Raw genomic sequence first — 452647 nt, 5'->3', positions numbered from 1 at the left:
TGATCGAGCGCATCGGCGCCATGCGCGGGCGCAAGGAATTCTTTGTCAAAGGCGTATCGGTCTGAATTCGCAGCCCGGCCACGCTCTCTTCAGTGAAACGACCATGACGTATCTGCAGGAAACGAATCGCGCGACGATCACCGTCCCCAAGCTCCAGACCATGCGCGAAAACGGCGAGCGCATCGCGATGCTCACGTGTTACGACGCGAGCTTCAGCGCGCTGCTCGAACGCGCGGGCGTCGATGTCATGCTGATCGGCGACTCGCTCGGCAATGTGCTGCAAGGCCACAACACGACACTGCCAGTGACGCTCGCGGACATCGCGTATCACACGGCGTCGGTCGCGCGCGGCAATCGCAGCGCGCTGATCGTCGCGGACATGCCGTTCGGCACCATCGGCTCGAAGGAAGACGCCTATGCGAACGCCGTGCAACTGATGCGCGCGGGCGCGCAGATGGTGAAGATCGAAGGCGGCGAATGGCTCGCGGATACCGTGCGCTTTCTCGTCGAGCGCTCGATTCCGGTGTGCGGGCACGTCGGTCTCACGCCGCAATCGGTGCACGCATTCGGCGGCTTCAAGGTGCAGGGCAAGTCCGAAGCGGCGGCCGAGCAGATGAAGCGCGACGCCATCGCGCTGCAGGAAGCCGGCGCGCAACTGCTCGTGATCGAAGCCGTGCCGACGTTGCTCGCGCGCGAAGTGACCGCAGCGCTCGCGATTCCGACGATCGGCATCGGCGCGGGCGTCGACTGTTCCGGACAAGTGCTCGTACTGCACGACATGCTCGGCATCTTTCACGGCAAGCGGCCGCGCTTCGTCAAGGATTTCATGCAGGGTCAGCCGAACATTTTCGCCGCCGTCGAAGCCTATGTGCGCGCGGTGAAGGACGGCAGTTTTCCCGGGCCGGAGCACACGTTCTGAGCGAATGCGGCCCCGCGCGGGCCGCGCTTCACGATCTGCGTTTTCTCGTACATACTGGCGAGCTTCTTGCGCATACGCTGCCGATAGTCACCAAAAAAGCGAGAACAATCATGTGGCAGGTCCTTCCCGATGAATACGTCCGTGCCCAGCTCGCGGTCGGCTCGCTCGTCGCGCTGGGCGTGGCGCGCGTGGTGGCCGCGGGAATCGGGGCGCAGCGCGGCTGGCGCATCGCGGCCGTGACGCGCTGGTTCATCGGTGCGGCGGTCGTGTTCTGCCTGCCGCAACTGGTCGAAGTGATCTTCGTCGGCGGTTCGCATACGGCGTTCGTCGAGTTGCAGGGCAAGATCATCGGCTGCGCGGTGGCGCTGTTTTGCGCGCCGATCGTCAGTCACAGGCTCGGCTACGAGTAACGCCGCGCGTCGCCGTTTTCATCCCGCGAGCGACGAACCCGGCACGCTGTGCGACAGCACCGCCGCCGCCACGAAGACACCCGCCATCATCAGCGCTTCGACGCGCATCACGTTGATGACCGTATGCGCGTCCATCGTCGATGCCGAGCGCGACAGGCGCGGCAACGCCGACCAGCGGTTGAGCGCGCCGAACGCGAGCGCCGCCGCAACCAGCAGCATCTTCACGATCAACGCATGACCCCACGCGCTCGCGGTCAGCACCGCGGCCGATCCGCCGATGCCGCGCCACGCGTTGAACACGCCCGTCAGCACGACGAACGCGACCGCGACCGACGCCGCTCGCGACATGCGCGCGACCGTGCGGATCAGATATGCGCGCGCAAGCGACGTATCGAGCGCCGGCAACACGAACGCACCCGCGATCACAATGCCGCCCCACGCCGCCGTCGCGAGCAGATGCAGCGTCTGAACCGCTTCGGCGAGCGAGAACGCGCCGGCATCGGCGGCATGGCCGATCGCCGATTTGCCCGCCGCGACGATCAGCGCGGCAACGAGCGCCATGCCGATCCGCGTACCGGAAAGCGCGCCGCCGCCCGCCGACGCGAGCAGCAACAGCACGCTGCCCGCCAGTGCCACCGACCAGCCGATGCCCGCGTGCGTGCCCGTCGCGACGAGCCACAACGCGCCGCCCGCCTGCACGATCGGCGCGCCGCTCATCGCCGCCGCCTGCAGCCACAACGAAGCGAAGTTGCACAGAACGAGCGCGATGGCTGCGATCGGACCGCCGCGCGCCGCCCACAACCAGCCGCGCCGCGCGGGCGATACGGTCGCGAACGCCTGTTCGCGCGACAGCCACACGTTCAGCAGCAGCGCGCCGAGTACGCAGGCGAAGGCCAGATCGGCGAGCGCGGCGAAGGCCGTCTGCGCGAGCGAGAGAGGATCGTCGTTCATCATGCGGAACCCGGCGCGGCGTGAACGCGCATTGCTAAAGGGAAGGTCATCGAAGGAATTTTGCGGAGTCTGAATGAAGGTCCACGGTGCAGCACAGCATCGAACACGAGCGAAACGCCTTGAATTTTTGCCGGACGCTTCCGAAACTGCATGAAGCACGTCGATCGGGCGTCTCGCATCGAGTCGAATATTTGTCGAGAGGCAATGAACCACACGCGCCTAGGAAGTTCGTCGCGGGTGGTCAATAGCCGCGCGGCATATTGTCGCGAATGCGCTGCAGCGGGACTTAGAGCGAGATTGTGTCAAATAGTCATCATCATGCATCGATGATAGAATGCCGCGTCGCATCAGAGGCTCGTCGAGCCGCTGTGGCCGTGGTCCGCCACCCACCGCCCCCTGCGTGGCCGTGGTTCGCCACCTTCGCACCGAGCCGCACGAAGCTCGGCAGGTCCCCGAATTTCATGGAGTGTCGCGTGTTTTCAAGACGCATTTTTCGTCCGCTGCTCGCTATGGCTTTTGCCTCGGCTCTGGTAGGCAGCGCTGGCGTTTTCAGCTCCGCCGCGCAGGCGCAGAACCAGCCGATCGCACCGGACACGATGGCCGCGCGCGTGCAAGGCTGTACCGCGTGCCACGGCGTTCACGGTGAAGGCACGGACAACGATTACTTCCCGCGTCTTGCCGGCAAGCCTGCCGACTATCTGTACAACCAGCTCCAGAATTTCCGCGAAGGGCGGCGCAAGTACCCGCCGATGAACTACCTCGTCACGTATCTCTCGGACGATTACCTTCATCAGATCGCGACGTACTTCTCGAACCAGCGCCCGCCGTATCCGACGCCCGTGAAGTCGAACGTGTCGGCCACGACGCTCGCGCGCGGCCAGCAGCTCGTGCTGAACGGCGATGCATCGAAGAACATTCCCGCGTGCGCGGCCTGCCACGGCAAGGGTCTGACCGGCATGCAGCCGGCCATCCCGGGTCTCGTCGGCCTGCATTCGGACTACATCAGCGCGCAAGTCGGCGCATGGAAGTCGGGCACGCGTCACGCGAAGGCGCCCGATTGCATGCAGCAGATCGCCTCGCGCCTGACGGACGACGACGTGACCGCCGTCGCCGCATGGCTCTCTACGCAAACCGCACCCGCCAACCCGGTGCCCGCGCCCGCTGGCTCGTTGAAGATGCCGCTCAAGTGCGGCAGCGAACCGCAATAAGGCGTCTGGAGCGACAACACAATGAAACGCAAGTCCCTGTTCGCACTTTCCTCGGCTGTCGTGGTGGCAGCCGTCGCAGCCGGCGCCGTCCTCTGGTCGGGCGGCGACAACCTGCATTCGGGCGGCGCCATCGCGGCGACGCCTGCCGACAAAGCCGCGCTCATCAAACAAGGTGAGTACCTCGCCCGCGCCGGCGACTGTATCGCGTGCCACACGGTTCGCGGCGGCAAGGAATTCGGCGGCGGCCTGCCGATGGCCACGCCGTTCGGCACGATGTTCACGCCGAACATCACGCCGGACGATCAATACGGCATCGGCAAGTGGACCTCCGACGACTTCTATCGCGCGATGCACACGGGCCGCTCGAAAGACGGTTCGCTGCTCTATCCGGGCTTCCCGTTCACGAGCTACACGAAGGTCACGCGCGCGGACTCGGACGCGATCTACGCGTATCTGCGCTCGGTGCCGCCGGTTTCCGAACCGAGCCGTCCGCATGAACTGCGCTTCCCGTTCAACAACCGCAACCTGCTGATCGGCTGGCGCACGCTGTTCTTCTCGGAAGGCGAGTACAAGCCGGATCCGACCAAGTCGGTCGAATGGAACCGCGGCGCGTATCTCGTCGAAGGCCTCGGTCACTGCGGCATGTGCCACACGTCGATCAACGCGATGGGCGGCCCGGTCAGCTCGGCGGCCTTCGCGGGCGGCCTCATCCCGCTGCAGAACTGGTACGCGCCGTCGCTGACGTCGAACAAGGAAGCCGGTCTGGGCGACTGGGACCTGAAGGACATCAACGATCTGCTGAAGACCGGCGTGTCGCAGCGCGGCGCGGTGTTCGGCCCGATGGCGGAAGTGGTTCACAACAGCCTGCAGTACATGACCGACGCGGACATCAACGCGATCTCGACGTATCTCAAGTCGATTCCGCAAAAGAAGGAAGCGCCGGAAGTCATGCAGCTGGAGACGTCCGAGAAGTTCGGCGGCGAACTGCTCACGCTCGGCAAGAAGGTCTACACCGAAAACTGCGCGAAGTGCCACGCGGAGAACGGTCTCGGCAAGCCGCCTGCATACCCGCCGCTCGCGAACAACCAGTCGATCCAGATGCAATCGGCCGTCAATCCGATCCGTATGACGCTGAACGGCGGTTATCCGCCGAGTACGGAAGGCAACCCGATGCCGCACGGTATGCCGCCGTTCGCACAGTCGCTGTCGGATACGGAAGTCGCCGCAGTCGTGACGTACATCCGTATGTCGTGGGGCAACCACGGCACGCCGGTGTCGCCGCAGCAGGTGAGCAACCTGCGTTCGGCGCCGCTCGACTGATGGCTTCATAGGTCCTTCGCCGGGACAGCGTACAATACGCATATGGGGCGCAGCCTTCGTGGCCGCGCCCCTTGTCTTTTGGTGAATTCGATATGCATGTCGGCGAGCGTTTCAACAGCATCAGCCATTTGATCGGCGCGCTGCTGTCGGTTGCGGGTCTGGCTGCGCTCGTCACGATGGGCGCGCTCGACGGTGACGCGTACAAGGTCGTGAGCTTCGCGGTGTACGGCGCGATGCTCTGCGCGCTCTACGTGATCTCCACGCTGTATCACTGCGCGCGCTCGCCGCGCATGAAAGCGATACTGCAGAAGTGCGATCACTCGGCCATCTACTTGTTGATAGCCGGCAGCTACACGCCGTATACACTAGTGACCTTGCGCGGTCCCTGGGGCTGGTCGCTCTTCGGCGTGAGCTGGGGGCTCGCCGCGCTCGGGATCGTGCAGGAACTCACGCTCGGGCGGCGAACCCGCAGCGTTTCGATGGTGCTGTACGTGTTGATGGGATGGCTCGCGCTCGTAGCCATTCATCCGCTCGTGACGGCGCTGCCGCCCGCGGGAACCGCGTGGCTGGTGGCGGGCGGCGTCGTGTACACCGCGGGCATCTGGTTTTTCATCAACGACGAGCGCATCCGGCACGGACATGGCATCTGGCATCTGTTCGTGCTCGCAGGCAGCCTGTGCCAGTTCGTGAGCGTCGCGCGCTATGTCGCGTGAGCGCCGGCTGGAACGGGTGCCGCAGCGTCGAAGTGTCCATCGATGCAACTAAGCGCCAGATGACGTGTCTTGATAGCACGTCGAACCTCGCGGCAACGCCCGGCGATCGCTGATCGCCAACTGGCCCGCCGCCCGATTTTCCTTCGAGCGATGCACATGCGCTCTGCCGGCCGAAACTTTTCGCCGTGGCCCATTCGCATGCGCGCCGTTCGACACAACGAATAAGCATCCAATTTATGTCCTTTGATTCACTCGGCCTGTCCGAACCTCTGCTTCGCGCCGTCAACGAACTCGGCTATTCCAGTCCCACTCCGATCCAGCTTCAGGCGATTCCTGCCGTTCTGAAAGGCGGCGATCTGCTCGCGGGTGCGCAGACGGGCACCGGCAAGACCGCCGGCTTCACGCTGCCTATCCTGCAGCGCCTGTCGCAACTCGCGCCCGTCACGGGTGGCGCCAAGCGTCCGGTGCGCGCGCTCATCCTCACGCCCACGCGCGAACTCGCCGCGCAGGTCGAAGAAAGCGTGCGCGCGTACGGCAAATATCTGAAGCTCAAGTCGACGGTGATGTTCGGCGGCGTCGGCATCAATCCGCAGATCGACGCGTTGAAGCGCGGCGTCGATATCGTCGTGGCGACGCCGGGACGTCTGCTCGATCACATGCAGCAAAAGACGATCGACGTTTCGCAGCTCGAAATTCTCGTGCTCGATGAAGCCGACCGCATGCTCGACATGGGCTTCATCCACGACATCAAGCGCGTGCTCGCGCGCCTGCCGGCGAAGCGCCAGAACCTGCTGTTCTCGGCGACTTTCTCCGACGAGATCAAGGCGCTCGCCGACAGCCTGCTCGATTCGCCCGCGCTGATCGAAGTCGCGCGCCGCAATACGACGGCTGAGACCGTCGACCAGAAGATCCATCCGGTCGATCGCGATCGCAAGCGCGAGTTGCTCACGCATCTGATCCGCGGCAACAACTGGTTCCAGGTGCTCGTGTTCACGCGCACGAAGCACGGCGCGAACCGGCTCGCCGAGCAGCTCACGAAAGACGGCATCAGCGCGCTCGCGATTCACGGCAACAAGAGCCAGTCGGCCCGCACGCGCGCGCTCAGCGAATTCAAGGCCGAGACGCTGCAGGTGCTCGTCGCCACCGATATCGCGGCGCGCGGCATCGACATCGATCAGTTGCCTCACGTCGTCAACTTTGATCTGCCGAACGTGCCGGAAGACTATGTGCATCGCATCGGCCGCACGGGTCGCGCGGGCGCGGAAGGCGAAGCGGTGTCGCTGGTGTGCGTGGACGAGCATCAACTGCTGAAGGACATCGAGCGCCTCATCAAGCGGCCGATTCCGCGCGAAGTGATTCCCGGCTTCGAGCCGGATCCGAACGCGAAGCCGGAGCCGATCCAGCGCCGCAGTCAAGGACGCGGCCAGGGACAAGGTCAAGGTCAGGGACGCCAGAATCCGCGTAACGGCGAGGGACGTTCGAGTGGCGAAGCACGCCGCGAAGGCGGCCGTCCGAACGGCGATGCACGCGGCGCGCGTCCGGCGAAGCCGAACAACGGCGGCGCGCAGCCTTCGCGCGATGCGCGCACTCACAGCAAGCCGAACGTGAACGCGGGTTCCGCGCCGCGTCGTCAGGAGCCGGTTCAGGCCGGTCAGGTCGCGAACTCGCGCAAGCCTGGCGGCAATCCCGGCGCATTGCTCGGCGGACGGCGCGACGCATTGCGATCGGGCGATCGCAGCCGTTGATGCATCTGTCGTGATTCAGGCGGCGACGCTCGCCGCCCGCTTCAGCCAGTCGAGTTGCTCGCGCCAGCGCGCGAGCGCCGATTGCGCTTCGGTCAGTTCGAAGGCGATTCCGTTCGTGAGTCGCGCATATCCCACCCGTTGAACCTCACCGCTCTCGATCGTGCCGACGAAGCACGCGAGCGGCACATCGTCGAGCGGCACGCGACGCACGTCCAGATGCACTTGATAAAACGCCTCATCGGATACGAAGGCGAGTGTCGCGCGTCCGCTCGCGGCGACAGCCTGCGCCGTCCGCGACGACGGCCACAACGCGAACGCGAGTCTGCGCGCATCCGGCGCGTACAGCTCACCGGCGCTCAACAAAGCGGTTCGCACGCGATGAGCCTGGTCCGCCGCGCATAGCGAAACGGTGAAGCCGTCGTCGGCGCGAGCGAGCGTGCCGTCGAAGCGCGCGCGCAGCTCGGGCGGCCATTCATCGAAAGCGGATTGCGACGAAAGCGACGGTCGGGGCGTGTTGTGATCGGTCATGAAAAGATGCCGGCTTTGCGCCGGCATCGTCGAACAAGGTTAGCGGAAGAATAACTGCGTCATCTTCGACAGCGGATAGTGCACGCCGGGTTGAATGCGCGCGGGCAGATCGAGCGGCTTGAGCAGCATCTTGATGGCCTGATCCGCCGACAGATTGCGCCGCACGAGCGCATTCACTCGCGCGGAGAGCTCGCGGTTGTACTCGACATCCTGCGCGCGCTCCGGGTAACGAATCGCGAAGACGTGCCGCAGCGCGATCTCCGAATCCTCGCTTTTCAGTTCCACGACGCGCCGCACGAGCGCGCCGAGCACGGCCATGCGGCCATTGCCCTCGATCTTGTTCCACTTCTTGAAGAAATGGAAAAAGTGCTTGTAATGCCGCACTTCGTCCGTGCGGATGTTGTCGGTGATTTCCTTCAGCACCGGTTCATCCGAACAATCGTTGATCGCGCGATAAAGCGTGGCCGTTCCCGTCTCGACGACGCAGCGCGCAACCATCTCGAGCGCGCGCTTCTTCTCGAACTCCTCGTATGAACAAGTGAGCGAGTATTCGTCGAAGAAATTCCTGAACGCAGTGTCCCAGTCGAACTCGGGCCACACATGGTTGATGTAGGTCTTGAGCGCCCTGCCGTGCTGCATCTCTTCGGGCTCCCATTCGTTGTTGAGCCACGCCGAGATTTCGGGATCGTCGTGAAAATACTTGCTGAGATTGCTCGTATAGAGGTCCGTCCCGCTCTCGATGAACGAGCAGGCGCACAACAACAAGAGAAGGTGCTCGTTGGATGCCGCCTTCTGACGATCGATTCGCGTGAGATCGATGTCTTCGATGCGCCAAGGCATCACATGTGTACTGTCCGTATGCATATATCGCGCTCCCTGGCTGGACTGAACGCGCCATCGGCCGATGAGAAACGGCCGAGGTTCAGGCGACGCCGTGATTGGATCGACCCCGGCGCTGTTGACTTCAAGTGTCAGCGGCTTGTTTTCATCTTAGCCGCCCTGCAATGAGTTTGCAGACATGGGGACAGACTCACCCGCGGCCCGCCAGTTCCATGCGTTCCAAATTCTTACGATCCGGCGCGGTCGAGTCGTCGGTGCGCTGCAGCATTATTCATGCCGGTCGGCTCTATATATGGTCGCGTCGTGTTCGAAATGCAGAAAGGCGGCCGAAGCCGCCTCGATTGTTTCGCGCGATGCCGTCGCGCAGTGCGCCGTTACGTTGCGCGTCGTGCCGCGCGCATGCGCCAGGCGACGATCGCCAGCGAGATTCCCGACAAGACGGCAGCCAGCAACACGTAGTAACTCGGCGCGAGCTTGTCCCCCGTGACATGGATGAAGGCTTCTACGATGGTCGGCGCAAAACCGCCAAACAGCGTGACGCCGAGCGCGTAGCCGATGGAAAGACCCGTCGAACGCACGCGAGTCGGGAAGATTTCGGACATAAGCGCGGGCATTGGACCGGAATACGCGGCCTTGAGAATGCCCGCGACCGATTGGAGAACGACCAGCGACGCGACTGTCGGATGCGCTTGCAGCCACGCAAACATCGGATAAATCGTGACGCCCATGATAATCGATGTACCGAGCATGATGCGGATGCGCCCGAGCCGGTCGGAGAGCGCGCCCATCAACGGAGAGAAGATGAACTGAAGTCCGCCATTGAGCACCACGACGGCGAACGATGCGGTCGCCGGCAGGTGCAACTGCTTGACTGCGTACAGCGGCATATAGAGTTGCAGGACGTACACGCCGACCGTCGATTGCGCGACGATGCCCACGGCCAGCAAAAGATTCAGCCATTGATTCGCGAACGACACGCCCGGCGCGCTCGCCTTCTGCGCGGAGCGCGTCGCGAGAAACTCCGGCGTTTCGTCCAGATGCGAGCGGATGTAATAGCCAACCGGCCCGACGAGCAGACCGAAGACAAACGGAATGCGCCAGCCCCAGCTTTCGAGTTGCGGCTGCGGCAGCCAGGCGCTGAGTACCGAGCCGAACGCCGCGGCCATGATCGCGGCAAGCCCTTGGCTCGCGAACTGCCAGCTCGCGTAGTAGCCGCGCCGCGCTTCGCTGTGCTCGACCATGAACGCGGTCGCGCTGCCGAACTCGCCGCCGACCGCGAAGCCCTGCACGAGACGCGCGAGCAAGATCAAAAGCGGCGCGGCGATTCCGATGTGCTGATACGAAGGCATCACGGCCATGGTGAGCGTGCCGACCATCATCAGCAGAATGGCGAGCGTGAGCGCGGCCTTGCGTCCTTTGCGGTCGCCGTAGATGCCGAGCACGATCGCGCCGAGCGGGCGCATCAGGAACGAGATGCCGAACGTGCCGATGGCAAGCATCGTCGAGAGCCATTCGTCATTCGACGGGAAGAACGCCTTCGCGATGACCGTCGCGAAATAGCCATAGACGAGAAAGTCGAACCACTCGAGCGCGTTGCCGATCGACGACGAGAACACGATGCGGCGGATCATCGCCTTGGATGGCGCCGGGTGCGGCGCGGGCGTTTGCGCCTGCGTCGGAGCAGCGCCTTGATACACGCGTTCGTTCATGATTTCTCCTATCCCGCTTCCATGTCGTGATGTCCGACCGAGGCCACGAGGCGCGGGCGCGCGGCCCCCTCGCCTGCACAATTGCGGCGATCGGATGCGTGGTTTTTTTATCGACGGAGACCGGCCGACGGCGCGGCCTCCGATGGCAGCCTCAGAAGCCTGCGGCGAGTCCGTCGCGCCGGCTGTCGCTCGCCGCGACATAGCCGCGCTCCGGATCATTGCGATCCAGCTTCCAGATGTACTGGCCGGAGCCGAAGTCCATGTAGGGATCGTCGATGGACTTGATCGTGTGGCCGAGACCCTCGAGCGCGCGCGCGGTTTCGAGATCGAGCGTGGCTTCGATGTCGATCGTGAAGTCGCGGTTCACCTTCCAGCGCGGCGCGTCGCACGCGGCCTGCGGCTGCTGGCCGTAGTCGAGCATGCGTACGATGGATTGCAGATGGCCTTGCGGCTGCATGTCGCCGCCCATCACGCCGAAGCTCATGACGGCTTCCTGCCTGCCATCGACCTGCTGAGTGAGGAAAGCCGGAATGATGGTATGGAACGGACGCTTGCCGCCTTCCACGACGTTCGCGGACTTCGGATCCATCGAAAAGCCGCAACCGCGGTTCTGCAGCGCGATGCCTGTGTCGGGAACGACCACGCCCGAACCGAAGCCCATGTAATTCGACTGGATGAAGCTGACCATCATGCCGCGCTCATCGGCGACGGACATATAGATGGTGCCGCCCGCCTTGGGCATGCCGAAGTCGAAGTGCGTCGCCTTTTTCGGATCGATGAGCTTCGCGCGTTCGGTCAGATAGGCGTCGTCGAGCATCTGTTCCGGCGTGACTTCCATCGAGCGCGGATCGGCGACGTAGCGATAAACATCCGCGAAGGCGAGCTTCATCGCCTCGATTTGCAGATGCTGCGACTCGATGCGATCGACGTTCAAAGCGCTCACGTCGAACTTGTCGAGAATGCCGAGCGCGATGAGCGCCGCGATGCCCTGTCCGTTCGGCGGAATCTCGTGCACCGTGTAGCCGCGATAATCCTTGCTGATCGGCTCGACCCAGTCCGCGCGATAGTTGCGCAGGTCGTCCATCGTCAACGCCGCGCCGCCCGCGCGCGCGAACGCGGCGATGCGCTCGGCGATCTCGCCTTCGTAGAACGCGCGCGGACCTTGCTGCGCGAGCAGGCGCAGCGTTTTCGCGTGGCCGGGAAAGCGCACGAGTTCGCTCACGTCAGGCGCGCGGCCGTGCGGCATGAATACATCGGCGAAACCCGGCATGTCCTTGAGCTCCGGCACCGCCGCCGCCCACTTGTAGGCGACGATGCTCGCCACCGCATGACCGCGCTCGGCGATTTCGATGGCTGGCTCCATCAGATCCGCGAAGGGCAGCGTGCCGAACTTCGCGTGCAGCGCTTCCCACCCGGCGATGACACCCGGCACCGTCACGGCGTCCCAGCCGCGCTTGGGCTGGCGCGCGAGACCGTTTTCCTCGCCGTACTTGCGCCGGAAATAATCGACGTTCCACGCCGCCGGCGATACGCCCGAAGCATTCAGCCCGTGCAGCTTCCGACCGTCCCAGACGAGCGCGAAAGCGTCGCCGCCCAGCCCGCATGACACGGGTTCCACCACGGTAATGGCCGCCGCGGCCGCGATGGCTGCATCGACCGCATTGCCCCCCTTCCATAGCATGCGCAGACCGGCCTGCGCGGCGAGCGGATGAGATGTCGAAACGATATTGCGGGCGAACACCGGAAGGCGCGGGGTGGGATACGGGTTTTGCCAGTTGAAGCGAGTCATTGAATGAAGTCCGAAATTCCAGCGGGCAGAACGTGCCGGCCGACCTTGTGGCCAATCCGGGCAAAGGGGGAATATTGCATTGTCCGCTTAATCCAAAACAAATTCATTTATCGTATAAATTAATGCGCATTGCGCATTAACCGGGCGATCAGGCGTCGCTGATTGCGTGTGCTCGCATGTCGATCCTTGTGTGCGCCGCCGCACGAACCTCAAGTGGATTCTTCGAATTCGCGTGAGCGATGAACCGCTTCTGCATTGATAAAAAGTCAAAGCCAAAATTTTCGCGGCAAATTTGGCACTTGTCAGACGCTTGCCTACAATCCCAATTCCCGGCATCCGCAGCACAAAATCGACGCGTTTGCCCGGCAATTTTTCAGTTTTCCCGTACAACGTTTCGAAGCAAAAAGACCCGGCTTACAAGGCCGGTTGCTTATGCCGTTCGGTCGTCATGGAGAACACAATGCTGAGTCCGCACGAATTCGCCACGCTGCTATTGGTTCAGGAAGCGCCTAATCAGGTCGACATGGAACGCGAAGAGCTCGACGCCCTGCTCGAACGTCAGCTCGTCCAACTCGAAAATCTCGCATCGGGACGTCAGCAATGGCGCCTCACCGCCACCGGCGACTCCACAGTCAAGGCTTTCAAGCGTTACTCGTAGCACGCGGCAGGACTCGGGACGCGGTGCAAGGCCGCGTCCGCTTCACTTAACCTTCACCTACCGTCAAGTCGCGTCAGCCGGCCCGCAGTGTCGGGTCCACTGCCGCGCGCCAGCTCAACGCCTGCGCGCGCTGCTCCAGGAAGAACTTGGCCCACGCGCTTTGCGCTTCGGGGCCGGGGTTCGCGCGATAAGCACGATAACGTTCTGCAATCGCCGCCTGGAACGCGCAGAAGCGCTCCTTCTGCAGCCCGCCGCGCCGTTCGGCCACATAGGCATCGAAGAAGGCTGAATAGACCGATTGCGCGTCCGCGCCGTAGTCGACGGGCGAGGTCCCGCACATGTCCTGCAGCGCGCTGAACGACGGCGCGCCCAATGAGCCGTCCAGGCTGGGCGTGCCCACGCAGCCCGTCAGAAGCGCCGCGCCCAGCACGCTGGAAATCAACAGCATACGCATCGCACTCACCCTTCAATCGGTTTCGTGCCGCCAGTATCGGACGAACACGAACGCCGCGCCACTCGGCCGAATGGCATAGGCCAAATCGACATTCGAGCGGTCGATGTCGCGCGGCTTATGCCGTTCGGCCAGCTTGTCCGCGTCGCCTCGCTCCGATAGATTGCGCAAACGGACAGCGCCTTTGCTGCCCGAAACGTCGATGTCCGTTCGAACCGGAGGAGACCATGCAGGATCAGTACGTTCTCGCGCTCGATCAGGGCACCACCAGCTCACGAGCCATGCTGTTCGACCGGAACGGCAACATCGTGTCCTTGGCGCAGAAGGAATTCCAGCAGATTTATCCCGAGGCGGGCTGGGTCGAACATGATCCGCGCGAAATCTGGTCGACGCAGGCAGGCGTCGCCGCGGAAGCCGTCACGCGCGCCGGCGCGAGCGCTGCTTCGATCGCGGCAGTCGGCATAGCGAACCAGCGCGAGACTACGATCGTCTGGGATCGCGAGACGGGCGCGCCGATCTATAACGCGATCGTCTGGCAGGACCGCCGCACGGCCGGCTTCTGTGACGAGCTCAAGTCGCGCGGCCTCGAAGCGATGGTGCGCGCGAAAACCGGTTTGCCTATCGACGCATACTTTTCGGCGACGAAAATCCGCTGGATTCTCGATAACGTAGAAGGTGCGCGCGACAAGGCGAAGCAAGGGCGGCTCGCGTTCGGCACCGTCGATAGCTGGCTCGTGTGGAATTTCACGCGTCACGGCTTGCATGTCACCGACGTCACGAACGCCTCGCGCACGATGCTCTTCAACATTCACGAACGCCGCTGGGACGACGAACTGCTCGACGCGCTCGGCATTCCCCGCAGCATGCTTCCCGAAGTGCGGACGTCGTCGGAACGTTATGGCACGGCGCGAGGCACCGTGTTCAACGCCGATGTCCCGCTTGCAGCGCTTGCCGGCGATCAGCACGCCGCGCTCTTCGGCCAGATGTGCACGGATTCCGGCATGGTGAAGAACACCTACGGCACCGGCTGCTTTCTCGTCATGAACACGGGCGACAAGCCCATCGAGTCGCGCAACAACCTCGTCACCACGATTGCCTGGCAGATCGGCGATCACGTCAGCTATGCGCTCGAAGGCAGCATCTTCATCGCGGGCGCGGTCGTTCAATGGCTGCGCGACGGCCTCGGCCTCATCCGGCGCGCGAGCGAAATCGAGACGCTCGCGCGCGGCGTGCCGCACAGCGACGGCGTCTATCTCGTGCCTGCGTTCGCCGGGCTCGGCGCGCCGCACTGGAACGCGCGCGCACGCGGCACGCTCTTCGGCGTCACGCGCGGAACGACATCGAGTCATGTCGCGCGGGCGGCGCTCGATTCGATCGCCTATCAGTCCCTCGACGTCTTGAAAGCCATGGAAGCGGACTCGGGCATCCGCATCGGTGAATTGCGTGTCGATGGCGGCGCCTGCGCGAACGATCTGCTGATGCAATTCCAGGCCGACATTCTCGGCGTCGATGTCGCGCGTCCGCGCATCGCCGAGACGACGGCGCTCGGCGCGGCTTATCTGGCGGGGCTCGCGGTCGGCTACTGGAAGGACGTCGACGAACTCAAGGCGCAATGGCAACTGGAGCGCCGCTTCACGCCGTCGATGCCGAAACCGGAGATCGATTCCTGCCTCGCCGGGTGGCGCCGCGCGGTCAACGCGGCGAAGGCATGGGCGGACAGCTAACGGCTATGCATGGCGTATCGCACCCTTTCGCGTCGTGCGGCGGTGCAAAAACCGCCGGGGTGCGGTATCCTAAAAAAGCTCGCGAGCCTTGCGGCTTGCGGCATCGAGTACGTCTTCAGGGCGGGGTGCAATTCCCCACCGGCGGTATGTGGCGAGGCTTCGCGGCCGGACCACGAGCCCGCGAGCGCCCGCGCAGGATTCACGCGCGGGGTCAGCAGATCTGGTGAGATGCCAGAGCCGACGGTCATAGTCCGGATGAGAGAAGATGTGCAGATGGTCATGTCCGTCCCCTTGGCGATTTCCGCATCGTGCCGAACCGGACGCCGCCGCGCCTTTTGGCGCGTCGCCGTGGGGTGCCGTTCTGTCTGTTTGCAATGCCCTGAAACGTTTTTCGCTTACATTTCCTGCGAGAGCGTTTCACATGTCCCAGTCCCAAGCTGCCAGCCTGTCGTTCGCCACACCGGCCGTCATCGCCGATGACGCTTCTGCCGACCTTCCCCAGCTCGCTTCGTTCGACGTTCCGCCGCGCATCGCCGCCGCGCTCGACGCCATGCGCGAAGGCCGTCCGGTAGTGCTTCAGGACGACGACGATCGCGAGAACGAAGCCGATCTGATCGTCGCCGCCGAAAAACTCACCGACGCCACCATGGCCCTTCTGATCCGCGAATGCAGCGGCATCGTGTGCCTGTGTCTGCCCGACGACAAAGTACGCGCGCTCGAACTCCCGCCGATGGCCGCCGCGAACGGCAGCCGCTACGGCACGGCGTTCACCGTGTCGATCGAAGCGCGGGAAGGCGTGACGACGGGCGTATCGGCGGCGGATCGCGTCACGACGATCCGCGCGGCGATCGCCGAAAACGCGAAGCCGGCGGACATCGTGCGGCCCGGCCACGTCTTTCCGCTGCGCGCGATGCCCGGCGGCGTGCTCGCGCGGCGTGGTCACACCGAAGGCACGGTCGACCTGGCGATCCTCGCCGGCCTCAAGCCTGCCGGCGTACTCTGCGAACTGATGAACGCCGACGGCACCATGACGCGCGGCGCGCAAGTCGAGCGTTTCGCGCAGGAGCGCGGCCTGCCGATGCTGACCATCGCGGAACTGGTGGAATTCCGCGCGGCGCTGGCGGCCGCGCGTGAATCCGTCGAGGAAGCGGCGTAAGGATCAGGAGAGCACGTCGCCGAAATCCCCGCGCACGCCCGCCGCGACGAGCGCGGGCAGCTCGTCCATGTGCTCCATGATTCGCGTGATGCCGGTTTCGCGCAGCACTTGCGCGTAGCCGGACGGAATATGGCTCGCGCCGACGAACGCGATGGTCTTCATGCCCGCCGCGCGCGCCGCCGTCAGTCCGGCGACGCTGTCCTCGACGACGAGGCAGCGCTCGGGCGCGACATCGAGCGTGCGCGCCGCGAGCAGATACACGTCGGGATAAGGCTTCGGCCGCTCGACTTGCTGCGCGCTGAACACGCGCGCGCCGACGATCTCGGAAAGCCCCGCCCGCCGCACCGACGCGCGCACGCGCTCCATCCGGCTGTTCGACACGACCGCCACCGGCAGGCCGCAGCCTTCCAGCGCGGCGCGCACGCCGGCGATCGGTCCGACCGAGCGCGCGAGTTCCACCGAGACGCGCGCCTCGATCGTATCGACGAAATCGGGCGGCATCACGATGCCGAACTTCGTCTCCAGATGAGTCAGGAAGCGCGAGGTCTGCTGTCCGAAAGCCGTCTTGACGACCGGTCTGAAGTCGATGCCGGGAAACGTCTCGGTGAGCACGTCCAGCATCACGCGATCCGCGATGACTTCGCTATCGACGAGCACGCCGTCGCAATCGCAGATGAGATGATCGATCATGTTGGCTCGAATTACGTTGAGCCAACATGATAAGCGCTCAGCAAGCGTCGGCTGCTTTTATGTCCGAGGTAACGCGCGGGACATCCAGGCGCGCGGCGAACCACGTCACCGCGAGCGCGGCCAGCGCGACCGCCGCCGCGGCCCACGGAAGCGCGTCGAGACCGTGACCGTGCGTCAGCACCGCGCCGCCGAGCCACGCGCCGCCCGCATTGCCGACGTTGAACGCGCCGATATTGAGCGTCGAAGCGAGATTCGGCGCGTCCTTCGCTTTCTCGACGACGCGCGTCTGCAACGGCGGCACCGTCGCGAACGCCGCGATGCCCCAGACGAAAATTGTCAGGATCGCGCCGGTCTGGCTGTGGCTCGTCTTCGCGAACACCGCCATCACGATGGCGAGCGCGAACAGAATGCCCATCAGCGACGGCATCAGCGCGCGGTCCGCAAGCTTGCCGCCGATCGTGTTGCCGATCGTCAGCCCGACGCCGAACAGCACCAGGATCAGCGTGACGGCGCGCGGCGAGAAGCCGCCCACCTGTTCGAGAATCGGCGCGATGTACGTGAACACGACGAACACGCCGCCGAAACCGAGCACCGTCATCGTGAGCGCGAGCCAGACCTGGCCGTCGCGCAGCACGCGCACTTCCCGGCCGAGCGTGCTCGGCGCGGCGTCGTGGCGGTTCGGCACGAGCGCGGTCACGCCGAGCGCGGACAATACGCCCAAGCCCGCGACGATCCAGAACGTCGCGCGCCAGCCGAGCTCCTGTCCGACGAACGTCCCGAACGGCACGCCCAGCACGTTCGCGAGCGTGAGCCCGGTGAACATCAGCGCGATGGCGCTCGCGCGCTTTTCCGCCGGGACGAGCGACGCGGCCACGACCGCGCCGATGCCGAAGAACGAGCCGTGCGCGAACGACGTCACGACGCGCGCGACCATCAGCAGGCCATAGCCCGGCGCGAGCGCGCACAGCACGTTGCCGACGATGAACACGAGCATCAACAACTGCAGCGCGAGCTTGCGCGGCAGCTTGCTCGTCAGCACGGCGAGCAGCGGCGCGCCGACCGCGACACCGAGCGCGTAGCCCGTGACGAGCAGCCCCGCCGATGGAATCGTCACGGAGAGATCGTGCGCCACGTTGGGCAAGAGGCCCATGATGACGAACTCCGTCGTGCCGATGGCGAATGCGCTGATCGCAAGCGCGAGAAGTGGAAGAGGCATGATGAGGTGGAAGGGTTTACACGTAGCGCATTGTGCAAGCCGTGCAGCGATTTGAGAATTGGCCTACCCTTTGAATTATTCTCAAACCGGATTTGAAAATGACGATGGATCGGCTCGGCGACATGCGCTTGTTCGTGGAAGCTGCGTCGGCGGGAAGCCTGTCGGCGGCGGGCCGCAAGCTGGGCCTGTCGCCGGCGGCGGCGAGCGCGCGGCTCATCAAGCTGGAAAAAGCGCTGCACACGCGGCTCTTCGAGCGCACGACGCGCCAATTGCGCGTAACCGACGAAGGCCGCGTGTATTTGCAGCATTGCCGGATCGCGCTGCAGGCGATCGACGATGCCGAAGCCGCGCTGCAGGCCGGCCAGAACGTCGTGCGCGGCAAGGTTCGCATTTCGGCGACATCGAATTTCGGTCGCTCGATGCTGAACGGCTGGCTCGACGAATTCAGCGCGCTGCATCCGGACGTGAAATTCGCGCTCACACTATCGGATTCGGTGTCGAATCTTTTGCTGGAAGAGATCGATCTCGCGATCCGCTTCGGCGCCCCGCCCGACAGCGGCCTCGCCGCCCGCGCGCTCGCGCCGAATCGCCGCGTGCTGTGCGCGTCGCCCGCGTATCTCGCGCGCATGGGCGTGCCCGAAACGCCCGCCGATCTGACCGGGCATGACTTCCTCGTCGTCGTTACGGCGAACGGGCCGCTCAACGAGCTCGTCTTCGTGCGCGGCGACGAGCGTTACGCGTACACGATTCCGCTCGCCGACGCCTGGGAAACCAACGACGGCGCGCTGCTGCGCGAATGGGCGCTCGCGGGCCACGGCATCGCGCATAAATCGATCTGGGATATCGCCGCCGACGTGCGCGCCGGCACGCTGCAGATGGTGTTGCCCGACTGGTGTACGCACGAAGCCGCCGTGCACGCGCTTTTTCACGCCAATCGCTACATGGCGCCGCGCGTGCGGGTGCTGCTGGACTTTCTCGTCGAGCGTTTCGAAAAAACGACGAACGACCTGCTCGGCGACCTGGCGTATCCGCCCGACGCGCGCGGGAAGCGTCGGGAATGGCGGCCAGAGCTATAATATTGGGTCAAATACAGTAAAAAGCGGTGCAGATCAGTGTAATTGCGCCGCAAATTCCCTCTTTAATCTCTTTTACAGCGCCCCCAGGTTAACCACTGCGACCGGCGACGATTCATGACCAAGAAAGTTTATGTAAAGACCTTCGGCTGCCAGATGAACGAGTACGACTCCGACAAGATGGTCGACGTGCTCGGCGCGGCGGAAGGACTCATCAAGACGGATACGCCCGAAGACGCGGACGTCATTCTGTTCAATACGTGCTCGGTGCGCGAAAAAGCCCAGGAGAAGGTGTTCTCCGATCTCGGCCGTGTGCGCGAGCTGAAGGAAGCGAACCCGAATCTGCTGATCGGCGTCGGCGGTTGCGTCGCGAGTCAGGAAGGCGCGTCGATCGTCGCGCGTGCGCCGTATGTCGATCTCGTGTTCGGTCCGCAGACGCTGCATCGTCTGCCCGCGATGATCGATCAGCGCCGCGCGACCGGCCGCGCGCAGGTCGACATCACGTTTCCGGAAATCGAGAAGTTCGATCATCTGCCGCCGGCGCGCGTCGATGGCCCGAGCGCGTTCGTGTCGATCATGGAAGGCTGCTCGAAATACTGCAGCTACTGCGTCGTGCCGTACACGCGCGGCGAGGAAGTGTCTCGCCCGCTCGACGACGTGCTCACCGAAGTCGCCGGTCTCGCGGACCAGGGCGTGCGCGAAGTCACGCTGCTCGGCCAGAACGTGAACGCTTATCGCGGCGCGCTGACGCTCGGTTCGAGCGAGATCGCGGATTTCGCGACGCTCATCGAGTACGTCGCGGACATTCCGGGCATCGAACGCATCCGCTATACGACGTCGCATCCGAAGGAATTCACGCAGCGCCTGATCGACACTTACGCGAAAGTGCCGAAGCTCGTCTCGCATCTGCATTTACCGGTGCAGCACGGCTCGGATCGCATTCTGATGGCGATGAAGCGCGGCTACAGCGTGCTCGAATACAAGTCGGTCATCCGCAAGTTGCGCGCGATCCGCCCGGATCTGTCGCTGTCGACGGATTTCATCGTCGGCTTTCCCGGCGAGACCGAAGACGATTTCAACAAGATGATGGCGCTCGTCGACGAGATGAGCTACGACACGAGCTTCTCGTTCATCTACAGCCCGCGCCCCGGCACGCCGGCAGCGAATCTGCACGACGACACGCCACGCGAAGTCAAGCTGAAGCGTCTGCAGCATTTGCAGGCGACGATCGAGGAAAACGTGCAGCGCATCAGCGAATCGATGGTCGGCAAGGTCGAGCGCATTCTGGTCGAACGCCCGGCGCGCAAGGATCCGAACGAACTCGCGGGACGCACGCAGAACAATCGCGTCGTCAATTTCCCGGCGCCGGCAGAATCGCACGCGCGGCTCATCGGCCAGATGATCGACGTGAAAATCGTGCATGCCTATCCGCACTCGCTGCGCGGCGAACTGGTCATGGCGCCCGAGCTTGCGCACTAAAGACAGGAACTCAAGTTCACTTTGAAGAACGCTCCCACGCAGCATCTGGAATTCACCGCTCCGCGCGACGACAACGCGCGGCTCGCCAACCTCTGCGGCCCGCTCGACGAAAACCTGCGGCAGATCGAGCAGGCGCTCGATGTGACGCTTTCGCGACGCGGCCACAAGATCGCGATTCGCGGACGTGGCGCCAAAGTCGCGCTCGCGGCGCTCGAAAACTTCTACAACCGCGCGCGGGATCCGATTTCCGTCGACGACATTCAGCTCGCGCTCGTCGAAGCGCGTCATGCGACGCGTCGCGCGAAGGATGCGCGCGACGCTAACGGCGAAGAAGGCGAAATCGATCCGCGTTTTCGTGGCGATCCCGATCATCCGTTCGATGAACCGAGCGCGACGATCGATCTCGGCGAAGACGAAGACCACGGTCCGAAGCTCTACACACGACGCGCCGATCTGCGCGGACGCACGCCCGCGCAGCGCGAGTATCTGAAGCAGATCATCGCGCACGACGTGACCTTCGGCATCGGGCCGGCGGGCACGGGCAAGACGTATCTCGCGGTCGCGTGCGCGGTCGATGCGCTCGAGCGCGATCAGGTCAAGCGCATCGTGCTGACGCGCCCCGCCGTCGAAGCGGGCGAGCGGCTCGGTTTTCTGCCGGGCGATCTCGCGCAGAAGGTCGATCCGTATCTGCGTCCGCTTTACGACGCGCTTTACGATCTGCTCGGCTTCGACAAGACCGCGAAGATGTTCGAGCGCCAGATGATCGAAATCGCGCCGCTCGCGTACATGCGCGGGCGCACGCTGAATCACGCGTTCATCATCCTCGACGAAGCGCAGAACACCACGCCCGAGCAGATGAAGATGTTCCTGACGCGGATCGGCTTCGGCTCGAAGGCGGTCGTCACCGGCGATACGACGCAGGTCGACTTGCCGCGCGGCCACAAGAGCGGCCTGATCGAGGCGCAGTATGTGCTGTCGGAAGTGCGCGGCATCGCGATCACGCATTTCACGTCGGCGGACGTGGTGCGGCATCCGCTCGTCGCGCGCATCGTCGAGGCTTACGACGCGCAATCGCAGAAAGACGCCGCGCTCGCCGAGGCCGCGCGCGCTGCGCAACAGCAAGCGCAGAAGCCCGAATAATGCCGCGCCTCACGTTGACCCTGCAGTTTCCAGCGGCGAAGGCGTATCCGTCGCACAAGGCGATCCTGCCGCGCGCGACGGTCGCGCGCTGGATCAAGGCGTCGCTGTTCGCGGACGCCGAACTGACCGTGCGCTTCGTCGACGAAGAAGAAGGCCGGATGCTCAACCGCACGTATCGGCAGAAGGATTACGCGACGAACGTGCTGACTTTCGCGTATGCAGAATCGGAGGACGATCCGGTCGCGGGCGATCTGATTCTGTGCTGCCCGGTCGTCGAGCGCGAGGCGGCCGAACAGGGCAAGCCGCTCGCCGCGCATTACGCGCATCTGATCGTCCACGGCACGCTCCATGCGCAGGGCTACGACCATGAAGTCGAGAGCGAAGCGCAAGAGATGGAATCCATCGAGACGGATATCATGCAGTCTCTGGGATTTTCCGATCCTTACGTGCCTTCGACCTGAAGCCGGTCCGATGTCCCCGATGTTCCCAACGCGCCGTGAACGACAAGCTGCCCGAACCCACGCATCCCGAGTCACTTCCTGACATCGCGCCCGAGCCGTGCGCCGGCTATCCGCCCGCGCTCGGCGAATCCGCATTGTGGACGGATGCCGAACTTGCGGCATCGCGCGAGGCGGCGTTCGCGCATTGGGACGGCGAGTCGGACGTGTGGCTCTTCGGCTACGGTTCGCTGATCTGGAACCCCGGGCTGCCGACAGTCGAAGCGGTGCGCGGCAAAGTGCATGGCTATCATCGCGGGCTTTATCTGTGGTCGCGCGTGAATCGCGGCACGCCGGAGCAGCCGGGTCTCGTGCTCGCGCTCGATCGCGGCGGCTCGTGCACCGGCATGGCGTTCCGGCTCGCGGGCGTCGGAGCGATCGAGCATCTCGACGTGCTGTGGCGCCGCGAAATGGCGATGGGTTCGTACCGCCCCGCGTGGCTGCCCTGTACGCTCGCGGACGGACGGCGCGTCGATGCGCTCGCGTTCGTCATGCGGCGCGATGCGGCGTCTTATACCGGCAAGCTCGCCGATCCGGTCGTGCGAACGGTGCTCGGCTGCGCGAGCGGCCGATATGGGACGACGCTGGATTACGTCAGCCGGACGGTGGAGGCGCTGCGCGAGAGCGGCATGCCGGATCGGGCGCTGGAGGCGTTGTTGAAGCGTTGCCAGGCGCAGGGCGGACGCTGACGTTGGCGCTTTTTGCCTCCATATGATTTTCGCGCCTGATATCGTCCATTCGGCCAACGCTTTCCGCTGGACATACTTCTCGCACATTTATCGGCTAGCATGGCTGAAGTCATGCGCGCCGCGCCACGCAGCCCGCTTTTTGCCTTGGTGTATGCTTAACTTTCCGCTAACCTGCGCCCGGGAACTCCCGGGCGCTCCGCTATGAACGATCCCTATCCCAGTCGACGCCACACCGACAAACCGCAAGAAAAGCGCTCGCTCCTCGAACGCCTGACCGATTTCATCTCGCACGAGCCGGAATCGCGCGACGAACTTCTCGAAGTGCTTCAGGACGCGCACGAGCGCAACCTGCTCGACGCCGACTCGCTCTCGATGATCGAAGGCGTCTTTCAGGTGTCCGACCTCTGCGCGCGCGACATCATGGTGCCGCGCGCCCAGATGGACGCCATCAACATCGCGGAAACGCCCGCGGAATTCATCCCCTTCGTGCTCGAAAAAGCACACTCGCGCTATCCGGTGTACGAAGGCAATCGCGACAACGTCATCGGCGTGCTGCTCGCGAAAGACCTGCTGCGCTACTACGCCGAAGAAGAATTCGACGTGCGCGGCATGCTGCGCCCCGCCGTCTTCATCCCCGAATCGAAGCGTCTGAACGTACTGCTGCACGACTTTCGCGTGAACCGCAATCACATCGCGATCGTCGTCGATGAATACGGCGGCGTCGCCGGCCTCATCACGATCGAGGACGTGCTCGAACAGATCGTCGGCGACATCGAGGACGAATACGACTTCGACGAGGAAGCCGGCAATATCATCGCGACGCCCGACGGCAAGTATCGCGTGCGCGCGCTCACCGGCATCGAGCAATTCAACGAGGAATTCGGCACCGATTTCTCCGACGAAGAAGTCGATACCATCGGCGGACTCGTCACGCATCGCTTCGGGCGCGTGCCGCATCGCGGCGAAAAAGTACGCATCGACGATTTCGTGTTCGAGATCCTGCGCGGCGACGCCCGCCAGATTCACGTTCTTCTCGTGCGGCGCGTGCCGAATCTCGCGCAGCAACATCACCACGCGGGCGACGACGAAGACGAACTGCGCGACTAAGCGCTTCGCGGGCGCCGCAGCCGAACGGCGCCCGCTGTCAGTCCTACACTCGCTTTTGCCGTTTCATCTCGACCGTCATCAATGGCCGATTCATCGTTTCGCTTTCTCTCCCGTCAACGCGACGTCTCCGTGACACCCGATACGCGTCGCGCATTGCCGTTCTGGCATTACCTCGTCGCCGCCGTGCTCGGCGCGATCAATACGCTCTCCTTCGCGCCGACGCCGCACGGCGGATGGATCGAGCTCGCCGTGTTCGCGTTGTTCTTCTCGTGGCTCTCGCGCACGAACGGCTGGAAAAGCGCCGCCGCGACCGGCTGGGCATTCGGCTTCGGCAACTTCGTGACGGGCGTGTGGTGGCTCTACATCAGCATGCATGTCTACGGCGGCATGGCCGCGCCGCTCGCCGCCGCCGCCGTCGCACTGTTCTCGCTGTATCTCGCGATCTATCCGGCGTTGTCGAGCGTGGTCTGGTCGTTCGTCGCGGGGCGCGCGCGCTTCGGCGATGAAGACGCCGCCACCGCACGCGACATCGAAGCATCGCCGCGCTATGCGCCGACATGGCACGGCGCGTTCGCGTTCGCGAGCGCCTGGGCGCTCGGCGAATGGCTGCGCGGCCTCGTGTTCACCGGCTTTCCCTGGCTCGCGAGCGGCTATGCGCAAGTCGACGGTCCGCTCAAGGGCTTCGGCGCGATCGTCGGCGTGTACGGCGTCGGCTGGGTGCTCGCGCTCGTCGCCGCGCTGATCGTGCAGGCCGTCTATCACTTGCGCAAGACGCGGCGGCTCGCGTTCGCGCCGGGCGTCGTCGCGGTTGCGCTGATCGTCGCGGGCATGCTGCTGTCGCTCGTCCAATGGACGACGCCCGCCAACGCACCGCTCGACGTGCGTCTCTTGCAAGGCAACGTGAAGCAGGAAATGAAGTTCGAGCAGTCGGGCGTCGATGACTCGCTCGCGCTCTACAAGCGCCTCATCACCGAGAAGCCCGCTGATCTGATCGTCACGCCGGAAACCGCGCTGCCGGTGCTGTCGGTGCAGATTCCGCAGGATTTCGCCGTCGCGATCCGCAATTTCGCCGACGACACGAACTCGTCGATTCTCTTCGGCGCGATCGGCGTCACGATTCTGCCCGATGGCCGCGCAACCGATTTCACCAACAGTCTCTTCGGCGTCACGCCGCATGTGAACGGCGTGTATCGCTACGACAAGCATCATCTCGTGCCCTTCGGCGAATTCGTGCCGCCCGGCTTTCACTGGTTCGTGCGCATGATGGGCATTCCGCTCGGCGATCTCGCGCGCGGGCCGATCGCGCAGAAGGCATTCGTCGTGCACAACCAGCCGGTCGCCGTCGATATCTGCTACGAGGACATCTTCGGCGAAGAGATCGCGCGCACGATCCGCGAGCAGGAAACGCCCGCGGGCATTCTCATCAACTCGACGAATCTCGCGTGGTTCGGCAATACCATCGCGCTCGATCAGCACTTGCAGATCGCACGGATGCGGTCGATGGAAACCGGCCGGCCGATGCTGCGCGCGACCAACACCGGCATGACGGCGGCGATCGCGGCCAACGGCGATGTCATCTCGAAGCTGCCGACGTTCGCCACGGGCGTGCTCGAAGCGCGCGTGCAAGGCACGTCGGGCAGCACGCCGTATGTGACGAGCGGGAACATGACGGTGATCGCGGTATCGCTGATTCTGCTGGCGTTCGCGTTCGCATTCGCGCCGAATCGGAAACGTTCGGGCGAGCGTTGAACATCGGCTGAAACAAAGCCGCGTCGCGCGATGCGACGCGGCCCGCCTTCTCCCAAAAAGCCGCACCCGCCCGTCCGTTCGGCTAAAATTCTCCGTTTAAGTACTTCGGCCGAGCCTCCGAGTCGCGTCGTCACGACGATGGCCGCGCCGCGTTCGCCCGCAAAAGGCAATCATGCTCACTTTCCAGCAAATCATTCTGACGCTGCAGTCCTACTGGAACGAAAAGGGCTGCGCGCTCCTCCAGCCGATCGACATGGAAGTCGGCGCAGGCACCTCGCACGTCCACACGTTCCTGCGCGCGATCGGCCCGGAGCCGTGGCGCGCGGCCTACGTTCAACCGTCGCGCCGCCCGAAGGACGGCCGCTATGGCGAGAATCCCAACCGCCTGCAGCACTACTATCAGTATCAGGTCGTGCTGAAGCCCGCGCCGGAAAACATCCTCGATTTGTACCTCGGCTCGCTCGAAGCGCTCGGCTTCGATCTGAAGCAGAACGACGTGCGCTTCGTCGAGGACGACTGGGAGAACCCGACGCTCGGCGCCTGGGGACTCGGCTGGGAAGTGTGGCTCAACGGCATGGAAGTGACGCAGTTCACGTACTTCCAGCAAGCGGGCGGCATCGACTGCAAGCCCGTGCTCGGCGAAATCACCTACGGTCTCGAACGCCTCGCCATGTACCTGCAGAAGGTCGAGAACGTGTACGACCTCATCTGGACCGAATGGGAAGAAGACGGCCCGAACGGCCGCGAACTGCGCCGCCTCACCTACGGCGACGTGTATCACCAGAACGAGGTCGAGCAGTCCACGTACAACTTCGAGCACGCGAACGTCGATCTGCTGTTCACGTTCTTCAAGAGCTACGAAGAAGAAGCGAAGAAGATGATCGATGCGAAGCTCGCGCTACCCGCGTATGAGCTCGTGCTGAAGGCCGGCCATACGTTCAATCTGCTCGATGCGCGCGGCGCCATTTCCGTGACTGAGCGCGCGGCGTATATCGGCCGCATCCGTGCGTTGTCGCGCCTCGTGGCGCAGGCTTATTACGATTCGCGCGAAGCGCTCGGCTTCCCGATGCTCGGCAATTCGGTCAAGGGCGATCGCGATCTCGTCAGCGACGAGCAGGAAGCGCAGCGTCCGGCATGGGCGCCGCCGCTCAAGGTGGAAAGCACGCCGCCGGGCGAACCCAGCAACAACGAACAGGTTTGACGAGGCTCGCTAGAACAATGACGCAATCCAACCACGCTTCGCTCCTCGTCGAGCTGCTCACCGAAGAACTGCCGCCGAAAGCGCTTGCGCGTCTCGGCACCGCTTTCGCCGATGGCATCGTCGAGCGTCTCGCCGCGCGCGATCTCATCGACGGCGCGCCTTCGTTCGAAAAGTACGCGACGCCGCGCCGCCTCGCCGTGCTCATCCGCAATGTGCGCGATGTCGCGCCGGAAAAGCAGGTGCGCGAGAAAGTCTTGCCGGTAACGGTCGCGCTCGATAAGGAAGGCAACCCCACGCCGCCGCTCGCGAAGAAACTCGCGGCGCTCGGCTTCCCCGACTTTCCCATCGCCGAACTCGAACGCGCGCAGGACGGCAAGGCCGAAGCCTTCTTCCTGCGCTACGCCGCGCCCGGCGCGACGCTCGCCGACGGCCTGCAAGCCGCGCTCGACGAAACCCTCGGCAAGCTGCCCATTCCGAAGGTCATGACGTATCAGCGTCCGGACGGCACCAGCGTGCAGTTCGTGCGTCCGGTGCAGCGCCTGATCGCGATGCACGGCCGCGACGTCGTGCCGGTCAGCGCGCTTGGCGTCGATGCGGGCGATACGACCATCGGGCATCGCTTCATGTCGGAAGGCTTCGTCGCGATCGCTCATGCCGACGACTACGCCGACACCCTGCTCGACAAAGGCCGCGTCGTCGCGAACTTCGACGATCGCCGCGAATCGATCCGCACGCAACTGCAGGCGTTTGCGGGCGAAGATCGCGTCGTGATGCCCGAAGCGCTGCTCGATGAAGTGAACGCGCTCGTCGAATGGCCGGTCGTCTACGAATGCCGCTTCGACGAGGAATTCCTGCAGGTGCCGCAGGAATGTCTGATCCTCACGATGCAGACGAACCAGAAATACTTCGCGCTCACGGACCAGAACGGCAAGCTGCGCTCGCGTTTTCTGATCGTGTCGAATATCGATACGAAGACGCCCGGCGAGATCGTCGAAGGCAACGAGCGCGTCGTGCGCCCGCGCCTCGCCGACGCAAAGTTCTTCTTTACGCAGGACAAGAAGAAGCGCCTCGAAGATCGCGTGCCGCTGCTCGCGAACGTCGTCTATCACAACAAGCTCGGCTCGACGCTGCAGCGCGTCGAGCGTCTCGAAGCGCTCGCGGGCGAAATCGCGCCGATGGTCGGGGTCGATCCCGCGCTGACGCGCCGCGCCGCGCGTCTCGCGAAGGCGGATCTGCTGACCGACATGGTCGGCGAATTCCCCGAGCTGCAAGGCACGATGGGCACGTACTACGCGCGTCACGACGGCGAGCCGGAAGAAGTCGCGCTCGCCTGCTCGGAGCATTATCAGCCGCGCTTCTCGGGCGACGAAACGCCGTCGACGGGCGTCGGTGCCGCGGTCGCGCTCGCGGACAAGCTCGAAACGATCGTCGGCATCTGGGGCATCGGGCTCGCGCCGACGGGCGAGAAAGATCCGTTCGCGCTGCGCCGTCACGCGCTGGGCGTGCTGCGCATCCTGCTCGAAAAGAAGCTGCCGGTCGATCTGCGCGATCTCGTCGGCGCGGCGCAACGTCAGTTCGCGGGCATGCCGCAAGTCGCCGATTCGACCGAAGCGGTCTACGCCTTCTTCCTCGATCGTCTGCGCGGACTGTTGCGCGAGCGCGGCTTCGAAGCGAACGATATCGAAGCGGTCCTGAGCCTGAACCCGACGCGCCTCGACGACATCGTCGCGCGCCTCGACGCCGTGCGCGAATTCGCGGCGCTGCCGGAAGCCGCGGCGCTCGCGGCGGCCAACAAGCGCATCTCGAACATTCTGAAGAAGTCGGAGCAAGGCGCGCCTTCGGTGGTCAACAAGGAACTGCTCGTCGAAGCGGCCGAGAAGGATCTGTACGCGCAGATCGAGCAAGTGACGCCGCGCGTGCAAAGCCAGCTCGCCGCGCGCAACTATACGGAGGCGCTCACCGCGCTCGCCGCGTTGCGCGAATCCGTCGATACGTTCTTCAACGACGTGATGGTGAACGCGGAAGACCCGGCGCTGCGCAACAATCGTCTTGCGCTGCTCAACGCGCTGCATCAGCAGATGAACTGCGTCGCCGACATCTCGAAGCTCGCTGCTTAAGAAACGCCGCCCATGGTCATGAACCGCAAACTGGTCATCCTCGATCGCGACGGCGTCATCAACGTCGATTCGGATGCCTTCATCAAGTCGCCGGACGAATGGGTCGCCATTCCCGGCAGTCTCGAAGCGATCGCGCGGCTGAACCAGTCGGGCTATCGCGTGGCGATCGCGTCGAATCAGTCGGGCATCGGGCGCGGTCTATTCGACATGGCCGCACTCAACGCAATGCATCAGAAGATGAATCGCGCGGTCGCGGCCGTCGGCGGGCGCATCGACGCGTTGTTTTTCTGCCCGCACACGGCCGAAGATCAGTGCGATTGCAGAAAGCCCCGGCCCGGCATGCTGCAACAGATCATCGACCGCTTCGAGATCGATCCGGAAGATACGCCGGTCGTCGGCGATTCTTTGCGCGATCTCCAGGCGGGCGCGGCGCTCGGCTTTCCCACGCATCTCGTGCTGACCGGCAAAGGCGAAAAGACGCTCAAGGAAGGCCAGTTGCCCGAAGGCACCCTCGTTCACAAGGACTTGCGCGCATTCGCGCTCGATTTCCTCGCGCGGCATCAGGATCGCGCCGCGGCTCAGTAACAGATACTCCATGCGCTTCATCCGTTCGTTGCTGTTGATGCTTTACTTCGTCGTGTACACGGTGCCGTACGCGATCGCCTGCTTCATCGCGTTTCCGTTCATGCGCGCCGACAAGCGCTACTGGATGGCCGCCGGCTGGTGCAAGTCGACGATCGTCGTGCTGCGGCATCTGATCGGCATTCGCTACACGATCGAAGGCATGGAGAACCTGCCGAATGGTCCGGCCGTGCTGCTGTCGAAGCATCAGTCCGCATGGGAGACGCTCGCGTTTCCCGCGCTGATGCCGCGGCCGCTCTGCTACGTGTTCAAGCGCGAGCTGCTCTATGTGCCGTTCTTCGGCTGGGCGCTCGGACTCCTGAAGATGGTGCACATCGATCGCAAGCAGGGCCGCGACGCCTTCGTCTCCGTCACCAGGCAAGGCCGCGCGCGCATGGACGAAGGCGCGTGGATCATCATGTTCCCCGAAGGCACGCGCACACGCGTCGGCAGCCAGGGCAAGTACAAGACCGGCGGCGCACGCTTCGCGGTTGCAACCGGCGCGCCGGTCGTGCCCATCGCGCACAACGCCGGTCACGTGTGGCCACGCAATTCGTTCATCAAATATCCGGGTATAGTCACGGTGTCGGTCGGCAAGCCGATCGATACGGCCGGTCTCACGCCCGAGGAAGTGAACGCGCGCGTCGAAAGCTGGATCGAGACGGAAATGCGCCGCATCGATCCGCACGCTTACGCCGTGCCGAACGCGCAGCCGGCCAAAGCCGGCGCTGCGGGCGCGGGCCGCTGACGCGGCGGCGGTCGATTCGAGCCGAGGCGTGCCCTACTCTTTCTTCTCGTCATTCCTGCGCCGTGAGCGCAAAGCGGAGCCGATGCAGAAAGCCCCTTCGCGACAGCGCCCCGCCGTCGCGCTCGATACCCTGCAACTCGATCTGCCGTTCGAGCATGCGCCGGCTTACTCCGGCGCGCCGCCCGCGAACGGACCGGCTCCGCTGCGCGGCGATGTTCCCCCCGCCGATCCCGTTCCCGTCCTCACGCCCGCCGCACCGAACGCGCCCACCGCACCGCTGCCCGATGGCGTGCGCCTGCGTCGCATCGTGCTCAAAGCGGGCGCGCTCGAATACCGGTTGCGTCGTTCGTCGCGGCGCACGATCGGCTTTTGCATCGACGGAACCGGGCTCGCGATCACCGCGCCGCGCTGGGTGACGATCGCCGATATCGAAAGCGCGATTCTCGACAAGCAGAACTGGATCGTCAGGAAGCTCACCGAATGGCAGACGCGCGTGGAGCAGCGCGCGCTGCCGCGCATCGAATGGAAGGACGGCGCGCAGTTTCCGTTTCTCGGCAAGACGATCAGCGTGTCGCTCAACTCTGCGAGCGCGCTTTCGTTCGATGACGAAACCGGCGTGCTCACGCTTCCGCTGCCAGCATCCGCCGACGCGCAGCAGATCAAGGATCGCGTGCAAGGCTGGCTGCAAAGCGAAGCGAAGCGCATCTTCGGTGCGCGGCTCGCGGTCTATGCGGCGAAGCTCGGCGTCGAGTACCGCGCGTATGCGCTGTCGTCGGCGGCGACGCGCTGGGGCAGTTGCTCCAGCGACGGCAAGATTCGCCTCAACTGGCGGCTCATCCATTTTCCGATGTCGATCATCGATTACGTCGTCGCGCACGAGCTCGCGCATCTGCGCGAGATGAATCACAGCCCGCGTTTCTGGCAGACGGTGGAATCGATCTTCCCCGAGTTCCGCGAGGCGCGGCATACGCTCAAGCATCATCCGCCGGACTTGCTGCCGGCACTGTGAGCGCGGTCAGCGCGTAAAAAGCGCCGACGGTACAATTTCATTCCTGTCCCCGCAAACCTACAAACAGGAATCCCACCATGCGACTCCTCCACACGATGCTGCGCGTCGGCGACCTGCAGCGTTCCATCGATTTCTACACGCGCATTCTCGGCATGCATGTGCTGCGTCAAAGCGAAAACACCGAGTACAAGTACACGCTCGCGTTCGTCGGCTACGGCCCGGAAAGCGAGAACAGCGTGCTTGAACTGACCTACAACTGGGGCACCGACAAGTACGATCTCGGCACGGCTTACGGTCATATCGCGCTCGAAGTCGATAACGCCGCCGATGCGTGCGAGCGCATCCGTCAGGCGGGCGGCAAGGTGACGCGCGAAGCCGGTCCGGTGAAGGGCGGCACGACGGTGATCGCGTTCGTCGAAGATCCGGACGGCTACAAGGTCGAACTGATCGAAAAGCATTCCTGAACCGCGCTCAATCCACGCTTTCAAAGCGCGCGCCGCACGCTCGTCGCGGCGCGCAATCTCCACGGGCTCGTCCCGACCTTTCGTTCATCGCAGCGGTTCGCTGGCACAATCGACGCTCCAGATCAGTGCACGCTTAACCGACAGCCGATGAGCTCGCCATCCCTCTCCCTGCGCCGCGCCCCCGACGCCACCGCCGTCATCGTGATGATCGCCCTCTGCGGCGCGTGGGGATTCCAGCAAGTCGCGATCAAGGAAGCCAACGCCTCGATTCCGCCGATGCTGCAGGCCGGCATCCGCTCGCTGATCGCCACATTGCTCGTATGGATCTGGACGCGCACGCGCGGCGTGCCGCTCTTTCAGCGCGACGACACGCTGCCCGCCGGACTGCTCGCGGGCGTGCTGTTCGGCGGCGAATTCGTCTGCATCTTCTTCGGCCTGAGTCTCACGACGGCCACACGCATGGCCGTGTTTCTCTACACCGCGCCCTGCTTCACCGCGCTCGGGCTGCACTGGTTCGTCGCGGGCGAGCGGCTTTCGCGCACGCAGTGGAGCGGCATCGTGCTCGCGTTCTGCGGCATCGCGCTCGCGTTCGCGGACGGCTTTCTGCACGGCAATCCGAATAGCGCATCGACGTTGCAAGGCATCGCTGGCGATGCGCTCGGCATCATGGCCGGCATCTTCTGGGCCGCGACGACGGTCGTCGTGCGCGCGTCCGCGCTCTCCCATGCGAGCGCGAGCAAGACGCTGTTCTATCAGCTGGCGGTATCGGCGGTTCTGCTGCTCGTGCTCGCGGCGGGCATCGGGCAGACGCACGTCGAAGCCGTGTCGCCGATAGCGATCGCGAGTCTCGCGTATCAGGCGATCGTCGTCGCGTTCATCAGCTATCTGACGTGGTTCTGGCTGCTCACGCGCTACATGGCGTCGCGGCTTTCCGTGTTCTCGTTTCTCACGCCGATCTTCGGCGTCACCTTCGGCGTGCTCTTGCTCGGCGAGCATTTCACCGCGCGCTTCATGGTCGCCGCCGCGATGGTCCTCGCGGGCATCGCGCTCGTGAACCGGCCGGCGCGCCGCAGCTAGGGTCGGCTCATTCCGGCGCGGTCGCGCGGATCGTCACCATATCGTGATCGATGTCGTCGTGATCGGCGGGCGCGCGCAAGTGCTCGGGCGGAATCGGCTCGGTCGGATAGCCGTGCTTTTCCCACGCATCGAGCCCGCCCTTCAGCGGCCGCACGTGTCTGAAGCCCTTGGCCCGCAATTGACGCGCGATGGTCTTCGCCGTCGCCTCGTTCGGACACACGCAATACACGACGACCTCGTGCTCCGCATACAACTGATCGACGCGATCCGGCGAATCGAGATCGAGCGCGATCGCGCCCGCGATGCGATACGGCTCGCGACGGCGAATGTCCGCCGGACGCGCGTCGTAGATCACGGGTGGCGTGTCGGAGTGCATCATCGCGTCGAGCTGATCGGGCGTGATGTGATACTTCGCGAGCCACTGACGAAACTGCTCGCGCCGGATCCATCGATACAGCACGAAGCCGAGCGCGATGATCACGAGCACGTCGATCAGCGTCGTGCCGTTCGCGCGCACCAGTTCGATGAGCCGGCCGATCTGCGCCTCGAGCGCCGCGCCGCCGAGCATCCAGAAGCTCGCCCACGCCGTCGCGCCGATCAGATCCCACAACACGAAGACGCGCACTTCGATCTGCGTGGTGCCGAGCAGCGGCGCCGACACGAGCCCGAGCCCCGGCACGAACTTCGACAGCGCGAGCAGCGGCACGCCGAAGCGCTCGAACCATCGGCGCGCGGTGCGCAGCGTGGTATCGATCGACAGTGAGAAGCGCACGAGCGAATTGAGAAAGGTGCGGCCGTAGAGACGGCCCGCGGTGAACCACAAGGAATCGGCGATGAGCACCGCGAGCACTGCGGCCACCAGCATTTGCCAGAACGGCACGTTGCCGGCGGCGACGAGCGTGCCGGCGAGAATGAGCATCGGCGCGGCGGGGACCGGCACGCCGAGCTGCGTCGCGAGGACGCTGACGAACACGGCCCACGCGCCCCAGGACGACGCGAGCGCGGTCGGGACGTGCGGCATTCAAACCTCTCGATGGAGCTTTCGCGAAGACGACGGCCGGCGCATCGATGCCCGGCGCAAAGGGTTACACTGTATCGCGATCCTGACAAACACGCCCAATCCATCCGGGCCGCAAAAGCACAGGATCGCGTGACGCACCGGGGGAATCAACGTGCAAGCGATCATTCAGCCCTTCTTCGACATCAACACCGGCACGATGACGTACGTCGTCTACGAAGCGCCCGGCTCCGCCGCGGCTATCGTCGATCCGGTGCTCGACTACGATCCCAAAGCCGCGCGCACATCGACGAAATCCGCCGATGCGGTCGTCGCGTTCGTGCGGGACCAGCGGCTTTCCGTCGAATGGATTCTGGAGACGCACGCGCACGCCGATCATCTCTCGGCGGCGCCGTATCTGAAACGCACGCTCGGCGGGAAGATCGGAATTGGCGAGTCGATACGCACGGTGCAGGGCGTGTTCAAGAAGATCTTCGATCTCGAACCCGAGTTCCAGCTCGACGGCTCGCAGTTCGATCATCTGTTCGCCGACGGCGAGCGGTTCATGATCGGCGCGCTCGAAGCAACCGCGCTCTTCGTGCCGGGACATACGCCCGCCGACATGGCGTATCGCGTCGGCGATGCGGTGTTCGTCGGCGACACGCTCTTCATGCCGGATCTGGGCACCGCGCGCTGCGATTTCCCGGGCGGCGACGCCCGCGCGATGTATCGATCGATTCAGCGCCTGCTCGCGCTCGATCCCGACACGCGGCTTTTCGTGTGTCACGACTATCCGCCGGAGACGCGCGCTCCGCAATGGCAAGCCACGGTGCGCGAGCAGCGTGAGAAGAACATCCACGTCGGCGGCGGCAAGACCGAGGACGAGTTCGTCGCGATGCGCGAGGCGCGCGACGCGACGCTCGGCATGCCGACGCTCATCTTGCCCGCCATTCAGGTCAATATCCGCGCGGGCCACTTTCCCGACGCGGCGAGCAACGGCACGACCTATCTGAAGATTCCGCTGAACGCGTTCTAGCCTTCAATCCGGCCGCGTGTCACACCAAGCAGACCGGCCATCGCGCGGCGCGCGCCGTTCGAATCGCGCGCGATGATCGCTTCGAAAACCGCCGTATGTTCCGCGAGCGACGCATTGTAGACGTCGGCGCGCTTCGCGTTCAGGCGCAACTGGCCTTCGAGCGTGCGCTCGATCAGCGCGCCGAGCGGAATCAGCAATTCGTTGCTGCACGCGGCGAGCACGCCCAGATGAAAGTCGAGATCGGCGCGCACCCATTCATCGACGTTCTGCGCGTCCGCCATCGCCTGATGCGCGCGCGTGAGTCGTTCGCGCGTGCGTTCTTCGTGGTTGTCGGCGGCGAGCGCGGCGGCGTACGGCTCGATCATCTCGCGCATTTCCTGAAGCTTGAGTGCGAATTGCAGCGGCGGCGCGACGCGCGAGTACCAGTCGAGCATGTCGGCATCGAGCAGATTCCACGCGTCTTGCGCGCGCACGCGCGTACCGACTTTCGGCCGCGACTCGATCAATCCTTTCGATGTCAGCGTGCGCAACGACTCGCGCAACACCGTGCGGCTCACGCCAAAGCGCTCCATCAGTTCCGCTTCGCGCGGCAATGGCGAACCCGGCGCAAAGTCGCCGCGCAGGATCGCCATGCCCAGTTCATGCGTCACACGGCCATGCAGATCGCGGTAAATGATGGTCTCCCTTCATATTTTGAGCACGATTATCGGGCATTCGACTGATGTTTCGTAAGTCCCAATCTTTACGCGAATAATACTATTAATATGCCCAGACATCGCCTTTTTGCTACCATGTAAAACCCTTCAGGAGACGCTCAATGAAAATCACGAAACTCGAGACCTTCATCGTTCCGCCGCGCTGGTGCTTCCTCAAGATCGAAACCGACGAGGGCATCACGGGCTGGGGCGAGCCGGTTGTGGAAGGCCGCGCGCATACGGTCGCCGCAGCCGTCGATGAACTCGCCGACTATCTCGTCGGCAAGGACCCGCGCCATATCGAAGACTTGTGGCAGGTCATGTACCGCGCGGGCTTCTATCGCGGCGGGCCGATCGGCATGAGCGCGATCGCGGGCGTCGATCAGGCATTGTGGGACATTCTCGGCAAGCATCACGGCGTGCCGGTGCACGCGCTGCTCGGCGGCCAGGTGCGCGACAAGATCAAGGTGTATTCGTGGATCGGCGGCGACCGTCCGAGCGACGTCGCGAACAACGCGCGGGCGGTGGTCGAGCGCGGCTTCAAGGCCGTGAAGATGAACGGCTCGGAAGAGCTGCAGATCATCGATACCTTCGACAAGGTTCAGGGCGTGATCGACAACGTGCAAGCGGTGCGCGAAGCGGTCGGGCCGAACGTGGGCATCGGCGTCGACTTTCACGGACGCGTGCACAAGCCGATGGCGAAAGTGCTCGCGAAGGAGCTCGATCCGTTCAAGCTGATGTTCATCGAAGAGCCGGTGCTTTCGGAAAACGTCGAGGCGCTGCGCGATATCGTCAACCAGACAAGCACGCCGATCGCGCTCGGCGAGCGGCTCTACTCGCGCTGGGATTTCAAGCACATTCTGGCGGGCGGTTACGTCGACATCATTCAGCCGGACGCGTCGCACGCGGGCGGTCTCACCGAATGCCGCAAGATCGCGACGATGGCCGAAGCCTACGATGTCGCGCTCGCGCTGCACTGCCCGCTCGGTCCGATCGCGCTCGCAACCTGTCTGCAGATCGATGCGGTCAGCTATAACGCGTTCATCCAGGAACAGAGCCTCGGCATTCACTACAACAAGGGCAATGACCTGCTCGATTACATCAGGAATCCGGAAGTCTTCAAGTACGAAGACGGGATGGTGTCGATTCCGCAAGGGCCGGGCTTGGGAATCGAGGTGAACGAGGAGAAAGTGCGCGAAATGGCGAAGGTCGGCCATCGCTGGCGCAATCCGGTGTGGCGTCACGCGGATGGCAGCGTCGCCGAGTGGTGATTCTGGCTAACGTTTGAAGCGCGCTTCGACCGCGCCGCGCAGGGCGTTGCTGATCAGCAGGCTCTGCGCGTTGTCGAGTTCGTTCGGCGTAAGCGCGCGTTCGCGCGCGCCGAGTTCTTCCATCAACACCGCGCGCATCACGCCCGGCAGCACGCCGGCATCGATGGGCGGCGTGAACCACTCGCCGTCGAGCTTCACGAACACGCTCGAGCGGCCGCCCTCGGTCAACTCGCCGCGCTCGTTGACGAACAACATGTCGAACGCGCCTTCGGCTTCGGCGGCTTTCCACGCACGATCGTAATCCGCGCGACGCGTCGTCTTGTGTCTGAGCAGCGGATCGGCCGAGCTTTGCGGCGCGAATCCGCGCTCCGAAGCGAGCAGCACGTTCACCGTATCCGATGGCAACGGCGCAAGCGGCGCGCTCGTCATCGTGATGCGCCCGCTCTTGGCCAGCGCGATACGCATTCGATACGGTTTCTGGCCTTCGAAGTCCGCGATATGTTGCGCGGTCTGCTCATGCAACGAAGCTTCGTCGAACGTGAAACCGAGATACGCCGCGCTCGCCTTCAACCGCGCGACGTGGCGCGCGTAATGGCGCACGCCTTCATCGCGTGTCGCGTATGTCGTCTCGAAGAGTTCGAAGCCGGGATCCGCGCCCGTCAGAAAACGCGCTTTCAACAGACACTCCTCGTATTCGTCGGCGGCGACGCTATCGAGCACGATGCCCGCGCCGATGCCGAGCACGCCGCGCCGCGCGGCCGCATCGATGACGAGCGTACGAATCGCCACCGACATGCAGAAGTCGCCGCTCGCATCGAGCCAGCCGATCGCGCCGGTGTAAAGCCCGCGCGGCGTGCTCTCGATTTCGTCGATCAGTTGCATCGTCCGATACTTCGGCGCGCCGGTAATCGAGCCGCACGGAAAGAGCGCGCGCACGATGTCCGCGAACGACGTGCCCGGAATGACGCGCGCTTCGATCGTCGACGTCATCTGCCACACCGATGCGTACGGCTCGACCGAGAACAGCGCGGGTACGTTGACCGAACCCGTGACCGCCACGCGCGACATGTCGTTGCGCAACAAGTCGACGATCATCACGTTCTCGGCGCGATTCTTCGGGTCGAGGCGCAGCGATTCGGGATCGGCATCCCGTGGCGCGGTGCCTTTCATCGGCCGCGCGCGCAACAGATCGCCATGTTTCTCGACGAACAATTCCGGCGAGCACGACACGACCGACCTGCCGTCCGGCAACGCGATGAGCGCGCCGAAATGCACGGCTTGCCGCTCGCGCAATCGCCGATACAGCGCGAGCGGCGTGCCGAATACATCGAAATTCAGCCGATACGTGTAGTTGATCTGATACGACTCGCCTTCCTTCAACGCCTCCTGAACCGTGGCGATGGCCTTGTCGAACTCGTCGCGGGTGACGCTCGGCGCAATGCCCGCGACGCCTGCAACCTCGTCATCGGCGAGCCAGGCGCTCACTTCCTTACGCGACAGAAACGCGCACGAGCGAAACATCAGCACGCGAAGCGCCTGATCTTCACCACGCCCGATTTCACCGAACTGGAGATTGCGTCCGAACTCGTAATCCGCGACGACAAGCGCATGCAGGCCGCTCTGCAGATCGCGCTCGATTTCGGCGCAAACGGCATCGAGATCGCGCGCGTTCACGCACACGCGTTCGCGCACGAAGTCTGTGTACAAACGACTCGACCGCCTTTCGGCGGTCGCATCGCAATCGTCGAGCAGCGCGAACACCGCGCTGCGCTCTTCGGTTTTCATCGTCATACCTGCCCGACGTACGACGCACTCGACCGCATCAATCGAAGAAGCTCTTCACGCGGTCGAACCAGCTCTTGCTTTGCGGACTATGCCGCGCGCCACCCTCGACGAGCGACTTCTCGAACTGCTTGAGCAAATCGCGCTGCGCGTCGGTGAGCTTGACCGGCGTTTCCACCTGGACATGCACATACAGATCGCCGGCGATGCTCGAACGCAAGCCCTTGATGCCCTTGCCGCGCAAACGGAACGTCTTGCCCGACTGCGTGCCTTCCGGCACCGTGAAGCTCGCGCGGCCCGCGAGCGTCGGCACTTCGATCTCGCCGCCGAGCGCCGCCGTCGTGAACGGAATCGGCATCTGGCAATGCAGGTCGTCGCCGTCACGCTCGAACACCGAATGCTGCTTGATGTGGATTTCCACATACAAGTCGCCGGCCGGACCACCGTTGATGCCCGGCTCGCCATTGCCCGCCGAGCGGATTCGCATGCCGTCGTCGATGCCCGCCGGAATCTTCACTTCCAGCGTCTTCGTTTCCTTCACCTTGCCCGCGCCGTGGCAGTTCGCGCACGGATCGGGGATGTAGCTGCCGCTGCCGTGACACTTCGGGCACGTCTGCTGGATGCTGAAAAACCCTTGCGACATGCGTACCTGGCCCTGACCATGACAGGTCGGGCAGGTTTCGGGCTTCGTGCCCGGCTTCGCACCGGAGCCGTGGCAGACGTTGCAGTTCACCCAGCTCGGCACGCGAATCTGCGTGTCGTAGCCGTGCGCCGCCTGCTCCAGCGTGATTTCCATGCTGTAGCGCAAGTCCGCGCCGCGATACACCTGCGGACCGCTGCGGCCGCGCGCGCCGGCGCCACCCGCCGTCTGTCCGAAGATATCGCCGAAGATATCCCCGAAGGCATCGGCGAAACCGCCGAAACCTTGCGCGCCCGCGCCCGCCATGTTCGGATCCACGCCCGCGTGGCCGTACTGATCGTAGGCGGCCCGCTTCTGCTGGTCGGAGAGCATTTCGTAGGCTTCCTTCGCCTCCTTGAAATTCTCTTCCGCCTTCTTGTTGTCCGGGTTGCGGTCAGGGTGATACTTCATCGCGAGCTTGCGATACGCCTTCTTGATCTCGTCGTCGCTCGCATTTTTCGCGACGCCCAGAACGTCGTAGTAATCCCGTTTCGCCATGTCGGTTCGATGCCGCCGCGCTTGAGCGCCGCGGTTCCTGTCAGATGCTGCGAGATGCTGCGGATGTCGCTCGCAACCCGCGCGTAAAACTTTTTGCGCCTCGCCAGAAGCAACGCGCCTCTAAAAACAACGTGCCCGGAGAGCCGAAAGGCTCGCCAGGCGCGCTCCACGTCAGACGCCAACGCGTCCCGGTGATACCACCGAAAAGCGCGTGAATGTCGCCACTCACGCGCCCGATTCGGCGTTAGTCCTTCTTCACTTCCTTGAAGTCGGCGTCGACGACGTCATCGTGATGCTGGCTCGCGCCCGCATCCGCCGACGCGCCCGCGCCTGCCGCACCCGCGGCCGCGCTCGCCGCGCCTTGCTGCGCCTGCATGTCGGCGTACATCTTTTCGCCGAGCTTCTGCGAAGCCTGAGCCAGCGCCTCGACCTTTGCTTCGATCGTGGCCTTGTCGCTCGAGCTGCTCTTCAGCGCCTCTTCGAGGTCCTTCAGCGCCGCTTCGATCTTTTCCTTCTCCGAAGCGTCGACCTTGTCACCGTACTCCGCGACCGCCTTCTTCGTGCTGTGAACCAGCGCATCGCCCTGGTTGCGCGCGTCGGCCAGCTCACGCAGCTTGTGATCTTCCTCGGCGTTGGCTTCGGCGTCCTTCACCATCTTGTCGATTTCCGCGTCCGTCAGACCCGAGTTCGCCTTGATGGTGATCTTGTTTTCCTTGCCCGTCGCCTTGTCCTTCGCGCCAACGTGCAGAATACCGTTCGCGTCGATGTCGAAGGTCACTTCGATCTGCGGCACGCCGCGCGGTGCGGGCGGAATGCCTTCGAGGTTGAACTCGCCGAGCAGCTTGTTGCCGACGGCCATTTCGCGCTCGCCCTGGAACACCTTGATCGTCACGGCGCCCTGGTTGTCGTCCGCCGTCGAATACACTTGCGAGTGCTTCGTCGGGATGGTCGTGTTCTTGTTGATCATCTTCGTCATCACACCGCCGAGCGTCTCGATGCCGAGCGACAGAGGCGTCACGTCGAGCAGCAGCACGTCCTTGCGGTCGCCCGACAGAACCTGGCCTTGAATCGCGGCGCCCACGGCGACGGCTTCGTCCGGGTTCACGTCACGGCGCGGATCCTTGCCGAAGAATTCCTTCACCTTCTCCTGCACCTTCGGCATACGCGTCATGCCGCCGACGAGAATCACGTCGTCGATGTCGCCGACCTTCACGCCCGCATCCTTGATCGCGATGCGGCACGGTTCGATCGTGCGCTCGATGAGCTCTTCGACGAGCGCTTCGAGCTTGGCACGCGTGAACTTGAGGTTCAGGTGCTTCGGACCGGACGCGTCCGCCGTGATGTACGGCAGGTTGATGTCGGTCTGAGCCGTCGACGACAGTTCGATCTTCGCCTTTTCAGCGGCTTCCTTCAGGCGTTGCAGCGCGAGCACGTCCTTGGAAAGGTCGACGCCCTGCTCTTTCTTGAACTCGCCGATGATGTAATCGATGATGCGCTGGTCGAAGTCTTCACCGCCGAGGAACGTATCGCCGTTCGTCGACAGCACTTCGAACTGCATTTCGCCGTCCACGTCCGCGATCTCGATGATCGAGATGTCGAACGTGCCGCCGCCCAAGTCGAACACGGCGATCTTGCGGTCGCCCTTTTCGGCCTTGTCGAGACCGAACGCGAGCGCGGCCGCGGTCGGCTCGTTGATGATGCGCTTCACTTCCAGACCGGCGATGCGGCCCGCGTCCTTCGTTGCCTGACGCTGGCTGTCGTTGAAGTACGCCGGAACCGTGATGACGGCTTCCGTCACCGGCTCGCCGAGGTAGTCTTCAGCGGTCTTCTTCATCTTGCGCAGGACTTCAGCCGAAACCTGCGACGGCGCGAGGTTCTTGCCGTGCGCTTCGACCCATGCATCGCCGTTGTCGTGCTTGACGATCTTGTAGGGCATCAGGTTGATGTCCTTTTGCACTTCCTTCTCGTCGAAGCGGCGGCCGATCAGGCGCTTGACCGCGTACAGCGTGTTCTTCGGATTGGTGACCGACTGGCGCTTCGCAGGCGCGCCGACGAGGATCTCGTTGTCATCCATGTACGCGATGATCGACGGCGTGGTGCGCGCGCCTTCCGAGTTCTCGATGACCTTGACCTGATTGCCTTCCATCAGCGCCACGCACGAGTTCGTGGTGCCGAGGTCGATACCGATGATTCTGCCCATTTTTTATCCTCTCCTAGCTTTGATCGCAGTGGCGTTGCGGCCGGCCTTTCGATGCCGGCTTTTGCCGATTTACCGGGCCGAACGCCCAAAATTCATACCTGTACGCAAGATAAGAGCGTCAGTTTCGATTTCAAGACCCTGCAAACGATACGGTCTATAAGTTTTTTTGTGCGGCGACCGACACGGCCGGCACGTACGCCGCGAGACCGATTACTTCGGCGCGGCGACGGTCACGAGCGCCGGACGCAGCACGCGGTCGGCGATGACGTAGCCCTTCTGCAGCACCGTGACGACAGTATTCGGGTCTTGTTCCGCCGGAACCATCGAGATGGCCTGATGGCGATGCGGATCGAATTTTTCGCCGACCGGGTTCACCGCGATCACGCGGCCTTTCTCCAACGCGCCCGTCAGTTGACGCAGCGTCAGTTCGACGCCTTCGCGAACCTTGGCGACATCCGTCGACTGGTCGGCGAGCGCGGCTTCCAGGCTGTCGAGCACCGGAAGCAGGTTCTCCGCAAAATTTTCGATGGCGAATTTATGCGCCTTCGCGACATCTTCCTGACTGCGGCGGCGCACGTTCTCGGTTTCGGCCTTCGCGCGCAGGAAGTCTTCCTTGAGCGCGGCGATGGTGGCCTGCGCTTCGGCGAGCGCAGCTTCGGCCTCATTCGGCGCGGCTTGCGGCGCGGCGGCGGCATCAGCCGGTGCGCCTTGGGACGCGGGAGCCGCCGCGCTGGTCGGGTCGGCGGACTGGCGCGCGTTATCGTCGGCGGGCGTTGCGTTCTGGCTCGCTGGATTCTCTTGCGTGTTTTCCATGTCGCTGAATATGTATTGCAGTGAGTTGAATCGGCTGCGAAAGCGGCCAGACCGAAAATCGGACGCATTTTTCGCACTAACGGCCGAAATGAGGGCGCCGAAAGCTTTTTCAAGCCTTCGAAACGGTTTTTCGGACAAATCTCGACAGCAAGGTGGCGCCGCAATGGCTCGTAATACACACTTCGCCGCGGCGCGCGATTTTCGGATTGAGGGAAAGCCCTGAGTCGCCTACACTTCAAAAAAGCAGCGCAGGACGCACGTTAACCCTAATCCTACGAATTGCTTCAAACCGCTTTCAGCCCTTGCCCGTTTCCTGATCCGGCCGCCTTCTGACCGGGCAACCCGCTTCCCGGGGATACCATGAAACTGACCTTTGCTATCGCGGTGGTCGCCCTGGTACTCGTCGCGGGAACGACCACCATCTGCATGTCCGGCGTCGTGACCGAACGTACCACCGAGTACGGCGGCGTTCACGCGACCATCGAAAGCTACTTCAATCCGAACGAGAAAATTTGTCGATAGTGCGCCGGTCGCGCTTCGTCGGCCTTCCCTGCAGTTCCGCTGCGGGCTCGCGGAAATTCTTGCGGCGCTCGGCCTCGGCCATGCGTTTCGCACGGCCTTCCCCGGTTTCGGCATAGAGCGTCTGGGCGACCGGCGCCGGGCCGCGCACATCGCATATCCCGAGCACTTCGACCTGCCACACCAGCCGTTCGATATCGATCTCGACGATATCGCCGACGCGCACGTCCTTAGACGGCTTCACATTCGCCCCGCCGATCTTCACGCGGCCTTTCTCGACCGCATCGCTCGCGAGCGAACGCGTCTTGAAGAAACGCGCTGCCCAAAGCCACTTATCGATGCGCAAACGCGCGCCAGGTTCCGTCGAAATCTTGTAGTTCATGGGTGAATGCCTGAAAAAGCCGCGCTCAGGCCACTGCGCTGAGCGGCTGCACAGTCTGCACGGGCCATCCCTGAAGATGTTGCGCGGCGATCTCGCCCAGTGCCTTGATCCACGCGGGCGCTGAGTTCAGGCAGGCAATCCGGTGAAAATGCTTGCCGCCCGCCTTCAGAAATTCGTCGCGCACCTCGATGCCGATTTCCTCGATCGTCTCGAGACAATCCGCCGTGAAGCCGGGACAGAACACGTCCACACGAGAAACGCCGCCCGCGCCGAGCTCCGCGACCGTCGGCGCGGTGTACGGCTGAAGCCACTCCGCCCGCCCAAAGCGCGACTGGAACGTCACGCGGCATTCGACCGGCGTAAGCCCGAGCGCGGCCATGAGCAACGAACCGGTCAGCTGGCACTGGTCGTGATACGGATCGCCGAGATCCATCGTGCGCTTCGGCACGCCGTGGAAGCTCAGCACGAGCTTGTCGCCCGCGGCGAAATCCGGCTGGCCGTGATGCCGCCAATAGTCGCGCACCTGCTCCGCGAGCGCCGCGATATACGCCGGATGATCGGCGTAATGGCGGATCGTGCGGATTTCCGGCTGATTGCGCACGCGCTTGAGCGCGGCGAACGCGTCGTCGAACGCGGTGGCCGTCGTGGACGACGAGTATTGCGGATACATCGGCAACAGGAGAATGCGGTCGGCGCCTTCGAGCTTCAGCTGATTGAGCATCGCGCCGATGCCCGGCGTGCCGTAGCGCATCGCATAGTCGACGATGACGTGATAGTCGTTCGCCGCGAAGAGCCGCCGCAAGCCGTCGACCTGCTTTTCCGTATGCACGCGCAGCGGCGAGCCTTCGGGCATCCACACTTGCGCGTACTTCTTCGCCGATGCGCGCCCGCGAAACGGCAGGATCAGGCCGCGCAGAATGAATTGCCACACGAATGACGGAATTTCGACGACGCGCGGATCGGACAGGAATTGCGCCAGATACTTGCGCACCGCCCGCGGCGTGGGCGCGTCCGGCGTGCCGAGATTGATCAGCAGCACCGCGACGCGATGCGAAGCGCTGGGCTGCGAGGGCAACTCGAGGTCGAAACGCATAAGGGAAGCGAGCCTGAAGATGGTCGTCGGAAAAGTTGAGGACCATTATAGCGGCGCGTTTCCGGACGCATCATTGGCCGAACGGCCTAGTGGCGCGCTCTTTCGCGGCGCGCCAAGATGGCGTCACTGATGACTGAGCGACATCGACAGCAAACGCGCGGTGATATCGACGATCGGAATCACGCGGTTGTACGCCATGCGCGTCGGGCCGATCACGCCGAGCGTGCCGACGATCTTCCCGTTGACCTCGTATGGCGCCGTCACGACGCTCATTTCCTCGATCGGCACGAGATTGCTTTCTCCGCCGATGAAAATCTGCACGCCTTGCGCGTGACTCGATACATCCAGCAATTGCAGGAGGCTCGTCTTTTGGTCGAACAAATCGAAAAGCTTGCGCAGCCGCGCCATGTCGGACGAAAGGTCCGCCACTTCGAGCAGGTTGCGCTCGCCGGAAATCAGCACGGTGTCAGTGGGGTCCGTCTCGGCGGTGCTCGCGACCACGGCCGCCTGCATGAGCGCGGTCATGTCGCCGCGCAACTGATCGATTTCCTCGCGCAAACGGCGGCGTACTTCGTCGAAGGACAGGCCCGCGAAATGCGCGTTGATGTAATTGGAGGCTTCTACGAGTTGCGAAGGCGAATAGTCGCGTTGCGTGGCCATCATGCGGTTCTGCACGTCGCCTTCGGGCGTCACGATGATGAGCAGAATGCGCTTGTCCGACAGCCGCATGAACTCGATCTGCTTGAACATGTGGCTCCGGCGCGGCGTGAGCACGACGCCCGCGAACGAAGACAGATTGGACAGCACGCTCGCCGCCGCCGCGACGATCTTCTGCGGCTCCTCGCCTTGCAGGCGAGTCTTGACCGCGGTGGTCATGGCCTCGTCTTGCGGTGCTTCTACAGTCAGCATCGTGTCGACGAAGAGCCGGTAGCCGCGCGGCGTGGGAATGCGTCCCGCCGACGTATGCGGGCTCGCGACCAGCCCGAGGTCTTCGAGATCCGACATGACGTTGCGGATCGTCGCGGGGCTCAGTTCGAGGCCCGAATGACGTGATAACGTGCGCGAACCGACCGGCTGACCTTCGGCGATGTAGCGCTCGATCAACGTTTTGAGGAGGGTTTGTGCACGTGGGTCTAGCATGGGGAAATTTTAGCTCAACGTGTCGGATAGCGGCGAGCCGCGCCGGGTGGTCGGCATTCAACGTCCGCTCCATTCTAGCGACAAACGGCGAGCCTGCCCGCGTCATGCCGCACGGTCTCGTCGCGGCGCGCCCGGCGGCCATCGCCCACGGTTCTTTTCGCTCTCTGACTATGGTGTAATGCCGGCATGGAAATTGGCCAATTCAAGACCGTCGCCCTCGTGGGGCGCACCAACACGCCGGGCATCGAGGCGCCGCTGAGATCGCTCGCCGATCTCCTCAGAAGCCAGGGCTTCGAGGTCGTCTTCGAGGCGGGCACCGCGAAGGACGTCGGCGTGACGGAGTTCCCGGCGCTCTCCATCGCGGAGATGGGCGCGCGCGCGGACGTTGCAATCGTGCTCGGCGGCGACGGCACGATGCTCGGCATCGGACGGCAGCTCGCGCCGTATAAAACACCGCTCATCGGCGTGAATCATGGCCGGCTCGGCTTCATCACCGACATTCCGCTCAAGGCGATGCAGGAAATCGTCCCGCAAATGCTCGCCGGCCAGTTCGAGCGCGAGGAGCGCAGCCTGCTCGAAGCGCGCATCGTGCGCAACGACAAGCCGATCTACCACGCGCTCGCGTTCAACGACGTCGTGGTGAATCGCAGCGGCTTCTCCGGCATGGCGGAGCTGCGCGTGTCGGTGGACGGCCACTTCATGTACAACCAGCGTTCCGACGGACTGATCGTCGCGACGCCGACCGGCTCGACCGCCTACGCGCTGTCGTCGGCGGGGCCGATCCTGCATCCGCAATTGCAGGGCTTCGTGCTCGTGCCGATCGCGCCGCATTCGCTGTCGAACCGGCCGATCGTGCTGCCCGACGATTCGAAAGTGACCATTCAGATCATCGGCGGTCGCGACGTCAACGTGAACTTCGACATGCAGTCGTTCACCGCCGTCGAACTGAACGACGCGATTGAAGTGCGGCGCTCGAAGCATACGGTGCCGGTGCTGCATCCGGTCGGCTACAGCACGTACGCCACGCTGCGCAAGAAGCTGCACTGGAACGAGCATCCGTCGCAGGATTCGTCCGCTCTCTGATCTGCCAGAACTTCCTTCCCCGAAGCGTCCATGCTCCGTCATCTTTCCATTCGAGATTTCGTCATCGTCGCCACGCTGGATATCGATTTCGATCCAGGCTTCACGGTCTTTTCGGGTGAAACCGGCGCGGGCAAGTCGATCCTCATCGACGCCCTCGCGCTCACGCTCGGCGCGCGCGGCGACGCGAGCGTCGTGCGCGCCGGTCAGGCGCGCGCCGACATCACCGCCGAATTTTCGACGCATCCGCTCGTCGTGCGCTGGCTGGACGAACACGCGCTCACGCAGGACGCCGATTCGGTCATGCTGCGGCGGGTGATCGATTCGGGCGGCCGCTCGCGAGCGTTCATCAACGGCACGCCCGCGACGCTCGCGCAGTTGCGCGAAGTCGGCGAAATGCTCGTCGATATCCACGGCCAGCACGCGCATCAATTGTTGATGCGACCGGACGCGCAACGCGAACTCTTCGACACGCACGCGCAGTTGCTCGACACGGCCGGCGCGGTGAATCGTGCCTGGCGCGCGATGCGCGACGCGCAGCAAGCCGTCGAGACCGCCCAGAATCGCGACCGCGAGCTGCAACTGGAACGCGAGCGTCTCGCGTGGCAACTGAGCGAGTTCGACAAGCTCGCGCCGCAGCCCGGCGAATGGGAAGAAGTGAGCGCGGAGCATCATCGGCTGTCGCATTCGGCGAGTCTCATCGACGGCGTGCAGGGTGCGCTCGGCGCGCTCTCCGAATCCGACGAAGCGATGATCTCGCAGCTCGGCGCCATCATCTCGAAGCTGCGCGGCCTGTCCGATATCGATCCCGCGTTGAACGACGTGCTCGCGTCGCTCGAACCGGCGGAAATCCAGTTGCAGGAAGCGTCGTATTCGCTATCGCACTACGCGCAGCGGCTGGAGCTCGATCCTGACCGGCTCGCGCAAGTCGAAAGACGCATGGAGCAACTGCACTCGACCGCGCGCAAGTTCCGCCTTCAACCCGAAACGCTGCCGGAAGAACACGACGCGCGCCGCCGCCAGCTCGCCGAACTCGATGCCGCCGCCGATCTCGATGCGCTCAACGCCGCCGCCGATAAAGCGAAGAGCGAATATCTCGCGCAAGCCAAGGTGCTGTCCAAGGCGCGCGCGAAGGCCGCGAAAAATCTGTCGAAAGCGGTCACGGAAGGCATGCAGGAACTGTCGATGGCAGGCGGCAGCTTCGAGGTCGCGCTCGTGCCGCTCGCCGAAGGCGGCGCGAACGGGCTGGAGCAGATTGAATTCCGCGTCGCGGGACACGCGGGCGTCGCGCTGCGGCCGCTCGCGAAAGTCGCGTCGGGCGGCGAACTGGCGCGCATCAGTCTTGCGCTCGCCGTCATCGCGAGCACGGCGAGTCCGACGCCCACGCTCATCTTCGACGAAGTGGACACGGGCATCGGCGGCGGCGTCGCGGAAGTGGTCGGGCGTCTGTTGCATCAGCTCGGCCGCGACCGTCAGGTGCTGTGCGTCACGCACTTGCCGCAAGTGGCCGCGCGTGGCGATCAGCATTTCCAGGTCGCGAAATCGTCGGACGATGCGGGCGGCACGGTGAGCACGGTAAAGCAACTCGATCGCGCAAAACGCGTGGAAGAAGTCGCGCGCATGCTCGGCGGTCTCGAAATCACCGCGACCACCCGCAAGCACGCGAAGGAAATGCTGGCGGCTTAAGCATCCGCGTCAGCCCGCCGACGCCACTGCGAACACGCGGTCCCACAGCGCCGTCACCGCGTCGCGTTCGGTCTGAACCGTGGCCGGATCGACGCGCGCCTTTTCCATACCGTCGAGCCGCAGCGTGTGCTGCAGCTTGCGGTACTGGCGATACGCCGCGCCGATCGCATCGGCTTCTGCTTCGGCGATCAATCCGCTTTTCGCGGCGATCTTCAACAGCGTGATATTCCCCGCGTTGCGCAGAAACTCGCGATGCTCGCGCGCGTGCAGCAACACCCAGTACTGAACGATGAACTCGATATCGACCATGCCGCCGCGATCGTGCTTCAGATCGAACAGGTCGCTGCGATTCGGATGGCCATCGGCGACGCGCTGGCGCATCGACACGATCTCGCGCGCGAGCGCGGCCGCGTCGCGTTCCATGACGAGCACGTCGGCGCGAATCTGCTCGAACTCCGCGCCGATTTCGGCATCGCCCGCGCTGTAGCGTGCGCGCGAAAGCGCCTGATGCTCCCAGACCCACGCCGTGTTCGCCGCGTCGCCCTCGCGAATCTGATAGCGGCGAAACGATGCGAGGTCGGTCACGAGCAGGCCCGATTCGCCATTCGGCCGCAGACGCAAGTCGACGTCGAAGAGCGTGCCCGCGCCCGTCGCCGACGTGAGCCACGTAATGAGGCGGCGCGTGAACATCGCGTAGATGTCGGAGGCCGCGTCGTCGGGATCGTCGTACAGAAAGATGAGGTCGAGGTCCGACGCGTAGCCCAGTTCCTTGCCGCCGAGCTTTCCGTACGCGATGACCGCAAAGCGCGGCGTCTCGCGATGCCGCTTCGGGAACTGCTTCCACACGGTCTGCACGGTGACGTCGAGCACGGCGTCGGCGAGTTCGGAGAGACGGTCGCTCACGTGCTCGACGCTCAGATGCCCGGCGAGATCGATCAGCAGAATGCGAAATACTTCGGCCTGATGCGCGTGACGCAGCAGATCCATTTGATGTTCTGCGTCCTCGGCGGCATCGAGCCGTGCGATCAGCGAGCGTTTGAACGCGGCCCAGTCGAACGGGCTGGCGATGGCTTCGTCGTCGAGCAATTCATCGAGCAATTGCGGATGGCGGATCAGATAGCCCGCCGCCCAGCGCGACCCCGACAGCACCGAGAGCACGCGCGCGAGCGCCGCCGGATATTCGGTCAGCAGCGCGAGATACGCGCCGCGCTTGGCCGTCGCTTCGAGCAGATCGAAAAGCCGCATGATGGTGTCGGCGCGGCGCGGCGCATCGATCGACTGCACGGCTTCTATCGAGCGTTGCGCGACGATATCGAAGCGTTCGCGGCTCTGCGACGGCAAGCCGGCGTAACGCGCCGAATTCCACACGCCCGTCAGACGTGCGAGCACCGGCGCCGGGTCCGCGAAGCCGAGTTCCATGAGGCGCGCGGCGAGCTCTTCCTGCGCGGAATCGTCGGCGAGCGCGCCGCTCCAGATCCACGACGCCACCGAATCCTCCGCGACGCCGCAGCCGCCCTGCCCGCTCACCTTGTCGGCGAAGATCGCGTCGAACTGCTGCTCGACGAGCTCGCGATGCGCGTCGAGCGTTTCCATCAGCGCGGCGTAGTCCGCGAAGCCGAGCGATTTCGCGAGCAACGCGCGCTCGTCGTCGGCGACGGGCATCGCGTGCGTCTGTGCATCGTTGCGGTATTGCAGCCGATGCTCGACCGTGCGCAAAAAGAGATAAGCGTCGGACAGCGCCTTGCACACCTGCGGCGCGAGCAGGCCATGCGCGGCGGCGCGTTCGAGCACCGCGAGCGTCGGACGAATGCGGAAATCCGCTGCCTGTCCGCCGCGAATCAACTGAAATACTTGCGCGCTGAATTCGATCTCGCGAATGCCGCCGCGCCCGAGCTTGATGTCGTCGGCCTTGTCGGGGCGCATCGACGCGCGCCGCCGCGCTTCCTGCCGAATCTGCTGATGCAGCGAGCGGATCGCGGCGATCACGCCGTAATCGAGATAGCGCCGGTAGATGAAGGGCGTCGCGATGGCTTCGAGCTGCTTCGCGAGACGCTTCGCCGAATCGCTCTTCGTCTCCGAGATGAGCCGGCCCTTGATCCACGCGTAGCGCTCCCATTCGCGGCCCTGCACGTAGAAATACTCTTCGAGCATGCCGAGACTGCACACGAGCGGGCCGGAGTCGCCGTTGGGACGCAGCCGCATGTCGACGCGAAAGACGTAGCCGTCTTGCGTCATTTCCGCGAGCGCGCCGATCAGCCGCCGGCCGAGCCGTGTGAAGAATTCCTGCGTCGGGAGCGCCGAGCGCGTGCCGCCCGAGGTTTCGCCGTCCTCTTCGTAGACGAAGATCAGATCGATATCCGACGATGCGTTCAGCTCGCGCCCGCCCAGCTTGCCCATGCCGACGACGCCGAGCGTGAGCCGCTCGCCGTCCGGTCCGCGCGGCTCGCCGAAGAGCGCTTCGAGATCGGCCGACAGCACCGCCAGCGCGCGCTGCACCGTGACTTCGGCGAGATCGGTCATCGCGCCGGTGACTTCGGCGACATCGGCGGTGCCCGCGAGATCGCGCTCCATCACCGTGCAGAAGACTTCGGTCCGCAAGCGGCGCAACGCGGTCTTGAGCGCGGCTTCATCGAGCACGCCGCTTTCGGTGCAAGGCGTGCAGTGCGCGTCCAGCCGCGCTTCGATCCACCCACGCGTGATGCGCGTCTGCGCCCATTGCGCGACATTCGACGCCAGTTCGGGACGCGCCGAGTACGCGCGCGCCGCATAGTTGGAATAATCGGAACTGAGAAGAGTTGCGTCGGTCATGAAAGGTTAGGTTCGCTCATTGCTTCCGGAAAGGCATCGCGGTATAACACCGCGCCGCAAGTCTTGCCGGGCGCGGCTCAGCGAGCCTCCACGAGTGCGCAGGCAGCGGCCGTCGCCGCAATGCCCGTGTTACATTTCAGCGTCAAACACGCAAAACTACCATATCGCCGAACAGCAGCAGCATGTCCGACAGCAGACGATCCGTCGACCCGACCGAAGTTGGACAAGCCAGGCCCAGCGGCAACGCCGAGCGCGTGCTTGCGCGCGTCTTCAAATTCCTTCTCGTCATTGCGGCCATCGCGTATTTCGCGGTGGCGGGCGTGTATGTCGGCCTGCGCTATATCGTCATGCCGCAGGTCGATTCGTTCCGGCCGCGGATCGAGCAACTCGTCTCATCGCAGATTCACGCCCAGTTGCGCATCGGCAGGATTTCCGCGCGATGGTCCGGGCTCTCGCCGACGATCGATATCGACAACCTGCGCATCGACGCCGCCGATGGCTCGCCGGGCCTCGCCGTGCCGCACGCGAGCGCGAGCATCGCGTGGGGATCGCTGCTGCATCTGCGGCCCAAGCTCGCCGATCTGACCGTCGACGGACCCGATGTCATCATCGCGCGCAACGCCGATGGCGCGGTTACTGTCGCGGGCGTGCCGATTCCCACGCATCGCACCGGTTCGAACGCATTCACGACCTGGCTGCTCGGCCAGGACCGCATTCTTCTGCGCGATGGCACGCTGCGCTGGCGCGACGCGCAGCGCGCCGCGCCCGAGATCGCGTTCAAGCGCCTGCACCTCGCGATCGTCAACGACGGCGCGCGTCATCGGCTTGCGCTCAAGGCGCCCGCCGATGGCGACGTGCTGCACGGCCCGCTCGATTTCCGCGCGGACTTCCGTCATCAACCCTTCTCGGCGATGGGCGCGCCCGCGAACTGGACCGGCCGTCTCTACGTTTCGACCGGTCCCGTCGATCTGCCGACGCTCGCGCGCTACGTGAAGCTGCCGTTCCAGATGTACAGCGGCCGCATCAACAACCAGATCTGGCTGAACTTCGCGGGCGGCCAATTGCAGAACGCGACCGGCGACCTGACCGGCGCGAACGTCGCGCTGCGCACGCGCCCGACGCAGCCGCGCCTCGATCTTCCGATCGCCAGCTTCAACTGGAACATCGACAAGAAGGACAACGCGTACACGCTCGATCTGCGCGACCTGCACGCGGAGTTCGGCCAGTTGCCGCTCGACGACGGCACGCCGGTCGCGCGTCTGCTCGTGTCGCGCGCGCTGACGGCCACGTACCGGCTGCCTTCGGTCGGCAAGGGGCAATTGCTGCGGCTGACGGGCGATAGCGTCGATATCGGCATCCTCGCGGAATTCGCGCGCGCGCTGCCGCTGCCGGCGAAGATTCTCAACGAGCTCGTGCGCTTCAATCCGCGCGGCCAGGTGTCCGATTACACGATCTACACCGAGCGCGCCGCGCCGAAGACCGAGGAAGAAGCGCAGCAGCAGCGCAAGAAAGGCGACGCGCCGCTTCTGCACTACGCGTTCAAGGGCGATCTCAACGGCCTGAGCGTGCAGGCGCAGGAGCCGCCGCCCGGGCTCACGATCAACAACCATCCGCGCGCGGGCATTCCGGGCGTCGAGAATCTGTGGGGCAGCGTCGACGCGAACGAGAAAGGCGGCCACATCACGATCGACACGAAGAACGTCGCCGTCACCGTTCCCGGCGCGTTCGACGATCCGCGCCTCGTCTTCGATTCGCTGCAAGGCCGCGCGCGCTGGACCGTCGCCGATGCGATCGCGCCCGGCGAACTGCGCCGCGCGTTCACGCTGCATCTGGAGACGCTGCGCGTGAAGAACGCGGATGCCGAAGGCGAGGCCACCGCGGACTACTGGAATCAGGGCCACGGGCGCGGCAATCTCGATCTGAAGGCGAAGGTCTCGCATCTGAAAGTGACGAGTCTCGTGCGCTATCTGCCGACGAGCCTCAACGAGCGCGCGCGCGTCTATCTCGGCCATGCGCTGCAGGCGGGCGTCGCGAAGAACGGGACGATCGAAGTGCACGGCGATCTCACGCGCTTTCCGTACGCGAAATTTCCCGATGCGGGCATCTTCCGCATCGAGGCGCCGTTCACCGGCGGCAAGTTCGATCCCACGCCCTTCCCGCCGCGCAAGATGGCCAACGGCCTGCCGAACTTCTGGCCGGCGTTCGAGGGTATCGACGGGACGTTCACGCTCGCGCAGAACAAGCTCGGCTTCGATATCGGCCGCGGGCATTATCGTGGCGTGAAGGTCTCGAAGGTCGTCGGGCGCATCGACGATACGGGCAATCGCGAAACCAAGCTGTGGATCGACGGCAAGGCGCGCGGCCCGCTCGCCGACATGCTGAAGTACGTCGACGACAGCTCGCTCGGCCTGATGGCGAAGCACGCGACCCGCAAGATCGACGCAAAAGGCAACGCGGATCTCGCGCTCACGCTCGGCATTCCGCGCTATCGGCCGCCCGCGCCGCAGCCGCCGATCAAGCCGGAGTACAAAGGCTCGCTCACCTTCGCCGACAACGAAGTCAGGTACGCCAATCTGCCGCCGCTCTCGCATCTGCGCGGCCGTGCCGATTTCGCCGCGAAAACCGTCACGCTCAATGGCCTCTCGGCGCAATTGCTCGGCGGCGATGTGCGCGCCAAGGGCGGCGTGCAGGCGGACGGCAGCTATGCGTTCGACGTGAACGGACGCATCGGCGCGGATGCCGCGGGCCGCCTCAACAAGCCGATGACGCCGCAGGTCGCGGCTTTCATGAAGCGCATCGACGGCGCCGCGCCTTACGAGATGCACGTTCACGGCGTCAAGAACGCGCTGCCGGTCGTGCAGGCGAGTTCGGATCTGACCGGACTCGGCATCGATCTGCCCGCGCCGTTCGGCAAGGCGAAAGGCGCGCCGATGCCGCTCACCTTCAGCTTCCAGCCATCATCGGGCGGCGCGCCGGATCTGCATGACGCGCAGTTGAACGTCGGCCCGGTGGCCGCGCATTACGTGTTTCAGCAGATCGGCAAGGCTCAGGTCAAGATCGATCCGCAGAACGTCGCCGAGCCGATGAACATGCGCGCGCGCGTGAAGGTCGTGCGCGGCGCGATCGGCCTGAACAAGCCAGCGGATTTGCCGGCCGAAGGCGTGAGCGCGACCGCCGATCTGAACGAATTCGATGCCGATGCCTGGCGCAAGACTTTCGCCGAACTCAGCGCCGCGATGCCTGACTCGCCCGCCGACTCGCCCGCCGACGCGAACGCGCCGCGCGCACCGATGAGCGAGAACGTGAAGCAATTCATCCCAACGCGCGCCGCCATCCATTTCACGACGCTCAATCTGCTCGACCGGCGCTGGGAGAACGTCGCGATTGCCGCGAGTGAAAGCGAGACCGATCGCACATGGCAAGCGAACATCGCGTCGAATCAGATTTCGGGCGATGTCTCGTGGACGCCCGGCGCGAAGAAGGAAAGCCCCGGCGCGTTGCAGGCGCGCTTCGCGAAGATCGTGATTCCGGAGAAGAAGGAGCACGATGCCGCCGGCAAGCTCGTGATGAAGCCGCCGCGCAACATGCCGACGATCGATCTCATCGTGAACGAGATCGTGTTCCGCGACCACGACCTCGGCCGGCTCGAAGTCGACGCACATAACGAAGTCATCGCCGATGAGCCGATCTGGACGCTCGACAAACTCGAACTCGCGAACCCCGACGCGACGCTCACCGCGAACGCGACGTGGCGCACGCTGCCGGGCGGCGTCGTGCAGGCCGCCGCGCAACCGGACGCGATGCGCAGTCAGGCCGATGACGTCACTCCGCGCCGCACGTCGCTCAACTTCAAGCTCGACGTGAAGAACGGCGGCCAGTTGATCGACCGTTTCGGCGCGCCGCACGTGGTCGGTTCGGGCAGCGGAACCGTGTCGGGTCACGCGGCGTGGAACGGCGGGCCGACGGCCGTCGACGTGAACACGCTCGATGGCAACGTCGCCGTCGATCTGCGTCACGGGCAGATTCTGCGTGCGCCGGGCTCGGCGAAGTGGCTCGGCGTCTTCAGCCTGCGCAGTCTCGCGAGCCTGTTGACGCTGCATTTCGAGGATGTCGTCGGCAAGGGCCTGCCGTTCGAGAAGATCACCGGCAACGCGACGATCGTCGATGGCATCAGCCGCACGGACGACTTCCTGATGGTCACGTCGCCGGCGCGCGTGCAGATGCAGGGCATCGTCGATATGCCGAAGCAGACGCAAGACCTCCACGTCAAGGTGATTCCGACCGTCGGCGCCGGCGCGGTCGCACTGGGCGCGGCGGTCATCAATCCGCTGCTCGGCCTCGGCGCGCTCGCCGCCGATCTCGCGCTGTCGGCGTCGATTCAGAAAGCGTTCGCGCTCGACTATTCGATCACCGGCTCGTGGAGCAAACCCGTCGTTAAGCGGCTCACTGGCGATCAGGGTAAGATCGAAACACCCCCCACCGCCGTGGCTCCGGCCGCTGCCCGCTGAAACGGGCGTTCGGCGGCGCGGTTTTCGTCCCCTTTTTAGACAGCGCACCCAAGACATGAGCGAAAGATCGAGCGAAAGCGCGGCCCCGTTTCAGGTCGCCGCGCTGCAGATGGTCAGCGCGCCGGATCGCGACCGGAATCTCGCGGACGCCGGACGGCTTATCGCCCAGGCTGCGCGAAGCGGCGCGCAACTGGTGCTCCTGCCCGAATATTTCTGCTACATGGGTTTCAAGGACACCGATAAGCTCGCGATCCGCGAAACGCCGGGCGACGGGCCGATCCAGCGGTTCCTTTCCGACGCGGCGCGCGAACACGGCGTATGGATCATCGGCGGGACGTTGCCGTTGCAGTCGCCGGAACCGGATCGCGTGATGAACACGACGCTCGTCTTCGATCCGCGCGGACAGCAGGTCGCGCGCTACGACAAGATTCATCTGTTCAATTTCGAAAAGGGCGAGGAATCGTTCGACGAAGCGCGCACGATCTGTCCGGGGAACGAAGTGCGCTCATTCGACGCGCCGTTCGGACGCGTGGGATTGTCGGTGTGCTACGACCTGCGCTTTCCGGAGTTGTATCGAAAGCTCGGCGATTGCGCGCTGATGGTCGTGCCATCCGCGTTCACTTACACGACCGGCCGCGCGCACTGGCAGACGCTGCTCACGGCGCGCGCCGTCGAGAATCAGTGTTATGTGCTCGCGGCGGCGCAAGGCGGCAATCACGAGAACGGACGGCGCACGTGGGGTCACAGCATGCTGATCGATCCGTGGGGCGAAATCGTCGATGTGAAGGATGAAGGACCGGGCGTCGTGATCGGCGGCATCGATCTGCAGCGCATCGCCGCCGTGCGACAGAGTTTGCCGGCTTACCGGCATCGCGTGCTCCGTTGAAGCGCGCGCGAACTTGAAGACGCGGGTTTCTCCCCGCACATGATGTGAGCGAATCGGAACGTAGAATAGGCTGCAAATCGTCTGCAAATATCATCGAACTCGTCACAGAACACGCAATAGGCACCGCATGAATATCATCGAACCCGGCATTCGTAACCTGGTCACGGCGAAGGACGTTTTGCTCACGCCCTACGGCCTCGACGAAGGCCTGATCACCCGCACGCTGGCGGAAATCTTCACGCATCGCGTCGATTACGCGGATCTCTATTTCCAGTCCACGCGCAGCGAAGCGTGGAGTCTCGAAGAAGGCATCGTCAAATCGGGCAGTTTCAGCATCGATCAGGGCGTCGGCGTGCGCGCCGTGTCGGGCGAGCGCACCGCGTTCGCGTATTCCGATGACCTCTCGCCCGAATCCATCCGTCAGGCCGCGATCGCCACGCGCGCGATCGCCAAGGCGGGCGGCGGCAAGCACAAGATCAAGCCGGCGAGCACGCTTACGGGCGTGTCGGGCCGCGATCTTTATCTCGCCGCCGATCCGCTGCATTCGCTCGACGCCACTGCCAAGGTGAAATTGCTGGAACGCGTCGAGCAAATGGCGCGGGCGAAAGATCCGCGCATTACGCAAGTGATGGCCGGCATGGCCGGCGAATACGATGTCGTGCTAGTCGCGCGCAGCGACGGCGCGCTCGCGGCGGATGTGCGCCCGCTCGTGCGCGTCTCCGTGACGGTGATCGCCGAGCAGAACGGCCGGCGCGAAATCGGCACCGGCGGCGGCGGCGGGCGTTTCGACTACGGCTATTTCACCGACGCGATCCTCCAGAAGTACGTCGACGATGCCGTGCATGCCGCGCTCGTCAATCTCGAAGCGCGCCCTGCTCCGGCCGGCGCGATGACCGTCGTGCTCGGGCCGGGCTGGCCCGGCGTGTTGCTGCACGAGGCGGTCGGACACGGCCTGGAGGGCGATTTCAACCGCAAGGGCTCGTCGGCGTTCGCGGGACGCATCGGCGAGCAGGTCGCGGCGAAGGGCGTCACCGTCGTCGATGACGGCACGCTGCCGAATCGGCGCGGCTCGCTCAATATCGACGACGAAGGCAATCCGACGCAGTGCACGACGCTGATCGAAGACGGCATTCTCAAGGGCTACATTCAGGATTCGCTGAACGCGCGCCTGATGAAGATGCCGGTGACGGGCAACGCGCGCCGCGAATCGTACGCCGCGCTGCCGATGCCGCGCATGACCAACACGTACATGCTCAACGGCGACAAGGATCCGCAGGAGATTCTGGCGTCGGTGAAGAACGGCCTGTATGCGGTGAACTTCGGCGGCGGTCAGGTCGATATCACCAACGGCAAGTTCGTGTTCTCGGCGTCCGAGGCGTACATGATCGAGAACGGCAAGATCACGTATCCGGTGAAGGGCGCAACGCTGATCGGCAGCGGGCCTGAGTCGCTCAAGTACGTGACGATGATCGGCAACGACATGTCGCTGGATAGCGGCGTCGGCGTCTGCGGCAAGGAAGGACAGAGCGTGCCGGTGGGCGTCGGTCAGCCGACGTTGCGCATCGAGAAGATGACGGTCGGCGGCACGGTCTGATCGCCCACCGCGTGCATGCGGGATTTCCGCATCGATCGGGCGTGGACGTAGCGTCTTCGTTTCGTTCGATGCGGATTGTCCGCGTTTTTGCGTGTGCAGGGTTGTCAGCGCTGCACGTTTGAGGTTATAAAAGCAGTCACAACTTTTTTCGACCGACGTCCGGTTTCTTTTTCGATCCATCATGTCCGCCAAGTTTTATTTTTATTTCTTTTGGCATCTCAGACCGCTGGCGGATCGAGAGGGTGAGTCGTACACAGGTTGAACAAACCGAATTCCCGAAAAAACCGCCAGCGAGTCTGGCGGTTTTTTTTCGTCTCATAGTTTGATTCGCACGCTGCCGCTGGAGAACCGACATGCCCCCGCACAATACCGATGACGTTCGTATCCGTGAACTGAAAGAGCTGACCCCGCCCGCGCATCTGATCCGCGAATTCCCTTGCGCCGAGCCGGTTTCGGAGCTGATCTATAACGCGCGGCAGTCGATGCACCGCATTCTTCATGGGATGGATGACCGGCTGATCGTCATCATCGGGCCTTGCTCGATTCATGATCCCAAGGCCGCTATGGAATACGCGGGGAGGCTGATCGAGCAGCGTCGTCGCTTTGCGGGTGAGCTTGAGATCGTGATGCGCGTGTACTTCGAAAAGCCGCGTACCACCGTTGGATGGAAGGGGCTCATCAACGATCCGTATATGGATAACAGCTTCAAGATTAATGATGGATTGAGGGCTGCGCGGGAATTGCTCATGCATGTCAATGAGCTTGGGCTGCCGGCTGGGACTGAATACCTCGACATGATTAGCCCACAGTACATCGCCGATTTGATTTCGTGGGGGGCGATTGGGGCTAGGACGACGGAATCGCAGGTTCATCGGGAATTGGCTTCGGGGCTGTCCTGTCCTGTTGGGTTCAAGAATGGCACTGACGGAAATGTAAAGATCGCCGTCGATGCGATCAAAGCGGCTTCGCAGCCACATCATTTTCTTTCAGTGACCAAAGGCGGGCATTCGGCGATCGTTTCTACCGCGGGGAATGAGGATTGCCATATTATTTTGCGCGGAGGGAAAGCGCCTAATTATGATGCTGCGAGTGTGGATGCGGCTTGCTCGGATATCGGGAAGGCGGGGTTGGCGGCGCGTCTGATGATCGATGCGAGTCATGCTAATAGCTCGAAGAAGCATGAAAATCAGATTCCGGTCTGTGAGGATATTGGTAAGCAGCTTGCGGCTGGAGATGAGCGGATTGTCGGCGTGATGGTGGAATCGCATCTCGTTGCCGGGCGGCAGGATTTGAAGGAAGGGTGCGAGTTGACGTATGGGCAGAGTATTACCGATGCCTGTATCGGGTGGGATGAGAGTGTCGGCGTGCTTGAAGGACTGGCGGAAGCGGTGAAGCAGCGGCGGGTTGTGAGGGGTGGAGGAAACTAGTAACTCTAATTTTGCGGAGGTGCGGAAAAAAATAATTCGCACCTCGCCTAAAGATCCTTTTTCAAACCGGGATCTGATGCCTCAATCGCGCCTTAAAGTTAGTTAAATAAATCGCATGATCTTCGTACAGTTTGATTTTTATGCGCGACTCAACTGTCCGGAGAGTTGATTTTCGGCAATCTTGGCAGAGTGCAACATTAATATTTGCCTTCAACGATACAAGGCCGAAGAATTTTTCTTGACTGAACAAGACCCAGCCAATCTGAGAAAAACGCTCACTGCCCCGCGAAGCTAACATGCCAAGTATTTCCGCATAGGTGAAACGCAAATCAGCATTCAGTTGATTCGCCCGCTCCGCTTCAGGAATCGATAGATGAACTGGTAACGAGGTACGTACATGCTCAAGACCTAGCGCCGCCACAACGCATCCTCGCCACCGTCAGCACGGTTTAAGATCCTCGCCAGTACGAACATCAAATCCGACAACCGATTCACATACCTCCGCGGCGCCTCATTAACCCCAGCAGTTTCAATGCGCCCCAACGCGACAATAGCCCTCTCTGCCCGACGGCAGACAGTGCGCGCGACATGCGCCAGCGCCGCCGCCCTTGACCCACCCGGCAAAATAAATTCCTTGAGCGGCGGCAATGTCGCGTTGTACTCCTCCAGCCACGCGTCTAATTGAGCGAGATGCGATTCCTGAATCATCGAATGTCCCGGAATCGACAACTCCCCGCCCAAATCAAACAAATCGTTCTGGATCCGAGTTAAAGCATCGCGCACATCTGAAGGCATCGGCTCACACAGAAGGACGCCGATACACGAATTCAACTCATCCACATCCCCGATTGCAGCAATCCTCGCATCGTCCTTGGAAACGCGGCTTCCATCGCCCAGCCCGGTCGTTCCATCATCGCCGGTACGCGTGGCGATCTTGCTCAAGCGGTGACCCATCATCGACTCCTGAAAAGCGGACAAAAACCCCGACCCATTATAGGCACGCGCCTCCGCGCGAAGCCCGCGGCGCCGACCGGCTCCCCGACGGCGTAAAATGAGATAGAAAGCCACGCCCAGAACAGAAACCAAAGCCGCACCGCCCGGAGACACGCACGTGAATCACCCCACCGAACATCAGGCGCTTCAGAAACGCCCCTTCCCCGCCGCGCTTCTCGATGCCCTGAAGCAGCAATTCGCCGACCGCGTCTCCACTGCGCAAGCAGTGCGCGAACACCACGGCCGCGACGAATCGCCGTTCGATCCGCAACTTCCCGATGCCGTCGTCTTCGCGCGCAGCACCGACGAAGTGCAAGCCATCGTCAAGCTCTGCGCCGAACACGACGTCCCGATCATCCCCTACGGCAACGGCTCGTCGCTCGAAGGCCATCTCCTCGCGGTGCAAGGCGGCGTCTCCATCGATTTGTCGGAGATGAACCAGGTCGTCTCGATCAACGCCGAAGACCTAACCGTCACCGTGCAGCCCGGCATCTCGCGCAAGCAACTGAACGAAGCGCTCAAAGACACCGGCCTCTTCTTTCCGATCGATCCGGGCGCGGACGCGAGCATCGGCGGCATGTCCGCGACGCGCGCCTCCGGCACCAACGCCGTGCGCTACGGCTCGATGCGCGAGAACGTCCTCGCGCTCACCGTCGTCCTCGCCGATGGCCGCGTCATCAAAACCGGCACGCGCGCGCGCAAATCGTCGGCGGGCTATGACCTCACGCGTCTTTTCGTCGGCTCGGAAGGCACGCTCGGCGTCATCACCGAAATCACCGTGCGCCTCTATCCGCAACCCGAAGCGATTTCGGCGGCCGTGTGCGCGTTTCCGTCGATGGGCGACGCCGTGCGCGCCGTCATCGAAACCATTCAGATGGGCGTGCCGATCGCGCGCGTCGAATTCGTCGACAAGCTCGCCGTGCGCGCCATCAACAAGCATTCGAATCTGACGCTGCGCGAATCGCCGATGCTGTTCTTCGAATTCCACGGCACCGAATCCGGCGTCGCGGAACAGGCGCAAACGGTGCAGGACATCGTCGCGGAAAACAAAGGCGAGGACTTCGAGTGGGCGACGCGCCCCGAAGATCGCAGCCGTCTCTGGAACGCGCGCCATTCCGCCTACTTCGCGATGCTGCAACTGAAGCCCGGCTGCCGCGCCGTCACGACCGACGTCTGCGTGCCGATCTCGCGCCTCGCCGAATGCGTCGAGGAAACGGAGAAGGACCTACAAGGCTCGTACTTGCCGAGTCCGATCGTCGGGCATGTGGGCGACGGCAATTTCCACGTCGCGATGCTGCTCGATCCGGCCAAGCCCGAAGAGCTCGAAGAAGCCGAGCGCATCAATCGGCTCATCGTCGGACGCGCGCTGAGGATGGGCGGCACCTGCACCGGCGAACACGGCGTCGGGCTGCACAAGATGGGCTTTCTGATCGACGAACACGGCGAGGACGCCGTCGACACGATGCGGGCCATCAAGCAGGCGCTCGATCCGAAGAATCTGATGAATCCGGGGAAAATCTTCGCTTTCGAAGGCTGACGAAGTCGCGCAAGATGCACGCATGAAGACGCGGCGCCGACCGCGCGGTCATCGAACAAGGAGGAGACGTGAACGCACCCGACGAGCTCAAAGCCGAGCAGATGTCGCCGAATCTGCCGCACGAAGACGCGCCCGCGCTGACCGAAGATCAGCTCGCCGCGCGTCAGCGTGAAGTCGTGCAGGCGCTGATGGCCGTGCTGCCGACGCACTGTCTGCTCTTTCGCGAGGAAGACACGGCCGCGTACGAATGCGACGGCCTCGCCGCGTATCGGCGTTTGCCGCTCGCCGTCGCGCTGCCTGAAACTGAAGCGCAGGTGCAGCGCGTCGTGCAGATCTGCGCGCGTCTCGCCGTGCCGATCGTTCCGCGCGGCGCGGGCACCGGCCTCTCCGGCGGCGCGATGCCGATCCGCCACGGCATCGTGCTGTCGCTCGCGCGCTTCCGGAAGATCATCGAGGTCGATCCGTACGCGCGCACGGCGACCGTGCAACCGGGCGTCCGCAATCTCGCCATTTCGGAAGCCGCCGCGCCGTTCGGCCTCTACTACGCGCCCGATCCGTCGTCGCAGATTGCGTGCACGATCGGCGGCAACGTCTCCGAAAACTCGGGCGGCGTGCACTGCCTGAAATACGGGCTCACGGTTCACAACGTCCTGCGCGTGCGCGCGGTGACGATGGACGGCGATGTCATCGAATTCGGCTCGCTCGGCCCCGATGCGCCCGGCCTCGATCTGCTCGCGGTGATGATCGGCAGTGAAGGCATGTTCGCGATCGTCACGGAGATCACCGTCAAGCTGATTCCGAAGCCGCAGACCGCGCAAGTCATCATGGCGAGCTTCGACGATGTCGTGAAAGGCGGCAACGCGGTTGCCGCGATCATCGCGGCGGGCATCATCCCGGCCGGACTCGAAATGATGGACAAGCCCGCGACGCGCGCCGTCGAGGAATTCGTCAACGCGGGCTACGATCTCGACGCCGCCGCGATCCTGCTATGCGAATCCGACGGCACGCACGATGAAGTCGCCGAGGAAATCGTCCGCATGACGGCGGTGCTGCGCGAACACGGCGCATCGCGCATCCAGATCTCGCGTTCAGAAGCCGAGCGCCTCAAGTTCTGGTCGGGCCGCAAGAACGCGTTTCCGGCGGCCGGCCGCATCTCGCCGGACTATTACTGCATGGACGGCACCGTGCCGCGCCGCGCGATCGGGCCGCTGCTCGCGCGCATCGAAGAGATGGAGAAGAAGTACGCGCTGCGTTGCATCAATGTGTTCCATGCGGGCGACGGCAACATGCATCCGCTGATTCTCTTCAACGGCAACGATCTTGACGAGTGGCATCGCGCGGAAGCGTTCGGCTGCGACATCCTGGAGGCGTGCGTCGAACTCGGCGGCACGGTGACGGGCGAGCATGGCGTCGGCATCGAGAAGATCAATTCGATGTGCGTGCAATTCTCGCCCGAAGAGCGCGACGCGTTCTTCGCCGTGAAGCGCGCGTTCGATCCGCCGGGTCTGCTCAACCCCGACAAGGGCATTCCGACGCGCGCGCGCTGCGCCGAATACGGCAAGATGCACGTGCGCGGCGGCCTGTTGCCGCACCCCGAGTTGCCGCGCTTCTAGCCGGGAGAACGCGTTCCGCTATCCACGTTTCCCCGCGTGTGGCGCCGTTAAGCGGCCGGTACAATCGACCGGACTGCCATAGAAAACCAGAATTCGAGAGCGGAACACCCATGGAACAGGACGACGTCGTCGCCGGCTGGTCGGAGAGGATCGCCCGGGCCACAGAAACCGGCACGCTGCTGCGTATTCGCGGCGGCGGCACGAAGGACTGGTACGGTCAAACGCTCCAGGGAGAGATCCTCGACACGCGGGCGTATCGCGGCATCATCGCGTACGATCCGGCGGAGCTCGTCATCACCGCTCGAAGCGGCACGCCGCTCGCCGAAATCGAAGCCGCGCTGCGTGAGCACAATCAGATGCTGCCGTTCGAGCCGCCGCATTTCGGGCGCAACGCGACGCTCGGCGGCTGCATCGCCGCGGGGCTTGCGGGCCCGCGACGCGCATGGACCGGCGCGCCGCGCGACTTCGTGCTCGGCGCGGTCGTCATGAACGGCCACGGACAAGTGCTGCACTTCGGCGGGCAAGTCGTGAAGAATGTCGCGGGCTATGACGTGTCGCGCCTGCTCGCCGGATCGCTCGGCACGCTTGGCCTGATTCTCGAACTGTCGATCAAGGTGCTGCCGCGCCCCGTCGCCGAAGCCACGCTGAAATTCGACATGCACGCGACAGACGGCGTGCGCAAGCTCAACGAATGGGGCGGGCATCCGCTGCCGATCTGCGGCAGCGCGTGGCGCGACGGCACGCTCGCGCTGCGTCTCGCGGGCGCCGAAGCCGCCGTGAAAACCGCGCGCAACACGCTCGGCGGCGAGGTCGTCGATGCGGTCGAAGCCGACCGATTCTGGATCGGCATGCGCGAACAGACCGATCCGTTCTTCGCTGTCATCGAACCGCGTTCGGCGCTGTGGCGGCTCGCTTTGCCGTCGATCGCCGAGCCGCTGCATCTGCCGGGCGCGCAACTGATGGAATGGGGCGGCGCGCAACGCTGGTGGATCACCGACACCGATCCGCAAACCGTGCGCATCAGCGCGAAACAGGCGGGCGGCCACGCGACGATCTTCCGCGCCGGCTCCGCCTACGATCGCAATGCAGGCGTTTTCACGCCGCTGCCGGCGCCGCTCATGAAAATTCACCGTGGATTGAAAGTTGCGTTCGATCCGGCGCGCATCTTCAATCGCGCGCGTTTGTATCCAGACTTCTAGGCGCATCGATGCAAACCAATCTCGCCGATTTCATCCGCGGCACGGCCGATGGCGACGAAGCCGACGCCATTCTGCGCAAGTGCGTGCACTGCGGCTTCTGCACGGCGACCTGCCCGACGTATCAGTTGCTCGGCGACGAGCTCGACGGGCCGCGCGGGCGCATCTATCTGATGAAGCAGATGTTCGAAGGCGCGCCCGTCACGCGCAGCACGCAACTGCATCTGGACCGCTGCCTCACCTGCCGCAATTGCGAAAGCACGTGTCCGTCCGGCGTGCAATACGGCAAGCTCGTCGAGATCGGGCGCAAGGTCGTCGAAGAAAAGGTCGAGCGGCCGATGCGTCAGCGTCTGCAACGGCGTCTGCTCGCAAGCTTCCTGCCGAACAGCACGCTCTTCACGCCCGCGATGAAGCTCGGTCAGCAGTTCCGCGGCATTCTTCCGCGCAAGCTGCGCGCGAAGATTCCGCTGCCCGAGCGCCCGCTCGCCGCGCCGACCAACAAGCACGAACGCAAGATGCTGATGCTCGCCGGATGCGTCCAGCCGGCGATGATGCCCAACGTCAACACCGCGACGGCGCGCGTGTTCGACGCGCTCGGCATCGAGATCGTCACGGCGCCGGGCGCGGGCTGCTGCGGCGCGATCCGCCTGCATCTCGGCTACAACGACGACGCGCTCGACGACGTGCGCAACAACATCGACGCATGGTGGCCGTATGTCGAAAACGGCGTCGAGGCGATCGTGATGAACGCGTCGGGCTGCGGCGCGACCGTCAAGGAATACGCGCATCTGCTGCGCAACGATCCGGCGTACTCGGCGAAGGCGCAAAAGATCGTCGATCTCACGCGCGATCTCGCCGAAATCCTGCCGATGTACGAAGAAGAGCTGGTCGCGCTCGCGCGGCGGCGCGGCGTGCATACGGTCGCATTTCATCCGCCGTGCACGCTGCAGCACGGGCAGCAGATTCGCGGACGCGTCGAGCATCTGCTGACCGCGCTCGGCCTCGAAGTGCGCCTGCCTGCGGACAGCCATCTGTGCTGCGGATCGGCGGGCACGTATTCGGTCTTGCAGCCGAAGCTCTCGTACACGCTGCGCAATCAGAAGCTCGACCGGCTGGAAAAGCTGGAACCGCAGATGATCGTGTCGGCGAATGTCGGCTGCATCGCGCATCTGCAAAGCGGCACGTCGACGCCCGTCACGCACTGGATTCAACTGCTGGAACATCTGCTGTACGGTTGAGGCCGCTTCGTATAATGAGCGGCTCGACCGTCCCGAGCCTCAAGCATGTCCATCGCCCAACATCTCGAAGAAGTCCGGCAACGCATCGCGAAGGCGGCGCACGAAGCGTCGCGCGATGCGGATTCCGTCAAGCTGCTCGCCGTGTCCAAGACCTTTCCCGCCGACGACGTGCGCGCCGCCTTCGAAGCCGGCCAGCGCGCGTTCGGCGAGAACTACGTGCAGGAAGGCATCGCGAAGATCGCCGAGCTCGCGGATCTGCGCGGCGAAATCGAATGGCATTTCATCGGGCCGCTGCAATCGAACAAGACGAAGGTCGTCGCCGAGCAGTTCGACTGGGTGCATTCCATCGATCGCCTGAAGATCGCCGAACGTCTTTCCGCACAACGTCCGCCAAGCGCGCCCGCGCTCAACGTATGCGTGCAGGTGAACGTGAGCGGCGAGGCATCGAAGAGCGGCGTCGAACCGGATGAGGCCGCCGCGCTCGCGCATGCGGTCGCCGCCCTGCCGGGCTTGCGTCTGCGCGGCCTGATGGCGATTCCCGAACCCGCCGAAACACTCGACGCGCAACGCGAACCGCACGCGCGCCTGCGCGAACTGATGAACGCGCTGCGCGCCGACGGCCTCGATCTCGACACGCTCTCGATGGGCATGTCCGCCGATCTCGAAGCGGCCGTGCTCGAAGGCGCGACGATGGTCCGCATCGGCACCGCGATTTTCGGCGCGCGCAATTACACCAACTGACTTCGTCATCAACCATGAAAATTGCATTCATCGGCGGCGGCAACATGGCCGCGGCGCTCATCGGCGGTCTCATCAAGCGCGGCACGGCGCCCGCTGACATCTATGCCATCGACATCAACGACGAAGCGCGCGCGCGCACGGCGAAGCAGTTCGGCATCGCGACGGGCGCGGCTGTCGACGAAGCGCTCGCCGGCTACGACGCGATCGTGCTCGCGGTGAAGCCGCAAGTGCTCAAGAGCGTGGCCGAAGCGCTCGCGCCGCATCTGTCGAAGCAGACGATCATCAGCATCGCGGCCGGCATTCGCGCGACGGATCTTTCGCGCTGGCTGAACGGCTACGCGCAGATCGTGCGCACGATGCCGAACACGCCCGCGCTGATTGGCATGGGCGTGACGGGGCTCGCCGCGCTGCCTGGCGTCACCGATGCGGCGAAGGCGCTCGCGTCGCAAGTGCTGGAAGCGGTCGGCACGGCCGTCTGGTTCGACGACGAAGCGAAGCTCGACGCCGTCACCGCGATCTCCGGCAGCGGCCCGGCCTACGTGTTCTATTTCATCGAAGCGATGCAGGAAGCCGCGCGCCAGCTCGGTATGGATGAGGAGCAAGGGCGCGCGCTCGCGGTCGCGACCTTCACCGGCGCGGCGCAACTGGCCGCGCAATCGGGCGAGCCGGCGAGCGTGCTGCGCGAGCGCGTGACGTCGAAGGGCGGCACGACGGCGGCGGCGCTCGCATCGTTCGAGGCGCAAGGCGTGAAGGATGCGATCGTGCGCGGCGCGCTCGCGGCAGAAGCGCGGGCGAGAGAGATGGGGGATGAGTTGGGCGGGGCTTGAGGGCGCCGCGCTCTCAAAGTTTCTGCACGACGAATTCTATGCCGCATTCCGAGAATGCGGTGCGCGTCTGATCGTAGCGCTCCATGCCGTGCAGGAAACTGTGATCCAGAAGCTCGACCTTCTTGATGCTGACTTCGCGCTCGAAACTGCGCAGCAAATCCACAACGTTGATCGAAACGGGCGACCAGCTTTCCCGCTTGTATAGGGTGAACGTGTGCTTGTGGTCGCCGTTGAACGTCGACGGCCACATGCCCTGCTCGTAGAGATCCTCGTCCGGCACGGTGATGACGAGATGGCCGCCCGGCTTGAGCACGCGCAACCAGTGGCGCATCGCGACACGCGGGTCGATCATGTGTTCGAGGCAGTGCCCGGAATAGACGAAATCGAAGCTGTCGTCCTGAACGTTCTCGAGATATTGCGCGTCGCCCTGCTCCCACTCGTAGACCGTCACCCTGTCGATACGCGGAAACAACGATCGATACAGCGCGATGCTGTCATTGCCGCCGCCGATATCGAGTCCATTGCCCACGAGCCAGCGATTGCTGAAACGAGCGTCGAGCAAGCGGCGGTTGAGCGAGATGCAGGTCGTGCCGGGAACGCCTAGGGTGAGCGCGAACGGCTGCGTCTGGTCGCCGGGCAGCACCCATTTTTTCAGCGCGTATTCGCCCCAAGCGCGCGGCCACAGGACCGCGTAGCCCGTATCCTCGGAATGCCAGTGCAGCGTGTGCGAGGAGTCGAACGACGCAAGCAATTCGAGAAACGCCGCTTCCTGATCGAAGCCGTTTTCGGCCCAATCCGGAAGCGTCCCGGAGCTTGTCTGAAACTCGCGCCGGTAGATGCGTACATCGTCCAGCACGATAAGCGCGTCACTGGCCCGCCCGCGCATGAGTTCAAGTTCCGCGAGCAACGGCAGGCGCTCGGTCGGAGAGTGTTCCTGACTCATGTAACTCTTGCCGCCATGGTCCGCGCCCGGATAGTGTGCGTCGAGAAACACGAGGCAGCGCTGTTCGGCGAGCACGCCGGTCACCGAATCGGAGCGCAGGAAGGTGAGACTGTCCGCGTTCACCACATTGAGCCGCTCGCTTTGTTCCGCTTCGGCGAAGAGCGGTTCGAAGATTTCGCAGGACAGCGCTTTCGCGAAACCCGCGCCCAAGGCGGCACGGCACGAGTCGCCTCGTCCATAGCCGGTCTCGATGAGATGCGTGACTCCGTTTCGGGATGCGAGTCCGGCTAGATCGAAGCGAGCGAGAAAACCCATGACTGACACATTGGAAGTAAAGCAAACGAACGAATGCAGCCGCGCGGAAATACCCCGCGGCGTTCGGTTGGCTTGTCGAAGGAAGGCCGGCGCGTTCGCAATCGAATTGCCGGGCGGTGTATAACGCGTCTTTCAGACGCGCCCAAAGGATTAGCTAGTTGCCTAACTTGGCGAACTTATCAAAAGATAAGACCGCGAGACTTCAATGTGAACAAATTTGTCGTTCTCAGACCATTTCGCAGGCCGGAATAAAACAGCGGGCGGCGCGATGTCGCAACGTGCGTTGCACACGTTGCGGCACCCAATCCATGCGAACGGGATCAGTTCGACAGTGCATACTGCAACGCAATCCCCGCAAACAACATCCCGCCGAGCCAGTTGTTATGCCTGAACGCGGCGAAGCACGCCATGCGCTCACGATTGCGGATCAGCCCGTAGTGATAAACCGCGCAGCCCGCCGCTGCGAGCCAGCCGAGCCAGTAGAGCCAGCCGAAGCCCAGCGCGACGCCGATGCCCACGTAAATCGCGAGCGTTATCGCGTAGCAGAGCATGACGGCAAGCACGTCGTATCGCCCGAAGGTGAGCGCGGACGTGCGAATGCCGATCTTGATGTCGTCGTCGCGATCGACCATCGCGTATTCGGTGTCGTACGCGACCGACCAAAACACGTTCGCCGCGAGCATGATCCACGCGAGCATCGGCACCTGGTTCTGCACGGCGGCGAAGGCCATCGGAATGCCGAAGCCGAACGCGATGCCCAGATACGCCTGCGGGATCGCGAAGAAACGCTTGGTGAACGGATACGAACCCGCCACGAACAGCGCGAACACCGACAGTTCCTTCGTGAGCGTGTTGAGCGGCAGGATCAGCAGGAACGCGACGAGCGAGAGCGCCGCCGCGAGCGCCACGGCTTCCCACGCCTTGATCTTGCCCGATGTGATCGGCCGCTCCGCCGTGCGCTTCACGTAGCGGTCGAAATCGCGATCCGCGTAGTCGTTTATCGCGCAGCCCGCCGAGCGCATCAATATCGTGCCGACGATGAAAATGACGAGCAGCATCGGCGACGGATGGCCGCTCGACGCGATCCACAACGCATTGAGCGTCGGCCACAAGAGCAGCAGGCTGCCGATAGGCTTGTCGAGGCGCACGAGGCGCATGTAGAGCGGAAAACGGGCGAACATGGCGGACCTGGGAGCGAAATTCACGACGAGCTATTTTAGATCAGCCCGAAAAGCAAAAACCCCGCGTGAAAGCGGGGTTTCGTCATGTCGAGGCCGAGCGCTTCAGGCCAGCATCGCGCGCAGCATCCACGCGGTCTTCTCGTGCGTCTGCATGCGTTGCGTGAGCAGGTCGGCGGTCGGCTCGTCGTTCGCGGCTTCCGTCGCCGGGAAGATCTCGCGCGCGGTGCGGACGACGGCTTCCTGGCCTTCCACGAGTTGGCGGATCATGTCTTCGGCGGCCGGCACGCCGTCCGCTTCCGGAATCGACGACAGCTTCGCGAAGTCCTTGTAGCTGCCGGGCGCGTGCACGCCCAGTGCGCGAATGCGTTCGGCGATCGAATCGACGGCGAGCGCCAGTTCGTTGTACTGGGTCTCGAACATCAGATGCAGCGTGTTGAACATCGGACCCGTGACGTTCCAGTGAAAGTTGTGGGTCTTCAGATACAGCGTGTACGTGTCGGCCAGCAGGCGGGACAGCCCGTCGGCGATCTTCTTGCGGTCTTTGTCGCTGATGCCGATATTGACGGCGGGTGCAATGCCTTTCTTCGCCATGATGACTCCGAGAGAGAGTTGATTCGAAAGGTGCGAACGCCGCGCGCAAGAGCTTGCCGCGCGGCGTTTCGAGCGTTCGACAGTTTATCGTATAAACGGGGAACGATTCATTGACGGCGACGCTATCACGCGCCCGCGACACCGCCCGCGACGATCAGCCCGTATCCCGCCGCGACGATCCCGAACGCGATCGCGACGCGCACGCCGCGCGATGCCCGAACGCTCGTTGCGTCGATCTGCTCGACGGCCTGTGCGATGTGATGCAACGCCTGAGACATGATGTGTTCTCCCGTGTTTCCGAAAGCGCCGCCGTCAGACGGCTGCGGTGTCCTGCTCTTCGATCGTCTGCCCGAGCTTCGCGAGCGCATCGATCACGCCTTGCGCATACGCCGGATCGATACGGCGGAAATGCCCGATCTGCCGCGCGACGATCTCGTTCGGCACGCCATGAATGTGCCGCGCGATGTTGCCGAAGAAGCGTTCGCGCTGGGCTTCGTCGAAGAGTCTGAAGAGCGCTGCCGGCTGGCTGTAGTAATCGTCGTCCTCGCGATGGTCGTAGCGATGCACCATCCCGCCCGCTTGCGGCGGCTCGTTTGCGTTCACGTCCTGCGCGAATTCGCCGTAACGGTTCGGCTCGTAGTTCACGCGGCCGCCGAGGTTGCCGTCGGTCCGCATCGCGCCATCGCGATGAAACGTGTTCGCGACCGACGTACGCGGCGCATTCACCGGAATCTGATGATGGTTGACGCCGAGCCGATAGCGCTGCGTGTCGCCATAGGAGAAAAGACGCCCCTGCAACAGCCGGTCCGGCGAGAAGCCAATGCCCGGCACCACGTTCGCCGGCGTGAAGGCGGCCTGCTCGACGTCCGCGAAGTAGTTCTGCGCATTGCGATTCAGCTCGATCACGCCGACGTCGATCAGCGGATAGTCCTTGTGCGACCACACTTTCGTGATGTCGAACGGATTCACCTTCGACTTCGCAGCCTCGTCTTCCGTCATCACCTGAATGCGGAAATTCCAGCGCGGGAAATTGCCTTTGTCGATGTTGTCGACGAGATCGCGCTGCGCGCTCTCGCGATCGGCGGCGATCACGGCGGCGGCTTCGGCGTCGGTATAGTTCTCGAGCGGCTGCTGCGACTTGAAATGGAACTTCACATAGAAGCGCTCACCGTCGGCATTGATGAACGATAACGTGTGCGATCCGAAGCCGTGCATTTGACGGTAGTTCTTCGGGATGCCGCGGTCGCTCATGAGAATCGTCACCTGATGCAGCGATTCCGGATGACGCGACCAGAAGTCCCACGCCGCGACATTGCTGCGCATATTCGTGTACGGATCGCGCTTTTGCGTGTGGATGAAGTCGGGAAACTTCAGCGGATCGCGGATGAAAAACACCGGCGTGTTGTTGCCGACGACGTCCCAGTTGCCCTCTTCCGTGTAGAACTTGATCGAGAAGCCGCGCACGTCGCGTTCGGCGTCCGCGGCGCCGCGCTCGCCCGCGACCGTGGAAAAGCGCATGAAGATCGGCGTTTCCTTACCGATGTCGGCGAACAGCTTCGCCTTCGTGTAGCGCGAGATATCGTGGGTGACGCGGAACGTGCCGAAAGCGCCCGAGCCCTTCGCGTGCACGCGGCGCTCGGGAATCACTTCGCGGTCGAAGTGCGCGAGCTTTTCGACGAGCCAGAAGTCTTGCAGCGTGACCGGGCCGCGCGGACCTGCGGTCTGCGAGTTCTGGTTGTCGCCGACGGGTGCGCCTGCTGCGGTCGTGAGTCGTTGAGTCGTCATCGTGATGCTCCTGTTTTTGAGGTTCGGCGTGAGATGAATGCGGATCGGCCGCGCGTCATGCGGCGCTTGCGAAATCGGCGAGGATCGAGACCGCCATCTGGCGAAGGTCACTCCAGCGGTCGAAGAAGGTCGCGGCGGTCATGAAATCCTCTCTGTGTCGTCGCCTGAGAAGGATCGTAACGCAAGCTATCGGTTTTTATAATTCGATTAAATTTATATATGCGATAGATCAAGCGAAGTGCCGGTTTCGCTTGCGCGCGCTACCGCAAAAAAGAAAACGCCGCGCTCCGTTGCCAGAGCGCGGCGTTTCGTGGGGACAGCCGAGTCAGTTCACGGCGACCGGCATATCGAGCTTTTTCACGCCCGGCAGATCGCAATTGGCGATTGCGTCGCAGATGGCGTCGATCGCGGGCATGCGCGTGAAACTCTTGCGCCACGCGAGCACGACGCGCCGGTCCGGCACGGGTTCGTCGAACGGTACGTAGCTGAGCAGACCCGAATCGATGCCCGCCGCGTGCGGCTTCACCTCGCTCACCGACATGCGCGGCAACACGGTAATGCCGACGCCGCTCGCGACCATATGGCGGATCGTTTCCAGCGACGAGCCTTCGAACGTCTTCTGGATGCCGTCCGCGTTCTGCGAGAAGCGCATCAGTTCCGGGCACACGCCGAGGACGTGATCGCGGAAGCAATGGCCGCTGCCGAGCAGCAGCATGGTTTCCTGCTTGAGATCGTCCGGATCGATCTTCGCACGGTTCTCCCACGCGTGCCCCGACGGCATCGCGACGACGAACGGCTCGTCGTAGAGCGCGCGCACCATCAGGCCGGTTTCAGGGAACGGCAGCGCCATGATCGCGACATCGATTTCGCCTTGCTTCAGAAGCTCGATCAGTTTGAGCGTGTAGTTCTCCTGGAGCATGAGCGGCATCTGCGGAACGGACTTGATCATCTGCTTGACGAGCGTCGGCAGAAGGTACGGTCCGATCGTATAGATCACGCCCAGACGCAGCGGTCCGACGAGCGGATCCTTGCCCTGCTTGGCGATTTCCTTGATGGCGAGCGTCTGTTCGAGCACGCGCTGCGCCTGCGTCACGATCTGCTCGCCGATCGGCGTTACGCTGACTTCGCTCGTGCCGCGCTCGAAGATCTGCACGTTCAGTTCGTCTTCGAGCTTCTTGATTGCCACCGACAAGGTCGGCTGGCTGACGAAGCACGCCTCGGCCGCGCGGCCGAAATGCCGTTCACGCGCGACCGCGACGATGTACTTCAATTCGGTGAGGGTCATTGGAGGCCAATGAAATACATTGATTCGATAGGTTTGAGTTATACACCCGCCGGCTGCCGTTCGACAACTTTTGCCGATTCGCCGGTCCGCGCAGGTTAAATAGGGACCGACATGGCCCGCGCGAGTTCAGTCAAGCCTTCAAATAGTGCTCCCGCGCGCCGAGCCAGCGCGCCAGATGGCGCGTGACGGCGTCGGGAAACTGCGCAAGCATCTGATCGGCGGCGGCGCGCGCCGGTTCGATCAGCCAGCCGTCGTTTTCAAGACTCGCGAATCGCAGCATCGCTTCGCCCGATTGCCGCGCGCCGAGAAACTCGCCGGGACCGCGAATTTCCAGGTCGCGCCGGGCGATCTCGAAGCCATCGGTCGTTTCGCGCATCGTTTGCAGCCGCGCACGCGCCGTCTGCGACAACGGATTCGAGTACATCAGCACGCAGATGGACGCCGCGCTGCCCCGCCCCACGCGTCCGCGCAACTGATGCAACTGCGCGAGGCCGAAGCGCTCGGCATGCTCGATCACCATCAGCGATGCGTTCGGCACGTCCACGCCGACTTCGATCACCGTCGTCGCGACGAGCAATTGCACTTCGTTGCGCGAGAACGCGTCCATCACGGCGGCTTTTTCGGCGGGTGCGAGCCGGCCATGAACCAGCCCGACGCGCAGTTCCGGCAGCGCGGCGACGAGCGTCTCGTAAGTTTCAACGGCCGTCTGAAGCTGAAGTGTCTCGCTTTCTTCGATCAGCGGACAGACCCAATACACTTGCCTTCCGGTCAGCGCCGCCTCGCGCACGCGGCCGATGATCTCGTCGCGCCGTCCGTCGGACACTACTTTGGTGAGAATCGGCGTGCGGCCGGGCGGCAGTTCGTCGATGGTCGAGACATCGAGATCGGCGTAGTACGTCATGGCGAGCGTGCGCGGGATCGGCGTCGCGGACATCATCAGTTGATGCGGCTGGAAATCGGCTTTTCCGTCAGCCGCGTTCAGCGCCTTCGCGCGCAACGCGAGCCGCTGCGCGACGCCGAAGCGATGCTGCTCGTCGACGATCACGAGCCCGAGGCGCGCGAATTCGACCGCGTCCTGAATGATCGCGTGCGTGCCGATGACGAGTTTCGCCGTGCCGAGCGCCGCTGCTTCGAGCGCGGAACGCTTGTCCTTCGCCTTGAGACTGCCCGCGAGCCACGCGACCGTGACCCCGAGCGGCTCTAGCCAGCCGCGCAGCTTGCGCGCGTGCTGCTCCGCGAGAATTTCGGTCGGCGCCATGAGCGCGGCCTGATAACCCGCGTCGACGGCCTGCGCCGCCGCGAGTGCCGCGACGATCGTCTTGCCGCTGCCGACATCGCCCTGAAGCAGACGCTGCATCGGATGCGCGAGCGTCAGTTCGCCCGCGATTTCCGCGACCACGCGCTGCTGCGCGCCAGTCAGCGCGAACGGCAGCGCGCGCAACAGACGCACGACGAGCGACGCGTCGTCGTCCGGCGCACGGCGCGGCATCGCGGGCGCGGCGCGCGTGCGGCGCTCTTCGTGCGCGCGCTTGAGCGACAACTGCTGCGCGAGCAGTTCCTCGAACTTGATGCGCGTCCACGCCGGATGCGTGCCGTCGATCAGCGCGGTTTCGTCGGAATCGGCGCGCGGATGATGGAGCGTCTTCACGGCGTCGAGCAGACCGGGCACGTTGAGCGGCTGCAAATGCGCCTTCGCGATCGGCGCCGGCAGCAGTTCGGGCAGATCGACCCGCGTGATCGCGTTGTCGATCGCCTTGCGCAAATACGCCTGCGAAATTCCAGCCGTCGACGGATAAACCGGCGTCAGCGCTTGCGGCAGCGGCGTGTCGTCATCGACGGGACGTACCGCCGGATGCACCATCTCCAGCCCGAAAAAGCCGCCGCGCACATCGCCGCGTACGCGCAGACGCACGCCGATCGCCATTTGCTTGACCTGCGAGCCGTAGAAGTTGAGAAAGCGCAGCGTGAGTTCGTCGCCGGAATCGTCGTGGATTTTCACGAGCAACTGACGGCGCGGCCGATACGCGATCTCGTTGTCGAAAACGACGCCTTCGGTCTGCGCGATGTCGCCCGGAATCAGCTCGCCGATGGGCGTGATCTGCGTTTCGTCCTCATAGCGCATTGGCAGATGAAGGACGAGATCGATGTCGGATTTCAGGCCGAGCTTGGCGAGCTTGTCCGCCGTCTTGACGACGGTTTTCGGCTTTTCGTCCGCTTTCGCCTTCTTTTTCGCCGGCGCGGCGGCACGCGGCGCGTCCCTTTCCTCCAGGGTCAGCGGATCGGTCGTGGCGGCGGCGCGGCGGTCGGACAAGGGCATTGACTCTCTTCGCAAGTACAATATGAGGTTTGTTCGGCGCGATTGCACTTCGTTCGCGCCCGTTCGCGCTACGTTCAAGCCATGTTCACGCTTTCCGATTTCGATTTTAATCTGCCGCCCGAGCTGATCGCGCAGAACGCGCTCGCCGAGCGCAGCGCGAGCCGTCTGCTCGAGGTGTCCGATGGCGCGCTCGTCGACCGCCGATTCTCCGAGCTGCCGAACCTGCTCGCACCCGGCGATCTGCTGGTGTTCAACGATACCAAAGTCCTGAAGGCGCGCTTTCCAGGCCAGAAGGCCAGCGGCGGGCGCGTCGAGGTGCTGGTCGAGCGGCTGACCGGCGCGACCACGGCGCTCGCGCAGATCCGCGCGAGCAAGAGCCCGGCCGAAGGCACGACGATCCGCCTCGCGGATGCGTTCGACGTGACCGTCGGCGAACGCGTCGAGCCGTTCTACACGCTGCACTTCCCTGCCGAATGCCTGACGCTCATCGAGCAATACGGGCGCTTGCCGCTGCCGCCGTACATCGAGCACGACGCCGACGCCTACGACGAAACGCGCTATCAGACCGTTTATGCGGCAAATCCGGGCGCGGTCGCCGCGCCGACCGCCGGCCTGCACTTCGACGACGCGCTGTTCGCCGAACTCGAAAAACGCGGCCTCGAGCGCGCGACGCTGACGCTGCACGTCGGCGCGGGCACGTTCCAGCCGGTGCGCGTCGAGAACATCGCGGAGCACAAGATGCATAGCGAGTGGTACGACCTGCCGCAATCGCTCGTCGATCGCATCGCGGCGGTGAAGGCGCGCGGCAACAAGGTGGTCGCGGTCGGCACGACGTCGATGCGCGCGCTCGAAGCCGCCGCGCGCGACGCGGCGCAAGCGAACCGCCCGCTCTCGGCGACGCAGGCCGAAACCGATATCTTCATCACGCCGGGCTACGCGTTTCGCGTCGTCGACCGGCTCGTGACGAATTTCCATCTGCCGAAGTCGACGCTGCTGATGCTCGTCTCCGCGTTCGCCGGCATGGATACGATTCGCGATGCATATCGTCACGCAATCGAGCAAAAGTATCGTTTCTTCAGCTACGGCGACGCAATGCTTCTGACTCGCCGCGACTAGTTTTCTCAACCGATGCGCTGGACTGTTTTCCAGTGGCAGGAACTCAAATGACCGCAACCCACACTCCGCCCGACAACGGGCTCAAGTTCGAACTGCTGACGACCGATGGCCAGGCGCGCCGTGGCCGTCTGACGCTCAATCACGGCGTCGTCGAAACGCCGATCTTCATGCCGGTCGGCACTTACGGCACCGTCAAGGCAATCCAGCCGCGCGAACTCGAAGAAATCCGCGCGCAGATCATCCTCGGCAACACATTCCATTTGTGGCTGCGTCCCGGTCTCGAAGTGATCGGCGCGCACGGCGGCCTGCACAAGTTCATGGGATGGAACCGGCCGATCTTGACTGACTCCGGCGGCTTCCAGGTATTTTCGCTCGGCGATCTGCGCAAGATCACCGAAGATGGCGTCACGTTCGCGTCGCCGATCAATGGCGACAAACTCTTCCTGTCGCCGGAAGTATCGATGCAGATTCAGAAGGTGCTGAACTCCGACATCGTCATGCAGTTCGACGAATGCACGCCCTACTCGACCAATGGCATTCCCACCTCGCACAAGGACGCCGCCGATTCCATGCGCATGTCGATGCGCTGGGCGAAGCGCTCCATCGACGAGTTCAACCGGCTAGGCAATCCGAACGCGCTCTTCGGCATCGTGCAGGGCGGCATGTTCGAAGACCTGCGCGACGAATCGCTCGCGGGCCTCTCGGACATCGGTTTCCACGGCCTCGCGATCGGCGGGCTGTCGGTCGGCGAGCCGAAGGAAGACATGATGCGCGTGCTGAATCACATCGGCCCGAAGCTGCCCGCCGACAAGCCGCATTACCTGATGGGCGTCGGCACGCCGGAGGATCTCGTCGCGGGCGTCGCGGCGGGCGTCGACATGTTCGACTGCGTGATGCCCACGCGCAACGCGCGCAACGGCTGGCTCTTCACGCGTTTCGGCGATCTGAAGATCAAGAACGCGACGCACAAGAACTCGATGAAGCCGCTCGACGAATCCTGCGGCTGCTACACGTGCCGGAACTTCACGCGCGGCTATCTGCATCATCTGCATCGCGTCGGCGAGATTCTCGGCGCGCAATTGAACACGATTCACAACCTGCACTATTACCTGCAACTCATTGGCGAAGTGCGCGAATCGATCGAAAATCATACGTTCGAGGCGTTTCGCAAGACGTTCGCGGAGAATCGCGCGCGCGGCGTGGATTGAAAACGCGCGGCTTCGTTGCGCCAAGCTTTACAATATGCTTTCTACTGCTTGCGATAAGGCCCGCGAAACGTCCGTAACGGCTTGATGGCAAAGCGCATTCGGGCATTTTCGGGCAGGTGCGGGTGGTAGAATGCCGGGCTGACTTCCAGTCAATTATTTCGATGTAACAACGGAGAGACCAACGTGTCGTTCATTTCCAATGCCTTTGCACAAGGCGCAACCGGTGGCGCGGAATCGAGCCTGATGAGCTTCCTGCCGCTGATCCTGATGTTCGCGGTGCTGTACTTCATCATGATCCGTCCGCAGATGAAGCGTCAGAAGGAGCATCGCAACATGCTCGCCGCCATGGCCAAGGGCGACGAAGTGGTGACGAATGGCGGCATCGTCGGCAAGATCACGAAGGTGACGGACGCCTACGTCGGCGTGGAAATCGCCGAAGGCACGGAAATCACCATCCAGAAGGCGGCAGTGACGACCATTCTCCCGAAGGGCACGATCAAGTCGCTGTAAGGCCACTCGTTCCACCGCGTCCGGCGCGGCCTCGCTCACCGAGCCATCCGGGTCTTCAGACCGGCTCGTCGCGCATATCGCCGGACGCCCTCTCCTCCGAAGCCAACGTTCCGGTCGGCCATTCCCATGAATCGTTATCCCCTCTGGAAGTATGTCGTGATGCTGGTGGCGCTCGTCATCGGCCTCGTGTACACGCTCCCCAACTTCTTCGGCGAAGCGCCCGCAGTTCAGGTATCGAGCGGCAAGGCGACGGTCAAGCTCGACTCGACCACGCTTTCGAACGTCGAAGCCGCGCTCGCCGCGAGCAACATCAAGGCCGACGAAGTCACCTTCGACAATTCGCAGCTGAACGCGAACATCCGCGTGCGTCTGAAAGACACGGACACGCAGCTGCATGTGAAGGATCTGCTTTCGAAGGCGCTGAACACCGATCCGAGCGATCCGCAGTACATCGTCGCGCTGAATCTGCAGAGCGCCTCGCCGCGCTGGCTGACGGCCCTGCACGCACTGCCGATGTACCTCGGTCTCGATCTGCGCGGCGGCGTGCACTTCCTGCTGCAGGTCGACATGGCCGGCGCGCTCAACAAGAAGCTCGACTCCGACGCCGCCGATGCGCGCACCTATCTGCGCGACCGCAATATCCGCGATGGCGGCGTGAACCGGGTCGGGCAATCGGTCGTCGTGAGTTTCTCGGATCAGGCGGGCGCGGACAACGCGCGCACGCTGCTCCAGACGGGCGTGTCCGAACTGCAATGGACGACGCGCCAGGGCGGTGATGGCTTTCAGGTCGTCGGCACGTTCTCGCCCGCCGCGCAGAAAGTCGTCGAGGACAGCGCGCTCAAGCAGAACATCACCACGCTGCATAACCGCGTGAACGAACTCGGCGTCGCGGAGCCGGTGATCCAGCAGCAAGGCTCCGACCGCATCGTGGTCGAGCTGCCGGGCGTGCAGGACACGGCGAAGGCGAAGGACATCATCGGCCGCACGGCGACGCTCGAAGCGCGTCTCGCGGATCCGGTCAACACCTATATCGGCCCGAACGACGCGGTGCCGCCCGGCGACGAAGCGTTCAAGCAGGGCGATCGCATCGTGCTGCTGCGCAAGCAGGTGATCTTCACCGGCGACCGCATCATCGACGCGTCCGCGGGCTTCGACGACCATCAACGACCTTCGGTCAATATCCGTCTGGATTCTGCGGGCGGACGCGCGGTGTCGTCCGTGTCGCGCGACAACATCGGCAAGCCGATGGCGATGGTGCTGTTCGAAAAGGGCAAGGGCGAAGTGCTGACGGTCGCGACCATTCAGTCCGAACTCGGCGACCGCTTCTCGATCACCGGCCAGCCGACGCCGCAAGCCGCAACCGATCTCGCGCTGCTCCTGCGCGCGGGTTCGCTCGCCGCGCCGATGGACATCATCGAGGAACGCACGGTCGGCCCGAGCCTCGGCGCGGACAACATCAAGAAGGGCTTCGATTCGGTCACGTACGGTTTCGCCGCGATCGCCGTCTTCATGATCGCGTACTACCTGCTCTTCGGCGTGTTCTCCATGCTGGCGCTGTCGGTGAACCTGCTGCTGCTCGTCGCCGTGCTGTCGTTGCTTCAGGCGACGCTGACCTTGCCGGGTATCGCGGCTATCGCGCTCGCGCTCGGTATGGCGATCGACGCGAACGTGCTGATCAACGAACGTATCCGCGAGGAACTGCGTAACGGCGCGCCGCCGCAGACCGCGATTCAGGAAGGCTTCAAGCACGCGTGGGCGACGATTCTCGACTCGAACGTCACGACGCTGATCGCCGGCCTCGCGCTGCTCGCGTTCGGTTCGGGTCCGGTGCGCGGCTTCGCGGTGGTGCACTGTATCGGCATTCTGACGTCGATGTTCTCGGCGGTGTTCTTCTCGCGCGGCCTCGTGAACCTGTGGTACGGCGGCAAGAAGAAGCTGAAGTCGCTCGCGATCGGTCAGGTGTGGCGTCCGGAAGGCACGAATGCCGAAGCGGCCGCGGCGGCTTATCTCGCGGCGCAACGCGGCGATGAATCGCCCGTCGACGAAATCGTGAAAACGGCCAAGGGCAGGACGAAGACCGCAGTGGCCGCGCCGCGCCAGACCGAACAAGCGCCGGCGCGCACGGGCAAGCCGACGGTGCGCCGTCGTTCGGGCCCCGGCATCGATCAACAGAAACCGGGCGAGTCCCGCTGAATCCGCTGAGTCCGGAGCAATAGACAATGGAATTCTTCCGCATTCGCCGCGATTTGCCGTTCATGGAGCGCGCGTTGATTTTCAACGTGATTTCGCTCGTGACGTTCCTCGTGGCCGTATTTTTCCTCGTGCATCGCGGGCTGCATCTGTCGGTGGAATTCACCGGCGGCACGGTCGTCGAGGTGCAGTATCCGCAAGCCGCGCAACTCGAACCGGTGCGCGCGTCGATGTCGAAGCTCGGCTATCCCGACGCGCAGGTGCAGAACTTCGGCACGTCGCAGGACGTGTTGATCCGTCTGCCGCTCAAGCAGGGTTTGACGTCCGCGCAGCAGAGCGATCAGGTGATGACCGCGCTCAAGGCCGACAACGCTGCCGTGAAGCTGCAGCGCGTCGAGTTCGTCGGTCCGCAAGTCGGCAAGGAACTCGTGACGAACGGCCTGCTCGCGCTCGCGTGCGTGGTTATCGGCATCGTGATTTACCTGTCGTTCCGCTTCGAGTGGAAGTACGCGGTCGCGGGCATCATCGCGAACCTGCACGACGTGGTCATCATTCTCGGCTTCTTCGCCTATTTCCAGTGGGAGTTCTCGCTGTCCGTTCTGGCGGCGATTCTCGCGGTGCTCGGCTATTCGGTGAACGAGTCGGTGGTTATCTTCGACCGGATCCGCGAAACGTTCCGCAAGCAACGCAAGATGAGCGTGAAGGAAGTGATCGACCACGCGATCACGAGCACGATGTCGCGAACCATCATCACCCACGGCTGTACGGAAATGATGGTGCTGTCGATGTTCTTCTTCGGCGGCCCGACGCTGCATTACTTCGCGCTGGCGCTGACCGTCGGTATTCTGTTCGGCATTTACTCGTCGGTGTTCGTCGCGGCGGCGCTCGCGATGTGGTTCGGCGTGAAGCGCGAGGATCTCGTGAAGGACAAGAAAGACAAGTACGATCCGAACGATCCGAATGCGGGTGCGCAGGTTTGAGCGTTGCGGCGCACTGAAAGCTGAAACCAAAACGGGCCAGTCATCGTGACTGGCCCGTTTGCTTTTCCGGCTCCTGAATTTCATCAAATTTCGACGCAAGAACAAAAGACAACCTCGACTTCGACTAGGCTCGAATCCGCACGCAATGCGCTGCCGAGCAAATCAGTCCGTTCCAACCGTACGTTATGTCGTCCTCACAGAAAAACAAAATCGGGATTTTCATCCCGACTTACAATCGCCCGGAATTGCTACGGAGTTGTGTCCTGCAACTGCTCGCCCAAACGCGACGCCCGGATATCATTTGCGTGCATCAGAACGGAGCCGGAGACAACTACGCATGGTGCGTCATGGATCTCGGCGCGCCCGTAGTATGGATGTACACGCCCCAGAGCATTCCCCAAAACGACTGGTATCGGATTCCGTTGAATCATCTCATCCAGGAGGACTGCACTCATTTTTTCTGGATGGATCACGACGACATCTATCTCACCAATCACATCGAAACCTGCGTCACCGAACTCGATAGCGGCTACGACTTCAGGATCTCAAAACATTGCGGCATCCTTATTTCCCGTTCGGAGAAATACGAGTACCTACCGCATGCTTTATTCAAGGACATTCACGCCACGGGCGGAATGAGCGCTTCGATGGCGTTCACCTTGCCGTTCGCGACGGCGCTGTCCGCCGACCTGAGCAATCCCGAGTTCAACCACGTCTTTTCGGACGAAGTTCTAGCGCGCCATACCATGCCGCGTTTCCGCTGCCTGCAGTCGACAGAGAGAACAACCATTTACTTTTCTCATGCGATGTCGCTGTCGTCCGCACATTGGGTTCGTGAGGAAACGTCTTTCCCCGAGTATCGAAGCGATGCGTGAAATACGTCGAGCCGATAAGAACGACCGGGCCTGTCTTCGCGGACAGGCCCGTTTTCATTTCAGGCGATGAAGCGCTCAGGAGCCTCCGCCCATCGCGCCGCCTCGCGCAATCGATCTTCGCAAAATGAAATGCACAGTTGCGACACCGCGGCGGAAAAGCCGCAGTCAGTCAACGTATCCCTGATATGTTCCGCGCTTACCGTCTCCCGCATGCGGGCATACAGGATCTGCGCCGTCGCGACGTTCTGGGTGCCAACATAGTTGCCATATAGCGCGATCATGGCCCGCCCCGAAATCGTGCTCGGATGCGCGATCTGAAGCAGTTCGATCAATTCCACCTCGCTGATATAGCGGTGCATATTGTGTGGCGAGTGAAAACCGAATGTCGGTCCGCTCGGCTGGGTGTTTTCGTATGAGAATCGATCGGCGACGTTGCCAAACCCAAAACTCGATCCACAAAAAAGGCTTCGCGCATGACACGCGAAGCCTTCTCTAAGCAGCAATGGAGCGCGAGTTACTGCTTCACGCCCTCAGCCTGAATATGCAGCACCGTCGTCAGGCTGAAACCATACGACTTGCCGTAATCCATCCCGAAGTCGCCGCGATCGAAGGTCGCCGTCGCTTCGACGCCGCACACTTCCTTCTTCATCATCGGGTTCATGAAGCACTTGAAGCTCTCGATCTTCAGGTTCATCGGCTTCGTCACGCCGTGCATCGTCAACGTGCCGATCACTTCGGAAGGCTTGTCGCCGTCGAATTTGATCGACGTGCCCTTGTACTCGGCTGTCGGATACTTCGCGACGTCGAAGAACTCGGCCTTTTGCAGATGCTCGTCCAGCTTCGCATTGCCGGTGTTGACCGAAGCGATGTCGATCGTCACGTTCACCGTGCCGGTCTTCGCCGCGCGGTCGAGCGTGACTTCACCGCTGCTCTTGTTGAACTTGCCGCGCCACGTCGACACGCCACCGAAGTGGTCCGCCTCGAAGCTCGGATAAGTGTGGTTCGGGTCGAGCTTGTACGTGTCGGCGGCGAATGCGCTCACCGAGGCGCCGAACGACAGTCCCAATGCGAGCGCGCTCGCGGCAATGATCGAAAGCTTTTTCAAGTTCTTCTCCTGACTAACCAGATACGCTGACTATGCGTCGTGTGTGACAAAAACGCCGCTCACTTCTTCGCGGCAACGATGTGAAACTTGATGACGACGTCGTCCGCGACGATCGACGTATCTTTCCATTCGCCCGTTCCGACATCGAACTGGGTGCGCTTGATCGGCAGCGCGCCGTCGAAGGTTTCCGTCGCGCCCTGCTGCGTGACCGTCACCGGCACCGTGACCGTCTGCGACTTGCCCTTGATCGTGATCTTGCCGGTCACGTTGTACTTGTTGCCGCCCGCCGGGGCGATCGCGCTGGAGACGAACGTCGCGCTCGGATACTTGCCCGCGTCGAACCATTCCGCGCCGCGCACCTGCTTGTTGTAATCGTCGTCGCCGAGGTCGTAGCTGCCGGTGTCGATCGTGATGTTCGCCGAGCCCGCCGTCGGCTTCGCCGGATCGAACGCAATCTGCGCGCTGAACTTGTTGAACTTGCCGTCGGTGGGCACGTTCATCTGCTTCGACGTGGCTGTCACCGTGCTCTTGCTCATGTCTACCTGCGCATGCGCGCCCGCGATCATCGCGAACGAAGCAGCGGCTGCCATCCAACGGTTGAGTTTCACTTTCATGTGTGCCCTATTCAAACGGTTCGAATGAACAAACCGGTATTGGAAATCATAAGTACGCGATCACAATCAGCCGCCGGGAAACGCCTTGCCAACGGCGAGGAAACAATGACACGCGTTCATCTGAGAAACGGCAGCATGCGGCCGAGCAGGCCGTCGCGATCGACGAAATGATGCTTCAGCGCAGCCAGAACGTGCATCACGACGAAGAACAGCAACGTGTAGTTCAACGCGATGTGCACGATGCGCAGCGTCGCCTTCAGCGCCTTGTCCGGTCCGATGATCGTCGGCAGCGGCAGCACGCCGAGATACACGACCTGAATGCCGGCCGCCGAGCTGTACAGATAACCCGACACGGGAATGACGAGCATCAGCGCGTAAAGCAGAATATGCGTGAGATGCGCCGCGCCCTGTTGCCAGCGCGGCATGCCATCGGGCATCGACGGCGCCTGGTGCGTGGCGCGCCAGACGACGCGCAGCAGCGCGAGCGCGAACACCGTTACGCCGATCCACTTGTGCCACGAGAAGTATTTGAGCTTCGTCGGCGTGAAGCCCGGAATGTCCGTCATGATCCAGCCGAGCCAGAAGCCGCCCACGATCAACAACGCGATCAGCCAGTGCAGGCCGATCGCCGTGGCGCTGTATCGTTGCGCCGGCGCGCTCGCCGTGATGCCAGCGGTGCTTTCCATATTGCTCTCACCCAAGTGTTCGATGTCGCACGGCCTGCCGCCGCCTGACGACAAGTGTTCAAGGCCGCCATGCTACCTCAACGATAACGAATTGCCAGCGCGCGCAAAAAGGCCCGCGCCGAACCGGCAAACCCAGTCCCGACGCGGCTTTGCGGGCTTTCGAGCCGGCTCGGCGAGCCTCGTGTGCCGCCCATGCAACGAACTATTCCATGCGTGCAACGGTCGATGAAGGCGCGAACCGCGACCGATTCCGGCATCGATGTATTAACGGGCGGCCAGGCAGTTTAATTCCGCTTGTAAAGAAGCGTTCTGTCCAAATTCGCCCGCCCCGCGCCATTTGATACCATGCTGCTACCAATCTCGCTGGCCCGCCGTTTGCTATGCCCGGTCGGAGCCGGTCTCGCGGCGCCCGACCAATACGCTCGACAAGCCTCGGGCCTCGACCATGAACGCGAATGAACGCGAACGAATCCGATGACCTGATCGCGTGTCACGAATGCGACGCGCTCTTCCATAAACGTGCATTGCCTCGACGCACCTCGGCGAAATGCCCTCGCTGCGGATCGCTGCTCTATCGAAGCATCTCGTCGAACCTCGACAAGATCTCGGCGATGACGCTCGCCGCGCTCTTCACGTTCCTGATCGCGCAAGGCTTTCCCATCGTCGAGCTGGAGGCGAACGGCCTCACGTCGGAGACGACGCTCATCGGCGCGATCGTCGCGTTGTGGAACGAGCAGATGGAAATCATGGCGGTGCTCGTCTTCTGCTCGACCATCCTGTTTCCGTTGTGCGAACTCGTTGCCCTGCTCTACGTGCTGCTTCCGCTGCGTTCCGGTTACATGCCGCCTGGCTTCAACGCAATCCTGCGGGGCATTCAGCTCGTGCGTCCGTGGGGCATGATCGAAGTCTTCATGCTCGGCGTGCTCGTCACGCTCGTGAAGATGGTGAGCATCGCGCGCGTGATTCCCGAAGCGGCGCTCTTCGCGTTCGGCGCGCTGACGCTCATGTTCGCCGTCGTCGTGAGCTTCGATCCGCGCGCGTTGTGGGACATCGCGGCAAGGCTCGGTCCGCGCGGATCGAAGCGCGTCACAACCACGGCGAGGCAAAAATCGTGAGCGATTCCATCGATCCGAAAACCGGCGAAGCGGCGCGCGAAACGCAGTTCATCACGGCGTCGCACGCGAATGTCGTGTCGTGTCATGCGTGCGGACTCGTGCAGCCGCTCGCGCACACCGTCGAGAAACAGCGCTGCACGCGCTGCGACGCCGTCGTGCACCGGCGTCATCCGGACAGCATCGCGCGTACGTGGGCACTGCTCATCAGCGCGGCGATTCTCTACATTCCGGCGAACCTCTTTCCGATCATGCATACGTCGTCGATTCTCGGTTCCGAGGACGACACCATCATGAGCGGTGTCGCGCTCTTCTGGAACGACGGCGACTATCCGCTCGCGGCGGTGATTTTCATCGCCAGCATTCTCGTGCCGATGCTCAAGCTCGTCACGCTCGCCTTTCTTACCATCAGCGTGCAGCGGCGCTCCACATGGCAGCCGCGTCAGCGCACGACGCTCTTTCGCATCGTCGAGGGCATCGGGCGCTGGTCGATGCTCGACGTCTTCGTCATCACGCTCACCATCGCGCTCGTGCGCTTCAAGTCGCTCGCCGTCATCACGCCGGGTCCGGGCGCGCTCGCGTTCGCGTCGGTGGTCGTGCTGACGATGATCGCGTCCATGCAATTCGACCCGCGCCTCATGTGGGACAACATCGAACCGTCAGGAAAGAAACATGACTAGTGCCCAAGGTCCGAACGACCCGAAGCAGCCCGCGCCGCCCGCCAGCAACGCCGGCAGCGGTAACGGGGACAAGGGCGGCCTCCCGCCGAACCTCCCCGAACCCGTGATCGAGCCGCGCAGCCGCTGGCTGCCCTCGCTCGTGTGGGTGATTCCGCTCGTCGCGGCGCTGATCGGCGTGATTCTCGTCGTGAAGACGGTGTCGAGCCGCGGACCGACCGTGACGATCAGCTTCGTTTCCGCGGAAGGCCTCGAGCCCGGCAAGACGAAAGTGAAGTTCAAGGACGTGGATATCGGCACGGTGAAGACGATCACGCTGTCGAAGGATCACGCGCGCGTGCTCGTCGACGTGCAGCTCACCAAGGAAGCCACCGATTTCGCCGTCAAGGACACGCGCTTCTGGATCGTGCGTCCGCGCGTTGCGGCAAGCGGCGTGACCGGCCTGTCGACGCTTTTGTCCGGCGCGTATATCGGCGTCGATGCGGGCAAGTCGACCGACGATGAGACTTATTTCGTCGGGCTCGAAACGCCACCCGCCGTCACCGGCGATCAGAAAGGCCATACCTTCACGCTGCACGGCGAATCGCTCGGCTCGCTCGATATCGGCTCGCCCGTCTATTACCGGCGCGTGCAGGTCGGCCAGGTCGTCGCGTTCTCGCTCGACAAGGACGGCACCGGCGTCACGCTGCAGGTATTCGTCACCGCGCCTTACGATCAGTACGTCGGCACCAACTCGCGCTGGTGGCATGCGAGCGGCGTCGATCTGCGGCTCGATTCGAGCGGCTTCACGCTCAACACGCAATCGCTCGCGACGGTCGTGCTCGGCGGCATCGCGTTCCAGACGCCGCCGAACCAGCAATCCGGCCCGCAGGCGCAAAACAACGCGACCTTCCGTCTGGCCGGCGATCAGTCCGACGCGATGCGCGATCCGGACGGCGAGGCCGTGCACGTCGTGATGAACTTCAATCAGTCGCTGCGCGGCCTGTCGGTCGGCGCGCCGGTCGATTTCCGCGGCATCGTGCTGGGGCAGGTCACGGGGATCGGCGTGCAATACGATCAGAAGTCTCATTCGTTCATGATGCCGGTCACGATCGACCTCTACCCGGATCGCCTCGGCAAGCGCGCGCGTCAGGCGCTGCCGGAGCAAGGTTCGGTGGCGAGCCAGGACATGCTGCAACTGCTCGTGAAGCGCGGGCTGCGCGGACAGTTGCGCACCGGCAACCTGCTGACGAGCCAGTTGTATGTCGCGCTCGACTTCTTCCCGAAAGCGCCGCCCGCGAAGGTCAGCGTTGGCAACGATCCGATCGAACTGCCGACCGTGCCGAACACGCTCGACGAGCTGCAGCTGCAGATCGCCGACATCGCGCGCAAGATCGACAAGATTCCGTTCGACGAGATCGGCACGAATCTGAACGGCTCGCTCAAGAACGCCAACGCGCTCTTCGACAGGATGGACAAGGAAGTCCTGCCGGAAATGCGCGACACGCTCACGCAGGCCAAGCAGACGTTCGGTCAGGCGCAATCGACGTTGCAGTCGGATTCGCCGCTTCAGTCGGACGTGCATCAGGCGCTGCAGGAACTCACGCGCACGCTGCAATCGCTCAACTCGCTCGCGGATTATCTGGAGCGCCATCCGGAATCGCTCTTGCGCGGAAAATCGGGAGATAAACCATGAAGTTCGGCTCGTTGATGTTGACTCTGAGCGCAGCGGCGATGCTCGCTGCCTGCGCCTCGCCGACGAGCCGTTTCTACACGCTCGGCGGCGGCGACGCGCGGCCCGTGCCGTCGACGCAGGCTTCGTTCTATTTCGAGCTTGCGCCCGTCGACATGCCGCAGCAGGTCGCGAAGAATCAGTTGGTGGTGCAGACGAGTCCCGCGCAGGTGCGCGTGCTCGAAGAGGAGCGCTGGGCATCGCTGCCGGGCGACGAAGTGCGGCGCGCACTCTCCGCCGATCTCACGCAGCAGCTCGGTGCGATCGACGTCTACGGCACGCCGCATCCGGAATCGGTGCCGGTATATCGCGTGAAGGTGAACGTGCAGCGCTTCGAATCGTGGCCGGGCGCGCAAGCGGTGATCGACGCCGTGTGGAGCGTGCGCGCCGCCGGATCCGATACGGTGCTGACATGCCGGACGCTCGCGCAGGAACGCGTCGGCTCCGGTTACGACGCGCTCGTCGACGGCCATCGCAAGGCGGTCGACGAACTGGCCGCCGCGATCTCCGCAGGTGTGCGCAGCCTCGGTTCCTTGCCGCACGCGACGGCGAGCGCGCCTTCGGCATCCGCGAAGGGCAAGAGCGGCGCCAGTTCCAAACCCGCCGCGGCGCCGGTGCTGCCGTGTCCGCCAATGGGCGCAGCAACCACTGCCAGCGCGCAGTGATCCATGACGCCCGGCGCGCGCCGGGTGCGCTTCATGTTGTCGGCAGGCGACATTGTCGGCCGCCGCTATCTCTAATTCGCCGATGGTTCGCGCGCGCCGGTTAAGATCGTCGACGCCCGCATTTCGAATCAACGTGAAAATTAGATGATGAAACTGATCGGTTCGCACCCCAGCCCATTCGTCCGCAAGGTGCGGATCGTCATGGCGGAAAAGAAGATCGACTGCGAACTGGTGCTCGAAGACGTCTGGGCATCCGATTCGAAGATCCACGACTACAACCCGCTCGGTAAAGTGCCGTGCCTCATTCTCGACGACGGCGAAGCGGTATTCGATTCGCGCGTCATCTGCGAGTTCGTGGACACGCTCACGCCGGTCGGCAAGCTGCTGCCGCAGGAGCGGCGCGAGCGCACCGAAGTGCGCTGCTGGGAAGCGCTCGCCGACGGCATGCTCGACGCCGCCGTGCTGATCCGTCTCGAAGGCGTGTTGCGCGAAGAGGAACATCGCAGCGACAAATGGATCGCGCGGCAACGTCACAAGATCGAAGACGGCTTGCGCGCGATGGCGCGCGGCATCGGCTCGAAGCAATGGTGCTCGGCGAATCGCTTCACGCTTTCGGATATCGCCTGCGGCTGCGCACTGGGCTATCTCGATTTCCGTATGCCCGATCTGAACTGGCGCGACGCACATCCGAATCTCGACAAGTATTACGCGCGTATTTCGCAGCGTCAGTCGTTCGTGGATACCGCGCCGGTCTGATTCCTTTCTTGGACCAAGCTCCCGCGCGCGGCGGGAGCTTCCGGCGCACTCGGAAGCGCAAAGTGGGATCGAAGATTATCTACTGCTAGATAGATCACCGGCGAAGGGCGCGATCGACCGATTCTCTCCCAAACCCCTTTTCTTCCAGAAACCATCGGTCCGCGTGCGGCGACATGGTTCGAACGACGAATCGGGTCAGAGAAATGCTCTATTCCGCCAAAATCTATCTACTCAACGGTAGATAATCAACGCCCAGTTCAGGGGTTTTTCACAAGGTTATCCACAGGCTTATCTACCGCCGAAATGCGTCTGCGACCTCTTCAAGCCGCGACCGCGTCTGAAACAGGCGGCATGCAAGCAAACTCCCCTGAAACGCCGCATACAAGGTGCGTGCCGCCGCTTCAGGCTTTCCGCCAGCGTCGAGCGTGTCTTGCGCTTCGCCTTCGGCCAGAACTTTCGCCAGCCAGGTTTCATTCGCCTTGTAGAACGATTGCACCGCGTGCCGTACTTTCTCCGGCAGCGACTCGATATCCGACGCAAGCATGCCGCACAGACAGATCTGATTGCCGTCGCCGATGATCCTTCCAAATAGCTTCGTATAGCGGTCGAGTTTCTTGTCGGCCGGGGCGGAGCTGTCGATCGCGTAGATCGTCGACATCACGTCGGCGCTATACGCATTCACCGCTTCGAGCGCGAGATCTTCCTTGGTCGGGAAATAATAGTGAATGCTCGACGTTTTCACGCCGACCAGTTCGGACAAATCGCGAAAACTGAAGCCGTTATAGCCGCGTGTCATCAACAGCGTCTGAGCGTGATCCAGTAAAGCGTCGCGTACCGTGTTCTTGTCCATTTCGCGTATCTCTGCAATTGTCCCTGCATTCGGTGTGCGTTAATTATCTACTACTAGATAGACGATCAAGCGACTGTTTCAAAAAAATTTTTATCGGATCGATAGAAAAAAGCCCCGACCGAAGTCGGAGCTGATCGCTCGTTTGCCGCCGGAGATGCTCAACGCGCCGCAGCGAGCGCCGCAACTTGCGGCGACTCGTGCCCAGCCGCCGCGTGTTCGATGATTCCGCCACCCAGACACACGTCTTCCTGATACAGCACGGCGGATTGTCCCGGCGTCACGGCCCACTGTGCGTCGTCGAAATGAAGCGCGAAACGGCCATCGTCCGCGTTGGCGAAGCGGCACGCCGCATCCTGCTGCCGATAGCGCGTCTTCGCGCCGCACGCCGCGCCCTCTTTCGGCGCGAAACCCGCGACCCAGCTCGTGTTTCCGGCCACGAGCGTCGGCGACAGCAGCCACGGATGATCGTGCCCCTGCACGACATAGAGCGTGTTCGACGCCATGTCCTTGCCCGCGACGAACCACGGTTCGCCGCTGCCGTCTTTCGCGCCGCCGATGCCGATGCCCTTTCTCTGCCCGAATGTGTAGAACGCAAGCCCGATATGCTCGCCGACGATCTTGCCTTCGGCCGTCTTCATGGGGCCGGGCTTTGTCGGCAGATAGCGGTTCAGGAATTCGCGGAACGGCCGCTCACCGATGAAGCAGATGCCGGTCGAATCCTTCTTTTTGGCGTTCGGCAGGCCGATTTGCGCGGCGATCTCGCGCACTTTCGTCTTCGGGATTTCGCCGAGCGGAAAGAGCGTCTTCGACAGTTGCGCCTGATTCAATCGATGCAGAAAGTACGACTGATCCTTCGTCGAATCCGTTGCCTTGAGCAACTGGAAAAGTCCATCGCGCTCGCGCACGCGCGCGTAATGTCCCGTCGCGATGGTTTCCGCGCCGAGCGACATCGCGTGATCGAGGAACGCCTTGAACTTGATTTCGGCGTTGCAAAGCACGTCCGGATTGGGCGTGCGGCCGGCCGAATATTCGCGCAGAAACTCGGCGAACACGCGGTCCTTGTATTCGGCGGCGAAGTTGACCGCTTCGACGTCGATGCCGATCAAATCCGCGACGGAAACGACGTCGATCCAGTCCTGACGGGTCGAACAGTATTCGCCGTCGTCGTCGTCTTCCCAGTTCTTCATGAAAAGGCCGACGACGTCGTAGCCCTGTTCCTTCAGAAGCCATGCCGTTACGGACGAATCCACGCCGCCCGACATGCCCACCACTACTCGTTTCTTGCTCATAGGGATATCACGCCCGCACCACCGGCGCGACCGAATGCGTATGGATGAAATCGAGCGGGACGCGCCGCCCGGATAAATAATCGTCGACACACTTCATCACGAGCGGCGTCCGATGCCGGTCGACCGATGCGCGCAATTCGTCCGCGCTGAGCCACATCGCGCGCACGATGCCTTCGTCGAGCGCGCGGCCTGCTTCTTCGCCGAGCGACTTGCCGCAAAACGTGAAACGCAAATACGTGACGTCGCGCCCCGGCCGCGCGAAGTGCGTCATATACGCGCCGACGATTGCCTCCGGCTCGAAGCGATGCGCCGTTTCTTCGAGCGCCTCGCGGACCACGGCATCGACGAGCGTTTCGCCCGCTTCGAGATGACCGGCCGGTTGGTTGATTCGCAGCCCTGCCGACGTGTGCTCCTCGATGACGAGGAAACGACCATCCTTTTCGATGATGGCAGCCACCGTAACGTGGGGGGCCCAAGTGTCTGATTTCATGGTGAGATATTTTACCGTCCTCGCACAGATCTCGCGCACGCGGACTAAGGGAAAGCGCTGACTGTGGCAAAACGGAACGGGTGCCGGATCGGATTCTTGCGCGTGCAATCTTCGGTTACAGTTGAGATAGCCGTCAGTTCCAGCATTTGAAATAAAACTCAGCCTTAAGCCTTCCTAAGCCTTGCCCGGGCGAAAAAGGCAACAAAGACAGGAGGATTACAAGATGCACATTGGAGTGCCTGCTGAAACGCGGGCGAACGAGGCGCGCGTCGCCGCCACGCCCGAAACGGTCAAAAAGCTCGTCACGCAAGGACATCGTGTTTCTGTCCAGAGCGGCGCGGGCTTGCCGGCAAGCTATATCGACGATGCGTTCGCGCAAGCAGGCGCGGATCTCGTCGATGCCGCCACGGCCTTTTCCGCCGAGATCGTCCTCAAGGTGCAATCGCCGAGCGAAAGCGAACTGGCGATGCTCAAGCCGGGCGCCGTGCTCATCGGCATGCTCGATCCTTTCAATACAGAGAACACCGCGCGGCTCGCGTCGGCGGGCGTCACTGCGTTCGCGCTCGAAGCCGCGCCACGCACGACGCGCGCGCAGAGTCTCGACGTGCTGTCTTCGCAGGCGAACATCGCCGGATACAAGGCCGTGCTGATGGCCTGCCAGTATTACCAGCGCTTCATGCCGATGCTGATGACCGCCGCCGGCACCGTGAAAGCGGCGCGCGTGCTCGTGCTCGGCGCAGGCGTCGCGGGCTTGCAGGCAATCGCGACGGCCAAGCGTCTGGGCGCGGTCGTCGAAGCATCCGATGTGCGTCCGGCGGTGAAGGAGCAGATCGAATCGCTCGGCGCGAAGTTCGTCGACGTGCCGTTTGAAACCGATGAGGAACGGGAAGCGGCGGAAGGCGTGGGCGGCTACGCGCGCCCGATGCCGCCGAGCTGGCTCGCGCGGCAATCGGCGCAGGTGCACGAACGTGCGAAGGCGGCGGACATTGTCATCTCGACGGCGCTGATTCCCGGCCGCCCCGCGCCGACGCTGATTTCTGTCGAAACGGTGAAGCACATGAAGCCGGGCTCCGTGATCGTCGATCTCGCCGCCGGACGCGGTCCCGAGTTCGAGGGCAGGAAAGGCGGCAACTGTCCGCTCACCGAAGTCGACACGGTGGTGATGAAGCACGGCGTGCATATCGTCGGCCACACGAATCTCGCTTCGATGGTCGGCGCCGATGCCTCCGCGCTCTACGCCCGCAATCTTCTCGACTTCCTGAAGCTGATCATCACGAAGGAAGGCACGCTCAACATCGATCTCGCGGACGATATCGTCGCGGCCACGCTCCAGTGCCGCGACGGACAACTCGCCCGCGCCACGGCCTGAACGGAGACGCACATGGATGTCATCAATCACACGGTGATCAACCTCATCATCTTCGTGCTGGCCATTTACGTCGGCTACCACGTCGTGTGGAACGTCACGCCAGCGCTGCATACGCCGCTCATGGCCGTGACCAACGCGATTTCGGCGATCGTCATCGTCGGCGCGATGCTGGCTGTCGGCCTGACGGTCGGCGCGGCGGGCAAGTTCTTCGGCACGCTCGCGGTGCTGCTCGCGGCCGTGAACGTGTTCGGCGGCTTTCTCGTCACACGGCGAATGCTCGAGATGTTCAAGAAGAAAGAGCCCAAGAAGATCACGAGCAAGGAGGGCGCGTAAATGAGCCTTAACGTCGTTACTCTCCTGTATCTCATCGCCTCGGTGTGCTTCATTCAGGCGTTGAAGGGCTTGTCGAATCCGAAGACCGCGCGCATCGGCAATACGTTCGGCATGGCGGGCATGGCGATCGCCATTCTCACCACGCTCGCGCTGATCGTGAAGCAGGCCGCGTTTCTCGAAGCGAATCTCGCGCTCGGGCTGTCGCTGCTGTTCGTCGCGCTGATCATCGGCGGCGGCGCGGGCGCGTACATCGCGGCAAAAGTCGAGATGACGAAGATGCCCGAGCTCGTCGCGGCGATGCATTCGCTGATCGGTCTCGCGGCTGTCTGCATCGCCTATGGTGTCGTGGCGGAGCCCGCCGCGTTCGGGCTCGCACCGCTCGGCGAGCCGATTCCGTATGGCAATCGGGTCGAGTTGTTCATCGGCACGTTTGTCGGCGCGATCACGTTCTCGGGCTCGGTCATCGCGTTCGGGAAGCTCTCGGGCAAGTACAAGTTCCGGCTCTTTCAGGGCGCGCCGGTCACGTACTCGGGACAGCATCTGATCAACCTGCTGCTCGCCATCGCGATGATCGGCTTCGGCGTGATCTTCATGCTCACCGAATCGTGGCTGCCGTTCATCATCATGACGATCATCGCGTTCGCGCTGGGCGTGCTCATCATCATTCCGATCGGCGGCGCGGACATGCCCGTGGTCGTGTCGATGCTGAACTCGTACTCGGGCTGGGCGGCGGCGGGCATCGGCTTCTCGCTGAACAATCCGATGCTGATCATCGCGGGTTCGCTCGTCGGCTCGTCGGGTGCGATTCTGTCGTACATCATGTGCAAGGCAATGAACCGCTCGTTCTTCAACGTGATTCTCGGCGGCTTCGGCGGCGAGGCGGGCGGTGCGGCGGCGGGCGGATCGACGGAGCAGCGCCCCGTCAAATCCGGTTCCGCCGATGACGCCGCGTTCATGCTCGGCAACGCGGAAAGCGTGGTGATCGTGCCGGGTTACGGCCTCGCGGTCGCGCGCGCGCAGCACGCGTTGAAGGAGCTGACCGACAAGCTGGTCGAGAAAGGCATCGATGTGCGGTACGCGATTCACCCCGTCGCGGGGCGGATGCCGGGGCACATGAACGTGCTGCTGGCGGAAGCCGAAGTGCCGTACGAGATGGTTCAGGAGATGGAGGACATCAATAGCGAGTTCGGTCAGACGGACGTGGTGCTCGTGCTCGGCGCGAACGACGTCGTCAACCCGGCCGCGAAGACCGATCCGAAATCGCCGATCGCGGGGATGCCGATTCTCGAAGCGTACAAGGCTCGGACGATCATCGTGAACAAACGGTCGATGGCGGCAGGTTACGCCGGCCTCGACAACGAACTGTTCTATATGGACAAGACGATGATGGTGTTCGGGGACGCGAAGAAGGTGGTCGAGGAGATGATGAAGGCGGTGGATTAGGCGCCAAGCCGGTTCGAATCCCCCGAACCGATCGCGCCAGCTTCCGCATTCGAGGAAGCTGGCGCTTTCTTTTTCCGGCAACGAAACCGCACCGCATGCCAGCTGTAACACCCCGCGTACAATACCGCCTTTACACGTCCGAAAAAGCACCACATGGCCTCCCCCCTCTTCGACTGGTTCGTCCCCTGCCCGCGCGGTCTCGAAGCACCGCTTGCCGCCGAGTTGGCGGAGATCGGGGAAAGGCACGTGGCCGACGCGCCCCTTTCCGGCGGCGGATCGCTGATCGTCGGCACGCAAGTGCCCGGCGGCGTGCACTTTCGGGGCGGCTGGGTCGCGGGCATGGCGGCGAATCTGCATTCGCGCATCGCGAGCCGCGTGCTTCTCAAAGTCGCGCAAGGCCCCTATCGCAACGAGCAAGACATCTACGAACTCACGCATCGTCAGCGCTGGGAGCAATGGTTCACGCCCAGCCAGACGATGCGCGTCGATCTCACCGCAATCAAATCGCCGGTGAAAAGCCTCGAATTCACGACGCTGCGCGTGAAGGACGCCGTCTGCGATCGCCTGCGCGACGTGGCCGGCGCGCGCCCGAGCATCGACACCGCCCAGCCCGACGTCCGCGTGTTCGCGTTCCTCACGCTGAACGAGTGCACGCTCTATCTCGATACCTCCGGCGAGCCGCTCTTCAAACGCGGCTGGCGCCTGGACAAGGGCGCCGCGCCGCTGCGCGAGAATCTCGCCGCGGGCATTCTGCGCCTGACCGGATGGACGCCCGGCACGCCGCTCTTCGACCCGATGTGCGGCAGCGGCACCTTCCTCGCCGAAGCCGCACAAACGGCGCTCAACATCGCGCCGGGCAACGATCGGCGCTTCGGCTTCGAAAAGCTGAAGCCGTTCCATCCCGGCATGTGGCAGAAGCTCAAGACGGCCGCGCTCGAACAACGCCGCGCCGCGCGTGCGTCGCAAGCCGAGTTGAGCATCTTCGGCAGCGACATTTCCGGCGATATGCTCGAAAAAGCGCGCGCGAACCTGACCCGCGCGGGCATCACCGACCTTTCGCTCAAGCAAGTCGATGCCCGCAATATGGTCCCGCCGACCGACGCGCCCGGCATTCTGATCGCGAATCCGCCGTACGGCGAGCGTATCGAAGTGCGCGGACGCGGCCCGCGCGGCGAAATTCGCGATACGGCGCGCTCCCGCCGCGAAGACGAGGACGCCTTCGCCCGCGCGCAACCCGATCCGGCCGACACCGAGTTCTTCGTCTCCTTCGGCAACGCGCTCAAACAGCGCTTTCCGGGATGGCGCGCCTACGTGCTCACGTCCGACCGCAAGTTGCCGGGCTTGCTGCGGCTGCGCGAATCGACGAAAACGCCGCTTTTCAACGGCGCGCTGGAATGCCGCCTGTTTCGCTTCGATCTGATCGCGGGCAGCGTGCGCAATCGTCCCGCTGGCGAATGAGTATGCGGCGCGGTCACTCGCCGCGCCACTAGGCCGAATGGCATAGGCAAATTCACGCGTCGCCGTCGTTTTGGCCTATGTCGAATGGCCGAGTGCGCGCATCGTGAAGCCGGCGCTACAATCGGCGCATGAACTCATCGACCGAACTCGCCAGCCCCATCGCCGTCGACATTTTCCGTGCGCGTCGCGAGCGCGTGCTCGCCGCGTTGCGTGCACGCGGCGGCGGCGTCGCCATCGTGCCGACCGCGCCGGAAGTCATGCGCAACCGCGACACGGACTACCCTTTCCGTCACGACAGCTACTTCTACTATCTGACGGGCTTCAACGAACCCGAAGCGACGCTCGTGCTGAACGCGAGCGCGCAGGATGGCGAGCCCGTGTCGATCCTTTTTTGTCGCGAGAAGAACGCGGAGCGCGAAACCTGGGAAGGCTTCCGCTTCGGCCCCGACGCCGCGCGCGACGCTTTCGGCTTCGACGCCGCGTTTGCCATCGATTCGATCGACCAAGAGATGCCGCGCATGATCGCCGACAAGCCCGCGCTTCACTACGCGCTCGGCACATCGGCGGAACTGGATGCCCGGGTGCGCGCCTGGCTCGCCGCCGTGCGCGCGCAAAGCCGCACCGGCGTGCGCGTTCCCGCCCGCGCGGAGAACCTGCTGCCGGTTCTCGACGAGATGCGGCTCGTGAAAGACGCGCACGAAATCTCGATCATGCGCCGCGCGGCATCGATCTCCGCCGAAGCGCACCGTCGCGCGATGCGCGCGTGCCGCCCGGGCATGCGCGAGTACGAAATCGAAGCCGAATTGCTGTACACGTTCCGCCGCCACGGCGCGCAGTCGCCGGCGTATGGATCGATCGTCGCGGCGGGCGCGAACGCCTGCGTGCTGCACTATCCGGCTGGCAACGCGATCGCGCGCGACGGCGACCTGATTCTCATCGACGCCGCGTGCGAACTGGACGGCTACGCATCCGACATCACGCGCACGTTCCCCGCTAGCGGCCGTTTCACTCCGGCGCAGCGCGAACTGTACGAAATCGTGCTCGCCGCGCAAGCCGCGGCCATCGATGTCACACGCGCCGGCGTCAGCTTCGACGCGCCGCATCAGGTTGCGTTGAAAGTGCTGTCGCAAGGCCTGCTCGATACCGGCATCCTCGACAAGGCGAAGTTCGGCAGCGTCGACGACGTCCTCGCGCAACGTGCCTACGCGCGCTTCTATATGCATCGCACGGGACACTGGATCGGCATGGACGTGCACGACGCGGGCGAATACCGCGAAGCCGACGGCCCGCTCGACGAGCAAGGCGCACGACCATGGCGCGCGCTCGCGCCCGGCATGGCGCTCACGATCGAGCCGGGTCTCTACGTGCGCGCTGCCGAAGACGTGCCGGAACAATATTGGAATATCGGCATTCGCATCGAGGACGACGCCATCGTCACCGAAAACGGCTGCGAGTTGCTCACGCGCGAAGTGCCCGTCGCCGCCGACGAAATCGAAGCGCTGATGCGCGAATCAAACGCAAATTGACCATGAGCGACGTTCAAGGCATCGAACCGCATTTCGATTACGACATCGCCATCGTCGGCGCGGGGCCGGTCGGGCTCGCGCTCGCCGGCTGGCTTGCCCGGCGCAGCGCGACGTCACGGCTGTCCATCGCGCTGATCGACGCGCGCACGCCCGCAGCCGCCGCCAACGATCCGCGCGCGCTCGCGCTTTCGCACGGAAGCCGCGTGATGCTGCAGCCGCTCGGCTTTCCGGGCGATGCCACGCCGATCCGCCGCATCCATGTCTCGCAGCGCGGGCATTTCGGCCGCACGTTGATCGAGCACGACGAGCACGAGTTGCCCGAACTGGGTTACGTGGTGCGCTACGGTTCGCTCGTCGGCGCGCTCGCCGATGCGGTGCGCGCAACGAAGGTCGACTGGCTCACCGACACGTCCGCGCTCGCGCCGCTGCAGGACAACGACGGCGTCACCTTGCCGCTGCAATCGGCGCAAGGCGAGCGCTCCGTCCGCGTGAAAGTGCTCGTGAACGCGGAAGGCGGTCTTTATCAGAAAGGCGAGTCATCCGATGAGCGCCGCGCGCGCGATTACGGGCAAACGGCCATCGTGGGCACGGTAAGCGTGTCCGATCCGCGCGCGAATGTCGCGTGGGAGCGCTTCACGCCGGAAGGGCCGATCGCGCTTTTGCCGTGCGGCGGCCAGCGTCACGCGGATTATTCGCTCGTTTGGTGCTGCTCGCCCGACGAAGCCGCGCGCCGCATGCAGCTCGACGACGACACTTTCCTCGCCGAACTCGGCGCTGCGTTCGGCACGCGCATGGGCCGTTTCACGCGCATCGCGTCACGCGCGGCGTTTCCGCTCGGGCTGACCGCGCTCGACGTGCTCGTCGACCGGCGCACCGTCGCGATCGGCAATGCCGCGCAGACGCTGCATCCGGTTGCCGGACAGGGCCTGAATCTCGGCCTGCGCGACGCGCTCGCGCTCACCGACGCGCTGTCCGCCGACGGTCCCCGGCCGCTCGCGCTCGCCCGTTTCGCGCAGCGCCGTGCGCTGGACCGGCGCCTGACGATCGGCGCCACCGATACGCTCGCGCGCATCTTCACGGTCGATTTCCCGCCGTTTGCGGCGATGCGCGGCCTCGCGCTGACCGCTCTCGAATTCCTTCCGCCGGTAAAAACGGCCCTCGCCCGTCAGATGATGTTCGGTCAAAGGCGCTGATCGAGCACGAAAAAAGGGCAATCGTCCAGGCGAAGTCCGGGAACTTATCCTCTATGGCCGGCCGTTCTTTCATAGAAGATTTAATGACTTGCACGCGATTGCTCTTAATTTCAGCACGCTCTTCGCGTTAAAATAGCTGTTTCCCCTTCAGCAACGTTGCATCCGCCTGACGCGGCTTCTCGCCGGCACCGACAGCGCGGATCGTTTAGCCTTCATGCCCACAATCGGTTCACACGTCCTGCGCAATAACCTGTTCGTCGCACCGATGGCAGGCGTCACCGACCGCCCGTTCCGGCAGCTCTGCAAGCGCATGGGCGCGGGCTACGCGGTGTCGGAGATGGTCGCGTCGAACGCGCAGTTGTGGAAGAGCGAGAAGACCATGCGCCGCGCCAACCATGCGGGCGAGGTCGAGCCGATTTCCGTGCAGATCGCGGGCGCGGATCCGCAGATGCTCGCCGAGGCCGCGCGCCACAACGTCGCGAACGGCGCGCAGATCATCGACATCAATATGGGCTGCCCGGCGAAGAAGGTCTGCAACGTGGCCGCGGGTTCCGCGCTGCTGCAGAACGAGCCGCTGGTCGCGCGCATCGTGGAGGCCGTCGTCCAGGCGGTCGGCGTGGGGCCGGACGCGGTGCCGGTCACGCTCAAGATTCGCACGGGCTGGAATCGCGAGAACAAGAACGCGCTGACCATCGCGCGGATCGCGCAGGAAGCCGGCATTTCGATGCTCACCGTCCACGGCCGCACGCGCGCCGATCTCTACAAGGGCGACGCGGAGTACGAAACCATCGCGGCAGTGAAGGCGTCGGTGAAGATTCCGGTGGTCGCGAACGGCGACATCACCACGCCCGAGAAAGCGCGCGACGTGCTCGCCGCCACGCACGCCGACGCCATCATGATCGGCCGCGCGGCGCAGGGCCGTCCGTGGCTCTTTCGCGAGATCGAACACTTTCTGAATACCGGCGAGCGCCTGCCGCCGCCGCGCATCGACGAGATCCAGCAGGTGATGAACGAGCACCTCGAAGATCACTACGCCTTTTATGGGGAATTCACGGGCGTTCGGACTGCGCGCAAGCATATCGGCTGGTACACTCGCGGCCTTTCCGGCGCCAACACCTTCCGGCACCGGATGAATACGCTGGACACGACCAAAGAACAATTGCTCGCTGTCAACGAATTCTTTGACGCGCAAAAGGCGTTGTCGGACCGTCTCGTCTATGTGGACGAGGCCGGTGACGCCGAGGACGCGGACGGGGAAGAATCGTGCGGCGGGCTCAACAACACGACAGACCGACTGATTGCCGCATGAGCAGACATAACATCGAACAATGCGTCCGCCAGAGCCTCGACAACTATTTTCAGGACCTGGACGGCTCCAACCCGCACGACGTGTACGACATGGTGATTTCGTGCGTGGAAAAACCGATGCTCGAAGTGGTGCTCGAGCAGGCGGGCGGAAACCAATCGCTCGCGGCCGAGTATCTCGGCATCAACCGCAACACCTTACGCAAGAAGCTTCAGCAGCACGGATTGATTTGATTCATCGGACTGAGGCGCGCGCCTTGGTCCGGCCTGGTTTCCCTTTTCGGTTTCAGTGTTCATCATGATCAAGCAAGCGCTCCTCTCCGTTTCCGACAAATCCGGCATCGTCGATTTCGCCAAATCGCTGTCGGCGCTTGGCGTCAAGCTCCTCTCGACCGGCGGCACGGCGAAACTGCTCGCCGACGCGGGCCTGCCCGTGACCGAAGTCGCCGATTACACCGGCTTTCCGGAAATGCTCGACGGGCGCGTGAAGACGCTGCATCCGAAGGTTCACGGCGGCATTCTCGCGCGCCGCGACCTGCCCGAGCACATGGCCGCGCTGGAAAAGCACGACATTCCGACCATCGATCTGCTGGTGGTGAATTTGTATCCGTTCGTGCAGACGGTCTCGAAGGAAGAGTGCTCGCTGGAAGACGCGATCGAGAACATCGACATCGGCGGTCCGACGATGCTGCGCTCGGCGGCGAAGAATCATCGCGACGTGACGGTCGTCGTCGATCCGGCCGATTACGCCGCCGTCCTCGACGAGATGCGCGCGAACGGCAACAACGTCGGCTACAAGACGAATTTCCGTCTCGCGACGAAAGTCTTCGCGCATACAGCGCAGTACGACGGCGCGATCACGAACTATCTGACGAGCCTGACCGAAGAGCTGCAGCATTCGAGCCGCAATACGTATCCGGCGACGTTCAATCTCGCGTTCGAGAAAGTGCAGGATTTGCGTTACGGTGAGAATCCCCATCAGAACGCGGCCTTTTATCGCGATCTGAGCGTGCCGGCCGGCGCGCTCGCGAACTACGAGCAGTTGCAGGGCAAGGAACTGTCGTACAACAACATCGCAGATTCGGACGCCGCGTGGGAGTGCGTGAAGACGTTCGACGCGCCGGCGTGCGTCATCATCAAGCACGCGAATCCGTGCGGCGTGGCGCTCGGCGCGAATGCGGCCGAAGCGTATTCGAAGGCGTTCCAGACGGACCCGACTTCGGCGTTCGGCGGCATCATCGCGTTCAATCGTGAAGTGGACGAAGCGGCGGCGCAGGCTGTCGCGAAGCAGTTCGTCGAAGTGCTGATCGCGCCGTCGTTCAGCGAGGCGGCGCGCGCCGTGTTCGCGGCGAAGCAGAACGTGCGTCTCTTGCAGATCGCGCTCGGCGACGGCCACAACGCGTTCGATCTGAAGCGCGTCGGCGGCGGTCTGCTCGTGCAATCGCTCGATGCGAAGAACGTGCAGCCGCACGAATTGCGCGTCGTGACGAAGCGTCATCCGACGCCGAAGGAAATGGACGATCTGATGTTCGCGTGGCGCGTCGCGAAGTTCGTGAAGTCGAACGCGATCGTGTTCTGCGCGAACGGCATGACGATGGGCGTCGGTGCAGGCCAGATGAGCCGCGTGGATTCGGCGCGCATCGCGGGCATCAAGGCGCAGAACGCCGGTCTGACGCTGAACGGTTCGGCGGTGGCATCGGATGCGTTCTTCCCGTTCCGCGACGGCCTCGATGTCGTCGTGAACGCGGGCGCTACCTGCGTGATCCAGCCAGGCGGATCGATGCGCGATGACGAAGTGATCGCCGCCGCCGACGAGCACAACATCACGATGATTTTCACGGGCACGCGTCATTTCCGCCATTGATCGCGGCCGCTTCATTTAAGATTGGCCTGTTTGCGCTTCGAACGGCGCAAACAGGCCTTTTTAGTTTCAACGAGCCGCGAAACGCGAACGAATGAGAATCCTTGGCATCGACCCCGGCCTGCGCGTGACGGGCTTCGGCATCATCGAGAAGACGGGGCACACGCTCAACTACGTGACGAGCGGCGTCATCAAGACGGCCGAGGCGGATCTGCCTTCGCGTCTCAACACCATTTTCAGCGGCATCTCGACGCTCATCGCGCAGCACAATCCGGATCAGGCGGCGATCGAGAAAGTCTTCGTCAACGTGAATCCGCAGTCGACGCTGCTCCTCGGGCAGGCGCGCGGCGCGGCCATCTGCGGGCTCGTCGCGAGCGGCGTGCCGGTTGCCGAATACACGGCGCTGCAACTGAAGCAGGCGGTCGTCGGCTACGGACGCGCGACCAAGGAACAGATGCAGCAGATGGTCGTGCGTCTGCTGTCGCTTTCCGGCGTGCCCGGCACCGACGCCGCCGATGCGCTCGGCATGGCGATCTGTCACGCGCACGGCGGCACCGGCCTCGCGGCCCTGGGCGGCATCGCGCCGGGGCTGGCCAAGAAGGGCTTGCGCGTGCGGCGCGGTCGTCTCATCGGCTAATTTCCTCTACGAATACCAAACATGATCGGTCGCATCGCCGGCGTTCTGCTGGAACAAAATCCGCCGCATTTGCTCGTCGATTGCAACGGCGTCGGCTACGAAATCGACGTGCCGATGAGCACGTTCTACAACCTGCCGAATGCCGGCGAGAAGGTCGTGCTGCTCACGCAGTTGATCGTGCGCGAGGACGCGCATCTGCTGTACGGTTTTCTCACCGCGCAGGAGCGTTCGACGTTCCGCGAGTTGCTGAAGATCAGCGGGATCGGCGCGCGCATGGCGCTCGCGGTGCTTTCGGGCATGAGCGTGCACGAACTCTCGCAAACCGTGACGACGCAGGACGCCGCGCGCCTCACGCGCGTGCCGGGCATCGGCAAGAAGACGGCGGAGCGCCTGCTGCTCGAACTGAAAGGCAAGCTCGGCGCGGATCTCGGCGCGATCGCGGGCACGGTTTCGCAGTCCGATCACGCGTCCGACATTCTCAACGCACTGCTCGCGCTCGGCTATTCGGAGAAGGAAGCGCTCGCCGCGGTCAAGAACGTGCCGGCCGGAACGGGCGTGTCCGAGGGCATCAAGCTGGCGTTGAAGGCGCTTTCGAAGGGCTGATTGCCTAGGCCATTCGGCCAGCTTCGTCGCGCAAAAGCTCGCTGTACAATCGAAAAATGATCGAAACCGACAAACTCGCCGCCGAACGCGTCATCTCGGCCTCGCCCGTCTCGCCGAACGAGGAAGCGTTCGAGCGCGCACTGCGTCCGCACAAGCTCGATGAATACATCGGGCAGGAAAAGGCGCGCGGCCAGCTCGAAATCTTCATCGAGGCGGCGAAGCGCCGTTCCGAAGCGCTCGATCACGTGCTGCTGTTCGGGCCGCCGGGTCTCGGCAAGACGACGCTCGCGCACATCATCGCGCGGGAAATGGGCGTGAATCTGCGGCAGACGTCGGGACCGGTGCTCGAGCGCGCGGGCGATCTCGCCGCGCTGCTCACGAATCTCGAAGCGAACGACGTGCTGTTCATCGACGAAATTCATCGGCTTTCGCCGGTCGTCGAGGAAATCCTGTATCCGGCGCTCGAGGATTATCAGATCGACATCATGATCGGCGAAGGGCCGGCCGCGCGCAGCGTGAAACTGGATCTGCAGCCGTTCACGCTAGTCGGCGCGACCACGCGCGCGGGCATGCTGACGAACCCGCTGCGCGACCGCTTCGGCATCGTGTCGCGGCTGGAGTTCTATAACGCGAGCGAACTGGCGCGCATCGTGTCGCGATCCGCGTCGTTGTTGAAGGCGGAGATCGTGCCGGAAGGCGCGCTGGAAATCGCAAAGCGCTCGCGCGGCACGCCGCGTATCGCGAACCGGCTGCTGCGCCGCGTGCGCGATTACGCCGAAGTAAAGGCGAACGGCATGATCACCGCCGACGTCGCCGACAAAGCGCTGAAAATGCTCGACGTCGATCCCGTCGGCTTCGATCTGATGGACCGCAAGCTGCTCGAAGCCATCCTGCACAAGTTCGATGGCGGGCCGGTCGGCGTGGATAACCTCGCTGCGGCTATCGGCGAGGAGCGCGACACGATCGAGGACGTGCTGGAGCCGTATCTGATTCAGCAGGGCTTTTTGCAGCGCACGCCACGCGGACGGGTCGCGACGATGCTCACGTATCGGCACTTCGGTCTTGCTGCGCCGGATGCGGGGCCGATTCGGGATCTTTGGGATACGAACAACGGCTAGGCCCGCTTGCGCAGATTGTCGTCGTCCGTGTCCGTCGACAGATGCGCGATATCGCCCCACGACGCGACCTTCGCGCCGCCATCGGCATAGTCCACCACGTTCACGCTGCAATTGAGCAGCGGCCAGTTGCGCGGCTCCTGCAACGGCAGGTTCATCGCGAACCTGTACACACAATCGAGCACGCCGCCATGCGCGACGACCGCGATGCGCCCGCCCGCGTGCGCCGCGACGATCGGTTCCATCGCATGCAGGATGCGGTGATAAAACACGCGCTGCGATTCACCGTCGCCGGGGGGCGAGAAGCCGGGGTCGCGCGTCTGCCATTCGATATATTCGGCGGGAAACTTGTCGTTGATCTCGTCGCTATCGTGGCCTTGGAACGCGCCATAGAAACGCTCGCGCAAGTTCTCCGATAACCGCACGTCGAGCCCGAGCGCATCCGCGAAAGGACGCGCCGTCTGCTGCGCGCGTTGCAGATCGCTCGAATAGACCGCATCGATGCGCCCGTCGTGCGCCAGACGCCGGCCGAGCTGTTCCGCCTGCAGAAAGCCATGTTCGCACAACGGGATGTCGATATGCCCTTGAATGCGCTTGATGCGGTTCCAGTCGGTTTCGCCGTGTCGAATAAAGAGAACCTGAGTCGTCATGGTCGTACCTGAAGCCAGAAAGTGACTGGCCCGTCGTTCACGAGCGACACCTGCATTTCCGCGCCGAACTCGCCCGTTTCGACGACGAGATGCTTCGCGCGCGCTTGCGTCACGAAATAATCGAAGAGCCGCTTGCCTTCGTCGGGCGGCGCGGCGGGCGTGAAGCTCGGGCGCAAGCCGCTGTTCGTGTCGGCGGCAAGCGTGAACTGCGAGACGAGCAGCAAGCCGCCGGCAACGCCTTGCACCGAGAGATTCATCTTGCCCGCTGCATCGCTGAACACGCGGTAGCCGAGCATCTTCGCGAGCAGCTTGTCGGCGGCGGCTTCGTTGTCGCCGCGCTCGGCGCAGACCAGCGCGAGCAGGCCCGCGTCGATCGCGCCGGTCACGCGCTCGCCCACGCGCACATCGGCGCGCTTCACACGCTGAATGAGCGCGATCATCGGCTTACGCCGTCAGCGTGACGCGCGCGAAGCGGCGCTTGCCCACCTGCACGACGAACTCGCCCGCTTCGACCTTCAGCCCCTTGTCGGAGACCGTCGCGCCGTCGATCTTCACGCCGCCCTGCTCGATGTTGCGCAGCGCTTCGCTCGTCGACGGCACGAGTCCCGCCTGCTTGAGCAGCTGGCCGATCGCGACCGGCGCGCCTGCGAGCGTGACAGTCGGAATGTCGTCGGGCACGCCGCCCTTTGCGCGATGATTGAAGTCTTCGAGCGCCCGCTCGGCATCCGCCGGCGAGTGAAAGCGCGCGACGATTTCCTGCGCCAGCATCACCTTGAAGTCGCGCGGATTGCGGCCGCCTTCGGCTTCGCGCTTGTAGCCTTCGATTTCGCTCATCGGGCGGAACGACAGCAGTTCGAAGTAACGCCACATGAGCACGTCCGAAATGCTCATCAGCTTGCCGAACATCTCGGTCGGCTTCTCGCTGATGCCGACGTAGTTGTTCTTCGACTTCGACATCTTTTCGACGCCGTCGAGACCTTCGAGCAGCGGCATCGTCAGAATGCACTGCTGTTCTTGGCCGTACTGCTTCTGCAACTCGCGGCCGACGAGCAGATTGAACTTCTGGTCCGTGCCGCCGAGTTCGAGATCCGCGTTGAGCGCGACGGAATCGTAGCCCTGCATCAGCGGATAGAGGAATTCGTGGATCGAAATGGGCACGCCGCCCTGGAAGCGCTTCGTGAAGTCCTCGCGCTCAAGAATGCGCGCGACCGTGTAGCGCGATGCGAGCTTGATCATGCCGTCGGCGCCGAGCGGCATCGACCATTCGCTGTTGTAGCGGATTTCGGTCTTTTCGCGATCCAGCACGAGCGCCGCCTGCTCGAAGTACGTCTTCGCGTTCATCTCGATCTGCTCGCGCGTGAGCGGCGGGCGCGTCGCGTTGCGGCCAGACGGATCGCCGATCAGCGACGTGAAATCGCCGATCAGAAAAATGACCTGGTGGCCGAGATCCTGCAACTGGCGCATCTTGTTCAGCACGACCGTATGGCCGATGTGAATGTCGGGCGCGGTCGGATCGAGGCCGAGCTTGATACGCAGCGGCTTGCCCGTCGCGGCGCTTCGCGCGAGCTTCTGCGCGAACTCGTCTTCGATCAGCAGTTCGTCGCAGCCGCGCTTGGCGATGGCGAGCGCGCTTTTGACATCTTCGGTGATCGGGAAGCTGGGCGCGTTGGAATCAGTGGTCATGCTTGCGGCTTGTGAAGTCAAAAGGGTTCGATGACCGGCGATGCGGTGGCGTGGCCTGCGCAGATGCCGCGTCGAGAAGTGGGGCGCGGAAAATGACGAAATCGCGCGCAATTGCTTGTTCAGGCTCACGATTTTACGCGATGACGCGGGCATTCGCGCCCTTTCGTGTCTGATCGCGCGGTTTTGCGCGGCATTCGGCGCTCAGGAGTGTGGAATCGCGTCTTAACGATTCGCCCCGTAACGCGGATAATCGCCGCTGATTGGCAACATCGGCATCGACGAGGAGATCAGCGTGGGAAAGAAAACCGAAGCAATCGAAACCGGCAAGGCGGACGGCGTGTACTTCGGTTTGATGTCCGGAACCAGCATGGACGGCGTCGATGGTGTCGCGGTCCAGTTCGCGACGGGCAAGCCGCCCGTCGTGCTCGGCGAGGCGCATGTCTCCTTTTCCAAAGGCTTGCGCGATGCGCTGTTCGAATTGCAGTCGCCCGGCGACAACGAACTCGAACGCGAAGCGCTCGCCGCGAATGCGCTCGCGACACGCTATGCCGTCTGCTGCCACGAACTGCAGAGCATGAGCGGATGCTCGGCGACGAAGGTGCGCGCGATCGGCGTGCACGGACAGACGGTGCGGCATCGGCCTGACAAAGGCTACACACGGCAGATCAACAATCCGGCGTTGCTCGCTGAGATGACCAGCATCGACGTGGTCGCCGATTTCCGCAGCCGCGATGTCGCCGCGGGCGGCCAGGGCGCGCCGCTCGTGCCGGCGTTCCACACGACCGTGTTCGGCGAAAAGAACGAGACGCGCGTCGTGTGCAACCTCGGCGGCATCAGCAACATCACGATTCTCGCGGCGAACGGAGACGTGCGCGGCTTCGATTGCGGCCCGGCCAACGCGCTGATCGACGAATGGGCTTTGCGCCACACACAGCGCGCCTATGACGACGGCGGGCAGTTCGCAGCCAAAGGCCGAATCGATCAATCGCTTCTCGACGCGCTGCTCGACGAACCGTTTTTCGACCTCGCGCCGCCGAAGAGCACAGGGCGCGATCTGTTCAATCCGGCGTGGATGGACGCGAAGCTCGCAGCCTTCGCGAACCTCGCTCCCGCCGATGTCCAGGCGACGCTCACGGCCCTCACCGCGACGACCGTCGCGCGCGAGATCGCGCGACACGCGCCGGACACGCGCGCCGTGTACGTGTGCGGCGGCGGCGCACGCAATCCTGTGTTGATGAAGATGCTCCAGCAGGCGCTTGAAGACAGCAAAATCGCAGGCGTTCCCGTGATGACGACCGAGGCGCTCGGCGTGCCGCCGCAACAAGTGGAAGCGCTTGCTTTCGCGTGGCTCGCGATGCGCTGTGTCGCGCGCGAGCCGGGCAATCTGCCCGCGGTGACGGGCGCGGCGGGCGAGCGCGTGCTCGGCGCGATTTATCCGCGTTAACAAAAAACGGAGCCGCTGAGGCTCCGTTTTCTTCAGCGTCAGAAATGCACGCTTAGACCGAGAACGACGAACCGCAACCGCAAGTCGTCGTGGCGTTCGGATTCTTGATGACGAACTGGGCGCCGTTGATGTCGTCCTTATAGTCGATCTCCGCGCCGACGAGATACTGATAGCTCATCGAATCGACGAGTAACTGCACGCCAGCCTTGTCCATGACGGTGTCGTCTTCGTTCACTTCTTCGTCGAACGTGAAACCGTACTGGAAACCCGAGCAGCCGCCGCCTTGCACGAACACGCGCAGCTTCAGATCCGGATTGCCTTCTTCATCGATCAATGACTTGACCTTTTCCGCGGCCGCGTCGGTGAAGACGAACGGCATCGGCATTTCGGTCGTGGGGGTGTCGCTGACAGCGCTCATTCGAATTCTCCAATTAAGCTTCTAGCCGCTATTGTAGGGCTGATCTCAATATCGTGCCGAATGTCCATGGAATCAATGGGCTATATGAAAATTCGACATGGTCCAGCCCAAACGCGCCAAAACGAAAAAAGCCGCCTGCACAGGGCGTGCGGGCGGCTTTTGCAGCTTCGCCGGAACCCGTCCGGCAAGAAGCGCTTAACGCTTCGAGAACTGCTTGCGGCGGCGTGCCTTGTGGAAACCGACCTTCTTACGTTCCACTTCACGCGCGTCACGCGTGACGAAGCCTGCGTTCGACAGTTGCGACTTGAGCGTAGCGTCGTAGTCCATCAGCGCGCGGGTGATGCCGTGGCGAACCGCACCGGCTTGACCCGTCTCGCCGCCGCCGTTCACGTTGACCTTGATGTCGAACGTGGTGGCGTGGTTCGTGAGTTCGAGCGGCTGGCGCACGATCATCAGCGACGTTTCACGCGAGAAGTAGTCGGCGATGGGCTTGCCATTGACGATGATTTCGCCCTTGCCCGACTTGATGAAGACACGAGCGACGGCGCTCTTGCGGCGGCCCGTACCGTAGTTCCAGTTACCGATCATGTGGGCTCCCCTTAGATCTCGAGCGCTTTAGGCTGTTGAGCCGTATGCGGATGCGTTGCTTCGGCGTAGACCTTCAGCTTCTTGATCATCGCGTAGCCGAGCGGACCCTTCGGAAGCATGCCCTTGACAGCCTTCTCGAGCGCGCGGCCCGGGAAACGCTCTTGCATCTTGCCGAACGTCGTTTCGTAGATGCCGCCCGGGTAGCCCGAGTGACGATAGTACTTCTTGTCCGTGGTCTTGTTGCCGGTGACCTTCAACTTGCCGGCATTGACGACGATGATGAAATCACCGGTGTCGACGTGCGGAGTGAATTCAGGCTTGTGCTTGCCGCGAAGACGGCGTGCCACTTCGCTGGCGACACGGCCGAGAACCTTATCCGTCGCGTCAATCACGTACCATTCGCGCGTCACCTCTTCGGCTTTTGCGGAAAACGTCTTCATGATCGATCCAAAAAATTGATCTGCCCTTGAACTGTGTCTTGTTCGGCCCTGCTTATATGAGTGCCTCAGGTCGAAACCGGGCGCGTGCAGGCTCTCACAAGCCTCTCTCCGCGGGCGTGTGGCGAAGAGAACTTTGAATTATAAAGGGAATTTGGTCGCCGCGTCAAAAGAATGCTTCGACAGGCGCGAGGACGAAAAAAAGCCCGAGCAGCTTGGCTCGGGCTTAATCCACCAAAGGAGGAGGTGGAGGAGACAGAAACGAGTATAGGCACGGTCATGCTGCAAAGCAAGAAGATTTGCATGGTGGAAGACGATTTCATAATCTGGAATCTGAGCACAATGGACACTCCCCCCGAAAGCCCTTTAGTTTCAGATGTTTACGGCCCGCGACTGCCTGGACGCCGTCGCGATGAGCCTTTAGAGCCCGTCCTCGACTGGCGCGCTCACGGCCGGCATCAGAATCGCCGCGCCGATTTACGCTTCGTCAACCGGTAGATGCTCGTAAGCAGCGACCGGTGGAAAAATTCCGAACCGCTACAATGTAGCCTCTGTAACGACGCGCTGAGCAGCTGGAGCCTGAGCATGGAATGCAAAGTTAGCTGGATGGGACAAGACGGCATGGCCTTCGCCGCCGAGACGGGAAGCGGCCATCTCGTAAACATGGACGGCGCACCGGAAGGCGGCGGCCGCAATCTCGCACCGCGCCCGATGGAAATGGTGCTGCTCGGCACCGGCGGATGCACCGCCTACGACGTCGTGATGATCCTGAAAAAGAGCCGTCAGGAAATCCAGGGCTGCTCGGTCACGCTGAAGGCCGACCGCGCGAGCGAAGACCCGAAAGTCTTCACGAAGATCCACTTTCACTTCACCGTGACGGGCAAGAACCTGAACCCGGCGACCGTCGAGCGCGCGATCAACCTGTCGCACGACAAATATTGCTCGGCGTCGATCATGCTGGCGAAATCGGCGGAGCTGACGCATTCGTTCGAGATCGTCGAAGCGTAAGTTTCATCGGAAGCAAAAACGAAAAGAGCCGACGTCGCGAGACGCCGGCTCTTCTCTTTTGAATGACGACAAAGCGGGCCGATAAGCCGGATTCTGTGCACGCGCCGCCCGAAAGCGACGCGCGTGGCAATCATTCCTCTAGACGCGTCATTACTGACGCGCTCAAGCTTCCTACCCGCAGACGAACGGGGGCCCCGTCCTGCATCGCGAAGATGCGCGCCTGCCTATTTGGAATTGCTCCGGGTGGAGGTTACCGTGCCGGAACGTCTCGCGACGTCCGCGGTGCGCTCTTACCGCACCGTTTCACCCTTACCTGATCTCCGGACTTGCGCCCGGAGCCATCGGCGGTTTGCTTTCTGTTGCCCTGTTCCGCGTGTCGCCACGGATGGCCGTTAGCCATCACCCTGCCCTGTGGAGTCCGGACTTTCCTCGCCCTCTTCGGCTTTCACCTTGGAGGCCGCGATTGCCTGGCCCGCTTTGCAACTCGTCATTTTAGCATCCGCGCGATCGGCGGCCCGGTCGAAAGACGGAAACGTCGTCGTAGAAATCGGGCGATGCATTCGCGTCCCACCAGCCCGGCACGCCCAGCACCGGCAGCGGCGCGAACGCGCGGCTGTCGATCGGCGCGGCGTTCAGCCGTTCGGACACGCATCCGTCGATGAACGCGCGGCGCGCGGCATCGTCGAGCGAAAAATAGTCGGCGGGAACATCGACGATCCACGCGTGTCCCGTACACGCCTTGTACGGCGCGACGAGCTTTTCCAGCAACGCGTGCCCGAAAATGCGCGCCTCGCAGCGCGTGCCCCACGCCGCGCGCTCGCCGACGAAGAGCGTGCGCCAGCCGAAACCGCGCAGCGCGCGTCCAAGCGATGCATCGGCGCAGGCGAAGAAGACCGCGTTTTCATCGAAGAGCGTGAGCGCGTCGCGCACGCCGCCGCGCGTCGGTCCGATGCCGAGCGTATCGATCTGCTCGGCCTGCCGCGCGTTGAGCGCCGCCTTGATGCGCGGATACGCGAACCACATCGAGGCGTTGAAGAAATCGTGGAGATTGTGGCGCGTCGGCACGCAGCCGGTCTGCGCGATGTGACCTTCGTACGACGCACCCGAAGGCAGCGCTTCCTGCGCGATGAATGCAAGCGGCTTGCCGCGGCCCGTGACCTGCGCGGCGGCCGTGGCGTCGTCGTTCAATGTCGCGAGATAGTTGTCGTAACCCGCGAGCGCCGCCGTCTGCCAGCGCCTGCCGCGCGCTTCGATGGACGCGAGCCAAGCCCGCGCCCAGTCGATATCGGCGAAACCCGCGCTCACGTCGGCGTGCTTACTGCGCGTCCACGAAACGCCAGCCGATCGATTCGCCGCCACGCAGCGGCACGACGGTCGAATCGCCGGCGGTGAATTCGGCGGGCAACGTCCACGAACCGCGCTCGATCGTCACCGATTCCTTGCTGCGCGGCAGACCGTAGAAGTCCGCGCCGTGGAAGCTCGCGAAGCCTTCGAGCTTGTCGAGCGCGCCGGCTTTGTCGAAAGTTTCCGCATAGAGTTCGAGCGCGTGCAGCGCCGTGTAGCAACCCGCGCAACCGCACGCGTGCTCCTTCAAGCCCTTCGGATGCGGCGCGCTGTCCGTGCCGAGGAAAAAGCGCGGATTGCCCGACGTCGCCGCTTCGACGAGCGCCACGCGATGCGTCTCGCGCTTCAGCACCGGCAGGCAGTAGTAATGCGGACGCATGCCGCCGACCAGCATGATGTTGCGGTTGTACAGCAGGTGATGCGCGGTGATCGTCGCGCCGATCTCGCCGTCCGCGTCGCGCACGTAATCGGCGGCGTCCTTCGTCGTGATGTGCTCGAACACGACTTTCAGCGCGGGAAAATCGCGGCGCAGCGGCGTCATCACGCGGTCGATGAACACTTTCTCGCGATCGAAGACGTCGATGTCGCTATCGGTCACTTCGCCGTGAGTCAGCAAGGGCATGCCGACGTCCTGCATCGCTTCGAGCGTTTTCGCGCATTTGCCGAGCAGATCGGTCACGCCTGCGTCGGAATTGGTCGTCGCGCCCGCCGGATACAGCTTCACGCCATGCACGAAGCCGCTTTCCTTCGCGCGGCGGATTTCGTCGGGCGGCGTGTTGTCGGTGAGATAGAGCGTCATCAACGACTCGAAGCGCGCGCCCTTCGGAAGCGCCGCCAGAATGCGCTCGCGATAGGCCGCGGCCATTTCCGTCGTCGTCACGGGCGGCTTCAGATTCGGCATGATGATTGCGCGGCCGAACTGGCGCGCCGTGTGCGGCAGGACGGCCGCGAGCGTCGCGCCGTCGCGCACGTGCAGATGCCAGTCGTCGGGACGCGCGATCGTGAGCGAATTGGGCGAGGATGAAGTAGCGGACATGGCGAGATGACGGGGAACGTTGGAATGGCGCAAGTCCACGCAAGGACCGGAAAAAATCGCCGTGGAATTTCCACAACGCGCGCATCGACGAGCGTTTGCGCGTTTTTTTCGATTCGGTCTCGGTGATATGCTTGTCGGACGTATTGTAACAACAGGCCAAAAGCCGACCGCCTCAGCATCATGTGCCAACTTCTCGGAATGAACTGCGCCGAACCGACCGACGTGACGTTCTCGTTCACCGGCTTCGCGGCGCGCGGCGGCGTCACCGATCATCATGCCGACGGCTGGGGCATCGCGTTTTTCGAGGACAAGGCCTGCCGGCTTTTCATCGATCATCAGTCGTCCGCCAGTTCGCCGCTCGCGGACATGGTGAAGCGCTATCCGATCAAGTCGAAGAACACGATCGCGCATATCCGCAAGGCGACGCAGGGGCATATCCTGCTCGAGAACTGCCATCCGTTCATGCGCGAACTGTGGGGCCGGCACTGGATCTTCGCGCACAACGGCGACCTCAAAGGCCACGCACCCGAACTCACCGGCGTATATCAGCCGGTCGGCACGACGGACAGCGAGCTTGCCTTCTGCGCGCTCCTGCAAGGCTTGCGGCGCGCGTTTCCGTGCTCGCAGCCGCCGCTCGACGAACTGTTCGACGCGCTCGCCGAACTTACCCGCGACATCACGCAATACGGCGTCTTCAACTTTCTGATGTCGAACGGGCAGGCGCTCTTCTCGCACTGCTCGACGCATTTGTACTACCTTGTGCGTAGCTGGCCGTTCTCGACCGCGCATCTGATCGATGCCGACATGTCGATCGATTTCGCCAAGTACACGACGCCGGAAGACCGCGTCGCCGTGATCGCGACGTCGCCGCTCACCGACAACGAAATCTGGACGCGCTTCGCCCCCGGCGATCTCGCGATGTTCCAGTGCGGCGATCTCGCCCGCGCGACGAATATTCCGGTGCCGGAGGAAGTGGCGAGGAAAGCGGCCGAGCCGCTCGCGAAGGCGTGCATCGGATCCGCGCTGAAGATCGACGAGATACGGACGACAGCGGCGATGGAATCGGAACTCGGGATCGAATAAAAAACGGCGCTTCTTTTCGGAAGCGCCGTTTTGCTTTGCCGAGCCGAGACTCAGTGCAGGATCTTCGCGAGGAAATCCTTCGCACGATCCGACTTCGGATTCGCGAAGAACGCTTCCTTCTGATCGTCCTCGACGATGAGCCCGCGATCCATGAAGATCACGCGATTCGCCACCTTCTTCGCAAAGCCCATTTCGTGCGTCACGCACATCATGGTCATGCCTTCCTGCGCGAGTTCGACCATCACGTCGAGCACTTCGTTGATCATCTCCGGATCGAGCGCGGACGTCGGCTCGTCGAAGAGCATCGCGATCGGGTCCATCGACAGCGCGCGCGCAATCGCCACGCGCTGCTGCTGACCGCCGGACAACTGGCCCGGAAACTTGTCCGCATGCGCGCGCAGGCCGACGCGATCCAGCAGCTTCATGCCCTTCTGCGTGGCTTCGTCGCTCGAACGGCCGAGCACCTTGATCTGCGCGAGCGTCAGGTTCTGCGTGATCGTCAGATGCGGAAACAGCTCGAAGTGCTGGAACACCATGCCGACCTTCGAACGCAGCTTCGACAGATTCGTCTTCTTGTCCGTCAGCGACTGGCCGTTGATCGTGATTTCGCCCTTCTGGAACGGCTCCAGGCCGTTCACGGTCTTGATGAGCGTCGACTTGCCCGAACCCGACGGGCCGCACACCACGACGACCTCGCCCTTCTTCACTTCGGTCGTGCAGTCGGTGAGCACCTGGAACTGCCCGTACCACTTGGAAACATTCTTGATAGAGATCATCTTGCGACCTTTTTCTGAAGACTTTTGACGAGCGCCGACGCCACCACGCAAATCACGAAATAGCACGCGCCCGCGAACAGAACCATTTCGACGGACGTGCCGTCTCGATCCCCGATGTTCGTCGCCGTGCGGAAGAAGTCCGCGAGACTGATGACGTAGACGAGCGACGTATCCTGAAACAGGACGATCGCCTGCGTGAGCAAGAGCGGCACCATCGCGCGGAAGGCCTGCGGCAGCACGACGAGCTTCATCGCCTGGCCGTAGGTCATGCCGAGCGCGAACGCCGCGTTCACCTGACCGCGCGGCACCGCTTGAATGCCGGCGCGGATGATTTCCGAATAGTACGCGGCTTCGAAGAGCGAGAACGCGACCATCGCCGAGGCAAGACGGATGTCGATGTCGGCCGACAGTCCGAGCACGTTTTGCAACAGCTGCGGCACGATCAGGAAGAACCACAGCAGCACCATCACGAGCGGAATCGAGCGGAACAGCGTCACGTACGCGCTCGCGAACCATTGCAGCGGCTTCACGCCCGAAAGGCGGAACAGCGCGAGAATCGTGCCCCAGATGATGCCGACCACGATGGCGAGCACGGTGATCTGCAGCGTGATCTTCGCGCCCGTCATCAGCGTGGGCCACGACGCGAGCACACCGCTCCAGTTGAACTGATGCATTTATTTGCCTCCGATGTAGCCAGGCAACCGCGTCTTCGCCTCGACCCAGCGCATCAGTTGCATCACGACGAGGTTGATGAGCATGTAGGCGATCGTCACCGCGATGAACGATTCATACGTCTGCGCCGTGTAATCGACGAGCTGGCGCGCCTGAGCGGACAGATCCAGCAGACCGATGGTCGACGCGACCGCCGAGTTCTTGAACACGTTGAGGAACTCGGACGTGAGCGGCGGCACGATGATGCGGTACGCGACCGGCATCAGCACGTAGCGATACGTCTGCCATTGCGTGAAGCCCATCGCGAGACCCGCGTTGCGCTGTCCGCGCGGCAGCGCGTTGATGCCCGAGCGCACCTGCTCGCACACGCGTGCGCCGGTGAAAAGCCCGAGACAGATGATCGACGACGAAAAGAACTGCGCGGTGGGCGGCAGTTGCTTGAACCAGTTGCCGATGGAAGGCGGCAGCAATTCCGGTATCACGAGATACCAGACGAAGAACTGCACGATCAGCGGAATGTTGCGGAAGATCGCGACGTAGACGGTGCCGATGCCCGCCAGCGTGCGATTCGGGACCGTGCGCAAGATGCCGAACAACGAGCCGACCACGAGCGCGATCACCCAGGCCGCGAGCGACACGGTGATCGTCACCCAGAAGCCGGAAATCAGCCAGCCGAGATAGGTGGTGGGCTCGCCGGTCGAAACCGGACTCAGCAGGATGCCCCAGTTCCAGTGATAAGACATGGACTCACTCCAAAAAGAAACGGAAGAAGCAAGCTCCTTCCGTTTCGTCTGTTCGATTACCGAACCGGTTAGTCGATTGCCTTGTCATTCGGGCTCTTGTAGAGAGCCTTCATGTCTTCACTTTCGGGGAAGTTGAGGTTGAGACCCTTCGGCGGAATCGGGCTTTCAAACCACTTCTTGTAGATCTTGTCCGCTTCGCCCGAGGTTTCGACCTTGGCGATCGCGTCGTCGACGACCTTCTTGAACTCCGGATCGTTCTTGCGGATCATGCAGCCGTACGCTTCATGCGATTGCGGCGCACCGACGATCACGAAATCGTTCGGGTTGTTCGACTTCGCGCGCTCGCCCGCGAGCAGCGCATCGTCCATCATGAACGCGACGGCGCGGCCGGTCGACAGCGTCAGGAACGACTCGCCGTGATCCTTCGCGCTGATGATGTTCATGCCCATGTTCTTGTCCTGATTCATCTTGCGAAGCAGGCGCTCGGACGTGGTGCCGGCGGTCGTCACGACGGTCTTGCCCTTCAGGTCGGCCCAGTCCTTCACGCCCGAATCCTTCTTGGTCATGAGGCGCGTGCCGATCACGAAGATCGTGTTCGAGAAGGAAACTTGCTGCTGACGCTCGGCGTTGTTCGTCGTCGAGCCGCACTCGATATCGACGGTGCCGTTCTGCACGAGCGGAATGCGGTTCTGCGAAGTGATCGGCGTGAGCTTCACCTTCAGGTCGGACATGCCGAGCTTCTGCTTGACCGCGTCCACCACCTTCAGCGCGAACTCATGCGAGTAGCCGACGACTTGTTGCTTGTCGTCATAGTAGGAAAACGGAATGGACGATTCGCGATGCCCCAGCGAGATCACGCCCGTGTCCTTGATTTTCTTCAGCGTGCCGGCGTCTTGAGCGTATGCGCCGGTGGCGAGAAACCCGAGCGCGGCGACGAGCAGCGCAGCCTTTTTAACCTTCATGTGTTCGATCTCCTGTGGCGAAAAACCGGGGCAAGTTTAGCAGGGTAATTATTCTGAAAGAATGATTGTTAACCCACGACCGTCTTATTTCTGAGACGCCGTCGCCGTAAGGGTGCAACCCGGTGCGACCGCGCATATTACTGGCGTTTTTGTGACCATGCTTGACCGAATGCAGCGAGTCGGCCGACTTGTCGCTTTCATGCAAATGCGGGCGGCATTCCGAATGAAATGCCGCCCGCAATCAATTAAAGGGCACGACCGCCTGACACCGAATCAGGGATACAGCCCGCGCATCTCGCGCGCCTGCAGAATGCGCGTACACGCGACGATGAACGCCGCCGTGCGCACCGATACCTTGTGCTCGCTCGCGACCTGCCACACGCCCGCGAACGCTTCGCGCATCACGCGCTCGAGACGCTGATTGATCTCGTCCTCGGTCCAGAAGAAGCTCGAGAAGTCCTGCACCCATTCAAAGTACGACACGGTCACGCCGCCCGCATTCGCGATCACGTCCGGGATCACGAGGATACCCTTGTCGTTGAGGATGTCGTCGGCCGCGGTCGTGGTCGGGCCGTTCGCGCCTTCGACGACGATCTTCGTGCGGATCTTCGACGCGTTCTTCTCGGTGATCTGGTTTTCCAGCGCGGCCGGAATGAGGATGTCGCTTTCGATCATCCAGAATTCTTCCGCCTGTACCGGATCCGCGCCCGCGAAGCCGCCCACGCCGCCGTTCTTCGCGACGTGATCGAGCAGCGCGACGGTATCGATGCCCTTCGAGTTATGAATCGTTCCCGTGTGATCCTGCACGGCGATGACCTTCGCGCCCGCTTCCTGGAACAGCTTGGCCGCGATGCCGCCGACGTTGCCGAAGCCCTGCACCGCGATGCGCGCGCCTTCGATCTCCATGCCGATGCGCCGCGCCGCTTCCGTGCCGACGACGAACACGCCGCGCCCCGTCGCTTCCTTGCGGCCGAGCGAGCCGCCGAGCGAAATCGGCTTGCCGGTCACGACGCCGGTTGCCGTCTGGCCCTGGTTCATGGAGTAGGTGTCCATCATCCATGCCATGATCTGCTCGTTCGTGTTCACGTCCGGCGCGGGAATGTCCGTGTTCGGCCCGATGATGATGCCGATCTCGCTCGTATAGCGACGCGTCACGCGTTCCAGTTCGCCACGCGACAGCGTGCGCGGATCGACACGAATGCCGCCCTTCGCGCCGCCGTACGGCACGTTTACCGCCGCGTTCTTCACCGACATCCACGCGGACAGCGCCATCACTTCGGAGAGCGTCACGTCCTGGTGGTAACGCACGCCACCCTTGCCGGGACCGCGCGACGTGTTGTGCTGCACGCGATAACCCTCGAAATGCGCGACGGTGCCGTTATCCAGCTCGATCGGGCAATCGACGACGAGAATGCGCTTCGGGCGCTTGAGGGTTTCGAGCCAGCGGGAGAGAGAACCGAGATACGGGGCAACGCGATCGACCTGTTGCAGATAGTTTCCCCAGGGACCGAGATCATCGGCATGGAGATACGACGGGATAGCGTGTTTTGCGTCCGGCGCTTGCACAGGTTGCTTCGAGGCAGACATTGATGCTCCAGCGGTGAAGGAATTCGCTCATTGTCGAAAAACGTCGTTTCCAAATCCAATGCCGTTTCCTTATCCCGTCATGCAAAACTTGCATAACGTCGCGGAGCCTTATGCCGCGGGCTTCTCAGGCTGCGCCTTCAGCAATTCCTCACCGACCGCGTCCCATAGCGCGCGCATCAATGCCTGTCGCGGCTCTTCGCCCTGCGCTGCGAGCTTGTCGCGATAAAGGCGGATTTCCATCGTCAGCGTGAACTGGCCGGCGGGCGTGCCGCGCGTGCCGCGATCGAGGCGCACGAGCCGACCTTCTTCCACTGCATCCTCGACAGCGCTGTGCGGCAGGAACGCGACGCCATGACCGGCGAGCGCCATCGCTTTCAGACCTTCGGCCATGTCGGTTTCATAGACCTTGTCGAGATAGAGGCGCGTCGGCGCGGTCGCGATGATGACTTCCGTCATGCGCCCGAGGTACGCATTAGGCGTGTACGACAGATACGGCACCGGCGATTCGGCCGTCGCGGGCAGCGTGAAGCGCGCGCGTCCGCCTTTGGTCACGGCGGAAAACGGGCTGATCGGTTCGGCGCCGAGCGTGAGCATGTCGTAGCGCGCGGGATCGAGCGCAACCGGATGACTCGGATGGTGATAGCCCATCACGAGATCGACACCGCCTTCGACGAGCGACAGCACCGCATCGTGCACATTGAGCGCGCGCAGCCGCGTGCGGATGCGTCCGAGCCGCGCCTCGATGTGTTCGAGCCAGCGCGGAAAATACGTGAGCGAAAGCGTGTGCGGCACGGCGAATTCGATGGTCGCCGACGGCACGCCGCCTTGTCCGCGCAATAGCGTGCGCGCTTCGTGGAACTGCGAGAGCATCGCGAGCGCCTGCTCGTAGAACACGTTGCCGGCTTGCGTGAGGCGCGTCGGATACACCGACCGGTCGATGAGTTCCGTGCCGAGCCACGCTTCGAGCGCCTGAATGCGTCGCGAGAACGCGGGCTGCGTGATGTGCCGAAGCTCGGCGGATCGACTGAAGCTGCGCGTCTCCGCGAGCGACACGAAGTCTTCCAGCCATTTCAGTTCCATGCGTTTCTCGGGCGCGCGCGGCGCTTCCTTGGCAAAGAACGCATTCTAGCGGGCGCATGAGCCGTGCGAAGGCGCGGCGCACCATTCGCATGCGGTCACGCACGGACGCGGTGCTGTCGGTTTGCGGGACGCGGAACCTCACGCGTGCTCTGATCCCTCGCCGACCCTTGCGCTATCCGGCGCATCGGTAAATATGCATTCCATTGGCATGATGCTTGCAATTTTCGGGGCCGTCGCGTGCTCATTCGGCAGCACGCGCATATACGGAACCCGCAATGTCCAATCTGATCGCATCGCTCAAGAGCGGCAACTGGCGCTCGCTCCTCGCCTGTTTCCTCTACTTCGATACGGGCTTTACCGTCTGGGTACTGTATGGGCCGCTCGCGCCGTTCATCGGACGCGACGTGACGATGTCCGCCGCGCAGCAAGGCTTTCTCGTCGCGGTGCCGGTGCTGGCCGCCGCCATTCTGCGCGTGACGCTCGGCAACCTCTATCAATCGACCGATGGACGGCGCGTCGCGCTGATGGGCGTCCTGCTCTCGTCGATTCCGTCGATCGTGCTGCCGCTCATGCCCGGCGTGCCGTCGTATGCGGTGTTGCTTGTGCTCGGCGTGTTCCTCGGCATGGGCGGCGCGAGCTTCGCCGTCGCGTTGCCGATGGCTGGCAGCAACTATCCGCCGAAGGTGCAGGGCCTCGTGCTCGGACTCGCCGCGGCAGGCAACATCGGCGCGGTGCTCGACGGCTTCCTGTTCCCGCATCTCGCCGATGCCTTCGGCTGGCAGATGTCGACCGCCGCCGCGCTGCCGCTGCTCGCGATTACGGGCGTCGCGCTCTTCGCATGGGCGTCCGATGCCGGCGTGAAAACCGGCAGCACGATGCGCGCGCTGTCGAGCTTCGCGGTGACGCTCGTGAGCCTGATCGTGCTGGTGCTCGCGGTCAACGCGGGCGTGTTCGGCGGCGGCAAGGCGGGCGTACTGCTCTTGCCGGTGATCGGCGCGCTCATTGCGATCGCGGTGCTGCCGCGGCATTATCGGTCGGTGCTCGGCGAGCGCGACACGTGGGTCATCATGCTCATTTACAGCATCACGTTCGGCGGTTTCGTCGGCATGTCGTCGTATGTGACGCTGCTGCTTACCTCGCTTTATCAGATGCCGAAGCTCGAAGCCGGCCTCTTCATGTCGCTGCTCGCGTTTCTCGGCGCGATCGTGCGTCCGTTCGGCGGTTATGTCGCCGATCGCGTGACCGGCGTGCGTGCGCTGCTCGTGCTGCTCGCGGCCATCGCCATCGGCGACTTCGCGTTCGCGATCTGGATGCCGCCGGTCGCGGGCGGTCTCGCGATTCTCATCTGCCTGTATATCGCGTTCGGCCTGGGCAACGGCTCGACGTTCCAGCTCGTGCCGCATCGCTGGAAGGGCAAGACGGGATTGCTGTCGGGAATCGTCGGCGCAGCGGGCGGTATCGGCGGGTTCTATCTGCCGGTCATCATGGGCATCGCGAAGGAAAGCACGGGCAGCTATCAAATGGGCTTCGCCACGTTCGGCGTGCTCGCAACGTGCGCGTTCGGCGCGCTCTTCGTACTGCGCGGTCAGTGGCTGCGCTGGTCGTCGACGGCTTCGCAATCGCACGATGGCGTCGCCATCGGCGGCGCGCACGCGATGGAGTGAGGACAGCGCGTCATTCGCCCAGTGTCGCCAGCGCCGCCTCTCCTTCGCCGGAGCTGGCGGCGCGCTGTTGCTGAAGCGCCCACATCTGGGCGAACAGCCCGCCCGCACGCAGCAACTCCGCATGCGTGCCGCGCTCGACGATGCGCCCGTGATCCATCACGATGATCTGCTGCGCATGCACGACCGTCGATAGCCGATGCGCGATGATGAGGGTCGTCCGCTCGCGCGCGATCGAGTCGAGTTCGTGCTGAATCGCGCGCTCGGACTTCGAATCGAGCGCGGACGTGGCTTCGTCGAAGATCAAAATCGGCGGATTCTTGAGCAGCGTGCGCGCGATCGCGACGCGCTGCTTCTCGCCACCCGACAGCTTCAATCCACGCTCGCCGACGGCCGTGTCATAGCCCGCCGGCAACGCCTCGATGAAATCGTGGATATGCGCCGCGCGCGCCGCCGCGATCACTTCGTCGCGGCTCGCCGAAGGACGCCCGTACGCGATGTTGTAATAGATCGAATCGTTGAAGAGCACGGTGTCCTGCGGCACGATGCCGATCGCCGCGCGCAACGAATCCTGTGTGACGTCGCGAATGTCCTGCCCGTCGATGCGAATGCTGCCGCCCTGCGCGCGATCGAGATCGTAGAAGCGAAAGAGCAGCCGGCCGAGCGTCGATTTGCCCGAGCCGCTGTGTCCGACGACCGCCGTCGTCGTGCCCGCGGGAATCGTGAAATCGACGCCATGCAGGATCGGCCGCGCCTTCTCATACGCGAAGCTCACGTTCTCGAAGCGCACTTCGCCGCCGCGCACGGCAAGCGCGGGCGCGTTCGGCGCATCGGGCACTTCGCGGCCCGCGCCGAGCAGCGTGAACATGCGATCCATGTCGGTCAGCGCCTGCTTCAGTTCGCGATACACGACGCCGAGGAAATTCAGCGGAATGTACAACTGCAACATGAAGGTGTTGATGAGCACGAGATCGCCGAGCGTCAGACGCCCCGCCATCACGCCCTGCGTCGCGCGCCAGAGGATGAAAACGAGCCCCACGCCGATGATCGTCTGCTGCCCGAAGTTCAGCATCGACAGCGAGCGCTGCGACTTGATCGCGGCCGCGCGATAGCGCTGAAGATTTTCATCGTAACGGCGCGTTTCCCACTCTTCGTTGCCGAAGTATTTCACGGTCTCGTAGTTGAGCAGCGAATCGATCGCGCGCGAATTCGCTTTCGAATCGAGATCGTTCATCGTGCGGCGAAAGTGCGTGCGCCACTCCGTCACCTTCACCGTGAACACGATATACGTGACGAGCGCGATGAACGTGACGATCGCGTAATACGCCTCGTACTTCGTCACGAAGAACGCGAGCACGAGTCCGACCTCGACGAGCGTCGGCAGAATGCTGTAGAGCGAATACGAAACGAGCTGCTGGATGCCGCGCGTGCCGCGTTCGATATCGCGCGACATGCCGCCCGTCTGTCGCTCCAGATGAAAGCGCAGCGACAGCGAATGCAGATGCCGGAACACTTGCAGCGCGAGTTGCCGCACGGCGCTTTCCGTGACCTTGGCGAAGAGCAGTTCGCGCAACTCGGTGAAGAGCGACGTAGAAAGCCGCGCGGCCGCATACGCGACGACGAGCAGCCCGATTCCGCCGATCAGCACGATGCCCGGCGAATCGTTCGCGCGTCCGAGCGCGGTGAGATGCTGCACGGAAGCGAGGCCGTCGACGATGCGCTTCATCACGATCGGCACGCCGAGGTTCGCAACCTTCGCGCCGATGAGGCACGTCAGCGCGAACGCGACGCGCCATTTGTACGTCGTGAGATAAGGCAGCAGCGAGCGGATCGTCTGCCAGTCGTTGCGCGGGCCTTGCTGCGCGGGCCCGGGCTCTGCGTTCGGGAAGCGGCGCATGAGTTCGTATCGTTCGAGCGCGTCGCGCGAATGGAGTCGGGCGCGGCGTGGGGAAGGTTTTTATCGTCGAAACGGGCGCAACTTCGTCTGGATGCTTTCCCGTACAATTTGCTGCAAGCCCCTGGCGCGACGTCGCGCGCAATCGGGCTCATTCATAAATAGGCATTGTCGCAGAAGGTTCAAGAGGCCGCTCACGCGCGCCAGCCTTCGCGCCGCCTTGCAAACCGGAACGCCTCCCATGACCGACCATCCCAATCTTCCTGAGAAACACGTCGCGCTGCGCGTCGTGCCGCAGCCCGCCGACGCCAACGTCCACGGCGACGTGTTCGGCGGATGGATCATGGCGCAGGTCGATATCGCCGGCTCCATTCCGGCGAGCCGCCGCGCGAACGGCCGCGTCGCGACCGTCGCCGTGAATTCGTTCCTGTTCAAGCACCCGGTTTTCGTCGGCGATCTGCTGAGCTTTTACGCCGACATCGTCAAGACGGGCAACACGTCCATCACGGTGTCGGTCGAAGTCTGGGCGCAGCGCATGAGCCTCGCCGAAGAAGTCGTCAAGGTGACGGAAGCGACGCTCACCTACGTCGCGACTGACCGCGATCGCCGCCCGCGCGTGCTGCCGTCGCTGGACTGATAAAAATCGATCAGTGGGGCAGCACGCCCTGCTGCAAAAGGCCCGGAATCGCCTCGTGCGGCATCGGGCGCGAGAAAAGGTAGCCCTGCATTTCGTCGCAATCGCGCTCGCGCAGGAAATCGTGCTGCGCGTGCGTTTCGACGCCCTCCGCGATCACCTGCATCTCGAGCGAATGCGCGAGCGCGATGATCGCCGACGTGATGGTTTCATCGTCGCCCGACGAGCCGATATCCGCGACGAACGAGCGATCGATCTTCAGCCGATGCACCGGAAAGCGCTTGAGATACGACAGGCTCGAATAGCCGGTGCCGAAGTCGTCGATTGCAATACCGATGCCGAGCGCCGATAGCTCCGAGAGCATCGTGATCGCTTCCTCGGCGTTGCGCATGATCGCGCTTTCGGTGAGTTCGAGTTCGAGATAGCGCGGCGCAAGGCCCGTCTCTTCGAGCACCGAAGTCACGAGCCGGGCGATGTCACGCTGCTGGAAATGCCGCGCCGACAAGTTCACCGACACGCGCGCCGGCGGCAGCCCCGCATCCTGCCACGCCTTGTTCTGCCGGCACGCTTCGCGCAGCACCCATTCGGAAAGCGGTCCGATCAGCCCGCTCTCCTCCGCCACCGGAATGAACGACGCCGGCGACACGAGCCCTTGCTCGGGGTCGTGCCAGCGCACGAGCGCTTCGATGCCGACGATCTGACGCGTCGACATGTCGACCTGCGGCTGATAGTGCAGCAGGAATTCGCCGTCGCGCAGCGCGCGCCGCAAGCGCCGTTCGAGATTCATGCGCGCGCCGACGCTCGCGTTCATCTCCGGCTGATAAAACTGATAGTTGTTGCGGCCCATGTCCTTCGCGCGATACATCGCGAGGTCGGCCTTCTTCATCACGGTTTCGGCGTCGTCGCCGTCTTGCGGATAAAGACTCGCGCCCATGCTGCAGCCGACATACAGCTCGGTGTCGTCGATCCACACCGGTTCGGAGATCGCCGCGCGCGTGCGCTCCATCCACACGATGAGACCGGCTTCGTCGGTGATGTCCGGCAGCACGACGACGAACTCGTCGCCGCCGTGACGCGCGACCGTATCGCTCGTACGCGCCGAGCGCGCGAGCCGCTCCGCGATCACCGCAAGCAGACGGTCGCCGACGCTGTGGCCGAGACTGTCGTTGACGTTCTTGAAGCCGTCGAGATCCATGAACACGACCGCGATCTTCGCATCGCGCCGCCGCGCCGTTTCTATCGCGTGCTGCAGGCGATCTTTCAGCAGATTGCGATTCGGCAGGCGCGTGAGCGTGTCGTAATTCGCCTGATATTCGAGCTCTTCCTGATAGCGCATCAGATCGGTCACGTCGTTGATGATGCCGATGTGATGCGTGGTCATGCCCTGCGCGTTCGGCACCGGCGCGACGAAGAGCTGGTTCCAGAAGAGCGCGCCGTCCTTGCGATAGTTGCGCACGACGACGCTCGCTTCCATGTTCGCATCGAGGGCGCGGCGGATCGACGTGAGCCCTTCCTGATCTCCGTCCGGGCCGTGCAGGAAGCGGCAATCCTGGCCGATGACCTCGCTCGGGTCATAACCCGTGATGCGCTTGAACGCCGGATTCGCATACTCGATCACGTTCGCGCCATCGACGACGCCGGTGATCAGAATCGCGTTCACGCTCGCGTCCAGCGCGCGGCTTTGCAGACGCAGCGCGAGTTCGGCGCGCTTGTGATCGGTGACGTCGTGATACGAACCGAGCACGCCGATGGTCTGCCCTTCGCCGTCGAGCAACGGCAGCTTGCTCGAAACGACGGTGCGCAACTGGTCGCCCATCACGATGTCGCGCTCGTGATGCATCTTCGGCACGGTCGTGACGATGACCTCTTCGTCGTCCGCGCGCACCAGATCCGCGAGCGCGCTCCACGGCAAGTCGAAATCCGTCTTGCCGATGACCTGCTCGTTGTACGCGAGACCCGCATCGCGCGCGAACGCATTGTTGCAGCCGAGATAGCGCAGTTCGCGGTCCTTCCAGAACACGCGCTGCGGGATGTTGTCGATGACCGCTTCGAGCATCTCGTTCGAGCGGCGCGCTTCGGCTTCCGCGTTGATGCGGTCGGTCACGTCGTTCGCCAGCATGAAGATGCCCGGCCGGCTCGAGTAGATGAGCGAGTGATGCGACACGTCCGCGCCCACGATCGATCCGTCCTTGCAGCGATAGCGCCAGACGCCCGCCGAACCTCGTCCCGACTGAGCGCGCTCGCCCCGCTCGCCGCCTTCGCCGCCGCTGCGCGCAAGACGCGCGGCGAAGCTGTCGAAGTCGTCCGCATGATGCAGATCGCGCAGCGTCATGTTCATGAACTCCGGCTCGTTGAAGCCGAAGTGTTCGATCGCGGCCTGATTCACGGCAACGAAGCGCATCGTCTCGCTATCGACGATCCACATCGGCACCGGATGCGCCTCGAACATGCCGCGAAAGCGCTCGTTGCTGCGCTGTCGCGCGCGCGCCGCGCCGAGCTTCTCGCGCGATTGCCGCTCGCGGCTCGCGAAGAGCCAGATCAGCACGGCGCTGCCCGCGAGCATCGTGAAGACGAGCAGCAGCATGGCGCCGCTCGACGCCCGCGCGGACTGATCGAGCGCGCCGATCGTCGCGTTGTCGATGCGCGAGCGCACCGCCGCGAGCTCGTCGTCGACGCCTTGCTGATCCTCGCCGAGCGTAACGAACGCCGCATCGGCCCATGCACGGGACGCGTCGGGGCTCGCGTTCTTCGCGCGCTCGAAGGCGACGTCGGCGTCGTGCCGCATGACGGCGGCGCGGGCGGCGAGCGCATCGAATGCGCCCATCATGCCGGGCTCCATTTCGAACTGCGCGCGCAGGCCGCTTTCGAGCGCGTCGAGATGCGCCACGCGTTCCTGATGGCCCGCTGCGGTTTCCGCGATGCCGGTCGCTTCGAAGCGGCTCAGTTGCGTCAGCGATTCGCCGAGCGTGCTGCGATAGTTCGCGAGGTCGCGCAGCAGGCTCATCGAGCGCAAGGTGCGCGCGTCGCTTTCACGCAGACCGCCGATCCGCTCGCAGGCGACGAACGCGTTGGCGCCGAGCGCGGCCAGCACGACGGCAATGTTGACGAGCAAACCTCTGGAGAGGAATCGAGTCATGAAGAGCGGGCTAATCCCTTTGATGCGCGCACATCGAACGCAATGCGCGGCGTGGCGAACGGCTCCACGCCCGATTAATGGATAACGTCCATTAACGGCGCCTCTCGCCCGACATTTAGGGCTCACCCGCAAATAATCTGATTAAAGCGGCTGCTTAACGTTTGCGAGCCGCGTGCTCACTCCGTGAGACCGAACTCTTTCATCGCGGGCAGGAAATCGTGATTGACCTTGTCCGTGTTGCGCGAGAGTTTCGCGAGCGCGTAACGCTGGAAACGATCGAGTTGGCCCCAGCGATCGAGACTCGGCGCGCTGATCCCGGAGAGGCTGCTTTGACGGATCACGGTTTCCGGCACGGCATCGGCGTGCATCCACACCGGATCGGGGTCGCGTTCGATCTTTTCGGGCGCGGCATTGGCGTGCGTCTTCAGCATCTCTTCAAGCGCGAGGTCGAAGTTCTTCTCGAGCTCGGCCTCTTCTTCGATCGGAAAGCGCGCCAGCAACGCGCGATCTTCGTAAGGAAGCTGCTGCCATTGGTCAAGCGAGATGCGCATGCCGAAGCGGTCGAGATTGAAGCGCACGGCAAGCGGAATGAAGCGCAGATTGTCAGAGGATTCGACTTCGAATCCGAAGAGACGCGCGGCGTCGTAAAGTCCCATAGCGAAGCCTCGTTGGATTGAAGCGGGCGGCGCGGCGCGCGATGCCCGCTTAAGGCGCGGCGCGCGATGCCCGCTTAAGTTATTGTAGGGCCTTGGATCTGGCTGGAACCATTGCAATCTAGCCGCTGTTCGCGTCGCGATGCGTGCGGACAGCAACTTTTGGCAGCAAGTCACATACCCGACTTTACTCGAAGTGAGCGGTCAGGAGCATTGAAGTGGAACAACTCGAAACCGACGACCAACCCGGCTTCGTCGAGCGCCAGGTGCGCAGGCATCGCAAGAACGAAGTTGCGATCGCCGCTGACAACGTCGGTCAGGAATGGCCCGTCGCGCTGGTTTTCAACGGCATTTCGCACGCGGTGATGATGTGCACGCCACGCGATCTCGAAGCGTTCGCAGTGGGCTTTTCGATGACGGAAGGCATAGTTGAGCGCGGCAGCGATATCCACGATATCGAGGTTTATTTGCGGGATGACGGCGTCGCGTTGCCGCATGCGGAAGTGCATCTGCAGGTCGTGCAGCAGGCTTTCGCGTCGCTGAAGGACAAGCGGCGCGCGCTCGCCGGGCGCACCGGATGCGGCGTGTGCGGCATCGAAAGCATCGACTTGCTCGATCTTCAGCCGGAACGCGTGCCGGAGACCGGCTTTCTGAATCGTCTCGCGCCCGATGCGATCGAACGCGCCGCGCGCGAATTGCCCGCGCATCAGCAATTGACGAAGCTGACGGGCGGTCTGCACGCCGCCGCGTGGTGCGACGAAAACGGCGCGGTGCGCTACGCCTTCGAGGACGTCGGGCGGCATAACGCGCTCGACAAGCTCATCGGCCAGTTGATCCTGCGCCGCGAGGACACGACGCAAGGTTTCGTGTACCTGTCGAGCCGCGCGAGCTATGAACTCGTGCGCAAATCGGCGCGCGTCGGCGTGCCGATGATCGCGACGATTTCCGCGCCCACCTCGCTCGCCATTTCGATCGCGAAGCAGGCGGGCCTGCGGCTCGTCAGCTTCGCGCGCGAGAACAGCTTCGTCGAATACGATGTCGAGTGAAGCGCGCTATTCGAACTATCCGAGCTATTCGAACTTACTGAAGTCCGGCTTGCGCTTCTCGAAGAACGCCTGAAACGCCTCGCGCGCTTCGGGCGCGACGAGCATCCGCGAGAAATGCGCGGCTTCGTCTTCCATGCGCGCGGTCACTTCGTGCGCGTGCGCGCCTTTCATCAGCGACTTGGTCACGCGCAGCGACGACGCCGGCAGGAGCGCGAGCCGCTTCGCCTTGTCGAACGCGTAGGCGTCGAGTTCGGCGGCATCGATCGCGCCGTTGAGGAAGCCCATGCCGATCGCTTCGTTCACGTCGAACGCTTCGCCCAGCAAGAGCTTTTCCGCCGCGCGCTGATAACCCGCCGTGCGCGGCAGCAGCAGGCTCGACGCCGCTTCAGGACACAGCCCCAGTTGCGAAAACGGCAGCGAGAACTTCGCGTTCGGGCTCGCGTAGACGATGTCGCAATGCAGGAGCATCGTGGTGCCGATGCCGACCGCCGTGCCCGCGACCGCCGCGACGATCGGCTTCGGAAAGCCGGCGATGCGCCGCAGGAACTGGAAGACGGGCGCGTCGAGTCCCTTCGGCGGATCGTTCAGGAAGTCATCGAGGTCGTTGCCGGCGGAGAACGTCGTGCCGTTCGCGCGGATCAGCACCGCGCGCACGGTCGGGTCCATCTCGGCTTCGTAGAGGCCGTCGGCCATTTCCTGATACATCGCCGCGGTGATCGCGTTCTTCTTTTCCGGACGATTGAGCACGATGCTCAGCACGCCGTCCGCGCGTTCGATCTGAATCTCCATCCGCTGTCTCCTTTGTCGGCCCGCGAGCTTTCGGCACTCGCGGACCGTTTGCGTCAAAGCCGCTCGATGACGCCCGCCGCGCCCATGCCGGTGCCGACGCACATCGTCACCATGCCGTACTTCAGGTTGCGGCGACGCAGGCCGTGCACGACCGTCGACGCGCGGATCGCGCCCGTCGCGCCGAGCGGATGGCCGAGCGCGATCGCGCCGCCGAGCGGATTGACCTTGGACGTATCGAGTCCGAGATCGCCGATCACCGCGAGCGCCTGCGCCGCGAACGCTTCGTTCAGCTCGATCCAGTCGAGATCGTCCTGCTTCAGGCCCGCCGCCTTCAACGCGGCCGGAATCGCTTCCTTCGGCCCGATGCCCATGATCTCGGGCGGCACGCCGCGCACCGCGAAGCTCACGAAGCGCGCGAGCGGCGTGAGGTTGAACTGCTTCAGGATCTTTTCCGACACGACGATCAGCGCGCCGGCGCCGTCCGACGTCTGCGAGCTGTTGCCCGCCGTCACCGAGCCTTTGTTCGCGAACACGGGACGCAGCTTCGCGAGACCTTCGACCGACGTATCCGCGCGCGGACCTTCGTCGAGCGCGATCTCGCGCGCGTTCACGCGAACTTCGCCCGATGCGAGATCGGGGAAGCGCTCGTTCAACGTGTATGCGGCGATTTCATCGGCGAATTCGCCCGCTTGCTGCGCGGCCAACGCCTTGCGATGCGACTCCGCGGCGAACGCGTCCTGCGCCTCGCGGCTCACCTTCCAGCGTTCCGCGACGCGCTCCGCCGTCAGCCCCATGCCGTACGCGATGCCGACATCTTCGTTGCGATCGAAGATATGCGGCGACAGCGAAGGCTTGTTGCCCATCATCGGCACCATGCTCATCGACTCGCAGCCGCCGGCGATCATCGCATCGGCTTCGCCGACGCGGATGCGGTCCGCCGCCATCGCGAGCGCCGTCAGGCCCGACGCGCAGAAGCGGTTCACCGTGACGCCGCCGACGGTATTCGGCAAGCCCGCGAGCAACGCGCCCATGCGCGCGACGTTCAGTCCTTGCTCGGCCTCGGGAATCGCGCAGCCGACGATCGCGTCCTCGATCACGTTCGTATCGAGCCCCGGCACCTGCGCGACGGCCGACCTGATCGCGTGGACGAGCAGCTCGTCCGGGCGCGTGTTCCTGAACACGCCGCGCGGCGCCTTGCCGATCGGCGTGCGGCTCGCGGCGACGATGTATGCGTCTTGAAGTTGTTTGCTCATCTTATGCAGCTCCGCTTAGTTACGCACCGGCTTGCCGGTCTGCAACATGCCCATGATTCGCTCTTGCGTCTTTTGCGTGCCGAGCAGCTCGACGAACGCGCGGCGCTCCAGCGCCAGCAGCCATTCTTCGTCGACGAGACTGCCCGCTTCGACATCGCCGCCGCACACGGCTTCGGCGATACGGCTCGCGATCAGATAGTCGTGATCGCTGATGAAGCGGCCGTCGCGCATGTTGACGAGCGACGCCTTGATCGTCGAGATCGCCGAGCGGCCCGCGACCGGCACCTGCTTCGCGCGCAACGGCGGACGATAGCCCGATGCGCTCAATGCGCGCGCTTCCTTCTTCGCGATGTCGAGCAGTTCGTGCACGTTGAAGACGATCGTGTCGGACGGCTTCAGATAGCCCATCGCGCGGGCATCGAATGCGGAGGACGACACTTTCGCCATCGCCGCGTTTTCGAAGGACTTCTGCAGGAACTTGAGCAGATCGCTGCTCGCGTTGACGGCGCTCGCCGCTTCCGCCGCGCGCAGTGCCGCTTCCTTGAGACCGCCGCCCGCCGGCACGAGACCGACGCCCACTTCGACGAGACCGATATAACTCTCGACATGCGCGACGCGCTTCGCCGAATGCAGCAGCAGCTCGCAACCGCCGCCGAGCGCAATGCCCGAAACCGCCGACACGACCGGCACGTTCGCGTATTTCACGCGCATCATGCCTTGCTGGAACTTTTTCACGAACGGCTCGATGCCCTTCGCGCCGCCCATCATGAACGCGGGCATCGCTTCTTCGAGATTCGCGCCCGCCGAGAACGGACCGCCCGGCGCGCCGAGTTGCAGCGAAGTCGGCTGCCAGATCACGACGCCACGGTATTCCTTCTCCGCGAGTTCGATGGCTTGCGTGAGGCCGTCGATCACGCCCGGACCGATGGTGTTCATCTTCGACTTGAACGACACGATCACGACATCGCTTTGATCGTCGTCGAGCCACGCGCGCACGTTTTCGGTTTCGAAGAGCGTCTTGCCGTAGGTCTTCGGATCGGCGCCCGTCTCACCGACGAGCGGCGCGCGGAACACCTGCTTCTCGTACACGGGCAGCGTCGAGCGCGGCTCGAAACGGCGCGCGGCGGGCGACCACGAACCTTCGTCCGTGTGCACGCCGCTCTTCTCGGCGACGGGACCATCGAGCACCCACGCGGGCAGCGGCGCGTTCGAGAGCGCCTTGCCTGCATCGATGTCTTCCTGGACCCACTTCGCGATCTGCTGCCAGCCCGCGGCTTGCCAGCTTTCGAACGGTCCCTGGTTCCAGCCGAAGCCCCAGCGGATCGCGAGATCGACGTCGCGCGCGTTGTCCGCGATCGATTCCAGATGGACCGCGATGTAATGGAACACGTCGCGGAAGATCGCCCAGAGGAACTGCGCCTGCTTGTTGTCCGTTTCGCGCAAGAGCTTGAAACGCTCGGCTGGCGGACGCTTCAGAATGCGGCCGATGAGTTCGTCGGCTTTCGCCCCGCCATCGACATAAGAAGCCGTCTTCGGATCGAGAACCTTGATCGCCTTGCCTTCCTTGCGATAGAAACCCGCGCCCGTCTTCTGGCCGAGCGCGCCGTTCTTGACGAGCGCGTCGAGCACGGGCGGCGTCTTGTAGACGGCGAAGAACGGATCGTCGGGCAGGTTGTCCTGCATCGTCTTGATGACGTGCGCCATCGTGTCGAGACCGACGACATCGGCTGTGCGGAACGTCGCGGACTTCGCGCGGCCGAGGCGCGAGCCGGTGAGATCGTCGACTTCGTCGAAGCGCAGGCCGAACTTTTCGGCTTCGGCGATGACCGCGAGAATCGAGAACACACCGACGCGATTCGCGATGAAGTTCGGCGTGTCTTTTGCGCGCACGACGCCCTTGCCGATCACGCTCGTCAGGAACGTTTCGAGTTGATCGAGGATCTCGGGCTTCGTGGATGCGGTCGGGATCAGCTCGACCAGATGCATGTAGCGCGGCGGATTGAAGAAGTGCACGCCGCAGAAGCGCGATTTGAGTTCATCGGAGAAGCCGTTCGACAGCTCCGTGATCGACAGGCCCGACGTGTTGCTCGCGAAGATCGCGTGCGGCGCGATGTGCGGTGCGACCTTCTTGTAGAGATCGTGCTTCCAGTCCATGCGCTCGGCGATGGCTTCGATCACGAGATCGCATTCTTTCAGTTTCTCGATGTCGTCGTCGTAGTTCGCGGGTTCGATGTACTGAGCGTCGTCTTTCACGCCGAACGGGGCGGGCGACAGCTTCTTGAGGTTCTCGATGGCCTTCAGCGCAATGGCGTTCTTCGGGCCTTCCTTGGCCGGAAGGTCGAAGAGCATGACCGGGACGCGGGCATTGATCAGATGGGCGGCGATCTGCGCGCCCATCACGCCCGCGCCGAGCACGGCGACTTTTTTGACGTTCACGGTGGGGTCACTCCGGGGTTCGTGAATGTTTGGGGTTTCGTCTTGCTGCGGCTTTCGCTTTTTTTGTTCGCTTTCGCTTTCGCTCGGGTTCGCTTCCGCCTTCGTGCAATCCTGTTTTCGCGTCGGTCCATTAGCACTGCCGCCCCGCACAGGGGCAGTGCTAATGGACCGACACGAAAACGGGATCACCCGAAAGCGAAAGCAGAAGCGAAAGCAAAAACATCAAAACAACGCTTCGTCGTAATCCATCATAGGCTTGGCACCGGCCCGAGCAGCGCGAATCGTAGAAGCGGTCTCAGGCAGCAGCTTGGCGAAATAGAACCGCGCGGTGGCCAGCTTGGCCTTATAGAAAGCATCACCGCCAGAGGCACGATCGAGCGCAACCCGCGCCATCCGCGCCCAGAAATAAGAAAACACGAGATGCCCGACAGTGCGCAGGTAGGGCACAGCAGCAGCCCCGACCTCATCGGGATTCTGCATGGCCTTCATGCCGATCTCCATCGTGAGCTTCTGCACCTTCTCGCCGATATCCGCGAGCGGATTGATGAACTCCTGCATCTCCGGCTTCACGCCTTCCTGCTCGACGAAGTCCGCAACCAGCTTGCCGAAGCGCTTCAGCTTCGCGCCCATGTCGCCGAGAATCTTGCGGCCCAGCAGGTCCAGCGCCTGAATGGAATTCGTGCCCTCGTAGATCATGTTGATGCGCGCATCGCGGACGTATTGCTCCATGCCCCATTCGGAGATGAAGCCATGTCCGCCGTAGATCTGCATCGCCATGTTCGTGCCTTCGAACGCGTTATCGGTCAGGAAAGCCTTGATGACCGGCGTCAGCAGCGCGACAAAATCGGCGGCTTCGGCGCGCACGGCTTCATCCGCATGCGACAGTTCCTTGTCGATATTCAACGCCGCCCAATACGTGAACGCGCGGCCTGCCTCGGCATAGGCCTTCTGCGTGAGCAGCATGCGACGCACATCCGGATGCACGATGATCGGATCGGCGGCCTTCTCCGGCGCCTTCGGGCCGGTCAGCGAGCGCATCTGCAGACGCTCTTTCGCGTACACGAGCGAGTTCTGATACGCGACTTCAGTCAGCCCGAGACCCTGCATGCCAACGCCCAGACGCGCTGCGTTCATCATCACGAACATCGCGTTCAAGCCCTTGTTCGACTCGCCGACGAGCCAGCCCTTCGCGCCGTCGAGGTTCATCACGCAGGTCGCGTTGCCGTGAATGCCCATCTTGTGCTCGATCGAGCCGCACTTGATGTCGTTGCGCGCACCGACCGCACCGTTCGCGTCCGGTACGAACTTCGGCACGATGAAAAGCGAGATGCCCTTGGTGCCCATCGGCGCGCCGGGCAGACGCGCGAGCACCAGATGAACGATGTTCTCGGCCATGTCGTGCTCGCCGCTCGAAATGAAGATTTTCGTGCCGGTGAGCGCGTACGAGCCGTCGGGATTCGGCTCGGCCTTCGTGCGCAGAATGCCGAGGTCCGTTCCGCAATGCGGTTCCGTGAGGCACATCGTGCCGGTCCACTCGCCCGAGACGAGCTTCGAGAGATACGTCGACTTCTGCTCCGGCGTGCCGTGCGCATGCAGGCATTCGTAGGCGCCGTGCGACAGGCCCGGATACATCGTCCAGGCCTGATTCGCCGAGTTGAGCATTTCGTAGAGCGCGTTGTTCACGAACGCGGGCAAGCCCTGGCCGCCGTACTCGGGATCGCATCCGAGCGCGGGCCAGCCTGCATCGATGTACTGCCGATAAGCTTCCTTGAAGCCGGCAGGCGTCTTCACGACGCCATCGCCCTCGTAAGTGCAGCCTTCGCGGTCGCCGCTCTGATTGAGCGGGAACACGACTTCGGAGCAGAACTTCCCGGCTTCCTCGAGCACCTGATTGATGGTGTCGGCGTCGAGGTCGGCATGCTTCGGCATGCTCTTCAATTCGGCTTCCACGTTCAGCACTTCGTGCAGCACGAACTGCATGTCGCGAAGGGGGGCGGCGTACTGTCCCATGAGTCTCTCCAGTTTCTTCAAGCGTCTGGTTGCGCGCCGCCGAACCCTTTGTCGATTCGAACGGCGCCGCTAACGGCTGTCGGTCTGTTGCGATGTCAGATTCGTGGCCGGGATCGGAGTCGGCTGCGCAACGCTTCCATTCGCGCCCGCACTCGACGTCTGATACGACTGAATCGTCTTTTCCAGCGCGTCCCGCGTCAGTTGCACGGCTTCCGGCAGATGCAGGAAGCGCGCGTCGTGATGCAGGCCGAGCGTAAAGCTGTACAGCTCGAACAACATCAGATGCGGATCGGTTTCCGCCTTCAGATGCCCTTCGTCCTTCGACTGGCGGATCGCGCGCAGCAGCGCCTCGCGCCACATGCTCACGCTATGCACGAGCTGCTCGCGCACGGCGCTCGCGGCGCGGTCGTCGTACTCCACCGCTCCGCTGATATAGATACAACCCGTGGTCACTTCCTGGATGCGTTTCTCCATCCAGCGATTCATCATCGCGCGCAATCGCGGCAGGCCTCGCACCTCACGCAGGCTCGGAAAGAACACCTCATCTTCGAAGCGCCTGTGGTACTCGCGCACCACTTCCACCTGCAAGTCCTCGCGCGACCCGAAATGCGCAAACACACCGCTCTTGCTCATTTGCATCCGTTCGGCCAACAGGCCGATCGTCAGCCCTTCCAGCCCGTCCCGACTTGCCAACTCCAGCGCTGCGTCGAGAATCGCGGCCCGCGTCTGTTCGCCTTTTCGCATGATGTCCCTACCGTTCTTATGTGACCCGTAAAATCGAACGGCCGTTCTATTATTATGGCCGAACGTTGGTGATACAAGCAGATTTTTAGACACGCATTTCTAAAACGCCAAGCCTTGTCTATAGGATAAATCTCAACAATGTCCGGGTTCATTGTCGCGTTTTATGTACGGACTGCCTGTAAGTGACTGCCCGAATTTCCCGATTCGTGGGAAGCCTTCTCCAGCGCTGCTTGTCGGTATGTATTTTTGCGCAATCGCTGCTAAAAGGCAGGTTAATCGTACTGCCCGATGGTGATCACCTTCATCATCAGCCGGTACGTGTTATAAGCCAGCCAATTAAGCGTGCGCTCCGTAACGGGCCGCGCCGCATAGTGTTTTTCATCGATGGGGCGGCCTTCGTCAAAAGCCTGAAGAATGGCGTCGTGCAACCCCGCGATCTCGGAATGATTGACGAGCACCATGTTGGCCTCGTTGTTGAGCACGAGCGAAAGCGCATCGAGATTGGATGAGCCGATGGTCGCCCAGTCCGCGTCCACTACCGCGACCTTGCCGTGAAGCATCGTCTTCTCATACTCGGCGATCCTCACGCCATGCTTGAGCAGATTGCCGTAGAGAAACGGCGTCGCGTAATCGAGCGCGACGAACTCCTTACGACCGATGACGAGGGACACGCGCACGCCGCGCTCCGCCGCGTTGACAAGCGCGCGCCGCAGTTTGCGACCCGGCATGAAGTAAGGATTCGCCAGCAGGACTTCGCTCTCGGCGTTCGCGATCGCCCGCAGATACGCCTTTTCGATCGCGCGCCGGTTGAGCAGATTGTCGCGCGCGACGAACGCGACGCACGGGCGATCGACCGCGTGAATCTCGCCGAGACGCGCGCGCCGGCGTGCCAGCATGGCGCGACGGGCGTTCCATCGGCCGGGCGCGCGATCGCTCTCTTGCGTTTCACAACCCGGCTGCGACGGCTGACGCGGCTTCACGCCGAGCCGGATGCGCTGCCATTGGAGATCGAACGCTTCGCGCACGTCCTTGACGACGGGGCCTTGCGCCTCCATCGCGAAATCCCAGCGCGGACGCTCCAGACGCGTGCCGTTCTGGTCGTAGTCGTCGACGATATTGATGCCGCCGCAAAACGCAAAGGTCTCGTCGATCAGCGCGAGCTTGCGATGCGTGCGCGACCAGCCTTGCGGACCGAACAGCAGATGCGGGTTATAGATGCGATGCTCGACGCCGCGCGCCTTCCAGAGCTCGAACATCGGCAGATTGCTTTCCGTGCCGATGCCATCCGTGATCACGCGTACCGTGACGCCACGCTCGGCGGCGCGCACGAGCGCATCGGAGACGGCGCGACCGATGTCGTCGTTGGCGAAGATGTAGGTTTCGAGCGACACCGATTTGCGCGCGTTGTCGATCCGCTCGATCAACGCCGGAAAGAACTGCACGCCACCTTTGAAGAGCCTGACGTGATTGCCCGTCGTGAAGCATAAGCGCGGCGGCCGGCGGCCGGAGAACAGCGCCTGGCGCAGCCGCTTGAAACTGCGCCGGGGACGCAGTCCGATCATCGGTTATGCGCCGCGAGGCGCTCGGGCAATTGCAGGATCGCTTCCCGGTTCGACCACGAGAAGCATCGGTCGGCGGCCTCGCGAAACGGCAGCCAGAGATGCGCGGTGTGTTCGCGCGGCGCGAGCGTCACTTCGAGACAATGTGGCACGAGCAGGCTGAACTGATGCTCAGTGTTGCGCATGATCCCTTCCGCGTAGCGATGCCGCCATTGCGGATAAATCTCGTACTGAATGCTGTGATGCCAGTCGAGCAGCGCGTTCTCGGGCACGAGCGCGCTGCCTATCACGATGCCCGTCTCTTCCTGCACCTCGCGCGCGGCGGTCCCGATGAGCGGCTCGTCGATGTGATCCTTCGAGCCCGTCACCGATTGCCAGAAGCCCTTGTGATCCGCGCGTTCGATGATGAGCACGTCGAGCTCGGGCGTATGAATGACGACGAGGACGGATTCGGGAATTTTGGGCGGCTTCTGCATGAGCTTTTGAACGCGCGTTTCTTTATCTGTTTATGCCCAAAGACTGTAACGCAAAAAACGAAAAAGGCGCACCCGGCGCCTTTTTCATCACATCGACAACGAAAGCTGCTTATTGCGCTTTCTGCTCCGGCTGACGCAGACGGATGTGCAACTCGCGCAACTGGCGCTCGTCCACTTCGCTCGGGGCCTGCGTGAGCAGATCCTGCGCGCGCTGCGTCTTCGGGAACGCGATCGTGTCGCGGATCGAATCGGCGCCGGACATCAGCGTGACGATGCGGTCCAGACCGAACGCGATGCCGCCATGCGGCGGCGCGCCGTACTGCAGCGCGTCGAGCAAAAAGCCAAACTTCAGGCGGGCTTCTTCAGCGCCGATCTTCAGCGCGCGGAACACCTTGCTCTGCACGTCTTCCTGGAAGATACGCACGGAACCGCCGCCGATTTCCCAGCCGTTCAGCACCATGTCGTACGCCTTCGCAAGGCAGCGGCCCGGGTCCGTTTCCAGATACTCGAGGTGCTCGTCCTTCGGGCTCGTGAACGGGTGATGCGCGGCCACGTAGCGGTTCTCTTCCTCGTCGTACTCGAACATCGGGAAGTCGATGACCCAGAGCGGCTTCCAGCCGGTTTCCAGCAGGCCGTTCGCCTTGCCGAATTCCGAATGACCGATCTTGAGACGCAGCGCGCCGAGGCTGTCGTTCACGACCTTCGCGCGATCCGCCGCGAAGAAGATGATGTCGCCGTCTTCCGCCGCCGTGCGCTCCATGATCGCCGCGAGCGCCGCGTCATGCAGATTCTTGACGATCGGGCTTTGCAGGCCGTCGCGGCCCTTGGTCTTGTCGTTGACCTTGATCCACGCGAGCCCCTTCGCACCGTAGATGCGCACGAATTCCGTGTAGCCGTCGATGTCGCCGCGCGACAACTCGCCGCCCTTCGGCACGCGCAGCGCCGCGACGCGGCCGTCCTTCGAGTTGGCCGGCATGCTGAACACCTTGAAGTCGACGTCCTTCACGGCATCCGTCAGGTCGGCGAATTCGAGCTTCACGCGCAGATCCGGCTTGTCGGAGCCGAAGCGGCGCATCGCTTCCGAGTACAGCATGACCGGGAATTTCTCGGGCAGCGCGACTTCCATCGTCTCCTTGAAGACGTGGCGGATCATGTTCTCGAACAGATCGCGGATTTCCTGCTCGGTGAGGAACGAGGTTTCGCAGTCGATCTGCGTGAATTCCGGCTGACGGTCGGCGCGCAGGTCTTCGTCGCGGAAGCACTTGGTGATCTGGTAGTAACGGTCGAAGTTCGCGACCATCAACAATTGCTTGAACAATTGCGGCGACTGCGGCAGCGCGAAGAACTGACCCGCGTTCACGCGCGACGGCACGAGGTAGTCGCGCGCGCCTTCCGGTGTGCTCTTGGTCAGCATCGGCGTTTCGATGTCGATGAAGCCCTGCGCGTCGAGATACTTGCGCACTTCCATCGCGACGCGATAGCGCAGGCGCAGATTCTTCTGCATCTGCGGACGGCGCAGGTCGAGCACGCGATGCGTGAGGCGCGTGGTCTCCGACAGGTTGTCGTCGTCGAGCTGGAACGGCGGCGTCACCGATGCGTTCAGCACCACGAGTTCGTGGCACAGCACTTCGATCTTGCCGCTCGTGAGGTTCGCATTGACGGTGCCTTCCGGACGGTTGCGCACGACGCCCTTCACCTGCACGCAGAACTCGTTGCGCACGCCTTCGGCCACCTTGAACATCTCGGCGCGGTCCGGGTCGCAGACGACTTGAACGAGGCCTTCGCGGTCGCGCAAGTCGATGAAGATAACGCCGCCGTGATCGCGCCGGCGATGCACCCAGCCGCACAGCGAGACGGTTTCGCCCAGTCGGGCCTCGGTCACCAGACCGCAGTATTCAGATCGCATCGACATGATGTTGTGTCTTTCGTTGTTCGTTAATCAACGGCTCGCGCGCTCGGGTCATGCTCTCTCGCGGCTGACTCTCGCTGCGCGCGCGCCGGCATTACATCGGCGGCTCGGTGGGGCGGCGGGCTGGCGCGACCGGCGTCGGTGCGCTCGGCGAAGGGGCCACCACGCCCATCGAGACGATGTACTTCAGTGCGGCGTCGACGGTCATGTCCAGTTCGACGACTTCGCTTTTCGGCATCATCAGGAAGAAGCCGGACGTCGGGTTCGGCGTCGTCGGCACATAGACGCTCACGTGCTCTTCATCGAGATGATTCAGCACGTCGCCGCCCGGAATGCCCGTGAGAAATCCGATGGTGTACGAGCCTTTGCGCGGATACTCGATCAGGAGCGCCTTGCGAAACGCGTTGCCGCTCGAAGACAGCAACGTGTCCGACACCTGTTTCACGCTCGTGTACAACGGGCCGACGACCGGAATGTGACGAAGGATGGCGTCCCACCATTTCACGAGCTTCTGGCCGACGAAGTTCTGCGTCAACAGCCCGACGATGAAAATGAACGCAAGCGTCAGCACCGCGCCCACGCCCGGCAGATGAAAACCGACGATCCGCTCGGGCTGCCACGATTGCGGCAGCAGAAGCAGCGTCTGGTCCATCGTTCCGATCACGAGCCCGAGCACCCACAAGGTGATGGCGAGCGGCACCAGCACGAGCAGGCCGGTGAGGAACACGGTTTTCAGCGTAGTCTTTTTCGTGGTCATTTACACGGGGCGAAGGCTGCGCCGGCTCTCGAGTGCGTCGGAGATTCGGCTTGGCAGGCGGGTCGCGCTCGGCTGAGCGCGGTCTACGAGGTCATCGGCGCGGCATGTGGCCCGCCGCGCCGGCCGTCTGGCGCTCAGGCGGCGCTCGACGATGCGGACGCGCCCGCGGCGGGTTTGGCGGCATCCGAGGATGATGGCGTGCTCGCCGGCGTCGCGCTATCGCTCGAATTCGAGTTGCCGGAACCGGCCGAAGCGGCATCGTCCGATTTCGCCGCCGATGCGTCAGACGCGGCCGCGTTGCTCTTGTTGCCGGCATTGCTGTTTCCGCCACGGAAGTCGGTGACATACCAGCCTGAACCCTTCAACTGGAATCCGGCGGCGGTCACCTGCTTCGAAAAAGTGTCCTTCCCACAGGCGGGACACTGCGTGAGCGGCGCATCGCTCAGTTTCTGAAGCACGTCTTTTTCGTGGCCGCAGTCGGCGCAACGGTACGCGTAAATCGGCATGGCACTCTTCCTACAATGATCTGTCGACGCTTGCAAAGCCTTGAATTATAGCCGCAAACCGATATTGGCCCGCGATTTTCGGGACCGCGGGCGCAAGATTAACCGCGCAATATTTCAGGGCGTCGGCGGCGAATTTCAAGCCGGCTGGCTCAGATTCGCCGCCACGTCATCCAGCGCTCGCGGCCGGCGAATACGGGTATCGAGTTGCTCACCTCGCGGTCTTCGATCAATTCGAAGTGCGGCGACAGTAGCGCATCCAGTTCGGCGCGCTCGATTCGGAAAGGCGGCCCTTTCGGCGTCGACCCGATGAAAAAGAAGCCCGCCAGCAGCGCGCCGGGCGCAAGCAACGCCGCCATCCGGCTGGCGTAATCCTGCCAGCGGGTCTTCGGCAGCGCGCAGAGAAACGCGCGCTCGTAGATCCAATCCGGCGAAAACGGCGGCACATACGCAAAAAAATCCGCCTCTTCGACGACGCCCGCATGGGCGCCGAGTTGCGCGCGCGCCGCCTCGACAGCGGCCGGCGAGAAGTCGATTGCGCGGACCGGCCAGCCGCGTTCGGCAAGATGGAGCGCTTCGTACGCGCTGCCACAGCCCGGAATCAGCACACTCTGCGCACTGCGCGACGCGACGAAACTCTTGAACATCTCCGGAACGCCGGCCTGATCCCACGGCGTGAAGTGCTGACCGAAACGTTCATCCCAGAAACCCGGAGAGTTCGGATCGCGGTTTTCGAAATCGGGAACATTTGAGTTCGTCGGATCGCTCATGCTGCGCGCCCTCAGGGATGGAGCCAGAACTGCGCGATTACGAAGCCCGCGCCCGCCATCGCGACGACACCGGCAACGAGCACCGCGACGAGCAGGCGGTTCGTGCGCTTCTGCTCCGCAAGGAGCATTCGCATCAGTTCGTCGCTGCCGCTTTTCGGCGCGTCGTGGCGCTCCGCCAGAATATGGTGAATCAACCGCGGCAGCTGCGGAATCGTCTTGCTCCACTGCGGCGCTTCCATTTGAAGGCGCTCGTACCAGCCGCGCCAGCCGATCTGCTCGTTCATCCAGCGCTCGAGATACGGCTTGGCCGTTTTCCACAGATCCAGCTCCGGATCGAGCGAGCGCCCGAGTCCTTCGACGTTGAGCATCGTCTTTTGCAGAAGCACGAGTTGAGGTTGAATCTCGACATTGAAGCGTCGCGACGTCGAGAAAAGGCGCATCAGCACCTGCCCGAGCGAAATGTCCTTCAGCGCGCGATCGAAATAGGGCTCGCAGACCGCGCGGATCGCGCTTTCCAGTTCCTCGACGCGCGTGCTCGGCGGCACCCAGCCGGATTCGAGGTGCAGCGTCGCGACGCGGTGATAGTCGCGCTTGAAGAAGGCGAGGAAGTTCTGCGCGAGGTAGTTCTTGTCGAAGTCCGAAAGCGCCCCGACGATGCCGAAATCCAGCGCGATATAGCGCCCGAACGTCGCCGGATCGAGGCTCACCTGAATGTTGCCGGGATGCATGTCGGCGTGAAAGAAGCCGTCGCGGAACACTTGTGTGAAGAAAATCTCGACGCCTTCGCGCGCCAGCTTGGGAATATCGACGCCCGCGGCGCGCAAGGTTTCCACCTGGCTGATCGGCACGCCGACCATGCGCTCCATGACGAGCACCGTCGGCGCGGACAAGTCCCAGTACATCTCCGGCACGAGCAGCAGATCGAGCCCCTGGAAATTGCGGCGCAACTGGCTGCCGTTGGCGGCCTCGCGCATCAGATCGAGCTCGTCGTGCAGATATTTGTCGAACTCCGCGACCACTTCGCGCGGTTTCAGACGCCGGCCGTCCGCCCAGAGGCGCTCGGCCCACGTCGCGATGTCGCGCAGCAGGGCGAGGTCGGAGTCGATCACGGGCAGCATGCCCGGGCGCAACACCTTCACCGCGACGGCCTTTCCCGCGTGCTCGCCGTTCCTGATCTTCGCGAAATGCACCTGCGCGATGGACGCGCTCGCCACCGGCACGCGCTCGAAATCGTCGAACAATTCGTCGATGGGCGCACCGAGCGATTTCTCGATGATCGACACGGCCACCGCCGAATCGAACGGCGGCACCTGATCCTGAAGCTTGGCGAGCTCGTCGGCGACATCGACGGGCAGAAGATCGCGCCGCGTCGACAGCACTTGCCCGAACTTCACGAAGATGGGCCCGAGGCTTTCCAGCGCGAGCCGCAAGCGGATGCCGCGCTCGACGTCGAACCTGCGGCCGAACGTCGTGATACGCATGAGGTAGCGCACGCGACGATCGTCGATGCCGCTCATCACCAGCTCATCGAGACCGAATCGGACGATCGTGAAAAAAATCTTGAGGAAACGCAGAAAACGCATGGTTCGAATTTGCTTCAGCTCGTTATTCGTGCGAGTCGCGCACAGACTCGCCGCCGGATCGCGCTGAGGCGCCGCTCGCCGGCCGGGATTGTTCGGTTTGCCGTTCGATTCTTTCGATGCGCTTTTCGACGCGCGCCAGTGCATCGCGCGCTTTCGAAAGCTCGGCATTGAATGCGTCGAGCGCGCTCTTGCGCACGAGTTGCGGGCGCTCGTCGAGGAAATACTCGGTGAAGGTGTCAAGAAGATTGCGCCCGGTGCGCTGCGCCTGCTCCTGCACCGCCCGCGCGATGATGCCAACGCGATGCGCGGGCGCGTCGCCGATTACGCGCGCCAGATCCTCTTCCGGATCCCAGCGCAGATGTTCGGCCAGCTTGGCGAGCGTCGTCGCGAATTCGGCGTCGCCCTCGATGCGAACGTGTTTCATCACCGCCGCCTGGCCGCCTTGCACGAACGCGGGCAGCGCGTCGAGCGGCACGGCGATCGTCACGTCGAATGCGCCCGCTTCCGCTTCCGTGGTTGCCGCGAAGAGACCGTCCGGCTGCACGACGAGCGCGATCGAAACCGGCCCGCACGACAGCTTCACGCGCTTGCCTGCATAAGGCTTGAGCCGCTCGAGCGCCCAGGGCTCGCGCACGAGCAGATGGTTCACGGCGGCCGCGAATCCACTGGACGCGGTCTTCAAGGCGGGATTTGCTGCGGGACGGGCGGATTCGTCTGCGTTCGTCATCGGCTGTGAGATGAAAAAACCCGCGCGGGACACTTCTCGCGCGGGTTTCTATTCTACCTTCGCAACCGGCCATCACACCGACGGTTGCCGGCGCCCTGGCCATTCGGCCAAGGGCATGGTCAAGCTCAACTGACCTGCTGAATGCCCGCCAGCAGCCAGCCTTCGTTGCCCGACTTCTGCTTCGACAGGTTCCAGACCTCGACGAACGGTTCCGCCGCCGCCCCTTCCGACTCGCGGATCAGGCCGTGGAAGCGCACGCTCGCGAGATACTCGGACGCGCGGTCCTCGACACCGAGCACATCGGCGTTGAGTTGAACCACGTCGGTACGGTTCGGCGCGCTGCCGCGTGCGTCGACGTCGAGTTTCACCTCGGCGAACATCTCGGGCGTCGTGAACTCGCGGATGTCGTTGACGTTGCCGCGATCCCACGCGTCCTGCAAACGCACGAAGTAGACCTTCGCGTTACGCACGAATGCTTCGGTGTCGAAGCCCGCCGGCACGTTGGGATTCGCGACCGCTTGCGTCGCCGGCGATTCGATGTAGTTGGCACCGAAACCGGTCGGCTGCTGCGGCATTTGCGGCGGTTCCTGATTCAGGCTCTGGCGCGCGGCCGCGCCGTACGGCGAACCCGAAGCTGATCCGGCACCCGCGTATGCCGGCGTGTTGTTGCCCTGACGCTTGCGCATGATGAAGCGGAACAGCATGACGGCCGCCAGCACGATCAACGCGATCATGATCATGTTGGCCATCGCGCCGGCGAACGCCTCGCCCAGCCCGAAGTGCGACAGGAGCGCCGCGATGCCGAGACCCGCCGCGAGACCGGCGATCGGCCCGAGCCAGCGATTGCGCGCGGGTTGCGCCGCGGCGGGTGCGGCGGGTGCGGCCGGCGCGCGTTGTGCCTGCGCTGCGTTGTTCTGCTGCATCGATTGAGACTGCGAAGGCGGCGTCGCCTGATGCTGCTGCGTTGCCGTGGCCGACTGACGGCCCATGCTGCGGCCGCCGCCCATGCGCTTGGCTTCCGCCGTTTCCGCGAAGATTGCGCCGACCGCAATAACGCCAGCCAGCGCCAAGATTCCGGCCTTCCTGAAGAAGAGGTTCAGGAAACCCCGGGATTGGGGTTTGCGCGAATCGAACATATCGAATCCTTAAGAGAGTGGAACATCAAAATTTGGTCCCGACGTGTAACGCTACCACGCCACCTGACAAATTGTAATATTCGACTCGATCCAGGCCCGCTTGTTCCATCATTGTTTTGAGAGTTTCCTGGTCCGGGTGCATGCGGATGGACTCGGCCAAGTACCGATAGCTATCCGCATCTTTGGCCACTTTTTCGCCAAGCCACGGCAAAATCTTGAAACTGTAGACATCGTACGGCTTCTTTAGCGGCTCCCATACTTTCGAAAATTCCAGCACGAGCAGCTTTCCACCGGGTTTCAGCACGCGCGTCATTTCGGCCAACGCGCGATCCTTATGCGTCATGTTACGAAGACCGAAGGCAACTGTAACCACATTGAAATAATTGTCCGGGAACGGGATCTTTTCGGCGTCGCAGAGCAGCGCGGGCGTCAGCACGCCTTTGTCGATCAGCCGGTCGCGGCCTACGCGCAGCATCGATTCGTTGATGTCCGTGTGCCAGACTTCGCCGGTCTCGCCGGCCTGCTTGGCAAACGCCATCGCGAGATCGCCCGTGCCGCCGGCGATGTCCAGCACCTTGTAGCCCGGCCGCACCTTGGCCTGCCCGATCGTGAAGTGTTTCCAGATCCGATGCAGTCCGCCGGACATCAGGTCGTTCATCAAGTCGTAGTTGCCCGCGACGGAATGAAACACGCCCGCCACTTTCTTCGCCTTGTCCTGCTCTTCGACCGTTTCGTATCCGAAGTGGGTCTTGCTCATCGCGCGTTTTCCTCGCCTGTTGTTCGTTCTATGTCTGCGCAAAACTCGCGCCGGCTATGCGGCGTTATGCCGCAGCCCTATTGCTCAGTGACAGTGTCCGCCGGATGGTTTTGCGGCCATCGGCGCGTCTCGGTCCACGCCGGCGGCTTCCAGCTTCGCCAGATACTCGCGCCACAGTTCGTCCTGACGCGTCGCCAGATGGTGCAGGATGTCCCAGGAATAGATGCCGGTATTGTGACCGTCCGAAAAATTGAGTTGCAGCGCATAGTGCCCGACCGGATCGACGCCGATGATCGTCACCTCGCGCTTGCCCGTCTGCAGCGTTTCCTGTCCGGGGCCGTGGCCCTGCACTTCGGCGGACGGCGAATAGACGCGCAGAAGCTCGAACGGCACGCGATACGACTCGTCGCCGTATTGCAGCTCCAGCACGCGCGATTTCGAATGCACGACGACGCCGGTGGGAATCGGCGTCGTGGAAGTGAGTCCGCTCATGATCTCGTCTTATTGATGGCCGAAGGCCTGGTTCAGCTCGTTGCGCACCTGTTCGCGCAAAAGCGTGGCCTGCGCGCGGCGCTTCGATAGCTGCGATTCGGACACCGTGCGCTGGCGCGGCGCCCAGATCGGCAGAGGAAAGCGGGAATCGTTGGAAAAGCGTGGAATGACGTGCCAGTGGACGTGCGGCACCTGATTGCCGAGACTTGCCAGATTGATCTTTTCCGGCACGAGCACGCGGCGCATCGCGCGCTCGACGCCGTTGACGGCGGTCATCACGCGCACGCGGTCGGCATCCGGCAAATCGGACATTTCGGCGACGTGCGCGCCCCAGATCACGCGACACAAGCCCGGCCAGTCGGGCTCATCGGCAAGGACGACGCGCAACGTGTCGTCCGACCACAGCACTTCGCCGCCGTCTTCACGGCAAAACACACAGTCCATCTCATACCTCTAGCGAATCAAACCTCGATTTCGCTATTACACCAGCACGCGCTCGATACCGCCATTGTTCGCGCGTTCGACGTACTGTTCCATCCAGTTTTCGCCGAGCACCTTGCGCGCCATTTCCACGACGATATAGTCCGCCTCGACGTTGGCGTCCTCGTTGTAGCGCGACAGACCTTGCAGGCACGACGGGCAGCTGGTCAGGATTTTCACGTCCGTGCCGTTGGTCTGCGCGCCATCGCCTGCGGAGAGCACCGAACCGGGCGCCGCGCCGGCCGAGCCCGCAGACGCGTTCATCGGATTGATCGCGTTCGAGCCCGCTTCCGCGACGAGCGGAATGCCGCGCAACTTGGCCGCGCCCTTGCGAATCTCTTCTTCCTTGCGGAAGCGCACTTGCGTCGAGATGTCCGGACGCGTGACCGCCAGCGTGCCCGATTCGCCGCAGCATCGATCGTTCTTCTCGATCTTGTAGCCGTCGTTCTGCGAACCCATCAGATCGTTGACGAGCTTGACCGGGTCCATCGTCTTGATCGGCGAGTGACACGGATCGTGATACATGTAGCGCGTGCCGGTCACGCCGTCGAGCTTCATGTTCTTCTCGAGCAGGAACTCGTGAATGTCGATGATCCGGCAGCCCGGGAAGATCTTCTCGAATTCATAGCCCGCGAGCTGGTCGTAGCACGTTCCGCACGACACGACCACGGTCTTGATATCGAGATAGTTCAGCGTATTCGCGACGCGATGGAACAGCACGCGATTGTCGGTGACGATCTTCTCGGCCTTGTCGTACTGGCCGGAACCGCGCTGCGGATAGCCGCAGCACAGATAGCCCGGCGGCAGCACGGTCTGCACGCCCGCTTCCCACAACATCGCTTGCGTCGCGAGCCCGACTTGCGAGAAGAGACGTTCCGAGCCGCAGCCGGGGAAATAGAACACGGCTTCCGAATCGACGGTGGTCGTCTGCGGATTGCGGATGATCGGAACGATCTTGTTGTCCTCGATATCCAGCAGCGCGCGCGCCGTCTTCTTCGGCAAATTGCCCGGCATCTTCTTGTTGACGAAGTGGATCACCTGCGTCACGACCGGCGGCTTGCCGACCGTCGCGGGCGGCTGCGCCGTCTGCTTCTTGACGATCTTCTTCAGCACATCGTTGCCGAAACGCTGCGCCTTGTAGCCGAAGTCCATCATCACGTTGCGCGCGAGATTGATGGTCTGCGGATTCGTCGCGTTCAGGAAGAACATGCCCGCCGCGTTGCCCGCGTTGAACTTCTTCTTGCCCATCTTGCGCAGCAGATTGCGCATGTTCATCGACACGTCGCCGAAATCGATCTTCACCGGACACGGCGTCACGCACTTGTGACAGACCGTGCAGTGATCGGCGACGTCGTTGAACTCGTCCCAGTGCTTGATCGACACGCCGCGGCGCGTCTGCTCTTCGTACAGGAACGCTTCGACGAGCAGCGACGTCGCGAGAATCTTGTTGCGCGGGCTGTAGAGCAGGTTCGCGCGCGGCACGTGCGTCGCGCAGACCGGCTTGCACTTGCCGCAGCGCAGGCAGTCCTTGATCGACTCGGAAATCGCGCCGATATCCGACTGCTGCATGATGATCGACTCGTAGCCCATCAGCCCGAACGACGGCGTGTAGGCGTTGCGCAGATCGGCGCCGTCGAACAGCTTGCCCTTGTTGAAGCGGCCATGCGGATCGACGCGCTGCTTGTACGCGCGGAAATCGCCGATTTCGTCTTCGGTCAGGAATTCCAGCTTCGTGATGCCGATGCCGTGCTCGCCCGAGATCACGCCGTCGAGCGAACGCGCGAGCTTCATGATGCGCGCGACCGCGTGATGCGCGTCCTGCAGCATCGCGTAGTTGTCGGAGTTGACGGGAATGTTCGTGTGCACGTTGCCATCGCCCGCATGCATGTGCAGCGCGACGAAGACGCGCCCGCGCAGCACTTGCTTGTGGATGGCCTGCGCTTCGTCGAGGATCGGCTTGAACTCGCCGCCGTTGAAGATCTGGCGCAGTTCCGCGCGGATTTCCTGCTTCCACGACACGCGCACCGTACGGTCCTGCGCGACATGGAACACGTTGGCGTCAGGCTGAATGTCGACGCGATCCGCGAACTTTTCCGCGAGCGCTTCGTAGCCGAGATTGACGAGATAGTGCTGCGCCTCGCGCAAGGACATGTCGAGCTTGTCGCCGACGAACGTCCAGCGCTCACGCACGCGCTTCAGCAGATCGAGCGCCTGCTGCACGCGGTCTTCGAGCAGTTCGGCGCTCGGAATTTCGTTCGCGTCGTCGGACTTGCCGAGCGGCAGCTTGCCGTTGCGGAAGAACGCTTCGAGCGCGTCGACGAGTTGCAGCTTGTTCTTCAGCGACAACTCGATGTTGATGCGCTCGATGCCGTCCGTGTACTCGCCCATGCGATTGAGCGGAATCACGACGTCTTCGTTGATCTTGAACGCGTTCGTGTGCTTCGCGATGGCGGCCGTGCGCGAGCGGTCGAGCCAGAAACGCTTGCGCGCCTCGGCGTTCACCGCGACGAAGCCTTCGCCGCTCTTGCCGTTCGCCATGCGCACGACTTCCGATGTGGCGGCGGCGACGGCATCGGCGTCATTGCCGACGATATCGCCGATCAGCACCATCTTCGGAAACGCATTGCGCTTGCTCTTGGTCGCGTAGCCGACCGCGCGCAGATAGCGTTCGTCGAGATGTTCGAGGCCGGCGAGGATCGCGCCGCCCTGCTTCGACGTCTCGAACAGATAGTCCTTGATTTCGACGATGCTCGGAATCGCATCGCGCGCCTGGCCGAAGAATTCGAGGCAGACGGTGCGCGTATGCGCGGGCATCTTGTGCAAAATCCAGCGCGCGGACGTAATGAGACCGTCGCAGCCTTCCTTCTGCACGCCGGGCAGCCCGGCGAGGAATTTATCGGTGACGTCCTTGCCGAGCCCTTCCTTGCGGAACGTGCGCCCGGCGATGTCGAGGCTTTCGGTGCGCAGCAGCTTCTCGCCCGGCGGACGATTGCCGTCGAACCAGTCGAGCCGGAAACGCGCCACTTCGACGTCGTGAATCTTGCCGCAGTTGTGATCGAGACGCGTGACTTCGAGCCAGTTGCCTTCCGGATCGACCATGCGCCACCACGCGAGGTTGTCGAGCGCCGTGCCCCACAACACCGCCTTCTTGCCGCCCGCGTTCATCGCGACATTGCCGCCGACGCACGACGCATCGAGCGAAGTCGGATCGACGGCGAACACGAAGCCCGCCTGCTCCGCCGCTTCGGTGACGCGCCGCGTGACCACGCCCGCGCCGGAGAAAATCGTCGCGACCTTGTGATCGACGCCCGGCAGATCCGTCATTTCGACGGGACCGAGCTGTTCCAGCTTTTCCGTGTTGATGACCGCCGAAAACGGCGTGAGCGGAATCGCGCCGCCCGTGTAGCCGGTGCCGCCGCCGCGCGGAATAACGGTAAGCCCGAGTTCGAAGCACGCCTTGATGAGTCCGGCGATTTCGGCTTCGGTGTCCGGCGTCAGCACGACGAACGGGTATTCGACGCGCCAGTCGGTTGCATCGGTGACGTGCGCGACGCGCGACAGGCCGTCGAACTTGATGTTGTCCTTCTGCGTTTCCTTGCCCAGAACACGCGACGCGCGGCGGCGCAAGTCGGCCATGCGGCCGAACTCGGCGGCGAAATCATCGACGGCGCGGCGCGCGGCGGCGACCAGCAACTGCACGCGCTCGGCGCGTTCGCGGCTGCCGGCTTCGTCGCTATGCGCGGTGAGATCGGCGCTGCGGCGCTTTTCGATTTCGGCGAGACGGTGATTCAGCGCTTCGACGAGCAGCGCCCGGCGTTTCGGATTGTCGAGCAGGTCGTCCTGCAGATACGGATTGCGCCGCACGACCCAGATGTCGCCGAGCACTTCGTACAGCATGCGCGCCGAACGGCCGGTGCGGCGCTCGTTGCGCAGTTCGTCGAGCACGGCCCAGGCTTCGTCGCCGAGGAGCCGCATGACGATTTCACGATCGGAAAACGACGTGTAGTTATAGGGAATTTCGCGGAGACGCGGCTCGATATCGAGCGCCAAGGCGGCATGGGCGCCGTTCGGATCGAAGGCTTGAGGTGCGTTCATGTTCGACGGTTCGGTGTGCCGGCGCTCGCGCTAGAAAAGCGGAAATGCCGGCGATGCGCGCGGGGGCGCAAATTTTCGAATGAAACTTCTCTTGGCGAAGGCCGCCGGGCTCGTCACAGCGCCTTCGGTGTGCCCTGGATCAACGCCACGATCGCGCGTGGCGCGCATGCCTTTCCGCCGCGGGATGCGACTCGCGGGAAACATGCGCCAGAAAATCGATCCGAAGCTGCCGGTGCATCTGCCGATCCTGATTGCTGATTCGTAAAAGGAAATTCTAACCCATCGGGCAAACGCGCGTTTGCGGGCGCTAGCAGCGAGAAGGGGCTTTTGCGTGCGGATTCGCGACGCGTTCATGTCATTTTCGACGCTTTTTTACACGACCGTCCGGACGGTCGAAGCACACGGCGCGCCCGGAACGCGCGCGGATGGCGCTATCATTGATGCTTTCGCTCTCAAAAACCTGCGCGCATCGCGGCCGCCTGACGATTTCTCGCATGACACATCCCGACTACCTGAAAAAAGTGCTGACCGCGCGCGTGTACGACGTCGCGCGTGAAAGCGAGCTCGAACCCGCGCGCAACCTGTCCGCGCGCCTGCGCAACTCCGTGTTCCTCAAGCGCGAGGACAATCAGCCGGTTTTCTCGTTCAAGATTCGGGGCGCCTATAACAAGATGGCGCAGCTCCCGGCAGACGTGCTCGCACGCGGCGTGATTACGGCGTCGGCGGGCAACCACGCGCAGGGCGTGGCGCTGTCGGCGGCGCGGCTCGGCTGCCGCGCGGTGATCGCCGTGCCGACGACCACGCCTCAAGTGAAGATCGACGCGATTCGCGCGCACGGCGGACCGACGGTCGAAATCGTGCTCGCGGGCGAGTCGTACAGCGACGCCTACGCGCGCGCCGTGCAGCTTCAGGAAGAGCGCGGCCTGACCTTCGTGCATCCGTTCGACGATCCGGACGTGATCGCCGGACAAGGCACGGTGGCGATGGAAATCCTGCGCCAGCATCAGGGTCCGATCCACGCGATCTTCTGCCCGATCGGCGGCGGCGGGCTGGCTGCGGGCGTCGCGGCGTACATCAAGGCGGTGCGCCCGGAGATCAAGGTGATCGGCGTGCAGACCGAGGATTCCTGCGCGATGGCGCAGTCGATCAAGGCGGGCGAGCGCGTGACGCTCTCCGAAGTCGGCCTGTTTTCGGACGGCACGGCGGTGAAGCTCGTCGGCGAGGAAACGTTCCGGCTGTGCAACGAGTTGCTCGATGAAGTCATCACCGTCGATACCGATGCCCTTTGCGCCGCGATCAAGGATGTCTTCCAGGACACGCGGAGCGTGCTCGAACCCGCCGGCTCGCTCGCGGTCGCGGGCGCGAAGCTATACGCGGAGCGCGAGGGCATCGAGGGCAAGACGCTCATCGCGGTGACGTCGGGCGCGAACATGAACTTCGACCGCATGCGCTTCGTCGCGGAGCGCGCGGAAGTCGGCGAGGCGCGCGAGGCCGTGTTCGCCGTGACGATTCCCGAAGAGCGCGGCAGCTTCCGGCGCTTCTGCGAGCTCGTCGGCACACGCAGCGTGACCGAGTTCAATTACCGCATCGCCGATGAAAGAGCCGCGCATATCTTCGTCGGCGTGCAGATCAAGTCGCGCAAGGAAACCGCGCAGATGATGTCGTCGTTCATCGAGCATGGTTTCGCGACCGTCGACCTTTCGCACGATGAGCTCTCGAAGCAGCACATTCGCTACATGGTCGGCGGACATTCGCCGCTCGCGCGCGACGAACGTCTGTTGCGCTTCGAGTTTCCGGAACGTCCGGGCGCGCTGATGAAGTTCCTTTCGTCGATGGCGCCCGACTGGAACATCAGCCTGTTCCATTACCGGAATCAGGGCGCGGATTACAGCTCGATTCTCGTCGGCATTCAGGTGCCGCAGTCGGACAACGCGGAGTTCGAGCGCTTCCTCGCGACGCTCGGCTATCCGTGGTGGGACGAAGGCGCGAATCCGGTCTACAAGCTGTTTCTAGCGTAAATCGAAATGCCGAAGTTCACGCTCGAAGACAAGCTCGTCGTCGCGATTTCGTCGCGCGCGCTGTTCGATTTCGAGGAAGAGAACCGCGTCTTCGAGACCGGCGATCTCGCGCAATACGAAGCGCTGCAACGCTCGCGGCTCGACACGCCCGCGAAACCCGGCGTCGCGTTCGGGCTGATCCGCAAGCTGCTCGCGCTGAACGCGGATGAACAGCGCGTCGAAGTGGTGATCCTGTCGCGCAGCGATCCGATCAGCGGGCTGCGCGCGTTTCATTCGTGCCGCGAACACGGACTTGCGATCGAGCGCGGCGTGTTCACGCGCGGCCGTTCGCCGTTTGCGTATCTGAAACCCTTGCGGGCGTCGCTGTTTCTATCGGCGAATCCGGACGATGTGCGCGACGCGCTCGCCGCCGGTTTTCCCGCCGCGCGCGTGCTGCCGGAAACGCCGCGCGCCGCGAGCCGTTACGCGGACGAAATCCGCATCGCGTTCGATGGCGACGCCGTGCTCTTTTCCGACGAAGCCGAGCGCGTGTTTCAAAGCGATGGTTTGCATGCGTTCGTCGGGCATGAATTGGACAAACGCGAGTCGCCGCTGCCGGACGGTCCGCTTAAGCCGCTGCTCGCCGCCCTCAACAAATTGCAGCGCATCGCCGACGATCACGACGATCAGCCGATGCACATCCGCACGGCGCTCGTCACCGCGCGGTCCGCGCCGGCGCACGAGCGCGCGATCCGCACGCTGATGGCGTGGAACATCGAAATCGACGAAGCGATGTTTCTCGGCGGACTCGACAAGGGCGAATTCCTGCGCGAATTCGAGCCCGACTTTTTCTTCGACGATCAAATTCGCCACTGCGAATCGGCTCGCGTCGTCACCGCGACGGGGCACGTTCTCAGCGGCATAGCGAACGCATCATGACACCCGATCAATCTCCGCTCGGCAAGCCCGTCCATTACACCGAACAGTACGATGCGTCGCTGCTGTTTCCGATCGACCGCAAGCGCGCGCGCGATGCGATCGCCGTGCCCGCGCGTCTGCCGTTCTTCGGCACGGATATCTGGAACGCGTATGAGCTGTCGTGGCTGAACAAGCGCGGCAAGCCGCAGATCGCGGTCGCGACGTTCTTCGTGCCGGCGGATTCGCCGAACATCGTGGAATCGAAGTCGTTCAAGCTGTATCTCGGCTCGTTCGCGCAGACGCAATTCGATTCGATCGACGACGTGCGCGCGGCAATCAAGCGCGATGTGTCCGCCGTCTGCGGCGCGACCGTTTCGGTGCAACTCGCCGCGCCGGCCGATTTCGGCAAGCTCACGATGGAAGAGTTCGATGGTTTGTCGCTCGACCGACTCGATCTCGATTGCGATGTTTTCTCGCCGGATCCTTCGTTATTGAAGGCCGCGCACGATGAAGCGCCCGTCGACGAGACGTTGTTTTCGAACCTGTTGAAATCGAATTGCCCGGTTACGGGACAGCCGGACTGGGGCAGCGTCCAGATCCGCTATTACGGCGGGCAGATCGATCACGCGGGATTGCTGCGGTATATCGTGTCTTACCGCGAACATACGGGGTTTCATGAGCAATGCGTCGAGCGCATCTTCATGGACATCATGCGGGAGTGCAAACCGGAACGGCTCGCGGTGTATGCGCGTTATACGAGGCGCGGCGGGCTGGATATCAATCCGTTCAGAACGAATTTCAACTTGCCGATGCCGGATAATGCGCGGCTGGCGCGGCAGTGAATAACGACGCGGCTCTGCTTCACAGGCATCAGAGCCGCGATCGCATGTTCGCCTTCTTACGCCTTCTTATAAGCCACGCAATCCACCTCGACCTTGCAGTCGATCACCATCGACGACACCACGCAAGCCCGCGCCGGCGGATTCGCGCCGAAGTACTCCTTGAACACCTTGTTGAACGACGCGAAATCGCGCGGATCGTCCAGCCACACGCCGCAGCGCACGACGTGCTCGGTGCCGTAACCCGCCTCCTTCAGAATCGCGATGACGTTCTGAATCGCCTTGTGCGATTGCTCGACGATGCCGCCGTTGATCACTTCGCCATCTTCCATCGGCGTCTGGCCCGACACGAACAGCCAGCCATCGGCCTCGACCGCGCGTGCGAACGGCATATGCGCGCCGCCTTGTCCCTTGCCACCTTCCACGCCATAACGCTTCATCTTTCAGACTCCTTTTCCTGACTCGAATCAGTGCTCAAAACGCGCCGGCCGCATCCAGCTTGGATGCCGAACCGCGCGCCACGAAACGTCCCGCTCGCGCGCCGGTCACGGCCTGCTCGCGATACGTCAAAACGCCATTCACCCACACCGCGTCGATGCCGTCCGCCGCCTGCTGCGGATTCGCGAACGTCGCCGAATCGATCACGCGCTCCGGATCGAACACGACCAGATCCGCGTGATAGCCGACCTTCACTTCGCCGCGCTCCGCGATGCTGAAACGCCGCGCCGACAGGCTCGTCATCTTGCGCACGGCTTCTTCGAGCGTCAGCACGCCTTCGTCGCGCGCATAGTGGCCGAGCACGCGCGGAAACGCGCCCCACAAACGCGGATGCGGCAGCGGATCGTTCGGCAAGCCGTCCGAACCGACCATCGTCGCGGGATGCGAAAGAATGCGCCGCACGTCGTCTTCCGACATGTTGTGATACACCGCGCCCGCCGGCTGCAAGCGCTTCGCCGCTTCCTGCTGCGTCACCTTCCATTCGTCGGCGACTTCGCGGATCAGCTTGCCGGCCATCTCCGGATGCGGCGTCGACCAGGTGATCGTGATGTCGATATCGCCCGTCACCTGCTTCAAGTCCAGCGTCGATGAACTGCGGTTATACGGATAACAATCGCATCCGACCGGCTGCCCGTCGCGCGTCGCTTCGATCGACTTGAGCACTTCCGCGCTGCGTCCCCAGTTCGACGGCCCCGCGCACTTCAGATGCGAAATCACCACCGGCACGCGTGCATGACGCCCGACGCGATACGCCTCGTCCATCGCGTCGAGAATGGCGTCGAACTCGGTTCGCATGTGCGTCGTGTAGAGCGCGCCCGCTTTCGCGAGCGGCTCGGCGAGCGCCTGCACTTCCTCGGGCGGCGCGCTGAACGCCGAGCCATACGCCAATCCGCTCGACAATCCGAGCGCGCCGTTACCCAGCGCTTCTTCGAGCTGCGCGCGCATCGCGGCGACTTCATCGGCGGACGCGCCGCGATCCAGCCGGTCCATATGATTGTTGCGCAGCGCCGTATGGCCGATGAGCGCGCCGACATTCACCGTCGGGCGCGCGGCATTCACGGCATCGACGTAAGACGCGAAAGTCGGGTACGCGAACGCGGCGGCGTCACCGAGCAGGTTCATCGGATCGGGCGGATCGCCCTTCAGCGTCACCGGCGACGCGCTGATCCCGCAATTGCCGACGATCACCGTCGTCACGCCCTGCGTGATCTTCGGCATCATCTGCGGCGAGCGGATCACGTGCGTGTCGTCGTGCGTGTGGACGTCGATGAAACCGGGCGCGAGCACTTTGCCTTGCGCGTCGAACACGTCGTCGGCGGTCCAGTCCGCGAGACCGCCCGGCGCCTCGATCGCAACGATGCGTCCGTCGCGCACGGCGACATCGCGTTCGACGGCGGGCGCGCCCGTGCCGTCGATCACGCGCGCGCCGACGATCAGCGTGTCGGCCTTCAACGATTCCATGATCAGTCTCCCAAGGGTTGACGCTCGCCGCCGCCGCGATGCGAATCGAGCGCGTGCTTCATGCGGCGCAACAGTTCGCGGCTGTGATCGGCCTGCTTGACGGCCAGTTCGGTGACGAGCAAATCGAGCGCCATCATCATCGCGTAACGCGACGACGAGGGCTTGTAGATGAAATCCGTTTCGATCGCGATGACCGGAACCAGCCAGTCCGCGAGCGCGCCGAGCGGCGATGCGGGCGCGGTCAGCGCGATCACGCGCGCCCCGTACTGCTTCGCCAGCGCGCAGCTTTCGACGATCTCGGGCGTCTGCCCCGTCACCGAAAGCGCGACGACCACATGTTCCTTCGATAACGTCGACGCCACCATGCGCTGCAACAGCCCGTCCTGATACGACGCGACCGGCCGCCCGAGCCGCACGAGGCGAAAGCGCATTTCGTCGGCGAGCGCCGTGGAGCCGCCGCCCATGCCGAACACGTAGATCATCGACGCGGCCGCGAGCGCATCCGCGGCTTCGGCGATCGGCGCGGCGGCGAGCGCGCCCTGATTCTGCGCGAGCGTCGCCTGCACTTCCTCGAAGATGCGCGCGGCGAGCGAATCGGGCACGGCGTCCGCGTCGCGCCGGAAGAAACGCTGTCCGACGCCCGCCGCCTGCGCGAGCCGCAGCTTCAGTTCGCGCACGTCCTCGCAACCGACGGCTTTCGCGAAACGCGTCACCGTCGCGACGCTGACCTCGGCCTTGTCCGCCAGCGCGCCGATGCTCGCGCGCGACGCGCTCACGATGTCGTCGAGAATCAGCGCGGCGACCTTGCGCTCGGCCCCGCGCAACTCGGGCGCCCGCTCCGCGATGCGTGCGACGATGTCGAAACTGAGCGTGTCGGCGTGGCCGTTCATGGTTTACGATGAGCCCGTGTTACTAAATAACATTTCCTTCCCGGATGCTACTTTGGTTAACATGGCACCGTCAACCTTGACGCACATCGCACTGCGCGCAGGGTTTATTTAAACGGACGATGGAGTGGCAGCACATGAAAGTTACAAACTATCAGAACGCGACGATCGACCCGTTCGGCAAGGGCCTCGGCATGGTGCCCGGCACGGGCATCCAATTGAACGACGCGTCGCGCCTGCAATGGAATCTGCTCGAAGAGGACGTGAGCCTGCCCGCCGCCGTCCTCTATTCGGATCGCATCGAACACAATCTGAAGTGGATGCAGGATTTTGTCGGCGAATACGGTGTGAAGCTCGCGCCGCACGGCAAGACGACGATGGCGCCGCAACTTTTCCGCCGTCAGCTCGACACCGGCGCGTGGGGCATTACGCTCGCGACCGCGCATCAGGTGCGCGCGGCGTATCGCGGCGGCGTGCATCGCGTCCTGATGGCGAATCAGCTCGTCGGCAAACGCAACATGGGCATGATCGCCGAATTGCTCACGGACGCGAGTTTCGAGTTCTTCTGCCTCGTCGATTCAGCCGATGGCGTCGATCAGCTCGGCGAATTTTTCAGCTCGGTGCGCAAGAAGCTGAACGTGCTGATCGAACTCGGGGTGCCGGGCGGACGCACCGGCGTGCGCGATGACGCGCAGCGCGATGCCGTGCTCGCCGCGATCGCGCGCTGGAACGGCACGATCGAACTCGCGGGCATCGAGTTGTATGAAGGCGTGCTGCAGGACGAAACCAAGGTGCGCGAGTTTCTGAAGAGCGCGGTCGATGTCACGCGCAAGCTGATCGGCGAAGGCAAGATCGCGCGCAAGCCGGCGATTCTGTCGGGCGCGGGATCGGCGTGGTACGACGTCGTCGCCGACGAGTTCGCGAAGGCCAACAGCGATGCGATCGAGGTCGTCCTGCGGCCGGGCTGCTATCTGACGCACGACGTCGGCATCTACAAGAAAGCGCAGAACGAGATTTTCGCGCGCAATCCTATCGCGAAGAAGATGGGCCAAGGTCTGAAGCCGGCGCTGCAACTATGGGCGTACGTGCAGTCGATTCCGGAACCGGACCGCGCGATCATCGGTCTGGGCAAGCGCGATTCCGCGTTCGATGCGGGCATGCCGGAGCCGGCGAAGCATTATCGTCCGGGCAACGAAGCGCCGCGTGACGTATCGCCCGACGAAGGCTGGGAGATTTTCGGCCTGATGGATCAGCACGCGTACTTGCGCATCAAGCCGGGCGACGACGTGAAAGTCGGCGACATGATCGCGTTCGATATCTCGCATCCGTGCCTGACGTTCGACAAGTGGCGTCAGATTCTGGTCGTCGACCCGAAGTATCGCGTCACCGAAGTGATCGAAACGTTCTTCTAAGCCTTTTCTTCTAGCGCGGCCACCGATGCGGCATTCGCGGCCGCCACTTCCTGAAGGCGTCCCTCGAACATGTGCAGCGCGCTCGACAAGGCCTCGATGGCCTCGTCGGGCAGCGAAGCCATCGTGTCGTGAAGGAACGCATTGCGTCGCGGCAAACCATCTTCCGCGATGGCGCGTCCTTGCGCCGTCAGCGCGACATTCGACACGCGATTGTCGCGTGCATCGACGCTGCGCACGATCCAGCCGAGTCCTTCCAGCGTCTTTAGCTGACGCGTCAGCGCGCCCGGGTCGACTTTCAGATGCTCGACGAGCCGCTTCTGCGACAGCACGCCCGCGTGCTCGTGCAACGCGAGCAGAATGCGCCAGCGTGGCATCGGCTGGCCGACGGCCGTCTCGAACGCCGACATGAACGCGCGATATGTGCGCCCGAATTGCTGCACCACGGCGATACGGTCCTGTTCATTCATGCTCTTTCTCTATCATTCGGCGAGGATGACCGGCTCTTGCGGCCCTTTCAGTCGCACCGGCGGAACGCGGCGCGACTGCCACAACGACACCACCGCGATCACCGCCGCGAGCGCGAGACCAATGTGGATCGCGGCGACGAGCGCTTCGCGCGCGGCTTCGAGCAGCATCGCGCCGTTATGCCCCGCCGCGCTCAGTTGCGCAAGCAGCGTCTCCTGACCTTCGCGATTGATGAGGATTTGCGGATCGGAGAGATCAGCGGCCCAATGCATCGCGTGATCTTTTTCCAGCGCGAGATTCACGCCGCTCGCATAGAGATGCGCGACGAGCGTGCCGGTGAGCGCGGTGCCGATCATCCCGCCGATCATGCGCAGCGACTGCAAAAGCGCCGTCGCGATGCCCAGATGCGCGCGGCCCGCGGTCTGTTGCGCGAACACGGTGAGATTCGGCATGACGAAGCCGAGGCCGAGTCCGCCGAGCAGCATGACGACGAGCAGCAGCGAACGCGGCATGTTGTGCGTCGCGACGACGGTGCCGAGACACGACACCGCGAGCAGCGCGAAACCGACGTACAGCATCAGATTGGCGTTCTTCAGGCGCGTGACGATGCGCCCGTTCACGATGCTGCCGATCGTGATGAACACGACGAGCGGCGTAATCATCATGCCCGCGTCCTTCGGCGACATGCCGAAGCCGCCCTGGAACAGCAGCGGCGCATAGAAGAGCAGCGAGAACATCGTGAAACCGCCGAGAATCGCGAGCGTGAAGAGCGCGGCGAGCGCCTTGTTGCGAAACATGTCGATGGGCAGGATCGCGTAATCGCAGCGCATTTCCCACTTCCACAGCGCGAAGCCGGCGGCGACGCTCATCGCGAGCAGCGCGACGGATTCCGCGCCGAAGCCGTGTTTCGGCAGCATTTCGACGAACAATTGCAGCGCGCCGAGCGCCACCGCGATCAGCGCGGCGCCCGGCCAGTCGAGGCGCATCTTGCCTTCATGCGCGACGTGCCGCAGATGCGGCAGGAAGCGCCACACGAAAAAGAGCGACACGATGCCCACCGGCAGATTGACGTAGAAGACCGAACGCCAGCCGTAATACTGCGTGAGGAAGCCGCCGAGCGACGGCCCGACCGCGTTCGCGATGCCGAACGCGGAACTCATCAGCACTTGCCAGCGCAGGCGCACGACGTTATCGGGGAAAAGATCGGCGATGCACGCGAACGCCGTGCCGACGAGCATCCCGCCGCCGATGCCTTGCAAGCCGCGCGCGAGCACGAGGAACATCATGCTGTTGGCGAGCCCGCACAGCACGGAGGCGACGGTGAACACGACGATCGACGCGATCACGAACGGCTTGCGGCCGTAGTAATCGCCGAGGCGTCCGAAAATTGGCACGGTGATGACGGAAGTCAGAAGATACGACGTGGCGACCCACGCGTAGAGATCGAAGCCTTTAAGCTCCGCGACGATCGTCGGCAGCGCGGTGCCGACCACAGTCTGATCGAGCGCGACGAGCATCGTGACGAACGAAACGCCCAGCATCGCCATGAGGGATTCGCGAAAAGGCAGCACCTGCCCGCTGGAATGATGCGCGGCTGTATGAACGGCCATCTTTGTAAGCGCAATGATTGACTAGTCAACGGAAATGGAATCATAGCACGGGCGCGCACTCTAATTCTGCGTGTCAACTTACCTTTTCCCGGATAGAACCCTCGCATGGAACCGACGCCGATCATCACCTCGCCGCTTACGACCGAAGATTTCGCGGCCCTTGCCCGCGCGAAGGAATTGCTGGAAAGCCCGTCGCTGACGATGAAGCTGGCGAGTGTCGTCGGCGCGCCCATCGAAAAGCTGATGGGCCGCTTGCCGGCCGCCGCGCAGGAAAAAGTCGACGACGCGACGCAGCTCGCGCTGAAGAAATGCCTTCAGGTCGCGCTGCGCACGCTCGGCAAGAGCGCGCCCTCCGATTCGCTACTCGCGCCGCCGCCCGACAAGCCGCACAACCTGATGCACAAACTCGCCGTCGCGACGACCGGCGCGGCGGGCGGCGCATTCGGACTGTTCGCGTTGCCTGTCGAGTTGCCCGTCACGACGACGCTGATGTTCCGCTCGATCTGCGATATCGCGCGCAGCGAAGGCGAGGACGTGCATCGAGTCGAGGCGCAATTGCAATGCATGATGGTGCTCGGAATGGGCGGCACCAAAACCGACGACGACAACGCCGATCTCGGCTATTTCATCGTGCGCGGCGCGCTTGCGCAGTCGGTCTCGCGCGCGACAAACGAGATCGCTGCCAAGGGTCTGAGCAGTCACGGATCGACGGCGCTGCTCAAGTTCCTGCAGACGGTCGCATCGCGGTTTTCGGTGCAGGTCAGCGAGCAGGTCGCGGCGAAGTCGATTCCGGCGATCGGCGCGGTGCTCGGCGCGATGGTCAACACCGTGTTCATCGACCATTTCCAGCAGATGGCGCATGGGCACTTCACCGTGCGCAGACTCGAGCGTCGATACGGCGCGTCGGCGGTCGAGCGCGCGTATCAGACGATCGAGGTCATGGGCGGGCGATGAGCATTCGTCGCCGCCGCCGTCGATTCGATGAATGCGGCGGCGTGCGCGAGCGCTTCGCGCGCCTCGGGCATGAACGGCGCCCAGATCTGGAAGATGTGCGGCACGCCGCGCCAGATTTCCATTTCGACGCGCACGCCCGCCGCGCGCGCTTTGGCTGCGACGCGGGTGGCGTCGTCGAGGAGCAATTCCGTATCGCCGGCCTGGACGAAGAGCGGCGGCAAGCCTTCGTAATCCCCGAAAACGGGCGACGCGTAAGGATTGCGCGCGTCCGCCGCGCCGAGATATTGCTCGGCCACTTTGGGAAACGCCGACGCGTGATACATCGGATCGCGGCCGTCGTTGGTTCGCATCGACTCGCCGCTGCACGTCAGATCCGTCCACGGTGAAAACAGCACGGCTGCGGCCGGAAGCGGATCGCCTGCGCCGCGCAGCGAGAGAAGCGTCGCGAGCGCGAGGCCGCCGCCCGCGGAATCGCCCGCGATGACGATCGATTGCGCCGGCACCCCGTTTTCGAGCAACCGACGATAGGCCGCGACGCTATCGTCGAGCGCCGCTGGAAAGCGATGTTCCGGCGCAAGACGATAATCAAGCGAGAAAACGCTGGCATTCGCGCGGGTCGCCAATCCGAACGTAATCGCTCGATGACTGCGGGGCGAGCAAAAGTAATAACCGCCGCCGTGCAGATAAAGAATCGTTGCGCGCGGCGTTGTCGGCGGGATGAGCCATTCGCCGCGCAGCGGTGCATCGCCGATTGTCTCGCGGATGTCGAGCCGCCATCCTTTCGGCACGCGCGGCGACCAGAGCCGGCGCGACGCGTAGTCGCGCGCGAGTTCGACGTCGAGCGTGGGATGCGCGCTGTGCGGACGCACGCGTTTCGCTACGACCCAGCACGCGAAGGCGCTTTGCCAACTCATCGTCGCCGAGCGTCAATCGACAGGCACCACCTGACCGCGTATCTCGCCGGTCGGGTTCTCCTGCGTGTGAATATTGAAATACCACTGACCCGCCATGAGATCGGTGACTTGCGGGTCCGTCAGCGTCGCTTGTCCTTTCATCGGGCTCGCGAGCGCTTTCTTGTCGACGGGCACTTGCACCTTCGCGTTCTGCCCGACCGGCGCGGGGCCGTGGAAATGCGCCATCGTCACCGGACCCGATAGCTCCGCATAAGTCGCGGTCCAAGTCAGCACTTTGGTGTCGGTGTCGAAAGTGGCGTCGAGGATGCCGTGGCCTTTGCTCACGCGCGGCGGAACTTCGCTCGAAGGCTGGAGGTTCGCTTTTAGCGCGACGGAGTCGGCGTGAGCGGGGCTCGCGGCGAGCGTCGCGAGCAGCAGAATGGGTATCCAGCGGACATGTGGTCGGCATGTCGAGATCATCATTGCTCTCCTGGTCGCGGTCAGTGCGCGTTTTGCTGGTAGGACCGCATCGCCATGGTAGATCAATTCAAATGCGTGACGCATTTCTCTTCGGTGAAAGCGGGCGCGCCAATGCGAAAAGGGCGCCTCGCGGCGCCCTTCTCTAGCTAGCTACAACAGCTTGGTACTGCTCAAACCGCTTTAGAAGCGGTGACGGATACCCGTCGTCAGGAGAACCTGACGGCTGCTCGAGGAAGCGTCGCCTGCGCCGCTGATAGCAGCGCGCGGGTACACGCCGTCTCCACCGCCGCTCGCGATCTGCACAACGCCTTCAGCATAGATGTCGGTGCGCTTGGACAATGCATAGTCCGTCTGCAAACCGAACTGGTGACGGCGAACGCGCCTGGACTCCTCCAGCGGAACTTCGGTCTTGGCGTACGTGAAGGTGTAAGCCGCACCAACCGACAGTGCCGGGCTAAGTGCGTAGCGGCCGTTGATCTCGTAGTTATTGGTAATCGACGAAGAATCAAGCGCGGCGTTGCTATTGTTGTCGAGGCGGATCTGCGTCCAAACCAGACCGAACGTCATAGCACCGGTCGTGAAACTACCGCCCGCACCGAACGTACGCACGCGTGCTGTGTCTTGATCGGCCGGAGTGAACAGCGTTACCGGAACCTCCGTGATCGCGCCGACGTTGTTCGAGTTGTAACCGTTCGCTTGCGTATATGCCGCGCCGAACTTGAACGGACCATTCGCATAGCCCGCACCGAGGCTGTATGCACGGTTCGCGGCGAAGCTGCCCGCGGTGTTCGAGAAGCCGTATGCGCCAGCGAACGACAGGCCGGAATAGTTCGCACTCACGAACTTGATGGAGTTGTTAATGCGGAAAGCGTTACCGTCCAGATTGTCCAGATCGCCCGGGTGCGCGAAGTACGTGCCGCCCCACGAGCCGGTCGCGCTCAACGGGCCGAGATAGTCAGCAACAGCGTCGTTCTGACGACCGAGCGTCAGAGTACCCGCTTGCGCCATCGACAGACCGACGTAAGCCTGACGGCCGAACTGGCGACCATCGCTGGTGCCGTTCGCGATGTTGAAACCGTTTTCCAACGTGAAGACGGCTTTCATGCCACCGCCGAGGTCTTCAGCGCCGCGCAAGCCCCAACGGCTGTTCTGCAGATTGCCGCTGGTCACGCCCCACGCGCTTGCCTTTTCGTAGCCTGCGCCGAACGGAGCTTGCACGTTGTTGACGTACGTCAGGCCCGCATCGACCAGACCATACAGCGTGACGCTGCTTTGCGCGCTTGCAGCAGTTGCGAACGAACCGGCCAGAGCGGCAACGGCCGTTACGATCAGAGTCTTTTTCATGTGTATTCCTTTGAGTCTTGAGACTCGATGGGTTGCTTCAGGCCAAACGCCTGTCGAGTTCGGACTCCCGTCTTCGCTCGTCTTGTTCAGCACCGATATTCGGCACGGCAAAGTTTATTGCCCGCTATTTTTGAGAAACCGCCAAAGGAATCACAAAAACCTTTTCGAATAATTCGAAAAGTTCAATTTCGGGATGGGTTAACGCTTAGGCCGCATGGACTTACGCGTCATCCGATTAGCGCCGTGCGAACGCGCCTATGGACACGAGTTGCGTTCATGCCACAGTGGTCGCATTGAGACATTCGTCTCCGATCAGAACACTCCGATTCCCCAGCATGTCATCGCGCTCTAACATCGCGCACGCGAGGCCGCGCTTTAGACGCCGGCATTTATCGGCATACTCGAAGCGTTCGAAATGCGCTTCTCACATCGATCGCTCAATGAATCAACTCCAGGCGATGCGCGTCTTCCTGAAAGTGGCGGAAACCGAATCGTTCGGCCGTGCCGCCAACGCGCTCGATCTATCCAACGCCGTGATAACGCGCTACGTCTCGTTGCTCGAGGCGCATCTCAACACGCGCTTGCTGAACCGCACGACGCGCAGCGTGTCGCTAACCGAGGCCGGTCGCGCCTATGCGGACGGCTGCCGTGCAGTGATCGAACAGATCGAGACGATCGAAGCGTCAGTGGGGAACAGTTCGGTCGACCCTTCGGGCACGCTCAAGCTCGTCGCGTCGGCATCATTCTCATTGCTCGGACTCACGCCAATGCTGCGCGGATTTCGCGAGCGATACCCGAACGTGAAGTTGCGCTTGACGCTGCTGCATCGTCCGGTCGATCTCGTCGCGGAGGGCTTCGACGTCGGCATCGTCGTGCCGCATCTCGTGAACAGCGGCATGCTGATCAACCGCCCGTTGGTGAGAGTCGCGGCGGTGCTCGTCGCCGCACCGGCTTATCTGGCGCAACGCCGCGCGCCCGTCGGGCCGGCATCGCTGGCGTCACATGAGTTTCTCGCGCCGTCTTCGGATATCCATGGATCGACGTGGTCCTTCATCGGACCGTCGGGAGAGACGGAAAGCGTCGAACTCGATCCGGCATACAGCGTGAACAGTTCGCACATGCTGCGGCAGGCGGCGCTTTCCGGAATGGGAATCGCGGTGCTCCCGGAGAGCTACGTGGCGCAGGATATCGAGGTGGGTTCGCTCGTGCGACTGCTGCCCGGCCATACGCTCAAGGACGCTGACAAGGAAGTGTCCATCGTCTACCCCGGACGCCGGCACGTTTCGGCCAAGACACGCGCGTTCGTCGATTTCGCGCTCGCCTATTTCCGCGATGGCGAACTCGCCGATGCGAGTCCCTGCACACCTACGGAATAAGAAAGCGCCCGGTTAGAGAATTGCGGCGCCTTGCGCGTGGATACGGTCCACGAGCTGCTCGCATCGCGCGATCAACGCAAGTCCCTCGCGACGGCGCACGTCGCGCGATTTCACATGCAGATCGCGACGAAACTCCTCCAGCGCGCCGAGCAGCGGCCGATACTGCAACACGCTCGCCGCCCCGACGACGCGATGATGCCAGTCCCGCAGATCATCGACCGTGCCGCGATCGAGCAATTGCCGAAGCGCCACGAGATCCTCGCGGAACGACGACACGAACGCATCGAGCAACGCCTTGACGGTCGCTTCGCTGCCCCATAGTTGCGCCATGGCGCTCAGATCGAGTTCGTCATCGTCGCGGGCCGGCACATCGGTTCCCTGAGCGGAATGTGTAACGGCTTCGGGCGCAGGATTATTCGTGATCCACCATCGGTTCAGATGCTCCCGCAAGGTAGCGAGCCGGGTCGGCTTCACGAGACAGTGGTCCATGCCCGCCTCACGGCACTTGCGCAATTCGTCGGGCGCCGTGCTCGCCGTGACGCCGAGGATCGGCAAGCGACGCGACGCGCCGGCTTCATCCGAACGGATGCGTCGAGCCAGTTCGTAGCCCGTCATGTTCGGCATGTGACAATCGGTAATCAGGAATCCGTATCGGGTGTCAGCGAGGGCAGCGTATGCCTCGGCGCCGTCGTGCACGACATCGCACGCGAAACCCAGCAGGGTAAGCTGATTTCGGATCAGCTCCTGATTCACCGGATGATCTTCGGCGACGAGCACGAGCCTGCCGCTGCGCAGCGCGTCTTCCCGGTCGGGCGCCACCATCTTCGCTTCGTGCGAATGCGTGACGCCCGATGCGACCTGCGGCATGCCTGTCAATGCGGCGACGCAGGCCGCGCCGAGGCCGTGCCATGAAATCGGATTGACGCTCACGCGGATGTCGTCTTCGAGAATGCGGTATCCCGTCGGCTTCGGCTTTTCGGTTACGTGGATCACACGCGAAGCGGATGGCGAAGCGTGCTTGTGCGTATCGCTCAGAAAGACGATCTCGATGTCTTCGAGCAACTCGTGTTCTGATCGCGCGAGTTCGTCGGGCGTGTAGCGCAGCAATTGCAGACCAAGCGCCTCGCCATAGTGCACGAGGGCCGCCGCGACGCGATCGTCGTCGATCGCCACGATGCCTCGCTTGCCGCGCAATCCGTCGATCTGATAATGCAAGGTCTCGACGGGCATCGTGAGACGAACGGTCATTGCCGTGCCGACGCCCAGCGCGCTTTCAAGGCTCATCGCGCCGCCCATCAGCGCGACGAGACGATTGCAGATCGTCAGGCCGAGCCCGGTGCCGCCGAAGCGCCGCGTCGTGGAGGTTTCAGCTTGCACGAACGGCTCGAAGAGGCTTCGCTGCGCGTCCGGAGCGATCCCGATGCCCGTGTCTTTCACGCACAGTTCGATCACCTGCGCCGACTCGGTGTGCTCGACCGCGCGAACGTGCAGCGCGACATCGCCCTTGATCGTGAACTTGATCGCGTTGCTCATAAGATTGAAGAGAACCTGCCTGAGCCGCACGCTGTCGCCCCTGACCGCCGCGGCCACTTCGGGCGCCACGTCGACGCGCACGCGCAGGCCCTTTTCGTGCGCTCTTGCGGCGAGCAGGCCCACCGCACTATCGACGAGTTCGCGCAAATCGATCGGCGTGGACTCGATCGTCAGCCTGCCGGCCTCGATCTTCGAATAGTCGAGGAGATCGTCGAGAATCTGCAGGAGCGCGCTCGCCGAATCCTGAATCATGCCGAGCATTTGCGACTGGTCGGGGTTCAGACGCGTATTTTCGAGCACTTCGACGAGCCCGAGCACGCCGTTCATCGGCGTACGGATTTCATGACTCATCATCGCGAGGAAGTCGTCCTTCGCGCGCGATGCGGCTTCGGCGGCGTCGCGCGCGCGGGCGAGTTCGTCGGCGCGGGCGTGCTCGACACTCGCGTCGGCCCAATAGCCGCTCCAGACCACGGCGCCGTCGTCTTCGCGGTGCGCGACGAGATCCGCGCGAATCCAGCGGTGCACGCCTTCCACCGTCGAACGAAACTCGGTGTGCAGCGGCTCGAGTGTCCGCGCCGAAGTTTCGATTTCCGCGAGAAGCCGGGCGCTGTCTTCGTCGTGGACGTGCGTCAGCGCGTGAATCGGATCGTCGGCCAGAGCGGCGACGTCCAGACCGAGCAACTGACGCGTATCGCCATCGATATAAGGAAGGCTGTACGTGCCGTCGCTCGCGCGGCGCAACTGGAACACGACCGCCGGCAGCGATCGCGTCACGTCGTGAAGACGCCGCTCGGTTTGCCGCGCGCGCGTTTCGGCGTCGCGAATATCGGTGATGTCGATCATCGTGCCGACGACGCCCGCTCGCTCCCCGTTCGACGCATTGAACGCGCCCGTCCAGAAAAGCCCGCAGCGCGAGTGATTGCTGTTGTCGGCAAATTCCGCTTCGACTTCCTGACGTTGACCCGTTTTGAGCGTCGTGCTGGTCAACTCGTGAAGCACGCGGCTGTGCGCGTCTCCCCACGCCGTGACTTCGACGCTCGTGCGTCCGAGAACGTCTCCGCGTCGAACGCCGAGCGCTTCTTCGAAGGCACGATTCACCGCGATGTAGCGATTCTGCATGTCCTTCGCGACGAGGGGATACGGCACCACCTCCATCATGGTCTGCTGGAAACTGAGTTGCGTAGCCAGACGCTGCTCGGTCTCCATGCGCCGTCCCATTTCCTGCTGCAATCGGACGAAAGCGCGCAGCGTCACGAACAAGACGGCTGCGATGCCGATGAGCGCAGGCAGCAAGCGCAACGCGGAGATATGCGTGGTCGCGGATGCCGCCTGCCTGGCGACGGCTTGCGTCTCGGCTTGCCTGAACGCCCGCTTGATCAACAGGTCGAGCGGCTGCAACTCGGAATGCATCGCGTAGTTCAAGGTTCCGGGCGGGCTCGGTGCGACGATCATTTCGATTTCGCCGCGTTGAAACGCCGATGCGGCCGTGGGCCAGTCGTTGAATCGCTTCGGCTCGAACGTGACGCCGAGGGACTGCTCGATTTTGGCGAGCGCGACTTCCGGCGGCTGAAGCGGCTGATCCGGACGACCGCGTGACGCTTCTATCAAGCCGACGGCGATCGGATTCAGCGTGCGCAAATAACCGCGCTCGGGCTCATCGAGTTGGACGCTGGCCGTTGCGTCGTTTGTATTTTTTCGAAGTCCAGAAGTCGGCTGGGAAGCGTAGGCATGCGGGTCGGCCGCATTGCCGAACGATGGCGCGATCAGGCTGAAAAGGAGCAAACAACGCGCGAACAGAAATCTCAATTCGAATCCTTCGGATGCGGGCCGGCGCGGCAAGGACCGTTGCTGCGCCGTCTGAGCAAGATCTCGATGACGCCGATTCACGGCTTTTGACCGCTACGAGTCGCCGCGCTTCGTGCTTGCCTGTCGAGTGCAAATGTCTTGAGTCTGAGCCGCTGCGTATCAGGATCGAATCAGAACCGTCCCAATTTGCTCCTAAACCGGGCATCGGCGACGGCTACACCACTTCAGACCAGGCCGACTTGCTGAAAGTAGGCGACCAGCTCCTCCTCGCTATCGAGTCCCAGCTTGCGCATGCCGGCACGCTTCTGCGTCGCGATCGTCTTGCGGCTTCGTCCGAAGTGCTCAGCGATCTCATGGACCAGAAGACCGCGAGCGTAGAGCTGGAAAACCTCCCATTCGCGTCGGCTCAGTACGCCCACGCGCGCCGGCGATGTCGCAGGCAAATGGCGCACGGCCGCCTCCACGGTTGGGGAGAGGAAACAGCCGCCGGCTTCAGTGACGGGTATCGCGTCGTGCAGGCATTCGAGTCCGTCGCGCTTGTCGATCACGCCGTCTACGCCCAGCTGAACGAGCCCGGCCAGCATTCGCGTTTGGCAGATCATCGTGAGCACGATGATCCTCGGCCGCTTTTCCTGCCAGGTCAGACGCCTGAGAAAGGTGATCGAGCTGCTTTCCCCGTCGATACCGCGCATACCGATGTCGGAGAAGATGAAGTCACACGGCGTGGTATCGATTGCTTCGGCAAGTTCCAGCGTGTCGCACGCGGTGGCGACCACGCGCACCGCGCCATCTCGCTCGAGCAGGGTTTGAATACCCTTGATGACGACCGGATGGTCATCCGCAACGATGGCGCGTTTCGGCGTTCTTGTTCTCATTCTGTTATGCGTTCTTGCTGGCCTCAGGGCTTGCGCGGCGTGCGCGCTATGCGATGCGTCTAGATCAAGCCACTGTCCGCGATAAATCGATACAAATCCGCGTCTGTCGATAAATCGAGCTTTCGCATGGCCGCGCATTTTTGGGCGCTGATCGTCTTCACGCTGCGATCGAGTTCCTTCGCGATCTCGGTGACATTCGCGCCGCGTGCATAGCGCTCGATCACTTCCAGTTCGCGGCTCGTGAGCCGCTGACGAATGAAACGCGCGTGGCTTTCGGAATCCGCGAGCGCGAGCGTGCGGCGTATTGCGGGCCCAAGATAGGTTTCATTGGCGATGACCGAAACAATCGCGACGTAGATCAGTTCGAGCCGGTCTTCCTTGCTTAGAAACGCGTGGGCTCCCGCTTCCAGCGCCTGCTTGACGAGCGCGGCGTCGCCACTGCGCGACATGACGACGATCCTGACCTCCGGATACTGGTTCGCCACATGCTGAATCAGCTCGACGCCGTCGCCGTAACGTCCGCCCGGCATGAAATAGTCGATGACGACGACGTCGCACTCGCCGCGAGCAAGCGACTCTTCGAGTTGGGTCGAATTAGCGTGACGACTTACCACCTCTACATTGGGAAAATTCCCAGCGAGTCGCTCGACGGCGAGGATGACGAGAGGATGATCATCCGCTATTGCGAGCCTTATCCGTTTAGCGTGCGAGAACACCTGGTTCCCGTTCCAGAACTCCATTGCCTCAAACCCCTTCTAGTCCTGCGGACCAGAATTCACATCCAAAAAAAGAGAAGGTCGATCATCCGGCATCGAAAAATTTAGATACATAAGATGCATCCGAAACCATTTCAGTGCGCCAAAAACTCATCCTAATCCGCGTGCGCGCACAAACGCGAATAACCCGGGATCGTTTCTTACGCCTAGCTTATTCATCGCATCACGTTTCTGACGGCTGATCGTGCGAACATCGCGATCGAGTTCTTTTGCTATTTCGGTAATCGAATGGCCTTTGGCAAACAGGCGGACGACTTCGATCTCTCGCACGGACAGGCGCGGCTCCTCCGGCGAAAATTCGGTCTCCGTGCCCGCTTCCGCAAGCGCCGCGACAAACGAGGCGCTCACGAAACGGCGTCCGACGCTCGCATGCCGCACGGCCGTCACCACGAGTTCGATGGGTTCGGCCTTGTTAACGAGGCTCATCGCGCCGGCATTCAGGATGGAGCGCAAAATCGCGACGTTGCTCACGCTTGTGAGCACGACGATGCAGAGGTCGGGGAAATCCTGGCGTACCTTGCGAATGAGACGGAGACCGTCATTTGCATCCGCTCCCGGCTCGGGCATGGCGAAGTCCGTGACCAGCACATCGCACGGCTTGACCGCGAGTTCTGCCAACAAAGTGCTCGCATTATTTGCCTCGCCGACGACCTCTAATCCGTCTGCGGCGGCGAAGATGGCCTTCATCCCAAGGAGAACGAAAGGATGATCGTCAGCCAGTACTATTCGAAGCTTCAAGAGGCCCCCGGTTATTCTTGGTCTCGGTGAAAATGCTTGTGGGCTGCAACGGCGCGCAACGGATTAATCCACGCGGCACGATTAAGCACGGCTTTCCGATTCGCGTTTACCAGAAACACATAAACCGCAAACCTTCAAAAACCTCAATTAGATGACGACAAGCAAATAAAGACTGCGTTTATTTTCTCGGATAATCGCCTCAAAAATAGAATGTGACCAATTTGCAGGCCATAGGATAAATCCGATTAGACTGCGGAATAGTTGGCGTGCACTTGATGGCGTACGAGCGCGACTATCAGGCGCCGAGCGCTGAATAGGCTCCGGCGCGAGCAATCGATCACACCGCAATCAGGAAGCGCCTCGCCGACTCAAAAAAAATGGGCCTCGGCTGATTCAGCCAGAGGCCCATCTTCCGATGCGCGAATTGTCGGTGATTCTTTAGAACGGGATATCGTCGTCCATGTCGTCGAAGCCGCCGCCTGCCGGCGCGCTCGGGCGGCTGGAACCGCCGCCTGCTGAGCCGCCGCTCGCACGACCGCCCGCGGGCGCGCGTCCGCCGCCGCCGCCACCGCCGCCCGAACGATCCATCGGCGCGCTGCGGCTGTAGCCGCCATCATCGCCGGCACCGGCGCCGCCGCGACCGCCGAGCATCTGCATCTGATCCGCGACGATTTCGGTCGAATAGCGCTCCTGGCCCGATTGATCGGTCCATTTGCGCGTGCGAATACGCCCTTCGATGTAAACCGACGACCCCTTCTTCAGATATTCGTTGACGATTTCGGCGAGCCGGCCGAAGAACGCCACGCGATGCCACTCCGTGAGTTCCTTGAATTCGCCGGAGGCCTTGTCCTTGTAGCGGTCCGTCGTCGCGAGACGAATATTGGCCACGGCGTCGCCGCTCGGGAGGTAGCGGGTTTCCGGGTCGGCGCCCAGATTGCCCACGAGAATGACCTTGTTGACTGATGCCATGATTTCTCCGGTAGATTCCTTGCTAACTGTCAGCCGAAAGATGCGATTGGACCGATCTCGTCTTCAGACGTGGATTCGGTTGCACCCTGTCGGCTCGATTCGATGATTCCAATTTCTCTCAGGCCGCGCGCTCTGTTCTGCGCGGTGGCGGCTTCATCCATGCAGCGACGAGGAGCCACGCCAACACCAGCGCCGAACACGCGAAGAAAACCGCGCTCGGCCCGTCGAGCTTCAGCAGCCAGCCGCCGATCACCCCGCCGAGGGCAAGGCCGATCGACTGCGTCGTGTTGTACACGCCCGCCGCCGCGCCCTTTCTCGTGCCCGGCGCAAGCTTCGACACCAGAGACGGCTGCGACGCCTCCAGCACGTTGAAGCCGAGAAAGTACACGAACAGAATGGCTGCCACGGACCACAGCGTATGGGGAGCCGCGCCCAATAACAACTGGCCGATCAGGATAAGCCCGATCGCACTCAGCATCACGCTCTTCATTTTTCCACGTTTCTCGGCGGCGATGATGGCCGGCACCATGAGCACGAACGCGAGCGCCATCACGGGCAGGTAAATCTTCCAGTGCGATGCGACCGGCAACCCGCCGTCCACCAGAATGCGCGGCACGACGAGGAAAAGCGCGGTCTGCGTCGCGTGGAGCACGAGCACGCCGAAGTTCAAGCGCAACAACTCGACGTTGTGCAGCACTTCCGCGAACGGCGCCTTGACGTGAACCGGATGCGCGGGCGGATCGGGCACGATCCAGAACACCACGCCCACCGCGAGGATCGACAGGACGCCGATCACCGTGAAAAGCCCGCTCATGCCGACCCAGTGGAACACGATCGGCGCGCCGACGATCGCCACCGCGAACGACACGCCGATGCTGCCGCCGACCATCGCCATCGCCTTCGTGCGGTTTTCCTCGTGCGTGAGATCGGCAATGAACGCGATCACCGCAGACGAAACGGCGCCCATGCCCTGGATCACGCGCCCGGCGATGATCCACGTCATCGAATGCCCGGCGGCCGCGACGAAGCTGCCCACCGCGAAGACGAGCAAGCCGAACGCGATGACCGGCTTGCGCCCGAGCTTGTCGGAAATCCAGCCGTAGAAGATGTAGAGCATCGACTGCGTGACGCCGTAGGCGCCAAGCGCAATGCCGACGAGCAGCACGTTGTCGCCGCCGGGGATGGTTTTCGCGTACACCGAAAACACCGGCATGATCATGAAAAGACCGAGCATGCGCAGCGCGAAGATGGCAGCGAGCGACACGGTCGCGCGCAACTCCGGCGCAGACAGACGTGTGGACGTGGCAGACGGATTGGACATCAGAAACGGGAAAAGGATGAGGGTCGCGTCTGGCCTGGCCTGCGGCGCAGCCAGGCGCGGCCGCCTTGTTCTTGCTCGAAACGGCACTATATGGAATCGCACGGCTAAAAGCGCGCCGCTCGATGCGTCGGCGCTCTCCCGTACTTGGCCGGCAAGCCCCCGCGCCGGCCGATCGACGCGCATCCGGCCCTTGGGCTCGGGCGCTGCGCCCTTTAAAAGTCGTTATAGTAGCAGGTTTGGCCCCCTCTCTTTCCGCCCGGCAATGGCTTCGTGGCCCGTCCGGACAGATGAAAGCGCCGCTGAAAACATCCGAAAGCACCCGAAAAACGCCGGAACGAACTCGTGGAAGAAATTCGTATTCGTGGGGCTCGCACCCACAATCTGAAGAACGTCAATCTCGACTTGCCTCGCCATAAGTTGATCGTGATCACGGGGCTGTCGGGGTCGGGCAAGTCGTCGCTCGCGTTCGACACGCTCTATGCGGAAGGCCAGCGCCGTTACGTGGAAAGCCTCTCGGCGTATGCGCGGCAATTTTTGCAGCTGATGGAAAAGCCGGACGTCGATCTGATCGAAGGTTTGTCGCCGGCCATTTCGATCGAGCAGAAGGCCACGTCGCACAATCCACGCTCGACGGTCGGCACCGTCACTGAAATTCACGATTACCTGCGTCTTTTGTACGCGCGCGTCGGCACGCCGTATTGCCCGGATCATCTGATTCCGCTGGAGGCGCAAAGCGTCTCGCAAATGGTCGACGCCGCACTCGCGCTGCCTGAAGAAACCAAGCTGATGATCCTCGCGCCGGTCGTCGCGGATCGGAAGGGCGAGCACGTCGAGCTGTTCGAGGAAATGCAGGCGCAGGGTTTCATCCGCTTTCGCATCCGCTCTGGCGGCGGCACGGCGAACGAAGGCGTCGCGAAAATCTACGAAGTCGATTCGCTGCCGAAGCTCAAGAAGAACGACAAGCACACGATCGACGTCGTGATCGATCGTCTCAAAGTGCGGCCGGACATGAAGCAGCGCCTCGCGGAATCGTTCGAAACCGCGCTGCGTCTCGCCGACGGCCGCGCGATCGCGCTCGAAATGGACACCGAAAAGGAGAAGCTCTTCAGCTCGAAATTCGCGTGTCCGATCTGCTCGTATTCGCTGCCGGAACTGGAGCCGCGTCTTTTCTCGTTCAATAATCCGATGGGCGCGTGCCCGGAATGCGACGGTCTCGGACAGATCACGTTCTTCGATCCGAAGCGCGTGGTCGCGCATCCGTCGCTGTCGCTCGCGGCGGGCGCGGTAAAGGGCTGGGACCGGCGCAATCAGTTCTATTTCCAGATGCTGCAGAGCCTCGCGGCATTCTACGAATTCGAAATCGACGCGCCGTTCGAGGATCTGCCCGAGAAAGTGCGCAAGATTCTTCTGTACGGCTCGGGCAAGCAGGCGATTCCGTTTTCGTACATTAACGAGCGCGGGCGCGCGTCGGTCCGCGAGCATGCGTTCGAAGGCATCATCCCGAATCTGGAGCGGCGCTATCGCGAGACCGATTCGGCGGCGGTGCGCGAAGAACTCGCGAAATACCAGAACAATCAGCCGTGCCCGGCGTGCGAAGGCACGCGTCTGCGGCGCGAAGCGCGCTTCGTGAAAGTCGGCGCAGAAGAACAGGCGCGCGGCATCTATGAAATCAGCGGCTGGCCGCTACGCGATGCGCTCGGCTATTTCCAGACGCTGCGTCTGGAGGGCGCGAAGGGCGAAATCGCCGACAAGGTCATCAAGGAAATCGTCGCGCGGCTCTCGTTTCTGAACAACGTCGGGCTGGATTATCTGTCGCTGGAACGCAGCGCGGAGACGCTTTCCGGCGGCGAGGCGCAGCGCATCCGGCTCGCGTCGCAGATCGGCTCCGGCCTTACGGGCGTGATGTACGTGCTCGACGAGCCGTCGATCGGCCTGCATCAGCGCGACAACGACCGGCTGATCGACACGCTCAAGCATCTGCGCGATATCGGCAATTCGGTGATCGTCGTCGAGCACGATGAGGATATGATCCGCATGGCCGATTACGTCGTCGACATGGGACCGGGCGCGGGCGAGCACGGCGGCGTGATCGTCGCGCAAGGCACGCCGGTGCAGGTGCAAAAGGACGCGAATTCCATTACCGGGCAGTATCTGTCCGGCAAGCGCACGATCAGCTATCCCGCCGAGCGCACCGCGCCGGACGAGCGCATGCTGCGCATCGTCGAGGCGTACGGCAACAATCTGAAGCGCGTGACGCTCGATTTGCCGGTCGGACTTCTGACCTGCGTGACGGGAGTGTCCGGCTCGGGCAAGTCGACGCTCATCAACGACACGCTGCAGCACGCGGTCGCGCAGCATCTGTACGGCTCGGCGACGGAGCCCGCACCGTACGAGTCGATCGAAGGTCTCGAACACTTCGACAAAGTGATCGCCGTCGATCAGTCGCCGATCGGCCGCACGCCGCGCAGCAATCCGGCCACTTACACCGGACTGTTCACGCCCATTCGCGAACTGTTCGCAGGCGTGCCGGCGGCGAAGGAGCGCGGCTACGACCCCGGCCGCTTCTCGTTCAACGTGAAGGGCGGCCGTTGCGAAGCCTGTCAGGGCGACGGCGTTCTGAAGGTAGAAATGCACTTTTTGCCGGATGTCTACGTGCCCTGCGACGTGTGTCACGGCAAGCGCTACAACCGCGAGACGCTGGAAGTCCAGTACAAGGGCAAGAACATCAGCGAAGTGCTGGACCTGACGGTCGAGGCCGCGCACGAGTTCTTCAAGGCGGTGCCGGTGGTGGCGCGCAAGCTGAAAACGCTGCTCGACGTCGGTCTCGGCTATATCCGGCTCGGCCAGTCCGCGACGACGCTATCGGGCGGCGAGGCCCAGCGCGTCAAGCTTTCGCTGGAACTGAGCAAGCGCGATACCGGTCGGACGCTATATATCCTCGACGAGCCGACGACCGGTTTGCACTTCCACGACATCGCGCTTTTGCTCGAAGTGATTCATCGATTGCGCGATCAGGGTAATACTGTCGTAATCATCGAGCATAATCTCGACGTAATCAAAACCGCCGACTGGGTCATCGATCTCGGTCCGGAAGGCGGCGCCGGCGGCGGGCAGATCATCGCCCAGGGGACGCCGGAGCAGGTTGCGAAGTCGAAGGCGAGCTTTACCGGCAGATATCTGGCACCCTTGTTGCAACGAGCCAAATCGGCGGCCTGATTCACGGCGCCGGTCTGGCTGCCGAAGCGCTGTCAGCCGGACCGTCGAAATGCGCCGCGCGCGCCGCGGCACGAATAACCGTCGTACGCAGCAGGGGAAAAGGAACGCAGTCATGGCGAAGCGCAACGAAGCGGCCAACGAGGAAGCGCGTGTACGGGACCTGCCCACGCGCCACGTCAGGCTGACGAGCGACATGAGCTTGCCGAAGCTGTCGGCGGTGGAGATCGGCAGCTACGTCCTTGCGCTGCTGGCGCTGTATCTCACGCTCAGGCTGCAATTGCTCGGCGGCCTGCTCGCCGGCATGCTGGTTTTTCAGCTTACGCACATGATCGCGCCGCTGATCGAGCGGCATGTGGTCAGCCGGGGCGCGCGTCTCATCGCGGTCGGGCTGATTTCGGCGATCATCGTCGGCGGGCTGACGGGCGCGACCATCGCCACCATCGAACATTTCGAGCGCGACTTCCCGAGCGTCCAGAAATTGCTCGATCAGCTGATGAGCATCACGTCGAGCGCGCGGCTGTCCGTGCCCGACTGGTTCGCGAATTACCTGCCCGTGGACACCGTGCAGATGAAGGACAAAGCCACCGAGCTGATGCACAAGCACGCCGAGATGCTCCAGCAAGGCGGCAAGGAGATGGCGCGCGGCTTCGGTCATATCGTAATCGGCATGATCGTCGGCGCGATTATCGCGGTGAGCGCGCCGCGGGCGACGCACCATCGGCTGCCGCTGTCCACCGCGCTCGTCGCGCGCGTGTCGCGCTTCTCCGATGCCTTCCGCCGCATCGTGTTCGCGCAAATCAAGATTTCAGCGATCAACGCAGTCTTCACCGCGCTGTATCTTCTCGTCGCACTGCCGCTCTTTCACGAACGGCTGCCGCTTTCGAAAACGCTCGTGCTCGTCACGTTCATCGTCGGGCTGCTGCCGGTGATCGGCAATCTCATTTCGAACACGATCATCGTCGGCATTTCGCTGTCGGTGTCGTTCGGCACGGCGGTCGCGTCGCTCGCGTTCCTGATCCTGATCCACAAGCTCGAATACTTCCTGAACGCGCGCATCATCGGCGGGCAGATCGAGGCGCGCGCGTGGGAACTGCTACTCGCGATGCTCGCAATGGAAGCCGCGTTCGGCATTCCCGGCGTCATCGCCGCGCCGATTTTCTACGGATATATCAAGCGCGAGCTGATTTATCTGCGGCTCGTTTGAGCGTAAAAAAGCCCGCCTGAACCGGCGGGCTTTGTCTTTCCGAAAGCGCGATCTAGCGGAACACGACCGTCTTGTGTCCGTTGAGCAGAATGCGATGCTCGGCATGCCACTTCACCGCGCGCGCGAGCGTCACGCATTCGACGTCGCGGCCGATCGCCGTCAGTTGATCCGGCGTCATGTTGTGATCGACGCGCTCCACTTCCTGCTCGATGATCGGGCCTTCGTCGAGATCGGACGTGACGTAGTGCGCGGTCGCGCCGATCAGCTTCACGCCGCGATCGAACGCCTGATAGTACGGCTTCGCGCCCTTGAAGCTCGGCAGGAACGAGTGATGAATGTTGATCGCGCGTCCCGACAGCTTCGCGCACAAATCCGGCGACAGAATCTGCATGTAGCGCGCGAGCACGACGAGATCGGTGTCGTGCTGATCGACGATTTCCATCACGCGCGCTTCCTGCGCGGCCTTCGCTTCGGACGTCGCGTTGAGCAGCGGAAGATGATGGAACGGGATGTCATAGCTCGCCGCGAGCTGATAAAAATCCTTGTGATTCGAGATGATCGCCGGAATCTCGATCTGCAATTGCCCGGTGCGATAGCGGAACAGCAGATCGTTCAGGCAATGGCCAATCTTCGACACCATGATGACGACGCGCGGCTTGACCGATGCGTCGTGCAGTTCCCAGCGCATGCCGAATTCATCGGCGAGATCGCTGAACGACTTGCGCAGCGCGTCGAGGCCCGGATCGCCGCCGACTTGCTGGAAATGCACGCGCATGAAGAACTCGCCGGTGCGGCTGTCGCCGAACTGCGCGGAATCGAGGATATTGGCGCCGAGATTGAACAGGAAGCCCGACACGGCATGCACGATTCCCGGCCGGTCCGGGCACGACAACTTCAGATAAAAACTATGTTCGGTCGACATGACCTTTCCTCGTTCGGTTCTTTCAAATTTGCGGCGCTTCGAACAGCGCGTCGATGCCTTCGCACGCGTCTTCGTCGATCCACTGATGACGCAGCATGCAATCGAGCGTCGCGAGACTCGCATCGACGGTGAGCTTGCCCTCTTCGATCCAGCGCGCGACGTCCTCGATGCGCGCAAGGCGATGCTCGCCGACTTCGCCGTCCTGATTGTGCGGCGCGAAATCGGGCGGCAGGGAGACGTCGTACACGAAGATCTGCTCGGCCTGCGTGCCTTCCGGAAGCGACTGAAGCACATGAAACGTGCGGCCGGGCGTCGCCGTCGAAGCGAGTTCGGCGCTCATGCCCGCCTCTTCCCAGCATTCCTTCACGAGCGTCGGCATGAGTGCGAAACCCCAGCCGATGCCGCCCGCGACGACGTTGTCGAGCATGCCGGGATCGGTCGCCTTGGTGTCGCTGCGGCGCGCGATCCACAACTGCGGCGCCTTATCCCGGTATTTTACGATGCCGTTCAGATGCACCGCGTAGGTCATCGTGCCGAAGAAGCGCGACGCCGCACGCTCGATGAACGCGAGCGGCGCGGCGTCGAAGCCGTTGCGGATCGCGTAGGTTTCGTCGCGCCAACCGGGAATCTTGCCTTCGGCGAAAAGCGCGCCGATGACCGCGCCAAGCGCGGCGCTGCGCGCGTTCACATCGGCGAGCGCTGCGTGCAGGCGAACCGAAGCGGCGTCGATCACGAAGACGTCCGGCCAGCGGCGCAGCGCGTCGACGTCGGATCGGCGAATCCAGCCGACGCGTTCATCGCCGATAAAGAACGGTAGGTGCGCGGCGGCGTCGAAGCGGCGTGCGGCAACGATCGAAGCGAGCGGCATATCTCAGTCCTTGAGCGCGACGCGAATGCCGAGCGCGATGAACGTGACACCCGCGAGCCGGTCGAGCCACACGCCCACGCGCGGACGGCGCTTCAGCCACGCGCCGATCATTCCCGCGCCGATGCCGAAAAGCGAAAACACGACGACCGTCTGCAGCATGAAGAGCGCGCCGAGTTCGAACATCTGCAGCATCACGCTTTGCGCGCCGTGCGGATCGACGAACTGCGGCAGGAACACGATGAAGAACAGCGTCACTTTCGGATTCAACATGTTGCCGATCACGCTCTGGCGGAACACGGTCGTAAGCGGCTGGCTCGGGCGCGCGTGCGCGGTCGCGAGGCCGTGGCTGCGCAGCGCCTTGATGCCGATCCACACGAGATACGCCGCGCCCGCCAGTTTCACCGCCTGAAACGCCATCGGCGACGAACGCAGCAGTGCTGCAACTCCGAGCGCCGCGAGCGTCGTATGGAAGATCACGCCGAATGCGAACCCGCACGCCGCGACCACGCCCGCGAGCCGTCCTTGCGAAATGCCGCGCGCGAGCACCTGAAGATTGTCCGGCCCCGGCGCGACGGTGATCGCGACGGAAGCCGCGAGAAAGAGCAGAAAGTTGGGCATGTCAATGTCCGGCGAATTCGCACACGGTATAAAGCGGCACGCCATTTTCGCGCAGCAGTTTCGAGCCGCCGAGATCCGGCAGATCGATGATCGCCGCCGCCTCGACTACTTGCGCGCCGAGCCGCTCCAGCAGGATCTTGCCGGCCATCATGGTGCCGCCGGTCGCGACCAGATCGTCGACGATCACGACGCGGTCGCCCGGCTTGCACGCATCCTCGTGAATCTCGACGGTCGCGCGGCCGTATTCCAGCTCGTACGACTGTTCGAGCGTCTTGTACGGCAGCTTGCCCTTCTTGCGGATCGGCACGAAACCGAGGCTCAGCTCGTACGCGAGAATCGGCCCGATGATGAAGCCGCGCGCGTCCATGCCGGCGATCACGTTCACGTTTTCGTCGATATAGCGCTGCACGAACAGGTCGATCAGCATGCGCAGCGCCTTGCGGTCTTGCAGGATGGTCGTGATATCGCGGAACTGCACGCCGGGCTGCGGCCAGTTATCGACGGTGCGCACGCGCTCCTTGATGAAACGCGCGGCGTCGAGCTGGGCGTGCGAGGGGGTAATGGACATGACTTCTCCGGAGTCCGCGCCGTGAGGCCGCGCGTTCGCCTTGGTGACAAAAGAGGGAAGCTAGGCTGCCCGGCGATTGCGCGAGAGCCGTTCCTCGGCTTGCGCCAGCACTTCGGGCAGGCCGCGCAGCACGACGATATCGTTCGCGCGCAGCTTGGTTTCGGGGTCCGGTGCGACGCCCCGGATGCCGTGGCGCCGGATCGCGGTCACTTCGACACCGTTGCCGACGAGTCCGAGATCGTCGAGCGAATGCCCGACGGCTTCGGAATTTGCGTCGATGGGTACGGATTGTAGCCGGACCTGCTCGTGGCCATCGTCGTCGTCGACGTCGTCGGCGCCGTGGAAATAGCCGCGCAGCAGGCTGTAGCGCGCATCGCGCATTTCCTCGACGCGCCGCACGACGCGGCGCATCGGCACGCCCATCAGGACGAGCGTGTGCGATGCGAGCATCAGGCTGCCCTCGACGATCTCCGGAATCACTTCCGTCGCGCCCGCCGCGGTGAGCTTTTCGAGATCGGCGTCGTCGACGGTGCGCACGATCACCGGCAAAGTCGGCGCGAGTTCGTGGATGTTGTGCAGCACGCGCATCGCGGACGGCGTGTTCGCGTACGTGATCGCGACCGTCGCCGCGCGATGCAGGCCCGCCGCGAGCAGCGACTCGCGCCGCCCGGCATCGCCGAACACGACCGATTCGCCCGCCGCCGCTGCCGCCGCCACGCGATCCGGGTCGAGATCGAGCGCGACATACGAAATGCCCTCTTGCTCCAGCATGCGCGCAAGGTTCTGTCCGGCGCGGCCGTATCCGCAGATGATGACGTGGCCGCTCTGCTTCAGGCTCTGCGTCGCGATTTTCGTCATTTGCAGCGATTGCAGCATCCATTCCGTCGACGAGAGCCGCAGCACGATCCGGTCTGCGTTCTGGATGATGAACGGGGCGGCGAGCATCGAGAGCAGCATCGCGGAAAGAATGGCTTGCAGGATCGTGGAATCGACGAGATGCGAATCCAGAATCAGATTCAGCAGCACGAAGCCGAACTCGCCCGCCTGCGCGAGACCGAGGCCCGTACGCATCGCGACGCCCGGCGTCGCACCGAACGCGCGCGCGAGACCGGTGATCATCACCGCCTTGAGCAGGATCGGCACGACGAAAAAGCCGAGCACGAGAAACGGATGCTCCCAGATCACGCGCGGATTCAGCAGCATGCCGGTCGTCACGAAGAACAGACCGAGCAGCACGTCGCGGAAAGGCTTGATGTCCTCTTCCACCTGATGCCGATACGGCGTCTCCGCGATCAGCATGCCCGCGATGAACGCGCCGAGCGCAAGCGACAGACCGAACTTGTCGGTGATGAACGCCGCGCCCAGCGTCACGAGCAGCAGGTTCAGCATGAACAGCTCTTGCGAGCGGCGCCGCGCGACGAGGTCGAACCAGCGCGTCATGAACTTCTGGCCGATGAAAAGCAGCACCGTCAACGCGATGACGATTTTCACCGCGGCGATGCCGAGCCACATCGCGAGCTGCGACGACTGGCCGTTGCCGAACGCCGCGATGATGATGAGCAGCGGCACGACCGCCAGATCCTGAAACAGCAGCACGCCGAAGATGTTGCGGCCGTGCTCGGATTCGAGCTCGAGCCGCTCGGCGAGCAGCTTGCTGACGATGGCGGTCGAGGACATGGACATCGCGCCGCCGAGCGCGAAGCTCGCCTGCCACGACATGCCGATCCAGAAATTGGCGATCCAGCCGAAGATCATCGCGAGCGCGATGGTCGCGCCGACCTGGCTCGCGCCAAGTCCGAACACGATGCGCCGCATCGAGCGCAGCTTCGAGAGCGAAAACTCGAGCCCGATGGAGAACATCAGGAACACGACGCCAAATTCGGCGAGATGCTGCGCGCGGTCGGTGTCCGGCGCGATGCCCGCCGCGTGCGGCCCGACGATGATGCCGACCGTCAAATAGCCGAGCATCGGCGGCAGGTTGAAATAGCGAAATACGACGACGCCTGCCACGGAGCAGAGCAGCAGCAACAGCGTCATTTCGAGCGGAGAAATCGGCATCCGACTAGCGTCCTCGTTCGTCAGCGTTCCGAGGCGCGTGAATCGGGCGCTCCGGCATCTTAAAAAGGCCCCTGACGACAGGGCTTGCGGGGGCGGATAGACGGCGGCGCACCGGACTCCGTAGGGGGCGGCCCGGAATCGCCTTTGCTATACTCCGCGCATGATAGCGAAAATCAATGGCGACCGGGCGCTGGCGCTGGCTCGCAACGTAATTCAGATCGAAGCCGACGCCGTTCGCGGGCTCTCCGAACTCCTCGACGACAACTTCACGAACGCGGTCGAAACGCTGCTCGGCTGCCGCGGCCGCGTGGTCGTCTCGGGCATCGGCAAGTCGGGCCACGTCGCGCGCAAGTTCGCCGCGACGCTCGCCTCCACCGGCACGCCGGCGTTCTTCGTGCATCCGGCCGAAGCGAGCCACGGCGACCTCGGCATGGTCACCGCCGACGACATCTTCATCGCGCTGTCGAACTCGGGCGAAACCGAGGAGCTCGTCGCCATTCTGCCGCTCATCAAGCGGCTTGGGGCAAAGCTGATCGCGATCACCGGCCGTCCCGAATCGAGTCTCGCGCAACTGGCGGACATGCATCTGAATGCACGCGTCGAAAAGGAAGCGTGTCCGATGAATCTCGCGCCGACGGCCAGCACGACCGCCGCCATGGCGCTCGGCGATGCGCTCGCCGTAGCCGTGCTCGACGCGCGCGGCTTCGGTCCCGACGACTTCGCGCGCTCGCATCCGGGCGGCGCGCTCGGGCGGCGCCTGCTCACCTATGTGCGCGACGTGATGCGCGTAGGCGACGAAGTGCCGGTCGTTTCGCTCGACGCAACCGTTGCGGACGCGCTCTTCCAGATCACCGACAAGCGCATGGGCATGACCGCGGTCATCGACGAAAATCGTCACGTCCACGGCATTTTCACCGATGGCGACCTGCGCCGCATCCTGCAGCGCGACGGCGATTTCCGCGCGTTGAAACTCGCCGATGTCATGACCCGTAATCCGCGCACGATTGCGCCGGATCATCTCGCGGTCGAAGCCGTGGAACTGATGGAGCGCTTTCGCATCAATCAGATGCTGGTCGTGGACGCCGATGCGACGCTGATCGGCGCACTGAACATGCACGACCTCTTCTCCAAGAAGGTAATCTGATGGCGCAGAAGCCTCTCACCGCCGCCGAACGCGCGAGCCGTCTGAAGCTGATGGTGTTCGACGTCGACGGCGTTTTCACCGACGGCAGTCTCTATTTCACCGCCGAAGGCGACGCGATGAAGTCGTTCAATTCGCTCGACGGCCACGGCGTGAAGATGCTGCAGTCGGTCGGCGTGCAGACGGCGATCATCACGGGACGGCAATCGGGCATCGTCGCGGCGCGCGCGCGCGAGCTGGGCATCACGCATCTCTATCAGGGCGTCGGCGATAAAACCGTCGCGCTCGCCGAACTTCTCGAAGCCACCGGCATCCCGGCCGACGAATGCGGCTACATGGGCGACGACTGGCCGGATCTCGCGGTGATGCGCCGCTGCGGCTTTGCGGCCGCGCCCGCGAACGCGCATCCCGAAGTAACTCAGCGCGTGCACTGGGTCGCGGAAGCGCGCGGCGGCCACGGCGCCGTGCGCGAAGTCTGCGACGCGATCCTGCGCGCGCAACATCGCTACGACGAACTGCTCGCCGCAGCGCTCGGAGGCTGAGGCCATGCCGCGCCCCGGAAAGCTCGCCTCGCTCCTGCCGCTTCTCGCGGTGGCGGCGCTGGCCGGCATCACCTACTGGCTGCTGCAGGCCACGCTGCCTCCAGCACAGCAGGCGCCCGCGCCCGAGAAGCGCCACACGCCCGACTACTTCGCCAACAACTTTTCGGTTTCCGAACTCGACGCCACCGGCACGACGCAATATCGTCTGACGGCGAAGTCGATGGTGCATTACGAAGACGACGAGATCAGCGAGCTCACGCTGCCCGCGATGCGAATGTTCCAGCCGATGAAGCCGACCGTCACGGCGACGGCCCAGCGCGGCACGGTCAATGGCGACGTCTCGATCGTCGATCTCTACGACGACGCGCGCATCGTGCGCGCGGCCGGTTACGGAGATCCGCAGATGCAGGCGGATTCCCAGCATTTTCGCGTGCTGGTGAACGACGATGTCATCGAAACGGAAAAACCGGTTAGACTTCAGCGCGGCCCGTCGGTGATGACGGCCTCTGGCATGAACTACAACAACGTGACCCGGGTGATGAAGCTGTTCGGTAACGTGCGCGGCGCGATCGCAGCCACGGATATCAACGGCGGTTCGTCCAAGTAATCCCGGCACTCCCATCCGAATTGTGACTGCATGAACGAAAGGTTCCCTCGTCCCGATGGCGGCCCTGCGCGCGCAATGCTCGCGCGCCGTGCCACGCACGCCGTGCGGGCCGGGCTCGCTGCCGCCCTGACCATCGCGGTCGCGCTGGCCGCGCTGCCGGCGCACGCCGAAAAGGCCGACCGCGACAAGCCGCTCAACATCGAAGCGGACAACATGTCGTACGACGATCTCAATCAGAAGAACATCTTCACCGGTCACGTAGTCGCGACGAAAGGCACGATCGTGATCAAGGCCGACCGCGTCGAGGTGACGCAAGACCCGCAGGGTTATCAGTACGCGACCGGCACGTCTACCGGCAACAATCTCTCGTATTTCCGCCAGAAGCGTGACGGTCTGAACGAGTACATCGACGGCAACGCGGTGCGAATCGATTACGACGGCAAGAACGACTTCACGAAGCTCACGACGCGCGCCGTCGTGCGCCGCCTGCAAGGCCTGACGACCGTGCAGGACGAAGTGCACGGCAGCGTGATCACCTATGACGGCCAGAAGGACTTCTACACGGCGAGCGCGGGCAAGGACCAGGCCGGACCCGGCAATCCGAGCGGCCGCGTGCGCGCGATGCTCGCGCCGCGTTCAGGCGGCGCCGCGCCGCTGAACGGTTCGCCTGCCACGCTTTCTCCGTCGAATACCATTCAAGGAACGCCGCAGCAGTGAATTCGCCCGCCATGCCCCACCGTAAGCCGGAAGGCGAGTCGAGTTCGCTCGTCGTCCGCAATCTGAAGAAGCGTTACGGCTCGCGCACCGTGGTGAAGGACGTGTCGCTCGATGTGAAGAGCGGCGAAGTGGTCGGGTTGCTCGGCCCTAACGGCGCGGGCAAGACCACGTCGTTCTATATGATCGTCGGCCTCGTGCCGCTCGATGCCGGCGAAATCGATCTCGACGGCAACTCGATCAGCCTTCTGCCCATCCACCAGCGCGCGCACCTCGGCCTGTCGTATCTGCCGCAGGAAGCATCGGTGTTTCGCAAGCTCACTGTCGAGCAGAACATCCGCGCGGTGCTGGAACTGCAAACCGATGCGTCGGGCAAACGCCTGTCAAAAGACGCCATAACACAGCGCGCCGAAGCCTTGCTCGACGAGTTGCAGATCGCGCATCTTCGCGAGAATCCGGCGCTGTCGCTGTCGGGCGGAGAGCGCCGTCGCGTCGAGATCGCGCGGGCGCTCGCGACCAACCCGAGCTTCATCCTGCTCGACGAACCCTTCGCTGGCGTCGATCCGATCGCGGTGCTGGAAATCCAGAAAATCGTGAAGTTTCTGAAGCAGCGCAACATCGGCGTTTTGATTACCGACCATAACGTGCGCGAGACGCTCGGCATCTGCGATCACGCGTACATCATCAGCGACGGCACCGTGCTCGCGGCGGGCGCGCCGAGCGAAATCATCGAGAACGAAAGCGTGCGCCGCGTCTATCTCGGCGAGCATTTCCGCATGTGAGCGCACCGTCGCAAAGGCCGCATTGATAGTGCGCCGCATCATGCGAAAGTTGCAAAACTTACGTGCCGCCCCCGTGGGCGGCATGCGCTTTTTTGGAATCCCCGCGAGGTTTCGCGCGCGTGGCAAACTCTCTACAATGATTAAAACTTTGCCATGAAAGCCAGCCTCCAACTCCGCCTCTCGCAGCATCTTGCGCTGACCCCGCAACTTCAGCAGTCGATCCGGCTGCTGCAGTTGTCGACGCTCGAACTGCAGCAGGAAGTCGCGATGGCCATCGCTCAGAATCCGCTGCTCGAGAACGACGACGACTGGATTGCGAGCCCTTTGCGCGTCGCCGCGGACGGTTCGCTGATCGCGGCGCCGGCCACATCGAGCGCGCCGCCCGATTCGATGATGAGCAACGGCTCCACGTCGAGCAGTTCCAGTTCCGAGCGTTCGGAAAACAGCGAGCCGCAAGGCGTCGACGAGTACAACGGCCTGGGCTCGGACAGCGGTCAGGACTCGAGTTCATGGAATCTGGAAGACTACGGCCGTTCTAACAACGCTTCCGACGACGACGATCTGCCGCCGCTGCAAATCCACGAATCGACCACGACGCTGCGCGACCATCTGACGGCGCAGTTGCGCATGACCGCGGCGAATCAGCGCGATCGGGCGCTCGTCACGTTTCTGATCGAGTCGCTGGACGAGGACGGGTATCTCACGGCATCGCTCGACGAAGTCCAAACCGATCTTCCCGAAGAACTCGAAGTCGATCTCGACGAACTGAGCGCGGCACTCGCGTTGCTGCAGAGTTTCGATCCGCCCGGCGTGGGCGGACGCTCGGCATCGGAATGCTTGAAACTGCAGTTGCTGCGGCTCGATGGCTCGCCAACGCGCACGCTGGCGCTCGAGATCGTCACGAATCATCTGGAATTGCTCGCCGCGCGCGACTTCACGCGCCTGCGCAAACAGTTGAAGGCAAGCGACGACGCCCTCCGGGACGCACATTTGCTGATCAAGTCGCTGGAGCCGTTTCCGGGCGCGGCGTATGGCAAGAGCGAAGCAGACTACGTCGTTCCGGACATTCTCGTGCGCAAGACGTCGGGCGGCTGGACGGCTGAACTCAACCCGGAGATCGTGCCGAAGCTGCGCATCAACCATTTGTACGCGAACATCCTGCGGAACAACCGCGGCGATCCGGGCAGCGGTTCGTTGCGTCAGCAGCTTCAGGAAGCGCGCTGGCTCATCAAGAACATTCAGCAGAGGTTTGAGACGATCCTGCGTGTCGCGCAGGCAATTGTCGAGCGTCAGAAGAACTTTTTTGCACATGGCGAAATCGCCATGCGCCCCTTGGTTTTGCGGGAGATTGCTGATACGCTGGGTTTACACGAGTCGACGGTTTCTCGTGTGACCACGGGCAAGTACATGCTCACCCCATTCGGGACGCTTGAATTTAAGTACTTCTTTGGATCGCACGTTTCGACCGACACAGGAGGCGCGGCATCGTCAACGGCGATCCGGGCCCTCATCAAGCAACTGATAGGAGCGGAAGACCCCAAAACTCCTCTTTCAGACAGCCGCATCGCCGAACTGCTGGCGGAACAAGGATTCGTGGTAGCGCGGCGCACCGTAGCCAAGTACCGCGAAGCCCTCAAGATCCCGGCAGTGAATCTGCGCAAGTCTCTATGACCCGTCTCTGTAGTCCATCGCGTGTTGCGATGGGCGTTTACCGGCCGCAACGCGAAAGCGCGGACGTGCCGGCCGATGCGCCCCGTTTGTCAAGCGCGCCAGGATGACGCGCCGGCGGGACACATTGCCGACCGGTATCGGACGAGCCGACGTGGCCTAGCGGCCATTAGCTTGGAGAGCAACTATGAATCTGAAGATCAGTGGACACCACCTCGAATTGACGCCTGCGTTGCGCGAGTATGTGATCACGAAACTGGACAGGGTGCTCCGTCATTTCGATCAAGTGATCGACGGCAACGTGGTCCTCTCGGTCGACAATCATAGGGAAAAGGAAAAGAGGCAGAAGGCGGAAATCAACCTGCACCTGAAGGGCAAGGACATTTTCATCGAGAGTTGTGACGCTGATATGTACGCGGCCATCGACCTGATGGTCGACAAGCTGGATCGGCAGGTCATCAAGCACAAGGACAAGATCCAGGGCCACGCCCATGAATCCGTGAAGTACCGCGGCGAGTCGCATGAGATGGAAGCGCCGTCGCCGTGAGCATGAAGCACGGCATGCACGAAGTCTGATCGCCGGATGACAGCAAAACCCGCCGCCACAGGACGGCGGGGCTGATTGGAGGGAGTCCTCGAATATCCGGAAACGATGGATCGGCGCATGCACCGAACCGAAGCCGCCCCGACTGGCGGCTTTTTTGTTGGATTTCTGCCGCTAGGTGATACAAGCCATTGATTTTCAGGGCTTTGTCCTGCACATTGAATTGAAAACCGTGCCATTGCGCGGCGCACCATCGGGCGGTGCCCTGTTCTATAATGGTCCGGTAATTTTCGGGGTCGCACGACAGGCACGCTGCAGGCAACGCCGCCAGCGCACTTTCCGTTTCACCATCGCCGTGAGCGCTTTCAGACAGCGGCCACGATGAGGAGCTATCAGGCCACGCTTTCGCCTGCCAACATGAATCGTTTAGCCAAATTTCTTCCCATCGAGAACGTGGTTCTCGGACTGTCCGTTACCAGCAAGAAACGCGTATTCGAGCAAGCGGGCCTGATTTTCGAGAACCAGAACGGCATCGCTCGCAGCACCGTCACCGACAATCTCTTCGCGCGTGAGCGCCTCGGCTCGACCGGCCTCGGCGAAGGCGTCGCCATTCCGCACGGCCGCATCAAGGGGCTGAAGCAACCGCTCGCCGCCTTCGTGCGTCTCGCCGAACCCGTCGCGTTCGAATCGCCCGACGGCCAGCCGGTCTCTCTGCTCATCTTCCTGCTTGTGCCCGAACAGGCGACGCAGCAGCATCTTGAAATTCTGTCGGAGATCGCCCAACTGCTCTCCGACACCGAGGCGCGCGAGCGTCTGCACAAGGAAGAAGATCGTGACGCGCTCTATCAGGTGCTCACGCAATGGCAACCGTAATAGCCACCCGAACATAGCGTTGCGCGTCCGTGCCGCCTCCGCGCCGGGCGCGCCTCGCTTACGCAAGGCTTCTGGGGCACAATCGGTCAAACGCAGCGCCATGCAGCGTATCGAAGCGACCCGCTTCGTCGTGACGCAAAGGCTGCTCCCGGCTTCCAACGGAGTTCCGGTCTCATGGATACGTCCAGCATCAACGCCCAAAGCATTTTCGACGACAACGCCGCCGCTCTTAAGCTCAGCTGGCTCACCGGGCATGAAGGCTGGGAACGCGGCTTTTCGAGCGAGACGGTCGCCAACGCGACGTCGAGCGCCGACCTCGTCGGTCACCTGAACCTGATTCACCCGAACCGTATCCAGGTGCTCGGCGACGCCGAGATCAACTACTACCAGCGCCAGTCCGACGAAGACCGCTCGCGCCACATGGCCGAGCTGATCGCGCTCGAGCCGCCGTTTCTAGTCGTCGCGGGCGAAGTGGGCGCGCCGCCGGAGCTCGTTCTGCGCTGCACGCGCTCGTCGACGCCGCTCTTCACGACGCGCATGTCGGCGGCGGCCGTTATCGACAGCCTGCGCGCGTACATGTCGCGCATTCTCGCGCCGCGCGCGACGCTGCACGGCGTGTTCATCGACATCCTCGGGATGGGCGTGCTGCTCACCGGCGACTCCGGTCTCGGCAAGAGCGAGCTCGGTCTGGAGCTCATCAGCCGCGGCCACGGACTCGTCGCCGACGACGCCGTCGATTTCGTGCGCCTCGGCCCCGATTTCGTCGAAGGCCGCTGTCCGCCGCTGCTGCAAAATCTGCTCGAAGTGCGAGGCCTCGGACTGCTCGACATCAAGACGATCTTCGGTGAAACCGCCGTGCGCCGGAAGATGAAGCTCAAGCTGATCGTGCAACTCGTGCGCCGGCCGGACGGCGAATTCCAGCGCCTGCCGCTGGAAAGCCAGACCGTCGACGTGCTCGGCCTGCCGATCAGCAAGGTGACGATTCAGGTCGCCGCGGGCCGCAACCTCGCCGTGCTGGTCGAGGCCGCGGTGCGCAACACGATTCTGCAACTGCGCGGCATCGATACCTTGCGCGACTTCATGGATCGCCAACGCCTTGCGATGCAGGATCCCGACAGCCAGTTTCCCGGCAAGCTGATCTGAGCGCGCGCCGAAACGAATCGGGCGCAGGTGCTAAGCTTAGGAAAAGCGAATTTCCCGAGACCCATGCGTATCATCCTGATCACCGGCATCTCCGGTTCCGGCAAGTCCGTTGCGCTGAACGCGCTTGAAGACGGCGGCTACTATTGCGTCGACAACCTGCCGCCGCGCTTTCTGCCCGAACTCGCCGACTATCTCGCGAAAGAAGGCCAGACGCGCCTCGCCGTCGCGATCGACGCGCGTTCGAGTCTCTCGCTCGATGAAGTGCCGTCCATCATCGACAAGCTCTCGAAGGACTTCGATCTGCGCGTGCTGTTCCTCAACGCGAGCACGCAGTCGCTGATCCAGCGTTTCTCCGAGACGCGCCGGCGTCATCCGCTGTCGGGCCCGCCGATGCGCGAAGCCGATGTCGGCGTGCTGAACTCGCTCGCCGAAGCGATCGAACGCGAGCGCGAACTGGTCGCGGGCCTCGCGGAATACGGCCATCAGATCGACACGAGCAATTTGCGCGCGAACGTTCTGCGCGCGTGGGTCAAGCGCTTCGTCGAAACCGACGCCGCCGACCTCACGCTGATGTTCGAATCGTTCGGCTTCAAGCGCGGCGTGCCGCTCGACGCCGATCTCGTCTTCGACGTCCGGACGCTGCCCAATCCGTACTACGACCGCGAATTGCGCCCGTTCACGGGCCTCGACAAACCGATCATCGATTTCCTCACCGCGCAGCCGCTGGTCGGCGAGATGATCGACGATATCGGCGCGTTCGTCGGCAAATGGCTGCCGCGTTTTCGCGACGACAACCGCAGCTATCTCACTGTCGCGATCGGCTGCACGGGCGGCCAGCATCGCTCGGTGTTCATCGCGGAGGCGCTCGCCGCGCGCTTTTGCGAGACGGCAAATGTGATCGTGCGGCATCGTGACGCGCCCATCCCCGCCGGGTAGCGCGATCCACACGCGAACCTGATCGCCGCGCCGGCGGTCCATCCTGGAGGGACGCGATGTCCGCGAATCCTGTTCTGGCCGACTTGCCGCTGTTTCCGCTTCACACCGTGCTTTTTCCCGGCGGCCTGCTGCCGCTCAAGATATTCGAGGCACGCTATCTGGACATGGCGCGCGAGTGTCTGCGCGAGCAGACGCCGTTCGGCGTGTGCCTGCTCAAGAGCGGGCACGAAGTCGCCTCGCCGGGCGATCCGTCGGTGCCGGAAAGCATCGGCTGCCTGGCTGAAATCGCGGAATGCGATGTCGATACCTTCGGTCTCCTGCTCGTGCAGGCACGCGGAACCGATCGTTTCCGGCTCACCGATCATCGTGTCGAGCCGAGCAATCTGATCGTCGGCACGGCCGAGTTGCTGGGTGAAGATCAGCCGCTGCAGGGCGCCGAGGCGCTCGCGAAATTCGGCGCGTGCGCAGAAGTGCTGGAGCGCATCATCGACACGATCAAGGAACGCGAGCCGCAGAATCTGCCCTTCGTCGAGCCCTTTCTATACGACGATCCCACCTGGGTCTCCAACCGCCTCGCCGAAATCCTGCCGATCCCGATGCGCGCACGCCAGAAGCTCATGGAGTTGATGGACGCCGGCGCGCGCATCGACGTCGTGCATCACTACATGCAGCATCATCAACTGCTTTAAAGGAGCGTGCCTGTCAGCGCGTCGAGCAGCTTGCGCACTGGCGCGGGCACGCCATAGGCGTCGATCTTCGCGAGCGACGCCCAGACGGTTTCGAGGTCCATCAAGTCGCGCGGCGCCTGGCGCGCCTCGCCGAGCCGCGGCTCGATATCCAGCTTGAAGTGCGTGAATGCGTGCGACATCGGCGCGAGTCGCTGCAGATGTTCATCGGCGCCGAGACGCTGCGCGACTTGCGCTAGCGCGGCTTCGTCCGCCGCTTCGGGCAGGCTCCACAATCCGCCCCATATTCCGATCGACGGACGCTTCTGCAGCAGGATCGAATCGCCGTCCCTCAGGACCAGCATCCATGTCTTGCGCGTCGGCACGGCTTTCTTCGGGCGCGCGGCGGGCAACTCGCGCTGACGCCCTTCGACCTTCGCCACGCAATCCGATGCGAACGGACAGCGCGCGCAGTCCGGCTTGCCGCGCACGCACAGCGTCGCGCCGAGGTCCATCAGGCCTTGCGTGTAAGCGGTCACATCGTTGTTGTTCGCGGCTTCCGGCAAGAGCGATTCCGCGAGCGTCCACATCGCCTTCTCGACTTTCTTCTCGCCCGGAAAACCTTCGACGCCGAATACGCGCGCGAGCACGCGCTTCACATTGCCGTCGAGGATCGTCGCGCGTGCGCCGAACGCGAACGACGCGATCGCCGCTGCCGTCGATCGTCCGATGCCCGGCAGCAGCGCGAGTTCGTCGACGGTCTGCGGAAACGCGCCACCGTGCTCGTGCGCGACGGCCTGCGCGCAGCGGTGCAGATTGCGCGCGCGCGAGTAGTAACCGAGCCCGGCCCAGAGCGCCATGACGTCGTCGATGGGCGCCTCGGCGAGCGCCGATACCGTCGGAAAGCGTTCGAGAAATCGCGCGTAGTACGGAATGACGGTGGAAACCTGCGTCTGCTGCAGCATGATCTCCGACAGCCAGATGCGGTAAGCATCGCGCGTGTTCTGCCACGGCAGGTCGTGACGGCCGTGAATGCGTTGCCACGCGATGAGGCGCGACGAAAAATCGGTGAGAGCGAGCATCGGATATTAGCGTTGGCAGCGCGGGCAGAAGTACGTCGAGCGCTGTCCCTGGACGATTTGCCTGATCGCCGTGCCGCAGACGTGGCACGGCAGGCCCGCGCGATCATAGACGAAATAGTCGAGCTGGAAGTAGCCCGACTCGCCGTTGCTGCCGACGAAATCGCGCAGCGTGCTGCCGCCCTTGTCGATGGCGGCGGCGAGCGTCACGCGCACGGCGTCCGCGAGCAGGTCATAGCGCACGAGAGAGATGCGCCCGGCGGCGGTCGTCGGCCGGATGCCCGCGCGAAAGAGGCTCTCCGACGCATAGATATTGCCGACGCCCACCACGATCCCGCCCGCGAGCAGCGCCTGTTTCACCGACACCTTGCGCCCGCGCGTCTCGCGGAACAGCAGCGCGCCCGAAAACTCCGGCGAAAACGGCTCGACGCCGAGGCTCGCGAGCAGCGGATGATCGAGCACGTCGCCGTCCGAGCGCGGATGCCAGAGAATCGCACCGAATCGGCGCGGATCGCGAAAACGGAGAATGAAATCGTCGAACACGATATCGACGTGATCGTGCTTCGCCGCCTCGGGCGGCTGCGGCACATGCCGCAGCACACGCAGCGTGCCGGTCATGCCGAGATGGACGATCAGCCAGCCTTCGACGGTTTCGAACAGCAGATACTTCCCGCGCCGCTCTACTTTGTCGATTTTCAGATGGCCGAGCGTCTTCGGAAGATGCTTCGGGATGGGCCAGCGCAGCGCGGGCGTACGCACGTCGACGTGCTCGACGCGCCGTCCGGCGACATAGGGTTCGATTCCGCGGCGAGTGACTTCGACTTCCGGCAGTTCGGGCATTTTTCTGGAGAGAGACTTGCTCTGGCGTTTGTGCCGGTATTTTAGCGACCGCGTTACAATCGACTGAAACATCGTCTGGATTTCCATGAACTCGTTCGTCATGAAGCTGTTTGCGAAGCGTCAGTCCAGTTCGACGCATTCGTTCGCCATGCCAATGTCGCGAATCGCCGGCGCCGTTGCGCTCGCGATGGCCGCGCTCGCGTTCGCGCCCGCGCACGCCCAGGCGCAGAACGCCACGCCCGTTCCGAGCGCCGACGATCAGGCCGACGCGCAAAACGCCGCCGATCTGCTGACCGCGCCCGTCAGCGGCGCGGAGACACAGGATCTGCCGAATGTGACAATGTCGAGCCAGATCGTGTTCCAGGTTCTGGCGGCCGAAGTCGCATTGCAGCGCGGCCAGCCCGCGCCCGCATTCCAGACCTATCTCGCGCTGGCCCGCGACACGCACGATCCGCGTTTCGCGCAGCGCGCGACTGAAATCGCGATCGCCGCGCAAAGCCCGAACGACGCGCTCACGTCGGCGCAGCTCTGGCAGCAGTTCGCGCCGCATTCCGATCGCGCGGCGCAGTTGAGCGCATCGCTGCTAATCGTCGGCGGCAAGCCCGAAGACGCGAAGCCGACGCTCGAACGCGAACTCGCGAAGGTGGCGCCGGACCAGCGCGGCGACGCCATACTTTCTCTTCAGACCTTACTCGCGCGCGGGCCGAATCGTGTCGGTGGCCTGAACGTGCTCAAGGACCTGACGCAAAACGATCAGAACCGGCCCGAAGCGCAACTCGCGCTCGCACGTCAGCAGCTCGTCGCGGATGATCCGCCGGGCGCGAAGGCATCGCTCGAAAAGGCGTTGCAACTCAAGCCGGACTACCTGCCTGCCGCGCTGACGCTTGCGCGCATGGGCCCGGAAGAGCGCAAGGAAGGCATCGCGTCGTTCGAGAAATACGTCGACAAGAATCCGAAATCGCATGACGCGCGGCTCGCGCTCGCGCAGTTGTATCTGTCCGCCGACAGGCTCGACGACGCGCAGAAGCAGTTCGAGATCATGCGCAAGAACGACCCGAAGGACCTGACGCCGTTGATGGCGCTCGCGCTCATCAACATCCAGAAAAAGCAGTTCGACAAGGCGCAGGATTTCTTGAACCAATACGCGAAGGCGGCGGAAAACACGCCGGGCGCGGATCCTGGTCAGGCCTATATCTATCTCGCGCAACTGGCGCTGGAACAAAAGAACGACGACGCCGCGAGCCAGTGGCTCGACAAGATTCCGCGCACGAGCCAGCAGTATTTGCCTGCGCAGATCACGCGCGCGCAACTGCTCGCGAAGCAAGGCAAGGTCGACGATGCACGCGCGCTGATCGGCAATCTGCAAAGCTCGGATCCGCGCGATCTGGCGCTGCTCGCACGCACTGATTCGGCGATTCTTTTCGAGGCGCATCGCTACAAGGAAGCGGAGGCGAATCTCGCGAAGGCGGTCGCCGCGTTCCCCGACGATCCCGATCTGACGTACGACTACGCAATGGCCGCCGAGAAGAACGGTCACTACGACGTCATGGAAACGCAGCTTCGCACTTTGATGCGGACGCAGCCGAACAACCCGCAAGCGTACAACGCGCTCGGCTATTCGCTCGTCGATCGCAATCAGCGGCTCGACGAAGCGGTGAAGCTGATCGAACGAGCGGTTTCGCTCGCCCCGAACGACGCGTTCATCATGGATAGTCTCGGCTGGGCGCGCTTCCGTCAGGGCAATGCGGCCGAGGCGGAGAAGATCCTCAAGAACGCCTACAACCTTCAGCCGAATGCCGAAATCGGCGCGCATCTGGGCGAGGTGCAGTGGAAGTCAGGGCAGCAGGATCAGGCGCGCGCCACATGGCGGCAAGCGCAGAAGCTCGAACCTGACAACGACACGCTCGTCAAAACGCTGAAACGACTTCAGGTGAACGACCTTTGATCGCATTCGATTCATTCGCCGGCGCATCGCTTCGACGCGGCGCGCTCGGCATCGCGGCGGCCGCCGCGCTGGTAATGTCCGGTTGCGCGCTGGAACCGCGCGTTCCCACGACGACGAACGCATCCACGTCGCTCGCGACGCAGACGAGCCGCATGTATCACGGACGCTTCGCCGTGCAGTACAACGACCAGAACGGCACGCCGCGCAACGCCTACGGCAATTTCGACTGGCAGGAGACGGGCGACACCGTCACGCTGCAGTTGCGCAATCCGCTCGGCCAGACGATGGCGATCGTGACTTCATCGCCGTCGCTCGCGACGCTCGAATTGCCGAACCGGCAACCCGTCAGCGCCGACAACGTATCTCAACTCATGCAGAACACGCTCGGCTTCGCGCTGCCGGTCGAAGGGTTGCGCTACTGGCTCCAGCCGTCGGCCGCGCCTAGCTCGCGTGCACAGACCACGCTCGATCCGGGCGCGGACAACGGCCGTCCGAAAGAAATCAAGCAGGACGGATGGACGATCGACTATCTCGCCTATGCCGACGCGCCGGGAACCGGCGTGAAGCGCGTGAATCTCACGCGCAGCGAACCGCCGCTCGACATCAAGCTCGTGCTCGATCAATAACTCAGCCGCTTTCGGTTCAAAGCATCACGCATGTCCTCATCGAACGAAACGCTTCGTGACTGCCTCGCGCCCGCGAAGCTGAATCTTTTTCTTCACATCACGGGCCGCCGTCCGGATGGCTACCATTCGCTGCAGACCGTTTTCCAGTTGCTCGACTGGGGCGACCATCTGCACTTCAGGCGTCGCGACGACGGCGTCATCATGCGCAAGACCGACGTGCCGGGCGTGCCCGAAGAACACGATCTCGTCGTGCGGGCCGCACGTTTGCTCCAGCAGCACACGCGGACGAAGTTCGGCGCGGAGATCGAGATCGACAAGCGTTTGCCAATGGGCGCGGGCCTCGGCGGAGGCAGTTCCGACGCGGCGACAACTCTTTTAGCGTTAAATCGTCTCTGGGGTGTTGATCTTTCGCGTGAGATTCTGCAGAATCTCGGCCTGCAACTCGGCGCGGACGTGCCGTTTTTTGTCTTCGGGCAAAATGCTTTCGCAGAAGGTGTAGGTGAGGCGCTCCAGGCAGTCGATCTGCCGAAACGTTTCTTCCTCGTAGTAACGCCTGATGCTCACGTCCCCACCGCGGCGATTTTCTCCGAAAAAAGCTTGACACGGGATACGAAAGTCGTCACAATGATGGACTTTCTTGCACAGCAAAGGTCAGACACAAACTGGCCAGACAGCTTCGGTCGAAACGACATGCAGGCTGTGGTTGCAGGAAAGTACGCGGAAGTTGCAAAGGTGCTCGAGTGGTTTTCCAATCTCGCACCGGCGCGAATGACCGGATCTGGAGCAAGCGTGTTTGCCGCTTTCGCCAGCCGAGCCGAAGCAGAAATGGCGCAAGCCAAATTGCCGGCAAGCTGGAAGAGTGTGGTAACGGCAAGTCTGGATTCTCATCCTCTCTTCGCTTTCGCGTCATAGGTTTCGTTTTGCCGGGTATGTCCTACACTTCCCGGCGAGACTCAGAGTTGTGTAGGGGAGTCGCCAAGTTGGTCAAGGCACCGGATTTTGATTCCGGCATGCGAGGGTTCGAGTCCTTCCTCCCCTGCCATTCCTTTTCTCGCGTTTTTCCTCTCGCCTCCAGCCGCAGACAGGTGCACGATGAGCAGTGACGGCCTGATGGTTTTTACTGGCAACGCTAATCCCGCGCTTGCACAGGAAGTCGTCAAAATCCTTGGTATTCCTCTCGGCAAAGCGATGGTCAGCCGCTTCTCAGACGGCGAGATCATGGTCGAGATTCAGGAAAACGTTCGGGGCAAAGACGTATTCGTTCTGCAGTCCACCTGCGCTCCCACGAACGACAACCTGATGGAACTGATGATCATGGTCGATGCGCTCAAGCGCGCATCCGCAGGCCGGATCACCGCAGCCATCCCCTACTTCGGCTATGCGCGCCAGGACCGCCGTCCGCGTTCCGCGCGAGTGGCCATCTCGGCGAAGGTCGTCGCGAACATGCTGGAAATTGCCGGCGTCGATCGCGTGATCACCATGGACCTTCACGCCGACCAGATTCAAGGCTTCTTCGACATCCCCGTCGACAACATCTACGCAACACCCGTTCTTCTCGGCGATCTGCGCAAGCAGAACCATGACCATCTGCTGGTCGTGTCGCCGGACGTCGGCGGCGTGGTGCGCGCGCGTGCGCTCGCCAAGCAGTTGAACACGGACCTCGCGATCATCGACAAGCGCCGTCCGAAGGCGAATGTCGCTGAAGTGATGAACATCATCGGTGAAGTGGAAGGCCGCACCTGCGTCATCATGGACGACATGGTCGACACCGCCGGCACGCTGTGCAAGGCCGCGCAAGTATTGAAGGATCGTGGCGCGAAACAGGTTTTCGCATACGCGACGCACCCCGTTCTGTCGGGCGGCGCGGCGGCGCGCATCACGGCGTCGGAGCTCGACGAACTCGTCGTCACGGACACGATTCCCCTTTCGGCCGAATCGCTCGCGTGCGCGAAGATCCGTCCGCTGTCGAGCGCGGGTTTGCTCGCGGAGACGTTCTCCCGAATCCGGCGCGGCGACTCGGTGATGTCGCTCTTCGCCGAAGGTTAATCAGAATCGAGCAAGGAACGCGAAGCAGAGGCTTCGCGTTTTTGCATGATCGGCGCGAACGGACGAAGGTTCGCGTCGCTTGTTGTGGGATCACACGTTTTCGATGATCCCGGTTTCCCTGCCTGGTCGCGGGCAGATATAGGAGTCGAATATGAAAGTCGTCGCTTTCGAGCGTAGCAAGCAAGGTACGGGTGCGAGCCGCCGCCTGCGTAACTCGGGCAAGACCCCGGGTATCGTGTACGGCGGTGAAACGGACGTTCAACTGGTCGAACTCGACCACAACGCCCTGTGGCACGCCCTGAAGAAAGAAGTTTTCCACTCGTCGATTCTCGACCTGGAAGTGGCCGGCAAGTCGCAACAAGTTCTGCTGCGCGACGTGCAATACCACCCGTTCAAGCAGCTCGTGCTGCACGTGGACTTCCAGCGCGTCGACGCGAAGAAGAAGCTGCACACCAAGGTGCCGCTGCATTTCATGAACCAGGAAACCAACCCGGCCGTGAAGCTGTCGGGCGCGGTGATCTCGCACGTCGTGACAGAACTGGAAGTGGAATGCCTGCCGGCAGACCTGCCTGAGTTCCTGGAAATCGATCTGGCGAAGATCGAAGCCGGCCAGACGATGCACGCGAAGGACATCCCGCTGCCGAAGGGCGTGAGCCTGACGATCTCCGTCGAGGCGGAAAATCCGGTGGTGGCTTCGGCGACCATTCCGGCTGCCGTCGTGTCGGAAGGGACTGGCGAAGCTGAAGGCGACAAGCCGGCAGCCGAGTAAGCACGCGGAATATCGCTATCCTCTCGATCCGTTCGCAAGAACGGTCGACGTGACCCGCCGGCGCGCAAGCCCCGGCGGGTTTTTTTTCGTTCTACAAGACTCGACATGATCAAGCTGATCGTCGGCCTGGGCAATCCGGGCGCCGAATACACGGCGACGCGGCATAACGCGGGCTTCTGGTTCGTCGACCAGTTCGCACGCGACGCCGGCGCCACGTTGCGCGAAGAGCGCCGTTTCCACGGTTTCTACGGCAAGGGACGTCTGCACGGCCACGAAGTGCATCTGCTCGAACCGCAGACGTTCATGAATCGCTCAGGGCAATCGGTCGTTGCGCTCGCGCAGTTCTTCAAGATTCTCCCCGACGAAATTCTAGTCGCGCACGACGAACTCGATCTTCCGCCCGGCACCGTCAAGATGAAGCTCGGCGGCGGCAGCGGCGGCCACAACGGCCTGAAGGACATCTCCGCGCATCTTTCGTCGCAGCAGTACTGGCGGCTGCGCATCGGGATCGGGCATCCGCGTGATCTGATTCCCGAAGGCGCGCGCGCGGGCGCGAAACCCGATGTCGCGAACTTCGTCCTCAAGCCGCCGCGCCGCGAGGAACAGGACGTGATCGATCAGTCGATCGAGCGCGCGCTCGCCGTGATGCCGTTCGTCGTCGCAGGCGAAACCGAGCGTGCGATGATGAACCTGCACCGCAATTCTTGATTTGGAGCCGACAGTGAGCCGTTTCTGGAGCGATATCGTCCATCGTCTGACGCCGTATGTGCCGGGCGAGCAGCCCGCGCTGGCGCATCCCGTCAAGCTGAACACCAACGAGAATCCGTATCCGCCGTCGCCGCGCGTCGTCGATGCAATCCGCCACGAGCTCGGCGCGGACGGCGCGTCGCTGCGCAAATATCCGGATCCGACCGCGCGTGCATTGCGCGAGGCCGTCGCGAACCATCACGGATTGCGCATCGAGCAGGTTTTCGCGGGCAACGGTTCGGACGAAGTGCTCGCGCACGCGTTCCAGGCGCTGCTCAAGCACGACAAGCCGATCCGCTTTCCCGACATAACCTACAGCTTTTATCCCGTGTACGCGCAGCTTTACGGCGTCGAATACGAGACCGTGCCGCTGAACGCCGATTTCGCCATCGATGTCGACGATTACCGCGCGCCATGCGGCGGCGTGCTGCTGCCGAATCCGAATGCGCCGACGGGCCGCGCCCTGCCGCTGTCGGAAATCGAAGTGCTGCTGAAGGCGAATCCGGATGCACCCGTCATCATCGATGAAGCGTATGTGGACTTCGGCGCGGAATCGGCCGTGAATCTGATCGACGCCTATCCGAACCTGCTCGTCGTGCAGACGACGTCGAAAGCGCGTTCGCTGGCGGGTATGCGCGTCGGCTTTGCGTTCGGCGATCCGGCGCTCATCGAGGCGCTCACGCGCGTGAAGGACAGCTTCAATTCGTATCCGCTCGACCGCCTCGCGCAAGTCGCGGCAATGGCGTCGTACGAAGATCAGGCGTGGTTCGAGGAAGGTTGCACGAAGGTGATCGCGAGCCGCGAGAAGTTGAGCGCGCAGCTACAGACGCTTGGATTCGATGTCGTTCCGTCCGCAGCCAACTTCGTCTTCGCGAAACATCCCGCGCACGATGCCGCGACGCTCGCCGCGGCGCTAAAGTCGAAGGAAATTTTCGTGCGCCACTTCAAACTGCCGCGCATCGATCAGCATCTGCGCATTTCCATCGGCACGCCGGCCGAATGCGATGCGCTCGTCGCTGCATTGACGGAGATCGTCGCTTAGGAATTGCCCTTCGCGGCCATCAGCGCGTGGTACTTGGCCATCAACTGTTCGGGCGATTCGGCGTGCGCCGGATCGCGCGGAATGCATTCCACCGGGCACACTTGCTGGCACTGCGGCTCGTCGAAATGGCCGACGCATTCCGTGCATTTGTTCGGGTCGATGACGTAAATCTCGGGACCCATCGAAATTGCGTCGTTCGGGCACTCGGGCTCGCAAACGTCGCAGTTGATGCACTCGTCGGTAATGATCAGGGACATGCTTCACTCTCTTCTTGCCGGATGGCTTCCGACATAAACCCGCGCACCTTCGCAGATAAGTGCGCGGGCCCGGCGTCTCAAGGCGCCGCCGGATCTTTCTGCGTCTGCTCGCCGACCTTGTCCATCAACCGCTTTTCCACCGACGGGAACACGAACTTGCTCACGTCGCCGCCAAGCTGCGCGATCTCGCGCACGATGGTGCCGGAGATGAACTGATATTGATCGGAGGGCGTCATGAACATCGTCTCGACATCGGGCAGCAGATAGCGGTTCATCCCGGCCATCTGGAATTCATACTCGAAATCGGAGACGGCGCGCAATCCGCGCACGATCACGCGCGCGTTGTTCTTACGCACGAAATCCTTCAATAGCCCGGTGAAACTGCTCACCTGCACGTTCGGATAATGCCCGAGGACCTCGTGCGCGATATCGAGCCGTTCCTGCAGCGAGAAAAACGGCTTCTTCGCGCGGCTGTCCGCGACGCCCACGACGAGCTGATCGAAAATGCTCGATGCGCGCCGCACGATGTCTTCATGCCCGCGGGTGAGCGGGTCGAACGTACCCGGATACACGGCGACAACCATGAGCTTCTCCTCTTCTATTTACACTGGGCCGCGTGGCTGCGACGACCAGCTCTGCCTCGTTTCCCGCGAAATCGGCTGCGTCGAAATCGGAAACGCGCATTATTCCTCATTTTCGCGGCGCAGCAAATGATAGCGGACGGCGCCCGCCTTGCCCTCGCGCACGACGCTCCAGCCGGCGAGCGCATCGATGCCGGACATGTCCAGCGCATCGCCGCATTCGACGTAAATCGCGCCATCGGGCGAAGCGAGCGGCGCCGTCAGTTCGAGCGCGCGCAATAGCAACGCGTGATCGCCGAAAGGCGGATCGAGAAAGATCACGTCGAACGAACCGGGCGCGAGGCTCGCGACGAGCCGCAGCGCATCGGCCTCCGCGATCTCGATGTTGCGCGCGCCGAGCTTGGCCTGATTCGCGCGGATCTGAGCGGCCGCCTTCGCGCTTCGTTCGATCATCAGCACGCGCGCCGCGCCGCGCGACGCGGCTTCGAAACCGAGCGCGCCGCTACCGGCGAACATGTCGAGACAACGTTGTCCGGAGAGATCCTGGCCGAGCCAGTTGAAGAGGGTCTCACGCACGCGATCCGGCGTGGGCCGAAGGCCATCGAGATCGAGCACGGGCAGCGGCGTGCGCTTCCAGTCTCCGCCGATGATGCGGATCGTGTGCGGTTTGCCGCCGCGCGATGGCGTGTGGCTGGTCAGAGCGGAGCGGGTAGCGGACGAGCGAGGCATAAAAGGAAGGTGGGAATCGGGCGCGCCGGGCGTGTTTTTGCTTGAGATCGGATGGCGCGAGCAATGAAAGCCAACGTTACCACACGCACGCCATGACGGGAGCCGCACGGGCGCGCACGGCAGCGCCTGATAAAATATGCCGCTTCCATCCCATCGCGCGGGCCTCGCGCAAAAACGACTCGAAAGCGCGCACAGGGCCATCGGATCACGCGCGCATCATCGTCACACATCCATGTTCAGCTTCTTCAAGAAATTCAAAAAGCCGGCTGATGCGCCGCTCGACGCGCCTCAGGACGAATCCGTCGAGGCGGCCGAAGACGAAGAAATCTCCGACGCCGAGCTGGAACGTCAGGCGCTTTCCGCCGAAACGCCGTCGGAGGAAGTGCAGCCGGAGGAACCGGCGCCCGCGGAACCCGTCGCTCCCGCTGCGCCCACGCCGCCCGCCGCACCGCCCTCGGAGGAATCGAAGGAATACTGGCAAGGGCGCACGCAATCGCAATGGGCGCGCGGCCCAGAGACGGATCAGGCGAGCGAGGAAGTCGTGCCGCCGCCGACGCTCGATGCGGCCGCGAAAAAATCGTGGATCTCGCGTCTGCGGCACGGTCTTTCGAAGACGAGCTCCAATCTGACGGGGATTTTCGTCAGCGCGAAGATCGACGAGGATCTCTACGAAGAGCTCGAAACCGCGCTGCTCATGTCCGACGCCGGCGTCGATGCAACGGAATTCCTGCTCGAATCACTGCGCGAGAAGGTGCGCGCGGAACGCCTGACGGACGCCTCGCAGGTCAAGAAGGCGCTGCGCGAACTGCTCGTCGATCTGCTGCGCCCGCTCGAGAAATCGCTGATGCTCGGACGCGCGCAACCGCTCGTCATCATGATCGCGGGCGTGAACGGCGTCGGCAAGACGACGAGCATCGGCAAGCTGGCGAAGCATTTGCAGCGCTTCAATCAGTCGGTGATGCTCGCCGCCGGCGACACGTTCCGCGCCGCCGCGCGCGAACAGCTGACGGTCTGGGGCGAGCGCAACAACGTGACGGTGATCGCGCAGGAAAGCGGCGACGCCGCCGCCGTGATCTACGACGCGGTCGGCGCGGCGCGCGCACGCAAGATCGACGTGATGATGGCCGACACCGCCGGACGTCTGCCGACGCAATTGCATCTGATGGAAGAGCTGCGCAAGGTGCGCCGCGTGATCGCGAAGGCAATGCCCGATGCGCCGCACGAAGTGCTGCTCGTCATCGACGCGAACACGGGTCAGAACGCGCTCACGCAGGTCAAGGCGTTCGACGACGCGCTCGGTCTCACCGGCCTCGTCGTCACGAAACTCGACGGCACCGCGAAGGGCGGCATTCTCGCGGCCATCGCGCGTCAGCGGCCGGTGCCGGTGTATTTCATCGGCGTGGGAGAGAAAGTCGAGGACTTGCAGCCGTTCAGCGCCGAAGAATTCGCCGACGCGTTGCTCGGCTGAACGTGAAACGAGCGCCCGCGTGGCGCTCTTTTTTATCGCGCGAAGAGCAAGGAAGCCGCGATCCACCACATCACGCAGCCGACGATCACATCGAGCACGCGCCACGACACGTCTTTCTCGAACCACGGTTCCAGAAGACGCGCGCCGTAGCCGAGCGCCGTGAACCAGACGATCGACGAAGACATCGCGCCGGCCGCGAACCACGCGTCGCCCGGCCAGCCGCGTTGCGCGCCGATGCCGCCGAGCAGCACGACGGTATCGAGATAAACGTGCGGATTGAGCAGCGACAAGGCGAGCACCGTGGATGCCGCGCCCACCGCCGTCTGCGAATCGCCATCCGATGCGTCCAGATGCCCCGGCCCGCGCCACGCCGCGATGAACGCGCGCAAGCCGTACAGGAACACGAAGATCGCGCCGGCCCAGCGGATCACGTCGAGCAGGACGGGCGCACGCGAAATGAGCGCCCCCATGCCGCCGACGCCGAGCCCGATCAACATCACGTCGATGAACGCGCAGATCGACACGACGATTCCTACGTGACGTCGCTTCAAACCCTGCCGCAACACGAAGGCGTTCTGCGCGCCGATCGCGACGATCAGGCTCGCGCCCAGTCCCGCCCCCGACAGAAAGCTCGGGAAATCGGCCGTCATTCGGCGTCCGGTTGCTGCGCGGGAGCGGCCCGCGCGAAGGCGTCGATCGTGCTGGCGTGATCGGCGATGCGCGAAATCGTCGGATAAGCGCTCACGTCGATGCCGAAGCGCCGCGCGTTGAACACCTGCGGCACGATGCACAGATCGGCAACGGTCGGCGTGTCGCCGAACGTGAGCGCGCCGACGCGCCTGTCGGCGGCCAGCCGCGTTTCGAGCGACGTGAAACCCATCTCGACCCAATGCCGATACCACGCGTCCTTCACGTCATCCGGCACCTTCACCTGATGCTTCAGGTACTTGAGCACGCGCAAATTGTCGAGCGGATGAATCTCGCACGCGACCTGCATCGCGACCGAACGCACGAACGCGCGATCGGACGGATTCTTCGGCAGGAGCGCCGGCTCGGGATGCGTCTCCTCGAGATACTCGATGATCGCGAGCGACTGCGTGAGAACGTCGTCGCCATCGACGAGCGCCGGCACAATGCCGTCCGGATTCACCGCGCGATATTCGGGCTTCAACTGCTGGCCGCCGTCGCGCAGCAAATGCACGCCCTCGTACTCGTAATCGAGCCCCTTCAGATTCAGCGCGATACGCACGCGATACGCCGCCGAGCTGCGGAAATAGCTGTAGAGCTTCATGGTCGCGGACTCAGACGACGCGCACGGAGAATTCGCCGATGCCGTCGACGCCGCCCTTCAGCACGTCCCCCTTCACGACCGCGCCGACGCCTTCGGGCGTGCCGGTGAAGATGAGATCGCCGGGGAAGAGTTCGAAGAGCGTCGACAGATACGCGACCGTCTCGCCGACCGACCAGATCAGTTGCGAAATGTCCGAGCGCTGCTTTTCCTCGCCGTTGACCGTCAGCCAGATCGCGCTCTTTTCCAGATGCCCGACCTTCGATACGGGATGAATCGGGCCGATCGGCGCGGAGCGGTCGAAACCCTTCGCCGTGTCCCACGGACGGCCGAGCTTCTTCGCTTCGGCTTGCAGGTCACGGCGCGTCATGTCGAGCCCGAGCGCGTAGCCGTAGACGTAGTCCAGCGCCTTATCGGCGGGAATGTCCTTGCCCTGCTTGCCGATCGCGGCGACGAGTTCCATCTCGAAGTGCAGATTCTTCGTCTGCGACGGATACGGGAATTGCGCCGTCGAGCCCGGCGCAACGTTCAGCACGGCATCGGCGGGCTTGCTGAAGAAGAACGGCGGCTCGCGATCCGGATCGTGGCCCATTTCGCGCGCATGGGCTTCGTAGTTTCGCCCGACGCAGTAGATGCGGCGCACGGGAAACTGCTCGTTCGAACCATCGACGGGCACGGCTGCTGCCGGCGCCGGAGGAAACACATAACTCATCCCGCTCTCCTGATGCTGTTTTGATTTGCAGATTTCCGGACGAATGCGTCGGCGTTCACGGCCGGCGAGAACAAGGAGTGTAACGTGCGCGCACAAATCGTGGCGAAGCTTGTCGGGCTTGGCTCTGCGAGCTTTCGACCGGCCTTCGGAGCTGCGGCTGGCGCGGTGGTTTTAGTAAGCATCGGCGGAAAAGCGCGCGAAACGTTCGATGGGCAAACCTTGCCAGCGCTCCTCAAATGCGGTACTCAATAGCATTCCTGCACCTTAAAAAGCGCAACGGCATCGCTCAGATTACGGAATTGAGCGCCCGATCGCGCACCTCTCCGATGACCGACTCCGCTTCCCCCACTTTCGCCTGCGCACGCTACATCAAGGAAATCGGCCGCGGGCCGAATGGCGCGCGCGCACTTTCGCACGAGGATACTTACGCGCTCTACGAAGCGATGCTCGACGATCGCGTGCCCGAACTCGAACTGGGCGCGGTGCTGCTGGCCTATCGCGTCAAGGGCGAAACCGCCGCCGAGCTTGCCGCGATGCTTTCCGCCGCGCATCGCTCGTTCGAGCCGCTGCATGTCCAGGATGGCCGCGAGCACGCACGGCCCGTCTCGATCCCGAGCTACAACGGCGCACGCAAGACGCCCAATCTCGTGCCGCTCCTGTCGCTGCTGCTCGCGCGCGAAGGCGTACCGGTCCTGGTGCACGGTGTCACCGGCGATCCCGGCCGCGTGACGAGCGCCGAAATCTTCGCCGAACTGGGCATCGCGCACGCGACTTCGCACGATGAAATCGAAGACAGCCTCGCCTCGCGCCGCCTCTCCTTCGCGCCGATCACCGTGCTCGCGCCGAAGCTCGCGCGATTGCTCGCGCTCAGACGCCGCATGGGCGTGCGCAATTCGACACATACGCTCGTGAAGATCCTTCAACCGTTCGCGGACCCGGGCCTGCGGCTCGTCAACTACACGCATCCCGAATATCGCGAGAGTCTCACCGGGCTTTTCACCGCGCATCCGGACGCGGCGGCGGGCGGCGCACTGCTCGCGCGCGGCACGGAAGGCGAAGCCGTCGCGGACACGCGCCGCCAGGTGCAGGTCGACTGGTTTCACGACGGCCACGCCGAAACGCTGATCGCGCCCGAGCATTCGCAGCCGGACGCCCCGCGTGTCGAGCTGCCCGAGACGCTCGACGCCGCGACCACCGCGCGCTGGATCGAATCCGTGCTGCGCGGCGATGTGCCGGTGCCGCCCGCGGTCGCGCGCCAGGTTGAAGTCATCGCCAATGTGGTGCGCAAGCCGGTCGCCGGTCAGGAAAATCCCGTTTGACACACTATTCAACGCTGGTTTAAAGTCGAACGCATGCGCTTGACCCAGTTCTCCTCCCTCCGAATTATTTCGGGCCGCCTAGCGCGGCCCCTATCGCTACGTCTAGCGTAAGTCGCCAGACGTAGCGCCGTGCGTTCGCAAGTCGCGCGGTCCTCCAGAAGTTTCCCGCAGTACCTTTTCTTACCAACCTGTAGTCGTCAGCTTTTCGTTCGCGCATCCCGCGAAACGGAAACGCGAGGGTCACATGCACGCTGCTTCGCGCACGTTCACGTTGGTCGCAGGCGTCACCATCGCCGGTGATTCGTGTGAACGCGCGCGCCGCCCGGTCTTACGTGCATGCCGCCACGCCCGGCCAGCCGCCGGACACGGCCTCTCTCGCAGACGCTACGCAAACCGTCCGAAGAGAGATCGACGATCATGATGCCGAACCCCGCCGAGAAATACCGTCCGTTTCCGCAAGTCCGTCTGAATGGCCGCCGCTGGCCGAACCGCACGATCGAAAAAGCGCCCGTCTGGATGAGCACCGATCTGCGCGACGGCAACCAGTCGCTCATCGAGCCGATGAGCATCGCAGCGAAGCTCGAGTTCTTCGAGATGCTGGTGAAAATCGGGTTCAAGGAAATCGAGGTGGGCTTCCCGTCGGCATCGCAGACGGATTTCGACTTCGTGCGCAAGCTGATCGACGAAAAGCGCATTCCGGACGACGTGACCATCGAAGTGCTCGTGCAGTCGCGCCGCGAACTGATCGAGCGCACGTTCGAAGCGGTGGAAGGTGCGAGCAAGGTGATCGTGCATCTCTATAACGCGATCGCGCCGTCGTTCCGCAAGATCGTGTTCAACCAGTCGAAGGACGAAGTGAAGGCGCTGGCGGTCGAAGGCACGCGCATCATCAAGGAATGCGCGGCGGCGCGGCCGGACACGCACTGGATCTATCAGTACTCGCCCGAAACCTTCAGCATGACGGAGCTGTCGTTCGCGCGCGAAGTTTGCGATGCCGTCGCGCAAATGTGGCGTCCGACGCCCGATCACAAAATGATCGTGAATCTGCCCGCGACCGTCGAAGCGGCAACGCCCAACGTCTTCGCCGATCAGATCGAGTGGATGGACCGCAACATGGGCTTTCGCGACAGCATCGTGCTGTCGGTGCATCCGCATAACGATCGCGGCACGGCCGTCGCGGCGGCGGAAATGGCGTTGCTCGCTGGCGCGGATCGCATCGAAGGCTGCCTCTTCGGCAACGGCGAGCGCACCGGCAATGTCGATCTCGTGACGCTCGCGATGAATCTCTACACGCAAGGCGTCGATCCGGGCCTCGATTTTTCCGATATCGACGCCGTGCGCCGCGTCGTCGAGCGCTGCAATCAGATTCCGGTGCATCCACGCCATCCGTACGCGGGCGATCTCGTGTTCACCGCGTTTTCGGGTTCGCATCAGGACGCGATCCGCAAGGGCTTCGCGCAGCGCGTGCCGGGCACGGTGTGGGAAGTGCCCTATCTGCCGATCGATCCGGCCGATCTCGGCCGCAGCTACGACGCCGTGATCCGCGTGAACAGCCAGTCCGGAAAGGGCGGTTCGACGTATCTGCTCGAACGCGGTCTCGGCTTCACGCCGCCGCGCCGCGTGCAGATCGAATTCAGCCACGCCGTCCAGAAAGTCACCGATGCATCCGGCGCGGAAATCAGCGGCGAAGCGATCTGCGAGCTCTTCAAGCGCGAGTATTTCGATGCGGGCGGGCCGGTATCGCGCATCGACGTTTCGACGCTTACGGTATTCGAAAGGCGCGTCGCATTACCGGCCGTAGTGGCTGCGACGAGCGGCGACGCTCACGCGCAGGCGGTCGCCGCCGCGCTCGGCGTGGACGCGAGCGTGAACTGGTTCGAGACGTCCGTGACGGCGAACGGCGACACGGCGGCGTTCGTCGGCTGTCGTGTCGGAGACGGGCCGACGCGCTTCGGCGTCGCGGTGCATGCGAATCCGGCGCTCGCGGTCGCCGATGCCGTCGTGAGCGCGGTCAACCGCTCCGGGCGCGTCGTGGACAACCTGCGGCAAGACGAAGCCGTGGAAGCGTGATGGGCGGCGCGCGTGGCTATTCGAGCGCCACGCGCGTCGCCTGCAGGGCGAGCAGCTGCCATTGGCCTTCGGTCTGCACATGGACGGCGGTGTAGGCGATCGGAAACAGCAGCGCGCCGTTCTTCGATTCCATCTCGATCAGCGCACGGCCCGACACGAGGCACGTATCGCGGCCGGCGGGCAGCACATCCTGCGACTGAATTTCGATCTGCCGATAGCGGCGGCGGCCCGCGGTGATCGCGTCGATGAACTGGCGCTTCGTCTCCCGCTTGCCGTTCGTGTGGACGTAGCTGACGTTCTCGGCCAGCAGCGCGTCCAGCGCCGGGCCGTCGCCCTCGACCATGGCACGGAAGCGATCGCGCTCGAGGCCGCGGATGGCCTCAATGGTTTTTGCCGGCATCTGTCGATTCCCCTTGTGTCGAGGAACCGATGCGCCGGCGCCTCGTCAGAAGTTGTATTGCAGATATAGCTGGCTGAAATTTATACCAGGATTCGGCTCTTTGATACCGCCGTTCGACAGATGCTGAAAGCGAAATCCCGCTTGATAGCTCTGCTTCGACCCGAAGATCATGCCGACGCCCACCATGTCCGCGAACTGGAACGCCGACCCGACGCTGAAATCCTCGGTGATGCGCGTGTGCGAGAGCAGCCGCACGCCGACGCCCGCCTCGATGAACGGCCGGAAGTAGCCCGAGCTCTTCACGAAGCGCAGCACTGGCGTAATGCCGAATTCCCATATGTTCGGATGCACGGCGTTGTCCTCGGTCGTGTGCCAGTAGGACACGTGACCTTCGCCGATGAGCGTGAAGTGAAAACCGCCGATCTCCCACCAGGTGAGGCCCGGATCCCAGGACAGGCCGAGATCGGCCTTCTTGATGTCGTGGTCGGCGACGCCGCCGGCGATCTGGACACCGAATCGGTCGGCATGAGCCGCCGCCGACGCGAGACCCAATGCAGTACAAACCGCCACGCGCACTAGCGGGCGGGGCCACGAACTCTTGTTTTTATGCATTTGCACCCCAATTTGCTCGGATAGCGGGTGTGTTTCGTAAATTGCTGTCGCTTGGCGATTCTAGTGACGTTTTAAAACATTTGCAGAAATCGCATCAGCGCGTCCCAGTTTGTAGAATTTTTGATCGCGACAGTGGGCAAGTAAGGTAAATCATGCGAAAACGTTTCAGCCTCCGGTAGTTTCTTCCGCTACTCGCGCAACAGTCCGTCCTATTGAACCCGCAAATTCGATAGTTTTTGTGGGAACTCCCACATTCCCCTCTGCTCTAACACTTAGCACTCGATGGACTGGAGTGCTAATATCGTGTCTGACTTGCCGCGGTCGTTAAGCGGCACGTGAATTGTTGATAAGGAGCTTATGAGCGTGACCAATGCGATGACCCTTCCGAATGTTGTGAGCTCGGCACCTGCCAAGGCATCTTCGGCAGGCGCGCTGACGTACGCACAGTCGTCGATGCTGACCGGCCAGATCGGCAACATCGATTCATACATACAAGCAGTGAACCGTATTCCGATGCTTTCGCAGGCGGAGGAACGACAGTACGCCACCGAATTCCGCGAGCAGGGCAACCTGAACGCCGCGCGCCAGCTGGTGCTTTCGCACCTGCGCCTCGTCGTGTCGATCGCCCGTAACTATCTCGGTTACGGCTTGCCGCACGCCGACCTGATCCAGGAAGGCAACATCGGTCTGATGAAAGCGGTGAAGCGCTTCGACCCAGAGCAAAACGTGCGCCTGGTGTCGTATGCGATGCACTGGATCAAGGCCGAGATTCACGAGTACATCCTGCGCAACTGGCGCATGGTGAAGGTCGCGACGACCAAGGCGCAGCGCAAGCTGTTCTTCAATCTGCGCAGTCACAAGACCAGCCATTCGGCGTTCACGCCGGACGAGATCGAAGGTCTCGCGAGCGAGCTGAACGTAAAGCGCGAGGAAGTCGCGGAGATGGAAACGCGCTTGTCGGGCGGCGATATCGCGCTCGAAGGCCAGGTCGAGGATGGCGAGGAAGCGTACGCGCCCATCGCCTATCTGGCCGACTCGCACAACGAGCCGACTAACGTCATCGCCGCGCGGCAGCACGACAGGCTGCAAAGCGACGGCCTCGCCGATGCACTCGAATCGCTCGACGAACGCAGCCGCCGCATCATCAAGGCGCGCTGGCTCGACGTGCAGGACGACGGCTCGGGCGGCAAGACGCTGCATGAACTGGCCGACGAGTTCGGCGTCTCGGCGGAGCGCATTCGCCAGATCGAGGCGAGCGCGATGAAGAAGATGCGCTCGGCGTTGCATGACTACGCGTAACAATTGACTGTGCCATTGCAGAAATTGCAAAGCCCGCCGTCGACGAGACGGCGGGCTTTTTCTTTGGCACTTCGCTGAAAACACAAACGGCGCCCGCGGGCGCCGTTTGTTATCGAGCTTCGATTACCGCTTCAGGCAGGCATCGGTGCAGCGCCGCCGCCGTTGCCGGACAAGCGCGTGGACAGTTGCGCCGCATAGCGCTGCGCCGCCGCGCCCACGACGATGTGGAACGTATCCGCCGACACCCACGCCACATCCAGCGACGACAAACGCTGACGATCCACCGACGACGGATCGCGCACGACCACGCGCAGGCGCGTCTGCGCAACCGCGTCGAGCGATACCACGTTGGTCGCGCCGCCGAACACCGCGAGCCAGCGGAACGGGTCCGGATCGAGCGGGCCGGGCGTCTGGTCGCCGCTCACCGCTGCCGCGACCGGTTGCGCCGGCGTCGACGATGCGGGCGTTGCGCCGCGCGTCGACGAATGCTCGAGTTCGCTGCGGATTTCATCGGCGATCAGATCGGCTTCCGGCCCGATGATCACCTGGACGTTGGTCGCGCCGCGCTTCAACACGCCGCGCGCGCCGATGCTCTTCAACTGCGGCTCCGACACCTTCTCCGAATCGACGACCGACAGACGCAGACGCGTCGTGCAGGCATCGACGAGCGTCAGATTGGATGCGCCGCCGAGCGCCGCGACGTACTTCGCAGCGCGCGTGTTCGACACGGCTGCTGCCGCGCCGGGCACGGGCGGAATCAGGCCTCCATCGACGGTTTGGGCCACGTCGGTTTCGGCGTCGGTCGTGGCCGGCTCGCGGCCCGGCGTCGCCATGTTGAACTTGCGGATAAAGAAGCGGAACAGGCCGTAATAGATGACGAAGTACACCGCACCGACCACGAGCGCCAGCCAGCCGCGCTGCGACAGACCGTAGTTCAGCACGTAGTCGATCGCGCCCGCCGAGAACGTGAAGCCCAGGTGGATGCCGAGCGCCGAGCAGATGGCGAGCGACAGGCCCGTCAGCACTGCGTGGATGCCGTAGAGCACCGGAGCCAGGAACATGAACGAGTATTCGATCGGCTCGGTCACGCCCGTCAGGAATGCGGTCAGGGCCATGGAGAACAGCAGGCCGCCGACGATCGCGCGGCGCTCCTTCGGCGCTTCATGGAACATCGCGAGGCACGCGGCCGGGAGACCGAACATCATCACCGGGAAAAAGCCCGTCATGAAGCCGCCCGCCGTCTTGTCGCCCGCGAAGAAGCGATGCAGGTCGCCGTGCACGATCGCGCCGCCGTCGGGCGGCGTGAACGAGCCGAACACGAACCACGCGAGCGAGTTGATGATGTGATGCAGACCCGTAACCAGCAGGATGCGGTTCAGCACGCCGAACACGAAGGTGCCGAGCGCGCCGGCGGTCGTCAGCCAGTTGCCCGCGCCGTCGATGGCCGCCTGCACCGGCTGCCAGATGTAGCCGAAGACGATGCCGAGCACCAGACACGCGACGCCTGTCACGATCGGCACGAAGCGCTTGCCGCCGAAGAATGCCAGATACTCGGGCAGCTTGATGTCCTTGTATCGGTTATACAGATAGCCGGCCACCATACCGGCGATGATCCCCGACAGCACGCCCATGTTGAGCTTGTCGTTGATGTCCTTCATCACGGCCACTTCGATGAGGTAGCCGATCGCGCCGGCGAGACCCGCCGTGCCGTTGTTGTCCTTCGCGAAGCCCACCGCCACGCCGATCGCGAACAAGAGCGGCAGATTGGTGAAGATCGCGTCGCCGGCGTCGGCGATCATCTTGATGTTGAAGACATCGGGCTGGCCGAGACGCAAAAGCAGGCCGGCCACCGGTAGTACGGCGATCGGCAGCATCAGCGCGCGGCCTAGTCGCTGCATCTTTGCAAACGGGTTGGCGTCCATCGGGTTCTCCAAAAAATATAGGTCTTGTCTTTGCTGCTTCGGGGATTGCTGAAAAGGCATCCGTGAAGCTGGCTGCAGGGAAGACGTTCAGTCCTGCGGCCAGATTTCGCGGCTTGCCGCTCTTACTGCCTGAGCCGATTCGAGCGCGAGGCAATCCTCGGCGCGCTGACGGCACAGTTGGTAATCGAGATTGCGCACGCGCGCCTTGATGCCGGGCACCGACACCGGATCGACCGACAATTCCGTCACGCCGAGTCCGATGAGCAAGGGCGCCGCGACGGGATCGCCGCCGAGCGCGCCGCACACGCCGACCCACTTGCCGTGCTTCTCCGCGCCCTGCACCGCCGCCTTGATGAGACGCAGCACGGCCGGATGCAGGCCGTCGGATTGCGCGGCGAGATCGGGCTGGCAACGGTCCATCGCGAGCGTGTACTGCGTGAGATCGTTGGTGCCGATCGAGAGGAAATCGGCGTATTTCGCCAGTTGGTCGGCAAGCAGCGCCGCCGACGGCACTTCGATCATCACGCCCACTTCGACCGGATCGGTGCGGCCCGCTTCGCGCGCCAGTTCGTCGATGCGCGCACGCAAGCGCTGCAGTTCGCCGGAATCGGTGACCATCGGCAACAGGATTCGCAGCGCGCCCGCCGGCTTCACGGCGAGCAGGCCGCGCAACTGGTCATCGAGCAGATCGGGGCGCACTTGCGCGAGCCGGATGCCGCGCAGCCCGAGCGCCGGATTTTCCTCGGGCGGCAGCGTCAGATAATCGACTTCCTTGTCCGCGCCGACATCGAGCGTGCGGATGATCGCGGTGCGGCCCTGCAAGGCATCGACGATGCCCTGATAGCTTTGCGCGTGCTCCGCGACCGTCGGCGCCGACTGGCGATGAATGAACAGCAGTTCGGTGCGCAACAGGCCGACCGCATCGGCGCCGTTTTCGACGGCGGCTTTGGCGTCGTCGAGCGTCGCGATGTTCGCGGCGACTTCGATCGCGCGGCCATCCTTCGTCGATGCCGCTTCGCGCGACAGCTTGCGGTTCGCTTCACGCACGCCCGCGAGCCGCTCGCGCTCGTTGCGTGCGCGCTCGACGTCGAGCGCGGTCGGCGCATGCTCGATGCGTCCCGCCGATGCATCGACGACGACTTGCGTGCCTTCGGGAATCGCGTGCAGCGCATCGCCGATCGCGACGAGCGCCGGAATGCCCATCTGCCGCGCGATGATCGCCGCGTGCGAGGTCGCGCCGCCGCGCGCCATCACGAGCGCGGTGACGCGGGTGCGGTCGAGCGACGACAGATCGGACGGCGTGAATTCCGTGGCGGCGAGCACGGCTTCCTGAGGCAACTCGAGCGCCGCCGTGTTGTTGAGGCCGAGCGCGCGCAACACGCGCTTTTCGATGTCGCGAAGATCGGCCGCGCGCTCGGCGAGCAGTTCGTCCTGCACGTTCGAGAGCAGCGCGATCTGCGCGCGGATCGCCTCGCGCCATGCGAAGCCCGCGCTCTTGCCGAGGCTGATGAGATCGCGCGCGGCGTCGAGAAGCGTCGGATCTTCGAGCAGCACGCGATGCACCGCGAAAATGCCCGCTTCGCCGACCGCGCCGCGCTGCGACGCGGTACGCACGGTTTCGCCGAGTTCGGCATCAACCTGGGCGATGGCTTTATCGAGCGCGCGGCTTTCCGCCGCCGACGCGCCGCTCGCCTGTTCCGGCGGCACGATTTCCTGATCGTCCCAGCGCACCAGCTTGCCGATCGCGATGCCCGGCGCCGCGCACACGCCCGCGAGCGTGTTCGGCGGCAACGGCTCGCCCGTTCGCGTGGCTTGCACGACCGGCGCGGGCGACTTCTCGCGCGCGGGCGATTCTTCGACTTCGCCTTGCGCCGCGCGCAGCAATTCCACCGCGACCGCTTCGACCGCCTGTTGCGCCTGCACGCCGATGCCGACGAGCTCGATGGTCGCGCCCTCGCCCGCACCGAGGCGGAGCAGGCCGACGACGCTTTCCACCGGCGCCTTCTTGCCTTCGTAGCGCACTTCGACCTTCGCGTCGAAACCGCGGGAAGCTTCGCGTGCCCGCGCCGCCGGACGCGCATGGAGGCCGCCCGCATGGGAGAGCGTCAGGCTGCGGCGCGCTTCGTCGAGAACGACCGCGCCCGCGCGCGCCGTCTCGGCTTTCTCGCCGTCCTTGGCGCGCAGAACCAGCAGGCGCGAGCCCGCTTTCAGCACGCCGCGGCCGGCGCGATCGATGACATCGAAGGCATCGCCGTTGGCGATCGCGATTACCGAAACGAGGCTCGGCGCGTGCTGCGCGACGAAATCCGCATCGAACTCGATCAGCGGCTCGCCCGCGCGCACCGTCGCGCCTTGCTGGATCTTCGGCGTGAAGCCCTTGCCGCCCAGCTCGACCGTGTCGATGCCGATATGCACGAGAATCTCGGCGCCTTCCTTCGTGCGCAGCGTCACGGCGTGATGCGTGCGCGCCAGATGCGTGATGGTGCCGTCGCAGGGCGAGACGAGCACGTTATCGAGCGGATCGATGCCGATGCCGTCGCCGAACATGCCCTCGGCGAACACGGGATCCGGCACGTCGGCGAGCGGCACGACGGGACCGGTGAACGGCGCGAGCAGCACGACGTCGTTCGGGTTATCGATGGAATGGTTCAACAGTGACTCCTCGGCACGGCGCATCGGCTATCTCACTCAATGGGTTTCGGTGACCTTGTTCAGGTGGCGCGGCGCGTCGGGATTGCGCCCGCGCGCGGCGGCCAGACCCGCGGCCATCACGTAGAACGAAAGAATCGCGGCGATCGGATCGAGCGCGGGATGGTCCGTGGCGACGAGCGGCAGTTCCGCTTCGGCGACGTCGGCTGGGGCTGCGAGCAGCACGCGCGCGCCGCGGGCACGCATATCGGCGGCAAGCTGGATGAGACCCGCCTGCTCCGGCCCGCGCGGCGCGAACACGAGCAGCGGATAGTCGCGGTCGATGATCTCCATCGGACCGTGACGCACTTCTGCGCTGGAAAACGCTTCGGCCTGAATGCCCGACGTTTCCTTCAGCTTGAGCGCGGCTTCCTGCGCGATGGCGAGGCCGAGGCCGCGCCCGATCACGATCATGCGATCGACGCTCTTCAGTTCGTCGACGGCGCGCGTCCAGTCGAGCTTGCCGGCGGCGCGCAGCTTCTCGGGCAGCGAATCGAGCGCCTTCAGCAATTCGACGTCGCGCTGAACGTGCGCGATCACGATCGCGGAAAGCGACAGCATCGCGATATAGCTCTTGGTCGCGGCAACCGACAGTTCGGGACCGGCGAGCAGCGGCAGGAAGTATTCGCACGCGCTTTCGAGCGGCGAACCGGAGACGTTGACGGCCGCGACGGTGAACGCCCCCGCGTCGCGCAGCGCCTGCATGGTGCCGACGAGATCGGGGCTCTTGCCCGACTGCGAGAACGCGACGGCCAGTTGGCCCGAGACACGCAGCGGCGCCTGCTGCAACGTCGCGACGGACATCGGCAGCGATGCGACCGGCACGCCGATGCGGCTCATCGTCAGGCTTGCGAAATAACTGGCGGCGTGGTCGGAACTGCCGCGCGCGACCGTGAGCGCGACATTGCGCGGCTGTTCCTTGAGCTTTTCCGCGAGTTCTTCGATGCGCGAGGTATCGGCGAGCTGGGCCGCGACGACGTCGGCGGACTCGAGCGCCTCATTAAGCATATTCGACAATTGATTCTCCTTCGACGTACGTGGCGGTCAGCGCGTGTTCCCGGTCGAGCACGACGAGATCGGCCCAAGCGCCGCGCGCGATGCGGCCGCGGTCTTCGAGTCCGAGATAGTCGGCGGGGAAACGCGACAGGCGATTCGAGACGTCCGCGAGCGGAATGCCCAGCGAGACGAGATTGCGCAGCGCCTGATCCATCGTCAGGGTGCTGCCGGCGAGCGTGCCGTCCGCGAGGCGCACACCGCCCATGCATTTGGTGACGTGCTGGCTGCCGAGGCGATATTCGCCGTCGGGCATACCGGCCGCCGAGGTGCTGTCGGTCACGACGTAGAGACGCGGAATCGCGCGCATCGCGGCCCGAATCGCGCCCGGATGAACGTGCAGCAGATCAGGAATCAGTTCCGCGTATTCGGCATGCGCGAGCGCCGCGCCAACCATGCCCGGGTCGCGGTGATGCAGCGGCGACATTGCGTTGAACAGATGCGTGAAGCCGCGCGCGCCGTGCTTGAGCGCGTTCACGGCGTCGTCGTATGTGCCGAGCGAATGGCCGAGCTGCACACGCACGCCGCGCGCCGCGAGGTCCGAAATAATGTCGAGATGACCGGAGATTTCCGGCGCGATCGTGACGACGCGGATCGGCGCGAGATCGAGATACTTCAGCACTTCGTCGCGCACCGCGACGGCGGCCGCGTCCGGCTGCGCGCCGAGCTTGCCGGGATTGATGTACGGACCTTCCAGGTGCACGCCGAGCATGCGCGCGCCGCCCGCCGCGCGGTGTTTGGCCTGTTCGCCGAGACCCGCGACGACGCTCATGAGTTCGTCGCGCGGCGCGGTCATCGTGGTGGCGAGCAGGCTCGTCGTGCCGTGCTGCGCGTGCTGGCGGGCAACGGTGTCCGCCGCGTCGCCGCCTTCCATGATGTCGCGCCCGCCGCCGCCGTGAACGTGCAGATCGATAAAGCCCGGCAGGATGTAGGGCGCGTCGTTGGCGAGCGGATCGGCGATATGTCCTTCGAGCGCCGTCACGCGGCCGTTCTCGAAGCGGACCGTGCCGTGGATCCAGCCATCGGTCGTGAGTATGTTTCCTTTCAGCATGAATTTCTCTGGAAGTACGCGATGCATGGATGAGGTTCAGTGCCGTCCGCGCCGTGCTGCGAGCAGGCTTTCGTCGCGAAAGAAGCGAACGGCGTCCTTGGGTCCTCTCGTTCTCTGTTTGCTCTCTTGATGCGTCCGGATTAAGCGCGTCTGTGCCGACGCTTATCGATGCAGTTCCGCGACGAAGTCGTAGTAGTCGTCGCGACAGTAGGTGTCCGTCAATTCGATCGCGCGTTGATCCGCCGAATAGCCGATGCGCGTGATCACGAGCAGCGCTGCACGCGGCGCGACGCCCATGAGCCGCGCGATCTCCGCGCCGGCGTTCACCGCGCGAAAGTGCTGCAACGCGCGCACCACCGACAGCCCGCGCGCCTCCAGATACCGGTAGAGCGAAGCGCCGATCGCGAGTGGATCGGGCACCGCGGCGACCGGCAACGTTGAATGCTCGACCGCCATCACGATGCCGTCCGCGCGCCGCAACCGCTTCAGGCTTGCAACAGCCGCGCCCGGCGCCAGACCGAGGCGCACGGTTTCATCGCGATTCGCTGCGCGCAGTCCGCGTTCTAGCCAGATCGAATCGGGCGTGAAGCCGCGCTGCTCCATCTTTCGCGTGAAACCGGTGAGACGGGAAAGCGGATCTTCGACGCGCGGCGTGATGAAACTGCCCGCGCCTCGTACGCGCCGGATCAGGCCTTGCTCGACCAGCAGCGCGATGGCCTTTCTCGCGGTGATCCGCGACACGCCCACACCTTCCGACAACGTGCGCTCGGACGGCAGCGCCTCGCCAGCCGACCAGTTGCCCGCGTGGATCGCCGTGGCGAGGCGCGACGCCAACTGAAGATAGAGCGGCGTGTCGCTCCGCGCGTCGGGTGTCAGGTCCTGCCAGCGATGCTCCATCGAAAGCTCTCACCTCAGAAGTGGAGCCCATTATATAACCAACATAATACCAGTCAACGCTAAAGCGGCGTCTCAGAACGAACGTCAAATTTCTCGTTAAATCAACGAGTTAAAAAATGTTTAGCGGCTCGATTCGGAACATGTCTGCTATTGGGACTTACCCGTACACGTAGTCCACTTGCCGAATTGGTTCCTTAATTGCCTGATAACCCATTTTTCGGGCATTTTCGTATTCGCACGGTCGTTCTTCTTTGGCACAATGCATGTATTAATTCGGATTCACAATTAATTTCAACAAAACGAGAGACTAGAGCGATGGGCAGTTCCGATCCGAGCCGGGCCGTCGAAGCGGTGCGCCGTTTCAACCGTTTTTATGCACGCCATACCGGCGCACTCCACGAGCGGCTCCATAAAAGCTGCTTTTCGTTAACTGAAGTTCGCATCCTGCATGAGTTGGCGCAGGACCGGGCTGCCACGGCGGCCGATTTATCGCGCAACCTTGGACTTGATACGGGCTATCTCAGTCGCCTGATCAACAATTTCCAGAAGAACGGCCTCGTGGTACGGCGAAAGAACGAATCGGACGGCAGAGCGCATCTGCTTCATATCACGCCCGAAGCGAAAGCCCAGGTCGATGAGATCGATCTGCACGTATCGGCCGAGGCCGCCGCGCTGCTCAAGCGGCTGACCGCTGCCGAAATCGATCAGCTCTGCACGGCAATGGCGGACGTCGAGCGTCTGCTCTCGCCGCCGAACGCCGAAGGAGAAACGCGACTGCGCGGCCCGCGCGCCGGAGACTTCGGCTGGATGATCGAGCGCCAGGCGCATCTATATAGCGGCGAGCGGCCGAAGCTGGTCAGCGAGGCATGGGCGGCGAACATGGTCGCGAACTTTCTCGCGGAGATGCAGGCGAACACCCCGCGCATCGCGTGTTGGGTGGCGGAGCAGAACAACGCGACGCGCGTCGGTGCCGCGATACTTACTGCGGACTCCGAAAGCCGCGCACGCATCGACATGTTGTTCGTCGAACCGGGCGCGCGGCGTCGCGGACTCGGCGAGCGGCTCGTCGCGGCGTGCACGAACTTCGCGCACGGCGCTCGCTACGAACAGGTGATCTGCCGGCTGGACGAGCCCTACGAAGATTTCTGCGGACTCTTCATGCGAACCGGTTTCACGCCGGTGCAGGAGGGGAGCACGGGCATTCTTTGGCAGCGGCAGTTGCAGCAGATTTGCGTCGACTGATTGCTCCAAGGAAAACGGCGTCCCGCAGGACGCCGTTTCGAAACTCAAGCGATGACATTCAGAACGAAGGCACGACCGAGCCTTTGAACTCGCTCTTCAGGAACTGGCGGACATCTTCCGACTGGTAAGCCGCAACCAGCTTCTTCACCCACGGCTGATCCTTGTCCTTCGCGCGCACCGCGATCAGGTTCGCGTACGGGCTATGCACGTCTTCGAGCGCGATTGCGTCCTTCGTCGGCTGCAGGCCCGCGGCAAGCGCGAAGTTCGTGTTGATCGCGGCGGCATCGACGTCGGCGAGCGTGCGCGGCAATTGCGCGGCGTCGAGTTCGACGAGCTTGATCTTCTTCGGATTCTCCGCCACGTCGAGCGCCGTCGCGTTGTTGCCGTTCGCGCCCGCGCCCGCCTTCAGCTTGATGACGCCTTGCGCTTGCAGCAGCAACAGCGCGCGATTCTCGTTCGACGGATCGTTCGGCACCGCGACCTTCGCGCCTTGCGGGAGATCCTTGAGCGACTTCAGTTTCTTCGAATAGACCCCGAGCGGCGAGATATACGTCAGCCCCGCGTTGACGATCTTGTAGCCGCGCTGCTTGATCTGACTGTCGAGATACGGCTGATGCTGGAAACTGTTTGCATCGAGATCGCCGGCGTCGAGCGCTGCGTTCGGCTGCACGTAGTCGTTGAACTCGATCACTTTCACGTTGAGCCCTTCGCGCTTCGCGACCTTCTGCACGACTTGCCAGATTTGCGCGTCCGGGCCGCTGATGGTGCCGACCTTGATCACCTTGTCGTCGGCGTGAGCGGCGAGGCTCGTGAACAACGCGGCGGAGGCCGCGACTGCGGTAATGGCTTTAAGCAAATTTCTGCGCTGCATGGTGTTCCTGTTTCGATGATGCGTGCTTGCTGGATTGCCTGATTCGTCTCCGATAGATGATCAGACCGGGTGACGGATGTTCGCACAGCATTGGTGCGACGTGAAATACAGATTGCTCATGTGAATATCCGCTGCCACGGGGTACGGCTAGAATCGACAACAGAACATCACAAATCTCGCGAGCCGGAGGCGCATCTCACCATGTACGTCATCAATCTTCGCTACACAGGCGCGCTTGCCGAGATCGACGACGCGCTCGACGCGCATCGCGCCTATCTCGAGCGCTATTTCGCGGCGGGCGTCTTCGTGATGGCGGGACCGAAGGTGCCGCGGGATGGCGGCGTCATCGTGGCGTCAGGCATCGAGCGCGATCGGCTAGATGCGATCGTCGCGGAAGATCCGTTCGCGCAGCAAGGGCTCGCGCACTACGACATCATCGAATTCAAGGCGACGCGGCTCGCGCCGGGTCTGAATCTGCCTGAGCCGTCGCTGGACGGCTGATAAAAGAAGTGGCCCGTTCGGGCCACTTTCGCGATCAGTCGATCAAGATCTTCAGGTCGTGAACCCACGGCTCGACGCCCTGCCCGTCGCGCGCGAAGAGACGCAGCTTGCCGTCCTTGTCGAACACGTAGCTCGCGGCGGTGTGATCCATCGTGTAGTCGTCGGGCGTCTTGCCCTGCGACTTCGCATAGTAGACGCGGAAGTCCTTGGCGAGCTTCGCGAGTTGCGCATCGTCGGCGGGCCGCAGACCGACATACGACGAGTTGAACGCCGCCACGTACTGACCGAGCAGATCGGGCGTGTCGCGCGCCGGGTCGACGGTGACCATCAGCACCTGCACGTCTTTCGCTTTGTCGCCGAGTTGCTGCATCGCTTGGGAGAGCTCGGCGAGCGTCGTCGGGCACACGTCGGGGCAATGCGTATAGCCGAAGAACAGCACCACGGCCTTGCCCTTGAAGTCCGCGAGCGTGCGCGTCTTGCCGTGCGTATCGGGCAAGGCGAAATCGCTGCCGAATTGCTTGTTCCCGGTGATGTCGAGATTCTTGAAATCCGGGGCTTTCTCGCACGCCGAAAGCAGCGCCGCGAAAAACAGCAGCGCGAAGATGCGACGAAGAATGGCCGTCATGCGCCGATCACCGTACGCACGTAGTGATCGACGAGCAGCGCGCCGAACAGCAGCGACAGGTACACGATCGAATAGCGGAAGGTCTTGCGCGCGAGCGCATCGGAATAGTCGCGATACATCTTCCACGCGTAGCCGATGAAACCCGCGCCGAGGGCGATCGCGCTCGCCAGATACACGACGCCGCTCATGCCGGAGATATACGGCATCAGCGTCACGGCGAACAGCACGAGGGTGTAGAGGAAGATGTTGAGCAGCGTGTACTTCTCGCCGTGGGTGATCGGCAACATCGGCAGGCCGGCGTTCTCGTAATCCTTGCGGCGATACAGCGCGAGCGCCCAGAAATGCGGCGGCGTCCACACGAAGATGATCAGCACGAGAATCCATGCGTCGCCGGGCACGTGTCCCGTGACCGCGGCCCATCCGAGCGCCGGCGGCATTGCGCCCGACGCACCGCCGATCACGATGTTCTGCGGCGTGTAAGGCTTGAGCAGCAGCGTGTAGATGACCGCGTAGCCGACGAACGTGGCAATGGTGAGCCACATCGTGAGCGGATTGGTGAACGTGTAGAGCGTCCACATGCCGATGCCGCCGAGCAATGCTGAGAACGTCAAAATCTGCGTGGACGTGATCTGGCCGCGCGCGGACGGTCGCCACGCGGTGCGGCGCATTTTTGCATCGACTTTTTGCTCGACGAGACAATTGATTGCAAATGCCGCGCCGGCCAGCAACCAGATGCCGACGGCGCCGCCGATCAGCTTGTCCCACGGCACCATGCCGGGCGTGGACAGAAACATGCCGATGACGGCACAGAAAACGGCGAGCTGCGTGACGCGCGGCTTGGTCAGCGCGAGATACTGCGATGCGCGGCTGCCGAGTGGGGAGTTGAGTGTCGTGCTATCCATGATGTGGAGTCACGCTGAAACGACGTCGCGCGCGGGAACTGCGGCGCGGCCGGGACGGCTGGAAGAGATTCGAAAGTTTAGCATAACGAGTAGCAGCAACAGGATCGCGGCTCCGCCGTTGTGCGCCACCGCGACCGGCAACGGCCACTGCAGCACGATGTTCGACATGCCCGTCAGGAACTGAAGGACGATCATCAACAATACGCCGTTTGCGGGCTTTCGCAGCGATTCGAAACGTCGCAGTCTCAGCGCGAGCCACAGCAGATAAATCACGACGACGACCGCGAACGTGCGATGCGTCCAGTGAATCGCCACCAACGCGTCCTGCGAGATCACGTCACCGTCGCCGGTCATGCCGAGCGCGCGCCAGAGATGAAAGCCGTGCTCAAAATTCATTGGCGGAACCCACTGGCCGTTGCACAGCGGAAAGTCCGTGCACGCGAGCACCGCGTAATTCGTGCTGACCCAGCCGCCGAGCGCGATCTGCACGACGAGCACCAGCAAGCCGAATGCCGCGGCCGGCATCCAGCGCGCGGCGGCGGCATTCGAAACCGAGTCGAGCGATGGAATCGGCGTCATGCGCGCCGCCAGCCAGCCGAGCACGCCGAGCAGCGCGAGTCCGAGCAGCAGGTGCGTCGTGACGATCACCGGTTGCAGCTTCAGTGTGACGGTCCACGCGCCGAACGCGCCTTGCAGCAGGATAAGCAGCAGAATGCCTGTCGGCCACCACGGCGACACGTGCAGCGGACGCTTCTTGATGCGCGCCGTCCACGCGATGATCACCTGCGCGATGATGAGCACGCCGATCGCCATTGCGAAATAGCGATGCAGCATCTCGATCCACGCCTTCACCATGCTGACGGGACCGGTCGGCATCGCCTGATACGCGGCTGAAATCTGCGCATGGGCGATGAACGGCGACGACGTGCCGTAGCAGCCGGGCCAGTCCGGGCAGCCGAGGCCGGAATCGGTCAGACGCGTGAAGCCGCCGAACATGATGAGATCGAGCGTCAGGAAAGTGGTCAGCCAGACGAGTTTCCTGAACTTGTCGTCATCGGCCTTCACCCATACGTACGAGAGCGGCAGCAGCGCGATGCAGATGCCGATCAGGCCCAGTTGCAATACATAACTCATGTTTAACCTTCAAACCGCGTATTAGCCGCGTTTTAGCCGCGCTTTAGCCGATGCGCGACCACTTCAGGAGCTTTGCCACATCCCCGTTGATCTTCTTCGGATCGGGATTTTTCGGGAAGCGCATCATCAGATTGCCGTTCGGATCAACGAGAAAGATGTGATCCGTGAGCTTTGTGCCGTCATTCACCGGCAGCCACGCCGCGATCGCCTTCTCGTCGGCGACGAGCATGCGCGTGTCCGGCTGCGGATACGCGGACTTGATGACGTCGGCGACCGGCTTGTCATCGGTGCGCAGCCACACGTTCACGACGCGCTCGCGCTCGGCGTTCTGCAACACGCGCACTTGCCGCATGAAATAGAGGCGCGTCGCGCATTGCTCGTCGCAGTCGCTGCCGTTGACGGTGATCATCAGCCATTTGCCTTCGAGCGACTTGAACGGCAGGGTCTGCCCTTTTTCATCGGTGACGACGAGCTGCGCCGGAATCGGGCGCTGCGGATCGATCAGCGTGCCGTAGCTCGATGTGCCGCCCGCGGGCTTGAACACGTAATACATCAGATACGACGCGATCACCGGCGCCGCGCACACGAGCGCGAGCAGCAAAAGCATCCAGCGGCCGCTGATCCAGGAGCCTTTCTTCGCGTTTCCTTGCTGCGTGCGTGTCTTGTCGGTGGCAGCGGAGCGTTGTGATTGCATCGGTGAAAATGTGTCTCTGTTCGTCAGTGTTCAGGCGTGATGCTCGGCTTCATCGTCGGATTCGCCGCCTATGTCGGTTGCATCGCGCTTCTTCCCGGCGCGGCGCGCGGCGTACAGGCCAAACCCGATGGCCGCCGCCGCCATGCCCCACCACTGGAACATGTAGCCGTAATTGCGCTCGACGCCGAGCGTCGGCGCGGGCCAGTCGCGCACGAGCCTGTCGCCGGTATCGTTCGTCTGCTGGATCACGAACGGCTGAAACGCCAGCCCGGTTTCGGCCGCGTACGATCTGATATCCAGGTTCTGGCGGATCTCCTTGTGCGCAGCCGATCCGCCGCTGCCCAGTTCGAACGCCTGCGACGCATTCGCGCGCGCGATCCCCTTCACCTCGACGACGCCTTTCGGCGTCTCATACGGCTCGATGCCCGTGCGGTCCGCCATGTTGCGCGGCAGCCATCCGCGATTGACGAGCACATAGCCGCCGCCCTCGAGTTTAAGCGGCATCACGACATAAAAGCCTGGCTGGTCGTTATAGGGACGATTGTCCAGATACACGACGCGCTCCGGCATGAACTCGCCGCGCGCCTCCACGCGATGGAATTCGATCGACTTGAGCGGCATCGGCTCGACGCCGACTTCGCGCGCGGGCGCATTCTCGAACGCGACGATCTGCGCGTTGAGCGCTTCCTTCTGATGCGCGCGGTCGCGCTGCCAGAAGCCGAGGCGCACCGTGATCGCGACGACGATAAGAATCAGGAGCGCGGGCCAGAACCGGATCTTCATGCCGAACGCCTAACCGTCGGCATCCGGCCGGCCGCTACACGCCGGGTTCCGTCGAGTGAGATAATGAGATAGTCCAAATTCATACTGCTCACCGTCGTTCCTGAGCAAAATCGCTGGCTGGTTTCATGCACATCTTCGTTGCTATCGCATTCATCCTTATCATCGGCAGCCTGGGCTCGGCGCTCTATTTCATGATGACCGACCGGGGCAGGACGAAGCGGATGGTGTGGTCGCTCGCCGCGCGCGTCGGGCTGTCCATCTCGCTCTTCCTTTTCATCCTGTTCGCTCACTGGATGGGCTGGATTCAAACGTCGGGCGTTCCCATCGGACGCTGATCGCGACGATACGCGCAACGCGCGCCTCGCCCCGCGAGGCGAATTGTCGCGCGCGGCGCTAAAACGCACCGCCTCTTCAAACGACAACGCCGCCCCTTGAGACATCGAGGGCGGCGTGTTGATCACTGCTTCTATGCTCTCGGACCGGCGTCGCCGCCGGCCTTGCATCGCGGACGGCGCATCGCGCGCGCCCGCGTCGATATTCCTTACAGCCAGTAGACGACGACGTACAGACCCAGCCACACGACGTCGACGAAGTGCCAGTACCACGCGGCGCCCTCGAACGCGAAGTGGTGCTCCGCCGTGAAGTGACCGCGAATCAGCCGGAACATCACCACTGCCAGCATCGTGCCGCCGAGGAACACGTGGAAACCGTGGAAGCCCGTCAGCAGGAAGAACGTCGAGCCGTACACGCCGGAGTTGAGCGTCAGGTTGAGTTCGTTGTACGCGTGGAAATACTCGTAGCCCTGGCAGAACAGGAAGATGATACCGAGCAGAACAGTCGCGCCCAGCCAGATGATCGCCTTCTTGCGATGATCTTCGCGCAGCGCGTGGTGCGCCACCGTCAGCGTCGCGCCGGAAGACAGCAGAAGCGCCGTGTTGATGGTCGGCAGGGGCCACGGCACCATCGCGCGGAAATGCGGCACGAGCGCGGCGGGGCCGTTGTTCGGCCACACGGCGGTGAAGTCCGGCCAGATCAGCTTGTAGTCGAGGCTGCCGAGTTCGTGCATCGCGATGGCGCGCGCGTAGAACAGCGCGCCGAAGAACGCCGCGAAGAACATCACTTCGGAGAAGATGAACCAGCTCATGCTCCAGCGGTACGACACATCGACACGCTTGCCGTACATGCCGCCTTCGGATTCGGAGATGGCGTCGCCGAACCAGTGCCACAGCACGAACAGCACGAACAGCAAGCCGATAAACGTGCCGGCGGGCCCGAAGCTATGGCCGTTCACCCACGACGCCAGCGAGGCGAGCATGATCAGCAAGCCAGTTGCAGCCATCACCGGATGCCGCGACGGATGCGGCACGAAATAGTACGGGCTCTCGTTTTGACCGCTCATTGTTGATTCTCCACTTCGATCCAGTTGCTTGAATTTTCTTTTGCCGCCGGCTGCAGCGCTTCGCGCGACGCCCGGCGTTTTCCGTCTATCCCACTACCGCGCGCACGATCAGCAACAACACGACGATGAACAGCACCGCCCCGATGATGCCCGCCGCGATCAGATGCAGCGGATTCAACTGCGCGGCGTCGCTCTCCAGGTCGGCCCGGCGGCGCACGCCGAAAAACGACCAGCACACCGCCTTGATGAGCTTGAAGAAACCGCCCTTTTTCGGCGTATCCGCGCTCATGACCGTCACGAGCCCTTCGCCACCGACTTCGGCGTGTTCAGCTCGAAGAACGTGTACGACAGCGTGATCGTCTTCACATCCTTCGGCAGCTTCGGATCGACGACGAACACGACCGGCATGCGCTTGGTCTCGTTCGGCGCGAGCGTCTGCTGCGTGAAACAGAAGCATTCGATCTTCTTGAAATACTCGGTGGCCTGCTTCGGCGCATAGCTCGGAATCGCCTGCGCGTTCACCGTGCGATTCTGCTCGTTGGTCACGTCGTACATGACCGTCATCACTTCGCCGGGATGGATGTCCAGCGAGTTCGGCTCCGGCTTGAACTTCAGCGGGCCGCGCGCGTTCGCATCGAATTCGATCGAGATCGAGCGGCTCATGTCCACTTGCGTGTTCTTCGCCTCGCGCGCGCCGACGTCCTTCTGCACGAGGTTGTTGATGCCGGTGATCTGGCAGATCGCGCGGTACATCGGCACGAGTGCAAAGCCGAAGCCGAACATCAGCGCGGCGACGACGAAGAGCTTGACCAGCATCGACCGGTTGAACGACCGGTCGACATGCGAATTTTCCTGCTGAGTGGACACGTTGCTTTCCTACCCTCGCGACAACAGGTATTGCCTGACGACGATACCCAGAAAGAAGACGGCGGCAACCAACACCATGATGATTCCGAGCCGCTTGTTACCCGCGCGTATTTCCTCGGGCGTGCGTCTTTTTTGTGGATTCGGGGCCATGCTTTCTCTGCTTGCCGGCTGCAAGACTTCCGTGGCGGAAGCCTTGCAAACCTCGATGCTATTTATTCGACCGTCGGCGGATTTTCAAACGTATGGAACGGCGCCGGGCTCGGCACGGTCCATTCGAGGCCTTCCGCGCCATCCCACGGCTTGTCGGATGCCTTCTCCAGCTCGCCGCCGCCACGATACGTCGGCAGCGCGACCGCGAACAGGAAGTACACCTGTGCGAGGCCGAAGCCGAATGCGCCGATCGTCGCGACCTGGTTGAAGTCCGTGAACTGCGCCGGGTAGTCCGCATAACGGCGCGGCATGCCGGCGAGACCCAGGAAGTGCATCGGGAAGAACGTGATGTTGAAGAAGATCATCGACGCCCAGAAGTGGATCTTCCCGCGCATCTCGTTGTACATCCAGCCGGTCCACTTCGGCGCCCAGTAGTACCAGCCTGCGAACAACGCGAAGAGCGAACCCGCCACCAGCACGTAGTGGAAGTGCGCCACGACGTAATAGGTGCCGTGCATCTGGATGTCGAGCGGCGCCATCGACAGGATCAGGCCCGTGAAGCCGCCCATCGTGAACACGAACAGGAAGCCGATCGCGAACAGCATCGGGGTTTCGAACGACAGCGCGCCGCGCCACATCGTCGCCACCCAGTTGAACACCTTCACGCCCGTCGGGACCGCGATCAGCATCGTCGCGTACATGAAGAAGAGCTGGCCCGTCACCGGCATGCCGGTCGCGAACATGTGGTGCGCCCACACCATGAACGACAGGATCGCGATCGATGCCGTCGCGTACACCATCGAGCTATAGCCGAACAGCGGCTTGCGCGAGAACGCCGGAATCACCTGCGACACGATCCCGAACGCCGGCAAGATCATGATGTACACCTCGGGGTGACCGAAGAACCAGAAGATGTGCTGGTACATCACCGGATCGCCGCCGCCCGCCGCGTTGAAGAACGACGTGCCGAAGTGACGGTCGAACAGCACCATCGTGATCGCGCCCGCCAGGACCGGCATCACGGCGATCAGCAGGTACGCGGTGATGAGCCACGTCCACGCGAACATCGGCATCTTCATGAGCGTCATGCCCGGCGCGCGCATGTTCAAAATCGTCACGACGATGTTGATGCCGCCCATGATCGACGACGCGCCCATGATGTGGACCGCGAAAATTGCGAAGTCCATGCCGGGGCCCATCTGCGTGGAGAGCGGCGCGTACAGCGTCCAGCCCGCGGCGGTTGCGCCGCCCGGCACGAAGAACGAGCCGACGAGCAGCACCGCGGCAGCCGGCAGCAGCCAGAAGCTGAAGTTATTCATCCGCGCGAACGCCATGTCCGATGCGCCGATCTGCAGCGGCACCATCCAGTTCGCGAAACCGACGAACGCCGGCATGATCGCGCCGAACACCATGATGAGGCCGTGCATGGTGGTCAGCTGATTGAAGAACTCGGGACGCATGATCTGCAGGCCCGGCTCGAACAGCTCGGCACGGATGCCGAGCGCCATCACGCCTCCGGAGAGGAACATGATGAAGGAGAACAACAGGTACAGCGTACCGATGTCCTTGTGGTTGGTAGCGAAGAGCCACCGGCGCCAGCCATGCGGCGTCTCGTGCGCATGGTCGTGCGCGTGGTCGTGACCTGCGCCTACATCGTGTCCGATGCTAGACATGACAATCATCTCCTAAAGCGAATACTCGGGGCACTTGGCAATGACGCGTGGGACTTTCCGTTGCCGTCCGGCGAAGGAAAGCGCCACGCTCGGCACGTCAAGCAGCCGGACTGATTTCCACGCGACGGGCTTCCTTGTTATCGGCGCCGCCCGTGATGGTTTCCGGTTTCTTCAACACGATGCGGTCTTCCGACACGCCCGCTGCCTTCAGCGCGTCGCGCACGGCTTGCGCGCGGCGCTTGGCGAGATCGGCGTTCTGGTCGGCGTTGCCGGTCGCATCGGTGAATCCCGACAACGCGATCTTCGCGTCCGGATGCGCCTTTGCGTAGGCCGCCGCGGCGTCCACCGCACTCTTCGCGTCGGCGGGCAGCGAATCCTTGCCCGTCTCGAAATAGATGCTGGCGGGCAGCCCGGCGGCTTGCGACGCCTGCGCACCCGATGCAGCCGGCGCGCTCGCTTCGGCCGCCGCGGGCGCGGCACTCGCCGCTTCCGGCGCCGATGCCGCCGCCGCATTGCCGCCGCCTTCGGGCATCTTGCCCGCCTTGGCGTCGATGACCTGCTTCGGTTGCAGCAGATCGCCGGTGTGGTTGCTCCAGCTATTACGCTCGAACGTGACGACCGACGCGATCTCGACGTCGTTCAACACACCTTGCCACGGCGGCATCGCGGCCTTGCCGTGCAGCACGATATTCAGATGCTCGGCGATGGAACCGTTCGCGATCTTCGAGCCGTCGAGCGCCGGGAACTGGCCCGCGCCCTTGCCGGTCGGCTGGTGGCAAACCGCGCAGTTCGACGTGTAAACCTGCTGGCCGCGCGCCATCAGTTCGTCCTTCGTGTACGTCTTGAGCGGATCGTCCTGGCCGGCGGCCATCTTCTTCTTTTGCCCGTCGACCCACTTTGCGTAGTCATCGGCCGACAGCACTTCGACGACCACCGGCATGTACGCGTGCTCCTTGCCGCACAGTTCCGTACAGAATCCGCGATACGTGCCCACCTTCTCGGCCTTGAACCACGTGTCGCGCACGAAGCCCGGAATCGCATCCTGCTTCACGCCGAATGCCGGGACGTACCACGAGTGAACGACATCGTTCGCCGTCGTGATGATGCGGATCTTCTTGTCGACCGGCACGACGAGCGGGTTGTCGACTTCCTGCAGATACAGCGTCGAGATCGGCTTCTGACCGTTCACTTCGCTGCGCGGCGTGGAGAGCGTCGAGAGGAAGCTGATGCCTTCGCCCGGACCCTTCACGTAGTCGTAGCCCCACTTCCACTGATAGCCCGTGACCTTGACGGTGAGATCGGCGTTGGACGTGTCCTTCATCGCGACGACGGCCTTGGTTGCCGGCAGCGCCATCAGAATGACGATGATGAACGGCACGATCGTCCAGATGATTTCGACCGTGGTGCTTTCGTGGAAGTTGGCCGGCTTGAAGCCTTTCGACTTGCGATGCTTGAAGAGCGAATAGAACATCACCCCGAACACGCCAATGAAGATGACGGTGCAGATGATGAGCATGAAGATATGGAGGCCGTAGAGCTCCTCGGCGATCTTCGTCACAGGCTGCTGGAAGTTGATCTCGTTGACAGCGGGACCGCCTGGACTGTTTTCGACCGCCAGGGCTGCACCGGCGGAAAGCAGTGCGCCTGCCGCCAGCACGCCCGAGAGGGCTCGCTTGATTGTTTTCATAGCATCCTTACCCAAATTTTCCATTCAAACCCTCGACCCCCGTGGCATCGCACCCGCCGGCTCCTCTCATAGACGTCTCAGCGACGCCTGTAACTCGGCAGCAAATTGTTTGCGACGATGCTGTGCAAGGTGTTGTCCGATTTTCACCGATTGACCGCGCGATACGATCGTGAGCGGCTCTCTCGGCGTCGCGCCCGCTTCGACCCGCACCCAACGCGGATTGAACTCGAACTGCGTCAGCTCTTCGGCGTTCATCTGTTCGATCAACAACCGGTTTTGATACAGCCGGATCCGTTCGTAGTCGACCGCATGGCGCGCGTAGATCAGAAACGCGATGCCCACGACCGCCAACTCGATTCCGGTGAACGGCAGCACCAGCCAGGCGCCGTTCAGAAACAGCGGCGTTGCGATTGCCAGCGAAAACAGCGCAAGCGACACATAGAAGCCCACGAACTGACGCGGCGAGACCGAGCAGTTTCGCTTCATCAGCCAGTCCTTGATGACCGGCTCGGACTCCGTCAGCGTCTGGCTGGCTTGCATCGCTGCCTCCATCAATCCGCACGCAATCACACACATTTGCTCGGATTTCGCCCAAATTTGTGTCGGTCCGGGCGACAAACTGACGCATTATAGGCGTCTTGGGTGGCATCCACAAGCAAGGGTCGTAACCTCGCAAAGCCAAGCGCCACAAGCTTCTGCGCCTTTTTGACGCACCTTTTTGCGCGCTTTTCTTGCGCAAATTTCAGACATAACAACTGTGCTCTTTACCGATTCAGCGTTTCGGTCTCGAGCCTCGTCCAATGTCTTCAAGACGGACGATGCCGTGCCCGTCCGCTGTCGTGCGCGGCACCGCCTTCCACGCATGCCCGTAGATCACTTCGAAGGTCAGCGGGATCGTGCCGTCGTCGCGGCGCAGCGCTTCGAGCGCCTGATGCACCGCGCCGCGCACGGCCTTGGCGTCCGCATGGCCTTCGTCGAACGCGCGCTCGAACGGATACGCGCCCCAGCGCGTCACGTCCGCGAACAGCGATTCAGGCGATTTGTACGTGATCGTCAGCACTTCCTGATCCATCACCGGAATTTCGAAGCCGCTTTCGACGAGCATGTCGCCGAGATCGTGCATGTCGACGAAATCGATCGTATGCGCTTGCGGCGCGAGCCCGAGCGTCCGCTCCGCTTCGCGATACGCGGCGCGAAGCTCGCGCAGCGTATCGGGGCCGAACGTGCTGAACATCAGCAAGCCGTTCACCTTGAGCACGCGCTGCCATTCGGGAAAAACGAGGTCGGGCCGCGCATGCCAGTGCAGCGCGAGATTCGACCACAATAGTTCGAACGCGCCCGATGCGAACGGCAGCGCGGAAAAATCCGCCTGCGCGAGTTGCGGGCCGCGTGCGCCGAACGCCTTGGCGAGCGTCGAAGGAAGAAAGCGGCGCCATCCCGCGCCGTTGTCCGCGTCCGTGGCTTCGGCGGCGCGCGCGCGCGCGAGCATCGCGGACGAGATGTCGATGCCGGTCACCGACGCCTCTGCAAAGCGTTCCCGCAAACCGGCCAGGTCCGCCCCGCCGCCGCACGCCGCATCGAGGACGCGCATCGGCGCAACCTTGATGTATTCGAGCCGCTCGCGCATGCGCTCCGCGATCTCGCGTGTCAGGAACGCGACCTCGTCGAAGGCGGCGGCGCGACCGTCGAAGATCGCGCGCAAACGGCGCGGATCATAGGCCGGACGGCTAGTTTTAGGGGATGTCGGGGACATGTCGATCTTTTTGCGGAGAGTGCGAAGTATACTCGGTCGTCTCGAAAACGACCCATGCGAAGTGCTGATACGAGGCATAAACGCTTCGTGAGGCGCAATGAATGCGCGTGTTTAGCGCATCGAGCCGCGATTTTTCCGATTCAGCAGTCATGAAAGCCGACAGCATTCGCCTTCCCTTCCGGACGCCCGTCACGGCACGCGCTCGCGGATTCGCGTCGGCGGCAAAACGGCTCGTCGCGTGCGCGCTGCCGAGCCAGTGCGCGTTATGCGGCAATTTGTCGCAAGCACTGCTGTGCGATGGTTGCGACGCGCAGTACTGGAATGAGCCGCGCTTGCGCTGTGCGACGTGCGCGCTGCCGTTGGCGGCATCCGCGATGCGACGCGAGCGCGAAGACCTGCGCGTGCACTGCGCCGCGTGCCTCGAAGCGCCGCCCGCGTTCAACGACACGCTCGCGCTCGCCGACTATCGCGCGCCCCTCGACACGCTCGCCGTCGAGTTGAAGTTTCGTGCGCGGCTCGCCGCGGGCGAGGCATTCGCGCGGCATCTGCATGCGCGTTTCGAGGACAGCGATCTGCCCGCGCCGGATGTGATCGTGCCGATGCCTCTCTCGCGCGAACGGCTCATCGCGCGTGGCTACAACCAGGCGTGGGCCATCGCGCGTCCGCTCGCACGCATGATGCGCGTGCCCGCCCACGCATCGATGATCGCGCGGGTCCGGCATACGTCGGCGCAATCGCGGCTCGATCGCGAAACGCGCCGCCGCAATGTTGCGAGCGCGTTCGCCGTCTCGGGCGATGTGCGCGGCACGCATGTCGGCGTCGTCGACGATGTGATGACATCGGGCGCGACGCTCGACGCGCTTGCTCGCACGCTGAAGCTCGCCGGCGCGCGGCGTGTCAGCAATTTCGTGGCGCTGCGCACGCCTAAAGATTAATCACCTTTATTAGAAGCAATCCATGTTCAACGTCGTACTCGTCGAACCCGAAATCCCGCCGAACACCGGCAACGTGATCCGCCTGTGCGCGAACACGGGCGCGCGTCTGCATCTGATCGAGCCGCTCGGCTTTCCGCTCGACGACGCGAAGATGCGCCGCGCCGGCCTCGACTATCACGAGTACGCCGAAATGAACGTGCATGCGGACTGGGATGCCTTCATCGCGAAGGAAACACCCGACGCCACGCGCATGTTCGCGTTCACGACGCGCGGCTCGACGCCGTTCTTCGATCACGCGTTCAGGCCGGGCGACTGGTTCGTGTTCGGCGCGGAGACGCGCGGCCTCGCGCCCGAATTGCTGGCGCACTTTGCGACGGAACAGCGCGTGCGCCTGCCGATGCGGCCGGGTAATCGCAGCCTGAATTTGTCGAATACGGTGGCGATCGTGACGTTCGAGGCGTGGCGTCAGGCGGGATTCGAAGGCGGCGCTTGAGCCTTTGCCGCTTCGAGTTCGGCTCGATAGAGCGCGAGCATGTTGTCCTGAAAGCATGCAAAGACGACACGCTGAACGGCGGGCGTGGAAGGCAAGGTGTCGATGACCGTGCGCACCGCGATCTTCACGGCTTCATCATGGGGAAAGTGATAGATGCCGCAACTGATGGCCGGGAACGCAATCGACTCGCAGCCCGCTTCCCGAGCGAGTTCGAGCGAGCGCTGGTAACAGCTCGCGAGCAATTCGGGCTCGTTCTTCTTGCCGCCGCTCCAGCGCGGCCCGACCGCATGAATGACGTGCTTCGCGGGAAGCTCGTAGCCGCGCGTGATTTTCGCGTCGCCGGTTTCGCAGCCGCCGAGCGTCTCGCACTCGCGCAGCAGGCCTTTGCCGGCCTTGCGATGAATCGCCCCGTCTACTCCGCCGCCGCCGAGCAGCGATTTGTTCGCCGCGTTGACGATGGCATCGACTTCGAGCGTGGTGATATCGACTTTCAGCGCTTCGAGCCTGGGCCTACGCACACACGCCTCCGATTACTCTGCTTTTGCGTCCCGACTGAGAAGCGCCTGCACGGCATCGCGCGGCGTCACGTTATCGAAGAGCACCCGGCATACCGCCTGCGTGATCGGCATCTCGATTCCGCGCGAATGCGCGAGCCCGAGCACGGCGCGCGCGCATCGCACGCCTTCCGCGACATGGCCGAGCGCCGCGAGAATCTCCTCGAGCGTGCGTCCGCTGGCGAGTTGCATGCCGACAGTGCGATTGCGCGACAGATCGCCCGTCGCGGTGAGGATGAGATCGCCGAGGCCGGTTAGCCCGGTGAAAGTCTCCGCGCGGCCGCCGAGCGCGACGCCTAAGCGCGACATCTCCGCGAGCCCGCGCGTGATGAGCGCGGCGCGGGCGTTCAGGCCGAGACCGAGGCCGTCGGAAATGCCCGTCGCGATTGCGAGCACGTTTTTCACCGCGCCGCCGACTTCGACGCCGATGACATCGTCGCCGGTATAGATACGCATCGCGCCATGATGGAACGCCGCGACCGTGCGCGCGCCCAGTTCCGCCGATGCGCTCGCGACCGTCAGCGCGACCGGCAAGCCTTGTCCCACTTCGCGCGCGAAGCTCGGTCCGGACAGCGTTCCGTTGCTGCGATGCTCGGGCAATTCGGCCGCGACGACCTCGTTGGGCAGACACTGCGTATCCGCCTCGAAGCCTTTGCACAGCCAGACGATATGCGCCGGTACGACGCCGGCGTCGCGCATCGAACGGCACAGCGCGCGCAGGCCCGCGACCGGCGTCGCGACGACGCACAGCGCGTCATTCGCCGATGCATGCGCGAGCGCCGCGGCGAAATCGGTCTCGAATGCGAGCGCGTGCGGCAGCGTCACGCCTTCGAGATAGCGCGTGTTTTCGTGCGTGCGGGAAAGTGATTCGATGAGCGCGGGGTCGCGCGCCCAGAGCTTCGTGTCGTGCCGGGTCGCGAGGTGGCCCGCGAGCGCGGTGCCCCATGCGCCGGCGCCGAGAACGGCTACTTTCATGCTCGGCTCCGGTCCGGCAGAGTCAGGTCAGTGCGTCGCGCCGTTCGCCGCGCCTTCCTGGGCGCTCGCGAGTTGGGCGATACGCTGCTCGTACAGCGCCTGGAAGTTGATCTCCGCGAGGTGGATCGGCGGGAAACCGGCGCGCGTGATCGCGTCGGCGATGTTCGAGCGCAGGTACGGGAACAGAATGGTCGGGCACGCGATGCCGACGAGCGGATCGATCTGCTCCGCCGGAATGTTGCGGATGTCGAAGATGCCTGCCTGCTTGGCTTCGATCAGGAATGCGACCTTGTCGGTGACTTTCGCCGTGACCGTGCCCGTGACCAGCACTTCGAAGACGCTTTCCGCGAGGCGGTCGGCCTTCACGTCGACTTCGACTTCGACCGACGGCATTTCCTGCTCGAGGAAGATAGCCGGCGAATTCGGCTGCTCCAGCGACATGTCCTTCAAATAGATGCGCTGGATGTTGAAAAACGGCTGGTTGTTCTCGTCAGACATTTTGATTTCCTAGGTAATCCGGTATGCGGCGCGCGTTCGTGTCGAATCGCGCGCCGCGAGTATGCATGTGTCAGGCCGATTCGAGCAGCGGCACGAGGCCGCCCTTTCGATCGAGCGCGGACAGATCGTCGTAGCCGCCGACGTGCGTCTCGCCGATGTACACCTGCGGCACGGTCCGCCGTCCGGTGCGCGTCATCATTTCCTCGCGCCGGCCCGGCTCGCGATCGATCAGGATCTTCTCGATCGTTTCGACGCCGCGGGACTTTAAAAGACGTTCGGCCATCTGGCAATACGGGCACACGACCGTGCTGTACATCACCACTTTTTTCACTTGACTGCTCCTTGTTTCACCACCGGCATGCCGGCTTTTTGCCAGGCGTCCACTCCGCCTTGCAAAACGTGGACCTCGGCGTAACCCGCCTCGGACACGGTGCGGCTCGCACGCTGCGATTCTTGACCGGTTTGGCAAACGAGCACGACCGGATTGCTCTTATTCTTCGCGATCTGGCCGATTTTTGCTTGAAGCTCCGTGGCTTCGATATTTCGTGCAGACGGCAGATGTCCCTTCGCGAATTCCGCGGCGGGCCGCAAATCGACAACCACGGCGTTGCGCCGGTTGATGAGCGTCGTGGCTTCGGCGGCCGAAATGCCGCCGCGCCCGCGCCGCGTGACGGCGGGCCAAAGGAGCAGCGCGCCGGAAACCAGCGCGATGACGATAAGTGCAATATTCGTGTAATCAGTGAAAAACTTCACGTCGAGGGCCGCCGAAATTTAGTAGGAAAGGAAGAAAGGGAAATGGGCGCAATCGGGGCATTATAAAATAACCGTTTCCCGCGATGGCCTCTGCCGTCCGGCCGATGGCGACACCCCGCCCGTTCGGGCAGCATGACGGGGTGCGATCGGCGCACCGCTTTTCCAACTGACCGACCGAAATCATGTACAAGCTAGTGCTCATCCGCCACGGCGAATCGACGTGGAACAAGGAAAACCGCTTCACCGGCTGGGTCGACGTCGACCTGACCGAGCAGGGCAACCGTGAGGCGCGCCAGGCAGGCGTGCTGCTGAAGGAGGCGGGCTACCAGTTCGACATCGCGTATACGTCGGTGTTGAAGCGCGCCATCCGCACGCTGTGGCACGTCCAGGACGAGATGGATCAGATGTATATCCCGGTTGTGCATTCGTGGCGCCTGAACGAACGCCACTACGGCGCGCTCGCGGGCCTGAACAAAGCAGAAACCGCGAAGAAGTACGGCGACGATCAGGTGCTCGTCTGGCGCCGCAGCTACGACACGCCGCCGCCCGCGCTCGAACCGGGCGACGAGCGTGCGTCGTACAACGATCCGCGTTACGCGAAGGTGCCGCGCGAACAGTTGCCGCTCACCGAATGCCTGAAAGACACGGTCGCCCGCGTCCTGCCGATCTGGAACGAATCGATCGCACCCGCCATCAAGTCCGGCAAACAGGTCGTGATTTCGGCGCACGGCAACTCGATCCGCGCGCTGGTCAAGTATCTGGACAACATCTCCGATCAGGACATCGTCGGGCTGAACATCCCGAACGGCGTGCCGCTCGTGTACGAACTCGATGAAAACCTGAAGCCCATCCAGCACTACTATCTGGGCGATCCGGAAGCCATCGCGGCCGCGCAGGCCGCTGTCGCCAAGCAAGGCAAGGCAGGCTGATTCCGGCTGTCCCGCAGGTGTTTGGCCTGACGAGGGCGCCATAACGGGCGCCCTCGCCGCGTTCATGGCGCCCGGCTGACGAACCGCGAGCGGCATCGACAGGATCGCGTCGAAACGTGCGCGAGCCATCGCTTCAACGGATGAAAGCCTCAGGCATTTAAGTTGCGTTTAAGTCGCCAATCAAGGCGAGCGGGTATACTGGCCCGTCACCAACGATGCAGCCCATCCGATTCCGACCGCACTCTCTATGCGAAAGAACCTGAAAAACTTCGGCCTGGTAGCCGTTGGCGTTGCTGCCGGCGCACTCGCCACCCTGCAGATCTCCGCATCCGCACAGCAAGCTGCTTCCTCGCCTCTGCCGCTCGAACAATTGCGGCTTTTCGCCGAAGTTTTCGGTCAGATCAAGCACGAATACGTCGAACCGGTCGACGACAAAAAGCTCCTCACCGCCGCCATCAAGGGCATGGTGTCGAGCCTCGACCCGCACTCGTCCTATCTCGACAAGACCGATTACGAAGAACTGCAGGAACAGACCAAGGGCCGATTCGCGGGCCTCGGCATCGAGATTTCTTCGGAAGACGGCCTCATCAAGGTCATTTCGCCGATCGAAGACACGCCAGCGTTCCGCGCCGGCATTCGTCCGGGCGACCTCATCACGCGCATCAACGACAAGCCGGTGCGCGGCATGACGCTGGATAAAGCCGTGAAGCAGATGCGCGGCGAGCCGGGCACGAAGGTCACGCTCACGATCTTCCGCAAGAGCGACGACCGCACGTTCCCGCTCACCGTGACGCGCGCCGTGATCCGCGTGCAGTCGGTGAAGATGAAGGTGCCGGAGCCGGGCTACGGCTACATCCGCATCACGAGCTTCCAGGAGCGCACGGTGCCGGATCTCGCGTCGAAGTTGCAGGATCTCGCGCGCCAGCAACCGAATCTGAAGGGCCTCGTGCTCGATCTGCGCAACAACGGCGGCGGCTTGCTGCAAAGCGCGGTCGGCGTCGCGGGCGCGTTCCTGCCGGATAACGCGGTCGTCGTGTCGACCAACGGCCAGATTGCGGACGCGAAGCAGACGTTCCGCGACACCTACGACAACTATCGCCTGCCGTCCTTCGATTCCGATCCGCTGAAGAGCGTGCCGGAAATCTTCAAGAAGGTGCCGATGGTCGTGCTGACCAACGCGTACTCGGCGTCGGCCTCCGAGATCGTCGCGGGTGCGCTGCAGGATCATCATCGCGCGCTGATCGTCGGCAAGACCACGTTCGGCAAGGGCTCGGTGCAGACCGTGCGTCCGATGACCGCCGACAGCGCCCTGCGCCTGACGACGGCCTATTACTACACGCCGAGCGGCAAGTCGATCCAGAATCAGGGCGTGCGCCCCGACGTGCCGGTCGATCAATACGCGGACGGCGATCCGGACGACGCGCTCGTCACGCGCGAAGTCGATTACTCGAACCACCTCGCGAACACGCAGGATCCGAACGAGAAGAAGGAACAGGAGCAGCGCGAGGCGGATCGTCTGGAGCAACTGCGCATTCTCGAAGAGCAGAACGACAAGAAGACGCCCGAGCAGCGCCGCAAGGACCGCGAGCGCAAGCCGGTCGAGTTCGGCAGCGCGGACGACTTCATGCTCCAGCAAGGTCTGAACAAGCTGGAAGGCAAGCAGGTCGTGGAGTCCAAGTCGTACAGCGAACGCAAGCTCGCGCAGAACAAGCCGGCACGTTCGGCGTCCGCTCCGGTGGTTGCACCGCCTGCGCTGCCGGCCACGCCGGGTTCCGCGCCGGCGTCGGGCGCGCAGCCGGCATCGGCGCCTACCGCGCAGCAGTCGAAGTAACTTTCCCGTAGTCCCCGCAAAGGCTTCGCAGCGTAACGTTGCGAAGCCTTTCTTCTTTTCGCGCTTAGAATGCTTCGTTCGAGCAAGCCGATTCTTTCCGCGATGAACGACGACCAACTCCTTCGCTATTCCCGCCACATCCTCGTCGATGAAATCGGCATCGAGGCGCAGCAGCGCTTTCTCGACGCGCACGCCGTCATCATCGGCGCGGGCGGACTCGGCGCGCCCGCGGCGATGTATCTCGCGGCGTCAGGTGTCGGAAAAATCACGCTCGTCGATGCCGATACTGTCGATCTCACGAATCTCCAGCGGCAGATCGTGCACATGACGCGATCGGTCGGAGCGCCCAAGGTGGAATCGGCACGCGAGACGTTGAGCGCGCTGAATCCGGACATCGACGTCATCGCGGTGAACGCGCGCGCCGACGCCGCGTGGCTCGACATTAACGTGCCCGGTAAAACCGTGGTGCTCGATTGCAGTGACAACTTCGCGACGCGTCACGCGATCAACGCGGCCTGCGTCGCGCATCGCGTGCCGCTCGTGTCGGGCGCGGCGCTGCGTTTCGACGGGCAGATCAGCACCTTCGACTTCCGCGCACCCGATTCGCCCTGCTACGCGTGCGTGTTCCCGCCGGATCAGCCGTTCGAGGAAGTCGCGTGTTCGACGATGGGCGTGTTCGCGCCGACGGTCGGCATCATCGGTGCGATGCAGGCGGCGGAGGCGCTGCGCGTGATCGGCGGTTTCGGCGAGACGCTCGCGGGCCGGCTGATGATGCTCGACTCGCTGCGCATGGAATGGAACACGATGCGAATCGCGCGGCAGCCGGATTGCGCTGTCTGCGGAAACACGGGAAGCCGCGAAGCAGCGCGCTAAATCGGTCGCGTCTTACGCCGTCGACCGGACGGTCCGCTTAAGCTCATCGATTCTTCAATCGCAGGGCGGATCGTTCTTTGAGCGCCATCACTTCGCCGGCGAGCGCGCAACGCGGGCTCACGCAAAGCGCGTTCGCGCGGCCGTCGCTTCCGCGAATCACCCGCACACGGAGTTCCGCACGCCGTATCGCGTGATCAATTTCCACGCATGCAACAGTTGCTTCAACGACACGACGTGCGACTTCGACAACCGCGATTTTCTGTGGTGTCCGCGCCGGCGCGGCAAGCCAAGCCGCTTTCAATGCACTTCGGCGATCTCACCCGAGCAGGTCATCGCTCGGGTGGATCGACTGATTGCGGATCACGGCTTGGCCTAGACCTTCTGCAACGCCGTGAGCGCGGCCTGCAATTCAGCGGGTTCGTAGGCCGCAAGCACATCCGCGACCGGCTTTTCCAGCGCCTTCAGGTTCGAGCGCAGAATTTCCTGCTTCACGATCAGCAACTGGCTCGGATGCATCGAAAACTCGGTGAGCCCGAGGCCGAGCAACAGGCGCGTGACGGCGGGATCGCCCGCCATTTCCCCGCACACCGACACCGGCACGCCCGCGCGCTTCGCCTCGCGCAACGTGAACGCGATCAGGTTCAGCACCGCCGGATGCAGCGGATCGTAAAGATGCGCGACGCTGTTATCGGCGCGATCGATCGCGAGCGTGTACTGGATCAGATCGTTCGTGCCGATCGACAGAAAATCGAGCCGGCTCAGGAACAGCCGCACGGCGATGGCCGCCGCCGGAATCTCGATCATCGCGCCGACCTGAACCTGACGGTCGTACGCCACGCCTTCGTCGTCGAGTTGACGCTTCGCCTCGCGGATCAGATCGAGCGTCTGGTCGATTTCCTGTGCGTGCGCGAGCATCGGAATGAGAATCTTGGTCGGCCCGAACGCCGACGCCCGCAGAATGGCGCGCAGTTGCGTGATGAACATCTGCGGCTCGGACAGGCTCCAGCGGATCGCGCGCAAGCCCAGCGCGGGATTTGGCGCGGTTTCGTAGCCATCGCTTCCGGTCATGGAATCGAGCGGCTTGTCCGCGCCGACATCGATCGTGCGGATCGTCACCGGCTTGCCGTTCATCAACTCGACGGCGCGCTTGTATGCCTCGAACTGCTCCTCTTCCTCCGGCAACTGGTCCTTGTGATTCATGAAGAGGAATTCGGTGCGGAACAGGCCGACGCCCATCGCGCCCGCTTCGACGGCGACTTGCGCGTCTTCCGGCAACTCGATGTTCGCGCACAGTTCGATCTTCGTACCGCAGAGCGTCTGCGTCGGCGAGAATTTCAGGCGCTGGAGCTTGCGCTGTTCCAGCAGTTTCTCGCTCTGACGATACGAATACTCTTCGAGAACGATCGGCGCCGGATCGACGATCACGATGCCATGATCGCCGTCGACGATGATGAGATCGTTCTGGCGGATCAGCACGCTCGCCTGCTGCACGCCGACGGACGCCGGAATGCCGAGACTGCGCGCGACGATCGCCGTATGCGAAGTGCGGCCGCCGAGGTCGGTGACGAAGCCCTTGAACGCCTGCGTCTTGAACTGAAGCATGTCCGCCGGCGCGATATCGTGGGCGACGACGATCATTTCGTTGTGCCCGTTGCTGGCGGCCGTATGCACGACGAGCGACGCGGCCGTCGGCGCGCCGGCCAACGCTTTCAAAAGACGCTCGACGACCTGCTCGACGTCCGCCTTGCGTTCGCGCAGATATTCGTCTTCGATCTCGTCGAAATAACCGCCGAGGATTTCCAGTTGCTCGGTGAGCGCCCACTCGACGTTGTAGCGGCGCGTGCGAATCAGGTCGATGGTTTCCTGCACGAGCATGGCGTCGTTCAGGATCATCGTATGGACGTTGATGAACGCGCCCATTTCGCTCGGCGCATCGGCGGAAAGGTCTTCGCGCAGCGCTTCGAGTTCGGCGAGGACGGCCGCCTGCGCCGCGTGGAATCGGGCGATTTCCGCGTCGATCTGATCCGGCTCGATCAGATAGTGGTCTACGTCGAGCGCCGCCGGCGCGATCAGATACGCGCGCCCAATGGCGATGCCGCGCGAGACGGGAATTCCATGCAGCGTGAAGGACACGCGCCCTCCTCTAGTTCTTTGAATGTCGCGGTCTGCCAGGCGCCCCCTCGACGGGCACAAACCGCGCGTCCATTATATGTTCGATCGTGCTCACAAGTCCCTGAACACCCGGTGACGACAGGGCCGGAACGGTTGCACGACGTTACGCGAAAGCGTGATGCGGATACGAAAAAGCCGCGTCGATGCGCGGCTTTTCACTGACGGACACTGCGGCGAAACGCTTACTGCCCTTCTCCGAATTTATCGGCGATGAGCGCGAGAATGGCTTGCATCGCTTCGGCTTCGTCCGCGCCTTCGGTTTCGATCGTCACCGTGCTGCCGATGCCCGCCGCCAGCATCATCACGCCCATGATGCTTTTCGCGTTGATCCGGCGCCCGTTGCGGCTCATCCAGATCTCGCATTGAAAATTGCCCGCCAGTTGTGTGAGCTTGGCCGAAGCGCGTGCGTGGAGCCCCAGCTTGTTCACGATTGTTGTTTCTTGTTGCAGCATGATGCTCCGAAGCGCTAGATGGATGAAATGAGCGGCGTCAGTGGCTGGCGGCCTTCGCGCTGATGAGATCGGCGCTCGCCGAGCATGCCGGATCGGGCGAGCCGGCGGCCTTCGTCGCGAGGGCGCAGGGGTTGAGCGGCGTGGACGAATCCAGTTCCTGGATGCCCTTCGAGCCGCCCTGAAGAATCTTTTCGGCGAGCGTGTCGAGCGGCGTCGCGCGGTAGCAGACGGCGCGCACGAGCATCGGCAGATTGCAGCCGGCGAGCACGCGCACATCGGTGTCGTGCAGGCTCGCCGCGATGTTCGCGGGCGTCGCGCCGAACACGTCGGTGAGCACGATCGCGCCGTTTTCTTCTTTCAGGCGATCGATTTCGGAGCGCGCGAACGCGCGAACTTCGACCGGATCGCAGTCGGGCATCACGTCGATGACGCCGATGCGCGCCGGCAAGCCACCGTAAATATGTGCGATGCACTCGCGTAGCGCGGTGGCGAAAGGTGCGTGCGCGATGATCAGAATGCCAGCCATGTCAGGAAATTGCCTCAGCGACAAATCAACGACGAAAAATCGGACAAATACGTCGGAGTTCGCTCGAAAGCGCGCGAGCGGCGCGGAACACAACTCTAAAGTGGATGCCGTTACAACGAAATCAACCGCCTTCCAGCTTCATTACCCCAAGCCTGCGCGTCGATGCTTAAGCGAACTTTAAGCGCACTTTTAGACGCGATCGCGCCCCAGAAACGCGGGCGCGGGAAAGTCAATTCTAACAGTCCCGCCGAGGTGAGTTTGGCGCGCTGTCCGCGCGCGTTTCGTTGGCCGGCAGACTCAGTGCGCCGCGCGCTCGAGCGCGTCGATAAACATGCCCGCAACGTCGAAGCCGGTCTGATCCATGATTTCGCGAAAGCACGTCGGACTCGTGACGTTGACTTCGGTGAGATAGTCGCCGATCGCATCCAGCCCGGCGAGCAGCAGGCCGCGCGCCTGCAGCACCGGCCCGAGCGTCTCGGCGATTTCGCGATCGCGCGCCGACAGCGGCTGCGCGCGCCCGAGCCCGCCCGCCGCGAGATTGCCGCGCACTTCGCTGCCCTGCGGAATGCGCGCCAGCGAATACGGCACCGGCTGACCGCCGATGACGAGAATGCGCTTGTCGCCATCCTTGATTTCGGGGATGAACTTCTGCGCCATCACCGTGCGCGCGCCGTCCTCGGACAACATCTCGACGATCGAGCCGAGATTCATCCCGTCCGCCTTCACGCGGAACACGCCCATGCCGCCCATGCCGTCGAGCGGCTTCAGGATCACGTCGCCGTGCTCGGCGTGGAAAGCGCGCAGGCGCGCGGCATCGCGCGTGACGAGCGTCGGCGTGACGAACTGCGGCCATTCCGCGATGGCGAGCTTCTCGGAATGATCGCGGATCGCCTGCGGCTTGTTGAAGATCCGCGCGCCGTTGCGCTCGGCGATCTCCAGCAGCCACGTCGCGTTCACGTATTCCAGATCGAACGGCGGATCCTTGCGCATCAGCACGGCGTCGAAATGCGTGAGCGGCAGATGCTCGGCCTGCTCGGCGGCATACCACGGCCAGCGGTCACTGTTGGCCTCGTCGCCGACGATCGCGATGCGCCGCGCGCTCGCCTCGACCTTCGTTCCGGTCCACGCGAGATGCTGCGGCTCGCACGCATAGAGCACGTGGCCGCGCCGCGCGGCTTCGGCCATCATCGCGTAGGTCGTGTCCTTGTAGATCTTGAAGCGATCGAGCGGGTCGGCGATAAAGAGGATGTTCATGACGATTTGCTAGTTCGGTGCGCGGCCTGCGAGCTTACCGCAAGCCGCGAACTCACACCTGAATGGCTTCAGGATCGGTCTTTTCGAGCTCGACCGATGCCGCCAGCAGCGCCAGCCGCGCCACCACGCCGTACATGTAGAAGCGGTTCGGCGGCGCGGCGCCGGGCTTCGCGTGCGTGTCGGGCAACGCCGTGTGCTCGAAGCCGAGCGGCACGAAATGCATGCCCGGCGCGTTGAGGTTCTGATCGCGCTCGCGCGAATCGTGCACGCGGTAAAACCCGCCGACGACATACCGGTCGATCATGTACACGACCGGCTCCGCGACCGCATTTTCCACGCGCTCGAACGTATGCACGCCTTCCTGCACGATCACGTCGTGAACTTGCAGGCCTTCCTTGGCGTCGTTCATCTTCGTGCGTTCGCGCTTGGTCAGCGCGGCGACTTCGCTCGCGTCGTGGACGGTCATCACGCCCTTTCCGTACGTGCCGGCATCCGCCTTGATGACGACATACGGACGCTCGCTGATGCCGTACTCGCGATACTTCTTCGCGATCTTCTTGAGCACGCCGTCGATGGCTTCCGCGAGCGCTTGTTCGCCCGTGCGCGCTTCGTAATCGACGCCTTCCACATGCGCGAAGTACGGATTCACCATCCACGGATCGATCTCGACGAGTTTCGAGAACTTCTTAGCGACGTCGTCATAGCAGGAGAAATGGGTCGACTTGCGGCGCACCGCCCAGCCGGCGTGCAGCGGCGGCAGCAGATACTGCTCGTGCAGATTTTCCAGCACGGGCGGAATGCCGGCCGAAAGATCGTTGTTGAGCAGGATCGAGCAGGGATCGAAGTTCTTCAGGCCGAGGCGCCGCGGCGTGCGTTCGAGCGGCTCCAGCACGATTTTCTGGCCATCGGCGAGCGCGATGGTCACAGGACCGTGGATATTCTCGTCCAGCGTGCCGAAGCGGATGTTGAGCCCCGCTTGCCGCATGATGAGCGCGAGGCGCGCGACGTTCTCGAGATAGAACGCGTTGCGCGTATGGCGCTCGGGAATGACGAGCAGATTCTTCGCGTCCGGGCAGATTTTTTCGATGGACGCCATCGCTGCCTGCACCGCGAGCGGCAACACTTCCTGCGGCAGATTGTTGAAACCGCCGGGAAAGAGATTGGTGTCGACGGGCGCGAGCTTGAACCCCGCGTTGCGCAGATCGACGGAACAGTAGAACGGCGGCGTGTGCTCCTGCCATTCGAGCCGGAACCAGCGCTCGATGGCGGGCATGGCCTCGAGGATTTTCCGCTCGAGATCGAGCAGCGGGCCACTTAACGCCGTAACAAGGTGCGGAACCATGTATTACTCGCGGAAGAAGACAAAAGATTGTAGAGCAATTGCTTTGCCTAAATGGGTATCAACCGCCAATTGACAAGGTTTTGCGGCCCGCGCCGCGCCGCTTCCACGCACTTTTCCGCCTGTCGCTTCAATAGGTTTGGCCGCCGCCTTCGACGAAACCCGGACGGAAACGGCGCACCAAAAAAAATGCCCGCCATAAGGCGGGCGAAGTCGCTGCGCTCGTTCCTTGCTCGCAGCCTACGCGCTCTCGCGGCGCGCCGGTTGCGGCGTAAGACTTACTCGACGTGCTCGCCGTGCAGCGTGACGTCGAGACCTTCGCGTTCCTGTTCTTCCGTGACGCGCAGGCCCATGGTCATGTCGATGATCTTCAGCAAAACGAAGCTGACGACGCCGCTGTAGACGAGCGTGACGAGCACGCCCTTCGCCTGCACGAGCACGCTGCCGTCGAAGCCGCCGATGTCCTTCACCGCGAACACGCCCGTCAGCAGCGCGCCGATGATCCCGCCCACGCCGTGCACGCCGAACGCGTCGAGCGAGTCGTCGTAGTTGAACTTGTGCTTGAGCCACGTCGCCGACCAGAAGCAGACCACGCCCGCGACAATGCCGATCACGATCGCGCCCGTCACGCCGACGAAACCCGACGCCGGCGTCACGGCCACCAGACCCGCAACCGCGCCCGAGATGATGCCGAGCACCGACGGCTTGCCCTTCGTGATCCACTCCGCGAACATCCAGCCGAATGCGGCGAACGCGGTGGCGATCTGCGTCGTGAGCATCGCGAAACCGGCACGGCCGTCAGCCGCCACTGCCGAACCCGCGTTGAAGCCGAACCAGCCCACCCACAGCATCGATGCGCCGATCAGCGAGAGCACGAGGTTGTGCGGCGCCATCACTTCGCGGCCATAGCCGACGCGCTTGCCGAGCACGAGACAGCACATCAGACCCGCGATACCGGCGTTGATGTGAACCACCGTGCCGCCCGCGAAGTCGAGCACGCCAGCCGATGCGAGCCAGCCGGTAGGTTCCCAGACCATGTGCGCGATCGGCGAGTAGACGATCAGCGACCACAGCGCCATGAACACGAGCATCGCCGAGAACTTCATGCGATCCGCGAACGCGCCGGTAATGAGCGCCGGCGTGATGATCGCGAACGTCAGCTGGAATGCGAAATAGACCGACTCGGGGATCGTCACGGCCAGATGGCTGACGGTAAGCGTCGTCGCCTTGTCGCCCTTGATGTAGGCCATGCCGTGCAGGAACACGCGCGAGAAGCCGCCGAGGAACGAGCCGCCCGGCGTGAACGCGATGCTGTAGCCGACGACCGTCCAGAGGATCGTCACGAGACAGCAGATCGCGAAGCTCTGCATGACCGTCGCGAGCACGTTCTTCTTGCGGACCATGCCCGCGTAGAAGAGCGCGAGGCCGGGAATCGTCATGAACAGCACGAGCGCCACGGAAGTCAGCATCCACGCGGTGTCGCCGGAGCTGATCTTCGACGAATCGACCATGACCGGCTCGGTCGGTGCGGCCGGCGCGGCATCGGACGCGGCGGATGCGCCGGACGCGGCGTCTGCCGCCGATGCCGCCTGAGCCGACGACGCCATCGCCGTGTTGGCGCTTTCGGGCGCGCTTGCAGCGGGTGCCGAGGCTGCGGCCGGAGCGGACGCATCCTGGGCGAGAGCGGTGCCGACATTCGCGCCGATCAGCGCGCCCGCCACCAACAGTGACATCAAAAAGTTACGCATTCTTCTGGTTCCTCTTATCGCCAATTTCTTGTTAGAGCGCGTCGGCGCCGGTCTCGCCGGTGCGGATGCGGATCACCTGTTCGATTGAGGTGACGAAGATCTTTCCGTCACCGATTTTTCCCGTGCGTGCGGCGCGTTCGACGGCTTCGATCGCCTGATCGACGATGTCGTCCGAGACGGCCGCCTCGATCTTCACTTTGGGCAGAAAGTCGACGACGTACTCCGCGCCCCGATACAGCTCGGTGTGCCCCTTCTGTCGGCCAAAGCCTTTCACCTCGGTCACGGTGATGCCCGAGACGCCGATGGCCGAGAGCGCTTCACGCGCTTCGTCCAGCTTGAACGGCTTGATGATTGCGGTAATGAGCTTCATGTATCCCTCGCTGTGGTGTGCTGATCCTTCGATGCCGTCCATTGAAGCGTGCAGAAAAGGTCGCGCCACTTATGCAACTCGTATGCCATGCGAGCATCCATGCGGCTTTGCGCGATTTCGCGAAACAATCGCACGAAGGGTCGGCCGAACGGCTAACGCGGGCCGCGCGTGCTGGCGTCGGGGTAGGTTCATTGCTAGAGTGGTCCAGAGGTCCCGCAAAAAGGGGCATGGGCGGACAACGCGAGCGCGCGGCGGCGCTAAAATCGCGGCGCCTCAAAGGTGCTTCGACGCGCGTTCGCGCATTCGGCGGCGCGCACCAATATCGAACATTCGATAATTCGGGGCACTGACCTAACAATGAATGCACTTTTTTTGTGCAAGAAGGGAGAAACGATGAAGCAGCCCAACGACGTTTTCAACGATTTGCAGCAGAAGATGAGCGATCTCTTCAAGAATTCGCCCGCGAAAGACGTCGAACGGAATATGAAGGCGATGCTCTCGCAAGGCTTTTCGAAGCTCGATCTCGTGACGCGCGAGGAATTCGACACGCAGACGCAAGTGCTCGTCCGCACGCGCGCTCGTCTCGAAGAACTCGAAAAGCGCGTCGCGCAGCTGGAGCAGCGTCTCGCGGGCGGAAATACGGCCGCGCAAGACTGAGGCGCCAGCACTGCCTATCGCGTACCTCGGCTAGCGAGCCGTGAGTTTCTAGTTTTATTGCCGGCGCGGTCCATGCGCCGTTTCAGGTGAAATCATGTCGCTTGCCGTGGTACGCAGCCGCGCGCCCGCTCCTGGGCGCGCGCCCGAAGTCGTCGTCGAAGTCCATCTCGCCAACGGGTTGCCGTCGTTTTCCATCGTCGGTCTGCCCGATCTCGAAGTCCGCGAAAGCCGCGAGCGCGTGCGCGCCGCGCTGCAGAACTGCGGCTTCGATTTCCCCGTCCGCAGAATCACCGTCAATCTCGCACCCGCCGATCTACCGAAGGAAAGCGGCCGCTTCGATCTGCCGATCGCGCTCGGCATTCTGGCCGCGAGCGGACAGATTCCGGCTGCAGCGCTCGAACATCGCGAGTTCGCGGGCGAGCTTTCGCTGACCGGCGCGCTGCGTCCGATGCGCGGTGCGTTCGCAATGGTCTGCGGCGCGGCGCGCCACTATGCATCGATGCGCGATGCAGCCCCGCCAATCCCCGAAATCTACGTGCCGCTCGCAAGCGCGGCGGAAGCGGCGCTCGTGCCGGGCATCGAGGTCTTCGGCGCGGCGGACTTGCCCACGCTCTGCGCGCATCTGAACGATGTCCCCGACGCCCGTCTGCGACCCGTGCAAGCCGCTCCGCTTCCCTCGACAGCCGCGCCGTCCGCGGATCTCGCCGATGTCATCGGCCATCCCGCCGCCCGCCGCGCGCTCGAAGTGGCGGCTGCGGGCGGTCATCATCTGCTGATGGTGTGTGTTTAGGACCCTGAACGCCAGTCGGTTGGGAGGCGAGAACGGCTGCGCTGGGCAGCTAAATTCATACGCTCCAGTATCAGTTCACGATGTTCCAAACTCGCGTCCCGCGCATCGCGCATGACCGCCAAGGCCCTTTGGGCCAACGCTGTATCGAAGCCTTCCCTGATCATTTCACGTATGCGTTCCGATTGCTGTCGAATCTGCTTATTTGCGGCCCTTATGTTCGTGTTGACCCTTTGAAGGGCTTCGTCTGCCTGTTCGAATTGCATGATTCGTTTTAGTTGAAAAGAATGCCCGCCTTGTATCGACGGGCTGAGGGTTCAGAGAATGCGCCACCGACTGGGTTACAACGAGATTTCACTGTAATGCACGGGTAGCGTCGGATGGATGTCCGTTTGGCAACCTTAACGCCCCTGACATCACTTAGACCGAATGAAAACCAAGTCGCCGCCGATTAGCCGGTTTCCATAAGACGTCGTGTCAACTAAAGTGTCCGTATGGCAAGCTCTACACCCCTTTCACTGGAAGTCATCGAGCTGCAAATAGCCCAGCGTGAGGCAGAGGTAGTCACGCTCCAGATATGGATCGCCCATACCCGTCTGTCCTTCGAGAGCTACCTAGCAGCCTCCAATGCCCTCGTGATGCTTGAGAGTGAGCTGGAGCGATGGAAGGCACTCAGGGAACGAGTCAGGCCCTCCCCCCCATGCCCACCTTCGGAAAACTGAGGCCCCCCTGAGCGGCTGAGGCCCCCCGGGGGTGGTAGGGGGTCTTTCCATCTGGACGATGAATTTCCGGGAGGCCCACTCCCACGCACGATTGCCAACAACAACGAGCAGCTTGGCCCAAATGTTCGGTTTTTGAAGGAGGGGTCCCGGGGGGCAGTTACCGGGGTACCTTCGGAATCAGCCTTCGAAATAAAACGAAGCTCCAGCTGCTCCCTTGCCAACGCGCCGCCAGTCCTTCCTTCCTCGGTCAGGCAACAAGGGTTGTTAGATGGTGGTGGATGTCTAAGGTATTGGCCCCTGTGCCTCAGCCCGGTAGCCCCTTATGGTGTGCGAAAACGCCCAATTGCGAACAGGTTGTTTAGAGGTGTGCGAAATATACCTTGCATGTGTTTCGAACAGACTCTAATATTCGTACATCCTTTTCGTTCACCCCTGAGGCCCTATGTCCCGCACCTTCGCTTATGCCCGTGTCAGCCGTACTGAACTAAACACCACCAACCAGCTGCAGGAGATCAAAGCGGCAGGCTTCACGGTCGATGCCAAGCGGATCGTTGAGGAAACCATCAGCGGCAGCACGGAAGCCTTCAAGAGGCCCCTGTTCGCCAAGCTGGTGGATCGTCTGGAGGCTGGGGATGTGCTGATCGTTACCAAGCTCGATAGGTTGGGTCGGTCTGCCTTGGATGTGCGGTCTACGGTCGAGAAGCTGGCAGGGATGGGCGTCCGTGTTCATTGCCTCCAGCTCGGTGGTGCGGACCTTACGAGCCCGGCAGGAAAGCTAATTATGGGTGTCCTTAGCTCGATGGCGGAATTCGAACGGGATTTGATCATTGAGCGTACACAGGCAGGATTGGCCCGTGCTAAGGCTGAGGGGGTCAAGCTGGGTCGGAAGTCCGCTTTGAGCCCTCGGGAACAACAGAAGGTCCGTGAGGCCCTTGCTGAAGGTGTGTCGGTGTCCCAGCTTGCCCGGGATTACAGCACCAGCCGTGCAACGATTCTCAGGGCTTCCAAGGTGGCGGAATAGATACTTGCCACAAGGTAGCCAGTACCTCTCTAACTCATTGATGTTATTGAAAAAAATTATATAGATGGTCTGGTGATAGCCCTTTTCGATAGGCAGAGGGGCTTCAAGGGGTTTCTGAGGGTGATCCATGGGCTTGGAGTTTGCGGGTCATCCCGTACTGATGAGTGAAACGGGGCTAGACAACACAACACTACTGTACAAAACAAGGTGGAACACAATGGCTCTGAATTGCTTTGGAACCCTTACGATAGGCTCTTCACGAAGCCCGTAGGAGCCTTTAAACTAGCCTTCGTTGTGGCAACATACAGGCATGGAATGAAAGACGCGGTCACGAAGAAGGCGGCACAGCAGCGCCCTATCTTCATTGATGGATTCATCGTTGCAAAGACCCCTGACGCTCGTGAGTTGGTGGAAGCCATAGCTAGGGATGTCATCAAGAAACTGAATCTGAACCCTCAACGGCCATCTTCGGCTGCACGGGTCAAGCGTCAGGTCGAGATCATCGTCTGTAATGCGGCCCTCAATGAGCAGACTTCCATCCCGTTATCGAAGCGGTTCTTGGGAAGGTTTGACCGGTACAAAGCTCCGAAGCTGACGGAATCCATGAGGCCCGTGCTAGATGCAATGGTTGACCTTGGCTATATCAGGTTGGACGTCGGAACTAAGGCATCATTCGAGCCGGTCGAGCTTAATGAGGGTGAGGAAGAGGATGCTTTCGTTGCTGAGGATGCCGGACATACCGGGCTATCACGTATCTCGTCCTTAAACATCCCTTCGATTCCACGGCATCACTTCAGCAGACACCCCCGTGAAGGCGAGCGGATCATTCTGAAGAAGCCGAATGTCAAGGGTCAGCATGGGTTCTATCTACACTACGAAGATACCCCTGAGACGGAACGTATGAGGTCTGAACTGCAGACCATCAGCGATGCCATCAGAGCCCGTGTGGACTACATCGGTGATGACAGCCGTATCGATGATTCTTCGGTCTTCCTGCAGCGGTCCTTCATCCGTATCGAAGGTAAGGAAGACTTCACACAAGGTGGGCGGATATTCGGTCATCCACACCCGTGGTGGCTGCCACTGTCATCCAAGGATCGATTCAACGATATCGCCATTGATGGGAGCGACCAACTGGTAGAGGTGGACTACGGGCAACACGCTGTCAGGACCCTCTACGGGCTTGCTGGGCTTCAGCCTACCTTCGAAGACGCCTATGCCATTCCGGGATACGAAGACAGCCGCGAAGCTGTGAAGAAGGTCCTCAATTCGATGATCTGGGCTGAAGCCCCCTTATCACGCTTCCCACGGTCAGAAGGCAGTGATGCTCCCCTGAAGACCCAGTTCCCCAAGGGAACTAAGGTGGAAGCTGTGGCTGAAGCCATACGGAGGTTCCATGAGCCGGTAGCGCACCTCTTTCACGAAGATCATGGTCTCGGAATCCAGTACCTTGAGAGCCAGACCATGGTGAAGGTGTTGCTCAGGCTCCTTGATGCTGGAATTACAGCTCTGCCCTACCACGATGCAATACTGGTAGCTCAAGAGCATCAGGCTTTGGCTGTTGAAGTGATGCTGACAGCCTTCAGGGAGGCTACCGGAGCAGAGGGAAAGATCAAGATCAGAAGTTCCAACGGTAGCTAATCCCAACAACCTACCCATAGCCTAAGCCCTTGGTAACACTGCCTATGAATGAACTATTGTGATATCTACCTATAGGTACCTTACCGTTCCCCTAAATAGGGGGTTTTTCTGGTCTGAAGCCTTACTCTCATACAGACCTCAGGAGCGGTCATCGTAGTCCGCCGCTCCCGTGGATCGTCCTGAGGCGCTCCAGCCCGCCAATGAGGCTCTGCAACCCGCCAGGTATCCAAGGAACCAAGGTATGCCATCAACTGAGAAAACGACGCTGAGGAAATGGTACGGCAGCACGAGCGGGACGGACCGGGTGATGATCCATGCGGTGATCCTCTCGCTACCGTGGCTCGTTACGTATGCGTCTCACGAACTGCTTTTGTGGCTGTCATTCGTGCCCTTCGTGTTCCTGTCCTATCTGCATCTGACGCACGATCACTGAGGACCAGCGGAGAAGCACGAGTTCAAGTTTCACCGCCCCAGTGCCACTCGTATGGAAGGACCACCGTAGCCCCAATATGCGCCGACAAAATGAGGTCACCGGTCGCATAGCGAACGACGACAGCGGAGAACAGTTCTCGAAGGGCTACGTTGACGCGGGAAACCGCGCCGCCATCCAACGCCCCACGAAGCCCTGTTAGCCGAGCCTGAATGCTCTTGGTGCCTAGTAGAGCGCTTTTCTCCTTGAGGATTTTGGATATGTTGGCGTGTTCAGCCTCAACCTCCCTGAGGCGCTTTGTTAGTGCGGGTGAGCGCCCTATTTCGGTGATTGTGTTGACCAATTCTTCAAGCTGGTCCTCTAAATGCCATTGAGCGCCTTGAAGACTATCAACTTCCTTTGCGAGTCCCTCGGACCCATAGCTGACAACAGCCTCTTCGATATCGGAGTAGCCGATCCCGATTGCATGTTCCACCGCATCCAGCCTGACAGCCCGATACATACAGCCTGCGCCGCCCTTGGCCTTAGAGCAGACTAGATATGGCTTCCCTGCCTTCGTTGTCGCCCCTTTGGTTACCCGAGTCATGCGAGAGCCACATTCCGGGCAGACGGCAAGCCCCGCCAGCACGTTTTGGACTACCGCCCTGCCCTTGGTCTTGGTGGAAGTGGCCTTCAGCGCCTGCACCCGTGAGAACGTTTCCTGATCGATTATGGGAGGGTAATAGTTCGGAATAGTGTCGAGAGGTTGTCGTTGCGCTTTCCCGTCTACATGCTCTAGCGTGCCGGTCGTCAAGGTGCCGATTACGGCCGGGTTGGTCAGAACCTTATGAATGTACGAGGCGTGCCAATGGGAGGCCCTTCCAAAGGGAGACACTCCTTGCTCATTGAGCGTGCGGGCAATTGCCTCCTTCCCTTGCCCATTAAGGGTCCATTGGAAGACCTGACGCACCACGGAGGCGCGGTCCTCTACGACTTCGAATTCACCGTTACCTAGCCTCAACCACCCGGGAGCTTTGGAGGTGAGAATATGGCCCCCTTCCTGTACCTTGGCCCTTTTACCAATCCATGCCTGTTTCAGCCGTGTGGATTTAGTCAGCGACTCTTCGTGAGCGCGGATCATGACCAGCAGCGACATGATGAGGTCCATTGGGTTACGGTCGATGGCCGCTTTGCTGTATTCCTTTCGGTCCGCCAACGTCACCAGAGTTACGCCCATGCTGATGATGCTCAGGAATAGCCCTTGAGCCTCGGTGACGACACTGCGAGAGATACGGTCCAACGACTCCACCAAAAGGAAACAATCGGAGTCGATATCGCCATCCTCCACAGCCCTGAGAAAGAGCCGTAACGCCCCCGTGGCGGCATTCTTCCCACGGAAGGCCGAAACCCCTTGGTCAGCGAAGCGGAGGCCGGTGTCAAGCTCCAGACCGTGTTCCACCGCGTAGGCTTCTGCCAATGCAGTCTGACGCCTGAAGGAGTCACCCTGAGCCTGCTCCGGGGTCGAGAAGCGAAGGTAAGAATAAGCTTTCATGTACGTAGTATAGCCGGGGTCCTATCGGAATACCATGCTGATGGTCGGTCCGCCCGGCGCGGGCAAGTCGATGCTCGCCGCGCGCCTGGCCGGCCTGCTCCCGCCGATGAACGACGACGAAGCGCTCACCTCCGCCGCGATCCTTTCGGCGAGTTCGCTCGGCTTTACGCCCGAGCAGTGGCGGCGACGGCCGTTCCGCGCGCCGCATCATTCGGCGAGCGCGGCGGCGCTCGTCGGCGGGCGCAATCCGCCGCAGCCGGGCGAGATCACGCTCATCTCGGCGTCCTGTTTCTCGACGAGCTGCCCGAATTCGACCGAAAAGTGCTGGAAACCCTGCGTGAGCCGCTCGAAGTCGGCCAGATCACGATTTCGCGCGCCGCACAGCAGGCGGAATTTCCGGCGGCCTGCCAGCTCGTCGCCGCGATGAATCCATGTCCGTGCGGCTGGCGCGGCGACCCGAGCGCGCGCTGCCGCTGCTCGCCCGATGTCGCCGCGCGTTATCTGCGCAAGCTGTCGGGTCCGCTGATGGATCGCATCGACATTCAGATCGAGTTGCCGGCGCTCTCGCCCGCGGAACTGTCGGCGCGCGGCACCGAGCGCGGCGAGTCGAGCGCCGTCGTCGCGGCGCGGGTCGCGGCGGCCCGCGACATACAGACGCAGCGTCAGGGCAAGATCAACCGCGATCTCGACGGCCGCGAAGCCGACGCCGTCTGCCGCCCCGATTCCGCCGGTGAAGCCTTGCTGCGCGCTGCGGGCGAGCGCTTCGGCTGGTCCGCGCGCGCGTACTACCGCGTGCTGAAGGTCGTGCGGACGATCGCGGATCTCGCCGGCGCCGATATGCCCGACGCGTCCCATGTCGCGGAAGCCGTTCAGTACCGCCGGGCGCTGTCGATCGCCTGAAGCCAGCGCGGACGCGGGGTGGTCCGCGCGATGCTAAGCGGAAAATTACTTGTCAAGACTTGACTTATGCACACTGAAGCGATCCGGGGCGGCCCTTCGTCTGATCAAACCCCGGTTTTCGTCACATTCCACAGACCATTGATTTTATTGAATTATTTAACTTGCCGCGAACGAAGGCAAACTAACGTAAACCGCATGAGTCGGGCTTTTGAGCGCTACCACACACTGTTTTCCACAAAGTTATCCACAGACATTGTGGATAGCGCAAAAAGTCCATACGAATCCGAGAATTAGCGCGTAAACTTCGGAAGGAACTTCGGCTATTTCCGACACACTAAGACACTTCTTAAGTTAGTGCCTGCAGAATTCGAGGCCTTCCTCTAAAACAGTTTGAAGGACGAAAAGAACTGCTCGGCCTGCTCGGTCGGCGTCGTCTTGTCTGACACGATCGCCAGTTGATAGACGTGCGCGCCGCGTGCCACGAAGCGCGCGTGAATCGTCCGCGACTCGCGCTTCTCCCCGCCTTCGCCCTTCACCTCGATCTCGCTGCCCAACACGCGTCCGCCCGCCGCGAGGTCGATCTGCGTCGCACGCGCCTCGGGCTTCGCATTCACGTTGCGGGCGAGACCTTGCTGGAGGAAATCGAGTGTCGCGCGCTGCAATTGCGGATCGGCGCTCGGCAGCACGACCGTGCCGACGGCGAACACGGCGTCGCCGGCTTCTGCGGTCTGCATGCGCATCGTCATCGACCGGCCTGCGATGTCGATCTTGCGCTCCTCGGAACGCGGCTTCGCGGGCAGCGTCACTTCGTAGCCGTCGTCGTTGTTCGTCACGGTGCGCCAGTCGTATGAGGGCGTGCACGCGAGCAATGCGCCGCATGTGACAGTTGCGCACATCAGCTTGTTGGCGGAAGCAATATTCGGAAGAAAGCGCGCGGCCGCGCGCCGCAAACGGACAGGAAACACGGGGAAAACTCGTTTCATGAGGAATCGCTGCGTGAAAACCATCATTATCGCGCTGCGATGCCGGGCTTATCGGCGCGTCACGAACGCATCCCGAAATTGGCGCTAAAATACGCAGCAGTCTCCGTTCCGTTCGCCGGAGCGCCATCCGAGGTTCCCATGTCCCAAGCCACGCAAGAAACATCCACGCGCGCGAAGAGTCCGCTGCGTTACATCGTGATGGCGCTCGTCGCGGGCGTGATCGCCTGCACCGGGTATTTCGCCTTCGGCGGCCAGCAGAAAGTGCCGGACGCGACCTTCACGCTGCTTTCGGGACAGAAGATTTCGACGTCGGGCGATCTGAAGGGCAAGGTCTATCTCGTAAATTTTTGGGCGACGAGCTGCGAGACATGCATGAAGGAAATGCCGCAGATGATCGACACGTACAACAAATTCAAGGGCCGCGGCCTGGAGTTCGTCGCGGTCGCGATGAACTACGACGCGCCGATGTACGTCAACAACTACGCGCAGACGCGCAAGTTGCCGTTCAAGGTCGCGATGGACGACGGCAGCGCCGCCAAGCAGTTCGGCAACGTGCAACTGACGCCGACGACCTTTGTCATCGACAAGAACGGGAAGATTTTGAAGCGCTATGTCGGCGAGCCGACGTTCGCGGAACTGGATCAACTGCTCGACAAGGCGCTCGGTTCGGCCTGAACGCCTTTACGCGAAACACGCAGCCCGCTGGCGACAACCAGCGGGCTTTTTTATCGCTCGGACGAATCGCCTTTCACGACGATTCCGTATCGCTTGATCTTCTCGTACAGCGTCGCCTTGCCGAGCTGCAGCCGATCCGCCGCCACCGCGACCGCGCCGCCGCACTGCTCCAGCGCCTGCCCGATCACCGCGCGCTCGAACTGCTCGGTGCGTTCCTTGAGCGATTGCGTCGATGTGTCGAGCGCCGCCGCCGCACGGCTGTCGTCGAGAATGCCGAGCACCATGCGATCCGCCGCGTTGCGCAACTCGCGCACGTTGCCCGGCCAGTCGCGCTGCATCAGTTCGGCACGCTGACGATCCGTGATGAGCGGCGCGGGCCGCTCGTAGCGCACGGCCGCATCGAGCAGAAAATGCTCGAAGAGCGGCACGATATCTTCGCGCCGCTCGTTGAGCGGCGGCAGCGTGATCGTCACCACGTTCAGCCGATACAGCAAGTCGCGTCGGAACGTGCCATCGGCGACGAGTTCGTTCATGTCGCCCTTCGCCGCCGCGACGACGCGCAGATTCGCGCGCACCGGCTGATTCGAGCCGAGCCGCTCCAGCACGCCGTCCTGCAATACGCGCAGCAGTTTCACTTGCAATGACAGCGGCATGCTCTCGATTTCATCGAGAAAGAGCGTGCCGCCCGACGCATGCTCCAGCTTGCCGATACGCCGCTTCTGCGCGCCCGTAAACGCGCCGGCCTCGTAGCCGAACATCTCCGATTCGAACATCTGCTCCGGCAGCGCGCCGCAATTCACCGCGATGAACGGCTTGTCGCGACGCGGCGACATGTCGTGCAGGCTGCGCGCGATGAGTTCCTTGCCCGCGCCCGTATCGCCGTTGATGAGCACGGAGGCATCCGTCGGCGCGATGTTCGCGATCAGCCGGCGCACCTGCTCGATCGCGAGACTGCGCCCGATGATGCGGCTCTGCCCCGCGCCCGCCAGCTCGCGCCGCAGCGCCTGGTTCTCGAGCACGAGCGTGCGGCGCTCCAGCGCGCGGCGCACCGCTTCGATCAGGCGCTCGGACGCGAACGGCTTTTCGATGAAGTCGTAGGCGCCGTCGCGCATCGCCTGCACGGCCATGGAGATGTCGCCGTGGCCGGTGACGAGAATGACCGGCACTTCGGGCGCACGCTCGCGGCATTGCGCGAGCAGATCGAGGCCGCTCGCGCCGGGCAAGCGGATATCGCTCACGATCACGCCGGGGAAACTCGCGTCGATCGCGCGCGCGGCGGATTCGACGCTGCCGTGCCCGATCACGTCGAAGCCCGCGAGTTGCAGGCTCTGCACGCTCGCGCGGCGCACGAGTTCGTCGTCCTCGATGAAGATCACCTGCAAACCGGTGGTCATGTGTTGCTCCAACTGTGTTTTCAAGCGCGCCGCAAAGTCAGCACGAACTCCGCGCCGTGCGAATGATCGGCGTCCGCCTGGGTGCCGCCTTCGGGACCGTCCGCGACGATCGGCGCCTCGCGATTGCGCGCGACGAGCGTGCCGCCGTAATCGCGCGCGATCGCCGATGAAATCGCAAGCCCGAGGCCCAGTCCCTGCCCCATTTCCTTCGTCGTGAAGAACGGCTCGAAGAGTTTCGGCAGCGCATCGACGGGAATGCCGGGACCATTGTCGCGCACGATGAGCTCGATCGTATCCGCGTGGCCATTCAGTTCGATGACGATGCGCGGCCTGTCGCACGACGCGACTGCATCGAGCGCGTTGCCGATCAGGTTGATGAGCACCTGCTCCAGCCGCAAGTCCTCGCAACGCACGAAGATCGGCGCGCTGCCTTCGGCGAGTTCCGGCGCGATATCGATGACGACGTTCTTCATGCGCGGACGCAGCATCGAGAACACTTGGCGCAGCGCCCGCGCGACGTCGGCGCGCGCATTCTTCGGCCGCGCCTTCGTGACGAACAACTTCAGCTGATTCGTGATGTTGCCCATGCGCTCGGTCAGCGACGCGATCGCTTCGAGATTCTCGCGCGCCGCCGCCTGATCGCCGCGATCGATCAGCACGCGAGTGTTGTCGGAAAAACTGCGCAACGCGGCGAGCGGCTGATTCAGTTCATGCGTGATGCCCGCCGCCATCTGGCCGAGCGCGGCGAGCTTGCTCGCCTGAATGAGCTCGTCGTGCGCGGCGCGCAGATCCTGTTCGGCGCGCGTGCGCTCGTTCACTTCCTTCGTGAGTTGCGCGTTCGCTTCCGATAAATCCGCCGTGCGCTCCGCGACGCGTTGATTCAATTCGGCATACGCGGTCTGCAACATCTCCCGGCTGCGGATCATCTCGCGCACGCGCGCGCGCCGCATGCGCCAGTAGAACGCGAGCAGGCACAGCGAGACGAATACGAGCGCGGTGACGATGACCGCGATCTGCGCGCCGCTCTCGACGGGATCGAGCGCGGCCATCGTGATCAGTTGCCAGTCGGGTTCGCCGATGGAGCGATGCGTCGCGAGAAACGCCGGCGCATGGTGTCCGTCTCGCCCGCCGCCGCCGACGCGCACGATCTGCGCGCCGCCCTCGAGCGTCTTTACGATAGTCATCGGCAGCGGCGTGATCGCCTGTTGCGCGTATTGGCGCGTCGCATAGACGGACGCCTCGACGTTCTGCGGCAGCGGCCGCACCGTGTGATATTTCCACGCGGGCACGGACGAGAGAAAGATGACGCCGTGATCGTCGGTGACGATGAGCGGCTCGGATGCGTCCGCGCCTTGCAGCCATTCGAGATTCAGCTTCACGACCGCGACGCCGATGATCTCTTTCGTGCCCTCGCGATAGACCGGTTGCGAGATGTAGTAGCCGGGCTCGGTCGAGATCGTCCCGATGCCGAAGAAACGGCCGGTGCTGCCCTTCATCGCGTCGATGAAATACGGCCGGAAGTTGTAGTCCACGCCGACGAAACTGTCCGTCGCGTTCCAGTTGCTCGCGGCAACCGCGATGCCGTTTGCGCGGATCAGATACGTGACGGTGGCGTGCGAGCGCGCGTTGAGGTCCTCGAGATAACGGTTCGCGCGCTCGACGTTCGCACGATCCGGATGATCGAGCGCGTCCTGCACGACCGGATGCCGCGACAGCAGATAAGGCAGATATTCGTAGCGGTCTAGCGTGCTCTTGAGCGTGTTCGTCGTGCGATCGACGCGCGCGGCGGCGTTGAGCCTCAACTCGTCGATGCCGCTTTGCCACGCGAGATGCCACGTGAGCGCGCAGCACGCCACGAGCGCGGCGAAAAGCGCGAAGAACACGACGATGCGGCGCGACACGTGAGCAGATTCCCGCGAAAGAGGATCTGCCATTGTGTCATAGGCTTGTGGCGAATCAGGCGCCGGAAACGACTGCGGCGAAGCACTCGCGGACTGAGGCTTCGCCGCTTGCATGATCGCTTCCGGCTTCAGTGCGGATTCAGACCGACTTCGCTTCTTCGGCGTCGGTCACGTCGACGTCGCGCGACAACGCCGCCTTCAGCTTGCTGCGATCCAGCTCCTTCTCCCATGCCGACACGACGACCGTCGCCACGCCGTTACCGACGATGTTCGTCAGCGCGCGGCATTCCGACATGAAGCGGTCGATGCCGAGAATCAGCACCATGCCCGCGAGCGGAATCGTCGGCACGACGGCGAGCGTCGCGGCCAGTGTGATGAAGCCTGCGCCGGTCACGCCGGAAGCGCCCTTCGACGTGAGCATCGTCACGGCGAGCAGCGTCAGTTGCTGGCCCCACGAGAGATCGGTGTTGGTCGCCTGCGCGATGAACAGCACGGCCATCGTCATGTAGATGTTGGTGCCGTCGAGGTTGAACGAGTAGCCTGTCGGCACGACGAGACCCACGACCGAACGCGAGCAGCCGAGCTTTTCGAGCTTGAGCATCAGTTGCGGCAGCGCGGCTTCCGACGACGACGTGCCGAGCACGATCAGCATTTCTTCCTTGATGTACGCGATGAACTTCAGGATGTTGAAGCCCACCATGCGCGCGATCGCACCGAGCACCACGACGACGAAGACGATCGACGTCAGATAGAACGTGCCGATGAGCTTGAGCATCGGCAGCAGCGAACCGATGCCGTACTTGCCGATGGTAAACGCCATCGCGCCGAACGCACCGATCGGCGCGAGCTTCGTGATGATGCCGACCATGCCGAACAGGATGCTCGACAGACCTTCGATGAACGTCGTCACGACCTTGCCGCGCTCGCCGATATGCGCGAGCACCGCGCCGAACAGGAGCGCGATCAGCAGGATCTGGAGGATTTCGCCCTGCGCGAACGCCGACACCAGCGTGTCCGGGATGATGTGCAGGAAGAAATCGACCGTGCTCTGGCCGTGCGCCTTCGTCGCGAAGGAATCGACGGCCTTGTGGTCGAGCGTCGAAGGATCGACGTTGAAGCCGACGCCCGGCCGCAGGAGGTGCGTCGCGGCGAGACCGAGGATCAGCGCGAACGTCGACACGACTTCGAAGTACAGCAGCGCCTTGCCGCCGACGCGGCCGACCTTCTTCATGTCTTCCATGCCGGCGATGCCGGTCACGACGGTACAGAAGATGATCGGGCCGATGACCATCTTGATGAGTTTGATGAACCCGTCGCCGAGCGGCTTCATGTCGGTGGCGAGCGAGGGATAGAAGTGCCCGAGCGCGATGCCGATGATGATCGCGACGATCACCTGCACGTACAGGACTTTATGGATGGGTTTTTTCACGATGTTTCCAGGCGATAACAAGCATTTGGCGGAAGTACGGCCAGCGGCGAGCGTTGACGCGGGGCGGGCGTGTGTGGGCACGTCTGAACGCGTCGATGGGCGATAGCCGCTTCGTCGACGGATCAGGGACGTTTGGATGCGAGAGGGGTCATCGGCTTGTCTCCTTGACTTTTATGGGCGGCTCATGGGCCGTGCCGTTTGTATCGCAAGGGCAATGCCAGGTTTAAGTTTCGCTTAAGCCGATGATTCTATGGGAGTTTTCTGAGCGGCTGGCGGCTTCGAATCCGGGATTCCGGAAATCCGGAATGCGGGCGTCCGGGGTTCTGGACGGTTAGCGCCTCGATTACGAGAAACAAAAAACCCACCGTCTCCGGTGGGTTTTCTCTCAGCGGAAGGGCGAAACCGGCGTCAAACCACGCCCGCCCCATGCGCCTGCACATCCGCGTGATAGCTCGAGCGCACCATCGCGCCGACCGCCGCGTGCGTGAAGCCCATCTTGTACGCCTCTTCCTCGTACATCTTGAAGGTATCCGGATGCACGTACGCCCGCACCGGCAGATGATGCTCCGAAGGCTGCAGATACTGCCCGATCGTCAGCATGTCGACGTCGTGGGCGCGCAGGTCGCGCATCACCTGAAGAATTTCCTCTTCCGTTTCGCCGAGACCCACCATCAGGCCCGATTTCGTCGCGACTTCCGGATGCAGCGCCTTGAAGTCCTTCAGCAACTTCAGCGAATGGTGATAATCCGAACCCGGACGCGCTTCCTTGTAGAGACGCGGCACCGTTTCGAGGTTGTGGTTCATCACATCGGGCGGCGCGGCGGTCAGAATGCCGATCGCGCGATCCAGACGCCCGCGGAAGTCCGGCGTCAGAATTTCGATGCGCGTTTCCGGCGAATGCTCGCGAACCTGCCTGATGCACTCGACGAAGTGCGCGGCGCCGCCATCGCGCAGATCGTCGCGATCGACGGACGTGATCACCACGTATTTCAGCTTCAGCGCGCCGATGGTGCGCGCGAGATTCAGCGGCTCGTCGGCGTCCAGCGGATCGGGGCGGCCGTGTCCGACATCGCAGAACGGGCAGCGGCGCGTGCACTTGTCGCCCATGATCATGAACGTCGCGGTGCCCTTGCCGAAGCATTCGCCGATGTTCGGGCAGCTCGCTTCCTCGCAAACCGTATGAAGACTGTGCTCGCGCAGGATCTTCTTGATCTCGTTGAAGCGCGAGTTGCCCGTCGCGGTGCGTACGCGAATCCACTCCGGCTTCTTCAGCTTCTCGATCGGAATGACCTTGATCGGAATGCGCGATGTCTTCGCCTGTGCCTTCTGCTTTGCAGTGGCGTCGTAAGCGGTGGGCGACGAAGCAGAAGCGGCGGTGTCGCCAGCCAGGTTTGCGGTTGCGTCAGTCATTCGGTCGATCCGGTTGTTGCAGCGGCAATTGCGGGGAGGCCGCCGATTTGAAGTGCCAGCCGTTCGGCCAGCACGAGAGCTACGTCGCGCCAGTCGGCCGCGACGCCGAGCGTCGCCATGTCGACCGTTTCGAGCCCCGCGTAGCCGCACGGGTTGATTGCGAGGAACGGCTGCAAGTCCATTCGCACATTGAGGCTCACACCGTGATAACTGCAGCCGTTGCGAATCTTGAGTCCGAGCGCGGCGATCTTCGCGCCTTCATGCGCCTGCGTACGATCGTTCGCGCCTTGAGGATGCCGCGCCACGTAAATGCCCGGCGCGCCGGCCTTGCGGTCGGTCGCGAGATTATACGTCGCGAGGGTTTCGATCACGGCCTCTTCGATGCGCCGCACCAGCTCGCGCACCATGAGCTTGCGGCGGCGCAGGTCGATCAGCAGATAAGCGACGATCTGCCCCGGCCCGTGATACGTGATCTGTCCGCCCCGATCCACCTTTACGAGCGGAATGCCGCTTTCGGCGAGCAGCAGATGCGCCGGATCGCCCGCGAGACCGAGCGTGAAGACGGGCGGATGCTCGACGAGCCAGATTTCGTCCTGTGTTTCGGGCGTGCGGGCGTCGGTGAAGGCGCGCATCGCGTCGAAGCTCTGGCTGTACAGTTCGAGACCGCGCCAGCGCAACGCGACCGGAAAGTCACCGGAACTGAGCACGGTGGCGGGCGCGTCGTGGATTGCTTGTGGGATGGCGAGCGGTGTGGCGGACATGGTGCCGGTAGTTTACCGAAATAGCCCCATGCCCGCCGATGGTGAATTCGCATGCCTTCGATGGCAAATGCGAATACTTGGGGTCAGACGGTTCTCCATCCGGAGCGCAACCGCTGCGCGAGACGCTCGATGCGCGTCGAAACCCAGTGCATCGCGCGTTCGTCGCAGCGCGGCAGGATCGTGAAGACGACATAGGCCGGACGGTCGCCCTCGACGGAAAGCCAGAGCCGCTCGCGCTCGCGCAGCTTGAGATTGTCGCCGGGCACGAGCCAGTAATCCTCGATGTCGTTGCTTCGCGTCGCCCAGACGGGACTGCCGTGGACCATGAGACGCGTGCCGCGCGCAATTCTCATCGGCACGGTTTCGCCGGGCTTGATTTCGAAGGTGACGCTTGTTGATATTTCTCGCATGATCCACTCCGCCAAGCGAACGTTTCGATGACTACAATCCTAGGCGTGACAAGGCATCAGGCAAAACGATCAATTTTCACTGCTATGTGAGCTGTATTGACAACGACACCGCCGACAATCCATATGGACCTCCGCCAGCTTCCCGCCCTGAACGCGCTGCGCGCCTTCGAAGCCGCCGCCCGTCACGAGAGCTTTTCCCGCGCCGCCGACGAGCTTTTCGTCACGCACGGCGCGGTCAGTCATCAGATTCGCGCGCTGGAGTCGGAGCTCGGCGTGTCGCTGTTCGCGCGCGACGGCAAACGCGTGCGTCTCACCGATCGCGGCCGGCAGTACGCGGCGGAAGTGCGCTCGGCGCTCGTCGCGCTGGCGGAATCGACGCGCCGCATCCGCTCCGGCGATCGCGACCGGCGGCTGATCGTATCGACGATTCCGTCGTTTTCCGCCCGCTGGCTGACGCCGCGCGTCGGCAGATTCATCGAGCAGCATCCGGATATCGATCTCGAACTGCTGACGACAGCCTCGCTCATCGATTTCAACCGCGACGACGCGGACGTGGCGCTGCGTTTCGGCTACGGCAAGTACGCGGGTCTGCACACCGAGGAATTGCTCGACGAGGTTTTTTTCCCGGCGTGCTCACCGAACTTTCGCGGCGGCGCGCTGCCCCGCGTGCCGCGCGATCTGGAAAAGCTGCCGCTTCTGCGCTCGGACGACGAGCTCTGGCGTCCGTGGTTCGACGCCGCGGGACTCACCGATCTGCCCGAACCGAAGCGCGGCGTCTTGTATGAGGATTCGTCGAATTTGCTGCAGGCGGCGATCGACGGTCAGGGCATCGCGCTCGTGCGCCGTTCGCTCGCGATGCAGGAAATCATCGCGGGACGGCTCGTGCGGCTTTTCAATGTCGAAGGGCCGAGTCCGTGGAAGTATTACTTCGTGTGCCCGACCGCGCTGCTTCAGACGAAGCGCGTCCACGCGTTCAGGGAGTGGGTTTTCGAGGAAGCGGAGCAGTTCAGGCTGCTCTACGAGCGCACGCCGGCGGTGTGCGATGCGCCCGCGGGCAAGATCAAAGCACTACCTTGACCATCGGATGGCCGGTGAGCGCGCGATAGATATCGTCGAGATGCGCGCGATTCTGCGCGCGCACGGTGCAGGTGAGACCGGTGTAGTTGCCGCCCGAAGACGGGCGCGACTCCACACGCGACGCGTCGAAATCCTTGTCGAAAGCCTTGAGCACATCGACGATCGTGTCGTGGAATTCCGGATGCGTCTTGCCCATCACCTTGATCGGGAAATCGCAGGGAAAATCGAAAAGCTCGTCGGCGCTGTGCTTGGCGCTGTCGGTCGGATCGGTAGCTTGTGGCTTGTCGGTCATGTCTTTCTCCTTCACTTGCCGCGCTTCGCCTCGTCGGCGAATTCGCGCGCTTTGGCCCGCTGGTAGGCGTCGTACAGTGCAGCATAGACCGGACCGGGGCGGCCGTCGCCGACGCTCTTGCCGTCGAGCGTCGTGACCGGCATGACTTCCTTCGTCGCCGAGCTGATCATGATTTCGTCCGCCGAACGCAATTCTGCTTCGGTGATGTCGCGCTCCTCGAACGCGATACCCGCCTCGCGCGCCAGTTCCTCGATGAGCCCGTAGCGGATGCCTTCGAGAATGCGCGGTCCGCGCGGCGCGCCCAGCAGCGTGCCGCCCTTCACGATCCACACATTTGAGGACGAACCCTCGGTAAGCAAGCCGTCGCGCAACTGAATGGTTTCGAGCGCGTCGTTTTCGGCGGCGTGCTGCGCCATCAGCACGTTGCCGAGCAACGACACCGATTTGATGTCGCAATGCAGCCAGCGTTTGTCTTCGGCGGTGACGGCGACCGCGCCGCGCGCGCGATCCGCCGCGCTCGGGAACACGAGCTGGCCGAGCATGACGAACACGGTCGGCACGATGCCCGACGGGAACGCGTGCCCGCGCCGTTTGGCGACGCCGCGCGTCACCTGGATGTAGACGAGCGCATCGCCCGCGCCGGCGTTCTCCGCGACGACGCGATCGATCAGCGCGCGCCAGCCGGCGTCATCGAACGGATTGCCGATGCGAATCTTGCCGAGACTGCGATCGAGCCGCGCGAGATGCTGCTTCAGGCGGAACGGCAGACGCGCGCCGTCGGCTTGCGCGTAGAGCGGCACGACTTCGTACACGCCGTCGCCGAAGATGAAACCGCGATCGAGCACGGGAATGCGCGCTTCGGAAAGCGGTCCCCACTCGCCGTTCAGATAGACCGTCGGATCGAATGCTTCGGCTTGGCTCATCACAGGCTCCTTACTTACGCTTTTGCCACCAGAGCAGCGCCGAATCCCACAGGCGGCCGAAGATGCCCGCTTCCGGCACATCCTGCAACGCGACGAGCGGGAACTGCGCGACTTCCTTGCCATCGGCCATCATCTTGACGCTGCCGATCTGCTGGCCCTTCTTGATCGGCGCGACGATCAGATTGTCGTGCGTGACCGTCGGCTTGACCTTCTCGCCCAAGCCCTTCGGCACGGTGATGTACTGATCCGTCGTGACGCCCGCCTGCACGTTGTCGGCCGCGCCCTTGTACACGCGCGGCGAATCGATCACCTGATTCGCCTTGTACAGACGCAGCGCGTCGTACGCGGTGTAGCCGTAGTTCAGCATCTTCAGGCTGTCCTGCACGCGGTTGTGTTCTTTCGGCTCGCCCATCATCACGGCGACGAGGCGGCGGCTCGCGTCGGGCACGCCGACGAGCGAACGCTTCGCGGTCGCGATCAGGCAGTAGCCGGCGGCCTTCGTGTGGCCGGTCTTGAGGCCGTCGACGGTCGGATCGAGCCACAGCAGGCGATTGCGGTTCGGCTGCTTGATCTTGTTGTACGTGAAGTCCTTCACCGAGAAGATGCTGTAGTACTCGGGGAAGTCGCGGATCAGGCGCGTCGACAGCACGGCGAGATCGCCCGCGGTCGTGTAGTGCTGCGGATCGGGCATGCCGTTCACATCGGCGAAATTCGTGTGCGTCATGCCGATGCGCTTCGCCGCCGCGTTCATCAGCGTGACGAAGTTGCCTTCGCTGCCGCCGACGAGTTCCGCGAGCGCGATGGCCGCGTCGTTGCCCGACTGCACGATCATGCCGTACACGAGATCGTGCACGGTGACGGGCTTGTTCGCCTCGATGAACATGCGCGACTCGTCGGTGCGCACGCGGCGCACGGCCTCGCTCGGCATGACGGTCTGATCCATGTTGATCTTCTTCGACTTCAACGCATCGAAGACGAGATACGCGGTCATCAGCTTGGTGAGCGATGCCGGCTCGACGCGCTCATCGGGATTGCCCGAGGCGAGCACCTGATTGCTGGTGGCGTCGACGAGCACCCACGAACGGGCCGTCACGTCGGGCGGCGGAACCTGGGCGAAAGCGCTCGCCGCCGCCAGCACGGCGGGCAGAACGAAAACGGCTTTTGCGGAAACGGAAACGGAAGGAAAAGACAGGCCGGAAGGGACAAAGCGCATAGGATCGATCGGCGGAAAAAGCACGCTGCGACGATGACGATCGAGGATCGGATGATCGGCGAAGCACGGGTTGAACAGGCTGACCGTCGCTGTCGGTCGGGCATTTCGCCAGGACAGCGGCACGCGCGGCGCCGCGGCGAAAAGCGCTCGTTCGACAGACGGACGCAAAAACGGTTCTCAGAAGCCGGGGTTTCGACGGCCGCGATACGTCGAATGCAACGTCGCGCGGCCGGAATCCGTGAAAAAATTCTGCGCCATTATACGCGCGGGCCGCTTCCGTTTTCCTTGGAATCTGCGCGGTTGCCGCTCGTTTTAACGTTTTTCAGGCTGCGCTTAGCCGCTTTTGCCGATCGATGACGAGCGATGCGCTCAACGCCACGCGTCGACGATCACGCGCTTCAGGATATGCAGCTTGCGATGGAAGAAATGCTCGCCGCCCGGAATCACGACGACGGGCAGCTCCTGCGGCCGCGCCCAGTCGTAGACGGATTGAATCGGCACGGTGTCGTCGACTTCGCCGTGGATCACGAGCGTCGTGTCGGGCACGGCCGCGACTTCCCAGCGGCTCGCCGCCGTGCCGACGAACACCATGCGCTCGATGTCCTTGCCGGCATCACGCATGCGCTTCGCGACGTGCGACAGCACGAAGGTGCCGAACGAAAAGCCCGCGAGCACGATCGGCACGTCCGCCTGACCCGGCTGCGCGCGCATGTGATCGATCAGCGCGAGCAGATCGTCCTGTTCGCCGATGCCGTTGTCATGCTCGCCGCCCGTCTGCCCGACGCCGCGAAAGTTCGAGCGATACGTCGTGTAGCCGAGCTGGACGAACGTGCGCGCGAGCGTCTGCGCGACCTTGTTGTCCATCGTGCCGCCGAAAAGCGGATGCGGATGCGCGACGAGCGCGATGCCGCGCGGCGCGCTGTCGGTCTTGTCGAGCGCGCATTCGATCTTGCCGACCGGACCGTCGATGAGAAACTTTTCGGTTTGCGCGTTCATGCGGGTTGATCGATCAGAAGACGTTCGACGATTTTGCCGTTGGCGAGATGCGAATCGACGATCTCGTCGATGTCGGTTTCATCGACATACGTGTACCAGGTGCCTTCCGGATACACGACCACGACCGGCCCGAGTTCGCAGCGGTCGAGGCAGCCGGCCTTGTTGATCCGCACGTTGCCTTCGCCCGCGAGACCCAGTTTTTTCACGCGCTTTTTAGCGTATTCCTGCATGGCCTGCGCGTTGCAGTTCGCGCAGCTCGGACGCGCCGCATCGGCTTCGCGCTGGTTCAGGCAGAAGAACACGTGGTACTTGTAGAAGGAATCCATGAGCGGGTGCGATGAGAGTGTCGGTCGATTATAGCCAGCGATGTTCGTGCCCGCCGTATCAGGCCGAGCGCCCCGCCTTGCGCGCGCGCCGCCGCGCGAGCCACGCGCGCTCCGCCGCCGAAGCGAGCCAGCCGAGCGCCGCGTACGGCCACACCCACGCGAGCCAGTGCGCAAGCCCGTTGAAATGCAGATAGCGACCCTGCCGCCAGTCGGCGAGCACGATGTCGAAATACGGATTCACCGGCAGCAGATTGATGAGCGCGAGCGAGATCACGAGCGCCCCGCCCGCGAGCGCCGCGCGCAAGCCGCGCGGCAACGCGACCGACAGCACGCCCGCGATCGTCGCGATGGCGATGCCTTCCAGCGCGCCGTCCGTCGCCCAGTCGAAGGTCAGGCCCGCGCGCGACTGCAGAAAGCTTGCGCCCGCTTTCGCGAAGATCGTCATCGCGATCAGGCCGAGCATCAGCCGGATGCGTGGCGCGCGCTGCCGCGTGAGCAGCGTCGCGAGCACGAGCGCGGCGAACAGGCTCGTCGATGTGATCAGCGCTTCCCAGGCGTCGTCCGGCAGAAGCGCGCCGAGCCGGTCCGGCCAGCTTTCGATGTCCCACGCGGCGGGCGTCCACGCGAGAATCGCGTCCTGCATCGCCGGGTCGAGCTCGTCCCACAGCACGCGCGGAAGATCGCCGCCGCCGAAGAGATACGGCGCGGGGAACATCGCCGCGAACGGCCAGAGCGCCGTCAGCCCGAGCACATACGCCGCGTCGCGCTCGAACCACGTAAAGCGGATGCGCCGCAACAGGCCGCGATCGAGAAGCGCGCTCGTCGCGGGCGCGATCAGCATGCCGCCGACGAGCGCGCCGAACGCGTTCGCGGCGAGATCGAGGTTCGAGGCGACGCGCGTCGGCAGATACGTCTGGATCGCTTCCATCGCGCCGGAGAGCAGCGCGCCGCCGATGAGCGCCGCGCCGACCGCGAATGTGCCGCGCAGACGCGGATAGAGCGCGAGCACGATCAGCGCGCCGAGCGGCATGTAGCCGAGCACGTTGGTCACGACATCGAAAACGGTCAGATATTGCGGCAGCGGATCGGTGAGATACGCGAGCGGGCTCAATCCGAGCGAGCGCCAGCCGGAAAACGGATAAAGCGAACCGTAGACGACGAGCGCCGCATACGCGGCGAGCGCCTGCCGGGAGAACGCCGACGGGCGACGCTGCCATTGCTTGATCGTCATGAGCCGCCCGGACGCTTCGATGCTGGGCGGAAGATCATCGTGACGCGGAGAGCGGCTGCGCGGCGAGCCACGCGGAAAGTTGCGCGATCACATCGTCCGATGCAGCCGCGAGCGCCCGCGCGCCGCCGGGGGCATCGGCGCTCGGCGCGGGCGCGCTCGCGGCGAAGCTGCGCTGGCCGACGACGCGGCCTTGCTGCGTGAGCGTCGCGCGCACCGACACGAGGCCGCGGCTTTGCTCGGGCGCATCGAAGACCTGTTCGAAGCTCGTCAGCTCGACTTCGAGCAGCGGCACGGCGCGCACCGGATCGGCGCCCGACAGAACCGGGCCGCGCGCCGCGAGCGCGTCGCGCAGGCGTTGCGTCAGCAACTGCGCGGGCGGCATCGTCCAGTGGCTGTTCGAATAGTTGCCGGTGCGCTGTGCATCGACATAGCTCAGCCGATACGCGAACGAATCGGTTTCGAGACTGCGCGGCGCGCCCACCGCGAGCACTTTGACCGGCGGCATCGGCGCGGCGCTGGCGCTTGCGTTGGCAGCCGGTATCGCGCCGAGGTCGTAATGCGCGTTCGGCATCGCGGTCGACGTCGATCCGCAACCTGCGAGCAACGCGGCGCAGCCGAGCGTGAACGCCGCGACCGCTCCTTTCATGTCGATGTCCGTCATATCTTTTCCCCGATCAATGCGCCGCTTTCGCCGGCCACGCGAAGCCCGGCTCGCCCGGTCCCGGCTCCTTCTGCGGCGCGCCGAAGAGCACGCTGCGCGGATTGGTGCTGAACGCGTCGGCGGCGCGATCGACGGAACGCGCCGCCGCGCTCACGTCGTCGCTGAACGAATAGAAGCGCGGCAACGCCTCGAAACCGACGCGCGCCGTGATGAAACGCAGCGATTCGTTCATGTCCGCGAGCGCCGCGCCCGCGTCTTCGGCGGCCTTGCCCGCCTTGTTCAAGTTGGACACGAGCGGGCCGTCCGGACGATTCAGGTTCTGCACGAGCTGATGCGTCGAGGCGAGCGTCGTGTTGATCTGCCTGAGCGTCTGCGGCAACTGCGCCGTCGCGGGCTGCACCTGGCTCGCGAGCGTCGCGATGCCGTCGGCGGCGGTTTGCAGGCTCTTCGTCGTCGCCATGAGCTGATTGCGCACGTCGTCGGAGAGGAACTTGTCGGCGTCGTCGGAAAGGCGCTCGAACTTCTTCAGGATGATGTCGCCGCGCTGCTGCAACTGCTCGAAGAGACCGGGACGCATCGGCACTTCGGCGACGTGCTGCGGCGACGAAGCCAGCGCGGCCGTATCGGTGCCGGTGTCGTCGAGCTGCACGAACGCGATGCCCGTCACGCCCTGAAAGCCGAGCGTCGCGTACGTGGAATGCGTCATCGGCGCGTTCTTGTCGACGACAATGCGGATGCGGATCTGCCCCGGATGCGACTTGTCGAAGCTGATCGACTGCACCTTGCCGACGCCCAGGCCGCGATAGCGCACGGCCGCGTCCGTGAAGAGGCCGGTCACGTTGGTGCGCGCGATCAGATCGTACGGCACGCGCACGGTGCGATCGACGTTGAAGAAGAACACGGCGAACGCGATGGCCAGCACGAGCACGATCGTGAAAAGCCCGGTCCAGAACGCGTGTGATTTGTTTTCCATCGGCAGGTTCCTTTGGCGCTCGCTTCGCGCTTACTTGTTCACGGCGATCGGCGCATCTTCGAGCGCGGCCGGCGGCAGCTTCGCGCGGCGCTCGGACGGCAATGCCTGCAACGCGCGGCGGCCGCGTCGCCCCAGAAAGTACTCGCGGATGAACGGATGATCCACCGCGCACGCCTCTTCCACCGGCGCCGCGACGAGCACGCGATGATCCGCCAGCACCGCGACGCGCGTGGACAGCGCGACCATGGTGTCGAGATCGTGCGTGACCATCACGACCGTCAGACCGAGCGCGCGATGCAGCGTCGCGATCAGATCGACGAATTCGTCCGATGCCTTCGGATCGAGACCGGCCGTGGGTTCGTCGAGGAACAGCAGTTCGGGCTCGAGCGCGATCGCCCGCGCGATGCCGACGCGCTTCACCATTCCGCCCGACAACGCGGACGGCATCTTGCTCGCGTGCTTGCACGACAGGCCGACCATTTCGAGCTTCAGCATCACGAATTCGCGGATCAGGTCCTCGGGAATCTTGCCGAGTTCGCGAAACGGCTGCGCGATGTTGTCATATACCGTCAGCGACGAAAACAGCGCGCCTTGCTGAAACATCATGCCGGAGCGCGTGCGCAGCATCTTCGCGGTTTCGTCGTCCATTTGCGCCCATTCCTCGCCGAGCACGCGAATGGTGCCCGATGTCGGCGACTCGAGGCCGAGAATCTGCCGCACGAGCGTGGTCTTGCCCGAGCCCGAACCGCCGAGCAACGCGACGATCTCGCCGCGCCGCACATCCAGATTCAGATGCTCGTGAATCACCGTGCGCCCGTAGCGCTTGGTGAGATCGCGCACTTCGATCACCGGTTCCGCGATGACGGGCGGCGGCTGATGACGAACGGCGGTGGCGAGCGTGGTCGACATGGCGGTCAGAGTCCGACGTTCTGGAACAGGATCGCGAAGACGGCGTCCGCGAGAATCACGATGGTGATCGACGTCACCACGGACGTCGTCGTGCCTTCGCCGAGACTCTGCGAATTCGCCTTGATGCGAAAGCCGAAGTGACACGCGGCGAGCGCGATCAGCATGCCGAACACGACGCCCTTGCCGAGCCCGATCCACAGATTCGCGATCGGCACGACCGACGGCAGCGAGCGAATGAAGAAGTTCATGTCGATGGACAGCACGAGCTTCGCCGCGAGCGCGCCGCCCGTCAGCGCGATGATGTTGGTCCACATGACGAGCAGCGGCATTGCGATGCCGAGCGCGATCACGCGCGGCAGCACGAGGCGCAGGCTATGCGGAATGCCCATGACCTGCATCGCGTCGAGTTCTTCGGTGACGCGCATCACGCCGATCTGCGCGGTGATCGCCGAACCCGAGCGGCCCGCGACGAGAATCGCGGAAAGCACCGGCCCGAGCTCGCGGATCACGGAAAGCCCGAGAATATTGACGATGTACTGGTTCGCCCCGAACGCCTGCAACTGCTGCGCGGACAAGTAGCTCAACACGATGCCGATCAGGAACGCGACGAGCGCGGTGATCGCGAGCGCCTGCGCGCCGGCGCTGTAGATGTTCGCGGAGATTTCCGTCCACGGAATGCGCTGCGGGCGCCGCACCAGCCCGATGAGATCGAGCACGAAGGCGCCGAACATCGCGAGGCCGCCGTACAGGTGATCGAAGAAACCGAAGATGAGCTGGCCGAGCCGCGTGACCGGATCGACGCGATCGACGGCTTCGGGTTCCTCGCGTTCGGCGTCGAGCAGCGCGACGCGCTCGAAGATTTCGCGCTGCGTGTCGGACAGCGCGATGGTCGCGGGCATCTTGCGTCCCCACACGCGCCAGAGCGCCTGGCCGCCGACGTGATCGAGCCGCTCGACGGAAAGCAAATCCCACTGGCTGATCGCCTCGCGCCCGATGGCGCGCAGACGCCGCGTGACGCCGCTCTTCGCGCGATCTCGAGCGAGCGCGAGCGCGGTCCACTGGCCCGATAGCCGGACCACCTTGCCCTGCAGACCGGCTTCCACTCTTAGGCGCGGCGGCGTGTCGAAGTCCAAGGATCGATGGCGCGATGAGACGCGGTTAAAGGGGAGAGGACATTGTAGCGAAGAGTGTCGGGGGGACGCGGGGATGGTGGCAGGCGGGTTTCGGCTGGAAGGCGCAAGGATCGGAATTTCCGTGTTGCGGTGCACTTGAGTCGCTGACCTATCATGGTTTCGACAACTCTGGCGCAACCGCAATGGACAAACGACTCGACCCGCTTATCTCCGAATTCGATTCGCTCGAAGAGGCTGAACTGCACGACGCCTGGTTCCGCGCGGAGGTAGAAGCGTCACTTGCGGACCCGGAGCCGTCGATTCCCAACGATCAAGTATTCGCGGAAATGGATGCGCTCGTGGCGGCCAAGCGAAAGGCACGGAATGCTCGTTGATTGGCGGCCGCGCGCACGGAGACAACTCAGGGAAATCTACGAATACATTGAAGAGCGTGATCCGCAAGCGGCCGACAATCTACTTTCGATGAACAGGGAAGCAGTCCGGACGTTAGCGGATGTTCCATACATCTATCGTCACGGAAGGGTCTCGAATACCAGAGAGATGGTGGTTCATCCGAATTACTTGGTGGTTTACCGTGCGACGGACCGCGTCACCGTACTGGACTCGCTGCATGCACGGCGGCGGTATCCGAGCGACAAGACGCGCTGAAGCGGAGTTTCACGGGCTTCGAACACGCATCCCACGGCTACAATACCCGCCATGACCCCCTCTCCTTTCGCCCCCTTCGCCCCCGACGCGCCCTGGCGCATCGACCGCTCGCGGCTTGCGACGCTTGCCGAGCGGCCCGCTCGCGACTGGACCATCGACATCGTCGACGAAACGGGCTCCACCAACGCCGACGTTTTGGAGCAGTTGCGCGCCTCGCGACGCGACGGCACGCCTGCACCCGTCGTCCGCGTCGCGTACTCGCAATCCGCCGGTCGCGGGCGGCGCGGGCGTGCGTGGCTCGCCGAACCGGGCAATGCGCTGCTGATGTCGGTCGGCTGCGTGCTGCGGCGGCCGATCGAAGGGCTGTCGGGTCTGAGTCTCGCCATCGGCACCGCCGTCCTCGATGCGCTCGCGCGCCTGCCGCTCACGCCATCCGCGCGTCCTGCGCTGAAATGGCCGAACGACGTCCTGCTCGACGACGGCAAGCTCTCCGGGATTCTCATCGAAACCGCGTGGAACACGCCTGACGCGACCGCGGTCGTGATCGGCATCGGCATGAATCTGCACGGCGCGGAACAACTCGCCGCGCAGGTCGACGAAGCCAACCGGCTCGCCGCGCAATCCGCGCCCGGCGCCGCGCCGGCAGCGCTCGCGCGGGCATGGCCCGACGCCAATCTTACCGACACTCTCGCCGCGCTCCTCAACGCGCTCGACGCAGCGCTGCCGCGCTTCGAAGCCGAGGGCTTCAGGCCGTTCCGCCAGCGCTGGCTCGACGCGCACGCGTGGGCCGGACGTGAAGTCGCGCTGATCGACCAGGGCATGGAAGTGACGCGCGGCATCGCATCGGGCGTCGACGAGGGCGGCCAGTTGCTGATCGACGCGCCCGAAGGCCCGCGCGCCGTCACGACCGGCGAACTCACGCTGCGCCTTGCGAAGGAACGTCCGTGAACGCGTCGGGAACCGAGGCGCCGTATCTGCTCATCGATGCGGGTAACAGCCGCATCAAATGGTCGCTCGTCGATGAAGCCGGCGCGTCGCTCGCGAACGGCGCATTCGAGCACGCGCATCACTCGACCGTCGCCGACGACGCCGCGCTCGACGATTGGTCCGAACTTCCCGCGCCGGCGAGCGCGTGGATTTCGAACGTCGCGGGCATGCCGGTACAGAACCGCATCCAGCGCCTGCTCGACGCGCGCTGGCCGACGCTGCCGCGCACCGTGGTCCGCGCGCGCGCCGAGCAGTGCGGCGTCATCAACACCTATGCCGATCCGGCCCGACTCGGCAGCGACCGCTGGGCCGGCATGATCGCAGCGCACGCGGCGTATCCGGGCGAGCATCTGCTGGTCGCGACCTTCGGCACGGCGACGACGCTCGAAGCACTGCGCGCCGACGGCGTGTTCACCGGCGGCCTCATCGCGCCCGGCTGGTCGCTGATGATGGAATCGCTCGGCAGCCATACGGCACAATTGCCGACGCTCGACGCGGCATCGGCGCGTGAGGCGCTGAGTCAGACGCGCAGTCTTTTCGCCACCGACACCGCCGCCGCGCTATCCGCCGGATGCCTGCTCGCGCAGGCGAGCCTGATTGAGCGTGCGTGGCGCGACCTCAAGGCCGACTGGCGCGCCGACGTCCGGCTCGTGCTGGGCGGCGGCGCGGCAAATGAAATCGCGGGCGCGCTCGACGTGCCGCACACCCGACACGATTCCCTCGTGCTGTCCGGCCTCGCGCTCATCGCGCGCGACGCGACGGCGCGCCACTCATCCTGACTTTTCTGATTTGATTGACGGACGGAGCCCAAGAATGCTGCGCTGGCTGATCGCCCTTCTGATTCTCGCCAACTTGCTGATGTTCGCGGTCATGCGCGGCATGTTCGGCCCGCTTCCCGCGGCCGGCGTGCGCGAACCGCATCACTTATTGCAGCAGGTTCATCCCGAGGCGCTCGCGACGCGCCCGCTGAGTCCCGAAGAAGCGTTCGATCAGCCGCGCGTCGGCGGACCGGCGCCTGCCGCCAACGTGCAGACCGCGCCGCTCGGGCAGTGACCGCGCGCGTGCGAATCAGCTCTGCGCGCGGACTTTCTTGAGGAGCGCGGTCGTCGATCGATCGTGCTCGAACGCGATGGCGAGCGCCTTGCCGCCCCAGCCGCGCACGAGTGCCGATTCGGCCAGCTTGTCCATGTCGTAGTCGCCGCCCTTCACGAGCACGTCGGGGTGCACGGCTTCGATCAATTGCAGCGGCGTCGTTTCCTCGAACTTCACGACCCAGTCGACGCTCTCCAGCGCGGCGAGCAGCGCCATGCGGTCATCTTCCCGATTGATCGGGCGATCGTCGCCCTTGCCTAGCGTGCGTACCGACGCATCGCTGTTCACGCCGACGATGAGCGTCGCGCCGAGCGCTTTCGCATCGGCGAGATAGGTCACGTGGCCGCGATGAAGGATGTCGAAGACGCCGTTGGTGAAAACGACGGGACCGGCGAGCGTCGGACGGCGGGCGGCGAGCGCTTCGCGCGTGATGATCTTGCGTTCGAAAATAGCGGGCATGACGGCGCTCGTTGCGATGTTCTGAAAGCGCGCATTGTGCCACGGCGCTTCGCACGGGAAAAATGCAAAACGGCTCGCCGGTGCTGACCGGCGAGCCGTCCGTTCATCGAAGCCGAAACTCAGGCCGGCTGTTCAGCCCCGCCGCCCGGCGCGGCCTGCAGGCGCTGCGTCACTTCCTTGCGATAGCGATTCAGTTCCTGCGCGGTCACGAACGAACGCTCGAACAGAATCGACAGGTTGTGCAGAATGCGCTCGACGACCTTCTTCTCCCAACTGTCGTCGAAGCGGATCTGGTCATCCAGCCAGCGCTCGAGCCATTCGGGATCGGGCAAACGCGACTGCACGGTGTCGCGCGGGAAGAGCGCCTGATTCACATGCAGGTTGGTCGGATGCAGCGGCTTTTCCGTACGGCGCGCGGACGCCATGAGCACGCCGATCTTCGCGAACGCCGCACGCGCGGTGTCGCCGGCGTTGACGAGCGCCTTCTTCATGTAACGCAGATACGCGCCGCCGTGACGGGCTTCGTCGCGCGAAATGGTTTCATAAATGTGCTTGATGACGGGTTCCGTGTGCCACTCGGCCGCGCGGCGATACCAGTGATTCAGGCGGATTTCGCCGCAGAAATGCAGCATCAGCGTTTCGAGCGGCGGCGCCGGATCGAACTCGAAGCGCACCGCGTGCAGCTCTTCTTCGCTCGGCACCATGTCGGGCTTGAAGCGCCGCAGATACTCCATCAGCACCAGCGAATGCTTCTGCTCCTCGAAAAACCACACGCTCATGAACGCGGAGAAATCGCTGTCGTGGTGGTTGTCACGCAGGAACATTTCGGTTGCGGGAAGAGCGGACCATTCGGTGATCGCGTTCATCTTGATGGTTTTGGCCTGCTCGTCGGTGAGCAGGGAAGCATCGAATTTGTCCCAGGGAATGTCCTTCTCCATATCCCAGCGGACGGATTCCAGCGATTTATAAAGTTCCGGATAAAGCATGGTGTTCATAGTCCACCCCTGATGCCACTTATGCGACGTTATATCTGTATTGACTTTCGGCCGGAACGTGCAGACATGCCTTGCACGCGAGCAGCCAAGCTTTCAATTTTACGCGGGATTCGGTCGGCCGAAGACGAAATGCGACAACGAAGCGCGACATTTGGCGCTGCGGCAACGCGTCGCGTCCCGCGTAAACACTGCACTCCCCGTGCAAATGTTGCTGTTGTGCGTCTTGTTCTACCGTGGGTGAGGAGCGAAACCTGTGCCTGAGGTATGTTCAAGTGGCGCCGAACTGCCGCCGGAACCGCGCCGGCCGCGCAGTATGACGTGCGCGCATGACAACGATGCGATGCGCGCTTGATGCGGATTTCCGCGCCAATGCCCGACGTTTCGGGCGTCGTCGATCATAGCACGGTGGATTGACGCCAATCCGCGACGGTCTCATCGATCGGGGTCAACCCCGCGATGTGATGCACGCCGTCGTCGAACTTGCGGCGCAGCGCCGGGCTGCTGCCGCCAACCCAGATGCGGACGTGCGGCGGCAGCAGGTTGCGCAGGTCGGTCAGCCCGTTCGAAATGGACTGCGCCGGCAGCACCGCCGTGAACGACAGCGCGACGATATCGATCTTGTGCACCGACACGGCATCGACGATATCGTGCAGCGGCGTCTGCAATCCCAGTTGCACGCATTCGCACTCGGATAGCGTGAACATCGCCTCGGCCATCAGGATGCCGAGGCCGTGACCTTCGCCGGAAAGCGTCGTGAGCAGCACGCGCGGACGGCCGTTGCGCCCGCGCACGGCATCCGAGAGCGGACGTATCAGCGTGCGCAGCGTCGACTGGATCGCCTCGCTGAACAGATGTTCGTGATAGACCTGCAACGTGCCCGCCGCCCACGCATTGCCGATGCGCGCCGACAGCGGCGCCGCGACATCCAGCACGAAGCGTTCGAGGCCGTCGCGCGTTGCGCGCTTCAGCAGGCCGAAGCGGAAATCGTCATAAGCGCCCGCGCGCAGCAGCGAGATCAGATGGTCGAGCTCGGCGTCCGGCGCGTCCTGGCCGACGCCCGAGCTTTCGGCCAGTTGCTGCAGCGCGTCGATCGATTGCCCGAGCACTTTGCTCGGCCGATGTCCCGCGTCGAGCAATCGCTTCACGAGCCGCAGCTTCGTCACCTGTTCCTGCGGATACAGCCGCTCCCCGCCGGAAGTGCGCATCGGCTGCGGAAATCCATACCGGCGCTCCCAGACACGCAAAGTGTCCTTCGTCAGACCAATCTCCTGAGCGATGGCGCCGATGCCTATGCCGGTCGCGCCCGCCGTTGCGGCGCTTGGCGGCACGGGTTCCGGACGCTCGGGGCCATCGGAGATCGAATCCGAATCGAAATCTTGTTCTGATGAGTTTGTCATGGACAGATCGGTTCGAACGAAATATCGCATTCGATGCAGATTGCGTGCCCAACGCCGATGGATGGACAAAGATTCCGCACCGTCAAGCTTTCATCATAGACAAAATCGAAATGTGCGTCGGTGCTGAGATGCGTTTCGGCTACGGAAATGTGCGCGTCGAGGGGAATTGGCGAGCGCGGCGGCGCTATGCGCGCCGCCGGTCGTAGTGAGGGAAGTGAGCGCGCCGGAACGCGCGTAGTCAGCCGGGTTTCTTGCGCGGCGCCGTCTTGCGCACGGCCGCCTTCTTCGCGGCCGCCGCGTCGGGCCTTTCATCGGCGTCGTTGGCGGGCTGCTCCGCGGCGTTCTCACCAGCGGCGGCCGGCTGCGCGCCCGCGGCGCCCATCGGGTTGAGCGGGCCGCTCATGCCGGGCTGAATCATCGCGAGATGCGCAAGCTGATTGAACTGCGATTGCAGCACGTTCCACCAGCCGGTCGGATCGAAGCCGGGCGGCGGCGCTGAAGTCTGCCCCGAAGCGTCTTCGCCTTCAGCCGATGCCTCGCTCGCGGGCGCGGCGCCCGACGCTTCCTGCTTCGGGGCATCGGTCTTCGCCGCGCCGCCCATCGGCCATCCGGCTGACGCGGCCTTCGCATTCTCCGCCGCCGCGGTGTGCGCGCTCTCGACGGACGTCTGAGCGAACGCGCCGAACGCGCGCAGCGTCGCGAGCGTCGCGCGCTGCACTTCGAGCGCCTGAATCGCCGATTGCAGCATGTTGAGATTGAGCTTCAGCCAGTGCTCGACGGCGCGCATGTCGGTCACGCGCTTGTCGAGTTCTTCGATGTTGGTGAGCGGAGCGAGCATGTCGGACATCATCGAGAGCGAGGGGCCCATGCCCTGCCCGCCGCCGGGCATCGCGGCGGCGAACGGATTCAGGCGCATCAGTTCCCACATCTTGCCCATCATGTCGGCCTGGCCGAATCCGGGAAAACCGGGAATCGTGTAGGGCGGCGTGCCGCCGGCGTTATCGGTCATTCGACTCTCCTTGTTTTCGTGTGAGGTTCGCGCGGTTCAGAACGGCGCGCCGCCCGGGAAATCCGGCGCGCGCCGTTCGCGCAGCGAGCGCATGCCTTCGTGCACGTCCGGCCCCGCGAAGCCCATGAATTCGAGCGCGAGCGACGTATCGAAAGTCGGCCCCGCCGAGCGCAGCCAGTTGTTGAGCGCGTACTTGGTCCAGCGAATCGCGGTCTGCGAACCTTGCGCCAGACGGTTCGCCACTTCGATTGCCTTCGGCATGAGTTCGTTCTCGTCGACGGCGAGCGACACCAGCCCGATGCGTTCCGCCTCCTCGCCGCTCACCGGCTCGCACAGCAGCAGATAGTACTTGGCCTTCGCCATGCCGCACAGCAGCGGCCAGACGATCGCCGCGTGATCGCCCGCCGCGACGCCGAGCCGCGTATGCCCATCGATGATGCGCGCCGACTTCGACGCGATCGAAATATCGGCGAGCAAGCCCGCGACCAGCCCCGCGCCGACCGCCGGACCGTGCATCGCGGAGACGATCGGCTTGCCGCAGTTGATCACGTTATAGACGAGATCGCGCGCCTCGCGCCACACCCGCGCGCGCACGTCGAAATCGTTCGCCATCTCTTCGACGAGCCCGAGATCGCCGCCCGCCGAAAAGCCCTTGCCTTCGCCGCGAATGAGCGCGACGCGCGTGTCCGGATCGCGATCGATGTCGCGCCAGATATCCGCGAGCTCGCGATGCATGTTGGCGTCGGCGGTGGACAGGCCGCTCTTGTTCGCGCCCGCGCCGTGCATGACGACTTCGAGCACGCCATGCGGATGGCGGCGCAGTTCGAGCGACTTATAGCCCGAATACATGGATAGATCGCTCATGGTCTCGTCGATTGAAGGTTAGCGCGGCTGATAGACCCACTTGCCGTCGCGGATCTCGACCATCACGCGCGCGCGCTGATCGAGGCCGATGTGATCGTTGGGCGACATGTTGACCTGCCCGTTGGTGTCGGAAAAATTCTTCGTGCCTTCGAGCGCATCGCGCAGCGCGGCGCGAAACGCCGGCGTGCCGGGCGCGCCCGCTTTCATCGCGATAGGCACCGCGCGATTGAGCAGCATGCCCGCGTCCCACGCATACGAGCCGAACGCCGAGACCGTGCCCGCGCCCTGCTTCGCCTCGTACAGTTTGATGTATTCGAGTGCGAGCCGCTTGGCCGGATGGTCGTCGGGCAACTGCGCGGCGACGAGCACCGGGCTCGCGGGCAGGAACGTGCCGTTGCAATCCGCGCCGCACACGCGCAGGAAGTCGCGGTTGCCGACGCCGTGATTGTGATAGACCTTGCCTTTGAAGCCGCGCTGCGCGAGCGTTTTCGGCGGCAGCGCGGCGGGCGTGCCGGCCGCGCCGACGACCACCGCATCGGGCTTGGCCGCGAGAATCTTCAGGATCTGCCCGGTCACGCTCGGATCGGTGCGATTGAAGCGTTCATTCGCGACCACTTCGATCTTGTGCAGCTGCGCGAACTTCGCGACTTCGGCGTAGAAGGTCTCGCCGAGCGCGTCCGCCTGGCCGATGTACGCAAGCGTCTTCACGCCATGATTGCTCGCATGCGCGATGATCGCGGAGGCCATCATCGCGTCGGTTTGCGGCGTCTTGAAGACCCAGCGGCGCTTGTCGTCGACAGGCTCGATGATCTTCGCCGACGACGCCAGCGAGATCATCGGCGTTTGGCCTTGCGCGACGACATCGATCATCGCGAGCGAGTTCGGCGTGATCGACGAGCCGATGATCGCATCGACCTGATCCTCGCTGATGAGCTTCTTCGTGCTTTGCACGGCCTGCGTGGTGTCGGAGGCGTCGTCGAGCACGATGTAGTCGACGGGCTTGCCACCCATTTCCTTCGGCAAGAGCGCGACGGTATCGCGCGCGGGAATGCCGAGCGACGCGGCCGGCCCCGTAAGCGACAGCACGAGACCGATCTTCACGTGCTGCGCCGTCTGCGCGAATGCCGCCGTTGCCACCGTCGCGGCGGCGAGCGCGAATGCCGCGCCCGCCAGAAATTTCCACTTGCCTGCCGCCATCGAAGTCTCCTTTTTTTGATCGTTCTTGTGCTGCCCGAAGAGCAGCCCGGCAAAGTGTAAGGCGAGGCTTGGGCGCGCCGCATCGGGCGAAACCCGTTCAATGCTCCGGTTGCACGACCGCCTGATCGATTGCGCCGAAGATCGACTTGCCTTCTTCGTCGAACATTTCGATCTTCACGCTGTCGCCGAATTTCATGAACTCTGTCTGCGGCGCGCCGTGCTCGATCGTCTCCAGACAGCGCTTCTCGGCGATGCAGCAGTAGCCGCGCTTCGTGTCCTTGTTCGAGATCGTGCCCGAGCCGACGATCGAGCCCGCGCGCAGATTGCGCGTCTTCGCCGCGTGCGCGATGAGCTGGCCGAAGTGGAAGACCATGTCGGTGCCGCAGTCTGGCTGACCGACTTTCCTGCCGTTCCAGTGCACGATCATCGGGCGATGCACGCGCCCTTCGCGCCACGCGTCGCCGAGTTCGTCGGGCGTCACGGCAACCGGCGAGAACGCGGTCGCGGGCTTGCTCTGGAAAAAGCCGAAGCCCTTCGCAAGTTCGGCGGGAATGAGATTGCGCAGCGAGACGTCGTTGACGAGCATCAGCAGGCGCACGCTGCGAAGCGCTTCGTCGGGCATCGCGGCCATGTGTACGTCGGACGTGATGACGGCGACTTCCGCTTCGAAGTCGATGCCATACGATTCCGTCGCGCACACGATGTCGTCCGTCGGGCCGATGAAGTCGTCGCTGCCGCCTTGATACATCAGCGGATCGGTCCAGAATTCGGGCGGCATTTCCGCTTTGCGCGCCTTTCGCACGAGCTCGACGTGATTCACGTACGAGGAGCCGTCCGCCCACTGGAACGCGCGCGGCAACGGCGCCATGCAGGCTTTCGGATCGAACGAAAAGCTGTTGCGCGCGCGGCCGGCGTTCAGCGCTTCGTAGACTTCCATGAGTTGCGGCGCGTAAAAGGTCCAGTCGTCGAGCGCGCGTTGCAGCGTCGAGACGATTCCATCGGCGATTGCGGCCGTGCGCAGGTCGCGCGAGACGACGATCAGCTGGCCGTCGCGCGTGCCGTCCTTCAAGGTTGCAAGTTTCATGGAGCAGTGCCGGGTGAGCGTGGTGACGCGGGTGACGTTAAAGGAAATGTATTTTACGATGGTGAATCCGCCGCCGGCACTCGGCCGAACGGCATAGGCCTTTTCGCACATGCAATCCACCTCTCTCACCGACGACGAAGACACCAGCGACGCCGCCGAAGAAAAAACGCGCTCCGGCATTCAGTCGATCGAAGTCGGCTTCCGGCTGCTCGACGTCCTCACCAACGAGCCGCGCGCGATGATGCTGCGCGATCTCGCCCAACGCGCGGGCATGAGCCCGGCAAAGGCGCATCGCTATCTGGTGAGTTTTTTGCGGCTCGGCGTCGCATCGCAGGATCCGGTTTCCGGGCGCTACGAACTCGGCGGTTTCGCGTTGCAAATGGGCCTCGCGCGGCTTGCGCGCGTCGATGGCGTGCGGCTGGCGCGCATCGCGCTCGCGGAACTGCGCGACCGGCTGGATCAGACGGTCGGCATCGCGGTGTGGGGCAATCAGGGGCCGACCGTCGTGCACTGGATGGAATCGAGCCATCCGGCGAAGGCATCGCTCAAGCTGGGCGACGTGATGCCGCTGCTTTCATCCGCGACGGGTCTGCTTTTCGCCGCGTATCTGCCGCGCAGCAAGACGCAGCCGATCCTTGATCGCGAGCTCGCCGCAATGAAGCAGACGATGGCCGATGTCGAGCCGCTTCTCGCCGAGGTGCGCGAGCACGGCGCGGCGCGCGTCGAAGGCATGCTGCTGCCGACGATCCACGCGTTCTGCACGCCGGTCTTCGATTCGACGGGCGAACTCGCGCTCGGTCTCATCGCGCTCGGGCACGAAGGCACGTTCGACACGCGCTGGGGCGGCGAAATCGACTCTACCTTGCGCGAGTGCGCGCGCGGCCTGTCGTACGAATTGGGGCACAAGGCGAGCGAGCGCTGAAAATGTCCGTCGAAGGGGCCAGGAACATCGTTTCCCTCGCGCATGTCTTATGCCTTTCGCCCGATCGTCCGTAACACGCGCTTTTCACGCTTTCCACGATGTCACTGTTTCAATTCCGCCGTCCTCGCCCCGCGTCCGGCGAGCCGCCCGATGCCGCTATCGAATCCGCCGCGCCCCGCCGCTGGGGACGCTGGGTGCTGGCAGTGCTCGTCGTTGCGGGCCTGCATCTGAGCGCGATGCGGTGGATCGAGCACAACCGTCAGCCGGCGAACGCGCCGCCCGAAACGCCGCCCGTGCAGGTGGAATTGCTGACGCCCAAGCCGATCGCGCCGCCCGCGCCGACGCCGCCCGCGCCGCCGAAACCGGCCGCGTCTCCGGGACCCGTCGCGTCTCCGAAGCCCGCCGCGCCTGCGCCGAAGCCTTCGCCCGCTCCGGTGCTGAGCGCTGCGACGCCAGAGCCCGACGCGCCCGCAGCCGCTTCCGCTCCCGCGCAAATGCCGCAGGCTCAAGCGCCGTCGCCCGCTTCGCAGACCGCGCCGCAACCCAGTGCCGCATCGGGCGACAAGTTCAGCGTCCCGCCCACGGGCGATTTACGTTACGACACGCTCGTGAACGGCATGATGAATCAGACCGGCACGATCCACTGGAGCAACGACGGCCAGCATTACGAAATGATCGTCTCGATCCCGCTGCCTTTCGTCGGTCCGTATGTGTATTCGAGCAAAGGCCATATCGACGGCTTCGGCATCGCGCCGGAACAGTATTCGGAACAGCGCGGCCGCCGTGCCGCCGATATCGCCATCTTCAATCGCGAAACGAAGCAGATCGTCTACACGAAAACGCCGCAAAGCCAGCCGCTCGCGGACGGCGCGCAGGACCGCTTCAGCGTCGTCATGCAGTTGGCGAGCCTCGTGCGCGGCGCGCCGGACAAGTACAAGCCGGGCGTCACGCGGCAATTCAGCGTCGCGGATAACGACAGCAACGAAATCTGGCCGATAGAAACCGTCGGCGACGAAACCGTGGAGGCGCGCGGCGGCTTTACGACGGCGCGCCACTTCACGCGCCTGCCGCGCAAGGAAGGCGACCGCCGCAAGCTCGATATCTGGCTCGCGCCGTCGATCGGCTGGCTGCCCGTGCGGATTCTGCAAACCGAGCCGAACGGAATGCAAATCGAACTGCTCTGGGCAGGCAAGCTCGCCGCGCCGCCGGCGGCGGCACAGGATGTCACCTCGGGCACGCAAGCTGCGTCTGATGAATCCGCGCCCGCCATGCCGAGCACGCCCGCCGCGGACAAACCGTAACGGGGCCGTCACACTCCGTCATGTCAGGCACGAGCGCATTCTTTACGGAGCCGATATGCAGTTGACGATCAATCGCATCGATACACGCTATGTTCTCGACAACGAAGGCGGCGGTCCCTGGCTCGTCTTCATCCATCAGCTCGCCGGCGATCTTTCGATCTGGGATCAGATGGCCGGCTACTTCCGCGACGACTTCACCGTGTTGCGCTACGACCTGCGCGGACACGGCGAAACGACCGTGTCGCCGGATTCGTTCACGATCGACGATCTCGCCGACGATCTCGCGCAACTGCTCGACAAACTCGGCGCGCCTTCGGCACATGTGGTCGGGCTGTCGATAGGCGGCATGGTCGCGCAGAAATTCGCGATCAACCATGCCGACAAAGTGGATTCGCTGACGGTCGTGGGCGCGCCCGCCTTTATTCCCGAGGACGCGCGTCCGACATTCGCGCAACGTGCAGCATCCGTGCGCGAACACGGGACAGCGAGTATCGTGGAAGCCACGCTCGAACGCTGGCTCACGCCGGAGTTCCGCAAGGCGCACCCTGAAGTGACCGAGCCGATCGCGGACACGATCGCGCGCACGCCCGTCGAGGGTTTCGCGCGCGCGGCGGAGGCGATCAGCCGTTTCGATGCGCGAGACAAACTGGCTTCCGTGAAGCAGCGCACGCTCGTCGTCGCGGGTGAAAAGGATGTTGGCACGCCGCATGCTGCTTCAAAGGTTGTCGCAGACACGGTGCCGGGCGCACGCTTCGAATTACTTAACGCCGCGCACCTTACACCGGTGGAGGAATCGCAGCGCTTCTCCGCTTTATTGGGGAACTTCTTGCGCGGTTCGAGTTGATTCTTCCTGTTTTTGTTGCAAAAGAAAGCCTCGATACAACCGGCATCACGTCGAGGCCACCCCTTGAATTCCAACCCAATCGCTCCAACTACGATTCAGGATTGCCACGGAGCAAACAAGGAATAAGGAGTGTCGCCATGCAAATGATCTACAACAGCCCCAACTATTGCGTCGTCGAATTTCCGCCGCAAGACAACCACCTCGCCATGAAGGCGGGCGGCTACGAGATCGTCGACAAGAACACGCAGCGGGAGATCTTCATCGACGGCGCGCTCGCGGCGAAGTTTCGCGAGCACGTGCAACAGTTGATCGCCGAAGAGCCGTCGCTCGAGGATGTCGATGAATTCCTCGGCCAGTTCGATATCTTGATGAATCAACCCGTCGTGCTTCACTGATGCATGCACGCGCGCGTGCGGCGCCATGCCGCTCGCGCCCGCCGCCGCCCGGACCAGCGGCACAGGCGACACTCGCCACTTCCCAAAGACCCCGCCCGCGCCAGGCGGGGTTCTTTTTTTGCCCGCCCGGAATCGCGCACGCGCCCGCCCATCGGGAGCGACCGTTGCGCGCTGCGGCTACAATGTCAGGCTATTTCACATTTGGTGCAGGCCCCGTCCGTCATGACCCAGAACGCCATTCCGAAAGCCCCCGCGCGCGCCTATACGCGCGGCGCCGCGCTGCCCGCGCTGCTGCAAAAGCGCATCCTGATTCTCGACGGCGCGATGGGCACGATGATCCAGCGCTACAAGCTCGACGAAGCCGCGTATCGCGGCGAGCGCTTCAAGGACTACGGCCGCGACATCAAGGGCAATAACGAACTGCTGTCGATCACGCAGCCGCAGGTGATCCGCGAGATTCACGAGCAGTATCTGGCTGCGGGCGCGGACATCCTCGAAACGAACACGTTCGGCGCGACGCGTGTCGCGCAGGCCGATTACGGCATGGAAGACCTCGCCGCCGAGATGAACATCGAGTCGGCGAAGCTTGCGCGCGAAGCCTGCGACAAATACTCGACGCCCGACAAGCCGCGTTTCGTCGCGGGCGCGATCGGACCGACGCCGAAGACCGCGAGCATTTCGCCCGACGTGAACGATCCGGGCGCGCGCAACGTGACCTTCGACGAACTGCGCGACGCGTACTACGAGCAGGCGAAGGCGCTGCTCGATGCGGGCTGCGATCTGTTCCTCGTCGAAACGATCTTCGACACGCTCAATGCAAAGGCCGCGCTGTTCGCGCTCGATCAACTGTTCGAGGACACCGGCGAACTCGTGCCGATCATGATCTCCGGCACCGTCACCGATGCATCGGGCCGCATTCTCTCCGGGCAAACGGTCGAGGCGTTCTGGAACTCGCTGCGTCACGCGAAGCCGCTCACGTTCGGCCTGAACTGCGCGCTCGGCGCGGCGCTGATGCGTCCGTACATCGCCGAGCTGGCGAAGCTGTGCGATACCTACGTGTCCTGCTACCCGAACGCGGGCCTGCCGAATCCGATGAGCGACACCGGCTTCGACGAGACGCCGGACGTAACGTCCGGATTGCTGAAGGAATTCGCGTCCGCCGGGCTCGTCAACGTCGCGGGCGGCTGCTGCGGCACGACGCCGGAGCACATCGCGGAAATCGCGAAGGCGCTCGCCGAAGTGAAGCCGCGCGCTTTCCCCTCGCAATACCGCGACGCCGCCTGAATCAGAGAAGAGAACAAGACATGACCGATCACACGATGCGTCTTTCCGGCCTCGAGCCGTTCAACGTCACCGACGGCTCGCTTTTCATCAACGTCGGCGAGCGCACGAACGTGACCGGCTCGAAGGCGTTCGCGCGCATGATCCTGAACGGCCAGTTCGACGAAGCGCTCGCCGTCGCGCGCCAGCAGGTCGAGAACGGCGCGCAGGTCATCGACATCAACATGGACGAAGCGATGCTCGATTCGAAAGCCGCGATGGTGCGCTTCCTGAATCTGATCGCGTCGGAGCCGGATATCGCGCGCGTGCCGATCATGATCGACTCGTCGAAGTGGGACGTGATCGAAGCGGGCCTGAAATGCGTGCAAGGCAAGGCGATCGTCAATTCGATCTCGCTGAAGGAAGGCAAGGAGCAGTTCGTTCATCACGCGAAGCTGATTCGCCGCTACGGCGCGGCATCGGTGGTGATGGCCTTCGACGAGCAAGGCCAGGCCGACACGTTTCAGCGCAAGACGGAAATCTGCAAACGCTCTTACGACATTCTCGTGAACGAAGTCGGCTTCGAGCCCGAAGACATCATCTTCGATCCGAACATCTTCGCAATCGCGACGGGCATCGAAGAGCACAACAACTACGCGGTCGATTTCATCGAAGCGACGCGCTGGATCAAGCAGAACCTGCCGCACGCGAAAGTGAGCGGCGGCGTGTCGAACGTGTCGTTCTCGTTTCGCGGCAACGATCCGGTGCGCGAGGCGATTCATACGGTGTTTCTGTATCACGCGATTCAGGCTGGCATGGACATGGGCATCGTCAACGCGGGCCAGCTCGGCGTGTATGCCGATCTCGACGCCGAGTTGCGCGAGCGCGTGGAAGACGTCGTGCTGAATCGTCGTGAGGACGGCACCGACCGTCTGCTCGAAATCGCGGACAAGTTCAAGACCGGCGCCGCGAAGAAGGAAGAAAACCTCGAATGGCGCAATCAGCCGGTCGAGGCGCGTCTGTCGCATGCGCTCGTGCACGGCATCACGAACTTCATCGTCGAAGATTCGGAAGAAGTGCGGCAGAAGATCGACAAGGCCGGCGGTCGTCCGATCAACGTGATCGAAGGCCCGCTGATGGACGGCATGAACATCGTCGGCGACCTGTTCGGCGCGGGCAAGATGTTCCTGCCGCAAGTCGTGAAGTCGGCGCGCGTGATGAAGCAGGCGGTCGCGCATCTGATCCCGTTCATCGAAGAAGAGAAGAAGCGTCTCGCCGATGCCGGCGCGGACGTGCGGCCGAAGGGCAAGATCGTCATCGCGACCGTGAAGGGCGATGTGCACGACATCGGCAAGAACATCGTGTCGGTCGTGCTCCAGTGCAACAACTTCGAAGTGGTCAACATGGGCGTGATGGTGCCCTGCGCGACCATCCTGCAGAAGGCGAAGGAAGAAGGCGCGGACATCATCGGGCTGTCGGGACTGATCACGCCGAGCCTCGAAGAGATGGCTTATGTCGCGTCCGAAATGCAGCGCGACGAATACTTCCGCGGCAAGCAGACGCCGCTGCTCATCGGCGGCGCGACGACTTCGCGCGTGCATACCGCCGTGAAGATCGCGCCGCATTACGAAGGGCCGGTCGTGTACGTGCCGGATGCGTCGCGTTCGGTGTCGGTGGCGTCGAGCCTGTTGTCGGACGAAGGCGCGGCGAAGTATCTCGACGAACTCAAGAGCGACTACGAGCGCATCCGCACGCAGCACGCGAACCGCAAAGCGCAGCCGATGGTCACGTACGACGAAGCGCGCGCCAACAAGACGAAGATCGACTGGAGCGCCTACGCGCCGAAGAAGCCGAGCTTCATCGGGCGGCGCGTGTTCAAGAACTACGACCTCGCGGAACTGGCGAATTACATCGACTGGGGTCCGTTCTTTCAGACGTGGGATCTCGCCGGTCCCTATCCCGCGATTCTCAATGACGAGATCGTCGGCGAGTCGGCGCGGCGCGTGTTCTCCGACGGCAAGTCGATGCTCTCGCGCCTCATTCAGGGCCGCTGGCTGACGGCGAACGGCGTCATCACGCTTTTACCCGCCAACACCGTGAACGACGACGACATCGAGATCTACACGGACGAATCGCGCTCGCAAGTGGCGATGACGTGGCGCAATCTGCGTCAACAAAGCGTGCGTCCGGTCGTCGATGGCGTGATGCGCCCGAACCGCTCGCTCGCCGATTTCATCGCGCCGAAGGATTCGGGCGTGAAGGACTACATCGGCATGTTCGCGGTGACGGCGGGCATCGGCGTCGATAAAAAGGAACAACAGTTCGAAGCCGATCACGACGACTACAGCGCGATCATGCTGAAGGCGCTCGCCGACCGTTTCGCGGAAGCCTTCGCCGAAGCGCTCCATGCGCGCGTGCGCCGCGAATTGTGGGGCTACGCCGCGAACGAGACGCTCGACAACGATGCGCTGATCGCGGAGAAGTACGTCGGCATTCGTCCGGCGCCGGGTTATCCGGCGTGCCCGGATCACCTCGTCAAGCGCGACATGTTCGAAGTGCTTCAGGCGAACGAGATCGGCATGAGCGTGACCGAATCGCTCGCGATGCTGCCGGCCGCGAGCGTCTCGGGCTTCTATATCGCGCATCCGGACAGCACGTACTTTTCGGTGGGCAAGATCGGCGACGATCAGCTCGCGAGCTACGCCGAACGCATGGCGATCTCGACCTCCGACGCCGAACGCGCGCTCGCGCCGTTGCGCTAAGGCATCGTGAAAACGACATATCGCGCAAGTGATAGCCGGAATATGCACGGAACGGGCGGGAAATTTTTGAATTCCGTAGACTTGTCAGCGCGATAAGCCGTCGACATGACGGCCAACGCATTCTTTTCGTCAACGGAGAAAGTCGCATGAAGAAGATGACGTCCGCCGTAACCGTAGCGATCACCGCGGCTTTGCTCGCCGCGTCGAGTACCGCCGCTTTCGCGCAGGCGAGCAGCACCGAGGCTTCGTCGTACTCGCCGCCGCAAACCGAGCACAAGAAGAAACCGAAGAAGCCGAAGAAGCAACATCCGCCCGCGAAGCCCGCCGGGCCGGAAGGCGGCCAGTCGCAGTAACACGCCGCAGCGCGACTGAAGCCGTCAGACGTTTCGTCGGAAGAAAAAAACCCGCATCGGAAACGATGCGGGTTTTTCTTTGTGTCGCTGCGAATCGCGCGCCTCAGACGCCCCAGAGAATGTCCTTGTCGTGCTTTTGCGCGAGGCGAAGCATGTCGAGGAAAGGAAACGCGCGCTGCGCGAGCCCAATGGGAAGCTCGTGCGGCTCATGTCCTTCTTCGCCTTCATGAAAACGGCCGTCGTGCTCGGCGCGCTCTCTCTTGTCGGTGACGACCGCCGCTTCGAGCTTCTGAATGGCGGCGGGAATTTCATCGTGCGTGATGACGCCCCGCGCCGTGAGCTGCTTGCCGATGATGCCGAGCAAGTACTCCGCGAGGTTCTCGAGCATGATGACATCCGGTGCGGCCGGGGATTTGAATGTGATCAGCATGGCATGGTCCTTTTGTTTATGTTGGGTCATAGGCGGTTTGCAAACGAAACGCGCAGACGAGCCGGTCTCCCTGACAACATGACGACACCCTGATTCGACATATTAGCACCTGCTAAAATCCCCACTTTATGTGGTGGCCGGTTCCGTTCGCCTGCCAACACCACATGCGGGGCCAACGCGTCGCGAAGACGTCCTTCCGAGCCGGCATGCACGCCGGAACGCGCCCCGTCAGCCCTCGCTCCACTGGATCACATTCAGCATGCTGCCCGCACATAAACACACTCTCGAAACGCTCATCACCGACGCGGTCAAGCAGGTCGCGCAAGCCACCCAAGGCGCCAGCGAAGCGGCCTTCGTCACGCCCACGATCGTCCTCGAACGACCGAAGGTCGCGGCGCACGGCGACGTGGCGTCGAATGTCGCGATGCAGCTCGCCAAGCCGCTGCGCGCGAATCCGCGTCAGCTCGCGCAGCAGATCGTCGATGCGGTGCTCGGCCTGCCGGCCGCGAAGGGTCTCGTCGAGAGCGCCGAAGTGGCGGGTCCGGGCTTCATCAATCTGCGTCTTTCGGCGACGGCCAAGCAAGACGTGATCCCGGCCGTGCTCGGCGAAGCCGCCGCGTTCGGCCGTTCGACGCGCGACGCCGGCAGGCACGTGCTCGTCGAATTCGTATCGGCGAACCCGACGGGCCCGCTGCATGTCGGCCACGGCCGTCAGGCGGCGCTCGGCGATGCGCTCTCGAACCTGCTCGAAACGCAGGGCTACGACGTGCATCGCGAGTTCTACTACAACGACGCGGGCGTGCAGATCGGCAATCTCGCCACGTCCACGCAACTGCGCGCGCGCGGCCTCAAGCCGGGCGACGAGCAGTGGCCGGAAGCGGCGTACAACGGCGAGTACATCGCCGATATCGCGCGCGACTACATGGCGGGCGAAACCGTCGCGGCGAAGGACGGCGAACCGGTGAAGGGCAAAGGCGACGTCGAGGACCTCGAAGCCATCCGCCATTTCGCGGTCGCGTATCTGCGTCACGAGCAGGACATGGATCTCACCGCGTTCGGCGTGAAGTTCGACCAGTTCTATCTGGAGTCGTCGCTGTACAAGGAAGGCCGTGTCGAGAAGACGGTCGCGGCGCTCGTCGATGCCGGCAAGACGTACGAGCAGGACGGCGCGCTGTGGCTGCGCACCACCGACGACGGCGACGACAAGGACCGCGTCATGAAGAAGTCCGACGGCACGTACACGTACTTCGTGCCGGACGTGGCGTATCACGTGACCAAGTGGGAACGCGGCTACACGAAGGTCATCAACATCCAGGGCTCGGACCATCACGGCACGATCGCGCGCGTGCGCGCCGGCTTGCAGGGACTCGGCATCGGCATTCCGAAGGGCTATCCCGACTACGTGCTGCACAAGATGGTCACCGTCATGCGCGACGGCCAGGAAGTGAAAATCTCCAAACGCGCGGGCAGCTACGTGACGGTGCGCGATCTGATCGAATGGTCGGGCGGACTCACGCCGGGCCACGAAACCGCGCCCGATCAGATCGACGAGGACACCATCCGCCGCGGCCGCGATGCCGTGCGCTTCTTCCTCATTTCGCGCAAGGCCGACACCGAATTCGTGTTCGACATCGACCTCGCGCTCAAGCAGAACGACGAGAATCCGGTCTATTACGTGCAATACGCGCACGCGCGCATTTGCACGATCCTGAACGACTGGAAGGAGAAGTTCGGCGGCGACATTTCGAAGGCAGCGCAGGCCGATCTCTCGCCGCTGTCGAGCGACCGCGCAATGGCGCTGCTCAACAAGCTCGCCGAATTCCCCGAAATGCTGGCGCACGCCGCCGACGAACTCGCGCCGCACGCCGTCGCGTTCTATCTGCGCGATCTCGCTGGCGAATTTCACTCGTTCTACAATGCGGAGCGCGTGCTCGTGGACGACGAAAAGGAACGCACCGCGCGCATCGCGCTGCTCGCGGCGACGCGTCAGGTTCTCGAAAACGGTCTCGCGACCATCGGCGTTTCCGCTCCTCAAAAGATGTGACCCTTCTGCCGCGCACGCACGAATTCAGAATTTTCGGCGTGCGCAAGCAGATGCCTGGCGCGGGCTTGTCTTGAGCCGCCGCTATAATCGTCGCCCAACCAGAAGACTTTCTCGCAGGTGATTCATACGATGGCAAAACCACGCCGCACATCGAAGCAGTCGAAGCAAACGGGGGGAACGTTTATCGGTATCGTGCTGGGCCTGATCGTCGGCCTCGCGATTGCCGTAATCGTCGCGCTGTACATCACGCGTGCGCCCACGCCATTCGTGGCGAAGGTCGCGCCGCCGCCGTCCGAGGCCAACTCCGCGCCTGCCGCCGCGCAACCGTACGATCCGAATCGTCCGCTGCAAGGCAAGACGCCGGGCCAGGCGGTGCCGCAAGCCGCGCAGCCCACGCCGCCCAACACCGCGCCGGGCCAGACCAACAATCAGACGCAGTCGTCGGGCATGCTCGACGAGCCGCAGATCGTCGAAGTACCGCCGTCGGGCGCAACGGCATCGGCGCCGAAGACCGCGAGCACAGCGCCCGCGAAGAAGCCCGAAGCCGCACCGGGCGCGCCCGCCGCGACGAGCAACGCGAACGCCACGCCGCCGAAGGGCGGCTCGGCGCCCACGACGGCGAAGACCACGCCGCCCGCGCCCGGCGAGCCGAACACGGGCTACTTCCTGCAAGTCGGCGCGTACAAGACGCAGGCGGATGCCGAACAGCAGCGCGCGCGTCTCGGCTTCCAGGGCTTCGAATCGAAGGTCACGCAGCGCGATGCAGGCGGCGTCACGTACTATCGCGTGCGGATCGGGCCGTTCGCGAAGTTCGAGGACATGAACACCGCGCGCCAGCGTCTGTCCGATGCGGGCGTCGATACCGCCGTCATCCGTTTCTCGAAGCAATAACGAAGCAATAACGCAGCAAACGAAGTCGAAGCGCCGCGACGCTTAAGCGTGGCTTAAGCGTCGTATGTCCCACTTATGGGCCTGCTTTTGTTCCGTCGCGTTTCCATTGCGTATCTCTTCAATCATGAAAAAAATCTTTAGCGCGTTGGCTCTCTCCCTCGGCATCGCAGCCGCATCCCTGAGCGTCGCGAATTCCGCGATGGCCGCGCCCACCGCCGGCAAGGATTACACCGTGCTGCAGGCGGCTCAGCCGATCGCCGCGCCTGCGGGCAAGGTCGAGGTCATCGAGTTCTTCTGGTACGGCTGCCCGCATTGCAACGAGTTCGAGCCGTACATCGAGGCATGGGCGAAGAAGCAAGGTCCGGACGTCGTGTTCAAGCGCGTGCCGGTGGCATTCCGCGACGACTTCATTCCGCACTCGAAGATGTATCACGCGCTCGACGCGCTCGGCGTCGCGGAAAAGGTCACGCCGGCCGTGTTCAACGAAATCCACGTGAAGAAGAACTATCTGCTGACGCCGCAGGCGCAGGCGGACTTCCTCAAGACGCAGGGCGTCGATCCGAAGAAGTACATGGACGCGTATAACTCGTTCTCGACGCAAAGCGCCGTGCAGCGCGACGCCAAGCTCCTGCAGGACTACAAGATCGACGGCGTGCCGACGGTCGTCGTGCAGGGCAAGTACGAAACCGGCCCGGCGATGACCAACAGCCTGCCGGGGACGACGCAGGTCATGGACTTCCTCGTCCAGCAAGTCCGCGACAAGAAGCTGTAAGCACCGACGCTCCGCATGACCGCAGTTCGTTTGAAGGTCTTTATCACCGGGGCGTCGAGCGGCATCGGCCTTGCAATGGCCGAAGAGTATGTGAAGCGCGGGGCCATCCTCGGCCTCGTCGCCCGCCGCGCCGATTCCCTCGCCGCATTCGCGGCCCGTCATCCGCAAAGCTCCATCTCGATCTATCCCGCCGATGTGCGCGACCCCGACGCGCTCGCCGATGCCGCGCGCCGCTTCATCGCGCAGCACGGCACGGCGGATGTCGTCATCGCGAACGCGGGCATGAGCCGCGGCGCGCTGACGGGCCACGGCGATCTCGACACCTTCCGTGCCGTGATGGACGTGAACTATTTCGGCATGGTCGCGACGTTCGAGCCGTTCGTCGCGTCGATGACGGCCGCGCAGCGCGGCACGCTCGTCGGCATTGCAAGCGTCGCGGGCGTGCGCGGGCTGCCCGGCGGCGGCGCGTACAGCGCGTCGAAATCGGCGGTGGCGAAATATCTGGAATCGTTGCGCGTGGAGATGCGCCCGCTCGGCGTGGCCGTCGTCACGATCGCGCCGGGCTACGTGCGCTCGGAGATGACCGCGCACAATCCGTATCGCATGCCGTTCCTGATGGACGCCGACCGCTTCGCCGCGAAAGCCGCCGACGCGATCGATCGCAAAGTGCGCTACGCGACGTTTCCATGGCAGATGCGCGTCGCGGGCATGCTGATGCACGTCCTGCCGCGCTGGCTCTACGACGCGCTCGCCGAACGCGCGCCACGCAAACCACGCGCGGACGAATGACGTAAAAAAAACCGGCTGCGCGCAAACGCAGCCGGTTTTTTATCGGGCGAACGTCCGAACGGTCAGAACGCCACGTAGGCCGAGCTGTTCGGCAACTGGTATCCGACGTAGACATGCCGGCCGAAGAAGAACGGCAAGCCGAAGTCGAAGAAGTTCGACATGCCCAACTGACCGCCGAGACTGTTGAAGGCGAACTTGTTCTTGCCTTGTGTCAGCGTGCTCGCGTTGGCGAGCAGGAACGGCACGGTGGCGCTGTTGCCTTCGCTGCCTTTGATCGTGGTCGACAGCGACTGCGTCGCGCTCGGGCAATAGAACGCCGACGATCCGTTGCACAGCGGAAAACTATCCTGGAAGAAGTTGCCGTTCGACCCGGTGTCGAAGAACGTCTTGTACGTCTTGCCCTTGTACGTGCCGGTCAGGTCGCCATAGGGATCGGTGCCGTACTTCGTCACGTTGCTGATCCCGTTGTTGCTCTGCGTGCCGATGCCGAATATCAGCACGCCGGTCGCGGTGGCCGCGCCGTTATCGGCAACGGGCGGCAATTGCACGATCACGCCGTTGTTGTTGACCGCGAACTTGGTGACCGGATTCGTCACTTGCTGCGCCAGCGGCACCGCGACACCCGAGCAATTCGCGCCGTTGGTGCACGAGAAGTACATCGCGTTGAGCGCCGTGCTCGCGCAGCCGTCGCCGCAGTCGTAGGCCTGCGGGCCGATGCCGAGAATGCCGTTCGCGCCGATGTCGGCGGTCGAATTTTCGTCGCTGCCGGACGGACAGCCGTTGTCGCCGGTCGGCGCCGCGGATGCACTCAGATCGCCGATGATCTGAATCGGCACGCCCGACGCCACTTCCGTGCCCATCTTCACGTCGGCCGTGCGGACGGTGCCCCACGTGTAGCCGTCGGCGAAACCGGCGCATTCGGCGAGCTGCCCGCCGTTCGACGCGCGCGAGGTCGGCAGGCTGCCGAGCACGTTCTGCGCCGCCGATCCGAGAATGCGCAGGCCGAAGGACGCCGTGTCGACCTGAATGTTGTCGATCGTCTGACACACCGACGAGCCCGGCGCGCACACCGTCACCGATACGTTCGGAATGTTGACGAAGCCCGCGGCGCCGGAGTTGACGTTGATCGCCACCGCGTTCGTGCCGTTGGGCGCGATCGGCTGCGCGTTCGCGGTGCTGGTGGTCGAGCCGCCGCCGCTGGAACCGCCCGAGCCGCCGGAGCCGCCCGACGAACCGCCGCCGCTGCTGGAACTGGAGTCGTCGCCGCCGCCACCGCCGCAGGCCGCGAGCGTGACGGAAAGGCAGAGCACGCCGAGCCAGCGGGCAAGGCCGCCGCGCCGGGACGAAGAGAGAGCGGGATGGCCGAGTGTCGTTCTATGCATACTGAGTCTCCCGTCGCTTACTGGATGTCGCTGGCGGACACGCCGGCAGGCAACGATTGCGGCAAATACGCGCTGCCCGCGAACGAGCCCATGTGACCGCCCGAATCCACGACGAGTCCGGAATCCTGCACGCTGACCGGCCCGCGGCCGCCGCGCGCGGCGCGTTGCGCCTTCAGGCCCTGCTGATACTGCGGGAAATAGCTGCCGAGCAGGCTGGCGAGATCCGGCATGCGGGGACCGTGCCACGCGATCCCGAACACGACGCCTTCCGTCGACAAATATTCGTTGATGACCGTTCCGCTCGCGAGCGTGGTCGTGCGAACGGTGTAGTTCGACGCCGATGTCGTCGATGCGCTCGATGCGCCGCTTGCGACGGCCGCACGCGCGACCGCGGCCGTGGATGATTCCGCCGTGGCGCCTTGCGGCGCTGCCATCGGCTGGCCGCCGAGCACGGCGTAGGCGGGCGCTGCCGCGCTCACGCCGAGCGCGCCGGCAACGATTGCCAACGCGCTCATGAGATGCCCATGACGGGATTGCTTCGGTGCCTTCACTGGGCCTCCTATCGGTTATCCGCCGGCCCCGCCACTTGACTCAGAGACCGGTGCTTGACGATTGAGTGACAGATGCGCCACCGCCTTTCGCCCCAAAATCGTGCGGGCGCGAACATCGTCAGTATGCCAGCCAGGTGGAACCGTCCTAACGTTCGCAAGCGCACGAAACAAAAAACGCGAAGCGCAATGGTATGCGCTTCGCGTCATCTCGCAACTTCGAGGCCGGCCTAAGTTACGAAGGCTTACAAAATCACCCTCAAAATCCCAGGCTGGCGAGCAGATCGTCCACTTGTGACTGATCCTGCACGACGTCGCTGCGTCCTTCGGGATTGATTTGCGGACCGTTCAGCAGGCTTTCCGGACTGCCGGTCGACACTGCCGACATCAGCGCCGCCGCCGATGCAGCGAACTGCTCGCGGCGTTCCGGCGCGATGTTCTCGAGCAAAACGCCCAGCAATTGCTGCTCGATCAGATACACGACGTCCGTAATCTTTTTGATGACCTGGCCGGTCAGATCCTGGAAATCCTGCGCGAGCATGATTTCGAGCAATTGGGCATTGGTCGCCTGCGTGCGCTCCGGCACGCTCTGCAGGAACGAGCGCGTCTGCGCGAGCAGTTTCCCCGCCTCGCCCTGCGCGAGCGGCGCGCCGTACCACTTCGCCCAGCGCGCGTCGAGCGCCTGCGCTTCGGTTTGCAGCGATTCCTGCATCGGCTTGGCAAGCTCGATCGCGTTGAGCGCGCGCTCGGCGGCCTGCTCGGTCATCGTCGCGACATATTTCAGGCGGTCGCGCGCGTCGGGCACGGCTTGCGCGGCGGCTTCGACCTGCTTGTCGAGGCCGAGCTCGCGCATCGAATCGCGCAGCGTGCGCGTCAGTTGGCCGATGCGCGCGAGAATGCGGTCGCTCGACGGATCGCCTTCGCTTTCGGCAACCGCGGCGACCGCGGCTGCGAGTTCAGTGGTCAGATCGTTCAAGATCAGCTCCCCGCTTTGGCCATCTTCTCGAGAATCTTGGTGAGCTTCTCGTCGAGCGTGGCGGCCGTGAAAGGCTTCACCACGTAACCGTTCGCGCCCGCTTGCGCCGCCGCGATGATGTTTTCCTTCTTCGACTCGGCCGTCACCATCAGCACCGGCAGATGCGAGAGCGTCGCGTCCGCGCGGATCTGCTGAAGCATCGACAGGCCGTCGAGGTTCGGCATGTTCCAGTCGGTGATCACGAAGTCGAATCCGCCGCCGCGCAGACGCGCGAGGCCCGCCGCGCCGTCTTCGGCTTCGTCGACGTTGCCGTAGCCCAGCTCCTTGAGCAGGTTACGCACGATACGGCGCATCGTCGGAAAATCGTCGACGACGAGGATCTTCATGTTCTTGTCCATCATGACTCCAGTGTGTTCTCAATGCGGCGGCGCCGCTTAAATCCAAAGTTCAGACGCGCTGTACGCGTTCGCCCATCGAGGCAAGCCGCGCCATCACGCGCCGGCTCATTTCAGAGAGCGGCGCGATTTCGCTCGCACCGCCCATTGCAATCGCTTCGCGCGGCATGCCGAACACCACGCAACTCGCTTCGTCCTGCGCGAGCGTGTAAGCGCCCGCCTGCTGCATGTCCAGAAGACCGGCGGCGCCGTCGCGGCCCATGCCGGTCAGGATCACGCCGATCGCGTTCTTGCCCGCGTGCTGCGCCGCCGAACGGAACAGCACGTCGACCGAAGGCCGATGCCGGTTCACGGGCGGCGCATCCGACAGATGCGCGACATAGTTCGCACCGCTCCTCGCGAGCACCAGATGCGCGTGGCCGGGCGCGATGTACGCGTGGCCCGGCAACACGCGCTCGCCGTGCTCCGCTTCCTTCACGGTGATGCGGCACAGCCCGTTCAGGCGCTGCGCGAACGACTTCGTGAAGCCCGGCGGCATGTGCTGCGCGATGAGCACCGCGGGCGCATCGGGCGGCAGCGGCACGAGCACTTCGCGGATCGCTTCCGTTCCGCCCGTCGAAGCGCCGACGATCACGAGCTTTTCCGTCGACACGAGCGGATTGTTGAAATGCGGCGCGGGCTTGTGCGTCGCCGCGTTCGCCGGCGCGCTCGCCGCGTGCGTCGTCTGCTTCACGCGTGCCCGCGATGCGGCGCGCACCTTGTCGGCGAGCTTTTCCGCGTAATCGAGCATGCCGTCGCGGATGCCGACTTTCGGCTTCGTGACGAAATCGACCGCGCCGAGTTCCAGCGCGCGCAGCGTGATTTCGTTGCCGCGCTCGGTCAGCGACGACACCATCACGACCGGCATCGGTCGCAGGCGCATCAGCTTTTCCAGGAAGTCGAGTCCGTCCATGCGCGGCATTTCGACGTCGAGCGTGAGCACGTCCGGGTTATGCAGCTTGATGAGCTCGCGCGCGACGAGCGGATCGGGCGCGGTCGCGCAGACGTGCATGTCGGGCTGCGCGTTGATGATCTCGGTCATCAGGCTGCGCACGAGCGCCGAATCGTCGACGCACAGCACTTTGATCTTTGGCGCTGTGTTCATGCTTCCTCCACGGTCTTGAGACGCGACGTGAACAACTCGACGCGCGGGCGCTTCGCCGCCGATGCATTCGTCGTGAACGACTCCGCACGCGGTTTCGCGTTCGACTGAAACAGCTCGACGCGCGCACGCGCTTTCGCGAGCCGCTCCGCGCGCTCTTCCGGCGTGCGCTGCACGAGCGCCTGCTCGCGCTCGACGACCACCGGGTCATGCGCCGTCTTCAGCTTCTTGACCATCACCTGACCCGAGCGCGGCATGAACGCGACCTTGCGCGGATGCGCGCCCTGCAAGTCCTCGGCGACGATGCGAATCTTTTCCAGCGCGAGATAACGCCGCACGAACTCCGAATTGCGATCGCCGATGTTGATGGTCGTCATGCCCGCGAGCACCGCGCCGCCGCCGAACACCTTCGCTTCGAAGCGCTCGCGCCGTCCGCCGCGCTTGATGAGCTCGTTGATGAGCACTTCCATCGCGTACGCGCCGTAGCGCATCGAATCCGACGATGCGTGCGACGCGTCGGAACCGTCATCGGGCAGCATGAAGTGATTCATGCCGCCGATGCCCGCCGTGCGATCGTGGATGCACGCCGCCACGCATGAACCCAGCACCGTGACGAGCACCATGTCTTCGCTCGTCATGTAGAACTCGTTCGGCAGGAGCTTCACGCCCTGCTTCTTGAAGTGATTGTCGAAATAGAGATTCGACGCCATTGGCAGACCGCTCATGCCGGCTCTCCCGCGAGCGCGCGCTTCGATCCGCTCGCAACCTTCGTATCGCGCGTGAGTTCGTACACGGTCTGGCCGCGCAGCCTGAACGCCTGCGACACATACGTGAAGTTCTCCGAATGCCCCGCGAAGAGCAGCGCGCCCGGCTTCATCAGCGGCTCGAAGCGCGTGAGCACCTGGCCCTGCGTCGGCTTGTCGAAGTAGATCATCACGTTGCGGCAGAAGATCGCGTCGAACGGGCCTTTCACGTCGTAGCGCGCTTCGGTCAGATTCACGCGGCCGAAGTTCACCATCGCGCGCAACTCGGGGCGCACTTTGACGAGACCCGCGTGCGCGCCCGTGCCCTTCAGGAAGAAGCGCTTGAGACGCTCGACGGGCAATGCCTTCACCTGATCGAGCGAATACACGCCCGCTTCGGCTTTCGCGAGCACTTGACTGTCGATGTCGCTCGCGAACACCGTGCACTGGCGCGCGGCGTGTTCGCCCAACGCTTCGACGAGCGTCATCGCGATGGAATACGGCTCCTCGCCGGTCGACGCCGCCGAGCACCACACCGAGAACGGCTGCTGCCGGCGCTTCACGAAGTCCGCGAGAATCGGAAAGTGATGCGACTCGCGGAAAAACGCCGTCAGGTTCGTGGTCAGCGCGTTGACGAACGCTTCCCATTCGGCGTTGTCGTCGTTGGTTTCGAGACGGTCGAGATACTGCTTGAACGTATCGATGCCGCAGGCGCGCAGCCGGCGCGCGAGGCGGCTGTACGCCATGTCGCGTTTGTGGTCCGACAGCGAGATGCCTGCGCGGCGATGAATCAGCTCGCGAATGCGGGCGAAATCCGCCGATGTGAATTCGAAATCGCGCTCGACTTCCGAGCCGCGCACATTGGCGGGCAAGTCGACACGCGCGTTGCGCGTTGCCATCATGATGTTTCGTGCTTCCTTGACGTCGTCCCCGACGTCCGATGTGGCGTGTTCGTCGCGCTCGACCATGCGGACTCGCGCTTTTCCTGCGTGTCGATCGTGGTGCGCGATGCCTGCATGGCCGTTTTCGTTCCGGTCCGGTTAAAAGGTTTCCCAGTCGCCGTCGTCGGCGGTCGTCGCTTTCGCACGCGGTGCCGCAGCGGGCTTGGCAACGCTCGCCGGCTTGATCGCCGGCTTGACTGTTTCCTTGACTGCTTCCTTATTAACGGCCGCTTCCGGCGCAACTTTTGGCGTCTCGACAGCTTTCGCTTTCGATGCAACCGAAGACGTCGACGGTTCGACGCGCGCCGCCGGCGCAAGACGCGCCACGGCCGTCGATGCGCTCGTGCGCGCCGGCGCTGCCGCCGCGCCTTGCACGCGCCATTGCGCGACCACGTCCTTCAGCTGACGCGTCTGCTCTTCGAGCGATGCCGCAGCGGCGGCCGCCTGCTCGACGAGCGCGGCGTTCTGCTGCGTCACGCTGTCCATCTGCGTGACGGCGCGATTGACCTGCTCGATGCCATCGGACTGTTCCTCCGACGCCGCGCTGATCTCGCCCATGATGTCGGTCACGCGGCGCACCGCTTGCACGATCTCGCTCATCGTCTGACCGGCGCGCGCGACGAGTTCCGTGCCGCTGTCGACCTTCGCGGCCGAATCGCCGATGAGCGCCTTGATTTCCTTCGCCGCCGCCGCGCTGCGTTGCGCGAGCGAGCGCACTTCGCCCGCCACGACCGCGAATCCCCGCCCTTCCTCGCCCGCGCGCGCCGCTTCCACGGCCGCGTTCAACGCGAGAATGTTGGTCTGGAACGCGATGCCTTCGATCACGCCGATGATGTCCACGACCTTGTTCGAGCTCGATGCAATGGCGTGCATCGTCTCGACGACCTGCTCGACGACTTCACCGCCGCGCGAAGCGATATCTGACGCGTTCACCGCGAGCTGGCTCGCCTGGCGCGCGTTGTCGGCGTTCTGCTTCACCGTGCTCGTGAGCTCTTCCATGCTCGACGCCGTTTCCTGCAGCGACGCCGCCTGCTCTTCCGTGCGCTGCGACAGATCCGTGTTGCCGCTCGCGATTTCATGCGCGCCGACATCGATCGATTCCGCGCCGCGATGTACCGCGCCGACCATCGTCGTCAGATTGCCGCGCATGCGCTCGATACCCGCGAACAGGCGGCCGATTTCGTTGCCGCTTTCGCTCTGCGCGGACTGCGTGAGATCGCCGCGCGAGATGCGGTCGAAGTGATCGACGGCCTCGTTGATCGGCTTCACGATCAGGCTGGAGAGCGCCATGCGCGTGCCGATCAGCATCAGCACCGCGAGCACGAGCACCGCGCCGATCGTCATGTTGAGCGCCGCGATATTCGACGACGTGCTGGCGCGCGAGCTTTCCGCGTGCGCCTGATGCGACGCGACCGCAGCCGTCACGGCCTGATCGAACGCGACGAACATCGGGCTGATCTTCGTGTCCGCGATCGCGTGATACGCGGCCAGGTCGTTCGCCCGGATCGCGGTGAACTCCGGCTCCACGCCGGTCTTCACGAGCGTCTCGTGCTGGGCGACGAGCGCATCGAGCGTGTCCTTCGGGAGCATCGGCTTCGGCGTATCGAGATAGAGCTTCCAGTTCTCGTTGCTCTTGTCGAGCAGATACTGGCCGCGATCGATCGCCTTCTTCGCTTCTTCCGTATTGCCCGCTTCGGCGAGCGAACGCACGCGGTCGAGCGTCACGCGCGAGCGCAGCAGATACGACGACGTTTCTGAAAGCGCGCGCATCGCGACCATGTCTTCCTGCGCGAGCGACGCGAGCGACGCATTGGCCGAGTTCAGTCCGACGAGCGCGAGTGCGCCGATGAGCGCCGCGCAACCGACGAACAACAAGCCGACGAGCGTGAGCGTCGTGCGGATCGACAACTTCTTCAGCATGGCTTCTTCCTGCTTCCTGAATACGTTTTTATGCGCCGACGGAGTCGATCAACTCCATCTCGCGGCTCGTCATGAGCTTCTCGATGTCCATCAGGATCAGCATGCGGCCGTCGACCGTGCCGAGGCCCGTCAGATATTCGGTCGCGAGCGTGCCGCCGAATTCCGGCGCGGGCATCACCTGTTCCTGCGTGAGCGTGAGCACGTCCGACACGCCGTCGACGACCATGCCGACCACGCGATGCGCGACGTTCAGGATGATGACGACCGTCTGGTTGTCGTACTCGACGCGGCCCAGATTGAACTTGATGCGCATGTCGACGATCGGCACGATGATGCCGCGCAGATTGATCACGCCCTTGATGAACCCGGGCGCATTCGCGATGCGTGTAACGTTGTCGTAGCCGCGGATCTCCTGCACTTTCAGGATGTCGATGCCGTATTCCTCGGCGCCGAGCGTGAACACGAGGAATTCCTGTCCGGCTGCTTCCGTGTTTTGCGTGTCACGACGCGAAGGCGCAGCGGTTTGAATCGATTGAACGTCTGCCATGAAAGACTCCTTCGGTATTAGTGAGCGTGCGCGCCGTGCTGTGCGCGCGATTCGCGGTTGAGCGCGGCCACGTCGACGATCAGCGCGACGCTTCCGTCGCCCAGGATGGTCGCGGCGGAAATGCCGTGCACCTTGCGGTAATTCGTTTCGAGGTTCTTGACGACGACTTGCTGCTGGCCGACGAGCTCGTCGATCAGCATTGCGAAGCGGCGTCCTTCCGTCTGCATGATCGTGACGATGCCCTGCGTCGGCTCCGTGCGCGCGCCTTCGACATCGAACACGCGATGCAGCGCGACGAGCGGCAGATATTCGCCGCGCACGCGCACGACGCGCTCGCCGTTCGCGACCGTGTAGATGTCCTCGGCGACCGGTTGCAGCGACTCCATCACGAAGTTGAGCGGCAGAATGAAGATCTCCTTGCCGACCTTCACCGACATGCCGTCGAGAATCGCGAGCGTGAGCGGCAGCACGATCTTCGTCGTCGTGCCCGCGCCCTGGCGCGACATGATTTCGACGTGGCCGCCCATCGACTGGATGTTGCGCTTCACCACGTCCATGCCGACGCCGCGGCCGGAAATGTCCGTCACTTGTTCGGCGGTCGAGAAGCCCGGCATGAAGATGAGTTGCCAGACTTCTTCGTCGCTCATCGATTCGGAAACCTGCATGCCCTGCTTCTGCGCCTTCGCGAGAATCTTGTCGCGGCGCAGGCCCGCGCCGTCGTCGCTCACTTCGATCACGATGTTGCCGCCGTGATGCGCCGCCGAGAGCACGAGCTGGCCGGTCGTCGACTTGCCCGCCGCGCGGCGCGCTTCCACGGTCTCGATGCCGTGATCGAGCGAGTTGCGCACGAGGTGCGTGAGCGGATCGATGATGCGCTCGATCAGGCTCTTGTCGAGTTCGGTGGCCTGACCGAACGTGACGAGTTCCACTTCCTTGCCGAGCTTGCCGGCGATGTCGCGCACGAGGCGCGGGAAGCGGCTGAAAACGTAATCCATCGGCATCATGCGGATGGACATGACGGCCTCTTGCAGATCGCGCGCGTTGCGCTCGAGCTGCGCCATGCCGTTGAACAGGCGGTCGTGCAACGCGGGATCGAACGTGCTCGTGGTTTCCGCGAGCATCGCCTGCGTGATGACGAGTTCGCCCACCAGGTTGATGAGCTGATCGACCTTCTCCACGCCGACGCGAATCGAGCTGCCTTCCGCCGATGCCGCAGCCTGCGGGCGCGCTTTCTTGTCGGCGTCGCTTGCTGCGGACTTTGCCGGCTGAGCGGCGGACGGGTCTTTCGAGCCCGCCGCCGTCGCCGCTTCTTCCTTCACTGTTTCCTTGCCAGCGGCGGATGCGGGCGCCGCGTGCGCCTGCGATTGCTTCGGCTCTTCGTGTATCGTGGGTTGCGCAATCTGCGTGGCCGTCGCTTCCAGGCGCGCCGGCTGGGCTTCTGCGGATTGCGCCGCTGCATCGCCGCGGCCGATCGTGATCTGCTTTTCATCGATCACGAAGCAGCACACAGCGACGATATCGTCGGCGGGGACGTCCGAGTCGAGCCATACCACGTACTCGGCGTCCGCTTTCTTTTCTCCGACGATGCTTCCCAGGTTCCCCAGCTCCTCGATCAGAGTCGCCAGGTCCTTCTCGCCCACCCCCCGTAGCGTAATTTTCAGGTGGGGTCCAACTTCCGCGTGCGGCGCGCCGGTGTGTCCCGGCGTCGCGGCAGCGGTTCCTGCATTCGTTCCATCGGCGAGCTCGAACGCGCCGTCCCAGTTGCCGTCGTCCTCGATCGCGTCCATCGCCTGCGAAAGCACGTGGGCGGGCGGCGCATTCGGCCCGTCGTAGGCCGGCGCGGCGTTCCCGCTCGCGGCGGACGCGACGTTCGCGTCGGTGCCCGTCAGCGCGGGCGGCTCGATCCGGCCGGACGGTGCGCCTTCGGCCTGTTCGTTCTTCAGACGCTCGAGCTTCGCGCAGATCGCGGCGGCCGCGGCCGCATCCGGCTCCGCGCTCGCGCGATACGCGGCGAGCTGATCCGACAGCACGTCCTTCGTCGCGAGGAACGTGTCGATCATGTCGCGGCGCAGGACGAGTTCGTTGTTGCGCGCGCGGTCCAGCAGCGATTCGAGGATGTGCGTCGTTTCGGTGAGCGCGGTGAAACCAAACGTCGCCGCGCCGCCCTTGATCGAGTGCGCCGCGCGGAAGATCGCCGCGAGGTCTTCCGGATCGGGATTCGCGATGTCCAGAACGAGCAGCAGTTGCTCCATCTGCGCGAGCAGTTCGTCTGCTTCGTCGAAGAAGGTCTGGTAGAACTGGGTAATGTCGAGTGTCATGCTTGAGTCACCATCGGCGCGTGCGTGCGCGAGTTGTCTTGTGCGTTCGCTTTAGTGCTGCGTTTCTTCGGAGAGCGCGGCGACCAGTTCCGTCAGCAGGTCCGGATCGAGCGGCTTCTCGATCCAGCCTGTCGCGCCCGCCGAGCGCGCCGCGTCCTTGAACGGCTCGCCGCCTTCGGTCGTCAGCACGAGAATCGGCGTCGCCTTGTATGCGGGATTTCCGCGCAGCGCCACGATCAGATCGAGCCCGCTTCTGCCCGGCATGTGCTGATCGGTCAGAACGAGATCGAAGCGCTCCGCGAGCGCCCACTCCAGCCCCTCGTCGCCGTCCGACGCAACGGTCACTTGGTAACCCGCCGCCGCCAGCGTCGCCGAGAGGATTTGCCGCATCGCGGCTGAATCGTCGATTGCCAGAATGTGTTTGATCATGTTTGTCTCTTGCCGGGATGACGGTCGAAACGTGTCGACACTTGAGCGTCTTTTTCGAGGTTTTTGCTCACTTCGCCACGGGTCTCACCGCGACGCCGGGAATGAGCTGGCCGAGCGCCGACGACGGATTGCCGTTCGCGTCCGTGCCGTTGTCGAGCGTCGCGCCGCGTGAGCCGTCGTCGCGCAGCATCGACAGCTCCGTCTTGCGATTGAGCACGATCACGCTGATGCGCCGGTTCTCCGGATCGAGCGGATCTTTCTTGTTCAGGTTTTGCGTCGATGCGAGTCCGAGCACGCGCATCACCTTTCCTTCGTCCATGCCGCCCGCGACCAGCTCGCGCCGCGACGCGTTCGCGCGGTCCGCGGACAGCTCCCAGTTGCTGTAGCCCTTGTCGCCGCCCGCGTACTTCACGGCGTCGGTATGTCCCTGCACGACGATGTGATTCGGCACGTCGTTGAGCGAGCGGCCGATCTCGCGCAGGATGTCGCGCATGTACGGCTGCACGGCGTCGCTGGAGAGCGCGAACATCGGGCGCTTCTGGGTATCGACGATTTCGATGCGCAAGCCCTGTTGCGTCGATTCGATGCGGATCTGCTGCTTGAACTGGCGCAGCGTCGGATTGGCCTCGATCGCGGCCATGAGCTTCACCTGAAGATCGTGCAGGCGCACCTGCTCGCGCCGTTCGAGCTCGCCCTGCGCGGACTTGAGCAGTTCTTCGTCGGTGTCGGACGAGGCACGCTGCGCGAGCTGCGTGGCGCCATCGGTCTTGCGCGCGGCGCCTGCGTCGGTGCTGGAAATGTCGCGGCCGCCGCCCATGATGATGCTGTTGTCCATGCCGACGGTCTTGCCGCCGACCATCGCGGCCTTGAGCGGCATCTGAAAATATTCGGCGATGCCGCGCCGCTGCACCGGCGACGTCGAGGAAAGCAGCCACATCAGCAGGAAGAACGCCATCATCGCGGTCATGAAGTCCGCGTAGGCGAGTTTCCACGCGCCGCCGTGATGGCCTTTCTTGCCCGCGACGACGCGCTTGATGAATATCGGGCGATCGGTATCGTTGCTCATCGTTGTGTCTCGACTATGGCGGAAGTCACTTCGACTTGACCTTGCGCACGTGTTCTTCCAGCTCGGAGAACGACGGGCGCTCCGTCGAGAACAGCACCTTGCGGCCGAATTCCACCGCGATCGCGGGGGCGTAGCCATTCAGGCTCGCGAGGATCGTCACCTTGATGCACTGGAACATCTTGGTCTGCTCCGCGACGCGCTGTTCCGCGACGTTCGCGAGCGGTCCGATGAAGCCGTACGAAAGCAGAATGCCGAGGAAGGTGCCGACGAGCGCCTGCGCGATCATCTCGCCGAGAATCGCGGGCGGCTGATCGGCGGAGGCCATCGTGTGCACGACGCCCATCACCGCCGCGACGATGCCGAACGCGGGCATCGCGTCGCCGACCTTGGTGAGCGCGTGCGCCGGCGCTTCGCCTTCGACGTGATGCGTCTCGATTTCCTCGTCCATGAGGCTTTCGATCTCGAACGCGTTCATGTTGCCGCTCACCATGAGGCGCAGGTAATCCGTCAGGAATTCGACGATGTGATGGTCCGCGAGAATCTTCGGGTACTGGCTGAACACCGGGCTCTTCGCCGGATCTTCGATATCCGCTTCGAGCGCGAGCGTGCCTTCCTTGCGCGCTTTCGCGAGCAGCACGTAGAGCAGGCCCATCAGCTCCATGTACATGCTCTTGTCGTACTTCGCGCCCTTGAAGAGCGTCGGCAGCACCTGAATCGTCGCCTTGATGGTCTTGACGTTGTTGCCGAGGATGAACGCGCCGACGCCCGCGCCCGCGATCATCAGAATTTCGACCGGCTGCATGAGCGCGCCAAGGTGGCCGCCTTCGATGGCATAGCCGCCGAAGACGGACAGCAATGTCACGAGCGATCCAATGAAAATCAGCACAGTCGAGTCCTCACGTTTGATGCGGTAAGACCGCCGTTAAGTGGTTTACGGCACTCGACTGGAAAACTTTGGGGCACGGTCAAACCGCTGTACGTTCCGTGCGGTTTGCCGCGCGACCTTCTCGCTGTTTCGCAAAATCTGCGTCTCAATCGCTGATTCACGGCAACCAAATATCGAACTTTTGCTAGCGGCGAAACAAAATTTTCCCGTTCGACACGAAACGTCACATTTTCTGCCGATAATACGAACGCGCGTTCAGTTTTGTTGGAGACGCGAAGTCGTGAAATCGGAGAGAACGATGACAGGAGCAATGAAACAGGCCAGCGCGCTCGCGCTGACAGTGACCGCGAGTTCATTCGCGCATGCGGGTTTCGACTGCAGCGGTTCGCGCGGCGCCTGGCGTATGCAGACATCGGATAGCTGGACCGGCTCCGACAAACTTGCCCACGTGGCCGCGTCCGCGCCGTTCCGCGCGCTCGGCGCCTATTTGACGCGCGGCTCGGACCATCCGGTCGTCTACGGCACGTTGATCGGCACTGCGCCGGGCTTGGCGAAGGAAATCGTCGACGGAACCTGCCGCACGGACGGCTTCTCCTACAAGGATCTGGCCGCCGACGCGCTCGGTGCGTGGATCGGCGCATCGGTGACGCATTGGGCGATCATGTATCAGCGCACGCCGCACGGGATGACCGTCGGGCTTTCGTACCACGATCGCTTTTAGACGGACGCGGGCGCGCGGATCAGGCGGCGATCCGCCCCGCTTCGCGGTCCGCGCCCGCCTTGCGCGTCTTGCCCGCGCGCGATGGCGGCTGGCAGAGGCCGCACACGTAACCGGCGCGCAGTTCGTACGCATGTGCGACGAAACGTCCGCGGCAGCGCGTGCAGACGTTGGTCTGGAGCATGCCGGATTCGAAGTAGCGCACGAGCGTCCACGCGCGCGTGAGCGACAGCACGGGTTCGTCGCCGTACAGCGCCGCGTGTTCGAGATAGAGGCGGTAGCTTTTCACGATCGCGTGAATCGTCGGCTGGCTCTTGTCGTTGGCCGCCATGAAGCGATAAATGCCGTGAAACAGCGACGAATGGATGTTCGGCTGCCACGTCATGAACCAGTCCGTCGAGAACGGCAGCATGCCCTTGGGCGGCGACACGCCTTTCAGTTCCTTATAGAGCTTGATGAGACGGTCGCGCGACAGGCTCGTTTCCGCTTCGAGCAGTTGCAGGCGCGCGCCGAGCTCGATCAGCTCGATCGCCAAAGTGATTTCGCGGACCTCCGCGACCACGCTTTTCGTCGCCATCGGGCTTCGCGCGCGGCGTCAGCCGATCTGCTCGAGGGGACTGTCCGCCAGCACAATCGCCGCGTGGGCGTGCGCGAGCGCCGCGCTGCGGTCCTTGTCAGCGAGCGACGAAAGGATCGCGTGGTCATCGAAACGAAAGCGGCACAGCAAATGGCTCGACGACGCCACTTTCACTGCCTGCGCGAGCGTCAGCGAAGCCAGAACTTGCGCAACCTGCTCCGAAAGGCCCAGGCGATACATCGCCGAGATGCGGTCTTCCTGAAGAAGCCGCTGAGCGAGGAGCAAGTACGACAGGTTCACCTCGCGGATTTCCGCGAGCGTACTCGTAGTGCTGGTCGTCATCTTTTCCCCGAATCGAAACGTGGCTGGTCAGGCCCGGCGGGAACGTTTGCTCGAATTCGCAAAGAAACGCGAATGCGGCCCCGCGCGTGTTGTCTGTTGTCGATTCGATTGTCGCCGATGCCCGCGGCCGCGCCTGTCGGACAAAGCATCCGACGCTACGACGGAGTTTCGCGAAGAATCGTGTAGGAAAATTTCTTACAAGCCGGCCGCTTCGATGCCGCTCGGCAGACATGCGTTATCGGCACGTATTCGTCTGACTTAATAGCCGCGCCCCGTTTTTTTTGGCGCGCGCTGTCGCGCCTTTCAGGCCGCAGGACCGTGAATTGCTCATTCATGCCGCCCGGCGCGTCCGACGCTTCAAATCCGCCCTCATCGCCGCCATCGATGCAATTTCTGACTTCGTAACAGCACATGTATCGCGCTGTAACAACGATAAGCGATTGAAAAATGAAGTGAAATGCCGGTCTCGATCCCGATAATGATCGGTAAGGGATAACCCGGTCGCGATGTTTTTTCATCTCCGGGCCTGTCTCGGGCGGCGTCCAACCACACGCGGCCCGCCCGAATGGCATGCGTTGAGCGCTCGACCGGAGCGTGACTGCAATGCCTTACCTACATGGAGAGTCACGTTATGCGAATCGCACAAATTGCACCGTTGCACGAAGCAGTTCCCCCGAAGTTTTACGGCGGCACTGAGCGCGTCGTGTCTTATCTGACGGATGCGCTCGTCGAGCTCGGCCATGATGTAACGTTGTTTGCCAGCGGCGATTCGCAAACCAAGGCGACGCTCGAACCCGTGTGGCCGCGTGCGTTGCGTCTCGATCCGACCGTGCGCGACGCGCTCGCGCCGCACATGCTGCTGCTCGAAACCGTCCGCCAGCGCGCGCACGAGTTCGACGTGCTGCACTTCCACCTCGATTACATGCCGTTCCCGCTGTTCACGCAGATGGACACGCCTTTCGTGACGACGCTGCACGGCCGGCTCGATCTGCCGGAACTGCAACCGATCTTCAACACGTTCACGAAGGCGAACGTCATTTCGATCTCGGACAATCAGCGCGGGCCGCTGCCGCAGGCGAACTGGCTGAACACCGTTTATCACGGTCTGCCGAGCCAGTTGCTGACGCCGCAGCCCCACAAGAAGCCGGAATATCTCGCCTTCCTGGGCCGCATCTGCCCGGAAAAGCGCGCCGATCTCGCAATCAAGATCGCGGCCCAGAGCGGTCTGCCGCTGAAGATCGCCGCCAAGGTGGACAAGGTCGACCAGGAATACTTCAAGTCGACGATCGAACCGCTGCTTTCGCAGGCGCACGTCGAGTTCATCGGCGAGATCAATGAAGCGCAGAAGCCGGAATTTCTGTCGGGCGCGAAGGCGCTGCTCTTCCCGATCGATTGGAACGAGCCGTTCGGCCTCGTGATGATCGAGGCGATGGCCTGCGGCACGCCGGTGATCGCGTTCAATCGCGGTTCGGTGCCGGAAGTGATCGACCACGGCGTGACGGGCTTCATCTGCGAGGACGTGCATGGCGCGGTCGGCGCGCTGCAACGTCTCGACGAGCTGTCGCGCACGGAAATCCGCGCGCAGTTCGAGCGCCGCTTCAGCGCGCAGACGATGGCGCAGAACTACGTCGAAAGCTACACGGCGATGCTTCAGGCCGCGAAGCGCCCGGTGTTGCGTCAGGTCGCGGTGGGCTGATTGCCTTCCTGACCAGATTTGCTGGAACTGCCGCCCGCTTGCCGGGCGGCATTTTTTTGCGCGCTTGTTAAGACATTCGCTAAGGAATGATCCGAAGTTTCGGTGCAATGCCCGTGAATTGAGAGCCGATCGACCATTTTTGACAGTTCGCAAAGACACCGCGCTTAAACTGCGCTGCGCAAAAGCGCGTCACGCGTTCTTGTTTGAAATCAACGGCTTTTCATCTTTTTCACGAAGGCAGAATCATGCTTTTGTCAATGCGTCTCGGCGCTGAAATTTTCGGTACTTTCTGGCTCGTGCTGGGCGGCTGCGGAAGCGCCGTGCTCGCCGCGGCCTTTCCTGAACTCGGCATCGGATTCGCCGGCGTTTCGCTGGCATTCGGTCTCACCGTCCTGACGATGGCCTACGCCATCGGCCACGTCTCGGGCTGCCACCTGAACCCGGCCGTGAGCATCGGGCTCGCGACGGCGGGCCGCTTTCCGGTGCGCGATCTCGTGCCGTACATCGCGGCGCAAGTGATCGGCGCGACGCTCGGCGCGTGGGTAATCTATCTGATCGCCACGGGCAATCCGAGCTTCGACTTCGCGTCGAGCGCATTCGCCGCGAACGGTTTCGGCGAGCACTCGCCGGGGCATTTCTCGATGGCCGCCGCGCTCATCGCCGAAATCGTGATGACGTTCTTCTTCCTCTTCGTGATCCTCGGCGCCACCGACGAGCGCGCGCCGAAATGCTTCGCGCCGCTTGCCATCGGCCTGTGCCTGACGCTCATCCATCTGATCTCGATTCCGGTCACGAACACGTCGGTGAATCCGGCGCGCTCGTCGAGCCAGGCGTTCTTCGTCGGCGGCTGGGCACTCGATCAGCTGTGGCTGTTCTGGATTGCGCCGATCGTCGGCGCGATTCTCGCGGGCGTGCTTTATCCGTTGCTGACGCGTCAGAAGTAAGTCACGGCGGCAGCAAACGGCGGCAAGCAAAACGGGCGCGAAATGCGCCCGTTTTTGTTTTTGCGCCACAGCGCACATACGAAAGATTAAACGCGCGCGACAAATGTAATGCCGAATTACGCAGCCTGCTTATGAATTTCCGTCACGCGATGCCAAGGATCATTTCGCGCGCCGCCGAAGGCTTGAAGGATAAGGCTTCCAGCGATGTCGACGGCGCCGCCGCGCTTGCGAACTCCCTTACGCCGTCCTTGCACACGGTAACAAGTCCTCGAAGCATGTAAGACGGCGGGCGCTTAAATTGGACTCATGCGACACACGTCGCCTTAAAGGAGAAACACAATGAAGCGCATCGTCACCCACATGCTTGTCGCGACTGGTCTTGCTATCGGTGCTGTCGGCGCGGCTCAGGCTCACAGCGATCTGCACATCGGCGTCTCGCTCGGCGCGCCGGCTTATGTGGCGCCGGCTCCGGTGTACGTGCGTCCCGCGGTCCCGGCGTATCGCGCGCCGTACTATCGCCACGAAGCGCCGCGCTGGTATGGCCGCGATCATCGCGACTATGGCCGATACGACCGCGCGGGCTGGAACCACGGCGGCTACGGCAACAACTGGGGCCATCGCGGATAAGCGGGACCGGCCGCGGATCGAGGTCCGCGGCCCGCCGTGACGGATATCAGTCGGGCGTCTGTCCCGGCGACGCGAGTTCGTCGCGAATGTCGAACAGCTTGCGCAGCTGATGCGCGACGCCCGCCTCGAAGTTGTACCCAATACGCGGCACGTTCGGCAGGCGCTTGATCAGATCGGGGTTCGCGTTGTTCATCATGAACGGATGCCCGGCGGTTTCGAGCAGATCGATATCGTTCATGTTGTCGCCGAACGCGACGCATTGCGCGGTATCGACATCGAGCCGCTCCAGCACGAAACGCAGCGCGCGCCCTTTCGATACGTCCGACGTCATCACTTCCAGACAGTCCGGCAGCGAATACGTGACGTAGAGCGAATCGCCGAACTCCCGTTCGAGGTTCGCGGCGGTCACCTTCAGATCGGCCGGATCGCCGATATACAGCACTTTCGCGATGTTCTCGCCATCATGCTCGCGCAGATCCATCACTTCGTACTTGAAGCCGGAATCCTGGTGGAAGACCAGCAACTCGGGCGCGTGACGGTCGATGAGCCAGGCGTCGTCGGCAAAAAGATTGACGATGACGCGCTCGCTGCCCGCGATCTCGGGCTGCACGAGACGGCGCACGGCGGCGGGCTCGAGGTCGCGCGAATAAATGCGCTCGTCGGCCGGCGTATGCACGCGCGCGCCGTTGGACGTGATGAGATACGCGTCGACGCCGAGCACATCGCGAATGCCGGCGACGTCGCGATAATGCCGGCCCGTCGCGATGACGATAGGCACGCCGCGCGCCGCGAGCGCGCGCACGGTTTCGGCGGTGAAGGGATCGAGCTGGTGGTCGCTGTTGAGAAGCGTACCGTCGAGATCAGTAGCGATAACCGAATACATGACTGCCTTTGTGGTGCCGCGAAGGTCGGTATTTTATCGCGCCGCACCGTCCGCAGCCGCGAAAGCGGACGCCGCGCGTCGCGCCAGTTCGAGCGCGCCCGCTGCGGAATCGGCGCGTGGCGCACGCATGCGTTCGCGCAACATGGCCGGCACGAATGGCTCGTAAGGCGCGGCCAGCCCGCCGCACAGCGCGACGGGCAGCACGCCGGCGGGATCGAGCGCCGCGACGAGTTTCGCGATTTCCTGCCCCGCCTGATCCAGCAGACGCGCGGCCTCGGGATGGTCGCGGAACTCGAACACGGTGGGTGCAAGCGTCGCATAAGCGGTTTGATTCGCGGCGCACACCCAGACGACGAGACTGTTGCGATCCGTCGCGCCAGTGTGGGCGAGCATCGCGCGCGACCAGCCATCTTCCGGCGCGCGGCCGTCGAGCACGCGCTGCAGATGCACCACCGCGCGCAGGCCGAGCCACGCGCCGCTGGCTTCATCGCCGCTCGGAAAGCCGTAGCCGCCCGCGATTCGGCAAACGCCCGATTCGTCCAGCGACGCCGCGATGCTGCCCGTGCCGAGCGCGACGATCACGCCGGATTCCCCGCCGTGCGCGCCGAGCACGGTCGTATAGGCGTCGCTTTCCACGCTCAACGCGCGCACGTCCGGCGCCGCGCCGAGAAACGCGGTGAGCCAGTCCGCGTTGTTGACGCCCGCCAGGCCGCAGCCGAGTGCGCAGTTGCGCCAGTCGAACGGCAGCGCGGCGGCCTCGAATGCGCGCGCGCACGCGTCGCCGATCGATTGCCACGCGCGCGCCACCCCGAGCCCGAGCCCCGAAGGTCCGCCGCTCGCGCGCGCCAGTTCGTTTCCGTGCGCGTCGGCGAGAATAACGCGCGTGCCGCTCCCGCCGCCGTCGATGCCGAGCAGGAAGCCGTCAAATGCCGAAGTCGAAGATGTAGTCATGGGCGCAAGCTTACCGGCGGCCGCGACGCGCGCCAATTGGCCGAATGGCATAGATGGCGCGATACGGGCGATCCGCTATGCTGACGCGATTCAAAATAATGATGAGGACTCGCAATGGCAGACGCCGAACACACCCGCTGCGCCTGGGCCACGACCGACGCGATGATCGAATATCACGACGGCGAATGGGGCGTGCCGTCGCACGACGACCGGCATCTGTTCGAAATGCTGGTGCTGGAAGGCGCGCAGGCGGGCCTTTCCTGGTCGACGATCCTCAACAAGCGCGAGGGCTATCGCGCGCTCTTCGCGGGCTTCGACATCGACAAGGTGGCGCGCTTCACCGAGAAGGACGTCGAGCGGATCGTGCAGGACGCGCGCATCGTGCGTAACCGGGCGAAGATCGAATCGGCGGTGCTCAATGCACGCGCCGTGAAGCAGATCCAGCAGGAGCACGGCTCGTTCGCGCATTTCGTCTGGTCGTTCGTCGACGGCAAAACGATCGACACGCCGCGCGATGCGAAAAATCCCACGCCCGCGTCCACGCCGGAATCGGACACGCTCAGCAAGGCGCTCAAGAAATACGGCTGCAAGTTCGTCGGCACGACGATTTGCTACGCGTTCATGCAGGCCACCGGCATGGTCAACGATCACGCCGTGGGTTGCATGTCGCGAGAAAAACCTAAGACAAAACGGAAGACCGTTGCAAAAACCCCGCTTTGATCGATTCCTATGCGGAAAAACTTTGCCTTTTGACAACATCGTATAGAGTAATCTACGCGATCTAGGGTAAATCCTTATAGATGACGTTTTTTTGCAGTGAAGCACGCGCAATTGCCCGAGCTGCAAGGCTTTTGGCCGGGTTTTCCGCACTGCACGAACGTACGAGCCGTGTAAAAATGGCTTCCTCGCGTGCGCTGGCGCACCTTTTTACCGTTCCGAACCTTTATAACTGACGGTGTACGGATCGTCACTGAGTGTAGAAATCCGACGCGAGCACACAGGGCGCAGTCAAACCACACGCCCAGGCCGGGAAAACCGCCGTGCTCGGAGCAGAGGCCGGGCGGCGAGCGTCGACTCTGTTGCGCCATATTTGCAACGACGCTGCCGCTTTCGGTAAGCAGGTGCAGGTTCTCGAATACTTAAACGTATGGCCGCTGCGCAGGGGCGCAGGGGAGAAGATCATGAAAAGCTTGAACTTCCTGACGCATCAGGAGATTTTCAACAGCGCAGTCCAGCATCTTTTCGGACAAGGGCAAGCGGCTTTGCTGCCGCGGGGCGGCGGCGCCTATCGCGGATACTGCGGCGGCTGCCCTGTCGGGAGCTTCATCAAGCCGCGCGACTATGTCACCGCGATGGAAGGCGTGCCCATTCGCTTCATCGCGAAGCCGCCCGAGCAGGTGCCGGCGTACATGGATGTCGGCGTCGTGGCGCTGAAGCGCGCGCTGCTCCGTTCGCGCATCAACGTGTTCGATCCCAACACCGTCGAGCTGCTGTCGTGCCTGCAGAACGTGCATGACGTCTTCGGCAAATGGGAATGGCGCGAGCGTTTGACGTCGATCGCGCGTCAGTTCGGGTTGTCAGCCGAACTTCTTAAAACGGCCGCGTGATATTGCAGGTGCTGTGATGTTGAGCCCTATTACGATGTTGAGCCCGAAGGACATTTACGAGCGCGTCAGCGAGCACTTGCTGACGCAGCGCGCGGTCTCGGAAGACGACAACGGTTCGTGCAGGCTTCGCAGTCCGGAAGGCCGCAAGTGCGCGATCGGGTCGCTCGTGCGCGACGATGTGTACGAGCCGGAGCTGGAAGGCGTCGGCATTTGCTACTATCGGCATGCACGGGACGGCGGTCTGCTGCGGGCGCTCTACGCATCGAACGTGAATGCCTACGATCCGAACATCATCGATCTGCTGATCGAGCTGGAGGAAGTTCACGACTACGCCGAAATCGAAGAGTGGCCGGCGTTGCTCGCGGCGCTTGGCAGGCGTCACGCGTTCGTCTGAACGCCCTCGCTAAAAAAGGCAATAGAAACGAAAACGGCGGTGCGCCCTTACGGGTCGCACCGCCGTTTTGCCGTTCGGCGCGAGGATCCGAAAACCCTCGCCCGAACAAGACGCTTAGTGCATCTTCTTCGGCAGCATCTGGCTGCGCAGGCGCTTGCGCAGGCGCGCGACAGCGGCGGCCTTCTTGCGCTTGCGCTCGGTGGTCGGCTTTTCGTACGACTGGCGCTCGCGCAGTTCGGCGATCAGGCCATTGCGCTCGATGGTGCGGCGGAAACGCCGAATCGCGACATCGAACGGCTCGTTTTCTTTGAGGACGATAGTGGTCATGTAAATCCTGGTTTGCTAAACGTATTTTCAAGCGCGCGACGACTGCGAGTTGCCGCGCCCCGGCACTCCGATCGTCCGCCGGACGTGAGAACGGCGCGACGGACACGAGCAAAGCGGCCACGGAGGCCGGAAAAGAGAGCGTTGAGATTCAGCCGCGGAAGCGGCAGGCGCTTTCGAAAGAACCACACGAAGGCGCGTTTCAGAGCCGTTCGCCGCTGTTGGTTGACATTGTCATTTTCAGCGGCGAAGGCAGGAAATCGGGCACATTTCTCGATTCGGGCGCGATGTTACCAGAACACCGCGCCATTGCCAACTCCCGCGCGCCTGCCAACTCATTGATGCAACAGAACTATTTCTGCCACGCGCTGGCTTCGTCGAGCAGATGGATATCGTCGGCTGCGAGTTGCAGGCGCGTCGCGGCGGCCAAGCTCTCCAGTTGCGCGACCGACGTGGCGCTGGCGATCGGCGCCGTCACGCTCGGGCGCGCGATCATCCACGCGAGCGCGACCGTCGCGGGCGTCGTGTCGTTGCGTTTCGCGACTTCGTCGAGCGCGTCGAGAATCTCGAGGCCGCGCGGCGTCAGATACTTTTCGACGCGCGAGCCGCGCGCCTTGCGCTGCGTGTCCGCCTTCGACCGATATTTGCCCGACAGAAAGCCGCTCGCGAGCGCGTAATACGGCACGACGGCGATCTTGTGCTGTTCTGCCACCGGTTCGAGACCGGTCTCGTAGCCCTCGCGGTCGTAGAGGTTGTATTCGGGTTGCAGAATCTGATACGCCGGCAAGCCCGAATCCTTCGCGACTTTCAACGCCTCTTCTAGCCGCTCGCCCGTGTAGTTCGACGCGCCGATCACCCGCACCTTCCCCGCCTTGATGAGCGTCTGATACGCGTCGAGGGTTTCGTCGAGCGACGTGGTTTCGTCGTCGTAATGGGAGAAATAGACGTCGATGTAATCGGTCTTGAGACGCCGCAGCGAATCGTCGACGGCCGCCGCGATGTTCGCCGCCGAGAGCCCGGCGCGCGTGGACAGCTTGCCGACTTTCGTCGCGAGCACGACCTGGTGGCGCTTGCCGCTTTCCCTGAACCACTTGCCGATGATCGTCTCCGATTCGCCGCCCTGATGCCCGTCGACCCAGGCGGAATAGACGTCGGCCGTATCGATGAAATTCAGCCCGTGATCGACGAACGCGTCGAGGATCGAGAACGACGTGCGCTCGTTGGCAGTCCAGCCGAACACGTTGCCGCCGAAGACGAGCGGCGCAACTTTCAGTTCCGATGTGCCGATATTGCGTGTCTGCATGTGCGCTCCGGATGCGTCGTGAGGGACTAAAAAGCATACGCGCGAAATCGGCGCCTTGCCGGGCAAGGCTTCGCGGCCTCGCAACAGAATTCGTTACACAAATCGTTTGCGCGGGCCTTAAGTTTTTTTCGAGGGGCCCGATAACCACAAGTAGGCGGCCGGCTATCACCGAGCGCAGGACCGCCAGGCAACTTACTCGGTGCTTTAGCCGAAGCCAGATACAGTCTCCCAGGAGAGAACAAAATGATCGGTATCAACAGCAACATCAACTCGCTGGTTGCACAGCAGAACCTGAACAACACGCAAAGCGCGCTGTCTTCGGCCATCACCCGTCTGTCGTCGGGCAAGCGCATTAACAGCGCTGCCGACGATGCCGCCGGCCAGGCAATCGCTTCGCGCATGACTGCACAGATCAACGGCCTGAACCAGGGCGTTTCCAACGCGAACGACGGCGTGTCGATGACCCAAACGGCATCGAGCGGCCTGTCGCAGATCACGGACAACCTGCAGCGTATCCGTCAGCTGGCAGTCCAGGCATCGACGGGCTCGCTCTCGTCGACTGACCAGGCAGCGCTCCAGCAGGAAGTGACGCAACGTATCGCTGAAGTGAACCGTATCGCTTCGCAAACCACGTACAACGGCACCAACGTGCTCGACGGCTCCGCTGGCGTCAAGACCTTCCAGATCGGCGCTAACGTCGGTCAGTCGATCAGCGTCGACCTGAGCCAGGGCGTGTCCGCCGCGCAGCTCGGCACCGGTGTCGTCTCGAAGGGCTCGACTCTCGGCACGCTGACGAACCTGGCGCTCGACAGCTCGGGCAACGCCGTCTCGGGCAATGCAAAGGCCTCGATCACGTCGATCAACGTTCTGGCTGACGGCCAGGGCGGCTTCACGTTCACGGACCAGAACAACCAGGCGCTGTCCGGCACGGCCGTCTCCAACCTGTTCGGCTCGGCCACGACGGGTAGCGGCACCGCGCTGACGCTTTCGCCCCAAGGCGCACTGACCACGGCCGACAAGACCGCCGGCGACACCAAAATTTCGAGCATCAGCTCGACGAACGTCGCGTTGACCTCTGGCTATCCGGCTGCGCCGACTACCGCCACGTATGCCACTGCTTCGCTCGGCACGATTGCCAACGTCAGCCTGAACGCCGATGGCACCGCGTACACCGGCTCGGGCACCGCGGCGATCACGTCGATCGAAGTCTATGGCGACGGAAGCGGCGGATACACGTTCGGCATCAACGGTGCGGATCCGACCACGGCAGCCGGTACGCTGTCCGCGAGCACGGCATCGTCGCTTTTCACCGTCGGCACGGAAACCTCGACCGGCAAGAGCCTGTCGTTCAACAGCACGGGTGCACTCTCGACGGCTGCTGGTTTCGCCGACACGACCGCCAACACGACGGCAGCAGCAACGGGTCTGTCGCAAGCCGTGGCGAACAACAAGCCGACGACGGTTTCGAACATCGACATCAGCACGACGGGCGGCGCGAACCTCGCGATCGAATCCATCGACAACGCGCTGAACGCCGTGAATGGCATCCAGGCGGCACTCGGCGCGGCGCAAAACCGCTTCTCGTCGATCTCGTCGACGCAGACGGCCCAGTCGACCAACCTGTCGTCCGCTCAGTCGCAGATCACCGACGCGAACTTCGCGCAGGAAACCGCGAACCTGTCGAAGGCTCAGGTTCTGCAACAAGCTGGTATCTCGGTGCTGGCCCAAGCGAACTCGCTGCCGCAGCAGGTTCTGAAGCTCCTCGGCTAAGGAACATCGCCGACGCTGTAACCGGCGCGCGTTCTCAGTACCATGCGCGCCGTCAGCAATAAGATTTTGCAGTAGAAGCACAGCAGTCAGCGCCCGGGAGCTTGTCTCCCTGCGCGCATTTTCGGGAGATGACGACTCCCGCCCAATCTCGAACGATCGCGACACATAACGACCGGAGCACACATGACCACCGTAGCCACGACAACGGGTTCCGCTGTCGATCCGACGAGCGCCGTACAGCAGGCCGCACAGTCGATCATCAGCGGTTCCACGAACTCGACGATGGACGTGAACTCGCTCGTAAACGCGCTCGTCAGCTCGAAGGTCGCGGGACAGACCGACGCGCTCAACAACAAGCAGACGGCCGACAACACGCAGTTGACGGCCATCGGCACGCTCAAGTCCGTGCTGTCGCTGCTGCAAAGCTCGCTCACGAACCTATCGAACGGCACGGCGCTCGGCGCATTCACCGCCGCCGCGGACGGCAAAGGCATCACGGCCACGGCCGACACGACGGCCGTGGCAGGCAGCTACTCGGTTAGCGTCGCAAACATCGCGAAATCGCAGTCCCTCACGTCCGGCGTGATCGCCGCAGGCGCCCTCGGCACCGGCTCGCTCACGCTCAACGTGAACGGCAAGTCGAGTACGGTCAAAATCGACAGCAGCAACAACACGCTCTCGGGCATCGCATCCGCGATCAACTCGGCGTCCGACAATCCGGGCGTCACAGCGACCGTCATCAATGGCGCGGATGGTCAGCACCTCGTGCTGCGCTCCTCGTCGACAGGAGTTTCTAGCGCGATCAACATGACAGTGCAATCGAGCGACTCCGGGCTTAATTCGCTGGGGGTCACGTCGGGAACGACGACGGTCGATCCGAGCGATTCGTCCAAGACCGTCACTCCCTATACCACGCTCACGAGCGGCAGCAGCAACTGGACCCAGACATCCTCTGGCCAGGACGCGCATCTGACGATCGCGGGCACGGCAGTCACGAGCGGGAGCAACACGGTCAAGGACGCGATCTCTGGCGTTAGCATGACGCTGACTTCTGACTCTGTGGCGTCGTCGCCGCAAGAGCTGACCGTGACCCAGGACACCGACAACCTGAAGACCGCGATCAATTCTTTCGTCACCGCGTACAACAACTTCATCACCACGGCCTCGAGCCTGACCTCGTACGATTCGACCTCCAGCTCCCAAGGCGCGCTGCTCGGCGACTCGATGATGAACACGATCAAGAACACGATCTCGAGTACGATCAGCAAGGCGATCGGCTCGGGCTCGAGTGCGGTCAATCTGGCTTCGATCGGCATTGCATTGCAGCCGGACGGCTCGCTCAAGACAGACGACGACGCGCTCACCGCCGCGTTATCGAGCAACTCCGGCACCGTCGCCAAGCTGTTCAACACGACCAATGGCGTAGCGGCCACGCTGAACAATAGCCTGACATCGTTCTTGCAGACAGGCGGCATCATCGACACGCGCACGACTGCGTTGAACGCGGATCTGTCGAGCATCGCCGACCAGCAGACGCAACTCACCGCGTACACAGCGCAACTGACGACCGACTACAACGCCCAGTTCACCGCGCTCAACGCGCTGATGTCGAGCATGTCGACGCAATCGAGTTATCTGACCGCCCTTTTCGGCGGCACGAACAGCGCGGGCGCGCTGGCGACCAACAAGTCGTAAGGACGGGACATGAACCGGCAAGAAGCGATTGAAAACGCCCGGACGCTGACCGAGGCGATCGAAGAAGCAGTAGGCCAGAACGACTGGGCGCGCGCCGCCGAACTCGATGCAGCGCGTGCGCCACTCGTGATGTCGCTGCAGGCGGACCAGCCGGCCGAGGCACTCGCGGTGATCGAGCAGATTCAGGCGAGCATGGACGCAGTCGCCGCGCGTGCAAAAGATGCGCAGGCGGCGCTCTCGACGACGTATCGCCGTTCGATGGACGGCGCGAAGGCCGTCAGCAGATATCATCAGGCCGCGCGGTTCTGAAGTTTCCTGCGCACGCGCCGATAACCCCTATAAGAACAACAAGAACGACGTGCCGGTTTTCTCGGCGCGCTGCTTCGCTCTTCGATGCCCGCCTCGCGCGGGCATTCTTCTTTGTGCCGCAGCTTTGTCAGCGCCCGAGCGTCAACGCGAGATAGGCCGCGTACAGCACGCCGTTGCCGAGCAGCGCCCACAGCACGACGCCGTTCTCCTTCGCATTGAAGCGCAGCCACGCCGCCGCCGCGAGCGTGATGAGCACGCCCGTCAGCACTTCGATACGCGGCTCCCACGGCGTCAGCATGATGCCGATGGCCGGCAGCAACGTCCCTTGAAACACCATCGCGCCGGTGATGTTGCCGAACGCGAGCGTGTCCTTTCCTCGGCGCGCCCACAGAATGCTGTTCACTTTCTCGGGCAGTTCCGTCGCGATCGGAATGATGATGAGCGACAGCAGCAGCGCCGAAATTCCCAGCGCATGCGACACGCCCTCGACGCCGTGAATGAAGCCCTTCGCGCCGCCGACGAGCAGCACGATGCCGAAGAAAAACTGCAGCATGATCGTGCCGAGCGACGTTTTCAAACCGAGACGCGAAGCGAACAAGGCCTCGGGCGCTTCCGTTCCGTGTCCGCCCTCGACGAGCTTCGCCGAAGCCTTGAACGTCGAAATCACATAAACGATATAGAGCGCGACGAGCCCGACCGCGAACAACGCGCGCACTTGCCACGCGTGATGCGGCACGAACATCGCGGCGCACGCGATGAGAAACGCGACCAGAAAGAAGTTCAGATCGCGCACGAAGCCGCTGCGCTCCGGCACGATGCGCCCGCTCATGCCGCGCGACTTGAGGATCGCGAACGTCATCAGACACGTCGAAAGCGTCGCGAGCATAAGCGGCGCGCCGAGAATCGCGCCGACGCCGATCTCTTCGTTGACCGCACGGCTCGTCGTGCCGCCGAGCAGCGCGATGATCGGCACCGTCGTCTCGGGCAATGCCGTGCCGACCGCCGCGAACAGCGATCCGGTCACGCCTTCGGAAATGCCGAGCCGTTCGCCGAGATGTTCGAGCGCATTCGTGAATAGCTCCGCCGCGACCAGGATGATCGCGAGCATCAGCGCGAGTTCGAGAAAGAGCATCGTCATGCGGCACCTCGCATCGAAACATGCGACGGGTGCGCGAGCGTGCGCGGAAAACGGGGATGTTGTAGTTGTGGGGACACGATGATTCCACGGCCGGACGTCGAGCGAACCACGATGCGCCACGCGCCGTCCGGCCAGGAACGACATAGCGCATCGATGGTCTCGCCAAACCGTTCCGGTCGAACGCGCCACGGCAGCAGGGCCGAGGATGTTGACGCGTTCTCCTTCGCTCGCGAAGGAAGGCTACTCCCCAAAGAAGGCGCAAGTTTAGCCCGATGCGCCCCGTTTCGGCAACCCGCGGAATAAGCGTATGCCGATCGGATCGTTGTCGTCGACGGATGCATCCGCTAATCTGGCCGCGCCGGGCGCGTCGCTTGCTGCGCGTGCTCAAGCTCATCCACGAACAAAAATGAAGATCACGGGAGATCTCATGCGTCTGAAACTCTTCGCCGCGGCCGCCGCGATGGCCATGCTCGCCGCGCCGATGCTCGCGATGTCCAAGCCGCTCACCGTCTGCACCGAATCGAGCCCGGACGGCTTCGATGTCGTGCAATTCAATTCGCTCGTAACGACCAACGCATCGGCGGATGTCATCTTCAATACGCTCGTCTCCTACGACGAAGCCGCGAAGAAGGTCGTGCCCTCGCTCGCGGAAAAGTGGGACGTGACGAGCGACGGGCTCACGTACACATTCCATCTGCGTCCGAACGTTCAGTTTCAGACGACCGATTACTTCAAGCCGACGCGCCCGCTCAGTGCCGACGACGTCGTGTTCACGTTCTCGCGCATGCTCTCGGACGACAATCCGTGGCACAAGATCGCTGGCGCGAGCGGCTTTCCGCACGCGCAGTCGATGGGCCTCGTGAAGCTCATCAAGGCCGTATCGAAAGTCGATGACCATACCGTGAAGTTCGAGCTCAACGAGCCGAACGCGACCTTCGTGCCGATCCTCACGATGGGCTTCGCATCGATCTATTCGGCCGAATATGCGGACAAGCTGCTGAAGGCGAACCAGCAGGTCGATCTGAACAGCAAGCCGATCGGCACCGGCCCGTTCGTGCTGAAGAGCTACACGAAGGATTCGGTCATCCGCTACGACGTGAATCCGTCGTACTGGGGCGCGAAACCGAAGATCGACCGGCTGATCTACGCGATCACGCCCGACGCCGCCGTGCGCGCGCAGAAGATCAAGGCGGGCGAATGCCAGATCGCGCTGTCGCCGAAGCCGCAGGACGTCATCGACGCGAAGAAGGACAAGTCGCTGAAGGTGAGCGAAGCGCCCGCATTCATGACGGCGTTCGTCGCGCTCAACACGCAGAAGAAGCCGCTCGACAATCCGAAGGTGCGTCAGGCGATCAACATGGCCTTCGATCGCACGACCTACATGAAGACCGTGTTCGACAACACGGCGACGCAAGCGGTGAACCCGTATCCGCCGAATACGTGGAGTTACGACAAGAGCATCGAGGCGTACAAATATTCATCCGCCGATGCGAAGAAGCTGCTCGCCGATGCGGGCTTTCCGAACGGTTTCGACACGACGATCTGGGTACGCCCGAACGGCAGCGTGCTCAATCCGAATCCGAAGGCGGGCGCGGAATTGCTGCAAGCCGATCTCGCGAAAATCGGCGTGAAGGCGCAGGTGAAAGTGATCGAATGGGGCGAACTCATCAAGCAGGCGAAGCAGGGTCAGCACGACATGCTGTTCATGGGCTGGGCCGGCGACAACGGCGACCCGGACAACTACATGTCGCCGCTTTTCAGTTGCAACGCGGTGAAGTCAGGCATCAACTTCGCGCGCTATTGCGATCCGCAACTGGACAAGCTCATCGCCGATGGCAAGTCGACCGCCGATGTCGCCAAACGCACGAAGGCGTATGTCGACGCGCAGAAGATCATCCACGATCAGGCGCTGTGGATTCCGCTCGTCTATCCGACGGCGGCGGCGCTCACGCGCGCGAACGTCAGCGGCTATAACGTGAGTCCGTTCGGGCGCGTGAATTTCGGCGCTGTTTCCGTGCAGTAAGCGAAGTCAGGCCGGCGTGAAGCGGATCACGCCGTCAGCGCCGGTCTGACGTTTCAGCTTGCCATCGAGCCAAAGCAGGTTCAGATGCGCGAGCGCTTCGCCGAGCGCGAACGTCATCTGATGGATATCGAGCTTGCGCTTGAACATGAGCGGGACGATGTCTGCGGCGCTGCATGGCTTTTGAGCGCACGCGTCGCGCACTTCCGCCAGCCGCGCGCGATGATGCTCGCGCAATTGCCCGATGCGCGTTTGCACGCCGCGAAACGGCTTGCCGTGTGAGGGCAGCGCGAGCGTATCGGCGGGCATGGTTTCGTAGCGGCCGAGCGATTCCAGATACAGCGCAAGCGGATTGCCTTCCGGCTCGACCGCGAACACCGACACGTTTGTCGAAATGCGCGGCAACACCATGTCGCCGGAAATGAGCAACTTGTCGGCGGCGCAGAAAAGCGCGCTGTGCTCCGGCGAATGGCCGTAGCCCGACACCACTTCCCAATTGCGCGCGCCGATACGCATGACATCGCCATCGCGGATACGCCGATATTCCGCCGGAATCGACGGCACGAGCCTCGGGTAATAGCTATCGCGCATGCGCAGCGCATCGAGCGACGCTTCGTCGGACAGGCCGTGCGCCGCGAAATGCGCCGCCGCTCGCTCGCCGCCCGCGTTCGAGCCGTCGCCGGCGGCCATCACGCGGCCCATCGCGTATTCGCCGAGCGACATCCACAGGCGCACGTTCCATCGATTCTTGTCGCCGCCCGTGCAGATCCAGTCGGCAAGTCCCAGATGATCCGGATGACAATGCGTGACGATCACACGCAGCACCGGCTTTCCATCGAGCACGGAATCGAACACGCGCTCCCAGTTCGCGCGGATCGTATCGCTCGAAATGCCGCAATCGACGACGGTCCAGCCTTTCACACCGTCGATTTCATCGGCGAGCAGCCACAGATTGATGTGATCGAGCGCGAACGGCAGCGGCATGCGCAGCCAGAACACGCCCGGCGCCACTTCCATGACGCCGCCCGATTCGGGCAGCCGGTCCGCGAAAACATAGTCGAGCTGGTGTTCGAGTGCGTTCATTCGGTGGCTGTCTCCGGGTTTGCGCCGCGTTGCAATTTGGCCAAGTTGACGATAACGTAAACGTCCATTCTAACGTTGCGCGCGCATTTGCGCTGCCGGCCGGCAATGACCCAACCGACGCATTACACGATCACCGAACTGGCGCGCGAGTTCGACATTACGCCGCGCGCCATTCGCTTTTACGAAGATCAGGGGCTGCTCGCGCCGAAGCGCGAAGGCTCGAACGGCCTGCGGCGTGTGTATTCGGCGCGCGATCGCACGCGCCTCAAGCTCACGCTGCGCGGCAAGCGGCTCGGTTTCACGCTGTCGGAAATCCGCACGCTGCTCGATCTGTATGACTCGCCTACCGGCACCGCGACGCAGCTACAGGCTTTCGTCGATACGATCGCGGCGCATCGCGAAGTGCTGCAGCGTCAGCTCGAAGACTTGAACACGACGCTCGCCGAACTTTCCGCGTATGAGGAACAGGGCCGCGCGCTGCTCGCGGCGGGCGCGGAAAAGCGTGCGCGCAAACCCAAAGCGGCATAACGCGTGACGCTCGCGTGACACCCGCACACGAAGCGCAGGGTCGATATGAATCATTTCCCCAAGCTGCTCTCGTCGCAAATCGGCTTCGATGTCGCCAAGACGATACTCGAAGGCTTCGAGCATCATTACCGCGTGTTCCGCGAAGCCGCGATCAAGGCGAAGGAGCTATTCGAGCGCGGCAACTGGCTCGCGTTGCAACAACTGGCGCGCGATCGCATCGCGTCGTATGACGATCGCGTCACGGAATGCGTGACGGCGCTCGAAGACGAATACGACGCGGAGAATATCGAGGACGACGTGTGGCAGCAGATCAAGCTGCATTACATCGGCTTGCTGACGACGCATCGTCAGCCGGAATGCGCGGAAACGTTCTTCAATTCCGTGTGCTGCAAGATCCTGCATCGCTCGTACTTCAACAATGACTTCATCTTTGTGCGGCCGGCCATTTCGACGGAATACATCGAGAACGACGAGCCCGCCGCAAAGCCGACGTATCGCGCGTATTACCCGGAAAAGGACGGCCTCGCCGCGACGCTCGAACGCATCGTCACGAACTTTCAGTTGGAACCGCCGTTCGAGGATTTGCCGCGCGACGTGCAATGCGTGATGCAGGCGCTGCGCGAAGCCTTCGGCGATATCACGCCTGCGCCGAACTTTCAGATTCATGTGCTTTCGTCGCTGTTCTTTCGCAACAAGGCGGCGTATGTCGTCGGGCGGATCATCAACGGCGATGCGCTGCTGCCCTTCGCCATCGCGATCCGGCATACGAAGCCCGGCTTGCTCGCGCTCGATACCGTGCTGCTCTCGCGCGAGCAGGTGCTCATCATCTTCAGCTTCTCGCATTCGTACTTTCTCGTCGATATGGAAGTGCCGTCGGCGTTCGTGCAATTTCTGAGCACGATCATGCCGCGCAAGCCGAAGGCCGAAATCTATACGTCGGTCGGTTTGCAGAAGCAGGGCAAGAACGATTTCTATCGCGACTTGCTGCATCATCTGTCGCATTCGAGCGATAAGTTCATCGTCGCGCCGGGCATCAAGGGACTCGTGATGATCGTCTTCACGCTGCCGTCGTTTCCTTACGTGTTCAAGCTCATCAAGGACGCGTTTCCGCCGCCGAAGGAAACCACGCGGCAGAAGATTCAGGACAAGTATCAGCTCGTGAAGCGGCACGATCGCGTTGGCCGAATGGCCGATACGCTCGAATATTCGAGCGTCGCGCTGCCGGTCGCGCGCCTCGACGACGCGCTCATCCGCGAACTCGAAAAGGAAGCGCCTTCGATGATCGAATACGAAGGCGACAAGCTCGTCATCCGGCATGTGTATATCGAGCGCCGCATGGTGCCGCTCAATCTCTTCCTGCAGAACGGCAACGCCGACGACGTCGATCACGGCATCAAGGAATATGGCGACGCGATCAAACAGCTGATTCAGGCGAACATCTTCCCCGGCGACATGCTGTACAAGAACTTCGGCGTGACGCGGCACGGTCGCGTGGTGTTCTACGACTACGATGAAATCGAGTATCTGACCGATTGCAACGTGCGCCGCGTCCCTGCGCCGCGCACGGAAGAGGACGAGCTGTCCGGCGAACCGTGGTATACCGTCGGGCCGCACGATATCTTTCCCGAAACGTACGGCACATTTTTGCTCGGCGATCCGCGCGTGCGCGAAGCGTTCATGCGTCATCACGCGGATTTTTTCGATCCCGCGTTCTGGCAGCATCACAAGGAACAACTGCTGCGCGGCGAGCTCGCCGATTTCTTTCCCTATGACCGGGACGTCCGATTCTGCATCCGTTATCCGGAGCGTTTCGACGAGCCCGGCCGATCGGACGCGCGCGCCGCGTGAAGCGCGCGGTCCGGCTTTTGACTTTCGAACATGAACCACATTGACGATAAAACGCCGCTTGCTCACCTGTTCGCAAACAATCAGGAATGGGTCGAACGTAAGCTCGCCGAAGACGCCGCTTTCTTCGAGCGCCTCGCGCATCAGCAGACGCCCGAATATCTGTGGATCGGCTGCGCGGACTCGCGCGTGCCGGCCAACGAGATCATCGGCTTGCCGCCGGGCGAAGTCTTCGTGCACAGAAACATCGCGAACGTCGTCGTGCACTCCGATCTCAATTGTCTGTCGGTGATCCAGTTCGCCGTCGATCTGCTGAAGGTGAAGCACATCATGGTCGTCGGCCATTACGGCTGCTCGGGCGTGGGCGCGGCGCTCGTCGGGCGGCGCGTCGGTCTCGCCGATAACTGGCTGCGCCATGTCGAAGACGTGCGCGAAAAGCACGGCGCGCTGCTCGACGAATGGCCGATGGGCGACGCGCGCCATCGCCGTCTCGTGGAGCTGAACACGATCGAGCAGACCATCAACGTGTGCCGCACGACCGTCGTTCAGGACGCATGGGCGCGCGGACAGGAGCTCACCGTGCACGGCTGGACCTACGGCGTGCACGACGGCCGCCTGCGCAACATGGGCATGATGATCGGCGCACCGGCCGAGATCGATCCGGTTTATCAGTCGTGCGTTGCCGCGATGACTCGCAGCGGCGCGCATTCCGCGGAAAACGATGTCCTCGCGTCAGATGCGGCACTTGCCGAACGCTTGGGCGACGTTCCCGAAGTGATCAAGGGCGTCATCAAGGAGCTGAAACATGAGTGAGACAAGGAACGATCCGATCGTCATCGTGTCGGCGGCGCGCACGCCGATGGCCGCGTTTCAGGGCGATTTCGCGTCGCTGACCGCGCCGCAGCTTGGCGCTGCTGCGGTGAAGGCGGCGGTCGAACGCGCGGGATTAAAACCCGAGCAGATCGACGAAGCCATCATGGGCTGCGTGCTGCCCGCCGGTCAGGGTCAGGCGCCCGCGCGTCAGGCGGCGCTCGGCGCGGGCTTGCCGCTATCCACCGGCTGCACGACGATCAACAAGATGTGCGGCTCGGGCATGCGCGCGGCGATGTTCGCGCACGACATGCTGCTGGCCGGATCGGTCGACGTGATCGTCGCGGGCGGCATGGAAAGCATGACGAACGCGCCGTATCTGCTGCCGAAAGCGCGCGGCGGCATGCGCATGGGTCACGGTCAGGTTCTCGATCACATGTTCCTCGACGGCCTCGAAGACGCTTACGAAAAAGGCCGTCTGATGGGCGCGTTCGCGGAGCAATGCGTTTCGTCGTATGCGTTCTCGCGCGAGTCGCAGGATGCGTTCGCGGTCGAATCGCTGCGGCGCGCGCAGCGAGCGAACGACGATGGCTCGTTCGACTGGGAAATCGCGCCCGTGACGGTACAGGGCAGGAAGGGCGATACGGTGATCGGGCGCGACGAGCAGCCGTTCAAGGCGAACATCGAGAAGATTCCGTCGCTCAAGCCCGCGTTCGCGAAGGACGGCACGGTGACGGCCGCGAATTCGTCGTCGATTTCCGATGGCGCGGCGGCGCTCGTGATGATGCGCGAATCGACCGCGATGCGGCTCGGCGTCACGCCGATCGCGCGTATCGCCGGACACAGCACGTTCGCGCAACAACCGGCCTTGTTCACGACGGCGCCCGTCGGCGCGATCAGCAAGCTCTTCGAGAAAAACGGCTGGCGCGCGGGCGATGTCGATCTGTATGAAATCAACGAAGCGTTCGCCGTCGTGACGATGGCCGCGATGCGTGAGCACGATCTGCCGCATGACAAGGTCAATGTGAACGGCGGCGCGTGCGCGCTCGGGCATCCGATCGGTGCGTCGGGCGCGCGGATTCTTGTGACGCTGCTCGGTGCGTTGAAGGCGCGTGGGCTGAAGCGCGGGGTGGCGAGCTTGTGTATCGGCGGTGGGGAGGCGACGGCGATGGGGGTGGAGTTGGTTTGAGTGTTCCGGGCCGGTCCGGCGCGAGCCGGGCCGCATTCATTCCTATTCGAAGGGATTCAGCATCTCGACGCCCATTCGCTCGAAGTCTCTGACGTTGCGCGTGACCACCGTCAATCCGTGGAAAATGGCCGTTGCACCTATGAGCTTGTCCAAAGCGGGTTCAGGGTGCGGCGCGCGCAGGTTTCCCCATAGCCTGCCGATCTCCTTGCCCGCCGGCAGGATTCTCGTGTCGTATTCTCGCAGGACGTTGTTCACCCACGATTGGAGCTTTTCGGCCTGCCGTTTATCACCTCTTCGGCGCACCCGCTCGACGCCCTGTCCAAGTTCCGCGACAGTCATGACGGAGAGATGAACGCATCTCTTATCGAGCTTGGCTTGCCGGAAGAACACGCGAACGCCTTCATTGGCGCGTTCTTCGAGTCTCGTTTCACTGATCACGTTCGTATCAGCCAGATACATCGGAGGCTCCTCGTTTCGGATGACGATCGAAGAAGTCGTCCTCCACGTCGAGTTTCGGAAAGTTCAGCAGATGATCGATGAAACGGCTGTTGTACTCGGGACTGTCGATGTATTCCTCGGCCGTCCCTTTGCGGCTTTCGATCTCGAGCTTGCGACGGATGGCAGCCTGTTCCGCGTATTCGCGAATCTCCTCGGCGGTTATATTCCAAGGTAACTCGGCCTTGATGATCTTGAACATGCTCGGCTCCTTATCGATGTTGCGACAGTCGTCACTCTATCGAATTCAATAAGCACGACTAGTCATCCAAACGAAATAAGCGAAATCTCACTCACCCCGCCAGCGACATCGCCACGGCCCGCTTGAACGGCGTCAGCTTCTCTCCGATCCGCAGCATCGCATCGCGCGCGATCCGCGCCGGCAGCGAGTCGCGCGTATAAACCTCCGTGATGAATCGCGTGATCAGATAAAGCGGACGCGTTTCCTGCCGATGCTTCGCTTCATATCGCGCGAGCAGCCCATCGCCGGCGATGTCGAGCCCCGCCGCCTGCGCGTCGCGAATCGCGCGCGTGAGCGTCTCGATGCCGGCCAGCCCGAAGTTGAACCCGTGCGCCGTGACCGGATGCATGCCGACCGCCGCATCGCCGACCGTCGCAAAACGCTTCGCCACGAAGCGCTTCGGATAAACCGACACCAGCGGATAAACATGCCGCGTCGTGCGCAGCGCCATCGTCCCGAGTCTGCGCTCGAAGCGGCGTTCGATCTCGCGGTTGAACGCATCCTCGTCGAGCTTGCTCAGGCGCTCGATGTCGCGCGCCTCGAGCGTCACCACGACCGACGACCGATGCGCGCCCGTCTCCGGATCGGGATTCATCGGCAAGAGCGCGAGCGTCTGCCGGTGGCCGAACCATTCCCACGCCGCGTGATCGTGGGGCACGTCGTGCGTCATGCAGCAGACCAACATCGACTTGCCGAAATCGTGCATGTCGGCGGCGATGCCCATCATGCGGCGCGTCGCGGAGAACCGGCTGTCCGCCGCGACGACGAGCCGCGCCGCGATCGTCTCGCCGCTTTCGAGCCGCACGCGCGCGCCACATGCGTCGGTATCGAGGTCGGTCACGCGTTCGGACGTCATGATGCGGACGTCCGCGCTCACTGCTTCGAACGCGGCGCGCCGGATCAGATGATTCGACACGAGCCAACCGAGCTCGTCGTGACCGGAAAGCGCATGACCGATTTTCATCGCGAACGGCGACGATCCGTTGAAAACGCGCGCATCGGCCAACTGCGATTTCGCGTGCGCGTCGATGCGCTCCCACACGCCCAGCGTCTTGAGAAACGCGACGGATTTCTGCGTCAACGCGATCTCGCGGCCGTCGAAGGCGGGCTCGCGCAGCGCGTCGTGGCTTTGCTGCTCGACGAACACGATCGACAAACCCGCGCCGCTCAGCGCGTTCGCGAGACACAAGCCCGCCGGCCCCGCGCCGACGATCACGACATCGGTTTGCATCATCTTTCCGGTCCTGCTGTTTGAAAGCGCACAACGATAGCCGAAAGGCCGAACGGCGATCCGCGACAGCGGGTCGCGCGTTATATTCACGAAGTCTGTTCACACAAGGAACATGTCGCTCATGAAAACGGTTCTGATCGTCGGCGCGTCGCGCGGCCTCGGCCACGAATTCGCACGCGAATATTGTCGCGACGGCTGGCGCGTGCTCGCCACGGCCCGCGATAAAACCTCGCTCTCGGCGCTCGACGCGATGGGTGCGCAAACCTTCCCGCTCGACGTCACGCAGCCCGAGCAGATCGCCGCGCTCGCCTGGCAACTGGACGAGGAAAAGCTGAATGTCGCGATCGTCGTGTCGGGCGTGTATGGACCGCGCACCGAAGGCGTCGAGACGATCGGCGCGGAGGACTTCGATCAGGTCATGCACACCAACGTGCGTGGTCCGATGCAACTGATTCCCGTGCTCCTGCCGCTGACCGACGCCGCGAACGGCGTGCTCGCGGTCGTGTCGAGCAAGATGGGCAGCATCGCCGAGACGAGCGGCACGACCGGCTGGCTGTATCGCGCGAGCAAGGCGGCGCTCAATTCTGCGCTGAAGGTGGCGTCGCTGGAATCGCGGCATTCGGCGTGCATCGCGCTGCATCCGGGCTGGGTTCGCACGGAAATGGGCGGGCCATCGGCGGCGATCGACGTCGCGCGCAGCGTCGCCGGCATGCGCGCGGTGATCGCCGAAGCGGGCGCGCTGCGCGAGGAATTCAACGGGACTTTCGTGCAGTACGACGGCACGAAGATCGAATGGTGAACAAGGAGTGAATGTGACCTATCAGGTACACGGCGTTTCGGCATCGGGCAACTGTCACAAGGTTCGCCTCGTCCTCGAACAGCTCGGCCAGCCTTATGTCTGGCACGAAGTCGACATGATGAACGGCGCAACGCGCACCGACGAATTCAAAAAGCTGAATCCGAACGGCAAGGTGCCGGTGCTCGTCATCGACGAGAACACGACGCTCTCCGAATCCGACGCGATTCTCTGCTATCTCGCCGACGGCACGCCGCTCATGCCCGACGACCGGCTCGAACGCGCGCAAGTGCTGCAGTGGATGTTCTTCGAGCAGTACAGCCACGAGCCGTATGTCGCGGTGGCGCGCTTCATCCTGCAGTTTCAGAAGAATCCCGGCGACGCGCGTCTGCCGGAGAAGATCGCCGGTTCGTATCGCGCGCTCGACGTGATGGAACGGCATTTGTCGACGCGCACGTTCTTAGTCGGCGAGCGCTACACCGTCGCCGATATCGCGCTGTATGCGTACACGCATGTCGCGGATCAGGCGAATCTCGATCTGTCGCGCTATCCGGCGATCCGCGCGTGGCTCGAACGCGTGCGCAGCCAGCCGCGTCATGTCGTCATGCCGGGTGTCGATCAATGAAACTCGTGGAATGTCCGTGCGGCGGCGCCGCGCCCGGCCAGCGGCCTGACGCGCGCGCGCCGCGTTACGACGCGTGTTGCGGACGATTCATCGAAGGCGGCGAAAAGCCCGCGAACGCAATGGAACTGATGCGCTCGCGCTACACCGCCTACGTGCTCGGCGACACCGCGTATCTGCGCGCGACCTGGGCCGAAGCGACCTGCCCGCCCGATCTCGACGCCTCCGACGCCGGCACGCGCTGGCTCGGCTTGCAGATCAAACGCCACACGCCGACCGACGCGAATCACGAGGAAGTCGAGTTCGTCGCGCGCTACAAGGTCGGCGGGCGCGCGCATCGTTTGCACGAAGCCAGCCGCTTCACGCGAGACAGCGCCGGAAACTGGATCTATGTCGATGGTCAGATTAAAGAAAACTAAATATTCCTTTAAGAAATATGCTGTGGCACGCGGTATTAATTTCCTAAGAATTTCCTTACAGATTAAACAGTTACGGGGTTTCTCTTATTGTGCAGTGCAATTTTGAACGGTTAATCTGTGTTCACGTCAGGGCGCTGTCATTCCCGTGCCCGGACACTCGCAGCGAAGCCCCGTTTTGAAGCCAATTGTCATGCCTTTTCAGGGCATGACTCCCGGAACCCGCAGCCGATACTGCTCTCATCGAGCAGCGCGATAGGTTTGTGACTTCAAAAAGACGTTCGGGGCTCGCCGTATCAACGTCCTTTGGAAGCGCAGTCGGAGTTCACGGATGGCGATCAGAACCTGGTTGGTCGGATGCAGCATGGTGTGCGCGCTCGCGGCATCGCTCGTCACGTCCGCCGTGCGTGCCGAACCGGTCGGCGGCGTGCGTCAATCCGAAGGTCTGCAGGCGCCCGCATTCGGCCAGACACTCTCGCAGATTCCCGATTCGCTCGATGCCGGCCTGCCCGTCGTCGCGATCGGACTGAACGAAAGCGTCATCGAGATTCCCGAAGCCGACATCTCGCTCGAAACCACCGTGTTCAAGCCGGACGGCGCCGGCCCGTTCCCGATGATCGTCTTCAATCACGGCAAGCTCCCCGGCGATTCGCACGCGCAACCGCGCAATCGCCCGGTCGCGCTCGCGCGTGAATTCGTGCGCCACGGGTATGTCGTCGTCGTGCCGAACCGGCGCGGCTTCGCGGGCTCGGGCGGCGATTACACCGGCCACGGCTGCGACGTCGAGGCGAACGGGTTCGCGCAAGCGCAGGACGTCGCCGCGACCATCGCCTATATGAGCCAGCAAGCGTATGTCGACAAGACGCATATCGTCGTCGCGGGCACGTCGCACGGCGGTTTGACGACCATCGCCTACGGCGCGCGCGATGCCGTCGCGGCGCCCGGCGTGCGCGGTCTCATCAATTTCTCGGGCGGGCTGCGTCAGGACGAATGCGGCGACTGGCGGAAGAATCTCGTCAACGCGTTCGGCGATTACGGGCAGAACGTGCGCCTGCCGTCGCTGTGGCTCTACGGCGACAACGATTCGGTCTGGGACGGCGACTTGTCCGCGCAGATGTACACCGCGTTCACCGCGCACGGCGCGCGCGCCAACATGGTCGATTTCGGCAGCTACAAGAACGACGCGCATCGGCTCGTCGGCGACCGCGACGGCGTGCAGATCTGGTGGCCGCGCGTGAAGGCCTTCCTCGCGCAGATCGGCATGCCGACCGCCGTGCAATATCAGGTGGCCGAGCCGCGCATGCCGAACGCGACGCACTTCGCGGACCTCGATTCCGTGCAGGCCGTGCCGTTCGTCGATGAAAACGGCCGCGCCGGTTATCGCAACTTCCTTTCGCAGTATTCGAGCCGCGCGTTCGCCGTGTCCGATTCGGGCGCGTGGTCGTGGGCCGAAGGCGGCGACGATCCGATGGCCGTCGCCATCGCGAGCTGCCAGAAGCAGAGCGCCGATCCGTGCCGACTGTACGCGGTGAATAATCGCGTCGTCTGGAACGATCAGGCCGCCGAGACGCAGACGGCGTCACGCTAGAACACCTTTTCCGCCTGTCGGGAACGCCGGCCTTCGCGCCGGCGTTTTTGCGTCGATCGCACGTTAAGCGACCCATTTGGCCGACGTTGCACGCGATAGCGCGTTTTCGCATTTCCATTGCGCGCGCACGCATGTCCAAAAAACCTTCCGAATACGGAAGGTCGGCCATGTTTTAGGGATAATTGACTCGCGCAGTTTTCACGCAGTTTCCCCGTAACGCAGGCGCCTGGCGCTTGCCCGATGTATCCGGCCCGCATCGCGCGCGCGGGCCTGGGAGCCGTTTTTGAACAGAGAAGCCAATCAGGACTGGGTTGCCCGCTCGCTTGCGGCCGTGTGGCATCCGTGCACCCAGATGAAACATCACGAGCGCGTGCAGCTCGTGCCGATCGCGCGCGGCAAGGGCGCGTGGCTCTACGACCACGAAGGCCACCGCTATCTCGATGCGATCAGTTCGTGGTGGGTCAATCTCTTCGGCCACGCGAACGACGACATCAACCGCGCGCTCAAGGATCAACTCGACACGCTCGAACACGCGATGCTCGCGGGCTGCACGCACGCGCCGGCCGTCGAACTGGCCGAGCGTCTTTGCGCGCTCACCGATCGCACGCTCGGCCATGCGTTTTTCGCGTCCGATGGCGCGTCGGCGGTCGAGATCGCGCTGAAGATGAGCTTTCACTTCTGGCGCAATCGCGGCGCAAGCGAGAAGCGCGAATTCGCGTGTCTCGCGAACAGCTATCACGGCGAAACGATCGGCGCGCTCGGCGTGACGGACGTCGCCATTTTCAAGGACGCTTACGATCCGCTGATCCGTCACGCGCATGTGGTCGCGTCGCCGGCGGCGGTCGGCGTCGACGAAGCCATCGCCGCGATGCGCGCGCTCTTCGGGCAGCGCGCGTCGCAGCTTGCGGCCGTGATCGTCGAGCCGCTCGTGCAGTGCGCGGCCGGCATGTCGATGTACGACGCGTCGTATCTCACGCGTTTGCGCGCGCTGTGCGACGAATTCGGCGTGCATCTGATCGCCGATGAAATCGCGGTCGGCTGCGGGCGCACCGGCACTTTTTTCGCGTGCGAGCAGGCGGGCATCTGGCCTGATTTCATCTGCTTGTCGAAGGGCATCAGCGGCGGATACTTGCCGCTTTCGATCGTGCTCACGCGTGACGACATCTACGCCGCGTTCTACGACGACGACGTCACGCGCGGCTTTCTGCATTCGCATTCGTACACGGGCAATCCGCTCGCGTGCCGCGCCGCGCTGGCGACGCTCGATCTCTTCGACAGCGCGAAGGTGCTCGCGGAAAACAAACGCAAATCGGCGTTGCTGGGCGCGGCGTTGCGCGCGCGCGTCGGCGAGCACGAACGCGTGAAGAATCTGCGCAATTGCGGCACGATCTTCGCGTTCGATGTCGATATCGACGACAAGACGTTCTCGCGCCGCTTCTTCGCAAACGCGTTGCAGCGCGAACTGCTGATGCGCCCCATCGGCACGACGGTCTACATGATGCCGCCGTACATCCTCTCCGACGACGAACTGCTGCTCCTCGCGCAACGCACGCGCGAAACGCTCGACGCCACGCTCGCGGGGGTCGCAGCATGAGCACGACAGCGAGAGCGCTGTACGAAACGCTCGAACAGGGCTTGAACGATATCGATGCGCGCGGCCTGCGGCGTCGCCGCAAGACGATCGACGGCGCCTGTTCCGCGCACATGACCGTCGATGGCCGCGCGATCGTCGGCTTCGCGAGCAACGATTATCTCGGCCTCGCCGCGCACGATGCGATTCGCGCGGCGCTCGCCGAAGGCGCGTCGCTTTTCGGCGCGGGCAGCGGCGGCTCGCATCTGCTGGGCGGCCATTCACGCGCGCACGCGCAACTCGAAGACGATCTCGCCGCGTTCTCGGGCGGTTTCGTCGATAACCCGCGCGCGCTTTACTTCAGCACCGGCTACATGGCGAACCTCGCGGTCGTCACGGCGCTCGCCGGACGCGGCACGCTCGTGTTTTCGGACGCGCTCAATCACGCATCGCTGATCGACGGCGTGCGCCTGTCGCGCGCGCAAACGCAGATTTATCCGCACGCCGACATCGACGCGCTCGACGCGATGCTCGACGCCTCCCGCGACGAAACAGCGACGAAGCTCATCGTCACCGACACGGTGTTCAGCATGGACGGCGATATCGCGCCGCTCGCGCGTCTCGTCGAGCTTGCGGAGAAGTACGGCGCGTGGCTCGTCGTCGACGACGCGCACGGCTTCGGCGTGCTCGGCCCGCAAGGACGCGGCGCGCTGGCGCATTACGCACTGCGCTCGTCGCATCTCGTCTATGTCGGCACGCTCGGCAAGGCGGCGGGCGTGTCGGGCGCGTTCGTCGCGGCGGATGAAACCGTCATCGAATGGCTCATTCAGCGCGCGCGTCCGTATATCTTCACGACGGCGTCCGCGCCGGCGGTCGCGCATGCGGTGTCGAAGAGCATCGAAATCATCGCGGGCGATGAAGGCGACGCGCGCCGCGCGCACCTCGCGTTGCTCATCGAAATTACGCGCGCGATGCTGAAACGCACGCGCTGGATGCCGGTCGATTCGCATACCGCCGTTCAGCCGCTCGTGATCGGCGGCAACGACGAAACGCTGGAAATCGCCGCCGCGCTCGACAAGCAAGGCCTCTGGGTTCCGGCGATTCGTCCGCCGACGGTTCCGGCGGGCACGTCGCGCCTGCGCATTTCCCTTTCCGCCGCGCACAGCGAGGACGATCTCGCGCGGCTCGATCACGCGTTAAACGCTTTGAATACGCTATGACCGCTTTATCCCTGTTCGTCGCCGGAACCGATACGGAAATCGGCAAGACGCTCGTCTCTTGCGCGCTGCTGCACGGCTTCGCGCGCGCGGGCCTTTCCGCCGCCGCGATGAAGCCGATCGCGTCGGGCGCGGTCGAGCGCGACGGCGTGCTGCACAACGAAGACGCCGATCAGCTCGACGCCGCCGCGAACGTCGCGCTGCCGAACGACATCCGCACGCCGTTCATGATGCGCGAGCCGATCGCGCCGCATATCGCTGGGGCACGCGAAGGCGTGGCGCTCGACATCGGGCGCATTGTGCGAGCGCATCAGTTCGCGATGACGAAAGCGGATATCGTCGTGGTGGAAGGCGTCGGTGGTTTTCGCGTGCCGCTCACCGACACGCACGACACCGCCGATCTCGCCGTCGCGCTGAATCTGCCGGTCGTGCTCGTCGTCGGCATGCGGCTCGGCTGCATCAGCCATGCGTTGCTGACGGTCGAAGCCATCGCGTCGCGCGACCTGAAGCTCGCCGGCTGGGTGGCGAATCGCGTCGATCCGAATATGCTGTATCCCGACGAAAACATCGCAACACTGAAACAACGCATCAAGGCGCCGCTCATCGGCGTGATTCCGCATCTCGCGGCACCCGATGCAACGCGCGCCGCCGATTCGCTCGATATCGGCGCTCTGACTGACTCGCTTCATCAAAAGGATTGAATTCATGACACAGCAAATCGCCACTGAGACCACCTCGAAAACCACGCCGCAACCGATGCAGCGCTGGCGCGTCGCCGATGTCGTCGCGCTGTACGAACTGCCGTTCAACGATCTGCTCTTCCGCGCGCAGACCGTGCATCGCGAACACTTCGATCCGAACGCGGTGCAGTTGTCCACGCTGCTGTCGATCAAGACGGGCGGCTGCGAGGAAGATTGCGCGTACTGTCCGCAGTCGGTGCATCACGACACCGGCCTCAAGGCCGAAAAACTGATGGACGTCGATGAAGTCCTGAAGGCAGCCGAAGTCGCGAAGTCGAACGGTGCGACGCGCTTTTGCATGGGCGCGGCGTGGCGCAATCCGAAGGATCGCCATCTCGAGCCGATCAAGGACATGATTCGCGGCGTGAAGGCGATGGGCCTCGAAACCTGCGTGACGCTCGGCATGCTCGAAGCGCATCAGGCGCAAGGCTTGCGCGACGCCGGCCTCGATTACTACAACCACAATCTCGACACGTCGCCGGAGTTCTACGGCCAGATCATTTCGACGCGCACGTATCAGGATCGCCTCGATACGCTCGAACACGTTCGCGACGCGGGCATCAACGTGTGCTGTGGCGGGATCGTCGGCATGGGCGAATCGCGACGCGAACGCGCGGGACTGATCTCGCAGCTCGCGAACATGGAGCCGTATCCGGAATCGGTGCCGATCAACAATCTCGTGCAGGTCGCGGGCACGCCGCTCACCGGCGTCGACGCGCTCGATCCGTTCGAGTTCGTGAGGACGATCGCGGTCGCGCGCATCACGATGCCGAAGGCGATGGTGCGTCTGTCCGCCGGACGCGAGCAGATGGATGAAGCGTTGCAGGCGCTCTGCTTCGCGGCGGGCGCAAACTCGATCTTCTACGGCGATCAGCTTCTGACGACGAGCAACCCGCAAGCCGAAGCCGACCGCAAGCTGATCGAGCGCCTCGGCATGCGCGCGGAAGCCGCGCAGAACGCCGGCGCGCAGGAAGCCGAACGCGGTTGCGGACACAAGCACGCGAACTAAACGGAAAACGGACGCGGCCATGAAAATCATCTTCTACGAGAAGGGCGCCGATATCGACGCGTGGCTCGGCGGCCTGAAACGCGAGTTGCCCGATGCGGACCTGCGCGTATGGGAGCCGGGCGACACCGCGAGCGCCGACTACGCGATCGTGTGGCGCGCGCCGCGCGAGCTCTTTGCGAATCGTCCCGATCTTCAGGCCGTGTTCAATCTCGGCGCGGGCGTCGATGCGATTCTCGATGTCGAGCGCCGCGAACCCGGCACGCTGCCGCCGAACGCGAAGCTCGTGCGTCTCGAAGACACCGGCATGGCGCAGCAGATGGTCGAATACGCGACGTACTGCGTGCTGCGCTACCTGCGCCGCTTCGACGAATACGACGCGCTGCAACGCGAAGGCCGCTGGGAAAAACTGCCGCAGCACGCGCGCGAATCGTTCACTGTTGGCGTGCTCGGGCTCGGCGTGCTCGGCGCGGAAGTCGCGAAGGGTTTGCTGAAACTCGGCGTGCCCGTGCGCGGACACAGCCGCACGCCGAAGACGATCGAAGGCGTCCACGTTCACGCGGGCGCGGACGAATTCGACGCGTTTCTCGACGGCGTAAAAGTGCTCATCAATCTGTTGCCGCACACGCCGGACACCGAAGGCATTCTGAACGCGCGCACGTTCGGCAAGCTCGCGCGCGGCGCGTATCTGGTGAACGTGGCGCGCGGCCCGCATCTCGTCGATGCCGATCTCATCGCCGCGCTCGACAGCGGCCAGATCGCCGCCGCGACGCTCGATGTCTTCCACACCGAGCCGCTGCCGCAGGAACATCCGTTCTGGACGCATCCGCGCGTGTCGGTGACGCCGCATATTTCGGCGGAAACGCTGCGCGAGGAAAGCATCGTGCAGATCGCCGGCAAGATCAAAGCGCTCGCGCGCGGCGAGCCGATCAGCGGCATCGTCGATTTCAAGCGCGGGTACTGAGACCACATCGAAAGGAGACAGAGACATGATTCCGTCAAAAGTGAAAATCGTCGAAGTCGGGCCGCGCGACGGCCTGCAGAACGAAAAGGAATTCGTGCCCACCGAAACCAAGATCGAGCTCGTGAACCGGCTCGCGCGGGCGGGCATCGTGAACGTGGAATCGACATCGTTCGTGTCGCCGAAATGGGTGCCGCAAATGTCCGACGCCGCCGCACTCATGGCCGGCATCGAGCGCCGTCCGGGCACGATCTACTCCGTGCTCACGCCGAACATGCGCGGCTTCGAAGGCGCGCTCGAAGCCAAAGCCGATGAAATCGTGATCTTCGGCGCGGCGAGCGAGGCGTTCTCGCAGAAGAACATCAATTGCAGCATCGCGGAGAGCATCGCGCGCTTCGAGCCGGTCGCGAAAGCCGCGAAGGACGCCGGCATGCGGCTGCGCGGATCCATCTCGTGCGCGCTCGGCTGTCCGTATCAGGGCGAAGTGAGCATCGAATCGGTCGTGGATGTCGTCGAACGCATGAAAGCGCTCGGCTGCGACGAGATCGATATCGCCGATACCATCGGCGTCGGCACGCCCAAACGCACGCGCGAAGTGCTCGCGGCAGCGCAGAAAGCGTTTCCGCGCGAGCGCCTTTCCGGACATTTCCACGACACGTACGGGCAAGCCATCGGCAACATTTATGCGGCGCTGCTCGAAGGCATCGAGATCTTCCACGCGTCGGTGGCGGGGCTCGGCGGCTGTCCATATGCGAAGGGCGCGACCGGGAATGTCGCGACCGAAGACGTCGTGTATCTGATGAACGGGCTCGGCATCGAGACCGGCGTCGATCTGGATCAGCTCGTCGATATCGGCGATTTCATTTCGCGCGCGATCGGCAAGCCGAGTTCGTCGCGTGCAGGAAAGGCGATCTTCACGAAGAAACGCGACGGCGCCGCCGCCTGCGTCTGAACAACAAAGGACAAAGATGATCGATCAATTGCCCGATTCCGCGCGCCGCGTCGCGCTTTTGTTGAAGGAACGCGGCCATCCGCATGACGTCGTGATGCTGCCCGAAACCGGCAAGACATCGGCGGAAGCGGCGGCCGGCCTCGGCTGCGAGGTCGCGCAGATCGCCAAGTCGATTCTGTTTCGCCGCAAGGAAGACGACGCGCCCGTGCTCGTTATCGCGAGCGGCGCGAATCGCGTCGATGAAGCGAAGGTCGCGGCGCGCGTCGGCGCTCTGGCGCGCGCGGACGCGAAGTTCGTGCGCGAGAAGACCGGCTACGCGATCGGCGGCGTGTGCCCGATCGGACATGCGGTCACGCCGGTCACGCTCATCGACGAAGACCTGCTCGCGCTCGACAGCCTGTGGGCGGCGGCCGGGCATCCGCACGCGGTGTTCAATCTGTCGCCGCAGGAATTGATCGAGCTGACGGGCGCGCCGGTCGCGGACGTTGCGTTGCGCGAGACGGCGGAATCGTGACGAACGTGACGGACGTTGCGTCGCCGTGCGTCGATGTATGCCGCATGAATCCGGAGACCGGTTTCTGCGACGGCTGCTTTCGCAACATCGACGAAATCGCCGCGTGGTCGTCCCATGACGATGACGCGAAACGCGCGGTGCTCGCGCGCGTCGAGAGCCGCCGTCAGGGCGCGCGCGTGGTGACGCTCGGCGAATCGTTCGACGCGACGCTCGCGCTGCCGCCCGATTCGATCAAGCACTTCGCGACGCTCGTCAACGATCTCAACCCGCTGCATCACGACGACGCCTACGCGCGCGCAAGCCGTTTCGGTGCGCTGATCGCATCGGGCACGCAGCCGACCGCGCATCTGATGGCGATGCTCGCCACGCACTTCTCGCAATACGCGCAGCCGCTCGGACTCGATTTCGGCATCAGGCTGACGCGCGCGGTGAAAGCGAACGACGTGCTCACGATGTCCTGGCGCGTGACCGAAGCGAAGTGGAAAGCGAGTCTGAACGGGGATCTCGTGAAGCTGGAGGGCGACGCGCGCAATCAGCTCGGCGAAACGGTGATGAAGGCGACGGCGACCATCGTCGTGATGCCGCTGGAGACACGCGCGTGAGAACGCTGCCGGAGTCGATGACGGTCTTCGAGCGCGGCTGGCTCTCGTCGAACAACGTGCTGTTCAGAAGCGCCGAAGGCACCGCGATCGTCGATACGGGCTACGTATCCCACGCGCCGCAAACGCTCGCGCTGGTCAAACAAAAGCTCGGCGCGCGCAAGCTCGATCTGATCGTCAACACGCATCTGCATTCGGATCATTGCGGCGGCAACGCGCTGCTCCAGCGCACGTACGCCTGCGACACGCTGATTCCCGCAAGCGAAGCGCACGCCGTGCGCGCATGGGACGAAGACGCGCTCACGTTTCGCGCGACCGGCCAGCGCTGCGATCGCTTCGATTTCACGGGCACGATCGCGCACGGCGGGACGCTCGCGCTCGGCGGCTTCGACTGGAACGTGCTCGGCGCGCCGGGCCACGATCCGCATTCGCTGATGCTCCATTGCCCCGAGACGCGCGTGCTCATCAGCGCGGACGCGTTGTGGGAAAACGGCTTCGGCGTGATCTTTCCCGAACTCGAAGGCGACAGCGGTTTCGCGGAAGAACGCGCGGTGCTCGAACTCATATCGACGCTCGACGTCGATATCGTGATTCCCGGCCACGGCGCGCCGTTCACGGACGTTGCGCGCGCGCTCGAGGTCGCTTCGTCGCGACTCGATTACTTGCAGGCCGATCCCGCGCGCAACGCGAAGAACGCGCTCAAGGTGCTGATCGTCTTCAAGTTGATGGAAGTGCGCGCGATGACGCTCGATGCGCTCGTCACGATGACGCAAGACGCCCGCGCGATGCGCGCCGCCGCCGATGCGCTCGCGCCATCGGGCGAATGTCATACGCTCGTCGAGAAAATCGTCGGGGAACTGGCGCGCGGCGGCTCGGTGAACGTGAGCGGCGAAACCGTGTCGGTGGCCTGAACCGCCCGAGTGCACAAAAAGAAAGCCGCTTGTCAGCTACGGCAAGCGGCAGAATCATATGGACGTGATCAACGTCCCAAGTATCGTATCGCGACACTATTTCACGTGCATCGGTGCTTTCCCTACAAAATTGTAACGACACCTGAATTCACGTAAAGCCCAATGCCGGCGCGGGTTTCAGGGCGCATCTGCCTCGAAGAACGCGAGCATTTCCGCGAGCAGCATGTCGGGCTGTTCCTCGGGAATGTAGTGCCCGCACGGCAGCGCGCGGCCGCTCACGTCGCGTGCGACGCGCCGCCATTCGTCGAGCGCGTCGAAGCGCCGTCCGATGACGCCTTGCTCGCCCCACAGCACGCGCAGCGGACAGGCGATCTTCATGCCGCGTTCGAGATCGGCGCGTTCGTGTTCGAGGTCGATGCCCGCCGACGCGCGATAGTCCTCGCACGTCGCGAAGATCGCACCCGGCGCGGCAAACGCGTCGCGATACGCCTGCAACGCATGCGGCGCGAAGGGCGCAAATCCCGCTTGGCCACTGCCCAATAGCCGATCGATATATGCGTCCGGGTTGCCGCCGATCAGCAATTCCGGCAGCGGCGACGGCTGGATCAGCATGAACCAGTGGAAGTTTGCAGTCGCGAATTCGCGGTCGGTAGCGTCGTACATCGCGAGCGTCGGCGCGATGTCGAGCAGCATCAGACGATCGACGGCGTCGGGGAAATCCATCGCCATGCGATGCGCGACCCGCGCGCCGCGATCGTGCGCGCAGACGAGAAACTGTTCGAAGCCGAAGTGACGCATGACCGCGACCTGATCGCCGGCCATCGCACGTTTCGAATAAGGCGTGTGATGCGTGTCGCTTTCCGGCTTTCCCGACGCGCCGTAGCCGCGCAGATCGGTGGCGATCACCGTGAAGTGCTTCGCAAGCTCGCCGGCGCACTTGTGCCAGATCTCGTGCGTTTGCGGATGTCCGTGCAGGAGCAAGAGCGGCGGCCCGTCGCCGCCTTTCATCCCGGCGATCTCGACGCCGCCCCTATCGACGCGAAACGGCTCGTAGTCTTTGAACGACATTGTGTTTTCTTGTTCGTGGCGTTGCGGATCATTGTAGGCGCGCTCGCGCAGTCGCCGAAGCCGTGGCGGGCGTGGAAACGCCGAAACCGAATACTTCCTCGGGAAATGGCGGATGTTTCGGCGGCGATGTCGTGCATATAATCGAACGATCGTTCGCTGGTCACGCGTGCCTTCCGGAAAATGATCGTGCGTGCCGGATCGCGCGCCAGTTCTCTAGAATGGTTTAACGCTGCTCGGACACACTCAGGAGATTCGTGCCATGGCTCTGCCCGCCATCTTGCAGCACCTCAGCTTGCCCGTCGTCGGCTCGCCGATGTTCATCGTCAGTTATCCCGAGCTCGTGCTTGCGCAATGCAAGGCGGGCATCGTCGGCTCTTTTCCGGCGTTGAACGCGCGTCCCGCCGAACTGCTCGACGAATGGCTCACGCAGATTCAGAGCGAGCTCGCCGCGCACAAGGCCGCGAATCCCGATGCCGTGATCGGGCCGATCGCGGTCAATCAGATCGTTCATCAGTCGAATGCGCGGCTCGAACAGGACGTGCGCGTGTGCGTCGAGCATGAGGTGCCGATCTTCATCACGAGCCTGCGCGCGCCGGTCAAGGAGATGATCGACGCCGTGCATTCGTACGGCGGCATCGTGCTGCACGACGTCATCAACTTGCGGCACGCGCAGAAAGCGCTCGAAGCGGGCGTCGACGGCCTCATTCTCGTCGCGGCGGGCGCGGGCGGTCACGCGGGGACGACGTCGCCGTTCGCGCTCGTCGGCGAAGTGCGGCGCATGTTCGACGGCCCGATCGTGCTGTCGGGCGCGATCGCCAATGGCGGCTCGATCCTCGCGGCGCAAGCGATGGGCGCGGACCTCGCCTACATGGGCACGCGCTTCATCGCGACGAAGGAAGCGCACGCGCTCGAGGAATACAAGCGCGCGATCGTCGATGCAACCGCCGCCGACATCATCTACACGAATCTCTTCACGGGCGTGCATGGCAACTACATCCGCGAGAGCATCGTCAATGCGGGACTCGATCCCGATGCGCTGCCCGTCTCCGACAAGAACGCGATGAACTTCGCCGAAGGCACGAGCAAGGCGAAGGCGTGGAAGGAAATCTGGGGCGCGGGCCAGGGCGTCGGGCTGATGGAGGACGTGCCGAGCGTCGCGGAACTGGTCGAGCGTCTGAAGCGCGAATACGACGACGCGAAGGCGCGCCTCGCGATCGGCTGATTTTTTGTGCCGTAGAAAGCAAAACACCGCGCCCTTGAGCGCGGTGTTTTCGTTCGATGCGAAACGCTTTAGAACTTCGCGCGGAGACCGACGCCGAAGGTATCGCCTGTCGACATGCCCGTGTACTTGTCGTTCAGGTACGCGGCGTAGACGTCGGTGCGCTTCGACAGCGGATAGTCGTAGCCGAGCGCCCAGCTCTTGTGCGTCTGATCGAGACCGCCGTTGCTGCGCGAGTACGCATACGACGCCATCACCGTGCCCGGGCCGAGCGGAACCGTCACACCGCCTTGTCCGGTGTTGACGTGGAACGTGCCGGGGCCTTCGTAGTCGTTCTTCGTGTACATGTACTGCGCGAAGAACTTGACGTACTTCATGTCGTACGACGCGCCCAACTGGCCGACGCTCTGGCTCTTGTAGCCCGGCGAAGCGAAGCCGTCCACCGACGTCAGATCGCCCGGGGTGTTGTTGAAGTTCACGTACTGATAGACGCCCGTCGCCGCGAACGGACCGTGGAAGTACAGGAACTGCGCGCTGTACTTCTTCGAGCGGCCGTCGCCGGCGGTGTTGCCGAAGCTGTACATCACGCTGCCCGACAGACCGTTGAAGTCAGGCGACGTGTACTGGACCGAGTTGTTCCAGCCCGAATCGCCGATCACGCCCTGATCCGTGCGGTACGTCGGGAATGTGCCCGCGCCGAGGAACACGTGATAGACCATCGGCGAGAAGACGTACGAATCGACGAACGGGTTGAACAGGATCGTCGAGACGAAGAGTTGCGTCGTCAGGCGGCCCGCGGTGAACGTGCCGATCGGACCTTGAATGCCGACGTATGAGTTGCGCGCGAAGAAGGTGTCGCCCTGGAAGCGTCCGTACTGACCGTTCTGCGCGCGGAAGAAGCTTTCCAACGTGAAGATGGCCTTGTAGCCGCCGCCGAGATCCTCGGCGCCCTTCAAGCCCCAGTACGACGTCGACATGCCGCCGCCGCTCACGTTCCAGGCACGATCGCCGCCGGGAAATTTCTGCGCGCCGACCCATTCGTCGACCTGTCCATACAGCGAAACGCTCGATTGCGCGTGCGCCGTGCCCGCGGCGAAGAGGCCGAACATCGCTGCGGCGACCGCGGTGGCCTTGACCGTTGTTTTCACCGTAGTCATTGCACGGTTGACGGTTGACTTCATGAACTCTCCTGTTCTTTGTCGAAAATTGAAATCTTTGCGGGCGAGTTGCGTTGCGCTCGCCTCGTCTGACCGGCATAACGGTTTAGTGGGCGAAGAGGCATCGCGTGTGGAGCGGCACCATCTTTACGGACCATTTTTCCGGTCAAAAATGTTTTTGGTTATTGCGGGTATAGCGGTTCGAATACTTCCCGCCCCGCCCGCGCGCAGGAAGGGACGCTTTGCCTCAGGCTCGCGATGGCCGGATCGACAACCGGCGAGATGCGCAGCGAGTACCGGCGCGCCTCTCCAAGCGTCGAAAGGCGTTTGAAATTAAGAATTTCGGACATTTTCCCGCGCAGGCCGCATTGTCCTTGCGCGGAAAAAAGAGCGGAACGTCTGGGGGAAATTCGATGCGCAACTGTGGCGAGATTACGTCATCGTGACAGCGAAGCTAGACGCGCAAACAGTTTTGCGCTCCGCGCGGTGAACGCGGCGAAACGGAGGTCAGCTTAGGAAGACTGCGGAGCGTTCAGTTGCGGTAGTTCGCGTTCGTCGGCGCGCGACCGTCGTCGGCCGGACGGCCGGGGGGGCGCGGCAGGCTGCGCTCTTCGTTGTAGCGCGTGATGTCGGCGCGAATCGAGCCCGCGCCACGCAGCGGCACCGTCTGATCGCCCCGCGGGCCCGGACGCACTTCGGCGCTAACGGGCGTCAAGCCGTCTTTGGCGGCGACCGGCGTGTAATGCAGCGATTGCCTGCTGGCGCCGGAATCGGTGAGGACTGTCGACGGCAGCCACTCGACGCGCGGCCCGGCAAGCGCGAGCGAACCCGCCACCGCGAGCGCGCCAAGCGCTGCGGATGCGAAAAGCCGGGTAGTGTTGCGAATGCCTGTGAGCGCCATGTCGAAACAGCCTGCGTCCGACCGATATTTCCGTCCGTGAATGGAAAGCGGAGACTTTCGCTTCAGGCGGACAACCGGCGGCAGTCGGAACATTCGGGGCCTTGCATCGAGCGATGCATAAACCCGCCAACCGGTGCATTCAACAATTTATTTCGCGCCGCGAAAGCAGTCGAGCCAAAAAGTGTTAGGCCCGCTCGATGGTTGTAACACCATGTTACGTCAGAGTTTTTCGCTGCCGCCGAGCATTTCGGACGACCAAACATATGAAGAACAAATGTGCTGGGCAGAAGAATCTAAAAGCTGCGAGATTGGCTCGCGCGCGGCCCGAGTTTTGCTGTAGCGCTCATTCGGCCTTCCTCGTGCACAGGTCGTTTCATGTGAACGTGTCATCAATCGATCCAGTAAATGAATTTGCCAATTTAATCGGGTGCGAGCGAAAATCATGGTTTTTCCTGACTTGACGCAAAAAACGCCCCGCCCAGCGGCCGGCGTGTCCAAGTACGAGACTCTTTGATGGCACGGCCCAAACTTCTTCCCGACAACTTCACGCTGGCGCTCGTCGGCACCGTCATCGTCGCGAGCTTTCTGCCCTGCCGCGGCGGCGCGGCGGTCGCATTCAACTGGATCACCGATATCGCCATCGGCCTCTTGTTCTTCCTGCATGGCGCGAAGCTTTCCCGCGAGGCGATCATCGCCGGCGCGACGCACTGGCGGCTGCATCTCGTCGTGCTGCTCAGCACCTTCGCGCTCTTTCCACTGCTCGGGCTCGCGCTCAAACCGGTGCTGACGCCGCTCGTGACGCCGGCGCTCTACACCGGCATCCTGTTTCTGTGCACGCTTCCGTCCACGGTGCAGTCGTCGATTGCGTTCACGTCGATGGCAAAGGGCAACGTGCCGGCCGCCGTGTGCAGCGCGTCCGCGTCGAGCCTGCTCGGCATTTTCATCACGCCGGCGCTCGTCGGGATCGTCGTGAGCAATCACGGCGCGACGACCGGCTCGCCGTGGCACACCGTCGGCAACATCACGCTGCAACTGCTCGTGCCGTTCATTGCCGGGCAATTGCTGCGGCCGGCCATCGGCAAGTGGATCGACAGGCATCGCGCGATGCTCAAGTTCGTCGATCAGGGCTCGATTCTGCTCGTCGTGTACGTCGCGTTCAGCGAAGCCGTGAACGAAGGCATCTGGCATTCGATTTCGCTCGGGACGCTCGCGGGGCTGCTCGCGGTCAATATCCTGTTGCTGGCGGCGGCGCTGTTCATCACGGCGTTCACGGCCAAGCGCCTCGGCTTCTCGCGCGCCGACCAGATCACGATCATCTTCTGCGGTTCGAAGAAGAGTCTCGCGTCCGGCATTCCGATGGCGAAGGTGATTTTCGCGTCGCACGCGGTCGGTGCGGTCGTGCTTCCGCTCATGCTTTTCCACCAGATTCAATTGATGGTGTGCGCGGTGCTCGCGCAGCGCTGGGGCGCACGCAAAACTGCGCCCGAAGCCGCGCGCGAGAACAAGGCCGTCGGAGCGCCCGCCCGCCGCTGATTCACGCCCGTCCGCGAACGGCGCCCGCTGGTTCGCCATATTCGATCCCCTTCCAGAAGGCCGCCGCGTGCGGCCTTTTGCGTCATTTGAACCCGGCCACGCTCAAGCGACCATTCAGCCAAGCGGCATAAGCCAGAAAGCCTGACTTTTCACATCGATTCGTCGGAACGCGTTGCCGCGCGTCCGGCACTTTGGCCTAAGTCTTTCGGCTGAATGGTGCTCGGGCATGTCCCTTGCCACACTCTTGTTCAAAACCGGGCAAAAGCGGACACGGCGCGCCATGTGGACACAACGCATCAAACTTAAACAGCGGATGGACCGATGAACTGCGTCGAACAGCATGCGACGGCCTCCGCCTTGCGCGACTTTCTCGGCAAGTTGCCGTTTCAACGCGGCAACGCCGAAGAAACAGGCCGCGCGCTTCATGCGCTGATCGGCCCGGGTCTCGATCGCCTTCCCTTGCCGGGCCGGGGAAACACGGCTGAGCGCTGGCGCGCGTTGGGCGCGGTCGCAGCCTTCGACCTCTCTTTGGTCAAGCTCTACGAAGGCCACACGGACGCGCTCGCCATCCTCGCCGAACTGGGCGGCCCGCCACCCGACGACGGCAGCGCGTGGGCCGTCTGGGCAGCAGAACCGCCGAGCGCGCGCTTGTTGGCGCTGGGTGACGCCGGCTCACAGATCGTCGCGCTGGACGGCACGAAGGCATGGTGCTCCGGAGCGGCATCGGTCACGCATGCGCTCGTAACCGCGTGGAACGAGCGCGACGAACCGGTTCTCGCCGCCGTCGATCTGCGGCAGAACGGCGTGAAAGTCACCGGTTCCGGCTGGCAAGCGGTCGGCATGGAGGCGAGCGCGAGCGTCGACGTGCGCTTCGAGCGAGTACGCGCGCAGTTGGTCGGTCCGCCGCGTGGTTATCTCGAGCGCCCTGGTTTCTGGCAGGGCGGCGCGGGCATTGCCGCGTGCTGGTTCGGCGCGGCATCGGGCATTGCAGCGTTCGTCGCGCGCGATACAAAGCATCGCGCGGGGCCGCACAAGCTCGCGCATCTCGGTGCGATCGATACGGCGCTATCCGCGACGGCCGCGTTGCTGCGCGAGACGGCGGCGTTCATCGACCGCGAGCCGCAGGCCGACGCCATGGTGCCGACGATGCGTGCGCGCCTCGCGGCCGAACATGTGGCAACGCTGGTCGTGGAGCGCGCGGGCCGCGCGCTGGGCGCCGGCCCGCTCTGCCGCGACGCGCACTTCGCGCAGTTGATGGCCGATCTGCCGGTTTTCATTCGACAAAGCCACGCCGAGCGTGACGAAGCATCGCTCGCCGAGCACGTCATAGAGGAGGAAAGGATTTCATGGCAAGTGTGACCACGCAAGCGCCTACCGACGAAACGGCCACTGACCGCGCCATACGCGGCGAAGGCACGCCCGAAGCCGCATGGCAGGGATGGGCGCGTCTGAATGCGCTGCCCGAAGTCGATCCGGCGGAACTGGTGCCGCTCGGCAGCCGGGCCGTCGTCGTTGCGCCACACCCCGACGATGAAATCCTCGGCACCGGCGGCCTGCTCGCTCGACTGTCGGAGATCAGCCGGCACATTCTCATCATCGCCGCAACGGACGGCACGGCAAGTCACCCGAAGTCATCCGAATGGCCGCCGGAACGTCTTGCACGCGTACGTCCGCAGGAAACGAGGGCTGCGCTGCAACGGCTGCATCTGCGTCAGGTCCAGGTAGTCCGGCTCGGGCTCCAGGACGGCGATCCTGACCAGATCGAATCGAGTTTGTCAGGATGCCTGTCGGAGTACCTTCAACCGGGCGACATAGTTTTCACGACATGGCGCTATGATGGTCACCCCGACCACGAGGCGGCCGGGCGCGCCGTTCAGTCCGCGGCACAAGCGCTCGATCTGCCTTGTGTGGAGGTGCCGCTCTGGACCTGGCACTGGGCGTCGCCGGACGATACGCGCGTGCCATGGAGCCGTGCTCGCCGCATCGTGCTCGACGGCGCCACGCATGCCCGGAAGCTCCGGGCCGTGCAGGCTTTTCGGAGCCAGCTCGACCCCGACGCCACCACCGGACAAGCGCCAGTGCTGCCCGAGCATGTGCTGGCAAGGCTTACACGGCCTTTCGAAGTCGTACTCATATGAACAACACCAACAACAATACTAAGCAGTACTTCGATACTCTTTATCGAGATAACGACGATCCCTGGAAAATCAGGCATCGATGGTATGAACGGCGCAAACGCGCGCTCCTGCTCGCCTCGCTTCCGCACGAACGCTATGCGCGCGCATTCGAGCCAGGCTGCGGCAACGGCGAACTGACGGCGCTGCTCGCGCCACGCTGCGACGAACTGATCGCAACCGACATCGCCGAGGACGCCGTCGCGCTCACGCGGCAACGCGTCGCGGAATATCGGAACGTCGATGTCCGGCAGATGCTGCTGCCCGACTGCTGGCCCACCGGCAAGTTCGATCTCGTCGTGATCAGCGAGATCGGCTATTACCTCGACGAGCCGCAGCTATGGCACATCGTCGAGCATATACACCAAAGCTTGTCGCATGACGGCGCGGTCGTCGCGTGTCACTGGCGTCGGCCGATCGAAGGCTGGCTTCAGAACGGCGACGAAGTCCACGCAAAGCTGCGCGGCCGCATGAGTCTGCCGCTGCTAAGCCACTATTGGGACGACGATCTGATCCTCGACGTATGGACGCCCGACAAGCGCTCGGTTCACGATCGCGAAGCCGCGGCGTAATGTTTCCGTATTTTTACTAAACAAATAACTCGCAAGGAATCGCATATATAACAACGGCCTACTGGTTTTTCTCCAATCTTCGCGGACGCTAGGTTCGAGACTTTTTACTATACAATCGCCTCGAACAAGTGAACCGGCCGAGCGCGCGCAACATCGCGCCTGAGCGGAAAACAGCCGAGAAAAGCGGAGACAGAGAACACCACGATGGCCACCACCATTCGCGATGTCGCGCGCGCGGCAAGCGTCTCGATCGGGACGGTTTCGCGCGCGCTCAAGAATCAACCAGGCTTGTCCGAGGCGACGCGCGTGCGCGTCGTCGAAGTGGCGCAGCAACTCGGCTACGATTCGGCTCAGTTGCGCACGCGCATTCGTCGCGTGACCTTTCTGCTGCATCGGCAGCACAACAATTTCGCCGTCAGCCCTTTCTTTTCCCATGTGCTGAACGGTTTCGAGGAAGCGTGCCGCGAGCGGCGGCTCGTGCCATCCGTGCTCACGGCCGGTCCGACGCACGATCTCGCGCAGCAGATGCGCCTGCACGCGCCGGACGCTATCGCGGTCGCGGGTTTCGTCGAGCCGGAACTGCTCGCGCATCTGCATTCGCTCGCGCGGCCCACCGTGCTGATCGACCTGCGCGCGCCGGGATTCCGCTCCGTCAACATCGACAATGTGAGCGGCGCGTCGCTCGCGATGCAGCATCTGTTCGCGCAAGGGCGGCGGCGCATCGCGTTCATCGGCGGATCGCTCGCGCATTACAGCATCGCGCAACGCGCGCTCGGCTATCGGAAAGCATATTTCGATGCCGGCCAGCTTTTCGATCCGACGCTCGAGGTCATGACGCAGCCGGGTCTGACCGCCGATCAGGCCGCCGCCGACGCGATGGAACGCCTCATCGCGGAAGCCCGCGCGCAATCCGGTCCCCTGCCCGACGCCGTTTTCGCCTATAACGATGCAGCGGCCCTCGCCGCGATGCGCGTCTGTCTCGCGCACGGCTTGCGCGTGCCGGACGACATCGCGTTCGTCGGTTTCGACGACATTCCGGCCGCCGCCCAAAGCACGCCGCCGCTCTCGACCGTGACCGTCGACAAGGAAGCGCTCGGGCGCCGCGGTGTCGAATTGCTGTTGGAAGATCAATCGAGCCCGCCGAGCCAGGCCGACACGCTCGTCGCCGTCAATTTCGTTCCTCGCGCGAGCTCGGGCACGAAACAGGACATCAGCACGCCATGAACATGACCGCCTCACCTGCCCTCGCGGAACCGGCGCCAGCAGAACGCGCGATCGATTTCCGCAGCCGCGACTTCCTGCTCTCCCACGTACGCGACACGCTCGCGTTCTACGCGCCGAACGCGCGCGATCCGTCCGGCGGTTTCTTTCATTTCTTCAAGGACGACGGCAGCGTCTATAACCGCACGACGCGCCATCTCGTCAGCAGCACGCGCTTCGTCTTCAACTACGCGATGGCCTTCCGCCACTTCGGCGACGCGCGCTATCGGGACGACGCGCATCACGCGTTCAGATTCCTGCGCGACGCCCACTGGGACGCCGCGAACGAAGGTTACGACTGGGAAATCGAGTGGCACGACGGCCAGAAGCGCACGCTCGACGGCACGCGCCACTGCTACGGCACGGCGTTCGTGCTGCTCGCATGCGCGCACGCGGCGATGGCGGGCATCGACGAAGCCAGGCCGATGATCGACGAAACCTTCGCGCTGATGGAAAAGCGTTTCTGGGACGCCGACGCCGGCCTCTACGCCGACGAAGCCACGCCCGACTGGCGGCTTTCGGACTATCGCGGGCAGAACGCGAACATGCACGCGACCGAGGCGCTGCTCGCGGCTTACGAGGCGACGGGTCACGTCATCTATCTGGATCGCGCGGAAAAGATCGCGGGCAACATCACGCTGCGGCAGGCGAAGCTGTCGCACGGCATGGTGTGGGAGCATTTTCATCGCGACTGGTCGGTCGACTGGCACTACAACGAATCGGACAGTTCGAACATCTTCCGTCCGTGGGGTTTTCAGCCGGGTCATCAGATCGAATGGGCGAAGCTGCTGCTGATTCTGGAGCGGCATCGCGCGCTGCCGTGGCTCTCGGCGCGCGCCGTCGAACTGTTCGACGCCGGCTTCAACCGCGCGTGGGACAGCCGTCACGGCGGCCTCTACTACGGCTTCGGCCCGGACGACACCATCTGCGACCACGACAAGTATTTCTGGGTGCAGGCCGAAGGCTTCGCGGCGGCGGCGCTGCTCGGCGCGCGCACGGGACGCGAGCGTTTCTGGGATTGCTATGACGAACTCTGGCGCTATAGCTGGGAGCGCTTCGTCGATCACGAATACGGCGCGTGGTATCGCATTCTGACGTGCGACAACCGCAAGTACGGCGACGAGAAAAGTCCCGCCGGCAAGACCGACTACCACACGATGGGCGCGTGCTACGAAGTGCTGAACGCGCTGGCCCCGACTTCGACTCAACGGTGACAAGCATGGCAAGCGAGCAAACCACTTTTCCGCAATTCGTTTCCGCGGGCGACATCCTCACCGACATGATCCGCACGGACGTGTCAAGCTGGCTTTCGCGTCCGGGCGGCGCGGGCTGGAACGTCGCGCGCGCGGTCGCGCGGCTCGGCCTGCCGACGGCCTGCGCCGGCTCGCTCGGCACGGACAATTTCTCCGACGATCTGTGGGACGCGAGCGTCGCTTCGGGCCTCGACATGCGCTTCATGCAGCGCGTCGAGCGTCCGCCCTTGCTCGCGATCGTCCACAAGACGCAGCCGCCCACGTACTACTTCATGGGCGAGAACGGCGCCGATCTCGCGTTCGATCCGTCGCGGCTGCCGCAAGGCTGGATGGAGCGCGTGAAGTGGGCGCATTTCGGCTGCATCAGCCTCGTGCGTCAGCCGCTCGGCGCGACGCTTGCCGCGCTCGCCCGTCAGTTGCGCGAACACGGCGTGAAGATCAGCTTCGATCCGAACTATCGCAATCTGATGGAGCACGGCTACGAGCCGATCCTGCGCAACATGGCGGGCCTCGCCGATCTGATCAAGGTGTCCGACGAAGATCTGCACATGCTGTTCAAAGGCATGCCCGAAGCCGACGCGCTCGCGAAAATCCGCGCGATGAACCGCCAAGCCACCGTGCTCGTCACGCGCGGCTCGTCGGAAGCCACGCTCTATGCCGGCGACGAGCAGTACAGCGCGCGTCCGCCGAGCGTCGAAGTGGCCGATACGGTCGGCGCGGGCGATGCGTCCATCGGCGGATTGCTCTATAGCTTGATGGCGCGTCACGGCGAATGGCCCGAACATCTGAAGTTCGCGCTCGCGGCGGGCGCGGCGGCGTGCCGTCATTCGGGCGCGCATTCGCCGTCGCTGGATGAGGTCGAGGCGTTGCTGAAATAAGCGTCGCACGCGTTACATATCAGCGTGCTAGCATGGATTCGTCCTTGCCTGGAGGCGAATCCATCATGGAAGACACCACCTACACGAAAGGCATCTACACCGCGACGATCGGCGTGCGCGCCATCGACGGCGGTCAGTACCAGGGCCTCGTCTCGCTCGCACGCGACGACGGCGAAGATACCGAAGCGACGCTCTACGAAGTGGAAGCCGCGTCGGGCAACGAAGAAGAAGCGCTCAACGAAGCGCGCGCGCTCGCGCACCGCATCCTCGGGGAAATCGAGTTGTAGCCACGCTGCATGGCCGCATCGGAGGACAACATGCCGGAGCAGATCTTCCTTTATGGCGTCTACGCCATCCACGTGAGGCCGGTCGAGCTGCAGGGCTCGCGCTGGGACGCGGAGTACGAGATCCGTCATCACGACAAGGCGGTGCAGACGTGGACGACCGTCGGCGGCGACGACGGTCTCGCCGATCGCGCCGAAGCCGTCGAGCTGGCGCATCGGCGCGCGGTGTCGGATATCGAAGCCGGCGCGGGCATTCCCAAGCCGCGCGCGTTTCCCTAACTCTCGCTCGACGAATGCACGACGCCCGCGTGGCTGTTCAGCGCCAGCCGCTCGGCCTCGCGATGATCGATCGCTGACGCGCGCTCGTAGCCCTCGCGCCCGAGCGCGCGTTCGACGTAATCGAAAAGCACGCCCTGCGGCTCGATCAGCTTCGCCCTGAACGCGATCTGCAGCGTGCTCGCCGCGAGAATGTCCGCGGCGGTGAATTGCTCGCCGAGCAGCCACGGCCCCTCTTCCAGCGCGTTTTCGATCGCGTGCTCGACGCGCGCGAGATCGCCCCATCCGAAACTCACCGTGTTGCCTTGCGCGCCGGTCACGCGTTCGGCCATCGCGGGTTCGAGGCACGAACCGGTGAAAAACATCCACTGCAGAAAGCGCCCGCGCGACGGATCGTGCAGCGGCACGCCGAGCGTCGTTTCCGGATAGCGATCCGCCAGATACAGCAGCACCGCGCCCGATTCGGCCACGCGCACGCTGCCGTCTTCCAGCGCGGGCAGCTTCGACATCGGATTGACGCGGCAGAAGTTCGGATCGTTCTGCGCGCCGGCTCGGATGTTCACGAACTCCAGTTGATACGGCACGCGCATTTCTTCGAGCATCCACAGCGCGCGAAAGGCGCGCGTCTTCGGCCAGTAAAAGAGCTTCATCGGCTGCAATCGGGTTGGCTGTCGAGGCATTCAGGTTAGCCCTTTCGCGCGCCGACGCCCGACCCGGGTTTACGCGAAGCCCGGACAGATCGAGGAAATTTCTCTCGCGTATCTCGAAAATCAGCCCGATGTTTCTCGGCGCGACGGTATTCGCTGCGAGTAAGCAAAAACATTCCGCTTTTGTCGGCAAAGAATGTCGCATTGCCTCGCATACCTACAAGACACGGAGATCTCATGAACGCGCGCGTCCCCGCCGATGCCTTTTTTCCTCCCGCGCTGTCGGACTATCAACTCGGCGACAACCTCTCCGCCACGAAAGGCCGGATCTTCCTCACCGGCACGCAGGCGCTCGTGCGTCTCGTTTTGATGCAGCGCGAACTCGACCGCGCCGCCGGCCTGAACACCGCTGGCTTCATCAGCGGATATCGCGGCTCGCCGCTCGGCATGGTCGATCAGCAATTGTGGAAAGCGAAGAAACTGCTCGCGTCGCACGATGTGCGCTTCTTGCCCGCGATCAACGAGGAACTCGGCGGCACGGCCGTGCTCGGCACGCAGCGCGTGGAATCGGACGCGGAACGCACCGTCGATGGCGTGTTCGCGATGTGGTACGGCAAAGGCCCGGGCGTCGATCGAGCAGGCGATGCGCTCAAGCACGGCAACGCGTACGGCTCGTCTCCGCACGGCGGCGTGCTCGTCGTCGCGGGCGATGACCACGGCTGCGTGTCGTCGTCGATGCCGCATCAGAGCGATCAGACGATGATCTCCTGGCACATGCCGGTGGTGAATCCGTCGAACGTCGCTGACATGCTGGAGTTCGGCATCTACGGCTGGGCGCTGTCGCGCTTTTCGGGCGCGTGGATCGGCTTCAAGGCGATTTCGGAGACGGTCGAATCCGGCTCGACCGTCGATCTCGATGCGCTCAGGCTCGACTGGCAAGCGCCGCAAGATTTCACGCCGCCGGCGGGCGGCCTGCACAACCGCTGGCCCGATCTGCCGAGCCTCACGATCGAAGCGCGTCTCGCGGCGAAGATCGAGGCCGTGCGCCACTTCGCGCGCACGAACAGCATCGACAAGTGGATCGCGCCGAGCCCGCGTGCGAACGTCGGCATCGTGACGTGCGGCAAGGCGCATCTCGATCTGATGGAAGCGCTGCGCCGCCTCGATCTCACCGTCGACGATCTCGACCGCGCGGGCGTGCGGATCTACAAGGTCGGGCTGTCGTATCCGCTCGAAACGACGCGGCTCGAGACCTTCGTCGAAGGTCTGAGCGAAGTGCTCGTCATCGAGGACAAAGGCCCGGTCATCGAGCAGCAGATCAAGGACCATCTGTATAACCGCGTCGACGGCGCGCGGCCGATCGTCATCGGCAAGAACGCTCGCGACGGCGCGCAACTGCTTTCCGCGCTCGGCGAATTGCGTCCGTCGCGCGTGTTGCCGGTGTTCGCGGACTGGCTCGCGCGTCACAAGCCGGCGCTCGATCGCCGCGACAAAGTGGTCGATCTGGTCGCGCCGCAAATCCTGTCGAATGTCGCCGATGCCGTGAAGCGCACGCCCTATTTCTGCTCGGGCTGCCCGCACAACACCTCGACGAAAGTGCCGGAAGGCTCGGTCGCGCAGGCGGGCATCGGCTGTCACTTCATGGCGTCGTGGATGGAGCGCGACACGACCGGTCTCATCCAGATGGGCGGCGAAGGCGTCGACTGGGCGTCGCACTCGATGTTCACGAAAACGCCGCACGTCTTTCAGAATCTCGGCGACGGCACGTACTTTCATTCCGGCATTCTCGCGATTCGCCAGGCCGTGGCCGCGAAGGCGAACATCACGTACAAGATTCTGTATAACGACGCCGTCGCGATGACGGGCGGCCAGCCCGTCGACGGCAGCATTTCCGTGCCGCAGATCGCGCGTCAGGTCGAAGCCGAAGGCATCGCGCTGCTCGTCGTCGTGAGCGACGAGCCGGAGAAATACATCGGTCACGAAGATCAGTTTCCGCGCGGCACGACGTTTCATCATCGCGGCGAGCTGGACGACGTGCAGCGCCGTCTGCGCGACACGCCGGGCGTCACCGTCCTCATCTACGATCAGACGTGCGCCGCCGAAAAGCGCCGCCGCCGCAAGAAAGGCGAGTTTCCCGATCCGGACAAGCGGCTTTTCATCAACGAAGCCGTCTGCGAAGGCTGCGGCGATTGCGGCGTGCAATCGAATTGCCTGTCGGTCGAGCCTGTGGAAACGGAACTGGGACGCAAGCGCCGCATCGATCAGTCGTCGTGCAACAAGGATTATTCGTGCGTGAACGGCTTCTGCCCGAGCTTTGTCACGGTCGAAGGCGCGAAGCTCAAGAAGGCCGAAGGCCACGCGTTCGATCCCGCCGAACTCGCGCGCCGCGTCGATGCCTTGCCGCTGCCGCAAGGCCAGCTCGATAACGCGCCGTACGACATCCTCGTGACGGGCGTCGGCGGCACGGGCGTCGTGACGGTCGGCGCGCTCATCAGCATGGCAGCGCATCTGGAAGGCAAGAGCGCGTCGGTGCTCGATTTCATGGGCTTCGCGCAGAAAGGCGGCTCGGTGCTGTCGTTCGTGCGCTTCGCCGCGACCGATGCGCTGCTCAATCAGGTACGCATCGACACACAACAGGCGGACTTGCTGCTCGCGTGCGACATGGTCGTCGGCGCGAGCCCGGAAGCGCTGCAGACGGTGCGGCACGATCGCACGAAGATCGTCGTGAACACACACGCGATTCCGAACGCGAGCTTCGTGCAGAACCCCGAAGCGAATCTTCACGCGGATGCGCTGCTCGACAAGATGCGTCACGCCGCCGGCCCCGCCGCGCACGACGCGATGCGCAGTTGCGACGCGCAAGCGCTCGCCCAGCGTTTTCTCGGCGACACCATCGGCGCGAACATTCTGATGCTCGGCTTCGCGTGGCAGCTCGGCCTCGTGCCGCTGTCGCTCGCAGCGTTGATGCGCGCGCTCGAACTGAACAACGTCGCGGTCGCGGCGAACAAGCTGGCGTTTTCGATCGGCCGTCTCGCCGCGCACGACATGAAAGCGCTCGAATCGCTGACCGCATCGACCCAGCAGAAGCGCATCGTCATGGCGGATATGCCGCTCGCGGAACTCATCGGCGATCGCGAAGCGCGCTTGCTCGCGTATGGCGGCAAGAAGTTCGTCGGGCGCTATCGGTCGCTGCTCGCGAAGGCATCGGCGAATGAGGACGTGAAGCGCGCCATCGCGATCTCGTTCTACAAGCTGCTCGCCGTGAAGGACGAATACGAAGTCGCGCGCCTGCACGCGGACCCGGCGTTCCGCGCCGCGCTCGGCGCGCAGTTCGAAGGCACGGCAGGCTCGGATTACGCGGTGAAGTTCAACTTCGCGCCGCCGGTTCTGTCACACGGCGCGCCGAAGAAGAAAGTGTTCGGCCAGTGGATGTGGCCGGTGCTCGACGGCCTCGCGAAGTTTCGCGCGCTGCGCGGCACCGCGCTCGACGTCTTCGGACGGACGCTCGAACGCCGCATGGAGCATCAGCTCGCCGACGACTTCGAGATCACCATGACGCGCGCCTTGTCCCGCCTGAACGCCGACAACGCGAAGGACGTGCAAGCCCTCGCCGCGCTGTTCGAGAAAGTGCGCGGCTACGGACACGTCAAGCTCGCGAACGTCGCGATGGTCAAGCGCAGCGAACGCGACATCGCGGCGCGCATCGGCATCGAAGCGGCGACGAGCGACGCGGTGCGCGCCTCCATCGATTCGGTGAAGGGCGCGGCATCGCTGAAGGGGATTCCGGTCGTCGTGGCGAAGTAATCAGTCGATATCGTCGGGCAGCCAGTCGATATCGCCGCACAGCACGCAGCGCTTGCCCTGCGCGCGCGTCTCCACGGAGAGCGTGACGCAGGGCATCGCTTCGTTGATCGACAGATACGGCTTCGTCACGTGCACGCGCTCGGGATCGCCGAGCGCCGCGCGGAAGTACGGACGGCGCAGCCAGTTCGCGCCCTGCGCATCGATGAGCGGCAGAAAGCGCGCTTCGTGCGCGGCGCGGTCGGCGCGCAGCACGACGTTGCGGCCGGCCTGCTTGCCGTTCTGATCGAGCAGAAAACAGCGAGCGGCGTTATCGAGCGCGAGGAAATTCCAGCACACTTCTTCGAGCGGCTCCCCCGCCGCGAGCCGCTCGGCCGCGCGCTCGAACGCGCGGATATACGGCTGAAGCCTCGTCGCGACGCGCCGTTCGCGCGCTTCGGTCTGCAGTCGGTAACGCTCGGTCAGCTCGCCGATCACGTTTTGCGCGTGCGCGCTGTCCGCGAGACCCGGATGCGGCCGCGCGAAGAAAAAGCCCTGCACGAAATCCGCGCCGCTCGCGAGCGCGAGTTGCGCCTCGTGCTCGGTCTCGACGCCTTCGATCAGCACGAGCTTGCCCGCCTGATGCAGCAACGACACGATGCCCGACAGCACCGCCTCCATGTTCTGCCGCTGCTTGAGCGAGCGAGCGGACAGCGGCGCGTGAACGTTGTGGCCGGCGTGCGAAAGCATGACGCGATCGAGTTTGACGATGTCCGGATCGAGCTGCCAGATCCGTTCGATGTTCGTGTGCCCCGCGCCGAAATCGTCGAGCGCGATGAGAAAGCCGTGGTCGCGGAACTGCTGCACCGCGAGCGCGAGCCGCTCGATATCCTCGGCGCTTTGCTCGAGCACTTCCAGCACGACGCGGCGCGGCTCCAGATTCAGGCGCTTCAGATTCGCGAGCAGCGCGGCGGCGTGATACGGCTCGGTCAGCGCGCCGGGATGCACGTTGAGAAAGAGCCATTCGTCCTTCGCGCCGAGCATCCTGAAGTTTTCCAGATGCAGCGCCTGCGCGAGCCGGTCGATCTGCAACGCCTCGCCGACGCGCGATGCCTGCCCGAACACATCGAGCGGCGACACCGGGCGATCGAGCGCATCGTGCGCGCGCAGCAAGCCCTCGTATCCGACGGCGCGCATGTGCGACAGACTGAACACCGGCTGAAAGACGCTCGATAACGTCAACTCGCCGTGTTCGACCGAATAGCGATCGAAGCCCGATGTCACGCCTAGCTCGAAGCTGCGCGCGGAAACCGTCGTCTTCTCGGGATTTGCGATCATCATGCCGATGCCCTCGCCTGAACGCCGTGGCGAAACGCACTCGGCTGCGTGATGCCCCATACCATTGTCATAAGAACTGCCCTCGGTGATCTCGCCGGGAGTCTCTCTGTCCCGTGGCTTTCGGTAAAGCAAGCTCCATGCGCAGAGCGCGCTGCGCGCGGCCGGTGTTTTGCGTCCCGCGTGCACCGTCAGCAGGCGATTTCAGGTGCACGCGCACCGTCGCGGTGCGAAAGCCGGCGGCGCGTCCGCTGCCCGCATCGCGAGCAAACGCTAAACTTTGCGCTCATCGAAACAATGCTAGACGCCGCGCGCACAGCCGTTCGTGCGTCTGGTGCAGTAGCGCACACATGGAAATCGTTTTTACCGTTCTCATTCTTCTGCTGGCTGTCGCGCTTTCGGGATTCGGACTGAGCCTGCTTCCGATCAAGCTGCCGCTGCCGCTCATCCAGATCGCGATCGGCGCGTGCCTCGCGTGGCCGGGATTCGCGCTGCACGTCACGTTCGATCCTGAACTTTTCATGCTGCTCTTCATTCCGCCGCTGCTGTTCGCGGACGGCTGGCGCATACCGAAGCGCGAGCTGTACATGCAGCGCCGCGCGATCCTGATGCTTGCGCTCGGGCTCGTGTTCATCACCGTCGGCGTGCTCGGCTATTTCCTGCACGCGATGATTCCGTCGATGCCGCTGCCCATCGCGTTCGCGCTCGCCGCCGTGCTTTCGCCGACCGATGCCGTCGCGCTGACGGGCATCGCCGGGCGCAACCGGATTCCCGCGAACCTGATGCACGTTCTCGAAGGCGAGGCGCTGATGAACGATGCGTCGGGCCTCGTCGCGCTCAAGTTCGCGATCGCGGCCGCGCTGACGGGCGTGTTCTCGCTGCGCGACGCGACGGTCAGCTTTTTCATCATCGCGGCGGGCGGGTTGGCGATCGGCGCGGCGATCAGTTGGGCCGTCACCGAGATTCCGTCGCGCCTGCTGAAATTCTCCGACGACGACGATCCCGCCGCGGGCGTCATCCTCACGATCCTGATTCCGTTCGCGTCGTACGTGATGGCCGAGCACGTTGGCTGCTCGGGCATTCTGGCGGCGGTGTCGGCGGGCATGATGATGAACATCCAGAGCTTGCGCGAAGGCATTCCGAGCGCGGTGCGCGTGCGCATGACGAGCACCTGGACGATGATCGAATTCGTCTTCAACGGCATGGTGTTCATCCTGCTCGGACTGCAGTTTCCGCACATCATCGGGCAGGCGCTGATCGAGGCGCATCACGACGGCAACGCGCAGGTCGGGCTGCTCATCGGCTATGTGTTCGCGACGCTGATCGCGCTTTATGCGTTGCGTTTCGTGTGGGTGTATTCGCTGCGCTGGGTCGCCGCGCGCCGTACGGCGAAGCAGGGCCTCGACAGCGCCGCGCCCGGTTTTCGCACGCTGGCGCTGACGACGATCGGCGGCGTGCGCGGTGCCGTGACGCTGGCGGGCGTGCTGTCGCTGCCCGTGACGCTCGCCGGGCGCGATCTGGCGATTTTCATCGCGTCGGCGGTGATTCTGGCGTCGCTCCTGATCGCCGTCGTCGGCTTGCCGCTGATGCTGCGCGGCATCGAGCGCGAGAAGAATCCGCATGCGGTGGAGGAGCGCATGGCGCGTCGTCGCGCGGCGCAGGCCGCGATTCGCGCGATCGACGATACGCATGATGAGCTCATCGAACAGATGGACGAAGCCGCGTCCGCGCGTTGCGCCGATTCGACCGCGCGCGTGATGAGCATGTATCGCAGACGGCTGGAATCGCTCGGCGACGAAGAAGCGTCGCGCAAGGCCGCGAAGAAGAGCGAAATGGTGGAGACGCGGTTGAAGATGGCGGCGTTGCGGGCCGAGCGAGCGGAATTGCTGAAGCTGCGCTCGTTGCAGCATATCAACGATGAAACGCTCAATAAGCTGATGCGGGAGGTGGATCTTTCGGAGACTGCTATTGTGAATCGGAAGCGGGGGGCGGGGGCGTAGGGGTTTGGGGCTTCTTGTCGCGATCTTGATTTTTATTGGCCTCGTTTCTGTGCGGCGCAAAGCAGGAATTTTTCTATCTTCCTTACATGGGCCATGCGAATTCCCGAATAGATACGACTAACGCTGAGTAAAAATGTTCGCAACGCGCGAGACGCTAAAGCGAGTTACGCTTTCCCTTGCGACTGTCTCGCCTCGCCTGAGCGCGCAAGAACAATCTGATTCTCTCGTCCGGCGCGGGCGATTGATCTTCGCAAGGGCGGTGCGTCAAGAATTGACACACATATCAAGCGGCTTGCGTTACCCTTCGTAGGGCTAACGAGTCTGATCGGAAACAATGGCAACTTCGGACTAGGAAAGCGCGGCTTCTCGCGTACGTCATCGTCTGGATCAACGACGCTCCGAAGTTAAGCACTGCTTCTGACTCGCCAACGGCGGTTTTTTTTATGCCGGTTACGTGCGTTCAGCCGCGAAGGAGGAATACTTGAATCGAAGCGACGAATACTTTGAAAGGCGTGACCAGGCCTTTCGAGGACAGCATCAACCTTATTTTCTGGAGATGCGCAGTGTACCGAGTTCGGCCATTGCCGACGTTTTCAGTATCGAGGGCGAAGAAGCGATCGGACGCGAGAGCCGCTACACAATCCAGTTCACGCATACCTCGCACGATTTGTCTCAGCGTGAATATCTTGGCAAGCGCGGCTCGTTGCTTATTCAGCCGCCGCGACGACTCAGACCCGAACCGCCACGTCACAAATACGGCGTCGTGACGGGCTTCTCCAAACTTTCGACCTCGAAGAACCAAAGCGTCTACGAAGTCGTATTGGAATCGCGGCTCGCGCTTCTGCGAAACACGCCGAAGGTTCGCTTCTTCTTCGACAAGAGCGAGCCCGAGATCATGCAACAACTCTTGCAGGAGCACGGCTTCAACAAGATTTGGGCGCGCGTGGACATGAAGCTGTATCGGACGTATCGAAAGCGGCGCATCGTCACGCAGTGGCAAGAGTCCGATCTGGCATTCCTCAAGCGGATGTGCGAACGCACCGGCATCTGGTTCGTCTGCGAGGAAGGCGAAGACTGCGAAGTCGTGCGCTTCGGCGATGACTTCACGCATTATCGCCGTGATGCAGCGCGTGATAATCGCGCGTTTGAATTGCCGTTCCGTCCTGAAGCCGGCATGGACACGCACGGTGCGGAATCGGTGAAGTCGTTGGAAATGCACGCCGTGAGCATTCCGGCTGCCTATCACGTGCGCAGCTATAACTACCGGCAGGCGCCTTATCCGATCGAGGCGACCGAACAGATTCGCGCCAAGACGGACGACACCAGCACTTACGGCGAGGCGTCGACGGCCAGTCTGGCTATTGAAACCAAAGAGGATGCGCAACGCGAAGCACTATTGCGTCGCGAAGCCGCGGAGGCCGCGCAGATCGAATATCGCGGCACGGGCGATTCGCTGGATGCCACGCCCGGCACCGTCATCGCGTTCACCAATCACACGCTCGCGGATGCGAAGTATGGCTTGCTGATCGTGAGCATGAAGTGCAGCGCTTCACGCAAGCAAGGGTACAAGGTCGAGTTCACCGCGATTCCTTCCGATCGCTTGTATCGGATGCCGCTGCGCGAGTCGGAATGGCCGCGCATCGAGGGCACGATAACCGGAACGATTGCGTCGACGGAAGGTTATAGCGGTCCTTACATCGATCCGCACGGCGAATATATCGTTCAGTTCCACGATGACCGGGAGAAACGCGTCGCGGGTCTGAATAGCTGTCTGTTGCGACTCGGCAAGCCTTTCGCGGGGAAATGGCAGAGCGGCTTTCACATGCCGTATATACCGGGCACGGAGGTGGCCGTCGCGTTTTTCGCGGGTAATCCGGATCTGCCATACATCCTGCATGCCCTGCATAACTCGCAAGATACCGACCCGGTTCATCAGCAACACAAGTGGCGCACGCGTAACGTCGTCATCCACACGATTCGCAATAACACGATTCAGGTCGAGGATCGGGAGAATCAGGAACACATCAAGATTGCGACAGAGCCGGGTAAATCGCAACTGAATCTCGGTCATGCGGTCAATAACGGAGATCAGCTTCGCGGACTCGGTTTTGAGCTGCGCAGCGATGCGAAAGGCGCGCTCAGGGCCGGTCAAGGTCTGTTGATTTCCGCCGAGGCGCAAAGCAAAGCGCAAGGACAGGTCACGGATACGGCCGGTGCAACGGCATTGTTCGAACGCACACAAGCGCAAGCCGATGCGTTGGCGCAAGGTGCGGTTGCATCGAAGGCGGAAGTCGCGGATCTGAAGGCCGAGAATCAATGGCTCAGAGACGAACTGGCCGATATCAGGAAGCAGGTCATTGCGCTGTCCGCGCCTCACGGGATCGGGCTCGCTACCCCGGATCGCGTGATGATCGGCGCGGGCAAAGACGTGGGTGTGGCGACGTCTCGCGGATTCAATGTCAGCGCGTTCAAGAACGTGACGATTGCAGCGCGCGAGGTTTTGTCGCTGTTCGCGAACACGATGGGGATTCGCATATTCGCTGGCAAGGGGCCGATCGAGATTCAGGCTCAGTCGGACGTGTTGGCGCTTGCCGCGCAGAAGGACGTGATCGTGACGAGCGCGAACGGCGCGGTGCATGTGCGCGCCGATAAGGAACTCGTGCTCGAATGCGGCGGTGCGTATGTCGAGTTGAAGGATGGCGCGATTACGCTTGGTAGTGCAAAGCCGTTGCAACTCAAGCTGCCGGGGATGAAGAAGGGGGCGCCGGAAGTACTGTACCTGAGTGGCCCGGCGTTCTCGCCGACCGTCGTGCCGTTCAGGACGAGCTGCAACGCATGGCTGAGCGGAAATCCGCGCCCGGAGCAAGTATCGCCTTCCGCTGAAGAGGTGGGCTTGGAGGGGTTTGCAAATGCGCCAGTAGCTACGCCAAAGCCGATCAGCAAGGTCAGTAGCAGGAGATCCACGCCGATCGAGCAGATAGAGCAGCCGCCGATAAGTGGCAACTCTCCCAACCATCCGAATGCGGATCATGACTCCGCTCATGAACCGAAGTCGCCAATCCAAAATGATCCGCTACCGCTGAAACTAGATAGTCCCGTCTTCTGCGACGGACAGTTCGAGGATATGACGGGTCAGTTTGATGGAACATTCGACTCCGCACCCTATGAAAAACTCGACGCATCCAAACAACCAATACTCGATGACTTAGGCAGCCCGACGATTACCGGATATCCCAAGGCAACGAGTTTTTCACTGCATTTTGACGCTGCGAAAAGAACGCTCTACGCAAGCGTTCATATAAAAGTGACTCCGGTTGAACTTATCAAGGTCGATGCCACGGGGAAGCCGGTTATCTCAACAAGCGGACAGAAGGAAGTTGTTCACTATGATTGCATGCTCCATTACTACGGGGTGCGCGCGGGAGCAGGAAAGATTTTCAACAATAACCTAGTCATGCAGCACCGTAGTGCCGTGCCCCCCGCCTTTCTTGCAGCGAAGAAGCAGGAGATCGAGGCCACACTCAATCGGCACCGAAGCATATTGATTTTGAACGGATGCTCGAAACATGCAGCTTGCGGTTGCCGAGTAGCCGTCGAATTCAAGGTTGATCTAATGGTTAACCTCTTCGACAACAATGCTGGAAACGATGCAAACACGGTTAGATTATTCACCACGGCGACACGTGCGGACTCGACTTCGTGGGGCGAAAAGAATATGAAACCCGATTCATCCGTGCCAGGGACATTCGTGGAAGCGGCAAGAGATAGTGTCATCGCGCACGAATGCGGTCACAATTTCAACTTCGTTGATGAGTATTGGGCTGAGGGCGGAATCGTGCATAAACGGTACATCAAGAACGGCCAGATCGATTTCGCGACCGGTGCGAGTTTCGCTGGACAGCAAGTCTGGCAACTCGAAAGCTCGGCCACGCTCATGGGTGGAGGAGCTTGGACTAGCAACCCAACGATACCGCCGTATCACCTCGAATACGTCGCAAAGAAATTCTCGGAACTGTCGCAAAAAGATTGGAGGATAGGGTATGTCTAATCATAACTTTTCCTTACCGCTCAATTTCAAACTTAGGTTGAGAATCCTTACCACTACCGTTTTTCTTATTTTAATCATGCAAAATCTTCATGCACAACCAGCCCCGTACCCTAGGGGACCAGGCTTCGGTGTTACCACGCTCAGTGGTACGCAGAATGGTTCCAATGGCGTGGGAGTGTGGATGGACGGTACGGTTCAAATTGGGCTCTCCGACACCATCATCTCTGATGTGGTCGGAATTGGAGTCACAAGAACGCAGATCTCTCGCGACGATTTGCTTGAGGTTAGAAACCTACATACAGAGCTTTGCCTTGGCGCGAAGAAAAATCTCAATCCGAATGCCATTCTCACTGAGCCGGGAACTCAATTTACAGTGCGGTGCGTTGAGGACGGAAAAGAGATTGCCTATACCGGTCGAACTGAACAACTTACGGATGAATTGTCTCAGCGACTGCATTCGTTCAGCGCGCGCATGCGACAGAATTTCGACCGGGACAGTCGTGCGCTGGTTAAGCTCGATGCAAGAGTTGAAGGAATAGAAAAGAAAGATAATGGCCTTCTAGTCTCCGTCACATTCATCAACAGCGGACAGTTTCCGCTCAAAATTAAAACCCCCGATCAGTGGGATCCGTCTGGAGGGTGGTCTACTCAACTTACAGTGGGAGGATCAGACATTGAGAAAAACCACGGGTGGAGCGTAGATTTAGTTGGGGTACCGATAATCAATAAGGCCGAATATCCAGAGGAGTTCGTTACCATAGCTGCGCCAGGACGAGCTTCCTTTAAGTTCCTGGTGGTGCCGACTCAGAAAATTAATCGCGGGATCTATCTCATGAACCTGATGGTGGGCACAAGCATTACCGCTGACGAAGCTATCGCTCGCAGAGGCAAGGTCTTATTCCATTCCGACTATAAGAATCCGTACCGCATCACCTTCGACCGCGACTACCCCTCGACGCCTGAAGAATGGAAAGCGTTCGAAGCCCGCAAGGCCAAGCAGGTGTCAGCGCTTCCATCCGGCGCGATGGTTGCCGACTCCGGCTATTACCGCATGGTCTCGGTCTTCGGCCCTCGCAGCCAGTTCGTGACGAAGCTCGAAGCGGGCAAGGCAGCGCCAAAGCTCGACGTGAACACGTGGGACAAATGGGAATGGGAAGCGGACCTCGCACGCGCAACGATCTGCAAGCCCGCCGACGCCTGCACGCGTGACGGGACGTGGGTGCTTCGCAGAATGGAGTACGTGCCGAAGCTCACCGACGAAACGATTGCGAGCTATACGCGCCGCGTGCGCATGGGCGAGGCATTTCCCACGCTCAACGTGGCGGAGACATCGAAACTCTACTGGGAATGGCTCGGCGCGTGACTTGCCGCTGACCTGACCAACGCCGGGGCATGCCGCTCCGGCATCCTCATTTCTGTCCAAATTCCAACATGAAACAACCCGTACGCAAGGGCGATTCCACTTCGCACGGTGGCGTCGTCAAAACGGCTTCGTCCTCATTCGACATCGACGGGCGCATGGTCGCGCTACTGCACGACATCGTGACGTGCCCCGAGCACGGCGACAACCCGATCATCGAATGCGGTGACGGCTACGAAGAGCACGGCCGCAATATCGTCGCGGACGGTTGCCGCACACAATGCGGCAGTATCGTCAAAGCGACGACGCAAGGAATGGACATCGCATGAGCATGGATTGGCGCATTCCTTCCATACCCGAGTTCAAGCACTGGAAATACCCTTCGCCGTGGATTCCGGCCGTTGCACTAATCGTTGTCGTCATCGCGGGCTTCATTCTCACGATCCTGAACTGGAAACAGGGCGAAGCGATCTTATCGGGCACGTTTCTTCTCTTCGCGTTGGTGGTGCCTTTGCTGCTGTGGGGCGCGTTGTGCGCCTTGCTGTATCAGTCCTACGAGGATTGGAACACGCGTGTCGACTGGTGGAACTACCTGTGCAAGGACCATTTCGCCGACTGGCGTGATTGGGCGCGCTGGGATCTGGCCTTGCTCGATACCGTGACGGTGACGCCTGAAGTGCAACTCGCTGAGCGCATGGCCGCGCTGGAGGGTACGCCGCCGGTGAACGGCGGCAAATCGCCGAAGCTGGCGCAGCGCGACTTCGCCGCGTTGCTTACGCAGCTTGTCGAACCGTTGATGCCGCATCTCGCGCGCTTCGCAGGGAAAAGCACCATCCACATTGCGCTTCAGACGTCACATGAGACGCACGTCGCGCAACTTCGCGGCGTGCTGCAAGCGCTCGAAGTGCCGAACCTCGAGCACATCGCTGTGACGCGCGTCGAAGCGAAAGAGTGTTCGGCGTTGCTCGATATATGGATGACGAACCAGACCGCCCGCTATGACTACGCCTCTGACCGGCGCAAGAGAACGCCGGACCTGTGCCTTCTGCTCGCGTGTCAGCTTCAGGAGGAAGGCGCGGCACCTTGCACGGAAGCGGCCGTCGCGCTGCTGTTCGCTTCATGGAATCTGCTTCGCGAGAAGAAGCTCAAGCCCAAGGCGCGGCTCTTTCGCTCGATGCCCACGACAACAGACGACATACCTGACGCCATCAAGACGCTTGTCACTGCCGAGCCGACACCGGTCAAGCGCCTGAAGCACATGTGGATGAGCGGTCTGTCCAAACCCGACGGCCACGTGATGCGCGCAGCGGTGAAGGACAGCGAGCCGGAATTGACCTTGCTCGACCTCGATCATGCAATCGGCCTTCCGGGACCGGCCAGCCCGCTGCTGATGCAAGCACTCGCGGCTGAATTGATGCAGTACGGGCAAGGTCCGCAGGTCGTAGTCGCGCCTGCCGCCGAGGGTGTCCGGCTGAATTTGATCGGCAAGGACTATGCACCGATCGCGCGCGCCGTCGAGCCGAACCTGAGCCTGATTCAAATTTCGACTTCATACGGCTTCGTTTGCCTGACCGTGTTGCTGCTGATCTTGGGCGAAGCGGGCGAGTTCGGCCCTGGCTGGTTTTGGAGTATCGCGGCCGCGGGGCTAGTCTTTCTGTTGATAGTTCAGCCCGCTGCGCAGATCTTCAAGCGGCGCACAGTGACTCAGGAGTTCTACGAGCGAGCGCGTTCGGGGGGATGAAATCGATCAGTAAGAGCGGATGGATCGGCTGAGGTGGCGACGCGCGCTGTGGCGCGTCGATCGCTGAGCCAGCGCGTCTGCGACGGACGCGCTTGCGCGGTTTGAGGGACGTCATCCACCGATGCCGCCCCGTACGAGCGCAATGTTCTCAAACCCAAGAAATTGAAACCGAGCGGCAAAAGCCCTCAAACCACCCCCGCCCCCCGCCGCCGCAACAGCGCATAAAAGATGATAGCGCCGAACGTAGCCGTCCCGATGCCACCGAGCGCGAAACCCCCGAGCTTCAGCGTGAAATCCCCGGTCCCGAGCACGAGCGTCACCGCCGCAACGATCAGATTCCGGTTATCCGAAAAATTCACCTTGTTGACGACCCAAATGCGCGCGCCCGTCACCGCGATAAGCCCGAACACGACGATCGACACACCGCCGAGCACCGGCCCCGGAATCGTCTGAATCAGCGCGCCGAACTTCGGCGAAAACCCGAGCACGATCGCGAACAGCGCCGCGATCACGAACACGAGCGTCGAATAGATCTTCGTGACGGCCATCACGCCGATGTTCTCGGCATACGTCGTCACACCGGTGCCGCCGGCAAAGCCCGATGCAATCGTCGCCAGCCCGTCGCCGATGAACGCGCGTCCGATGTACTTGTCGAGACTCTTGCCGGTCATCGCGCCGACAGCCTTGATGTGCCCGAGATTCTCCGCGACGAGAATGATCGCGACCGGCGCGATCAACGTCATGGCCGGGGCTTCGAAGACAGGCGCGGTGAAGTGCGGCATGCCGAACCACGCAGCGTTCGCGACGATCGAAAAGTCGATCGGCTTGCCCATGCCCATGCCGTTGGTCAGCACCGCGTAAATAAGGTACGCGATCGCGAGGCCGATCAGGATCAGCAGCCGCTGCGCCATCCCGCGCGCGAACACCGCGACGCCGCCCACGCACAGCACGGTGACGAGCGCCATCCACGATTCGAAGCTGCTGCCCATCACGCCTTTCACCGCGATCGGCGCGAGATTCAGCCCGATCACGCAGACGATCGCGCCCGTCACGACCGGCGGCATCAGCGCTTCGATCCACTTCGTGCCGACCGCCGCAACGATCAATCCGATGATCGTGTAAGCCACGCCGCACGCAATGATCCCGCCGAGCGCCACCGGTATGTTCAGGTTCGGGCCATGACCGCTGTATCCCGTCACCGCGATCACGAGGCCGATGAACGCGAAGCTCGAACCGAGATAACTCGGCACGCGCCCGCCGACCAGCACGAAAAACAGCAACGTGCCGATGCCCGACATGAAGATGCACAGATTGGGATCGAAGCCCATCAAGAGCGGCGCGAGCACGGTCGAGCCGAACATCGCGACGACGTGCTGAATGCCCATCGCGATCATCTGCGGCCAGGCGAGGCGCTGGTCGGGCCCGACGACGCGACCCTCCTGGGCGTCCGGCTGGACCGGCCAGCGCGGGAAATAGGAATCGGACATCGGCGGGGCTCCTTGGCGGCGGTGAGGCGCCGCTCCGTGCGGCGCGCTCGATCTGAAAAAATCAGGCGCGAGTGTACGGAGCGGGCTCTCGGGTGGCAAGCGAGCCGATATTACGACCGTTTGGCCGTCGCATGCCCGCGACGCGTCACACTTTTCCCGCGCCGGAGACGTCGCGCTCCAGCTCGAAAACCGCGACCGCGCTCTTCAATTGCTCGGCCTGATCGGCCATCGCGCCCGCCGCGGCGGCGGCCTGTTCGACGAGCGCCGCGTTCTGCTGCGTCACCTCGTCCATCTGCGCGACCGCGCGATTCACCTGCTCGATGCCCGCGCTCTGCTCATGCGATGCCGACGAAATCTGCGCCATGATGTCCGTCACGCGCTGCACGGCCTGCGTGACTTCGGCCATCGTCGCGCCGGCACGCTCGGCGAGCGCCGCGCCGCTGTCCACGCGCGCCGTCGACGCTTCGATCAGCTCCTTGATTTCCTTCGCCGACGTCGCGCTCCGCTGCGCGAGCGAGCGCACTTCGCCCGCGACCACCGCGAAGCCGCGCCCTTCCTCGCCGGCGCGCGCCGCTTCCACGGCCGCGTTCAGCGCGAGTATGTTCGTCTGGAACGCGATGCCTTCGATCACCGCGATGATGTCCGTCATGCGCTTCGAGCCCGACGCCAGTTCGCGCATGTTGTCGACGACCTCGCCCACGAGCTCGCTGCCGCGCGCCGATACATCCGACGCGCCGCGCGCGAGTCCGCTCGCCTCGTCCGCATTGCTCGCATTCTGTTTCACGGTCTGCGTGAGCTGCTCCATGCTCGACGCCGTCTCTTCCAGCGATGCCGCCTGCTCTTCCGTGCGCTGCGACAGATCGGTGTTGCCCTGCGCGATTTCGCGCGATGCGTACAGGATCGAATCGCTCGAATGCCGAATCCCGCCGACGATGTCCGCGAGCTTCGCGCTCATGTTGCCGAGGCTCGCGAGCATGCTGCTGTCGTCGCCGGGACGCGTGGCGACGCGCGTCGCCAGATCGCCGCGCGCGATGCGGTCGGCGATATCCGCCGCGTACGCCGGCTCGCCGCCGAGTTGCGCCGACAGACGCCGCCCGATCAGCACCGCGAGCAACGCGCCCGCGACCATCGCGCCGAACACGAGCGCGAGCATCACGACGCGCATCGTTTCATACTCCGATGCCGCGCTGCTGCGCGCCTCGGTCGCGCGCTTGCGCTTGAAGTCGGCGAGACGCTCAAGCGATTCGCGCGCCTTCTCGCTCGCGGCGATCGCGCGCGCGATGAGGCCCATCTGATCGACGTCGACGGGCATCGCTTTCTTACCCATCTGCATCAGCACGATGTCTTCCCACGCGGCGACGGACTTGCTGGCCGCATCGTAGAGCGCGAGGCTTTCTGCCGAGCGCATCGTCGGGCGCATGCGCTCGAACGCGCGGTGCATGCTGTCGAGCGATCCGGCCATGCCTTCCTTCAGCTTTTCCTTGCCGGCATCGTCGGCGAAAGTGAGGTTGGCGGCGGCGAGATCCGTGTTGAGCTTGTGCTTGTTGATTTCCTCGACCCAATAGAGGCCGTCCATGTGACGGTCGCCGATTTCCTCGATCAGGAAGTTCATCTTCGAGAGCGAAACCACGCCGGTGGCGCCCACGCACGCAGTGAACAGAATCACGACCGCGAAAGACAGCAAAAGCTTGCTGAGCACGGACAGGCGGTCAAACCATTTCATCGAAGTCTCCTCTTTCACGCCCCGCGGACGACGCCCGCGGACGGCGCGGCGCAAACTTCGGTTCGCGCACAGAGTGGCTTTACGGCGCTCGCTGCAAAATTCTTGAGCGCGTATGAAGGAGATAACGCCGGCGAAATGGACGCTGAAACGAGGACGAAAGAACCGCGAAAGCTCGTCCGAAAGAAATCCGCAAATTGCTGCTAAGTAGCAGACAACCTAAGCAAATTCCTAATTGGGAATTTTCTGATTTGGGCGCCCAACGCTGCAACGTATGCTTTGTCCATGCGTGTTCCATGTACGCGCATGTCGTTGCAACTCTCCGATTTCCGCCCTTGGCACCCGGCTTGGGCGGTTCTTTTTTTTGGGCGCCCGTTTTCGTCGATGCGATTTTCGAACGCATCGATATCGAACCGACGCCCGAGCTTCCTCGGGCGTCATCCGCCTTACTGCCGCACCGGTTTCTTCGCCAATTTGCGCTGCAGCGTGCGCCGATGCATGTTGAGCGCGCGCGCCGTCGCGGAAATATTGCCGTTGTTCTCCGCCAGCGCGCGCTGGATGTGCTCCCATTCGAGCCGCGCAACCGAAAGCAACGTCGGGTTCTCGATCGCCTCTTCGGCCGTCTGCTCGCTCGCCTGCTCGTGCAGCGCGGAAAGAATCGATTCGACGTTCGCCGGTTTCGCAAGATAGTTGTCCGCGCCGTCCTTCACCGCCTGCACGGCCGTCGCGATGCTCGCGTAGCCGGTCAGCACGAGAATGCGCGCGTCCGGTTGCAGGTCGCGCAGCGGCGCGACGAGGCGCAGGCCGGAATCGTTGCCCAAGTGAAGATCGACGGTGATCATGCCGAATTTGTGCTGGTTGGCGAGTTTCAGCGCTTCGTCCGCATTGTGTGCCTGATGCGGCGTGAAACCGCGCCGTGTCAGGCCGCGGGCGAGAATGCCGGCAAAGACTTCATCGTCGTCGATGATCAGGAAGTTGGTATCGCTCATGTGTTTCTTCTCCAAAATGCCGCTCGCGTGCGCCTGAGTTCGAGTTCAGGCCGCGCCGCTTCGTTCAGTTCTTGCCGCCTGCGCGGGCGCCGCCACCGCGCCGCGATTCGGCAGGCGCAACACGGCGCACGTGCCGCGCGGCTTGCCGTCGATCAGTTCGATCGAACCTGCGAGCCGCGCCGCCGCCGCAAACGCCAGATATAACCCGACGCCGTGTCCGCCCTGCGTGCTGTCCACCGGTCCGGCGCCCAGCGTGCCGCGCAGCGCGGCAGGAATGCCCGGACCGCGGTCGCACACGTCGAAGCGCACGTAATCCAGTTCGTCGACGGTTTCCGCCGACGCCTGCAGCGTCACCGATTCGCTGCTCGCGCGCGCGGCGTTGTCGAGCAGGATCGTCAGAATCTGTCCGACGGCGACGGCATCGTCGATCGATGCATCCGCGGGCGTCCGGTCGATTTGCGCGAATTTCACCTGCGGATGCCGCAGACGCCATTGCTCGATGAAACTCGACAGCCACTCGTCGAGCGCCTGGCGGCTCGACGGCCCGGTCGCGCGGCTGCGCAGGCGCGCGAGCGCGGACGTGCACAAAGCCATCTGCTGTTCGAGCAATTCGAAATCGGCCGCGTAGGGTGCGAGGTTCTTGTCGTGCGCGGCGGAATCGCGCAATTCCTCCGACAGCATCGCGATGGTCGAAAGCGGCGTGCCCATTTCGTGCGCGACGGTCGCCGCCTGCACGCCGAGCGCGACGGCCCGCTCATCGCGAAGATGACGCTGCTGCGCGTCGGCAAGCGCGGCGTCGCGCACGCGCAGCGCCCGCGACATGCGCGCGACGAACCAGCCGATCAGCACAACGCTCACCATGAAGTTGACCCACAGGCCCGTGCGGAAATAATCGAACAGATTGGCCGGATTCTCGATGTTGAGCGGCACGTAGTTGTAACTAAGCAGCGCGTAACAGGTGACGGCGAAGAGCGCGAGGCAGGTCATCATCGTCCACGGCAGGACGGCGGCGGCGATCGCGAGCGACGGCAGATAAAGCGTGACGAACGGATTGGTCGCGCCGCCGGACAGGAACAGCAGCGCCGACAGCGCGCCGAGGTCGACGAGCATCTGCCCGAACAGTTCGAGATTGGTTTCCGGACGCGCCCGCGCGACGCGCATCCACGTGAGGCCGTTGAAGACCATTTCGAGCGCGATGACGAGCAGCATCGCGGGCAGCGGAAGCTTCGCGCCGAAGAATATCTGGACGACGGCGATGGTCGTCAGCTGGCCGATGATCGCGAGCGAGCGAAGCCAGAAAAGATGGCCGAGATTGACCCGTCCGGTGTTGGTTATGCGATGCATCTGATTGAGTGCGTGTTAGCGCGTGCGCGCTCAGTGCGACATTATCCCGTTTGCATCCCGCATGCTGCGACATCTGGCGCGATTTGTCGCACCTCGGCACGCGGTCTGCTAACTGGAAGTCGTGCCGCGCCCGCCTTCCGTTGTGAGACACGCGGGACACAGACAACGAATGCCGGGCCGCAATCGATCCAGCGGCAACGCGGGCAGCGACGCGCACCAGCACGACGCATCGCCCGCGAGCGCGCCGCAGCGAAACGTCGCGCCGCAGCGTTCGCAAACCTGCGCGCCCGGCGCTTCGCGTTCGTTCGTTTCCGTGGATGGGTTCATCATCTTGTCATCAATCTGCCGAAACGATGATCGCACGCCGGAACGCCCGCCGGAAAACGTGGCGCGACCGCGGCAATTCGTCCTGCCGCGGAGCGTCGGTCCTGTACAATTCGGCGTGTTTAAACGCTCCTCGCCTCATTTGCCGCCATGTCCGAGCTACCCGACCTCACGCAAATCGCGCCGACCCTGAAGGCTGAAATCCTGGCCGAGGCGCTGCCCTACATCCGTCAGTATCACGGCAAGACGGTCGTGATCAAATACGGCGGCAATGCCATGACCGAAGAGCGCCTGAAGCAGGGCTTCGCGCGCGACGTCATTCTGCTGAAGCTCGTCGGCATCAATCCGGTGATCGTGCATGGCGGCGGCCCTCAGATCGATCAGGCGCTGAAGAAGATCGGCAAGCAGGGCACCTTCATTCAAGGCATGCGCGTCACCGACGAAGAGACGATGGAAGTCGTCGAGTGGGTGCTCGGCGGCGAAGTGCAGCAGGATATCGTCACGCTGATCAATCACTTCGGCGGCCACGCGGTCGGTCTGACCGGCAAGGACGGCGGCCTGATCCACGCGCGCAAGCTGATGATGCCGGACCGCGACAATCCGGGCCAGTTCATCGACATCGGTCAGGTCGGCGAGGTCGAGGCGATCAATCCGGCGGTCGTCAAGGCGCTGCAGGACGACGCGTTCATCCCGGTCATTTCACCGATCGGCTTCGGCGAAGACGGCCTCTCGTACAACATCAACGCGGACCTCGTCGCGGGCAAGCTCGCCGTCGTCCTGAACGCGGAGAAGCTCGTCATGATGACGAACATCCCCGGCGTGATGGACAAGGAAGGCAATCTGCTCACCGATCTCTCCGCGCGCGAGATCGACGCCCTCTTCGCCGACGGCACCATCTCCGGCGGCATGCTGCCGAAGATTTCGTCCGCGCTGGATGCCGCGAAGAGCGGCGTGCGCTCGGTGCACATCATCGATGGCCGCATCGAACATTCGGTGCTGCTCGAAATCCTGACCGAGCAGCCGTTCGGCACGATGATCCGCTCGCATTGAGCTTGTTCCCTTGCTAAAGACGCCCGCCTTCGCGCGGGCGTTCTTACGATAACGGCGCACGATGACCGCGCAACGCATTTCCCGCCGACGCCGCGTCAAGACGCGCGGCCCCGTCTGGCTCTTCGATCTCGACAACACGCTGCATCACGCGTCGCACGCGGTGTTTCCGGCGATCAATCGCGGCATGACGCAGTACATCATGGATCGCCTGAACGTCGACGTCGACGAGGCGAACCGGCTGCGCGTCGGCTATACCGTGCGTTACGGCGCGACGCTGCTCGGGCTCGTGCGGCATCACGGCGTCGATGCCGCCGACTTCCTGCACGAGGTGCACACGTTTCCCGATCTTGCGTCGATGCTGTGCGCCGAACGCGGCCTCACGCGCATGCTGCGCGCGCTGCCCGGACGCAAGATCGTGCTCACCAACGCGCCGACGCTCTACGCGCGCACGGTGCTCGCGGAACTGGGCATCGCGAAGCTGTTCGAGCGCGTGATTGCCATCGAAGACATGCGCAGCGGCCACCATTGGCGCGCCAAGCCGGATGCGCCGATGCTCCGCCACGCGATGCGCCGCGCGCACGTGCGTCTCGAGGACGCGATTCTCGTCGAGGACACGCGCGGGCATCTGAAGTCGTATCGGCGGCTCGGGATTCGCACCGTGTGGATCGTCGGACATCTGCCGGTCGCGAAAACGTCGAACGGCGGGCTGTCGATTCGCAAGCCCGGTTCCGGGCGGCCGCACTATGTGGATCGCACGGTGCGCTCGCTGCGCGCGCTGACGCAATCGCGCCGATTGCCGCTACATCCGAAATAAGCGGCGCGCGAGTATGTCTTCGAGGTCCGAGCGTGCATCGACGACGAGATGCACGTAAATCGTGTCGCCATCGACCTTGTAGATGATGCGGTTCGTGCCGCTCGGCACTTCGTAATAGCCCGACATGCGAAAGTCGACGAGCTCGGGCGGCGTCGAGCCGTTGCGCGGCGCGGCTTCGATCTCGGCAATGGTTTCCGCGAACTTGTTGCGCGTAGCGGCCCACGCCGTGCCGCCGAACTTGTTGATGACATAGCGCCGGAAATCCTGCAGATCCCGGCGCACCGGATCCAGGAAAACGGTCTTCATTTGAAGCCTTCCTCGCGGTCCATGCGCTCGATCTCGGCGAAGACATCGCCGGCGCTCACGCAGTGGCCGGCTTCGATGGTCTTCTGTCCCATCGCGAGAATCTTCAGCAAGGCAAGCGTCTGATGCAGGTCTTCATAGGACTGCACATCCTGCACGACGACCCTGCCTTCACCGTTCTGCGTGATGAGCATCGGCTCGCGGCTCTCGACGATATTGCGGATCATCTCGGCCGCGCGGCTCTTCAGGTGACTGAGCGGTCTGACCCGGCTCGGTTTCATGTCCTTTCCTCGGGACGACGAGGCGATTAGACAATATAGACGCTAAAGCGGGCCGCATCCAAGGCGCGGCAGATGGCGGCATTATTGACGGCGTTATGACGTTTTCCGCTATACTTCCCCGCTAACGAGATTTTCTCGAACATGAACAGTGCGCCGATTTGCTGACTCGATTGCGGGCGCGCGAACCTCAGTGATCTTTCGCGGGGTTCACTATAAATGCGGCTAAAGAGGTCGTCAGCCGCGCTCGATTTCTCAGGCAGCGCATCGCCGACACCGTTTAGCCGCCAGGTCAAAGGCGGAATGAATGGAATCGATCGGCATCGTCACTCCCCAAACAATGCGCTTCACCGAGCCGCTGCGGATGCAGAACGGCTCGTCGCTCGGCGACTACGAACTCGTCGTCGAAACCTATGGCGAACTGAACGCCGCGCGCTCGAACGCCGTGCTCGTGTGCCATGCGCTGAACGCGTCGCATCACGTCGCCGGCATTCACGCCGATAACCCGAAGAACGTCGGCTGGTGGGACAACATGGTCGGCCCCGGCAAGCCGCTCGACACGAACCGCTTCTTCGTCATCGGCGTGAACAATCTCGGCTCGTGTTTCGGCTCGACCGGACCGATGAGCATCGACGGCGCAACCGGAAAACCGTATGGCGCGAGCTTTCCGGTCGTCACCGTCGAGGACTGGGTGAACGCGCAGGCGCGTCTCGCGGACCGCTTCGGTATCGAGCGCTTCGCGGCCGTGATGGGCGGCAGCTTGGGCGGCATGCAGGCGCTCGCGTGGAGCATGATGTATCCGGAGCGGCTCGCGCATTGCATCGTGGTGGCGTCGACGCCGAAGCTGTCCGCACAGAACATCGCGTTCAACGAGACGGCGCGCTCCGCGATCCTCTCGGACCCCGACTTCCACGGCGGCGATTACTACGCGCACGGCGTGAAGCCGCGCCGCGGCTTGCGCGTCGCGCGGATGATCGGCCACATCACGTATCTGTCGGACGACGACATGGCCGTGAAATTCGGCCGCGCGCTGCGCCGTGCCGAAGGCGCGCTCGACGCGTACAACTTCAATTTCGATGTCGAATTCGAAGTGGAGTCGTATCTGCGCTATCAGGCCGACAAGTTCGCCGAATACTTCGATGCGAACACGTATCTGCTCATCACGCGCGCGCTCGATTATTTCGATCCCGCGAAAGCCTTCGACGGCGATCTAACGAAAGCGCTCGCCAATACATCGGCGAAATATCTCATCACCAGCTTTACGACCGACTGGCGTTTCGCGCCGGCGCGCTCGCGCGAGATCGTGAAGGCGCTGCTCGACAACAAGCGCACGGTGAGCTACGCGGAAATCGACGCGCCGCACGGCCACGACGCCTTCCTGCTCGACGACGCGCGCTATCACAATCTGATGCGCGCCTACTACGAACGCATTGCCACGGAGATCGGCGCATGAACCAGCACACTCTCGATTCCCTCGCGCTGCGCTCGGACTTTCGCGCGATCGCCCGCTGGGTCGAACCGCGCTCGACGGTGCTCGATCTCGGCTGCGGCGACGGTTCGCTGCTGTCGCTGCTCGGTGAAGAACTGGAAGTGAAGGGCTACGGCATCGAAATCAACGATGCCGGCGTGCTCGCGTGCGCGCAAAAAGGCGTGAACGTGATCCAGCAGAATCTCGAAGACGGCTTGCGTCTCTTCGAAGACGACAGCTTCGACTTCGCGATCCTCTCGCAGACGCTGCAGACGATCCATCAGACCGCCGCGATCCTGCGCGAAACGGTGCGCGTCGGACGCGAATGCATTGTGTCGTTTCCGAATTTCGGTTACTGGCAGCATCGGCTTTCGGTGATTCAGGGACGCATGCCGGTGTCGAAATCGCTGCCTTATCAATGGCACAACACGCCGAACGTGCGCGTGCTCACGATCAAGGACTTCGAGGCGCTCGCGCCGGAAGTGGGCATCGAGATTCTGGATCGCGTGGTGCTGCACGGCGGGCAGTCGGTCCGTTGGGGCGCGAACTGGCGTGGTAGTCTTGCGGTCTATCGCGTGAAGCGCCGGTAACATCGACCGGCGGGTTCCCGCATCGACAACTGCCCGTTATCTGACATGCCCGATACGCCACACGAGGCGCCCGCTCTAACTGCTCACGAAGATCATCCCGGATGGCGCGCGTTCCTCAACAAGCGCATCCTCATTTGCGTCTTTCTCGGCTTTACGTCCGGATTGCCGCTCTTCACGCTTTATAGCCTGTTGCAGGCGTGGCTCACGACCGCGCACATCAACGTCAAGGAGATCGGTCTCTTCGCGCTGATCGGACTTCCGTACACGTGGAAATTCGTCTGGTCGCCGCTGATGGACCGTTTCATTCCGCGCTTTCCCGGCTGGAGTCCGGGCAGGCGGCGCGGCTGGATGTTCGTCACGCAAGTGCTCGTGATGATCGCGATCGGCTCGTTCGGCTTCTTCTCGCCCGAGCAGAATCTCTGGGCCGTCGCCGCGATCGCCGCGCTCGTCGCGTTCTTCAGCGCGAGTCAGGATATCGTCATCGATGCCTATCGCCGCGAGCTCCTCGCCGACACCGAACAAGGGCTCGGCAACGCGGTGCACGTCAACGCATATAAGGTCGCGGGACTCGTGCCCGGTTCGCTGTCGCTGATTCTCGCGACCGTCCTGCCGTGGAAAAGCGTCTTTCTGATCACCGCCGCGTTCATGCTGCCGGGACTCATCATGACGCTCGTCGTGAAGGAGCCGCAGATTCATGGCGCGCCGCCGAAAAATCTGCGCGAGGCGATCGTCGAGCCCTTTCACGAGTTCGTCACGCGTGACGGCTGGCGCGCGGCGCTGCTCGTGCTCAGTTTCATCTTCCTGTACAAGCTCGGCGATACGATGGCCACCGCGCTCGCGACGAAGTTCTTCATCGACGTCGGATTCTCGCTCGCGCAGATCGGCGTGATCGCGAAAGCGGTCGCGTTCTGGGCGAGCATCGCGGGCGGCTTGCTCGGCGGCATCGCGCTCGTGAAGATCGGCATTGCGCGCGGCTTGTGGATCTTCGGCATTCTGCAGATCGTCGCGACGCTCGGCTTCGCATGGCTCGCGAAGATCGGGCCGTCGCCGTTCGCGCTCGGCGTGCTGTACGGCTTCGAAACCTTCGCGACGGGTCTCACGCTCGCGACCTTCACGGCGTATATCGCGAGCACGACCGACCCGCGCTACACCGCGACGCAATTCGCGCTCTTCACGAGCCTCGCGGCCGTGCCGCGCACCTTCGCGGCGGCGGGCAGCGGCTACATCGTGAATGAAACCGGCTGGTTTCCGTACTTCATGATCTGCGTCGCGCTGTCCATTCCGGGCATGTTACTGTTGCCCAAGATCGCGCCCTGGAGAATTCGACGATGACGGTTTCTTTCAAGCTTCGCGCCTTGGTTTGCGCATGGACATGGGCGTCGCTCGCGCCTTCGTCCGCGCATGCCCAGGACGAACAAAAGACGCCGCCGCCGTACTCCGCACCGAACAACCAGATCCGTTTCGGCAATACGGCGCTGTTTCGCAACCTGATTGCGCCCGCGACGCTCGAAGCGCAGGCCGCCGACGAATACGCGCAGGTCATCCACGATGCCGAGCGCAACAAGACGCTGCTCCCCGATACCAACCCGCTCGTCAAACGCGTGCGCGATATCGCGAATCACGAGATTCCGTTCGCGCTCAAGTGGAACGATCGCGCGAAGAGCTGGAAGTGGGAGATCAACGTCATCAAGTCGGCCGACGAGCGCATGGTCTGCCTGCCGGGCGGGAAGATCGTCGTGTACAGCGGGCTGATCGACAAGCTGCATCTGAACGACAACGAGATCGGCATGATGATCGGCCATGAAATCGCGCACGCGTTGCGCGAACATGCGCGCGAGCGGCTCGGGCGGCAGCAGGCGGCGCAGCTCTCGTCGAACGGCATGCCGCAGCTTTTCGGCTTTTCGAATTACGCGTCGCAGCAGCCCGATATCGGCGATGAACTGCTGACGATGCGCTATTCCCCCGCCGACGAAACCGAAGCCGACGTGATCGGCAGCGAGATCGCGTCGCGCGCGGGCTACGATCCGCGCGCGGCCGTCACGTTGTGGAACAAGATCGATTCGGGCACGCGCCGCGCGGACGATGGCTTCATCTGGCTGCATCCGTACGGGCCGGATCGCCGGCAGGATCTGCTCAAACGCATGCCGGACATGATGCCGCTCTATGCGAAGGCGGTCGGCAAGACCATCGATCAGTTGCCGAATTACGCCGGGATGGGGCGGTTCAAGAAGAGCGGGCGCTAGCTCACTTCTTCTTCGCGATCTTCCAGTCGTAATCGATCGTCAGCGGCGCGTGGTCGCTGAACTTGATATCCCGGAAAATCGACGTCTTCTTCGCGGTCGCGGCGACTTCCTTCGTCGCGATCTGATAATCGATACGCCACCCGACGTTCTTCGCATACGCCTGGCCGCGATTGCTCCACCACGTATATTGCTCGGGACGCTGATCGAGCGTGCGGAATACATCGACATAACCGACGTCGTCGAAAAGCTTCGTGAGCCACGCGCGTTCTTCGGGCAAACAACCGGAATTCTTCTGGTTGCTCTTCCAGTTCTTGATGTCGATTTCCTTGTGCACGATATTCACATCGCCGCACAGGATGACTTCGCGCTCCTTCGAAAGCGCGTCCAGATGCGGCATGAACTCGTCCATGAAGCGATACTTCGCCTGCTGACGCTCGTCGCCGCTCGAACCCGACGGCACATACACCGAAACGACCGACAACTTGCCGAAACGCGCTTCGACATAGCGCCCTTCCGGATCGAACTCTTCCGAACCGAAGCCGATGATCACGTCATCCGGTTCGTGGCGCGTGTACAGACCGGCGCCGCTGTAGCCCTTCTTCACCGCGTGCTGGAAATAGCCCTGGAAACCGTGCGGCGCGAGAAATTCCGGCGTCAGATCGTCCTGCGAGCATTTGATTTCCTGGACGCACACGACGTCGGATTTCCGCTCTCCGAACCAGTCGAAGAAACCTTTCTTGGCGGCCGAACGGATGCCGTTGAGATTGGCGGTTATCACGCGAAACATGTTCTTCCTTTTTGATCTTGATTATTCGACCTTCACGCCCTTCAGCGATTCTTTCGCCGGCGGGAATTCGAGCTTCATGTCCTGCATCGTGCGCAACAGCAGCTCTGCGACCATCACGTTGCGATGCGTCTTCGAATTGCCCGGAATGATGTACCAAGGCGCGTAATCCGTCGATGTCGCCGCGAGCGCGTCGGCGTATGCGGCCTGATAGTCGTCCCATTGCTTGCGCGCTTCGAGATCGGAGACGTCGAACTTCCAGTGTTTCGTCGGATCGTCGATGCGCGCCTGCAGTCGCTCGCGCTGCTCGTCCTTCGAAATGTGCAGGAAGCATTTGACGATGGTCGTGCCGCTGTCAGCGAGCAGCGCCTCGAATTCGCGAATATGCCGATAACGCCGTTCGCATTCGTCGGCATCGATCGACTTCAGCACGCGCGGCACGAGCACGTCTTCGTAGTGACTGCGGTTGAAGATCGCGAATTCGCCGGCCATCGGCGCCTGCGCGTGCACGCGCCACAGAAAATCGTGCGCGGCCTCGCGCTCGGACGGCGCGCGAAACGGCACGATGCGCAAGCCGAGCGGATCGACATCGTGAAACACCGCGCGCACCGTGCCGTCCTTGCCGCTCGTGTCCATGCCCTGCAGCACGAGCAGCACGCGCCGGCGGCGCTGCGCGTGCAGTTTCTCCTGAAGATCGTCGAGCTGCACGCCGATCGCCGTGAGACGCTCGCGGTCGATGTCCTTCGTGCCGCTGGAAAACGGCTTCGCGGACGGATCGATCGCGCTCAGGTCGAATGGCTTGCGCTTCTTGCCGGCGTCGAAGAAAGGCACACGGAAGTCGTCGAGTTCGGGTTTTTTTGCCATATTTTTGTGATCACCAAAAAGAAAGGCAGTCGCCTAGCTTAACCGGCAACGGCCCTGTCTTTCACGCACCGAAACAATCAGCCGAGCTTCTTCTTCAAAAGCTCGTTCACCTGCTGCGGATTCGCCTTGCCCTTGGTCGCCTTCATCGCCTGGCCGATCAGCGCGTTGAACGCCTTCTCCTTGCCCGCGCGGAATTCCTCGACCGACTTCTGGTTTGCCGCAAGCACCTCGTCGATGATCGCTTCGAGCGCGCCGGTGTCGGAAATCTGCTTCAAACCCTTCGCGTCGATGATGCGATCCGCGGCGGCCTCGTCGGTCGCCTTCTCTTCCCAGATCGTCTGGAAAATGTCCTTCGCGATCTTGTTGGAGATGGTGCCATCGGCGATACGCTGAATGATGAGCGCGAGCTGCGCGGCCGATACCGGCGATTCGCTGATATCGAGCGATTCGCGATTCAGTTGCGCGGAGACGTCGCCCATCATCCAGTTCGCGGCGATCTTCGCCTGGGCCGCGCCCGCTTTCTGCACGAGCGCTTCGAAGTAGGACGCCATCGCCTTCGACGAAGTCAGCACGCCCGCGTCATACGGCGTCAAACCGTACGTGTCGACGAAACGCTTCTGCATGTCCGCCGGCAGCTCGGGCATCTCGCCCTTCACGCGATCGATCCACGATGCATCGATCACGAGCGGCATCAGATCGGGATCGGGGAAATAGCGGTAATCGTGCGCGTCTTCCTTGCTACGCATCGAACGCGTTTCGCGCTTGTCCGGGTCATAAAGACGCGTTTCCTGAACCACCGTGCCGCCGTCTTCGATCAGCTCGATCTGACGGCGCACTTCGTACTGGATCGCTTCTTCGAGAAAGCGGAACGAGTTCAAGTTCTTGATCTCGGCGCGCGTGCCGAATTCCTTCTGACCGACCGGGCGCACCGAGACGTTCGCGTCGCAACGGAACGAGCCTTCCTGCATGTTGCCGTCGCAGATGCCGAGCCACACGACGAGACCGTGCAGTGCCTTCGCATACGCGACCGCTTCCGCGGCGCTGCGCATTTCCGGCTCAGTGACGATTTCGAGCAGCGGCGTGCCCGCGCGGTTCAGGTCGATGCCCGTCATGCCCGCGAAGTCTTCGTGCAGCGACTTGCCTGCGTCCTCTTCGAGGTGCGCACGCGTCAGGTTGATGGTCTTCTCGTACGCTTCCTTGCCCGCCTTCTCGTTGGCCGGCACCTGAATCGTGATCTGCCCGCCCTGCACGACCGGAATCTCGTACTGGCTGATCTGATAGCCCTTCGGAAGATCCGGATAGAAGTAGTTCTTGCGCGCGAAGATGCTGCGCGGCGCGATGTGCGAACCGATCGCGAGACCGAAGCGGATCGCGCGCTCGACGGCGCCGCGGTTCATCACAGGCAACACGCCGGGCAACGCGAGATCGACGGGACTCGCCTGCGAATTCGGGCTCGCGCCGAACTGCGTGGGCGCGCCGGAAAAAATCTTGGAGACGGTGGAAAGCTGCGCGTGCGTTTCCAGACCGATGACGACTTCCCACTGCATGTTCACACTCCCGATGCCAATGCCGATGCAGGTGCCTTGCGGTGCCAGTCGGTCGCGCGCTGATAAGCGTCGGCGACCTGGAGCATCCGGGCTTCGTTGAAATAGTTGCCGATGATCTGCAGACCGACCGGCCGATTCGCATTCGCGCCCGCGCCGAAACCGCACGGCACGCTCATGCCGGGCAGGCCCGCGAGGCTCACGGAAAGCGTGTAGATATCGGCGAGATACATCTGCACGGGATCGTCGGCCTTCTCGCCGAGATTCCACGCGACCGACGGCGCGACCGGTCCCATGATGACGTCGCACTGCTTGAACGCTTCCTGGAAATCGCGCGCGATGATGCGGCGAATCTTCTGCGCCTGCAGGTAGTACGCGTCGTAATAACCGTGCGACAACACGTACGTGCCGACGAGAATCCGCCGCTTCACTTCCGGCCCGAAGCCTTCCGCGCGCGACTTCTTGTACATGTCGAGCAGATCGCGGTACTCGGCCGCGCGATGCCCGTAGCGCACGCCATCGAAGCGCGACAGATTCGACGATGCCTCCGCCGGCGCGATGATGTAGTACACGGGAATCGAAAGCTCGGTCTTCGGCAGCGACACTTCGACGAGCGTCGCGCCGAGCGCTTCGTATTGCTTCAATGCGGCGTCGATGGACGCGCGCACGTCGTCGGCGAGACCCGCGCCGAAATACTCCTTCGGCATGCCGATGCGCAAGCCCTTCAGCGGCTTGCCGGCATCATCGCTGCCGTTCCACGTCTTGCCGAGGTAGCGCGTGTAGTCTTCGTTCTCGCGTTGAAGGCTCGTGGAATCGCGCTCGTCGAAGCCGCCCATCGCGTTCAGCAGCAGCGCGCAGTCGTGCGCCGTTTGCGCCATCGGGCCGCCCTGATCCAGCGACGACGCGAACGCGATCATTCCATAACGCGAAACGCGGCCATACGTCGGTTTGATGCCGGTGATGCCGGTGAACGAAGCGGGCTGGCGGATGGAGCCGCCGGTGTCCGTGCCGGTCGCGGCGGGCGCGAGACGCGCGGCCACGGCAGCAGCCGAACCGCCCGACGAACCGCCCGGCACGGCCTTCATATCCCACGGATTCTTCACCGCGCCGAAGTACGAATTCTCGTTGGACGAGCCCATCGCGAACTCGTCCATGTTGGTCTTGCCGAGCGTGACCATACCGGCTTTCGCGAGGCGATCGACGACGGTCGCATCGAACGGACTCGAATAGTTTTCGAGCATGTGCGAGCCGGCGGTCGATGTCCAGCCGCGCGTGACGAAGACGTCCTTGTGCGCGATCGGCAAGCCGGTGAGCGCGCCCGCGCGGCCTCCGCCGATGAGCGCGTCGGCGGCTTTCGCCTGTTCGAGCGTGAGCGCGGCGTCGACGCCGATGAACGCGTTCAGTTCCTTCGCGCCCTCGATGCGCCGCAGATACGACTGCGCCAGTTCGACCGCGGATACTTCCTTCGAGTCGAGCGCGGCGCGCAGTTCGGTCAAGCTTTTCTGATGCATTGCAGTTTCCTGATGAGCGCGGTGTGAATCACGCGCTGACGCTGAATGTTTGATGCTTATTCGATGACTTTGGGCACGAGATAGAGTCCGTCTTGCACGGCGGGCGCGCAACGCTGGAACTCTTCGCGTTCGACACGCTCTGAGACAGCGTCGTCACGCAGACGCAGCGCCACTTCCTCGATCTGCTCGATCGGGTGCGCGAGCGGCTCGATGCCGGTCGTGTCGACGGCCTGCATCTGCTCGACGAGACCGAAAAAATCGTTGAGCCGCGTGAGCGTGGGCTCGGCTTCGTGGTCGGGCAATTCGAGCCGCGCGAGGTGCGCGATGCGTTTTACGTCGGTCAGGGTCAAAGACATGGATTCACCGGAGAAAGCGTGGACAGCCTCAATCTCGAAAACTTTCGCTGCAGCAGCCAGTTGCGATCTTGAAAGGAGCCCTCGGAAACAGGTCTGGCGATGGCAAAAACTGCCATCCTTTTCCTATAGATACCCACAAATTATAAGGTATCATTACACGTTCGACTCACCTCTGGAACGGCTTGTCGGCGGCTTTCTCCCGCATTTGATGGATTCCGAGAAACGTTTGCGTCCAGCGTTCCGTTCTGCAGTAGATTTCTTCCCGGATTTGCCCTTCCCGGCGAGCGTTCGCCGCCCCGGCAAACCGTTATTTTTTCCGCTGCCGTCCCCGGCGCTCCTCGCGACGAACGGCCACCCAGCGAGACAGGATTTTTGAATGTTCGGTTTTTTGCGCAGCTATTTCTCCAACGACCTGGCGATTGACCTCGGCACCGCCAACACGCTGATCTACATGCGCGGCAAGGGCATCGTCCTCGACGAACCCTCGGTCGTTTCGATTCGCCAGGAAGGCGGCCCCAACGGCAAGAAGACCATTCAGGCGGTCGGCAAGGAAGCCAAGCAGATGCTCGGTAAAGTGCCGGGCAACATCGAGGCCATTCGCCCGATGAAGGACGGCGTGATCGCCGACTTCACCGTCACCGAGCAGATGATCAAGCAGTTCATCAAGACCGCTCACGAATCCCGCATGTTCTCGCCGTCGCCGCGCATCATCATCTGCGTGCCGTGCGGCTCCACTCAAGTCGAGCGCCGCGCGATCAAGGAAGCGGCACACGGCGCGGGCGCCTCGCAGGTCTATCTGATCGAAGAGCCGATGGCCGCGGCAATCGGCGCGGGCCTGCCGGTTTCGGAAGCAACGGGCTCGATGGTCGTGGACATCGGCGGCGGCACGACGGAAGTCGGCGTCATCTCGCTGGGCGGCATCGTGTACAAGGGCTCGGTGCGCGTCGGCGGCGACAAGTTCGACGAGGCCATCGTCAACTACATCCGCCGCAACTACGGCATGCTGATCGGCGAGCAAACAGCCGAAGCCATCAAGAAGGAAATCGGCTCGGCGTTCCCCGGCTCCGAAGTGAAGGAAATGGAAGTCAAGGGCCGCAATCTGTCGGAAGGCATTCCGCGCAGCTTCACCATTTCGAGCAATGAAATTCTCGAAGCGCTGACCGACCCGCTGAACCAGATCGTGTCGTCGGTGAAGATCGCGCTCGAACAGACGCCGCCGGAACTCGGCGCGGACATCGCGGAGCGCGGCATGATGCTGACGGGCGGCGGCGCGCTCCTGCGCGATCTCGACCGCCTGCTCGCGGAAGAAACCGGCCTGCCGGTGCTCGTCGCCGAAGATCCGCTGACTTGCGTGGTGCGTGGCTCGGGCATGGCGCTCGAGCGCATGGACAAGCTCGGCAGCATCTTCTCGTACGAGTGATCTGCTGCTTCGGGCGTCCGGATATCGACGCAACGCCGAAGCACGCTTGCAAGCACCCGCGTAACGCGACGCGCGCACGGCCCGGCCTCTGTCCGGGCCGTTGTCGGAACAGCGTAGGGCAGGTTTCGCCGCCGGCGAAGTGACCTGCAGCATCGATCCATCCGTTCACGCCCTCGGCGCCGACCATGGAATACAGTCCGCCGCCCCTTTTCAAGCAAGGCCCTTCCGCGCTCGCGCGCCTGATTTTCTTCTTGGTGCTCGCCATCGCGCTGCTCATCTCGGACGCTCGCTTCAGCACGCTGGAAATCGTTCGCGGGATGCTCGGCGCCGGGCTGTATCCGTTGCAGCGCGCGGCGCTGGTGCCGCGCGACATCTTCATGGGCGCCGCCGATCTCGCCGTGACCAGCGCGACGCTGCGCAGCGAAAACCGCAAGCTCAGCGACAAGAATCTGGAGCTTTCCGTCAAGGCGGGCGACGCGGCCCAGCTCGCCATCGAGAACGCGCATCTGCGCGCGCTGCTGAATCTGCAATCGCGCGCAACGACCGAAGAAACGCCCGCCGAAATTCAATACGACACGCGCGATCCGTTCACGCAGAAAGTCGTGATCGGCAAGGGTTCGCAGCAGAATATCCAGGACGGCGCGCCCGTCGTCACCGAAGACGGCGTGATCGGTCAGGTGACGCGCGTGTTTCCGCTGCAATCCGAAGTCACGCTGCTCACCGATAAAGACCAGGCCGTGCCCGTCCAGATCTCGCGCACCGGCTTGCGCAGCGTGATTTACGGCACGCCGAAGGGCGACACGCTCGATCTTCGCTTCGTGCCGATCAGCGCCGACGTCCAAGCCGGCGACGAACTCGTGACGAGCGGCCTCGACGGCATCTATCCGCCGGGACTGCCGGTCGCGAAGGTGCTGCGCGTCGACAAGCAGGCGGATACGGCGTTCGCGCGCGTCGTCTGCGTGCCGATCGCGGCCGTGCGCGGCGCGCGCCAGTTGCTCGTGCTGCACTACAACTTGAATCAGCCGCCGAATCCGGTCGAAGTCGAAGCAGCCGCGGCCGCCAAGGAAGCGAAGGAAAACAAGGGCAAGAAGAAGCCCGCGCCGAAGGCTGCCGCCGCAGCGGGCGCGAGCGGCGCTTCCGCTCCGGTGCCGGGTTCTGCGCCAGCGGCTGCAACACCGGCAGCGCCCGCGCCCGCGAAGCCGTCGGAGAAGGCGGCCGAGCCGAAAGCTGCATCGGGCGCGGCGGCGAAACCGTCGAAGAAGGCGCATGCGCCGAAACCCGCATCATCGGGAGCCGCGCGATGAACCGCCCGCAATACATCCTGCAGCCGGTCAATCCGTACTTCATCACGTTCAGCCTGGCCGCCGCGTTCCTGCTGAACCTCATGCCGTGGGGACGGCTCATCGGCGTGCCGGATTTCGTCGCGCTCGTGCTGCTGTTCTGGAACGTGCATCAACCGCGCAAGGTCGGCATGGGCATCGCGTTCATGCTCGGCATCCTGATGGACGTGCACAACGCGAATCTCCTTGGCGAACACGCGCTGGCCTACACGCTGCTTTCGTACGGCGCGATCACGATTCATCGCCGCGTGCTGTGGATGACACTGCCCGTGCAGATGTTCGTCGTCGCGCCGCTGCTGGTGGGCGCGCATCTCGTGCCTTTCATCATCCGCCTCATGACGGGCGCCGCGTTCCCCGGCTGGAGCTATCTCATCAACGGATTCGTCGAAGCGCTGCTCTGGCCGATCGCGAGCTTCCTCCTGCTGATGCCGCAACGCCGCGCCGCCGACCCGGACGATACGCGTCCAATCTGAGTCTTGCCGCGCGGCGCCGGGTCGGCGAAAAAACCGCCGCGCGCGAACTACACTTGAATCGCGAGCACACCGCGAAAGCTGCATGACCGAAATCAAGAACACCGAGCAACAGTTGTCGAAGTTCCGCCTGCGCGTCGCGGCGGCGGGACTGTTCGTGTTCATCTGCTTCGGGCTGATCGGGCTGCGCTTCCTCTATCTGCAGGTCTGGCATTTCAGCAAATACTCGTTGCAGGCAAACGAGAACCGCATTTCGGTCGCGCCGATCGTGCCGAATCGCGGCATCATCACCGACCGCAACGGGGTCGTGCTGGCGAAGAACTATTCGGCGTACACGCTCGAAATCACGCGCTCCAAGATCAACGGCACGCTCGACGAAACCATCGACGAGCTGTCGCAAGTCATTCCGATCGACGCGCGCGACCGCCGCCGTTTCAAGAAGCTTCTCGAAGACTCGAAGAATTTCGAAAGCCTGCCGATTCGCACGCGTCTCACCGACGAGGAGGTCGCCAAGTTCACGGCGCAGCGTTTCCGCTTTCCCGGCGTCGAAGTGCGCGCGCGCCTGTTCCGCCAATATCCGCTCGGCACGACCGCAGCGCATGTGATCGGCTATATCGGGCGCATTTCGCAGCGCGATCAGGAGCGCATCGACGACGCGAGCGACGCCAACGACGAAAGCTCGGATCACTACGATCCGCGCCTCGACGCCAACAATTACAAGGGCACGGATTACGTCGGCAAGATCGGCGTCGAGCAGAGCTACGAAACGGAGCTGCACGGCTTGACCGGTTTCGAGGAAGTGGAAGTGACCGCGGGCGGCCGTCCGGTACGCACGATGTCGCGCACGCAGGCGACGCCGGGCAACAATTTGCAGTTGTCGCTGGATATCGGCTTGCAGCAGGTCGCGGAGCAGGCATTCGCGGGCAAGCGCGGCGCGCTCGTCGCGATCGAGCCATCGACCGGCGACGTGCTCGCATTCGTCTCCGCGCCGAGTTTCGATCCGAATTCGTTCGTCGACGGCATCGATCAGCAAACCTGGGACGCGCTCAACAATTCGCCGGATCATCCGCTCTTGAATCGTCCGCTGCACGGCACGTATCCGCCGGGCTCGACTTACAAGCCGTTCATGGCGCTCGCCGCGTTGTCGCTGCACAAGCGCACGCCGGGCTGGGGCTTCCAGGATCCGGGCTACTTCACGTTCGGCGGCCACACGTTCCGCAACGACGTGCGCTCGGGTCAGGGCTGGGTGGACATGAACCGCGCGATCGTCGTGTCGAACGACACGTACTTCTACATGCTCGCGCGCGATCTCGGCGTCAATGCGATGGCCGGCTTCATGAAGCCGTGGGGCTTCGGCCAGATCACCGGCATCGATATCGCGGGCGAGGCGAAGGGCATTCTTCCGTCGACGGAATGGAAGCGCAAGGCGTACCGCAAGCCCGAGCAGCAGAAATGGTACGAAGGCGAAACGATCAGCCTCGGCATCGGGCAGGGCTACAACTCGTTCACGATCCTGCAACTCGCGCACGCGACGGCGACGCTCGCGAATAACGGCGTCGTGATGAAGCCGCACCTCGTGCGCAACATCGAGAATCCGATCAACAAGGACCTGCGCGCGGTCGTGCGCGATCCGAGCAACAAGATTCCGGTGCAGCAGAAGGACATCGACGTCATCAAGCACGCAATGGAAGGCGTCGTGACGAACGGCACGGCAGCGAAGGTTTTCGCGGGCGCGCCCTATCTCGCGGCGGGCAAGACGGGCACGGCACAGGTTTATTCGCTGCAGGGCGCGAACTATCGGGGCCACGGCGGAACGGCCGAGCATCTGCGGGACCATGCGTTGTTCATCGCGTTCGCGCCGGCGGAGCAGCCGAAGATCGCGATCGCGCTGATCGTCGAAAACGGCGGCTGGGGCGCGGAGTCCGCCGGTCCGATCGCGCGCAAGGTGCTCGACTATTACCTCGTCGACCGTCTCAAGCCGGGCGCGGAAGCGGCGGCGGTCGCAGCGGCGGCTTCGGCCACGACCGAAGCGACCGTGCCGGTCATCGGCGGCACGCAACCGCCCGCCGCCGTCGCGCTGCCCGCGTCGGTCGCGAATTCGTCGCCGGCGTTTTCGCCGCAAGCGGCGTCGAATCCGGATGTCGCGAAGGCGGCGTCGGCGCCTGCGGCATCCGCTCCGAAAGTCTCGAAACCGCGCGCTGCGTCGGCGCCGCCCGCTGCGCCTGCGGCTGCGGTGCCTGCATCGACGCCCGGCCGATCGCCCGCGCCGAAGAAGCGCCCGAGCGAGCCGACGCCCACCATGGTGCGCAGCAACGAAAACGACGGGGTGCGCGTTCTCGCGCCGTCCGGCGGCATCGACGAGTAAAGGAAACCGCCATGCAACTGCACGTCCAATTCGACAAGCGCGAGCTGCTGGACCGCGCCAAGCGCATGTTCGCGGGCTTCGACAAGCCGCTCGCGCTGATCGTGTTCCTGCTGCTCGGCGTCGGAATCGTGACGCTCTATAGCGCCAGCCTCGACATGCCGGGCCGCGTCGAAGACCAGTTGCGCAACATCATGCTGACCTTCGGCCTGATGTGGATACTCGCCAACATTCCGCCGCAAACGCTGATGCGCTTCGCCGTGCCGCTCTATACGGTCGGCGTCGCGTTGCTGATCGCGGTCGCCGCGTTCGGCCTGACGCGCAAGGGCGCGAAGCGCTGGCTCAATGTCGGCGTGGTGATCCAGCCATCGGAAATCATGAAGATCGCGATGCCGCTGATGCTCGCGTGGTACTACCAGAAGCGCGAAAGCAACATTCGCTGGTGGGATTACATCGTCGGCTTTCTCATTCTGATGCTGCCCGTCGGCCTGATCACGAAGCAGCCGGACCTCGGCACCGCCGTGCTCGTGTTCGCGGCGGGCATGTTCGTCATCTATTTCGCGGGGCTGAGTTTCAAGCTGATCCTGCCGGTGCTGATCGCGGGCGTCATCGCGGTGGCGGGCGTCGCGACCTTCCAGGAAAAGATTTGTCAGCCCGAAGTCGTCTGGCCGATGATGCACGACTACCAGAAGCATCGCATCTGCACGCTGCTCGATCCGACTTCCGATCCGCTCGGCAAAGGCTTCCACACGATTCAGGCGGTGATCGCGATCGGCTCCGGCGGCACGCTCGGCAAGGGCTGGCTGAAGGGCACGCAGGCGCACCTCGAATTCATCCCCGAGAAACACACCGACTTCATTTTCGCCGTGTTCTCCGAAGAGTTCGGGCTCGCGGGCGGGCTCGTGCTGCTCTTTCTTTATATGGCGCTCATCGCGCGCGGACTGTTCATCGCGGCGAACGGAGCGACCTTCTTCGGGCGATTATTGGCGGGATCGCTCACGCTCGCGTTCTTTACTTACGCGTTCGTCAACATCGGCATGGTGAGCGGGATTCTGCCGGTGGTCGGCGTGCCGCTGCCCTTCATGAGTTACGGCGGAACCGCGCTGACGACGCTCGGCGTCGCGGCCGGGCTCATCATGAGCGTCGCGCGGCAAAAGCGGTTGATGCAGAGTTAGCGGGCTATCTTCCGCCACATGAGCCGCGGCTTCGACCGCGGTTTTTTTATCGACGCGCGCCGTCACTGCGGCTTTTGCTGCTCGAGTTCGGTGCTGAGCTGCAGATACTTGAGCTTCGCCGCCGGATCGCCCTGCGCGGCCGCTGCCGCGTAATAAGCCCGCGCGACATTCAGATTGCGTTCGACGCCATCGCCGCCGCGCTCGTAGAACGATCCCGCGACGTATTGCGCCGTCATGTCGCCGCCTTCCGCAGCCTTCTTGTACCAGGTGAACGCCTGTGTGTTATCGCGCGCGGTGCCGCGTCCGTCGAGGAACTGGTTGGCGAGCGCGAGTTCGGCCTGTACGTGACCCTGATTCGCCGCGCGCAGGAACCAGCGATGCGCCTCCGCCGGATCTTTCTCGACGAACTGGCCGTCGTCGTACATCTTGCCGTACACGTATTGCGCGTGCGTCATGTTGGCGTCGGCGGCGCGGCGCAGCCATTTCTTGCCTTCGGGCACATCCGCCGGGCCGCCCTCGCCGTTGAGCAGCATCATCGCGTAGTTGAATTCGGCGAGGCGGCTGCCTCTTTGCGCCGCACGCCGAAACTCCGAGCGCGCCGCGACGAAATTGCCCGCGTTGTAATCGGCGACGGCGTTTTGCGTCGCGATGTCGGTCGGCTTCGGCGCGTTGTCGGCGCGGGCCGCACCGGCGAGCGCCAGCGCGATGATCGCAGCGGCGGCGGCTTTCATGATCTCGCCTCCTGCAACGCCTGACGCGTCGCCTTCAACAGCCACATTACATCCGCGCCGATCGCGACGAGCTTGATGCCCGCCTGCGCGTACTGCTTCGCGCTCGCGGCATCGAGTGCGAAGATGCCGCTCGCGATGCCCGCGCGATTCGCCGCGTCGACGATCTTCGTGATCGCCGCCTGCACATCCGGATGCTTGCCGTCGCCGAGATGACCGAGGCTCGCGGCCAGATCCGCCGGCCCGATGAACAGGCAATCGACGCCCGGCGTCGCGGCAATTTCGTCGACGGCTTCGAGCGCCGCGACCGATTCGATCTGCACGATCGTCGCAATCTGCGCATTCGCGCTCGCCATGTAATCGCGACGCATACCGTATGCCGCCGCGCGCACCGCGCCCGCCACGCCGCGCAGACCGTGCAGCGCCGCTTCGGTCGGATATTGCGTCAGCCTCACGATGCGCGCCGCCTCTTCCGCCGATTGCACGTTCGGGAACATCAGCGTGCGCGCGCCTGCGTCGAGCGCGCGCTTGACGAGCCAGCCTTCGTTCGCCGGCACGCGCACGATCGGCTCGCTCGGCAGATGCGCGGCGGCGATCGCGCGCAACTGGGCGACGACGTCGGCGCTATCGTTCGGCGAGTGCTCCATGTCGATGCAGAGCCAGTCGAAGCCCGCGTGCGCGAGCGCTTCGGCGGCATCGGCGCTGCCGAGCGACAGCCACAGGCCGAACAACGTGCCCGGTTCGGAGAAGCGCTGCTTGAGGGGATTGGTGAAGGTGCTCATCGCGCGTCTCCTTCGAGCGGTTGAAGGACGGCCACGCGCGGCCACTGGAAAAACGGATGAAGTGACGGCATGCGTGCGCTCCGTGTCTCGCCGCCTCGGAGGATGGGCGACTCATCGGACGATCATACCGTGACAAAAGCACGCGCGCCGGAGGTGCTTCCGGCCGCGCGCACGCCTGAAATCAGCCGCGCGCGACGTCGGCCCAGCAGTTCGGCGTTTCGTACAGACGCACGCGCTTCAGCTTGAGATTGACGCCGTAGTGCGCGTCATAGACTTCCGCGAGAATGTTGAACGCGACGGCCGCGAGGTTCTCGACGGTCGGAATGCGATCGAGCACGACGGTCTTGTGATCCGACAGCGTCTGCAGAAATTCGCGCACCTTGACATCGCCCTCGTAGACGATGAACGCGTGATCCCATTTGTTGACGAGATGCTCCATCGCGAGCGCTTTCACGTCGGCGAAGTCCATCACCATGCCGCGATCGGGCGCGCCTTCCACATCGACGAGATCGCCTTGCAGCGTGATTTCGAGCACGTAGCGATGCCCGTGCAGATTGCGGCACTGGCTGCGGTGATCGGGAATGCGGTGGCCCGCATCGAATTCGAGTTTTCGGGTAATCGTCTGCACGGCGTTCAGGGGATATTCAGGTATTTGTGCGTCTGCATCGACAGCCGCCACTTCGGATGCCGCTTGCACCAGTCGATCGCGAGCTTCGTGTTGATGTCGCGCGATGCGTTGTCCATCGGTTGCACGAGAAAGTATTCGAAGTCGAGCTTTTCGTACTCGGCAAGACGCTGGTTGTCCTGCGGCACCACGACTTTCAGCTCGTTGCCTTTCGTCACGACGAGCGGCGCGTCGGCTTTCGGACTCACGCAGATCCAGTCGATGCTCTCGAGCACCGGCAGCGAACCGTTGGTTTCGATCGCCATTTCGAAGCCGGCTTCGTGCAGCGCATCGACGAACGGCTGGTCGATCTGCAGCATCGGCTCGCCGCCCGTGCACACGACGAATTTGTGCGCCTCGCCTTCCGGCCACAGCGATGCGATCTTCGCGACGAGTTCCGTCGGCGTTTTGTACTTGCCACCGTTTTCGCCATCGGTGCCGACGAAATCGGTGTCGCAAAACTGGCAGACGGCGTCCGCGCGATCTTCCTCGCGTCCCGACCACAGATTGCAGCCCGCGAAACGGCAGAACACGGCCGGACGCCCGGCATTGGCGCCTTCGCCCTGCAACGTGTAGAAAATTTCCTTTACCGCGTACGTCATGACTGCTCTGTGAACCTCTAAAAAAATCAGACCGGCGCGGTATCGACCTGCTCGCCCGCGCGATACGCCTCATAACCACGTTTGCGCAGTTTGCATGCCGGGCATTGGCCGCAGCCGAAGCCCCAGTCGTGCAATTCCGCGCGCTCGCCGACATAGCAAGTGTGCGTCTCGACGCGCACCAGTTCGACGAGCGCCTCGCCGCCGAGCGTTTCCGCGAGCCGCCAGGTATCGGCCTTGTCGAGCCACATCAGCGGCGTTTCGAGCGCGTAGCGCGTTTCCATGCCGAGATTGAGCGCGACTTGCAGCGCTTTCATCGTGTCGTCGCGGCAATCCGGATAGCCGGAGAAGTCCGTCTCGCACATGCCGCCGACCAGCACTTTCAGCCCGCGCCGATACGCCACTGCTGCAGCAATCATCATGAACAGCAGATTGCGGCCCGGCACGAACGTGTTGGGCAGGCCGTTCGCGGTCGCCTGAATCTCGATCTCGCGCGTCATCGCGGTATCGCTGATCGCGCCGAGCACGGACAGATCGATCATGTGATCTTCGCCCAGCCGTTCGGCCCACTGCGGAAACTCGCGCACGATCGCGGCGCGAAAGCCTTCGCGGCACTCGAGTTCCACGCGATGGCGCTGTCCGTAATCGAAACCGAGCGTCTCTACCGTCTTGTAACGTTCGAGCGCCCAGGCGAGGCACGTGGCCGAGTCCTGGCCGCCGGAGAACAGCACGAGCGCGCTGTCTTTAGCGTCTATCCGAGTCACCGTGAAAACTCCGTACTCCGTGAATTTGATGGCGTCGCACGCCGCACAGGCAGTCGGAGTGACCGGACTTCGCGACGAGCGGCGCGGGCAAGACGCCCGCGAGTCCAGTATAGGCCGGCGGCCTTCGCCCGGAAGCGCACGCCTTTTATGCCGCCGATAGCGGAATGCGAGACGGATGACCAGCGCCGGACGAATGTTCCGGCGCGTCGCACGAGCAATTCGGAGCGCCGAAAAGAAAAGGACTTGCGGGGTCCGAGGACGAGGCAAGTCCTTAATTCGGCGCGAATTTTAACACGGAGGGCGGTTGTTCGCCGAGCTCGGCGCGCTGGCGCGCGGGGAAGCGGTAATTCGTGCCATCATCGGAAGAAATAAGTCGGCAATTCCGACGAATTCTCTAAACCCGCCAACACGCGCGCCGTTATACATGTAACAAAATGGCGCGGCCTCGTTACAGTTTCAGGTATTTTTTTCCTTTCGTTGCAGGACACTGGCGCGCCACCAAAGCCCCGTCGACTGACGGCCGCCGTTAATTCGCACTTCGAAATTACTCGGCTTGAAACCCTCCCGCAGGGTTAAGCGGGACCGCAGGTCCGTTTCCGATCCGCCCTTTGGCTCGCGGCGCTCCTGAAGACGTACCTACTTCACCGATACACAACATCTCCATCAGTAGTACATACAATGAAAAAATACATTCAGACCAGCTTGCGCGTCATTGACGCATTACGGGCACCCAAGGCGAGCCTTATCACCGCTGCCGTGGCAACCAGCGTGGTGCTGGCAGCGTGCGGAGGCGGCGGCAACGACGCGCTCGACACCGCATCGACCACAGCCGCGGCGAGCCGCAAGGCGGCGGCCGCGACAACCACGAGCACGATCTTCTACGGCGCCAACGGTCACAACAACGAAGGCGGCGCGTACGACATCTCCAGCCCGGCAGTGCAGCTCTCGCAGTTGCAGGATCTCGGCGTGAAGCTGTATCGGAACGAGGTGTACAACCAGTCATCGGCGAACAAGCTGGCAGGCATCGCGAAGACGATGGCAGCGGGCGGCGTGACCGTGTATCCCGTCATGCTGATGAGCATCGACTTCAACACCGAGACCGACGCGTATAACGCCGGCTATCAGTTGGGCGTCTGGACGGCCACCGCCTACAAGTACCCGTACTACGAAGTGTCGAACGAACTCGACGCGATGACGATTTACAACAACGTCGACGGCGTCTATCCGCAGCAGTTCGACAACGCGAAATTTCAGATCGCGCGCGGCGTCATTCGCGGCATGATCGCCGGCGTGAAGTCGGTCGATACGAACGGCAAGATCATCATGGGCGGCGGTACGTGGATGCATTACGCCGTGGATCAGATGCTCGCGGCCGGCACGCAGCCGGACGGCACGACGGGGCACCCGGTCGTGAACTGGGACATCACCGCGTGGCACTGGTATTCGGATATGGGCGACATCACCAACGCGTGCGGCGGCACGGGTTGCCATGACGTACTCGGAACACTGCAGCAGTTCGGCAAGCCGATCTGGCTCAACGAATACGGCGTGCGTCCGTGGTATGGCTCGGATCAGCAGATCGCGTCGTATCTCGTCGGCAACAAGATGATGGCGCAGTTCGTCGCGCTGGCGTCGAAGTACAACATCCAGGCGATTCAGACGTACCAGTTGTATGACGATCCGGCTGGCGGCGAAGGCGCGTACGGCCTGCTGAAGAACGACGGCAAAACGCAGAAGGCGTCTTACACCGCGTTCAAGAATTTCGTCGCGGCCAATCCGAAGTAAGCGCCGGATCGCTGAAAAAAGAACGCGCAGTCGGCTTACACGGACTGCGCGTTTTTCACATGCGAAAAATGAAAAAGCCCGAGAGCGATAACACTCTCGGGCTTCTTGCATTCTGGTGGCCTGGGACGGAATCGAACCATCGACACGCGGATTTTCAATCCGCTGCTCTACCAACTGAGCTACCGGGCCAACGAAGAGGTGAAACTATAGCAGAGACTATCCCGCGCCTCAAGCCCCTTTGCGCATTTTTCTGAAAATGTCCGGGGCCGCGCTCACACCTCGTTCTTGTTCTTCCCAAGATCGACGCCGAGCTGCTTCAACTTGCGATACAGGTGCGTGCGCTCCAGCCCCGTCTTTTCGGCGACGCGCGTCATGCTGCCGTTCTCGCGCGCAAGGTGATATTCGAAGTACGCGCGTTCGAACGCATCGCGGGCGTCGCGCAACGGAATATCGAACGAGATCGACGCCGTCTGCCCGGACTGATTCTGCGCCGCGCCGCTCGCCGCCGCATCGTTCGATGCATTCAGCGCCGATGCCGTCGGCAGCGCAGCCGCGACCGGCACGCCCGATGCGTTCACGCTCGACGGAGGCTTCGCCGCCGTCGCCGCGGGCGCCGCCGCAGTGCCGTGCGCGAGTCCCTGCTCGACGGCCTTCAGCAGTTTCTGCAGCGCGATCGGCTTTTCGAGGAAGTTGAGCGCGCCGATCTTCGTCGCCTCGACGGCCGTGTCGATAGTCGCATGCCCCGACATCATGATGACCGGCATCGTGAGCTTGCCCTGCGCGGCCCATTCCTTGAGGAGCGTTACGCCGTCGGTATCGGGCATCCAGATGTCGAGCAAAACGAGATCGGGCGTTTGCTGTAGACGGTAGTCGCGCGCGTGCTGCGCGTTTTCCGCCACTTCCACAACATGGCCTTCGTCGCTCAGGATCTCGGAGAGCAGTTCCCGGATCCCCATTTCATCGTCTACCACCAGGATGGTTGCCATTTACGCTGCCCTTGTCTGCACTGTTGCTTTTGTCGTTCCATGATTCGCCGGCGCACCGGAGCCAGGCGTCGCGCCGGGCGCCGCGGTATCGTCCGCGAGTTGTAGAAACAGAATCGATATCTGCGCGCCTTCGATCACATCCGCGCTCTTCGAGCGGTTGCGTATGTCGATGCGCGCGCCGTGCTCGTCGACGATCTTCTTCACGGTCGCAAGTCCCAGGCCCGTGCCTTTCGCTTTCGTCGTCACGTAAGGCTCGAAAGCACGCGAAAGAATACGCGCCGGAAAGCCCGAGCCGTTGTCCGACACAGTCAGGCGAACCGCGACGCGCGCATGACCCGATGCATCGGGCTCGCCATATTCTACTGTCCTCGTTTCGAGCAGCACGCGCGGCTCCGCGACTTCGGCCACCGCATCCTGCGCGTTCTGCAACAAGTTGTGGATGACCTGGCGGATCTGCGTCGCATCGCCGCGTATCACCGGCAGCTTCGCGAGATCGACTTTGATCGGCGTCTTGCCGTCCTCGATGCCGTACAACGTCAGCACTTCCGCGACGAGATCGTTCAGTTGCAGATTGCCGAGCACCGCGGGCGGCGTGCGCGCGTATTCGCGGAAGTCGTCGACCATCTGCTTCATCGCCTGCACCTGATTGACGATGGTCGTCGATGCGCGCTTCAGCACGTCCGCATCCGGCGGCGCGAGCTTGTCGGCGAGCTTCATCTGCAGACGTTCGGCTGAAAGCTGAATAGGCGTGAGCGGATTCTTGATCTCGTGCGCGAGACGCCGCGCGACTTCGCCCCACGCGACGGAACGCTGCGCGGAGATGACGTCCGATATGTCATCGAACACGACGACGTAGCCCGTGGTTTCCGCGTCGTCGGTGTCGCTCTCGGTCACGCTCAACAACTGCGTGCCGCGCACGAGCAACGTGAGCGGATCGCTCTCGCCCGGCACCGTCACCGCGACCTGCTGCTGCCAGTGACCGCGATCGCCGACAGGATGATCGCTGCCGACCGCCGCCGCGTCGCGCTCGGCGAACGCCTTTTTGACCATCGCGCCGAACTCGGCGAGCACCTCGATCTGATCGAGCGGCTGATTGAGCAACGCGGCGAACGGTTGGCGGAAGATGCGCTCCGCGCCGCGATTCGCGGTGGAGAGACGGAACTGCCGGTCGAACACGAACACGCCCGCGGTGAGGTTCGCGAGAATGCTCTCCAGATACGCCTTCGAATGCTCCAGTGCGATGCGATTGTTCTCGACCGCCGCGCGCGCCTCGGAAAGCTGGCGCGTCATCGCGTTGAAGGACTGCGTGAGAAAGCCGAGTTCGTCGCGTGAATTGATCTCGCGTTTGGGCGTGTAGTCGCCTTCGGCCACTTCCTTCGTGCCCTGCGCCAGCAGGAACAACGGCCGCGCGAGCTGATTGCCGAGCGCGAGCGCGAGCATCATCGCGATGAAGGTCGCGAGAAAAAGCGCGAGCGTCAGCGTGCCGATATACATCTTGCGCAAGCCGGTGCGCCCGAGCCGCTTCTCCTGATATTCGCGATACGCGCGCTGCACGGCGTCGGCGTTGCGCGCGAGCTCCTGGCTCACGGGCTGCTCGATCTGCAGGAAACGGTCGACGTGCTGAAATTCGGTGGTCGTCGTCGGATCGGGAATCTTCGTGAGCACGCGCAATCGCAATGCGCCCTTCGGCCCGTTCGATTTCGGATCGCCGTCGATCTCGCCTTCGATCGCGCCGTACGGATGATCCTGCGCCTCCCGCAGCATCGTGCCGGTCGGCTCATTGGCCGGCAGGAGCGCGTAGTAATTGCCCGATGCCTGCGCGACCGTGCGCAATCCGGGCACGCGTTGCGAACTGTTGTTCGCCGCGAGATCCTCGCGGTTGTACTGATCGCGCGGCCGCTCGAACACGACGGCGTCCTGCACGCCGTACTGATCGCGCAGCCGCAAAAGCGATAGCGTGAGACTCGATGGATCGGCGCTCGCGAGCTGATCGCTCATCTGCCGGCCGCGGTTCTTGAAATCGGCGAGCGATGTCTGGAGCATGCCGCGCCCGAGCGTCAGACCGGAGGTGAGCGCGGTTTCGACATTCACGTCGAACCACGACTCGATGCTGCGCGACACGAACTGATACGAAACCACATAGATGATCGCGCCCGGCACCACGCCGACGAGCGCGAAGATGAACGCGAGCTTGGCGAGCAGGCGCGTGCCGAAGCGCCCTTGCCTCACCCTCGACACGATGATGATGAACAGGCTGATGACGATCAGCATGAAGACCATCGCCACCGCGACATTCGCCGCGTAGAGCCAGCCGTAGTAGCGGTCGAAGAACTCGGTGTTCGCGCTCGCGAGCGCGAGCATCACGAGCAGCAGGACTGCCGTGAGCGCCACCGTGGAGACCAGCAAGCGGACGACGAAACTCTTCATGTCCGTGCGGCCGCGTCGAAATCTATTTCGCACGTTCTGCCGCCGTAAAAGTAAAACGCTTCCAGTCCGAGGAAAGGTTCCAGTCGCGATTGTTCACCGCGTCGATCTGGAACGGCTTGGGCATCAATGCGATGTCGAGCTGCATACGCACCGATGCGGTATAGGTTTCGCCGCCATGCACCTGATTACGGTCGATGACATGCCACGAAGTCACATGCTTGATGACCGCGAGCGCTTCGTTCAACGATGCGAAGCGCAACTGCAGGCCGCCCGTCGACACGCGATATTCGTTCGTGAGCGGTTGAAATGACAGACGGATGCTCTGCGACACGTTGACCGGCTCTTCATCGAACCAGTACCAGCGCGGTCTCGACAGGTTGAAGTCGATCGTGAAATAGAGCGGCACGCTGCGGTTCACGGCATCTTCGAGGCTGTTGTTCAGGTCGAAGTCGAAATGCGCGTCCAAGCTCCAGCCGGCATTGTCCGCTTGCAGCGACGCGCGCTGCACGGCGATCGTCTCGGCGAACGCGGAATCGGCCGCGGCGAACGTCAGCCAGAGCGTCAGCGCAGTCCAGATGACGGCCGCGAGCCGAAGCGGAAAAAAGCGTTTGATCGTCACCGTTTCTGAAAGCGCGCGTAGAAGAATCCGTCGTGGTCCGCGAGAGTCTCCGCGTCCCGATGCGGGTTCGCGAGATTTGTACTGTCCGGTGAACCTTGCGCCGCGACCGCGCTTGCGCGCGCCGCTGTCGGCAACGATTGGCCCGGCGCGTCCAATCGTACCGCATCTTCATGTGCGGTTCCAAACCAGCGGGCCTGCTCTTCGCCCTCCTCGGGAAAGATGGAGCACGTCACGTAGAGCAACTCGCCGCCCTTCGCGACGAGCGGCCACAGCGCGCTCACGATGCGCCTTTGCTCGGCGACGAGCGCATCGATATCCGATGCGCGCCGCAGCCAGCGAATATCCGGATGACGCCGCACGATGCCCGACGCCGAGCACGGCACGTCCGCGAGAATGCGGTCGAAGGGCGCGCCGTCGAACCATTGCGCGGGATCGCCCGCGTCGCCGATCTTGATTTGCGCGTCGAGTTTCAGACGCTGCAAGTTTTGTCCGATGCGGCCAGAACGCTCGGCGTCGCTTTCGAGCGCGATCAGATCGACGTTCGCGAGTTCGAGAATGTGGCCCGTCTTGCCGCCCGGCGCGGCGCAGGCATCGAGCACGCGCATGCCGTCCTTCACGCCGAGCAGTTGCGCGGCGAGCTGCGCGCCGGCGTCCTGCACCGACACGACGCCTTCGTCGAACCCGGGAATGCGATCGACGGGCATCGGCGTTCTCAGGCGCACCGCGTGCAGGCCGGCGGCGTCGGCTTCGATACGCGCGTCGCGGAGGCGCGCGAGATAGTCGTCGACGCTCGCGTGCCGCGCGTTCACGCGAAGCGTGAGCGGACCTTGCGCGTTGCCCGCTTCGAGGATGCGCTCCCAGGCATCCGGCTGGCCGCGCTTCACCGCGTCGATCCACCATTGCGGATAATTCCAGCGCGCGACTTCGCTTGTGCGCGCTTCGTCGATCAGCATGTCGCGCTCACGCAGAAAATTGCGCAGCACCGCGTTCACCAGGCCCTTCGCAAACGCGAATTCGCGGCGCGCGGCGATCGCGCTCACCGCCTGATCGACCACGGTGAAGGGCGAGTAAGCGGCATGCGCTTCGTCGTCGGTCAGCAGCGCGAACGCGCAGACGAGCACGTTCGCCACATGCGGCGGCGGCGCCTTCTTCACGAGCCTGTGCAGCAGCGCATCGGCGAGCGCGAGACGGCGCATGGTCCGATACGCGATGTCCTGCACCGCCCCGCGCGCGCTCGCGTGCTTCGCCGACGCGACGACCGTCTGCAACGCCGCCGGCAGCGCCGAGCCCGCGCGCACCGCGCCGACGGCCTGCGCCGCGCTGTCGAGCGCTAACGCGAGCGAATCGGGCGCGAGACGCAACGCGCTCAGACGGAAATGCGCGGCGGCGGGCCGGCGGGAAGGCTTGTCGGTCATGGCGAAACGGGGACGGTCAACGGCGACGCGCAGAGTTCGCGCGAACGGGGAATTGTAACGTGCGGGAATTGCGCGCCCGGACGGCGGCGGCCGAACAGGAAAAAGGCCGCTCCGGCGTAACCGGAACGGCCTTGCTTTACGACGTTGCAGGTTTTAGAAGCGGCCGGTGCGCGCCATTTCCATCAGGCGGGCGACGCGCTCTTCGGTCGCCGGGTGCGTCGAGAACAGATTCGCGATGCCGCCGCCCGACAGCGGATTCATGATCATCATCTGCGCAGTCGCCGGATGCTGCTCGGCGGTCGGGAACGGCACGCCGGTCGCGTATGCGTGAATCTTCTCGAGCGCACTCGCGAGCGCTTGCGGATCGCCCGAAATTTCCGCGCCGCCGCGATCGGCTTCGAATTCGCGCGCGCGGGAAATCGCCATCTGGATCAGCGCACCCGCGATCGGGGCGAGAATCGCCACCAGAATGCTCGCGATGGGATTCGCCGGACGACCTTCGTCGTCGCGACCGCCGAAGAACATCGCAAAGTTCGCGAGCGCCGAGATCGCGCCGGCCATCGTCGCGGAGATGGTCGAGATGAGGATGTCGCGGTGCTTCACGTGCGCCAGTTCGTGCGCCATCACGCCGCGCATTTCACGCTCGGACAGCACGCGCAAAATGCCCGTGGTCGCCGCGACCGCCGCGTGCTCGGGATTACGGCCCGTGGCGAACGCGTTCGGCGCGTCTTCGTTGATCAGATAGACGCGCGGCATCGGCAATTGAGCGCGCGTCGCGAGCTCGCGCACCATGCGATAAAACTGCGGCGCGGTGGTTTCGTCGACTTCCTGCGCGTTGTACATGCGCAAGACCATCTTGTCCGAGAACCAGTACGAAAAGAAATTCATGCCGAGCGCGACGATCAGCGCGAGCATCATGCCCTTCGATCCGCCGATCATTCCGCCGATCACGACAAAGAGGGCCGTGATCGCAGCCATCAGCATCGCGGTTTTGACCCAGTTGAACATGTCCGGAGCTCCTCTCCCTGTATGCAGTGCGCGAAGTGCGCGGTTGCCCCGGCCAACATGACCGGGACGGCAATTGTAAGCAAAATGTTAGATAGTGGCAGCCGGCAATAATTCAATCGAGATTGCGCGATTTATCGATGCGTCGTCGCGAGTTTGATACCGAGTCCGACGAACGCGCTGCCGACCCCGCGATCCAGCCACTTCTTCACGCTCGATTTGCCCGCGAAGCGCTCGGTGACGCTGCCCGCGATCCACGCGACGAAGCTGTTCCAGACCGTGCTCATCGCGATGAACACGACCCCGAGCGCGAGAAACGCGAGCGTCTTGTGCTGGCTGTCGGCGGCGACGAACTGCGGAAAGAACGACACGAAGAACAACACGACCTTCGGATTCAGCACGTTCGTGACGAAGCCTTGCGCGAAAAGCTGGCCGAGCGATTTCGGCGTGGCTTTTTCGTTTTGCGTCTCGCGCGCGGTTTCGGTGTCGTCGTGCTTCGCGAAAATGAGGCGCACGCCGAGATAAATCAGATAAATCGCGCCGGCAATCTTGATGACCGTGAACGCCGTCGCCGATGCAGCGAGAATCGCCGTCAACCCGAAGGCGCACGCGAGCGTATGGACGATGCAGCCAGCGGAAATCCCGAGCGCCGAAACGATGCCCGCGCCGCGTCCTTGAGCGACGCTGCGTCCGACGATGTAAGCCGTATCGGGGCCGGGCGTGGCGTTTAGAAGAAAGACGGCGACGAGAAAGAAGGTGAAACCGGTAATGCCGAGCATCGAAAAACTCCAGACAGACAGGCGCGCGTTGACAACGATTTATTTTAGCGCTGCGTCTGTCCTGCCGTCCTTCACTGCAGCGTGAAACGCTGGCCCTTCGCGAGCGGCGCGCCCGCGAGAAATTCCCGCGCGGGCAAGCGCTTGCCGCCCGGTTTCTGAAGTTGCGTGAGTTTCAGCGCGCCGCTGCCGCACATAACGACGATACCGTCCGGGGAAACATCGGCGATGGCGCCCGGTTCGCCCGCACCGTCGACCGGTTGCGCCGCCCAGATCTTGATCGGCGCACCGTCGAGCGTGCCGAACGCGCCGGGAAACGGATCGAACGCGCGAATTTGGCGCTCGAGCTCTTCCGCCGGACGACGCCAGTCGAGCGCAGCTTCGTTCTTCGCGATCTTTTCCGCGTAGGTCGTGCCTTCGTCCGGCTGCGGCGTGGACGGCAATGCGCCATCGCGTTCGAGATCGCGCAGCGCGGCGACGATCAAATCCGCGCCCATCTGCGCGAGCCGGTCGTGCAGCGTGGCGGTCGTGTCGTCGGCGAGAATCGGCGTGCGCGCCTCACGGATCATCGCGCCGGTGTCGAGGCCGGCGTCCATCTGCATCAGCGTGATGCCGGTTTCTGCGTCGCCCGCTTCGATCGCGCGATGGATCGGCGCCGCGCCACGCCAGCGCGGCAACAGCGAAGCGTGAATGTTGATCGCGCCGCGCGGCAGAATATCGAGCACCTCCTGCGGCAGGATCAGCCCGTATGCGGCAACGACCATCACGTCGTGCGGCGTGGCCTTCAGCAAATCGATGGCTTCCGCCGCTTCCTGCGGATACTTGCCCGCGCGACGCAGCGACGTTGGCTGCGCGACCTTCAGACCATGCTCGACGGCGAAGCGCTTGACCGCGCTCGCGGTCAGCTTCATGCCGCGTCCGGCGGGCCGGTCGGGCTGCGTCAAAACCAGCGGCACGCAAAAACCGGCTGCGTGAATGGCCGCGAGCGCGGCGGCAGCGAATTCCGGCGTACCGGCGAAAACCACGCGCAGCGATTGAGTCATCGGTTACAGCGCCTTTTCCAGCTTTTTCATCTTGCCGCGAATGCGCGTCTGCTTAAGCGTCGACAGATATTCCACGAAAACGTGGCCAGCCAGATGATCCATCTCGTGCTGGATGCACACCGCGAGCAAGCCGTCGCAATCGAGCTCGAAGGTTTCGCCCTTCTCGTTCAGCGCCTTCACGCGCACCTTGTCAGGGCGCTCGACGAAGTCGTAAATGCCCGGCACCGAAAGACAGCCCTCTTCCCATTCCTTCTTCTGCTCGCTCGTCCAGACGAGCTCAGGGTTGATGAAGACCATCAGCTGGTCGTGCGCGTCCGAGACGTCGATCACGATCACGCGCTCGTGCACATCCACCTGCGTCGCGGCAAGGCCGACGCCGGGCGCGGCGTACATCGTCTCGGCCATGTCGGCGACGAGCTTGCGGATGCGGTCGTCGACCACGGCGACAGGTTTCGCCACCTTGTTCAGACGCTTGTCCGGGTAGTTGAGTATCTTGAGCAGAGCCATGATTCGGATTGTCTACGCGCGCCGCGACGCGTGTAAATCGGCCATTCGGCCAGGTTGCGGGTAATGGGGCGGCATGCCGAAGATATGCGGGTGAATCCAGTGGATTCAACGCCGCCGGCAAGCGGCCGATGGGCGTCGCTGCGGGCTTTCAAACGTGCCTGAGCGACCTTTCTTTATCTATTCCGGATCAAAAATCTTAACATGACGACCGCCGACCTGCCGACCGAGGAAGCCGCCTCCACACTCGATGCCGACGAACTGCGCGCCTGGCTGCGGCTCGCGCACGCCAAAGAGCTGCGCCCGCTCGCGCTGCGCACGTTGCTCGGTACTTTCGGCGGTCCGCGCGAGGTTTTGTCGGAGAGTTTTGCGACGCTCGCGGAAACCACCGACGCCCGCACAGCCGAAGCCGTGCTCGCGCCACCCGCGGACATCGAAGGCGTTTCGTTCGACCACTATATTGAAGCGGCTTCGGCGTGGGCATCCGAACCGGGCAACCACGTCCTGACGCTCGCCGACGCCGCCTATCCGCAAGCGCTGCTGACGATGCCCGATCCGCCGCCGTTGCTCTATGCGAAGGGCCGGCTCGATCTGCTGCAGGCGCGCGCGGTGGCCATCGTCGGCAGCCGGCATGCGACGCCGCAAGGTCTGGAGGACGCGCGCCGCTTCGCCCGCGTGCTGTCGGATGCGGGACTTGCGGTCGTGTCGGGGCTCGCGCTCGGCATCGATGCGTCCGCGCATCGCGGAGCGCTGGAGGGCGCGACCGGCACGGTGTCGGTCATCGGCACGGGCGCCGATCTCGTGTATCCCGCCGCGCATCACACGCTCGCGCACGAAATCGCCCGCGACGGCGCGATGCTCTCCGAATGGCCGCTCGGCACGCCCGCGCGCTCCGCCAACTTCCCACAGCGCAACCGGCTGATCGCGGGATTGTCGGGCGGCGTGCTGATCGTCGAAGCCGCGATGCGCTCCGGCTCGCTCATCACCGCGCGGCTCGCCAACGAAATGGGGCGCGATGTTTTTGCGATGCCTGGCTCCGTCCACGCGCCGCTTTCGCAGGGTTGTCATCGGCTGATAAAGGAGGGCGCGAAGCTCGTCGAAACGCCGGAAGAAGTGCTCGAAGAGTTCGGTTTCTCGTCGGCGCAGGCAAGCGCGGCGGGGTCGGCGGCAAAGCGCGGGAGGCTGCGGCCGGTGAGCGCATCGTGGGCATCGGCGGCGTTGCACGACACGCCGATGAACGCCGATGCCGCGCGCGTGCTCGGCGCGCTCGGCCATGCGCCCGCGACGCTTGAAATCCTCGCGACGCGCACCGATCTGGACGGGGCGGCGTTGCAAGGCGCGCTGCTGCAGCTCGAATTGTCGGGCCAGGTGGCCGCGCTCGCGGGCGGTCGCTACGCGGCGGTCCAGCGCTCGTGATTCCTCGTCGTGCTACATTCGCGGAAAAATGAGCCGTCCCCGCAGCCGATACCAATAAGGATCTCGCACCCGTCATGTCCGCGCTGAATCTCGATACCGACGCCGATCTCATCGCGGAACGCATCGCCGTGCCCGGCACGCTGTTCGTCGCCTGCCTGTGCGCGGAGTGGTGCGGAACGTGCCGCGAGTATCGCGAAGGGTTCGACAAGCTGGCGGACGCGCATCCGGACGTCTGCTTCGCGTGGATCGACATCGAGAATCACGCCGACCGTTTCGACGATCTCGACGTGGAAAATTTTCCTACCATCCTGATCGAGGACTCGGTCACGACGCGATTCTTCGGCACGGTTCTGCCGCAGGCTTCCATCGTCGAACGGATGCTCACCGATCTGACCGCGCTGCCGGGCATGGTCGGTGCGCCGAAACTGCGCCCGGCGCTTGCTACGGCCTGATTGCGACGCCCGCGAAACGCACCTTTCGCGTCTGTCGCAACGCGCTTCGCGGCCCGGATATCGAAACGCCCGGATTCGCGGTTCGGCGCCCGCCGCGCAAAGCGTGTGCTATAAAGCGGTCGTTAAAGCAGTCCAAACCGGGCCGCTGCCAGTTACCAACCCTTTTGAGTCATGTCCAAAGCCCTGATCATCGCTGAGAAGCCTTCCGTCGCGAACGACATCGCGCGTGCGCTGGGCGGCTTCACCAAGCATGACGAGTACTACGAGAGCGACGACTACGTGCTCTCGTCCGCGGTCGGCCATCTGCTCGAGATCGCGGCGCCCGAGGAGTACGACGTCAAGCGCGGCAAATGGAGCTTCGCCAATCTGCCGGTCATTCCGCCGCATTTCGACCTGAATCCCATCGCGAAAAGCGAGTCGCGCCTCAAGGTGCTGACGAAGCTGATGAAGCGAAAAGATATCGACCGCCTCATCAACGCATGCGACGCGGGGCGCGAGGGCGAGCTGATTTTCCGTCTGATCGCGCAGCATGCGAAGGCGAAGCAGCCGGTCCAGCGCCTGTGGCTGCAGTCGATGACGCCCGCCGCGATCCGCGAAGGCTTCGCGAACCTGCGCAGCGATGCCGACATGCAGCCGCTCGCCGACGCCGCACGCTGCCGCTCGGAAGCGGACTGGCTCGTCGGCATCAACGGCACGCGCGCGATGACCGCGTTCAACAGCAAGGGCGGCGGCTTCTTCCTGACGACCGTCGGCCGCGTTCAGACGCCAACGTTGTCGATCGTCGTCGAACGCGAAGAGAAGATTCGGCGATTCGTGCCGCGCGATTACTGGGAAGTGCGCGCCGAGTTCATCGCCGCGAAGGGCCTGTACGAAGGCCGCTGGTTCGATCCGAAGTTCAAGCGCGTCGAAAACGATCCGGAGCAGCGCGATTCGCGCCTGTGGAGCCTGCCGGCGGCGGAATCCATCGTCGCGGCCTGCCGCGGCAAGACCGGCACCGTGACCGAGGAATCGAAGCCGTCGACGCAAATGTCGCCGCTGCTGTTCGATCTCACCAGCTTGCAGCGCGAAGCCAACAGCCGCTTCGGCTTTTCGGCGAAGAACACGCTCGGCCTCGCGCAAGCGCTGTACGAAAAGCACAAGGTTCTCACCTATCCGCGTACCGACGCGCGCGCGCTGCCCGAGGACTACCTGAACACGGTCAAAGACACGATGACCATGCTCAAGGAGAGCAACAACTATCTGCCGTTCGCGAAGCAGGTGCTCGACAAGGGCTGGGTGAAGCCGAACAAGCGCATCTTCGACAATTCGAAGATCAGCGACCACTTCGCCATCATCCCGACGCTGCAGGCGCCCAAAGCGCTGTCCGAGCCCGAGCAGAAGCTGTATGACCTCGTCGTCAAGCGCTTCCTGTCGGTGTTTTTCCCGGCGGCCGAATATCTCGTGACGACGCGCATCACCGAAGTTTCCGGGCATCACTTCAAGACGGAAGGCAAGGTGCTGGTTGAGCCCGGCTGGCTGCAGGTCTACGGCCGCGAAGCCGCGGGCGAGGAAGGCAATCTCGTGCCGGTGCAGAAGGACGAAAAGGTCGATGTCGAAAAGGTCGAGGCGCACGGTCTCGTGACCAAGCCGCCCGCGCGCTACAACGAGGCGTCGCTGCTTTCGGCAATGGAAGGCGCGGGCAAGCTCGTCGAAGACGAGGAACTGCGCGACGCGATGGCCGCGAAAGGTCTCGGCACGCCGGCGACGCGCGCGGCGATCATCGAAGGTCTGCTCGGCGAGAAGTACATGGTGCGCGAAGGCCGCGAGCTGATCCCGACGGCCAAGGCATTCCAGTTGATGACCTTGCTGCGCGGTCTCGGCGTCGAGGAGCTCACCGCGCCCGAATTGACGGGCCAGTGGGAGCACAAGCTTTCGCAGATGGAGCGCGGCAACCTGCATCGCGATGCGTTCATGCAGGAAATCGCGCGCATGACGCAAACCATCGTCAAACGCGCGAAAGAGTACGACTCCGACACGATCCCCGGCGATTACGCGACGCTCGAAACGCCGTGTCCGAATTGCGGCGCGCAGGTGAAGGAGAACTATCGCCGGTTCGCGTGCACGAAGTGCGAGTTTTCGATTTCGAAGATTCCGGGCGGACGTCAGTTCGAGATTCCTGAAGTCGAGGAATTGCTGCGCGAGAAGACCATCGGGCCGCTGTCGGGCTTTCGCAGCAAGATGGGCCGTCCGTTCTCGGCGATCCTCAAGCTCGCGTTGGACGACGAAGTCAAGAACTACAAGCTCGAATTCGACTTCGGTCAGGATTCCGGCGGCGAAGACGGCGAACCGCCCGATTTCTCCGAGCAGACGCCGGTCGGCGCATGTCCGAAATGCCAGTCGCGCGTGTTCGAACACGGCATGAGCTATGTGTGCGAAAACTCGGTGTCGAATCCGAAGACTTGCGACTTCCGCTCCGGCAAGGTGATCCTTCAGCAGGAAATCACCCGCGAACAGATGGAAAAGCTGCTGGGCGCGGGCCGCACCGATCTGCTGACGAACTTCAAGTCGTCGCGCACCGGACGCAACTTCAAGGCATTCCTCGTGAAGCAGCCGGATGGCAAGATCGGCTTCGAATTCGAGAAGAAAGAGGCCAAACCGGGCGCGAAGACGGCGGCGAAGCGCGGCGCGACAGCGGAAGCTCAAGCCGACAGCGGCGACGACAACGGCGACAGCGATGTCGCAGTCGCCGCCAAGACCACGTCCGCGAAGACTGCAGCCAAGAAAGCGCCCGCGAAGAAGGCGGCAGCGAAGAAAGCTCCGGCGAAGAAGACGAGCTGATCGTTCTCGGAGTCCGTCAGAAAGAAAAACCCCCGCGAGAAACGTCGCGGGGGTTTTTTATTTGCGCCTGGCGCGAGCCTTTCAGAAAGGCGATGCCGCCGGCACACGCCCTCGCGTACGCGACGGTTTCGATAGCTTCGGCGCGAGTTCGCCGTCGATCGGGCGCGCGCGCGGCGCGGGCGTCGCCGGTTCGTCGGCGTGCTCGTAGTGCGAATGCGCCACCGGCCTGCCGCGGCCATCGCGAATCCACTGCTCGCCGAGTTGATGATTCGGCGTCTGGCTGAAATGCTCGACGAGGTGATCGATGAACGTCCGCACCTTCGCCGGCAAATGACGGCGGCTCGGATACGCGACGTTGATCTCGACCTGCGGCAATTGATAGTCGCCGAGCAGACGCACGAGCTGGCCGCGCGTCGTGTCGTTGCCGATCAAATAGCTCGGCAAAATCGCGATGCCCATGCCGAGCAGCGCGAACTGCCGCAGCATCTCCGTGTTGTTCGCGATGATCACGTTCTGCGGCCGCACACGCACTTCGCCTTCCGGACCGGTGAACACGCGCTCGTCGCCCCAGTATTCCGACGGCAAGCTCAGGCACGGATGCTCGAGCAGATGCTCGGGGCGCGTCGGCGTGCCGTGCGTTTCGAGATACGCGGGCGTCGCACAGACAGTCATGCAGCCCGTCGTCAGACGCCGGGTGACGACGCTTGCGCTTTTTACCTGCCGCGCGATCACGATGCCGACATCGAAGCCTTCCTCGACCAAATCGACCTGACGATCCACCAGCGTCACGTCCGGCACGACTTTCGGATAACGCTGCGCATACGTCTGTAACACGGGCGCGAGATTATGCAGACCGAACACGACGGGCGCGACGATCCTGAGCGAACCGAGCGGTTCGTGATTGCGCGCCACCACCATTTGTTCGACGTCTTCCAGTTCGTCGAGAATTTGCCGCGCCCGCTCCAGATAAACCTGGCCGGACTCGGTGAGCGAGAGGCTGCGCGTCGTGCGGTTGAGCAAGCGCGTGCCGAGGCGTCCTTCCAGGTCCGCGACGTGCCGCGTAGCCACCGCATTGGAGATGTCCATCGCGCTTGCGGCACGGGCGAAACTCCCGAGATCCGCGACGCGGACGAATACTCTCATCGACTGCAAATGATCCATAAGACAACTCCTGCCGCTAGACGGCTCGAATTCTGCTGCAAAGCAATTCAGGATTATCCTAGGACCGGCGTTTTTGTGCAGAAGTTGCCCGGAAGCATAAAAAAATCGAAAAAAATCTGGATGTTAGGCGCGTTACGCGGATGAAAGATCACCGATTGTTGCGATTCGCACAACACCAAGATCAGTGCAATCCGATTGATGGAATTTTGAAAGCACTTGCCGCGTCAATTTCGGCGGTGTACGCGAGGAGCAAATCGGGCCCGTCGCTGCGGGCCCGATAAAAAGGGATTGATTCAGTTTTCGATATAAATACGGCGCGCGAGCGCGCCGGATGCGACGCTTATGCGGCGAGGCGCTTCTCCATACCGGCCTTGGCGTCCGGCAGAGCTTCCGGCAAACCGTGCTTGAGCTTCGAAAAAAGCTCGTCGTGGAGCGCGAGTTCGTCGCGCCAGGCGGCATCGCTGACGGAGATGACCTGCTCGAACTGCTCGCGCGAGAAGCCGAGCGCGCCCCAGTCGATGTCCTCGTAGCGCGGCGAAATGCCGAACGCGTGCTCCTCGCCCTTCGCGGTGCCTTCGATACGGCCGATCATCCAGTTCAGCACGCGCATGTTTTCGCCGAAGCCCGGCCAAACGAACTTGCCGTCGTCGCCCTTGCGGAACCAGTTGACGCAGAAGAACTTCGGCGCTTTCGCGTTCGTCGCTTCGAGGCGCTCGCCCATTTTCAGCCAGTGGCCGAAATAATCGGCCATGTTGTAGCCGCAGAACGGCAGCATCGCGAACGGATCTCGGCGCACGACGCCTTGTTGCCCCGCGGCGGCGGCGGTGGTTTCGGAGCCCATCGTCGCGGCCATGTAGACGCCTTCCTTCCAGTCGCGCGCTTCAGTGACGAGCGGCACGGTGTTGGAGCGGCGTCCGCCGAAGATGAACGCATCGATCGGCACGCCAGCCGGATTTTCCCAATCGGCATCGATCGACGGACATTGCGACGCCGGCGCGGTGAAGCGCGCGTTCGGATGCGCGGCTTTCGCGCCGGTTTCCTTCGCGATTGCCGGCGTCCAGTCGCGGCCCTGCCAGTCGATCAGATGCGCGGGCGGCGTGTCGGTCATGCCTTCCCACCAGACATCGCCGTCGTCGGTCAGCGCGACGTTCGTGAAGATCACGTTTTCCTTCAACGTGGCCATCGCGTTGAAGTTGGTCTTTTCGCTCGTGCCGGGCGCGACGCCGAAATAGCCCGCTTCCGGATTGATTGCGTAGAGACGCCCGTCGCGGCCCGGCTTGATCCACGCGATGTCGTCGCCGATGGTCGTGACCTTCCAGCCGTTCAGGTCGCTCGGCGGAATCAGCATCGCGAAGTTGGTCTTGCCGCACGCCGACGGAAACGCCGCCGCGACGTGATACTTGCGCCCCTGCGGCGAGGTCACGCCGAGAATCAGCATGTGCTCGGCGAGCCAGCCTTCGTCGCGGCCCATCGTCGAGGCGATGCGCAGCGCGAAGCATTTCTTGCCGAGCAGCGCGTTGCCGCCGTATCCCGAGCCGAAACTCCAGATTTCGCGCTTTTCGGGAAAATGGACGATGTACTTCGTGTCGTTGCACGGCCAAGGCACGTCCTTGCGCCCATCGGCGAGCGGCGCACCGACGGAATGCACGCACGGCACGAACTCGCCGTTCTCGCCCAACACGTCGTACACGGCGCGTCCCATGCGCGTCATGATGCGCATGTTCGTCACGACATACGGGCTGTCCGACAATTCCACGCCGATATGCGCGATCGGCGAGCCGAGCGGGCCCATCGAGAACGGCACGACATACATCGTGCGGCCGCGCATGGACCCGTCGAACAGGCCGTCGAGCGTGACGCGCATTTCCTGCGGATCGATCCAGTTATTCGTGGGGCCGGCGTCTTCGCGCCGCTGCGAGCAGATGAACGTGCGATCTTCGACGCGCGCCACGTCCGAGGGATCCGAGCAGGCGAGGAAGGAATTCGGGCGCTTCTCGGGATTGAGCTTCTTCATCGTGCCGGCTTCGACCATCTGCTGGCAGAGCCGATCGTATTCTTCCTGCGACCCGTCGCACCATTCGATGCGATCCGGCTTGGTCAGGGCCGCGATTTGCTGGACCCATTCGATGAGTCTTCGGTGCCGGACATAGGCCGGCGCTTCGATTTCGACGGCGTTTTTATGGTTGTCTTCGACTACTGCGGGCTGGTTCATCGAGCTGTCTCCGTTCTTCTGCAATGAAAACCAATGGCCCCACTGACGCTGCATGCGAGAGGCGTGTGCGACTCGAACCGCCGGGCGCTTTCGTGCATTTTGCAGCGCTGCTTTACGCGCTTTCATCGCACGAAATGCGGTTCGCGAGCCAATGCGGCGTCACGGGCATGAATCCTTACGCAGCAAACCGTACCTTTTCGCGGCTTGCGTCGCAAAGGAACAAACTGTTAAAAAGAGATACTAAGTGGCCTGTCTCCTCGCGGATCATCGTGTTTTCCGCTACTTGTGCCGAATTTCTTTATTTTGGCGCGGCCTGACGAGGCTCCTGAAAAATGGGAGTCAAGCATAACACTGCATTGCATGAACTCGTTGATGCAGCGCAATAACGACGAATAGAGCGCAATTTATCGGTATTTACCCGAACTTAGCGCTACATTCTCGCCTTCGATTAAAAAGCAGCACGTTTGATGCCTAACAAAAGCCACCCAATGCCCATGAAAATCGCCATTCTCGACGACTACCAGGATGCCGTCCGGAAGCTCGATTGCTTCCATCTGCTCGATGACCATGAGGTGAAGGTCTTCAATAACACGGTGCGTGGTCTCGGACAGTTGGCCAGCAGACTTTCGGAAGTGGACGCGCTCGTGCTGATTCGCGAACGCACGCGCATCAGCTCGCAACTGCTCGACAAATGTCCGAAACTGCGCATGATCAGCCAGACGGGACGCGCGGGCGGCGGGCATATCGATATCGATGCGTGTACGGAACGCGGCATCGCAGTGCTCGAAGGCACAGGTTCGCCGATCGCACCCGCCGAACTGACGTGGGCGCTCATCATGTCGGCGCAGCGGCGCATTCCGCAGTACGTCGCAAACCTGAAGCAAGGCGCGTGGCAGCAGTCGGGGTTGAAGACATCGGCGCTGCCGCCGAATTTCGGCTTGGGCCAAGTGTTGCGCGGACAGACGCTCGGCATCTGGGGCTACGGCAAGATCGGCAAGCTCGTCGCGGGCTACGGCAAAGCGTTCGGCATGAACGTGCTCGTCTACGGACGGGAGCATTCGGCAAGCGCCGCGCGCGAAGATGGATTCGCGGTCGCCGAAAGCCGCGAGGCGCTTTTCGAACAGAGCGACGTGCTCACGCTGCATCTGCGTCTGACGGACGAGACGACTGGCATCGTCAAGCAGGACGATCTGATGCGTATGAAGCCGACCGCGCTGTTCGTCAACACGAGCCGCGCCGAACTGCTCGAAGAGAACGCGCTGCTCAACTCGCTGCACCACAACCGGCCGGGCATGGTCGCCGTCGATGTGTTCGAAAGCGAGCCGATTCTGCAAGGCTACGGCCTGCTGCGTCTGGAGAACGTGATCTGCACGCCGCACATCGGCTATGTGGAGCGCGAGAGTTACGAGCTGTATTTCGGCGCGGCGTTCAGGAACATCCTCGCGTTCGATGCGGGCGATACCTCGAGCGTTTTCAACAAGGAAGCGCTTCACCACGCGCGCCGCCGTTGAGTTTCGTCGCGGCGAAGATCAGAGCGTCGAGAGTTCGATCGACGGCTCGCAGCGCACCGGAAAATTCACCGAGTTCGCGATGAAGCAAAAGCGGTGCGCCTCTTCGTGCAGGCGCGCCGCGAGACCGGCGTCGCTGCCCGCGCCGATCGTCACCTTCGGACGCAGCAGCACATCGACGAAACGTCCGTCGCCCTTCGATTCCTCCTGCATCGTGCCGATGGCTTCATCGACATAACCGGTCACCGCGATCTTGTTCGTCGCGCACAAGTGCAGATACCAGAGCATGTGGCACGACGAGAGCGACGCCACGAACAACTCTTCGGGATTGTGACGCGCGGGATCGCCGCGAAACGCCGGATCGCTCGACGCCTCGATCGCCGTCTTCGTGCCGACGCGCACGAGGTGATCGCGCGAATACGCGTCGTAAGCCGATGTGCCGGAACCGAGATTGCCGGTCCAGTCGACGGTCAGTTCGTACGTGTGTTTCTTCGCCACGGTCTGCTCCTCAAGCGAGATGCGAAGCGGTTTCCATCAGGCGCGGAAGACGTTCCAGGAAGTCTTCGCCGTCCGCGCGGCCCAGATCATAAGCATGTTGCATTTGCGCCGGACTCGTATAGTCCCAGCTCGAAATCGGCACTTTGCGCGACGGCTGGATGTAAAGGCGCTTCTGCTCGCCGTGCGGCACGACGAACATGCGCTCGCGCGGATAGAGGCGCGTGACCATCACGAGGACGAGTCCCGGCGATGGATCGAGCGCGGAGACGGGCACGTTGTCGACCATGCCGCCATCGAGAACCGGGCGGCCGTTGCGCCGGAGGATCGGCGTGAACGGCGGCGTGCTCGACGATTGCAGGATCAGATCGGCGAGATCTTCGATCGTCGCGCATTCCTGCGCCTTCACGAATTCCGGATGAAAGCCGAGCGCCTGGCCGAGCGTCGGATGCAGCGTCTTGCGCACGTATTTTTCGATGTTGTACGCGATGAGGCCCGCCGCGACCGCGCTGCGCGCGCCGAGCCAGCGCGGCAGATGCGACACGCCGATGCGGATCTCGGGCGCCGACGCGAGTTCGTGGAAGCGGTCCGCGAAGATGTCGAGCAGCGCCTGGCGATAGATGCGGTAGTGCGGAAACACCGATCGGCCGCGCAGCAGGTTGCCCCAGTAGGCGTTGCGCGTGTTGTCGCGCAGGGCGTGGGCGTAGTAGTCCATCACCCAGCGCGACTGGTTCGTGTAGAGCATGCACGCCGTGGCCGCGCCCGCCGATATGCCCGCGATGATGCGCGGCCTGAGATCCAGTTCCGGCTGGATGACGTCCCAGAAGCCGGCTTGCCACCAGCAGCGGTTTCCGCCGCCGGCGAATACGACTTGGTCGAACATTTATTTGTCGTTCACTTGTTGATGAGCGCGTAGGTAGTCGTGGCGTGCGCGGCGAGTTCGCCTTGTTCGTCGTGCATCTCGATTTCGCCGAAGACGAGATTGCGGCCGCGGCGCTGGATGTGCGCGGTGATCAGCACGTCGCCGGTTTTGACCGGGCGCATGAATGTGGTGTTGAGGGAGACGGTGGTCATCGGCTGGAACCCGCCGAGAATGTGCGAGACGGCGATGACCATCGCGGTGTCGGCGGCGGCCATGAAAACTTGCCCACAGATGACGCCGCCCGCGTGACGCAGATGATCCGAATACGGCAAGCGCAGCGTGACGGCGTTTTCGGCGATGGATTCGGGCGCGAGGCGCAGTTCCTTGACCCACGGCGCGAGGATGTCGTCGAGCAAGGCGCGGATGGCGGTTTCGTCCATGGTTCTTCTTTCGCGATGCGGTGGCTGAAGATGCGTCATGATACCGGGGCGTCGCGCGCTCGCAGACGCCCTTCAGGGACGGTTTCGTCAGAAAGTTAAGAATTTTCGCTGCGAGGGCTTGCGCTTCTGCAAAAGCTCCCGCTATAATTTCGCTTCTGTTGGGGCGTTAGCTCAGTTGGTAGAGCAGCGGACTCTTAATCCGTAGGTCGAGTGTTCGAGTCACTCACGCCCCACCAAAGAATTCCGAAGCCCGGTTAGCGAAAGCTGACCGGGCTTTTGCTTTTCGTGCGCGTCGGATCAGCACGGCGTCTTTCTCATGCAACGACCGTCGCGCGCGCAGTGCATCGCAAACCCGGCCGAACGTAGCGACCTCCAACCGGGTTGATTTTGTTTGTCAGTTGTCGCATACACCTCGCCGACAACCTACGCGTCGACAATTCTCAAAGCACTTCGAACCAGGCCTTGATCTTGAGGGCCATCAACTTTCGACGCTCCTCCAGAAAGACGTCATATTCGTCGACATTTCCATACAGCATGGAGACCGGAACGCAGTTGGCTTCAAGATTTGCGATGAGATCCTCTCGCTTGTCGATGGCACCATACTTCCTGTCTCCACCTGCACATTGCATCAACAGCTCCTCGAAGTAGACTTTGGGGTCTTTCGCGCCAATCGCAATGTTGATTTCGCTTTGCGCCACGACATAATTCGCGATCTGGTTGTACATGGCCGCCTTGAATTGCTGAGTGGCCAGATGTTTCTTGGGATAGAGATGGTGCACGTCCGCCTGATTGAGTAACAGATCCATCACTGTTATATCCCGGGAGAGGAATCCCTTATCACCCAGCTTCGCTTGGGCAGCCATATAGCATAGAAAGTATGGGCTCTTAATCGAAGACGTCGTCATGAACTGCGGCAGCATCCCAGTCCAGAAACTGTCTGGCAACTCGTTCGCAATGACCGCATCGACGTATTGCTTGACGCCTTGCGATTCGACTTGTCGGATATCGAAGTCGAACTGAGACTCGGGTGATCCGCTATAGCGCCCCCGAAGCGTAGACATTGCGTACCAGCGTCGAACGATCCGCTCGAGTTCCGCCGCAGGAATGCCATTCTTGCGCCCTCGGAGATAAAGAACGTAGGCGAAATTCACTGCGTTCTGGCTGCTGATGAGCGACCTGGAGACAAATCCGGCCGAGCGCAGAATCATCGTGAATCGGTTGAAGTGCGTCTCGTTAATAAACGAAAGCACGCCGCTTTTCAACTGACCGAAGGATTGCTCCGCAATAGCCTCTTCGAACTGCTTCGTTTCGAAGTTCCGGCCCGATAGAAGCGCAACGAGATCCTGAAGCTTTCCGCGGCCGAATTCTGACGTGAACGCAACGCGCAACATGTCCGTGTAGGTGGGATCGTAAATGTCATCGTTGACATTGCAGATCCATTTCATCTTTTCGTAAAAGCCCGATGAAACGAATCTCTTGTCGGATGCTTCAATCTTTGCTTTGAAGTCCGGCGCGACGGCCAAATGGCAGAAATAGTCGATCGCCTTGCGCAACATGTTTCCGCCATGCGTCTCATTCACCGCGATCTTCGACATCGCGAAATCGGCTTGCGACAGCGATGCTCCAGCCGAGTTGACACGAATGAAGATCTCCGTGACGGTTTCGATGTCGAGATCCTCGGCCAGCTCGATGACGCCCACGTGATTGTGAACAATGCCGCGCAGTTTCTCGAGAACGTTAAAGATCCTGTCTTGCGTACATCCGTTGTTGGCGATGCAGTAGTCGCTGACCAACTGGAAAACGCTGGTCTGTGAGTCGAAGACTGCTGCTATGTCCGGCAACCAAGCACTGTTCTTGCGAATAGCCGGGTTCGATACTTCGAACGTCTCCTCTTGAGGATTGAACGCGATACGAATCTGAACTGTTTCGTAGTCGTCGTTGAGAACCTCCACACCGAGCAACGAAGCCATTAACGCTGTCACGCGCTGCTGACCGTCGATCAAAATCCGCTTGCCCATCGACGTCGAACCATCCTTGAGCTTTACGTTCGGATTCTTCCACGCAATGAGATAGCCGACCGGATACCCCTGATACAGCGAATCAAGCAGGTTCCGAACGCGAGTTGCCTCCCAAACGAATGGGCGCTGAATTTCTGGAATGGCGATTTCACCGGACTTCACCCATGTCAGCAAAGTTTCGATCGGATGAGGAGTAACGGAATAACGTTGAGTTGACATTTCTGAAACAATCTTAGCTTTTTACTCGGATGCACTACTAACTACTTGCCCCATCGCGACATCCGTTCGGGTTGAATTCAGACATCCGAATCAGATTGCCGACGCGCCCGCCCAGCCGCGGGCGCTCACTTGAAGCCGAATTATAGACTCCGGCTCTGGAGTTATCGGACTCTCAAACCACCTCCGCCCCGCGCGCCTGCAACAACTCCCGCAACACCGAGCGATGACACCGCGCCTCATCCTCGCAATAACACCCGACCGAAAAGTTCGCGGTATGCGACAACGCCGCCAGCAAATCGAGCGTCTTGCTCGCATCCGACTCAGCCATCTCCGCTTTGAACTTCTTCACGAACGCGCGCCAATCCTTGTCGTTCTCGGCATGAAGCGCCTGCGTCACCAGTTCCGGCGTCGGCGCTAGCACCGGATACCACACGTCATAAAAATCGCGCTTCGCGAACTCGGCCTTCGGCACGCCGCGCGGCGGCCGCCGCACCGTGCCGATCCGCAATCCCTCGTTCTCCGCGCGCGGCGTTCCCAGTCTCACGATCCGTATCGTCATCATCAGTCTCCTTCGATGAACCAAAGCCGTAAAAGCATAACCGCTGACATCGCTTTGAAAGCTCCCGGGCACCCATCCAGCGAAACCGCGAATCTTCCCGTATCGTTTCGGATTATTCTCCGTCCGCTTACATCCGGAATGCCCGTCGTGCCCACCGAAGAACGCTCGCAAGACCTGCCTCACGACCCCGACGCCCCGATGACCCCGCTCGAGCGCCGCGGCATGGCCGCGATCCTGCTCTCGGTCGCGCTGGCGACGCTTGACACCGCCATCGCCAATACCGCGCTGCCCGCGATCGCCGCCGATCTGCACACGACGCCCGCGGCCTCCGTCTGGATCATCAACGCCTATCAGCTCGCGATGGTCGCGACGCTGCTCCCGTTCGCCGCGCTCGGCGGCATTCTCGGGCATCGGCGCGTCTATCTCGGCGGGCTGATCGTGTTTCTGATCGCGTCGGCGGTATGCGCGTTTTCGTGGTCGCTGCCGACGCTCGTCGCCGCGCGCCTGCTGCAAGGCCTCGGCGCGAGCGCGATCATGAGCGTCAACGCGGCGCTCATCAGCGCGATTTTTCCGCCGCACCGGCTCGGACGCGGCGTCGGGCTGAATGCGCTCGTCGTCGGGATCGCGTTCGCGATCGGGCCGACGGTCGCGTCGATCGTCCTCTCGCTCGGCACCTGGCCGTGGCTCTTCGCGGTCAACTTGCCGGTCGGCGTGTTCGCGTTGATGATCGCGTGGCCGTCGCTGCCGCAGACGAAGCGCGCAGCGCACGGCTTCGATCGTTTCGCGGCGCTGCTCAACGTCGTCACGTTCGCGTCGCTGATCTTCGCGCTCGGCGAAGCGGCCCAGCGCGCGCCGGCGCACACCGTGCTCGCGTCCTTCGGCGTCGCGCTCGTCGCGGGCTTCCTGCTGCTGCGACGCGAACGCGGCCATCCCGCGCCGATGCTGCCCGTCGATCTCTTCCGCCGCCCGATGTTCGCCCTTTCGACGATGACCGCCATCTGCTCGTTCGCCGCGCAAGGGCTCGCGTTCGTGTCGCTGCCGTTCTTCTTCGAAAGCGTGCTCGGTCGCAGTCAGGTCGAAACAGGATTTCTGATGACGCCGTGGTCCGCGCTCGTCGCGCTCATGGCGCCGATCGCCGGACGTCTTTCCGATCGTCACGCGCCCGGTCTGCTCGGCGGCGTCGGGCTGGCGATTCTATGCGTGGGAATGGTTTCGCTCGCGATGCTGCCCGCAGAGCCGCATGCGCTGGAGATCTGCATTCGCATGGCGATTTGCGGCGCGGGCTTCGGTTTCTTTCAGTCGCCGAATCTGAAGGCGTTCATGTCGAGCGCGCCGCGCGAACGCAGCGGCGGCGCGAGCGGCATGATCGCGACGTCGCGTCTGATCGGACAGGCGACGGGCGCGGCGCTCGTCGCGTTGTGTTTCAGCATCGCCGGAAAGCATGGCCCGGCGCTCGCGTTGTCGCTGGGCGCGGCGTTCGCGGGCGCGGGAAGCATCGCGAGCGGATTGCGGCTCGTCACGCGCAAACAGTCGTCCGAACGCATCGTGGGAGACGCGTCGCGCGAGGCGTGAGCGCGCTCACATCCGGCGCACTTTCACTTTGCGGCCTTTGAGCTTGCCCGCGCTCAACTTGCGCACGGCGTCGTCCGCGACCTTTCGCTCGACGGCCACGTAGGTGACCATGTCCATCACGTTGATCTTGCCGATCTGCTTGCCGTCGAAGCCCGCTTCGCCGGTGAGCGCGCCGAGCACGTCGCCGGGGCGAATCTTGTCCTTGCGGCCGCCGAGAATTTGCAGCGTCGCCATCGGCGGCTTCAGATGACCCGGTTCCGCCGACGTCAGTTCGTCGAGCGGATGCCATTCCACTTCCGCGCGCTGCGCCTCTTCGATCGCGCCGACGCGCCCCATTTCGTCCATGCTCGCGAGCGACAGCGCCCAGCCTTCCTCATCGCCGCGACCGGTGCGGCCAATGCGATGCACATGCACTTCCGGGTCCGGCGTCACATCGACGTTGATCACCGCTTCCAGTTGCGCGATGTCGAGCCCGCGCGCGGCGACATCGGTGGCGACGAGCACCGAGCAACTGCGATTCGCGAACTGCACGAGCACCTGGTCGCGCTCGCGCTGCTCCAGTTCGCCGTGCAAGGTCAGCGCTTCGAAGCCTTGCGCGGACAGAACGTCGAGCAGATCGCGGCATTGCTGCTTCGTGTTGCAGAACGCGATCGTACTGACCGGGCGATAGTGATCGAGCAGCAAGCCGACGGCATGCAGGCGCTCGTGATCCTCGACCTGATAGAAGCGCTGCTTGATCTTCGCGTTGCTGTGCTGTTCCTTGAGCTTGATTTCGCGCGGATTGCGCAGGAACTGCTGGCTCAGTTTCGCGATGCCTTCCGGATACGTCGCCGAAAAGAGCAGCGTCTGACGATCTTTCGGGCATTGGCGCGCGACCGACGCGATATCGTCGAAGAAGCCCATGTCGAGCATGCGATCGGCTTCGTCGAGGACGAGCGTGCGGACCGCATCGAGCGAAAGCGTCTCGCGCTGCAGGTGATCCATGATGCGTCCCGGCGTGCCGACGATGATATGCGCGCCGTGCTCGAGACTCGCGATCTGCGGGCGCATCGGCGTGCCGCCGCACAGCGTCAGCACTTTCACGTTCTCTTCCGCGCGCGCCAGGCGGCGGATTTCCTGCGTGACCTGATCGGCGAGTTCGCGCGTCGGACAGAGAACGAGCGCTTGCACCGCGAAGCGGGTCGCATCGAGTTTGGCGAGCAGCGGCAGCGTGAAAGCAGCGGTCTTGCCGCTGCCCGTTTTCGCCTGCGCGATGAGATCGTGGCCCGCGAGCGCCGGCGGCAGGCTCGCGGCCTGGATCGGCGTCATCGACAGATAGCCGAGCTGCTGCAGATTCGACTGCATCGCCGGCGAGAGCGGCAGGCTGCTGAAAGAGGTGTCGGTGGTCATGTCGGTTATCGCTTGCCGTGCGGCGTGATGTCCTGGACTTGCTCGTAGGTCACGTCGCCGTCCTTGGTCTCGTGGCGCGTGATGTAGTTGCGCGCGCCGCACATCGGGCAGCGGAACAGCAGGCCTTGGCCCTCGTTGTGAATATCGACGTCCGACAGCGCCCAATCGGCGCCGCAGGACTGGTTTCGGCAGGTGAACATGTTCGTATTTCTCGGTTCGTGGCGCGTTCGTGCGCTCAAAGGCGAAAGTGTACGCGTGTCTCGTGGCGGCGCGGTCGGCGCAAGTCCGCAAGAAATGCTAAAGCGGGTCGTGCTACGTTTCCTGACATCGAGTTTTCTTTCCTTTCGGAGCTGGCGATGAGCGAAAAGTCTTATGAGACGCGGCTCGCGCGCGTGGTCGCGTATATCCACGATCATCTCGACGACGCGCTCGATCTCAATCGGCTCGCCGACGTGGCGTGTTTGTCGCCGTATCACTGGCATCGGGTTTATCACGCGTTTTATGGAGAGACGGCGGCGGCGACCGTCCGACGCTTGCGGCTGCATCGCGCGTCGAACGAGCTTTTGCAGGGCGCCCTGCCGATCGATTCGATCGCCGAACACGCGGGTTACAGCAGCGTGCAGGCGTTTTCGCGGGCGTTTCAGGCGAGTTATCGGATTCCGCCGGCGCAGTTTCGCAGTGAGGGCGGCGCTTCGAGATTCGTTCCTTTGGATGAAGTTCGATCAGGAGATACGGCGATGCATCAGGTCGATATTCGTAGTCAGCGTGGATTTACGGTCGCGGCGATGGAGCATCGCGGGTCGTACATGAATATCGGGCGGGGGTTCGAGATGCTGTTTCACTGGCTCGCGGTGCGCGGGCTGGTCGATCCGCGGGCGCGCTCGCTCGGGATTTATTTCGATGATCCTTCCGCCGTCGCCGAAGACGATTTGCGCTCGATGGCTTGTTGTGAGCTCTTCTCCCCCGACGATGTGAAGTTCGAAGCGCCGGTTTCGCGCGTGGAAGTCGCGGGTGGGGAGTTTGCGGTGCTCACGCATATCGGGCCGTATGCGCAGCTTTGTTTTGCGTATCAGTGGTTGTATGGGGAATGGTTGCCGCGCTCCGGGCGTGAAACCGGAGAGGCGCCGGTTTTCGAGGTTTATGTGAATGATCCGAGGGAGACCGCGCCGGGGGATCTGGTGACGGAGATTTGGTTGTCGTTGCGGCAAAGCGCGTGATGCGCGAAAAGAAAAACCCGTGCCGCTTGCGCGGACACGGGTTTGGATGATGCAGAGACAATCAGCAATCAAACATCAATATTCCCCGCGCGCAGCGCGTTATTCTCGATAAACGCCCGACGCGGCTCGACATCATCACCCATCAGCGTCGTAAAGATGCCATCCGCCGCGATCGCGTCCTCGATCTGCACGCGCAGCAAACGCCGCACGTTCGGATCCATCGTCGTTTCCCACAGCTGCTCGGGATTCATCTCGCCCAAGCCCTTATAGCGCTGCTTCGAAACGTTGCGCTCGGCATCCGCGATCAGCCACTTCATCGCGCTCTTGAAATCCGTCACCGCCATCGAGCGCTCGCCGCGCTTGATCAACGCGCCTTCGCCGATCAAGCCCTTGAAGGTATCCGCCGTCGAAACGAGCTGCTTGTAATCCGCGGTCAGCTGCAGGTCTTCGTCGAACACCGTGACCTTCACGTTGCCATGATGACGCCGCTTGACATGCAGCGAGCGCAGCTCACGCACCTGATCGTAAGCCGGTTCGACGCTCACTTCCGGCTTCAGCGGGTCGGCACGCAGACGCTCTTCCAGACGCTTCGCCGATGCCTCCGCCGCTTCTTGCGACGACAGATCGATCACCACGCCGTCCATCACGGCCTCCAGCGAAGCCGCGTCGTAAATGCGGCTGAGACGATCGACGACGGCCTGCGCCAGCAAATAAGCACGCGCGAGCTCGCCCAACGCATCGCCGGAAATCGGATCGGCGCCTTCGCTCGGGATGAGTTCGGACCCTTGCAACGCCAGCTTCAACATATGCTGATTGAGCTCGTGCGCGTCCTTCATATAGCGCTCGTCCTTGCCCGCCTTGATCTTGTAAAGCGGCGGCTGCGCGATATAGATGTACCCGCGCTCGACGATCTCCGGCATCTGCCGATAGAAGAACGTGAGCAGCAGCGTGCGGATATGCGCGCCGTCGACGTCCGCATCGGTCATGATGATGATGCGGTGATAGCGCAGCTTGTCGAGGTTGTAGTCGTCCTTGCCGATGCCGCAGCCGAGCGCCGTCACCAGCGTCACGATCTGCTCGGAAGACAGCAGTTTGTCGAAGCGCGCCTTCTCGACGTTCAGCACCTTGCCGCGCAGCGGCAGGATCGCCTGGAACTTGCGGTCGCGTCCCTGCTTCGCCGATCCACCCGCCGAGTCGCCCTCGACGATATAAATCTCGGACTTCGCCGGATCCTTCTCCTGACAATCCGCGAGCTTGCCCGGCAAACCGATGCCGTCGAGCACGCCCTTGCGACGCGTCATCTCACGCGCCTTGCGCGCGGCATCGCGAGCACGCGCGGCATCGACGATCTTGCCCGTGATGATCTTCGCGTCGTTCGGCGTTTCCTGCAGATAATCTTCCAGCGCCTTCGCGACGATTTCCTCGACCGGCGCGCGCACTTCCGACGACACGAGCTTGTCCTTCGTCTGCGAGCTGAACTTCGGCTCCGGCACCTTCACCGACAGCACGCACGACAAACCTTCGCGCATGTCGTCGCCGGTGGTCTCGACCTTCGCCTTCTTCGCGATGTCGTTATCGGTGATGTACTTGTTGATGACGCGCGTCATCGCCGCGCGTAGGCCCGTCAAGTGCGTGCCGCCGTCGCGCTGCGGAATGTTGTTAGTGAAGCACAGCACGCTTTCGTTGAAGCTGTCGTTCCACTGCATCGCCACTTCGACGGTTACGTTCTCGCGCTCGCCGACCGCGTGGAATACGGTCGGATGCAGCACCTGCTTTGCCTTGTTGATGTACTCGACGAAACCCTTCACGCCGCCCGCGAACGCGAAATCGTCTTCCTTGCCGGTGCGCTGATCCGTCAAGCGAATCCGCACGCCGTTGTTCAGGAACGAAAGCTCGCGCATGCGCTTGGCGAGAATGTCGTAGTGGAATTCGACATTGCCGAAGATAGTCGCGTCCGCCAGAAAGTGCACTTCGGTGCCGCGATTTTCCGTTTCGCCGACGACCGGCATCGGCGAATACTGCACGCCGTCTTCCTCGACGAGCTCGCGGTTCTGCACGACGCCGCGCGCGAACTCCATGAAGTGCTTCTTGCCGTCGCGGCGCACGGTCAAGCGCAGCCATTCCGACAGCGCGTTCACGCACGACACGCCCACGCCGTGCAGGCCGCCCGACACCTTGTAGCTGTTCTGGTCGAATTTGCCGCCCGCGTGCAACTCGGTCATCACGATTTCGGCGGCGCTACGCTTCGGATCGTGCTTGTCGTCGCGCTTCAGACCCGTGGGCACGCCGCGGCCGTTGTCGGTGACGGAAATCGAGTTGTCCGCGTGAATGACGACGTGAATGTCGTCGCAATATCCGGCGAGCGCTTCGTCGATGGAGTTGTCCAACACTTCGAAAACGAGGTGATGCAGACCGGTGCCATCCGACGTATCGCCGATATACATGCCCGGCCGCTTGCGCACGGCCTCCAGACCCTCGAGGATCTGGATCGACGATGCGCCGTAGCTGTTGTCAGGCTTGTTGTCGGGTTGCGAATTTGTGTTTTCAGTCATGGATTTTTTCCGGTTCTGCGTCACTGCTTCGACACTGCTTCGATAACGCTGCGATTACTGCTCGAACTTTTCAAAACACCTTAAAAACGCCAAAGGGGCGCGCCGCCCCTTGGAGTGTTCTCGGTATTGCGTGCGTCAGATACGCATCGGCATCACCACATACTTGAATTCCTCGTTCTCGGGAATCGTGATGAGCGCGCTGGAATTGGCGTCGCCAAGGCTCACCTTGAGCGTGTCGACCTTCAGATTCGCGAGCACGTCGAGCAGATACGTGACGTTGAATCCGATATCGACGGAATCGCCCTGATAAGCGATTTCCAGTTCTTCCTGCGCCTCTTCCTGGTCCGCGTTCGTGGACATGATCTTGAGCTGGCCCGGCTCGACGAGGCAGCGCACGCCCTTGAACTTGTCGGACGTGAGAATCGCCGCGCGCTGCAGCGAGCGCTGCAACTCTTCGCGGCCGATCTCGAACGTGTTCTTGTGCGACTTCGGAATCACGCGCTGGAAGTCGGGGAACTTGCCCTCGACGAGCTTCGACACCAGTTCCACCTGACCGAAGCTGAACTTCACCTGCGTCGCGGCGATGTCGATCTTCAACGAGTCGTCGATGTCTTCGAGCAGGCGCTGCAACTCGAGAATCGTCTTGCGCGGAATGATGACTTCCTGACGCGGGAACGAACCTTCGATCTTCATCGACGAGAACGCGAGACGGTGGCCGTCGGTCGCGACCGCCATCAGCTGGTCGCCATCCACCACGAGCAGCATGCCGTTCAGGTAGTAGCGGATGTCCTGCTGGGCCATCGCGAAATAAACCATGCCGAGCAACTGGCGGAACGTCTTCTGCGGAACCGAAAGGCTCGCGCCGAAGTCAGTAGCCTGGTTGACCGTGGGAAATTCGTCGGCGGCGAGCGTCTGGAGCGCGAAGCGGCTCTTGCCCGAACGCACCGTGAGACGCTTGTCGGAGAGGTCGAGCACGACTTCGCCCGAAGGCATCGCGCGCAGAATGTCGAGCAGCTTGCGCGCTGCGACCGTCGTGGCGACCTGATCGCTGCCGACGCCGAAATCGGCGCGCGTCGTGATCTGGAGTTCGAGGTCGGTCGAGAGGAACGACACATCGGCGCCGTTCTTGGTGATGAGCAAATTCGCGAGGATCGGCAACGTATGGCGGCGTTCTACGATGCCGCTCACGGTTTGCAGCGGCCTTAGAAGATTATCTCGTTCGGTCTTGACCAGTTGCATAGAGTTCCTTCGTTGATGTGACGGCCTGTCCGCCGGTTTCGCCACCAGATTTGCCCGACGGACAACCTCGTAACACGCGTTGCCGGCCCCCCGCCGGTCACTCGCGAAAACTGCGCTCGAATGCCGCCCAGGCCACGGACGGCTAAACCTATATTGTGCCTCAAAACGGAACCGCTCCCTAAAAATGGGGACGTTTTCGTTAAAAAACAGGCCGCCGGGCGCAATAAATGACGCGTGCGTTCCTGGCAAAGCGTCGATCGGTCGCTTAGCCCTTCAGCGTCTGTTCGAGCACGTGCAGTTCGTGGTTCAACTGCGCATCGGTGCCGCGCTCGGCCGCGATCTTGCGCACCGCGTGGAGCACGGTCGTGTGATCGCGTCCGCCGAACAGTTCGCCGATCTCGGGCAGGCTCTTCTGCGTCAGTTCCTTCGCCAGATACATCGCGATCTGGCGCGGGCGCGCAATGTTAGCCGGCCTCTTTTTCGAATACATGTCGGCGACCTTGATGTTGTAGAAATCGGCCACCGTCTTCTGGATGTTCTCCACCGAGATCTGCCGGTTCTGCACCGTCAGCAGGTCTTTGAGCGCTTCCTTGGTCAGTTCGATCGTGATGTCGCGGCCATGGAACTTCGAATACGCGAGGATCTTGCGCAGCGCGCCTTCGAGCTCGCGCACGTTCGAGCGCAGATGCTTCGCGACGAAGAACGCGACGTCCTCCGACAGGCTCACGCCTTCCGACAGCGCCTTCCTCATCAGAATCGCGACGCGCATTTCCAGTTCGGGCGGCTCGATCGCGACCGTGAGACCGGAGTCGAAGCGCGAGATCAGGCGATCGTCGATGCCGGAGATTTCCTTCGGATACGTGTCGCTCGTGATGATGACCTGCGCCTTGTTCGCGACGAGCGCCTCGAACGCGTAGAAGAACTCTTCCTGCGTGCGCGACTTGCCGGAGAAGAACTGAATATCGTCGATGAGCAGCAGATCGAGCGAGTGGTAATAGCGCTTGAAGTCGTCGAACGCCTTGCGCTGGTACGCCTTCACGACATCGGACACGTATTGTTCAGCGTGGATGTAGCGGATGCGCGCGCCCGCCTTGTCCATCAGCAACTGATTGCCGATGGCGTGAATCAGGTGCGTCTTGCCGAGACCCACGCCGCCATACAGAAAGAGCGGGTTGTACGAAATGCCGGGGTTGTCCGCGACCTGAATGGCCGCCGCGCGCGCGAGCTGGTTCGCCTTACCGGTGACGAAGTTGTCGAACGTCAGCACCGGATTCAGCTTCGAGCGCTCGTAGGCGGAATCGTTTTCACCCGCGGCCGAAGGCGCGCCGCCCGGACGCCACGTGCGTCGGCCGGCAGCGGCTTCGTTGGCGTCGAGGCTCGGCAGGTCGAGATCGGCCTGATCTTCCTGCGTGGCTTGCGCCTGCTGTGCCGCTTCTGCGGCGAGCGCGTTGATGTGCGCGGTGGCGTTCGCATGCGCAACAACCGTCGGCGCCTGAGGCGCGGCCGCAGCCGGCGCCGGGGCGCGCGGCGCGACGGGCGCGCTCGCGGTCGGACGTGGCGCGGCATTCGGTCCGCCGCCGATGGCGTTGCGCGCGGTCGCTTTTGGATCGAGGACGAATTGCACGTCGATGGGCGCGCTGAAGAAGTCGCGCGCCACATCGGCGATGCGGCCCGAGAACTGGCTCTTCACCCAGTCGAGCTTGAAGCGATTGGGAGCGGCGATGCGCAAGGTGTTCGCGCCGGCATCGAAGTCGACCGGGGTCAGCGGCTTGATCCACGTGACGTACTGCTGCGGCGTGAGTTCGCGCGCAAGCAGTGCGGAACAGTGTTCCCAGAAATCGTTCATCGAATGCGGTCGTTATGGTTTGCTCCGCACCTGCGGGCCGTGCTTGCCGAACGTTCGGACAAGTCCCGGCACGGCCGAGCAGGGATGCTCCGGAGGCTTACGCCGCAAGGGTTTGCGGGCGGACGGCGGGCCGAAGCAGCGGGCGGATATTTGGGAGTAAGGCGAGATTCTAACGCCAAACGAGGGTGGCGCGCGAGTTATCCACAGGGTCAAATCAGCACGTCGGACGCGGTGGAAATGCGCCGGAATACGCGTTCGGTGGCGCTAAACTATTGACGGTCAATAGGAAAACGGTTTAAATAGCGGGTTCCGCGAAAACAGAATTCCTGAACCTCCGGCCATCGCGCTTGCAGTGACCACACTGGAGCCTTAGCCCGCGCGGTCAATCAACTCAAGTGAGAGCACCATGAAACGTACTTACCAACCTTCCGTTACCCGTCGCAAGCGCACCCACGGCTTTCGCGTTCGCATGAAGACCGCTGGCGGCCGCAAGGTCATCAACGCTCGCCGCGCGAAGGGCCGCAAGCGCCTGGCCATCTAAGTCTGCCGAGTGTTCGCTCGCGGTTGGATGTCGCACTCGACGGCGAGCCGCTCACGCGCCGCATAGAAGTCTTGAGACAGGACATCGTTCAGTTGCCGGCGCAGGCCGCGTTCCCCAAGGCCGCAAGGCTGCTGAAAACGGATGAGTTCTCATCCGTTTTTCGTTTGCGCCCCTGGCGCCGTTCGCCGCATTTCGTTCTGTACGGCAAGCCGTCCGGAAAGGAAGCGCGGCTCGGGCTGGTGATCGGCAAGAAGCAGGCGCCGCGCGCCGTCACGCGCAATCTGATCAAACGGCTTGCGCGCGATGCGTTCCGGCTGCGTCGCACGCAGTTGGACGGATTCGACATTCTCGTGCGGCTGCACGCGAAGATCGACCGCAAGGCAATGCCGAGCGCGAGCTCCCCGCCGCTTCGGGCGCTCGTCGGCAGCGAGCTGGAAACTTTGTTCGACCGTGCCGTGCGCGAAGCCGCGCGCCGCAGGGCCGAAACCGTGGCGGCGCCGCCCGAGGCGCCCGCCGTCGACGAATCATCCGGCCCGTCAGGGTCATGAAGCGCGGATTGCGCAGACTCGCCTCCACGGCAAGTCCGGCGCGCGGCGCGAAGCTTATGCAAACGGCACTCATCGCGTTGTTGCGCTTCTACAAGGTTGCTGTGAGCCCTCTGCTCGGCAACCGGTGCCGCTTTTATCCTTCCTGTTCCGACTACGCGCGCGAGGCAATCCAGTATCATGGCGCCGCGCATGGCACGTATCTCGCCGTGAAGCGGCTTTGCCGCTGCCATCCTCTTTCGGCGGGCGGCGTCGATCTCGTGCCGCCTCCCAACGCACAAGAATCTGGCGCGGACGCCACAAGCCCCGGGCAAGACAAGCTTTCAACACCAAACGGCGCTAAAGCGCTTTCCGATCGACACTGAGACAACGCATGGATATCAAACGCACCGTCCTATGGGTCATCTTCTTCGTGTCAGTTGTCCTGCTGTTCGACAACTGGCAACGCGACCATGGGCGCCCGTCGATGTTCTTCCCGAGCGCGACGCAACCGGCGAAGACCGCCAGCAACCCGGCACCGGGCTCGGCCGCATCCGGCGCGCAGCCGTCCGAACTGCCGAACGCGCCCGCGGGCACGGCCGCTCCCGGATCGACGACGCCGCCCGCCACGGCGCAATCGCAGCTCGTCAAGTTCACGACGGACGTGTATTCCGGTGAAATCGACACGCGCGGCGGCACGCTCTCCAAGCTTTCGCTGGTCAAGGAAGGCGACGGCAAGCAGCCGGACCTTTACATCACGCTGTTCGATCACACCGCGAACCACACGTATCTCGCGCGCACGGGCCTGCTCGGCGGCGATTTCCCGAATCACAACGACATCTTCACGCCCGTTCCCGGCCAGACTTCGCTGACGGGCGACGAAAAGACGCTGAAGATCGCGTTCGAATCGCCCGCGAAGGGTGGCGTGAAGGTCATCAAGACCTACACGTTCACGCGCGGCAGCTATGTGATCAACGTCGATACGAAGATCGAGAACGTGGGCACCGCGCCGGTCACGCCGAAGCTCTACATGGAGCTCGTGCGCGACAACACGCCGGTCGAGACGCCGCGCTTCTCGCATACCTTCATCGGGCCGGCGGTCTACACGGATCAGAAGCACTTCCAGAAGATCGACTTCTCCGACATCGACAAGAACAAGGCAACGTTCGAGACCTCGTCGGATAACGGCTGGATCGCGATGGTGCAGCACTATTTCGCGTCCGCGTGGATTCCGCAGCAAGGCGTGAAGCGCGACATCTACGTGCAGAAGATCGACCCGGACCTGTACCGCGTCGGCGTGACGATGCCCGCGCAGACCATCGCGCCGGGACAGACCGTGAACGTCGATGCGCGTCTCTTCGCCGGTCCGGAAGAAGAGCGCATGCTCGAAGGCATCGCGCCGGGTCTGGAGCTGGTGAAGGATTACGGCATGGTGACGATCATCGCCAAGCCGCTCTTCTGGCTGCTCGAGAAAATTCACAGCTACGTCGGCAACTGGGGCTGGGCGATCGTGCTGCTCACGCTGCTCATCAAGGCCGTGTTCTTCCCGCTGTCGGCGGCGAGCTACAAGTCGATGGCGCGCATGAAGGAAATCACGCCGCGCATGCAGCAGATTCGCGAGCGCTTCAAGAGCGATCCGCAGAAGATGAACGCCGAACTGATGTCGCTGTACAAGACCGAGAAGGTCAATCCGTTCGGCGGCTGTCTGCCGGTCGTCGTGCAGATTCCGGTGTTCATCTCGCTGTACTGGGTGCTGCTGTCGTCGGTGGAAATGCGCGGCGCGCCGTGGATCGGCTGGATTCACGATCTGTCGCAGCAAGACCCGTATTTCATCCTGCCGGTGCTGATGGCCGTCTCGATGTTCCTGCAGACGAAGCTGAACCCCACGCCGCCGGACCCCGTTCAGGCCAAGATGATGATGTTCATGCCGATCGCGTTCTCGGTCATGTTCTTCTTCTTCCCGGCCGGTCTCGTGCTGTACTACGTGGTGAACAACGTGCTGTCGATCGCGCAGCAGTACTACATCACGCGCATGATGGGAAAGAGTAAGAAGGCGGCGTAAGCGCTGCGTCTGCTTCTGATGCGAAAACGCCCGGCTCTGGCCGGGCGTTTTGTTTTGGTGGAGTGGGAATTTACCGCTTCATCGATCCGTAGAACTGCTCGACGAGCTCCTCGAGCAAGTATCGATGATGCGGCGACAGCGCTTCGATCTTCGTCGCCAGTTCGAGCGTCTCCTCGGACGCGGGATATTGCTCGTCGCGCGCAAGCGGCTTCGGCGTGACCTGCGGATTGCCGCTCGGCGGCGGCCCGTAGTGCAGCCAGTGCTGGTCGACCTTGAACCAGTCGGCGAGCGTCTTCAGCTTGTCGGCGGTCGGGATCGAACGCGCGGTGAGCCACTTGTGCGCCGTCTGCGGCGAAACGGGCTCGCCTTGATAGCGCAGGTTGAAGTGCAATGCGAGATCAGTCGCTCCGCGCATCTTTTCGGGTGCGCGGGTCATCGAGAATTTGAGCCGCTCGGAGAAATCGGCCTTTTCTTGTGGTGTAGGCATGGGCTGGATTGTGCGAGGCAATCGCTGCTTACCAGTCAACCAATTGCGCTACTTTTGGCGCGAGGCTGCGCCTCTTTATCTTGATTAAGTGTTGTTGTTGATTGCCGTTTGGCAGCGAGCTTGCATCATATCGCCAATCGCTGCGCGGCTTGCGTTCTTCAATGCACGAAATTTCGCTTTCCGTTTCGTTGGGATCCTCTATCTCAAAAAAGATAATTCATACGGGACGCTTCCGACAGCGCTGGACAAAGGGAATCAGACGCCGCGATACAATGCCCGCACTTTGAAACCATCACATTGCGCATCGACATGCTGAGCAACGACACCGATCCAATCGTCGCAATCGCCACCGCACCGGGGCGTGGCGGGATCGGCGTCGTGCGGCTGTCGTTCGGTCGCGCAGGCGAGGCCGCCGCGCAAAAGGCGATGCACGCGTTGTGCGGCCAGGCGCTCGCGCCGCGTCATGCGAGCTACGTGCCGTTTAGCGACGGCAACGGCGAAGCGCTCGACCGCGGCATCGCGCTCTATTTCCCCGCGCCCAACTCCTACACCGGCGAGCATGTGCTGGAGTTGCAAGGACACGGCGGCCCGATCGTGCTGCAACTCGTCCTGCAACGGGCGATCGAAGCCGGCCGCGATTTCGGCCTGCGGCTCGCCGAGCCGGGTGAATTCACGCGACGCGCGTTTCTCAACGACAAGCTCGATCTGGCGCAGGCGGAGGCCGTCGCCGATCTGATCGAAGCGAGCACCGAAGCCGCCGCGCGCTCGGCCGGGCGTTCGCTGGAAGGCGCGTTCTCGCGCGAGATCCATGCGCTGGTCGAAGACGTGATTACGCTGCGCATGCTCGTCGAAGCGACGCTGGATTTTCCCGAGGAAGAGATCGACTTTCTCGAAGCCGCGGACGCGCGCGGGAAGCTCGCGCGCATCCGCGAGCGGCTCGACACGGTTCTCGCCGACGCGCGTCAGGGCGCGCTTTTGCGCGAGGGTTTGTCGGTCGTGCTCGCGGGCCAGCCGAACGTGGGCAAGTCGTCGCTGCTGAATGCGCTCGCGGGCGCGGAACTGGCGATCGTCACGCCGATTGCCGGAACGACGCGCGACAAGGTCGCGCAGACGATTCAGGTCGAAGGCATTCCGCTGCACATCATCGACACGGCGGGGCTGCGCGAGACGCAGGACGAGGTGGAGCGCATTGGCATCGAGCGCACGTGGGGCGAAATCGAGCGCGCTGATGTCGTGCTGCATCTGCTCGATGCGCGCGAAGGCGTGACGCCGGAAGATCAGGCCATCGCGGCGCGCTTTCCGGCTGGCGTGCCCGTCGTGCGAGTGATGAACAAGACAGACCTCGCGGGCGCGCCGTCATCTGTGCGCGATGCGGAAGGTCACGCGCGCGAAGTCAATCTGTCGGCGAAAACCGGCGATGGCATTTCGCTGCTGCGCGACGAGCTGCTGAAGATCGCGGGCTGGCAAGCGGGCGCAGAGAGCGTGTATCTCGCCCGCGAGCGTCATCTGATCGCGCTGCGCGAGGCGCGGGAACATCTCGCGCTCGCCGCCGGACATGCCGATCAACAGTCGCAAGTGCTCGATCTTTTCGCGGAAGAACTGCGGCTCGCGCAAGACGATCTCAACGCGATCACGGGCGAATTCACTTCCGATGACTTGCTCGGCGTGATTTTTAGCCGCTTCTGCATCGGAAAGTAGACGTCCAAATAACTACGCGCCCGCCGGTTTGCCGAGCTCGCGCAATTCCACGCTGAGCTTTTCGCTTTCTTCCGGCCGTCCGTGAAACGCGGCAGGCGTGTTCTGGAACATCTCGATCCGGTACACGCCATCGCAAAGCGACAGCACCATCGTCTGAACCGCGCTCAGACTCGGCTCGAGCGCCGTCGCGCCGCGCGGCCACATGCCCGCGACGGCACGCAGCAGCAACGTCTGCCCGTTCGCCATGCGCCTCACCTCGCGCACCTTCGCGACGAAACGCGGCGTCGGATGCTGGGCGAATATCGGCTGAAGATGCGCCTCGATGCAGGCGCGCCCGTCGATGGCGCTGCCGTCGAAACCGACAAGACTGCCGCGCTCCGTGAAGCGCGCCGCCATCGCGGCCGCGTCCTGCCTGTTCCAGTCGTCGAGCAGGCCGAAATACACGCGCCGCGCGCTTGCGGTCCAATCGTCCGGCTGACTCATGCTGCTTTTTTCCATGCCGCGGCGAAAATGCCCGCGCCCATCAGGAGCGCGCCGCCGGTGCGGTTCACCGCGCGCTGCACGGAAGCCTTGCGGATCGCCTTGCGCGCGCCGGACGCGAGCAGCGCGTAGGCGAACGCGTTGGCGGCCGCCAGTCCGACGAAGGTTGCTTCGAGAATCGCGATCTGCGACACGCTCGCCGCGTGCGGATCGACGAATTGCGGCACGAACGCGACAAAGAAAATGATGCTCTTCGGGTTCAACGTCGTAACGGCGTATGCGTGGGCCATGATTCGGCTCGTGCGCAGTTCGCCGGTAGGCTGGACCGCGTCCGTATCGACCACCGGCGCGCGCCAAAGCTTGATGCCGAGGTACACGAGATACGCCGCGCCGATCCACTTCACGACCATGAACAATTCAGCCGATGCCGCCAGCACCACGCCGAGGCCGAGCATTGATGCGGTCATCGCGGTAAGGTCGCCGAGCGCGACGCCGATGGTCGTCGCGAATGCGTACTTGCGGCCGTGGCCGAGCGCGTAGGACACGACGAGCAGCACGGTTGGGCCGGGAATTGCGACGAGGATCGCCGACGCGATCGCGAACGGCAGCCATTGGGCAAGGGTCATGCTTGATCTCCAGAGTTCGATGCGTCGATTTATCCATGAACGCCGAACGCTTGCAATAGGCCGATTGGCCATCTTGACGCGCGCAGAGCGCATCGGTCGTTATGTGTTGGATCAGTCTCACGTGCGTCTAATGCAACGCACCACGCGCGCGCGGGAGGCAAATTGTCGCAGTCCTTCCGGCATAAGAGCGAGCTTTCATTCCTTTTCGCGCTTCGTTTCGCGATTTTTATCTGGATTTCAATCACCGCTTCACATGAAAAGCGCCTGCGACATTCTGACGTGTTGCGGTCGCACATAACATATGCTTGCAAGTTTGCCTCGCTCAACTAGCATGAGTTTTGCGGTCAGCCGCTTTTAAATACATAGCTAATTTCGAAACGGTTTCGTTTGGGGGCTATACATGAAAAGACGCGTCGGTATTCTCTTCGCGATGATGGGTTTGTTTGCAACCGTTTCCGCAGCGCAAGCCCAGGACGGCGTTATTCAGCCTCAGCAGACGTTCACTTTCAGGCCAAACTCGTATGGCTGCTTATCCAAGGACAAGTTCGATTCGGCCGATCAACACGCGAAAGCCGGCGAGCATCAGAAGATGCAGCAGTTCTTCGAGGGTTTCGAATGCATTTCGACTCCGGTCGATTCGCATTTTCGCGTGATTCGCGTGGTGGGCCATGACATCGAATTCGTCAACGCCTCAAATAGCGACACGCAAGGTATGTGGACCGCGGATCGTTTCATCGATCAATAAGCGGTTCCTCGCAGAATATCCAGCCGACGATCCGGCGCGATTATTGAATTGCGCCGGAAGCGGGATTTATCCGTGAATTAATCGTCGGCAACAGGCCATCGATCCATTCCGCCGCGATCGAAGCACGATCGTGCGCGTCGGCGTCTTCCAAATTTCCTTCGATTCCCCGCACAATGTCGGTTTGGCGCGCAAACGCTCGCGCCATCTCGACAATTCTTTTCCGCTGGCCGAAAGACCGGCGTCCGATGCTGAATGGCACTCAAATCCACGATCTACAAGGCAGACCTGCAAATTGCCGACATGGATCGCCACTACTACGGCGATCATTCCCTGACCATTGCGCGCCATCCCTCGGAGACGGACGAACGGATGATGGTGCGCGTCGCCGCGTTCGGCATGTTCGCCGACGAGCGTCTCGAATTCTGCAAAGGCTTGTCCGACACGGATGAGCCCGATCTGTGGCAAAAGGATCTCACCGGACAGATCCAGACGTGGATCGAAGTCGGCCAGCCGGACGAACGGCGCATCTCGAAGGCGAGTGGCCGCTCGGAGCGCGTGATCGTGATCGCGTATGCGGGAAAGACCGCGGATATCTGGTGGAACGGCGTGAAGGGCAAGGTCGAACGGTTGCAGAACGTGACGGTACGGTCGCTCGCGGATGGCACCGCAGAAGCGCTCGGCAAGCTGGCCGAACGGACGATGCGTTTGCAGATGATGGTGCAGGACGGCGACGTCACGCTAGGCAGCGAGACTGCCGACGCCGTCGCGATCCGCTGGAACGTTCTGAAGGACGGCGCGGCCTGAACATCAGACGTCGGGCGGACCTTTGAACTCGATCATGTTGCCTTCCGGATCGAAGAAATAGAGCGACGGGCCGAAGCCTTCGGCGCCGTATCGTCGCGCCTCTTCACCGATGCGCGCGCCATGCTTTTCGAGATGCGCGCGTAACGTGTCGGCATCGAACGGTTCGACGCGCACGCACAGATGATCCATATTGCGACCCGCGCCGGGCTGACCGCTCTCCGGCCGATCGATTTTCGCGCCGACGGCCAGCAGATCGATCAGCGAACGGCCCGCGCGCATCTGCACGAGGCCGATATCGCGCTGCTCCTTCTCGACCGGACAACCTAATACGACGCGATAGAAGTCCACCATGCGGTCGAGATCGGCGCAGCGGATGACGACGTGGTCGATTTCGCGGATTTCGAAGTGCATGCGGGCCTCGCATGTTTTGTATGGCGATCAGTTTAGCCGGTTGGGGAAGTGCAGATGGGTGCAGAAATGGGAAAGGGCCTGGGGTTTGAGGCAGGCCCTTTGGATTCGTGGTGGGAGGAGGAGGATCGAACTCCCGACCTTCGCATTGCGAACGCGACGCTCTCCCAGCTGAGCTACCCCAAAAATCAATGGGTTAGCTGTTTTTTCCGTCCTCATTGAACCGGTTTGTCACCCTGCTGTCACCCTTGGAGTAGTGATGGCAACGATTCGACAACGCAACGACCGCTGGCAGGCAATCGTGAAGCGGCAGGGTTATCAAACCCAATCGAAGTCTTTCGCGCTTCGGAAAGATGCGGAGAAATGGGCGAGACAGCAAGAACGGCTGATCGATGCCGGGCAATGGATGGACACTTCGGACGACCGGAAGGTCCTGCTGTCGGAACTTCTTGATCGGTATGCGAAGGAGGTTAGTACCGGCAAGCGGGGCAGTCGCGCCGAATCTTACAGGATTGAAACCTTCAAAAAATTGGGCCTCGCCAAGCACTCGGTCTACACCATTACCCCACAGATGGTCGCATCGTGGCGGGATGCTCGGCTTGCGGAGGTGTCGTCAGGAACTGCATTGCGAGAACTACAGCTTCTTGGACACGTATTCAGCATCGCGATCCGCGAATGGGGAATTCGTCTACCAAGCAATCCTGTCAGCCTCATCCGAAAGCCGCGATCCGGCAGGGCGCGAGATCGGGTACTGACGGCGTCCGAGAGGACTGCGCTGATCGCCGCTTGCAACCAGTGCCAGAACCCTTGGATCAGACCGGTGGTCGTGTTCGCCCTCGAAACCGCTGCCAGACGCGGCGAAATTCTTGCGTTGACGTGGGACGATGTGGACCTGCAAAACAGAACGGCTGTTCTACGGGTCACGAAGACCGGGCAACCGCGAAGGATACCGCTGTCGTCCGCATGCGCCGCCATGCTCGATGCGCTTCCTCGTAGCCTTGATGGACGTGCTTTTCCGGTTTCAATGGAAGCCTTGAAACAGGCATATGAACGAGCAGTTACGAGGGCGGGCATCACCAACTTCACGTTCCACGATCTGAGACACGACGCACTGACGAAGTTGGCAAAGCAGGGCCTTTCGGTTCTCGAACTTCGCGCCATCTCGGGTCACACAACGGCGAATATGCTTCAACGATACGTGTCGATTGATGCGTGCGAACTGGCGATGAAGCTTGGATGAACGTTGCGGAGAACACGGAGGTAGCCTCCACCATGTAGTCGGCAGAACGGGAGTTCCCCGCACAACGGTTAAGTCTCCTCGTCGGGCGGGCGTGTGTTGAAATCGGTAGTGACGATTAAAGCGGACCGACGATACGGCACTGTGAACGCGACGAAGCACCATGCCAAGCGGCCTGACGCGGCGAGAGTTAGCAACTGGTGAAAGTGGCCCTCCGTCATGTCAACTACGCCCTGCAAGATTGGCTTGATCGATATGAATGCGCCAACGTTCGGCACGTCGGTATTGCCAATGTCCGGCTTCTCCGTTGGCGACACTTGGATCATGAACCGAGTCACATCATTTACCGCTTCTGTCAACTCACCCTCGAACTGAATCGATGCGTGACTCCCGCGACTCGGTTGGCGACCGCGAGGCCGGTCTGCACGCTCTGACACGCTCGCATCCCAACTGGTAATTCGCCCGTATCGACCTAACAGTTCGCGCCGCCCGCGCTGAGATTTCTGCATGACGTGGCTCCTTCATTGCGGCGAACCAAGGACTACTGCTCTACAGGCGGCAGTGCACCCACAATCCTGCCTCCATGAATACGGTAAGAACCGTGGCGAAGCCCGTCCGCAGTCTTCGCCCGCACCGAGTAACCGTGTCGATAGACCTTGTCCTTCACGACCGCGATGTCCGTGATCTCCTCGGCCAAACCGTGCGCGTCTCGGTTTCCCGGTGCTGCAACTCGGAAAGCCACGTTTCCCGTGAGCCGATTCTTGATCGTATAAGGGTAAAGCTCGGCCCCTGTCTCGTGAATTAAGCAGAACGTCTTATCGATTGTCATTGCGATTCCAGATTCAAGTTCACCGCAAGCATTACCTTCATTACCTTCCGCGCTTCCTGACCCATTTGATTTAACCGATGTGTAACCTCTTGGACGGCACCGGACAGCAAGATGCTGGTATCGGCGCATCGTTGATCCACCCTTCCTTGGTCAGGGGTGCGTGCCGATCAAGTGCGCCTTGTTCATCGCGTTGTCCAGCAACACGACGCCGTCGAACGTAGTGCTGAATCGATGCGAGAACACCGCTTCGTCTAGAGACCATGTCGCGGACCCGCTGAACCCCTGCAACACGATCAACAGCCAGACGTTCTCAACGCGTTTCCGGTACGCAGCAACCTTGCATTCCTTCTTGTCAATCGCGGTTTGCACATCGGCTGGCGACGCAACCGGTACCCACCACGCACTGACCGGCTGCCACCGAGAGCGAGGGCAGTTCGGATGA

At 63.1% G+C, this 452647-nt stretch carries 429 protein-coding genes, 4 tRNA genes, 1 other RNA gene, 2 pseudogenes and 2 riboswitches (2 of these 438 cut by a window edge); of the genes and pseudogenes, 204 read left to right on the top strand and 232 right to left on the bottom strand.

The window, feature by feature from the left end; translation table 11 throughout:
• From NCT05_RS03260 to NCT05_RS03250, 3 genes are all read left to right on the top strand, one after another.
• Positions 1–65: the final stretch of a deoxynucleoside kinase gene (locus NCT05_RS03260; protein WP_008351398.1), read on the top strand. The gene continues 616 nt to the left of window position 1, outside the view; only the last 65 of its 681 coding nucleotides appear in the window; the start codon falls outside the window, past its left edge; its stop codon occupies positions 63–65.
• Between the two features lie 38 nt (positions 66–103).
• Positions 104–919, top strand: a complete 816-nt coding sequence (panB, locus tag NCT05_RS03255) for a 3-methyl-2-oxobutanoate hydroxymethyltransferase (RefSeq protein WP_034470688.1) — start codon at positions 104–106, stop codon at positions 917–919.
• Positions 920–1029: 110 nt separating this feature from the next.
• Positions 1030–1329, top strand: coding sequence for a hypothetical protein (locus NCT05_RS03250; protein WP_008351402.1), 300 nt, complete (start codon positions 1030–1032; stop codon positions 1327–1329).
• 18 nt (positions 1330–1347) lie between these two features.
• On the opposite strand, the gene NCT05_RS03245 is transcribed toward NCT05_RS03250, so the two are convergent.
• Positions 1348–2280: a CopD family protein gene (locus NCT05_RS03245; protein ID WP_250501868.1), complete on the bottom strand. Its 933-nt coding sequence runs from the start codon at positions 2278–2280 to the stop codon at positions 1348–1350.
• Positions 2281–2741: 461 nt separating this feature from the next.
• Here NCT05_RS03245 and NCT05_RS03240 point away from each other — a divergent pair, with 461 nt between their 5' ends.
• The 4 genes from NCT05_RS03240 (at position 2742) to NCT05_RS03225 (ending at position 7266) form a co-directional block, all read left to right on the top strand.
• A complete protein-coding gene (locus NCT05_RS03240; RefSeq protein ID WP_008351405.1) occupies positions 2742–3488 on the top strand; it encodes a c-type cytochrome in 747 nt (248 codons plus the stop codon).
• A gap of 21 nt (positions 3489–3509) precedes the next feature.
• Positions 3510–4808 carry a c-type cytochrome gene (locus tag NCT05_RS03235; protein ID WP_008351407.1) on the top strand — a complete coding sequence of 433 codons (1299 nt, stop codon included), beginning with the start codon at positions 3510–3512 and terminating at the stop codon, positions 4806–4808.
• A 92-nt stretch (positions 4809–4900) separates the two neighbouring features.
• Positions 4901–5521, top strand: a complete 621-nt coding sequence (trhA, locus tag NCT05_RS03230; RefSeq protein ID WP_008351409.1) for a PAQR family membrane homeostasis protein TrhA — start codon at positions 4901–4903, stop codon at positions 5519–5521.
• A 236-nt stretch (positions 5522–5757) separates the two neighbouring features.
• Positions 5758–7266: a DEAD/DEAH box helicase gene (locus NCT05_RS03225; RefSeq protein ID WP_008351412.1), complete on the top strand. Its 1509-nt coding sequence runs from the start codon at positions 5758–5760 to the stop codon at positions 7264–7266.
• Positions 7267–7281: 15 nt separating this feature from the next.
• Here NCT05_RS03225 and NCT05_RS03220 read toward each other — a convergent pair whose 3' ends face one another.
• From NCT05_RS03220 to ggt, 4 genes are all read right to left on the bottom strand, one after another.
• On the bottom strand, positions 7282–7794 hold the full coding sequence (locus NCT05_RS03220; protein WP_250501730.1) for a PNPOx family protein: 513 nt from the start codon (positions 7792–7794) through the stop codon (positions 7282–7284).
• Positions 7795–7833: 39 nt separating this feature from the next.
• Positions 7834–8658, bottom strand: coding sequence for a ferritin-like domain-containing protein (locus NCT05_RS03215; protein WP_008351417.1), 825 nt, complete (start codon positions 8656–8658; stop codon positions 7834–7836).
• Between the two features lie 350 nt (positions 8659–9008).
• Positions 9009–10343 carry an MFS transporter gene (locus NCT05_RS03210; protein WP_425306891.1) on the bottom strand — a complete coding sequence of 445 codons (1335 nt, stop codon included), beginning with the start codon at positions 10341–10343 and terminating at the stop codon, positions 9009–9011.
• A gap of 151 nt (positions 10344–10494) precedes the next feature.
• Positions 10495–12132, bottom strand: coding sequence for a gamma-glutamyltransferase (gene ggt / locus NCT05_RS03205; protein WP_250456577.1), 1638 nt, complete (start codon positions 12130–12132; stop codon positions 10495–10497).
• Positions 12133–12592: 460 nt separating this feature from the next.
• Between ggt and NCT05_RS03200 the strand changes: the two genes are divergently transcribed.
• A complete protein-coding gene (locus tag NCT05_RS03200; RefSeq protein WP_008351420.1) occupies positions 12593–12790 on the top strand; it encodes a hypothetical protein in 198 nt (65 codons plus the stop codon).
• A gap of 73 nt (positions 12791–12863) precedes the next feature.
• On the opposite strand, the gene NCT05_RS03195 is transcribed toward NCT05_RS03200, so the two are convergent.
• On the bottom strand, positions 12864–13244 hold the full coding sequence (locus NCT05_RS03195; protein ID WP_008351421.1) for a hypothetical protein: 381 nt from the start codon (positions 13242–13244) through the stop codon (positions 12864–12866).
• A 224-nt stretch (positions 13245–13468) separates the two neighbouring features.
• Here NCT05_RS03195 and glpK point away from each other — a divergent pair, with 224 nt between their 5' ends.
• Together glpK and ribB are read left to right on the top strand one after the other, a co-directional pair.
• Positions 13469–14965, top strand: a complete 1497-nt coding sequence (gene glpK / locus NCT05_RS03190; RefSeq protein ID WP_250501729.1) for a glycerol kinase GlpK — start codon at positions 13469–13471, stop codon at positions 14963–14965.
• 107 nt (positions 14966–15072) lie between these two features.
• Positions 15073–15236, top strand: a riboswitch (FMN riboswitch).
• Positions 15237–15410: 174 nt separating this feature from the next.
• Complete coding sequence (ribB, locus tag NCT05_RS03185) at positions 15411–16121, top strand: 3,4-dihydroxy-2-butanone-4-phosphate synthase (RefSeq protein ID WP_250433912.1); 711 nt, start codon at positions 15411–15413, stop codon at positions 16119–16121.
• Between the two features lie 3 nt (positions 16122–16124).
• Here ribB and NCT05_RS03180 read toward each other — a convergent pair whose 3' ends face one another.
• Positions 16125–16811 carry an HAD family hydrolase gene (locus NCT05_RS03180; RefSeq protein ID WP_008351424.1) on the bottom strand — a complete coding sequence of 229 codons (687 nt, stop codon included), beginning with the start codon at positions 16809–16811 and terminating at the stop codon, positions 16125–16127.
• Between the two features lie 37 nt (positions 16812–16848).
• A complete protein-coding gene (locus tag NCT05_RS03175) occupies positions 16849–18027 on the bottom strand; it encodes an MFS transporter (RefSeq protein ID WP_250501728.1) in 1179 nt (392 codons plus the stop codon).
• Between the two features lie 104 nt (positions 18028–18131).
• Here NCT05_RS03175 and NCT05_RS03170 point away from each other — a divergent pair, with 104 nt between their 5' ends.
• The 14 genes from NCT05_RS03170 (at position 18132) to NCT05_RS03105 (ending at position 32998) form a co-directional block, all read left to right on the top strand.
• Positions 18132–19103, top strand: a complete 972-nt coding sequence (locus NCT05_RS03170) for a LysR family transcriptional regulator (protein ID WP_244808096.1) — start codon at positions 18132–18134, stop codon at positions 19101–19103.
• A 114-nt stretch (positions 19104–19217) separates the two neighbouring features.
• Positions 19218–20579: a tRNA (N6-isopentenyl adenosine(37)-C2)-methylthiotransferase MiaB gene (miaB, locus tag NCT05_RS03165; protein ID WP_008351429.1), complete on the top strand. Its 1362-nt coding sequence runs from the start codon at positions 19218–19220 to the stop codon at positions 20577–20579.
• Positions 20580–20600: 21 nt separating this feature from the next.
• Positions 20601–21719 (top strand): PhoH family protein, encoded by a 1119-nt coding sequence (locus NCT05_RS03160; protein WP_250501727.1) that lies wholly within the window; start codon positions 20601–20603, stop codon positions 21717–21719.
• Complete coding sequence (ybeY, locus tag NCT05_RS03155) at positions 21719–22180, top strand: rRNA maturation RNase YbeY (RefSeq protein WP_008351433.1); 462 nt, start codon at positions 21719–21721, stop codon at positions 22178–22180. The genes NCT05_RS03160 and ybeY overlap by 1 nt, the downstream gene beginning before the upstream one ends.
• Positions 22181–22215: 35 nt before the next feature.
• A complete protein-coding gene (locus tag NCT05_RS03150) occupies positions 22216–22905 on the top strand; it encodes a gamma-glutamylcyclotransferase (RefSeq protein ID WP_008351435.1) in 690 nt (229 codons plus the stop codon).
• A gap of 201 nt (positions 22906–23106) precedes the next feature.
• Positions 23107–24012 carry a CorC family transporter gene (locus NCT05_RS03145; RefSeq protein ID WP_008351437.1) on the top strand — a complete coding sequence of 302 codons (906 nt, stop codon included), beginning with the start codon at positions 23107–23109 and terminating at the stop codon, positions 24010–24012.
• Between the two features lie 81 nt (positions 24013–24093).
• A complete protein-coding gene (lnt, locus tag NCT05_RS03140) occupies positions 24094–25761 on the top strand; it encodes an apolipoprotein N-acyltransferase (RefSeq protein ID WP_250501726.1) in 1668 nt (555 codons plus the stop codon).
• A gap of 172 nt (positions 25762–25933) precedes the next feature.
• Entirely contained in the window at positions 25934–26962 is a 1029-nt protein-coding gene (glyQ, locus tag NCT05_RS03135; protein ID WP_250501725.1) for a glycine--tRNA ligase subunit alpha, read from the top strand.
• Positions 26963–26979: 17 nt separating this feature from the next.
• Positions 26980–29079, top strand: coding sequence for a glycine--tRNA ligase subunit beta (gene glyS / locus NCT05_RS03130; protein WP_008351445.1), 2100 nt, complete (start codon positions 26980–26982; stop codon positions 29077–29079).
• 12 nt (positions 29080–29091) lie between these two features.
• A complete protein-coding gene (gmhB, locus tag NCT05_RS03125) occupies positions 29092–29664 on the top strand; it encodes a D-glycero-beta-D-manno-heptose 1,7-bisphosphate 7-phosphatase (protein WP_250501724.1) in 573 nt (190 codons plus the stop codon).
• Positions 29665–29674: 10 nt separating this feature from the next.
• On the top strand, positions 29675–30448 hold the full coding sequence (locus NCT05_RS03120; RefSeq protein WP_008351449.1) for a lysophospholipid acyltransferase family protein: 774 nt from the start codon (positions 29675–29677) through the stop codon (positions 30446–30448).
• An 82-nt stretch (positions 30449–30530) separates the two neighbouring features.
• On the top strand, positions 30531–31457 hold the full coding sequence (locus NCT05_RS03115) for a M48 family metallopeptidase (protein ID WP_250433723.1): 927 nt from the start codon (positions 30531–30533) through the stop codon (positions 31455–31457).
• Positions 31458–31534: 77 nt separating this feature from the next.
• The gene (gene gloA, locus NCT05_RS03110; RefSeq protein ID WP_008351454.1) at positions 31535–31921 is read left to right on the top strand and encodes a lactoylglutathione lyase; all 387 of its coding nucleotides are present in this window, start codon (positions 31535–31537) and stop codon (positions 31919–31921) included.
• A gap of 147 nt (positions 31922–32068) precedes the next feature.
• Complete coding sequence (locus NCT05_RS03105; RefSeq protein ID WP_250501723.1) at positions 32069–32998, top strand: DMT family transporter; 930 nt, start codon at positions 32069–32071, stop codon at positions 32996–32998.
• A 7-nt stretch (positions 32999–33005) separates the two neighbouring features.
• Here the strand turns inward: NCT05_RS03105 and NCT05_RS03100 are convergent, their stop codons facing one another.
• Positions 33006–34019 carry a DedA family protein/thiosulfate sulfurtransferase GlpE gene (locus NCT05_RS03100; protein WP_008351458.1) on the bottom strand — a complete coding sequence of 338 codons (1014 nt, stop codon included), beginning with the start codon at positions 34017–34019 and terminating at the stop codon, positions 33006–33008.
• A gap of 151 nt (positions 34020–34170) precedes the next feature.
• On the opposite strand from NCT05_RS03100, the gene NCT05_RS03095 reads away from it, so the two are divergent.
• A complete protein-coding gene (locus NCT05_RS03095; protein WP_034470664.1) occupies positions 34171–35031 on the top strand; it encodes an MBL fold metallo-hydrolase in 861 nt (286 codons plus the stop codon).
• Here the strand turns inward: NCT05_RS03095 and NCT05_RS03090 are convergent.
• Positions 35028–35708: a FadR/GntR family transcriptional regulator gene (locus tag NCT05_RS03090; protein WP_033536533.1), complete on the bottom strand. Its 681-nt coding sequence runs from the start codon at positions 35706–35708 to the stop codon at positions 35028–35030. The two genes, NCT05_RS03095 and NCT05_RS03090, sit on opposite strands and share 4 nt — an antisense overlap.
• Positions 35709–35848: 140 nt before the next feature.
• Here NCT05_RS03090 and dgoD point away from each other — a divergent pair, with 140 nt between their 5' ends.
• Complete coding sequence (gene dgoD, locus NCT05_RS03085) at positions 35849–36997, top strand: galactonate dehydratase (RefSeq protein ID WP_008351463.1); 1149 nt, start codon at positions 35849–35851, stop codon at positions 36995–36997.
• A 6-nt stretch (positions 36998–37003) separates the two neighbouring features.
• On the opposite strand, the gene pabB is transcribed toward dgoD, so the two are convergent.
• The 4 genes from pabB to grpE form a co-directional block, all read right to left on the bottom strand.
• Positions 37004–38782 carry an aminodeoxychorismate synthase component I gene (gene pabB, locus NCT05_RS03080; protein WP_502801770.1) on the bottom strand — a complete coding sequence of 593 codons (1779 nt, stop codon included), beginning with the start codon at positions 38780–38782 and terminating at the stop codon, positions 37004–37006.
• 37 nt (positions 38783–38819) lie between these two features.
• Positions 38820–39956: a molecular chaperone DnaJ gene (gene dnaJ, locus NCT05_RS03075; protein ID WP_008351467.1), complete on the bottom strand. Its 1137-nt coding sequence runs from the start codon at positions 39954–39956 to the stop codon at positions 38820–38822.
• A 244-nt stretch (positions 39957–40200) separates the two neighbouring features.
• Positions 40201–42156, bottom strand: coding sequence for a molecular chaperone DnaK (gene dnaK / locus NCT05_RS03070; protein WP_008351469.1), 1956 nt, complete (start codon positions 42154–42156; stop codon positions 40201–40203).
• Between the two features lie 210 nt (positions 42157–42366).
• A complete protein-coding gene (grpE, locus tag NCT05_RS03065) occupies positions 42367–42969 on the bottom strand; it encodes a nucleotide exchange factor GrpE (protein ID WP_008351471.1) in 603 nt (200 codons plus the stop codon).
• A 360-nt stretch (positions 42970–43329) separates the two neighbouring features.
• Here grpE and NCT05_RS03060 point away from each other — a divergent pair, with 360 nt between their 5' ends.
• Positions 43330–43491 (top strand): hypothetical protein, encoded by a 162-nt coding sequence (locus tag NCT05_RS03060; protein ID WP_008351472.1) that lies wholly within the window; start codon positions 43330–43332, stop codon positions 43489–43491.
• Here the strand turns inward: NCT05_RS03060 and NCT05_RS03055 are convergent.
• From NCT05_RS03055 to hrcA, 3 genes are all read right to left on the bottom strand, one after another.
• Positions 43463–43870, bottom strand: a complete 408-nt coding sequence (locus NCT05_RS03055) for an RNA-binding S4 domain-containing protein (protein ID WP_008351473.1) — start codon at positions 43868–43870, stop codon at positions 43463–43465. The two genes, NCT05_RS03060 and NCT05_RS03055, sit on opposite strands and share 29 nt — an antisense overlap.
• Before the next feature lie 25 nt (positions 43871–43895).
• Positions 43896–44963, bottom strand: coding sequence for a ferrochelatase (gene hemH / locus NCT05_RS03050; RefSeq protein WP_008351474.1), 1068 nt, complete (start codon positions 44961–44963; stop codon positions 43896–43898).
• 123 nt (positions 44964–45086) lie between these two features.
• Entirely contained in the window at positions 45087–46103 is a 1017-nt protein-coding gene (gene hrcA / locus NCT05_RS03045; protein ID WP_008351475.1) for a heat-inducible transcriptional repressor HrcA, read from the bottom strand.
• A 186-nt stretch (positions 46104–46289) separates the two neighbouring features.
• On the opposite strand from hrcA, the gene NCT05_RS03040 reads away from it, so the two are divergent.
• Positions 46290–47186: an NAD kinase gene (locus tag NCT05_RS03040; RefSeq protein WP_008351476.1), complete on the top strand. Its 897-nt coding sequence runs from the start codon at positions 46290–46292 to the stop codon at positions 47184–47186.
• A gap of 30 nt (positions 47187–47216) precedes the next feature.
• Positions 47217–48869: a DNA repair protein RecN gene (gene recN, locus NCT05_RS03035; protein WP_250501721.1), complete on the top strand. Its 1653-nt coding sequence runs from the start codon at positions 47217–47219 to the stop codon at positions 48867–48869.
• A gap of 9 nt (positions 48870–48878) precedes the next feature.
• On the opposite strand, the gene glnE is transcribed toward recN, so the two are convergent.
• Positions 48879–51677, bottom strand: coding sequence for a bifunctional [glutamate--ammonia ligase]-adenylyl-L-tyrosine phosphorylase/[glutamate--ammonia-ligase] adenylyltransferase (glnE, locus tag NCT05_RS03030; protein WP_175979811.1), 2799 nt, complete (start codon positions 51675–51677; stop codon positions 48879–48881).
• 182 nt (positions 51678–51859) lie between these two features.
• Here glnE and NCT05_RS03025 point away from each other — a divergent pair, with 182 nt between their 5' ends.
• The 4 genes from NCT05_RS03025 to aroG all read left to right on the top strand — a co-directional run bounded on the left by NCT05_RS03025 (position 51860) and on the right by aroG (position 60092).
• The gene (locus NCT05_RS03025) at positions 51860–56185 is read left to right on the top strand and encodes a YhdP family phospholipid transporter (protein WP_250501720.1); all 4326 of its coding nucleotides are present in this window, start codon (positions 51860–51862) and stop codon (positions 56183–56185) included.
• A gap of 55 nt (positions 56186–56240) precedes the next feature.
• Positions 56241–57071 carry a carbon-nitrogen hydrolase family protein gene (locus tag NCT05_RS03020; protein WP_175979809.1) on the top strand — a complete coding sequence of 277 codons (831 nt, stop codon included), beginning with the start codon at positions 56241–56243 and terminating at the stop codon, positions 57069–57071.
• A gap of 127 nt (positions 57072–57198) precedes the next feature.
• Positions 57199–58665, top strand: coding sequence for a metalloprotease TldD (tldD, locus tag NCT05_RS03015; protein WP_008351481.1), 1467 nt, complete (start codon positions 57199–57201; stop codon positions 58663–58665).
• Positions 58666–59018: 353 nt separating this feature from the next.
• Positions 59019–60092, top strand: a complete 1074-nt coding sequence (aroG, locus tag NCT05_RS03010) for a 3-deoxy-7-phosphoheptulonate synthase AroG (protein WP_034470648.1) — start codon at positions 59019–59021, stop codon at positions 60090–60092.
• Between the two features lie 61 nt (positions 60093–60153).
• Here the strand turns inward: aroG and NCT05_RS03005 are convergent, their stop codons facing one another.
• A complete protein-coding gene (locus NCT05_RS03005; RefSeq protein WP_250501719.1) occupies positions 60154–60513 on the bottom strand; it encodes a hypothetical protein in 360 nt (119 codons plus the stop codon).
• A complete protein-coding gene (locus NCT05_RS03000) occupies positions 60501–61046 on the bottom strand; it encodes a cob(I)yrinic acid a,c-diamide adenosyltransferase (protein ID WP_008351484.1) in 546 nt (181 codons plus the stop codon). The genes NCT05_RS03005 and NCT05_RS03000 overlap by 13 nt, the downstream gene beginning before the upstream one ends.
• Before the next feature lie 157 nt (positions 61047–61203).
• Between NCT05_RS03000 and NCT05_RS02995 the strand changes: the two genes are divergently transcribed.
• From NCT05_RS02995 to proC, 6 genes are all read left to right on the top strand, one after another.
• The gene (locus NCT05_RS02995; RefSeq protein WP_034470645.1) at positions 61204–62622 is read left to right on the top strand and encodes an FAD-binding oxidoreductase; all 1419 of its coding nucleotides are present in this window, start codon (positions 61204–61206) and stop codon (positions 62620–62622) included.
• Between the two features lie 101 nt (positions 62623–62723).
• Positions 62724–64235: an FAD-linked oxidase C-terminal domain-containing protein gene (locus NCT05_RS02990; protein WP_033536577.1), complete on the top strand. Its 1512-nt coding sequence runs from the start codon at positions 62724–62726 to the stop codon at positions 64233–64235.
• 110 nt (positions 64236–64345) lie between these two features.
• The gene (glcE, locus tag NCT05_RS02985; protein WP_008351489.1) at positions 64346–65434 is read left to right on the top strand and encodes a glycolate oxidase subunit GlcE; all 1089 of its coding nucleotides are present in this window, start codon (positions 64346–64348) and stop codon (positions 65432–65434) included.
• A gap of 8 nt (positions 65435–65442) precedes the next feature.
• Positions 65443–66669 carry a glycolate oxidase subunit GlcF gene (gene glcF / locus NCT05_RS02980; protein ID WP_008351491.1) on the top strand — a complete coding sequence of 409 codons (1227 nt, stop codon included), beginning with the start codon at positions 65443–65445 and terminating at the stop codon, positions 66667–66669.
• Positions 66670–66714: 45 nt separating this feature from the next.
• Positions 66715–67410 carry a YggS family pyridoxal phosphate-dependent enzyme gene (locus NCT05_RS02975; protein ID WP_034470643.1) on the top strand — a complete coding sequence of 232 codons (696 nt, stop codon included), beginning with the start codon at positions 66715–66717 and terminating at the stop codon, positions 67408–67410.
• A gap of 14 nt (positions 67411–67424) precedes the next feature.
• A complete protein-coding gene (gene proC / locus NCT05_RS02970; protein ID WP_250456592.1) occupies positions 67425–68237 on the top strand; it encodes a pyrroline-5-carboxylate reductase in 813 nt (270 codons plus the stop codon).
• A gap of 13 nt (positions 68238–68250) precedes the next feature.
• On the opposite strand, the gene NCT05_RS02965 is transcribed toward proC, so the two are convergent.
• The 7 genes from NCT05_RS02965 to recG all read right to left on the bottom strand — a co-directional run bounded on the left by NCT05_RS02965 (position 68251) and on the right by recG (position 76654).
• Positions 68251–69495, bottom strand: coding sequence for a methyltransferase domain-containing protein (locus NCT05_RS02965; protein WP_250501718.1), 1245 nt, complete (start codon positions 69493–69495; stop codon positions 68251–68253).
• A gap of 320 nt (positions 69496–69815) precedes the next feature.
• A complete protein-coding gene (ubiA, locus tag NCT05_RS02960) occupies positions 69816–70676 on the bottom strand; it encodes a 4-hydroxybenzoate octaprenyltransferase (RefSeq protein ID WP_250501717.1) in 861 nt (286 codons plus the stop codon).
• A gap of 102 nt (positions 70677–70778) precedes the next feature.
• Positions 70779–71267 carry a Dps family protein gene (locus tag NCT05_RS02955; RefSeq protein ID WP_008351500.1) on the bottom strand — a complete coding sequence of 163 codons (489 nt, stop codon included), beginning with the start codon at positions 71265–71267 and terminating at the stop codon, positions 70779–70781.
• 125 nt (positions 71268–71392) lie between these two features.
• Complete coding sequence (locus NCT05_RS02950) at positions 71393–71545, bottom strand: hypothetical protein (protein ID WP_160172877.1); 153 nt, start codon at positions 71543–71545, stop codon at positions 71393–71395.
• A 34-nt stretch (positions 71546–71579) separates the two neighbouring features.
• Entirely contained in the window at positions 71580–73052 is a 1473-nt protein-coding gene (locus tag NCT05_RS02945) for a catalase (protein ID WP_250501716.1), read from the bottom strand.
• 325 nt (positions 73053–73377) lie between these two features.
• Positions 73378–74337: a hydrogen peroxide-inducible genes activator gene (locus NCT05_RS02940; RefSeq protein WP_008351503.1), complete on the bottom strand. Its 960-nt coding sequence runs from the start codon at positions 74335–74337 to the stop codon at positions 73378–73380.
• Between the two features lie 130 nt (positions 74338–74467).
• Complete coding sequence (recG, locus tag NCT05_RS02935) at positions 74468–76654, bottom strand: ATP-dependent DNA helicase RecG (RefSeq protein ID WP_008351505.1); 2187 nt, start codon at positions 76652–76654, stop codon at positions 74468–74470.
• 81 nt (positions 76655–76735) lie between these two features.
• Between recG and queA the strand changes: the two genes are divergently transcribed.
• The 6 genes from queA to NCT05_RS02905 all read left to right on the top strand — a co-directional run bounded on the left by queA (position 76736) and on the right by NCT05_RS02905 (position 83533).
• Positions 76736–77770 carry a tRNA preQ1(34) S-adenosylmethionine ribosyltransferase-isomerase QueA gene (gene queA, locus NCT05_RS02930; RefSeq protein ID WP_250501715.1) on the top strand — a complete coding sequence of 345 codons (1035 nt, stop codon included), beginning with the start codon at positions 76736–76738 and terminating at the stop codon, positions 77768–77770.
• 47 nt (positions 77771–77817) lie between these two features.
• Complete coding sequence (gene tgt / locus NCT05_RS02925) at positions 77818–78978, top strand: tRNA guanosine(34) transglycosylase Tgt (protein WP_034470631.1); 1161 nt, start codon at positions 77818–77820, stop codon at positions 78976–78978.
• A gap of 183 nt (positions 78979–79161) precedes the next feature.
• On the top strand, positions 79162–79488 hold the full coding sequence (yajC, locus tag NCT05_RS02920) for a preprotein translocase subunit YajC (protein ID WP_008351510.1): 327 nt from the start codon (positions 79162–79164) through the stop codon (positions 79486–79488).
• 126 nt (positions 79489–79614) lie between these two features.
• Positions 79615–81681: a protein translocase subunit SecD gene (gene secD / locus NCT05_RS02915; RefSeq protein WP_250501714.1), complete on the top strand. Its 2067-nt coding sequence runs from the start codon at positions 79615–79617 to the stop codon at positions 81679–81681.
• A gap of 26 nt (positions 81682–81707) precedes the next feature.
• Positions 81708–82658, top strand: a complete 951-nt coding sequence (gene secF, locus NCT05_RS02910) for a protein translocase subunit SecF (protein WP_008351514.1) — start codon at positions 81708–81710, stop codon at positions 82656–82658.
• A 305-nt stretch (positions 82659–82963) separates the two neighbouring features.
• Positions 82964–83533, top strand: coding sequence for a hypothetical protein (locus NCT05_RS02905; RefSeq protein ID WP_250501713.1), 570 nt, complete (start codon positions 82964–82966; stop codon positions 83531–83533).
• Positions 83534–83592: 59 nt separating this feature from the next.
• Here the strand turns inward: NCT05_RS02905 and NCT05_RS02900 are convergent, their stop codons facing one another.
• The 4 genes from NCT05_RS02900 to NCT05_RS02885 form a co-directional block, all read right to left on the bottom strand.
• A complete protein-coding gene (locus tag NCT05_RS02900) occupies positions 83593–83892 on the bottom strand; it encodes a hypothetical protein (RefSeq protein ID WP_250501712.1) in 300 nt (99 codons plus the stop codon).
• Between the two features lie 155 nt (positions 83893–84047).
• Positions 84048–84638, bottom strand: a complete 591-nt coding sequence (locus NCT05_RS02895) for a YceI family protein (RefSeq protein WP_008351520.1) — start codon at positions 84636–84638, stop codon at positions 84048–84050.
• Positions 84639–84697: 59 nt separating this feature from the next.
• Positions 84698–85252: a YceI family protein gene (locus tag NCT05_RS02890; RefSeq protein WP_008351522.1), complete on the bottom strand. Its 555-nt coding sequence runs from the start codon at positions 85250–85252 to the stop codon at positions 84698–84700.
• Between the two features lie 116 nt (positions 85253–85368).
• Complete coding sequence (locus tag NCT05_RS02885) at positions 85369–85938, bottom strand: cytochrome b (RefSeq protein ID WP_008351524.1); 570 nt, start codon at positions 85936–85938, stop codon at positions 85369–85371.
• Between the two features lie 455 nt (positions 85939–86393).
• Between NCT05_RS02885 and NCT05_RS02880 the strand changes: the two genes are divergently transcribed.
• From NCT05_RS02880 to NCT05_RS02860, 5 genes are all read left to right on the top strand, one after another.
• Positions 86394–87053 carry a paraquat-inducible protein A gene (locus NCT05_RS02880; protein ID WP_250501711.1) on the top strand — a complete coding sequence of 220 codons (660 nt, stop codon included), beginning with the start codon at positions 86394–86396 and terminating at the stop codon, positions 87051–87053.
• Positions 87050–87730 (top strand): paraquat-inducible protein A, encoded by a 681-nt coding sequence (locus NCT05_RS02875; RefSeq protein WP_008351528.1) that lies wholly within the window; start codon positions 87050–87052, stop codon positions 87728–87730. The genes NCT05_RS02880 and NCT05_RS02875 overlap by 4 nt, the downstream gene beginning before the upstream one ends.
• On the top strand, positions 87723–89402 hold the full coding sequence (locus NCT05_RS02870) for a PqiB family protein (protein ID WP_008351531.1): 1680 nt from the start codon (positions 87723–87725) through the stop codon (positions 89400–89402). Before NCT05_RS02875 ends, NCT05_RS02870 begins: the two co-directional genes overlap by 8 nt.
• Complete coding sequence (locus NCT05_RS02865; protein ID WP_008351532.1) at positions 89399–90103, top strand: PqiC family protein; 705 nt, start codon at positions 89399–89401, stop codon at positions 90101–90103. The genes NCT05_RS02870 and NCT05_RS02865 overlap by 4 nt, the downstream gene beginning before the upstream one ends.
• Positions 90104–90247: 144 nt before the next feature.
• Positions 90248–90859: a glutathione S-transferase C-terminal domain-containing protein gene (locus NCT05_RS02860; RefSeq protein ID WP_250501710.1), complete on the top strand. Its 612-nt coding sequence runs from the start codon at positions 90248–90250 to the stop codon at positions 90857–90859.
• A 292-nt stretch (positions 90860–91151) separates the two neighbouring features.
• Here NCT05_RS02860 and NCT05_RS02855 read toward each other — a convergent pair whose 3' ends face one another.
• The 3 genes from NCT05_RS02855 to NCT05_RS02845 form a co-directional block, all read right to left on the bottom strand.
• Positions 91152–91709, bottom strand: a complete 558-nt coding sequence (locus tag NCT05_RS02855; RefSeq protein WP_034470623.1) for a TetR/AcrR family transcriptional regulator — start codon at positions 91707–91709, stop codon at positions 91152–91154.
• A gap of 158 nt (positions 91710–91867) precedes the next feature.
• Complete coding sequence (gene mnmA / locus NCT05_RS02850; protein ID WP_250501709.1) at positions 91868–92998, bottom strand: tRNA 2-thiouridine(34) synthase MnmA; 1131 nt, start codon at positions 92996–92998, stop codon at positions 91868–91870.
• A gap of 7 nt (positions 92999–93005) precedes the next feature.
• Positions 93006–93488 (bottom strand): NUDIX hydrolase, encoded by a 483-nt coding sequence (locus NCT05_RS02845; protein ID WP_175979798.1) that lies wholly within the window; start codon positions 93486–93488, stop codon positions 93006–93008.
• Positions 93489–93711: 223 nt separating this feature from the next.
• On the opposite strand from NCT05_RS02845, the gene NCT05_RS02840 reads away from it, so the two are divergent.
• The 12 genes from NCT05_RS02840 (at position 93712) to ruvB (ending at position 106334) form a co-directional block, all read left to right on the top strand.
• Entirely contained in the window at positions 93712–94857 is a 1146-nt protein-coding gene (locus NCT05_RS02840) for a Re/Si-specific NAD(P)(+) transhydrogenase subunit alpha (RefSeq protein WP_034470619.1), read from the top strand.
• 12 nt (positions 94858–94869) lie between these two features.
• Positions 94870–95190: an NAD(P) transhydrogenase subunit alpha part 2 gene (locus NCT05_RS02835; RefSeq protein WP_008351539.1), complete on the top strand. Its 321-nt coding sequence runs from the start codon at positions 94870–94872 to the stop codon at positions 95188–95190.
• A complete protein-coding gene (locus NCT05_RS02830; protein WP_008351540.1) occupies positions 95191–96633 on the top strand; it encodes an NAD(P)(+) transhydrogenase (Re/Si-specific) subunit beta in 1443 nt (480 codons plus the stop codon).
• Positions 96634–96786: 153 nt separating this feature from the next.
• Entirely contained in the window at positions 96787–98091 is a 1305-nt protein-coding gene (locus tag NCT05_RS02825) for a THUMP domain-containing class I SAM-dependent RNA methyltransferase (protein WP_033536536.1), read from the top strand.
• Between the two features lie 128 nt (positions 98092–98219).
• A complete protein-coding gene (locus NCT05_RS02820; protein ID WP_250501708.1) occupies positions 98220–99617 on the top strand; it encodes an aminopeptidase P N-terminal domain-containing protein in 1398 nt (465 codons plus the stop codon).
• Positions 99618–99619: 2 nt separating this feature from the next.
• Positions 99620–100810, top strand: a complete 1191-nt coding sequence (locus NCT05_RS02815) for a UbiH/UbiF/VisC/COQ6 family ubiquinone biosynthesis hydroxylase (RefSeq protein ID WP_008351543.1) — start codon at positions 99620–99622, stop codon at positions 100808–100810.
• A gap of 214 nt (positions 100811–101024) precedes the next feature.
• A complete protein-coding gene (gene dusB, locus NCT05_RS02810) occupies positions 101025–102119 on the top strand; it encodes a tRNA dihydrouridine synthase DusB (RefSeq protein ID WP_034470615.1) in 1095 nt (364 codons plus the stop codon).
• On the top strand, positions 102116–102349 hold the full coding sequence (locus NCT05_RS02805) for a Fis family transcriptional regulator (protein ID WP_008351548.1): 234 nt from the start codon (positions 102116–102118) through the stop codon (positions 102347–102349). Before dusB ends, NCT05_RS02805 begins: the two co-directional genes overlap by 4 nt.
• A 64-nt stretch (positions 102350–102413) precedes the next feature.
• Positions 102414–103979, top strand: a complete 1566-nt coding sequence (gene purH / locus NCT05_RS02800; protein WP_250433661.1) for a bifunctional phosphoribosylaminoimidazolecarboxamide formyltransferase/IMP cyclohydrolase — start codon at positions 102414–102416, stop codon at positions 103977–103979.
• A gap of 91 nt (positions 103980–104070) precedes the next feature.
• Entirely contained in the window at positions 104071–104613 is a 543-nt protein-coding gene (gene ruvC, locus NCT05_RS02795; RefSeq protein WP_008351552.1) for a crossover junction endodeoxyribonuclease RuvC, read from the top strand.
• Positions 104614–104634: 21 nt separating this feature from the next.
• A complete protein-coding gene (gene ruvA / locus NCT05_RS02790; RefSeq protein WP_250501707.1) occupies positions 104635–105216 on the top strand; it encodes a Holliday junction branch migration protein RuvA in 582 nt (193 codons plus the stop codon).
• A gap of 56 nt (positions 105217–105272) precedes the next feature.
• Positions 105273–106334, top strand: a complete 1062-nt coding sequence (ruvB, locus tag NCT05_RS02785) for a Holliday junction branch migration DNA helicase RuvB (RefSeq protein ID WP_008351556.1) — start codon at positions 105273–105275, stop codon at positions 106332–106334.
• Here ruvB and NCT05_RS02780 read toward each other — a convergent pair.
• The 3 genes from NCT05_RS02780 to tyrS are packed head-to-tail and all read right to left on the bottom strand — an operon-like array spanning position 106331 to position 108664.
• Positions 106331–106981, bottom strand: coding sequence for a histidine phosphatase family protein (locus NCT05_RS02780; protein WP_250501706.1), 651 nt, complete (start codon positions 106979–106981; stop codon positions 106331–106333). The genes ruvB and NCT05_RS02780 overlap by 4 nt on opposite strands.
• On the bottom strand, positions 106978–107421 hold the full coding sequence (gene dtd, locus NCT05_RS02775) for a D-aminoacyl-tRNA deacylase (RefSeq protein WP_250501705.1): 444 nt from the start codon (positions 107419–107421) through the stop codon (positions 106978–106980). Before dtd ends, NCT05_RS02780 begins: the two co-directional genes overlap by 4 nt.
• Positions 107422–107425: 4 nt before the next feature.
• The gene (gene tyrS, locus NCT05_RS02770) at positions 107426–108664 is read right to left on the bottom strand and encodes a tyrosine--tRNA ligase (RefSeq protein WP_008351563.1); all 1239 of its coding nucleotides are present in this window, start codon (positions 108662–108664) and stop codon (positions 107426–107428) included.
• A 313-nt stretch (positions 108665–108977) separates the two neighbouring features.
• Between tyrS and NCT05_RS02765 the strand changes: the two genes are divergently transcribed.
• Positions 108978–110108 carry an anhydro-N-acetylmuramic acid kinase gene (locus tag NCT05_RS02765; RefSeq protein WP_033536581.1) on the top strand — a complete coding sequence of 377 codons (1131 nt, stop codon included), beginning with the start codon at positions 108978–108980 and terminating at the stop codon, positions 110106–110108.
• A gap of 52 nt (positions 110109–110160) precedes the next feature.
• Here NCT05_RS02765 and erpA read toward each other — a convergent pair whose 3' ends face one another.
• From erpA to rplM, 3 genes are all read right to left on the bottom strand, one after another.
• Positions 110161–110526 (bottom strand): iron-sulfur cluster insertion protein ErpA, encoded by a 366-nt coding sequence (erpA, locus tag NCT05_RS02760; RefSeq protein ID WP_008351567.1) that lies wholly within the window; start codon positions 110524–110526, stop codon positions 110161–110163.
• 195 nt (positions 110527–110721) lie between these two features.
• Positions 110722–111114: a 30S ribosomal protein S9 gene (gene rpsI, locus NCT05_RS02755; RefSeq protein ID WP_008351569.1), complete on the bottom strand. Its 393-nt coding sequence runs from the start codon at positions 111112–111114 to the stop codon at positions 110722–110724.
• A gap of 11 nt (positions 111115–111125) precedes the next feature.
• Complete coding sequence (gene rplM / locus NCT05_RS02750; protein ID WP_008351572.1) at positions 111126–111554, bottom strand: 50S ribosomal protein L13; 429 nt, start codon at positions 111552–111554, stop codon at positions 111126–111128.
• Positions 111555–112136: 582 nt separating this feature from the next.
• Between rplM and NCT05_RS02745 the strand changes: the two genes are divergently transcribed.
• Entirely contained in the window at positions 112137–112559 is a 423-nt protein-coding gene (locus tag NCT05_RS02745; RefSeq protein WP_014190403.1) for an OsmC family protein, read from the top strand.
• A 66-nt stretch (positions 112560–112625) separates the two neighbouring features.
• Here NCT05_RS02745 and rnpB read toward each other — a convergent pair.
• The 3 genes from rnpB to pyrC form a co-directional block, all read right to left on the bottom strand.
• Positions 112626–113038, bottom strand: an RNA gene (rnpB, locus tag NCT05_RS02740) — RNase P RNA component class A.
• A 13-nt stretch (positions 113039–113051) separates the two neighbouring features.
• Complete coding sequence (locus NCT05_RS02735) at positions 113052–113864, bottom strand: DUF3025 domain-containing protein (protein ID WP_250501704.1); 813 nt, start codon at positions 113862–113864, stop codon at positions 113052–113054.
• Positions 113865–113874: 10 nt separating this feature from the next.
• Positions 113875–114939 (bottom strand): dihydroorotase, encoded by a 1065-nt coding sequence (gene pyrC / locus NCT05_RS02730; RefSeq protein ID WP_250501703.1) that lies wholly within the window; start codon positions 114937–114939, stop codon positions 113875–113877.
• A gap of 180 nt (positions 114940–115119) precedes the next feature.
• Here pyrC and NCT05_RS02725 point away from each other — a divergent pair, with 180 nt between their 5' ends.
• A complete protein-coding gene (locus tag NCT05_RS02725; RefSeq protein ID WP_075583487.1) occupies positions 115120–116022 on the top strand; it encodes a class II glutamine amidotransferase in 903 nt (300 codons plus the stop codon).
• 50 nt (positions 116023–116072) lie between these two features.
• On the opposite strand, the gene NCT05_RS02720 is transcribed toward NCT05_RS02725, so the two are convergent.
• The 6 genes from NCT05_RS02720 to NCT05_RS02695 form a co-directional block, all read right to left on the bottom strand.
• Positions 116073–116798, bottom strand: coding sequence for an amino acid ABC transporter ATP-binding protein (locus NCT05_RS02720; protein WP_033536539.1), 726 nt, complete (start codon positions 116796–116798; stop codon positions 116073–116075).
• Positions 116795–117472: a glutamate/aspartate ABC transporter permease GltK gene (gene gltK / locus NCT05_RS02715; RefSeq protein ID WP_008351586.1), complete on the bottom strand. Its 678-nt coding sequence runs from the start codon at positions 117470–117472 to the stop codon at positions 116795–116797. Before gltK ends, NCT05_RS02720 begins: the two co-directional genes overlap by 4 nt.
• Positions 117473–118213: an amino acid ABC transporter permease gene (locus NCT05_RS02710; RefSeq protein ID WP_008351587.1), complete on the bottom strand. Its 741-nt coding sequence runs from the start codon at positions 118211–118213 to the stop codon at positions 117473–117475. It lies immediately after the preceding gene.
• 68 nt (positions 118214–118281) lie between these two features.
• The gene (locus NCT05_RS02705) at positions 118282–119175 is read right to left on the bottom strand and encodes a glutamate/aspartate ABC transporter substrate-binding protein (RefSeq protein WP_008351588.1); all 894 of its coding nucleotides are present in this window, start codon (positions 119173–119175) and stop codon (positions 118282–118284) included.
• Between the two features lie 273 nt (positions 119176–119448).
• Complete coding sequence (locus tag NCT05_RS02700; protein ID WP_008351589.1) at positions 119449–120762, bottom strand: Glu/Leu/Phe/Val family dehydrogenase; 1314 nt, start codon at positions 120760–120762, stop codon at positions 119449–119451.
• Between the two features lie 108 nt (positions 120763–120870).
• Positions 120871–121842 (bottom strand): LysR substrate-binding domain-containing protein, encoded by a 972-nt coding sequence (locus tag NCT05_RS02695; protein ID WP_008351590.1) that lies wholly within the window; start codon positions 121840–121842, stop codon positions 120871–120873.
• A 275-nt stretch (positions 121843–122117) separates the two neighbouring features.
• Here NCT05_RS02695 and NCT05_RS02690 point away from each other — a divergent pair, with 275 nt between their 5' ends.
• A complete protein-coding gene (locus NCT05_RS02690; RefSeq protein ID WP_175979791.1) occupies positions 122118–123506 on the top strand; it encodes an MFS transporter in 1389 nt (462 codons plus the stop codon).
• Positions 123507–123516: 10 nt separating this feature from the next.
• On the opposite strand, the gene NCT05_RS02685 is transcribed toward NCT05_RS02690, so the two are convergent.
• Complete coding sequence (locus NCT05_RS02685) at positions 123517–125400, bottom strand: ABCB family ABC transporter ATP-binding protein/permease (protein ID WP_008351592.1); 1884 nt, start codon at positions 125398–125400, stop codon at positions 123517–123519.
• A 238-nt stretch (positions 125401–125638) separates the two neighbouring features.
• Here NCT05_RS02685 and NCT05_RS02680 point away from each other — a divergent pair, with 238 nt between their 5' ends.
• Positions 125639–126034: an acyl-CoA thioesterase gene (locus NCT05_RS02680; protein WP_008351593.1), complete on the top strand. Its 396-nt coding sequence runs from the start codon at positions 125639–125641 to the stop codon at positions 126032–126034.
• Positions 126035–126044: 10 nt separating this feature from the next.
• Here the strand turns inward: NCT05_RS02680 and NCT05_RS02675 are convergent, their stop codons facing one another.
• Positions 126045–129167, bottom strand: a complete 3123-nt coding sequence (locus tag NCT05_RS02675) for a sensor domain-containing protein (RefSeq protein WP_175979790.1) — start codon at positions 129165–129167, stop codon at positions 126045–126047.
• Positions 129168–129343: 176 nt separating this feature from the next.
• Positions 129344–129823 carry a nitrate reductase associated protein gene (locus tag NCT05_RS02670; RefSeq protein WP_008351596.1) on the bottom strand — a complete coding sequence of 160 codons (480 nt, stop codon included), beginning with the start codon at positions 129821–129823 and terminating at the stop codon, positions 129344–129346.
• 215 nt (positions 129824–130038) lie between these two features.
• Between NCT05_RS02670 and fdhD the strand changes: the two genes are divergently transcribed.
• Positions 130039–130866: a formate dehydrogenase accessory sulfurtransferase FdhD gene (gene fdhD / locus NCT05_RS02665; protein WP_250456609.1), complete on the top strand. Its 828-nt coding sequence runs from the start codon at positions 130039–130041 to the stop codon at positions 130864–130866.
• Between the two features lie 24 nt (positions 130867–130890).
• Here fdhD and NCT05_RS02660 read toward each other — a convergent pair whose 3' ends face one another.
• The 18 genes from NCT05_RS02660 to NCT05_RS02575 form a co-directional block, all read right to left on the bottom strand.
• A complete protein-coding gene (locus tag NCT05_RS02660; protein WP_008351601.1) occupies positions 130891–131655 on the bottom strand; it encodes an enoyl-CoA hydratase in 765 nt (254 codons plus the stop codon).
• A gap of 53 nt (positions 131656–131708) precedes the next feature.
• Positions 131709–132908: an acetyl-CoA C-acyltransferase gene (locus tag NCT05_RS02655; protein ID WP_008351602.1), complete on the bottom strand. Its 1200-nt coding sequence runs from the start codon at positions 132906–132908 to the stop codon at positions 131709–131711.
• Positions 132909–132923: 15 nt separating this feature from the next.
• Positions 132924–135344, bottom strand: coding sequence for a 3-hydroxyacyl-CoA dehydrogenase/enoyl-CoA hydratase family protein (locus NCT05_RS02650; protein ID WP_350030071.1), 2421 nt, complete (start codon positions 135342–135344; stop codon positions 132924–132926).
• A 222-nt stretch (positions 135345–135566) separates the two neighbouring features.
• On the bottom strand, positions 135567–137354 hold the full coding sequence (locus tag NCT05_RS02645) for an acyl-CoA dehydrogenase C-terminal domain-containing protein (protein ID WP_008351605.1): 1788 nt from the start codon (positions 137352–137354) through the stop codon (positions 135567–135569).
• A 69-nt stretch (positions 137355–137423) separates the two neighbouring features.
• Positions 137424–138098 (bottom strand): TetR/AcrR family transcriptional regulator, encoded by a 675-nt coding sequence (locus NCT05_RS02640; protein ID WP_008351607.1) that lies wholly within the window; start codon positions 138096–138098, stop codon positions 137424–137426.
• 272 nt (positions 138099–138370) lie between these two features.
• Entirely contained in the window at positions 138371–139660 is a 1290-nt protein-coding gene (locus NCT05_RS02635; protein ID WP_034470584.1) for a phospholipase D-like domain-containing protein, read from the bottom strand.
• The gene (gene nudB, locus NCT05_RS02630) at positions 139657–140133 is read right to left on the bottom strand and encodes a dihydroneopterin triphosphate diphosphatase (protein WP_250501702.1); all 477 of its coding nucleotides are present in this window, start codon (positions 140131–140133) and stop codon (positions 139657–139659) included. The genes NCT05_RS02635 and nudB overlap by 4 nt, the downstream gene beginning before the upstream one ends.
• A 109-nt stretch (positions 140134–140242) precedes the next feature.
• Complete coding sequence (gene aspS, locus NCT05_RS02625; protein WP_008351612.1) at positions 140243–142045, bottom strand: aspartate--tRNA ligase; 1803 nt, start codon at positions 142043–142045, stop codon at positions 140243–140245.
• Between the two features lie 91 nt (positions 142046–142136).
• Entirely contained in the window at positions 142137–142799 is a 663-nt protein-coding gene (locus NCT05_RS02620) for a DUF502 domain-containing protein (protein WP_008351614.1), read from the bottom strand.
• 134 nt (positions 142800–142933) lie between these two features.
• On the bottom strand, positions 142934–143305 hold the full coding sequence (locus NCT05_RS02615; protein ID WP_008351617.1) for an FmdB family zinc ribbon protein: 372 nt from the start codon (positions 143303–143305) through the stop codon (positions 142934–142936).
• A 149-nt stretch (positions 143306–143454) separates the two neighbouring features.
• On the bottom strand, positions 143455–144072 hold the full coding sequence (locus NCT05_RS02610; RefSeq protein WP_250501701.1) for a methyltransferase: 618 nt from the start codon (positions 144070–144072) through the stop codon (positions 143455–143457).
• 11 nt (positions 144073–144083) lie between these two features.
• A complete protein-coding gene (gene ubiB, locus NCT05_RS02605) occupies positions 144084–145655 on the bottom strand; it encodes a ubiquinone biosynthesis regulatory protein kinase UbiB (RefSeq protein WP_008351622.1) in 1572 nt (523 codons plus the stop codon).
• A 22-nt stretch (positions 145656–145677) separates the two neighbouring features.
• Entirely contained in the window at positions 145678–146382 is a 705-nt protein-coding gene (locus NCT05_RS02600) for a ubiquinone biosynthesis accessory factor UbiJ (RefSeq protein WP_051996412.1), read from the bottom strand.
• A gap of 125 nt (positions 146383–146507) precedes the next feature.
• Positions 146508–147518 carry a Tim44 domain-containing protein gene (locus NCT05_RS02595; RefSeq protein ID WP_250501700.1) on the bottom strand — a complete coding sequence of 337 codons (1011 nt, stop codon included), beginning with the start codon at positions 147516–147518 and terminating at the stop codon, positions 146508–146510.
• Between the two features lie 25 nt (positions 147519–147543).
• Positions 147544–148275: a bifunctional demethylmenaquinone methyltransferase/2-methoxy-6-polyprenyl-1,4-benzoquinol methylase UbiE gene (ubiE, locus tag NCT05_RS02590; RefSeq protein WP_175979785.1), complete on the bottom strand. Its 732-nt coding sequence runs from the start codon at positions 148273–148275 to the stop codon at positions 147544–147546.
• A gap of 84 nt (positions 148276–148359) precedes the next feature.
• A complete protein-coding gene (locus tag NCT05_RS02585; protein WP_250480256.1) occupies positions 148360–148767 on the bottom strand; it encodes a gamma-butyrobetaine hydroxylase family protein in 408 nt (135 codons plus the stop codon).
• A 9-nt stretch (positions 148768–148776) separates the two neighbouring features.
• Positions 148777–149211 carry an HIT family protein gene (locus NCT05_RS02580; RefSeq protein ID WP_008351633.1) on the bottom strand — a complete coding sequence of 145 codons (435 nt, stop codon included), beginning with the start codon at positions 149209–149211 and terminating at the stop codon, positions 148777–148779.
• A gap of 36 nt (positions 149212–149247) precedes the next feature.
• A complete protein-coding gene (locus tag NCT05_RS02575; RefSeq protein ID WP_034470575.1) occupies positions 149248–153342 on the bottom strand; it encodes a DUF3683 domain-containing protein in 4095 nt (1364 codons plus the stop codon).
• Positions 153343–153836: 494 nt separating this feature from the next.
• Between NCT05_RS02575 and ilvA the strand changes: the two genes are divergently transcribed.
• Genes ilvA through queF form a run of 3 tightly spaced genes read left to right on the top strand, consistent with a single transcriptional unit; the run spans position 153837 to position 157099 of the window.
• Entirely contained in the window at positions 153837–155360 is a 1524-nt protein-coding gene (gene ilvA / locus NCT05_RS02570) for a threonine ammonia-lyase, biosynthetic (RefSeq protein WP_008351636.1), read from the top strand.
• Positions 155361–155366: 6 nt separating this feature from the next.
• Positions 155367–156278 (top strand): 5'-nucleotidase, encoded by a 912-nt coding sequence (locus NCT05_RS02565; protein WP_008351638.1) that lies wholly within the window; start codon positions 155367–155369, stop codon positions 156276–156278.
• Positions 156275–157099 carry an NADPH-dependent 7-cyano-7-deazaguanine reductase QueF gene (gene queF, locus NCT05_RS02560; protein WP_008351640.1) on the top strand — a complete coding sequence of 275 codons (825 nt, stop codon included), beginning with the start codon at positions 156275–156277 and terminating at the stop codon, positions 157097–157099. Before NCT05_RS02565 ends, queF begins: the two co-directional genes overlap by 4 nt.
• Positions 157100–157155: 56 nt before the next feature.
• Here queF and NCT05_RS02555 read toward each other — a convergent pair whose 3' ends face one another.
• Genes NCT05_RS02555 through NCT05_RS02545 form a run of 3 tightly spaced genes read right to left on the bottom strand, consistent with a single transcriptional unit; the run spans position 157156 to position 159945 of the window.
• Entirely contained in the window at positions 157156–157536 is a 381-nt protein-coding gene (locus tag NCT05_RS02555; protein WP_008351642.1) for a RidA family protein, read from the bottom strand.
• A gap of 34 nt (positions 157537–157570) precedes the next feature.
• On the bottom strand, positions 157571–159055 hold the full coding sequence (locus tag NCT05_RS02550) for an N-acyl-D-amino-acid deacylase family protein (protein ID WP_034470570.1): 1485 nt from the start codon (positions 159053–159055) through the stop codon (positions 157571–157573).
• 2 nt (positions 159056–159057) lie between these two features.
• Entirely contained in the window at positions 159058–159945 is an 888-nt protein-coding gene (locus NCT05_RS02545) for a MurR/RpiR family transcriptional regulator (RefSeq protein WP_250501699.1), read from the bottom strand.
• A 134-nt stretch (positions 159946–160079) separates the two neighbouring features.
• Between NCT05_RS02545 and NCT05_RS02540 the strand changes: the two genes are divergently transcribed.
• The gene (locus NCT05_RS02540; RefSeq protein ID WP_008351648.1) at positions 160080–161354 is read left to right on the top strand and encodes an amino acid deaminase; all 1275 of its coding nucleotides are present in this window, start codon (positions 160080–160082) and stop codon (positions 161352–161354) included.
• On the opposite strand, the gene NCT05_RS02535 is transcribed toward NCT05_RS02540, so the two are convergent.
• Positions 161351–161821: a MarR family winged helix-turn-helix transcriptional regulator gene (locus tag NCT05_RS02535; protein ID WP_250501698.1), complete on the bottom strand. Its 471-nt coding sequence runs from the start codon at positions 161819–161821 to the stop codon at positions 161351–161353. The genes NCT05_RS02540 and NCT05_RS02535 overlap by 4 nt on opposite strands.
• A gap of 12 nt (positions 161822–161833) precedes the next feature.
• On the bottom strand, positions 161834–163429 hold the full coding sequence (locus tag NCT05_RS02530) for an MFS transporter (protein WP_175979783.1): 1596 nt from the start codon (positions 163427–163429) through the stop codon (positions 161834–161836).
• A 105-nt stretch (positions 163430–163534) separates the two neighbouring features.
• Between NCT05_RS02530 and NCT05_RS02525 the strand changes: the two genes are divergently transcribed.
• Positions 163535–164383, top strand: a complete 849-nt coding sequence (locus NCT05_RS02525; RefSeq protein WP_008351653.1) for an EcsC family protein — start codon at positions 163535–163537, stop codon at positions 164381–164383.
• Here the strand turns inward: NCT05_RS02525 and NCT05_RS02520 are convergent.
• From NCT05_RS02520 to NCT05_RS02510, 3 genes are all read right to left on the bottom strand, one after another.
• Entirely contained in the window at positions 164353–165297 is a 945-nt protein-coding gene (locus tag NCT05_RS02520) for an alpha/beta hydrolase (protein ID WP_250501697.1), read from the bottom strand. The two genes, NCT05_RS02525 and NCT05_RS02520, sit on opposite strands and share 31 nt — an antisense overlap.
• Before the next feature lie 12 nt (positions 165298–165309).
• The gene (locus NCT05_RS02515) at positions 165310–165756 is read right to left on the bottom strand and encodes a CHRD domain-containing protein (protein WP_250433905.1); all 447 of its coding nucleotides are present in this window, start codon (positions 165754–165756) and stop codon (positions 165310–165312) included.
• Positions 165757–165936: 180 nt separating this feature from the next.
• A complete protein-coding gene (locus NCT05_RS02510; protein ID WP_250501696.1) occupies positions 165937–167100 on the bottom strand; it encodes a porin in 1164 nt (387 codons plus the stop codon).
• A gap of 440 nt (positions 167101–167540) precedes the next feature.
• Between NCT05_RS02510 and NCT05_RS02505 the strand changes: the two genes are divergently transcribed.
• Positions 167541–168476, top strand: coding sequence for a LysR family transcriptional regulator (locus tag NCT05_RS02505; RefSeq protein ID WP_008351657.1), 936 nt, complete (start codon positions 167541–167543; stop codon positions 168474–168476).
• Between the two features lie 12 nt (positions 168477–168488).
• Here NCT05_RS02505 and NCT05_RS02500 read toward each other — a convergent pair whose 3' ends face one another.
• Complete coding sequence (locus tag NCT05_RS02500) at positions 168489–171647, bottom strand: ATP-binding protein (protein WP_250501695.1); 3159 nt, start codon at positions 171645–171647, stop codon at positions 168489–168491.
• Positions 171648–171737: 90 nt separating this feature from the next.
• On the opposite strand from NCT05_RS02500, the gene NCT05_RS02495 reads away from it, so the two are divergent.
• Positions 171738–171905: a hypothetical protein gene (locus NCT05_RS02495; protein ID WP_250433626.1), complete on the top strand. Its 168-nt coding sequence runs from the start codon at positions 171738–171740 to the stop codon at positions 171903–171905.
• 134 nt (positions 171906–172039) lie between these two features.
• Here the strand turns inward: NCT05_RS02495 and NCT05_RS02490 are convergent, their stop codons facing one another.
• From NCT05_RS02490 to NCT05_RS02470, 5 genes are all read right to left on the bottom strand, one after another.
• Positions 172040–172690 carry a response regulator gene (locus tag NCT05_RS02490; protein WP_250501694.1) on the bottom strand — a complete coding sequence of 217 codons (651 nt, stop codon included), beginning with the start codon at positions 172688–172690 and terminating at the stop codon, positions 172040–172042.
• A gap of 59 nt (positions 172691–172749) precedes the next feature.
• Positions 172750–173430, bottom strand: a complete 681-nt coding sequence (locus NCT05_RS02485; RefSeq protein ID WP_033536541.1) for a response regulator — start codon at positions 173428–173430, stop codon at positions 172750–172752.
• 126 nt (positions 173431–173556) lie between these two features.
• Complete coding sequence (locus NCT05_RS02480; RefSeq protein ID WP_034470552.1) at positions 173557–174204, bottom strand: response regulator; 648 nt, start codon at positions 174202–174204, stop codon at positions 173557–173559.
• Positions 174205–174642: 438 nt separating this feature from the next.
• Positions 174643–175173, bottom strand: coding sequence for a single-stranded DNA-binding protein (locus NCT05_RS02475; RefSeq protein WP_008351662.1), 531 nt, complete (start codon positions 175171–175173; stop codon positions 174643–174645).
• Between the two features lie 118 nt (positions 175174–175291).
• Entirely contained in the window at positions 175292–176494 is a 1203-nt protein-coding gene (locus NCT05_RS02470) for an MFS transporter (protein ID WP_250433623.1), read from the bottom strand.
• A gap of 342 nt (positions 176495–176836) precedes the next feature.
• On the opposite strand from NCT05_RS02470, the gene uvrA reads away from it, so the two are divergent.
• Together uvrA and NCT05_RS02460 are read left to right on the top strand one after the other, a co-directional pair.
• Positions 176837–179710 (top strand): excinuclease ABC subunit UvrA, encoded by a 2874-nt coding sequence (gene uvrA / locus NCT05_RS02465; protein WP_034470549.1) that lies wholly within the window; start codon positions 176837–176839, stop codon positions 179708–179710.
• 112 nt (positions 179711–179822) lie between these two features.
• Complete coding sequence (locus tag NCT05_RS02460; RefSeq protein WP_250501693.1) at positions 179823–180914, top strand: AI-2E family transporter; 1092 nt, start codon at positions 179823–179825, stop codon at positions 180912–180914.
• Between the two features lie 52 nt (positions 180915–180966).
• On the opposite strand, the gene purU is transcribed toward NCT05_RS02460, so the two are convergent.
• From purU to NCT05_RS02435, 5 genes are read right to left on the bottom strand one after another with little or no spacing between them, the layout of a single operon-like run.
• Positions 180967–181836, bottom strand: coding sequence for a formyltetrahydrofolate deformylase (gene purU, locus NCT05_RS02455; protein ID WP_008351670.1), 870 nt, complete (start codon positions 181834–181836; stop codon positions 180967–180969).
• Positions 181837–181858: 22 nt separating this feature from the next.
• Positions 181859–182704: an NUDIX hydrolase gene (locus NCT05_RS02450; RefSeq protein WP_008351671.1), complete on the bottom strand. Its 846-nt coding sequence runs from the start codon at positions 182702–182704 to the stop codon at positions 181859–181861.
• 3 nt (positions 182705–182707) lie between these two features.
• Complete coding sequence (locus NCT05_RS02445) at positions 182708–183322, bottom strand: LysE family translocator (protein ID WP_008351673.1); 615 nt, start codon at positions 183320–183322, stop codon at positions 182708–182710.
• A gap of 1 nt (position 183323) precedes the next feature.
• The gene (locus NCT05_RS02440; protein WP_008351675.1) at positions 183324–183890 is read right to left on the bottom strand and encodes an adenine phosphoribosyltransferase; all 567 of its coding nucleotides are present in this window, start codon (positions 183888–183890) and stop codon (positions 183324–183326) included.
• Between the two features lie 60 nt (positions 183891–183950).
• Entirely contained in the window at positions 183951–185948 is a 1998-nt protein-coding gene (locus NCT05_RS02435) for a monovalent cation:proton antiporter family protein (RefSeq protein ID WP_008351676.1), read from the bottom strand.
• 160 nt (positions 185949–186108) lie between these two features.
• Between NCT05_RS02435 and kdsD the strand changes: the two genes are divergently transcribed.
• The 11 genes from kdsD to NCT05_RS02380 all read left to right on the top strand — a co-directional run bounded on the left by kdsD (position 186109) and on the right by NCT05_RS02380 (position 195587).
• Positions 186109–187092, top strand: a complete 984-nt coding sequence (gene kdsD / locus NCT05_RS02430) for an arabinose 5-phosphate isomerase KdsD (protein WP_008351678.1) — start codon at positions 186109–186111, stop codon at positions 187090–187092.
• Positions 187092–187631, top strand: a complete 540-nt coding sequence (locus NCT05_RS02425; RefSeq protein WP_175979774.1) for a KdsC family phosphatase — start codon at positions 187092–187094, stop codon at positions 187629–187631. Before kdsD ends, NCT05_RS02425 begins: the two co-directional genes overlap by 1 nt.
• Positions 187632–187635: 4 nt before the next feature.
• Positions 187636–188238, top strand: a complete 603-nt coding sequence (gene lptC, locus NCT05_RS02420; RefSeq protein ID WP_008351682.1) for an LPS export ABC transporter periplasmic protein LptC — start codon at positions 187636–187638, stop codon at positions 188236–188238.
• 30 nt (positions 188239–188268) lie between these two features.
• The gene (gene lptA, locus NCT05_RS02415; protein WP_033536543.1) at positions 188269–188955 is read left to right on the top strand and encodes a lipopolysaccharide transport periplasmic protein LptA; all 687 of its coding nucleotides are present in this window, start codon (positions 188269–188271) and stop codon (positions 188953–188955) included.
• An 11-nt stretch (positions 188956–188966) separates the two neighbouring features.
• Positions 188967–189734, top strand: coding sequence for an LPS export ABC transporter ATP-binding protein (gene lptB / locus NCT05_RS02410; RefSeq protein ID WP_085955336.1), 768 nt, complete (start codon positions 188967–188969; stop codon positions 189732–189734).
• 153 nt (positions 189735–189887) lie between these two features.
• On the top strand, positions 189888–191405 hold the full coding sequence (locus NCT05_RS02405) for an RNA polymerase factor sigma-54 (protein ID WP_034470542.1): 1518 nt from the start codon (positions 189888–189890) through the stop codon (positions 191403–191405).
• A 184-nt stretch (positions 191406–191589) separates the two neighbouring features.
• Positions 191590–191949, top strand: coding sequence for a ribosome hibernation-promoting factor, HPF/YfiA family (gene hpf / locus NCT05_RS02400; RefSeq protein ID WP_008351690.1), 360 nt, complete (start codon positions 191590–191592; stop codon positions 191947–191949).
• A 414-nt stretch (positions 191950–192363) separates the two neighbouring features.
• Positions 192364–192819: a PTS IIA-like nitrogen regulatory protein PtsN gene (gene ptsN, locus NCT05_RS02395; protein ID WP_008351691.1), complete on the top strand. Its 456-nt coding sequence runs from the start codon at positions 192364–192366 to the stop codon at positions 192817–192819.
• A 174-nt stretch (positions 192820–192993) separates the two neighbouring features.
• Entirely contained in the window at positions 192994–193962 is a 969-nt protein-coding gene (hprK, locus tag NCT05_RS02390) for an HPr(Ser) kinase/phosphatase (protein ID WP_008351692.1), read from the top strand.
• A gap of 63 nt (positions 193963–194025) precedes the next feature.
• Positions 194026–194898, top strand: coding sequence for an RNase adapter RapZ (gene rapZ, locus NCT05_RS02385; RefSeq protein WP_008351693.1), 873 nt, complete (start codon positions 194026–194028; stop codon positions 194896–194898).
• A 56-nt stretch (positions 194899–194954) separates the two neighbouring features.
• Positions 194955–195587, top strand: coding sequence for an LON peptidase substrate-binding domain-containing protein (locus NCT05_RS02380; protein ID WP_008351694.1), 633 nt, complete (start codon positions 194955–194957; stop codon positions 195585–195587).
• Here the strand turns inward: NCT05_RS02380 and mutY are convergent.
• Positions 195584–196645 (bottom strand): A/G-specific adenine glycosylase, encoded by a 1062-nt coding sequence (gene mutY / locus NCT05_RS02375; RefSeq protein WP_250501692.1) that lies wholly within the window; start codon positions 196643–196645, stop codon positions 195584–195586. The genes NCT05_RS02380 and mutY overlap by 4 nt on opposite strands.
• 6 nt (positions 196646–196651) lie before the next feature.
• Positions 196652–197482: a bifunctional DNA-formamidopyrimidine glycosylase/DNA-(apurinic or apyrimidinic site) lyase gene (gene mutM, locus NCT05_RS02370; RefSeq protein ID WP_250456616.1), complete on the bottom strand. Its 831-nt coding sequence runs from the start codon at positions 197480–197482 to the stop codon at positions 196652–196654.
• Between the two features lie 85 nt (positions 197483–197567).
• On the opposite strand from mutM, the gene NCT05_RS02365 reads away from it, so the two are divergent.
• The 8 genes from NCT05_RS02365 (at position 197568) to hisC (ending at position 204657) form a co-directional block, all read left to right on the top strand.
• Positions 197568–199427 (top strand): tetratricopeptide repeat protein, encoded by a 1860-nt coding sequence (locus tag NCT05_RS02365; protein WP_175979773.1) that lies wholly within the window; start codon positions 197568–197570, stop codon positions 199425–199427.
• Positions 199424–200053 carry a lipoprotein insertase outer membrane protein LolB gene (gene lolB / locus NCT05_RS02360; RefSeq protein WP_008351698.1) on the top strand — a complete coding sequence of 210 codons (630 nt, stop codon included), beginning with the start codon at positions 199424–199426 and terminating at the stop codon, positions 200051–200053. Before NCT05_RS02365 ends, lolB begins: the two co-directional genes overlap by 4 nt.
• A gap of 30 nt (positions 200054–200083) precedes the next feature.
• A complete protein-coding gene (ispE, locus tag NCT05_RS02355) occupies positions 200084–200965 on the top strand; it encodes a 4-(cytidine 5'-diphospho)-2-C-methyl-D-erythritol kinase (RefSeq protein WP_034470535.1) in 882 nt (293 codons plus the stop codon).
• Between the two features lie 53 nt (positions 200966–201018).
• Positions 201019–201095: transfer RNA gene (locus NCT05_RS02350), tRNA-Gln, on the top strand.
• Between the two features lie 50 nt (positions 201096–201145).
• Positions 201146–202099 carry a ribose-phosphate pyrophosphokinase gene (locus NCT05_RS02345; protein WP_008351701.1) on the top strand — a complete coding sequence of 318 codons (954 nt, stop codon included), beginning with the start codon at positions 201146–201148 and terminating at the stop codon, positions 202097–202099.
• Positions 202100–202250: 151 nt separating this feature from the next.
• Positions 202251–202868 (top strand): 50S ribosomal protein L25/general stress protein Ctc, encoded by a 618-nt coding sequence (locus NCT05_RS02340; protein WP_034470532.1) that lies wholly within the window; start codon positions 202251–202253, stop codon positions 202866–202868.
• Positions 202869–202973: 105 nt separating this feature from the next.
• Entirely contained in the window at positions 202974–203576 is a 603-nt protein-coding gene (pth, locus tag NCT05_RS02335; RefSeq protein WP_008351704.1) for an aminoacyl-tRNA hydrolase, read from the top strand.
• Between the two features lie 13 nt (positions 203577–203589).
• On the top strand, positions 203590–204657 hold the full coding sequence (gene hisC, locus NCT05_RS02330; protein ID WP_250501691.1) for a histidinol-phosphate transaminase: 1068 nt from the start codon (positions 203590–203592) through the stop codon (positions 204655–204657).
• Here the strand turns inward: hisC and NCT05_RS02325 are convergent.
• The 3 genes from NCT05_RS02325 to rsmD all read right to left on the bottom strand — a co-directional run bounded on the left by NCT05_RS02325 (position 204654) and on the right by rsmD (position 206224).
• Complete coding sequence (locus NCT05_RS02325; protein WP_008351708.1) at positions 204654–204914, bottom strand: YfhL family 4Fe-4S dicluster ferredoxin; 261 nt, start codon at positions 204912–204914, stop codon at positions 204654–204656. The two genes, hisC and NCT05_RS02325, sit on opposite strands and share 4 nt — an antisense overlap.
• A gap of 77 nt (positions 204915–204991) precedes the next feature.
• Entirely contained in the window at positions 204992–205498 is a 507-nt protein-coding gene (coaD, locus tag NCT05_RS02320) for a pantetheine-phosphate adenylyltransferase (protein WP_008351711.1), read from the bottom strand.
• Positions 205499–205597: 99 nt separating this feature from the next.
• Positions 205598–206224, bottom strand: coding sequence for a 16S rRNA (guanine(966)-N(2))-methyltransferase RsmD (gene rsmD, locus NCT05_RS02315; RefSeq protein WP_034470529.1), 627 nt, complete (start codon positions 206222–206224; stop codon positions 205598–205600).
• 232 nt (positions 206225–206456) lie between these two features.
• Between rsmD and ftsY the strand changes: the two genes are divergently transcribed.
• Positions 206457–207692, top strand: a complete 1236-nt coding sequence (gene ftsY / locus NCT05_RS02310; protein ID WP_034470527.1) for a signal recognition particle-docking protein FtsY — start codon at positions 206457–206459, stop codon at positions 207690–207692.
• A gap of 32 nt (positions 207693–207724) precedes the next feature.
• Here the strand turns inward: ftsY and NCT05_RS02305 are convergent, their stop codons facing one another.
• From NCT05_RS02305 to NCT05_RS02295, 3 genes are read right to left on the bottom strand one after another with little or no spacing between them, the layout of a single operon-like run.
• Entirely contained in the window at positions 207725–208342 is a 618-nt protein-coding gene (locus NCT05_RS02305; protein WP_008351716.1) for a LysE/ArgO family amino acid transporter, read from the bottom strand.
• Entirely contained in the window at positions 208339–208983 is a 645-nt protein-coding gene (gene maiA / locus NCT05_RS02300) for a maleylacetoacetate isomerase (RefSeq protein WP_008351718.1), read from the bottom strand. Before maiA ends, NCT05_RS02305 begins: the two co-directional genes overlap by 4 nt.
• A gap of 10 nt (positions 208984–208993) precedes the next feature.
• A complete protein-coding gene (locus tag NCT05_RS02295) occupies positions 208994–209692 on the bottom strand; it encodes a fumarylacetoacetate hydrolase family protein (protein WP_250501690.1) in 699 nt (232 codons plus the stop codon).
• Positions 209693–210018: 326 nt separating this feature from the next.
• On the opposite strand from NCT05_RS02295, the gene ybiB reads away from it, so the two are divergent.
• Entirely contained in the window at positions 210019–211011 is a 993-nt protein-coding gene (ybiB, locus tag NCT05_RS02290; protein ID WP_250501689.1) for a DNA-binding protein YbiB, read from the top strand.
• A 417-nt stretch (positions 211012–211428) separates the two neighbouring features.
• A complete protein-coding gene (gene leuA, locus NCT05_RS02285) occupies positions 211429–213081 on the top strand; it encodes a 2-isopropylmalate synthase (protein WP_008351725.1) in 1653 nt (550 codons plus the stop codon).
• Positions 213082–213097: 16 nt separating this feature from the next.
• Here leuA and NCT05_RS02280 read toward each other — a convergent pair whose 3' ends face one another.
• Both NCT05_RS02280 and NCT05_RS02275 read right to left on the bottom strand, forming a co-directional pair.
• Positions 213098–213481 (bottom strand): nuclear transport factor 2 family protein, encoded by a 384-nt coding sequence (locus NCT05_RS02280; protein ID WP_008351729.1) that lies wholly within the window; start codon positions 213479–213481, stop codon positions 213098–213100.
• 45 nt (positions 213482–213526) lie between these two features.
• On the bottom strand, positions 213527–214093 hold the full coding sequence (locus tag NCT05_RS02275) for an acyloxyacyl hydrolase (protein ID WP_033536544.1): 567 nt from the start codon (positions 214091–214093) through the stop codon (positions 213527–213529).
• 363 nt (positions 214094–214456) lie between these two features.
• Between NCT05_RS02275 and rpoH the strand changes: the two genes are divergently transcribed.
• Positions 214457–215392, top strand: coding sequence for an RNA polymerase sigma factor RpoH (gene rpoH, locus NCT05_RS02270; protein ID WP_008351733.1), 936 nt, complete (start codon positions 214457–214459; stop codon positions 215390–215392).
• Positions 215393–215523: 131 nt separating this feature from the next.
• Here rpoH and nagE read toward each other — a convergent pair whose 3' ends face one another.
• From nagE to NCT05_RS02245, 5 genes are all read right to left on the bottom strand, one after another.
• A complete protein-coding gene (gene nagE, locus NCT05_RS02265; RefSeq protein WP_034470518.1) occupies positions 215524–217314 on the bottom strand; it encodes an N-acetylglucosamine-specific PTS transporter subunit IIBC in 1791 nt (596 codons plus the stop codon).
• 87 nt (positions 217315–217401) lie between these two features.
• Positions 217402–219990, bottom strand: a complete 2589-nt coding sequence (gene ptsP / locus NCT05_RS02260; protein WP_250501688.1) for a phosphoenolpyruvate--protein phosphotransferase — start codon at positions 219988–219990, stop codon at positions 217402–217404.
• A gap of 12 nt (positions 219991–220002) precedes the next feature.
• On the bottom strand, positions 220003–221010 hold the full coding sequence (locus tag NCT05_RS02255; protein WP_008351738.1) for an SIS domain-containing protein: 1008 nt from the start codon (positions 221008–221010) through the stop codon (positions 220003–220005).
• A complete protein-coding gene (gene nagA / locus NCT05_RS02250; RefSeq protein ID WP_008351739.1) occupies positions 221003–222106 on the bottom strand; it encodes an N-acetylglucosamine-6-phosphate deacetylase in 1104 nt (367 codons plus the stop codon). Before nagA ends, NCT05_RS02255 begins: the two co-directional genes overlap by 8 nt.
• Positions 222107–222268: 162 nt before the next feature.
• Entirely contained in the window at positions 222269–223003 is a 735-nt protein-coding gene (locus tag NCT05_RS02245) for a GntR family transcriptional regulator (RefSeq protein WP_008351740.1), read from the bottom strand.
• Positions 223004–223201: 198 nt separating this feature from the next.
• Between NCT05_RS02245 and NCT05_RS02240 the strand changes: the two genes are divergently transcribed.
• Positions 223202–224245 carry a bifunctional helix-turn-helix transcriptional regulator/GNAT family N-acetyltransferase gene (locus NCT05_RS02240; RefSeq protein WP_239294310.1) on the top strand — a complete coding sequence of 348 codons (1044 nt, stop codon included), beginning with the start codon at positions 223202–223204 and terminating at the stop codon, positions 224243–224245.
• A 58-nt stretch (positions 224246–224303) separates the two neighbouring features.
• Here the strand turns inward: NCT05_RS02240 and NCT05_RS02235 are convergent, their stop codons facing one another.
• Entirely contained in the window at positions 224304–225116 is an 813-nt protein-coding gene (locus NCT05_RS02235) for a MetQ/NlpA family ABC transporter substrate-binding protein (RefSeq protein ID WP_008351742.1), read from the bottom strand.
• A gap of 201 nt (positions 225117–225317) precedes the next feature.
• On the opposite strand from NCT05_RS02235, the gene NCT05_RS02230 reads away from it, so the two are divergent.
• Positions 225318–225617, top strand: a complete 300-nt coding sequence (locus NCT05_RS02230; RefSeq protein ID WP_034470513.1) for a YciI family protein — start codon at positions 225318–225320, stop codon at positions 225615–225617.
• 34 nt (positions 225618–225651) lie between these two features.
• Here NCT05_RS02230 and NCT05_RS02225 read toward each other — a convergent pair whose 3' ends face one another.
• From NCT05_RS02225 to NCT05_RS02205, 5 genes are read right to left on the bottom strand one after another with little or no spacing between them, the layout of a single operon-like run.
• The gene (locus NCT05_RS02225) at positions 225652–226242 is read right to left on the bottom strand and encodes an SCO family protein (RefSeq protein WP_008351744.1); all 591 of its coding nucleotides are present in this window, start codon (positions 226240–226242) and stop codon (positions 225652–225654) included.
• On the bottom strand, positions 226239–227144 hold the full coding sequence (gene cyoE / locus NCT05_RS02220) for a heme o synthase (RefSeq protein ID WP_008351745.1): 906 nt from the start codon (positions 227142–227144) through the stop codon (positions 226239–226241). The genes NCT05_RS02225 and cyoE overlap by 4 nt, the downstream gene beginning before the upstream one ends.
• Before the next feature lie 9 nt (positions 227145–227153).
• On the bottom strand, positions 227154–228278 hold the full coding sequence (locus NCT05_RS02215; protein ID WP_008351746.1) for a COX15/CtaA family protein: 1125 nt from the start codon (positions 228276–228278) through the stop codon (positions 227154–227156).
• A gap of 43 nt (positions 228279–228321) precedes the next feature.
• The gene (locus NCT05_RS02210; protein ID WP_008351749.1) at positions 228322–228972 is read right to left on the bottom strand and encodes an SCO family protein; all 651 of its coding nucleotides are present in this window, start codon (positions 228970–228972) and stop codon (positions 228322–228324) included.
• 30 nt (positions 228973–229002) lie between these two features.
• Positions 229003–229755, bottom strand: a complete 753-nt coding sequence (locus tag NCT05_RS02205) for an SURF1 family protein (protein ID WP_034470509.1) — start codon at positions 229753–229755, stop codon at positions 229003–229005.
• Between the two features lie 125 nt (positions 229756–229880).
• On the opposite strand from NCT05_RS02205, the gene NCT05_RS02200 reads away from it, so the two are divergent.
• Positions 229881–230090, top strand: a complete 210-nt coding sequence (locus NCT05_RS02200; protein ID WP_008351753.1) for a twin transmembrane helix small protein — start codon at positions 229881–229883, stop codon at positions 230088–230090.
• A gap of 206 nt (positions 230091–230296) precedes the next feature.
• Here NCT05_RS02200 and NCT05_RS02195 read toward each other — a convergent pair whose 3' ends face one another.
• The 8 genes from NCT05_RS02195 to NCT05_RS02160 all read right to left on the bottom strand — a co-directional run bounded on the left by NCT05_RS02195 (position 230297) and on the right by NCT05_RS02160 (position 237284).
• Positions 230297–231154, bottom strand: a complete 858-nt coding sequence (locus tag NCT05_RS02195) for a cytochrome c oxidase subunit 3 (RefSeq protein ID WP_008351755.1) — start codon at positions 231152–231154, stop codon at positions 230297–230299.
• 85 nt (positions 231155–231239) lie between these two features.
• Positions 231240–231443, bottom strand: coding sequence for a DUF2970 domain-containing protein (locus tag NCT05_RS02190; protein ID WP_008351758.1), 204 nt, complete (start codon positions 231441–231443; stop codon positions 231240–231242).
• Between the two features lie 5 nt (positions 231444–231448).
• Entirely contained in the window at positions 231449–232021 is a 573-nt protein-coding gene (locus NCT05_RS02185) for a cytochrome c oxidase assembly protein (RefSeq protein WP_250501687.1), read from the bottom strand.
• 9 nt (positions 232022–232030) lie between these two features.
• Positions 232031–232171 carry a cytochrome oxidase small assembly protein gene (locus NCT05_RS02180; RefSeq protein ID WP_008351762.1) on the bottom strand — a complete coding sequence of 47 codons (141 nt, stop codon included), beginning with the start codon at positions 232169–232171 and terminating at the stop codon, positions 232031–232033.
• Positions 232172–232233: 62 nt separating this feature from the next.
• The gene (gene ctaD / locus NCT05_RS02175) at positions 232234–233844 is read right to left on the bottom strand and encodes a cytochrome c oxidase subunit I (protein WP_008351764.1); all 1611 of its coding nucleotides are present in this window, start codon (positions 233842–233844) and stop codon (positions 232234–232236) included.
• Between the two features lie 97 nt (positions 233845–233941).
• Positions 233942–235555, bottom strand: coding sequence for a cytochrome c oxidase subunit II (gene coxB, locus NCT05_RS02170; protein WP_008351767.1), 1614 nt, complete (start codon positions 235553–235555; stop codon positions 233942–233944).
• Between the two features lie 42 nt (positions 235556–235597).
• Positions 235598–236071, bottom strand: coding sequence for a DUF2244 domain-containing protein (locus NCT05_RS02165; protein ID WP_008351769.1), 474 nt, complete (start codon positions 236069–236071; stop codon positions 235598–235600).
• 232 nt (positions 236072–236303) lie between these two features.
• Complete coding sequence (locus NCT05_RS02160) at positions 236304–237284, bottom strand: methyltransferase domain-containing protein (RefSeq protein ID WP_250501686.1); 981 nt, start codon at positions 237282–237284, stop codon at positions 236304–236306.
• A 149-nt stretch (positions 237285–237433) separates the two neighbouring features.
• Here NCT05_RS02160 and NCT05_RS02155 point away from each other — a divergent pair, with 149 nt between their 5' ends.
• Positions 237434–238219 (top strand): ComF family protein, encoded by a 786-nt coding sequence (locus NCT05_RS02155; protein WP_175979761.1) that lies wholly within the window; start codon positions 237434–237436, stop codon positions 238217–238219.
• 22 nt (positions 238220–238241) lie between these two features.
• The gene (trmL, locus tag NCT05_RS02150) at positions 238242–238712 is read left to right on the top strand and encodes a tRNA (uridine(34)/cytosine(34)/5-carboxymethylaminomethyluridine(34)-2'-O)-methyltransferase TrmL (protein WP_008351775.1); all 471 of its coding nucleotides are present in this window, start codon (positions 238242–238244) and stop codon (positions 238710–238712) included.
• Here trmL and NCT05_RS02145 read toward each other — a convergent pair.
• From NCT05_RS02145 to NCT05_RS02125, 5 genes are all read right to left on the bottom strand, one after another.
• The gene (locus NCT05_RS02145; protein WP_250501685.1) at positions 238685–239230 is read right to left on the bottom strand and encodes an O-acetyl-ADP-ribose deacetylase; all 546 of its coding nucleotides are present in this window, start codon (positions 239228–239230) and stop codon (positions 238685–238687) included. The two genes, trmL and NCT05_RS02145, sit on opposite strands and share 28 nt — an antisense overlap.
• A 12-nt stretch (positions 239231–239242) precedes the next feature.
• Positions 239243–240241, bottom strand: coding sequence for an NAD(P)H-dependent glycerol-3-phosphate dehydrogenase (locus NCT05_RS02140; protein ID WP_250501684.1), 999 nt, complete (start codon positions 240239–240241; stop codon positions 239243–239245).
• Between the two features lie 27 nt (positions 240242–240268).
• Complete coding sequence (gene secB / locus NCT05_RS02135) at positions 240269–240739, bottom strand: protein-export chaperone SecB (protein ID WP_008351779.1); 471 nt, start codon at positions 240737–240739, stop codon at positions 240269–240271.
• 70 nt (positions 240740–240809) lie between these two features.
• Positions 240810–241070 (bottom strand): glutaredoxin 3, encoded by a 261-nt coding sequence (gene grxC / locus NCT05_RS02130; protein WP_008351780.1) that lies wholly within the window; start codon positions 241068–241070, stop codon positions 240810–240812.
• Positions 241067–241492 (bottom strand): rhodanese-like domain-containing protein, encoded by a 426-nt coding sequence (locus NCT05_RS02125; RefSeq protein ID WP_008351781.1) that lies wholly within the window; start codon positions 241490–241492, stop codon positions 241067–241069. The genes grxC and NCT05_RS02125 overlap by 4 nt, the downstream gene beginning before the upstream one ends.
• Positions 241493–241674: 182 nt before the next feature.
• On the opposite strand from NCT05_RS02125, the gene gpmA reads away from it, so the two are divergent.
• The 3 genes from gpmA to NCT05_RS02110 all read left to right on the top strand — a co-directional run bounded on the left by gpmA (position 241675) and on the right by NCT05_RS02110 (position 245125).
• On the top strand, positions 241675–242421 hold the full coding sequence (gpmA, locus tag NCT05_RS02120; protein ID WP_008351782.1) for a 2,3-diphosphoglycerate-dependent phosphoglycerate mutase: 747 nt from the start codon (positions 241675–241677) through the stop codon (positions 242419–242421).
• A 247-nt stretch (positions 242422–242668) separates the two neighbouring features.
• Complete coding sequence (locus NCT05_RS02115; protein ID WP_008351783.1) at positions 242669–244252, top strand: S41 family peptidase; 1584 nt, start codon at positions 242669–242671, stop codon at positions 244250–244252.
• 102 nt (positions 244253–244354) lie between these two features.
• Positions 244355–245125, top strand: coding sequence for a HesA/MoeB/ThiF family protein (locus tag NCT05_RS02110; RefSeq protein ID WP_175979757.1), 771 nt, complete (start codon positions 244355–244357; stop codon positions 245123–245125).
• Between the two features lie 372 nt (positions 245126–245497).
• Here NCT05_RS02110 and ptsP (NCT05_RS02105) read toward each other — a convergent pair whose 3' ends face one another.
• From ptsP (NCT05_RS02105) to NCT05_RS02075, 7 genes are all read right to left on the bottom strand, one after another.
• Positions 245498–247258, bottom strand: coding sequence for a phosphoenolpyruvate--protein phosphotransferase (gene ptsP / locus NCT05_RS02105; RefSeq protein ID WP_008351786.1), 1761 nt, complete (start codon positions 247256–247258; stop codon positions 245498–245500).
• Between the two features lie 221 nt (positions 247259–247479).
• A complete protein-coding gene (locus tag NCT05_RS02100; RefSeq protein ID WP_008351787.1) occupies positions 247480–247749 on the bottom strand; it encodes an HPr family phosphocarrier protein in 270 nt (89 codons plus the stop codon).
• Between the two features lie 37 nt (positions 247750–247786).
• Positions 247787–248275, bottom strand: a complete 489-nt coding sequence (locus tag NCT05_RS02095) for a PTS sugar transporter subunit IIA (RefSeq protein ID WP_008351788.1) — start codon at positions 248273–248275, stop codon at positions 247787–247789.
• Positions 248276–248572: 297 nt separating this feature from the next.
• The gene (gene gshB / locus NCT05_RS02090; protein ID WP_250480238.1) at positions 248573–249529 is read right to left on the bottom strand and encodes a glutathione synthase; all 957 of its coding nucleotides are present in this window, start codon (positions 249527–249529) and stop codon (positions 248573–248575) included.
• A gap of 52 nt (positions 249530–249581) precedes the next feature.
• Positions 249582–250871 (bottom strand): glutamate--cysteine ligase, encoded by a 1290-nt coding sequence (gene gshA / locus NCT05_RS02085; RefSeq protein WP_033536547.1) that lies wholly within the window; start codon positions 250869–250871, stop codon positions 249582–249584.
• A gap of 275 nt (positions 250872–251146) precedes the next feature.
• Positions 251147–252616, bottom strand: a complete 1470-nt coding sequence (locus tag NCT05_RS02080) for an ammonium transporter (protein ID WP_250501683.1) — start codon at positions 252614–252616, stop codon at positions 251147–251149.
• A gap of 31 nt (positions 252617–252647) precedes the next feature.
• Entirely contained in the window at positions 252648–252986 is a 339-nt protein-coding gene (locus tag NCT05_RS02075) for a P-II family nitrogen regulator (RefSeq protein WP_008351794.1), read from the bottom strand.
• A gap of 393 nt (positions 252987–253379) precedes the next feature.
• On the opposite strand from NCT05_RS02075, the gene NCT05_RS02070 reads away from it, so the two are divergent.
• The 5 genes and pseudogenes from NCT05_RS02070 to NCT05_RS02050 all read left to right on the top strand — a co-directional run bounded on the left by NCT05_RS02070 (position 253380) and on the right by NCT05_RS02050 (position 258247).
• The gene (locus tag NCT05_RS02070) at positions 253380–253643 is read left to right on the top strand and encodes an accessory factor UbiK family protein (RefSeq protein WP_008351796.1); all 264 of its coding nucleotides are present in this window, start codon (positions 253380–253382) and stop codon (positions 253641–253643) included.
• A gap of 94 nt (positions 253644–253737) precedes the next feature.
• Positions 253738–254424: pseudogene (locus NCT05_RS02065) on the top strand (magnesium chelatase domain-containing protein); the annotation flags it as partial.
• A gap of 1170 nt (positions 254425–255594) precedes the next feature.
• Positions 255595–256173, top strand: a complete 579-nt coding sequence (locus tag NCT05_RS02060) for a recombinase family protein (RefSeq protein WP_250501682.1) — start codon at positions 255595–255597, stop codon at positions 256171–256173.
• A 207-nt stretch (positions 256174–256380) separates the two neighbouring features.
• Positions 256381–257814, top strand: coding sequence for a hypothetical protein (locus NCT05_RS02055; protein WP_250501681.1), 1434 nt, complete (start codon positions 256381–256383; stop codon positions 257812–257814).
• A 241-nt stretch (positions 257815–258055) separates the two neighbouring features.
• A complete protein-coding gene (locus NCT05_RS02050) occupies positions 258056–258247 on the top strand; it encodes a hypothetical protein (RefSeq protein WP_250501680.1) in 192 nt (63 codons plus the stop codon).
• Between the two features lie 22 nt (positions 258248–258269).
• Here the strand turns inward: NCT05_RS02050 and NCT05_RS02045 are convergent, their stop codons facing one another.
• Positions 258270–259775 (bottom strand): recombinase family protein, encoded by a 1506-nt coding sequence (locus NCT05_RS02045; RefSeq protein WP_250501679.1) that lies wholly within the window; start codon positions 259773–259775, stop codon positions 258270–258272.
• Between the two features lie 34 nt (positions 259776–259809).
• Here NCT05_RS02045 and NCT05_RS02040 point away from each other — a divergent pair.
• Positions 259810–260675: pseudogene (locus NCT05_RS02040) on the top strand (ATP-binding protein); the annotation flags it as partial.
• A gap of 380 nt (positions 260676–261055) precedes the next feature.
• On the opposite strand, the gene NCT05_RS02035 reads toward NCT05_RS02040, so the two are convergent.
• Positions 261056–261658, bottom strand: coding sequence for a hypothetical protein (locus NCT05_RS02035; protein ID WP_034470777.1), 603 nt, complete (start codon positions 261656–261658; stop codon positions 261056–261058).
• Between the two features lie 138 nt (positions 261659–261796).
• On the opposite strand from NCT05_RS02035, the gene NCT05_RS02030 reads away from it, so the two are divergent.
• A complete protein-coding gene (locus NCT05_RS02030; protein ID WP_008351800.1) occupies positions 261797–262333 on the top strand; it encodes a peroxiredoxin family protein in 537 nt (178 codons plus the stop codon).
• A 50-nt stretch (positions 262334–262383) separates the two neighbouring features.
• Here the strand turns inward: NCT05_RS02030 and NCT05_RS02025 are convergent, their stop codons facing one another.
• From NCT05_RS02025 to NCT05_RS02000, 6 genes are all read right to left on the bottom strand, one after another.
• A complete protein-coding gene (locus NCT05_RS02025) occupies positions 262384–263727 on the bottom strand; it encodes a sigma-54-dependent transcriptional regulator (protein WP_175979753.1) in 1344 nt (447 codons plus the stop codon).
• A 20-nt stretch (positions 263728–263747) separates the two neighbouring features.
• On the bottom strand, positions 263748–265742 hold the full coding sequence (locus NCT05_RS02020; protein WP_175979752.1) for a sensor histidine kinase: 1995 nt from the start codon (positions 265740–265742) through the stop codon (positions 263748–263750).
• Positions 265743–265767: 25 nt separating this feature from the next.
• On the bottom strand, positions 265768–267057 hold the full coding sequence (locus NCT05_RS02015) for a dicarboxylate/amino acid:cation symporter (RefSeq protein ID WP_008351804.1): 1290 nt from the start codon (positions 267055–267057) through the stop codon (positions 265768–265770).
• A 408-nt stretch (positions 267058–267465) separates the two neighbouring features.
• Positions 267466–268467 carry a lipoyl synthase gene (gene lipA, locus NCT05_RS02010; RefSeq protein ID WP_008351805.1) on the bottom strand — a complete coding sequence of 334 codons (1002 nt, stop codon included), beginning with the start codon at positions 268465–268467 and terminating at the stop codon, positions 267466–267468.
• On the bottom strand, positions 268464–269228 hold the full coding sequence (gene lipB / locus NCT05_RS02005; protein WP_250501678.1) for a lipoyl(octanoyl) transferase LipB: 765 nt from the start codon (positions 269226–269228) through the stop codon (positions 268464–268466). The genes lipA and lipB overlap by 4 nt, the downstream gene beginning before the upstream one ends.
• Positions 269229–269311: 83 nt before the next feature.
• On the bottom strand, positions 269312–269638 hold the full coding sequence (locus NCT05_RS02000) for a DUF2917 domain-containing protein (RefSeq protein ID WP_033536549.1): 327 nt from the start codon (positions 269636–269638) through the stop codon (positions 269312–269314).
• Positions 269639–269761: 123 nt separating this feature from the next.
• On the opposite strand from NCT05_RS02000, the gene NCT05_RS01995 reads away from it, so the two are divergent.
• Positions 269762–270715: a transcriptional regulator GcvA gene (locus NCT05_RS01995; RefSeq protein WP_008351810.1), complete on the top strand. Its 954-nt coding sequence runs from the start codon at positions 269762–269764 to the stop codon at positions 270713–270715.
• Here NCT05_RS01995 and NCT05_RS01990 read toward each other — a convergent pair.
• Genes NCT05_RS01990 through NCT05_RS01980 form a run of 3 tightly spaced genes read right to left on the bottom strand, consistent with a single transcriptional unit; the run spans position 270699 to position 273143 of the window.
• Positions 270699–271007 carry a DUF493 family protein gene (locus NCT05_RS01990; RefSeq protein ID WP_034470775.1) on the bottom strand — a complete coding sequence of 103 codons (309 nt, stop codon included), beginning with the start codon at positions 271005–271007 and terminating at the stop codon, positions 270699–270701. The two genes, NCT05_RS01995 and NCT05_RS01990, sit on opposite strands and share 17 nt — an antisense overlap.
• Before the next feature lie 11 nt (positions 271008–271018).
• A complete protein-coding gene (locus tag NCT05_RS01985; RefSeq protein WP_250501677.1) occupies positions 271019–271930 on the bottom strand; it encodes a D-amino acid aminotransferase in 912 nt (303 codons plus the stop codon).
• Positions 271931–271940: 10 nt separating this feature from the next.
• Positions 271941–273143: a D-alanyl-D-alanine carboxypeptidase family protein gene (locus tag NCT05_RS01980; RefSeq protein ID WP_033536586.1), complete on the bottom strand. Its 1203-nt coding sequence runs from the start codon at positions 273141–273143 to the stop codon at positions 271941–271943.
• A gap of 33 nt (positions 273144–273176) precedes the next feature.
• On the opposite strand from NCT05_RS01980, the gene NCT05_RS01975 reads away from it, so the two are divergent.
• Positions 273177–273500, top strand: coding sequence for a hypothetical protein (locus tag NCT05_RS01975; protein ID WP_144403732.1), 324 nt, complete (start codon positions 273177–273179; stop codon positions 273498–273500).
• 12 nt (positions 273501–273512) lie between these two features.
• Here the strand turns inward: NCT05_RS01975 and NCT05_RS01970 are convergent, their stop codons facing one another.
• Genes NCT05_RS01970 through NCT05_RS01940 form a run of 7 tightly spaced genes read right to left on the bottom strand, consistent with a single transcriptional unit; the run spans position 273513 to position 279372 of the window.
• Entirely contained in the window at positions 273513–274139 is a 627-nt protein-coding gene (locus tag NCT05_RS01970) for an alpha/beta hydrolase (protein WP_250456625.1), read from the bottom strand.
• Positions 274136–274465: a (2Fe-2S) ferredoxin domain-containing protein gene (locus NCT05_RS01965; RefSeq protein WP_008351817.1), complete on the bottom strand. Its 330-nt coding sequence runs from the start codon at positions 274463–274465 to the stop codon at positions 274136–274138. The genes NCT05_RS01970 and NCT05_RS01965 overlap by 4 nt, the downstream gene beginning before the upstream one ends.
• A gap of 58 nt (positions 274466–274523) precedes the next feature.
• A complete protein-coding gene (locus NCT05_RS01960) occupies positions 274524–275696 on the bottom strand; it encodes a VanZ family protein (RefSeq protein WP_008351818.1) in 1173 nt (390 codons plus the stop codon).
• Between the two features lie 34 nt (positions 275697–275730).
• Positions 275731–276357 carry an ABC-type transport auxiliary lipoprotein family protein gene (locus NCT05_RS01955; RefSeq protein ID WP_250501676.1) on the bottom strand — a complete coding sequence of 209 codons (627 nt, stop codon included), beginning with the start codon at positions 276355–276357 and terminating at the stop codon, positions 275731–275733.
• A 13-nt stretch (positions 276358–276370) separates the two neighbouring features.
• The gene (locus NCT05_RS01950; protein ID WP_175979746.1) at positions 276371–277330 is read right to left on the bottom strand and encodes an MlaD family protein; all 960 of its coding nucleotides are present in this window, start codon (positions 277328–277330) and stop codon (positions 276371–276373) included.
• Between the two features lie 30 nt (positions 277331–277360).
• Complete coding sequence (locus NCT05_RS01945; protein WP_008351823.1) at positions 277361–278239, bottom strand: ABC transporter ATP-binding protein; 879 nt, start codon at positions 278237–278239, stop codon at positions 277361–277363.
• Positions 278240–278244: 5 nt separating this feature from the next.
• Positions 278245–279372 carry an MlaE family ABC transporter permease gene (locus tag NCT05_RS01940; RefSeq protein ID WP_008351824.1) on the bottom strand — a complete coding sequence of 376 codons (1128 nt, stop codon included), beginning with the start codon at positions 279370–279372 and terminating at the stop codon, positions 278245–278247.
• 182 nt (positions 279373–279554) lie between these two features.
• Between NCT05_RS01940 and relB the strand changes: the two genes are divergently transcribed.
• From relB to NCT05_RS01915, 5 genes are read left to right on the top strand one after another with little or no spacing between them, the layout of a single operon-like run.
• Positions 279555–279746 carry a type II toxin-antitoxin system RelB family antitoxin gene (gene relB, locus NCT05_RS01935; protein ID WP_250433546.1) on the top strand — a complete coding sequence of 64 codons (192 nt, stop codon included), beginning with the start codon at positions 279555–279557 and terminating at the stop codon, positions 279744–279746.
• Positions 279703–280020: a type II toxin-antitoxin system RelE/ParE family toxin gene (locus NCT05_RS01930; protein ID WP_309779193.1), complete on the top strand. Its 318-nt coding sequence runs from the start codon at positions 279703–279705 to the stop codon at positions 280018–280020. Before relB ends, NCT05_RS01930 begins: the two co-directional genes overlap by 44 nt.
• A gap of 51 nt (positions 280021–280071) precedes the next feature.
• On the top strand, positions 280072–280968 hold the full coding sequence (locus NCT05_RS01925; protein ID WP_250501675.1) for a biotin--[acetyl-CoA-carboxylase] ligase: 897 nt from the start codon (positions 280072–280074) through the stop codon (positions 280966–280968).
• Positions 280965–281786, top strand: coding sequence for a type III pantothenate kinase (locus tag NCT05_RS01920; RefSeq protein ID WP_250501674.1), 822 nt, complete (start codon positions 280965–280967; stop codon positions 281784–281786). The genes NCT05_RS01925 and NCT05_RS01920 overlap by 4 nt, the downstream gene beginning before the upstream one ends.
• A 34-nt stretch (positions 281787–281820) precedes the next feature.
• Entirely contained in the window at positions 281821–282060 is a 240-nt protein-coding gene (locus NCT05_RS01915; RefSeq protein WP_008351832.1) for a hypothetical protein, read from the top strand.
• A gap of 15 nt (positions 282061–282075) precedes the next feature.
• Here the strand turns inward: NCT05_RS01915 and rfaE2 are convergent, their stop codons facing one another.
• From rfaE2 to NCT05_RS01880, 7 genes are all read right to left on the bottom strand, one after another.
• A complete protein-coding gene (rfaE2, locus tag NCT05_RS01910) occupies positions 282076–282558 on the bottom strand; it encodes a D-glycero-beta-D-manno-heptose 1-phosphate adenylyltransferase (protein WP_034470462.1) in 483 nt (160 codons plus the stop codon).
• A gap of 119 nt (positions 282559–282677) precedes the next feature.
• Complete coding sequence (locus NCT05_RS01905; RefSeq protein WP_033536551.1) at positions 282678–283553, bottom strand: ferritin family protein; 876 nt, start codon at positions 283551–283553, stop codon at positions 282678–282680.
• 395 nt (positions 283554–283948) lie between these two features.
• A complete protein-coding gene (locus tag NCT05_RS01900) occupies positions 283949–284950 on the bottom strand; it encodes a MerR family transcriptional regulator (protein ID WP_239294312.1) in 1002 nt (333 codons plus the stop codon).
• Between the two features lie 238 nt (positions 284951–285188).
• Positions 285189–285959: a PhaM family polyhydroxyalkanoate granule multifunctional regulatory protein gene (locus NCT05_RS01895; protein WP_250501673.1), complete on the bottom strand. Its 771-nt coding sequence runs from the start codon at positions 285957–285959 to the stop codon at positions 285189–285191.
• Between the two features lie 36 nt (positions 285960–285995).
• A complete protein-coding gene (locus NCT05_RS01890; protein ID WP_250501672.1) occupies positions 285996–286823 on the bottom strand; it encodes an enoyl-CoA hydratase/isomerase family protein in 828 nt (275 codons plus the stop codon).
• 18 nt (positions 286824–286841) lie between these two features.
• Positions 286842–288020, bottom strand: a complete 1179-nt coding sequence (locus NCT05_RS01885; protein ID WP_250438915.1) for an ABC transporter substrate-binding protein — start codon at positions 288018–288020, stop codon at positions 286842–286844.
• A gap of 97 nt (positions 288021–288117) precedes the next feature.
• Positions 288118–289104, bottom strand: a complete 987-nt coding sequence (locus NCT05_RS01880; RefSeq protein ID WP_175979741.1) for a fumarylacetoacetate hydrolase family protein — start codon at positions 289102–289104, stop codon at positions 288118–288120.
• A gap of 109 nt (positions 289105–289213) precedes the next feature.
• Here NCT05_RS01880 and NCT05_RS01875 point away from each other — a divergent pair, with 109 nt between their 5' ends.
• From NCT05_RS01875 to NCT05_RS01845, 7 genes are all read left to right on the top strand, one after another.
• A complete protein-coding gene (locus tag NCT05_RS01875; RefSeq protein WP_250501671.1) occupies positions 289214–290026 on the top strand; it encodes an IclR family transcriptional regulator in 813 nt (270 codons plus the stop codon).
• A 98-nt stretch (positions 290027–290124) separates the two neighbouring features.
• Positions 290125–291327: a DUF3108 domain-containing protein gene (locus NCT05_RS01870; protein ID WP_250501670.1), complete on the top strand. Its 1203-nt coding sequence runs from the start codon at positions 290125–290127 to the stop codon at positions 291325–291327.
• A 55-nt stretch (positions 291328–291382) separates the two neighbouring features.
• Positions 291383–292171, top strand: coding sequence for an alpha/beta fold hydrolase (locus NCT05_RS01865; protein WP_034470453.1), 789 nt, complete (start codon positions 291383–291385; stop codon positions 292169–292171).
• 137 nt (positions 292172–292308) lie between these two features.
• Positions 292309–292566 (top strand): BTH_I0359 family protein, encoded by a 258-nt coding sequence (locus NCT05_RS01860; RefSeq protein ID WP_008351849.1) that lies wholly within the window; start codon positions 292309–292311, stop codon positions 292564–292566.
• 222 nt (positions 292567–292788) lie between these two features.
• Entirely contained in the window at positions 292789–293850 is a 1062-nt protein-coding gene (locus NCT05_RS01855) for a homocysteine S-methyltransferase family protein (protein ID WP_008351850.1), read from the top strand.
• Positions 293847–296588, top strand: a complete 2742-nt coding sequence (metH, locus tag NCT05_RS01850) for a methionine synthase (RefSeq protein ID WP_284507472.1) — start codon at positions 293847–293849, stop codon at positions 296586–296588. Before NCT05_RS01855 ends, metH begins: the two co-directional genes overlap by 4 nt.
• A gap of 146 nt (positions 296589–296734) precedes the next feature.
• A complete protein-coding gene (locus NCT05_RS01845; RefSeq protein WP_008351852.1) occupies positions 296735–296941 on the top strand; it encodes a hypothetical protein in 207 nt (68 codons plus the stop codon).
• Positions 296942–297044: 103 nt separating this feature from the next.
• On the opposite strand, the gene NCT05_RS01840 is transcribed toward NCT05_RS01845, so the two are convergent.
• Positions 297045–297371 carry a DUF1840 domain-containing protein gene (locus NCT05_RS01840; RefSeq protein WP_008351853.1) on the bottom strand — a complete coding sequence of 109 codons (327 nt, stop codon included), beginning with the start codon at positions 297369–297371 and terminating at the stop codon, positions 297045–297047.
• Between the two features lie 259 nt (positions 297372–297630).
• Here NCT05_RS01840 and argS point away from each other — a divergent pair, with 259 nt between their 5' ends.
• The 4 genes from argS (at position 297631) to NCT05_RS01820 (ending at position 301867) form a co-directional block, all read left to right on the top strand.
• Positions 297631–299415, top strand: a complete 1785-nt coding sequence (argS, locus tag NCT05_RS01835) for an arginine--tRNA ligase (protein ID WP_034470443.1) — start codon at positions 297631–297633, stop codon at positions 299413–299415.
• Between the two features lie 129 nt (positions 299416–299544).
• Positions 299545–300306 (top strand): SPOR domain-containing protein, encoded by a 762-nt coding sequence (locus NCT05_RS01830; RefSeq protein ID WP_008351857.1) that lies wholly within the window; start codon positions 299545–299547, stop codon positions 300304–300306.
• A gap of 124 nt (positions 300307–300430) precedes the next feature.
• Positions 300431–301078, top strand: a complete 648-nt coding sequence (locus tag NCT05_RS01825) for a thiol:disulfide interchange protein DsbA/DsbL (RefSeq protein WP_034470441.1) — start codon at positions 300431–300433, stop codon at positions 301076–301078.
• Positions 301079–301093: 15 nt separating this feature from the next.
• Entirely contained in the window at positions 301094–301867 is a 774-nt protein-coding gene (locus NCT05_RS01820; RefSeq protein ID WP_250501668.1) for an SDR family oxidoreductase, read from the top strand.
• 62 nt (positions 301868–301929) lie between these two features.
• Here the strand turns inward: NCT05_RS01820 and NCT05_RS01815 are convergent, their stop codons facing one another.
• The 13 genes from NCT05_RS01815 to motA form a co-directional block, all read right to left on the bottom strand.
• Positions 301930–303249: a DUF3443 domain-containing protein gene (locus tag NCT05_RS01815; RefSeq protein ID WP_250501667.1), complete on the bottom strand. Its 1320-nt coding sequence runs from the start codon at positions 303247–303249 to the stop codon at positions 301930–301932.
• 17 nt (positions 303250–303266) lie between these two features.
• Positions 303267–303800, bottom strand: a complete 534-nt coding sequence (locus NCT05_RS01810; protein WP_239294313.1) for a DUF2844 domain-containing protein — start codon at positions 303798–303800, stop codon at positions 303267–303269.
• Positions 303801–304056: 256 nt separating this feature from the next.
• Positions 304057–304773 (bottom strand): protein phosphatase CheZ, encoded by a 717-nt coding sequence (gene cheZ, locus NCT05_RS01805; RefSeq protein ID WP_250501666.1) that lies wholly within the window; start codon positions 304771–304773, stop codon positions 304057–304059.
• A gap of 2 nt (positions 304774–304775) precedes the next feature.
• Entirely contained in the window at positions 304776–305171 is a 396-nt protein-coding gene (cheY, locus tag NCT05_RS01800; protein ID WP_008351870.1) for a chemotaxis response regulator CheY, read from the bottom strand.
• Positions 305172–305220: 49 nt separating this feature from the next.
• Positions 305221–306312: a protein-glutamate methylesterase/protein-glutamine glutaminase gene (locus NCT05_RS01795; protein ID WP_008351872.1), complete on the bottom strand. Its 1092-nt coding sequence runs from the start codon at positions 306310–306312 to the stop codon at positions 305221–305223.
• Positions 306309–307034 carry a chemoreceptor glutamine deamidase CheD gene (gene cheD / locus NCT05_RS01790; RefSeq protein ID WP_033536555.1) on the bottom strand — a complete coding sequence of 242 codons (726 nt, stop codon included), beginning with the start codon at positions 307032–307034 and terminating at the stop codon, positions 306309–306311. Before cheD ends, NCT05_RS01795 begins: the two co-directional genes overlap by 4 nt.
• On the bottom strand, positions 307031–307954 hold the full coding sequence (locus NCT05_RS01785; protein ID WP_502801774.1) for a CheR family methyltransferase: 924 nt from the start codon (positions 307952–307954) through the stop codon (positions 307031–307033). Before NCT05_RS01785 ends, cheD begins: the two co-directional genes overlap by 4 nt.
• A 138-nt stretch (positions 307955–308092) precedes the next feature.
• Positions 308093–309913 (bottom strand): methyl-accepting chemotaxis protein, encoded by a 1821-nt coding sequence (locus NCT05_RS01780; RefSeq protein ID WP_250501665.1) that lies wholly within the window; start codon positions 309911–309913, stop codon positions 308093–308095.
• A gap of 28 nt (positions 309914–309941) precedes the next feature.
• Positions 309942–310460 (bottom strand): chemotaxis protein CheW, encoded by a 519-nt coding sequence (cheW, locus tag NCT05_RS01775; protein WP_008351879.1) that lies wholly within the window; start codon positions 310458–310460, stop codon positions 309942–309944.
• A gap of 17 nt (positions 310461–310477) precedes the next feature.
• Positions 310478–312778, bottom strand: a complete 2301-nt coding sequence (cheA, locus tag NCT05_RS01770) for a chemotaxis protein CheA (protein WP_250501664.1) — start codon at positions 312776–312778, stop codon at positions 310478–310480.
• 51 nt (positions 312779–312829) lie between these two features.
• Positions 312830–313207, bottom strand: coding sequence for a response regulator (locus NCT05_RS01765; RefSeq protein ID WP_008351883.1), 378 nt, complete (start codon positions 313205–313207; stop codon positions 312830–312832).
• A 67-nt stretch (positions 313208–313274) separates the two neighbouring features.
• Positions 313275–314273, bottom strand: a complete 999-nt coding sequence (gene motB / locus NCT05_RS01760) for a flagellar motor protein MotB (protein ID WP_250433526.1) — start codon at positions 314271–314273, stop codon at positions 313275–313277.
• 25 nt (positions 314274–314298) lie between these two features.
• Complete coding sequence (gene motA, locus NCT05_RS01755; protein WP_008351887.1) at positions 314299–315159, bottom strand: flagellar motor stator protein MotA; 861 nt, start codon at positions 315157–315159, stop codon at positions 314299–314301.
• A 310-nt stretch (positions 315160–315469) separates the two neighbouring features.
• Here motA and NCT05_RS01750 point away from each other — a divergent pair, with 310 nt between their 5' ends.
• A complete protein-coding gene (locus NCT05_RS01750; RefSeq protein ID WP_502801769.1) occupies positions 315470–315880 on the top strand; it encodes a hypothetical protein in 411 nt (136 codons plus the stop codon).
• A 19-nt stretch (positions 315881–315899) separates the two neighbouring features.
• On the opposite strand, the gene flhC is transcribed toward NCT05_RS01750, so the two are convergent.
• A complete protein-coding gene (gene flhC, locus NCT05_RS01745) occupies positions 315900–316454 on the bottom strand; it encodes a flagellar transcriptional regulator FlhC (protein ID WP_008351890.1) in 555 nt (184 codons plus the stop codon).
• Between the two features lie 18 nt (positions 316455–316472).
• A complete protein-coding gene (gene flhD, locus NCT05_RS01740; protein WP_250501662.1) occupies positions 316473–316796 on the bottom strand; it encodes a flagellar transcriptional regulator FlhD in 324 nt (107 codons plus the stop codon).
• 631 nt (positions 316797–317427) lie between these two features.
• Here flhD and NCT05_RS01735 point away from each other — a divergent pair.
• The 3 genes from NCT05_RS01735 to NCT05_RS01725 all read left to right on the top strand — a co-directional run bounded on the left by NCT05_RS01735 (position 317428) and on the right by NCT05_RS01725 (position 320063).
• Positions 317428–318492, top strand: coding sequence for a glycosyltransferase family 4 protein (locus tag NCT05_RS01735; protein WP_250501661.1), 1065 nt, complete (start codon positions 317428–317430; stop codon positions 318490–318492).
• Positions 318493–318737: 245 nt separating this feature from the next.
• Positions 318738–319436: an aquaporin Z gene (gene aqpZ, locus NCT05_RS01730; protein ID WP_250501660.1), complete on the top strand. Its 699-nt coding sequence runs from the start codon at positions 318738–318740 to the stop codon at positions 319434–319436.
• A 339-nt stretch (positions 319437–319775) separates the two neighbouring features.
• Positions 319776–320063, top strand: coding sequence for a hypothetical protein (locus NCT05_RS01725; RefSeq protein ID WP_008351896.1), 288 nt, complete (start codon positions 319776–319778; stop codon positions 320061–320063).
• Positions 320064–320109: 46 nt separating this feature from the next.
• Here NCT05_RS01725 and NCT05_RS01720 read toward each other — a convergent pair whose 3' ends face one another.
• Together NCT05_RS01720 and NCT05_RS01715 are read right to left on the bottom strand one after the other, a co-directional pair.
• Positions 320110–320946: a Cof-type HAD-IIB family hydrolase gene (locus NCT05_RS01720; RefSeq protein WP_008351897.1), complete on the bottom strand. Its 837-nt coding sequence runs from the start codon at positions 320944–320946 to the stop codon at positions 320110–320112.
• A gap of 33 nt (positions 320947–320979) precedes the next feature.
• Positions 320980–321897 carry a glucosamine kinase nucleotide-binding domain-containing protein gene (locus NCT05_RS01715; protein ID WP_250501659.1) on the bottom strand — a complete coding sequence of 306 codons (918 nt, stop codon included), beginning with the start codon at positions 321895–321897 and terminating at the stop codon, positions 320980–320982.
• A 114-nt stretch (positions 321898–322011) separates the two neighbouring features.
• On the opposite strand from NCT05_RS01715, the gene NCT05_RS01710 reads away from it, so the two are divergent.
• The 3 genes from NCT05_RS01710 (at position 322012) to NCT05_RS01700 (ending at position 323898) form a co-directional block, all read left to right on the top strand.
• Complete coding sequence (locus tag NCT05_RS01710) at positions 322012–322617, top strand: DNA-3-methyladenine glycosylase I (protein WP_250501658.1); 606 nt, start codon at positions 322012–322014, stop codon at positions 322615–322617.
• Positions 322618–323078: 461 nt separating this feature from the next.
• Positions 323079–323504: a hypothetical protein gene (locus NCT05_RS01705; protein WP_175979735.1), complete on the top strand. Its 426-nt coding sequence runs from the start codon at positions 323079–323081 to the stop codon at positions 323502–323504.
• A 16-nt stretch (positions 323505–323520) separates the two neighbouring features.
• Positions 323521–323898: a hypothetical protein gene (locus NCT05_RS01700; RefSeq protein ID WP_250501657.1), complete on the top strand. Its 378-nt coding sequence runs from the start codon at positions 323521–323523 to the stop codon at positions 323896–323898.
• A gap of 114 nt (positions 323899–324012) precedes the next feature.
• On the opposite strand, the gene rpsU is transcribed toward NCT05_RS01700, so the two are convergent.
• A complete protein-coding gene (rpsU, locus tag NCT05_RS01695; protein WP_008351904.1) occupies positions 324013–324225 on the bottom strand; it encodes a 30S ribosomal protein S21 in 213 nt (70 codons plus the stop codon).
• Positions 324226–324574: 349 nt separating this feature from the next.
• On the bottom strand, positions 324575–325525 hold the full coding sequence (locus NCT05_RS01690) for an aldo/keto reductase (RefSeq protein WP_250501656.1): 951 nt from the start codon (positions 325523–325525) through the stop codon (positions 324575–324577).
• 243 nt (positions 325526–325768) lie between these two features.
• Between NCT05_RS01690 and NCT05_RS01685 the strand changes: the two genes are divergently transcribed.
• The 3 genes from NCT05_RS01685 to fliT all read left to right on the top strand — a co-directional run bounded on the left by NCT05_RS01685 (position 325769) and on the right by fliT (position 329299).
• The gene (locus tag NCT05_RS01685) at positions 325769–327295 is read left to right on the top strand and encodes a flagellin N-terminal helical domain-containing protein (protein WP_250501655.1); all 1527 of its coding nucleotides are present in this window, start codon (positions 325769–325771) and stop codon (positions 327293–327295) included.
• Between the two features lie 183 nt (positions 327296–327478).
• Positions 327479–328990: a flagellar filament capping protein FliD gene (fliD, locus tag NCT05_RS01680; RefSeq protein ID WP_250501654.1), complete on the top strand. Its 1512-nt coding sequence runs from the start codon at positions 327479–327481 to the stop codon at positions 328988–328990.
• A gap of 9 nt (positions 328991–328999) precedes the next feature.
• The gene (gene fliT, locus NCT05_RS01675; protein ID WP_250501653.1) at positions 329000–329299 is read left to right on the top strand and encodes a flagellar protein FliT; all 300 of its coding nucleotides are present in this window, start codon (positions 329000–329002) and stop codon (positions 329297–329299) included.
• 127 nt (positions 329300–329426) lie between these two features.
• Here the strand turns inward: fliT and NCT05_RS01670 are convergent, their stop codons facing one another.
• Positions 329427–330437 (bottom strand): sodium:calcium antiporter, encoded by a 1011-nt coding sequence (locus NCT05_RS01670; protein ID WP_034470401.1) that lies wholly within the window; start codon positions 330435–330437, stop codon positions 329427–329429.
• 88 nt (positions 330438–330525) lie between these two features.
• A riboswitch (yybP-ykoY riboswitch) is annotated at positions 330526–330701 on the bottom strand.
• 163 nt (positions 330702–330864) lie between these two features.
• On the opposite strand from NCT05_RS01670, the gene NCT05_RS01665 reads away from it, so the two are divergent.
• Positions 330865–332460: an ABC transporter substrate-binding protein gene (locus tag NCT05_RS01665; RefSeq protein WP_250501865.1), complete on the top strand. Its 1596-nt coding sequence runs from the start codon at positions 330865–330867 to the stop codon at positions 332458–332460.
• A gap of 6 nt (positions 332461–332466) precedes the next feature.
• On the opposite strand, the gene NCT05_RS01660 is transcribed toward NCT05_RS01665, so the two are convergent.
• Positions 332467–333540, bottom strand: a complete 1074-nt coding sequence (locus tag NCT05_RS01660; protein WP_250501652.1) for an MBL fold metallo-hydrolase — start codon at positions 333538–333540, stop codon at positions 332467–332469.
• A 105-nt stretch (positions 333541–333645) separates the two neighbouring features.
• On the opposite strand from NCT05_RS01660, the gene NCT05_RS01655 reads away from it, so the two are divergent.
• From NCT05_RS01655 to NCT05_RS01640, 4 genes are read left to right on the top strand one after another with little or no spacing between them, the layout of a single operon-like run.
• Entirely contained in the window at positions 333646–334068 is a 423-nt protein-coding gene (locus NCT05_RS01655; protein ID WP_008351922.1) for a MerR family transcriptional regulator, read from the top strand.
• Positions 334069–334113: 45 nt separating this feature from the next.
• Positions 334114–335916 carry a bifunctional isocitrate dehydrogenase kinase/phosphatase gene (gene aceK / locus NCT05_RS01650; protein WP_250501651.1) on the top strand — a complete coding sequence of 601 codons (1803 nt, stop codon included), beginning with the start codon at positions 334114–334116 and terminating at the stop codon, positions 335914–335916.
• 30 nt (positions 335917–335946) lie between these two features.
• Entirely contained in the window at positions 335947–336726 is a 780-nt protein-coding gene (can, locus tag NCT05_RS01645) for a carbonate dehydratase (RefSeq protein ID WP_008351926.1), read from the top strand.
• Positions 336719–337912: an acetyl-CoA C-acetyltransferase gene (locus tag NCT05_RS01640; RefSeq protein WP_250501650.1), complete on the top strand. Its 1194-nt coding sequence runs from the start codon at positions 336719–336721 to the stop codon at positions 337910–337912. Before can ends, NCT05_RS01640 begins: the two co-directional genes overlap by 8 nt.
• 42 nt (positions 337913–337954) lie before the next feature.
• Here NCT05_RS01640 and NCT05_RS01635 read toward each other — a convergent pair whose 3' ends face one another.
• The 3 genes from NCT05_RS01635 to ubiM form a co-directional block, all read right to left on the bottom strand.
• Positions 337955–338371, bottom strand: a complete 417-nt coding sequence (locus NCT05_RS01635; protein WP_250501649.1) for a type II toxin-antitoxin system VapC family toxin — start codon at positions 338369–338371, stop codon at positions 337955–337957.
• Entirely contained in the window at positions 338358–338609 is a 252-nt protein-coding gene (locus tag NCT05_RS01630) for a hypothetical protein (protein WP_250438849.1), read from the bottom strand. The genes NCT05_RS01635 and NCT05_RS01630 overlap by 14 nt, the downstream gene beginning before the upstream one ends.
• A 91-nt stretch (positions 338610–338700) precedes the next feature.
• The gene (ubiM, locus tag NCT05_RS01625) at positions 338701–339882 is read right to left on the bottom strand and encodes a 5-demethoxyubiquinol-8 5-hydroxylase UbiM (RefSeq protein WP_008351932.1); all 1182 of its coding nucleotides are present in this window, start codon (positions 339880–339882) and stop codon (positions 338701–338703) included.
• A 118-nt stretch (positions 339883–340000) separates the two neighbouring features.
• Here ubiM and NCT05_RS01620 point away from each other — a divergent pair, with 118 nt between their 5' ends.
• The 13 genes from NCT05_RS01620 (at position 340001) to NCT05_RS01560 (ending at position 351771) form a co-directional block, all read left to right on the top strand.
• On the top strand, positions 340001–340678 hold the full coding sequence (locus NCT05_RS01620) for an SDR family oxidoreductase (protein ID WP_008351935.1): 678 nt from the start codon (positions 340001–340003) through the stop codon (positions 340676–340678).
• Positions 340679–340691: 13 nt separating this feature from the next.
• Complete coding sequence (locus tag NCT05_RS36940; RefSeq protein ID WP_008351936.1) at positions 340692–341300, top strand: glutathione S-transferase family protein; 609 nt, start codon at positions 340692–340694, stop codon at positions 341298–341300.
• Complete coding sequence (locus NCT05_RS01610) at positions 341297–341716, top strand: YchJ family protein (protein WP_250438846.1); 420 nt, start codon at positions 341297–341299, stop codon at positions 341714–341716. The genes NCT05_RS36940 and NCT05_RS01610 overlap by 4 nt, the downstream gene beginning before the upstream one ends.
• A 328-nt stretch (positions 341717–342044) precedes the next feature.
• A complete protein-coding gene (locus NCT05_RS01605; protein WP_034470383.1) occupies positions 342045–343301 on the top strand; it encodes a dienelactone hydrolase family protein in 1257 nt (418 codons plus the stop codon).
• Positions 343302–343584: 283 nt separating this feature from the next.
• Positions 343585–344895 carry an adenosylmethionine--8-amino-7-oxononanoate transaminase gene (locus NCT05_RS01600; protein ID WP_250501648.1) on the top strand — a complete coding sequence of 437 codons (1311 nt, stop codon included), beginning with the start codon at positions 343585–343587 and terminating at the stop codon, positions 344893–344895.
• Entirely contained in the window at positions 344892–346091 is a 1200-nt protein-coding gene (gene bioF / locus NCT05_RS01595; RefSeq protein WP_250501647.1) for an 8-amino-7-oxononanoate synthase, read from the top strand. Before NCT05_RS01600 ends, bioF begins: the two co-directional genes overlap by 4 nt.
• Positions 346088–346789 carry a dethiobiotin synthase gene (gene bioD / locus NCT05_RS01590; RefSeq protein WP_250501646.1) on the top strand — a complete coding sequence of 234 codons (702 nt, stop codon included), beginning with the start codon at positions 346088–346090 and terminating at the stop codon, positions 346787–346789. The genes bioF and bioD overlap by 4 nt, the downstream gene beginning before the upstream one ends.
• Positions 346790–346793: 4 nt before the next feature.
• Positions 346794–347837: a biotin synthase BioB gene (gene bioB / locus NCT05_RS01585; protein WP_008351947.1), complete on the top strand. Its 1044-nt coding sequence runs from the start codon at positions 346794–346796 to the stop codon at positions 347835–347837.
• A gap of 19 nt (positions 347838–347856) precedes the next feature.
• Entirely contained in the window at positions 347857–348798 is a 942-nt protein-coding gene (locus tag NCT05_RS01580; protein ID WP_250501645.1) for a 2-hydroxyacid dehydrogenase, read from the top strand.
• Between the two features lie 25 nt (positions 348799–348823).
• Positions 348824–349747, top strand: coding sequence for a hydroxymethylglutaryl-CoA lyase (locus NCT05_RS01575; protein ID WP_008351950.1), 924 nt, complete (start codon positions 348824–348826; stop codon positions 349745–349747).
• Positions 349748–349763: 16 nt separating this feature from the next.
• Entirely contained in the window at positions 349764–350261 is a 498-nt protein-coding gene (locus tag NCT05_RS01570; protein ID WP_008351951.1) for a YbaK/EbsC family protein, read from the top strand.
• Positions 350262–350305: 44 nt separating this feature from the next.
• Positions 350306–350863, top strand: a complete 558-nt coding sequence (locus tag NCT05_RS01565) for a DUF1289 domain-containing protein (protein ID WP_250501864.1) — start codon at positions 350306–350308, stop codon at positions 350861–350863.
• A complete protein-coding gene (locus tag NCT05_RS01560) occupies positions 350860–351771 on the top strand; it encodes an MBL fold metallo-hydrolase (protein ID WP_250501644.1) in 912 nt (303 codons plus the stop codon). The genes NCT05_RS01565 and NCT05_RS01560 overlap by 4 nt, the downstream gene beginning before the upstream one ends.
• Before the next feature lie 177 nt (positions 351772–351948).
• Here NCT05_RS01560 and NCT05_RS01555 read toward each other — a convergent pair whose 3' ends face one another.
• The gene (locus tag NCT05_RS01555; protein ID WP_250501643.1) at positions 351949–352839 is read right to left on the bottom strand and encodes an alpha/beta fold hydrolase; all 891 of its coding nucleotides are present in this window, start codon (positions 352837–352839) and stop codon (positions 351949–351951) included.
• 259 nt (positions 352840–353098) lie between these two features.
• Between NCT05_RS01555 and NCT05_RS01550 the strand changes: the two genes are divergently transcribed.
• On the top strand, positions 353099–354061 hold the full coding sequence (locus tag NCT05_RS01550; protein ID WP_008351955.1) for an NAD(P)H-dependent flavin oxidoreductase: 963 nt from the start codon (positions 353099–353101) through the stop codon (positions 354059–354061).
• 68 nt (positions 354062–354129) lie between these two features.
• On the opposite strand, the gene NCT05_RS01545 is transcribed toward NCT05_RS01550, so the two are convergent.
• Positions 354130–355239, bottom strand: a complete 1110-nt coding sequence (locus NCT05_RS01545) for a porin (protein WP_008351956.1) — start codon at positions 355237–355239, stop codon at positions 354130–354132.
• A gap of 508 nt (positions 355240–355747) precedes the next feature.
• On the bottom strand, positions 355748–356116 hold the full coding sequence (locus tag NCT05_RS01540) for a hypothetical protein (RefSeq protein ID WP_034470363.1): 369 nt from the start codon (positions 356114–356116) through the stop codon (positions 355748–355750).
• 513 nt (positions 356117–356629) lie between these two features.
• On the opposite strand from NCT05_RS01540, the gene NCT05_RS01535 reads away from it, so the two are divergent.
• The 9 genes from NCT05_RS01535 (at position 356630) to NCT05_RS01495 (ending at position 364349) form a co-directional block, all read left to right on the top strand.
• Positions 356630–357649 carry a bile acid:sodium symporter family protein gene (locus NCT05_RS01535; RefSeq protein ID WP_033536558.1) on the top strand — a complete coding sequence of 340 codons (1020 nt, stop codon included), beginning with the start codon at positions 356630–356632 and terminating at the stop codon, positions 357647–357649.
• Between the two features lie 321 nt (positions 357650–357970).
• The gene (locus NCT05_RS01530; RefSeq protein ID WP_250501642.1) at positions 357971–359008 is read left to right on the top strand and encodes an acyl-CoA dehydrogenase family protein; all 1038 of its coding nucleotides are present in this window, start codon (positions 357971–357973) and stop codon (positions 359006–359008) included.
• A complete protein-coding gene (locus tag NCT05_RS01525; protein ID WP_034470357.1) occupies positions 358996–359787 on the top strand; it encodes a PIG-L deacetylase family protein in 792 nt (263 codons plus the stop codon). The genes NCT05_RS01530 and NCT05_RS01525 overlap by 13 nt, the downstream gene beginning before the upstream one ends.
• Complete coding sequence (locus tag NCT05_RS01520) at positions 359784–360395, top strand: class I SAM-dependent methyltransferase (RefSeq protein ID WP_034470354.1); 612 nt, start codon at positions 359784–359786, stop codon at positions 360393–360395. Before NCT05_RS01525 ends, NCT05_RS01520 begins: the two co-directional genes overlap by 4 nt.
• Before the next feature lie 204 nt (positions 360396–360599).
• Positions 360600–361619, top strand: a complete 1020-nt coding sequence (locus NCT05_RS01515) for a LacI family DNA-binding transcriptional regulator (RefSeq protein ID WP_250501641.1) — start codon at positions 360600–360602, stop codon at positions 361617–361619.
• Entirely contained in the window at positions 361616–362869 is a 1254-nt protein-coding gene (locus NCT05_RS01510) for an AGE family epimerase/isomerase (protein WP_250456650.1), read from the top strand. The genes NCT05_RS01515 and NCT05_RS01510 overlap by 4 nt, the downstream gene beginning before the upstream one ends.
• 5 nt (positions 362870–362874) lie before the next feature.
• Complete coding sequence (locus NCT05_RS01505; RefSeq protein ID WP_008351973.1) at positions 362875–363786, top strand: carbohydrate kinase family protein; 912 nt, start codon at positions 362875–362877, stop codon at positions 363784–363786.
• A 65-nt stretch (positions 363787–363851) separates the two neighbouring features.
• The gene (locus NCT05_RS01500) at positions 363852–364073 is read left to right on the top strand and encodes a hypothetical protein (RefSeq protein WP_008351974.1); all 222 of its coding nucleotides are present in this window, start codon (positions 363852–363854) and stop codon (positions 364071–364073) included.
• Positions 364074–364103: 30 nt separating this feature from the next.
• A complete protein-coding gene (locus NCT05_RS01495) occupies positions 364104–364349 on the top strand; it encodes a hypothetical protein (RefSeq protein WP_008351976.1) in 246 nt (81 codons plus the stop codon).
• Here NCT05_RS01495 and NCT05_RS01490 read toward each other — a convergent pair.
• Positions 364346–364996 carry a glutathione S-transferase family protein gene (locus NCT05_RS01490; protein WP_034470349.1) on the bottom strand — a complete coding sequence of 217 codons (651 nt, stop codon included), beginning with the start codon at positions 364994–364996 and terminating at the stop codon, positions 364346–364348. The genes NCT05_RS01495 and NCT05_RS01490 overlap by 4 nt on opposite strands.
• A 234-nt stretch (positions 364997–365230) precedes the next feature.
• Between NCT05_RS01490 and NCT05_RS01485 the strand changes: the two genes are divergently transcribed.
• A complete protein-coding gene (locus tag NCT05_RS01485; RefSeq protein ID WP_250501640.1) occupies positions 365231–368797 on the top strand; it encodes an indolepyruvate ferredoxin oxidoreductase family protein in 3567 nt (1188 codons plus the stop codon).
• Here the strand turns inward: NCT05_RS01485 and NCT05_RS01480 are convergent, their stop codons facing one another.
• A complete protein-coding gene (locus tag NCT05_RS01480) occupies positions 368798–370114 on the bottom strand; it encodes an EAL domain-containing protein (protein ID WP_008351986.1) in 1317 nt (438 codons plus the stop codon).
• Positions 370115–370458: 344 nt separating this feature from the next.
• Here NCT05_RS01480 and NCT05_RS01475 point away from each other — a divergent pair, with 344 nt between their 5' ends.
• From NCT05_RS01475 to NCT05_RS01455, 5 genes are all read left to right on the top strand, one after another.
• Positions 370459–372108, top strand: a complete 1650-nt coding sequence (locus NCT05_RS01475; RefSeq protein WP_250433399.1) for a Na+/H+ antiporter — start codon at positions 370459–370461, stop codon at positions 372106–372108.
• A 481-nt stretch (positions 372109–372589) separates the two neighbouring features.
• A complete protein-coding gene (locus NCT05_RS01470; protein ID WP_250501639.1) occupies positions 372590–376156 on the top strand; it encodes a type VI secretion system Vgr family protein in 3567 nt (1188 codons plus the stop codon).
• Positions 376149–377519 carry a hypothetical protein gene (locus tag NCT05_RS01465; RefSeq protein WP_250501638.1) on the top strand — a complete coding sequence of 457 codons (1371 nt, stop codon included), beginning with the start codon at positions 376149–376151 and terminating at the stop codon, positions 377517–377519. The genes NCT05_RS01470 and NCT05_RS01465 overlap by 8 nt, the downstream gene beginning before the upstream one ends.
• Before the next feature lie 68 nt (positions 377520–377587).
• On the top strand, positions 377588–377845 hold the full coding sequence (locus NCT05_RS01460; RefSeq protein ID WP_250480203.1) for a PAAR domain-containing protein: 258 nt from the start codon (positions 377588–377590) through the stop codon (positions 377843–377845).
• A complete protein-coding gene (locus NCT05_RS01455) occupies positions 377842–379257 on the top strand; it encodes a KPHS_23130 family T6SS system protein (RefSeq protein ID WP_250501637.1) in 1416 nt (471 codons plus the stop codon). The genes NCT05_RS01460 and NCT05_RS01455 overlap by 4 nt, the downstream gene beginning before the upstream one ends.
• Before the next feature lie 185 nt (positions 379258–379442).
• Here the strand turns inward: NCT05_RS01455 and NCT05_RS01450 are convergent, their stop codons facing one another.
• The 5 genes from NCT05_RS01450 to NCT05_RS01430 form a co-directional block, all read right to left on the bottom strand.
• Positions 379443–380744 (bottom strand): solute carrier family 23 protein, encoded by a 1302-nt coding sequence (locus tag NCT05_RS01450; protein ID WP_250501636.1) that lies wholly within the window; start codon positions 380742–380744, stop codon positions 379443–379445.
• Between the two features lie 145 nt (positions 380745–380889).
• Positions 380890–382467 (bottom strand): methyl-accepting chemotaxis protein, encoded by a 1578-nt coding sequence (locus tag NCT05_RS01445; protein WP_250501635.1) that lies wholly within the window; start codon positions 382465–382467, stop codon positions 380890–380892.
• Positions 382468–382910: 443 nt separating this feature from the next.
• Positions 382911–383453, bottom strand: coding sequence for a response regulator transcription factor (locus tag NCT05_RS01440; RefSeq protein WP_008351997.1), 543 nt, complete (start codon positions 383451–383453; stop codon positions 382911–382913).
• A 45-nt stretch (positions 383454–383498) separates the two neighbouring features.
• Positions 383499–384797 (bottom strand): ATP-binding protein, encoded by a 1299-nt coding sequence (locus NCT05_RS01435; RefSeq protein ID WP_250496533.1) that lies wholly within the window; start codon positions 384795–384797, stop codon positions 383499–383501.
• 108 nt (positions 384798–384905) lie between these two features.
• On the bottom strand, positions 384906–385127 hold the full coding sequence (locus NCT05_RS01430) for a cysteine-rich CWC family protein (RefSeq protein ID WP_250501634.1): 222 nt from the start codon (positions 385125–385127) through the stop codon (positions 384906–384908).
• A gap of 144 nt (positions 385128–385271) precedes the next feature.
• Here NCT05_RS01430 and argB point away from each other — a divergent pair, with 144 nt between their 5' ends.
• Together argB and NCT05_RS01420 are read left to right on the top strand one after the other, a co-directional pair.
• On the top strand, positions 385272–386171 hold the full coding sequence (gene argB / locus NCT05_RS01425; RefSeq protein ID WP_008352001.1) for an acetylglutamate kinase: 900 nt from the start codon (positions 385272–385274) through the stop codon (positions 386169–386171).
• A 61-nt stretch (positions 386172–386232) separates the two neighbouring features.
• Positions 386233–386985, top strand: coding sequence for a pyrimidine 5'-nucleotidase (locus NCT05_RS01420; protein ID WP_250501633.1), 753 nt, complete (start codon positions 386233–386235; stop codon positions 386983–386985).
• Here NCT05_RS01420 and NCT05_RS01415 read toward each other — a convergent pair.
• A complete protein-coding gene (locus NCT05_RS01415; RefSeq protein WP_008352003.1) occupies positions 386971–387291 on the bottom strand; it encodes a type II toxin-antitoxin system RelE/ParE family toxin in 321 nt (106 codons plus the stop codon). The genes NCT05_RS01420 and NCT05_RS01415 overlap by 15 nt on opposite strands.
• Entirely contained in the window at positions 387288–387569 is a 282-nt protein-coding gene (locus tag NCT05_RS01410; RefSeq protein WP_034470337.1) for a type II toxin-antitoxin system Phd/YefM family antitoxin, read from the bottom strand. The genes NCT05_RS01415 and NCT05_RS01410 overlap by 4 nt, the downstream gene beginning before the upstream one ends.
• Positions 387570–387873: 304 nt before the next feature.
• Here NCT05_RS01410 and metX point away from each other — a divergent pair, with 304 nt between their 5' ends.
• The 4 genes from metX to NCT05_RS01390 are packed head-to-tail and all read left to right on the top strand — an operon-like array spanning position 387874 to position 391867.
• Positions 387874–389019, top strand: coding sequence for a homoserine O-succinyltransferase MetX (gene metX, locus NCT05_RS01405; protein ID WP_008352005.1), 1146 nt, complete (start codon positions 387874–387876; stop codon positions 389017–389019).
• Positions 389016–389624: a methionine biosynthesis protein MetW gene (metW, locus tag NCT05_RS01400; protein WP_008352006.1), complete on the top strand. Its 609-nt coding sequence runs from the start codon at positions 389016–389018 to the stop codon at positions 389622–389624. The genes metX and metW overlap by 4 nt, the downstream gene beginning before the upstream one ends.
• 45 nt (positions 389625–389669) lie before the next feature.
• Positions 389670–390956: an AmpG family muropeptide MFS transporter gene (locus tag NCT05_RS01395; protein WP_008352007.1), complete on the top strand. Its 1287-nt coding sequence runs from the start codon at positions 389670–389672 to the stop codon at positions 390954–390956.
• On the top strand, positions 390953–391867 hold the full coding sequence (locus tag NCT05_RS01390) for a M48 family metallopeptidase (protein WP_250435426.1): 915 nt from the start codon (positions 390953–390955) through the stop codon (positions 391865–391867). The genes NCT05_RS01395 and NCT05_RS01390 overlap by 4 nt, the downstream gene beginning before the upstream one ends.
• Position 391868: 1 nt before the next feature.
• On the opposite strand, the gene NCT05_RS01385 is transcribed toward NCT05_RS01390, so the two are convergent.
• The 5 genes from NCT05_RS01385 to gatC all read right to left on the bottom strand — a co-directional run bounded on the left by NCT05_RS01385 (position 391869) and on the right by gatC (position 396926).
• Positions 391869–392654 (bottom strand): exodeoxyribonuclease III, encoded by a 786-nt coding sequence (locus NCT05_RS01385; protein WP_250501632.1) that lies wholly within the window; start codon positions 392652–392654, stop codon positions 391869–391871.
• Between the two features lie 21 nt (positions 392655–392675).
• A complete protein-coding gene (locus NCT05_RS01380) occupies positions 392676–393515 on the bottom strand; it encodes a PPK2 family polyphosphate kinase (protein WP_175979711.1) in 840 nt (279 codons plus the stop codon).
• Positions 393516–393592: 77 nt separating this feature from the next.
• Positions 393593–395062, bottom strand: a complete 1470-nt coding sequence (gatB, locus tag NCT05_RS01375) for an Asp-tRNA(Asn)/Glu-tRNA(Gln) amidotransferase subunit GatB (RefSeq protein WP_250435423.1) — start codon at positions 395060–395062, stop codon at positions 393593–393595.
• A gap of 2 nt (positions 395063–395064) precedes the next feature.
• Complete coding sequence (gatA, locus tag NCT05_RS01370) at positions 395065–396570, bottom strand: Asp-tRNA(Asn)/Glu-tRNA(Gln) amidotransferase subunit GatA (protein ID WP_250501631.1); 1506 nt, start codon at positions 396568–396570, stop codon at positions 395065–395067.
• Between the two features lie 56 nt (positions 396571–396626).
• Positions 396627–396926: an Asp-tRNA(Asn)/Glu-tRNA(Gln) amidotransferase subunit GatC gene (gene gatC, locus NCT05_RS01365; RefSeq protein WP_008352020.1), complete on the bottom strand. Its 300-nt coding sequence runs from the start codon at positions 396924–396926 to the stop codon at positions 396627–396629.
• A 376-nt stretch (positions 396927–397302) separates the two neighbouring features.
• Between gatC and NCT05_RS01360 the strand changes: the two genes are divergently transcribed.
• From NCT05_RS01360 to rodA, 5 genes are all read left to right on the top strand, one after another.
• A complete protein-coding gene (locus tag NCT05_RS01360) occupies positions 397303–398346 on the top strand; it encodes a rod shape-determining protein (RefSeq protein WP_004189550.1) in 1044 nt (347 codons plus the stop codon).
• A gap of 185 nt (positions 398347–398531) precedes the next feature.
• Positions 398532–399650 carry a rod shape-determining protein MreC gene (gene mreC / locus NCT05_RS01355; RefSeq protein WP_250501630.1) on the top strand — a complete coding sequence of 373 codons (1119 nt, stop codon included), beginning with the start codon at positions 398532–398534 and terminating at the stop codon, positions 399648–399650.
• Positions 399647–400159, top strand: a complete 513-nt coding sequence (mreD, locus tag NCT05_RS01350; RefSeq protein WP_008352165.1) for a rod shape-determining protein MreD — start codon at positions 399647–399649, stop codon at positions 400157–400159. Before mreC ends, mreD begins: the two co-directional genes overlap by 4 nt.
• 82 nt (positions 400160–400241) lie before the next feature.
• A complete protein-coding gene (mrdA, locus tag NCT05_RS01345; protein ID WP_008352166.1) occupies positions 400242–402521 on the top strand; it encodes a penicillin-binding protein 2 in 2280 nt (759 codons plus the stop codon).
• Positions 402522–402532: 11 nt separating this feature from the next.
• Positions 402533–403693, top strand: a complete 1161-nt coding sequence (rodA, locus tag NCT05_RS01340) for a rod shape-determining protein RodA (protein WP_250501629.1) — start codon at positions 402533–402535, stop codon at positions 403691–403693.
• A 62-nt stretch (positions 403694–403755) separates the two neighbouring features.
• Here rodA and NCT05_RS01335 read toward each other — a convergent pair whose 3' ends face one another.
• The 5 genes from NCT05_RS01335 to queC all read right to left on the bottom strand — a co-directional run bounded on the left by NCT05_RS01335 (position 403756) and on the right by queC (position 407230).
• Positions 403756–404424 (bottom strand): tetratricopeptide repeat protein, encoded by a 669-nt coding sequence (locus tag NCT05_RS01335; protein WP_034470327.1) that lies wholly within the window; start codon positions 404422–404424, stop codon positions 403756–403758.
• Positions 404421–405203 (bottom strand): HpcH/HpaI aldolase family protein, encoded by a 783-nt coding sequence (locus NCT05_RS01330; protein ID WP_008352171.1) that lies wholly within the window; start codon positions 405201–405203, stop codon positions 404421–404423. Before NCT05_RS01330 ends, NCT05_RS01335 begins: the two co-directional genes overlap by 4 nt.
• Before the next feature lie 181 nt (positions 405204–405384).
• A complete protein-coding gene (queD, locus tag NCT05_RS01325; protein ID WP_008352173.1) occupies positions 405385–405831 on the bottom strand; it encodes a 6-carboxytetrahydropterin synthase QueD in 447 nt (148 codons plus the stop codon).
• A gap of 5 nt (positions 405832–405836) precedes the next feature.
• Positions 405837–406469 (bottom strand): 7-carboxy-7-deazaguanine synthase, encoded by a 633-nt coding sequence (gene queE / locus NCT05_RS01320; protein ID WP_250501628.1) that lies wholly within the window; start codon positions 406467–406469, stop codon positions 405837–405839.
• Between the two features lie 26 nt (positions 406470–406495).
• The gene (queC, locus tag NCT05_RS01315) at positions 406496–407230 is read right to left on the bottom strand and encodes a 7-cyano-7-deazaguanine synthase QueC (RefSeq protein WP_250501627.1); all 735 of its coding nucleotides are present in this window, start codon (positions 407228–407230) and stop codon (positions 406496–406498) included.
• A 756-nt stretch (positions 407231–407986) separates the two neighbouring features.
• Between queC and NCT05_RS01310 the strand changes: the two genes are divergently transcribed.
• Positions 407987–409015, top strand: coding sequence for a glycosyl hydrolase (locus NCT05_RS01310; RefSeq protein WP_250435417.1), 1029 nt, complete (start codon positions 407987–407989; stop codon positions 409013–409015).
• A gap of 113 nt (positions 409016–409128) precedes the next feature.
• On the opposite strand, the gene NCT05_RS01305 is transcribed toward NCT05_RS01310, so the two are convergent.
• The 9 genes from NCT05_RS01305 to def all read right to left on the bottom strand — a co-directional run bounded on the left by NCT05_RS01305 (position 409129) and on the right by def (position 417793).
• Positions 409129–409204: transfer RNA gene (locus tag NCT05_RS01305), tRNA-Phe, on the bottom strand.
• A gap of 83 nt (positions 409205–409287) precedes the next feature.
• Complete coding sequence (esaR, locus tag NCT05_RS01300; RefSeq protein ID WP_008352180.1) at positions 409288–410001, bottom strand: response regulator transcription factor EsaR; 714 nt, start codon at positions 409999–410001, stop codon at positions 409288–409290.
• On the bottom strand, positions 410002–412428 hold the full coding sequence (locus NCT05_RS01295) for a sensor histidine kinase (RefSeq protein WP_284502244.1): 2427 nt from the start codon (positions 412426–412428) through the stop codon (positions 410002–410004).
• Between the two features lie 22 nt (positions 412429–412450).
• The gene (locus tag NCT05_RS01290; RefSeq protein ID WP_008352184.1) at positions 412451–413047 is read right to left on the bottom strand and encodes a DUF4390 domain-containing protein; all 597 of its coding nucleotides are present in this window, start codon (positions 413045–413047) and stop codon (positions 412451–412453) included.
• Positions 413044–414462: a 16S rRNA (cytosine(967)-C(5))-methyltransferase RsmB gene (gene rsmB, locus NCT05_RS01285; RefSeq protein ID WP_250501626.1), complete on the bottom strand. Its 1419-nt coding sequence runs from the start codon at positions 414460–414462 to the stop codon at positions 413044–413046. The genes NCT05_RS01290 and rsmB overlap by 4 nt, the downstream gene beginning before the upstream one ends.
• Before the next feature lie 153 nt (positions 414463–414615).
• Positions 414616–415470 carry a zinc metalloprotease HtpX gene (gene htpX, locus NCT05_RS01280; protein WP_008352188.1) on the bottom strand — a complete coding sequence of 285 codons (855 nt, stop codon included), beginning with the start codon at positions 415468–415470 and terminating at the stop codon, positions 414616–414618.
• Positions 415471–415601: 131 nt separating this feature from the next.
• Positions 415602–416246 (bottom strand): LysE family translocator, encoded by a 645-nt coding sequence (locus NCT05_RS01275; protein ID WP_250501625.1) that lies wholly within the window; start codon positions 416244–416246, stop codon positions 415602–415604.
• Between the two features lie 71 nt (positions 416247–416317).
• Positions 416318–417286 (bottom strand): methionyl-tRNA formyltransferase, encoded by a 969-nt coding sequence (gene fmt, locus NCT05_RS01270; RefSeq protein ID WP_250501624.1) that lies wholly within the window; start codon positions 417284–417286, stop codon positions 416318–416320.
• Between the two features lie 3 nt (positions 417287–417289).
• Complete coding sequence (gene def, locus NCT05_RS01265) at positions 417290–417793, bottom strand: peptide deformylase (RefSeq protein ID WP_008352192.1); 504 nt, start codon at positions 417791–417793, stop codon at positions 417290–417292.
• 201 nt (positions 417794–417994) lie between these two features.
• Between def and dprA the strand changes: the two genes are divergently transcribed.
• From dprA to NCT05_RS01250, 3 genes are all read left to right on the top strand, one after another.
• Entirely contained in the window at positions 417995–419206 is a 1212-nt protein-coding gene (gene dprA / locus NCT05_RS01260) for a DNA-processing protein DprA (RefSeq protein ID WP_250501623.1), read from the top strand.
• Positions 419207–419280: 74 nt separating this feature from the next.
• A complete protein-coding gene (locus tag NCT05_RS01255) occupies positions 419281–419658 on the top strand; it encodes a thioredoxin family protein (protein WP_008352194.1) in 378 nt (125 codons plus the stop codon).
• Positions 419659–419829: 171 nt separating this feature from the next.
• Positions 419830–422475 (top strand): DNA topoisomerase III, encoded by a 2646-nt coding sequence (locus tag NCT05_RS01250; protein ID WP_250501622.1) that lies wholly within the window; start codon positions 419830–419832, stop codon positions 422473–422475.
• Positions 422476–422556: 81 nt separating this feature from the next.
• Here the strand turns inward: NCT05_RS01250 and NCT05_RS01245 are convergent, their stop codons facing one another.
• Both NCT05_RS01245 and NCT05_RS01240 read right to left on the bottom strand, forming a co-directional pair.
• Positions 422557–423636: a transcriptional regulator GvmR gene (locus tag NCT05_RS01245; RefSeq protein ID WP_008352196.1), complete on the bottom strand. Its 1080-nt coding sequence runs from the start codon at positions 423634–423636 to the stop codon at positions 422557–422559.
• 340 nt (positions 423637–423976) lie between these two features.
• Positions 423977–425848, bottom strand: coding sequence for a phosphoenolpyruvate carboxykinase (GTP) (locus NCT05_RS01240; RefSeq protein ID WP_250480190.1), 1872 nt, complete (start codon positions 425846–425848; stop codon positions 423977–423979).
• A 494-nt stretch (positions 425849–426342) separates the two neighbouring features.
• Between NCT05_RS01240 and NCT05_RS01235 the strand changes: the two genes are divergently transcribed.
• Positions 426343–427359 (top strand): D-2-hydroxyacid dehydrogenase family protein, encoded by a 1017-nt coding sequence (locus tag NCT05_RS01235; protein ID WP_008352199.1) that lies wholly within the window; start codon positions 426343–426345, stop codon positions 427357–427359.
• A gap of 18 nt (positions 427360–427377) precedes the next feature.
• On the opposite strand, the gene NCT05_RS01230 is transcribed toward NCT05_RS01235, so the two are convergent.
• Genes NCT05_RS01230 through NCT05_RS01220 form a run of 3 tightly spaced genes read right to left on the bottom strand, consistent with a single transcriptional unit; the run spans position 427378 to position 429153 of the window.
• Positions 427378–427854, bottom strand: a complete 477-nt coding sequence (locus NCT05_RS01230; RefSeq protein WP_250501621.1) for an OsmC family protein — start codon at positions 427852–427854, stop codon at positions 427378–427380.
• Positions 427855–427864: 10 nt separating this feature from the next.
• On the bottom strand, positions 427865–428734 hold the full coding sequence (locus tag NCT05_RS01225) for a patatin-like phospholipase family protein (protein WP_250501620.1): 870 nt from the start codon (positions 428732–428734) through the stop codon (positions 427865–427867).
• Positions 428735–428745: 11 nt separating this feature from the next.
• Positions 428746–429153: a PaaI family thioesterase gene (locus NCT05_RS01220; RefSeq protein WP_250438783.1), complete on the bottom strand. Its 408-nt coding sequence runs from the start codon at positions 429151–429153 to the stop codon at positions 428746–428748.
• Positions 429154–429313: 160 nt separating this feature from the next.
• On the opposite strand from NCT05_RS01220, the gene NCT05_RS01215 reads away from it, so the two are divergent.
• A tRNA-Lys gene (locus NCT05_RS01215) sits at positions 429314–429389 on the top strand.
• A 204-nt stretch (positions 429390–429593) separates the two neighbouring features.
• On the opposite strand, the gene NCT05_RS01210 is transcribed toward NCT05_RS01215, so the two are convergent.
• Positions 429594–431390 (bottom strand): GmrSD restriction endonuclease domain-containing protein, encoded by a 1797-nt coding sequence (locus tag NCT05_RS01210; protein WP_250501619.1) that lies wholly within the window; start codon positions 431388–431390, stop codon positions 429594–429596.
• Between the two features lie 172 nt (positions 431391–431562).
• Positions 431563–431949 (bottom strand): DUF488 domain-containing protein, encoded by a 387-nt coding sequence (locus NCT05_RS01205; RefSeq protein WP_034470746.1) that lies wholly within the window; start codon positions 431947–431949, stop codon positions 431563–431565.
• A 198-nt stretch (positions 431950–432147) separates the two neighbouring features.
• Between NCT05_RS01205 and NCT05_RS01200 the strand changes: the two genes are divergently transcribed.
• Entirely contained in the window at positions 432148–433521 is a 1374-nt protein-coding gene (locus NCT05_RS01200; RefSeq protein ID WP_034470744.1) for an MFS transporter, read from the top strand.
• Positions 433522–433527: 6 nt separating this feature from the next.
• Here NCT05_RS01200 and dbpA read toward each other — a convergent pair whose 3' ends face one another.
• Together dbpA and NCT05_RS01190 are read right to left on the bottom strand one after the other, a co-directional pair.
• A complete protein-coding gene (gene dbpA, locus NCT05_RS01195) occupies positions 433528–434910 on the bottom strand; it encodes an ATP-dependent RNA helicase DbpA (protein WP_034470302.1) in 1383 nt (460 codons plus the stop codon).
• A 5-nt stretch (positions 434911–434915) separates the two neighbouring features.
• Positions 434916–435110 carry a hypothetical protein gene (locus NCT05_RS01190; protein ID WP_250501618.1) on the bottom strand — a complete coding sequence of 65 codons (195 nt, stop codon included), beginning with the start codon at positions 435108–435110 and terminating at the stop codon, positions 434916–434918.
• Here NCT05_RS01190 and NCT05_RS01185 point away from each other — a divergent pair.
• Entirely contained in the window at positions 435048–436127 is a 1080-nt protein-coding gene (locus NCT05_RS01185) for an AraC family transcriptional regulator (RefSeq protein WP_350030070.1), read from the top strand. The genes NCT05_RS01190 and NCT05_RS01185 overlap by 63 nt on opposite strands.
• A gap of 68 nt (positions 436128–436195) precedes the next feature.
• On the opposite strand, the gene gyrB is transcribed toward NCT05_RS01185, so the two are convergent.
• The 3 genes from gyrB to dnaA all read right to left on the bottom strand — a co-directional run bounded on the left by gyrB (position 436196) and on the right by dnaA (position 441764).
• The gene (gene gyrB, locus NCT05_RS01180; protein ID WP_008352217.1) at positions 436196–438679 is read right to left on the bottom strand and encodes a DNA topoisomerase (ATP-hydrolyzing) subunit B; all 2484 of its coding nucleotides are present in this window, start codon (positions 438677–438679) and stop codon (positions 436196–436198) included.
• Between the two features lie 135 nt (positions 438680–438814).
• Entirely contained in the window at positions 438815–439918 is a 1104-nt protein-coding gene (dnaN, locus tag NCT05_RS01175) for a DNA polymerase III subunit beta (RefSeq protein WP_008352220.1), read from the bottom strand.
• Positions 439919–440183: 265 nt separating this feature from the next.
• Entirely contained in the window at positions 440184–441764 is a 1581-nt protein-coding gene (gene dnaA, locus NCT05_RS01170; protein WP_008352222.1) for a chromosomal replication initiator protein DnaA, read from the bottom strand.
• A 406-nt stretch (positions 441765–442170) separates the two neighbouring features.
• On the opposite strand from dnaA, the gene rpmH reads away from it, so the two are divergent.
• The 4 genes from rpmH (at position 442171) to yidC (ending at position 444891) form a co-directional block, all read left to right on the top strand.
• Positions 442171–442305, top strand: coding sequence for a 50S ribosomal protein L34 (rpmH, locus tag NCT05_RS01165; protein WP_004198824.1), 135 nt, complete (start codon positions 442171–442173; stop codon positions 442303–442305).
• An 83-nt stretch (positions 442306–442388) separates the two neighbouring features.
• Entirely contained in the window at positions 442389–442853 is a 465-nt protein-coding gene (gene rnpA / locus NCT05_RS01160; RefSeq protein ID WP_308196617.1) for a ribonuclease P protein component, read from the top strand.
• Positions 442854–442909: 56 nt separating this feature from the next.
• The gene (gene yidD, locus NCT05_RS01155) at positions 442910–443215 is read left to right on the top strand and encodes a membrane protein insertion efficiency factor YidD (RefSeq protein ID WP_250438780.1); all 306 of its coding nucleotides are present in this window, start codon (positions 442910–442912) and stop codon (positions 443213–443215) included.
• Between the two features lie 8 nt (positions 443216–443223).
• Positions 443224–444891: a membrane protein insertase YidC gene (gene yidC / locus NCT05_RS01150; RefSeq protein ID WP_008352228.1), complete on the top strand. Its 1668-nt coding sequence runs from the start codon at positions 443224–443226 to the stop codon at positions 444889–444891.
• A 70-nt stretch (positions 444892–444961) separates the two neighbouring features.
• Here the strand turns inward: yidC and NCT05_RS01145 are convergent, their stop codons facing one another.
• On the bottom strand, positions 444962–445378 hold the full coding sequence (locus NCT05_RS01145; RefSeq protein ID WP_008352229.1) for a transcriptional regulator: 417 nt from the start codon (positions 445376–445378) through the stop codon (positions 444962–444964).
• A gap of 309 nt (positions 445379–445687) precedes the next feature.
• Between NCT05_RS01145 and mnmE the strand changes: the two genes are divergently transcribed.
• Positions 445688–447076, top strand: a complete 1389-nt coding sequence (gene mnmE, locus NCT05_RS01140; RefSeq protein WP_008352230.1) for a tRNA uridine-5-carboxymethylaminomethyl(34) synthesis GTPase MnmE — start codon at positions 445688–445690, stop codon at positions 447074–447076.
• Between the two features lie 12 nt (positions 447077–447088).
• On the opposite strand, the gene NCT05_RS01135 is transcribed toward mnmE, so the two are convergent.
• Both NCT05_RS01135 and NCT05_RS01130 read right to left on the bottom strand, forming a co-directional pair.
• Positions 447089–447559, bottom strand: a complete 471-nt coding sequence (locus NCT05_RS01135) for an SgcJ/EcaC family oxidoreductase (protein ID WP_175979695.1) — start codon at positions 447557–447559, stop codon at positions 447089–447091.
• Positions 447556–448182, bottom strand: a complete 627-nt coding sequence (locus tag NCT05_RS01130) for a LysE family translocator (RefSeq protein ID WP_239294320.1) — start codon at positions 448180–448182, stop codon at positions 447556–447558. Before NCT05_RS01130 ends, NCT05_RS01135 begins: the two co-directional genes overlap by 4 nt.
• Before the next feature lie 400 nt (positions 448183–448582).
• Between NCT05_RS01130 and sap1 the strand changes: the two genes are divergently transcribed.
• Positions 448583–448927: a surface attachment protein Sap1 gene (gene sap1, locus NCT05_RS01125; RefSeq protein WP_008352233.1), complete on the top strand. Its 345-nt coding sequence runs from the start codon at positions 448583–448585 to the stop codon at positions 448925–448927.
• Positions 448928–448967: 40 nt separating this feature from the next.
• Here the strand turns inward: sap1 and NCT05_RS01120 are convergent, their stop codons facing one another.
• Complete coding sequence (locus NCT05_RS01120) at positions 448968–449186, bottom strand: hypothetical protein (protein WP_250501616.1); 219 nt, start codon at positions 449184–449186, stop codon at positions 448968–448970.
• On the opposite strand from NCT05_RS01120, the gene NCT05_RS01115 reads away from it, so the two are divergent.
• Positions 449180–449731 carry a YaeQ family protein gene (locus NCT05_RS01115; RefSeq protein ID WP_250501615.1) on the top strand — a complete coding sequence of 184 codons (552 nt, stop codon included), beginning with the start codon at positions 449180–449182 and terminating at the stop codon, positions 449729–449731. The genes NCT05_RS01120 and NCT05_RS01115 overlap by 7 nt on opposite strands.
• Positions 449732–449734: 3 nt before the next feature.
• Here NCT05_RS01115 and NCT05_RS01110 read toward each other — a convergent pair whose 3' ends face one another.
• A complete protein-coding gene (locus tag NCT05_RS01110; RefSeq protein ID WP_250459477.1) occupies positions 449735–450142 on the bottom strand; it encodes a VOC family protein in 408 nt (135 codons plus the stop codon).
• A 108-nt stretch (positions 450143–450250) separates the two neighbouring features.
• Positions 450251–450322, bottom strand: a tRNA-Ala gene (locus NCT05_RS01105).
• A gap of 76 nt (positions 450323–450398) precedes the next feature.
• Here NCT05_RS01105 and NCT05_RS01100 point away from each other — a divergent pair.
• Entirely contained in the window at positions 450399–451379 is a 981-nt protein-coding gene (locus tag NCT05_RS01100) for an integrase (protein ID WP_250501614.1), read from the top strand.
• Positions 451380–451447: 68 nt separating this feature from the next.
• Here the strand turns inward: NCT05_RS01100 and NCT05_RS01095 are convergent, their stop codons facing one another.
• The 3 genes from NCT05_RS01095 to NCT05_RS01085 all read right to left on the bottom strand — a co-directional run.
• The gene (locus NCT05_RS01095; protein WP_250501613.1) at positions 451448–451885 is read right to left on the bottom strand and encodes a hypothetical protein; all 438 of its coding nucleotides are present in this window, start codon (positions 451883–451885) and stop codon (positions 451448–451450) included.
• A 32-nt stretch (positions 451886–451917) separates the two neighbouring features.
• Entirely contained in the window at positions 451918–452205 is a 288-nt protein-coding gene (locus NCT05_RS01090) for a hypothetical protein (RefSeq protein WP_250501612.1), read from the bottom strand.
• 150 nt (positions 452206–452355) lie between these two features.
• On the bottom strand, positions 452356–452647 hold the 3' end of the coding sequence (locus tag NCT05_RS01085) for a hypothetical protein (RefSeq protein WP_250501611.1). 446 nt of this gene lie beyond the right edge of the window; the window shows 292 of its 738 coding nt (coding positions 447–738); its start codon lies beyond the right edge, outside the window; it ends in the stop codon at positions 452356–452358.

It is taken from the genome of Caballeronia sp. AZ7_KS35 (assembly GCF_023631045.1).
Taxonomy (GTDB): Bacteria; Pseudomonadota; Gammaproteobacteria; order Burkholderiales; family Burkholderiaceae; genus Caballeronia; species Caballeronia zhejiangensis.
This window is presented reverse-complemented; position numbering and strand designations above follow the sequence as displayed.

Bases quoted from the DNA above. Each gene is read 5' to 3' on its own strand.
- NCT05_RS03105 (WP_250501723.1), top strand. From the start codon at position 32,069: ATGAGCTCGCCATCCCTCTCCCTGCGCCGCGCCCCCGACGCCACCGCC.
- bioB (WP_008351947.1), top strand. From the start codon at position 346,794: ATGACACAGCAAATCGCCACTGAGACCACCTCGAAAACCACGCCGCAA.
- dbpA (WP_034470302.1), bottom strand. From the start codon at position 434,910: ATGACCACCGACACCTCTTTCAGCAGCCTGCCGCTCTCGCCGGCGATG.
- NCT05_RS01980 (WP_033536586.1), bottom strand. From the start codon at position 273,143: ATGCGCTTTGTCCCTTCCGGCCTGTCTTTTCCTTCCGTTTCCGTTTCC.
- dtd (WP_250501705.1), bottom strand. From the start codon at position 107,421: ATGATCGCGCTCATTCAGCGTGTGAAGCGCGCCGATGTGCGCGTGGGC.
- NCT05_RS01435 (WP_250496533.1), bottom strand. From the start codon at position 384,797: ATGCATCGCATAACCAACACCGGACGGGTCAATCTCGGCCATCTTTTC.
- NCT05_RS02405 (WP_034470542.1), top strand. From the start codon at position 189,888: ATGAAAGCCAGCCTCCAACTCCGCCTCTCGCAGCATCTTGCGCTGACC.
- NCT05_RS02225 (WP_008351744.1), bottom strand. From the start codon at position 226,242: ATGACGGCCATTCTTCGTCGCATCTTCGCGCTGCTGTTTTTCGCGGCG.
- dnaK (WP_008351469.1), bottom strand. From the start codon at position 42,156: ATGGGCAGAATCATCGGTATCGACCTCGGCACCACGAACTCGTGCGTG.
- hprK (WP_008351692.1), top strand. From the start codon at position 192,994: ATGGATACGTCCAGCATCAACGCCCAAAGCATTTTCGACGACAACGCC.
- tgt (WP_034470631.1), top strand. From the start codon at position 77,818: ATGACCGCAACCCACACTCCGCCCGACAACGGGCTCAAGTTCGAACTG.
- NCT05_RS01550 (WP_008351955.1), top strand. From the start codon at position 353,099: ATGGCTCTGCCCGCCATCTTGCAGCACCTCAGCTTGCCCGTCGTCGGC.
- tyrS (WP_008351563.1), bottom strand. From the start codon at position 108,664: ATGACCACTGATTCCAACGCGCCCAGCTTCCCGATCACCGAAGATGTC.
- NCT05_RS01750 (WP_502801769.1), top strand. From the start codon at position 315,470: ATGAAACAGGCCAGCGCGCTCGCGCTGACAGTGACCGCGAGTTCATTC.
- cyoE (WP_008351745.1), bottom strand. From the start codon at position 227,144: ATGGATAGCACGACACTCAACTCCCCACTCGGCAGCCGCGCATCGCAG.
- NCT05_RS02440 (WP_008351675.1), bottom strand. From the start codon at position 183,890: ATGTCCATTACCCCCTCGCACGCCCAGCTCGACGCCGCGCGTTTCATC.
- NCT05_RS02535 (WP_250501698.1), bottom strand. From the start codon at position 161,821: ATGAATGAACAGGACCGTATCGCCGTGGTGCAGCAATTCGGGCGCACA.
- gshB (WP_250480238.1), bottom strand. From the start codon at position 249,529: ATGAACATCCTCTTTATCGCCGACCCGCTCGATCGCTTCAAGATCTAC.
- proC (WP_250456592.1), top strand. From the start codon at position 67,425: ATGAAAATTGCATTCATCGGCGGCGGCAACATGGCCGCGGCGCTCATC.
- rpsU (WP_008351904.1), bottom strand. From the start codon at position 324,225: ATGACCACTATCGTCCTCAAAGAAAACGAGCCGTTCGATGTCGCGATT.
- NCT05_RS01440 (WP_008351997.1), bottom strand. From the start codon at position 383,453: ATGAGCGATACCAACTTCCTGATCATCGACGACGATGAAGTCTTTGCC.
- NCT05_RS01200 (WP_034470744.1), top strand. From the start codon at position 432,148: ATGACCCCGCTCGAGCGCCGCGGCATGGCCGCGATCCTGCTCTCGGTC.
- NCT05_RS02685 (WP_008351592.1), bottom strand. From the start codon at position 125,400: ATGCGCCGCTTCCCGAACGCAGAGCCCGGGCCCGCGCAGCAAGGCCCG.
- NCT05_RS02835 (WP_008351539.1), top strand. From the start codon at position 94,870: ATGGATGTCATCAATCACACGGTGATCAACCTCATCATCTTCGTGCTG.
- NCT05_RS02890 (WP_008351522.1), bottom strand. From the start codon at position 85,252: ATGAAAGTGAAACTCAACCGTTGGATGGCAGCCGCTGCTTCGTTCGCG.
- NCT05_RS02495 (WP_250433626.1), top strand. From the start codon at position 171,738: ATGCGGGTCGGCCGCATTGCCGAACGATGGCGCGATCAGGCTGAAAAG.
- NCT05_RS02830 (WP_008351540.1), top strand. From the start codon at position 95,191: ATGAGCCTTAACGTCGTTACTCTCCTGTATCTCATCGCCTCGGTGTGC.
- NCT05_RS02060 (WP_250501682.1), top strand. From the start codon at position 255,595: ATGTCCCGCACCTTCGCTTATGCCCGTGTCAGCCGTACTGAACTAAAC.
- ruvA (WP_250501707.1), top strand. From the start codon at position 104,635: ATGATCGGTCGCATCGCCGGCGTTCTGCTGGAACAAAATCCGCCGCAT.
- NCT05_RS02845 (WP_175979798.1), bottom strand. From the start codon at position 93,488: ATGAAATCAGACACTTGGGCCCCCCACGTTACGGTGGCTGCCATCATC.
- NCT05_RS02950 (WP_160172877.1), bottom strand. From the start codon at position 71,545: ATGTCTCAGGCGTTGCATCACATCGCACAGGCCGTCGAGCAGATCGAC.
- NCT05_RS01705 (WP_175979735.1), top strand. From the start codon at position 323,079: ATGAAAAGCTTGAACTTCCTGACGCATCAGGAGATTTTCAACAGCGCA.
- dnaA (WP_008352222.1), bottom strand. From the start codon at position 441,764: ATGAACGATTTCTGGGAACACTGTTCCGCACTGCTTGCGCGCGAACTC.
- cheD (WP_033536555.1), bottom strand. From the start codon at position 307,034: ATGAGCGGTCTGCCAATGGCGTCGAATCTCTATTTCGACAATCACTTC.
- NCT05_RS01540 (WP_034470363.1), bottom strand. From the start codon at position 356,116: ATGGCGCTCACAGGCATTCGCAACACTACCCGGCTTTTCGCATCCGCA.
- nudB (WP_250501702.1), bottom strand. From the start codon at position 140,133: ATGCAGAAGCCGCCCAAAATTCCCGAATCCGTCCTCGTCGTCATTCAT.
- NCT05_RS01725 (WP_008351896.1), top strand. From the start codon at position 319,776: ATGAAGCGCATCGTCACCCACATGCTTGTCGCGACTGGTCTTGCTATC.
- NCT05_RS02030 (WP_008351800.1), top strand. From the start codon at position 261,797: ATGTCCCAAGCCACGCAAGAAACATCCACGCGCGCGAAGAGTCCGCTG.
- NCT05_RS01610 (WP_250438846.1), top strand. From the start codon at position 341,297: ATGAAACTCGTGGAATGTCCGTGCGGCGGCGCCGCGCCCGGCCAGCGG.
- NCT05_RS02545 (WP_250501699.1), bottom strand. From the start codon at position 159,945: ATGAACGGCCACGCCGACACGCTCAGTTTCGACATCGTCGCACGCATC.
- hpf (WP_008351690.1), top strand. From the start codon at position 191,590: ATGAATCTGAAGATCAGTGGACACCACCTCGAATTGACGCCTGCGTTG.
- NCT05_RS03240 (WP_008351405.1), top strand. From the start codon at position 2,742: ATGGAGTGTCGCGTGTTTTCAAGACGCATTTTTCGTCCGCTGCTCGCT.
- aqpZ (WP_250501660.1), top strand. From the start codon at position 318,738: ATGCTTTTGTCAATGCGTCTCGGCGCTGAAATTTTCGGTACTTTCTGG.
- NCT05_RS02525 (WP_008351653.1), top strand. From the start codon at position 163,535: ATGGAACCGACGCCGATCATCACCTCGCCGCTTACGACCGAAGATTTC.
- NCT05_RS01975 (WP_144403732.1), top strand. From the start codon at position 273,177: ATGACGATCGAGGATCGGATGATCGGCGAAGCACGGGTTGAACAGGCT.
- NCT05_RS01145 (WP_008352229.1), bottom strand. From the start codon at position 445,378: ATGCCTACACCACAAGAAAAGGCCGATTTCTCCGAGCGGCTCAAATTC.
- NCT05_RS01090 (WP_250501612.1), bottom strand. From the start codon at position 452,205: ATGACAATCGATAAGACGTTCTGCTTAATTCACGAGACAGGGGCCGAG.
- NCT05_RS02075 (WP_008351794.1), bottom strand. From the start codon at position 252,986: ATGAAGCTCATTACCGCAATCATCAAGCCGTTCAAGCTGGACGAAGCG.
- can (WP_008351926.1), top strand. From the start codon at position 335,947: ATGAACCACATTGACGATAAAACGCCGCTTGCTCACCTGTTCGCAAAC.
- mrdA (WP_008352166.1), top strand. From the start codon at position 400,242: ATGACCGAAATCAAGAACACCGAGCAACAGTTGTCGAAGTTCCGCCTG.
- ruvC (WP_008351552.1), top strand. From the start codon at position 104,071: ATGAGAATCCTTGGCATCGACCCCGGCCTGCGCGTGACGGGCTTCGGC.
- NCT05_RS02555 (WP_008351642.1), bottom strand. From the start codon at position 157,536: ATGAAGCGTTATGGCGTGGAAGGTGGCAAGGGACAAGGCGGCGCGCAT.
- NCT05_RS02280 (WP_008351729.1), bottom strand. From the start codon at position 213,481: ATGCCGGCAAAAACCATTGAGGCCATCCGCGGCCTCGAGCGCGATCGC.
- ggt (WP_250456577.1), bottom strand. From the start codon at position 12,132: ATGACTCGCTTCAACTGGCAAAACCCGTATCCCACCCCGCGCCTTCCG.
- NCT05_RS01445 (WP_250501635.1), bottom strand. From the start codon at position 382,467: ATGAAATGGTTTGACCGCCTGTCCGTGCTCAGCAAGCTTTTGCTGTCT.
- lipA (WP_008351805.1), bottom strand. From the start codon at position 268,467: ATGACTGACGCAACCGCAAACCTGGCTGGCGACACCGCCGCTTCTGCT.
- NCT05_RS01190 (WP_250501618.1), bottom strand. From the start codon at position 435,110: ATGTTCACCTGCCGAAACCAGTCCTGCGGCGCCGATTGGGCGCTGTCG.
- glpK (WP_250501729.1), top strand. From the start codon at position 13,469: ATGCAGGATCAGTACGTTCTCGCGCTCGATCAGGGCACCACCAGCTCA.
- NCT05_RS01410 (WP_034470337.1), bottom strand. From the start codon at position 387,569: ATGAAACCGAGCCGGGTCAGACCGCTCAGTCACCTGAAGAGCCGCGCG.
- miaB (WP_008351429.1), top strand. From the start codon at position 19,218: ATGACCAAGAAAGTTTATGTAAAGACCTTCGGCTGCCAGATGAACGAG.
- lptA (WP_033536543.1), top strand. From the start codon at position 188,269: ATGAACGAAAGGTTCCCTCGTCCCGATGGCGGCCCTGCGCGCGCAATG.
- NCT05_RS02655 (WP_008351602.1), bottom strand. From the start codon at position 132,908: ATGAGCAAACAACTTCAAGACGCATACATCGTCGCCGCGAGCCGCACG.
- NCT05_RS03025 (WP_250501720.1), top strand. From the start codon at position 51,860: ATGTCCGACAGCAGACGATCCGTCGACCCGACCGAAGTTGGACAAGCC.
- NCT05_RS02215 (WP_008351746.1), bottom strand. From the start codon at position 228,278: ATGAGTTATGTATTGCAACTGGGCCTGATCGGCATCTGCATCGCGCTG.
- bioD (WP_250501646.1), top strand. From the start codon at position 346,088: ATGACCGCTTTATCCCTGTTCGTCGCCGGAACCGATACGGAAATCGGC.
- NCT05_RS02870 (WP_008351531.1), top strand. From the start codon at position 87,723: ATGACTAGTGCCCAAGGTCCGAACGACCCGAAGCAGCCCGCGCCGCCC.
- trmL (WP_008351775.1), top strand. From the start codon at position 238,242: ATGTTCAACGTCGTACTCGTCGAACCCGAAATCCCGCCGAACACCGGC.
- ubiB (WP_008351622.1), bottom strand. From the start codon at position 145,655: ATGCGTTTTCTGCGTTTCCTCAAGATTTTTTTCACGATCGTCCGATTC.
- NCT05_RS01855 (WP_008351850.1), top strand. From the start codon at position 292,789: ATGACCCAGAACGCCATTCCGAAAGCCCCCGCGCGCGCCTATACGCGC.
- NCT05_RS02505 (WP_008351657.1), top strand. From the start codon at position 167,541: ATGAATCAACTCCAGGCGATGCGCGTCTTCCTGAAAGTGGCGGAAACC.
- NCT05_RS01360 (WP_004189550.1), top strand. From the start codon at position 397,303: ATGTTCGGTTTTTTGCGCAGCTATTTCTCCAACGACCTGGCGATTGAC.
- NCT05_RS01485 (WP_250501640.1), top strand. From the start codon at position 365,231: ATGAACGCGCGCGTCCCCGCCGATGCCTTTTTTCCTCCCGCGCTGTCG.
- pth (WP_008351704.1), top strand. From the start codon at position 202,974: ATGATCAAGCTGATCGTCGGCCTGGGCAATCCGGGCGCCGAATACACG.
- NCT05_RS02520 (WP_250501697.1), bottom strand. From the start codon at position 165,297: ATGAGTTGGCAAAGCGCCTTCGCGTGCTGGGTCGTAGCGAAACGCGTG.
- gmhB (WP_250501724.1), top strand. From the start codon at position 29,092: ATGGTCATGAACCGCAAACTGGTCATCCTCGATCGCGACGGCGTCATC.
- NCT05_RS02645 (WP_008351605.1), bottom strand. From the start codon at position 137,354: ATGGGACAGTACGCCGCCCCCCTTCGCGACATGCAGTTCGTGCTGCAC.
- NCT05_RS02380 (WP_008351694.1), top strand. From the start codon at position 194,955: ATGTCCGCGAATCCTGTTCTGGCCGACTTGCCGCTGTTTCCGCTTCAC.
- NCT05_RS02235 (WP_008351742.1), bottom strand. From the start codon at position 225,116: ATGCAGCGCAGAAATTTGCTTAAAGCCATTACCGCAGTCGCGGCCTCC.
- NCT05_RS02445 (WP_008351673.1), bottom strand. From the start codon at position 183,322: ATGCCCAACTTTCTGCTCTTTCTCGCGGCTTCCGTCGCGATCACCGTC.
- NCT05_RS01950 (WP_175979746.1), bottom strand. From the start codon at position 277,330: ATGGAAAACAAATCACACGCGTTCTGGACCGGGCTTTTCACGATCGTG.
- NCT05_RS03040 (WP_008351476.1), top strand. From the start codon at position 46,290: ATGGAAATTGGCCAATTCAAGACCGTCGCCCTCGTGGGGCGCACCAAC.
- NCT05_RS01710 (WP_250501658.1), top strand. From the start codon at position 322,012: ATGGCAGACGCCGAACACACCCGCTGCGCCTGGGCCACGACCGACGCG.
- mnmA (WP_250501709.1), bottom strand. From the start codon at position 92,998: ATGAGCAAGAAACGAGTAGTGGTGGGCATGTCGGGCGGCGTGGATTCG.
- rpsI (WP_008351569.1), bottom strand. From the start codon at position 111,114: ATGATCGGTAACTGGAACTACGGTACGGGCCGCCGCAAGAGCGCCGTC.
- NCT05_RS01275 (WP_250501625.1), bottom strand. From the start codon at position 416,246: ATGCTCGGCATTACCGGTTTCACCTTCTTTCTCGTCGCCGTCTTTCTT.
- aceK (WP_250501651.1), top strand. From the start codon at position 334,114: ATGAATCATTTCCCCAAGCTGCTCTCGTCGCAAATCGGCTTCGATGTC.
- NCT05_RS01545 (WP_008351956.1), bottom strand. From the start codon at position 355,239: ATGAAGTCAACCGTCAACCGTGCAATGACTACGGTGAAAACAACGGTC.
- pyrC (WP_250501703.1), bottom strand. From the start codon at position 114,939: ATGTCCGCTACTTCATCCTCGCCCAATTCGCTCACGATCGCGCGTCCC.
- NCT05_RS02815 (WP_008351543.1), top strand. From the start codon at position 99,620: ATGAGCGACGTTCAAGGCATCGAACCGCATTTCGATTACGACATCGCC.
- gatA (WP_250501631.1), bottom strand. From the start codon at position 396,570: ATGCATCAGAAAAGCTTGACCGAACTGCGCGCCGCGCTCGACTCGAAG.
- NCT05_RS02050 (WP_250501680.1), top strand. From the start codon at position 258,056: ATGCCATCAACTGAGAAAACGACGCTGAGGAAATGGTACGGCAGCACG.
- NCT05_RS01110 (WP_250459477.1), bottom strand. From the start codon at position 450,142: ATGCACTTCGAAATCCGCGAAATCGACCACGTCGTCATCCGCTGCGCC.
- NCT05_RS03225 (WP_008351412.1), top strand. From the start codon at position 5,758: ATGTCCTTTGATTCACTCGGCCTGTCCGAACCTCTGCTTCGCGCCGTC.
- NCT05_RS01765 (WP_008351883.1), bottom strand. From the start codon at position 313,207: ATGATCAAACACATTCTGGCAATCGACGATTCAGCCGCGATGCGGCAA.
- NCT05_RS02620 (WP_008351614.1), bottom strand. From the start codon at position 142,799: ATGACCACGAAAAAGACTACGCTGAAAACCGTGTTCCTCACCGGCCTG.
- gatB (WP_250435423.1), bottom strand. From the start codon at position 395,062: ATGCAGTGGGAAGTCGTCATCGGTCTGGAAACGCACGCGCAGCTTTCC.
- NCT05_RS01875 (WP_250501671.1), top strand. From the start codon at position 289,214: ATGCAATCCACCTCTCTCACCGACGACGAAGACACCAGCGACGCCGCC.
- NCT05_RS01525 (WP_034470357.1), top strand. From the start codon at position 358,996: ATGGCAAGTGTGACCACGCAAGCGCCTACCGACGAAACGGCCACTGAC.
- cheA (WP_250501664.1), bottom strand. From the start codon at position 312,778: ATGACACTCGACATTACCCAGTTCTACCAGACCTTCTTCGACGAAGCA.
- NCT05_RS02700 (WP_008351589.1), bottom strand. From the start codon at position 120,762: ATGTCTGCCTCGAAGCAACCTGTGCAAGCGCCGGACGCAAAACACGCT.
- NCT05_RS01480 (WP_008351986.1), bottom strand. From the start codon at position 370,114: ATGATGATCGCAAATCCCGAGAAGACGACGGTTTCCGCGCGCAGCTTC.
- hemH (WP_008351474.1), bottom strand. From the start codon at position 44,963: ATGCGTTTCGACCTCGAGTTGCCCTCGCAGCCCAGCGCTTCGCATCGC.
- NCT05_RS02180 (WP_008351762.1), bottom strand. From the start codon at position 232,171: ATGGCCCCGAATCCACAAAAAAGACGCACGCCCGAGGAAATACGCGCG.
- flhC (WP_008351890.1), bottom strand. From the start codon at position 316,454: ATGGCGACGAAAAGCGTGGTCGCGGAGGTCCGCGAAATCACTTTGGCG.
- NCT05_RS03020 (WP_175979809.1), top strand. From the start codon at position 56,241: ATGAGCGAAAGATCGAGCGAAAGCGCGGCCCCGTTTCAGGTCGCCGCG.
- ptsN (WP_008351691.1), top strand. From the start codon at position 192,364: ATGAATCGTTTAGCCAAATTTCTTCCCATCGAGAACGTGGTTCTCGGA.
- dgoD (WP_008351463.1), top strand. From the start codon at position 35,849: ATGAAAATCACGAAACTCGAGACCTTCATCGTTCCGCCGCGCTGGTGC.
- NCT05_RS02275 (WP_033536544.1), bottom strand. From the start codon at position 214,093: ATGCATAAAAACAAGAGTTCGTGGCCCCGCCCGCTAGTGCGCGTGGCG.
- NCT05_RS02675 (WP_175979790.1), bottom strand. From the start codon at position 129,167: ATGACTCGATTCCTCTCCAGAGGTTTGCTCGTCAACATTGCCGTCGTG.
- NCT05_RS03180 (WP_008351424.1), bottom strand. From the start codon at position 16,811: ATGATCGATCATCTCATCTGCGATTGCGACGGCGTGCTCGTCGATAGC.
- NCT05_RS02155 (WP_175979761.1), top strand. From the start codon at position 237,434: ATGAAAGCCGACAGCATTCGCCTTCCCTTCCGGACGCCCGTCACGGCA.
- NCT05_RS02725 (WP_075583487.1), top strand. From the start codon at position 115,120: ATGTGCCAACTTCTCGGAATGAACTGCGCCGAACCGACCGACGTGACG.
- NCT05_RS01575 (WP_008351950.1), top strand. From the start codon at position 348,824: ATGATTCCGTCAAAAGTGAAAATCGTCGAAGTCGGGCCGCGCGACGGC.
- NCT05_RS01505 (WP_008351973.1), top strand. From the start codon at position 362,875: ATGGCAAGCGAGCAAACCACTTTTCCGCAATTCGTTTCCGCGGGCGAC.
- NCT05_RS01915 (WP_008351832.1), top strand. From the start codon at position 281,821: ATGCTGCGCTGGCTGATCGCCCTTCTGATTCTCGCCAACTTGCTGATG.
- NCT05_RS01865 (WP_034470453.1), top strand. From the start codon at position 291,383: ATGCAGTTGACGATCAATCGCATCGATACACGCTATGTTCTCGACAAC.
- hrcA (WP_008351475.1), bottom strand. From the start codon at position 46,103: ATGCTAGACCCACGTGCACAAACCCTCCTCAAAACGTTGATCGAGCGC.
- NCT05_RS03170 (WP_244808096.1), top strand. From the start codon at position 18,132: ATGGATCGGCTCGGCGACATGCGCTTGTTCGTGGAAGCTGCGTCGGCG.
- NCT05_RS02580 (WP_008351633.1), bottom strand. From the start codon at position 149,211: ATGGACTGTGTGTTTTGCCGTGAAGACGGCGGCGAAGTGCTGTGGTCG.
- NCT05_RS01825 (WP_034470441.1), top strand. From the start codon at position 300,431: ATGAAAAAAATCTTTAGCGCGTTGGCTCTCTCCCTCGGCATCGCAGCC.
- rfaE2 (WP_034470462.1), bottom strand. From the start codon at position 282,558: ATGCCCGCTATTTTCGAACGCAAGATCATCACGCGCGAAGCGCTCGCC.
- NCT05_RS01530 (WP_250501642.1), top strand. From the start codon at position 357,971: ATGAACTGCGTCGAACAGCATGCGACGGCCTCCGCCTTGCGCGACTTT.
- NCT05_RS01565 (WP_250501864.1), top strand. From the start codon at position 350,306: ATGAATCCGGAGACCGGTTTCTGCGACGGCTGCTTTCGCAACATCGAC.
- NCT05_RS03250 (WP_008351402.1), top strand. From the start codon at position 1,030: ATGTGGCAGGTCCTTCCCGATGAATACGTCCGTGCCCAGCTCGCGGTC.
- ybeY (WP_008351433.1), top strand. From the start codon at position 21,719: ATGCCGCGCCTCACGTTGACCCTGCAGTTTCCAGCGGCGAAGGCGTAT.
- aroG (WP_034470648.1), top strand. From the start codon at position 59,019: ATGCCCCCGCACAATACCGATGACGTTCGTATCCGTGAACTGAAAGAG.
- NCT05_RS03220 (WP_250501730.1), bottom strand. From the start codon at position 7,794: ATGACCGATCACAACACGCCCCGACCGTCGCTTTCGTCGCAATCCGCT.
- NCT05_RS01515 (WP_250501641.1), top strand. From the start codon at position 360,600: ATGGCCACCACCATTCGCGATGTCGCGCGCGCGGCAAGCGTCTCGATC.
- NCT05_RS01255 (WP_008352194.1), top strand. From the start codon at position 419,281: ATGTCCGCGCTGAATCTCGATACCGACGCCGATCTCATCGCGGAACGC.
- NCT05_RS02940 (WP_008351503.1), bottom strand. From the start codon at position 74,337: ATGACCCTCACCGAATTGAAGTACATCGTCGCGGTCGCGCGTGAACGG.
- dnaN (WP_008352220.1), bottom strand. From the start codon at position 439,918: ATGCAACTGGTCAAGACCGAACGAGATAATCTTCTAAGGCCGCTGCAA.
- NCT05_RS01670 (WP_034470401.1), bottom strand. From the start codon at position 330,437: ATGACGATGCTCTTTCTCGAACTCGCGCTGATGCTCGCGATCATCCTG.
- NCT05_RS03175 (WP_250501728.1), bottom strand. From the start codon at position 18,027: ATGCCTCTTCCACTTCTCGCGCTTGCGATCAGCGCATTCGCCATCGGC.
- NCT05_RS03000 (WP_008351484.1), bottom strand. From the start codon at position 61,046: ATGGGTCACCGCTTGAGCAAGATCGCCACGCGTACCGGCGATGATGGA.
- NCT05_RS02255 (WP_008351738.1), bottom strand. From the start codon at position 221,010: ATGCTTAATGAGGCGCTCGAGTCCGCCGACGTCGTCGCGGCCCAGCTC.
- gyrB (WP_008352217.1), bottom strand. From the start codon at position 438,679: ATGACTGAAAACACAAATTCGCAACCCGACAACAAGCCTGACAACAGC.
- NCT05_RS02840 (WP_034470619.1), top strand. From the start codon at position 93,712: ATGCACATTGGAGTGCCTGCTGAAACGCGGGCGAACGAGGCGCGCGTC.
- NCT05_RS02000 (WP_033536549.1), bottom strand. From the start codon at position 269,638: ATGCGAGAAATATCAACAAGCGTCACCTTCGAAATCAAGCCCGGCGAA.
- NCT05_RS01925 (WP_250501675.1), top strand. From the start codon at position 280,072: ATGACCCCCTCTCCTTTCGCCCCCTTCGCCCCCGACGCGCCCTGGCGC.
- NCT05_RS02450 (WP_008351671.1), bottom strand. From the start codon at position 182,704: ATGCCGCTCGCTTCGATCGTTGCCGCACGCCGCTTCGACGCCGCCGCG.
- NCT05_RS01815 (WP_250501667.1), bottom strand. From the start codon at position 303,249: ATGCATAGAACGACACTCGGCCATCCCGCTCTCTCTTCGTCCCGGCGC.
- dnaJ (WP_008351467.1), bottom strand. From the start codon at position 39,956: ATGGCGAAACGGGATTACTACGACGTTCTGGGCGTCGCGAAAAATGCG.
- recG (WP_008351505.1), bottom strand. From the start codon at position 76,654: ATGCCCTTGTCCGACCGCCGCGCCGCCGCCACGACCGATCCGCTGACC.
- NCT05_RS01780 (WP_250501665.1), bottom strand. From the start codon at position 309,913: ATGCTGAAGAAGTTGTCGATCCGCACGACGCTCACGCTCGTCGGCTTG.
- NCT05_RS03235 (WP_008351407.1), top strand. From the start codon at position 3,510: ATGAAACGCAAGTCCCTGTTCGCACTTTCCTCGGCTGTCGTGGTGGCA.
- yidD (WP_250438780.1), top strand. From the start codon at position 442,910: ATGCAAACGGCACTCATCGCGTTGTTGCGCTTCTACAAGGTTGCTGTG.
- argS (WP_034470443.1), top strand. From the start codon at position 297,631: ATGCTGCCCGCACATAAACACACTCTCGAAACGCTCATCACCGACGCG.
- NCT05_RS01240 (WP_250480190.1), bottom strand. From the start codon at position 425,848: ATGAACCAGCCCGCAGTAGTCGAAGACAACCATAAAAACGCCGTCGAA.
- mreC (WP_250501630.1), top strand. From the start codon at position 398,532: ATGGAATACAGTCCGCCGCCCCTTTTCAAGCAAGGCCCTTCCGCGCTC.
- NCT05_RS01660 (WP_250501652.1), bottom strand. From the start codon at position 333,540: ATGAACGCACTCGAACACCAGCTCGACTATGTTTTCGCGGACCGGCTG.
- fliT (WP_250501653.1), top strand. From the start codon at position 329,000: ATGAACCGGCAAGAAGCGATTGAAAACGCCCGGACGCTGACCGAGGCG.
- NCT05_RS02705 (WP_008351588.1), bottom strand. From the start codon at position 119,175: ATGAAGGTTAAAAAGGCTGCGCTGCTCGTCGCCGCGCTCGGGTTTCTC.
- NCT05_RS01220 (WP_250438783.1), bottom strand. From the start codon at position 429,153: ATGGACGAAACCGCCATCCGCGCCTTGCTCGACGACATCCTCGCGCCG.
- NCT05_RS02195 (WP_008351755.1), bottom strand. From the start codon at position 231,154: ATGAGCGGTCAAAACGAGAGCCCGTACTATTTCGTGCCGCATCCGTCG.
- NCT05_RS02990 (WP_033536577.1), top strand. From the start codon at position 62,724: ATGTCGCCGAATCTGCCGCACGAAGACGCGCCCGCGCTGACCGAAGAT.
- NCT05_RS01985 (WP_250501677.1), bottom strand. From the start codon at position 271,930: ATGAGCCAAGCCGAAGCATTCGATCCGACGGTCTATCTGAACGGCGAG.
- lptB (WP_085955336.1), top strand. From the start codon at position 188,967: ATGCCCCACCGTAAGCCGGAAGGCGAGTCGAGTTCGCTCGTCGTCCGC.
- NCT05_RS02690 (WP_175979791.1), top strand. From the start codon at position 122,118: ATGTCCAATCTGATCGCATCGCTCAAGAGCGGCAACTGGCGCTCGCTC.
- NCT05_RS01130 (WP_239294320.1), bottom strand. From the start codon at position 448,182: ATGACCCTTGCCCAATGGCTGCCGTTCGCGATCGCGTCGGCGATCCTC.
- NCT05_RS02230 (WP_034470513.1), top strand. From the start codon at position 225,318: ATGTACGTCATCAATCTTCGCTACACAGGCGCGCTTGCCGAGATCGAC.
- NCT05_RS02865 (WP_008351532.1), top strand. From the start codon at position 89,399: ATGAAGTTCGGCTCGTTGATGTTGACTCTGAGCGCAGCGGCGATGCTC.
- NCT05_RS03210 (WP_425306891.1), bottom strand. From the start codon at position 10,343: ATGAACGAACGCGTGTATCAAGGCGCTGCTCCGACGCAGGCGCAAACG.
- NCT05_RS01135 (WP_175979695.1), bottom strand. From the start codon at position 447,559: ATGAGTCAGCCGGACGATTGGACCGCAAGCGCGCGGCGCGTGTATTTC.
- NCT05_RS02035 (WP_034470777.1), bottom strand. From the start codon at position 261,658: ATGAAACGAGTTTTCCCCGTGTTTCCTGTCCGTTTGCGGCGCGCGGCC.
- coaD (WP_008351711.1), bottom strand. From the start codon at position 205,498: ATGGTTGTCGCCGTGTATCCGGGTACGTTCGACCCGCTCACCCGCGGG.
- NCT05_RS01245 (WP_008352196.1), bottom strand. From the start codon at position 423,636: ATGGATCATTTGCAGTCGATGAGAGTATTCGTCCGCGTCGCGGATCTC.
- NCT05_RS01455 (WP_250501637.1), top strand. From the start codon at position 377,842: ATGAGCATGGATTGGCGCATTCCTTCCATACCCGAGTTCAAGCACTGG.
- NCT05_RS01970 (WP_250456625.1), bottom strand. From the start codon at position 274,139: ATGAACGCGCAAACCGAAAAGTTTCTCATCGACGGTCCGGTCGGCAAG.
- NCT05_RS02885 (WP_008351524.1), bottom strand. From the start codon at position 85,938: ATGGAAAGCACCGCTGGCATCACGGCGAGCGCGCCGGCGCAACGATAC.
- NCT05_RS01380 (WP_175979711.1), bottom strand. From the start codon at position 393,515: ATGGCAAAAAAACCCGAACTCGACGACTTCCGTGTGCCTTTCTTCGAC.
- NCT05_RS02820 (WP_250501708.1), top strand. From the start codon at position 98,220: ATGAACTCATCGACCGAACTCGCCAGCCCCATCGCCGTCGACATTTTC.
- NCT05_RS01430 (WP_250501634.1), bottom strand. From the start codon at position 385,127: ATGATGAACCCATCCACGGAAACGAACGAACGCGAAGCGCCGGGCGCG.
- NCT05_RS01820 (WP_250501668.1), top strand. From the start codon at position 301,094: ATGACCGCAGTTCGTTTGAAGGTCTTTATCACCGGGGCGTCGAGCGGC.
- NCT05_RS02115 (WP_008351783.1), top strand. From the start codon at position 242,669: ATGCGAAAGAACCTGAAAAACTTCGGCCTGGTAGCCGTTGGCGTTGCT.
- NCT05_RS03055 (WP_008351473.1), bottom strand. From the start codon at position 43,870: ATGAACTACAAGATTTCGACGGAACCTGGCGCGCGTTTGCGCATCGAT.
- metW (WP_008352006.1), top strand. From the start codon at position 389,016: ATGAACCAGCACACTCTCGATTCCCTCGCGCTGCGCTCGGACTTTCGC.
- NCT05_RS01895 (WP_250501673.1), bottom strand. From the start codon at position 285,959: ATGACCGATAACGCCGGCGGCACGCCGCCCTACACGATTCCCGGTTTT.
- NCT05_RS01620 (WP_008351935.1), top strand. From the start codon at position 340,001: ATGAAAACGGTTCTGATCGTCGGCGCGTCGCGCGGCCTCGGCCACGAA.
- NCT05_RS02080 (WP_250501683.1), bottom strand. From the start codon at position 252,616: ATGCGTAACTTTTTGATGTCACTGTTGGTGGCGGGCGCGCTGATCGGC.
- NCT05_RS02020 (WP_175979752.1), bottom strand. From the start codon at position 265,742: ATGCAAGCGGCGAAGCCTCAGTCCGCGAGTGCTTCGCCGCAGTCGTTT.
- NCT05_RS01830 (WP_008351857.1), top strand. From the start codon at position 299,545: ATGGCAAAACCACGCCGCACATCGAAGCAGTCGAAGCAAACGGGGGGA.
- NCT05_RS02975 (WP_034470643.1), top strand. From the start codon at position 66,715: ATGTCCATCGCCCAACATCTCGAAGAAGTCCGGCAACGCATCGCGAAG.
- NCT05_RS01690 (WP_250501656.1), bottom strand. From the start codon at position 325,525: ATGCAGACACGCAATATCGGCACATCGGAACTGAAAGTTGCGCCGCTC.
- NCT05_RS02485 (WP_033536541.1), bottom strand. From the start codon at position 173,430: ATGGAGTTCTGGAACGGGAACCAGGTGTTCTCGCACGCTAAACGGATA.
- gshA (WP_033536547.1), bottom strand. From the start codon at position 250,871: ATGGTTCCGCACCTTGTTACGGCGTTAAGTGGCCCGCTGCTCGATCTC.
- ybiB (WP_250501689.1), top strand. From the start codon at position 210,019: ATGACCGACTCCGCTTCCCCCACTTTCGCCTGCGCACGCTACATCAAG.
- NCT05_RS02245 (WP_008351740.1), bottom strand. From the start codon at position 223,003: ATGGAGCATCGCTGGCAGGACCTGACACCCGACGCGCGGAGCGACACG.
- argB (WP_008352001.1), top strand. From the start codon at position 385,272: ATGTCCGAGCTACCCGACCTCACGCAAATCGCGCCGACCCTGAAGGCT.
- NCT05_RS02025 (WP_175979753.1), bottom strand. From the start codon at position 263,727: ATGACCACCGGTTTGCAGGTGATCTTCATCGAGGACGACGAACTCGTG.
- NCT05_RS01845 (WP_008351852.1), top strand. From the start codon at position 296,735: ATGAAGAAGATGACGTCCGCCGTAACCGTAGCGATCACCGCGGCTTTG.
- queA (WP_250501715.1), top strand. From the start codon at position 76,736: ATGTTCACGCTTTCCGATTTCGATTTTAATCTGCCGCCCGAGCTGATC.
- NCT05_RS01685 (WP_250501655.1), top strand. From the start codon at position 325,769: ATGATCGGTATCAACAGCAACATCAACTCGCTGGTTGCACAGCAGAAC.
- rsmB (WP_250501626.1), bottom strand. From the start codon at position 414,462: ATGACCGACAAGCCTTCCCGCCGGCCCGCCGCCGCGCATTTCCGTCTG.
- NCT05_RS01495 (WP_008351976.1), top strand. From the start codon at position 364,104: ATGCCGGAGCAGATCTTCCTTTATGGCGTCTACGCCATCCACGTGAGG.
- NCT05_RS01100 (WP_250501614.1), top strand. From the start codon at position 450,399: ATGGCAACGATTCGACAACGCAACGACCGCTGGCAGGCAATCGTGAAG.
- NCT05_RS02160 (WP_250501686.1), bottom strand. From the start codon at position 237,284: ATGTCCCCGACATCCCCTAAAACTAGCCGTCCGGCCTATGATCCGCGC.
- mutM (WP_250456616.1), bottom strand. From the start codon at position 197,482: ATGCCCGAACTGCCGGAAGTCGAAGTCACTCGCCGCGGAATCGAACCC.
- secF (WP_008351514.1), top strand. From the start codon at position 81,708: ATGGAATTCTTCCGCATTCGCCGCGATTTGCCGTTCATGGAGCGCGCG.
- NCT05_RS01250 (WP_250501622.1), top strand. From the start codon at position 419,830: ATGTCCAAAGCCCTGATCATCGCTGAGAAGCCTTCCGTCGCGAACGAC.
- NCT05_RS02575 (WP_034470575.1), bottom strand. From the start codon at position 153,342: ATGAACGCACCTCAAGCCTTCGATCCGAACGGCGCCCATGCCGCCTTG.
- NCT05_RS01890 (WP_250501672.1), bottom strand. From the start codon at position 286,823: ATGAGCGATCTATCCATGTATTCGGGCTATAAGTCGCTCGAACTGCGC.
- NCT05_RS02640 (WP_008351607.1), bottom strand. From the start codon at position 138,098: ATGCGAAAAGGCGAACAGACGCGGGCCGCGATTCTCGACGCAGCGCTG.
- cheW (WP_008351879.1), bottom strand. From the start codon at position 310,460: ATGGCAGACGTTCAATCGATTCAAACCGCTGCGCCTTCGCGTCGTGAC.
- NCT05_RS02855 (WP_034470623.1), bottom strand. From the start codon at position 91,709: ATGGACAAGAACACGGTACGCGACGCTTTACTGGATCACGCTCAGACG.
- NCT05_RS01735 (WP_250501661.1), top strand. From the start codon at position 317,428: ATGCGAATCGCACAAATTGCACCGTTGCACGAAGCAGTTCCCCCGAAG.
- lnt (WP_250501726.1), top strand. From the start codon at position 24,094: ATGGCCGATTCATCGTTTCGCTTTCTCTCCCGTCAACGCGACGTCTCC.
- NCT05_RS02955 (WP_008351500.1), bottom strand. From the start codon at position 71,267: ATGGCGAAGAAAGGCATTGCACCCGCCGTCAATATCGGCATCAGCGAC.
- NCT05_RS02095 (WP_008351788.1), bottom strand. From the start codon at position 248,275: ATGGCTGGCATTCTGATCATCGCGCACGCACCTTTCGCCACCGCGCTA.
- NCT05_RS02530 (WP_175979783.1), bottom strand. From the start codon at position 163,429: ATGGCCGTTCATACAGCCGCGCATCATTCCAGCGGGCAGGTGCTGCCT.
- NCT05_RS02110 (WP_175979757.1), top strand. From the start codon at position 244,355: ATGAACGACGACCAACTCCTTCGCTATTCCCGCCACATCCTCGTCGAT.
- fliD (WP_250501654.1), top strand. From the start codon at position 327,479: ATGACCACCGTAGCCACGACAACGGGTTCCGCTGTCGATCCGACGAGC.
- htpX (WP_008352188.1), bottom strand. From the start codon at position 415,470: ATGTTCAACTGGGTCAAAACCGCGATGCTGATGGCTGCGATCACGGCC.
- NCT05_RS01655 (WP_008351922.1), top strand. From the start codon at position 333,646: ATGACCCAACCGACGCATTACACGATCACCGAACTGGCGCGCGAGTTC.
- NCT05_RS02345 (WP_008351701.1), top strand. From the start codon at position 201,146: ATGAGCAGTGACGGCCTGATGGTTTTTACTGGCAACGCTAATCCCGCG.
- purH (WP_250433661.1), top strand. From the start codon at position 102,414: ATGATCAAGCAAGCGCTCCTCTCCGTTTCCGACAAATCCGGCATCGTC.
- NCT05_RS02540 (WP_008351648.1), top strand. From the start codon at position 160,080: ATGAAAGTTACAAACTATCAGAACGCGACGATCGACCCGTTCGGCAAG.
- NCT05_RS01860 (WP_008351849.1), top strand. From the start codon at position 292,309: ATGCAAATGATCTACAACAGCCCCAACTATTGCGTCGTCGAATTTCCG.
- glcE (WP_008351489.1), top strand. From the start codon at position 64,346: ATGGAACAGGACGACGTCGTCGCCGGCTGGTCGGAGAGGATCGCCCGG.
- lptC (WP_008351682.1), top strand. From the start codon at position 187,636: ATGCCGCGCCCCGGAAAGCTCGCCTCGCTCCTGCCGCTTCTCGCGGTG.
- NCT05_RS01630 (WP_250438849.1), bottom strand. From the start codon at position 338,609: ATGTTCAAGATCATCAAGGCCGAGTTACCTTGGAATATAACCGCCGAG.
- NCT05_RS01870 (WP_250501670.1), top strand. From the start codon at position 290,125: ATGTCACTGTTTCAATTCCGCCGTCCTCGCCCCGCGTCCGGCGAGCCG.
- leuA (WP_008351725.1), top strand. From the start codon at position 211,429: ATGATGCCGAACCCCGCCGAGAAATACCGTCCGTTTCCGCAAGTCCGT.
- NCT05_RS01210 (WP_250501619.1), bottom strand. From the start codon at position 431,390: ATGTCAACTCAACGTTATTCCGTTACTCCTCATCCGATCGAAACTTTG.
- NCT05_RS02425 (WP_175979774.1), top strand. From the start codon at position 187,092: ATGGCGCAGAAGCCTCTCACCGCCGCCGAACGCGCGAGCCGTCTGAAG.
- NCT05_RS02900 (WP_250501712.1), bottom strand. From the start codon at position 83,892: ATGCACCGCTATATCAGCGAGGTGGAATTGATCGAACTGCTTCAGATC.
- NCT05_RS02880 (WP_250501711.1), top strand. From the start codon at position 86,394: ATGAACGCGAACGAATCCGATGACCTGATCGCGTGTCACGAATGCGAC.
- NCT05_RS03120 (WP_008351449.1), top strand. From the start codon at position 29,675: ATGCGCTTCATCCGTTCGTTGCTGTTGATGCTTTACTTCGTCGTGTAC.
- NCT05_RS01385 (WP_250501632.1), bottom strand. From the start codon at position 392,654: ATGTTTCGCGTGATAACCGCCAATCTCAACGGCATCCGTTCGGCCGCC.
- NCT05_RS02210 (WP_008351749.1), bottom strand. From the start codon at position 228,972: ATGCAATCACAACGCTCCGCTGCCACCGACAAGACACGCACGCAGCAA.
- NCT05_RS02780 (WP_250501706.1), bottom strand. From the start codon at position 106,981: ATGACGACTCAGGTTCTCTTTATTCGACACGGCGAAACCGACTGGAAC.
- aspS (WP_008351612.1), bottom strand. From the start codon at position 142,045: ATGTCGATGCGATCTGAATACTGCGGTCTGGTGACCGAGGCCCGACTG.
- secB (WP_008351779.1), bottom strand. From the start codon at position 240,739: ATGTCTGACGAGAACAACCAGCCGTTTTTCAACATCCAGCGCATCTAT.
- relB (WP_250433546.1), top strand. From the start codon at position 279,555: ATGGACAAACGACTCGACCCGCTTATCTCCGAATTCGATTCGCTCGAA.
- NCT05_RS03195 (WP_008351421.1), bottom strand. From the start codon at position 13,244: ATGCGTATGCTGTTGATTTCCAGCGTGCTGGGCGCGGCGCTTCTGACG.
- NCT05_RS01640 (WP_250501650.1), top strand. From the start codon at position 336,719: ATGAGTGAGACAAGGAACGATCCGATCGTCATCGTGTCGGCGGCGCGC.
- NCT05_RS02945 (WP_250501716.1), bottom strand. From the start codon at position 73,052: ATGACGACTCAACGACTCACGACCGCAGCAGGCGCACCCGTCGGCGAC.
- NCT05_RS02325 (WP_008351708.1), bottom strand. From the start codon at position 204,914: ATGTCCCTGATCATTACCGACGAGTGCATCAACTGCGACGTTTGCGAG.
- purU (WP_008351670.1), bottom strand. From the start codon at position 181,836: ATGTCGACCGAACATAGTTTTTATCTGAAGTTGTCGTGCCCGGACCGG.
- NCT05_RS02615 (WP_008351617.1), bottom strand. From the start codon at position 143,305: ATGCCGATTTACGCGTACCGTTGCGCCGACTGCGGCCACGAAAAAGAC.
- NCT05_RS02660 (WP_008351601.1), bottom strand. From the start codon at position 131,655: ATGGAGATTCAGATCGAACGCGCGGACGGCGTGCTGAGCATCGTGCTC.
- NCT05_RS01520 (WP_034470354.1), top strand. From the start codon at position 359,784: ATGAACAACACCAACAACAATACTAAGCAGTACTTCGATACTCTTTAT.
- NCT05_RS01465 (WP_250501638.1), top strand. From the start codon at position 376,149: ATGTCTAATCATAACTTTTCCTTACCGCTCAATTTCAAACTTAGGTTG.
- NCT05_RS02470 (WP_250433623.1), bottom strand. From the start codon at position 176,494: ATGTCCAATCCGTCTGCCACGTCCACACGTCTGTCTGCGCCGGAGTTG.
- trhA (WP_008351409.1), top strand. From the start codon at position 4,901: ATGCATGTCGGCGAGCGTTTCAACAGCATCAGCCATTTGATCGGCGCG.
- ubiA (WP_250501717.1), bottom strand. From the start codon at position 70,676: ATGTTCGCCCGTTTTCCGCTCTACATGCGCCTCGTGCGCCTCGACAAG.
- NCT05_RS02070 (WP_008351796.1), top strand. From the start codon at position 253,380: ATGAAGCAGCCCAACGACGTTTTCAACGATTTGCAGCAGAAGATGAGC.
- NCT05_RS01665 (WP_250501865.1), top strand. From the start codon at position 330,865: ATGCGTCTGAAACTCTTCGCCGCGGCCGCCGCGATGGCCATGCTCGCC.
- ftsY (WP_034470527.1), top strand. From the start codon at position 206,457: ATGTTCAGCTTCTTCAAGAAATTCAAAAAGCCGGCTGATGCGCCGCTC.
- NCT05_RS01115 (WP_250501615.1), top strand. From the start codon at position 449,180: ATGGCACTCAAATCCACGATCTACAAGGCAGACCTGCAAATTGCCGAC.
- NCT05_RS01330 (WP_008352171.1), bottom strand. From the start codon at position 405,203: ATGAGCACCTTCACCAATCCCCTCAAGCAGCGCTTCTCCGAACCGGGC.
- def (WP_008352192.1), bottom strand. From the start codon at position 417,793: ATGGCTCTGCTCAAGATACTCAACTACCCGGACAAGCGTCTGAACAAG.
- grpE (WP_008351471.1), bottom strand. From the start codon at position 42,969: ATGGAAAACACGCAAGAGAATCCAGCGAGCCAGAACGCAACGCCCGCC.
- NCT05_RS02490 (WP_250501694.1), bottom strand. From the start codon at position 172,690: ATGAGAACAAGAACGCCGAAACGCGCCATCGTTGCGGATGACCATCCG.
- NCT05_RS02190 (WP_008351758.1), bottom strand. From the start codon at position 231,443: ATGAGCGCGGATACGCCGAAAAAGGGCGGTTTCTTCAAGCTCATCAAG.
- rsmD (WP_034470529.1), bottom strand. From the start codon at position 206,224: ATGCCTCGCTCGTCCGCTACCCGCTCCGCTCTGACCAGCCACACGCCA.
- NCT05_RS03145 (WP_008351437.1), top strand. From the start codon at position 23,107: ATGAACGATCCCTATCCCAGTCGACGCCACACCGACAAACCGCAAGAA.
- cheY (WP_008351870.1), bottom strand. From the start codon at position 305,171: ATGGACAAGAACATGAAGATCCTCGTCGTCGACGATTTTCCGACGATG.
- dusB (WP_034470615.1), top strand. From the start codon at position 101,025: ATGCCCACAATCGGTTCACACGTCCTGCGCAATAACCTGTTCGTCGCA.
- pabB (WP_502801770.1), bottom strand. From the start codon at position 38,782: ATGAAAACCGAAGAGCGCAGCGCGGTGTTCGCGCTGCTCGACGATTGC.
- rodA (WP_250501629.1), top strand. From the start codon at position 402,533: ATGCAACTGCACGTCCAATTCGACAAGCGCGAGCTGCTGGACCGCGCC.
- gpmA (WP_008351782.1), top strand. From the start codon at position 241,675: ATGTACAAGCTAGTGCTCATCCGCCACGGCGAATCGACGTGGAACAAG.
- NCT05_RS02200 (WP_008351753.1), top strand. From the start codon at position 229,881: ATGCACATCTTCGTTGCTATCGCATTCATCCTTATCATCGGCAGCCTG.
- NCT05_RS03100 (WP_008351458.1), bottom strand. From the start codon at position 34,019: ATGCCGCACGTCCCGACCGCGCTCGCGTCGTCCTGGGGCGCGTGGGCC.
- NCT05_RS02680 (WP_008351593.1), top strand. From the start codon at position 125,639: ATGACCGACCATCCCAATCTTCCTGAGAAACACGTCGCGCTGCGCGTC.
- nagE (WP_034470518.1), bottom strand. From the start codon at position 217,314: ATGGACGCCAACCCGTTTGCAAAGATGCAGCGACTAGGCCGCGCGCTG.
- coxB (WP_008351767.1), bottom strand. From the start codon at position 235,555: ATGGAAAATTTGGGTAAGGATGCTATGAAAACAATCAAGCGAGCCCTC.
- rplM (WP_008351572.1), bottom strand. From the start codon at position 111,554: ATGAAGACGTTTTCCGCAAAAGCCGAAGAGGTGACGCGCGAATGGTAC.
- NCT05_RS01605 (WP_034470383.1), top strand. From the start codon at position 342,045: ATGGCGATCAGAACCTGGTTGGTCGGATGCAGCATGGTGTGCGCGCTC.
- NCT05_RS02510 (WP_250501696.1), bottom strand. From the start codon at position 167,100: ATGAAAAAGACTCTGATCGTAACGGCCGTTGCCGCTCTGGCCGGTTCG.
- NCT05_RS02460 (WP_250501693.1), top strand. From the start codon at position 179,823: ATGGCGAAGCGCAACGAAGCGGCCAACGAGGAAGCGCGTGTACGGGAC.
- NCT05_RS02515 (WP_250433905.1), bottom strand. From the start codon at position 165,756: ATGATCTCGACATGCCGACCACATGTCCGCTGGATACCCATTCTGCTG.
- maiA (WP_008351718.1), bottom strand. From the start codon at position 208,983: ATGAAGCTCTACAGCTATTTCCGCAGCTCGGCGGCGTATCGCGTGCGT.
- NCT05_RS01700 (WP_250501657.1), top strand. From the start codon at position 323,521: ATGTTGAGCCCTATTACGATGTTGAGCCCGAAGGACATTTACGAGCGC.
- gltK (WP_008351586.1), bottom strand. From the start codon at position 117,472: ATGCATCAGTTCAACTGGAGCGGTGTGCTCGCGTCGTGGCCCACGCTG.
- ubiM (WP_008351932.1), bottom strand. From the start codon at position 339,882: ATGATGCAAACCGATGTCGTGATCGTCGGCGCGGGGCCGGCGGGCTTG.
- NCT05_RS01335 (WP_034470327.1), bottom strand. From the start codon at position 404,424: ATGAAAGCCGCCGCCGCTGCGATCATCGCGCTGGCGCTCGCCGGTGCG.
- ilvA (WP_008351636.1), top strand. From the start codon at position 153,837: ATGACACATCCCGACTACCTGAAAAAAGTGCTGACCGCGCGCGTGTAC.
- ruvB (WP_008351556.1), top strand. From the start codon at position 105,273: ATGATCGAAACCGACAAACTCGCCGCCGAACGCGTCATCTCGGCCTCG.
- NCT05_RS01450 (WP_250501636.1), bottom strand. From the start codon at position 380,744: ATGTCCGATTCCTATTTCCCGCGCTGGCCGGTCCAGCCGGACGCCCAG.
- motB (WP_250433526.1), bottom strand. From the start codon at position 314,273: ATGAGCAACGATACCGATCGCCCGATATTCATCAAGCGCGTCGTCGCG.
- NCT05_RS02965 (WP_250501718.1), bottom strand. From the start codon at position 69,495: ATGGGTTTTCTCGCTCGCTTCGATCTAGCCGGACTCGCATCCCGAAAC.
- NCT05_RS02600 (WP_051996412.1), bottom strand. From the start codon at position 146,382: ATGACGAACGCAGACGAATCCGCCCGTCCCGCAGCAAATCCCGCCTTG.
- NCT05_RS02585 (WP_250480256.1), bottom strand. From the start codon at position 148,767: ATGAGCGGACTCACTTCCACGACGCCGATTCCCACCGGCGTCGTCGTG.
- dprA (WP_250501623.1), top strand. From the start codon at position 417,995: ATGACGACCGCCGACCTGCCGACCGAGGAAGCCGCCTCCACACTCGAT.
- queE (WP_250501628.1), bottom strand. From the start codon at position 406,469: ATGACGTACGCGGTAAAGGAAATTTTCTACACGTTGCAGGGCGAAGGC.
- sap1 (WP_008352233.1), top strand. From the start codon at position 448,583: ATGAAAAGACGCGTCGGTATTCTCTTCGCGATGATGGGTTTGTTTGCA.
- mutY (WP_250501692.1), bottom strand. From the start codon at position 196,645: ATGCTCGCTCTCACCGATTTTTCGTCGCGCCTCATCGCGTGGCAACGC.
- NCT05_RS02595 (WP_250501700.1), bottom strand. From the start codon at position 147,518: ATGTTCGATTCGCGCAAACCCCAATCCCGGGGTTTCCTGAACCTCTTC.
- NCT05_RS02550 (WP_034470570.1), bottom strand. From the start codon at position 159,055: ATGGAATCGTTGAAGGCCGACACGCTGATCGTCGGCGCGCGCGTGATC.
- NCT05_RS01225 (WP_250501620.1), bottom strand. From the start codon at position 428,734: ATGTTCGACCAAGTCGTATTCGCCGGCGGCGGAAACCGCTGCTGGTGG.
- NCT05_RS01965 (WP_008351817.1), bottom strand. From the start codon at position 274,465: ATGGATTCCTTCTACAAGTACCACGTGTTCTTCTGCCTGAACCAGCGC.
- NCT05_RS01580 (WP_250501645.1), top strand. From the start codon at position 347,857: ATGAAAATCATCTTCTACGAGAAGGGCGCCGATATCGACGCGTGGCTC.
- NCT05_RS01955 (WP_250501676.1), bottom strand. From the start codon at position 276,357: ATGACGGACATCGACATGAAAGGAGCGGTCGCGGCGTTCACGCTCGGC.
- NCT05_RS02165 (WP_008351769.1), bottom strand. From the start codon at position 236,071: ATGCAAGCCAGCCAGACGCTGACGGAGTCCGAGCCGGTCATCAAGGAC.
- NCT05_RS02860 (WP_250501710.1), top strand. From the start codon at position 90,248: ATGATGAAACTGATCGGTTCGCACCCCAGCCCATTCGTCCGCAAGGTG.
- NCT05_RS01535 (WP_033536558.1), top strand. From the start codon at position 356,630: ATGGCACGGCCCAAACTTCTTCCCGACAACTTCACGCTGGCGCTCGTC.
- NCT05_RS01880 (WP_175979741.1), bottom strand. From the start codon at position 289,104: ATGAAACTTGCAACCTTGAAGGACGGCACGCGCGACGGCCAGCTGATC.
- NCT05_RS01785 (WP_502801774.1), bottom strand. From the start codon at position 307,954: ATGATGGCAACGCGCAACGCGCGTGTCGACTTGCCCGCCAATGTGCGC.
- esaR (WP_008352180.1), bottom strand. From the start codon at position 410,001: ATGGCAACCATCCTGGTGGTAGACGATGAAATGGGGATCCGGGAACTG.
- panB (WP_034470688.1), top strand. From the start codon at position 104: ATGACGTATCTGCAGGAAACGAATCGCGCGACGATCACCGTCCCCAAG.
- NCT05_RS01715 (WP_250501659.1), bottom strand. From the start codon at position 321,897: ATGACTACATCTTCGACTTCGGCATTTGACGGCTTCCTGCTCGGCATC.
- NCT05_RS01095 (WP_250501613.1), bottom strand. From the start codon at position 451,885: ATGCAGAAATCTCAGCGCGGGCGGCGCGAACTGTTAGGTCGATACGGG.
- NCT05_RS01415 (WP_008352003.1), bottom strand. From the start codon at position 387,291: ATGAAGACCGTTTTCCTGGATCCGGTGCGCCGGGATCTGCAGGATTTC.
- NCT05_RS02365 (WP_175979773.1), top strand. From the start codon at position 197,568: ATGAACTCGTTCGTCATGAAGCTGTTTGCGAAGCGTCAGTCCAGTTCG.
- NCT05_RS02720 (WP_033536539.1), bottom strand. From the start codon at position 116,798: ATGATCTCTATCAAGAATGTTTCCAAGTGGTACGGGCAGTTCCAGGTG.
- ctaD (WP_008351764.1), bottom strand. From the start codon at position 233,844: ATGTCTAGCATCGGACACGATGTAGGCGCAGGTCACGACCACGCGCAC.
- NCT05_RS02825 (WP_033536536.1), top strand. From the start codon at position 96,787: ATGGCCTCCCCCCTCTTCGACTGGTTCGTCCCCTGCCCGCGCGGTCTC.
- NCT05_RS01390 (WP_250435426.1), top strand. From the start codon at position 390,953: ATGACGGTTTCTTTCAAGCTTCGCGCCTTGGTTTGCGCATGGACATGG.
- NCT05_RS01570 (WP_008351951.1), top strand. From the start codon at position 349,764: ATGATCGATCAATTGCCCGATTCCGCGCGCCGCGTCGCGCTTTTGTTG.
- NCT05_RS01945 (WP_008351823.1), bottom strand. From the start codon at position 278,239: ATGTCGACCACGCTCGCCACCGCCGTTCGTCATCAGCCGCCGCCCGTC.
- rpmH (WP_004198824.1), top strand. From the start codon at position 442,171: ATGAAACGTACTTACCAACCTTCCGTTACCCGTCGCAAGCGCACCCAC.
- NCT05_RS03115 (WP_250433723.1), top strand. From the start codon at position 30,531: ATGCAGAAAGCCCCTTCGCGACAGCGCCCCGCCGTCGCGCTCGATACC.
- NCT05_RS02205 (WP_034470509.1), bottom strand. From the start codon at position 229,755: ATGAAGATCCGGTTCTGGCCCGCGCTCCTGATTCTTATCGTCGTCGCG.
- NCT05_RS02670 (WP_008351596.1), bottom strand. From the start codon at position 129,823: ATGGGACTTTACGACGCCGCGCGTCTCTTCGGATTCGAAGTCGAATCC.
- NCT05_RS01475 (WP_250433399.1), top strand. From the start codon at position 370,459: ATGGAAATCGTTTTTACCGTTCTCATTCTTCTGCTGGCTGTCGCGCTT.
- NCT05_RS01990 (WP_034470775.1), bottom strand. From the start codon at position 271,007: ATGACCGACAAGCCACAAGCTACCGATCCGACCGACAGCGCCAAGCAC.
- erpA (WP_008351567.1), bottom strand. From the start codon at position 110,526: ATGAGCGCTGTCAGCGACACCCCCACGACCGAAATGCCGATGCCGTTC.
- glyS (WP_008351445.1), top strand. From the start codon at position 26,980: ATGACGCAATCCAACCACGCTTCGCTCCTCGTCGAGCTGCTCACCGAA.
- ptsP (WP_250501688.1), bottom strand. From the start codon at position 219,990: ATGCGCCGTGCCGAGGAGTCACTGTTGAACCATTCCATCGATAACCCG.
- NCT05_RS01840 (WP_008351853.1), bottom strand. From the start codon at position 297,371: ATGCTGATCACATTCAAATCCCCGGCCGCACCGGATGTCATCATGCTC.
- NCT05_RS01490 (WP_034470349.1), bottom strand. From the start codon at position 364,996: ATGAAGCTCTTTTACTGGCCGAAGACGCGCGCCTTTCGCGCGCTGTGG.
- glcF (WP_008351491.1), top strand. From the start codon at position 65,443: ATGCAAACCAATCTCGCCGATTTCATCCGCGGCACGGCCGATGGCGAC.
- yidC (WP_008352228.1), top strand. From the start codon at position 443,224: ATGGATATCAAACGCACCGTCCTATGGGTCATCTTCTTCGTGTCAGTT.
- metX (WP_008352005.1), top strand. From the start codon at position 387,874: ATGGAATCGATCGGCATCGTCACTCCCCAAACAATGCGCTTCACCGAG.
- ubiE (WP_175979785.1), bottom strand. From the start codon at position 148,275: ATGAGCAAGACCCACTTCGGATACGAAACGGTCGAAGAGCAGGACAAG.
- NCT05_RS01555 (WP_250501643.1), bottom strand. From the start codon at position 352,839: ATGTCGTTCAAAGACTACGAGCCGTTTCGCGTCGATAGGGGCGGCGTC.
- bioF (WP_250501647.1), top strand. From the start codon at position 344,892: ATGAGCACGACAGCGAGAGCGCTGTACGAAACGCTCGAACAGGGCTTG.
- NCT05_RS01960 (WP_008351818.1), bottom strand. From the start codon at position 275,696: ATGACGATCAAGCAATGGCAGCGTCGCCCGTCGGCGTTCTCCCGGCAG.
- NCT05_RS01510 (WP_250456650.1), top strand. From the start codon at position 361,616: ATGAACATGACCGCCTCACCTGCCCTCGCGGAACCGGCGCCAGCAGAA.
- NCT05_RS01905 (WP_033536551.1), bottom strand. From the start codon at position 283,553: ATGAACACCATGCTTTATCCGGAACTTTATAAATCGCTGGAATCCGTC.
- NCT05_RS01420 (WP_250501633.1), top strand. From the start codon at position 386,233: ATGACCGCGCAACGCATTTCCCGCCGACGCCGCGTCAAGACGCGCGGC.
- NCT05_RS01235 (WP_008352199.1), top strand. From the start codon at position 426,343: ATGAAAATCGCCATTCTCGACGACTACCAGGATGCCGTCCGGAAGCTC.
- NCT05_RS02340 (WP_034470532.1), top strand. From the start codon at position 202,251: ATGAAAGTCGTCGCTTTCGAGCGTAGCAAGCAAGGTACGGGTGCGAGC.
- NCT05_RS02100 (WP_008351787.1), bottom strand. From the start codon at position 247,749: ATGCTGCAACAAGAAACAACAATCGTGAACAAGCTGGGGCTCCACGCA.
- NCT05_RS01995 (WP_008351810.1), top strand. From the start codon at position 269,762: ATGGACCTCCGCCAGCTTCCCGCCCTGAACGCGCTGCGCGCCTTCGAA.
- NCT05_RS01205 (WP_034470746.1), bottom strand. From the start codon at position 431,949: ATGACGATACGGATCGTGAGACTGGGAACGCCGCGCGCGGAGAACGAG.
- NCT05_RS02710 (WP_008351587.1), bottom strand. From the start codon at position 118,213: ATGTCTTATCACTGGAACTGGGGCATCCTGCTGAGTCCGGTTTCGACC.
- NCT05_RS03215 (WP_008351417.1), bottom strand. From the start codon at position 8,658: ATGCATACGGACAGTACACATGTGATGCCTTGGCGCATCGAAGACATC.
- NCT05_RS01885 (WP_250438915.1), bottom strand. From the start codon at position 288,020: ATGGCGGCAGGCAAGTGGAAATTTCTGGCGGGCGCGGCATTCGCGCTC.
- gloA (WP_008351454.1), top strand. From the start codon at position 31,535: ATGCGACTCCTCCACACGATGCTGCGCGTCGGCGACCTGCAGCGTTCC.
- NCT05_RS03060 (WP_008351472.1), top strand. From the start codon at position 43,330: ATGAAACTGACCTTTGCTATCGCGGTGGTCGCCCTGGTACTCGTCGCG.
- rapZ (WP_008351693.1), top strand. From the start codon at position 194,026: ATGCGTATCATCCTGATCACCGGCATCTCCGGTTCCGGCAAGTCCGTT.
- nagA (WP_008351739.1), bottom strand. From the start codon at position 222,106: ATGCTGAAAGGAAACATACTCACGACCGATGGCTGGATCCACGGCACG.
- fmt (WP_250501624.1), bottom strand. From the start codon at position 417,286: ATGACTCAATCGCTGCGCGTGGTTTTCGCCGGTACGCCGGAATTCGCT.
- NCT05_RS01720 (WP_008351897.1), bottom strand. From the start codon at position 320,946: ATGTATTCGGTTATCGCTACTGATCTCGACGGTACGCTTCTCAACAGC.
- mnmE (WP_008352230.1), top strand. From the start codon at position 445,688: ATGCTGAGCAACGACACCGATCCAATCGTCGCAATCGCCACCGCACCG.
- NCT05_RS01795 (WP_008351872.1), bottom strand. From the start codon at position 306,312: ATGAACACAGCGCCAAAGATCAAAGTGCTGTGCGTCGACGATTCGGCG.
- queF (WP_008351640.1), top strand. From the start codon at position 156,275: ATGACACCCGATCAATCTCCGCTCGGCAAGCCCGTCCATTACACCGAA.
- NCT05_RS02045 (WP_250501679.1), bottom strand. From the start codon at position 259,775: ATGAAAGCTTATTCTTACCTTCGCTTCTCGACCCCGGAGCAGGCTCAG.
- secD (WP_250501714.1), top strand. From the start codon at position 79,615: ATGAATCGTTATCCCCTCTGGAAGTATGTCGTGATGCTGGTGGCGCTC.
- NCT05_RS02305 (WP_008351716.1), bottom strand. From the start codon at position 208,342: ATGACGGCCGATTTCCCGAGCTTTCTGTCGGGGGCGGGACTGGGCGCG.
- ispE (WP_034470535.1), top strand. From the start codon at position 200,084: ATGTCCTCATCGAACGAAACGCTTCGTGACTGCCTCGCGCCCGCGAAG.
- lipB (WP_250501678.1), bottom strand. From the start codon at position 269,228: ATGTCCGCCACACCGCTCGCCATCCCACAAGCAATCCACGACGCGCCC.
- NCT05_RS02565 (WP_008351638.1), top strand. From the start codon at position 155,367: ATGCCGAAGTTCACGCTCGAAGACAAGCTCGTCGTCGCGATTTCGTCG.
- glnE (WP_175979811.1), bottom strand. From the start codon at position 51,677: ATGACCGACGCAACTCTTCTCAGTTCCGATTATTCCAACTATGCGGCG.
- NCT05_RS01930 (WP_309779193.1), top strand. From the start codon at position 279,703: ATGCGCTCGTGGCGGCCAAGCGAAAGGCACGGAATGCTCGTTGATTGG.
- NCT05_RS02610 (WP_250501701.1), bottom strand. From the start codon at position 144,072: ATGAGCGATCCGACGAACTCAAATGTTCCCGATTTCGAAAACCGCGAT.
- NCT05_RS01900 (WP_239294312.1), bottom strand. From the start codon at position 284,950: ATGACAAACTCATCAGAACAAGATTTCGATTCGGATTCGATCTCCGAT.
- glyQ (WP_250501725.1), top strand. From the start codon at position 25,934: ATGCTCACTTTCCAGCAAATCATTCTGACGCTGCAGTCCTACTGGAAC.
- NCT05_RS01295 (WP_284502244.1), bottom strand. From the start codon at position 412,428: ATGAAGAGTTTCGTCGTCCGCTTGCTGGTCTCCACGGTGGCGCTCACG.
- NCT05_RS02140 (WP_250501684.1), bottom strand. From the start codon at position 240,241: ATGAAAGTAGCCGTTCTCGGCGCCGGCGCATGGGGCACCGCGCTCGCG.
- kdsD (WP_008351678.1), top strand. From the start codon at position 186,109: ATGATAGCGAAAATCAATGGCGACCGGGCGCTGGCGCTGGCTCGCAAC.
- NCT05_RS02435 (WP_008351676.1), bottom strand. From the start codon at position 185,948: ATGCCGATTTCTCCGCTCGAAATGACGCTGTTGCTGCTGCTCTGCTCC.
- NCT05_RS02635 (WP_034470584.1), bottom strand. From the start codon at position 139,660: ATGATCGGACTGCGTCCCCGGCGCAGTTTCAAGCGGCTGCGCCAGGCG.
- recN (WP_250501721.1), top strand. From the start codon at position 47,217: ATGCTCCGTCATCTTTCCATTCGAGATTTCGTCATCGTCGCCACGCTG.
- NCT05_RS01460 (WP_250480203.1), top strand. From the start codon at position 377,588: ATGAAACAACCCGTACGCAAGGGCGATTCCACTTCGCACGGTGGCGTC.
- NCT05_RS02295 (WP_250501690.1), bottom strand. From the start codon at position 209,692: ATGAGTTATGTGTTTCCTCCGGCGCCGGCAGCAGCCGTGCCCGTCGAT.
- NCT05_RS01500 (WP_008351974.1), top strand. From the start codon at position 363,852: ATGGAAGACACCACCTACACGAAAGGCATCTACACCGCGACGATCGGC.
- NCT05_RS02695 (WP_008351590.1), bottom strand. From the start codon at position 121,842: ATGGAACTGAAATGGCTGGAAGACTTCGTGTCGCTCGCGGAGACGCGC.
- NCT05_RS03245 (WP_250501868.1), bottom strand. From the start codon at position 2,280: ATGAACGACGATCCTCTCTCGCTCGCGCAGACGGCCTTCGCCGCGCTC.
- flhD (WP_250501662.1), bottom strand. From the start codon at position 316,796: ATGACGACCAGCACTACGAGTACGCTCGCGGAAATCCGCGAGGTGAAC.
- NCT05_RS02805 (WP_008351548.1), top strand. From the start codon at position 102,116: ATGAGCAGACATAACATCGAACAATGCGTCCGCCAGAGCCTCGACAAC.
- NCT05_RS02745 (WP_014190403.1), top strand. From the start codon at position 112,137: ATGGAATGCAAAGTTAGCTGGATGGGACAAGACGGCATGGCCTTCGCC.
- NCT05_RS01635 (WP_250501649.1), bottom strand. From the start codon at position 338,371: ATGTATCTGGCTGATACGAACGTGATCAGTGAAACGAGACTCGAAGAA.
- mreD (WP_008352165.1), top strand. From the start codon at position 399,647: ATGAACCGCCCGCAATACATCCTGCAGCCGGTCAATCCGTACTTCATC.
- gatC (WP_008352020.1), bottom strand. From the start codon at position 396,926: ATGTCTTTGACCCTGACCGACGTAAAACGCATCGCGCACCTCGCGCGG.
- NCT05_RS02475 (WP_008351662.1), bottom strand. From the start codon at position 175,173: ATGGCATCAGTCAACAAGGTCATTCTCGTGGGCAATCTGGGCGCCGAC.
- NCT05_RS03200 (WP_008351420.1), top strand. From the start codon at position 12,593: ATGCTGAGTCCGCACGAATTCGCCACGCTGCTATTGGTTCAGGAAGCG.
- NCT05_RS01395 (WP_008352007.1), top strand. From the start codon at position 389,670: ATGCCCGATACGCCACACGAGGCGCCCGCTCTAACTGCTCACGAAGAT.
- tldD (WP_008351481.1), top strand. From the start codon at position 57,199: ATGAATATCATCGAACCCGGCATTCGTAACCTGGTCACGGCGAAGGAC.